This is a genomic window from Erwinia sp. TECH1 (assembly GCF_054057575.1).
The window spans coordinates 3930493-4386122 of sequence record NZ_JBSRZK010000001.1 but is presented as its reverse complement, the minus strand read 5'-3'; the positions used below and the strand labels follow the sequence as shown (position 1 = coordinate 4386122).

The window sequence follows — 455630 nt, the reverse complement described above, 5'->3', positions numbered from 1 at the left end:
GCTGGCGGTGATGGATCGGGTCTTTACCGCGCTGCTGGAAAAACCGCACGGTCGCGATACCACGCTGATTGCCCTGGGCGGCGGCGTGATTGGCGATCTGACCGGTTTCGCGGCGGCCAGCTACCAGCGCGGCGTGCGGTTTATTCAGGTTCCTACCACGCTGCTGTCGCAGGTGGACTCCTCCGTTGGCGGCAAAACGGCCGTTAATCATCCCCTTGGCAAGAACATGATCGGCGCGTTCTATCAGCCGGCTTCGGTAGTGATCGATATCAACTGCCTGAGCAGCCTGCCCGCTCGCGAGCTGGCGTCAGGTCTTGCGGAAGTGATCAAATACGGCATCATCCTCGACGGTGAGTTCTTCTGCTGGCTGGAAGCTAACCTGGATGCGCTGCTGGCGCTGGACGGCAAGGCGATGGCCTACTGTATTCGCCGCTGCTGCGAGCTGAAAGCCGAGGTCGTCGCCGCCGACGAGCGCGAAATGGGGCAGCGCGCGTTGCTGAATCTGGGCCACACTTACGGACACGCCATCGAAGCGCATATGGGCTACGGTAACTGGCTGCATGGCGAGGCCGTGGCGGCCGGCATGGTGATGGCCGCGCGTACCGCAGAGCGGCTGGGCGAGTTTTCCGCTGGCGATACCGACAGGATCATCAGCCTGCTGCAGCGTGCCGGACTGCCGGTGCACGGCCCGGAGAGCATGGCGGCGACGGATTATCTGCCGCATATGCTGCGTGATAAAAAAGTGCTGGCGGGCGAGCTGCGTCTGGTGCTGCCGCTGGCTTTAGGACAGGCCTGCGTGCGCGGCGGCGTTGCGCATGATACGGTGCTGGCAGCGATTAACGACTGTCAGAAACCGGCCTGAGCCGTTAGTTAACTACTGGCGTACACGTAAAGCGGCGCGGCTGCTTTACCGGAGGAGGTGAAATGGACGATTTTAAACCGGAAGATGAGTTAAAGCTTGATACCAGCGATCGCCGTCCACAGCGAGCGCGAAAAACGTCCTCTGCCCCTAAGGTGCCGGTATCACGCCAGCATCTGATGATGGGGGTAGGCGTGCTGGTGCTGCTGCTGATCGTGCTTGGCATCGGTTCAACGCTGAACTCGTCGGACAGCGGCGATAAAAAAGCCGCCCAGACGCCGGCCACCTCCGGCGGCAGCGATAAAAATATCGATCTGACCGGCTCTTCTTCCATGAGCGGACAGAGCGGCGCGCAGCAGCCTGGCGCTGATGCAAGCGCCTCTGGCGCGGGCGGGCAGCCTGCCGAGGGCTCAGCCGCATCCGGTAATGCACCTCAGGAACTGAGTGCCCCGCCGGTCGCCTCCACGCCGACCGAAGCGCAGCCCGTGCAGACCCCGGCGGGCCAACAGCGCGTCGAGCTGCCGGGCGATCTCAATAGCGCGCTCTCTAACCAGCAGAATCAGGTGGATGCGGCCAGCACGGATATGCAGGGCAGCTCGCTGCCGCTGGCACCGGCGACCGTTGCGGGCGGCGGCACTGCTGGCAAACCGGTCACCGCGCCGCAGACGTCTCAGCCTGCGCCTGCACGTTCGGCTACGCGTCAGCCTGCCGCGCCTCAGCAGCACACCAGCCCCGCCACGCACAAACCTGCGGCGGCGAAACCGGTCGCGAAAGAGAGCCACAGCGCGCCGGTAGCCGCGCCTGCTGCGGTAACCGGCGGCAACTATACGTTGCAGCTGAGCAGCGCTTCGCGTCCCGATACGCTTAACGCCTGGGCGAAAAAGCAGAACCTGAGCGGCTATCACGTGTATAAAACCACGCGCAACGGCCAGCCCTGGTACGTACTGGTAAGCGGCGCTTACGCCACGCCGGCCGATGCAAAACGCGCGGTAGCTTCGCTGCCGTCAGAGGTGCAGGCGAAAAACCCCTGGGTGAAACCTGTCAGCCAGGTGAAAAAAGAGTCAGCAAATTAACGGCTATTGAGCCTGACGATGTTCTCTGCCAGCCCGCGTTATGCGGGCTGGTAATTTAAAGCGCAGATATGCTGTCGGTGTAACCGCAGCCAGAAGAGTAAGTGTAATAAAACGACGGCATGAAAAAAAATCGCGCTTTTTTAAAATGGGCGGGCGGCAAGTTCCCGCTGCTTAACGATATCCAGCGTCACCTGCCGGAAGGGGATTGCCTGATTGAACCCTTCGTTGGCGCAGGGTCCGTATTCCTCAATACGCATTTCTCGCGCTACGTGCTGGCGGATATCAACAAAGATTTGATCAACCTGTACAACGTGGTAAGAGATCGCGCGGACGAGTTTGTGGCGGATGCCAGCCAGCTGTTCACGACCGAAAGCAACGACGCTGAGTTCTACTACGCTCGCCGGCTGGAGTTTAATCGATCTACTGATGCCTGGCGCCGCAGCGTGCTGTTTTTGTACCTTAACCGCCACTGCTACAATGGACTGTGCCGCTACAATTTAAGCGGCGAGTTTAACGTACCTTTTGGCCGCTACCGCAAACCCTATTTTCCTCAGGATGAGCTGTACTGGTTCTCCGAGCGGTCGCAAAACGCCACCTTTATCTGCGAATCATACGCTGATACGCTGGGTCGGGCGGAGCCGGGATCGGTGGTCTACTGCGATCCGCCCTATGCGCCGCTGTCGGCCACGGCAAATTTCACCGCTTACCACACCAACAGCTTTAGCCTGGCGCAGCAGCAGCACCTGGCGGAGCTGGCGGAGAAGCTGGCGCGTGAAAGCCGTATTCCGGTACTGATCTCCAATCACGATACGCCGCTGACCCGCGAGTGGTATCAGGCCGCGCAGCTGCATCAGATTAAAGCTCGTCGCTCGATCAGCCGCAGCGGCAGCGGGCGTTTGCAGGTCAACGAGCTGCTGGCGCTGTTTAGCAGCGACTGATCCTCAACAGCACTACGTGCCTGTCGCCAGGCGCGCTAAATTGGGAGAAATGGATGAAAAAGTTTTTGCTCGCTCCGTCAATTCTGTCTGCAGACTTTGCTCGCCTGGGCGAAGACACGGCTAAAGCGCTGGCTGCCGGTGGCGATGTCGTGCATTTCGACGTCATGGATAATCACTACGTGCCCAATCTGACTATGGGGCCGATGGTGCTGAAAGCGCTGCGTGATTACGGCATTACCGCCCCGATCGATGTGCACCTGATGGTGAAACCGGTCGATCGCCTGATCCCCGATTTTGCCAAGGCTGGCGCCAGCTATATCACCTTCCACCCGGAAGCGTCCGAGCATGTTGACCGCACGCTACAGCTGATCAGAGAGCATGGCTGTAAAGCAGGGCTGGTGTTTAACCCGGCCACGTCGCTCAGCTATCTGGACTACGTTATGGACAAAATCGACGTGGTGCTGATCATGTCCGTTAACCCGGGCTTCGGCGGTCAGTCGTTTATTCCCGGCACGCTGGACAAGCTGCGCCAGGCCCGTAAGCTAATCGACCAAAGCGGCTACGATATTCGCCTGGAAGTGGACGGCGGCGTGAAGACAGAAAACATCGGCGAAATCGCCGCGGCCGGCGCCGATATGTTCGTGGCCGGATCCGCTATTTTCAATCAGCCTGACTATAAAAAAGTCATTGATGATATGCGCACGGAACTGGAGAAATCTCGTCATGGCTCATTTCACTGATATTCGCGCGCTGGCGTTCGATCTTGACGGCACGCTGACCGACAGCGCGCCGGGCCTGACCAGCGCGGTAGACGCCGCTTTGCAGTCGCTCAACCTTCCGGCGGCGGGTCTGGCGCGCGTCTCCACCTGGATTGGCAACGGCGCGGACGTGCTGATTGAACGCGCGCTGACCTGGGCGCTGGGACACGCGCCGGAAAGCGATCTGCTGCGCGACGCGCGGGTGCTGCTTGATAAGCATTATGCTGTCGTTGTCGAAAGCGGCAGTAAACTCTTCCCCGGCGTGAAAGAAGGCCTGCAAAAACTGGCGGCCACCGGGATGCCGATGGCTATCGTGACCAACAAGCCGACGCCGTTTGTCGCGCCTTTGCTGGCCTCGCTCGGCATTGACGACTGCTTTTCGCTGATTATCGGCGGCGACGACGTGACGGCGAAAAAACCGCATCCGGCCCCGCTGTTTCTGGTGCTGGGCAAGTTTGGCCTGCTGCCCGGCGAACTGCTGTTCGTGGGCGATTCCCGCAACGATATTCAGGCGGCGAAAGCGGCGGGCACGCCCTGCGTAGGGCTGACCTACGGCTATAACTACGGCGAGCCGATTGCGAGCAGCCAGCCGACGCTGGTGCTTGACCATTTTAACGATTTGTTGCCCGCATTAGGGCTGTAACGACCAGGACGAAAAAGATGAAACCCATCGTATTTAGCGGCGCGCAGCCTTCCGGCGAACTGACCATCGGTAACTATATGGGAGCGTTGCGTCAGTGGGTCAGCATGCAGGACGACTACAACTGCATTTACTGCATTGTCGATCTTCATGCCATTACGGTACGTCAGGATCCGGCTGCGCTGCGTAAAGCGACCCTGGATACGCTGGCGCTCTATCTGGCCTGCGGCATCGATCCCCAGAAAAGCACTATCTTCGTGCAGTCGCACGTGCCGGAGCACACGCAGCTGAGCTGGATCCTGAACTGCTATACCTATTTCGGCGAGCTGAGCCGCATGACGCAGTTCAAGGACAAATCCGCACGCTATGAAGAGAATATCAACGCGGGCCTGTTCGATTATCCGGTGCTGATGGCGGCGGATATCCTGCTTTACCAGACCACGCAGGTGCCGGTTGGCGAAGATCAGAAGCAGCATCTGGAGCTGAGCCGCGACGTGGCCGCGCGTTTCAATGCGCTTTATGGCGATGTGTTTAAGGTGCCGGAGCCGTTTATTCCGAAATCCGGCGCACGCGTCATGTCGCTGCTGGAGCCGACCAAAAAGATGTCCAAGTCGGACGATAACCGCAACAACGTGATCGGCCTGCTGGAAGATCCGAAGTCGGTGGTCAAGAAGATCAAGCGCGCCATGACCGATGGCGACGAGCCGCCGGTCGTGCGCTATGACGTAAAAAACAAAGCGGGCGTTTCTAACCTGTTGGATATCCTGTCCGGCGTGACCGGCACCAGCATTCCCGATCTGGAAAAGCAGTTTGAAGGCCAGATGTATGGGCACCTGAAAGGCGCGGTAGCCGATGCGGTTTCCGGGATGCTGAGCGAGCTGCAGGAGAGCTATCATCGTTATCGCAATGATGAGGCTTTCCTGGAGCAGGTTATGCGTGACGGCGCGGTGAAAGCTCGCGCTCAGGCGCAGGAAACGCTGAAAAAAGTCTACGAAGCCGTAGGCTTTGTCGCCCAGCCGTAACGGCTAACCTGAACGGCGCCCTTGAAAGTCAGTCCGGGGCGCCGTTTTTTATGGGCTGGCTAAAACCAGCGCAGCGGCTCGCGTAAGGCCACCACCCGACCGATGATAATCAACGACGGGCTTTGCGCCTGCGTGGCCAGCTCGGCCAGCTCGCTCAGCTGCCCTGCCACAACGCGTTGTCGGGTCGAGGTGCCGTTTTCCACCAGCGCCACCGGCATCCCGCCGCTCATACCGTGCGCCAGCAGCTGCCGCTGGATCTCCGCCGCCTGCGTCAGCCCCATATAGAACACCAGCGTCTGCCGCTCCGCCGCCAGGTTTTGCCAGTCCAGCTCACCGTTTTTCTGCACGTGGCCGGTCACCAGCCGCACGCTCTGCGCGTAATCGCGATGGGTGAGCGGGATGCCGCTGTAGGCCGAGCAGCCCGAGGCGGCGGTAATGCCCGGCACCACGGAAAAAGGAATGCCCGATCCGGACAGCGCCTCCAGCTCTTCCGCGCCGCGCCCAAAAATAAAGGGATCGCCGCCTTTCAGCCGCACCACGCGTTTTCCCTGGCCCGCCTGCTCCAGCAGGATTTGATTGATGGCCTCCTGCGGCACGCAGTGATAGCCCGCGCGTTTACCGACGAAAATCCTTTCCGCATCGCGCCTGACCAGCTCCAGCACCTCTTCAGATACCAGCCTGTCATAAACCACCACGTCCGCCTGCTGGATCTGCTGTAGTCCTTTCAGCGTCAGCAGGCCCGCGTCGCCTGGCCCGGCGCCGACCAGCACCACTTCGCCCCGTTGGGCCAAGGGTTCGTTAAACAGCGCTTCCGTCAGCTTTTCCGCACCTACGTCGTCTCCGTTGGCAAGCGTCTGCGCCAGCCGGTCGTGGTGGAACAGTTTTTCCCAGAAGCGCCTGCGCTGCCCGGCTTCGTTAAAGGTTGATTTTACCCGAGGTCGTAACGCGCCCGCCCACGCGGCAACTTTGCCCAAATGCTGCGGCAGCAGCGCTTCGATTTTTTCCCGCAGCAGGCGAGCCATCACCGGCGCGTCGCCAGCGCTGGAAATGGCAATCATCAGCGGCGAACGATCGACCACGGAAGGCATGATGGCGCTGGCCTGGGCAGGCGCGTCCACCACGTTGCAGAACATCTGCCGGGCGCTGGCGTAGTCGCTGACCTGCTGATTGACCTCATGGCTGTCCGTCGCCGCTATTGCCAGCCAGCAGCCGTCAAGCTGTTCAGGGCTGAAGCGCGCTTCCCGCAGCGTCAGCTTCCCGGCCTGCTGCCATTCGTAAAAGGGGGAGGAAAAATGCGTGGCGCAGACGCGGACATCCGCACCAGCCTTCAGCAGCAGCCGCGCTTTGCGCTCGGCCACGGCGCCGCCGCCGACCAGCAGGACGGTCTTATGGCGCAGGTCGCAAAAAAGAGGAAACCAGTTCACAGGAGGCTCGCAATAAAAAAGGGCCGCAATGCGCGGCCGTGAAAAAGAGAGAAGGGCTTATATCGCCACTTCCACCATGCCGTCGCGGACTCTGGCGGGCCAGGCGGGGATCGAGCGGCTCTCATCCTCCATACAGAGGCCGTCGCTCAGGCGAAAACGCTGCTTCTTCAGCGGGCTGGCAACCCACAGGCTTTGCTGGTGCTCGGCAATCAGGCCACGTGAGAGCACGCTGGCCTGGGCAAAGGGATCGATATTGCTCAGGGCGAACACCGCTTCATCGGCGCGAGGGCGAAACAGGGCAACCTGTTCTCCCGCCACCAGCGCACAAACGCCGGTGGCGGGCTGAATACTTTCTAAAGGGCAAACGCTATGCCACTGGCTCATGGCTGTTCCTCCATAACAACGGGAATACGCTCTTCGGGCCGCGCGGGCCGGTGCTGCTGACGCTCCGGCACGCTCTGCACCAGCGGGTCGCGGCTGTCGCTGTTGATAAAGTGGCGGAAGCGGGCAAGCCGCTCCGGTTGCGCAAGGGTTGCCTGCCACTCACAGACGAAGCGCTCGCGCAGGCGGGCCAGGTCGGCCTCCAGCTGCGCGTTGAGGCCCAGCTTGTCGTGGATAATGACCTGGCGCAGATAGTCGATGCCGCCATCCAGGCTCTCCAGCCACAGCGAGGTGCGCTGCAATTTATCGGCGGTGCGGATATAAAACAGCATAAAGCGATCCAGATAGCGGATAAGCGTGTCCCGATCCAGATCCGCCGCCAGCAGATCGCCGTGGCGCGGCTTCATACCGCCGTTGCCGCAGACGTAAAGGTTCCAGCCTTTTTCCGTAGCGATGATGCCGACATCTTTGCTTTGCGCTTCCGAGCATTCACGGGTGCAGCCCGACACGCCAAATTTCATCTTGTGCGGCGTGCGGATGCCCTTGTAGCGGTTTTCCAGCTCCACGCCCAGCCCCACAGAGTCGCCGACGCCGAAGCGGCACCAGCTGCTGCCCACGCAGGTTTTCGCCATGCGCAGCGCTTTGGCGTAGGCGTGGCCGGTTTCAAAACCGGCTTCGATCAGCGTCTGCCAGATGGCGGGCAGATCGTCTTTCTGCGCGCCGAACAGACCGATGCGCTGCGAGCCGGTGATCTTGGTGTAAAGGCCGTAGCGGCTGGCAACCTCGCCAATGGCTATCAGCCCGGCTGGGGTGATCTCGCCGCCCGCAGAGCGCGGGATCACGGAGTAGGTGCCGTCTTTCTGAATATTGCCAAGAAAGCTGTCGTTGCTGTCCTGCAAAGGCACCAGCGAAGGCTGGAGGGCATAATCGTTCCAGCACGAGGCAAGTAATGACGCTACCGTGGGTTTACAGACCTCGCAGCCATAGCCCTGGCCATATTTGCTAAGCAGCTGCTCAAAGGTTTGGATCTCTTCCACGCGGATCAGGTGATACAGCTCCTGGCGGGAATAGTGAAAGTGTTCGCAAAGGTGGCTGTTAACTTCAATGCCCTGGCGGCTCAGCTCGGCGTTCAGCACCTGGGTCATCAGCGGCACGCAGCCGCCGCAGCCGGTGCCGGCTTTGGTTTCCGCCTTCAGCGCCGCCACGGTATGGCAGCCGTTGTGGATCGCCAGCACCAGGTCGCCTTTGGTGACGTCAAAGCAGGAACAGATTTGCGCCGTTTCCGGCAGCGAATCCACGCCCAGCGCCGGTTTGCTTCCCGCATGGGCGGGCAGGATCAGCGTGTCGGGGTTGTCCGGCAGTTCGATGCCGTTAAGCATCAGCTGCAGCAGATTGCCGTAGTCGCTGGTATCGCCCACCAGCACCGCGCCCAGCAGCTTTTTATTGTCCGCGCTGACCACCAGACGCTTATAGACCTCTTTGTTTTCATCCAGGTAGAGATAGTTGCGCGCGCCTTCCGTCCGGCCGTGCGCATCGCCGATACCGCCGACGTCCACGCCCAGCAGCTTGAGCTTCGCGCTCATATCCGCGCCGGTAAAGGCGTTCTCCCGACCCAGCAGGCTGTCTGCCGTAACCTGCGCCATTTTGTAGCCCGGCGCCACCAGGCCATACACGCGTTCCTGCCAGGCGGCGCATTCGCCAATGGCGTAAATATCTGCATCCGTAGTGCGGCAGCTGTCGTCAATCACTACGCCGCCGCGCGGGCCAATGGCAAGGCCGGCTTCTCTGGCGAGACGATCCTGCGGGCGAATGCCGGTGGAAAACACGATAAAATCGACCGCCAGCTGGCTTTCATCCGCAAACTGCAGGATTTTTCCGCCTGACGGGCCGTCAATAATCTGTCGGGTATTTTTGCTGGTATGAACGGCAACGCCCATTCCTTCGATTTTTTTCCGCAGCAGCTTTCCGCCCAGCGGATCGAGCTGTTCCGCCATCAGCACGGGCGCGAACTCCACCACGTGCGTTTCCATGCCCAGATTTTTCAGCGCGCCGGCGGCCTCCAGCCCCAGCAGACCGCCGCCGATCACCGCGCCGCTACGGCTGTTACGGGCGCAGGCTTCGATTGCGTCCAGATCGTCCAGCGTACGATAAACAAAGCAGCTGTTCCCGTCGGCGCCTGCAATCGGCGGCACCCAGGGATAAGAGCCGGTCGCCAGCACCAGCTTATCGTAACTCACCGCGCGGCCCTGGTCGGAATACACCACCTTTTCCCGGCGGTCGATTGTTAAGGCCTTTTCACCAGTTAGCACGCTTATTTTATGCTTTTCGCAGAAGCCTTCCGCCACCAGCGAAAGGGCCTCGGCGCTGTGATGGGTGAAATAAGCGGAGAGATGCACGCGATCGTAAGCCACGCGAGGCTCTTCGCAAAAAACCGTGATGTCGAACTGCTCCGGCGCGGCCTTTTCGGCCAGCTCTTCCAGCAGGCGATGCCCTACCATGCCGTTGCCAATAATAACGAGTCGGGTGCGCATTTGTGCCTCACATTACAAAATAATGCCGCTACAATAGCGCGCAAAACTCCAGGGTTATTGATGTATATCAAGCCAGTTTTTAAATACCCCTTTATGGGTAGAGTGATGATTTTTAAGCTTTTTTAAGTAAGTTATGGATTTTACTGGTATTGCTCCCGTCTCGCTCCGCCACAAAGGATGGTATGGTTAAAAAAACCACTGACGTTCAGGAGCGTGTTTATGCAGGCTATTCCATTAAAAAGCATTCACCATGTGCGATTGCCGTGGCGTGAGGGACTCTGGCAGATTGCTATCCGCGACGGCAAAATCGCCACGATCGCGCCCCAGTCACACGGCGCCGCGCCGGAAGGATCGCTGGATGCGGAGGGCGGGCTGGCTTTTCCGCCTTTTATTGAGCCGCATATCCATCTTGATACCACCCAGACCGCAGGCGAACCGGCCTGGAATGAATCCGGTACGCTGTTTGAAGGCATTGAGCGCTGGGCAGAGCGCAAAGCGGTGTTGGATCATGAAGATGTCAAAACCCGCGCGCGGCAGACGCTGAAATGGCAGATCGCCAACGGTATCCAGCATGTGCGCACGCACGTAGACGTGTCCGATCCCTCGCTTACCGCGCTGCGGGCCATGCTGGAAGTGAAAAGCGAGATGGCACCCTGGGTCGATATCCAGATCGTCGCGTTTCCGCAGGAGGGCATTCTCTCGTACCCCGATGGCGAAGCCCTGCTGGAAGAGGCGCTGCGGCTGGGCGCGGACGTGGTTGGCGCTATCCCGCATTTTGAATTTACCCGCGAGTATGGCGTGGAGTCGCTGCATAAAACTTTCGCGCTGGCGCAGAAGTATCAGCGCATGATTGACGTGCACTGCGACGAAATCGACGACGAACAGTCGCGCTTTGTGGAAACCGTCGCCGCGCTGGCGCTGCGCGAGAAAATGGGCGCCCGCGTCACCGCCAGCCATACCACGGCGATGCACTCTTATAACGGCGCTTATACCTCGCGTCTGTTTCGGCTGCTGAAGCTTTCCGGCATTAATTTTGTCGCCAATCCGCTGGTGAATATCCATCTTCAGGGACGCTTCGACAGCTATCCCAAACGGCGCGGCGTAACGCGGGTAAAAGAGATGCTGGAGGCGGAGATCAACGTCTGCTTTGGCCACGATGACGTTTTCGATCCCTGGTATCCGCTCGGCACCGCCAATATGCTTCAGGTGCTGCATATGGGGATGCATGTTTGTCAGCTGATGGGGTATGGCCAGCTGGATGAAGGCATTAAGCTGATTACGCATAACAGCGCCAGAACCCTACAGCTGCAGGATTACGGCATTCAGAGCGGCAACAGCGCCAACCTGATTATCCTGCCTGCGGAGAACGGTTTTGATGCGCTGCGGCGTCAGGTGCCGACGCGTTATTCGATCCGTCAGGGAAGGGTGATTGCACAAACGCAGCCTGCGGCGAGCACAATTTATTTAGCGAAGAGCGAAAAAGTGGATTTTCGGCGCTAATAAAAAAGGCCGGTTTCCCGGCCTTTCCCGTTAGTGCGAGGACATATGCCCGTGCAGCTTGTGTTTGCTGACGAAGCCCAGCAGCAGGCACATCACGAACACCACCGCGTACAGCATGTTAGCGGTAGAGAGCGCCGCGTGAGCGCCGTGCTTATCCACAATCGGGCCGGTGACCACGAAAGTCAGCATGGTGCCAACGGTGCCGCAGGTCAGAATAAAGTTCACCAGCTTTGGCGAAGAGACTTTAGTCTGGAGCGATCCCAGCGTAATGATGGTGGTGTAGATGGCGCTGGAGAAGAAGCCCAGGCTCATCATGATCCACTTCAGCATACTGGCGTCGCTGCTGCTGATAAACCAGTACATCAGCGCCGTCGCCAGCAGCGCCAGTACGGTGACGATGCGCTGCGGATCGAAGAAGCGCAGAATGGCGCTGAACGCCCACATGCCGATCATATAGGCGGTCCAGAAGTTGCCGACCAGCGCGCCAGCCTGGGTCAGATCCATGCCCATGGTTTTTGTGGCGTACAGCGGCACCCAGCCGATAAAGCCAAGCTGGCCGAGGATGTAGCAGAGCGCGGCGACAGACAGGAACAGCACGCCGATGCCCCATTTCTCTTTTTCCACGTTCTGAACGGCGGCTTTTTTGCCCAACACGGGAAACTCAAAGCAGAGCGCCAGCACAAAAATAGCCAGGTAGATCACGCCGATACAGACATAAACCCAGTACCACGGCAGCGAACGCGCCAGCAGCGCGGCGGCGATAATGGGAAAAATAGTGCCCGCCATGCTGAAGAAGGAGTCGGTAAACAGCAGGCGCGAACCGCGCTGACGGCCTTCGTACAGATGGGTGATGAGGAAAGTACCAATCGACATGGTGATGCCGCTGACCACGCCCAGCACGAACATACAGAGCGAGAAGACGCTCAGCGAGTGGCTGGTCATTAGCCCCAGTATGGCGAGCACCATCAGCACGAAGCCGAAAATCAGCTGTCGGCGCAGAGGAATGATTTCCATCAGCCAGGCGTTAAGAAACACGGCGACTAAAATGCCGGCGTTCAGGAAGGTGAAGGTGTTGCTCATCTGCGCAACTGGCAGATGAAAATAGTCAGCAATATTCTCCAATACCATACCGGTGACGATTACTACCGCGCCGGTTAGCGCATAGGAGAAAAAGCTGATCCAGGTAAGCCCGATTCGATCGCGATTAGTCATAGTTGTGGCCCGTGGAGTCAAGAATTGTGAGGCTGGACGCTCACGCTAAGCGCGGGCAGTTTAGCTGGATTCGTGATCTGCTTAAATAAATAATGCAAGTTTCCCCAGCGATTTCAGGATATTCGTGATGAATATCACCGTTTTTTGCCTGGCGAAAGCGTTTGCGTCGGCCCGGCACGCGTAAAAATAGGTAAAACGCTGGCGCAGGGATAAGCGCCTCTTTACAATCAGCTTTCGGCCTGTAGCCCTTAAGTAAGGAATCTTTTATGTTAAAACGTACTTTGACAGCGGTCGCCACCGTGTTTGCGTTATCTACGCTCTCTGCTTCTGCCCTGGCGGCAAAAGGAGATACGCACGTGCTGCTGACCACCTCTGCTGGCAATATTGAGCTGGAACTCAATAATCAAAAGGCCCCGATTTCCACGAAGAACTTTGTTGATTACGTCAACAATGGCTTCTACAACAACACCGTTTTCCATCGCGTGATCCCGGGCTTTATGGTGCAGGGCGGCGGCTTTACCGCCGATATGCAGCAGAAACCTGGCGCCGCGCCGATTAAAAACGAAGCGGATAACGGCCTGCTGAACAAGCGCGGCACCATCTCCATGGCCCGCACCGCCGATAAAGACAGCGCTACCAGCCAGTTCTTTCTCAATGTAGCGGACAACGCTTTCCTGGATCACGGCCAGCGTGACTTTGGCTATGCCGTCTTTGGCAAAGTGGTGAAAGGCCAGGAAGTGGTGGATAAAATCGCTCAGGTGCCGACCCAGAATATGGGGCCATACCAGAACGTGCCGGTTAAACCTGTCGTGATCCTTTCCGCAAAAATCCTGCCTTAACGCTCCGGTCGGGGGATTGCTGCTGATAATCAGCTAAGCTTTTAGCAGCAATTACCCCTTCAAGGAGAACTCATGTCCAGAAAGCTCACCGACAAGCAAAAAAATACGCTCTGGCAGCAGCGTCTGCCGACCAACTTCCTGGCGAGCTTTTTATTAACGGGTTCCCTGCCCGAACTGGGCACGCGCAATCCGGGTCTGCCTCATCTGCGCGCCATGCACCGCGCGCTTTTTCAGGATGTGCTGGAGGAGGCGGGCGAGCTGCGCGAAGTCGATATCGCCATCGGCGACACGCCCTGCTGCCACTTTGAATACATCGAGAAAGAAGGCAACGCGCTGATGCAGGCGCTGGAAGAAGAGAACGGTCTGGCCGATCTGCCGCTGGATCGCATGGCGGAAAGGCTCGCCTGGTACTACTGCGAGCTGACCGTGCTGCATCCTTTTCTGCGCGGCAACGGACGCGCCCAGCGGCTTTTTTTCGAACAGCTGATTATCCATGTCGGTTGCGACATTCAATGGAGCCTGATCGACAGCGAAAGCTGGCAGGCGGCCGTTAAGGCAAGCCTGGCGGGCGACTTATCGCTGCTGGAAGCCGCTTTCGGCAAAGTCATCAGCGAGCGGGACGAAAACGCGTAGAATAGCGGCGTTTCTTTTTTCCCGGAGCTTGTATGCTGCTGCTGATCGATAACTATGACTCTTTTACCTGGAACCTTTATCAATATTTTTGTGAAGCAGGCGCAGATGTTCACGTCAGACGTAACGACGAGCTGACGCTGGCGCAAATAAGCGAGCTAAAGCCTGAACATCTGGTGATTTCGCCGGGGCCGTGCACGCCCAACGAGGCGGGCATCTCGCTGGAGGCTATCCGGGCCTTCGCCGGAAAAATCCCGGTGCTTGGCGTTTGTCTGGGGCATCAGGCGATAGCACAGGCTTTTGGCGCGCGTATTGTGCGGGCGCGTGAGGTAATGCACGGTAAAACCTCGCTGATTGAGCATAATAACAGCGGCGTTTTTAACGGCCTGAATCATCCGCTACGGGTAACGCGCTATCATTCGCTAATCGTCGAGGCTGCCTCGCTCCCCGCCGATTTTGAGGTGACGGCATGGTCGCTGCGCGACGGCGAGAAGGACGAGATCATGGGCGTGCGGCATCGTGATTTGCCGCTGGAAGGCGTGCAGTTTCATCCGGAAAGTATCCTCAGCGAGCAGGGGCATCAGCTGCTGAAGAATTTCCTCAGGCAATAAATTTGGTTGCCTTAAAGTGATTTTTTATGCATATTTTGTGATTATAATTTCAGTGGCTCTGTAACGTAAAAAGATGAGGTTGGCAATGGCAGCGGATAAATTATCGGTAACGCGCTCGACGTTTGATGAAGTGATTTTGCCTGTTTATGCACCAGCGCAGTTTGTGCCGGTTAAGGGAAAAGGCAGCCGCGTCTGGGATCAGCAGGGTAAAGAGTACGTCGACTTTTCCGGCGGTATCGCCGTTACCGCGCTGGGCCACTGTCATCCGGCGCTGGTGGAAGCGCTGAAAACGCAGGGTGAAACCCTGTGGCACACCAGCAACGTCTTCACCAACGAACCCGCGCTGCGCCTGGCCAGCAAGCTGATTGCCGCCACCTTCGCCGAACGCGTGTTCTTCGCTAACTCCGGCGCGGAAGCCAACGAGGCGGCCTTTAAGCTGGCTCGTTATTACGCGACTAAACGCCATTCGCCTTTTAAAAGCAAAATTATCGCGTTTCATAACGCCTTCCACGGCCGCACGCTGTTTACCGTTTCCGTCGGCGGCCAGCCGAAATATTCCGACGGCTTTGGCCCTAAACCAGCGGACATCGTCCACGTGCCGTTTAACGATCTTAACGCGGTAAAAGCGGTTATCGACGACCATACCTGCGCCATCGTGGTGGAACCTATCCAGGGCGAAGGCGGCGTGATGCCGGCTACTCAGGCGTTTATGCAGGGGCTGCGCGAGCTGTGCGACCAGCATCAGGCGCTGCTGGTGCTGGATGAGGTACAGAGCGGCATGGGCCGCAGCGGCAAGCTGTTTGCGTATGAACACTACGGCGTCCAGCCCGATATTCTGACCACCGCCAAAGCGCTGGGCGGCGGCTTTCCGGTCAGCGCCATGCTGACCACCAACGAGATCGCCTCGGTGATGGCGCCCGGCGTGCACGGCACCACCTATGGCGGCAACCCGCTGGCCTGTGCGGTAGCGGAAGCGGCGCTGGATATCATCAATACGCAAGAAGTGCTGAACGGTGTAGAGGCGCGCCGCGAGCAGTTTGTCGCCGCGCTGAAAGCGCTGGACGCGCAGCTGGATCTGTTCAGCGACATTCGCGGCAAAGGCCTGCTGATTGGCGCGGCGCTGAAGCCGCAGCATGCCGGTAAAGCGCGCGATATTCTGAACGCCGCCGCCGCCGAAGGCGTAATGATCCTCAATGCCGGGACGGACGTGATCCGTTTTGCGCCGTCGCTGGTCATTGAACCGACCGATATCGAAGAGGGCATGAACCGCTTCGCCACCGCCGTGAAAAAACTGCTGGCTTAACTCGTCAGGCCGGAAGCCTCGCGCTTCCGGCTAAACAGGCGCGTCGTCTGCACCAGGCCGCTTACACGCGCCGAAAAACTTCTGCTCAGCATCATCAGGCTGATTTCCGTAAATGGCGCGACAGCCAGCGGCCATGATGAGGTCGGCTGCTCCAGGCCAACGAAGAAATAGTGTGCATCACGCCAAGATGTTCCAGAATGCGCTTTATGTGCCTCTCCATCACCGTGGTCGCGCCCTGCTGAAAGGGCGTATCCGTCTCCAGCACGTTGTTTGTGGAACTCGGCCCGTCATACTCCAGCCGCTGCTGGCAGCGCTGTAGCGCAATTTCGCACGCCTGTAGATAGCGCTCGGCCAGCTGCGGCGTCAGCATGGTATGTTCACGCGCTAAAATGGTCATGGCGTTGATATGCTCAACGATAAACTGACTGTGCGTAACCCAAAGCTTCATATCGGCCAGGTAGCGGGCGTCGAAACCCGGCTCCTGCATCGCCTGGTTCAGCGAGTTAAACAGCGCGTTGTGCGCCTGGTTAACGCGCATACGCTGCCAGGCAAGCTTCTGCGGACTCTCTTCGTCCCCCAGCAGTTTCTGGAGCGCTTCCTGATAGGTTTCCAGCGCGTCGTGCGCATTCTGCCGCAGCAGGCCGCTTTGCCACTGCGGCCACAGCCAGATCATCCCGGCAAAGGCGATCAGGCAGCCCATCAGCGTATCCAGCAGGCGCGGCAGCAGAAAGTCGGCGCCGTTCAGCGACAGCAGCTGAAGCGAATATACCGCCGTCACGGTAAAGCCGATCGTCGCCAGGCCGTAATATTTGCGGATCACCAGATAGCCCGCCAGCGTCAGCGTCAGCATCACCAGCAGCACAGCCGATTCCGGCACCTGAAAGCGTAGCGTCAGCGCGGCCACCACCAGCCCGCCCAGCGTGCCCAGCGCACGGTGCTGAATACGTACCCTGGTCGCGCTGTAGCCGTTCTGGCTGACAAACATCACCGTCATCAGCAGCCAGTAAGGCTTGGGCAGATTAAACGAGAGCGCCAGGGTGCTGGCGAAAGCGAGCATAACCGCAAACCTGGCGGCGGTGCGCAGCGCGGCGGATTTCAGCGACAGATAGCTTCTGATGGCAGATAGCAGCGGCAGTCGTTTCTGACGATCCGCCATCAGATCGCGCTGGTAAAGCGGACGCTGGGTACGCAGCACGCGGGCGATACGGCTGAAATGCCAGGCGCAAAAGTTGCCGACCGGGTTGGCGGGATGCTGGCGGGCAATTTTTTCCAGCGCCTGCAGCTGTTTATCCATGCTGAAACGTGTCGGCAGACGGTGATAGAGAATATCGTCCGCCAGCTCGCGCAGCCTGGCCGCAATGGTCTGCGCGTTCCAGCGGATCACCGCCTCGGCATGGCTCTGCTCCACCAGTTTCTGCACCTCTTCCGGCTGATGCAGGCTGACAGCGATATGCTCCTGCAAATCCAGCGCAACCTGAAAAGCGCGGGTCAACCGCTTATGGTGATTATCGTTGCTGGCGGCCAGCATGTGCATTTGCTGATAGCAGGTATTGATAAGGTCGACCGCTTTTTGCTGGCGAGCCAGCAGCGGCGGCAGCGTTTTTTCCGGGTCGGCAAGCTGCGTCAGCAGGCTGTATTTGGCCTCGCAGTAGCCGGCCAGCTCGCGATAAAGCAGGCTGAGCGTTTCCCGCATCGGCTGCTCTTTCCACAGCCAGAACCAGAACCAGTTAAAGAGGCCGTACCAGACCGTGCCCAGGATATAAAGCGACGGCGGCTGCCAGATGGGCATCCGACCGGCCAGGCTCAGGGTAAAGATGCCGGCAATCAGCGCGCCGGGCAGCAGTCTGCCATGCAGCGGGCTGATTTCGCCGGTCACGCCCAGCAGCATGGCCATGGAAAACAGGATAATGGGCAGGGGAACGGCATAGTCGCCAAGATACTGCACCAGAAAGCTGCTGAAGGCGAAAAGGCCGCCGCCGATCAGCAGACGTTTAAAGAAGCGTTTATGGGGCGTATCCAGACCGGCGATATTGCAGCAGGCCGGCACCAGCGAGAACAGCAGGCCGTTTTGCAAATTGCCCAGCAGCCAGCCGACGGCGACGGGCAGGCAAAGCACCAGCGTCTGCCGCAGGGCGTAGTTAACTTCGGGATGGTAGATGAGTCGGCGCCACATTGCTTTGTACCCGCTGAAAAGGCGCAACGAAGGCATTGCGCCATGCAATCAGAGCGGTTTAGCGTGTACCGTAGACCACGATGGTTTTACCGTGTGCGGAGATCAGATTCTGATCTTCCAGCATCTTCAGAATACGGCCGACGGTTTCGCGCGAGCAGCCGACGATCTGGCCAATCTCCTGGCGGGTAATTTTGATCTGCATCCCATCCGGGTGGGTCATAGCGTCCGGCTGTTTGGCCAGATTCAATAGCGTTTGCGCGATGCGACCTGTCACATCGAGGAAAGCTAAATTGCCCACTTTCTCGGAGGTAACCTGCAGGCGGCGCGCCATCTGTGAAGAGAGACGCATCAGAATATCCGGGTTGACCTGGATCAGCTGGCGAAACTTCTTATAGGAGATTTCCGCCACTTCACAGGCCGTTTTTGCCCGCACCCATGCGCTGCGCTCCTGGCCTTCTTCAAACAGGCCAAGCTCGCCGATAAAATCGCCCTGGTTAAGGTAAGACAGGATCATCTCTTTACCTTCTTCATCCTTGATGAGCACCGCTACCGCGCCTTTGACGATGTAGTAAAGGGTTTCTGCTTTCTCACCCTGGTGGATCAGCGTGCTTTTGGATGGATACTTATGAATATGGCAATGTGACAGGAACCATTCAAGTGTCGGGTCTGTTTGCGGTTTGCCGAGAACCATTCGCTGTTATCCTCTGTTGTTATCGTGCCTAAATACAGGGGCAGAGTTCCCTGACAGGCGTTGAAATAGTCAAGCGCTTCCCATGCAGGAAAGTTATTCGGCTCTCTGTTGAGTGCCGGGCTCGTTATGTCGTCCCGTTTCGTCTGGTCTGTAGAGTACTGACGAAATACAGCCTTGTTTGTAGCACAGCTTTGCATGGGTGTCTTCTGTTGTCTCGCTTCAGCATAGCGGGAAATCTGCCGCGCTGCTGTTTTAGTTGCCTTAAGCCGACCGCGGCTTAACTAAATGAATTAGAGGAGTTTGTTATGCAAGCGAGCGTCAAATGGGTGGAAGGGCTGACCTTTTTGGGAGGATCCTCATCGGGCCATCAGATCGTGATGGACGGCAACGCGGGCGATAAAGCGCCCAGCCCGATGGAAATGCTGCTGATGGCGGCAGGCGGCTGTAGCGCGGCGGAAGTGGTTGCCATTCTGCAAAAAGGGCGTTTCACGGTAGACAACTGCGAGGTGAAGCTGACGTCAACCCGGCGCGAGAAGCCGCCGCGCCTGTTTACCCGCATCAACCTGCATTTTATTGTCAGCGGCAGCGGGCTGACGGATAAGGCGCTGGCGCGCGCGGTCAGCCTTGCGGTCGGGAAATATTGCCCGGTCGCGCTGATGCTGGGTAAGGGCGTGACCCTTACCCATAGCCATGAGATGGGCGTTACTTGATAGCTTTGCCTTCCATCAGGCGCTTGACCAGCGGCCCCATAATCAGCTCCATCGCCAGGCCCATTTTGCCGCCCGGCACCACCAGCGTGTTGATATGGGAGATAAAAGAGCCTTGCAGCATCGCCAGCAGATAGGGGAAGTCAATCTGTTCCAGCGCCTGGAAATGGATAACCACGAAGCTCTCGTCGAGCGAAGGAATGCCGCGCGCGGCAAAAGGGTTGGACGTATCCACGGTAGGGACACGCTGAAAGTTAATATGGGTGCGGGAAAATTGTGGCGTAATGAAGTTAATATAATCGTCCATTGAGCGCACCACGGAATCCATCACCGCCTCGCGTGAATGACCGCGTTCGCTGGTATCGCGGATCATTTTTTGGATCCACTCCAGGTTGACGATAGGCACCACGCCCACCAGCAGATCGACATGCTGCGAGACATTGTTCTGCGGCGTCACCACGCCGCCGTGCAGCCCTTCGTAAAACAGCACGTCGGTGGGTTCCGGCAGCGGCTGCCACGGCGTAAAAGTGCCGGGCACCTGGTTCCAGGGCACCGCTTCGTCATAGGTGTGCAGATATTTTCTGGACTGGCCGCTGCCGCTGCGGCCATATTCCGCGAAGGTTTGCTCCAGCAGCGAAAAATCGTTGGCCTCCGGGCCGAAATAGCTGATATGGCGGCCCATATCACGCGCTTTGCGGATCGCCATATCCATTTCGGGACGGGTATAGCGATGGAAGCTGTCGCCTTCCACTTCCGCCGCGTGCAGGTTCAGCTGCTGAAAAATTTTGCGGAAGGCCAGGCTGGTGGTGGTGGTGCCCGCGCCGCTGGAACCGGTCACGGCAATCACTGGATGTATGGCGGACATAAACGAGTTTCCTGTGAACGTTATTCCGCCATTGTTATCACGTTTTGCTATAGCCTGTCATCTTCTGCCCAGGGGTGAGCGCGCGGCAGAGGTTATGCAATAAAGCCAAGCGCGAACAGCGGTTTAGCTGTCAGGGAAACGAGATCGCCGTCTTCCGACTAGCTAAGCGGTAAGAAGAACACGGCGTCGCCGATAGGCTTTTGCCCCCTCAGCGGGAGGCGTTAACGGATCTGGCCTTTAGGCATGATATTGACCGTCTCGTGCAGCTCTGACCAGACCAGCACCGCCTCGCCGTTTGTCAGCTGACGACGAACGTCATTGACTTTTTGCTCCAGCGAGCGCTCCTGCTCGCCATAGTCGGTGCCTTCCCGCAGCACGAAGGCTTCAATCAGGTTAGCGAGCGTGTCCGGGTCCAGTTCTTTCCAGGGAATAATCATCGTTGTCCAGCCAGGTTGAAAGCCATTGCGGTATACGCTGCTCCAGCCACATTTGCGGCCTGCGCAGCGTTCCCCCCACGAATCCCACATGTCCGCCGTGCTGCGTCAGCTGATACGTTACGCAATCGGGCAGCCTGTCGGTTGCAGGAATGACCTCGTCGGTCATAAAGGGATCGTCTTTAGCATGAATAATCAGCAGAGGTTTACGCACGCCGGAAAGCAGCGGCAGCGCGCTACAGCGGCGATAGTAATCCGTCGCGTCCACAAAACCGTGCGCTCTGGCAGTAATGGCGTCGTCAAACTCCCTGAGTCTCTTAAGCGCCTTAAGCTGCGTCAGATCGACAGGCAGCGTGCCGGGCCAGGCGTGCAGTTTGCGGGTGGCGTTCTGCTTCAGCAAGTTTAGCAGGTAGCGCTGATAGACACGCGAGAATCCCTGCTCCAGCCGCTGGCTGCAGGGTTCCAGCATCAGCGGCGCGGAAACGATAACGCCGGCATCCAGCAAACAGCTGTCGCCCTGTTGGCCCATCAGGCAGCCCAGCATATTACCGCCAAGCGAAAAGCCCGCGGCAGCGGTCGCCACCGTTCCCCAGGTTTCCCGTAGCCAGCGTAAAAAATAGCTGGCGTCTTCGGTTTCGCCCGAATGATAAATGCGCTCCAGACGGTTCGGTTCGCCGCCGCAGCCGCGAAAATGCATCACCACGCCCAGCCAGCCGCGCTGTCGACAGGCCTGCAAAAGCCCGTGCGCGTAAGGGCTGTGAAAGCTGCCCTCAAGGCCATGAAAAAGCACCACGCGCGGCTTGTGGCTCGCCTGCGCCGGATCTTCGCTCCAGGCAAGATCGACAAAATCACTGTCCGGCAGCGTCAGGCGCTGCCAGTGCGGCTGCAAAGCGATACGGCGACGGACCAGGCGCGGCAGGATGGTTTGCAAATGCGCGTTGCTCATGCCCGCCAGCGGACGAAAAGTATTTTCCAGCGACCCGTCAAAATTCATCTTCAAAAGGCTTCCCGGATCCTTGTCATACTGTTAGCTTCGATAAGTTTGTTGTTAAGTGGGGTGAGGAGCGCCCGTTTCATATGGAACTGAAACTGTTTTTGTCGATGCTGGGTTTTTTGTGGGTCGCTGCGATCACGCCAGGCCCTAATAATATGTTACTCACCGCCTCGGGCGCCAACTTTGGTTTTCTGCGTTCGCTGTGGCTGCTGATCGGCATCATGATCGGGATGCAGGTCATGCTGCTGCTGGTCGCGTTCGGTATTGGCGGCCTGATCCTGCTTTATCCTGCTTTGCATCTGGTGTTGAAAATCGCCGGGAGCGTCTATCTGCTGTGGCTGGCGTGGAAAATCGCCATGGCGAAATATGAGCGGCTGGATACCGGCACTCTCCCCACAGCGCCAATGCCGTTCTGGCAGGGCGGCCTGCTACAGCTGATCAATCCCAAAGCCTGGCTGATGGCGCTGGGCGCGGTCGCCAGCTTCAGCCTGGGCGGTGAGGCTTATCGGGGATCGGTAATGGCTATCAGCTTTGCGATGGCGCTGGTCAACCTGGTTTCCGGCCTGATCTGGCTTGGCTTTGGCACGCTGATTGGCCGCCTGCTGCGCAGCCGTCGCGCCTGGACGCTGTTCAATATGGCGATGGGCGTGCTGACAGCGGCCTGCGTGCTGCTTATCTGGCGCTAAGCAGAGTGCCTGGCGAACGTCGCTTCAGGCAAAGTGCTTTCCCCATTCTCAATTCGTAAGCAGCGGGCGCCGTTACGGCGGGTTTTTGAACCCGCTACTTACGCTGCTGCCAGCCTCTGACGTCTTAAAGGCAATCCCACTCTCCGGCATTAAAATCCTGTTTTTCTTCTAAGGACTTATCGTTATAACCGATAATTTTTTATTACTTTATCGCGGCAAGCGCTCTCGGTTACAAAGGCGTTGTTCACTTTTATAACAATAACGACCGGAGCAAAGCATGGCGCATAAATTTACTCTTTCACTGCTGGCCTTCAGCCTTTCTTTTTCGGCGCTGAGCGCACAGGCTTTGGACGTTACCGTGGCGTATCAGACCTCGGCAGAACCGGCCAAAGTGGCCCAGGCCGATGACGCTTTTGCCAAAGCCAGCGGCGCAAAAGTGGACTGGCGCAAGTTTGACAGCGGCTCCAGCGTGGTCAGAGCGCTGGCTTCGGGCGATGTGCAAATCGGCAATATCGGCTCCAGCCCGCTTGCCGTAGCGGCCAGCCAGCAGGTGCCGATTGAGGTGTTTCTGCTGGCGTCGCAGCTCGGCAGTTCCGAAGCGCTGGTGGTGAAGAAAAGCATCAAGGATCCCAAAGATTTGATCGGCAAACGTATCGCCGTGCCTTTTATCTCCACCACTCACTACAGCCTGCTGGCCGCGCTTAAGCACTGGGGCATCAAGCCGGGCCAGGTGCAAATCGTCAATCTTCAGCCGCCCGCGATTATCGCTGCCTGGCAACGTGGCGACATTGACGGCGCCTACGTCTGGGCGCCGGCGGTGAACGAGCTGGAGAAGGAAGGAAAGGTACTGACCGACTCCGCGCAGGTCGGCAAGTGGGGCGCGCCAACGCTGGACGTCTGGGTTGTGCGTAAAGATTTCGCGCAGCAGCATCCTGAAGTGGTCACCGCTTTCGCCCGTAGCGCGCTGGAGGCGCAAAAAGCCTACCTGGACAGCCCTGAGCAGTGGCTGAAAGATGACAATCACCTCAACAAGCTGTCGCGTCTGAGCGGCGTGCCGACACAGCAGGTGCCGGGGCTGGTAAAAGGCAACACTTACCTGACGGCGCAGCAGCAGGTTGAACAGCTGGGCCAGCCGGTCGATAAGGCTATCGGCGATACCGCACAGTTTTTAAAAGAGCAGGGCAAAGTGCCGCAGGTTGCCAGCGATTACAGCGGCTTTGTCACCAACCGCTTTGTTAAAAATCTTACCCAGTAAGGAGCCGCCATGCTTTCAGTCTCGCATCTGACGGCCCGTTACGACGGCCACCTCGCGCTTGAAGATATTAACCTGACGATTGCCGGGGAAGAGCTGGTGGTGGTGCTGGGGCCTTCAGGCTGTGGCAAAACCACGCTGCTGAATCTGATTGCCGGTTTTCTGACGCCGGAGTCGGGCAGCATTACGCTGGACGGCCAGCGCGTAACCGGGCCGGGAGCCGAGCGCGGCGTGGTGTTTCAGCATGAAGGGCTGCTGCCGTGGCGCAACGTGCTGGATAACGTCGCCTTTGGCCTGCAGCTGGCCGGGATGGATAAAGCGACGCGCCATCAAACGGCCCGTCAGATGCTGAAAAGCGTCGGGCTGGGCGGCGCGGAAAAGAAATTTATCTGGCAGCTTTCCGGCGGGATGCGCCAGCGCGTAGGTATTGCCAGAGCCTTAGCCGCCGATCCGCAGCTGCTGTTGCTGGATGAGCCCTTCGGCGCGCTGGATGCCTTTACCCGCGAGCAAATGCAGGAGCTGCTGCTGAACCTGTGGCGGGACAGCGGCAAGCAGGTGCTGCTGATTACGCACGATATCGAGGAGGCGGTTTTTCTGGCCAGCGAGCTGATCCTGCTGTCGCCCGGCCCCGGCAAAATTATCGAGCGTCTGCCGCTGGCGTTTGGCCGCCGCTATGCCGCCGGCGAAGCCTGCCGCAGCATTAAATCCGATCCCGCTTTTATCGCCACGCGGGAATATGTATTAAGCCGGGTGTTCCAACAGCGCGAGGTGTTTTCATGAGCCTGTTATCCACGGAGAAAGTCGCGGTGCGCCGATTGAGGCTGCGCTGGCCGTTTGGCCGTCAGCTTACCCTGAGCGTGGCGACCCTGCTGGTGCTGCTGGGCATCTGGTGGGCAGTAACCGCTTTTGGCCTGATCGCGCCGCTCTTTCTGCCCGCGCCGCAGCAGGTTTTCCATCAGCTGCTGGTGGTTGCCGGCCCGCAGGGTTTTATGGATGCAACGCTCTGGCAGCATCTTGCCGCCAGCCTGACAAGGATAGCGATAGCGCTGCTGGCGGCCACGCTGATCGGCGTGCCGGTTGGTATCCTGATGGGGCTGAACGCCACCGCGCGCGGCATCCTTGACCCGCTGATTGAGCTGTATCGACCGGTGCCGCCGCTGGCCTATCTGCCGCTGATGGTGATCTGGTTCGGTATCGGCGAAACGTCCAAAATCCTGCTGATCTATCTGGCCATCTTCGCGCCCGTGGTGATGTCCACGCTGGCGGGCGTCAAAAGCGCGCAGCAGGTTCGTCTGCGCGCCGCGCAGTCGCTGGGCGCCAGCCGCTGGCAAACGCTGTGGTTCGTGGTGCTGCCCGGCGCGCTGCCGGAAATTTTAACCGGGCTGCGGATCGGTCTTGGCGTCGGCTGGTCAACGCTGGTGGCCGCCGAACTTATCGCCGCCACGCGCGGGCTGGGCTTTATGGTGCAGTCCGCCGGTGAATTTCTGGCAACCGATGTGGTACTGGCAGGCATCGCCGTTATCGCGCTGATTGCTTTTTCGCTTGAGCTGGGGCTGCGAGCCTTACAGCGCCGTTTAACCCCCTGGCATGGAGTCACATCATGAATGAACGTCTGTCTGTTACCGCGCTTGGCCCCTATATCGGCGCGCTGGTCGCTGACGTGGATCTCAGCCGCCCGCTGAGCGACGCGCAGTTTGAGCAGCTTTACCATGCGCTGATCCGTCATCAGGTGCTGTTCTTCCGCAATCAGCCCGTTACGCCTGCCCAACAGCGAGCGCTGGCGGCCCGTTTTGGCGATCTGCACATCCATCCCGTCTATCCGCACGCGCCGGATGTGGAAGAGATTATCGTGCTGGATACGCATGATGATAACCCGCCGGACAACGATAACTGGCACACCGACGTGACCTTTATCGAGACGCCGCCGGCCGGGGCGATCCTGGCGGCAAAGCAGCTGCCGGAAACCGGTGGCGATACGCTCTGGGCCAGCGGCATTGCTGCTTACAACGCGCTTTCAGAGCCTTTTAAGGCCCTGCTTGCCGGCCTGCGGGCAGAGCACGACTTCACCAAATCGTTTCAGGAATTTAAGTATCGCGGCAGCGAGGAGGAGCATGCGCGCTGGCGGCAGGCCGTGGCGAAGAATCCGCCGCTGCTGCATCCGGTCGTGCGCACGCATCCGGTTAGCGGCAAGTCGGCGCTGTTTGTTAATGAGGGATTCACCACGCGCATTGTCGATCTCAGCCCGAAAGAGAGCGACGCGCTGCTGAATTTCCTGTTTGCACATATCACCAAACCGGAGTTCCAGGTGCGCTGGCGATGGCAGCAGGACGATGTGGCGATTTGGGATAACCGCGTGACCCAGCACTACGCCAATGCAGACTACCTGCCTGCACGGCGGATTATGCATCGCGCCACTATTCTGGGCGACAAGCCTTTCTATCAGCCTGGCCGGGCATAAACGCCACGGCCTAATCGGCAGGCATAAGATTACGCGTAAAGTTGTGCACGTCGGCCTCTTTCCTGCGGCGGTACAGTTTGGCTTTGCGCGCGCCGGTAGCTACGCTCTCGCCCGTTTCCTCAAACATCTCTGAGGAATCAAAGCGGCGGATCAGGCTTTTCCGCTGCACCGGGCGGCCAAGGATGGCTTCGGTGGCTTCCTGTAGCTGAGTCAGCGTAAAGCGTTCCGGCAGGCAAAACACCGGCAGCAGCGTATACAGCGTTTTTTGCCGCAGCCTTTTTAAGGCGCTGGTAATAATAGTCTGGTGATCGAAGGCGATATCCTTGCGCTGCATCACGGTGTTGACCGGCAGCCACGCGGCGTCGCTGACATCGCCGCTGTACGATCGACAGCTCTCCTGCGCAATCAGTGCATACCAGGCGGTGGTCAGGCTCCAGCCGCGCGGGTCGCGATCGGGGCCGGAAAAAGTTTCGAGCTGTTCCAGCCACGGCGGAACCACACCGGTTTTCTCCTGCAGCTTCCTTAACGCGGTGGCGCGCGTTGAAGCATCATGCTGCATATCGATAAACCCTCCCGGCAATCCCCACCAGCCTTTTTGCGGATGATTGGCCCGCTGTACCAGCAGTACGCAGAGCTGTTGCTCGTGCAGCGTAAAAAGTACGCTGTCGACGGTCACAATGGGAGAGGGGTAGCGCGAGGCGTCGTAGCTGGCCAGATACTCTGATTCTGAAAGCATAAGCTTTTCCGTAAATAATTGTCGCTCAGACACATTAGCATTGCGGACGGATATCCTGCAATGTACAGCCACCTTTTCATTTTTTTAATCATTATTAATCAGCTTGTTAATCGATTTTTTCTGCAGGGTGGTAAATTCCGCTTGCTAAATAATGTCACAGGGACAATTATATAAATGTCACAAGGACATTATTAGCCCCGGAGGAAAACAATGCTGCTGGAACTCTTTCTTGATGGAAACAAAGTCGCGCTGGAAACAGGCCGCTTTCCCGATGGCGCAGTCCGCGTAAGGCTGCTGCCGCCACGGCTTCCCCGGGCGGAAAAATTGAAAATCCGCGCCACGGCCATGCGCAATATGGACGATTTGATGCTGCTGGCGCAGGTTATGGACGCCGCCCGCAGCCAATACGATTTGCACTGGACAACGCTGGAGCTGCCCTGGCTTCCCTATGCCCGTCAGGACCGCAGTATGCAGGAAGGCGACAGTTTCGCCCTGAAGATCTTTGCCGGTTTTTTGAATCAGCTGGGCTTTGACCGGATACGGGTGCTGGATCCCCATAGCGACGTGGCGGGTGCCGTGGTCAATAACATGGTGGCTATTCCGCAGCACCTTTGCCTGCGACACAGCGCGAACCTGATAGAAAAACTGCAAAGCGGCATGATGCTGATGGCGCCGGACGCGGGCGCGCTAAAAAAAATCCACGCTGTTGCGCAGCAGGTGGCGGCCCGCGAGTACGGCATCCTGGGGAAACACCGCGACCTGAGCAGCGGTGCGCTGAGTGGTTTTTCACTGCTGCGGGGCGACGTAGCCGGCAAAGATGTGCTGATAGCCGATGATTTGTGCGATGCGGGCGGCACCTTTATCGGCTCGGCCGCGGTGCTGCGTGCGGCGGGCGCGCGTTCGGTCAGCCTGTACGTTACCCACGGCTTGTTTAGCCGGGGCGTCGCCGCGCTGTTGCAGCAGGGCATCGACCATATCTGGACGACGACTTCAGTAGCCGATCCGGCGATAGCCGGGGAGCGGGTTGAACTGATTGATATTGAAACTATTTATAACAACGAAGGAGCGGCCCATGCGCATTAATCCCATTCTGGCTATCGACGGCTATAAAACCTCCCATCGCGAACAGTACCCGCAGGGAACCAGCCGCATTTACTCAAATTTTACGCCGCGCGGTAACCGCTTTTTTACCTCGCCGCTGTCGGATAACCGGCTGGTATTCTTTGGGCTACAGGGCTTTCTGCAGTGGTTTATGGTCGATCTGTTTAACGAGGCGTTTTTTGCCCGACCCGAAGAGGAAGTCGTCACGGAATACCAACAGCTGATGGACAGCTATCTTGGCAAAGCGCGTATTGATGTGGAACACATCCGGGCGCTGCATCGCCTGGGCTATCTGCCGCTGGAAATCAAAAGCCTGGATGAAGGCAGCAAGGTGCCGATGCAGGTGCCGGTTCTGACCATTACCAACACCGTTGATGATTTTTTCTGGCTGGTTAATTACCTGGAAAGCGTGATGTCAGCAGAATTATGGAAAGCCTCTACTAACGCCACTATCGCTTACCATTACCGGCTGGTCTGCGAGCGTTGGGCGGCCCTGACCTGTGATGACCAGAGCCATCTGGATTTTCAGTGCCATGACTTTTCGCTGCGGGGCATGTCCGGGCTGCACGATGCCGCCCAGGCGGGCGCCGGCCATCTGCTGAGCTTTACCGGCACCGACAGCATTCCTTCGATTCTTTATCTTCGTCAGTACTACACGCCGCCCAAAGACTACTTTATTGCGGGCAGCATTCCGGCGACGGAGCACAGCGTTATGTGCATGGGCGAAGAGCAGGGAGAGATTGCCACCTTTCGTCGTCTGATCACCGAGCTCTATCCCCACGGCTTCGTTTCCATCGTCTCGGATACCTGGGATTACTGGAAGGTGCTTACGGAATACAGCCGCGAGCTGAAAGCAGACATCATGGCGCGGCAGGGGCGTCTGGTTTTCCGCCCGGACAGCGGCGACCCGGTGGAGATCCTTTGCGGAACCGGCGACGATAGCGACAGCGATCCGGCGCGGACGCCACAGCAAAAAGGATCGGTAGAGGTGCTGTGGGACATTTTTGGCGGCACCGTTAATGCGAAAGGCTACCGGGTGTTGGATGAGCACGTTGGGCTGATCTATGGCGACTCGATTACGCTGGAGCGGGCTAACCAGATCCTTGCCCGTCTGGAGGCTAAAGGTTTCGCCAGCAGCAACGTGGTCTTCGGCGTCGGATCTTATACTTATCAATACAGTACGCGCGATACGTTCGGCTTTGCGATGAAGGCGACATGGGGCGAGGTGCAGGGCGTTGAGCGTGAGATTTTCAAGCAGCCAAAAACCGACGGCGGCCTGAAAAAATCCGCCAGAGGGCTGCTACGGGTAGAGCGGGATAGCGCAGGCGACTACTACCTGTTGGATCGGCAGAGCCGGGAGCAGGAGCAGGGCGGCGAACTGAAAACCCGTTTTTTAAACGGCAAACTGCTTAACGCTGAGGATCTGTCCACGCTGCGTCGACGCCTGGCGGAGCGGTAATCAGGTCGGGAGAAAGAAACCTTTCTCCCGGCTCTGTTTATGAAGCCAGCATTGTTTCGAGCTGCTCCTGCGCATCCAGCCAGTCCATCTCGCACGCTTCCAGCGCGGATTTCGCTTCAGCCTGCTGCTGCAGCGCCGCCGTAAGATCGGCCTTGCGGCTCTGATCGTACAGCGCGGTATCCGCCAGCTTTGTTTCCGCATCGGCCAGCGTGGCGTTGAGTTTTTCCATCTGCTTTTCCAGCTTTTCGATCTGCTTGCGCAGCGGCTGCGTTTGCGTGCGCAGTTCCGCCTCGCGGCGCTTCTGATCCTTTCTGGCCTGCGCGCTGTTGCCGCTCTCCTGTTTAGGTTCAGCGGCGGCGCTGGTCTGCTTTTGCAGATCGCTCAACCACTGCTGGTAGTCTTCCAGATCGCCGTCAAAGGCTTCTACTTTACCGTCGTGGACCAGGTAGAGATCGTCAGTGGTGGAGCGCAGCAGATGGCGGTCGTGCGAAACCACCACCAGCGCCCCTTCAAAATCGATCAGCGCTTCGGTCAGCGCCTGGCGCATATCCAGATCGAGGTGGTTGGTCGGTTCATCCAGCAGCAGCAGGTTAGGGCGCTGCCAGACAATCAGCGCCAGCACCAGCCGCGCTTTTTCGCCGCCGGAGAAGCGTTCGGTCTGCTCGGTGACCTTATCGCCCTGAAAACCAAAGCCGCCCAGGTAGTCGCGCAGCTGCTGTTCCAGCACTTTTGGCGCCAGCCGCACCAGATGCTGCAACGGTGATTCATCCGCCCGTAAGAATTCCAGCTGATGCTGGGCGAAGTAGCCGAGCTTGATGCCTTTCGCCAGGCCGATATCGCCTTGCAGCGGGGCCAGCTCGCCGGCCAGCAGCTTAATCAGCGTGGATTTGCCCGCGCCGTTGCGGCCCAGCAGACCGATGCGCGAGCCGGGAACCAGGTTCAGCTTGATAGAATCCAGAATGACGCGATCGGCATAGCCCGCGCTGACTTTTTCCATCTTCAACAGCGGATTAGGCAGGCTTTCCGGCGCGCGGAAGCTGAAAGTAAAAGGATTATCGACGTGGGCGGGCGCGATAAGCTCCATGCGCTCCAGCATTTTGATGCGGCTTTGCGCCTGCTTCGCCTTGCTGGCCTTGGCCTTAAAGCGGTCGATAAAACTTTGCAGATGCGCCACCTTCTGCTGCTGGTTTTCAAACATCGACTGCTGCTGCGCCAGTTTGGTGGCGCGCTGGATCTCAAACGAGCTGTAGTTGCCGGTGTATTCAAAGATCGACTGCTGTTCGATATGCAGGATTTTATCCACCACGGGATCGAGAAAGTCGCGGTCGTGGGAAATCAGGATCAGCGTACCCTGATAGCTTTTCAGCCAGCGCTCCAGCCAGATCACCGCGTCCAGATCGAGGTGGTTGGTTGGTTCGTCAAGCAGCAGCAGGTCGGAGCGGCAAATCAGCGCCTGCGCCAGGTTCAGGCGCATCCGCCAGCCGCCGGAGAAGTCGCTGACGGGCCGCTGAAGCTGCTCCTGAGAAAAGCCCAAACCGTTAAGCAAGCTGGCGGCGCGCGACTGTATTGTCCATGCCTGGACGGCGTCCAGCTTGCCGTGCAGCGTGGCGATAGCGTGCCCGTCGTCGTTCTCGTTGGCCTTCGCCAGCTCCGCCTGCAGCTGGCGGTACTCGCGATCGCCATCAATGACATATTCGATAGCGGGCGTATTCAGCGCGGGCGTCTCCTGGTTAACCCAGGCCAGCGACCAGTTGCCCGGATAGGTAAAGCTGCCCGCATCGGCGCTTATCTCGTTCTTAAGCAGCGACAGCAGCGTGGATTTACCGCAGCCGTTTTTGCCTACCAGCCCCACTTTCTGACCGGGATTGATGGTGGCGGAGGCGTTATCCAGCAGGACGCGCACGCCGCGTCGGATTTGTAACGATGAGAAGAGAATCATAAGCGCCGTAATAACCAGAATATGTTAAATTGAAACATCATAAATGCTTTGCGGAATGCACGATTCCGCGGTGTCGAGCATGGTAGCGGAATTTCCCCGCCGTGACGACGATTTGGAGGGGATTGATGTCGCAGCCGCCCAAAGTTTTGCTGCTTTACGCGCATCCGGAATCCCAGGACTCGATTGCCAATCGGGTTTTGCTGGAGCCGGCTAAAGCGTTACCTAACGTGACCGTTCACGACCTGTACGCGCACTATCCAGACTTTTTTATTGATATCCACTACGAACAGCAGCTGCTGCGCGAGCATGACATCATTGTTTTTCAACATCCGCTTTATACCTACAGCTGCCCCGCGCTGCTGAAGGAGTGGCTGGATCGCGTGCTGTCGCGCGGCTTCGCCAGCGGCCCTGGCGGCAACGTGCTGGAAGGAAAATACTGGCGCAGCGTGGTGACCACCGGCGAACCGGAAACGGCCTACCACCAGGAAGGGCTTAACCGTTATCCGCTGTCGGCCATCATGCGGCCGTTCGAGCTGACGGCGCAAATGTGCCGTATGCACTGGCTGACGCCGATGATTATCTACTGGGCGCGACGGCAGACCCCGGAAGTCATGAAAAATTATGCGCGCGCCTACGGCGACTGGCTGTCGTCACCTTTGCCCTATGGAGGCACCTGAATGGAAGGACAAACCCTGCTCACGGCTGGCGTGGTCTATCTTTTTGCGGCGGTTATTGCCGTTCCGATCGCGGCCCGGCTCGGCATTGGCGCGGTGCTGGGCTATCTGCTGGCCGGTATCGCTATCGGGCCATGGGGACTGGGCTTTATCAGCGACGTAGAGGAAATTCTGCATTTCTCCGAGCTGGGCGTGGTCTTCCTGATGTTTATCATCGGCCTGGAGCTGAATCCTTCCAAACTTTGGGAGCTGCGGCGCTCGATTTTCGGCGTTGGCGCGGCGCAGGTTATTTTCAGCGCGGCGATACTGGGCGGCCTGCTCTGGCTGACCGACTTCTCCTGGCAGGCGGCGGCGATCGGCGGTCTTGGCCTGGCGATGTCCTCTACGGCGATGGCGCTGCAGCTGATGAGCGACAAGGGCATGAAGCGCAATGAATCCGGCCAGCTGGGCTTTTCGGTGCTGCTGTTCCAGGATCTGGCGGTGATCCCGGCGCTGGCGCTGGTGCCGCTGCTGGCGGGCGGCGACAGCGGCCACACCGACTGGATGAAAGTGGGCATGAAGGTGCTGGCGTTTGCCGGGATGCTGGTCGGCGGCCGTTTTCTGCTGCGGCCTATTTTCCGCTTTATCGCCGCTTCCGGCGTGCGGGAAGTTTTTACCGCCGCTGCCCTGCTGCTGGTGCTGGGATCGGCGCTGTTTATGGACGCGCTGGGGCTGTCGATGGCGCTGGGGACCTTTATCGCCGGTATTCTGCTGGCGGAAAGCGAATACCGACACGAGCTGGAAGTCGCTATCGATCCTTTTAAAGGCTTGCTGCTGGGGCTGTTCTTTATCTCGGTAGGCATGGCGCTGAATCTGGGCGTGCTTTATACCCATATCGTCGAGATTTTAGTGGGCGTGGTGCTGCTGGTCGCGATCAAAGCGGGCGTGCTTTATCTGCTGTCGCGTATCTTTGGCCTGCGCAGTTCTGAGCGGCTACAGTTTTCGGCGGTGTTGAGCCAGGGCGGCGAGTTCGCGTTCGTGCTTTTTTCCGCCGCCTCGTCGGCAAAACTGTTCAGCGGCGACCAGATGCCGCTGCTGCTGGTGACGGTAACGCTGTCGATGATGACCACGCCGCTGCTGATGCAGAGCGTGGATAAAATCCTGGCGAAGCGGTTTAACGACGGCGACGACAGCGAAGAGAAGCACTTTGTCGAAGACGACAAGCCGCAGGTTATCGTGGTCGGCTTCGGACGTTTTGGTCAGGTGGTGGCGCGTTTGCTGATGGCCAACGAAAAGCGGATCACGGTGCTGGAGCGCGATATCAGCGCGGTCAGCCTGATGCGAACCTATGGCTATAAAGTATACTATGGCGATGCCACCGAGCTGGAGCTGTTACGCGCCGCAGGCGCAGAAACGGCGCAGTCTATCGTCATTACCTGCAACGGCCCGGAAGACGCGATGGAAATCGTGCGGCTCTGCCAGCATCATTTCCCGCATCTGCAAATCCTGGCGCGGGCGCGCGGCCGCGTGGAGGCGCACGAACTGTTGCAGGCCGGCGTCACCCAGTTCTCGCGTGAAACCTTCTCCAGCGCGCTGGAGCTTGGCCGTAAAACGCTGATGTCGCTGGGGATGCATCCGCATCAGGCCTTTCGCGCGCAGCAGCACTTCCGCCGTCTGGATATGCGCATGCTGCGCGAGCTGATGCCGAACCACGGCGACAGCCAGCAGATTTCCCGCGTGAAAGAAGCCCGGCGCGAGCTGGAAGATATCTTCCAGGCCGAAATGCGGCACGAAAAGCGCCAGTTTGACGGCTGGGACGAATCGGAATAGGGCGGGGCGAAAGCCTCTTACTGAGTCGGCATCGCTTTGCGTTGCCTTTTATTTAATCGGAAAACCTATGCGTAAAAGATTTATTGCCGGGGCGACTTGTCCAAAGTGCCAGGCTAAAGATACCCTTGCTCTGTGGGTTGAAAATAATGTCGATGTGGTTGAATGCGTTAAGTGCGGTCATCAGATGCGCGAAGCAGACAAGCGTGTTCGTGACGAAGTTCGCACTAATGAGCAAGTGATCGGAATTTTTCATCCTGAGTAGCGTTATGGCTCAGCTTTTTTTAAGCTGTATCTTACAGCGGCGTTGAAATTCATTACAATCAGCGCAAACTCAGAGCTTGCCGGCAAATCCGCCGATGTTTCAAGCTCTCAACGGTTAGGAGTAATCATGAAAGTAGCAAAAGACCTGGTAGTCAGCCTGGCATATCAGGTACGTACGGAAGACGGTGTGTTGGTTGATGAGTCTCCGGTGACCGCACCGCTGGACTATCTGCACGGTCATGGTTCCCTGATTTCTGGTCTGGAAAAGGCGCTGGAAAATCACGAAGCCGGCGACAAGTTTGAAGTGCACATCGCAGCTGACGAAGCCTACGGCCAGTACGACGACAACCTGGTGCAGCGCGTGCCGAAAGACGTCTTTATGGGCGTTGATGAACTGCAGGTTGGCATGCGTTTCCTGGCGGAAACCGATCAGGGCCCGGTACCGGTTGAAATCACCGAAGTGGAAGATGACCACGTGGTGGTTGACGGTAACCATATGCTGGCTGGCCAGAACCTGAACTTCAACGTGGAAGTGGTGGCGATCCGTGAAGCTACCGAAGAAGAGCTGGCTCATGGCCATGTTCACGGCGAGCACGACCATCATCACGATCACGACCACGATCATGACCACGGCAAAGGCGGTTGTGGCACCGGCGGCTGCGGCTGCAGCCACTAAGCTTAAATGAAAAAAGGCCACCGATAAGGTGGCCTTTTTTTTGGCGCGAAATCAATAGTGCGGCGGCGGCGTCTCTTCCGACTGCGAGGCGACCATTGACGGCGCTGCCGCCTTCAGTTTGTCGGTCAGCAGGCGCATCTGTTCGCGCAGGCGGGCCATTTCCAGCTCGTGATGAACCACCGTCTGGTTCAGCTCTTCGATAGTGTGCTCCTGAAAGGCCAAACGGCTTTCCAACAGCTCTAAGCGCTGCTCAAACACGGATTGTTGCATATTCTTTCCTCTTGCTGCCGCCAGGGCTGGATTGTTCCGATTCTAACGACAAAAACCGGGCCAGCACAGGCATAGCCGGTTTAATTTCGCCCTTACCGTTGAAAAAAGCCCTGGTTGCCTGCATCTTCATAGTGAAACTTTCGGACAGACAAGCGGTCGGAAGTAGTTAGTTTTCATTGCGAGAGTATGCAGTTTGCTCGCGCACGGTTGTTAGAGTACAGGCTCTGTCTGTAAAACGATTTCCGAGGTGAGAGGCTTCGGTTTTGGAGAAATGGATGAAATCACTATTTAAAGTCACACTGTTAGCCACCACCCTGGGCGTTGCGCTGAACGCACCGCTGGCCTCAGCAGCCGAAACCGCCGCGGCGCCATCAGCTCCAGCCGCACAGCAGGCACCGAAGAATGCCGCGTTTACAAACGAAGACCAGCAGTCTGCCTATGCACTGGGCGCATCGCTTGGCCGCTACATGGAAAACTCGCTGAAAGAGCAGGAGAAACTGGGCATCACGCTGGATAAGCAGCAGCTGATCTCCGGCGTCCAGGACGCTTTCGCCGGCAAGAGCAAGCTTTCCGATCAGGAGATCGAGCAGACCCTGCAGGCGTTTGAAGGCCGCGTGAAAACCGCCGCTCAGGCGAAGATGGAAAAAGATGCGAAAGAAAACACCGAGAAAGGCAACGCTTTCGCGACTAAATTCGCCAAAGAAAAAGGCGTGAAGAAAACCGAATCCGGCCTGCTGTATCAGGTAGAGAAAGAAGGCACCGGCGACGCGCCGAAAGACAGCGATACCGTAGTGGTTAACTACAAAGGGACGCTGATCGACGGCTCCGAGTTCGACAACTCCTACACGCGCGGCGAGCCGCTCTCTTTCCGTCTTGACGGCGTGATCCCTGGCTGGACCGAAGGCCTGAAGCACGTGAAAAAAGGCGGCAAGATCAAGCTGGTGATCCCACCGCAGCTTGCCTACGGTAAAAACGGCGTACCGGGTATCCCGGCTAACTCTACGCTGGTGTTCGATGTAGAACTGCTGGACATCAAACCGGCCGCTAAAGCGGACGCCAGCGCGCAGGCACCGACCGAAGCGCCAGCCGCTGCCCAGACCAAATAATGCCCGTGCCGCCACGCTCGTGGCGGCATTTTCCCCGCTTTTTCCTCCCCCGCGCTATGTCCACAAGAAATACATGACAAAGGTCAGGACAGGCATTTCCGATATTTGCTAGACTGACGCTCTTCGAAACTAACCTGCGCGAGCCGCATACCGCGGGCTCTTTTAAGGGTGGTGTCTTAATGTCTGGTTCAATTTTTACCGGTGATGTGAACGATCTGGAATTACTGGAGCAGCATCCCTTCGAACAAACCGATTTTGATATTCTTAAATCTTACGAAGCCGTGGTCGACGGGCTGGCGATGCTGATCGGCTCGCACTGCGAAATCGTCCTGCATTCGCTGGAAGATTTGAAATGCTCGGCGGTCAGGATCGCTAATGGCGAACATACCGGCCGCAAAATCGGTTCACCGATAACCGATCTGGCGTTGCGAATGCTGCATGATATGACCGATGCGGAAAGTAATGTTTCCAGAGCCTATTTCACCCGCGCCAAAAGCGGCGTACTGATGAAATCCGTGACCATCGCTATCCGTAACGGCAAACAGCGCGTTATCGGTTTGCTGTGTATCAATATGAACCTGGACGTGCCTTTCTCGCAGATTATGGCGACTTTTATCCCGCCGGAAACGCCGGAGATGGACTCTTCCGTCAACTTCGCCTCCTCGGTAGAGGATCTGGTGATGCAGACGCTGGAGTTTACGATTGAAGAGGTCAGCAACGACCGTAATATCTCCAACAATGCCAAGAACCGCCAGATTGTGCTGAACCTCTATGAGAAAGGCATCTTCGACATCAAAGACGCGATCAATCAGGTGGCGGATCGACTGAATATTTCCAAGCACACCGTTTATCTCTATATCCGCCAGTTTAAAAACGGCGACTTCCAGGGAAGCGAGCGCTGATGCGTTACACGCTGTTAGTCACCGGCCCGGCCTATGGCACCCAGCAGGCCAGCTCGGCCTGGCTATTCGCGCAGGCGCTGCTGGCGGAAGGCCACGAGCTGGAAAGCGTCTTTTTTTATCGCGAGGGCGTACTTAACGCCAGCGCGCTGACCTCGCCGGCCAGCGACGAGTTCAATCTGACCCAGGCCTGGCAGCAGCTGCATCGTGACCATCACGTTGCGCTCAATATCTGTGTGGCCGCCGCGCTGCGCCGCGGTATCACGGACGAGCAGGAAGCGAAAAACCAGGGCCTGCCCGCCGCCAATCTGGCTGAAGGCTTTCAGCTTGCCGGCCTGGGCGCACTGGCGGAAGCCGCATTAAGCAGTGAACGAATGGTGCAGTTTTGATGAAGCGAATCGCCTTTGTATTCAGCCAGGCGCCGCACGGCTCCAGCGCCGGAAGAGAGGGGCTGGATGCGGTGCTGGCCGTTTCCGCGCTTAGCGAGGACGTGGCGCTGTTTTTTATCAGCGACGGCGTGATGCAGCTGTTGGGCGACCAGCAGCCGGAAAAAGTGCTGGCGCGCAACTACGTCGCCACCTTTGGCGTGCTGCCGCTCTACGATCTGGAAAATTTTTATGCCTGTTCAGCTTCGCTGGCCGAGCGAGGCATTGACGCCGCCGCGTTAAAGGCACTGCCGGTAGCGGTGCTGTCGCCTCACGCATTGCGTGCGGAGCTGGAAAAATACGATCAAATAATTTCTTTCTGAGGAAGTATGCTGCATACGCTGATCAACTCGCCTTTTAAGTGCGATTTCAACGCCATGCTGCGGCTGCTGGCGGAAGGGGACGAGGTGCTGCTGCTTCAGGACGGCGTGCTGGCGGCGCTGGAAGGTAGCCAGGCCCTTGAATCGCTGCGTGCCGCCCCCATTTCTCTTTACGTGCTGCAGGACGATGTTATCGCTCGCGGGCTTTCTGCTCAAATTTCATCCAGCGCGGCCGCAGTAAGCTATACTGAGTTCGTCGCGCTGACGGTAAAACAGACTCAACAAATGACCTGGTGAGTACGATATCCTGGTTATTTCTTGACACCTTTTCTGCTCAGCCCTAAAATTCCGCGTCCTCGTTATCTGACGAGGCGATTTATTACGTGTTTACGAAGCAAAAGCAAATTCCAGGAGCTATTTAATGGCAACAGTTAACCAGCTGGTTCGCAAACCACGCGCACGCAAAGTTGCAAAGAGCAACGTGCCTGCGCTGGAAGCTTGCCCGCAGAAACGTGGCGTATGTACTCGTGTGTACACCACTACCCCTAAAAAACCAAACTCCGCACTGCGTAAAGTTTGCCGTGTGCGTTTGACCAACGGTTTTGAAGTTACCTCCTATATCGGCGGTGAAGGTCATAACCTGCAGGAACACTCCGTGATCCTGATCCGTGGCGGTCGTGTTAAAGACTTGCCAGGTGTGCGTTACCACACCGTTCGTGGCGCGCTGGACTGCTCAGGTGTTAAAGACCGTAAGCAGGCTCGCTCCAAGTACGGCGTGAAGAAGCCAAAGGCTTAATGGTTCTCCGTTAAGTAAGGCCAAACGTTTTATCTTAAATGTCATAATAAACTCGTAGAGTTTTGGACAATCCTGAATTAACAACGGAGTATTTCCATGCCACGTCGTCGCGTCATTGGTCAGCGTAAAATTCTGCCAGATCCTAAGTTCGGATCAGAGCTGCTGGCCAAATTTGTAAATATCCTGATGGTAGATGGTAAAAAATCTACTGCCGAATCAATCGTTTATACTGCACTTGAGACCCTGGCTCAGCGTGCTGGTAAAGGCGAACTGGAAGCATTCGAAGTAGCCCTGGACAACGTCCGCCCAACCGTGGAAGTTAAATCCCGTCGCGTTGGTGGTTCTACTTATCAGGTACCAGTTGAAGTCCGTCCGGTTCGTCGTAATGCTCTGGCAATGCGTTGGATCGTTGAAGCTGCTCGTAAACGCGGTGATAAATCAATGGCTCTGCGCCTGGCGAACGAACTTTCTGATGCTGCGGAAAACAAAGGTACCGCAGTGAAGAAACGTGAAGACGTTCACCGTATGGCCGAAGCCAACAAGGCGTTCGCACACTACCGCTGGTAACAGCTCAGTAGTTGTTATTAACCCAGCGGGCGTTCAGTTGACCCCGCTGGGATTTAACTTTGAACGTCCTAGAATCAGAGGAATCAAATGGCTCGTACAACACCCATTACACGCTACCGTAACATTGGTATCAGTGCACACATCGACGCCGGTAAGACGACCACTACCGAACGTATTCTGTTCTACACCGGTGTAAACCATAAAATCGGTGAAGTTCATGATGGCGCAGCCACAATGGACTGGATGGCGCAGGAGCAGGAGCGTGGTATTACCATTACCTCCGCAGCGACTACCGCTTTCTGGTCAGGTATGGCTAAGCAGTTCGAGCCGCACCGCGTTAACATCATCGACACCCCAGGACACGTTGACTTCACCATCGAAGTAGAACGTTCCATGCGTGTTCTTGACGGCGCAGTAATGGTTTACTGTGCAGTTGGTGGTGTTCAGCCACAGTCTGAGACCGTATGGCGTCAGGCTAACAAATATAAAGTTCCACGCATTGCGTTCGTTAACAAAATGGACCGCATGGGTGCTAACTTCCTGAAAGTAGTTGGCCAGATTGAAGCACGTCTGGGCGCAACTCCGGTCCCTCTGCAGCTGGCTATCGGCGCAGAAGAGAACTTCACCGGCGTTGTTGACCTGATCAAGATGAAAGCGATCAACTGGAACGACGCAGACGCAGGCGTGACCTTCGATTACGAAGAGATCCCAGCTGATATGCAGGAACTGGCTGAAGAATGGCGCCAGAAACTGATTGAAGCCGCAGCTGAAGGCTCTGATGAGCTGATGGAGAAATTCTTTGGCGGCGAAGAGCTGACCGAAGAAGAGATCAAAACTTCTCTGCGTAAGCGCGTACTGAACAACGAAATCATCCTGGTTACCTGTGGTTCTGCATTTAAGAACAAAGGTGTTCAGGCGATGCTGGATGCCGTGATCGAATATCTGCCGTCACCAACTGACGTTACAGCGATCAACGGTATTCTGGACGACGGTAAAGATACGCCGGCAGTTCGTCACTCAGACGACAACGAGCCGTTTGCTGCGCTGGCGTTTAAAATCGCGACCGACCCGTTTGTTGGTAACCTGACATTCTTCCGCGTTTACTCTGGTATCGTTAACTCTGGCGACACCGTGTACAACCCGGTTAAATCTCAGCGCGAGCGTCTGGGCCGTATCGTACAGATGCACGCTAACAAGCGTGAAGAGATCAAAGAAGTTCGCGCAGGCGATATCGCTGCGGCTATCGGTCTGAAAGACGTGACTACCGGTGACACCCTGTGTGACCCGGACAACGTTATCATTCTGGAGCGCATGGAATTCCCTGAGCCGGTAATCTCTATCGCTGTAGAACCGAAAACCAAAGCTGACCAGGAAAAAATGGGTCTGGCTCTGGGCCGTCTGGCTAAAGAAGACCCATCATTCCGCGTATGGACTGATGAAGAGTCTAACCAGACTATCATCGCCGGTATGGGTGAGCTGCACCTCGACATCATCGTTGACCGCATGAAGCGTGAATTCAACGTTGAAGCGAACGTCGGTAAACCTCAGGTTGCTTACCGCGAAGCGATTCGCTCTAAAGTAACTGACGTCGAAGGTAAACACGCCAAGCAGTCTGGTGGTCGCGGTCAGTACGGTCATGTTGTTATCGACATGTACCCACTGGAGCCGGGTTCAAACCCGAAAGGCTACGAATTTGTCAACGACATCAAAGGTGGTGTAATTCCTGGCGAATACATCCCTGCGGTTGATAAAGGCATTCAGGAACAGCTGAAAGCTGGCCCACTGGCGGGTTACCCGGTAGTAGATCTGGGCGTGCGTCTGCACTTCGGTTCTTACCATGACGTTGACTCCTCTGAGCTGGCGTTTAAACTGGCGGCATCAATCGCCTTTAAAGATGGCTTTAAGAAAGCACAGCCTGTGCTGCTTGAGCCTATCATGAAGGTTGAAGTTGAAACGCCAGAAGAGAACACTGGTGACGTTATCGGTGACCTGAGCCGTCGTCGTGGTACGCTGCGCGGTCAGGAATCCAACGTGACTGGCGTTGTGATCCACGCTGAAGTGCCGCTGTCCGAAATGTTCGGATATGCTACACAGCTGCGTTCTATCACCAAAGGCCGTGCATCTTACTCCATGGAATTCCTGAAGTATGATGACGCGCCAAACAACGTCGCTCAGGCTGTTATTGAAGCCCGTGGTAAATAATCGGGTTTAACCAATTGATCCCGTGCTCTCCTTTCCACAGGGGAGAGCACAGAAAGTAAGGAATATCGCCGTGGCTAAAGAAAAATTTGAACGTTCCAAACCGCACGTCAACGTTGGTACTATCGGCCACGTTGACCACGGTAAAACTACCCTGACTGCTGCTATCACCACCGTTCTGGCTAAAACCTACGGCGGTTCTGCTCGTGCATTCGACCAGATCGATAACGCACCAGAAGAAAAAGCTCGTGGTATCACCATCAACACTTCTCACGTTGAGTATGACACCCCGACTCGCCACTACGCGCACGTTGACTGCCCTGGCCACGCCGACTATGTGAAAAACATGATCACCGGTGCTGCGCAGATGGACGGCGCTATCCTGGTTGTTGCTGCGACTGACGGCCCAATGCCGCAGACCCGTGAGCACATCCTGCTGGGCCGTCAGGTTGGCGTTCCTTACATCATCGTGTTCCTGAACAAGTGCGACATGGTTGATGACGAAGAGCTGCTGGAGCTGGTTGAGATGGAAGTACGTGACCTGCTGTCACAGTACGACTTCCCTGGCGACGACACCCCAATCGTTCACGGTTCCGCGCTGAAAGCGCTGGAAGGCGACGCCGAGTGGGAAGCGAAAATCATCGAGCTGGCCGGTCACCTGGATAACTACATCCCGGAACCAGAGCGCGCAATCGACAAGCCGTTCCTGCTGCCAATCGAAGACGTATTCTCCATCTCCGGTCGTGGTACCGTTGTTACCGGTCGTGTAGAGCGCGGTATCGTTAAAGTCGGTGAAGAAGTTGAAATCGTTGGTATCAAAGATACCGTGAAATCAACCTGTACCGGCGTTGAGATGTTCCGTAAGCTGCTGGACGAAGGTCGTGCGGGCGAGAACTGTGGTATCCTGCTGCGCGGCATCAAGCGCGAAGATATCCAGCGTGGCCAGGTTCTGGCTAAGCCAGGCACCATCAAGCCACACACTCAGTTCGAGTCTGAGGTTTACATCCTGTCCAAAGACGAAGGCGGCCGTCATACTCCGTTCTTCAAAGGCTACCGTCCACAGTTCTACTTCCGTACAACTGACGTGACCGGTACCATCGAGCTGCCGGAAGGCGTTGAGATGGTTATGCCAGGCGACAACATCAAAATGGTTGTTACCCTGATCCACCCAATCGCAATGGACGACGGTCTGCGTTTCGCAATCCGTGAAGGCGGCCGTACCGTTGGCGCGGGCGTTGTTGCTAAAGTTATCGCTTAATTGTAGATAACGGCAGAGTTCGCTCTGCTTGCTGATAAAAAGAGCACTTCGGTGCTCTTTTTTTATGGGCGCTATTCAGAAAGCGCAGGGTCAGAAAGGAAACCGCGTTCAGGTTGAAATAAAAACGATTCTCATTTACAATTTGATCGTTATTTGTACCGGAATAAAATTATGTACGTCTGCCTGTGTAACGCCATCAGCGACAAAACCCTTCGTGAAGTGGTTCGCCGCTACCAGCCCAAATCTATCCAGCAGCTGCGCAAGCTCCTCCCTGTGGGCAAGCAGTGCGGCAAATGCCTGCGCCTGGCGCACGACATCATGAATGAAGAGCTGCCGAACGCGCCGCTGTATAAAGAGATTGCCTGATAATCCCCTGCAATTTGTCATGCTTTTTTGACTTCCCGGATTGTGCATCTACGATCTGAATAACCGGAAGCGGAGGAAGCAAGATGAAGGGCGATGCCAAAATCATAAGTCATTTAAACAAACTGCTTGGAAATGAGCTGGTTGCCATCAACCAGTACTTTTTGCACGCGCGGATGTTCAAAAACTGGGGACTGATGCGCCTTAACGATATTGAGTATCACGAGTCGATCGACGAGATGAAACATGCGGATAAATATATAGAGCGCATTCTTTTTCTCGAAGGCCTGCCTAACCTGCAGGATTTGGGGCGGTTACGCATTGGCGAAGACGTTGAGGAGATACTGCGTTCAGATTTGGCGCTGGAACTGGAAGGGGCCAGAGATCTGCGCGAGGCTATCTCTTATGCCGACAAGGTTCACGACTACGTCAGCCGCGATATGATGATCGTCATTCTGGAAGATGAAGAGCACCATATCGACTTTCTGGAAACCGAGCTGGAGCTGATCGCGAAAATCGGTGTGCAGAACTATCTCCAGTCACAAATAAAAGTGGAATAGCAGGGCCCATGTTGCTGAATAAATATACGCCGCCGAAACAGTAACTTCGGCGGCATTTTTGTCTCTGCCGTCCTCTTATCCCTCTTTCATTATCCCCTTCATGCAGCGATGACGGCAAGAAACACCTTGCAAAGCCCGCCCACGTACGTATAATGCGCGGGCCTGTCAGAAATGACGGCCCGGTTCAATCTGAACCGCAGGCGAGCAATTAGCTCCCTGACAATACTCCCAATCGGGGAGTTATGTGCAGACGATTACACTCCCCCATCAATCGTAATGGGTGTGAGTAGTAATTTTTTTCGTTTATAAATAATTGGAGCTCTGGTCTCATGCAGAACCAAAGAATCCGTATCCGTCTTAAAGCGTTTGATCATCGTCTGATCGATCAATCGACCGCAGAAATCGTTGAGACTGCCAAGCGCACTGGTGCGCAGGTTCGTGGTCCAATTCCTCTGCCGACCCGCAAAGAGCGCTTTACCGTTCTGATCTCCCCGCACGTCAACAAAGATGCGCGCGATCAGTATGAAATTCGCACTCACAAGCGTCTGGTTGACATCGTTGAGCCAACTGAAAAAACGGTTGATGCTCTGATGCGTCTGGATCTGGCTGCAGGTGTTGACGTGCAGATCAGCCTGGGTTAATCAGGTCATTGAGCGATTGAGAGGTTGAAACAATGATTGGTTTAGTCGGTAAAAAAGTGGGCATGACCCGCGTCTTCACTGAAGACGGCGTATCTATCCCAGTAACCGTGATCGAAATTGAAGCAAACCGCGTGACTCAGGTTAAGAACCTGGAAAACGACGGCTACACTGCTATCCAGGTAACTGCCGGTGCTAAAAAAGCAAACCGCGTCACCAAGCCTGAAGCAGGCCATTTTGCTAAAGCTGGCGTAGAAGCTGGCCGTGGTCTTTGGGAATTCCGTACCGCTGAAGGCGACGAGTTCACCGTAGGCCAGAGCATTAACGTTGATATTTTCACTGACGTGAAAAAAGTTGACGTGACTGGCACATCTAAAGGTAAAGGTTTTGCCGGTACTGTTAAGCGCTGGAACTTCCGTACTCAGGATGCTACTCACGGTAACTCCTTGTCTCACCGCGTTCCGGGTTCTATCGGTCAGAACCAGACTCCGGGCAAAGTGTTCAAAGGCAAGAAAATGGCAGGCCAGCTGGGTAATGAGCGCGTAACCGTTCAGAGCCTGGACGTAGTACGTGTTGACGCTGAGCGCAACCTGCTGCTGGTTAAAGGTGCAGTTCCCGGTGCAACCGGTAGCGACCTGATTGTTAAACCAGCTGTGAAGGCGTAAGGGGATAGCAATGGAATTAGTATTGAAAGACGCGCAAAGCGCGCTGACTGTTTCCGAAACTACCTTCGGTCGTGATTTCAACGAAGCGCTGGTACATCAGGTTGTTGTTGCTTATGCAGCAGGTGCCCGTCAAGGTACCCGTGCTCAGAAGACCCGTGCTGAAGTAACTGGTTCCGGCAAAAAGCCGTGGCGCCAGAAAGGTACCGGCCGTGCGCGTGCAGGTTCTGCAAAGAGCCCAATCTGGCGTTCCGGTGGCGTGACCTTCGCTGCGAAGCCGCAGGACCACAGTCAAAAAGTTAACAAAAAGATGTACCGCGGCGCGCTGAAAAGCATCCTGTCCGAGCTGGTACGTCAAGATCGTCTGATCGTTGTCGAGCAGTTCTCTCTGGAAGCGCCTAAAACTAAGCTGCTGGTAGAGAAACTGAAAGACATGGCGCTGGAAGACGTGCTGATCATCACTGGCGAACTGGAAGAGAACCTGTTCCTGGCCGCTCGCAACCTGTACAAGGTTGACGTACGTGATGCAGCGGGTATCGACCCAGTTAGCCTGATCGCCTTCGACAAAGTCGTTATGACTGCTGATGCAGTTAAGCAAGTTGAGGAGATGCTGGCATGATCCGTGAAGAACGTCTGCTGAAAGTACTGCGCTCGCCGCACGTATCTGAAAAAGCGTCTGCTGCGATGGAAAAAACCAACACCATCGTTCTCAAAGTTGCTAAAGACGCGACCAAAGCAGAAATCAAAGCCGCTGTACAGAAGCTTTTCGAAGTGGAAGTGAAGGAAGTTAACACCCTGGTCATGAAAGGGAAAGTTAAGCGTTCCGGACAGCGTATTGGCCGTCGTAACGACTGGAAAAAAGCTTACGTCACCCTGAAAGAAGGCCAGAATCTGGACTTCGTCGGCGGCGCTGAGTAAGTCGGAGGAGAAGAACAATGGCAGTTGTTAAATGTAAACCGACATCTCCGGGTCGTCGCCACGTAGTTAAAGTGGTAAACGCGGAGCTGCACAAGGGCAAACCATTTGCCCCGCTGGTAGAAAAAAACAGCAAATCCGGTGGCCGTAACAACAATGGTCGCATCACTACCCGTCATATCGGTGGTGGTCACAAGCAGGCTTACCGTATTGTTGACTTCAAACGCAACAAAGATGGTATCCCGGCTACCGTTGAACGTCTTGAGTACGATCCGAACCGCTCCGCGAACATCGCGCTGGTTCTGTACAAAGACGGCGAGCGCCGTTACATCCTGGCCCCTAAAGGCCTGAAAGCTGGCGACCAGATTCAGTCTGGCGTTGATGCGGCGATTAAAGCGGGTAACACCCTGCCGATGCGCAACATCCCAGTGGGTTCCACCGTACATAACGTAGAAATGAAACCAGGCAAAGGCGGTCAGATTGCCCGTTCAGCCGGTGCTTACGTGCAGATCGTTGCGCGTGAAGGTTCCTACGTTACCCTGCGTCTGCGTTCTGGTGAAATGCGTAAAGTCGAATCCGACTGCCGCGCGACCCTGGGCGAAGTCGGCAACGCTGAGCACATGCTTCGCGTTCTGGGTAAAGCCGGTGCAGCTCGTTGGCGTGGTGTTCGTCCTACCGTTCGCGGTACTGCGATGAACCCAGTCGATCACCCGCACGGTGGTGGTGAAGGTCGTAACTTTGGTAAGCACCCTGTTTCACCTTGGGGCCTGCAGACTAAAGGTAAGAAGACCCGTAGCAACAAGCGTACTGATAAATTTATCGTACGTCGCCGTAGCAAATAATTTTAGAGGATAAGCCATGCCACGTTCTCTCAAGAAAGGTCCTTTTATTGACCTGCACTTGCTGAAGAAGGTAGAGAAAGCGGTGGAAAGCGGAGACAAGAAGCCTTTGCGCACCTGGTCCCGTCGTTCAACGATCTTCCCTAACATGATCGGTTTGACCATCGCTGTCCATAATGGTCGTCAGCACGTTCCTGTCTTTGTTTCCGACGAAATGGTCGGTCACAAACTGGGTGAATTTGCACCGACTCGTACTTATCGCGGTCACACTGCTGATAAGAAAGCCAAGAAACGCTAACAGGAGGAAGAGATGGAAACTATCGCTAAACATCGCCACGCTCGTTCTTCTGCTCAGAAGGTTCGCCTGGTAGCAGATCTTGTCCGCGGTAAGAAAGTGTCGCAGGCTCTGGACATTTTGACCTACACCAATAAGAAAGCGGCTGTACTGGTCAAGAAAGTTCTGGAATCTGCCATTGCTAACGCCGAACACAACGATGGCGCTGACATTGATGATCTGAAAGTCACGAAGATCTTCGTAGACGAAGGCCCAAGCATGAAGCGCATTATGCCGCGTGCAAAAGGTCGTGCAGATCGCATCCTGAAGCGCACCAGCCACATTACTGTGGTTGTGTCCGATCGCTGAGACTCTGGAGACTAGCAATGGGTCAGAAAGTACATCCTAATGGTATTCGCCTGGGTATTGTTAAACCCTGGAACTCTACCTGGTTCGCAAATACCAAAGAATTCGCTGACAACCTGGACAGCGACTTTAAAGTACGTCAGTTCCTGACTAAAGAACTGGCTAAGGCGTCCGTTTCTCGTATCGTTATCGAGCGTCCGGCTAAGAGCATCCGTGTGACCATTCACACCGCTCGTCCTGGCATCGTGATCGGTAAGAAAGGCGAAGACGTAGAAAAACTGCGCAAGGTCGTAGCGGATATCGCTGGCGTTCCTGCACAGATCAATATCGCCGAAGTCCGTAAACCGGAACTGGACGCTAAACTGGTTGCTGACAGCATCACTTCACAGCTGGAGCGTCGCGTGATGTTCCGTCGTGCGATGAAGCGTGCTGTACAGAACGCAATGCGTCTGGGCGCTAAAGGGATCAAAGTTGAAGTTAGTGGCCGTCTGGGCGGTGCTGAAATCGCGCGTACCGAATGGTACCGTGAAGGCCGCGTGCCGTTGCACACCCTGCGTGCTGACATTGACTACAACACCTCTGAAGCGCACACCACTTACGGTGTAATCGGCGTTAAGGTATGGATCTTCAAAGGCGAGATCCTGGGTGGTATGGCTGCTGTTGAACAACCGGAACCGGCTGCTCAACCTAAAAAGCAGCAGCGTAAAGGCCGTAAGTAAGGAGAGTCGCTGATGTTACAACCAAAGCGTACAAAATTCCGTAAAGTGCACAAAGGCCGCAACCGTGGTCTGGCGCAGGGTACGGATGTTAGCTTCGGTACTTTCGGTCTGAAAGCTGTTGGCCGTGGTCGTCTGACTGCTCGTCAGATCGAAGCAGCACGTCGTGCTATGACCCGTGCAGTTAAGCGTCAAGGTAAAATTTGGATCCGTGTATTCCCGGACAAACCAATTACCGAGAAGCCGCTGGAAGTGCGTATGGGTAAAGGTAAGGGTAACGTTGAGTATTGGGTTGCCCTGATCCAGCCTGGTAAAGTCCTGTATGAAATGGACGGTGTTCCGGAAGAGCTGGCCCGTGAAGCATTCAAGCTGGCAGCAGCAAAACTGCCTATCAAAACCACCTTTGTAACTAAGACGGTGATGTAATGAAAGCAACTGAGCTGCGTGAGAAAAGCGTTGAAGAGCTGAACACTGAGCTGCTTAACCTGCTGCGTGAGCAGTTTAACCTGCGCATGCAGGCAGCATCTGGCCAACTGCAACAGACTCATCTGTTGAAAAATGTTCGCCGTGATGTTGCACGCGTTAAGACTTTACTGACTGAGAAGGCGGGTGCGTAATGACCGATAAAATCCGTACTCTGCAAGGTCGTGTGACTAGCGACAAAATGGAGAAATCCATTGTTGTAGCTATCGAACGTTTCGTGAAACACCCTATCTACGGTAAGTTCATTAAGCGTACGACTAAACTGCACGTACATGACGAGAACAATGAATGTGGTATCGGCGACAAGGTTGAAATCCGTGAATGCCGTCCACTGTCCAAGACTAAGTCCTGGACCCTGGTTCGCGTTGTAGAGAAAGCGGTTCTGTAAGAACTTCTTCTCTCTGAAAAACCCCCGCTTGCGGGGGTTTTTTCTTTTCTGCTCTCCCGCTTTTCCCTCTGCAAAACCCTCATCAATGAATGCTCGCCGATTGCGGCAGCCGCCCGATGATCCCGATCACGTTTAATCTTTCCATAATGCTTAAGATAAGCTTATCGTTCGGCGCTGCCGGGCGGACTTGCGCAGGGCGCGTGGGTAGTCAGCCCTGTATCGGGAATACGACATGGAAAGTAATTATGCACAATCAACCAGACCAGACCCGTCGGCTGCTGCTGACTCTACCGCTGCTTGCCGCTTCCTCTAAACTTTTTGCCGTCTCGCCCTCTGCGGCCCCGGCTAAAGAGCATCATCCCGTAAAACCTGACCGGACGCTGCTGCTGAAAAACGCCGATATGATTGCCACTATGGATCACGAAAGGCGAGAGATCCGTCACGGCAGCATACTGATAAAAGGCAATGTTATTACGGCGGTCGGCAAAGCCGAAGAGCTACCGCAGCAGGCAGATGAGGTCATCGATCTGAAGGGACACATTGCCATTCCCGGGCTGATCAATACCCATCACCATATGTACCAGAGCCTGACACGGGTCATTCCTCCCGCCCAGGATGGCGAGCTGTTTAAATGGATCAGCAACCTTTATCCCATCTGGCAGAAAATGACGCCGGAGATGATCCGCGTTTCGACCATGATGTCGATGGCCGAGCTGATCCTGTCCGGCTGCACCACGACCAGCGATCATCTTTACCTTTATCCTGGTGGCTGTAAATTAGATGACAGTATTGACGCCGCCGCCCGGATGGGAATGCGTTTTCATGCCAGTCGCGGCAGCATGAGCCTGGGGCAGAGCAGGGGAGGACTGCCGCCGGATTCCCTGGTGGAAGACGAAGCGGCAATTTTGACCGACACCCAGCGGGTCATTGAGCGTTATCACGACGCCCGACGCGGCTCGATGCTGCGGATCGTAGTGGCGCCTTGCTCGCCTTTTTCCGTCACTCAGGATTTAATGAGGGAGTCGGCCAGCCTGGCGCGCAGCTATAAAGTGTCTCTGCACACTCATCTGGCGGAAAACGATAACGATGTTCGCTATAGCCAGGAAAAATTCAACCGTACGCCGGCGCACTATGTTGAAGAGCTGGGCTGGGTCGGGCATGACGTGTGGCATGCCCACTGCGTGAAGCTGGACGATTACGGCATTAACCTTTTTGCCCGCACCGGCACGGGCATTGCACACTGCCCCTGTTCCAATATGCGGCTGGCCTCCGGTATCGCACCAGTAAGAACCATGCTCAATGCCGGCGTGAATGTGGGATTGGGCGTGGATGGTTCGGCGTCAAATGACACGGCGGATATGATAGCGGAAGTGCGTCAGGCGATGCTGTTGCAGCGGGTTGGCTTCGGCCCGGATGCGATGACGGCCAGACAGGCGCTGGAACTGGCGACGCTTAACGGCGCAAAAGTGTTGAACCGTGACGATGTCGGCGCCATTGCGTCCGGTATGATGGCGGATATCGTCGCTTTCGATCTGAATCGTCCCGGCCTGGCAGGCGCCGGACACGATCCGCTGGCGGCGCTGGTCTTTTGCAATCCGGGAACGGTAGCTTACAGCGTGATTAATGGCAGAGTCGTGGTCGAGAAAGGGCAGATGACGGTGATGGATTTGGACAAAACCGTTGCGCAGCACAATGCGCTCGCCGCCACGCTTTATCCCTGAGCAGTGAAAATCGGCACAAAAGACGGTCAGAAAACCGTCTTTTTTACGAGCCGTTTCCAGAATTACGCCTTTAAACACCCATCAAGCTGAAGAAGTGTGCAGATTACGATTGCTACCGGGTGAACAATTCCTTAGAATGTCGCGTTCCTCAATTTAGAGGATCAAATATCGACTCGATATGAGTCGTTTATTTTTTCTACCCATATGCGAGATGCGGTGTTATAATGCTGCGCCCTCAATAATGGGGCTTTTATACGACCTGAATCAGGTCCCGAAGTAGTAGTTGACATTAGCGGAGCACTAAAATGATCCAAGAACAGACTATGCTGAACGTCGCCGACAACTCCGGTGCACGTCGCGTAATGTGTATCAAGGTTCTGGGTGGCTCGCACCGTCGCTACGCAGGCGTAGGCGATATCATCAAAATTACCATCAAGGAAGCAATTCCTCGCGGTAAGGTTAAGAAAGGTGATGTGCTGAAGGCGGTAGTGGTGCGCACCAAGAAGGGTGTTCGTCGCCCGGACGGTTCTGTCATTCGCTTCGATGGTAATGCATGCGTTATTCTGAACAATAACAGCGAGCAGCCTATCGGAACGCGTATTTTTGGGCCGGTAACTCGTGAACTTCGTACTGAAAAGTTCATGAAAATTATCTCTCTGGCACCAGAAGTACTCTAAGGAGCGAAAAATGGCAGCTAAAATCCGTCGCGATGACGAAGTTATCGTGCTGACCGGCAAAGATAAAGGTAAGCGCGGTAAAGTTAAGAACGTCCTGTCTTCTGGCAAGGTCATTGTTGAAGGTATCAACCTGGTGAAGAAACATCAGAAGCCGGTTCCGGCTCTGAACCAACCAGGTGGCATCGTTGAAAAAGAAGCCGCTATTCAGGTTTCCAACGTTGCGCTTTACAACACTGCCACCGGCAAGGCTGACCGTGTAGGCTTTAGATTCGAAGACGGCAAAAAAGTCCGTTTCTTCAAGTCTAACAGCGAAACTATCAAGTAATTTGGAGTAGTACGATGGCGAAACTGCATGATTACTACAAAGACGAAGTAGTTAAGAAACTCATGACTGAGTTTAACTACAATTCTGTCATGCAAGTCCCTCGGGTCGAGAAGATCACCCTGAACATGGGTGTTGGTGAAGCGATCGCTGACAAGAAACTGCTGGATAACGCAGCAGCTGACCTGGCAGCAATCTCCGGTCAAAAACCGTTTATCACCAAAGCACGCAAATCTGTTGCAGGCTTCAAAATCCGTCAGGGCTATCCGATCGGCTGTAAAGTAACTCTGCGTGGCGAACGCATGTGGGAGTTCTTTGAGCGTCTGATCTCTATTGCTGTACCTCGTATCCGTGACTTCCGTGGCCTGTCCGCTAAGTCATTCGACGGTCGTGGTAACTACAGCATGGGCGTTCGTGAGCAGATCATCTTCCCAGAAATCGACTATGACAAAGTCGATCGCGTTCGTGGTTTGGATATTACCATTACCACTACTGCGAAATCTGACGATGAAGGCCGTGCTCTGCTGGCTGCCTTTGACTTCCCGTTCCGCAAGTAAGGTAGGGTTACTTCATGGCTAAGCAATCGATGAAGGCACGCGAAGTCGTTCGCGTAAAACTGGCTGATAAATACCGCGCTAAACGCGAGGAATTAAAAGCTATCATCTCTAGTGTGAACTCTTCCGACGAAGATCGTTGGAATGCGGTTCTCAAGCTGCAAACTCTGCCGCGTGATTCCAGCCCGTCCCGTCAGCGTAACCGCTGCCGCCAAACTGGCCGTCCACATGGTTATGTGGGCAAATTCGGGTTGAGCCGTATCAAGCTGCGTGAAGCCGCCATGCGCGGTGAAGTGCCTGGCTTGAAAAAGGCTAGCTGGTAATTACCAATTGAATCACGGGAGTAAAGACAGATGAGCATGCAAGATCCGATCGCGGATATGCTGACCCGTATCCGTAACGGTCAGGCCGCGAACAAAGTTGCGGTCACCATGCCTTCCTCCAAGCTGAAAGTGGCAATTGCCAACGTGCTGAAGGAAGAAGGATATATTGAAGAATTTAAAATCGAAGGCGACACCAAGCCAGAACTGGAACTGACTCTTAAGTATTTCCAGGGCAAGGCTGTGGTAGAAAGCATTCAGCGTGTAAGCCGTCCAGGTCTGCGTATCTACAAACGCAAAGACGAACTGCCAAAAGTAATGGCTGGACTGGGTATCGCTGTTGTTTCTACCTCTAAAGGTGTCATGACCGATCGTGCAGCGCGCCAGGCTGGTCTTGGTGGCGAAATTATCTGCTACGTAGCTTAACGGAGGAAAGAATGTCTCGTGTTGCTAAAGCACCTGTCGTCATTCCTGCCGGCGTAGAGGTAAAACTCGACGGTCAGGTTATTTCGATTAAAGGTAAAAACGGCGAGCTGACTCGTACTATCAACAATGCTGTAGAAGTTAAGCATGCTGACAACACTCTGACTTTCGCACCACGCGAAGGTTTTGCAGACGGTTGGGCACAGGCTGGTACTTCTCGCGCACTGCTGAACAGTATGGTTATCGGTGTTACCGAAGGCTTCACTAAGAAGCTGCAGCTGGTTGGTGTAGGTTATCGTGCGGCCGTGAAAGGCAACGCTGTGAGTCTGGCCCTGGGCTTTTCTCACCCTGTTGAACACGCGCTGCCAGCGGGAATCACTGCTGAATGCCCAACTCAAACTGAAATCGTGCTGAAAGGCGCTGATAAGCAGATGATTGGACAGGTTGCAGCCGATCTGCGCGCCTACCGTCGTCCTGAGCCTTATAAAGGCAAGGGTGTTCGTTACGCCGACGAAGTCGTGCGTACCAAAGAGGCTAAGAAGAAGTAAGGTAACACTATGGATAAGAAATCTGCTCGTATCCGTCGTGCGACCCGCGCACGCCGCAAGCTCAAAGAGCTGGGTGCAACTCGCCTGGTGGTACATCGTACCCCGCGTCATATTTACGCACAGGTAATTGCTCCAAACGGTTCTGAAGTTCTGGTTGCTGCTTCTACAGTAGAAAAAGCAATCAGTGAGCAACTGAAGTACACTGGAAACAAAGACGCCGCCGCCGCTGTTGGTAAAGCAGTTGCTGAGCGCGCAATCGAAAAAGGCATCACTGGTGTTTCTTTCGACCGCTCTGGTTTCCAATATCATGGTCGTGTCCAGGCACTGGCAGATGCTGCCCGTGAAGCTGGCCTACAGTTCTAAGGTAGAGGTGTAAGATGGCACACATCGAAAAACAAGCTGGCGAACTGCAGGAAAAGCTGATCGCGGTAAATCGCGTATCGAAAACCGTTAAAGGTGGTCGTATTTTCTCCTTCACTGCACTGACAGTGGTAGGCGACGGTAACGGTCGCATCGGTTTTGGTTACGGTAAAGCGCGTGAAGTTCCAGCAGCGATCCAGAAAGCGATGGAAAAAGCTCGTCGCAATATGATCAATGTCGCGCTGAACAACGGCACCCTGCAGCACCCTGTTAAAGGTGTGCACACAGGTTCTCGTGTGTTCATGCAGCCGGCTTCTGAAGGTACCGGTATCATTGCCGGCGGTGCAATGCGCGCCGTTCTGGAAGTCGCTGGGGTTCATAACGTTCTGGCTAAAGCCTACGGTTCCACTAACCCGATTAACGTGGTTCGTGCAACGCTGGATGGCCTGGCCAACATGAATTCCCCAGAAATGGTCGCTGCCAAGCGTGGCAAATCCGTTGAAGACATTCTGGGGTAATGACCATGGCTAAGACTATTAAAATTACTCAAACCCGCAGTTCGATCGGACGTTTGCCGAAACACAAGGCAACGCTGCTTGGCCTGGGTCTGCGTCGTATTAACCACACCGTAGAGCGTGAAGACACGCCAGCTGTACGCGGCATGGTTAACGCGATTTCCTACATGGTTAAAGTGGAGGAGTAACAGATGCGTTTAAATACTCTGTCTCCGGCCGACGGGTCTAAACACGCTTCCAAGCGTCTGGGTCGTGGTATCGGTTCTGGCCTCGGTAAAACCGGCGGTCGTGGTCACAAAGGTCAGAACTCTCGTTCTGGCGGTGGCGTACGTCGTGGGTTCGAAGGTGGCCAGATGCCTCTGTACCGTCGTCTGCCGAAATTCGGTTTCACCTCTCGCAAATCTATGGTTACGACAGAAGTTCGTCTGTCTGACCTGGCGAAAGTTGAAGGCGGGATCGTCGACCTGAACACGCTGAAAGCGGCCAACATTATCGGTATTCAGATCGAATTCGCTAAGGTTATCCTGTCTGGCGAAGTCTCTGCTCCGGTAACGGTTCGCGGTCTGCGTGTCACTAAAGGCGCTCGTGCTGCAATCGAAGCTGCTGGCGGTAAAATTGAGGAATAAGTAGCAGATGGCTAAGCAACCGGGATTAGATTTTCAAAGTGCCAAAGGTGGTTTTGGCGAACTAAAACGCAGACTTCTGTTTGTGATTGGTGCGCTGATTGTATTCCGCATTGGCTCTTTTATTCCAATCCCTGGTATCGATGCCACTGTACTTGCCAAACTGCTTGAGCAACAGCGTGGCACCATCATTGAAATGTTCAACATGTTCTCTGGTGGTGCTCTGAGCCGTGCTTCTATCTTTGCCCTGGGTATTATGCCGTATATTTCGGCCTCGATTATTATCCAGCTGCTGACCGTGGTTCATCCCGCGCTGGCAGAAATAAAGAAAGAAGGGGAGGCTGGCCGTCGTAAGATTAGCCAGTACACCCGCTACGGCACACTGGTACTGGGCATATTTCAGTCTATCGGTATTGCTACCGGTCTGCCGAATATGCCTGGAATGCAGGGCCTGGTGTTAAACCCAGGCTTTGCCTTCTACTTTACCGCTGTTGTCAGCCTGGTGACCGGGACAATGTTCCTGATGTGGCTGGGTGAACAGATTACTGAGCGGGGTATCGGCAACGGTATCTCCATCATAATCTTCGCTGGTATTGTTGCGGGACTGCCGCCGGCCATTGGCCATACCATCGAGCAAGCGCGGCAAGGCGACCTGCACTTCCTCCTGTTGCTGTTGGTTGCAGTTCTTGTATTTGCAGTGACCTTCTTCGTTGTTTTCGTTGAGCGTGGTCAACGCCGCATTGTGGTGAACTATGCGAAACGTCAGCAAGGCCGTCGTGTCTATGCTGCGCAGAGCACACATTTACCGTTGAAAGTGAATATGGCAGGGGTTATCCCGGCAATCTTTGCTTCCAGCATTATCCTGTTCCCGGCGACCATAGCTTCATGGTTCGGGGGCGGAACCGGTTGGAACTGGCTGACGACTATTTCAATGTATTTGCAGCCTGGTCAACCGCTTTATGTGTTACTCTATGCGACTGCAATCATCTTCTTCTGTTTCTTCTATACGGCGTTGGTTTTCAACCCGCGTGAAACAGCAGATAACCTGAAGAAGTCTGGTGCATTTGTACCAGGAATTCGTCCGGGAGAACAGACGGCGAAGTACATCGATAAAGTAATGACTCGCCTCACGTTAGTGGGTGCGCTCTACATTACTTTCATCTGCCTAATCCCGGAGTTCATGCGTGATGCGATGAAAGTTCCATTCTACTTCGGCGGTACTTCACTGCTGATCGTAGTTGTTGTCATCATGGACTTTATGGCTCAAGTGCAAACTCTGATGATGTCCAGTCAATACGAGTCTGCATTGAAGAAAGCAAACCTGAAGGGCTACGGCCGTTAATTCAGGCGCTTGAGAAGTTACGGAGAGTAAAAATGAAAGTTCGTGCTTCCGTCAAGAAATTATGTCGTAACTGCAAAATCATCCGTCGTGATGGTGTCGTACGTGTGATTTGCAGCGCCGAGCCTAAGCATAAACAGCGTCAGGGCTAATATTTTTCTTGCAAAGTCGGGTTGAGCTGGCTAGATTAGCCAGCCAATCTTTTGTATGTCTATGCGTTTCCATTTGAGTATCCTGAAAACGGGCTTTTCAGCATGGGGCGCATATTTAAATAGTAGGAGTGCATAGTGGCCCGTATAGCAGGCATTAACATTCCTGATCATAAACATACTGTTATCGCACTAACCGCGATCTTCGGTATCGGCAAGACCCGCTCACAGGCTATCTGTGCATCAACGGGAATCGCTGAAAATGTTAAGATCAGTGAGCTGTCTGAAGAACAAATCGACATTCTGCGTGACGCAGTTGCAAAGTTTGTTGTTGAAGGCGATCTGCGTCGTGAAGTCACCCTGAGCATCAAGCGTCTGATGGACCTTGGTTGCTATCGTGGTTTACGTCATCGTCGTGGTCTTCCAGTGCGCGGTCAGCGTACCAAGACCAACGCACGTACCCGTAAGGGTCCGCGTAAACCGATCAAGAAATAATCGGGGTGATTGAATAATGGCAAAGGCACCAGTTCGTGCACGCAAGCGTGTAAGAAAGCAAGTCTCTGATGGCGTGGCTCATGTCCATGCATCTTTCAACAACACCATCGTGACCATTACCGATCGTCAGGGTAACGCGCTGGGTTGGGCAACAGCCGGTGGTTCCGGTTTCCGTGGTTCTCGTAAATCTACGCCGTTCGCTGCACAGGTTGCCGCTGAACGTTGCGCAGACGCCGTGAAAGAGTACGGTATTAAGAACCTGGAAGTTATGGTTAAGGGTCCTGGTCCAGGCCGCGAATCAACGATTCGTGCTCTGAACGCTGCTGGTTTCCGCATCACTAATATTACTGATGTGACTCCGATCCCTCACAACGGTTGTCGTCCGCCGAAAAAACGCCGCGTATAACGCTCGTTTTTTAGGAATGTTGGAGAAAGAAAATGGCAAGATATTTGGGTCCTAAGCTCAAGCTGAGCCGTCGTGAAGGTACAGACCTCTTCCTGAAGTCTGGCGTTCGCGCGATTGATACCAAGTGTAAGATTGAACAAGCCCCTGGCCAGCACGGTGCGCGTAAACCGCGTCTGTCTGACTATGGCGTACAGTTACGTGAAAAGCAAAAAGTTCGTCGTATCTACGGCGTGCTGGAGCGTCAGTTCCGTAACTATTATAAAGAAGCAGCACGTCTGAAAGGCAACACCGGTGAAAACCTGTTAGCTCTGCTGGAAGGTCGTCTGGATAACGTTGTTTACCGTATGGGCTTTGGCGCCACTCGTGCAGAAGCACGTCAGCTGGTTAGTCACAAATCCATCATGGTAAATGGTCGCGTTGTTAGCATCGCTTCTTATCAGGTAACTCCGAATGACGTTGTTAGCATCCGTGAGAAAGCCAAAAAGCAGTCTCGCGTGAAAGCCGCTCTGGAGCTGGCTGAGCAGCGTGAAAAGCCAACCTGGCTGGAAGTTGATGCAACTAAGATGGAAGGTGTGTTCAAACGTATTCCTGAACGTACCGATCTGTCTGCGGACATTAACGAACACCTGATCGTCGAGCTTTACTCCAAGTAAAGCTTAGTACCAAAGAGAGGACACAATGCAGGGTTCTGTGACAGAGTTTCTAAAACCGCGCCTGGTAGATATCGAGCAAGTGAGTTCGACGCACGCCAAGGTGACCCTTGAGCCTTTAGAGCGTGGCTTTGGCCATACTCTTGGTAACGCACTGCGCCGTATTCTGCTTTCATCAATGCCGGGTTGCGCGGTGACCGAGGTTGAAATTGATGGTGTACTACATGAGTACAGCACCAAAGAGGGCGTACAGGAAGATATCCTGGAAATCCTGCTCAACCTGAAAGGGCTGGCGGTAAGAGTTCAGGGGAAAGATGAAGTTATTCTTACTCTGAATAAATCTGGCATTGGCCCTGTGACTGCAGCCGATATCACCCATGATGGTGATGTCGAAATCGTCAAGCCGCAGCACGTGATCTGCCACCTGACTGATGAGAACGCGGCTATCAGCATGCGTATCAAAGTTCAGCGCGGTCGTGGTTATGTGCCGGCTTCTGCCCGAATTCATTCGGAAGAAGATGAGCGCCCGATCGGTCGTCTGTTGGTCGACGCCTGCTACAGCCCTGTAGAGCGTATTGCCTACAATGTTGAAGCAGCGCGTGTAGAACAGCGTACTGACCTGGACAAGCTGGTCATCGAAATGGAAACCAACGGCACTATCGATCCTGAAGAAGCGATCCGCCGTGCGGCAACCATTCTGGCTGAACAACTGGAAGCTTTCGTTGACTTACGTGATGTACGTCAGCCGGAAGTGAAAGAAGAGAAACCAGAATTCGATCCGATCCTGCTGCGCCCTGTTGACGATCTGGAATTGACTGTCCGCTCTGCTAACTGCCTTAAGGCAGAAGCTATCCACTACATCGGTGATCTGGTACAGCGTACCGAGGTTGAGCTGCTTAAAACGCCTAACCTTGGTAAAAAATCTCTTACCGAGATTAAAGACGTGCTGGCTTCTCGTGGTCTGTCTCTGGGCATGCGCCTGGAAAACTGGCCGCCCGCTAGCATCGCTGATGAATAACCCGATCACAGGTTAAGGTTTCACTGAGAAGGATAAGGTCATGCGCCATCGTAAGAGTGGTCGTCAACTGAACCGCAACAGCAGCCATCGCCAGGCTATGTTCCGCAACATGGCAGGCTCTTTGGTTCGTCATGAAATCATCAAGACGACCCTGCCAAAAGCGAAAGAGCTGCGTCGTGTAGTTGAGCCGCTGATTACTCTTGCCAAGACCGACAGCGTAGCTAATCGTCGTCTGGCATTCGCCCGCACTCGTGATAACGAGATCGTGGCAAAACTGTTTAACGAGCTGGGCCCGCGTTTCGCGAGCCGTGCCGGTGGATACACTCGTATTCTGAAGTGTGGCTTCCGCGCTGGTGACAACGCTCCGATGGCTTACATCGAGCTGGTTGATCGTCCAGAAGCTCAAGCAGAAGCAGCAGAGTAATATCTGCCGCAATCTGGAAAAACCGGGCGTATGCCCGGTTTTTTTATATCTGAAATTTCCCCTCCCTTTTACAACGCGCTATCCTGTTTGTTCTTTCCCCCGTCCACGAGGTCATGATGTGGTTATTTGACCAGCTGGTAGAACAGCACATTGCTGAAGCCCAAAAAAAGGGTGAATTCGATAATCTGCCCGGTAGCGGTAAAAAGCTGGCGCTGGATGACGACAGTCACGTGCCGCCCGAACTGCGCGCGGCGTATCGCCTGATGAAGAATTCCGGTTTTCTCCCGCCCGAGCTGGAAATGCGTCGCGAAGCGGTGGAGCTCAACGAACTGCTTGCCGGTATTGAACCCACGGATGAGCGCTATGCTCAACATGCTAAACACCTCGCGCTTTTAGAAAGCAAGCTCAGGCAGGCAGGAATGAGTACCGACTTCCTCAGGAGCGAGTATGGCGGGCAATTACAGCAGCGGCTTTTTGGAGAAAAGGCATGTATAAAATAGGTCAGCTGGCGAAACTGGCGGACGTAACGCCCGATACGATCCGCTATTATGAAAAGCAGCAAATGATGGATCATGAGATCCGCACGGAAGGCGGTTTCCGGCTCTATAGCCAGAACGATCTTCAGCGGCTGCGGTTTATTCGTTATGGCAGACAGCTGGGCTTTAGCCTGGAAGCCATTCGTGAACTGCTTTCAATCCGCATCGATCCTGAACACCATACCTGTCAGGAGTCGAAAACTATTGTGCAAACGAGACTGCAGGAAGTCGAAAGCATGATCGCTGAACTGCAACATATGCAGCGTTCACTGACCAGGCTGAATGATGCCTGCTGCGGGACGGCTCACAGCAGCGTTTACTGCTCCATACTGGAAGCGTTAGAAAAAGGCGCGCTGGCCCCGACGGCGGATTGATCTTTTGCCGTTTGAGTTCTATATTCATTGCCGATTCAACCATAAGGAAGGTATATGACTAAATATCAGCACAAGAAAGGCACCATTCGCGATAACGCGCTGGAGGCTTTACTACACGATCCGCTGTTCAAAACGCGTATCGAAGCGAATAAAAAAGGCAAAGGCAGCTATCGGCGTAAGGACAAGCACGTAGCCCGGGAGGCCAGTGGTAAAGCAGACTTTACCACTGGCCTTCTGCTTTCAGGCCATAAAAAAACCGCCCTTGAAGGCGGTTCTTTTTTTACTGGTACTGTCAGATCTGACCGTTTTTCTGCTTCAGCAAATCACGGATTTCAGTCAGCAGCGTTTCTTCCGCGCTGATTTTAGGCGCAGGCTTTTCAACTTCTTTCTTCTTGTGCAGCTTGTTCATCAGCTTAATAGCCAGGAAGATAGCGAAAGCCACGATGATAAAATCAAAAACGTTCTGTAGGAAGATACCGTACTGCATCACAACCGCAGGCGCATCGCCGACGGCAGGTTTCAGTACCCAGCCAAACTGTTTAAAGTCTATTCCACCAATCAATAATCCCAGCGGCGGCATAATAATGTTCGCCACTAAAGAAGAAACGATCTTACCGAATGCGGCACCAATAATTACACCGACCGCCAGATCGACAACGTTGCCGCGCATAGCGAAATCGCGAAACTCTTTGAATAAACTCATTGTTATCTCCTTTCCTGTGCCAGTGAGTAAGTCTAACAAACGAACCGGCTTTTGCCATGTTAACGGCGGAGAAAAACAAGACGGGTGAAAAGAGCAGCGCTAAGGGGTAACACGGCGCCAGTCCCTGGCAGCGCGAAGCGTTATAAAAAGAACGGGCTGGGCTGGAACAGTCTTTCCACGTCTGGCACAAATTTCTTGTCGGTCAGGAACATGATCACATGATCGCCTTGTTCGATCCGCAGATTGTCGTTAGCGATCATTACATCATCGCCGCGCACAACCGCGCCAATAATAGTCCCCGGCGGCAGCTTGATATCGTCAATCGATCTGCCGACAACGCGCGAGGTGGTTTCGTCCCCATGCGCGATCGCCTCGATCGCTTCGGCCACGCCACGGCGCAGCGAGGAGACGCCGACAATATCGGCCTTACGCACGTGGCCCAGCAGCGCAGAAATCGTCGCCTGCTGCGGCGAGATGGCGATATCGATCACGCTGCCCTGCACCAGATCGACGTAGGCTTTTCGCTGGATCAGCACCATCACTTTCTTCGCGCCCATCTTCTTCGCCAGCATTGCCGACATGATATTAGCTTCGTCGTCATTGGTAATGGCAATAAAAAGATCGATCTGATCGATATGCTCTTCGGCCAGCAGTTCCTGATCCGACGCATCGCCGTAAAAGACGATGGTGTTTTGCAGCAGCTCGGCCAGCTCGGCGGCGCGCTGCTGATTACGTTCAATCAGTTTTACGCTGTAATTTTTTTCCAGCCGCTGTGCCAGACCCGATCCAATATTACCGCCGCCAACAATCATAATGCGCTTATAGGGCTTTTCCAGACGCTGGTATTCGCTCATTACGGCACGGATATGCTGGCTTGCGGCGATAAAAAAGACCTCGTCGCCTGCTTCCACAATCGTTGAACCCTGCGGACGGATAGGGCGGTCCTGACGGAAGATAGCGGCGACGCGCGTATCAATGTGCGGCATATGCTCACGCATGATCGCCAGAGGATTACCGACCAGCGGCCCGCCATAATAGGCTTTTACTACCGCCAGGCTGACCTTGCCTTCGGCGAAATTGACCACCTGTAGCGCGCCCGGGTACTCGATTAGCCGGTAAATATTGTCGATAACCAGCTGTTCTGGCGAGATCAAATGATCAATCGGCACGGCTTCCGGGATAAAGAGCCGGTCGGCATCGCGCAGATAGTCCGGCGCGCGAATACGGGCAATACGGTTTGGCGTATTAAAAAGAGAGTAGGCTACCTGGCAGGCAACCATATTGGTTTCGTCCGAGCTGGTTACCGCTACCAGCATATCGGCATCTTCCGCGCCCGCTTCACGCAGCACCCGTGGATGGGAACCGTGGCCCTGCACAACGCGTAAATCGTATTTATCCTGTAACTGACGCAGGCGACCGGAATCCGTATCCACCACGGTAATATCGTTGTTTTCACCTACCAGGTTTTCGGCAAGCGTGCCGCCGACCTGACCGGCGCCAAGAATAATGATTTTCATTGTGCTTCAGTCTGTTCAGGAAAATGGATTAGGCCGGACGTGCCGGCCGCTACGTTATTTTTTTACCAGCTTCGCATAATAAAACCCGTCACCGCCCTGAGCATCAGGAAAAACCTGAATCCCTGGCTGCTTTTCGTCACCGGTATCACTCAGCGTAGCATCAGTATGACGCGCTAAGAATGCCGCAACCTGCAGATGGTTTTCTTCCGGCAGAACCGAACAGGTAGCATAGAGCAAAGTGCCGCCGGGCTTCAGATGTGGCCAGACAGCATCCAGAATTTGCTGCTGAATAGCCGCCAGTTCGGGAATATCGCGGTCGCGACGCAGCCATTTAATATCCGGATGACGACGAATAACGCCGGTTGCCGAGCATGGCGCATCCAATAAAATGCGATCGAACTGCCTGTCGCCGCACCATTGTTCAGGCGCTGTCCCATCGCCGACTTTCACTTCGGCAGTCATATTCAGCCGCTGCAAATTTTCGCTGACCCTGGCCAGCCGCTTTGCATCGATATCTACGGCCAGCACGCTGGCTTCAGGCGCGGCTTCCAGAATATGCGTGGTTTTACCGCCCGGCGCGGCGCAGAGATCCAGAATCGTTTCGCCGTTTTGCGGATCGAGCAAGGCGACACAGCCTTGGGCAGAGGCATCCTGTACCGTTACCCAGCCCAGATCGAATCCGGGTAGCTGCGAGACCGGGCAGGGAGCTTCAAGCCGTAGAGCATCCTTGTGCACCGGATGCGGCTCGGCATTTTTACCGGCTTCCTGCAGCAGCGTCAGCCACTCTTCACGGCTGTGATGCTGTCGATTAACGCGCAGCCACATTGGCGGGCGCTGGTTGTTAGCGTCCACGATTTGCGGCCACTGCTCGGGCCAGGCGTTTCTGAGCCTTGCCAGCAGCCATTTCGGATGCAGGTACTGCTGATCGCCTTCGGCCATCGCCGTCGTCAGTTCCTCCTGCTTGCGCTGGAACTGGCGCAGTACGCCGTTGATCAGCCCCTTCAACTGCTGCCGTTTGAGTGCGACCGCGCCTTCCACCGTCTCCGCCAGCGCGGCGTGAGCAGGGATACGGGTAAACATCAGCTGGTAAAGACCCACCATAATCAGGAAATGAACGGCGCGTTGCTTTCCGGTAAGCGGGCGCTCCATCAGCTGACTGATAACCCACTCCAGCTGCGGCAGCGTACGCAACACGCCATAGCAAAGCTCCTGTAGCAGCGCGGCGTCTTTTTCCGCCAGCAATTTTTGCGCGACAGGCAGCACGGTGCTTAATGACTCGCCACGCTCGACTACTTTCTCAATAGTCTCGGCAGCCACGCTGCGCAGATTGGTATTTTTTTTCATAGGATCGCTTTAAATATCGCCCGACACGAAGTCGGGCGAGGAGTCAGGCAAGGATGTTGCCAGGATTAAACCATTCACGGCGGGAGTTCAGCAGGTCCTGCGCCTTCATGGCTTTTTTACCGGCAGGCTGTAGCTCTTCGATATTGAGAACGCCATCGGCAGTCGCAATCTGGATGCCGTTTTTGTCCGCCTGCACAATTTCGCCAGGCTGTTTTGCCACGTGCGGCAATACCGAGGCTTTCCACACTTTGACCGGCTGGTCGTCAATAGTGAAATAGCTGACCGGCCAGGGATTAAAAGCGCGAATGCAGCGTTCCAGCTGAGCGGCGGATAGCGTCCAGTCCAGCTTCGCTTCTTCTTTACTGAGCTTTTCCGCATAGCTAACCAGCGCTTCATCCTGTACTTCCGGCTGCGCGCTGCCGCTGGCAAGCTGCTCAAGCGTGGTCAACATGCCCTGCGGGCCAAGTTCGGCCAGCTTCTGATAGAGGCTGGCGCTGGTATCGTCCGCTTCAATCGGGCAGGCCAGCTTGTGCAGCATATCGCCGGTATCCAGGCCTACATCCATCTGCATGATGGTCACGCCGGTTTCCGCATCGCCAGCCCAGAGCGAACGCTGGATAGGCGCCGCGCCGCGCCATTTTGGCAGCAGCGAACCGTGTACGTTAATACAGCCCAGGCGCGGCATAGCCAGCACGGCGGCCGGCAGGATCAGGCCATAAGCCACCACGACCATAACGTCAGCGTGCAGATCGGCAACCAGCTGCTGGTTTTCTTCGGGACGCAGGGATTTTGGCTGAAACACGGGAATGCCATGCTGCTCAGCCAGCTGTTTAACCGGGCTGGCCGTCAGCTTGTTGCCGCGGCCCGCCGGACGGTCGGGCTGGGTAAAAACGCCTACTACTTTGTGGCTGGACGACAGCAGCGCATCAAGATGACGCGCTGCAAAGTCAGGCGTGCCGGCAAAGATAATGTTTAAAGAGTCGGACACGGGGTTCCCTTCTTCAGATGTTCATCAGTCCTGAGCTGTCTGGCGATAGAGTTTCTCCAGCTTTTTACGAATACGATCGCGCTTCAGCGGCGACAGGTAATCGATAAACAGCTTGCCGACCAGATGATCCATTTCGTGCTGAATACAGATAGCCAGCAGGCCGTCCGCTTCCAGCTCATAGCTTTTGCCTTCACGATCCAGCGCGCGGATTTTCACTTTTTCGGCGCGCGGCACCAGTGCCCGCTGTTCCGGAATAGAGAGGCAGCCTTCTTCAATACCGGTATCGCCGCTTTTTTCCAGCAGCTCCGGGTTGATCAGCACCAGACGCTCGTCGCGGTTTTCTGAAACGTCGATAACGATAATGCGCTGATGAATATCGACCTGCGTCGCCGCCAGGCCAATACCTTCTTCGGCATACATGGTGTCGAACATATCATCAACGATACGCGTGAATATCGGCGTTTACTTCCGCCACGGGCTTAGCGACGATGCGAAGACGATCGTCGGGATAATGTAATACCTGCAAAACGGACATAACTTTCCAGATTTGTGTTCAAGGAATAAGAGATTTATCCCTCTTATTGTAGACATTTCGCCTCATGATTGACAGCATTCCCGCTACGTTAACCAAAGCCCAGGGCAGGGATGGCACCGATGACGGCAACGGAGATTTGGCTGCGTCTGTCAGCCGTAAAGCAATTGTCCGCGCTACAGCGTGAAGCGATCGTCGCCAGGCTGCAATGCAAGACGGCGCTGGATAAAAATACGCTTCTTGAAGCGGGCCTGCGGGCTGAGCAAGCCGAGGCTTTTCTGGCTTATGACCGGACGGTCATCAACAGCACGCTCGCCTGGCTGGAACAGGATAACCACTACTTTATTGCCTGCGACAGCCCTGCGTATCCTCCTTTACTGAAAAACATCCACGATTTCCCCACCGCCCTTTTTGTTCAGGGCGATCCGGCGCTGCTGACCACGCCGCAGATAGCGGTTATCGGCAGCCGCAGCTGCTCCGCCTACGGCAGAAACTGGGGAACCTTCTTTACACAAACGCTGGCGCTCAGCGGCATTACCATTACCAGTGGGCTCGCGCTGGGCATCGATAGCGTTGCCCACAGGGCCGCATTAGAGGTAAAGGGAAAAACGCTGGCGGTATTAGGGGGCGGGCTGATGAAAATCTATCCTCGCCAGCATCTTTCGTTGGCGAAAGCGATTGTTGCCGGGGGCGGCGCGCTGGTTTCTGAATTCCCGCTTGCCGCTGCGCCGTTCGCCTGGCATTTTCCCTGGCGTAACAGAATTATCAGCGGCTTGAGCCTGGGCGTGCTGGTGGTGGAAGCGGCCCTGAAAAGCGGCTCGCTGGTAACCGCCAGGCTGGCTTTAGAGCAAAATCGTGATGTTTATGCGCTGCCTGGCGCGATCGGCAATCCCGGTAGTGAAGGCACGCACTGGCTTATTCAGCAGGGCGCGCTGTTGACCGCGCATCCCAATACTATCCTTGAACAGTTACAAAGCGATTTGAAATGGTTACCCCTGGCGAAAAACTCAACAATATATTCTGCTGTGGAAGACAATAGTTCATTGCCATTTCCCGAGGTGTTGGCTAACGTAGGAGATGAGGTTACACCTGTTGACGTCGTCGCTGAACGTGCCTGCCAGCCTGTGCCAGTTATCGTAGCTAAGCTGCTTGAGCTGGAGTTAGCAGGGTGGATCGCAGCTGTACCCGGCGGCTATGTCCGATTGAGGAGGGCAAGCCATGTTCGACGTACTGATGTATTTATTTGAAACGTATATTCATAGCGAAGCAGAGATGCGCGTCGATCAGGATAAATTGACGGACGATTTGACCGACGCCGGTTTTCATCGTGAAGATATTTATAATGCGTTGAACTGGTTAGAAAAGCTGGCGGATTATCAGGATGGCCTGACGGCGCCTTTTTTGCTGGCGGCCGATCCGCTTTCCATGAGGATTTATACCGAAGAAGAGAGCCAGCGGTTGGATGCCAACTGCCGGGGATTCATTCTGTTCCTGGAACAAATTCAGGTGCTGAATCTGGAAACCCGGGAAATGGTTATTGAGCGTATTATGGCGCTGGACACGCTTGAGTTCGATCTGGAAGATCTCAAATGGGTGGTGCTGATGGTATTGTTTAACATCCCCGGATGTGAAAACGCCTACCAACAGATGGAAGAACTTCTTTTTGACGTCAATGAAGGAATAGTGCACTGAAGAACGTCTTCGTGTCGTAAATGCTATGAATAAAACAGCGCTTTTCGCTGTGCGAAAAAATGAGCCTTGCCCACAGTGCGGGGCGGAACTGGTCATTCGTTCAGGAAAGCACGGCGCTTTTCTGGGATGCTCAGCGTATCCCGAATGCGACTATATCCGCCCCCTTAAAAACCAGGCCGACGGCCATATTGTTAAAATCCTTGAAGGCCAGTTTTGCCCGGTTTGCCAGGCGGAGCTGGCTTTACGTCAGGGTCGCTACGGCATGTTCATCGGCTGTAGCCGCTATCCCGACTGCACGCATACGGAACTCATCGATAAGCCCGACGAAACCACGCTTGCCTGTCCACAGTGCGAGAAGGGAAAGCTGGTGCAGCGGCGTTCACGCTACGGCAAGACGTTTCATGCCTGCGATCGTTATCCGGACTGCCAGTTTGCAGTTAATTTTACACCGGTAGAGGGAGAGTGTGAGTTTTGCCATTTCCCTCTATTAATTGAGAAAAAGACCGCGCGCGGCGTCAGGCGCTTTTGTGCCAGCAAAGCCTGCGGCAAGCCCGTTACAGCAGGAAACAGCATTGAAGAATAACTACCCGGCAGGCTCGCTGGATGCCTGCCTTGCGCACTTACGACAGGATGCCGTCATCGCTTATCCCACCGAAGCGGTATTTGGTCTGGGATGTAACCCGGACAGCGAAACAGCCGTCATGGCGCTACTGGCGTTAAAACAGCGTCAGGTCGAAAAAGGATTAATCCTGATTGCGGCGGATTATCAACAGTTGCAGCCCTACCTTGATGAAACACAGCTGACGGCAGAACAGAAAGAAAAGATGTTCTCGTTCTGGCCTGGCCCGGTGACCTGGGTAGTGCCGGCGCGCAACACTACGCCTCGCTGGCTGACAGGGCGGTTTGATTCGCTGGCGGTGCGGGTCAGCGACCATCCCGATGTTCGTCAGCTATGCGAGGCTTTCGGCAAGCCGCTGGTGTCCACCAGTGCCAACCTTACCGGCCTGCCGCCTTGCCGCCACGCTGCGGAAGTTCATCAGCAGTTTGGTAAAGATTTCCCCGTTTTGCAGGCTGAGACAGGCGGACGGAACAATCCTTCTGAAATTCGCGATGCTTTAACCGGCGAACTGATTCGACAGGGATAAACAATGCGAAATTTTGCGGTATTCGGTAATCCGATTAATCACAGCAAGTCGCCACGGATCCATCAGCTTTTTGCAGAGCAGACCAGCATCCCTCATCCCTATGGTCGTATTTGCGCGCCGGTGGATGAATTTGATCGTTCAGTAGCGGACTTTATTGCTCAGGGCGGCGCGGGCGCTAACGTGACGCTGCCTTTTAAAGAGCAGGCTTACCGGCTGGTGGATGAACTGACCGAGCGGGCTTCGCTGGCGGGCGCGGTCAATACTATAAAGAAGCTGGACGACGGGCGGCTGCTGGGCGATAACACCGATGGGATTGGTCTGCTGACCGATTTAGAAAGACTGTCGTTGATCAAGCCTGGCGACCGGGTACTGCTGGTGGGCGCGGGCGGCGCTGCTCGCGGTGTGATCCTGCCTCTGCTGTCTTTGCGCTGTGATCTGACTATTACTAACCGCACGCTGGCGAAGGCGCAGACATTAGCTGAGCTTTTTCGGCAGGCTGGCGAAATCACTGCCGAACCGATGGACAGCCTGGAGGCAAGGCAGTTTGATCTTATTATCAATGCCACTTCCAGCGGCGTTGGCGGAGAAATACCGGCTATACCGGCATCGCTAATCGGCCCGCAAACCCGCTGCTACGATATGTTTTATCAGCCTGGCGCAACGCCGTTTCTGCACTGGTGCCGGGAGCGGGGCGCAACGCATAGGGCGGACGGGCTGGGCATGCTGGTAGGGCAGGCGGCGTGGTCATTCTTTTTATGGCACGATGTGTTTCCTGATGTCGCGCCCGTCATTGCTGCTTTGCAGGCGGAACTTCAGGGATGAACCAGGCGATCCTGTTTCCCGATCGTGAATGGTGGGATGAGTCGGCGAACGCCATCTGCTTTCCCGCTTTGGTCAACGGCTTTCAGATCCTTTGCGCCATTGACGGCGAATTGCTGATCCGCCGCTTTGGTAAAGATAAAGAAGTAATAGAAAGCTTCCGCCAACATCGTTGGGATCTGGAGGAGGAAGCAGAAGCGGCGATCAAGGCGGAAAAGGAAGACGCTCAGGGCTGGATCTGGCTTTCCTGAGCCAGATAGTCATCTTTCCATTTCACATAGTTGTTAGATGAATAAAGCAGGCCGCTGATTTCAGCTTCAGTAAGCGGCCGAATCTGTTTTACCGGGCTGCCTAAATAAAGAAAGCCGCTGGCCAGCCGTTTACCCGGCGGTACCAGGCTACCTGCACCAATTATGACGTCGTCTTCTACTATTACGCCATCCAGCAGTATCGAGCCCATGCCAACCAGTACACGATTACCAATGCTGCAACCATGGAGCATGGCCTTATGGCCAACCGTAACATCTTCCCCGACCATCAGCGGAAAGCCTTCCGGGTTAGCAGAAGACCTGTGGGTAACATGCAGTACGCTGCCATCCTGAATATTACTGCGTTTACCGATAACAACGCGATTTACATCCCCCCGGATGGCAACCAACGGCCAGATACTGACGTCATCATTTAACTGCACCTCACCAACCACCACGCTTGAAGCATCGACCATGACGCGTTCGCCGCATTGGGGATACGTATCTTTATAAGGACGTAAATTTCCGGACATAACTGCCTCTCATTTATAAAAGGATCCATGAAGCCTGGCATCCCAGGCTAATAACGATCAATAACTTCACTAAAATCAGCGCTATTTTTGTGCAAATTGTCCGTTATCACAACGATAAGCGTGAAAAATCAGCGGTCGAAAAGAAAGATCAAAAAAAGGGTTGTGCTATCCGAACGGATCCCTATAATGCGCAACCACTGAGACGGCACAACGGCTTACAGCCAGCGGCTCAGGAGGTTCAGGAAGCTGAATCGCCGGAGAAAAACTTCTGAAAAAGAGGTTGACTCTGAAGGAGGAAAGCGTAATATACGCCACCTCGCGGCAGGAAGCGAAAGCACTGCTCGCAACGCTCTTTAACAATTTATCAGACAATCTGTGTGGGCACTCGCAGGATTGATATCAAGCGTCTCCGGACGCAAAAAAAATATCAAGTCTTAAGAGTGAACACATAATGAAATTCATTATGACGTTTTACACTTGAGCATCGCTGCACTTGTTGCAGCAAATCGAACTTTTAATTGAAGAGTTTGATCATGGCTCAGATTGAACGCTGGCGGCAGGCCTAACACATGCAAGTCGAACGGTAGCACAGAGAAGCTTGCTTCTTGGGTGACGAGTGGCGGACGGGTGAGTAATGTCTGGGAAACTGCCCGATGGAGGGGGATAACTACTGGAAACGGTAGCTAATACCGCATAACGTCTTCGGACCAAAGTGGGGGACCTTCGGGCCTCACGCCATCGGATGTGCCCAGATGGGATTAGCTAGTAGGTGGGGTAACGGCTCACCTAGGCGACGATCCCTAGCTGGTCTGAGAGGATGACCAGCCACACTGGAACTGAGACACGGTCCAGACTCCTACGGGAGGCAGCAGTGGGGAATATTGCACAATGGGCGCAAGCCTGATGCAGCCATGCCGCGTGTATGAAGAAGGCCTTCGGGTTGTAAAGTACTTTCAGCGGGGAGGAAGGCGATGCGGTTAATAACCGCGTCGATTGACGTTACCCGCAGAAGAAGCACCGGCTAACTCCGTGCCAGCAGCCGCGGTAATACGGAGGGTGCAAGCGTTAATCGGAATTACTGGGCGTAAAGCGCACGCAGGCGGTCTGTCAAGTCAGATGTGAAATCCCCGGGCTTAACCTGGGAACTGCATTTGAAACTGGCAGGCTAGAGTCTTGTAGAGGGGGGTAGAATTCCAGGTGTAGCGGTGAAATGCGTAGAGATCTGGAGGAATACCGGTGGCGAAGGCGGCCCCCTGGACAAAGACTGACGCTCAGGTGCGAAAGCGTGGGGAGCAAACAGGATTAGATACCCTGGTAGTCCACGCCGTAAACGATGTCGACTTGGAGGCTGTTCCCTTGAGGAGTGGCTTCCGGAGCTAACGCGTTAAGTCGACCGCCTGGGGAGTACGGCCGCAAGGTTAAAACTCAAATGAATTGACGGGGGCCCGCACAAGCGGTGGAGCATGTGGTTTAATTCGATGCAACGCGAAGAACCTTACCTGGCCTTGACATCCAGAGAACTTAGCAGAGATGCTTTGGTGCCTTCGGGAACTCTGAGACAGGTGCTGCATGGCTGTCGTCAGCTCGTGTTGTGAAATGTTGGGTTAAGTCCCGCAACGAGCGCAACCCTTATCCTTTGTTGCCAGCGATTCGGTCGGGAACTCAAAGGAGACTGCCGGTGATAAACCGGAGGAAGGTGGGGATGACGTCAAGTCATCATGGCCCTTACGGCCAGGGCTACACACGTGCTACAATGGCGCATACAAAGAGAAGCGAACTCGCGAGAGCAAGCGGACCTCATAAAGTGCGTCGTAGTCCGGATCGGAGTCTGCAACTCGACTCCGTGAAGTCGGAATCGCTAGTAATCGTGGATCAGAATGCCACGGTGAATACGTTCCCGGGCCTTGTACACACCGCCCGTCACACCATGGGAGTGGGTTGCAAAAGAAGTAGGTAGCTTAACCTTCGGGAGGGCGCTTACCACTTTGTGATTCATGACTGGGGTGAAGTCGTAACAAGGTAACCGTAGGGGAACCTGCGGTTGGATCACCTCCTTACCTGAAGATACCTTCGTGCGTAGTGCTCACACAGATTGTCTGATAGAAAAGTAATGAGCAAGGCGTTAACGCGTTGGGGGTAAAGCGACAAAAGAATCTGTCGCGCGATTTTCTTGAGAAAATCTTGCCTTTACGTGAAATAAGCGAATCGGTGATTCGCAAAGCAAATTTCACGTCCCCTTCGTCTAGCGGTTAGGACTCCGCCCTTTCACGGCGGCAACAGGGGTTCGAATCCCCTAGGGGACGCCACTTGCTTGGTGACAGGTGAAAGGTGTCTCCACGAAGTATCTCAAAACTGATTCCCGGCATAAAAAGCCGAGTCACGTTTGAGATATTTGCTCTTTAACAATCCGGAACAAGCTGAAAATTGAAACGACATGTCGTTTTCATTCTCCGTAATAAGAATGAAGTCAACGATATGTTCGAGTCTCTCAAATGCTTGCAGCTGACAACCGTCTTTCGGGACGCTTGTGGGTTGTGAGGTTAAGTGACTAAGCGTACACGGTGGATGCCCTGGCAGTCAGAGGCGATGAAGGGCGTGCTAATCTGCGATAAGCGTCGGTAAGGTGATATGAACCGCAACAACCGACGATACCCGAATGGGGAAACCCGGTGCACTTGTGCATCATTGCAGCATGAATACATAGTGCTGCAAGGCGAACCTGGGGAACTGAAACATCTAAGTACCCAGAGGAAAAGAAATCAACCGAGATTCCCCCAGTAGCGGCGAGCGAACGGGGAACAGCCCGGAACCATCATCAGTTTGTGTGTCAGTGGAAGCGTCTGGAAAGTCGCAGGGTACAGGGTGATACTCCCGTACACAAAGGCATGCTTATTGTGGGTTCGAAGAGTAGGGCGGGACACGTGATATCCTGTCTGAAGATGGGGGGACCATCCTCCAAGGCTAAATACTCCTGACTGACCGATAGTGAACCAGTACCGTGAGGGAAAGGCGAAAAGAACCCCGGCGAGGGGAGTGAAACAGAACCTGAAACCGTGTACGTACAAGCAGTGGGAGCCTTCTTTATGGGGGTGACTGCGTACCTTTTGTATAATGGGTCAGCGACTTATATTCTGTAGCAAGGTTAACCGTATAGGGGAGCCGCAGGGAAACCGAGTCTTAACTGGGCGTTAAGTTGCAGGGTATAGACCCGAAACCCGGTGATCTAGCCATGGGCAGGTTGAAGGTTGGGTAACACTAACTGGAGGACCGAACCGACTAATGTTGAAAAATTAGCGGATGACCTGTGGCTGGGGGTGAAAGGCCAATCAAACCGGGAGATAGCTGGTTCTCCCCGAAAGCTATTTAGGTAGCGCCTCGTGAACTCATCTTCGGGGGTAGAGCACTGTTTCGGCTAGGGGGCCATCCCGGCTTACCAACCCGATGCAAACTGCGAATACCGAAGAATGTTATCACGGGAGACACACGGCGGGTGCTAACGTCCGTCGTGAAGAGGGAAACAACCCAGACCGCCAGCTAAGGTCCCAAAGTCATGGTTAAGTGGGAAACGATGTGGGAAGGCACAGACAGCCAGGATGTTGGCTTAGAAGCAGCCATCATTTAAAGAAAGCGTAATAGCTCACTGGTCGAGTCGGCCTGCGCGGAAGATGTAACGGGGCTAAACCATGCACCGAAGCTGCGGCAGCGACGCGAATGCGTTGTTGGGTAGGGGAGCGTTCTGTAAGCCGTCGAAGGTGGACTGTGAGGTCTGCTGGAGGTATCAGAAGTGCGAATGCTGACATAAGTAACGATAAAGCGGGTGAAAAGCCCGCTCGCCGGAAGACCAAGGGTTCCTGTCCAACGTTAATCGGGGCAGGGTGAGTCGACCCCTAAGGCGAGGCCGAAAGGCGTAGTCGATGGGAAACAGGTTAATATTCCTGTACTCGGTGTTACTGCGAAGGGGGGACGGAGAAGGCTATGTTGGCCGGGCGACGGTTGTCCCGGTTTAAGCGTGTAGGCTTGTGTTCCAGGCAAATCCGGAACACTTCAAGGCTGAGGCGTGACGACGAGGCACTACGGTGCTGAAGCAACAGATGCCCTGCTTCCAGGAAAAGCCTCTAAGCTCCAGGTAACACGGAATCGTACCCCAAACCGACACAGGTGGTCAGGTAGAGAATACCAAGGCGCTTGAGAGAACTCGGGTGAAGGAACTAGGCAAAATGGTGCCGTAACTTCGGGAGAAGGCACGCTGGCGCGTAGGTGGAGGGACTTGCTCCCCGAGCCGAGGCCAGTCGAAGATACCAGCTGGCTGCAACTGTTTATTAAAAACACAGCACTGTGCAAACACGAAAGTGGACGTATACGGTGTGACGCCTGCCCGGTGCCGGAAGGTTAATTGATGGGGTTATCCGCAAGGAGAAGCTCTTGATCGAAGCCCCGGTAAACGGCGGCCGTAACTATAACGGTCCTAAGGTAGCGAAATTCCTTGTCGGGTAAGTTCCGACCTGCACGAATGGCGTAATGATGGCCAGGCTGTCTCCACCCGAGACTCAGTGAAATTGAAATCGCTGTGAAGATGCAGTGTACCCGCGGCAAGACGGAAAGACCCCGTGAACCTTTACTACAGCTTGACACTGAACACTGGTCCTTGATGTGCAGGATAGGTGGGAGGCTTCGAAGCGTGGACGCCAGTCCGCGTGGAGCCGTCCTTGAAATACCACCCTTTAATGGCTGGTGTTCTAACGTGGCCCCGTAATCCGGGGTGCGGACAGTGTCTGGTGGGTAGTTTGACTGGGGCGGTCTCCTCCCAAAGAGTAACGGAGGAGCACGAAGGTCAGCTAATCACGGTCGGACATCGTGAGGTTAGTGCAATGGCATAAGCTGGCTTGACTGCGAGAGTGACGGCTCGAGCAGGTGCGAAAGCAGGTCATAGTGATCCGGTGGTTCTGTATGGAAGGGCCATCGCTCAACGGATAAAAGGTACTCCGGGGATAACAGGCTGATACCGCCCAAGAGTTCATATCGACGGCGGTGTTTGGCACCTCGATGTCGGCTCATCACATCCTGGGGCTGAAGTAGGTCCCAAGGGTACGGCTGTTCGCCGTTTAAAGTGGTACGCGAGCTGGGTTTAGAACGTCGTGAGACAGTTCGGTCCCTATCTGCCGTGGGCGCTGGAGAATTGAGAGGGGTTGCTCCTAGTACGAGAGGACCGGAGTGAACGCACCGCTGGTGTTCGGGTTGTCATGCCAATGGCACTGCCCGGTAGCTAAGTGCGGAAAAGATAAGCGCTGAAAGCATCTAAGCGCGAAACTTGCCTCGAGATGAGTTCTCCCTGTGGCTTTAAGCCACCTGAAGGGACGTTGAAGACGACGACGTTGATAGGCCGGGTGTGTAAGCGCAGCGATGCGTTGAGCTAACCGGTACTAATGACCCGTGAGGCTTAACCTTACAACGCCAGAAGCGTTCTGGCGGGCGTCTGAGAGACGCAGACAATTTTCAGCCTGTTCACGGATAAACCCGCGCGGCCTCAGGGCGGCGTGGGAAACAGAATTTGCCTGGCGGCTTTAGCGCGGTGGTCCCACCTGACCCCATGCCGAACTCAGAAGTGAAACGCCGTAGCGCCGATGGTAGTGTGGGGCCTCCCCATGCGAGAGTAGGGAACTGCCAGGCATCAAATTGCAACAGCCCCGACCTCACGGTCGGGGTTTTTTGCGTTTGTGGGCCGGAAACTCTCTGCGTGACCGCTGCCTGCGTCCGTGCTGCACGCTGTGGAATGCACCCGTTTCCGTACCCGTAAAACGCGCGTCCGCCTTCTCTTTCGGCCCCGCTACGGCTCCCGGACCTTTTGCCGGACGTTGATAATGCGGCCGTGGCCGCCGACCTTATTTTAAAACGGTCAGAAAAGCGGCCGCCGCCGGCCCTCTGCGGCGCGATCCCGTCCCCACGTCTATTCAGCCCCGGCTCAGCGCCAAACTGAACAGTAAAAAGCCCCGGTAAAATACCAGGGCTTCGGTCTTCGCATCAGATTTGCACGGCTAAGCCGGTCGTTGTCAGTATCGGTTTTAATGAATAACCTGCGAAAGAAAAGCCCGGGTTCGCTCCGATTTTGGTGCGCAGAAGAACTCCTGCGGCGGTGCCTGCTCAACGATTTCCCCACGATCCATAAAGATCACCCGATCCGCCACGGTGCGGGCAAAGCCCATCTCATGCGTCACGCAGAGCATGGTCATGCCGTCTTCCGCCAGACCAATCATGGTATCCAGCACTTCTTTTACCATTTCGGGATCCAGCGCGGAAGTCGGCTCATCAAACAACATGATTTTGGGCTTCATGCAAAGCGAACGGGCAATAGCCACACGCTGCTGCTGACCACCAGAAAGCTGGCCGGGAAACTTGTGCGCATGTTCCGCAATGCGTACGCGCTCCAGATAGTGCATCGCCAGTGCTTCAGCCTCTTTCTTTGGCGTTTTGCGTACCCAAATCGGCGCCAGCGTGCAGTTTTGCAGCACGCTCAGGTGCGGAAAAAGGTTAAAGTGTTGAAACACCATGCCGACTTCCGTTCGTACACGCTCAATATTGCGTAAATCATCGTTCAGGTGGATGCCATCCACAACAATACGACCCTGCTGATGCTCTTCCAGATGATTGATACAGCGGATAGTGGTGGATTTTCCGGAGCCGGAAGGGCCGCAAAGAACGATGCGTTCGCGTGCTTTTACCTGCAAATTAATGTCTTTCAGCACATGAAACTGCCCATACCATTTGTTAACTTTTTCCAGCGTAATCATCATCGCTTCATCCGATTGAATCAAAGAATTAGTCATTGTAAGCCTCAGTGCGGCGTGCGCCCGGTGTGAAAACGCCTTTCCAGATACTGGCTGTAGCGCGACATGCTAAAACAGAAAATCCAGTAAACCAGCGCGGCAAAAACGTACCCTTCGGTGGACATACCAAGCCAGGCGGGATCGACCGTAGCCTGCTGGACGCTGCTGAAGAGATCGAAAAGCCCGATGATAATCACCAGGCTGGTATCTTTAAAAAGCGCGATAATCGTATTGACGAGGCCGGGGATGACCATTTTTAGCGCCTGGGGCAGGATAACCAGCCCCTGCGTTTTCCAGTAGCCCAGCGCCAGCGACTCGGCGGCTTCATACTGTCCTTTCGGCAGCGCCTGTAAACCGCCGCGTACCACTTCTGCTACATAAGCCGACTGGAAAAGGATCACGCCTACCAACGCCCGGATTAGTTTATCGATGCTGCTGCCTTCCGCCATAAACAGCGGCAGCATTACCGAGGACATAAACAGCACCGTGATCAGGGGAACACCTCGCCAGAACTCGATAAAGATAATCGACAGAGAGCGCACTACTGGCATTGTGGAGCGGCGTCCCAGCGCAAGCAGGATACCGAGCGGCAGTGCGCCAGCGATACCCACGGAGGCGATAATCAGCGTCAGCGTGAGTCCGCCCCACTGGCGCGTTTCAACGCGTTCAAGCCCAAAGAAGCCGCCATAAAGCAGAACCCATACCACCACAGGATAAACAATTGCCCATACGGCGATATAACTTCCCCGGCGCGGGAGTGACTTAATAAACATCGGGATGATGCTGAGCAGGCCGATAACCAGGGCCAGATTAATGCGCCAGCGCAGCTCATGAGGATAAAGACCATACATAAACTGGCCAAAGCGGGCATGGATAAACACCCAGCAGGCGCCATCTTTGGTACAGTCCGCGCGGGTAGTGCCGATCCAGTTAGCCTGAAAAATCAGCCAGTTCAGCGCTGGCGGTATCACACTCCAGATCACCCACAGGCAGAACAGCGTCAGCAGCGAATTGCCCCAGCTTGAGAACAGATTTTTTCTGGCCCATTTCACGGCTCGCGTAAAAGAACTTACCGGCACAGGCTGCGTATCATGCGTGGCTAAAGTCATAGTTATTCCGTTCTCTTAACGCTCAATCAGCCGTATTTTGCGGTTATAGATATTCATCAACAGCGAAATCAACAGGCTGATAATCAGGTAAACGCCCATAGTGATCGCGATGGTTTCAATGGCCTGTCCCGTCTGGTTCAGCACCGTGCCGGCAAACAGCGACACCATATCGGGATAGCCGATTGCCGCCGCCAGCGAGGAGTTCTTAACAATGTTCAGATACTGGCTGGTCAACGGCGGGATAATGACGCGCATCGCCTGAGGAATAATAACCTGACGTAGCGTGACCGGATTCGGCAGACCAAGCGAGCGAGCTGCTTCACTTTGCCCGTGCGGTACGGACTGGATCCCGGCACGGATCACCTCAGCAATAAAAGAAGAGGTATAGATAGACAGCGCCAGCGTCAGCGCCGCCAGCTCCGGGATCAGCACAAAACCGCCGCGGAAATTGAAGCCGCGCAGCAGCGGTACATCCCAGTGCATCGGCACGCCAAAAGCCAGATGAGCGAGCAAAGGGAAAACAATGAACATAGCCAGGATGGCAGGCCAGCTACGCCTCAGCTGGCCCGTTTTCAACTGATAGCTACGGTTATAACGAAACAGCGCAACGCTGCATGCCGCAGCAAGCAGCAGGGAGAGAAGAAAAGGCCATGTGCCAGGGGCGTATGCCGGCCAGGGAATGTAAAGGCCGCGATTACTGATGAAGGCCAGATCGAAGGCGTTCATCGCCTGGCGTGGGCCCGGCAGGTTGCGCAGCACGGCAAAGTACCAGAAGAAGATTTGCAGCAGCGGCGGAATATTGCGGAAGATTTCGATATAGATGGTTGAAAGCTTGCGCAGCAGCCAGTTATCCGACAGGCGGGCAAGGCCAATGAAAAAGCCCAGCAAAGAGGCGAATACAATACAGAGCGCGGAGACCAGCAGCGTATTGGTCAGGCCGACCAAAAAGACGCGGGCATAGGTATCGGCTTCGCTGTAATCGATAAGATGCTGAACGATGCCGAAGCCCGCACTGCGCTCCAGGAAGCCAAAGCCGGAGGTGATGCCGCGGTTGGCCAGGTTAATCACCGTATTGTGGATAAGATAGCCAGCTACGGCCAGCACCAGCACCACGGCGATAATCTGGTACAGCCAGGCGCGCACCGCAGGATTGCTAAAGGAGATATCCCTTTTTACGGACGGGCGTTGAGACATGTTGAAACCTCAGTCACGAAAATTCTGACGAAGGCGCCGATTGGCGCCCTGTTGCAGCGGGAATTAACGTACCGGTGGCGCGTACTGAATGCCGCCTTTGTTCCACAGCGCATTCTGACCACGTGCGATTTTCAGCTGGCTGTCTTTACCGACGTTACGATCGAATACTTCCTGATAGTTGCCTACCTGTTTAATGATATTGAAAGCCCATTTGTTATTCAGCTTGAGATCCTTGCCGAAATCGCCTTCTGAACCCAGCAGGTGCGCCATATCCGGCGTGGAAGGCTTAGCGGCCATCTGGTCAACGTTCGTTGAGGTGATGCCCATCTCTTCCGCGTTCAGCATCGCAAACAGCGACCACTTAACGATGGTGTACCAGTCATCATCGCCACGGCGAACCACCGGCCCTAAAGGCTCTTTTGAAATCACTTCCGGCAGCACGATAAATTCGTCCGGCTTGCCTAACTTGATGCGCAGGGCATACAGCTGCGACTGGTCAGAGGCCAGCGTATCGCAGCGGCCGGTATCCAGTGCTTTTGCCGATTCGTCAGAGCGATCGAAGGTCACAGGCGTGTACTGCATTTTGTTGGCTTTGAAATAGTCGGCGACGTTCAGTTCGGTATCCGTTCCCGCCTGGATACAAACCGTGGCGCCATCCAGTTCTTTCGCGCTTTTAAGGCCCGCTTTCTGGTGAGTCAAAAAACCAATACCGTCATAGTAATTTACGCCGGCAAAAATAAAGCCCATACCGCCATCGCGCGAGGAGGTCCAGGTAGTATTGCGGGAAAGGATATCGACTTCGCCGGATTGCAGAGCGGTAAAGCGCTCTTTAGCCGTTAACGGGGTGTATTTTACTTTTGTCGCATCGCCAAACACGGCCGCCGCTGCGGCACGGCAAACATCCACATCGATACCGCTAAATTTACCGCTGGCATCCGCAAACGAGAAGCCAGGCAGGCCGTCACTGATCCCGCACTGCACAAACCCTTTCTTTTTAATCGCATCCAGCGTAGCACCGGCATGGGCCTGATTAGCGACTGCAAACAGCGCTGCAGCGGCCACCAAAGTGGAGAGCATCATTTTTTTCATAAAGCATCCTGTGTGGCGTAAGCGTTTTGTTATGTTTTAGTGCACGCTGCGGTGCACTTTTCCTGTCTGTGGCAAGAGCCATCCACGACACTGCAAAGGCAATGCCAGATTTGCAGCATCCTGAATTTCATGGAAAGGTTTGTTAATAATCGGAAGCGTATAGAAAGTTTGCCTAATATTGCGCACCAAACAGAGGCAAAAGCCGCGCGGCTGGTCACAAATGGTGCGAAATGTTTCTTAAAATTTACGCGGTGTGAGCAAAAGCGCGATTATTGTTGCGGCAAGGAGCAAGGAGCAAGGAGCAAGGAGCAAGGAGCAAGGAGCAAGGAACAAGGAGTAAGGAGCAAGCAGCAAGCAGCAAGCAGCAAGCAGCAAGCAGCAAGAAGCAAAGAGCAAAGAGCAAAGAGCAAAGAGCAAAGAGCAAAGAGCAAAGAGCAAGCAGGAAGGACAAGCCAGAAGCAGGAAGCGGCAAGTTGGTAGCTGCAGGGGAAGGCAGAAACGCAGAAGCAGAAGCAGAAGCAGAAGCAGAAGCAGAAGCAGAAGCATAAGCAAAAGCGGAAGACAGAAGTTGAGGGCAGAAGAAGGCAGAAGGCAGAAGGCAGAAGGCAGAAGCAGGCAGAAGAGAGGCAGAAGGCAGAAGCAGGCAGAAGAGAGGCAGAAGGCAGAAGCAGGCAGAAGAGAGGCAGAAGGCAGAAGACGCAAGCAAAAGAGAGGCAAAAAAAACCAGCCGCTGCGGGCTGGTTCATAAACGTTAAGACGCCTCAGTAAAGTGGCTGTGCGCCATCAGGACGCGTTTTAAAGCGGCGGTGCAGCCACATATACTGCTCGGGCGCACGCATGATCTCCGTCTCAATCACCTTATTCATATAGGCAGCAGCCTGCTGCTCATCGGCAATGGGGTAATCTTTCAGTTCAGGTTGGATCACCAGTTCATAACCGCTGCCGTCGTCATTACGGATCAGCACAACGGTGATCATGGCTGGCTTAGCCATGCGGGCCAGCATCCAGGTGCCGCTGGTGGTAGCCGCCTGCGGTACGGCAAACAGCGGCGCGAACACGCTGCCCTTCGGGCCGTAGTCCTGATCGGGCGCAAACCAAACGGCTTCACCCTGTTTCAACGCCTGCACCATGCCACGCAGATCGCGGCGGTTAATCATCGCCTTATTGGAACGCATCCGTCCTTTGGTTTGTACCCATTCCATCAGCTTGTTGTTATGCGGGCGATACATCGCCATCATCGGCTGACAAAGGCCCATGGCCCTGCCGCCCAGCTCCAGCGACATAAAATGCACGCCGATAATCAGCGCGCCGCGGCCTTCTTGTTGTGCCGCCTGTAAATTGTGCAGGCCGTTAACGGTAAACCAGCGCTTCACCCGGCGATCGGACCAGAACCAGGCCATACCGGTTTCCAGCAGGCCCATTCCCAGCGATTCAAAATTGCGTACGATACGCTGCTCGATTTGCGCTTCCGGCATATCCGGGAAGCAGAGCTCAAGGTTACGACGGGTAATGCGGATACGGCGCTTTAAAAACCGCATTGAAGTACGGCCCATCCAGGTTCCCAGCTTTTGCAGAAGCGGAAACGGCAGCTGAACCAGTAAAAACAGCAGTCCCAGACCAGCCCAGGTGATCCAGTAACGAGGGTGCATCAGGCTGCGGGTAAAGCGGGGGGATACCTTCATATATCTCTCTTTATGCGTGCATGGAAGATGTAGCGCATAAAGACGTTAATCCGTAGCGGTACAGGGTATAGGACAACGAGATTGGCAGGAAGTTGAGGTAAATGTCTGTTATTTACACAATCAAGACAATTTTGTCTGAACGGCGGCCATTAAAAAAGGCGCTAACAGTACGTAGCGCCTCCGTCACAATGAACCGAAACTTAGTTCATGCCGTATTTTTTCAGTTTCTTACGCAGCGTACCGCGGTTGATACCCATCATCAGGGCTGCACGGGTCTGGTTGCCACGGGTATATTGCATCACCATGTCCAACAGTGGCTGTTCCACTTCAGCCAAAACCAGCTCATACAGGTCATTAACATCCTGACCATTCAGTTGAGCAAAATAGTTCTTCAGTGCCTGTTTGACCGAGTCACGCAGAGGCTTTTGAGTCACCTGATCCTGGGAGTTAACGGTTGAAACGGTCAGTACGTCAGAATTTACGCGTTGTTCGAACATAGTTCTGTCAGCTCTTTATTTCTATTATGCAAGTTTTTCGAAGTATGCCTCCAACGCCTCCAGCTGTTCGCTGGCATCCTCAATGGCGTTGAATGTGCGCCGAAACTGGTCGTTTGGGGCGTGCTCCTGGAGATACCAGGAGACGTGCTTCCGGGCAATACGGTATCCTTTGCGGTGACCATAAAAGTCGTGCAGTTCCCGTAGGTGCCCAATGAGCAAGCGCTTTACTTCAGCCAGTGGCATTGGTGCCAGCAGCTCCCCAGTGTCCAGATAATGCTGGATTTCCCGGAAGATCCACGGTCTTCCCTGAGCCGCGCGTCCTATCATCAGGGCATCTGCCCCCGTATAGTCAAGCACGGCTCTGGCTTTGTGCGGGTCAGTAATGTCTCCGTTCGCGATAACGGGGATAGAGACACTCTGCTTAACTGTCCGAATGCTGTCATATTCAGCTTCGCCGTTGAACAAACACGCGCGTGTGCGTCCGTGAATGGTCAGGGCCTGAATGCCACAACGTTCAGCCAATTGGGCAATCTCAACACAATTGCGGTTGTCCACGTCCCAGCCGGTGCGAATCTTTAGCGTAACGGGCACATCCACCGCATTGACCACCGCTGAAAGGATAGACCTTACCAGCTCTGGATGCTGCAGCAGGGCAGAGCCCGCCATTTTCCGATTCACCTTTTTAGCCGGACAGCCCATGTTGATATCGATAACCTGCGCGCCCGATAAAGCGTTAATGCGCGCGGCTTCAGCCATCTCATCAGGATCACAACCGGCAATCTGCACGGTACGAATACCGGGCTCATCACTGTGTACCATACGCAGTCGGGATTTGTCGCTGGCCCAGACTTCCGGGTTTGACGACAGCATCTCCGATACGGTCATACCAGCGCCCATTGCGTAACAAAGCGTCCGGAAAGGCCTGTCGGTAATTCCGGCCATTGGTGCTGCAATCAGGCGATTGCGAAGCTGGTGGTTTCCTATGCGCATGAAAAAAAAGTGACCATAGTGTGTTCGCAAGGCGGCGTATATTACGCATTTTTTTAAGAAGATGAAAGGCCAAACTTTGAACAATTCCCCCTTCAAACCGGCATTGTCGGCCTGCGGAGACGGTGAGACGAATAAATATCCTTATTTAACAATAGATTGAATTTTAACGATTAAATGATGAACAAATATTTTTCTTTTTTTGTGAAGCAGTTAACACTATAAATTGCGGCGCTTCAGGCTCTAAGCGAGACAAGCGCCGCCATACGCCTGCAAAAAAAGGCGAAATAGCGTACTGCTATTCGGCAATTATTCGACCGTGCAGAGGCTGCAAGGGGCGATTATTAGCATGTTTAAGCGCGTGCTCAAAAACCGCCAGCTGGGCCGGAGAGAGCGTAACGGGCTGCTTCAGAATCAGCCAGCGCACGCCTTCCGTGCAGGGCGGCGTAGTCAGCGAACCGCTAAAGCGGTAGTAGTGTTTCCCGGCGGGAAAAAGCGTGGCGAGATCCATGCTTTGCTTCATGGTTTCAACCTGGTTTTGCTGTGCGGGCAGGGACGCGAGCAGCGGCTTAAGCGCGCTGTTTTCAGCGCCGGTTTCAAACATAACGGCCAGCACGGCCAGCTCGCCTTGCTTGTTGGCATGAACAAAATGCGCTTCAAGCGGAAAGCTTTTGCCGAAAAGGTGATTTTCGCTGGGCGCGTGAAAATGGAACTGTTTAAGCACGAATGCGTCATTATCAAGCTGAAAATCGTCGCTGTCCTTCACCGTAACCTGGATAGTGTGGCCATTGTTAACAATGGTTTTGGTATCGGTATGAAAGTTTATGCCCAGCGGCGGCAGCTTGCCGTCAATAACCCGGGTAATATCGACGGGGGACTGATACTGGCCGGTTTTACAGGTTTGAAACTCATCACCCAGCTCGGCCCAGTGTTCAGGCGAGCCCTGGCCTTCATAAGACCAGTGAATAGCCGGTTCAGCCATGACGGGCAAAGCGGCAAGGCAGGAGAACAGCAGAGCATATCTTCTCATCTTCATTATCCCTTGAAGTAGCCGGCACAGGCCGGCGCGATTAAATAACCCTGCTGATAATAAGCCTATGGTAGAGGAAATCTATCTGAATCCGTCCCTGGAAACCGATCGTTTAGCGACGCACGCCGGTAATGCGGCACCACTCTTCTTTTTCCGCCACCGGATCGAGCACGAACTTATCCGCATAGGCTTCGCACACGCCGTCCGCCTGGCTCGCCAGCACGCCGGAAAGACCCAGATGACCGCCGGAAACCGGCAGCACGCTGATAAGCGGCGCCAGCTCACGCAGCGGGCCGGCAAGGATATTAGCGACCACGACATCTGCGCTGAGGTTCTCTGGCTGCTCGTGAGGCAGGTAAAGCGACAGACGTTCCGACACGCCGTTGCGCTCGGCATTGTCACGGCTGGCCTGGATCGCCTGCGGATCGATGTCGATACCAATAGCCTGTGCCGCACCCAGCTTCAGCGCCGCGATAGCGAGAATGCCGGAGCCGCAGCCAAAATCGATCACGGTTTTACCGGCCAGATCCAGGCCGTCCAGCCAGCTCAGGCACATCGCCGTCGTGGGATGGGTGCCGGTGCCAAACGCCAGGCCGGGATCCAGCATCACGTTGACCGCGTTCGGATCCGGCACGTCGCGCCAGCTTGGGCAAATCCACAGGCGCTGACCAAAACGCATCGGATGGAAGTTTTCCATCCATTCCCGCTCCCAGTCCTTGTCTTCTATCTGCTCAATTTTGTGGTGGAAGCCGACGCCCAGCAGCGGATGCTGTTCCAGACTGGCAATCACGTCCTGCATGTCGGTTTCGGCATCAAACAGGCCGATCGCATCGGTATCGCCCCACAGGCGCGTTTCGCCAGGCAGCGGTTCAAACACCGGATTGTCGTGCGTATCCTGAAACGTGACCGAGACAGCCCCGTTCTCGATCAGCGCGTCGCCCAGCTCTTCAGCCTGGTCGCCGGTGGTGTTGATTTTCATTTGTATCCAGGGCATTGCGATTCTCTTTAGTCAAACAAATAAAGGCTAAGGCCGGACAGGGCGGCCAAAACGGTTGCCGATTACGAAGGCAATCAGGCTCAGCAGTAGCGAAGGCACAATCGGGTGAAACCCCCACGGCTGCAGTGAAAAGCTGGCCAGCAGGGTATAGCAGCCCGCGCCGCCGATCATGCTGCTGAGTGCGCCGGCAGCATTGGCTTTCTCCCAGTATAACCCCAGCACCAGCGGCCACAGAAATACCGCTTCCAGACCGCCGAAAGCCAGCAGGTTAAGCCAGATCAACATATCGGGCGGATTCCAGGCCGCCACCAGCAGCAGCAGGCCCAGCACCAGCGTGACCGTCGCGGAGATCTTTCTGAGCAGCGGCTCGTTATCCAACTGCTGCGGGCGCACGCGCAAAAAGAGATCCTTGACGATCGTGGCGGAAGACTGCAACAGCTGCGCGTTGATCGTCGACATAATGGCGGCCATCGGCGCGGCCAGGAAGATCCCGGCGGCCAGCGGCGGCAAAACGTGGATCATCAACGTCGGGATCACCAGATCCGGCACGGTCAGGCCCGGCATCACGGCGCGACCCAGCGCGCCAGCCAGATGCATGCCGAACATCAGTACGGTCACGACTACGGTGCCCAGCAGGATGCCGCGATGCACGGCCTTGCTGTCTTTATACGAGATACAACGTACGGCGGTATGCGGCAGGCCGATCACGCCAAAACAGACCAGCACCGAGAAAGAGGCCAGAAAGGTCGGGCTGAGGATATTATCCACGCCGCCTGGCGAAATCAGCTGCGGATCGATCTGCTGCAGCTTCTGTACCGCGCTGTGCATCCCGCCTGCGCTATGGATCACCGCAAACAGCAGGATAAAGGTACCAAGCAGCATAACCACGCCCTGTAAGGCATCGTTCAGCACGCTGGCGCGGAAGCCGCCGAAAGCGGTATAGAGCGCAATAGCGCCGCCGAAAATCAGCAGGCCGCTGCTGTAAGGAATGCCCGCTGCGGTTTCCAGCAGCCGCGCGCCGCCGATAAACTGCACGGTCATCGCGCCAATAAAGGCGATCAGCAGGCTGAGGCTGGCAAACCAGACCAGCAGCGGGCTGCGATAGCGGGCGTAGAGCATATCGTTAAGCGTCAGCGCGTTATAGCGCCGGGCCAGAATAGCGAACTTCTTGCCTAAAACGCCCAGCGACAGCCAGACGGCGGGCACCTGCACCATCGACAGCAGCACCCAGCCCAGCCCATATTTATAGGCGGCGCCAGGCCCGCCGATAAAGGAACTCGCGCTGATATAGGTGGTAGTCAACGTCATCGCCAGCACAAACCCGCCCATCGAGCGGCTGCCGAGAAAATATTCGGTAAGAAAGTTGCCTTCGCGCCGTTTACGCATCGCGTAGACGGAAAGCGCCGCCACCAGCAGCAGATAGGCGATAAGGGGCAGAATGATCCCGGCCTTCACGGCGTATCCTCCAGCGAAATATCACGAAAGATCCGTTTGATCATCAGCCAGCAGAAAAAGATAAACAGCAGCGGCACCAGCAAACAGGCCATTTCGAACCAGTGGGGCAGGCCGGTGATGCCCGGCTGATTGCCGCCAAAAGCGGCCGTCAGCGACCAGGCGGCCACATAGGCGACCGCCAGCCAGAACGACCAGCGCGCCTCGCGATGCGCCTGCACAAAGCGTTTTTCCATTTTTCCTCCCGTAACAGGCAAAGAAAAAGGCCGGTCAGACCGGCCTTCCTTTATTACCTCTGGCGGATCAGGTTTCCTGAATGCCGAGTTTTTTCTCCAGATAGTGGATGTTGGTGCCACCGATCTGGAAGTTTTCGTCGCTCATGATCTTCATCTGCAGCTCGACGTTAGTCTTGATGCCGTCGATGATCAGTTCCGCCAGTGCGTTCTTCATACGGGCAATAGCCACGTCACGCGTCTCACCGTAGGTGATCAGCTTGCCGATCATGGAGTCATAGTACGGCGGTACGGTATAGCCCGCGTAAATATGAGACTCCCAACGCACGCCGAAGCCGCCAGGGGCATGGAAGCGCGTGATTTTACCCGGGCTTGGCAGGAAGGTGTTCGGATCTTCCGCGTTGATACGGCACTCGACCGCATGGCCGCGAACCACTACGTCTTCCTGTTTGATCGACAGCGGCTGACCGGCAGCGATACGCAGCTGCTCTTTGATCAGATCGACGCCGGTGATCATCTCGGTAACCGGATGCTCAACCTGGATACGGGTGTTCATCTCAATGAAGTAGAACTCGCCGTTCTCGAACAGGAACTCAAAGGTGCCCGCGCCACGGTAGCCGATATCGATACAGGCTTTCGCACAGCGATCGCCAATAAAGCGACGCTGTTCTTCCGTTATGCCCGGCGCTGGCGCCTCTTCCACCACTTTCTGGTGGCGACGCTGCATGGAGCAGTCGCGCTCGGCCAGATAGATGGCGTGGCCCTGGCCGTCAGCCAGTACCTGAATTTCGATATGGCGCGGGTTCTCGAGGAATTTCTCCATGTAAACCATGTCGTTGTTGAAAGCCGCTTTGGCTTCCGCCTTCGTCATGTTGATGGATTGCTCAAGATCCTTGTCGTGGCGCACAACGCGCATCCCACGACCGCCGCCGCCGCCGGAAGCCTTAACGATAACCGGATAACCGATACGTTGAGCGATGGCGCGGTTTTTTTCCATATCGTCGCCCAGCGAGCCGTCAGAACCTGGTACGGTTGGCACGCCGGTTTTTTTCATCGCGGTGATGGCGGAAACTTTATCGCCCATCAGACGGATGGTGTCGGCTTTAGGGCCGATAAAGATAAAGCCGGAGCGCTCCACCTGTTCGGCAAAATCGGCGTTCTCAGAGAGGAAGCCGTAGCCTGGGTGGATAGCCACCGCGCCGGTGATCTCTGCGGCAGAGATCAGCGCCGGGATGTTCAGATAGCTTTTAACAGATGGCGCAGGCCCGATACAAACGGTCTCATCGGCCAGCAGCACGTGTTTCAGATCGCGGTCGGCGCTTGAATGCACGGCCACGGTCTTGATGCCCAGTTCTTTACAGGCGCGCAGAATACGCAGCGCGATTTCACCACGGTTAGCAATTACAATTTTTTCCAGCATGGTTCGCCTCGTTATTCGATGACTACCAGCGGCTCGTCAAATTCTACTGGCTGACCGCTTTCGACCAGGATCGCTTTTACCACGCCGGACTTATCGGCTTCGATCTGGTTCATCATTTTCATCGCTTCAACGATGCACAGGGTGTCGCCAGCGTTAACTTTCTGGCCGACTTCGACAAAGGCTTTCGCGTCCGGGCTTGGCGTGCGGTAGAAAGTACCGACCATTGGTGAACGTACGATGTGGCCACTGATCTCGGCAGCGGCAGGCGCTTCCATCGCTGGCGTGGTGGCTGGTGCCACGGCGGTTGCCAGCGCTGGCTGCGGCTGCATTGGGGCAGCCCAGGCCTGCTGCATCATTGGGTAGCCTGAATTGGCCGGGGAACGACTGATGCGAACGGACTCTTCACCTTCAGAAATTTCCAGTTCAGCAATGCCTGATTCTTCAACCAGTTCGATCAGTTTTTTAATCTTACGAATATCCATTAGTGTGGTTCCGTACTCTGTTTAATTAGATTGTGACAGGCGTTTAACCGCCGTCTGTAAAGCCCAGGAATAACCGTCGACGCCAAGTCCACAAATTACGCCAGCAGCAATATCAGAAAGATAAGAATGATGGCGGAAAGGCTCGCGGGCATGCACATTGGACAGGTGCACTTCAATAAACGGGATGCTGACTGCAAGCAGGGCATCACGAAGCGCCACGCTGGTATGCGTATAGGCCGCCGGGTTAATGACGATATAATCGACATTGCCTCTCGCCTCATGAATGCGGTCAATTAACGCGTGTTCCGCGTTAGACTGCAGATGACTCAGCTTCACATTGAGCGCGTCAGCCTGCGCAGTTAGCCCGCTGACGAGATCGGGAAGGGTCGTGCTGCCGTACTTCTCCGGCTCGCGAGTGCCAAGGAGGTTCAGGTTGGGACCATTCAAAAGCAGTATGTGAAACTTTTCAGCCATCTTGCTGCTATCTCCTGCGATAATTGAGGCATCGCACAAAATACAATGCGAAAAGCCATTTGTCACCTTTCACGGTGAAATTTGGCCCCTGCACGGGTTTAAAACCGGGCATTATAACGATTTCAACGCAATTCGCAGCTAAATACTGGTCGTATCAGCGAAGATAATCCACCAAACGCCTAAGAAAGCATCCGGTTATGCGCGGCGGCGCACGTTTTATCGCAGCCACTGACGGAATTTCTTATAGCGCCACAGCAGCAGGATCAGCGCCAGAGACGCGTAGATCCAGGGCTGGGGCGAGAACGTTTTAACCGACCACAGATAGTGGACAGGTGCCAGGATCAGGACGAGATAAATGGCGTTATGCAGCTTTTGCCAGTTTTTGCCCAATTTTCGCTGCGCTTTCTGAAAAGAGGTCAGCGACAGCAGCAGCAGGATAAACCAGCTGATAATCCCCAGCGTCAGGTAGGGACGCGAGATCAGCTCCGAACCCAGCAGGCTGAGGTTAGCGATACCCAGCTCCAGCAGCGAATAGCTGACCAGATGCAGCGTGGCCCAGGCAAAACACCACAGTCCCAGCAGGCGACGGACGCGGATAAGCAGCGGCTGCCTGCCGTAGCGCGCCAGCGGCGTGACCAGCAGCGTGCCGAGCAGGAATTTCAGGGCCATCCGGCCGGTAAAATGCTGGATATCCTTTGCCGGATCGGCGCTCAGCCAGCCCTGGTTAATAGACAGGATCAGCCAGAGAAAAGGTAAAAAACCGGCCAGATGCAGCAGTACTTTCAGGCCGGTGATCTGCTTGCCCGTCAGACGCACTAGAAGTTCTCCCGCAGATCTAATCCCTTATAGAGGGAAGCCACCTGGTCGGCATAGCCGTTAAACAGCAGCGTGGGCTGACGCTTGACGTCCAGAATGCCGCCGGAGCCGATAAAACGCTCCGTAGCCTGCGACCAGCGCGGATGATCGACATGCGGATTCACATTGCCGTAGAAGCCATACTCGTTCGAGGCCAGCAGGTTCCAGGTAGTCGGCGGCTGCGCCTTGACCAGGGTAATTTTCACGATGGACTTGATGCCCTTAAACCCGTATTTCCACGGCACGGTCAGGCGGATCGGCGCGCCGTTTTGCGGCGGCAGCGCTTTGCCGTAAACGCCGGTGGTTAACATGGTCAACGGATGCATCGCTTCATCCAGCCGCAGCCCTTCCACATAGGGATAATCGATGCCGCCGCCGACAAAGCGATCGCGCTGGCCCGGCATCTCTTCCGGCGCGTAAATCGTTTGAAAGGCGACATAGCGCGCATTGCTGGTCGGCTCTGCGGCTTTTAACAGCTTGCCCAGCTCGAACCCAATCCAGGGCACCACCATCGACCAGGCCTCTACGCAGCGCATCCGATAAATACGCTGCTCTAACGGAAACCGCTTAAAGATATCGTCCATATCCAGCGTCATCGGCTTCATTACTTCGCCGCCGATCTCGATTTTCCAGTCGGCGGTTTTCAACGAGCCGGCGTTGGCCGCCGGATCCGCTTTATCCAGGCCGAATTCATAAAAGTTGTTGTAGCCCGTTACCTTATCTTCCGGCGTCAACGCTAAGTCGGCCTGATACTGTGCGGGCTTGCTGAAGTCGAGCGGTTTACCGGCCGGCGCTTTCTGGCTCTCTTTGCCTTTTCCCTGTAGCCAGGAAAGCACGTCGGCGCGGGCCGTCGGCACCGACAGCGCGGCGGCGCTAATCCCCAGCGCTTTCATTACCTGGCGACGCCGGGCGTTGAAAATGCTTTCCGGGGTAACATCGTTTTCAGTGAGTTTATCAACGGGCTTCATGGCTGTGTCTCCAGAGACGGTCACTTTTTAGCATGACCAAAAAAAGCGAATTCAGCGAATAAAAAAGCGGCTGGCGCGCAGAATATCAGCTCCGTAAAACCGTTGAGAGAGCAGGAAGTGTAATCAGTTATGTGAATGTTGAAGAAAGGTAAATATAAGGCGGGTTCGCTACGCCGGGCGGCAAGCGGCGCGCGATAAAAACCACCTGGCGGGATCGGCACGCCAGGTGATATAACGCGCTAGCGAATTTTTACCAGCGTCCGGCCGGTAATCTCGTTATTAAGCAGTTTGGCCGCGCTGGCAGCGGCATCGGCCAGCGCAATTTCCGTTGTCGCCTGCTGATAAAACGCGTCTGGCAGCGTTTTAACCAGCCTTTTCCAGGCCGCAAGGCGACGCTCTGCGGGTGCCGTAACGGAATCGACGCCCTGAAGGCGCACGTTTCGCAGAATAAAAGGCATTACGGTGGTTGGCAATGCAAACCCGGCCGCCAGGCCGCAGGCCGCTACCACGCCGCCGTAGTTCATCTGCGCCAGCACGCTCGCCAGTACCTTATCACCAGCGGTATCCACCGCGCCGGCCCAGCGCTGTTTTTCCAGCGGTCGGCTGTCGGCGCTGAAAGCCTCACGCGGCAGGATCTCGCTGGCGCCCAGCTGGTGAAGATAGTCATGGGTGGAGGATCTGCCGCTTACCGCTGTCACCCGATAGCCGAGCGAGCTGAGCAGGGAAACCGCCGTGCTGCCCACGCCGCCGCTGGCGCCGGTCACTATCACCTCGCCGCTGTCAGGCCGCACGCCGCCTTCCTCCAGCGCCATGATGCACAGCATAGCGGTCAGGCCAGCCGTGCCGATAATCATCGCCCGACGGCCATCAAGCCCTTCCGGCATCGGCGTCAGCCAGTCGCCTTTTACCCTGGCCTGTTCCGCCAGGCCGCCCCAGTGATTTTCCCCTACGCCCCAGCCGGTCAGCAGCACCTGTTGTCCGGTATGAAAGCGCGGATCTTCGCTATGGCGCACCTGGCCTGCAAAATCGATGCCGGGCACCATCGGAAACTGCCGGACAATTTTCCCTTTGCCGGTAATCGCCAGCGCATCTTTGTAGTTCAGGCCTGACCAGCTGACATCTACCGTCACCTCGCCCGGCGGCAGGGCGTCCGGGCTGAGCTGTTTTACCGTGGCCAGGGTTTTGCCTTCGGACTGTTCGAGAACCAGTGCGTGCATGAGAATCTCCTGAAAATGGAACGGAAAGGTATAATAAAAGTCTGACCTCACTATACTCCCGGCAATCAGTAAAATTTTGTTTAAGATGCATAAAAGCATGAGGAAGGTCTCTGCAAAGCCATTCGCCGTTACTGCTTTTTGCTACGGCGTCTCTTTCACGGTAGCCAAAGAGCACAAGGATGCGATTAACCACCAAACTCTCCGCAATGATTACCTTTGTCAGCGCACTGGTCATGCTTGTCATGCTGGTGGGCGGCGTAATGAGCTTTTATTACCTTAGCGATTTGCGCGCTGAGCATCGTCTGCAGACGATGGCGGACGACATCGACAGGGCACTCGACCATCAATCTCCTGACCAGATAGCCCCGGGGCTGTCGCAGGTGATGGGGCCTTTACAGGTTGTTCGCATCACTTTCATGGTAAATAATCAGCCCGTTAAAACCCTTTCCCGCCATCAGGATGCGCTGATGGAAGATGAGCCTAACCGCTATCGCAACAGCGTTATCCCTCTGAGCAAACATGCCCGGTACGTGCTGCATATCGTCTGGATAGACAGCGCGAAAACCTGGCTGATGTCCTTTATTGGCGCGTCCATCTTAAGCCTGCTGGTGCTGGCGATCGGCATCCTGCTGCTGATCCTGTTTTTCTCGCATCGCTGGCTGTACCGACAGCTTGAAGGCATGGAGCGGCTGGAAAATCGCGCGGCAAAAGTGCTGAGGGGCGAAAGAGAAACCGTGCGCCCGGGTTCCGTGCTGGAGTGGCCGCCCAAGGCCAGCAGCGCGCTGGATCTGCTGCTCGGCGATTTGCAGGAAGCCTCCGAGCGCCGCAATCGCGTTGATACGCTGATCCGGGCTTTCGCCGCGCAGGATCCCATGACCGGCCTGCATAACCGCCTTTTCTTCGACAACCAGCTGGCCACGCTGCTGGAAGATAGCGAAACCGCCGGCGCGCACGGCATGGTAATGATGATCCGCCTGCCGGATCTCGACACGCTGCGTGACAACTGGGGCCATGCGCCCGTGCAGGATTACCTTTTCGGCCTGGTGAACCTGCTGTCTACCTTCGTGATGCGCTATCCGGGTGCGCTGCTGGCACGCTATTTCCGCAGTGATTTCGCCGTTCTGCTGCCGCATCGCAGCCTGAAGGATGCCGACAGCATCGCCTCCCAGCTGATCAAAGCCGTGGACGCGCTGCCGCCCACGCGCATGCTGGATCGGGAAGATATGATCCATATCGGCATCAGCGCCTGGCAAAGCGGGCAAACCACGCAGCAGGTCATGGAAAACGTCGAGCTGGCCACGCGGCACGCGGCGCTGCTGGGCGGCAATAACTGGTCGGTCAGCGAAAAACCGGCGCCGGAGCTGAGCCGCGGCAGCGTCAAGTGGCGCACGCTGCTGGAAAATACCCTCAGTCGCGGCGGGCCGCGTTTGTATCAGAAACCGGCGGTAACGCGGGAAGGGCGGCTGCACCATCGCGAAATCATGCCGAGGATCTTTGACGGCAAAACCGAGCTGGCGGCGGCTGAATATCTGCCGCTGGTGCAGCAGCTGGGCATGGCCGAAGGTTATGACCGAATTTTGGTAAGCCGCATCCTGAGCTTTATCCAGGCCTGGCCGGAGGAAACGCTGGCGATACCGCTGACGATCGATGCGCTCCTGCAGCGTCCTTTCCAGATTTGGCTGCGCGATATGCTGCTGCAATACACTAAATCACAAAGAAACCGTATTTTATTTGAACTTGCGGAAGCGGATGTAGGTCAACATCTCTGCCGCTTGCACGGCGCCTTTCATTTACTGAAAGGTTTTGGCTGCCGTATTGCCATTATCCAGGCGGGGTTAACGCTGGTCAGCACGGTCTACATCAAGGTGGTGTCGCCGGAACTGATCAAGCTGCATCCCGGTCTGGTGCGCAATATTGACCGTCGCAAGGAGAATCAGCTGTTTGTGCAGAGTTTGCTCGAAAGCTGCAAGGGAACGTCAACGCAGGTTTTCGCCGCAGGCGTAAAAACCCGAAGTGAATGGCAAACCTTAACGGAGTCAGGGATAAACGGCGGCCAGGGCGATTTTTTTGCTCCTTCGCAGCTGCTGACAGGCGATATGAAAAAATATTCGCAAAGATATCGAGTTTAGTCTGCCGTTAAGCCGGATTTCACGTAGAATAGCCGCGCAGCTGTGGTGCCGGCTACGTTTGACGGGCGGTAAAGCAGTGCCTAAATATGTAAAAATTCATGTACGTTATGTCCGTAAAACGGCCTTAAAACAGGGGCGATGCGCCTGAACTCAGGCATTCTGCTCGCGTAGTTTTTTGGGTTGTGACTCAGGCGAGAGATAGCGTGATTTTTCACCGAAGTAGAGCGTTTTTGCGCCTTGTCGCTGCTTCGTGTGGTTGGTAAAGTAAGCGGATTTTATTATCCGCCCCCAGCTAGCAGGATTATCCTTCAGTATGTTTAAAAAATTCCGTGGCATGTTTTCCAACGACTTGTCCATCGACCTGGGTACCGCCAATACCCTGATTTATGTGAAAGGACAGGGCATCGTTCTGAATGAGCCTTCCGTCGTTGCTATTCGTCAGGATCGTGCCGGTTCCCCAAAGAGCGTTGCGGCAGTAGGTCATGACGCCAAGCAGATGCTGGGTCGTACCCCCGGCAATATCGCTGCTATCCGTCCAATGAAAGACGGCGTGATCGCCGACTTCTTTGTGACCGAAAAGATGCTGCAACACTTTATCAAACAGGTTCACAGCAACAGCTTTATGCGCCCAAGCCCGCGCGTGCTGGTGTGTGTGCCTGTCGGCGCGACCCAGGTTGAACGCCGTGCGATCCGTGAATCCGCACAGGGCGCAGGCGCGCGTGAAGTTTTCCTGATTGAAGAGCCAATGGCAGCCGCTATCGGTGCTGGCCTGCCGGTTTCGGAAGCGACCGGTTCAATGGTGGTCGATATCGGCGGCGGCACCACGGAAGTTGCGGTGATCTCTCTGAACGGCGTGGTTTACTCCTCTTCCGTGCGCATCGGCGGCGATCGCTTTGACGAAGCCATCATTAATTACGTGCGCCGTAACTACGGCTCGCTGATCGGCGAAGCCACCGCTGAACGAATCAAACATGAGATCGGCTCCGCTTATCCGGGCGACGAAGTGCGTGAGATCGAAGTGCGCGGTCGTAACCTGGCGGAAGGCGTGCCTCGCGGCTTTACGCTGAACTCCAACGAAATTCTGGAGGCGCTCCAGGAGCCGCTGACCGGCATCGTTAGCGCGGTGATGGTTGCGCTGGAACAGTGTCCGCCAGAGCTGGCCTCTGACATCTCCGAGCGCGGCATGGTGCTGACCGGCGGCGGCGCGCTGCTGCGCAACCTCGACCGTTTGCTGATGGAAGAAACCGGTATTCCGGTGGTAGTGGCTGAAGATCCGCTGACCTGCGTCGCACGCGGCGGCGGTAAGGCGTTGGAAATGATCGACATGCACGGCGGCGATTTGTTCAGCGAAGAATAATTTGCCATGAAGGCGCGCGGGTCCCGCGCGTCTTGTTAATGATGTCGAGGAATACGCCGAGTTTATGAAGCCGATCTTCAGCAGGGGCCCATCCCTGCAGTTACGCTTGTTTCTGGCAGTTGTGGTAGCGATAGGCGTGATTATCGCCGACAGCCGTATGGGCGCTTTCAGCCAGATACGCACCTACATGGATACGGCGGTCAGCCCATTCTATTTTCTGGCCAACGGGCCACGTCAGATTCTGGACAGCGTTTCCGACACGCTGGCCTCTCGCCAGCAGCTTGAGCTGGAAAACAAAGCCCTGCATCGCGAGCTGATGCTGAAAAACAGCGAGCTGCTGATGCTGGGGCAATTTAAGCAGGAAAACGCGCGTCTGCGCGAGCTGCTTGGTTCGCCGCTGCGTCAGGACGAGCACAAGATGGTCACCCAGGTCATCTCTACCGGCACGGATCCCTATACCGATCAGGTGGTAATCGACAAAGGCAGCGTAAACGGCGTTTACGAAGGCCAGCCGGTTATCAGCGATAAAGGCGTGGTCGGCCAGGTCGTCGCCGTCGGTAAAATCACCAGCCGCGTCATGCTGATTTGCGACTCCTCTCACGCGCTGCCGATTCAGGTATTGCGCAACGATATCCGCGTGATTGCGGCGGGCAACGGCTGTACGGAAGATCTTCAGCTTGAGCACTTGCCGGGCAACACCGATATCCGCGTGGGCGACGTGCTGGTCACTTCCGGCCTCGGCGGTCGCTTCCCGGAAGGCTACCCGGTCGGCGTGGTGTCCTCCGTGAAGCTCGATACGCAGCGCGCCTATACCGTGATCCAGGCGCGTCCGACGGCGGGCCTGCAACGCTTGCGCTATCTGCTGCTGCTGTGGGGCGCGGATCGCAACGGCACCATGCCGATGGCGCCGGATGAAGTGCACCGCGTCGCCAACGAGCGCCTGATGCAGATGATGCCGCAGGTGCTGCCGGCCGCCAGCGAAATGATGGGGCCGCCTGCGCCCGATAACGCATCGACAACCGGCCACACAACGCCTGCGGCTCAGGCCGCGCCTGCCGCTGCCGCGCCCGCCTCGCGCAGAGGCCAGCCTTGAGCAGCTATCGCAGCCATGGTCGCTGGGTTATCTGGTGCTCGTTTCTGGTGGCGCTGGTGCTGCAAATCATGCCGTGGCCCGATCAGCTCTATATGTTCCGGCCTTCCTGGCTGCTGTTGATCCTGATTTACTGGGTGCTGGCGCTGCCGCATCGCGTGAATGTCGGCACGGGTTTTGTGATGGGATCTATAATGGATCTGATTTCAGGCTCGACGCTGGGCGTGCGCGCGCTGGCTTTCAGCATCCTTGCTTACCTGGTGGCGTTTAAATTCCAGCTATTCCGCAATCTGGCGCTCTGGCAGCAGGCGCTGATGGTGATGGTGCTGTCGCTGGCGATGGATGTCATTGTCTTCTGGGCGGAATTTTTAGTTATTAACGTCTCGTTTCGTCCGGAAATCTTCTGGAGCAGCGTAATAGACGGTATTCTGTGGCCCTGGCTGTTCTTGCTGATGAGAAAAATACGTCGCCAGTTTGCCGTACAATAAGGAAGAGTATGATATCCCTTTACCTGGCCTCCGGTTCTCCCCGTCGTCGTGAATTACTTACGCAGCTTGGTCTGCGTTTTGCGCGTTTAAGCACGCAGGTTGAAGAGCGGCAGCAGCCCGGCGAAATGGCGGAAGCCTACGTCCGGCGTCTGGCGCTGGAAAAAGCGCAGGCCGGCGTGGCGGTGGCGGAGCAGGATCTGCCGGTGCTGGGCGCCGATACCATCGTGGTGCTGAACAACGAAGTGCTGGAGAAACCGGCAGACGAGGCCGCCGCCGCCGCGATGCTGGCTAAACTTTCCGGCCAGACGCATCAGGTGATGACGGCCGTCGCGCTGGCCGATCGGCAACGGCAGCTGGCGTGCATGGTGGTAACGGAAGTCACTTTTCGCCTGCTGAGCGAGGAGGACATTGCGGCCTATATCGCCAGCGGCGAGCCGATGGATAAAGCGGGCGCCTATGGCATTCAGGGACTGGGCGGGAATTTCGTCAGAAAAATCAATGGAAGCTATCACGCGGTGGTGGGGCTGCCCCTGGTGGAAACGGCTGAGCTGCTGAGCCAGTTTCACGCGCTGCGTGAGGTAAGGGAACAAGATGACGGCTGAACTTCTGGTAAATATTACCCCTTCGGAAACGCGCGTCGCCTATATTGACGGCGGCATTCTGCAGGAAATTCATATTGAACGCGAAGCGCGCCGGGGCATTGTCGGCAATATCTATAAAGGGCGCGTCAGCCGGGTTCTGCCGGGCATGCAGGCTGCCTTTGTCGATATCGGGCTGGAAAAAGCCGCCTTTCTGCACGCTTCCGACATCATGCCGCATACCGAATGCGTAGCGGGCGACGAGCGTAAAAACTTTTCCGTACGCGATATTTCCGAACTGGTTCGCCAGGGACAGGATCTGATGGTGCAGGTGGTGAAAGATCCGCTGGGCACTAAAGGCGCGCGTCTCACCACCGATATCACGCTGCCTTCGCGCTATCTGGTCTTTATGCCGGGCGCGTCGCACGTTGGCGTTTCGCAACGTATAGAAAGCGAAGCGGAGCGCGAGCGTCTTAAGTCCGTGGTGGCCGCCTACTGCGACGAGCTGGGCGGCTATATTATCCGCACCGCCGCCGAAGGCGTGGGCGAACAGGAGCTGGCTTCCGACGCCGCGTTTCTAAAACGTCTGTGGACTAAGGTCATCGAGCGCAAAAAGCGCAATAAAACCCGCTGCCGCCTCTATGGTGAAGTCGCGCTGTCGCAGCGTATCCTGCGCGATTTCGCCGGGGCCGCCTTGGATCGTATCCGTATCGATTCGCGTCAGACGTGGGAACATCTGGTGGAGTTCACCAGCGAATACATTCCTGAAATGACGGCAAAGCTGGAGCTGTACACCGGCAAGCAGCCGATTTTCGATTTGTTCGATGTGGAAAACGAAATCCAGCGCTCGCTGGATCGCAAGGTGGAGCTGAAATCCGGCGGCTATCTGATCATCGACCAAACCGAGGCGATGACCACCATCGATATCAATACCGGCGCCTTTGTCGGCCATCGCAATCTGGATGAAACCATCTTTAACACCAACGTCGAGGCGACGCAGGCGATCGCCCGCCAGCTGCGTCTGCGCAACCTCGGCGGCATTATCATTATCGACTTTATCGATATGAATAACGAAGATCACCGCCGTCGCGTGCTGCACTCGCTGGAGCAGGCGCTGAGTAAGGATCGGGTTAAAACCGGCATCAATGGTTTCTCGCAGCTTGGGCTGGTAGAGATGACCCGTAAACGCACGCGAGAAAGCATTGAGCATGTGCTGTGTCAGGACTGCCCGGTCTGCAAAGGACGCGGCACGCTGAAAACCGTGGAAACCGTCTGCTATGAGATCATGCGCGAAATAGTCCGCGTTCATCACGCCTACGATTCGGACCGTATTTTTGGTTTACGTTTCGCCTGCGGTTGGCGAGGCGCTGAAAACCGACGAATCCCATGCGCTGGCGGAAGTAGAGATATTCGTCGGCAAGCAGGTGAAAGTACAGATTGAACCGCTCTATACTCAGGAGCAGTTTGACGTGGTGATGATGTAAGCCATCGGCTATCCCGCTCAGAACAAAGCCAGCGCGCCCCACCGGGGATAAATACAGTTATTGCCCGCAGTGACGGGCATCAAGGAGAGGTGTGTGAGGCAATTGCCGAGGATCTTGCTACTGACCGGCGCAATAATCGTCGTTATTATTGCGCTGATAGTCAGCGGCCTGCGTCTGGCGATGCCGCATATCAACAGCTGGCGCACGCCTCTGCTGCAGCGCCTTTCCAGCGCTATCGACATGCCGGTAGAAGCCGCTTCCCTTAACGGGCGTTGGGAGAATTTCGGCCCGGTGCTGGAAATCAAAGCCCTTAATATCGGCCTGAAGGACGGCGGCTCGCTGAAGGTCGATCGCGTTTCGCTGGCCTTTGACGTCTGGCAATCGCTGCTGCATCTGCGCCCGCAGTTTCGCAATCTCGTCTTCTGGCGCCTGGATCTCGTCACCAATACGCCGCTCACCGCCGGCGACAGCGGCAAAGTAGAGCTCAAGCCGGGCCAGTTCAGCGATCTCTTTCTGCGTCAGTTTGACCACTTCGATTTGCAACAAAGCCAGATCAGTTTTCTGACGCTTTCCGGGCAGCGCGCCAGGCTGGATATGCCGCAGCTTACCTGGCTGAACGAAAAAAACCGTCACCGTGCGGAAGGGCTGGTCAGTTTGTCCAGCTTTACCGGCCAGCACGGCGTGGTACAGGTGCGTCTCGATCTCAGCGACACCAATGGCTATCTCGATACCGGGCGCGCCTGGATGCAGGCGGACGATGTGGATGTCAAACCCTGGCTGGGCCAGTGGATGCAGGACAACACCACGTTGAAAAGCGCCCGCTTCTCGCTGGCTGCCTGGATGAGCCTTGAAAACGGCGAAATCCACAGCGGCGATATCTTATTAAAGAAAGGCGGCGCGGAATGGCAGGGCGAAAACGAGGCACACCACTTCACCGTGGATAACCTCGCCGCCCATATCAGCCGCGTTGAGCAGGGCTGGCGTGCCGAAATGCCGCGAACCAGCCTGCATACCGACGGCATAGCCTGGCCAAAAGGGCGGGTATCGCTGCTCTGGCTGCCGCAACGTTCGTCCAGCCCGGAAGAGCTACGCATACGCGCCACCCATCTGGCGCTTGAGCGTATCGATGCGCTGCTGCCGCTGTTTTCCAAAGTGACGCCGACGCTGCTGACTAACTGGCGCACGCTGCAGCCGCACGGCGAAGTTCAGGCGCTGGCCGCCGATATTCCTTTACAGCAGCCGGAGAAAACCCGCTTTCAGGCCCGCTGGCAAAATCTGAGCTGGCAGCACTGGGAGCTGCTGCCGGGAATGCAGCATTTTAGCGGCTCGCTTACCGGCAGCGTCACGGACGGCAAGCTGAATTTCAGGCTGAAAGATGCCTCGCTGCCCGATGGCACCATGTTCCGCGCGCCGCTGCAAATCGCGCAGGCCAGCGGCGCCTTCAGCTGGCGGAGCGACGAGCAGGGCGTCACGCTGGCCGGACGGGATCTGGATGTGCAGGCGCGCTCGCTGTGGGCGAAGGGCGACTTCACCTGGGCGCAGGTCAAAGAGCAGGCGCCGCGGCTGGATATTCTGGCCGGCATTAACCTGACCGATGCGGCAGACGCCTGGCGCTACTTCCCGGAACCGCTGATGGGCACCAAACTGGTCGACTATCTCAGCGGCGCCATCAAAGGCGGGCAGGCGCAAAACGCCACGCTGCTGTTTGCGGGCAATCCCCAGCTTTTCCCTTTCAAACACAACGACGGTATGTTCCAGGTTTGGGTGCCGCTGCGTCAGGCGACCTATCGCTTCCAGCCCGGCTGGCCGGATCTGGAAAAGCTGGATATCAACCTGAACTTTATCAACGACGGCCTGTTTATGAAGGCGGATCGGGCAATGCTGGGCAACGTGCAGGGCAAAAACGTTGCCGCCGTTATTCCTGACTATATGAAAGAAAAGCTGATTATCGACAGCGATATCAGCGGGGCGGGCACGGAAATCGGCCGCTACTTTAACCAGACGCCGCTGAAGCCAACGCTGGGCGCGGCGCTGGACGAGCTACAGATTGGCGGCGATGTAAGCGGTCGCTTACATTTGAATATCCCGCTGGATGGGCAGGAAGTTAAAGCCAGCGGCGATGTGGCTCTGCATAATAATTCGCTGTTTATTAAACCGCTTAACAGCACCATCAAACAGCTGAGCGGCCGCTTCACTTACGACAACGGCAATCTGCAAAGCGAGCCGCTGACCGCCAGCTGGTTCGGGCAGCCGATGGGCGTCACGTTTACTACCCAGGAAGGCGAAAAGCATTACGCTATCGGCGTCGATCTTAAAGGCGACTGGCAGCCGGGCAAAATCGACGCGGTGCCGAAGGCGCTGCGCGAAAAACTGAACGGCAGCGCCAGCTGGCAAAGCGCGGTCGCCATTACGCTGCCGCACGGCGGAGGCGCGAACTACAAGGTCTCGCTGACCGGCGATCTGAAAAATGTAAGCAGTAACTTACCTTCGCCGCTGGATAAAGAGCGGGCTGCGCCGATGCCGATCCGCGTTCAGGCGCAGGGCGATCTGTCGGCCTTTACGCTGCATGGCGCGGTAGGTGAAAAGCACCGTTTCAACAGCCGCTGGCTATTGGGTAAGCCACGCGTCGATCGCGGCATCTGGGAAAATGACGCCACGCAAACGCCGCCGCTGCCGGCAACGTCAGGCATGACGCTTAATCTGCCGCCGCTGGATGGTGAAGCCTGGCTGGGGCTGCTGGCGGGCGGCACAGGCGCAGGCGGCGGACAGGCTTATCTGCCGGGCGATATCACGCTGCGCACGCCGGCGCTGACGCTGGGCGGGCAGCGCTGGCACGATCTGGAGGCAAACGCTGAGCCAGACGGTAGCGGGCGAAAACGTGGTGCAGGCCAAAGGACGCGAGATCGACGGCAAGTTGGTAATGAGACAGCACGCGCCGTGGCTGGGCCAGCTCAGCTACCTCTATTACAACCCGCAGTGGCCAGCGGCCAGCGGCTCCACGCCGTTTTCCGGCGAGCAGGCCAGCGGAATTGATTTCAGCAGCTGGCCCGCCGTTAATCTGAGCTGCAACGAATGCTGGCTGCGCGGCCAGCGCTTCGGCCGGATGGCGGCGGATCTGAGCCACACCCGCGATACCTTAAAGCTGCAAAACGGCCTGATCGATATCGGCAGCGCAAAACTGAAGGTGGCAGGCGAATGGGTCAACCAGCCGGGCGCGCAGCGCACGGCGCTGAAAGGCTCGCTCAGCGGCAAAAAAGTTGACGATGCCACCAACTGGTTCGGCATGAATTCGCCGCTGCGGGATGCGCCGTTTAACATCGATTACGATCTTCACTGGCAGGCCGCGCCGTGGAAGCCGTCGGTGGCGACGCTGAGCGGTGTGCTGAAATCGCACATGGGCGCCGGACAAATTGCCGATGTGAATACCGGCCGCGCCGGCCAGCTGCTGCGGCTGGTCAGTTTCGATGCGCTGCTGCGCAAGCTGCGCCTTGATTTCACCGACACTTTCAGTCAGGGCTTCTATTTTGATTCCATTAACGGCACTGCCTGGATTGAAAAGGGCGTGCTGCGTACCGATAACCTGCTGGTGGATGGCCTGGAAGCCGACATCGCCATGCAGGGCAAAATCGACCTGGTGAAACGGCAAATCGATATGGAAGCGGTAGTCGCGCCGGAAATTTCCGCGACCGTCGGCGTCGCCGCCGCGTTCGCCGTTAATCCGGTGGTCGGCGCAGCGGTCTTTGCCGCCAGCAAGGCGCTGGCGCCGCTGTGGAATAAGATCTCGGTGCTGCGCTACCATCTTTCCGGGCCGCTCGATAAGCCGCAAATTGACGAAGTGCTGCGCAAGCCGCGAGAAAAGAGCGCGAAGTGAATTTGACGTGACCGGGGAATTGCCTCAGGCTATAGAGATTACGACGCCAGCGGCGACTGGCTCCCAAACAGAGCGAGAATACATGAGTCTGAATCTGGTAAGTGAACAGTTACTAACTGCTAATAATATTAACCAACAGGATCTCTTTTCCCTTCTCGGTCAGCTCTCGGAACGCAAGCTGGACTACGCCGACCTCTATTTTCAGTCCGGCTACCACGAATCCTGGGTGCTGGAAGACAGGATTATCAAAGACGGCTCCTGGAACATCGATCAGGGCGTCGGCGTGCGCGCCATCAGCGGCGAAAAAACGGGCTTCGCCTACGCCGATCAGATCACGCTGAACGCTTTGACGCAAAGCGCCACGGCGGCGCGCAGTATTGTGCGCGAGCAGGGCAACGGCAAATCGCACACGCTGGGCGCGGTAATGAACCGCCCGCTTTACCCAACGGCCGATCCGCTGCAAAGCCTGACCCGTGAAGAGAAAATCGCGCTGCTGCATCGCGTGGATTCTGCGGCGCGTGCGGCGGACAAGCGTGTACAGGAAGTCAGCGCCAGCCTGAGCGGCGTTTACGAGATGGTGCTGGTGGCGGCCACCGACGGCACGCTGGCGGCCGACGTGCGTCCGCTGGTTCGCCTGTCGATAAGCGTGCAGGTTGAGGACAACGGCAAGCGCGAGCGCGGCTCCAGCGGCGGCGGCGGCCGTTTCGGCTACGAATTTTTCCTGGCCGACGAGTCTGGCGAAACCCGCGCGGAAGCCTGGGCGCGTGAAGCGGTGCGGATGGCGCTGGTCAACCTGAGCGCCGTCGCGGCGCCGGCGGGCAGCATTCCGGTGGTGCTGGGCGCGGGCTGGCCTGGCGTGCTGCTGCACGAAGCGGTTGGTCACGGTCTGGAAGGCGACTTCAACCGTCGCGGCACCTCGGTGTTCAGCGGCCAGATCGGTCAGAAAGTGGCGTCGGATCTCTGTACGGTGGTCGATGACGGCACCATCGAAGGCCTGCGCGGTTCGCTGGCAGTGGATGACGAAGGCGTGCCGGGCCAGTACAACGTACTGATCGAAAACGGCGTGCTGAAAGGCTATATGCAGGACAAGCTGAACGCCCGCCTGATGGGCGTCAAGCCTACGGGCAACGGCCGCCGCGAATCCTACGCGCATCTGCCAATGCCGCGCATGACCAACACCTATATGCTGGCAGGCAAGTCGACGCCGGAAGATATCATCGCCAGCGTCGAGTATGGCCTCTATGCGCCAAACTTCGGCGGCGGTCAGGTGGATATCACCTCCGGGAAATTTGTTTTCTCGACCTCGGAAGCCTATCTGATTGAGAACGGCAAAGTGACCAAACCGGTGAAAGGCGCCACGCTGATCGGTTCCGGTATTGAGGCGATGCAGCAAATCTCGATGGTAGGCAACGACCTCGCGCTGGATAAGGGCGTGGGCGTTTGCGGCAAAGAAGGGCAAAGTCTGCCGGTTGGCGTTGGCCAGCCGACCCTGAAGCTGGATAAGCTGACCGTGGGCGGCACCGCCTGACGGATAGCGACCACGAAAAGGCGAGCCATAGCGGCTCGCCTTTTTTATTTCTGCCGATACTCCTGGTACACGTCCGCCACCTTATGGAAGTAATCCGTCAGATAATTGATACACACCTGTACCTTCAGCGGCAGCTTGTCCTTCTGCGTATAAACCGCATAAACCGGCCGGGGATCGGACTGATAGTGCGCAAACAGGATCTCGATTTTACCGGCGTTGATCTCGTCGATGATCCACATCAGCGGCACGTAGGCGATGCCCGTTCCGGCCACCAGCCAGCGGATTAGCGTTTGCGAATCGTTGGTGGCGAAGCGTCCCTGCGGCGAAAGGCGAATGGCGAGGCCTTCCGGCGACGTCAGCTCAAAATCGTTGTCGGGCCGCACGCTGTACTCCAGCCAGGAAAAGTTGCCGATATCCGAAGGCTTTTCCGGCGTGCCGTGCTGCGCCAGATAGCTTTTGGCGGCGCAGACCACCATCGGCATTGAGCCAAGGCGGCGAGAGAACAGGCTGGAATCGCGCAGCGCGCCAACGCGGATCACCAGATCCAGCCCGTCGGCGATCAGGTCGGGCGCAGGGATGCCGGTCACCAGATTCACCGTCAGGCCAGGATATTCTTTCAGCATCTCGGCGGTCATATTCGCCAGCACGTTCTGCGCCATGGTCGAAGAGCTGCCGATGCGCAGCGTGCCGATCGGCGTATTGTTGAAGGCGTACAGCTGCTCGTGCACCTGCTGCGCTTCCGACATCATCCTGCGGCAGCCCTGGAAATAGATTTTTCCGGCTTCGGTCAGGCCCAGGCTGCGCGTGCTGCGGTTCAGCAGCTTGACCTGTAGCTCATCCTCCAGCTTCGCCACGATCTGGCTGACGGCGGAAACGCTCATTTGCAGATGGTTGGCGGCCGCGGTAAAAGAGCCCAGCTCCACCACACGCGCAAACACGGACATGCCCTTCATTCTTTCCATTATTAACTCTGGCTTAAAAGTGATTTAGATCACATTTGGTAGAAAACAGATAGTCAGCCGCGTTACTATAGCATCGCCGGGTTACCATTCCGTAACTCAACTCGCCGAAATGCTGACGCCTGAATACGCTATTATTCATACAGCGCCGGTTTTTGATAAGACCGTCTGCGGTTAATCTGACATCATCATCCGTAGAGCAGCAGCCACCCTGTCCGGGGCGGCCGTTTTTTTGTGGCGGAGCGCCCGGTAAACCCGACAAGGATAAGAGATGAGCGTGCTTCCGGTTATTGTGATATTTGGGCTCTCCTTCCCGCCCATATTTTTTGAGATTATCGTGTCATTGATGCTGTTCTGGCTGGTGCGTCGTTTGCTTACGCCCACCGGGATCTATGACCTGGTCTGGCATCCTGCGTTATTTAATACAGCACTCTACTGCTGCCTGTTCTACCTGGTTTCCCGATTGTTTGTCTGAGGTCACAGTGAAAGCGTTAACAAGAAAAATTTCCCGGTTTGCCATCACCCTTATCCTGGTGGTCATTGCCGTTGTTGGTATTTTCCACGTCTGGGTTTACTACACAGAATCGCCGTGGACGCGCGACGCAAAATTCACGGCGGACGTGGTCGCTATCGCGCCAGATGTCAGCGGCCTGATCACCGACGTGCGCGTGCGGGATAACCAGCTGGTGAAAAAGGATCAGGTGCTGTTCGTGGTCGATCAGCCGCGCTATCAGCAGGCGCTGAACCAGGCGGAAGCGGACGTGGCCTATTACCAGGCGCTGGTCAGTGAAAAACGCCGTGAGGCAGGCCGCCGCAATCAGCTCGGCGTCTCTGCTATGTCGCGTGAGGCTATCGAGCAGGCCAACAGCGATTACCAGACCACGGAACACCAGCTGGCGAAAGCTGTCGCCACGCGCGATACCGCGAAGCTGGATCTGGAGCGTACCGTGGTCAAAGCGCCGGCGGACGGCTGGATCACTAACCTGAACGTCTATCGCGGCGAATTTATCACGCGCGGCTCTACCGCCGTGGCGCTGGTGCAGCAGCACACCTTCTACGTGCTGGCCTATATGGAAGAAACCAAGCTGGAAGGCGTGCGTCCCGGCTATCGCGTGGAGATCACGCCGCTGGGCAGCAACCGCGTGCTGCAGGGCACCGTTGACAGCGTGGCCGCTGGCGTGACCAACAGCAGCAGCACCGTCGACAGCAAAGGCATGGCGACCATCGATTCCAACCTGGAGTGGGTGCGTCTGGCGCAGCGCGTGCCGGTACGTATTCATCTCGACCAGCAGCAGGGCAATCTTTATCCTGCCGGCACGACGGCAACCGTGATTGTGACGGGCGCTCAGGATCGTCAGCCGCAGGAGATGTCGCCGGCGATGAAGCTGATGCACCGCCTGCGTGAGTTCGGCTAAGCGCCATGTGGTATCAACTGCGGTTTCCGATCAAGCTGACCTTCGCCATTCTGCTGGCGTTGCTGATCGGCTTTCACTTTAATCTGGAAACGCCGCGCTGGGCGGTAATGACCGCCTGTATCGTCGCAGGCGGCACGGCCTTTGCCGCAGGCGGCGATCCTTTCTCCGGCGCGCTGCGCCATCGCGGGATGCTGCGTATTATCGGCACCTTTATCGGCTGCCTGGCCGCGCTGACGATTATGATCGCCACCATCCGCGCGCCGGTGGTGATGCTGCTGCTGTGCTGCCTGTGGGCCGGTTTCTGCGTCTGGCTTTCCTCCTTAATCAAAGTTGAAAACTCCTATGCGCTGGGCCTGGCGGGCTATACGGCGCTGATTATCGTGGTCAGCCTGGACGCTAACGGCTCGGTGCTGCTGGCGCCGCAGTTTGCCGTCGAGCGCTGTAGCGAAATCATTATCGGCATCGTCTGCGCCATTCTGGCCGACATGCTGTTTTCGCCGCGCTCCATCAAACAGGATATCGATCGCGCTATCGACGGGCTGCTGGTGGATCAGTACAAGCTGATGCAGCTTTGCGTGGCGCACGGCGACAAAGAAGAGGTCGACAAAGCCTGGACCGATCTGGTGCGTCGCACCACCGCGCTGAACGGAATGCGTACCCATCTGATGATGGAGTCAGGCCACTGGCAGCGAGCGGACAGGCGACTGCGCGCGTTAAATACGCTGTCGCTGACCTTGATTACCCAGGCCTGCGAAACTTTTCTGATCCAGAATACTCGTCAGGAATATGTGCCGCCGCAGTTTCACCTTTTCTTTGAAAAGCCGGTTGAGAACGTCGCCGATATCCATAAGCGCATGAAAATTATGCGCCGCGTGATCACCGCCAGCGGCAGCAAAAATACGCCGGTCACCGTCAGCAACTGGGTCGGCGCGGCTTCACGCTATTTGCTGCTGCTGAAAGGCATAAAAACCAACAGCAGCATCAGCGGCATGGAAGAAGAAGTGCTGGATGGCGAGCCGGTGGTAAAAATGCGCTCGGCGGAAACGCGCCACGCGCTGATCAACGGCGTGCGCACTTTTGTCGCCACGGCGGTCGGTTCGCTGTTCTGGCTGTGGAGCGGCTGGACATCGGGCAGCGGCGCAATGGTGATGCTCGCGGTGATCACCGCGCTGGCGATGAGGATGCCGAACCCGCTGATGATGGCGAAGGATTTTCTGTACGGCATGATGGTGGCGATCCCCTTAGGGGCGCTCTATTACATGGTGCTGATGCCCGCCACGCAGCAAAGTATGCTGCTGCTCTGCCTCTGCCTGGGCGTGATGGCCTTTATCGGCGGCATCCTTATTCAGCGCCGTCAGATCGGCACGCTGGGCGCGCTGGTCGGCACCATCAATATCCTGACGCTGGACAATCCCATGACCTTTAACGTCAGCGCCTTCCTGGATAACGCACTCGGTCAGGCGATCGGCTGTTTCCTGGCGCTGCTGGTCATTTTGCTTATTCGCGACACCTCAAAAGCGCGGACCGGACGCACGCTGCTGAACCGCTTTATGTATTCCGCCGTGGCGGCCATGACCACCAATCAGGCCCGCCGTCGCGAGAACCATCTGCCGGCGCTGTACCAGCAGCTGTTTATGTTGCTGAATCTTTTTCCAGGCGATATCAACAAGTTTCGTATCGCGCTGACGTTGATTATCGGACACCAGCGCCTGCGCGATGCCGATATCCCGGTTAACAGCGATCTTTCTGCTTTCCACAAGCAGCTGCGGCATACGGCGGATCGGGTTATTTCGGCAGGCAGCGACGCCAAACGACGCCACTACTTCGAGCGGCTGCTGGCGGAACTGGCTATCTATCAGGAAAAGCTGGTGCATTACGAGGCGCCGCTAAGCGTCACCGAGCCCGTGCAGCGCCTGGCGAGCATGTTAAAAAAATATCAGACCACGCTGCTGCAAATCTGATTAAGAGATCTCCGCTTCTTGCCCTTCTTGCGGCCTGTCATGCAGGCCGCCATCTATACTTATCCCAACGGTAATCCAATGGGAGAACAGTATGAGCAACTCGCTTCAGGACAACGACTTATTTCAGACCGGCTTTTTTATCGACGGTCAGTGGCAGCAGGGCGGCGCAACCTTTGACGTACTGAACCCGGCCACCGGTGAAGTCATTACTCAGGTCGCGCGCGCCGGTAAAGACGAAACCGGACGGGCGATTGCCGCCGCCGCCAAAGCCTTTCCCGCCTGGCGGGCGAAAACCGCTAAAGAGCGTAGCGAAATCCTTTACCGCTGGTATCAGCTGATTATCGACAACAAAGCCTGGCTGGGCAAACTGATGACGGCGGAGCAGGGTAAGCCCGTAAAAGAAGCCGAGGGTGAAGTCGAGTACGCCGCCAGCTTTATTCAGTGGTTTGCCGAGCAGGCAAAGCGCGCTAACGGTGAAATCATTCCGCCGGCCAAAGCGGGATCGCGCATTCTGGCGACGCGCGAACCCATCGGCGTGGTCGCTGCTATTACGCCCTGGAATTTCCCGATGGCGATGCTGACGCGCAAGCTTGGCCCCGCGCTGGCCGCAGGCTGCACCGGCATTATCAAACCCGCTAATAACACGCCGCTGTCGGCTTTTGCTCTGGTGGCGCTGGCGAAAAAAGCGGGCGTGCCGGACGGCGTGCTGAACGCGGTGGCGGGCGATACCAAAGCCATCAGCGAAGCCATTATGGCCAGTTCGACGGTCAGGAAAATCTCTTTCACCGGTTCAACGGAAGTCGGCAAGCTGCTGATGCGTAACGCCGCTGAGACGATGAAAAAAGTGTCGATGGAGCTGGGCGGCAACGCGCCCTATATCGTCTTTGAGGATGCGGATATCGACGCCGCCGTTAAAGGTGCCATCGCCAACAAGTTCCGCAACGCGGGCCAGGTTTGCGTTAGCGTTAACCGCTTCTTTATTCACAACAGCGTTTACGACCGTTTTGTCAGCCAGCTGGCGGAAGAGGTAGGCAAGCTGAAGGTGGGTAACGGCATGGAAGAAGGGGTGATTGTCGGGCCGCTGATTGAGGCTTCTGCCGTAGATAAGGTGGAAGAGCATGTTAAAGACGCCAAAGCGAAAGGCGGCAAGATAGTCGTCGGCGGCGACCGGCACGCGCTCGGCGGCAATTTCTGGCAGCCGACGGTGATTGCCGAAGCCAATGAAAACATGAAGCTGGCCAAAGAGGAAACGTTTGGCCCGGTCGCCGCCTGTTTCCGCTTTGATAGCGAAGAAGAGGTAATCCGCCGCGCCAACGATACCGAATTTGGTCTGGCCGCCTACTTCTATACCCGTGATGTCCAGCGCATCTTCCGCGTAGCGGCGGCGCTGGAAAGCGGCATGATCGGCATCAATGAGTGCGCGGTATCCACCGAGCTGGCGCCTTTTGGCGGCGTGAAAGAGTCCGGGCTGGGACGGGAAGGATCGGTGCTGGGACTGGAAGAGTTTTTAGAGGTCAAAGCCCTGCATATCGGGGGACTGTAACTCACCGGGCGGCCACGCGTCGCCCGACCGTTTTCCTGTGGAGCGGCAGTATGAGAACAGAAATTTTTGATTTTAATGAAATCGTGGATCAGGCGCATTTCTTCCGACAGTTCAGCGATCGTTTTTCACTGGGCGATCGGCTTATTACCGATTTGGACAGCCTGTGGGAAGTGGTGAGCGACAGATCGCTGCCGTTACCGCTGGAGATCGAATTTGTGCATCTTGGCACAGGCCAGAGACGGCGCTACGGCGCGTTGATCCTGCTGTTTGACGAAGCGGAGGAAGAGCTGGAAGGGCAGCTACGATTTAACGTGCGCTGAAACGAAAAAAGGCCCCGGCGAACGGGGCCAAAAGGTTCGTCATATAACCGTCAGGGTAACGGTGACGAGGAATTACTTATACAGCTCGGCGGTGACGTGCCAGGTGTTGTCGTTACGCGCTTCGATAACGCGATAGGCGCTGGCGCCTTGTTCATCCGCTTTCTGCGACAGCTGCTGACGAATATCCATCGGTGCGCCCGCCACGCCGCCTAATGAAATGGTGCCGGCGGATTGTAGATGCTGCGATTGCTCTGCGTTAACCAGCTGTGCAGCTGAAGCGCCGAAGGAAAGTACGGAGAGCAGGCTTAATACGGCTAAAGTTGTTTTCATGATTTTCTTCCTCATTGTCCTCAACAACCCGCGTCTGAAACCTGTCAGGTCGTCGATATAGCGGCAGGCTTTACGCCTGCCCGTCGCCCATCTTATTTATAAAGTTCTGCGGTCGCGTGATAGTTGCCGTTGTTGTAGGCCTCAATCACCCGATACGATTTCGCGCCCTGTTCGTCGGCTTTCTGTGAAAGCTGCTGACGGATGGTGGTTGGCGCGCCGTCGATGCCGCTAACGCTGATGGTACCCATAGACTGCAGATTTTCGTTGGCAACCTGCTGATCGGTTACCAGGTTGGCAGCGCTGGCGCCGAAAGAGAGAACGGAAGCCAGGCTTAGTGCAGCGATAGTAAATTTCGTGTTCATAACAGATGCTCCAGAAGTAGGGCGATAACCGAAAGGGCTAAAAAACTTTTATTATTCTTGGGGTTATCGTCAGAGTTAGGTTGATTATTTGTACAGCTCAGCCGTAGCGTGATAGTTGCCGTTTAAATAGGCCTCGACCACACGGTAGGCTTTAGCGCCCTGAGCGTCGGCTTTCTGGCTCAGCTGGGCATTGATATCCATAGGGGATGCGCTGACGCCGCTCACGCTAACGGTGCCGATCGATTGCATGTTTTGCGCCTGATCCGCGTTAACAGATTCAGCTGCAAAAGCACCAAAAGAGAGCAGAGAGAGCAGGCTGGCGGCAGCCACGGTAGTTTTTACGTTCATGAAAATTTTCCTCGTCATTATTTTTATCGTGTTGTTAGTGTGATTCACATCACGAAAAGGATTATAGATCTGATAACGTAAAATATTAATAGCAGGCTAATAATGTTTTGTTGCGATATTTAAGCCGTTAACCACTTTTTAATAACGTTCAGTTATAAAAAACGCTTATAAGTTGCTCTGGCTGCGTTAAATATGCGTAAAAACATTGAGATAGATCAATTTAACTATTTGTGCGCTTCTTTGTGGCAGATCACACTGCGAGACGGGAGTCCATAAAGTTTAACGGCGATGTCAGCGCAATAAGCCAGTGTATTATGCTGTTTTTAACGGAGTGGAGAGAGAAAAGACAACGCGCCAACGGTCGCCGGCGCGCGGGGAAAACGATAAAGAACTGCATAAAAACCGGCGGCTTATAGTTCCTGATCGAATAATTTCAGGACGGAATCACGCAGGTGTCTGATGGTAACGTGGCGGGCTGGGGTAATGAAAATCGTGTCGTCACCGGCGATGGTGCCGAGGATGCCTTCGGGCTTGCCCAGCGAGTCCAGCATGCGGGCAATCAGCTGCGCCGCGCCAGGGCTGGTATGGATCACAATCAGCGCGTCATTATAATCGATATCAAGCACCAGATTCTTGAGCGGGCTGCTGGTGGTCGGCACGCCCAGCTCGGCAGGCAGACAGTAAACCATTTCCATTTTGGCGTTGCGCGTGCGCACGGCGCCAAAGCGGGTCAGCATCCGCGAAACCTTGGACTGGTTGATATTATCAAAGCCCTGTTCCTGGAGCGCAGTGACGATCTCGCCCTGCGAGCTAAATTTTTCTTCTTTTAATAAGGCCTTAAACGCCTTAATCAGATCTTCTTGTTTTGCTGGATTACGCATAGTTTTTCGCTAAAGGTCGCAAGAGAATTCCCGGCTGGGATAACTTCTTATTATGCACTTTTTTGCATTTTTATGCAAATTAAGCCTCTTTTTTACACCCTGTTAACGTTCGTTGCCAGATCGCGGCCGTGAAAAATTCGCCTTATTCCGCGACGTCGCGCACAATAAGTGAACAGATTGTTATAAAATTGATGTTGTTTGGCTAAGTATTAACGGTGTAGTGTAACGTTGACCGCGTTGCCTGCAGCCTCGAATGGCCTTACCGGGCATATTGCGGTCAGTCTCTGTCGCTTTATCCTGTATGATGCGCCGTCGTGCATGAGGGTAAATGCTGTCGCTCAGGCCTCGCAGGTCAGATATGCTCATAAGCAAATGATTCCACGGCACTTCCCCCTCAAAATAATAAGGAGTTTAGGATGAAAGTTGCAGTTCTCGGCGCGGCTGGCGGCATTGGCCAGGCCCTTGCTCTTCTGCTTAAAACCCAGCTTCCGGCAGGTTCAGATCTCTCACTGTACGATATCGCTCCCGTGACGCCCGGCGTGGCTGTCGATCTGAGCCACATCCCTACTGCGGTGAAAATCAAAGGCTTTAGCGGTGAAGACGCGACGCCAGCCTTGCAGGGCGCTGACGTAGTCCTGATCTCCGCAGGCGTAGCGCGTAAGCCTGGTATGGACCGCGCAGACCTGTTTAATGTTAACGCCGGTATCGTGCGCAATCTGATTGAGCAGGTCGCCGCTACCTGTCCAAAAGCGCTGATCGGCATCATTACTAACCCCGTTAACACCACCGTGGCTATCGCCGCCGAGGTGCTGAAAAAAGCGGGCGTCTATGACAAGAACAAACTGTTCGGCGTGACCACGCTGGATATTATCCGCTCCAATACCTTTGTCGCCGAGCTGAAGGGCAAAGATCCGGCGGCGCTGAACGTGCCGGTGATTGGCGGCCATTCCGGCGTCACTATCCTGCCGCTGCTGTCGCAGGTGCCGGGCGTAAGCTTTACGGATCAGGAAGTGGCCGATCTGACTAAACGTATCCAGAACGCGGGTACAGAAGTGGTTGAGGCAAAAGCCGGCGGCGGGTCTGCCACGCTGTCAATGGGCCAGGCCGCAGCGAAATTTGGTCTGTCGCTGGTGCGTGCCCTACAGGGTGAAAGCAACGTGGTGGAGTGCGCCTACGTTGAAGGCGACGGCGCGCATGCTCGCTTTTTCGCTCAGCCGCTGCTGCTGGGGAAAAACGGCGTTGCGGAGCGTAAGCCCATCGGCGCTTTGAGTACGTTTGAAGAGCAGGCGCTACAGAACATGCTGGAGACGCTGAAGAAAGATATCGCTCAGGGCGAAGAGTTCGTGAAGTAAGCCACTCAGGGCCAGCTTTCGCTGGCCCTTGCCGTTTAGCTGCCCGGATATTCCAGTACGGTAATTTGCAGCGTCATCTTGCGATCGTTACGCAAAATATCCACATCAATCGCCGTTCCCGGACGGATTTCCGCCACCTGGTCCATGGTTTCCAGCGCGGAAACCGCAGGCTTATGGTTCACGCTGACGATGACGTCGTTCACCTGCAGGCCTGCTTTCGCCGCCGGCCCGCCCTGCGCCACGTTGGTCACCACAATGCCCTGAACGTGATCGATGCTGCCGTTCTGGCCATGCATTTGCGGAATTTCACGTCCGCTGATGCCGATAAACCCACGGATAACGCGGCCGTCGCGGATAAGCTTGTCCATGATTTTCGCCGCCAGCGCGGTAGGGATGGCAAAACCGATGCCTTCCGGCGTTTCGCCATCGTTGCTTTTATCGAACGACAGCGTGTTAATGCCCATCAGTTCGCCCAGTGAGTTAATCAGCGCGCCGCCGGAGTTGCCTTTATTAATAGAGGCATCGGTTTGCAGGAAGTTCTGATAGCGGGAAGGGCTGAGGCCTACGCGGCCGGTCGCGCTGATGATGCCCTGCGTAACCGTCTGGCCAATGTTGTAAGGGTTGCCTATCGCCATCACCAGATCGCCGATATGCGCCACTCGCTTAGGATTAACAGGAATAACCGGCAGGCCGGAAGCGGTGATCTTCAGCACGGCCAGATCGGTCAGGCTGTCCGAGCCTACCAGCATGGCTTCAAAAATTCGGCCATCCTGCAGCGCGACGATAATCTGATCGGCATCGTTAATCACATGCTTGTTGGTCAGGATATAGCCCCGCCCGTCCATAATCACGCCCGAGCCCAGCGTGCGGATTTCCAGGTTATGGGCCGACGCGTTGGCGCTGCGATTATAGACGTTCACCACCGCAGGCGCGGCGCGGCGCACGGCGTCGTTATAGCTGACGGGCTTCTGGCTGGCGCTGTCATCTTTTAGCGTAAAAAAATTATTGCCGATGCGCAGCGCGGGCAGCGCGACCAGCAGCAGGCCCGCTACCACCAGGCCAAGAAGCACTGAACGCATAAGTTTAGGAAACATGGCTTTAACTGATGAATGAATAGACGATGGGCAGGATAACATGAGTCGGGCGGACGCGCAGGTGTCCGCCCGAAGTTTTAGCGTAAAAGCAGGTAGAGGCTTTCGCCGTTGCGGATAACATTCAGCGCCAGCAGCGAAGGTTTTGCCGCCAGCTGCTTGCGCAGGTCGGCAAGATTTTCAACGCGGGTGCGGTTAAGTCCGACGATAATATCGTCTTTTTGCAGGCCGAACTGCGCGGCCGGCGTGCCTTTATCGACGCTGTCCACGCTGACGCCTTTGGTGCCGTCTTTCGCCGCGCCGTCGCTCAAGGTCGCGCCCTGTAGCGCAGGGTTCAGCAGCTCTGTGCTGGCGGTTTGGGTGCTGTTATCCAGCTTCACGGTCAGCGTCTGCGGCTTGCCGTCGCGCAGCAGGCCTACCTTCACCTCTTTGCCCGGCGCGGTGGTGCCAATTTTCACCCGCAGCGCGGCAAAGCTTTCCACCGGCTTGTCATCCAGCGAGGTAATAATATCGCCCGCTTTGATGCCGGCTTTAGCCGCCGCCGAGCCTGGCAGCACTTCATTGACGAAAGCGCCGCGCTGGGCGTCAACGTTAAAGGCTTTCGCCATCTCCGCCGTCATCTCCGTGCCTTTAATACCCAGCTGGCCGCGTTTCACCTCGCCAAACTCGATCAGCTGCTGCGCCAGATTCATCGCCATATTGCCCGGAATAGCGAAGCCGATACCGATATTGCCGCCGGCAGAAGAGAGAATAGCGGTGTTAATGCCGATCAGTTCGCCGTTAAGATTAACCAGCGCGCCGCCGGAGTTGCCGCGATTGATCGCCGCATCGGTCTGAATAAAGTTTTCCAGCCCTTCCAGATTCAGCCCGCTGCGTCCCAGCGCCGACACGATGCCGGATGTGGCCGTCTGGCCAAGGCCGAACGGATTGCCGATCGCCACCGCGAAGTCGCCGACCTTCAGCTGGTCGGAATCGGCCACTTTCACCTGCGTCAGGCCTTTGGCGCCGCTGACCTGGATCAGCGCGATATCGGTCTGTTCGTCGTGGCCAATAAGCTTAGCGTCAAATTCCCGGCCGTCGCTCAGCTGGACGCTGATTTTATCCGCGCCGTTAACCACATGATTATTGGTAAGGATATAGCCCTTTTCGGCGTTAATGACCACGCCGGACGCCAGGCCTTCAAAAGGCTGGCTGCTGTCGCCGCCGTCCTGACCTTCCTGCCCGAAAAAGCGTTTCAGCTGCTCGGGAATTTCCTGCGTTTGCGTCGGCTGCGTGCCCGCCACGTGGACGCTGACCACCGCAGGCAGCACTTTTTCCAGCATCGGCGCCAGGCTGGGCAGCGGCTGCCCCTGAATTTGTGCCGGTAGCGTGGCCTGCGCCGCCGGAGCTGAACCCATGCTGATACTCAGGGCTAATGCGCTCAACAGTAATGATTTCTTCATCGCTAAGACTCGCAAAAAGTGGGGGAGAGCATCCGGGACGAAGCCAGGACACAAGGGTCAGAAGAGTAAAAAGGGGCGATTAACGCCCCCTTTACCACAGGACGCGTCCGTTCTATTTCTCGTGCGCCGTACGCTCGCCGCGCAGCAGGCCGGTAGCGCTGTCAGGGTAATCACGCGGCATCTGCACCGGCACCTGATCGTTATCCGCTTCCGATTCGGTCAGCTGATAAGCAAACGGATTTTTTTCGCCCGGCAGGTTCGGCAGCAGGTCGTTGGAACCTTTCGCCATATGCTGATAAAGCTGGCGGTAGTCGCGCGCCATATTATCCAGCAGCTCAGCGCTCTGCGCGAAGTGGCTGGTCAGCTCTTCGCGATAATCAGCCAGTTCGGCTTTGGTTTTTTCCAGTTCGTACTGCTGGCTGCGCTGCTCGCGCAGTTTCTTGTTACCAAAACGCATCGCCAGCGCACCGATAATTACTCCCGCTACCAGGCCAATAAGCGCGTATTCCCAGGTCATAATAACTCCCGTGTTGTCTTCATCGTTCCGTAAAAACCTCTGGCCTTATGCCAGTCCGTTAACAGCCACTATAACCGCTAATCTCATGGAAGTGGAATCCTGCGGCTGCATCGCTTAGTGTAGAACGGCCTTTTTTTCGACAATCAATCACCTGACGCACCGAATAATTCAGGGAATGGGAATCTATGCAAACGAAGTCTCCTCTTGCGCTTTACCAACGGGCGCTGGAAAACGGCGAGTATCAACCTGATGATATTCAACGTGAAGCCGTTACCCGCCTGGATGGGATTTATCAGGCGCTGAGCCGGCGCGAACCCGCCGCCGCCGCCCCAACCAAAGGGCTGTTTGGCCGGCTGAATAAGCTCATGGGAAAAGGCAAAAACGAGCCGCAGACGCCTGTTCGCGGCCTCTATATGTGGGGCGGCGTCGGCCGGGGCAAAACCTGGCTGATGGACATGTTTTTTCAGGCAATTCCTGGCGAGCGCAAGCAGCGGCTGCACTTCCATCGTTTTATGTTGCGCGTGCATGAAGAGCTGAGGGGCCTTCAGGGCCACAGCGATCCTTTACAGATCGTGGCTGACCGCTTTAAAAGCGAAACGGATCTGCTCTGTTTCGATGAGTTCTTCGTTTCCGATATCACTGATGCCATGCTGCTGGGCACGCTGATGGAGGCGCTGTTCGCCAGAGGGATCACGCTGGTCGCCACCTCTAACATTCCGCCGGACGATCTGTATCGCAACGGCCTGCAGCGGGCACGCTTTCTGCCAGCCATAGAGATGATAAAGCAACACTGTGACGTGATGAATGTGGATGCGGGCATCGACTATCGCCTGCGCACGCTGACGTCTGCCCATCTGTGGATGATGCCGCTGAATGAGGCGACCACGAAAGAGATGGACCGCATGTTTGTTGCGCTGGCCGGCAGCGATCGCAGCGATAAGCCCGTGCTGGAGATCAACCATCGTAAGATGCCGACGCTGGGCGTGGCAGAAGGCGTGGTGGCGATGGATTTCCTGACGCTGTGCGGCGAAGGGCGCAGCCAGCACGACTATATTGAGCTGTCGCGCCGTTTTCACAGCGTGCTGCTGTTTAACGTGCCGGTGATGATCTACAAAACCGAAGACCAGGCGCGACGTTTTTTAGCGTTGGTGGATGAGTTTTACGAACGGCATGTTAAGCTGGTCGTCTCGGCGGAGGCTACGCTGTACGAAATCTATCAGGGCGCGCGGCTGAAGTTTGAATATCAGCGCTGCGTTTCGCGGCTGCAGGAGATGCAAAGCGAAGAGTATCTCCGACTGCCGCACCTGCCATGAGTCGTTAAATTTCCCGGCGTCGGGACGCATTTAATTGTAAAAAGGGGTCGCGCTTTGCGGGCGACTTCTCTATAATCTTGCGACCCCACGTTACAGCAAAGGTTTTTTTCCCAAAACTCTTTGTGTTCCAGTAACTCTATCCGAAGGGGTGGGCTTGCTGGTCGAGATGGTCGTGTGAGCCTCAACCGTTTATTCAAGCGTTTGGGATTTCACCAACGTGTAACTTAATTTGGGTAAGCTTTTAGATGAAAACTTTTACAGCTAAACCAGAATCCGTCCAACGTGACTGGTATGTTGTTGACGCAACGGGCAAAACTTTAGGTCGTTTAGCGACTGAGCTGGCTCGTCGTCTGCGCGGTAAGCATAAAGCGGAATATACTCCGCACGTAGATACCGGTGATTACATTATCGTTCTGAACGCTGACAAAGTTGCTGTAACCGGCAACAAGCGTACCGATAAGATTTACTATCATCACACTGGCCACATCGGTGGTATCAAGCAAGCGACCTTCGAAGAGATGATTGCTCGCCGTCCTGAGCGTGTGATTGAAATCGCGGTTAAAGGCATGCTGCCAAAGGGCCCGCTGGGTCGTGCTATGTACCGTAAACTGAAAGTTTACGCGGGCAACGAGCACAACCATGCGGCACAGCAACCGCAAGTTCTTGACATTTAATCGGGATTACAGGCAATGGCTGAGAATCAAAACTACGGCACTGGTCGCCGCAAAAGCTCTACCGCTCGCGTATTTATCAAGCCGGGCAGTGGTAACATCGTTATCAACCAGCGTTCTCTGGAACAGTACTTCGGTCGCGAAACTGCCCGCATGGTAGTTCGCCAGCCGCTGGAACTGCTGGACCTGGTCGGTAAATTCGATCTGTACGTCACCGTTAAAGGTGGTGGTATTTCTGGTCAGGCTGGTGCGATCCGTCACGGTATCACCCGCGCGCTGATGGAATATGACGAGTCACTGCGTGGCGAACTGCGTAAAGCAGGCTTCGTTACCCGTGATGCCCGTCAGGTTGAACGTAAGAAAGTCGGTCTGCGTAAAGCACGTCGTCGTCCACAGTTCTCCAAGCGTTAATTTATTCTGCGCTTGCAGAATCGATTATCGAAAAACCCGGTGCCTGCACCGGGTTTTTTCTTGCCTGATTTTCGGCCTGGCTCGTAAAAACGCGACGGGCTCTGTCATTTTCCCGTCAAATCCGTATTCCTGCCCCACAAGCTGGCTAAAATCTGGTAAACTGAGTGACACTTTGTGCCTATTAGCCGGGCGGCTGCACAGACGAAGCGTCGTCCGGGTTAGCCGGGGCAATTTAGCCGTCTGGTCGCCGTGTGGCGGGCTTGCGCAGTAATTTTCTGGATAAACTTGGAGGTTTACATGGCTGTCGCTGCCAACAAACGTTCGGTAATGACGCTGTTTTCTGGTCCGACTGACATTTTTAGCCATCAGGTGCGTATTGTGCTGGCGGAGAAGGGTGTCAGCGTAGAGATCGAGCAGGTAGAAATGGATAGCCTGCCCCAGGATCTGATTGACCTCAATCCGTACCGTACCGTTCCTACGTTAGTCGATCGTGAACTGACGCTGTATGAATCCCGCATCATCATGGAATACCTTGATGAGCGTTTCCCGCATCCGCCGCTGATGCCTGTCTACCCGGTCGCACGTGGCGAAAGCCGCCTGATGATGCATCGCGTCGAGCAGGACTGGTACAGCCTGATGCGTAAAGTGGAAAACGGCACGGCGCAGGAAGCGGAAGCCGCGCGCAAACAGCTGCGCGAAGAGCTGCTGGCGATTGCGCCGCTGTTCTCTCGTACGCCTTTCTTTATGAGCGAAGAATTCAGCCTGGTAGACTGCTACCTGGCGCCGCTGCTGTGGCGTCTGCCGCAGATGGGCATCGAGCTGATCGGCGCCGGCTCGAAAGAGCTGAAGGGCTATATGACGCGCGTGTTCGAACGTGATTCCTTCCTGGCTTCTCTGACGGAAGCAGAACGGGAAATGCGCCTGCATACGCGGGGCTGATATGGAAATGTCGCAACTTACCGCACGTCGTCCCTATCTGCTGCGAGCCTTTTACGAGTGGCTGCTGGACAACCAGCTGACGCCTCATCTGGTGGTGGATATCAACCTCCCCGGCGTGCTGGTGCCGCTGGAGTATGCACGCGACGGTCAAATCGTGCTGAATATTGCGCCTCGTGCCGTAGGCAATCTGGAGCTGGGTAACGACGAGGTGACGTTTAACGCGCGCTTTGGCGGCGTCCCGCGTCAGGTTTCGGTGCCGCTGGCGGCCGTGATGGCTATCTACGCGCGTGAAAACGGCGCGGGCACGATGTTCGAGCCTGAACCGGCCTACGAAGAGGCGGGCGAATATAACCCGGCTACGGCGCAGGATGAGTCACCGGAAACGGTGATGTCGGTTATTGACGGCGATCGCCCTGACGACAGTGGTCAGGATGATGACGGCAATGACGAGCCGCCGCCGCGTGGCGGACGCCCGGCGCTGCGCGTGGTGAAGTAGACGTAACAGCGAAACCGGCCCCCGAACAGGGCCGGTTTTTTTATGTCTGGTAATCAACAATAAATTAAATTTCGCTCCAGCATTTTCTGAAAATATTCTCTTTTTTTATCTTGTTGAGAAACGATTATTCAGAAAATAAATTACAGTAGTTTCCTTAATTACTCTTTTCTGTGTTCCTTATGCGTTATTACTTTTATTATTCAATTGATCATTATCAAAAAACAGCAATAAATATTATTTCCTTTAATTAACATTATTGAAATAGACGGAAAGGTTAATTATTGTTTATGTTTTCTGACTAACTCACTGTCAGGTGATTTGTGGCGCGCTAAGGAATACAACGAATGGAAATAGCCGTAAGCGTAGTTATACCCACCTATAACCGAGAAGCATTGCTGAATAAAACGCTACAGGCGCTGACGCGGCAAACGCTGGATAAACGTTTTTTTGAAGTTATCGTCGTGGATGACGGCGGTAGCGATAATACCGGTCAGCTTTGTCAGGACTATCAGGACTGCCTGAATATTCGCTATTACTGGCAGTACGACAACGGTTTTCGCGCGGGAAAGGCGCGGAACATCGGTATTACGGCGGCGGAAGGCGACTATATCGTGCTGATTGATTCCGGCGTGCTGCTGCGGCAGGACGCGCTGGAAAAGCACCTCGGCATTCATCGGAAAAGCCGCACGCCGGGCGTCTGCATCGGCTACGTCTACGGTTTTGAAATGCCGGACGCCATGCTGGCCGATCTGGATGCTTTTATTCGTGCAGAGGATGTCGGCGCTTCCGTAAACTTTTTTAAAGAGATGAAGGCAGAAGATATTCGGCAACAGCAGTATAACGAGCTGGGCTATAATATTTCTTCATGGCCTGCACCCTTTGATATTTTCTGGACGTGCCACGTCTCGGCGGAGCGCCAGGCGCTGATAAAAGCCGGGCTGTTTGATGAGGATTTTAACGGTTGGGGCGGTGAAGATGTGGATTTAGGCGTGCGGCTGTTTTTACAAAATAACCGATTTATCGTTGACCGGGAAATATGTTCGGTACACTGCCCGCATCAAAAACAGATTGCGGACCATAAAAACGAATCGGAAATTGCCGGCAAGAAAATTCATCAGAAATATCAGCTCTGGCAGACCGCTTTTTATGGCTGCGATCTGGGCGAAAGCAAGTTTTCGCTAAATAAAGTTATCCGCCACTATGCCGATCAAAACCGGGAAGAAAACGATGCCTTTATACGAAAATATCTCTATCACGCCTGAATCGACCGCTTTTAAACACTGTTCTTCGCTAGCTAAAGGGGTGAGTTTCTCTGGCGAGCCTGATATTACGCTCACCTGGGTAAAAGATAAAACGTACCACAAAGACTATATCGATCTGGCGGATTTTTCCCGCTGCATTTCGCTGGGCGAGGGCGCTTATCTGGAGTCGCTGGACCGGGTAGCCTTTCACTGCGGGCGGGTTAAGCTGACGCTGGTGAAGCGTAACGGCTTTGAGGCGGGGAAAATTATTATCGGTGCCGGCTGCGTGCTGCAGGGAACCGCCATTATCGCCTGGCAGAACGTGACGGTTGAGGATGATGTAACCTTTGGGCCAGGCGTCACGCTGATGGACAGCAGCGGTCATCCGCTGCTTGCTCGCGGGACGGACGACGAGGCGGCGAGAACGCCCGTCAGGCCGGTACTGATCAAGGAACACAGCTGGATCGGCATGAATGCCATTATTCTGCCTGGCGTCACGGTGGGGCGACATGCGGTGATTGGCGCGGGCAGCGTGGTAAGAACCAGCGTCCCGGACTACGCGGTTGCAGCAGGTAATCCCGCTGTCGTGGTGAGATATCTTACGGAAGAGCAGAAAGAAACGGCTGGCTGAGCGGCTGCCCAGCCAGCCGTGGGGATCAATAGACGTCGCGCAGGTAGCGTTTCTCTTTCTTCAGCTGATCGATATAGTCCGCCGCGCGCTCTGCCGACAGGCCGCCGAACTGGGCAATAACCTCGTACAGCGCTTTATCCACATCTTTGGCCATTCGTGACGCATCGCCGCAGACGTAAAAACAGGCGCCTTCCTGTAGCCACGCATACAGCTCCGCGCCCTGTTCCATCATACGGTTCTGCACGTAGATTTTTTTCGCCTGATCGCGCGAGAAGGCCAGATCCAGACGGTTCAACACGCCTTTTTCCTGCCAGTTCAGCAGCTCGTCGCGATAGATAAAGTCATGCTCAAGGCGCTGGTCGCCAAAGAACAGCCAGTTTTTACCTTTAGCGCCGGTTGCCTCACGCTCCTGCAAAAAGGCGCGGAAGGGCGCGATGCCGGTGCCGGGGCCAACCATAATCAGCGGCGTATTGCCGTCTGCGGGAACGCGAAAAGCTTTGTTAGGCGAAATAAAGATCGACGGTTTTTCGCCCCGACCCACGCGTTCCGCCAGATAGGTGGAACAGACGCCACTGCGCGCGCGACCCGCGCTGTGATAGCGCACCGAAGCGATAGTGAGATGCACCTGGTTTGGATGCGCCTTCGAGCTGGACGAGATGGAATAGGCGCGATGCTGCAACGGACGCAGCAGCGCCACAAACTCAGGAATGCCGATGGAACGCGCCAGCTCCAGCTGCAGCAGATCCAGCGAATCTTTGCCCCACAGCCAGACGCCCATGGCATCTTTATCGTCATGCTGCAGCACGTGACGCAGCTCCTGGTTGGTGGTGTTCTGGCCTACCCACTCAATCAGCTTGCGTGAAGGTTCGGAAATTTCAAACTGATAGGTCAGCAGATCGCCCAGGCTGCGGTCATAGCCGGATACCGGCGTATCGTAGTCCGCCTTCAGCTGTGCCAGCAGCAGGCTAACCAGCGTCGGGTCGTTAACCGGGATAACGCCCAGCGCATCGCCCGCTTCATATTTCAGGCCGCTATCGGTGAGATCGAACTCATAGTGGCGGATATCTTTATCAGAATCCGGCCCCGACAGGCGTCGGTTGGTAACCAGCGCGGCCGCATAAGGATTCTGCTTGTTGCTGCCCGGAATAACCGGCGCTTCGGGACGGTTTTCCAGCGCTTTGCCGCTGCTGCCCGCGCTGGCGGCAAACTGCGGCATAGAGGCGGTCAGCCACTGGTGCGAAGGCTCTTCATAGTCAATATCGCAGTCAATGCGATCGTAAAGACGCTTCGCGCCCAGCTGCTCCAGGCGCATATCGATAAATTTACCCGCCTGGCAGAAGCCGTCATAACCGGTATCGCCAATAGCCAGCACGGCGAAGTTCATCTGCTCAAGACGCGGCGCGGTGCTGGCGGAGATAGCCTGCCAGAACAGCTGGGCGTTATCCGGCATTTCGCCTTCGCCATAGGTTGAGGTGATCACCAGCACGTGCCGCATCGAGGCGAAAATCTCAATGTCCACTTCGCCCAGCGCCTGTACCACCGGCACCAGCCCGCTGTCGCGGGCGGCTTTCGCCGCGCTCTGCGCCAGCGCTTCCGCATTGCCGGTTTGCGAGCCGAACAGAATATGCAGCTGCGTGGTGGCCGCCGCGCCGGTGCCGCTGTCGGCCTGCGGGCGCTCTTCCAGCACCAGCAGACGTGAATGTAATCCGGCAAGGAAACCCGCCAGCCAGTATTTCTGCTCGCCGTTAAACGGCGCGTCTTCAGGAATGTAAGGAATTTTCATCTGTTTTCTTTACTCGATCCGTCATATAAACAGGAGCCGGTCGTCAGGAGAGTTTCCCGACGGCAGCAGCAATCTCCGGCAGCGCGGCGCGGGCGAACAGCTCCTCAAAGTCCGGCAGTCCTCCCAACACTTCGCGGTTGCGCGCATCCTGATAGATAATCCAGCCATAGGTCGCCAGGCTATCCATCGAGCGGATATTGCGCTGCGTCAGCGCCGCTTTGTAATCCGCCATGCGTTTGGCGGCAATCAGACAGGCCAGCTCGTCATCGCTGTAGTTTTCAATTGCCGAGCGCGCATGACGCTGTAGCTTGCTGACCAGCGCGAAATCTTCCGTCATCAGCAGGTTGCGTACCGCTTTTTCCACGGCGACGTTATTCACCGAGGTGCCTTTCGGCAGGCGTGAAAGCGCGAGCTGTTGCGCAAAGCTGAGCACGGTGTAGTTGTTCAGCAGGACAAACATCTCCGGCGTATCGGTCGCGCCGTAAGCGGGCACCGCGCCGTTGGCGATAGCGGATTTGTTCCGCCAGGCGGCTTTAAACTTCGCCACCTGGTGGGCGGCCATCGCGGTAGACAGCTCTTCCAGCAGATCCTTACGCGCTTTCGCCTTGAGGATTTCCTTGCTGTCCTGATAAAGCAGCAGCGAACGCGGCATCACGTAGACAAAGTGCTGGCACTCGGTTTCCCAGTGCGTCAGCAGCCAGGCCGCACGCGGCGAACCGGTCGCCGCAAGATGCCAGCGCAGCATGGTCAGCACCGCATCTTTGTGGGTTCTGGCCATCTCGTCGTTATCCGTGATGGAGCCGAACAGCACGGAGTCGCCTGCCGCATGGCTCGCCAGCTTGCGGTACGGGTCGTACTGATAAGCGAAGCCGCCGCTCATGCCGTTGCCGAAGCCGGTGCCGAAGGTGCCCAGGTTCAGCACCGCGCCGTTGGTCATATATTCGCAGCAGAAATCGCCCACGCCTTCGACTACCGCCGTGGCGCCGGAGTTACGCACGGCGAAGCGGTCGCCCGCCTGTCCCTGAACGAACAGTCGGCCGCCGGTGGCGCCGAACAGCGCGAAGTTACCGATTAATACGTTGCCTTCCGCATCCTGCGAGCCGCCGCCTGGCGACATCACCACGATTTCGCCGCCGCACTGGCCTTTGCCCACGCCGTCGTTACAGGTGCCGCGATGGCGCAGCTGCATGCCGTCGTTGCAGAAGACGCCGTAGGACTGCCCGGCCGAGCCGGACGTGGCGATCTTCACCGTTTCCGGCGCCAGATAGTGGCGGCCCCGATCGTCGGCCAGCGCGGCAGGCATCGCCGCCAGTTCCGCTTTGCTCAGCTTATGGTTCAGCAGGCGTTCGATATCGATAGCCAGCTGGCCGCCGACGCTTTTGTTGCGGTTGTTCAGCGTGATGCCGTTGCCCAGTTCGATAACGCTTGCCGTTGCCAGCTCGCGCTCTACCTGTGCGATCCAGCCATCGTCCAGCTCGTAATCTTTTTCCAGATAGACCGGCTGCATGATTTTGATTTCCGGCACCACGGTAAGCATGGCGCGCAGATCCAGCTTGCCGACTTCAAGCGGGTGATCCATCAGGTGCAGCAGATCGGAACGGCCGCGCGCTTCGCGCAGCGAACGCAGGCCAAGACGCGCCAGGATCTCACGCACTTCATGCGCCACGTTCATAAAATACTGCGCCAGCTGGCGAGGATCGCCGTCAAAGGCTTCGGCGTTGGTGGTCAGACCGGCCGGGCATTTCACGTTGCAGTTTTTCGCCATTACGCACTTCAGCATCATCAGCGCCGTGGTGCCGAATTCGAAGCTGTCGCTGCCCAACAGCGCGGATTTCACCACGTCGCTGCCGGTTTGCTGCGCGCCGGAGCTGCGGAGCAGCACTTTGTCACGCAGGCCGTTGGCGCACAGCGCCTGATGCACTTCCGCGATGCCGATTTCCGCCACGCGGCCGGTATATTTCAGGCTGGTGACCGAAGCCGCGCCGGTGCCGCCGGTGTTGCCCGCCACGTTAATCACGTCCGCGCCCGCTTTCGCCACGCCGACGGCGATGGTGCCGATGCCTTCAGACGACACCAGCTTGACGATAACGCGCACGCGCGCCGCTTTACAGTCGTGGATCAGCTGCGCCAAATCCTCGATGGAATAGGTGTCATGGTGTGGCGGCGGCGAAACCAGCTCCACGCCAGGCGTGCCGCCGCGCGCTGCCGCGATCTCCACGGTGACTTTGGCCGCAGGCAGCTGACCGCCTTCGCCGGGCTTGGCGCCCTGGCCGATTTTGATTTCCAGCTCTTCCAGCATCGGATCCGCCAGATAGGCTGCCCAAACGCCGAAACGACCGGAGGCCAGCTGCTTGATGCGCGAAGCGCGGATAGTGCCGTGACGCGAATAGTGCTCGCCGCCTTCGCCGCAGTTGCTCATGCCGCCGACCATATTGGTGCCGTGCGCCACCGCCTCATGGGCCGGGGCCACCAGCGCGCCGTGGCTCATTGCGCCGGAAGCAAAGGTGCGGGTGATTTCGCTGGCCGGCTGCACTTCGCTTAACGGCAGCGAAGGCGACGTGGTAAACATACGCGACAGATAGTCCGCCGCTTTGCCGCTGGCAATAATATGCAGACCGTTCGCCGTGACTTCACCGCTGGCGATCTCGTCGGCGAAACGGCCTTTCAGCGCGCCCAGCAGGGCGGAAAGACGTTCCACCTCGGTTTTCAGCCCCTTGATGGTGTCGGAAAGCCGCAGCGTAAAGCGGCCTTCGCTGCCGTCAGTGGCTTCGCACAGCAGGCCGCGCACGGCAAACCCGTTGTTGATCAGCGAGTAACGGCCCAGCTTGCGCGAAAACTCCGCTTCGCTGTCCACGTGGGTCAGATCCGCCGGGAAGGTCAGGATATCGCGCAGCGCCGCCGGACGACGTTTACGCTCTTCCTGCATCTGGCTGGAGAACTCACGGTAGTCCTGCGTGATGGTAAAGCTGTCGATGGTCGCATTCGGGATACGCTTAAAGCTGCTGTCGGCGAAGGAGTCCGGCTTGATATTAAAAGCGTTATCCAGACGGGCCAGCGTCAGCAGACGAATAAACTCATCTTCTTCACGCGGTTTGTCGACAAAGCGCAGCGGCTGCTCCGTCATATCGATAAACGTCCGCACCGCGATAGTGCCGTAAGAGTGACCCGCGCCTTCGGCACGCTCTTTAAACAGGCCCAGCAGCGGCACCTCTGATTCGCCCTGAATTCTCAGCGCGCTCTGGTGCCAGTCCACGGCCATTTGCGCGATAGTGGCGAAGCCCGCGCCGCCGACCGGCGTTTTGATATTCGGGAAATATTTCTTCAGCACCCGATCTTCCGTATCCAGGAAGTTAGGCTCGAAGAATTCGCCGCAGCTGTAGCTTTCAACCGTACAGAGGCCAACCTTGCCCATGGTTTTCATCAGCGCTTTTTCAGCCGCTTTGGGCATAGCGCTTAAAGGCTTTGTTGCCTTCTTCGCCTTCGCCATATTTCTCCTCGGCGCGCATTTGCACGCCAAGTGGATAGATAGCGGACGCGCCAAAGCCCAGCGCGGCGGCGATATGGTGCGAAGAGATGCTCTGTCCGCTCTCGACCACCAGCGACACGTCCAGACGCAGGCCTTCCTGTACCAGACGCTGGTTAATGGCGGAAACCACCAGCAGCATCGGTATGGCGGCGCGCTCGCTCGAGATATGACGGTCGGTCAGCACCGCGATCCCGCCCTGTTCGCGGGCAAAATCCACCACCTGCTGCGCCAGATCGTCAATGGCCTGCTCCAGCGCGGCGGCGTTATCGGCACGGCTTTGCGCATCGCTGCCCACGACCGGACGATAAAGCATATCGAAACGGGCGTATGGCGCCACGTCCTGCTCGCGCAGCTGCAACATATCCAGATGCGTCAGGATCGGCGTCGGCACGATAATCTGCCGGCCTTTGCTCCGGCCCAGATGCGGCTTGGCGCCCAGCGCGACGCGCAGCGTCATGCCGTCCACTTCGCGGATGGAGTCCAGCGGCGGGTTGGTTACCTGCGCAAAACGCTGCGAGAAGTAGTGCGCCATGCCGCCTTCATGATCGGAAAGCCCGTTGATGGCGTTGCCGTAGCCCATGGCGGAAATTTTCTCCGCGCCGGTCGCCAGCATCGGATCCATCATGAACTTGAAGCTTTCCTGGTTGTAGTAGTAGGCCACAAAGCGCTGATAGGTTTTCAGGTCGCCGCCGTAGCGCAAAGGCGAACCCTGAATTTCCGCCGGCACCACCGGCAGATCGCTCAGCGTTACGCGCGCCTGCGCCAGCAGCGTCGGATAATCTTTTTCCGCCGCCAGTTTTTCCAGCGCCTCCAGCGTGGTGTAGCTGCGCTTTTCGCTGTGATCGTAATAAAGCATCCCGCCCGCTTCGATACGGCCGCGACGCAGCACGCTCTCCGGCGGGAAGGCGATCTGGCCGGCTTCGGACATCGCGCCGATATACTCGGCGGTTTCCACCGAGCGCAGCGGACGCAGGCCAAGACGATCCAGACGCGCGCCGATGACGTCGCCGTTGCCGAAAATCAGCGCGGCCGGGCCGTCGTTTTTCTCTTCGTACAGCGAGAAATACTCCAGCATGGCGCGCACTTCCGGCGACAGCGTATCGTCGTTTTCCCACGCGGGCGGCATCATTGAAACCACGGCGTTGATTAAATCGAGGTTATCTTCCATCAGACGGCTGTGGATGCTTTGATCCAGACGCGAGCTGTCGGACTGCCCCTTCGGCCGGACGATCTTCTTGCCGCGAGCCAGCGCCAGCGCGGCTTCGGCGATGCGGTTTTTACGATCTGTGTTCAGCTCGCCGTTGTGCGCCATCAGGCGGAACGGCTGAGCCATTGTGGTATGCGGATCGGTATTGGTCGAGAAACGGGTATGGAAAAACAGGCCGCGCACCTGGTGATCCGGATCGGTCAGATCTTTGAAATAGGGGATCACTTCATTGGAGTTCAGGCGCGCTTTGAACACCTGGGTACGTGACGAAAGAGAAAGCGGGTAAAGCCCGCCGAATTCGCTTTCGGTAAAGGCGCGCGCTTCGATAGCCAGCAGGGCGCGATAAATACGTTTTTCAAAGGCGGTCTGGTCTGCCACATCGGCAGGCGCGTTAAAAATCCACTGAACGATAGGCAGCTGGAACTGAAGGGCGGCCGGACGCAATACGCTGGTATCCAGCGGCAGCTCGCGCTTAAGGATCACCTCCAGCCCGTGTGCGGCCAGCGTCTCCTCTACCAGCCCTTCGGCGTTGGCGCGCAGCGCATCGTCTTTCGGCACGAAAAAGTTACCGACGCCAAAGCGACCGGAATTGAGCGGCATGCCGGTAATTTTGCGGAAAAAGTGCAGTGAAATATCAACGTTAACACCTGCGCCGTCGCCTACGCCCTCGGCAGACATGCCGCCGCGATGCGGCACGGTGCAGAGCGCGCTGTGCGCCATCTGAAGAATTTCATGGGTCTGCTCGCCGTCCTTACGGGTAATGAAACCGACGCCGCAGCTGTCGTTTTCTTTCGATGGGTCATACAGACCATAGGGAAACGCTTTTGGATTGGACATGGCAGACCTCCTGACTTCTTTGACATTACCTACGTTATTTCAGGCACAGAATGCAATGGAGAAGACTCCCCTGGCTCTGTATCGTTTTTTTCCTGACTGCTTTTAAGTGGGCGACTGTGCGCCGGGCATGTTCTCTTCAGGCCATGCTGAAGGGAGCTGCTCGTTATTTTCCGGGTCTCTGAGAGGAGAAAGCCTGGGGAGTCTTCTTGCTGCATAGATATGCCGAGACACTGGCCCGTCAGGAACGCTTCCAGCGAAATTCCAACTTATCGGGAAAGCGTACTCAGGTCAAATAGCGCGCTTAGGGGGGCTTTGTGGAGGTGTCTTTTAGGTAAGTTATTGTTTTTATATATTTTATACCGATTTTTTCTGTGTATAGTTTCGTCATTTACCCCCCAGGAAGTGTGAACTGTCTCACTGTAGTGCAGGGCGCAAATCTCTGCACCATGCTGGTGCTGGGGGTATTGCCAGCAGAAAATGCTAATAAAGTAGCCTTAATCATTGAAAGCGGCTGTTTTTAACGGGGAGGCTTATTTGAATTAAACCCCCGTGCATCATTAGTAAAATTAATCAGGCTGGTTTTGATTGCATCCACGTTTAATGTGAATTTTTATTCATTGCGTTTCAGGCGAAAGCGCGGCGGCAGGCGCTTATCGCTATGAATTGCAAAAACGGATAATGCACTTAAGGCAAAACGGACTATGCACAGGTTAAACATCACTTTTCGCGTACCGATGGTGCTCAACCGCGTATACCCTGTACCGCTGTTACAAAGTCTGTTGGTAACCAAAGTCAACGGCCGCGCGGGTCGCGGTCACGCTTAATAGCGCAAAACAGCGGCGGTGTTCGCCAGACGGTCATGCTTCCCCAGCGCTAAACGGCGGCAGGCTTAGCGGATGGCCGGAGACGATACTGACCTGTCTTTTGACAGGCGCGCGGAACGTCAATCGTGGCATTGCTTTCAGGCTGCACCGCAGTGGTGCAGCCTGCGCAGGGGGCCGTAACCTTTGTCTTTTAAGCTTTTGCGGTATGATTGACGGTATTGCTCTCGAAGGGACCTTTTATGAAACAAATTCGTCTGTTAGCCCAGTACTACGTCGATTTAATGGTGAAGCTGGGGCTGGTGCGCTTTTCTTTGCTGCTGGCTTCTGCGCTGGTGGTGCTGGCAATGATCGTGCAGATGGCGGTCACGATGGTGCTGCGCGGACATGTAGAAAGCATCGATATGGTTCGCTCGGTCTTTTTCGGGTTGTTGATAACGCCATGGGCCGTTTATTTCCTGTCGGTGGTGGTTGAGCAGCTGGAGGAGTCGCGGCAGCGCCTGGCGCGCCTGGTGGATAAGCTGGAAGAGATGCGCCATCGCGATCTGGAGCTAAACCAGCAGATGAAGGAGAACATTACCCAGCTCAATCAGGAGATCGCCGATCGTATCAAGGCGGAAAAAGCGCGCCTGCAGGTGATGGACAAACTGACGGAAGAGATGACCAGGCGCGAGCAGGCGCAGATTGAGCTGGAGCAGCAGTCTTCTTTCCTGCGTTCGTTTCTGGACGCCTCGCCCGATCTGGTGTTCTACCGCAATATCGATCAGCAGTTTTCCGGCTGCAACCGGGCCATGGAGCTGCTGACGGGCAAAAGCGAGAAGCAGCTTATCGGCCTGACGCCGCACGATGTCTACGATCGTGATGCCGCCACCAAAGTGCTGGAAACGGACGAGAAGGTCTTTCGCCACAACGTTTCGCTGACCTACGAGCAGTGGCTGCAGTATCCCGATGGGCGCAAGGCCTGCTTTGAGATCCGTAAAGTGCCTTATTACGACCGCGTAGGTAAACGCAGCGGGCTGATGGGCTTTGGACGCGATATAACCGAGCGTAAACGCTATCAGGACGCTTTAGAGAACGCGAGCAGGGAAAAGACCACCTTTATCTCTACGATCAGCCACGAGCTTCGTACGCCGCTTAACGGCATCGTCGGTCTGAGCCGTATCCTGCTGGATACCGAGCTGAATCCGGAGCAGTTGAAATACCTGAAAACCATCCACGTCTCGGCCATCACGCTGGGCAATATTTTCAATGACGTTATCGAAATGGATAAGATCGAGCGCCGCAAGGTGCAGCTGGATAACCAGCCGGTTGATTTTACCGGCTTCCTGGCGGATCTGGAGAATCTCTCCGGCCTGCTGGCCCAGCCGAAAGGACTGAAGTTCGTGCTCGACGCCCATCCGCCGCTGCCGCATAAAATTATCACCGACGGCACGCGGCTGCGTCAGATCCTGTGGAACCTGATCGGTAACGCAGTGAAATTTACCCAGCAGGGCAGCATTATCGTGCGGGTGGCCTATCAGGGCGAGGATTGTCTGCGCTTTGAGGTGGAAGATTCCGGCATGGGGATCCCGCAGGATGAGCAGGACAAAATCTTCGCCATGTATTATCAGGTGAAAGATCAGCATGGCGGCAAACCGGCGACCGGCACCGGCATTGGGCTGGCGGTTTCGCGTCGTCTGGCGCAGAGCATGGGCGGAGATATCAGCGTGCGCAGCGCGCCCGGTAAGGGCTCCTGCTTTACGCTGACGGTTAATGCGCCGCGCGTCGTGACGCAGCATGAAGCCGAGCAGCCTGCGGACGATATGCCGCTACCGGCGCTGCACGTCCTGCTGGTTGAGGATATCGAGCTGAACGTGGTCGTAGCGCGTTCGGTGCTGGAGAAGCTGGGCAACAGCGTTGAAGTGGCCATGACGGGCGCAGAAGCGCTGACGATGTTCGATCCCGAAGAGTTTGATCTGGTGCTGCTGGATATTCAGCTGCCGGATATGACCGGCCTTGACGTGGCGAGGGAAATCCATCGGCGCTACGGCCATCAACAGCTGCCGCCGCTGGTGGCGCTGACCGCTAACGTGCTTAAAGATAAAAAAGAGTATCTGGACGCGGGCATGGACGACGTGCTGAGTAAACCGCTGGCGGTACCGGCGCTGACCGCCATTATCCAGAAGTACTGGGACTACCAGGAGCAGGAGGACGAGCCGGCGGAAGCTTCTCACTCTGACGCGCCCGTGCTGCTGGATATCACCATGCTGGAGCAGTATATCGAGCTGGTTGGGCCGCAGCTGATTGTGCAGAGTCTGGAAATGTTTGAAAAGATGATGCCAGGTTATCTGGAAGTATTGGATTTGAACATGACCGCGCGCGATCAAAAAGGCATTGCGGAAGAAGGGCACAAGATCAAGGGCGCGGCGGGATCGGTTGGTCTGGTCCATTTACAGCAGCTGGCGAAACAGATCCAAAGCCCTGAGCTACCGGCGTGGTGGGACAATGTGCAGGAGTGGATTGACGAGCTGAAACACGAGTGGCGTAACGACGTTGCGGTACTGCGGGAATGGGTATCAAAGGCCCAAAAAAAATGACCCCGACCGAGGCCGGGGTGCGCGAATACTGCGCCAACACCAGGGAAACTTGAGGCCTACGCTGTTCTTAAAGTAAGAGTATCGAAGCGCAGGCGCGGTATTGGGTAAAACGCTCAGGAACTACCTTAGCAAAACTCCCATCACATGTTACAAGATTCATTAAAATGTGTGATGTGGAGCAGCGTTTCCAGACAGAAAACATTAATTTGATGATACAGTCAAGCACGGAATGAATTTATTCGCGATCTTGCGCAAAAATTGTACAATTGTGCCAGTTTTTGTCCGGTTTTGATTGACGTATTCAGGTAACCGGTTCCATTGATCGCTAGCAGTGATGCTAAAAGAATTTCACCTCGCCTGGCAAATATTTAACTCCATGTAAAACATGTTCTTTTTGTGAGATTGGTGTCTCTCTTGTGAAACCGCACGGTACAACAAAATGGAAAGTGATATTGGAAGGAATTAACGATTAATAAACATGTTTTTATCGTAATCCTTTTAACTTAAGGCGCAATTTTCGCTCACCAACCGAAAAGCATAACCTGGGCCCACAGCCATTCTGAGGGGCCTTTAAGATAAAATTAGCAAAAGCTAACTCACGCAATTTATAAGGTTCATGAATGAATTGGCTGGCATTGCGCGGACGGACCGCGTTGATTGTTTCTTCATCGCTACAGGTTCGTTTACGGCATGGAACCGATTCCGAATGCGCGGAAGTGATTGAAGCACTTAATACATTTACAAAGTGCTTCAAGTTGTAAGCGCATGCAAACGTTTACATTAAGTCAAATGCGTTGCGCCCCGCACCGCTTTTTTACATTGTACGAACGGGTTCCTGTTACAGGAATTCATAAGATCATTATGGATAAATGTTAATGAAGCAGCGCAAAAACACCAGCGGACAGCGGCTAAAAACCTGGGCGTTACGAGTGACAATCGGCCTGGCCGGGATCGCGATCGCCGGGATCCTACTTTTTTCTTTTTTGCCCGTACCTTTCTCTGCCGTGATGGCAGAAAGGCAGATTGGCGCCTGGCTGAGCGGCGATTTCCGTTATGTCGCGCATTCAGACTGGGTAGAGATGAAAAATATCTCTCCCTGGATGCCGCTGGCGGTTATCGCCTCAGAGGATCAAAAATTTCCCGACCACTGGGGATTTGACGTACAGGCGATCCAATCGGTGCTGGATGGTGAAGAGACCCGCATGCGCGGCGCTTCTACGCTATCGCAGCAGACCGCAAAGAACGTTTTTTTATGGGACGGGCGCAGCTGGATACGTAAGGGACTGGAAGCGGGCCTGACGGTTGCGATCGAAACCGTGTGGACAAAACGGCGCATTTTGACGGTCTATCTGAACGTAGCGGAGTTCGGCGAGGGCGTATTTGGCGTGGAAGCGGCATCGCAACGCTATTTTCATAAGCCCGCCAGTCGCCTGACAATGGCGGAAGCGGCATTGCTGGCGGCCGTGTTGCCGAACCCGATCCGTTTTCGCGCCGACGCGCCGTCAGCCTATGTGCGCCAGCGGCAGCAGTGGATCTTACGCCAGATGCGCCAGCTGGGCGGAGAAGGCTTTCTGAACGCGCATAAGCTACGCTGACAGAAAGGTAGCCTGAAAGAAATAACCATGCTCAGAGGCGCATAAGTGTGTGCAGAGCATCACGAGCAAGGACAGTGCTCAGGGGCGTAATAAGCCACGCCGAGAGGAAAAGGTACGCTGTGGAGAAAGCACCGTGCTCAGAGGTGCATAAGTGTGTGCAGAGCATCACGAGCAAGGACAGCGCTCAGGGGCGTAATAAGCGCCGCCGAGAGGAACGGTACGCTTGAGGGTCAAGAACCGCGCTCAGGGGCGCTGAGCGCGTCTGAGCGGCTGATTAATCCTCGTCGAAGCCAGCGTTAAAGAGTTCGATCACCGCCGCCAGCGCTTTTTCTTCTTCCGGCCCGCTGGCTTCAATCTCAATCTGTCCGCCTTTCGCCGAATCCAGCATCAGCAGTGCAATAACGCTGCTGGCTTCCGCTTCCGTGCCGCTCTCGTTGCGCAGCAGCACCTCGGCATCAAAGCTTTGCACCAGTTCAAACAGCTTCATCGCCGGTCTGGCGTGCATACCCAGCTTGTTTTTGATCTCAACCACTTGTTTGACGGTCATGATTTGCGCTTTTCCAGAGTACGATGACGGGACTGCACGTTCTTGCCGCGCGAGCGGAAATAGTCAGCGAGTTGTTCGGCAATATAAACCGAGCGATGCTTGCCGCCGGTACAGCCAATCGCCACGGTAAGATAGCTGCGGTTGTTGGTTTCCAGCATCGGTAGCCAGAGTTCAAGATAGCTGCGCGTCTGATAGATAAAATTGTGCACTTCGGTATGACGATCCAGGAAAGCGGCCACCGGACGATCCAGCCCCGTCATCGGCCGCAGTTTCGGATCCCAGTGCGGGTTCGGCAGAAAGCGGACGTCGAACACGTAATCGGCATCGATCGGAATACCGTGCTTGAAGCCGAAGGATTCAAACACCATCGTCAGTTCACGTTCCCGCTTGCCTAACAGGCGCGTGCGCAGCATTTCGGCCAGCTCGTGCACCGACATCTCCGAGGTATCGACGATCAGATCCGCACGCGAGCGCAGCGGCTCCAGCAGATCGCTCTCTTCATCGATGGCGCTTTCCAGCGAAAGATTTTTACTGGAAAGCGGATGCAGGCGTCGGGTATCGCTGTAGCGCCGGATCAGCGTATTGCGATCGGCATCCAGGAACAGCAGCTGCGGCGAAAAGCTGTCGGGCAGGCCGGTCAGCGCTTTCTCAAAGATCTCCGGCGACTCTGGCATATTGCGCACGTCAATACTGACGGCCGCCGAGATGTTACGATCCGCCAGTGACCTGGCCAGCTCCGGCAGCAGCACCACGGGCAGATTATCCACGCAGTAGAAGCCCATATCCTCCAGCGCCCTCAACGCGACGGACTTACCGGAACCAGAACGCCCGCTGACGATCATCAGCACCATGACTTATTCTCCTGATTTGAAGCCTTTCCAAAGGGACGGGGAACTTCCCTGTGCATACGCTCGGGCCGACAGACCGGCCCACTAAAGGCTTAAGAGGCGGCTTGTGGTTCCTCTGCCATGATAGCAAACAGCTCTTCATCGCTTTGCGCAGCGCGCAGTCGGCGGCAGACCGTTTTATCGGCCAGACGTTTTGCGACCAGCGAGAGCGTGTGCAGATGCGTTTTACACTGATCGGCAGGCACCAGCAGGGCGAAAAGCAGATCGACCGGTTGATTATCGATAGCGTCGAAGGCTACCGGCTGATCGAGACGGATAAACACGCCTACCGCGCGCAGCGTATCTTCCACCAGCTTGCCGTGTGGGATCGCGATGCCGTTACCTATGCCGGTACTGCCCATACGTTCACGCGTCAGGATCGCTTCAAAGATCGTCTGATGCGGCAGATTAAGCTGTTTGGCCGCCAGCTCGCTGATAATCTCCAGCGCCCGCTTTTTGCTCTGGCAGTGCACGCCGTTGCGGGTACAGGAAAGGCTCAGGACCGAGCTCAGTTCCAGTGTCAGGTCATTGTTCATCATAGGTTCACTTAGGTATTCACTTCCGCCTGGCAAAACGGCGCTGCCCGATCGTTCGGCAGGCCATCAGTCGAATGCATTATGCCCGTTGATTAACGGCCCGCCTTCTGCAATCAGAAGACGAGCCGGTTAGTTTACACCACATTCTTATCAGATAAGGGTGGCGAAAAAATAATCAATGCTGCAAGGGTAATTAATGCTGCTTCAGCTTGTCTTTATGTTTATTCAGCTGGCGTGTCAGCTTGTCAATCAGGCCGTCAATCGCCGCATACATATCTTTTTCTTCCGAGGTGGCGTGCAACTCACCACCGCTGACGTGCAGCGTCGCATCGGCGACCTGCGTCACCTTTTCCACCTTCAACACAATATAAACCTGCCCGATACGGTCAGTGTATTGCTCCAGCTTGGCGAATTTAGCCACCACGAATTCACGTAAAGGCTCGGTAATTTCAACATTCTGCCCGGTAATATTGAGTTGCATAAGCTCTTCCTTATCTGTTCGTTCAGACCAGCTGCTTGCGCTGATTTGAGGGCGGGATGGATAAAGACTCTCGGTACTTCGCGACGGTGCGGCGGGCCACGATGATCCCCTGGTCGGAGAGCAGGGTGGTCAGCTTGCTATCGCTAAGAGGCTTGGCGGGATTCTCCGCCGAGATCAATTTCTTCACCAGCGCGCGAATGGCCGTGGAAGAGGCTTCGCCGCCGCTTTCGGTGTTCACGTGACTGGAGAAGAAATATTTCAGTTCAAAAATACCGCGTGGGCTGTGCAGGTATTTTTGCGTGGTAACGCGTGAAATCGTCGATTCGTGCATCTCTACGGCGGAGGCGATATCCGCCAGCACCATAGGACGCATAAATTCTTCACCCTGCTCGAAGAAAGCCTGCTGCTGGTCGACGATGCAGCGCGTGACCTTCAGTAGCGTATCGTTGCGGCTCTCCAGACTTTTTATCAGCCAGCGGGCTTCCTGCAAATTGCTGCGAATAAACTGGCTGTCGCTGTCGCTGCGAGAGCTGCCGCCCAGCGAAGCATAGTGCTGGTTAATCTTCAGGCGCGGCACGCTGTCGGCATTCAGTTCCACCACCCAGCGGGCGCCGATTTTACGCACCAGCACGTCCGGGATGACATATTCCGGTTCGCTGGTATTAATCGACTGGCCGGGACGCGGGTCAAGCGACTGGATCAGCTGCATGGCGTTTTTCAGCACGTCCTCTTTCAGCCGCGTGACGCGCATCAGGCTGCGGAAGTCGTGGTTAGCCAGCAGATCCAGATGGTCGCTGACAATAAGCCTGGCCTCTTTCAGCCAGGGCGTGTCATCCACGAACTGCGACAGCTGCACCAGCAGGCAGTCGCGCAGATCGCGTGCGCAGACGCCGATCGGATCGAACCGCTGAACGCGCTTCAGTACCGCTTCGACTTCTTCCGCAGAAAGCTCTTCGTTGCCGATACTCTCCTGGATCTCCTGAAGAGAAACGGTCAGATAGCCGGTCGGATCCACGGCGTCGACAATGGCGGTGGCGATGGCGCGATCGGTATCGGTAAAAGGCGTCAGCTCTACCTGCCACATCAGGTAGTCCTGCAACGACTGGGTGGTTTCGCCCTGATAAACAGGCAGCTCGTCGTCGTGGTAGTCGGTGCCGGTGCCCGACGGCGTGCCGGCGGTGTAGATTTCGTCCCAGGTGGCGTCGAGCGGCAGCTCTTCCGGCATATCTTTTTGTTCCAGCGCCTCGCGGGTATCCAGCGCCTCTTTTTCCTGATATTCGCGGCTGTCGACTTCTTCGTGAAGATCGGTTTGTTCAAGCAGCGGGTTGCTTTCCAGCGCCAACTGAATTTCCTGCTGGAGTTCAAGCGTAGAGAGTTGCAGCAGACGTATCGCCTGCTGCAGTTGTGGCGTCATGGCAAGCTGTTGGCTAAGCCTGAGCTGCAAACCTTGCTTCATATTCAGGATACTTATTCCTTAAAAATCTTGACCGGTCTGAACACCTTATCAGAGTCTGAACTCTTCGCCCAAATAGACGCGCTTAACTTGTTCATCCTGGAGGATTTGCTCAGGCGAGCCGTGAGCGATCAGGTGTCCCTGACTGACGATATAGGCTCGTTCGCAGACGGCCAGCGTTTCACGGACGTTGTGATCGGTGATCAGCACGCCCAGGCCGCTGTCGCGCAGGTGTTCGATAATCTTTTTGATATCGATAACCGAAATCGGATCGACGCCTGCGAAAGGCTCATCCAGCAGGATGAATTTAGGGTTCGCCGCCAGCGCGCGGGCGATCTCTACGCGACGGCGTTCACCGCCGGAAAGCGCCTGACCCATGCTGTCGCGCAGGTGCGCGATATGGAACTCCTCCATCAGCTCGTTGGCGCGATCGGTTCGCTGTTCCGCCGTTAAATCTTCACGGATTTGCAGCACCGCCATCAGGTTGTCGTACACGCTCAGGCGGCGGAAAATAGAGGCTTCCTGCGGCAGATAGCCGATGCCCCGACGCGCGCGCGCGTGCAGCGGCAGAATACTGATATCTTCATCGTCGATAACGATGCGGCCCGCGTCGCGCGGCACAATGCCCACCACCATATAAAACGTGGTGGTCTTACCGGCGCCGTTCGGGCCCAGCAGGCCGACGATCTCACCGGATTTTACCTCCAGGCTGACATCTTCCACCACGCGTCGGCCTTTGTAGGCCTTCGCCAGATTTTGCGCAATTAAAGTCGCCATGGCTTAGTTACTCTTCTTGGGGGAGGAGGCGTTTTTATCCTGCAGCTGCGAAGGCACCAGCACGGTAGTGACGCGCTTGCCGGTATTGCCGTAGGCCTGCATTTTCTGCTCTTTCACCAGATAGGTGATGCGATCGCCTTTGACGTTGCTGTCCAGCTGCTCCAGATAAGCGCTGCCCGTCAGCTCGACGAAATCCTTCGCCAGCTCGTAGTGCATTTTCTGCGCATGGCCTTTAACGGGCTTGCCGTTGTCCTGCATCTGATAAAACGTTGCCGGATTGCCCCAGGCATCCACGATGGTTTTGTTGCTGTCGCCGTTCGGACGCGTGACCACAACCTTATCCGCGGTGATTTTGATCGAGCCCTGGGTCACGATGACGTTGCCGGTAAAGGTCGCCACGTTGCCCTGCATATCCAGCGCCTGATTTTCGGAGTCCACGTTGACCGGCTTATCCGAATCGCCCGTCAGGGCAAGAGCGGGCAGGCTGGCAGTCAGCAGCAGGCCGAGCGTCAAAAACTTAAGGTTGGTTCGCATTCTGAATTTCATAGGAGGTTTTGACCTTTTCAATCAACTCGGCGGTTTTCTTCCGTAAATTGCCACGCATCTTCATGCCGCTAGAGCTGAAGCTGTTGCCGTATAAGGTTACCCGATCTTCTGAGGTAACGTCCTGCGTGACAAGGTTCACTACGGCGTTATCGGTTTTAATTCGTTGTAGCTGGGCGTCCTGGGCCAGACTGTTGACCTCGACGTGGCCGTAAAGATAGAGCATACGGTCATTGGTTAGTTTGGCCTTGTCTGCCCGTACCGACCAGGTGGGCACTTTGTTTTCGTCATAGGTGGTCATGACCGGATTATCGAACCAGCTTACCGCGTCGGCGGAAAAGTAGGTTACTTTCTCGGACACCAGCTTGTAGCTCAGTCCACCTTCCGGGTTATACACCACCGTATTGGACGACTGGCTCGTATAGGTCGGCTCCAGCGCGTTGCTGGCCGCGGGCGCAGGCTTATCCGTATCGGCCAGGTTCCAGCCAATCAGCACGATCGCTACCAGCGCCAGCAGGAGCGTAATCCAACGCCTTGTTTTACTCATACAGACTGCCCTTTGGCCTTATCAAACTTATCCTGCGCGATTAGGATCAGATCGCAAATTTCACGTACGGCGCCGCGTCCGCCCGCGAGGCGGGTAACGTAGTCGGCACGAGGAAGCAGCACGGGATGCGCATCGGCTACGGTCACGCTCAGGCCGACTTCCGCCATTACCGGCCAGTCAATCAGGTCATCGCCAATGTAGGCGACCTGCTCCGGCATCAGCGACAGTTTATCCAGAAGTTCACGGAAGGCCAAAAGCTTATCCGACTGGCCCTGGTAAAGATGCGTAATGCCCAGCGTGGCGCAGCGATCTTCCAGCAGCTTTGCCTTGCGACCGGTGATAATAGCGACTTCCACGTCCGAGGTCAGCAGGCAGCGAATGCCGTAGCCGTCCCGCACGTTGAAGGCTTTTAGCTCCTCGCCGTTATTGCCCTGGTAAATCACACCGTCGGACATCACGCCATCTACGTCACAAATCAACAGCTTAATTTCACGCGCGCGCGCCATCACGGTCTCGCTCACGTCGCCATAACAGGTACTTATCCAGCTTGCGCCAGCCATTTTTTATTCCTTGTTAAACCACGCCAGCACGCAGCATGTCGTGCATATGCACTACGCCAAGCAGCCGATCGCCGTCGGCTACCATTAAAACGGTAATATTACGGCTCTGCATCAGATTCAGGGCATCGACCGCCAGCGTATGGGGCCGCACCCGTACGCCGCCCGAGGTCATAACGCTGGCGATACTGGCATGTTGAATATCAATGCCCATATCAAAGACGCGTCGCAGATCGCCATCGGTGAAAATCCCTTCGATCTTCATCAAATCGTCACAGATTACCGTCATACCTAAATTCTTACGGGTGATTTCCAGCAGGGCGTCACGCAGCGAGGCGTCACGGCCGACGCGAGGAATTTCATCGCCGCTATGCATAATATCGTCAACGGTCAGCAGCAGCTTGCGGCCCAGTGCGCCACCCGGATGGGAGAGGGCGAAATCCTCAGCCGTAAAGCCGCGCGCCTTCAGCAGCGCTACCGCCAGCGCGTCGCCCATCACCAGCGTTGCCGTGGTGCTGGTGGTCGGCGCCAGCCCCAGCGGACAGGCTTCCTGCGGTACTTTAACACAGAGATGGATATCTGCCGCGCGGCCCATCGCGCTGTCGGGACGGCCGGTCATACAGATAAGCGAGACGCGCAGCCGCTTCAGCACCGGGATCAGCGCCAGGATCTCGGAGGATTCGCCGGAGTTGGAAATGGCGATAACAATATCGCCCGAGCTGACCATGCCAAGATCGCCGTGGCTGGCCTCTGCCGGATGCACGAAAAACGCCGGGGTGCCGGTGCTGGCGAAGGTGGCCGCCATCTTTTTGCCGATGTGGCCCGATTTCCCCATGCCCATCACCACCACTTTGCCGTGGCAGTTGTAAATTTGCTTACAGGCTTCGGTAAAGTCTTCGTTAATGTACCGATCGAGCTGTTCCAGTCCCTGACGTTCAATCGTCAGAACATCTTTCCCCGCCTGCTGAAAATCAAAGTCGGGCCGTAGAGTAACAGGTGACATAGGTTCTAATCCTTTTACCAAAAGGTGGCCGAAGGAAGCCAGTAGAGTAACGCGACCCAGGCAACAAAGCCTGTCAGCAGCAGCGCGCCTGCCACTCTGCCGATACAGCGGCTACGGCGCAGGCAGATAAGCGTAAACAGCGCGCTGACGCCCAGCATGATCCAGTAGTCGCGGGCAAAAGCATGTATATCCACCGCGCCCGGATGCAGCAGCGCCGGAATGCCAAGTACAATGGCAATATTGTAGATGTTAGAGCCGATCAGATTGCCGATGGCGATATCATCTTCGCCTTTCAGCGCGCCGGCAATCACCGTAGCCAGCTCCGGCAGGCTGGTGCCGACAGCGATCACCGTCAGGCCGATCACCAGTTGGCTGACGCCAAAAAAATTGGCGATAACCGTTGCGTTGTCGATAACCATACGGGTCGACATCGGTAAAATAATCAGCGCCACGCCCAGCCAGAGAAACGCCACCGTGTTGCCTGTATCGTCACGCGGCAGTTCGGCAAGCTGTTCGCGCGTCAGCGAATCCGTATCGCCACGCTCCGCTTTGCGGGCAATGTTGATAATAAACAACAGGTAGCCTGCCGCAAAGGCAATCAGGATCAGGCCGTCATTGCGGCTTAGCATATTATCAAACAGCAGCAGGCCGCTGATTAATGTAATCAGCAGCATCAACGGCAGCTCGCGCGCCAGCAGCCTGGAATACAGCCTTAAGGGATGCAGCAGCGCCGCGCCGCCGAGGATCAGCAGAATATTGGTGATATTGGAGCCGACCGCCGTGCCAACCGCTAAATCCATCTGGCCGTGCAGGGAAGCGGAGAAAGAGACGATCAGTTCAGGCAGCGAGGTGCCTATGCTGACCACGGTCATGCCGATAATCAGCGGAGGAACGCCAATTGCGCGGCACAGGATAGCCGCGCTGAACACCAGACGATCTGCACCATATACCAGCAGGACCAGGCCGATAATCAATAGTGCGGTAGCTACAAGCATGAAATGTCCTTTGATCGGGTATAATCGTCGGCTTGCCTTGCACGACGAGCAAAACGGGCCGGTAAAATGGCCGCGAACGCGCTGATTTTGACGGTCTGAAAGCAAAAAGTAAAACTTATGCCAACTTTCGCTACGTCAGACGGATAAGTTTCTGTAAAAGTGTCCAGTTCCGCTGGTTATACGTTACCATCGGTAGAGGATGAAATGCCTGGAAAAGAGGATAAGAGGTCACAATGAGCCAGACGGAGACGAATTTGGTGGACGTTCGGGGCGTCAGCTTCGCTCGCGGCGATCGCCCGGTTTTCGATAACATCTCGCTTACGGTGCCGAAAGGGAAAGTCACAGCCATTATGGGCCCTTCAGGCATTGGTAAAACCACGCTGCTGCGTCTGATCGGCGGTCAGCTGCGTCCCGATGCCGGCGAAATCTGGTTTAACGGGGAAAATATCCCCGCGCTTTCGCGCTCGCGTCTCTACGAAGCGCGTAAAAAAATGAGCATGTTATTTCAGTCCGGCGCGTTGTTTACCGATCTGACGGTGTTTGACAACGTCGCCTGGCCGCTGCGCGAACATACGCAGCTGCCGCCCGCGCTGCTGCACAGCACGGTGATGATGAAGCTGGAAGCCGTCGGCCTGCGCGGCGCGGCTCAGCTAAAGCCTTCCGAGCTGTCCGGCGGCATGGCGCGGCGCGCGGCGCTGGCCAGAGCTATCGCGCTGGAGCCGGATCTGATTATGTTCGACGAACCTTTCGTCGGGCAGGACCCGATCACCATGGGCGTGCTGGTCAAGCTGATTGACGAGCTGAACCACTCGCTGGGCATGACCTGCATTGTGGTTTCACACGACGTGCCGGAAGTGCTGAGCATTGCCGACTACGCCTACATTATCGCCGGACAGAAAGTTATCGCTCAGGGAACGGCCAGCGCGCTGCATGAAAATGAAGATGCCCGGGTTCGCCAGTTTATCGACGGCATCGCCGACGGCCCGGTTCCTTTTCGTTTTCCCGCAGGCGACTATCTGCAGGATCTAACCGGCTCAGGGAGTTAATCTGATGTTACTACGTGCACTGGCGTCCGTCGGACGTCAGGGGATCAATATTTGCGCCTCGTTTGGCCGCGCCGGGCTGATGCTTTTTCACGCGCTGATAGGCATTCCCCGCTTCCGCAAACATGCGCCGCTGGTGATCAAGCAGCTGTACAGCATTGGCGTGCTGTCGCTGCTGATTATCGTGGTTTCCGGCCTGTTTATCGGCATGGTGCTGGGTTTGCAGGGCTACCTGGTGCTGAATACCTACGGGGCCGACAGCAGCCTGGGGATGCTGGTGGCGCTGTCGCTGCTGCGCGAACTGGGGCCGGTCGTCACGGCGCTGCTGTTTGCCGGCAGGGCAGGCTCGGCGCTTACGGCGGAAATCGGTCTGATGAAGGCGACCGAGCAGCTCTCCAGCATGGAGATGATGGCGGTCGATCCGCTGCGCAGGATTATCTCTCCTCGCTTCTGGGCCGGTTTTATCAGTATGCCGCTGCTGACGCTAATTTTCGTCGCGGTAGGTATACTGGGCGGCGCTATCGTGGGCGTCAGCTGGAAAGGCATCGACGGCGGCTTTTTCTGGTCGGCGATGCAAAACGCCGTGGATATCCGTACCGATATCGTCAACTGCGTGATCAAAAGCGCCGTTTTCGCCTTTACCGTCACCTGGATTGCCCTGTTTAACGGCTACGATGCCGTGCCGACTTCTGAAGGCATTAGCCGGGCGACGACGCGTACTGTAGTACATGCTTCTCTGGCTGTGCTCGGTTTGGATTTTGTGCTGACAGCACTGATGTTTGGGAACTGATTCGATGCAAACGAAAAAAAGCGAAATTTGGGTAGGGGTCTTTTTACTGCTGGCGCTTTGCGCGGCGCTGTTTCTCTGCCTGCGCGTGGCGGATCTGAAATCCCTGGGCAGCGAACCCACCTGGCGGCTCTACGCTACCTTTGACAATATCGGCGGGCTGAAAAGCGGTTCGCCGGTGAAAATCGGCGGCGTGGTGATTGGCCGCGTGACGGATATCGGCCTGGATGAGAAAACCTATCTGCCGCGCGTCTCGATGGATATCGAAGACAAATATAATCAGCTGCCGGATACCAGCTCGCTGGCGGTCAGAACCTCTGGCCTGCTGGGCGAACAGTATCTGGCGCTCAACGTCGGTTTTGACGATCCGGAGATGGGAACGGCTATGCTTAAGGATGGCAGCACCATTCAGGACACCAAGTCGGCAATGGTGCTGGAAGATCTGATAGGCCAGTTCCTGTATAAGAGCGGCAACGGTAACGAGAGTAAAAACGCGGCGCCGGAGAACGGCGGCGAGCCTGCCCCGGCCGCAGCGACTAACCCTTAAGAGGAGCAGTAATGTTTAAACGTTTCCTGATGGTGGCCATGTTAATCATCGCCCCGGTCGCGGCTAACGCTGCCGCCGACCAAACCAACCCTTACAAGCTGATGAACGAGGCGGCGGAGAAAACCTTTACCCGTCTTAAAAACGAGCAGCCTAAAATCAAGCAGGATCCCAACTACCTGCGCCAAATCGTGCGTGAAGAGCTGCTGCCCTATGTGCAGATTAAATATGCCGGCGCGTTAGTGCTGGGACGTTACTACAAAGAAGCGACGCCTGCCCAGCGCGAAGCCTATTTCAAAGCCTTTAGCGACTATCTTGCTCAGGCTTACGGCCAGGCGCTGGCGCTCTACCACGGTCAGACTTACCAGATCGCACCTGAGCAGCCCTATGGCGATGCCAATATTATTGCCATCCGCGTCTCCATCATCGATCCTAACGGCCGCCCGCCGGTTCGCCTGGACTTCCAGTGGCGTAAGAACAGCCGCACCGGCGACTGGCAGGCCTACGATATGATCGCGGAAGGCGTCAGCATGATCTCCACCAAGCAGAACGAGTGGGCGGGCATTCTGCGTCAGAAAGGCGTCGACGGCCTGACTGACGTGCTGAAAAACGCGGCCAGCCAGCCGATTACGCTGGACAAGCAGCAGTAATGGATCAGCTTAACTGGCGCATCGAGGGCAACCGCCTGCATCTGGCGGGCGAGCTGGAGCGGGAAACGCTGGCCGCACTGTGGCAGCAGCGCGAAACGGTCATGAAACAGATTGATACCATTGATGTCTCCGCGCTGGACAGAGTCGATTCAGCCGGGCTGGCGCTGCTGGTGCACCTGCGTCAGATCGCGCTGGGGCAGGGGAAAGCGCCGGGATTTACCGGGATTACCGACAAACTGCGTTCGCTGATCGCGCTGTATAATCTGCAGCAGTTTATTACCGCCGAACGCTGACGGCCCGCGCCCGTTCCTGATGAAAAAGCCTCTGCACACGCGGAGGCTTTTTTGCCTGTTTAAGATAGCTCCGCTTTCCACTACTATGTAGGCCTGTTTATCCTCAACCGAATTTAGAAAATCCCATGGAAACTAGTGAAATCCAATCCGTGCTGATGGCCGCGCTGCCGCTGCAGGAAGCCATTGTAACCGGCGACGGCAGCCACTTTCAGGTGATCGCCGTAGGCGAGATGTTTGGTGAACTGAGCCGCGTGAAAAAGCAGCAGGCGATTTACGCGCCGCTGGCGGCCTATCTTGCCGACAACCGTATTCACGCGCTGTCCATCAAAACCTATACGCCGGAAGAATGGGCACGTGACCGTAAGCTGAACGGTTTTTAAGTCGCCGTCTTCATCGCTTCGGGCGGTGAAGCGGCCGTACTCTATTGCTGATTAATTGAGAGCAGGTTTAATGGATAAATTTCGTGTGCAGGGCCCGACCCGTTTAAGCGGGGAAGTGACCATTTCCGGTGCTAAAAACGCTGCGCTGCCGATTCTTTTCGCTGCTCTGCTGGCGTCCGATCCCGTAGAAATTCAGAATGTCCCGAAGCTTAAGGACATCGATACTACCATGAAGCTGTTGAGCCAGCTGGGCGTAAAAGCGGAGCGTAACGGCTCGGTGCACCTGGATGCCAGCAACGTCAATATTTTTTGCGCGCCTTACGATTTGGTAAAGACCATGCGCGCTTCGATTTGGGCGCTTGGCCCGCTGGTGGCGCGTTTCGGTCAGGGGCAGGTTTCTCTGCCTGGCGGCTGCGCTATCGGCGCGCGTCCTGTCGATCTGCACATTACCGGCCTTGAGCAGCTGGGTGCCGAGATCAAGCTGGAAGAAGGCTATGTTAAAGCGTCCGTCGACGGCCGCCTGAAAGGCGCGCACATCGTGATGGATAAGGTCAGCGTAGGCGCAACCGTCACCATCATGAGCGCCGCCACGCTGGCTACCGGCACCACCGTGATTGAAAACGCCGCCCGCGAGCCGGAAATCGTCGATACGGCGAACTTCCTGAATACGCTGGGCGCGAAAATCACCGGTGCCGGCAGCGATCGCATTACTATCGAAGGCGTTGAGCGCCTGGGCGGCGGCGTTTATCGCGTATTGCCGGATCGTATTGAAACCGGCACCTTCCTGATCGCCGCCGCGATTTCCGGCGGTAAAGTTGTCTGCCGCGACACGCAGCCGGCTACGCTGGACGCGGTGCTGGCCAAGCTGCGTGAAGCGGGAGCAGATATTGAAACCGGCGAGGACTGGATCAGTCTGGATATGCACGGCAAGCGGCCAAAAGCGGTCAACTTCCGCACCGCGCCGCATCCTGGCTTCCCAACCGATATGCAGGCGCAGTTCAGTCTGCTGAATCTGGTGGCGGAAGGCACGGGCGTGATCACCGAAACCATCTTCGAAAACCGCTTTATGCACATACCGGAGCTGATCCGTATGGGCGCGCATGCGGAAATTGAAAGCAATACGGCGATCTGCCACGGCGTGGAGAAACTGTCCGGCGCTCAGGTCATGGCCACCGATCTGCGCGCTTCCGCAAGCCTGGTGCTGGCTGGCTGCATCGCGGAAGGCACCACGATTGTGGATCGTATTTACCATATCGATCGCGGTTATGAGCACATCGAAGACAAGCTGAAAGCGTTAGGCGCTAATATCGAGCGCGTAAGCGGCGACGAATAACGCCGTTTGAAGCTGACTGGCAACGGGGCGGTAGAAATCTACCGCCTTTTCTTTATGAGCGAATAAGCTTTTTACGGTCGAGCAGGGCATGGGTGACAGGATCGTAATAGCGGCTGGGCCAGATCTCGGCCGGATGGATGTTCAGGGCATTGGCGATAATCCATTCGCCTTTAGGCCACGGCCTGAACAGCGCGTTAGCAAGCGTGGACGAGCTTAATCCGGCCTCTCGTGATACCTCGGCCAGCGTGGTGCCTTTCTTTTTCAGACCTGCAATAATATCCGCGTTATGCCAGTCCGCTTTCTTCTCTAGCATCTGCTTTTTCCTCCATGGACGCATCGCTATTTCTGGAAACATCAGGACGCAACATTGCCGTCTCTACGGCAGGGATTGCGAACATGATGTGAATATTTAAGGCGTTAGCCTTTAAATATCGCAGTCAGATTTATAACAATAATCGCTAAGATATTTCCAATAAAATTTAAGCAGCGTTTTGTTTTTGAGGCGTAATGCGCAAAAGTTACGTAACAGCGTGATGCATTACATTACAAAAAGGGATCCAGGAGGCGTTGTACAGAAGGGAAAAAGCGCGGCTGACCGCGCTCAGGGATTAAAATTCGCGCTGCACCGACATATGCGCCAGCGCTTCCAGCGCGCTGCGCCACGGCGATTCCGGTAGGGCATTCAGACAGGCGATGGCCTTGTCTGCTTCGCGTTCTGCCGATTCCCGTGTCCAGGCCAGCGAGCCGCACTGTTGCATGGTTTCCAGTACGGGTTCCAGCAGATGGCGACCGTTACCTTGCTCAATCGCGCTGCGGATCATCGCTGCCTGCTCCGGCGTGCCGTTACGCATGGCGTGCAGCAGCGGTAAGGTTGGTTTGCCTTCGCTAAGGTCGTCACCAACGTTTTTACCCAGCGTTTTACCGTCGGCGCTGTAATCAAGAAGATCGTCGATAAGCTGGAAAGCGGTGCCGATATAGCGGCCATAATCCTGCAACGCCTTTTCCTGCTCCGGCGTGGCCTCGGCCAGGATAGCGGAAGATTGGGCGGCGGCTTCAAACAGGCGAGCAGTTTTACTGTAGATCACCCGCATATAGCTCTCTTCGGTAATATCGGGATCGTTACAGTTCATCAGCTGCAGCACTTCGCCTTCCGCTATCACGTTAACCGCTTCCGACATCAGCTCCAGCACGCGCAGCGAACCAATGCTGGTCATCATCTGAAAAGCGCGCGTGTAGATAAAATCGCCGACCAGCACGCTGGCCGCATTGCCGAAAGCAGCGTTGGCGGTGGCTTTGCCGCGGCGCATATCCGATTCGTCCACCACGTCATCGTGCAGAAGGGTGGCAGTGTGAATGAATTCTATCAGGGCTGCTACGGTAACATGTTGTTTACCGGAGTAATTCAGCGCGCGCGCGGCCAAAACGGCGATCGTTGGGCGGATGCGTTTGCCTCCACCGCTGATGATGTAGTAACCCAGCTGATTGATGAGGGAAACCTCAGAATTCAACTGCTCGAGTATGGTTGCATTGACGTCCGCCATGTCCTGCGCGGTGAGTTCGTTTATCTGTTCTAAGTTCATCAGTCTTTTCAGCTATTGCCCACTTTGCGGCTATGATAAGCGTCTTTACCCGTGCCTGCGGCATGTAATGTATAACAGATTGTACTTGAAAATGGCGACTGTGAAACATTTGGCTGTGCTTTGCGTTTTTTTTCTGCAATACCCGCTACCTGGCACTTGTCATCGCGTGCGAAGTTGCGTAGAATTCGCGCCCTATTGTGAATATTTATAGCGCAGCCTGAACTCAAGACGGCAAGCGCGAGAGCGGAGTTTATATGTACGCGGTTTTCCAAAGTGGTGGTAAACAACACCGAGTGAGCGAAGGTCAGACCGTTCGCCTGGAAAAGCTGGACATCGCAACCGGCGAAACGATTGAATTCGACCAGGTTCTGATGATTGCCAACGGCGAAGAAGTAACGATCGGCGCACCTTTAGTTTCAGGCGGCGTGATCAAAGCAGAAATTATTGCTCACGGTCGTGGCGACAAAATTAAGATTGTTAAGTTTCGTCGTCGTAAACACTACCGTAAGCAGCAGGGTCACCGTCAGTGGTTCACTGATGTGAAGATCACTGGCATCAGCGCCTAAGAGGAGATCTGACAAATGGCACATAAAAAGGCTGGCGGTTCCACTCGAAATGGCCGCGATTCCAACGCAAAACGCCTGGGCGTTAAGCGTTTCGGTGGCGAAAGCGTTCTGGCAGGTAGCATCATCGTTCGTCAGCGTGGCACCAAATTCCACGCGGGCACCAACGTAGGCTGCGGCCGTGACCACACCCTGTTTGCTACGGCAAACGGCAAGGTCCTGTTTGAAGTGAAAGGCCCGAACAACCGTAAATACATCAGCATCGTTGCTGAGTAAGGTTTTCGTGCCTGAAGGCGGTACCTGATACCGCTTTCAGCAGCGAATCAAAAAGCCCCGCTATGATTGCGGGGCTTTTTACATTCTGCATCTGGCGCGCCAATCAGGTTGCCAGTAAAACCCTTTGCTGTACACTTTGTATTCAGCTGCATGATGTCTTAAGGCGGATCCCCTGTCTGGAAATGACGCGAGGGCTGCGCCCCCGGACAGCCGTCATAAGGCCTGCGAGCCACGACGGATCATCCTGCCAGCAGCGGGCAAATGATTTACGGAGAAGTAACATGAAGTTTGTTGATGAAGCGACGATCCTCGTTGCTGCGGGTGATGGCGGCAATGGCTGCGTCAGTTTCCGTCGTGAGAAATATATTCCCAGAGGCGGCCCGGACGGCGGCGATGGTGGTGATGGCGGCGACGTCTATATGCAGGCCGACGAGAACCTGAACACCCTTATCGATTATCGCTTTGAAAAATCTTTCCGTGCCGAGCGCGGGCAGAACGGCCAGAGCCGTGACTGCACCGGTAAACGCGGTAAAGACATTATTATTAAAGTGCCGGTCGGCACCCGTATCATCGATCAGGGCACTGGCGAAACGCTGGGCGATATGATGAAGCACGGTCAGCTGCAAATGGTCGCAAAAGGCGGCTGGCACGGCCTGGGCAACACCCGCTTTAAATCTTCCGTTAACCGTACGCCTCGTCAGAAAACGATGGGAACGCCGGGCGAGAAGCGCGATCTGCAGCTGGAGCTGATGCTGCTGGCCGACGTCGGAATGCTGGGCCTGCCGAACGCGGGTAAATCCACCTTTATCCGCGCCGTTTCCGCCGCGAAGCCTAAAGTAGCCGACTATCCGTTTACCACCCTGGTACCTAGCCTGGGCGTAGTGCGTATGGACAGCGAGCAGAGCTTTGTGATCGCCGACATTCCGGGCCTGATTGAAGGCGCTTCTGACGGCGCAGGTCTGGGTATTCGTTTCCTTAAGCACCTTGAGCGCTGCCGCGTGCTGCTGCACACCATCGACCTGGCGCCAATTGATGAAACCGATCCGGTAGAAAACGCCCGCATCATTCTGGGCGAGCTGGAAAAATACAGCGAGAAGCTTTTTAATAAGCCTCGCTGGCTGGTTTTCAACAAGGTCGACCTGCTGGATCAGGAAGAAGCGGAATCCCGTGCGAAAGCCATTGCCGATGCGCTGGGCTGGACGGATAAATACTATCTGATTTCTGCCGCCAACCGCGTTGGCGTAACGCCGCTTTGCTGGGACGTGATGTCCTTCCTGAACGCCAATCCAAAAGAGGCGGAAGTGGAAGAGAAGCAGCCGGAAAAAGTGGAGTTCATGTGGGACGACTATCATCGCCAGCAGCTGGAAGAAGCTGAAACGGCGGTAGAAGAAGACGATGACTGGGACGACGACTGGGATGACGAAGACGACGAAGGCGTCGAAATCATCTACCAGCGTTAATCCCTGAAGGGCGCCAATCGGCGCCCTTTCTGTTATGGGAACCGCACGGAGTACCGATGGCAGCCTCACTGAGCAGGAACCCAGCTTCATGAGCGTTGACCTTCGCAGCAGTAATTATTTCTTCCCGCTAATAAAGATAATCATTATCATCTGCTCTATCCGATCCTTCGCGAAGCCCCGCGCTTTGCCCCGTCTGAATGAGTTGATCCATGCGCACTCCCATCCAAATGTTTCCCCTGATAATTTTTGCTCTCTCGCTGCTGTCGAGCGGTGCAGCGCGTGCCGAAGAAGGCTGGCCACGGCATATCACCAGCGTTAAGGGCGAAATGGTGCTAAAGAAGCAGCCTGAACGGATTGTCTCTACCAGCGTGACGCTGACCGGCTCGCTGCTGGCGATAGACGCGCCGGTTATCGCCAGCGGTGCCACCATGCCAGGCCATCGTATCGCCGACGGCCAGGGATTTTTCCGTCAGTGGGGGAACGTGGCGGCGGCGAAGGGCGTTAAGCGCCTTTACAGCGGCGAACCTAACCTTGAAGCGATTGCCGCAGAAAATCCGGATCTGATTATCGTCAGCGCGACGGGAAACGACTCCGCGCTGCCGTTTTACGATCGTCTGGCCGCGCTGGCGCCGACGCTGGTCGTTAACTACGACGATAAAAGCTGGCAGGAAGTAGAGCGCGTGCTGGCGCAGGCCACAGGTAAAGAAACCGAGGCGGAGGCATCGATTCAACGCTACGCGCAGCGGGAGAAAGAGGTCAAAGCGAAGCTGCAACTGCCGCCGCAGCCCGTTTCCGCGCTGGTTTATAATCCTCATATCCATCTGGTCAATCTCTGGACGCCGGAATCTGCCCAGGGAAAACTACTGGGATCGCTGGGCTTTACCCTGGCTGAGCCGACGGCCGTGGTACGTCAGGCCAGCCAGCGCCTTAAGCGTCGGGATATTATTCCCATAAGCGGAGAAAATCTGGTCACCGGCCTGACGGGGCGGTCCGTGCTGATGTTTGCCGCAGGTGATAAAGAGCAGGCGGCGCTGCTGGCCGAGCCGCTGGTCGCCAACTCCCCGGCGGTAAAAAACAAGCAGGTTTATGCGCTGGGCGAAGACAGCTTCCGGCTGGACTACTACAGCGCCAACAATGTCCTGACCCGCCTGGAACAGCTGTTTTCCGGCAAATAGTTTTTCATGCCTTCGCGTCCGCGAAGGCATCCGCTCTCCGCTGCGTTTTCCTGCCTGCTCACAAAATCATCACGCTAATAAGAATACGACAAACAATCGAATTGATAATTGTTTGCATTTGAAATAATGTATGGCCGCCTGGTCAGAGACGCCCGTGCGTACCGCAAACCAGGCGTGGGCGGACAGCAACGCCTGTTTATTTATCTACTTGCCTCTGTAGAGACTGGCGGAGGCGGATCTACAGGGAATGAGAACGTTGAACACATTATCAAGACTCTCACTGGCAATTTTGCTTGGCCTGGGCGCAATGGCAGGCGCAACGGCGGACGATAGCACCCAAACTAACGCTGAAGCAGAGGCGCCCGCGGCGGCGGCCTCCGGCGAACATGTCGATGCGGAAGGCGGCACCCTGATGGTCACGGCGGAGCAGCAGAACTTGCAGGCGCCGGGCGTATCCACCATCACCGCCGACGAAATCAAAAAACGTCCGCCTTCACGCGATCTTTCTGAAATCATCCGTACCATGCCGGGCGTTAACCTTACCGGCAACTCCACCAGCGGCCAGCGCGGCAATAATCGTCAGATCGACATTCGCGGTATGGGGCCAGAAAATACGCTGATCCTGATCGACGGAATGCCGGTCGCCAGCCGCAACTCGGTACGTCTGGGCTGGCGCGGCGAACGCGACACGCGTGGCGATACCAACTGGGTGCCGCCGGAAATGGTTGACCATATCGAAGTGATCCGCGGCCCGGCGGCGGCACGCTATGGCAACGGCGCGGCGGGCGGCGTGGTGAATATCATCACCAAACAGACCGGCAACGAGTGGCACGGCAGCTGGAACACCTACCTGAATATGCCGGAGCATAAATCCGAAGGCTCCACCAAACGCTCTAACTTCTCTTTGAGCGGCCCGATGGGCGATGATGTCAGCTTCTCGCTGTGGGGCAACCTGAGCAAGACGCAGGCGGACGCGCAGTTTATTAACGAAGGTCATCAGTCGCTGCGCACCGGCACCTATGCCGATACCGTTCCGGCGGGACGCGAAGGCGTGGTGAATAAAGATATACACGGTAAGCTGCGCTGGGAGTTTGCGACCAATCAGAACCTGGAGTTCAGCGCGGGCTACAGCCGTCAGGGTAATCTCTATGCAGGCGATACCCAAAACACCAATACCAGCGCGCTGGTGCAGAGCAAATACGGCGACGAAACCAACCGCCTTTATCGTCAGGACTATGCGGTCACCTGGACCGGCGTCTGGGATAATGGCGTCAGCACGCGCAGCTATGCTCAGTATGAGAATACGCGCAACTCGCGGATGAACGAAGGACTGGCAGGCGGTACGGAAGGGATCTTCTCAGACAGCGGGTTCTCCACTATCGAGCTCAACGACGTGCTGCTGCACAGCGAAGTCAGCGTGCCCTTTGAGTTTCTGGTTAACCAGACCGCGACGTTTGGCGCCGAATGGAACCAGCAGCATATGAAGGATGGCGCCTCTAATACTCAGGCGCTCTCTGGCGGCGCTATCGACGGCATCAGCAGCAGCAACCGCAGCCCTTACTCCTCGGCAGAAATTTTCTCGCTGTTTGCGGAAGACAATATGGAACTGACCGACAGCACCACGCTGGTGCCGGGGCTGCGCTTCGATCATCACAGCATCGTCGGCAATAACTGGAGCCCGTCGCTGAATCTTTCGCAGATCCTGGCGGACGACTTTACGCTGAAGCTGGGGATCGCCAGAGCCTATAAAGCGCCGAGCCTCTACCAAACCAACCCGAACTACGTGCTTTACAGCCGTGGTCAGGGCTGTGCCGACAGCGCTGGCGCCTGCTACCTGATGGGTAACGACGACCTTAAAGCCGAAACCAGCATCAATAAAGAAGTGGGCGTGGAGTATAAGCATGAGGGCTATCAGGCCGGTTTGACCTGGTTCCGCAACGACTACCGCGACAAGATCGAATCGGGTTACGTGCCGACAGGCTCTACCGGCAGCACCGACATTTACAAATGGGAAAACGTGCCAAAAGCCGTGGTGGAAGGGCTGGAAGGAACGGTGAACCTGCCGGTGACGGAAGCCATCAGCTGGAACAATAACCTGACCTATATGCTGCAAAGCAAAAACAAAACCACGGGCGATCGCCTGTCTGTTATCCCGGAATATACGCTGAATTCGACGCTCTCCTGGCAGGCGACGCAGGATCTGTCGCTGCAAACCACCTTTACCTGGTACGGTCGGCAGACGCCGAAGAAGTATAACTACAAGGGAGAAGCGGTAAGCGGAACAGAAAAATCCACGGTCAGCCCGTATTCCATTTTGGGACTTAGCGGCACCTATGATGTGAATAAGTACGCCAGCGTGACCGTCGGTATCGATAACCTGTTCGATAAGCGTCATTTCCGCGAGGGCAATGCGCAAACTACGGGTAATTCGACGACCGGCGCCTATATGTATGGCGCAGGCGCCAATACCTTTAACGAGTCAGGCAGGACTTATTATATGAGTCTGAATACGCATTTTTGATAAAAAGGGCGGGAGATAATCCCGCCCTTAATCTTAGTAATTCTGATAAATATCTTTATAAAGGCGGCTTTCAAAGCGAACCAGCGGAATGCGACGCTGCTTGAAATTCTGCGGCGGCACCGCATAGCCCGAAAGATATTGCACAAAGGCGACCCGCTTACCGCTGGCGGTGGTAATAAAGCCCGCCAGGTTATACACGCCCTGTAACGATCCCGTTTTCGCCGAGACTTTGCCGTCCACGCCCGCCTCATGCAGACCGCCGCGATAGCGCAGCGTACCGTCGTAGCCTGCCAGCGGCAGCATAGAAATATAGTTCAGCTGCTGATCGTTTTGCGCAATGTATTGCAGCACCTGCATCATGGTATCGGGCGAAATCAGGTCGTGACGTGACAGGCCGGAACCATCCACCTGAATGCTGTTGCCCATATCGATATTGGCTTTTTGCCGCAGGATCTGACGGATAGCATCAGAACCGGCTCGCCACGTGCCGGGAACGCCAAAACGCTCATGACCAATGGTGCGGAACACCGTATCGGCAATCATGTTGTCCGACTTCTTCAGCATAATCTTCAGCAGATCGTGCAGCGGCGCGGACTGCGTCTCAGCCAGTACGGTGGTCGGCGGCGTCGCCAGCGTCTGCCGCACCAGATGCCCGGAATAGTCGATACCGGCCTGTTGCAGTTCTCCTTTCAGGATCGCACCGGCGTAGCTGGCACCATCCTGAATAGCAAAGGCCAGCGGCAGAGGTTCAGCGCGCTGGCTCATGCAGCCGGTCAGCGTAAAGCGGTTCAGCTCGCCAGGCACCACGTCCAGCTCACAATATTGCGCTTCCGACGAACCGCGCGCCAGCGTGCGTACCTGGCTGAACATATTGACCGGATAGAACGAAGCCACGCGAATAAAGGCTTTTTCGCCCGGCGTCTGCGCGCTGTAGAGCGAAACGGAGAAAGAAACAGTTACGATCCACGATAGCGGCCGCGGGCGGCGCGCTGAAGCACTGCGTCATATCGTTCCACGGCCAGCCCGGCGCTTTATCATGGCTGGCGAACACCGAGGTGTCGATCACCAGGTTACCCTGAATATGGTCGACGCCCTGCTTTTTTAAGACGGCAACCATATTGCGCAGATCCTGACGCGTTAACGTCGGATCGCCGCCGAATCGCGCCACAAGGTCGCCTTTTAGCGTCCCGTTGCTGATGGAGCCTTTACTTTCCAGCTGCGTATGAAAACGGTATTCCGGCCCAAGCTGGAGCAGGGCGGCCAGCGCGGTAATGACTTTCATCGTACTGGCGGGCAGCGCCATCTGCTTGCTGTGATAATCAATAGAAGGCGTATCCGCGCCGACTTTTTGCACAATCAGCGCCAGATTCGCGCCATCGGGCAGATACTGCATATAGTCTTCGACCGTGGCCGCGTTGGCATTCAGCATAAATGCGCAAGCTAAGCCGGTAACAATTCGTGAAAATCGCATAATCTCGCGTTTACTGGCAGGTGATGTTGCCATACTACGGTGCATCATGGTGGAAAGTAAACGATGACCCATAGGGAACTCTGGGGTAAAATACGTATCAAAATGCAAAACCACCAGGCCCTGGGTTTCCTCCGGGCCAGGTTTCTTTCGTTTGTAAATCAGTGGCAAGCGCCGCAGAACGCTTTTTCTGCACTTACCTGTCAGGATGACGAAAATTTTGCACAGGATCAGTTGACGAGGTATTGAGATGAATCAGATTCCGATGACGCTAAGGGGCGCCGAGAGACTGCGCGAAGAGCTTGAAGAGCTGAAAACCGTTAAACGCCCCAGAATTATTGCTTCTATCGCGGAAGCACGCGAGCATGGCGACCTGAAAGAAAATGCAGAGTACCACGCCGCACGCGAAGAGCAGGGCTTCTGTGAAGGTCGTATTCAGGAAATCGAAGCCAAGCTGTCCAACGCTCAGGTGATTGACGTCACTAAAATGAATGCGAATGGTCGCGTGATCTTTGGTGCTACCGTTACCGTATTGAACGTGGACACGGATGAGGAGTCGACCTACCGTATCGTGGGCGATGACGAAGCGGACTTTAAACAAAATCTGATTTCTGTTAACTCGCCGATGGCGCGCGGTTTGATCGGCAAAGAAGTGGATGATGTGGCCATCATCAAAACGCCGGGCGGCGACGTTGAGTATGAAATTCTGAAAATAGAGTATATCTGATTTACTCTTAAGCTATTTTTCAGACATAGTGTAAAGAAAAGAAAAAGGCCGCTTTGCGGCCTTTTCCTGACATCACGAGCGTGTCACTTTCTTCTGCGGCTAGCTTTTAGCGAGGAAGAGCGATTTTACGTTCCTTCGTCGGACGGTACAGCACCAGCGTCTTGCCGATAACCTGCACGTTTGCGGCTTTGGTTTCGCGCACGATAGCCTCTACCACCAGGGTTTTTGTCTCACGGTCTTCCGTCGCGATTTTTACCTTGATGAGCTCATGGTGCTCCAGTGCCTGTTCGATTTCGGCCAGCACCCCTTCGGTCAGACCGTTGTTGCCTAACATCACGACAGGCTTCAGCGGATGGGCCAGTCCTTTCAGGTGCTGTTTTTGTTTGGTACTCAGATTCATCGTATTTTTTACTTACATTGGGATTGAAAACGGGTCATTCTACCGCCATCTCGGGTATATCACCAAATCGGCATGCTGATTTGTGCGGTTTATTTATCGCATACGTTGAATCATAGTTGGAAATTGTATGACTGGTAAAAAGCGTTCGGCCAGTTCCAGCCGCTGGCTACAGGAACACTTTAGCGATAAATATGTGCTGCAGGCGCAGAAAAAAGGGCTGCGTTCGCGCGCCTGGTTTAAACTTGATGAAATACAGCAGGGTGACAAGCTGTTTAAGCCGGGGATGACGGTTGTCGATCTCGGTGCGGCGCCAGGCGGATGGTCTCAGTATGTGGTGACGCAAATTGGATCAAAAGGTCGCGTGATTGCCTGTGATATCCTGCCGATGGATCCTATCGTCGGCGTCGATTTCCTTCAGGGCGATTTTCGTGATGAACTGGTGCTGAAAGCGCTTATGGATCGCGTTGGCGATACCAAAGTGCAGGTAGTAATGTCCGATATGGCGCCCAACATGACGGGAACGCCGGCGGTAGATATTCCAAGGTCAATGTATCTGGTTGAGCTTGCGCTGGAGATGTGCCGGGACGTTCTGGCACCCGGCGGCAGTTTTTTAGTGAAGGTGTTTCAGGGAGATGGCTTTGAAGATTACCTCCGGGAAATTCGCTCCCTGTTTACGAAAGTGAAAATTCGTAAGCCGGACGCTTCACGTTCTCGTTCACGTGAAGTGTACATTGTAGCGACAGGGCGCAAACTATAGTACCCTACGCTGTCTGTTAACACAGTTGTAATAAGAGGTTAATCCCTTGAGTGACATGGCGAAAAACCTGATTCTCTGGCTAGTCATCGCAGTCGTGCTGATGTCGGTCTTCCAGAGCTTTGGGCCCAGCGAGTCAAATGGCCGTAGGGTTGATTACTCAACCTTCCTGTCGGAAGTGAACCAGGATCAGGTCCGCGAGGCACGTATTAACGGGCGTGAAATCAACGTTGTCAAAAAAGACAGCAACAAATACACCACCTACATCCCCGTCAACGATCCTAAGTTGCTCGATAACCTGTTGACCAAAAATGTCAAAGTGGTAGGCGAACCGCCTGAAGAGCCAAGCCTGCTGGCTTCCATCTTCATTTCATGGTTCCCGATGCTGCTATTGATCGGCGTGTGGATTTTCTTTATGCGTCAGATGCAGGGCGGCGGCGGCAAGGGCGCGATGTCCTTCGGCAAAAGCAAAGCCCGTATGCTGACGGAAGATCAGATCAAGACGACGTTTTCGGACGTTGCAGGCTGTGACGAAGCGAAAGAGGAAGTCGCCGAGCTGGTGGAATACCTGCGCGAGCCGAGCCGTTTCCAGAAGCTGGGCGGTAAAATTCCAAAAGGCGTGCTGATGGTCGGTCCTCCGGGTACCGGTAAAACCCTGCTGGCGAAAGCCATCGCGGGTGAAGCGAAAGTGCCTTTCTTTACTATCTCCGGTTCTGACTTCGTTGAAATGTTTGTCGGCGTGGGCGCATCCCGCGTACGCGATATGTTTGAACAAGCCAAGAAGGCGGCGCCGTGCATCATCTTTATCGATGAGATCGATGCGGTAGGTCGTCAGCGCGGCGCGGGTCTGGGCGGTGGTCACGATGAACGTGAGCAAACGCTGAACCAGATGCTGGTTGAGATGGACGGCTTTGAAGGCAACGAAGGCATTATCGTCATCGCGGCAACTAACCGTCCTGACGTGCTTGACCCTGCGCTGCTGCGTCCGGGCCGTTTCGACCGTCAGGTTGTGGTCGGTCTGCCAGACGTGCGTGGCCGTGAGCAGATCCTGAAAGTGCATATGCGTCGCGTGCCGCTGGCTACCGACATTGATGCGCTGGTTATCGCACGCGGTACGCCGGGCTTCTCCGGTGCCGATCTGGCGAACCTGGTGAACGAAGCCGCTCTGTTTGCCGCCCGCGGCAACAAGCGCGTGGTTTCAATGGTTGAGTTCGAGAAAGCGAAAGACAAAATCATGATGGGTGCGGAACGTCGCTCCATGGTGATGACGGAAGCGCAGAAAGAATCTACCGCTTATCACGAAGCGGGCCATGCCATTATCGGCCGTCTGGTGCCAGAACACGATCCGGTACACAAAGTCACGATTATTCCACGTGGCCGTGCGCTGGGCGTGACCTTCTTCCTGCCGGAAGGCGATGCTATCAGCGCCAGCCGTCAGAAGCTGGAAAGCCAGATCTCCACGCTTTACGGCGGCCGCCTGGCGGAAGAGATCATCTATGGTGTAGAGCATGTGTCTACCGGCGCGTCTAACGACATCAAAGTAGCGACCTCCATTGCACGTAACATGGTTACGCAATGGGGCTTCTCCGAGAAGCTGGGTCCGCTGCTTTATGCGGAAGAAGAGGGCGAAGTGTTCCTGGGACGTTCCGTCGCGAAAGCGAAGCATATGTCTGATGAAACGGCACGCATTATCGATCAGGAAGTGAAAGCGCTGATCGAAGGCAACTATCAGCGTGCCCGCCGTATCCTGAACGAGAATATGGACATCCTTCACGCGATGAAAGACGCGCTGATGAAGTATGAAACCATTGATGCGCCTCAGATCGACGACCTGATGGCTCGCCGCGAAGTGCGTCCGCCAGCCGGTTGGGAAGATCCGGGCAGCAGCAGCTCTGACAACGGTACGCCTAAGGCGCCGCGTCCGGTCGACGAACCGCGTACGCCAAACCCTGGTAACACCATGTAAGCGTGACCGAGCAACAACAAACCCCGGCGATGACCGGGGTTTTTTTTTATGATTATCTCACCACACTGAAGGAGAACCGCCGCCATGAAGCTTCACGCCCGAGATTCCGTGCTCGATATGACTCATCCTCACGTTATGGGCATTCTGAACGTGACGCCGGACTCTTTTTCGGACGGCGGCAAGCATAACGATTTAGTGCAGGCCCTGACGCACGCTAACGGCATGATTAACGCTGGCGCGACCATCATTGATATCGGCGGCGAATCTACGCGTCCTGGAGCGGATGAGGTCAGCGTTGAACAGGAGCTGGCGCGCGTTATCCCCGTTGTGGAAGCTATCTCGCAGCGCTTTGAGGTATGGATCTCTGTGGATACCTCCAGCCCGGAGGTTATCCGGGAAGCCGCAAAGGCTGGCGCGCATATCATTAACGATATCCGCTCCCTGCAGAAACCCGGCGCGCTGGAAGCGGCGGCAGAGACGGGGCTGCCGGTCTGCCTGATGCATATGCAGGGCGATCCTAAAACGATGCAGCAGTCCCCGCAGTATCGTCATTTGTTGCAGGAAGTGGACGCCTTTTTCGTGGAGCAGATCGCTCGCTGCGAGGCGGCGGGGATCAAAAAAACGCAGCTGCTGCTCGACCCGGGATTCGGTTTCGGTAAGAATCTCTCCCACAATTACCAACTGTTAGCGCACCTGGCCGATTTTCACCGCTTTGGGCTGCCGCTGCTGGTCGGCATGTCACGCAAAAGTATGATTGGGCAGCTGTTGAACGTCGGGCCGACGCAGCGGCTGACGGGCAGCCTGGCCTGCGCGGTTATTGCCGCTATGCAGGGCGCGCATATTTTGCGCGTTCACGATGTTAAAGAAACCGTTGAGGCGATGCGCGTCGTCGAGGCGACACTGTCAGCGAAGGAAAAGTAGCATGAGCAACCGTAAATATTTTGGTACAGATGGCATTCGTGGCAAGGTCGGCGAAACGCCGATTACCCCAGACTTCGTTCTGAAGCTGGGCTGGGCGGCAGGCAAAGTGCTGGCGCGCAACGGCTCAAAAAAAATTATTATTGGTAAGGACACGCGTATTTCCGGCTACATGCTGGAATCCGCGCTGGAAGCAGGCCTGGCGGCGGCAGGTTTGTCAGCCGCTTTTACCGGCCCAATGCCGACGCCCGCTATCGCCTATTTGACCCGCACTTTCCGCGCGGAAGCGGGTATTGTGATTTCCGCGTCGCATAACCCTTTCGACGACAACGGCATCAAATTCTTTTCGATCGACGGCACCAAGCTGCCGGATGAGGTCGAAGAAGCGATTGAAGCGGAAATGGAAAAGCCCATTACCTGCGTTGACTCTGCCGAGCTGGGACGCGCCAGCCGTATTGTGGATGCCGCAGGCCGCTATATCGAATTCTGTAAAGGCACCTTCCCCAGCGAGCTGAGCCTGAACGGCCTGAAAATCGTGGTGGACTGCGCCAACGGCGCCACCTATCACATTGCGCCAAACGTGCTGCGCGAGCTGGGGGCGGAAGTGATTACCCTTGGCGTCAATCCGGACGGAATGAACATCAACAAGGAATGCGGCGCAACCGATCTTCGCCAGCTGCAGGCTCGCGTACTGGCCGAAAAAGCCGATATCGGGCTGGCCTATGACGGCGACGGCGACCGTATCATGATGGTCGATCACCTGGGTGAAAAGGTCGACGGCGATCAGATCCTCTATATCGTGGCTCGCGAAGGCTTGCGCCAGGGCCAGCTGCGCGGCGGCGTGGTAGGCACGCTGATGAGCAATATGGGGCTTGAGCTGGCGCTGAAACAGCTGGGCATTCCTTTCGCCAGGGCGAAAGTGGGCGACCGCTACGTGCTGGAGAAGCTGCAGGAGAAAGGCTGGCGGCTGGGCGCGGAAAACTCCGGTCACGTTATCCTGCTGGACAAGACCACTACCGGCGACGGCATTGTGGCAGGTTTGCAGGTACTCACTGCCATGGTACGCAACCATATGAGCCTGCACGACCTGTGCAGCGGCATGAAGCTGCTGCCGCAGATCCTGGTGAACGTGCGCTTTAGCGGCGCAACCGATCCGCTGGAAGATGCGCAGGTGAAAGCGGTGACGGCCGAAGCGGAAAAAGAACTGAAAGGGCGTGGTCGCGTCCTGCTGCGTAAATCGGGCACCGAGCCGCTGATCCGCGTGATGGTGGAAGGCGAAGACGAAGCGCAGGTCACGTCGCTGGCACACCGCATTGCCGATGCGGTCAAGGCTGTCTGAGGCAAATAATAACCGGGCCGGGCACGACAGGGTGCCCGGCTGAAAGCGTCGTAGCCGTGTGATAGTTGGCGCTTTTTTCAGCTTTGTCGTCGCTTTTGCCGCTTTTTTCTGCAATTGACGTGGCCGTGCTAAATTGCCCTTGCGCAATCAGGCCGCTTTGGTTAGTATTCACACCCGCTTCTGATGGGTAGCGACAACGCTATCTGCTCACTGGTTTTGAAGCTTAAATGCGCGATAACGCGCAAGGAAACAGGTTGATTATGTACGAAGCTCTTTTGGTAGTTTTCCTTATTGTGGCAATCGGCCTTGTAGGTCTGATCATGCTGCAGCAAGGTAAAGGCGCTGATATGGGCGCATCGTTCGGTGCAGGTTCTTCAGCAACGCTGTTCGGCTCTAACGGTTCTGGCAACTTTATGACCCGTATGACCGCAGTGCTGGCGACGCTGTTCTTTGTAATCAGTCTGATCCTGGGCAACCTGAACAGCAACAAAACGCAGAAAGGAAGCGAGTGGGAAAATCTGTCTCAGCCTGCACAGCAGCAGAGTCAGCCAGCGAAACCGGCCGCGCCGGGTAGCGATATCCCACAGTAAGCTGTAAATTTCGACGCGACAGAAAAGAAAAAGTCGCAACCTTTTAGTGCCGTGGTGGTGGAATTGGTAGACACGCTACCTTGAGGTGGTAGTGCCCGCATGGGCTTACGGGTTCAAGTCCCGTCCTCGGTACCAAATCTCAGTTTTGCTTGCATTTTATGCAAGATCGGCGTAGTATTTGCCACGTTTTCGGACGCGGGGTGGAGCAGCCTGGTAGCTCGTCGGGCTCATAACCCGAAGGTCGTCGGTTCAAATCCGGCCCCCGCAACCACTTTCCCTTAGAGTTCTTTGTTCAAATATACTGTATGCATTGCACGGCGCTAACAGCGAATTTTGAAAAAAATTCTATGGATTGTGCCGAACCGCCATTTATGGCGTACAGGGTCCAGTCGCATAAAGCCCCGATTTATCGGGGTTTTTTGTTATCAGGAAACAGCATACTGGGCTATTAAGCCCTTTTTTTATGTCTTGGGGGTGGGATTGTCCACATTAGAGCAAAAATTAACAGAGCTGATTACGGCACCGGTAGAAGCGCTGGGCTACGAGCTGGTTGGCATTGAGTTCGTTCGCGGTCGCACATCTACGCTGCGCATCTATATTGATAGTGAAGATGGCATCAATGTTGATGATTGTGCTGATGTCAGCCACCAGGTCAGCGCGGTGTTTGATGTTGAAGATCCCATCACCGTGGCTTATAACCTTGAAGTCTCCTCGCCAGGCCTTGAGCGCCCACTCTTTACCGCAGAGCACTACGCGCGATTCACCGGCGAGGAAGTAAGCCTGGTGCTGCGTATGGCCGTACAGAACCGCCGCAAGTGGCAGGGAATCATTAAATCCGTAGATGGTGAAATGGTAACCGTTGCCGTTGAGGGTAACGACGAAGTGTTCGCGCTGAGTAACATCCAGAAGGCGAACCTGGTTCCCCACTTTTAAAAGTCCGGATTGAGGCATACCAGGATGAACAAAGAAATCTTAGCTGTAGTCGAGGCAGTATCGAACGAGAAATCCCTCCCGCGCGAGAAGATTTTCGAAGCGCTGGAGAGCGCGCTGTCCACGGCTACCAAGAAAAAGTACGAGCAGGAAATCGACGTCCGCGTCAGCATCGATCGCAAAAGCGGCGATTTTGACACGTTTCGCCGCTGGGTCATTGTTGACGAAGTCACCATGCCAACGCGTGAAATCACCCTGGATGCCGCGCGATTCGAAGACGAATCGCTGAATCTGGGCGATTATGTTGAAGATCAGATCGAATCTGTCACCTTTGACCGTATCACCACGCAGACGGCAAAACAGGTTATCGTGCAGAAAGTGCGCGAGGCAGAACGCGCGATGGTCGTTGACCAGTTCCGCGAGCAGGAAGGTGAGATCATCACCGGCGTCGTGAAGAAAGTGAACCGCGACAACATCTCTCTCGAAGTGCGCCCAACCGATGGTTCTAATACCAATGCGGAAGCGGTAATCATTCGTGAAGATATGCTGCCGCGTGAAAACTTCCGTCCGGGCGACCGCATCCGCGGCGTACTCTATGCAGTACGGCCGGAAGCGCGTGGTGCACAGCTGTTCGTTACGCGCTCCAAACCGGAGATGCTAATCGAACTGTTCCGCATTGAAGTGCCGGAAATTGCTGAAGAAGTGATTGAGATTAAAGCTGCCGCGCGCGATCCAGGCTCCCGTGCCAAGATCGCCGTAAAAACCAACGACAAGCGTATCGACCCGGTCGGCGCCTGCGTGGGTATGCGCGGTGCGCGAGTTCAGGCGGTGTCCAGCGAGCTGGGTGGCGAACGTATTGATATCGTGCTGTGGGATGACAATCCTGCGCAGTTCGTGATCAATGCGATGGCCCCGGCGGACGTCGCCTCTATCGTGGTGGATGAAGATAATCACACCATGGATATCGCCGTAGAAGCCGGAAATCTGGCTCAGGCGATTGGCCGTAACGGCCAAAACGTGCGTCTGGCTTCGCAGCTGAGTGGCTGGGAGCTGAACGTGATGACGGTCGACGATCTGCAGGCCAAGCACCAGGCTGAAGCCCACGCTGCCATCGACGTCTTTACCAAACATCTCGATATTGATGAAGATTTCGCAACCGTGCTGGTTGAAGAAGGCTTCTCTTCTCTGGAAGAGCTGGCATACGTGCCTATCAACGAGCTGTTGGAAATCGACGGTCTGGATGAAGAGACAGTAGAAGCGCTGCGCGATCGTGCGAAAAATGCGTTAACCACCCTTGCTCTGGAAAAAGCCGAGAGTCTGGGCGACAAACAGCCGGCAGAAGATCTGCTGAACCTGGAAGGTCTTGACCGCGAGCTGGCATTTAAGCTGGCAGCGATTGGCGTTTGCACGCTGGAAGATCTTGCCGAGCAGGGTGTTGACGATCTGACAGATATTGAAGGCCTGAACGACGAAAGGGCCGGCGAGCTGATTATGGCTGCACGAAATATCTGCTGGTTCGGCGACGACGCGTAATAAACTGTAGCAGGAAGGAACAGCATGACAGATGTAACTGTAAAATCGCTGGCGGCAGAGATTCAGACACCGGTAGAACGCCTGGTACAGCAATTTGCTGATGCAGGGATCCGCAAGTCTGAAACCGACTCTGTGACCCAGCAGGAAAAAGAGACGCTCCTGACGCACCTGAATCGCGACAACAATGGCGGTTCTGGTAAACTGACCTTACAGCGCAAAACGCGCAGCACCTTGAATATTCCGGGCACCGGCGGTAAAAGTAAATCGGTGCAAATCGAAGTCCGCAAAAAACGCACCTATGTAAAAGGCGATCCTGCAGAAGCCGCTCAGGCAGAAGCAGAAGAGCAGGCACAGCGCGAAGCGGAAGAAATGGCTCGTCGCGAGGCTGAAGAAAAAGCCCAGCGCGAAGCTCAAGAAAAAGCGCAGCGTGAAGCCGAGGAGCAGGCTAAACGTGAGGCGGCAGAGAAAGCCAGGCGTGAAGCAGCGGAAAAAGACAAAGTGAGCAACCAACAAACCGACGATATGACCCGCAATCAACAGTCTGATAAAGCCCGTCGTGAAGCGGAAGCCGCTGAACTGAAGCGTAAAGCTGAAGAAGAAGCGCGTCGCAAGATCGAAGAAGAAGCGAAGCGCGTAGCGGAAGAGGCCCGTAAAATGGCGGAAGAAAAAGGTTCAGAATGGGCGGAAGCGGAGAAAGAAGTGGAAGACACTTCTGACTATCACGTGACCACCTCTACCCACGCCCGTGCGGCAGAAGACGAGAACGATGCGCAGGTTGAAGGCGATCGCCGCACTCGCGCTGCTCGTCCGGCTAAAGCCCCACAGCGTAAGAAAGGCAACAAGCATTCCGAAGCGAAAACCGACCGTGAAGAAGCGCGTGCGCAATTCCGTGGCGGTAAAGGCGGCAAGCGTAAGAGTACGCTGCAGCAGGGCTTCAACAAGCCGGCTCAGGCTGTTAACCGTGACGTGGTTATCGGTGAAACCATCACCGTAGCGGAACTGGCTAACAAGATGGCGGTGAAAGGCTCCCAGGTCATCAAAGCGATGATGAAAATGGGCGCTATGGCCACCATCAACCAGGTTATCGATCAGGAAACTGCCCAGATGGTCGCGGAAGAGATGGGTCACAAAGTGACGCTGCGCCGCGAGAACGAGCTGGAAGAAGCGGTAATGAGCGATCGTGATACCGATGCGGCCATGGAATCCCGTGCGCCGGTCGTGACCATCATGGGCCACGTTGACCACGGTAAAACCTCACTGCTGGACTACATTCGCTCCACTAAAGTCGCCTCTGGCGAAGCGGGCGGCATTACCCAGCACATCGGTGCTTACCACGTCGAAACCGACAACGGTATGGTGACCTTCCTGGATACCCCGGGCCACGCCGCGTTTACCGCAATGCGTGCTCGTGGTGCTCAGGCAACGGATATCGTTATCCTGGTTGTCGCCGCCGATGACGGCGTGATGCCACAGACCATCGAAGCTATCCAGCACGCCAAAGCGGCGAAAGTGCCGGTTGTGGTTGCGGTGAACAAGTGCGATAAGCCAGAAGCCGATCCGGATCGCGTTAAAAACGAACTGACTCAGTACGGTATCATTCCGGAAGAGTGGGGCGGCGAGAACATGTTCGTTAACGTTTCCGCGAAAGCCGGAACCGGTATCGACGACCTGCTGAACGCTATCCTGCTGCAGGCTGAAGTCCTGGAGCTGACCGCTGTTCGTCAGGGTATGGCCAGCGGCGTCGTGATCGAATCCTTCCTGGATAAAGGTCGCGGCCCTGTTGCTACCGTGCTGGTACGTGAAGGTACGCTGAACAAAGGCGATATCGTGCTGTGCGGCTTCGAGTATGGCCGTGTGCGTGCGATGCGTGACGAGCTGGGCCGCGAAGTGCTGACTGCGGGTCCTTCGATCCCGGTCGAAATCCTGGGCCTGTCAGGCGTGCCTGCTGCCGGTGATGAAGCGACCGTGGTGCGTGACGAGAAGAAAGCGCGTGAAGTGGCGCTCTATCGTCAGGGCAAATTCCGTGAAGTTAAGCTGGCGCGTCAGCAGAAATCCAAGCTGGAGAACATGTTTGCTAACATGACCGAAGGCGAAGTTTCCGAGCTGAACATCGTGCTGAAAGCGGACGTACAGGGTTCTGTCGAAGCTATCGCCGACTCGCTGATGAAGCTTTCCACTGACGAAGTGAAAGTGAAAATCGTTGGCTCCGGCGTAGGTGGTATCACCGAGACCGACGCCACGCTGGCTGCGGCTTCCAACGCCATCCTGGTAGGCTTTAACGTTCGTGCCGACGCGTCCGCGCGCCGCGTGATCGATTCAGAAAGCCTGGATCTGCGTTACTACTCCGTCATCTATAACCTGATTGACGAAGTGAAGCAGGCGATGAGCGGTATGCTGGCGCCGGAATACAAGCACCAGATCACCGGCCTGGCCGAAGTGCGTGACGTGTTCAAATCACCTAAGTTTGGCGCGGTTGCCGGCTGTATGGTGACGGAAGGCAACATTAAGCGTCACAACCCAATCCGCGTGCTGCGCGACAACGTGGTTATCTATGAAGGCGAGCTGGAATCCCTGCGCCGCTTCAAGGATGACGTTAACGAAGTCCGTAACGGCATGGAATGTGGTATCGGCGTGAAGAACTACAACGATGTGCGCGTTGGCGATATGATCGAAGTCTTCGAGATCATCGAAATCCAGCGTACCATCGCTTAATGGTTGCCTGACCAACCTGTTCGGGAGGCCTTTGCGCCTCCCGTATTTATTTGGAGAGAATAATTATGGCGAAAGAATTCGGTCGCCCGCAGCGCGTCTCCCAGGAACTGCAGAAAGAGATCGCGATTATTTTACAGCGTGAGATCAAAGATCCGCGTCTGGGCATGATGGTCACGGTTTCCGGCGTGGAAGTTTCCCGCGACCTGGCCTATGCAAAAGTGTTCGTTACCTTTTTAAACGATAAAGACGAAGACGCCATCAAAGGCGGCCTGCGCGCGCTGGGCGACGCTTCCGGCTATATCCGCTCCCTGCTGGGCAAAGCGATGCGCCTGCGTATCGTGCCTGAACTGACCTTCTTCTACGACAACTCGCTGGTTGAAGGGATGCGCATGTCTAACCTTGTCACTAACGTGGTTCGCAACGACGCCGAGCGCCGTGGCCCTGCGGAAGACGACAAGGAGGAGTAATGAGTCGTCCTCGTCGTCGCGGACGCGATATTCACGGTGTCCTGCTGCTGGACAAGCCCGGCGGCCTGTCGTCTAACGACGCGCTGCAAAAAGTTAAGCGGCTGTTTAACGCCAACCGCGCGGGCCATACGGGCGCGCTCGATCCGCTGGCGACCGGTATGCTGCCAATATGCCTGGGCGAAGCGACGAAGTTTTCCCGCTATCTGCTCGATTCCGACAAGCGCTATCGCGTGATCGCGCGGTTAGGCCAGCGTACCGATACTTCGGATGCGGACGGTCAGATCATCAGCGAACGACCGGTGAACTTCACGCAGGCGCAGCTTGACGCCGCGCTGGATAGCTTTCGTGGCGAAACGCAGCAGGTGCCGTCAATGTATTCGGCGCTCAAGTATCAGGGGCGCAAGCTCTATGAATATGCGCGTGAAGGCATTGAAGTTCCGCGTGAAGCACGCAGCATTACCGTTTACGAACTAAAATTTATTCGCCTTGAAGGCGACGAGCTGGAGCTGGAAATCCACTGCTCAAAAGGCACTTACATCCGCACCATTACGGACGATTTAGGCGAAATGCTGGGCTGCGGTGCGCACGTGATTTTCCTGCGTCGTTTGCAGGTCGCGACCTATCCGATCGACGCAATGGTCACGCTGGAGCAGCTGCAGGCACTTAGCGAAGAGGCCGCGCGTAACGAGCGTCCGGCGGCAGAGCTGCTCGACCCGTTGCTGATGCCGATGGACAGCCCGGCGGCGGCTTATCCTGAGGTAAACCTGCCTGTCAGCGCGGCGGCTTACTTTAAACAGGGCATGCCGGTGCAGGCGGCGAACGTGCCGGACTCGGGGCTGGTGCGCGTCACGGAAGGCGAGGCGCGTCAGTTTATCGGCATGGCGGAAGTGGCGGAAGATGGCCGCGTTGCGCCGCGTCGGCTGGTTGTAGAATATTCCGATGCATCATTTGCGAAAGCCTCAGGCTCAGAGTAGAATGGCGCGGCTTTACATTGGGTGGCTGAATTAGAGATCGGCGCCTGTACATTTATCTTAAAATTTGGAGTAGTAAAATGTCTCTAAGTGCAGAAAACAAAGCGCAGATCGTTGCTGATTACGGCCGTGATGCTAACGACAGTGGTTCTACCGAAGTTCAGGTTGCTCTGCTGACCGCTCAGATTAACCATCTGCAGGGTCACTTCTCTGAGCACAAAAAAGACCACCACAGCCGTCGCGGTCTGCTGCGCATGGTTTCACAGCGTCGTAAGCTGCTGGATTACCTGAAGCGTAAAGACGTTGCACGTTACACCAGCCTGATCGAGCGTCTGGGTCTGCGTCGCTAAGTCTTACAGTCTGCTCTCCTCGCTTTCGTCGTCCGACGAAGGAAAAGGGGGAAAAAGGCAGATTTGTGCGAGTTTCGCTAAAAAGGGGCCTTTATGGCCCCTTTTTTCAGTCGGGCGGCAGCAATCCAGGCCAAACTATTGTATTGTTGCTGAGTGTGATCTTCAGTTGCAGAGATTCGCGCGGCTAATGAGAGGCTTTGTCCCATAAGGGATTAGGGTTGTCATTAGTCGCGAGGATGCAATGAAGATTTAAGAGTCACGGCAGGAGAAAGCTCTTGCCAGGAACGTTAAGGACATTATTTTGCTGAATCCGATCGTAAAAAAATTCCAGTATGGTCAGCATACCGTCACGCTTGAAACCGGTATGATGGCTCGTCAGGCCACCGCTGCCGTTATGGTCAGCATGGACGACACCGCTGTATTTGTAACCGTAGTTGGCCAGAAAAAAGCCAAGCCGGGTCAGGACTTTTTCCCTCTGACCATCAACTATCAGGAGCGTACCTACGCTGCTGGTCGTATCCCGGGCAGCTTCTTCCGTCGTGAAGGCCGTCCAAGCGAAGGCGAAACGCTGATTGCGCGTCTGATTGACCGCCCGCTTCGCCCGCTGTTCCCGGAAGGTTTTGTTAACGAAGTCCAGGTGATTGCCACCGTGGTTTCCGTTAACCCACAGGTTAACCCTGATATCGTAGCGATGATCGGCGCTTCTGCCGCGCTGAGCCTGTCCGGTATTCCTTTCAACGGCCCAATCGGCTCTGCCCGCGTGGGTTACATCAACGACCAGTACGTGCTGAACCCAACCACCGACGAGCTGAAAGAAAGCAAGCTGGATCTGGTTGTTGCCGGTACCGAAGGTGCCGTGCTGATGGTGGAATCCGAAGCGGAACTGCTGAGCGAAGATCAGATGCTGGGCGCCGTGGTATTTGGCCACGAGCAGCAGCAGGTTGTTATCGAAAACATTAAGGCACTGGTTGCCGAAGCGGGCAAACCTCGCTGGGAATGGCAGCCGGAAGCGGTTAACGAAGCGCTGAACAGCCGCATCGCCGCGCTGGCCGAATCCCGTCTGAGCGACGCTTACCGCATCACCGAAAAGCAGGAGCGTTACGCTCAGGTTGACGTGATCAAATCTGAAACCACAGCGGCGCTGCTGGCGGAAGACGCAAGCCTGGACGAAGGCGAAATCAGCGATATCCTGCACGGTCTGGAAAAGAACGTGGTGCGTAGCCGCATTCTGCGTGGTGAGCCGCGTATCGACGGTCGTGAAAAAGATATGATCCGTGGTCTGGACGTGCGCACCGGCGTGCTGCCGCGTACTCACGGCTCCGCGCTGTTTACCCGTGGCGAAACTCAGGCGCTGGTAACGGCGACGCTGGGCACCGCGCGTGACGCACAGAACCTGGACGAGTTGATGGGTGAACGCACCGACAACTTCCTGTTCCACTACAACTTCCCTCCGTACTCCGTGGGTGAAACCGGTATGGTTGGCTCGCCTAAGCGTCGTGAAATTGGTCACGGTCGTCTGGCGAAGCGCGGCGTGCTGGCCGTAATGCCGAAAGGCGACGCGTTCCCGTACACCGTACGTGTAGTGTCAGAAATCACCGAATCCAACGGTTCATCGTCTATGGCTTCCGTATGCGGCGCTTCACTGGCGCTGATGGACGCGGGCGTGCCGATCAAAGCGGCCGTAGCCGGTATCGCGATGGGTCTGGTTAAAGACAACGATAACTTTGTCGTGCTGTCAGATATCCTGGGCGATGAAGATCACCTGGGCGACATGGACTTCAAAGTAGCCGGTAGCCGTGAAGGCATTACCGCGCTGCAGATGGACATCAAAATCGAAGGCATCACCCGCGAAATCATGCAGGTGGCGCTGAACCAGGCTAAAGGCGCGCGTCTGCATATCCTGGGCGTAATGGAACAGGCTATCAGCACGCCACGCGGCGATATCTCGCAGTTTGCTCCGCGCATCCATACCATCAAGATCAGCCCGGACAAGATCAAAGACGTGATCGGTAAAGGCGGTTCTGTTATTCGTGCGCTGACCGAAGAGACCGGCACCACCATCGAAATCGAAGATGATGGCACCGTGAAAATCGCTGCGACCGACGGTGACAAAGCGAAGTTCGCTATCCGCCGTATCGAAGAGATCACGGCAGAAATCGAAGTGGGCCGCATTTACAACGGTAAAGTGACCCGCATCGTCGACTTCGGCGCCTTCGTCGCTATCGGCGGCGGTAAAGAGGGTCTGGTGCACATTTCTCAAATCGCCGACAAGCGCGTTGAGAAAGTCACTGACTATCTGCAGATGGGTCAGGAAGTCCCGGTGAAAGTTCTGGAAGTTGATCGTCAGGGCCGCGTGCGCCTGAGCATCAAGGAAGCGGCCGAGCCGGAAGCGGCTGCGGCGCCTGCGCCAGAAGCTTCAGCAGAATAAGCAGCACACTAAGCTCTTCGCGGCGACGCGAAGAGCTGTTCCATCGCGAGGACAGGACGACACCTTGTGCACGGCAGGCGGATGAAAGGATGATCATCCCATTGTTTGTATTTGGGAGTGGTGAATGAAGCCTTTTTTGCGCTGGTGTTTCGTTGCGACAGCTTTAACGCTGGCAGGATGCAGCAACCCGGATTGGCGTAACAACGAGGTTTTGGCTGTTCCGCTACAGCCTACGTTGCAGCAGGAAGTGATCCTGGCGCGCATGGAACAAATACTTGCCAGTCGGGCATTAACCGATGATGAACGCGCACAGCTGTTATATGAGCGCGGAGTGTTGTATGATAGTTTAGGTTTGAGAGCACTGGCGCGAAATGATTTTTCACAAGCGCTGTCTGTCAGACCGGATATGCCGGAAGTATTCAATTACTTAGGCATATATCTGACGCAGGCAGGCAATTTTGATGCTGCCTACGAAGCGTTTGATTCTGTACTTGAGCTTGATCCAACTTACAATTACGCGCGTTTAAATCGCGGAATCGCACTCTACTACGGTGGAAGATTTAAACTAGCGCAAGATGATCTGCTGGCGTTTTATCAAGACGATCCTAACGATCCTTTCCGCAGCCTGTGGCTCTATCTCGATGAACGTGAGATGAGCGCTGACAAGGCAGAAGTGGCGCTGAAGCAGCGTTACGATAAGGCGGACAGAGACCAATGGGGATGGAATATTGTCGAGTTCTACCTGGGCCGTATCAGCGAAAAAACGCTGATGGAGAGGCTCAAGGCGGACGCAACGGATAACACCTCGCTCGCTGAACATCTCAGTGAAACCAACTTCTATTTAGGTAAGCACTACCTAAGTCTGGGGGAGAAGGACAACGCAGAAGCGTTGTTCAAGCTGACGGTTGCCAACAACGTCCATAACTTTGTTGAGCACCGATATGCATTGTTGGAGCTGGCGCTACTCGGCCAGACACAAGACGATTTATCAGAATCTGACCAGCAATAGCTGACGAACTTTTTTTGCCTGATTTTTGAAATGTCATCATCTTCACGGGTGAGGGCTTTCTTGTTCGTCGAAACCACTAATTTGAGCCGGTTCACACTTTTTGATGAAAATGACTGAATGTTTTCACGACGAGTTATGTAGACTGGCCGCCGCAATCTAAGAGGCACGTGTACTACATGACTGAAATTGAAACCACTTTTGCTGACCTGGGTCTGAACGAATCCATCCTCGAATCACTTAACGGCATGGGCTATGTTAAGCCATCTCCGATCCAGGCAGAGTGTATCCCACATCTGCTGGCGGGCCGTGACGTATTGGGTATGGCACAGACCGGTAGCGGCAAAACCGCAGCGTTCTCGCTGCCACTGCTACACAACATTGACAGCAACCTGAAAGCGCCACAAATCCTGGTGCTGGCACCAACTCGTGAGTTGGCGGTTCAGGTTGCGGAAGCCGTAACTGAATTCTCTAAACACATGCGCGGTCTTAACGTAGTGGCCCTTTACGGCGGCCAGCGTTACGACGTACAGCTGCGTGCGCTGCGCCAGGGTCCACAGGTTGTTGTGGGTACGCCTGGTCGTCTGCTGGACCACCTGAAACGCGGCACGTTAGACCTTTCTAACCTGCGCGGCCTGGTGCTGGACGAAGCCGATGAAATGCTGCGTATGGGCTTCATCGAAGACGTTGAAACGATTATGGCGCAGATCCCGGCCGATCATCAGACCGCGCTGTTCTCTGCCACCATGCCAGAAGCGATTCGTCGTATCACCAAACGCTTCATGAAAGATCCACAGGAAGTGCGTATTCAGTCAAGCCTGACCACGCGTCCTGATATCAGCCAGAGCTACTGGACCGCTTACGGTCGTAAGACTGATGCGCTGGTACGCTTCCTGGAGTCGGAAGATTTTGATGCGGCGATTATCTTCGTGCGCACCAAAAACGCCACGCTGGAAGTGGCCGAAGCGCTGGAGCGCAGCGGTTATAACAGTGCGGCCCTGAACGGCGATATGAATCAGGCGCTGCGTGAGCAGACCCTGGAGCGTCTGAAAGACGGCCGTCTGGATATTCTGATCGCTACCGACGTAGCGGCACGTGGTCTGGATGTTGAGCGTATCAGCCTGGTTGTGAACTACGACATCCCAATGGATGCCGAATCTTACGTTCACCGTATCGGCCGTACCGGTCGTGCAGGTCGTGCCGGCCGTGCGCTGCTGTTCGTTGAGAACCGTGAGCGTCGTCTGCTGCGTAACATCGAACGCACCATGAAGCTGACTATTCCTGAAGTAGAGCTGCCAAACGCAGAGCTGCTGGGTCAGCGTCGTCTGGCCAAGTTTGCCGCTAAAGTTCAGCAGCAGCTGGAAAGCAGCGATCTGGAACAGTACCGTGCGCTGCTGAGCAAAATGCAGCCTGCGGAAGAAGAGCTGGATATCGAAACGCTGGCTGCCGCGCTGCTGAAAATGGCGCAGGGCGAACGTCCGCTGATCGTACCGGCAGATCCGGCTCCACGTCCGCGTCGTGAGTTCAAAGAGCGTGACGATCGTCGCGGCGACCGTCCGGACCGTGGTCCTCGCGAAGCCCGTGATGGCGATCGTCCACGTCGTGAGCGTCGTGACGTTGGCGATATGGAAGTTTACCGTATCGAAGTGGGTCGTGATGACGGCGTTGAAGTTCGTCATATCGTTGGCGCTATCGCTAACGAAGGCGATATCAGCAGCCGCTACATCGGCAACATCAAGCTGTTTGGTACGCACTCAACTATCGAACTGCCAAAAGGCATGCCGGGCGACATTCTGTCTCATTTCACCCGCACGCGTATTCTGAACAAGCCGATGAATATGCAGCTGATTGGTGATGCGCAGCCTCGCAGCAACGATCGTGGCGGTGAGCGTCGCGGTAGCGGTGCGCCAGGTCGCGGCGGTTTCGGCGGCGCGCGTAGCGAAGGCGGACGTAGCGAAGGCGGTCGTCGTTTCAGCAACGAGCGCAGCGGTAGCGGCGAGCGTCGTCCGGGCGGCTTCAGCCGTGACGGTCGTGCGCCACGTCGTGAAGACGGCGCAGCGCCGACTCGTCGTCGTGATGCCTAATCACTGCTAGCCAGTCTGATGCCGGTCACTGAAAAGTGACCGGCATTTTTTTTGCCTTTAAGAAAGCGAATAGTTGCAGCGGGGCGAGTACGTCAGGCGGGAATCGTTTTAACAGCGGGCGAGGGAATGGCTTCCCCCGCCATTTTTGTTACAGCGAGCGGTAGGCTTCCATGGCCAGCGCAAACGAGCGCAGCCGCGCCTCTTTATCAAAAATCTGGCCGTTTACCATGATTTCATCCGCCTGGGTTTCCCGCATCAGTGCAGACAGGCCGTGACGCACTTTATCCAGATCGCCGACAATCGACATGCTTAACGCCTGCTGCACGCCATACTGCTCGGAAGGCGACCACAGGTTATCCATATTTTCCACCGGCGCAGGCAGCGGGCCCGGCTGACCGCGACGCAGATTGACGAACTGCTGCTGCATGGAGGTAAACAGGAAACGGGCATCGCGCTCGCTGTCGGCGGCGACCACGTTAACGCAAACCATCGCGTGCGGCTGCGCCAGGCGAGCCGAAGGCTTAAAGTTTTCGCGATAAAGGTGAAGCGCCTGGAACAGCATCTCGGGCGCAAAATGCGAGGCGAAAGCGAACGGCAGGCCCAGCTTCGCCGCGAGTTGGGCGCTGTAAAGGCTGGAGCCAAGCAGCCAGACGGGGATTTTCAGGCCCAGGCCCGGCACCGGCTGAACGGCAGGCGCCTCGCCCTGTTCAGCGTCGAACCAGCCGACTATCTCCGCCACGTCGGCCGGGAAGTTATCCACGTGACCGCCCATATGCCGACGCAGCGCCATCATGGTGCGCTGATCGGAGCCGGGCGCGCGTCCCAGGCCTAAATCAATGCGTCCCGGATAGAGAGATTCCAGCGTACCGAACTGCTCGGCAATCACCAGCGGTGCGTGGTTTGGCAGCATCACGCCGCCAGAGCCGAGCCGTAGCGTGCTGGTATTAGCGGCAAGATAGCCGATCAGCACCGACGTCGCCGCGCTGGCGATGCCGGTCATATTGTGGTGTTCAGCCAGCCAGTAGCGGTTGAAACCCAGTTGTTCCGCCTGCTGCGCCATCGCCAGCGAGGTATGAAAAGCGTCACGCGCGGTCGCGCCCTGAGGGATCGGGGCCAGATCGAGCACGGACAGAGAGGCAGTTTTTTTATCAGACATAATCGCTCACTTTATTTCCAGGCTACGCGCCTGCGCAAATACACAGCCTAAGCGATCTTCAGGGAAGCGGATTGGCAATTTGCAGCACTTTACGCGAGCCCGGGACGTGAAGAAAGATAAGTGTGCCTCTACCGCGCTAAACGAAATGGCGGCTGGCCGACGGCGCGTTACTCCACCAGCGTCAGACCGGCCATTTGCCGCCAGTAGCCGTTGCAGTGCTGTTGGTCAATCAGCGTTAACGGCGCATGGCCCGTTTCATTAGCGTGAAAGGCATTTATCACTTCCAGCGTGTCGGTTCCCTGCGGTGAGAAACGGACAATGTCCACCAATCCCTGCATGGAAACCAGATCGTTCCCCAAATTATAGCAGTAGCCGCTCATGGTCTGGATACCGTTCAGCACAAACACCTGCTGATCTTCCTGAGAGCGCACCGCTCTGCCGTGAGGGTAGTTAATACAACAAGTCTGGCAATCGTCTTTGCTGCGATCTTCTGCGCGGGCGGTAAAGCAGCGGGCGGAGAGCGCCAGCGGCAGATAGCCGTACCCCAGCACCTCTACGTCGAACCGGCCGCGGATCCCCAGCTCTTCGCACTGGGCTAACAGCGCGCAGAGCCAGTCGCGCGAAAGCTCGACCGGCATACACCAGCGCACCATACCCAGCTTATGCAGCAGGCGCAGCGTCATGGCGTTATAACAGTTCAGCGCATGACCGGCGACAAAAGGCAGGCCCGCTTCCGCGGCCATATGCACCGTGCCCATATCGTTGGCTTCAATCAGAAATTCGCCGTTATCGACATAGCGCTTCAGCTCGGTCAGCTCGGAAGGCGACTCAACCAGCGCCAGCGTGCTTAGCGCAACCTGCTTGCCCGCGCCGACCAGTTCTTTCGCCAGCGCCATCCAGTCGGCAAATTTAACGGCGCGGCGTTTGCTGCACACCGCCTCGCCCAGATAGATAATGTCCGCCTGGCTGGCGGCGGCGGCCTGGTAGAAAGCGTACAGATCTTCTTTCGGCCAGTACCAAAGCACCGGCCCTAACGCATACTTCATGATTTTTCCTACTGCCATTGACGATGATAAGCACCCAGCGTGGTTTGCGTCCCTTCGCTCAGGGCGCTGAGCGCGGCCATCCAGTGCTGCTGCACGGCAAAATTCTGCGGATCGGCCTTGCAGCGATCGATAGCCTGTCGCCAGATTTGCGTCACCTGCTGCACATAGGCCGGGCTGCGCTGACGGCCTTCGATTTTCACCGAGGCGATATTCATGCCCAGCAGCGTGGGAAGCAGCTCAAGCGTGTTCAGGCTGGTCGGCTCCTCCAGCGTGTGGTAAGCCGTCTGCTCCACCTTATAACGGCCTTTACACAGGGTAGGGTAGCCGGCGTTTTCCTGAGCGCCGTAGCGGTCAATCAGCACGTTATTCAGGCGGGATTCCAGCCCGTCTGGCGTTTGCTGCCAGCGAACAAAACGGGCGGGCGAGCAGGCGCCTACGGTATTAGGCGACTCGCCGGTCAGCCAGGAAGAGAGGTAGCAGCGACCTTCGGCCATAATGCACAGGCTGCCGAAAGCGAACACTTCCAGCGGCACGGGCGACGTGCGGGCAAGCTGGCGAACCTGATGCACGGAAAGCACGCGCGGCAGCACTACGCGCGCAACGTCAAAATGGCGCTGATAGAATTTTATCGCTTCGCTGTTGGTGGCCGAAGCCTGCACGGAAACGTGTCGCTCGATGTGAGGATAGCGGCTTGCTGCGTATTCCAGCATGGCGATATCGGCCAGGATCAGTGCGTCCACGCCCGCGTCGGCCGCGCTGTCTATGGCGTTTTCCCAGCGGGCATAGCCGGATGGATGGGCGAAAGTATTAATCGCAACATGCAGTTTGCGTCTATGCTGATGAACGTAGCGAGCGGCCTCTTCCAGCCGTTTTGCCGTGAAGTTAAGGCCGGCGAAATGACGGGCGTTGGTATCATCTTTCAGCCCAACGTAGACAGCATCTGCGCCGCTGGCGATGGCCGCCTTCAGGGCCGGTAGATTGCCGGCAGGACAAAGCAGTTCCATATAAGATCCCGTAAGCAAGAGAACAAAGAAGTTTACGCTTCTCCACCGTGCCATTTTTTGATGCAGGGCAGTGAAAAGCGTAACGATCGCCATAATTTTTATGACGAAGCCCGCAAGGTTTGCGCACTTTGTTGATCCATCTGCCTTACAGGATCCTGCAATATGGCAAAATAGCTGAAATTTTATCTGAAGGAGTGATAATGGTGCTTAACCCGTTACGCGTGCAGCTGGTTCGCAAAGGCCCGCAGTGGCTGCGTCTGCCGCTACAATTTGCCCCCTTTGCCGCTAAAAAACATTTTTTGCAGCAGCTGCTGAGCTGGCAATTTCACTATGCACTGGCGGAAGGTGAGTTAAACTTTTTGCAGGGGCACTGGTTAGGTGTTGAAATCCGCGATCTGGGGCTGAGTTGGGCAACCACCGTTGAGCAGGGCGCGTTACGGGTGGCCGATCGGGCCGAGGCGGATGTGTGGTTTCGCGGCGACGTCAACGACCTGCTGCTGCTGGCGGCGCGTCGGCGCGATCCGGATACGCTGTTTTTTCAGCGTCGGCTGGTGATTGAAGGCGATACCGAGCTGGGGCTGGAAGTCAAAAATCTGATGGATGCTATCGAGCTTGAGACTATGCCGAAGCCGCTGCGAATCGGATTGATGCAGCTGGCTGATTTTATTGAGGCAGGACTGACTGAGGACGCGGCTGCGACAGCAGATCGCGCAGGTGTAACATGTTAATTCGTACGGAAATCGGCGTCGATGCGGCCAGCATAGACAGTTTGTTGCGCCGCAGCTTTCCCACCTCCGCAGAGGCGGAGCTGGTACAGCAGCTGCGTGAAGATGGCTTACTGACGCTGGGCATTGTGGCGACCGATGATGAAGGACAGGTGCTGGGCTATGCTGCCTTCAGCCCGGTCACCCTGAATGGCGAAGACAAGCAGTGGGTAGGCCTGGCGCCGCTGGTGGTGGATGAAAGCGTACGCGACCAGCCGTTAGACAAGCAGCTGATTTACGAAGGGCTGGATACGCTTAACGAGTTCGGCTACGCCGCCGTAGTGGTGGTGGGCGATCCCGACTATTACGGGCGCTACGGTTTTGAACCGGCCGCCCGCCATCAGCTACGCTGCCGCTGGCAGGGCGGTGAAGCCGCTTTCCAGGTCTACAAGCTGGCGGATGATGCTTTTAGCGGCGTGGAAGGCCAGATCGATTTCGCGGCGCCGTTTAACCGCCAGTAAGATCGGTCAGCCAGGCTTCAAGTGAAACAGGCTGGTGCGTCACCAGCCTGATTTTTTCCTGCCGTTTCAGCTGCTTTATCCGGTATTCCAGCCTGGAGGCGCTGGCGCGGTCGCCCGCTTCGCAGTGAAACAGCAGCGTCAGCGGCCCTTTGCCGCGCAGCGCCTTCGCGCCCGTGCCCGCCTGATGCTGCTTAAAGCGTCGCGGCACATCATTAGTAATGCCGGTATAGAGCGCGCCGCCTGCTGTCTGCACGATATAAAGGTGCCAGGGCGCTGTTGCCTGTGTTGCCATCCGTTATTGCCCGTCGCCAGTCGTGGCCGAAAGTTTATCAGCTCGCGCACGGCGCGAAAGGTTTTTTGCGTAGTTTTCAGGGAGTCATCATGTCCGAACCAGAGCCGTTACAGGCCATCACCCGCTATTTACAAAAGCAGCATGTGCTGTCGGTGTGCGGCGGTAGCCCCGTCTGGTGCGCCAACTGTTTTTATGTCTTTGATGCAGAGAACGTTGCGTTCTGGCTGATGACGGAGGAGAAAACGCGTCACGGCAGCCAGTTTGTCCGCGATCCGCAGGTTGCAGGCACGATTAACGGCCAGCCGAAGTCGGTGATGTTAATCAAAGGCGTGCAGTATACGGGGCAGGTCAGCCTGTTGACGGGGGCGGCAGAAGAGAAAGCACGTAGGGCCTATATCAAACGATTTCCGGTCGCGGCGGCAGCTTCAGCGCCCCTTTGGGAAATCGCCGTCAGCGAGCTGAAAATGGTGGATAACGCGTTGGGATTTGGCAAAAAGCTGAGCTGGCGGCGGGAATAAAAGAACGGCCAGGCGAACCTGGCCGCTACTCTCAAACGGTTTCGAGAATGCGCAGCGATTCACGGTTGAACGCAGGCAGATCGTCCGGCGTACGGCTGGTGACCAGCTTGTCGTTGTCCACCACCACTTCTTTGTCGTAGAAGTCGGCACCGGCATTTTTCAGATCGATAGCGATAGCCTTCACCGAGGTCATTTTGCGGCCTCGCGTGGCGTTGGCGCTAATCAGCAGCTGTGGGCCGTGGCAGATAGCGAAGATCGGCTTACCGGCATCCACAAAGGCTTTGGTGAAGTTTACAAAGCGATCGTCGCCGCGCAGGCTATCCGGCGAATGACCGCCCGGCAGCAGCAGCGCGTCGAAGTCGTCCACGTTTACATGGTCGATATCTTTATCGATCTTCACCTGGGCTTTACCCTGCTTGCCCGTGACGGTGACGCCCGCTTTTTTATCAATAGTCACAACCTGGTGGCCAGCTTTGGTATAGGCTTCGGCTGGCGAAGTAAATTCGGAGTCTTCGAATTCATCAGTGATCAGGACAGCAATCTTCTTGCTCATCTTTTCCTCCGGTTATTATTGTGAAGTCAGTTAAGCCTGGTTGAAAACACTGAAAAATCAAGCCGCGTCGAAGTAATGCGCTGCATGTTACTGATTACAGGGGGGAGTTAGCTGCCGCTAACCGCTTTGGGAGGCGAAGGCTACACTCAGTAAAAAGGAGAAACGGATGAGAGTACTGATTACCGGCGCGACCGGCCTGGTGGGACAACATCTTCTGCGCCTGCTGATTGACGATCCGCGCGTCAGCGAGATCGTGGCGCCAACAAGACGTAAGCTGCCGGAGATGAACAAGGTAACTAACCTGGTGGAGGCCGATCTCACCGACGTGCTGGGCCCGCTGCAAACGCCGCTGGATATTGTCTTTTGCTGTCTGGGCACCACGCGGCGCGAGGCGGGCAGCAAGGCGGCCTTTATCCACGTCGACTATGCGCTGGTGGTGGATACGGCCATTGCCGGTCAGCGGCTCGGCGCCAAACATCTGCTGGTGGTCAGCGCGCATGGCGCAAATATGCATTCGCCTTTCTTCTACAATCGGGTGAAGGGCGAGATGGAGAACGCGCTGCAAAAGCAGGGCTGGCCGCGCCTGACCTTAATCCGGCCGTCGCTGCTGCTGGGCGAAAGAGAAAACAGCCGCGCGGGCGAGTCGCTGATGGCGCCGCTGTTTCGTCTGCTGCCGGGCAACTGGCGCGCCGTTGCCGCCAGAGACGTCGCCGCCGTGATGCTGCGCGAAGCTTTTGCGCCAGCACGGCAGGAGGTCACCGTCATCGAGTCGTCAGCGATCCCGCGCGCGCGGTAAGCGCGACCGAAACGACATAGTAATGTGACCGCTGCGTCGGCGATCTGCAAACACTGTGAGTAGCTGCTCCGCATGGAGCGGTCAGTTCGATATTTACAGCGTCCCGCCCGCGTCGGTAAATAAGATTTAGCCGTGCCGGGAAAGGCGAACGGGATAAGCAAGCCGCGCCGTCCTTAGCGCAGATAGTGGATAACCTGATTGCTGCTGCCTCGCCAGCGCAGCGCCGGATCGCGCAGCGCCTCAATAAATTTACCGTCCACCAGCACGTCGAGCAGCTCTACCACACGGCGCTGCTCTGCGCTCAGCTCCGCCAGACAGTAGCCCGTCCACAGCCAGATATCTTTTCCCGCACAGTCGCGACGCACCCGTTGTACCAGCCGGTAAATATCGGCCACGTTAGCCGGATGCAGCGGATCGCCGCCCGACAGCGACAGACCCTGGCGCGGGATGCGCGTATCGTTCAGATCGGCAATCAGCTGCTCTTCCATTTGCACGGTAAAGGGATAGCCGGAATAGAGCCGCCAGGTGCTTTTGTTATAGCAGCCGACGCACTGGTGCTCGCAGCCGGCCACGAACAGCGTGCAGCGCGTACCCGGCCCGTTAACGATATCGACCGGGTAATATTGATGAATATTCACCCCAGCTGGCCTGCGGCCAGATGCTTAACGCGGCGCTTCACTTCCTCCTGCTTGCCGGCGTTGAACGGCCGCGCGTCCGGGCTGCCCAGATAGCCGCAGACGCGCCGGGTGACGGAAACGCGTTCAGGATCGTGGTTGCCGCATTTGGGGCAGGTAAAGCCCTTGCTGGTGCAGTCAAACTCTCCGGTAAAGCCGCACTCGTAGCATTCGTCGATCGGGGTATTGGTGCCGTAATAGGGCACGCGGCTGTAGCTGTAGTCCCAGACATCCTCCAGCGCCTTCAGGTTATGCTGGATATTGGGATATTCGCCGTAACAGATAAAACCGCCGTTGGCGAGCGGCGGATAGGCCGCTTCGAAATCGATTTTGTCGTAAGGGTTCACCTTCTTCTCGACGTCGAGATGAAAACTGTTGGTGTAGTAGCCTTTGTCGGTCACGCCTTTGACGATGCCGAACTGCGCGCGATCCAGACGGCAGAAACGGTCGCACAGGTTCTCGCTTGGCGTACTGTACAGGCTGAAGCCGTAGCCGGTTTCTTCTTTCCAGGCTTCCACCGCTTCGCGCAGGCGGCTGACGATAGCCAGCGCCTTGCGCCGCAGCGCCGCATCATCGTAAAGATGGGTTTTGCCGCCGCTCAGGGCGTTAATGGTTTCGTGAATGCCGATATAGCCCAGCGAGATCGAAGCCCGCCCGTGCCTGAATATATCCGCCACGTTATCGTCTGCCTTCAGCCGCACGCCGCAGGCGCCTTCCATATAGAGGATCGGTGCCACGCGCGCCTTGACGTTTTCCAGCCTGGCGATACGGGTCATCAGCGCTTTTTTCGCCAGCCGCAGACGGCTGTCCAGCAGATCCCAAAAGCGAGCTTCATCACCCGCCGCCTCCAGCGCGATGCGCGGCAGATTCAGGCTGATCACGCCGATATTATTCCGTCCTTCATGCACCTGCTCGCCGTTCTCTTCCCATACGCCCAGGAAGCTGCGGCAGCCCATCGGCGTTTTAAACGAGCCGGTCACTTTCACCACCTGCTCATAATTAAGGATATCGGGATACATGCGCTTGCTGGCGCACTCCAGCGCCAGCTGTTTGATATCGTAATTGGCGTCGCCCGGCGAGCGGTTCAGCCCCTCTTTGATGGCGAAGACCAGCTTGGGGAACACCGCCGTTTTATGGTTTTTCCCCAGCCCGGCAATGCGGTTGCGCAGAATGGACTGCTGCACCAGCCGCGCCGCCCAGCTGGTGCCAAGGCCGAAGCCAAAGGTCACAAAAGGCGTCTGGCCGTTGGCGGTATGCAGCGTATTCACCTCATACTCCAGCGACTGGAAGGCGTCGAAGCACTCCTTCTCCGTGCAGCTCTGCGCGTAGGCTTCCACATCGGCAATTTGCCATTTACGCGCCGCCTGCTGATGTTTTTCCCGGCTTGCCTCGACAAAAGGCGCCAGCACCTCGTCAATCCGGTTAATGGTGGTGCCGCCGTAAATATGGCTGGCGACCTGGGCGATAATCTGCGCGGTCACGGCGGTAGCGGTCGAGATCGATTTAGGCGGCTCTATCTCGGCGTTGCCCATCTTAAAGCCCTGGGTCAGCATGCCTTTAAGATCGATCAGCATGCAGTTGAACATCGGGAAGAAGGGCGAGTAGTCCAGGTCGTGATAGTGAATTTCGCCGCGCTCGTGAGCCAACACCACGTCGCGCGGCAGGATATGCTGGGTGGCATAGTGTTTGGCTACGATACCGGCCAGCAGATCGCGCTGCGTGGGGATCACTTTACTGTCTTTATTGGCGTTTTCGTTCAGCAGCGCCGGGTTGCTTTGCTCGACCAGCCCACGGATCGCCTTATTCAGCTTGCCGCGCAGCTCGCGGGCAATATCGCGGTCGTGACGATATTCTATATAGGTTCGGGCCAGCGCGGGATAGGGGCCGGCCATCAGCGCGTTTTCAACGGCGTTCTGAATAACATGGATATCCACTTCTTCCTGCGTCAGCTGCCGACAGATGTGTTCGGTCACCTGCGCGCAGTAATCATCATCATGAATAGCCGCCGCGCTGGCCGCGCCTTTTATCGCCTCCAGAATGCGTGCTTGCTCAAAAGGCGCGCGGCAGCCGTCCCGTTTAATCACTAATGAAGCCATAGCGTATCCCTGTTTCAATATCTACATATAGGTATAGCGTGGCATGATAGTATCTATATGTTGTGCTTTCCTGCGATTTAACCGCCTGGTTTTTGATTTGGAACAAAGATCGCAAAAGGGTGACGCAATGTCAGACACTTAAGCCGCTGGCCATTTTTCCGAACGCGCAAAAATCGTTCTGTGCAGGATGAAGGCAGCGTGATTAATCGATTTTCGCACGTTCAGCGCCTTTCCGGAGTTGCAATCACCCGCCCGGACTTCATATTATTGCCTGTTACGCAAAGCGGTTATCTGCTCAGGCCATTCCGGGATACAGACTGATGTCTTCTGTAACGTACAACGAAAAACAGGTGAGCCGCTGGCTGGGCGCGCGCACCGTGGCCAGAGCAAAAGAGCTGGTGGATAAAGCGCAGCACCTGCAATGGCAGAACAATCTGTTGACCGGCGAGGTGCCCGGCAGAAAAATCGAACCTTTCCAGGTTATGGTGCATTTCAGCCGGCCACAGGGCAAACTGCACGCCAGCGGCGAATGCACCTGTCCGGTTAAAAACAACTGTCGTCATGCCGCTGCGGTCATGCTGGCCTGGCTGCAACGTCAGCCCGTCAACAAGGCCGCTTCCGCGCCCGCGCTGGTGACTGCCGAGCCGCAGCCCATGCTACGGCTGGAATCGCGCGCGAAATTTATCAGCGGTTTTGGCCGTTACGGACATCGACAGAAACGGCTCGATTTTGCCGCGGTGCATTTTGACTACGCCGGTATTCTTGTGCCAGCTGGCAGCAGCGGCGAAGACTTTCCCGATCGTCACGGCAGGCTTTTCCGCGTCAGCCGCCGGATGGAGCAGGAGCAGCGCTGGCTAAGCGAGCTTAACGCCGCCGGGCTGAAGACCATTCCTTCCGGCCATATCTATACGCCGCATTCAGCGCCGCTGCCGCCTGCTATTTTCGCCCCGGACATGCCCGAACAGTGGCGCGATGTTATCCATCATGTGCTTCCCGACCTGCGCAAGCGCGGCTGGCAAACCAGCGTGGACGATGATTTTACCTGGAACATTACGGAAATTGCGGCCATCGATGGCCGCGCCGTGCAGCAGCAGGATGGCTGGTATGCGCTGGAGATAGAGGCCAACACCGGTGCGTATAAGGTGAATATGCGGCCGCTGCTGGCGGGGCTGTTCCGTCAGGATCGCCGCTGGCTGTCCAGCGACCTTTCGGTAATAGCCGATAACGAAACGGTAGAGCTGCGCAGCGAACGTAACGAACGACTGCATATTGGCGCCGGTCGCCTGAAAACGCTGGTGGGCAGCCTGGCCGATCTGCTGGCGCAGGATGAAGCCGCACCGCTGCGTATCGCGCCTTACGAGGCCGGCAGGCTGACGGCGCTAAGCGAAACGGGCCGCTGGCAGTTTAACGGCGACAACGGCGTCCTGCAGCTGGCGGAGAGCCTGAGGGCGGGGAAAGGGATCCAGCCCGTTGCGCCGCCTGCCGGTCTTGAGGCCCGGCTGCGCGACTATCAGCTCCAGGGCATCAGCTGGATGCAGTTCCTGCGCGCCAATAATCTGTCCGGCGTGCTGGCCGACGATATGGGGCTGGGAAAAACCATTCAGACGCTGGCGCATCTGCTGCTGGAGAAAGAAGCGGGCAGGCTGGATCGTCCGGCGCTGATCGTGGTGCCGACCACGCTGGTGTATAACTGGATGCAGGAAGCCAGCCGCTTTGCGCCGACGTTAAAAATGCTGGCGCTGACCGGGCCGCAGCGAAAATCCTTTTACGATCGCATTGAGCACTATGACGTGGTGCTGACCACCTATTCGCTGCTGTGGCGCGATCAGCCGCAGCTGCTGGGCCACAGCTATCATCTGCTGATCCTGGACGAGGCGCAGTACGTGAAAAACAGCGCGTCGCGGGCCGCCTCGGTGATCCGCACGTTAAAGTCGCGCTACCGGCTTTGCCTGACCGGCACGCCGCTGGAAAACCACCTGGGTGAACTTTGGTCGCAGTTTGATTTCTTGCTGCCCGGTTTTCTGGGCAGCGAAAAAGCTTTTACCCAGGAGTGGCGTATTCCCATTGAGCGCGACGGCGATCGGGTCAGGCGCGAGCTGCTGGCTAAGCGCGTGCGGCCTTTTATGCTGCGTCGTCGCAAGCAGGAAGTGGCGAAAGAGCTGCCGCCGAAGAACACCATTGTGCGCTCGGTAGAGCTGGAAGGCGCGCAGCGCGAGCTTTACGAAAAAGTACGCGGCGCAATGCAGGATCGCGTAAAGCTGGCGGTAGAGCAGCAGGGCGCGGGACGCAGCCATCTGCTGGTGCTGGATGCGCTGCTGAAGCTGCGGCAGATCTGCTGCGATCCACGGCTGATCGACAGCGACAAAACGACCAGAGTTAAACAGTCGGCCAAGCTGGCGCTGCTGCGGGAGATGCTCAGCGATCTGCTGGCGGAAGATCGCCGTATCCTGATCTTCTCTCAGTTCACCACCATGCTGTCGCTGATTGCGGAAGAGTTACAGAAGGCGCGTATTCCCTACGTGATCCTGACCGGCAGCACGCGCGATCGCAGCGAGCCGGTACGCCGCTTCCAGAACGGCGAAGTCCCGGTGTTTTTAATCAGCCTGAAGGCGGGCGGCGTGGGCCTGAACCTGACGGCGGCCGATACGGTGATCCATTACGATCCCTGGTGGAATCCGGCGGCGGAGAATCAGGCTACGGATCGCGCCTATCGTCTGGGCCAGGACAAGCCGGTATTTGTCTATAAGCTGATCGCCGCAGGCAGTATTGAAGAAAAGATCGTTGCGCTACAGCAGCGTAAAGCGGAGCTGGCCGAAGGGATTTTGGAAAACGACCTGAGCGAAACAACAAGTTTTACCAGCGAAGACCTGACCGCACTGTTCGCGCCGCTGTAAATGCGGCATCTGCTAACGTCAGCCGTGCCTGACCTGAACGCGGCGTTACGTCTGTAGATGCCATGTCCGATAACGTCAGCCATAACTGTGCCGAACGCGGCGCTACGTATGTAGTCGCCGCAGCCTGCTTGCTACCGAAGCGGTTTACGCCTTGTTGGCGCCGCCGTCCCAGCGCTTCTGATACCACCAGACCGCTTCCCACGGACGCAGCATCACCTCACCAGGGGTAACATGCGTATCAGGATAGTTACTGATTAGCACATCCCAGTGACCGCTGTAGGCCGGCGGGTGCCAGACCTGCGTTTCGCCGCTGAAGTTAGCAGCCACCACCAGCACCTCTTTCTCGAAGCGGCGGCAGTAGCACCACAGATAAGCGTGATCCGGCAGCAGATCGAGGTAATCGCCCCAGGTCAGGATCGGATAGGCTTTCCTGAGTTGGATCAGCTTCTGATAGGCGTAAAACACCGAGTTTTCATCAGCCAGCGCCGCTTCTGCGTTTATCGTTTCCATATTGTCACACATGCCGATCCACGGCGTGCCGCTGGTGAAGCCGCCGTTTTCTCCCGCGTGCCACGGGATCGGCGTTCTGCCGTTGTCGCGCGATTTGCTGGCGAGGATCTCCAGCAGGTTATCGCTGTCGCGTCCCTGCGAGCGCAGTTCGGCGTACATGTTGTGGCTTTCGATATCGCGATAGTCCAGGATGCGGGTGAAATGCGGGTTGGTCATACCCAGCTCTTCGCCCTGGAAAATATAAGGCGTGCCCTGCATCCCGTGCAGCACCAGCGCCAGCATCTTCGCCGACTGAACGCGATATTGCCCCTCGTCGCCCCAGCGCGAAACCACGCGCGGCTGGTCATGATTACACCAGAACAGCGCGTTCCAGGCCTTGTTATGCATGCCATGCTGCCAGTGGGTGAAGATAGCCTTCTGCGCCACCAGATCCAGCGGCGTCAGCGTCCATTTCTGGCCGTTAAAGAAATCGACCTCGACGTGATCGAAGCTGAACACCATCGACAGCTCTTCGCCCTCCAGCGAACCGTACTGCTGGCAGTGCTCCAGCGTGGCGGAAGACATTTCGCCTACCGTCATCAATTCACGCGGACGGAACACGTCGCGGCTCATTTCGCGCATATATTCGTGGATGCGCGGCCCGTCGGTATAGAACCGCAGCCCGTCGCCGTTGGGATCGTTGGGAAAATCCTGGTCCTTGGAAACCAGGTTCACCACGTCCAGCCGCAGCCCGTCGATGCCGCGATCGGCCCAGAAATTAACGATCTGCTTCAGCTCGGCGCGCAGATTATCGTTTTCCCAGTTGAGATCGGCCTGTTCCGGCGCCCACAGGTGCATATAGTACTGGTTGCTCTCCGGGTGCCAGCGCCAGGCATGGCCGCCAAACTTCGACTGCCAGTTGTTTGGCGGCTCGGCCGGCGTGCCGTCGCGCCAGATGTAGTAGGAGCGATAGGGGCTTTCGGGATCCAGCGCTTCGTGAAACCAGTGGTGCTGGGTGGAGCTGTGGTTAAACACCATATCCAGGATCAGCCGCATCCCGCGCCGGTGGGTTTCTTCCACCAGGTTATCAAAGTCGTTAAGCGTGCCAAATAACGGATCGATGGCGGTGTAGTTCGCCACGTCGTAGCCGTTGTCTACCTGCGGCGAGATATAAAACGGCGTCAGCCAGATGGCGTCCACGCCCAGCTTTTTCAGGTAGTCCAGATGTTGGATCACGCCGGCCAGATCGCCCGTTCCGCTGCCGGTAGTGTCCTGGAAACTCTTGGGATAAATTTGATAGATAACGCCGTTCTGCCACCACGGTGGATTTTTAGTCATTGCTCAATCCCGATATAAAAGGTCCGTTTGCGCTGTTATCGCCTTTTTGTTCTTTCCTAAGGTTAGCTATTAACTGGCAAGTGGAGATACGGGCGCAGTGAAAATTTTTTAGGCGAGGCCGAAAGGCGCACAAAGAGAGAATAAAAACTGACGGCCGGGGAAAACTTTCCTCTCCCGACGGGAGAGGAGAAGGCTTTAGCGACGTACGGCGATCGCTTCGATCTCGATTTTGACATCTTTTGGCAGGCGGGCCACTTCTACGCAGGAGCGTGCCGGGAAGCTGGCCTGGTGCTCGGTAAAGAAAGCTTCATAGGCCGCGTTCACGGTAGCAAAATCGTTAAGATCCTTCACGAATACCGTGGTTTTAACGATGTCGCCTACCTTCAGGCCCGCCGCTTCCACGATGGCCTTGACGTTCTCCAACGACTGACGAGCCTGCGCGGCAACGTCTTCTGCCACGCTGCCGGTTTTAGGATCGACCGGGATCTGGCCAGAAGTGATGATCATGCTGCCCAGATCGACGCCCTGCACGTAGGGGCCGATAGCCGCCGGTGCGTTTTCGGTGCTGATTTCGCGAGACATAATTTCTCCATATTAAATGAGGCCGGTAAAAGCCCGGATCCGCCCCATTATAAGCCGCCCGAAACTGATTACCAGTTCGCCATGACCACGTGACGCGCGAACTCTTTCTCGCAGTATTTGCACTTTAACTGCACGTTATCGTTACGTTTTTTCACCGCAAAGCTGGAGTTGACCGGCTCGCTGCGGCTGATGCAGTTGCTGTTGGGACAGATCAGCACGCGTTCGATGGTGTCCGGCAGCGTCGGCGAAATTTTGCCGACCACGTCGTAGTTATCGATGCGGTTCACCGTAGCATGCGGCGCGTAAACCGCCAGCTGGTTGATTTGATCGTCCGTCAGAAACGTGTTTTCAATTTTGATCAGATCTTTGCGGCCCATCTCGCCGGAGGGCAGGTTCAGGCCGATGGTGATGCGCTGATCGGTTTCCGTCAGGCGAAACAGCGACAGCAGCTTAAAACCAATCTGCGCCGGGATATGATCGATTACCGTGCCGCGCTTAATTGCTTCAACCTGTAATTTATTATCTTGTGTCATCGTCAGTTCCTCTTACAGAGCCAGTTCGCTGTTCAACACCAGCGCCAGCAGCGCCTGGCGGGCAAAAATACCATTGCCCGCCTGTTGGAAATACCAGGCGTGCGGCGTGGCATCGACATCCGTCGTAATCTCATCAATACGCGGCAGCGGGTGCAGCACCTTCATGGTTTCGCGCGCGCCGACCAGGTCGGAAGCCCGCAGCACGAACTGCGCTTTGACGTTGGCGTACTCTGACGGATCCAGACGCTCTTTCTGCACGCGCGTCATATACAGAATATCCACCTGCGGCACCACTTCCTCAATGCTGTCGTGGCGGCTCCACGCAATGCCTTTCTCATCCAGCATATCGGTGATATAGGCGGGCATCGCCAGCGCGTCAGGTGCGATAAACAAAAAGCGATTGCCTTCGAACTTCGCCAGCGCCTGCGTCAGTGAATGCACGGTGCGGCCATATTTCAGGTCGCCGACCATGGCGACATTCAGATTGCTCAGGCGGCCCTGAGTTTCCTGAATAGTAAAGAGATCCAGCAGCGTTTGCGTTGGATGCTGGTTAGCGCCGTCGCCCGCGTTGAGGATCGGTACGCCGCCGGAAAACTCCGTGCCCAGACGCGCCGCGCCTTCCTGCGGATGCCGCATGACAATGGCATCCACGTAGGTGCTGATAACGGAAAGCGTATCCGCCAGCGTTTCGCCTTTTTTACCCAGCGAGGTATTGCTGCCGTCGGCAAACCCCACCACGGACGCGCCCAGACGATGCATGGCGCTTTCAAACGACAGGCGCGTGCGGGTAGAGGCCTCGAAAAAGCAGCTGGCGATAACCTTATGCTTCAGCAGCTCCGGCTGCGGCTTCGCCTTCAGGCTGGCGGCGGTACGCAGCACCAGCTCCAGCTCTTCACGACTGAGATCGTTAATTGAAATGATATGTTTATGATACAGCGGGTTAGCCATGTTCATTCTCCTCTACGCGTGCCGATAAGCGGAAAAACGGGCAAAAAAAAGCCCCTCAATGAGGGGCTTTTTCTACAGATCGGGAAGGAGGAAAAACGGCACTGCCGGCCTGCATTCAGGCGCGTCATTTTTACTCTGTCAGCAGTGGTCAGTTTCATGCATCCTCCAGACAAACGGGGGGCATTATACGCATTCGGTCAGCGGCGGCAAGCAAAAGTAATCGATTGCCTGGCGCTGATTCAGGGTAACCGGGCCAGCGTGGCCACCATCACCGCCTTGATGGTATGCAGCCGGTTTTCCGCCTGGTCGAACACCACGCTGTGCCTGGATTCAAACACCTCATTGGTGACTTCCATGCCGCCGTGCAGATCGTATTGCTCAGCCATCTGCCGGCCCAGCGTGGTTTGATCGTCGTGAAAAGCGGGCAGGCAATGCAGGAATTTCACCTCAGGATTGCCGGTAAGCGCCAGCATCGCGCTGTTGACCTGGTAATCCCGCAGCAGGGCGATACGCTCTTCCCACACCGCTTTTGGTTCGCCCATCGACACCCAGACGTCAGTATAGATAAAATCCGCACCGTTCACGCCTTCGGCAATATCTTCCGTCAGCGTGATTTTTCCGCCGCTTGCCTGCGCCACCTGGCGGCACTCGCTTACCAGCGCCTCGTCCGGCCAGCAGCCTTTCGGCGCGACCAGGCGCAGATCCAGGCCCGTCAGCGCGGCGGCCTCCATCATGCTATTACCCATATTATTACGTGCGTCGCCCACGTAGGCGAAAACCATCTCGCTGAAGGGTTTTTCCGGCAGATGTTCTTCCATAGTCAGCAAATCCGCCAGCAGCTGCGTCGGGTGGAACTCGTCGGTCAGGCCGTTCCACACCGGCACGCCCGCATGTTCCGCCAGCGATTCCACCAGCGACTGCCCGTGACCGCGATACTGAATGCCGTCATACATGCGTCCCAGCACGCGCGCGGTATCCTTCATTGATTCTTTATGGCCGATCTGGCTGCCGCTTGGGCCAAGATAAGTGACGTTGGCGCCCTGATCGTAAGCGGCAACTTCGAAAGAGCATCGGGTACGGGTCGAGTCTTTTTCGAAGATGAGCGCGATGTTTTTGCCTTTCAGGTGCTGCACTTCCTCGCCATTTTTCTTATCGGTTTTAAGCCGTGCGGCCAGCGCGAGTAAAGCGGTAATTTCAGCCTGCGTAAAATCAAGCAGCCTGAGAAAGTGGCGTTGATATAACTGACTCATAAAGCGCTCCAGAGGATATTTAATGAATTTAAATTCAACTTAACTGTATCAATATGCATTTTCAACCCTGGCGTGAAGAAACTTTTGTATAAAGGTAGTGGCGCAGAGGACAGTGTGGGAAAATACTTAACAGATATGCCACACACAGAGGAACGGATCATGGCAAATGAAGCATTGCTGGAAGAGCAGCGTGAAGAGACGCGGCTGATTATTGAAGAGCTGTTGGATGATGGCAGCGACCCGGATGCGCTCTACACCATCGAACACCACCTCTCCTGCGACAGCTTCGACGCGCTGGAAAAGGCGGCGGTTGATGCGTTTAAGCTGGGCTACGAAGTTACCGAGCCGGAAGAACTGGAGCTGGAGGACGGCACGAAAGTGATGTGCTGCGATATTCTGAGCGAAGGCGCGTTGAATGCCGAACTGATCGACGCCCAGGTCGAACAGCTGATCGATCTGGCCGCGAAGTACAACGTGGACTACGACGGCTGGGGCACCTACTTTGAGGATCCGGACGCCGAGGACGAAGACGAAGGCGACGACGACGACCTTATCGACGAAGAAGACAACGGCACGCGTCACTGATGCCCGTGGGCGGACGCCGTTCCGCCCGTTTGCGCCGGTCTGCTCCCCGCAGAGCGGCGCAATGTTTTTAACCTGATTTTTACGGATTGTTTGCCCGCATGATCACCGAAGACCTCCTTGCTCCCGTTCACGCTTTTCTGCACTGCCGCACGCCGCAAAAGTGGATCGACGAAGCCCGCAAGCCGGAAAACCTGCCGCTGCTGCTCACCGACCATCTTGTTTGCGAGCTGAAGGCCGCCCAGACCGCCATGTGGCTGATCCGCAAATACGTGGCGGATAAAGAGAGCGGCGACGCGCTGCTGGCCTGGCTGAAACCGTGGGAGCAGTTTGTGCACAGCGAAAACGCGGATTTAGCCTTTCTGGAACAGCATAAAGGGCTGTCGAAAACGATTATCAGCCGTACGGATGTGCCCTACGGTGATACGCTGGTAGACAAAATGGTGCTGCTGATTAAAGAAGAGCTGCATCATTTTTATCAGGTACTGGAAATTATGCAGGCGCGCGCCATTCCCTACGTCAAAATTACCGCCAGCCGCTATGCCAAAGGGTTACTGCGAGAGGTGACCACGCACGAGCCGCAGACGCTGGTGGACAAGCTGATTTGCGGCGCCTATATCGAAGCGCGCTCCTGCGAACGCTTTGCCAGCCTGGCGCCTTATCTGGATAAGGAGCTGGCCGCGTTCTATCTTTCGCTGCTGCGTTCGGAAGCGCGCCATTATCAGGACTATCTGGCGCTGGCCGCCGAGATATCAGCCACGGATATTACTTCCCGCGTGCGTAAAATAGGCGAAACGGAAGCAAAGCTAATTAGCGAACCGGATAGCGAGCTGCGTTTTCACAGCGGGCTGCCTGCGTGGTGATAATATTGACAGCTTTATTCTGGCGTTATTATTTCAGGAAGCCGTTTATTAGCGTTGGCACCTTTAATAAATAATATTAATGGCGCTAATGGTTTAAAGGGAATAATAACGCCTACGCGTAACCTGTTTTTTTGCAATCTCCCCTCTTTTTTATTTTGCGGCGTGCTTCACATAACCTGATTTTTATTATGGCTGAAAAGATTTTCAGGCGTATATTCCTGCCATTATCAGGATTGTTACCAACCGGCAAAACCTGATCCCACTTGCGATATTATTACCGCAACGGGATCGGGTTTTTTTGTTTCTTTTAGATGGAGTCATTTATTTAACGGCTGACAAGGAAGGCTATAATGAAAAACAGGAACGTTTTTTTACTGGCGCTGCTCGCCGCCGTGGCCGCCCATGCTGAAGAAAGCGGCGGCGATTTCCAGCGATTTTTAAAGGAGACGCAGCTCGATCTTACGTTGCGCAGCCACTGGAAATACCTGAAAGAGAATGAGGCGCAGCCCAAAGCGGTGCACAACGCCTGGGGGGCCGCAACCACGCTGGATTTCCGCTCCGGCTGGCTGGGTGATACCCTGGGCTTCGACGCCAGCTACACCAGAGCCGCTAAGCTGGCGGCCAGCGACTACTTCGCCACGCGCGGCATCCTTTACAATCACGGCGCAGGCTTCGATAAAAGCAACGCCGGCGGCTTCAGCCGCTTCGGGCAGCGCTACCTTAAGCTAAAGCTGGGTGACGACGCGTTCGGGCTGAAAGCAAAAGGCGGCTGGCACCAGTTGAAAAACGTGGGCGTGCTGACCAACACTTACCGCCTGTCGCGCAACAGCTATCAGGGCTACAGCGGCTCGCTGCGCTGGCAGAACCTGCAGCTGGATATGGCCTGGGTAACGCGCTCCATCATGTATGATTCACCCGATAGCGTGCATTTTCTTACCCTTGATGGCAAAGAGATCGACAGTATCCTGACCGGCGGCCTGAGCTGGGAAAAACAAAATGCTGTGTTCTCCTGGGCATGGGGCGAGTCGAAGGATTATCTGCGTCGTCACCTGGTGGAAATTACGTATCCGCTGACGCCGAAATGGGCGCTGGCGTCACAGATTTACGGCAGCCAGGCGCTGGAAAAATATAAAGCGATGCCGCAAAGTAAAAAACAGTTTAACGACAGCGCCTGGCACTATGCCGGAGAAGTACGCTGGCAGGATGACAGCTGGATACAGAAAATCGGTGTTGCCTGGACGCGGGCAGAAAAGCGCAACGGGGTGGGCTATTACGATCGCTATATAGGTAAAAATACCCGTGGCCGGTTTAATGCCTTAACCTCCGCCGGAAAAGATTATCTGCGCGACGGCGAACTGGCGCTGACCTCTTTTACCGAATATCAGTTTACTGAAAGTTTAGCCAGCGGTATTCAGGTTAACTACGGCCAGTTTTCTTATAAAAATAATAAAATCCGCACCGGGGAAATTACCTGGCTGAACCGCTGGCAGCCACGTGAGGGTCAGCTAAAAGATTTAACGCTGGCCGCACAGTTAGGCTATGGCTGGTCATATAAAAATATTAACGCCACGCCGATCCTTAATTCTGCGGGCGAGTATCAGCGCTCGCCGAGCCTTTCTGCTGAAGTCGGTGTGACCTGGAAGTTCGGTCTTTTATAATCAGGGGGAAATATGAAAGGAATAACACAGGCGATGCTCTTTGCTTTTTTACTGTTAAGCAGCTGGGCCAGCTTTGCTGCTGACGTTGAGCTCTATGTGGTGCGCCACGGCAAAACCTTGTTTAACACCGTGCATCGCGCGCAGGGCTGGAGCGATACGCCCTTAACGGCGGAAGGCGTGGAGGTAGCCAAAAAAGCGGGGCGCGGGCTGAAGCCGGTAGACTTTATTGCCGCATGGAGCAGCGATTCGGGCCGGGCCAGGGAAACCGCAAAGCTGATCCTGGCAGAGCGTGATAAATCGTTACCTCTTCAGGAGCGTGAGGCATTAAGAGAAGTCTTTTTTGGCTCTTTTGAAGGCGACACCAATGAAAATATGCTGACGGTGGCGGGGAAAAAGAGCGGTTACGCCTCGTCAGCCCAGCTGATGGCGGCTTTCAACAGCAAGAAAGTCGACATTGTGGAGATCGTGCAGATGATCCACGCGGCCGATCCTTCCGGTCAGGCAGAAAGCTATCAGCAGGTGGCGCAGCGGGTTAACAAGGTAATTAAGGAAATTGCCCGACAGGCGCAGCAGCAGGGCGGCGGCAACGTGCTGATCGTCACGCACGGCATGACCATCATGACGCTGCTGCACGAGCTGGGCGATAAAGCGAAGACGCACTCGCTCAGCAATGCCAGCGTCACCCGTATCCGCTATACCGATGCCGGGAAGTTTATTATTGAAGCGATCGACGACCTAAGCTACGTGAAAAAAGGCTCGCAGCTGGCCGTGACGCAGTAGCCTGCGTCCGCTGTGCTACAGCGAACGAATAGCCTACATCTGGTGTGATACAGCGATGCAGCGAACGAATAGCCTACATCTGGTGTGATACAGCGATACAGCGAACGAATAGCTTACATCCACTATGCTACAGCGAACGCAGCATAGTAACTTCGCAGTCCACGTGGCCGGTGTTGCCCATCGGCCCGTCAATATGCTGAAAGCCCAGGTGCTCATAAAGGCGCACGGCGCGGGTCAGCGACGCGGTAGTCTCCAGGTAGCAGCGCTTAAAGCCCAGCTCACGCGCATGTTCCATGGCCCGCAGCGCCAACGCTTTCGCCATGCCCAGACCGCGCAGCTCGGGCATAAAATACATTTTTTGCAGCTCGCAAACGTCCGCTTCGCTACCCTGGAGGGGAGCCACGCCGCCGCCGCCCATAATTTTTCCGTCCAGCTCAATCACCCAGTAGGCGCTGTTGGGCTGGCGATAGAGTTCGCAAAGCTGGTCAAGATTGGGATCGGCGACCGTAAAGCCTTTGTCGGCGGTCAGGCCAAATTCCGCCGAAACCTGACGGATAACGTGAGCGATATGCGGATTATCAGCGGGTTGAATAAGCCGAACCCGGATATCGGCTGAAGAGGTGCTGGTCATAACCTGGGGCCGTTTTTTAGATAGTTTGGCAGTGTAATACCATCCGTTGGCCGAGGATGCAATCTTCCGCTTCCATGCAAAAGGGAAACCTGGCCGGGAAAATAAGAGTGGGAAAGCAGGCGGTGATGGCGGCAGCGCAGGCCAAAGCCGCCTTTACGGCTTTGTGGCGCGCCGCGCGGGCATCATGCGCGCCAGCGTATCATCTTTCAGAAAATAGTGATGGAAGAGGGCGGCCAGCGCGTGCAGGCCAATTAGCCAGTAGCCAAGCGGCGCCAGCGTCTCGTGCCAGTGGATAAGCGTTCGCGCCAGCGCCGGATCGGGATTTGCAGATACCGGCATAGTCGCGCCAAACAGCCACCACTGCCGTCCGGAGAGATAGCGCGAAGAGAGGCCCAGCAGCGGCAGCACGATAAACAAGGCGTACAGCGTGGCGTGCACCAGGTGTGAAAGCCCTTTTTGCCAGCTCGCTATCGGCGGCGCAATAGCCGGGCTGCGATGGCGAAAGCGCAGAAAGATACGTGCCAGCATCACCAGCAGTACGCCAAACCCTGCGCTGAAGTGCGTAATAATCATGGCGAACCCTTGCCAGGAACCGCGCTGGGCAAAGCCCCGCAGTTCAATGGTGGCGTAGGCAACGGTGAGCAGGAGCACGGTCAGCCAGTGGAGCGCGATCTGCGGCCTGGCGTAGTTGTCAGACATGGTTTTATCCGTAAAAAATAACAGACCGTTAATGTATCACCGCTTTCTTAAAGATTTGTTTGGCTGCGTTTTTTAACGCATAAAAAAACGCTCCGCAAACAGGTTACGGAGCGTTCAGTATTAACGGCGCGGTTAACGCCGTCCGGCTGGCATGGTTACAGCGCGGCGATAACGGCCTGCTGCTCGATCAGCTTGAGCTTAGCCTGCTCGAACTCGGCCATGCGCTCGCGCTCTTTCGCCACCACGGCTTCCGGCGCGCGCGAGACAAAGCCTTCGTTAGAAAGCTTGCCTTCGATCTTGCCGATTTCCACTTCCAGCTTGCTGACTTCTTTCGCCAGACGCTCCAGCTCGGCGGTTTTATCCACCAGGCCAGCCATTGGGATCAGCAGCTCCGCGCCGTCGATGATCTTGGTGACCGATACCGGGCCTTTCTCGCCGGCGGCCAGGCAGGTCAGGCTGTCCAGACGCGCCAGCGATTTCAGGAAGTTATGGTTGTCGGTCACGCGACGTACCACGTCAGCGCTTGCGCCGCGCAGCAGCACATCCAGCGGTTTGGACGGCGACAGGTTCATCTCGGCGCGAATATTACGCACCGCGACAATCGCCTGCTTCAGCCATTCGGTATCGCTCAGCGCCGCCTCATCCACCTTCGCCTCTTCAAATTCCGGCATCGGTTGCAGCATGATAGTGTCGTCGCTGATGTTCTTCAGCACTTTCACCTGCTGCCAGATGGTTTCGGTAATAAACGGAATAATCGGGTGCGCCAGGCGCAGCAGCGCTTCCAGAACCACCACCAGCGTATTGCGGGTGCCGCGCAGCTGGGCTTCAGAACCGCCGTTCATCACCGGCTTGGTCAGCTCCAGATACCAGTCGCAGAACTGGTTCCAGGTGAACTCATACAGGATGTTGGCGGCGATATCGAAGCGGTAGCTGTCCAGCGCGCCACGGTAAGCCTTCACCGTCTGGTTGAATTCGGCAAGGATCCAGCGATCCGCCAGCGACAGCTCCAGCTCGCCGCCGTTAAAGCCGCAGTCCTGCTCCTGAGTGTTCATCAGCACAAAACGGCTGGCGTTCCACAGCTTGTTACAGAAGTTGCGGTAGCCTTCCAGGCGCTTCATATCCCAGTTGATATCACGACCGGTAGAGGCCAGCGCCGCCAGCGTAAAGCGCAACGCGTCGGTGCCGTGCGGTTCGATACCGTTCGGGAACTGCTTCTCGGTGCGCTTGCGGATTTTCTCCGCCAGCTGCGGCTGCATCATATTGCCGGTGCGTTTCTCCAGCAGATCTTCCAGCGAAATGCCGTCAACCATATCCAGCGGATCGATGACGTTGCCTTTCGACTTGGACATCTTCTGGCCTTCTTCGTCGCGGATCAGACCCGTCATATAAACGGTCTTGAACGGCACCTGCGGCTTGCCGTCTTCATCTTTGATAAAGTGCATGGTCAGCATGATCATGCGGGCAATCCAGAAGAAGATGATGTCGAAGCCGCTGACCAGCACGCTGGTCGGATGGAAGGTGCTCAGATCCGGCGTTTTTTCCGGCCAGCCCAGCGTGGAGAACGTCCACAGCCCGGATGAGAACCAGGTATCCAGCACGTCTTCGTCCTGGTTCAGCGCTACATCCGCGCCCAGGTTGTTTTCTGCGCGCACTTCTTCTTCGGTGCGGCCGACGTAGACGTTGCCTTCGGCATCGTACCAGGCCGGAATACGGTGTCCCCACCACAGCTGACGGGAAATACACCAGTCCTGAATATCACGCATCCAGGAGAAGTACATGTTCTCGTACTGCTTAGGCACAAACTGAATATCGCCCTGCTCAACGGCTTCCACCGCGACTTTTGCCAGCGGCGCGGTACGCACGTACCACTGGTCGGTCAGCATTGGCTCGATCACCACGCCGCCGCGATCGCCGTAAGGCACGGTCAGGTCGTGCGGTTTGATTTCTTCGAGCAGGCCAAGCGCATCTACGGCGGCAACAATGGCTTTACGCGCGGCAAAACGCTCCAGCTTCTGGAACTCTGCCGGAATGTCGCTGCTGTAAACGTCAGACTCTTCGCCGTTGGTGTCATAAACCTGAGCGGCTTCACGGATGTCGCCATCAAAGGTCAGGATGTTGATCATCGGCAGCTGGTGACGACGGCCCACTTCATAGTCGTTGAAATCGTGCGCAGGCGTGATTTTCACGCAGCCGGTGCCTTTTTCCATGTCGGCGTGCTCGTCGCCCACGATCGGAATGCGGCGGTTGACCAGCGGCAGCACGACAAATTTACCAATCAGATCTTTATAGCGTGGATCTTCCGGGTTAACGGCTACGCCGGTATCGCCCAGCACCGTTTCAGGACGGGTCGTGGCCACCACCAGGTAATCTTTGCCGTCAGCGGTTTTCGCGCCGTCCGCCAGCGGATAGCGGATATGCCACATAGAGCCTTTGGACTCGCGGTTTTCCACTTCCAGATCGGAGATAGCGGTGCGCAGTTTCGGATCCCAGTTCACCAAGCGTTTGCCACGGTAAATCAGGTTCTCTTTGTAGAGGCGCACAAACACTTCTTTGACCGCGTTGGAAAGGCCGTCGTCCATAGTGAAGCGCTCGCGCTCCCAGTCCACGGAGTTGCCCAGACGGCGCATCTGACGGGTAATGGTGCCGCCGGATTCCGCCTTCCACTGCCAGATTTTTTCGATAAAGGCGTCGCGACCGTAGTCTTTACGCGTTTTCCCTTCTTCAGCGGCGATTTTGCGCTCCACTACCATCTGCGTGGCGATGCCCGCGTGGTCCGTGCCCGCCTGCCACAGGGTGTTTTTTCCCTGCATACGCTGGTAGCGGATCATGGTATCCATGATGGTTTGCTGAAACGCATGACCCATATGCAAGCTACCGGTGACGTTCGGCGGCGGGATCATGATGCAGAAGCTTTCCTGGCTGGTGTCGCCGTTTGGCTTAAAGTAGCCCTGCTGTTCCCAGTGCTCGTAGAGCGGCTGTTCGATATCTTGCGGGTTATATGTCTTTTCCATTTCTGCTATGTCGTTGGGGGCACGGGCGGCGTGGCCGTATTCAAGTGGAATCCGACGCTGCGATAGGCTTTATAGCGATCGCGCGCCAGCTGTTTCAATTCTTCTTCGTAAGGCACGAAGTCTATCACTTCCTGGAAAGCGGTGGCAAAATCTGCGAACTGCGGCAGCAGGCTGATCAGCAGATCTCTTGGCGCGTTGCCGCGGCGCTGCGGCCAGGCCAGCTCGACCGGCGCGCCGTATTTCGGCCCTTCGCCCGCCAGATTGTGCGGCACAAAGGCGCTGGCCGGACGGCGCCACAGCGCTTCATCCAGGCGGATCGCCTGCGCTTCATCTTCGCAGGCGACCAGCACGCGCTTTCCCTCGCGCCAGCGCGTTTCCGCCAGCTCGCAGACCAGCGCTTCCAGCGCGCTGAGCCCGTCAACCGGCGTGTCGCTTTCCAGCAAATAGAAGGTGGCGTTTTTCATGATTTAGTCGTCGCCGTTCAGACCGGCGCGGTTCAGCAGGAACTGCGACAGCAGGGCGACCGGACGACCGGTAGCGCCTTTGGCCTTGCCGGAGCGCCACGCCGTACCGGCGATATCCAGATGTGCCCAGTTATATTTGCGCGTAAAGCGAGCCAGGAAGCAGGCTGCGGTGATTGCGCCGCCGGGACGGCCGCCGATGTTTGCCATATCCGCAAAGTTAGAATCCAGCTGCTCCTGATATTCGTCGGCCATCGGCAGACGCCAGGCGCGGTCGCCCGCCTGTTCAGAAGCGCCGATCAGCTCGTGCGCCAGCGGGTTATGGTTCGACAGCAGGCCGCTGACGTGATGGCCCAGCGCAATCACGCAGGCGCCGGTCAGCGTCGCCACGTCGATAACCACGTCCGGATCGAAACGTTCGACGTAGGTCAGCGCGTCGCACAGCACCAGACGGCCTTCCGCATCGGTATTCAGCACTTCAACGGTCTGGCCGGACATAGTGGTCAGCACGTCGCCGGGACGATAGGCGCGGCCGCCAGGCATGTTTTCACAGCCCGCCAGCACGCCAACCACGTTCAGCGGTAGTTTCAGCTCGGCCACCATGCGCATCACGCCGTAAACGGAGGCCGCGCCGCACATATCATATTTCATCTCGTCCATGGCTTCGCCAGGCTTAATCGAGATGCCGCCGGAGTCAAAGGTCACGCCTTTGCCGACCAGCACGATAGGACGGCTGTCCGCGTCCGGGTTACCTTTGTATTCGATCACCGACATCAGCGATTCGTTCTGCGAACCGGCGCCGACGGCGAGATAGGCATTCATGCCCAGCTCTTTCATTTGCTGTTCGCCAATCACGCGCGTGGTGACGTTGCTCCAGCCGTCCGCCAGCTGGCGCGCCTGAGAGGCAAGATAGGCGGCGTTGCAGATGTTCGGCGGCATATTGCCGAGATCCTTGGCGGCTTTGACGCCGGCGGCCACGGCCAGGCCATGCTGGATGGCGCGCTCGCCGCTGGTCAGCTCGCGACGGGTCGGCACATTAAACACCATTTTACGCAGCGGGCGACGCGGTTCGACTTTGTTGCTTTTCAGCTGATCGAAGCTGTAAAGCGTCTCTTTCGAGGTTTCCACCGCCTGGCGGACTTTCCAGTAAGTGTTGCGGCCTTTCACGTGCAGTTCAGTCAGGAAGCAGACCGCTTCCATCGAGCCGGTATCGTTCAGGGTGTTAATTGTCTTCTGGATCACCTGCTTGTACTGACGTTCGTCCAGCTCGCGCTCTTTGCCGCAGCCGATCAGTAAAATGCGCTCGGAGAGAATATTCGGCACATGATGCAGCAGCAGCGTCTGGCCGACTTTTCCTTCCAGCTCGCCGCGACGCAGCAGGGCGCTGATGTAGCCGTCGCTGATTTTATCCAGCTGTTCAGCAATGGGTGACAGCCTGCGCGGCTCAAACACGCCTACCACAATGCAGGCACTGCGCTGCTTTTCCGGGCTACCGCTTTTTACACTGAACTCCATGCACTCTCCTGAATCTTAAAGACAACGGCGCTTGCTGCGGCTAGAATATAGCGCTTGTTAACCGCATAATGCCGGGGCAACGCGCCGTGTAGCGTTACGGGCGTCAGATTTTGTTCGGGTGATGCCCCTTAGGAATAATCGGGTAAACGTTTTTTTTTGCATCACCGGAACGCGATTATTGTCATACTAGTTTAGCTACGACCGAGGCCATTGATGAGAAAAAATGGCGTATAAGCGATGAAACTATCGATTTTCCTGCAAAAAGACAAGTTTTCACAGGCGTATTCAGCGTGATTATCATTAGATATCTGGTAAGAGAGACGCTCAAAAGCCAGCTGGCTATCCTCTTTATTCTGCTACTGATCTTCTTTTGTCAGAAGTTAGTCAGGATCCTGGGAGCCGCGGCGGATGGCGAAATTCCCACAAATTTAGTTCTGACACTGTTAGGCCTTGGCGTTTCAGAGATGGCGCAGCTCATTTTGCCGTTAAGCCTCTTTTTAGCCATTTTGATGACGCTTGGCCGTCTGTACACCGAGAGTGAAATCACCGTGATGCACGCCTGCGGCCTGAGCAAGGCCGTATTGGTGAAGGCGGCGATGGTGCTGATGCTGTTTACCGCAGTGGTCGCCGCGGCGAACGTCGCCTGGCTTGGCCCGTGGTCGGCGCGCTATCAGAATGAGGTGACGAAGAACGCTAAGGCTAACCCTGGCGCGGCGGCGCTGGCTGCCGGGCAGTTCCAGCAGTCGGGCGACGGTCAGTCGGTGCTGTTTATCGAAAACGTGAAGGGCAACAATTTCGGTAACGTCTTCCTGGCGCAGCTGCGGCCTAAAGGCAACGCGCGTCCTTCGGTCGTGATGGCGGATAAAGGCCATATGACGCAGCGCGCCGACGGCTCGCAGATAGTGACGCTGGATAAAGGCACGCGCTTTGAAGGCACGGCGCTGCTGCGTGATTTCCGCATTACCGATTTCCAGAACTATCAGGCCATCGTCGGGCATCAGGAAGTGCTGCTGGATCCCAACGACGCCGAGCAGATGAACTTCAGCGCGCTGCGCCATTCCGACAGGCCGGAGTTCCGCAGCGAGCTGCACTGGCGCTTTACGCTGGTGTTCTCGGTGTTGGTGATGGCGCTGATGGTGGTGCCGCTCAGCGTGGTGAACCCGCGCCAGGGCCGCGTGCTTTCTATGCTTCCCGCGATGCTGCTGTATCTGGTGTTCTTCCTGCTGCAAAGCTCGCTGCGCTCCAGCGGCTCGAAAGGACGTCTCGATCCGGCTATCTGGATGTGGGTGGTGAACCTCTCCTATCTGGCGCTGGCGATCCTTCTTAACCTGTGGGATACGGTGCCGATGCGCCGTCTGCGCGCCCGCTTCACCCGGGGAGGATCGGTCTGATGTTTGGCGTTCTCGACAGATATATCGGTAAAACGATTTTCAACACCATTATGGCGACGCTGTTTATGCTGGTGTCGCTCTCCGGCATCATTAAGTTTGTCGATCAGCTGCGCAAAACCGGACAGGGCGACTACACCGTGGTCGGCGCCGGGCTTTACACCATCCTCAGCGTGCCAAAAGATATTGAGATCTTCTTCCCTATGGCCGCGCTGCTGGGCGCGCTGCTGGGCCTGGGCGCGCTGGCGCAGCGCAGCGAGCTGGTGGTGATGCAGGCTTCCGGCTTTACCCGGATGCAGATTGCCGCTTCGGTGATGAAAACGGCGATCCCGCTGGTGCTGCTGACCATGGCTATCGGCGAGTTCGTGGCGCCGCAGGGCGAGCAGATGGCGCGTAACTATCGTGCGCAGCAGCTGCTGGGCGGTTCGCTGCTCTCCACGCAGAACGGGCTGTGGGCGAAGGATGGCGATAACTTTATCTTTATCGAACGCCTGAAGGACAACAGCGAGCTGGGCGGCGTCAGTATCTACAACTTTAACAAGGAGCGCCGTTTACAGACGGTGCGCTATGCGGCTTCTGCCAAATACAACACGGACAAAAAGCAGTGGGATCTGTCGGAAGTGGACGAGTCTAATCTGACCAATCCGCAGCAGGTTACGGGCAGCCAGACCCTGACCGGCGAATGGAAAACCTCGCTGACGCCGGACAAGCTGGGCGTGGTGGCGCTGGATCCGGACGCGTTGTCGATTAGCGGGCTGTATAACTACACCAAATACCTTAAGCAGAGCGGACAGGTTGCGGGCCGCTATCAGCTGAATATGTGGAGCAAGATCTTCCAGCCGCTGTCGGTGGCGGTGATGATGCTGATGGCGCTGTCGTTTATTTTTGGGCCGCTGCGCAGCGTTTCGATGGGGATGCGCGTGGTCACGGGCATCAGCTTCGGCTTCCTGTTTTACGTGCTGGATCAGATCTTCGGGCCGCTCAGCCTGGTATATAACATTCCGCCAGTGCTTGGCGCGCTGCTGCCAAGCGCCGCCTTTATGGCTATCAGCGTCTATATGCTGCTGAAGCGCCGTTAACGCTCCCGGCCGCAGGTGCTCCGCCTGCGGCCACGGTTCAGCCCCGCTTTTTATCCGCTTTCCTGCCTGCCAGCCGTCGTAGCTATCCAATGGACTTTTCTTTGCACCAGCCGTCGTAGCCTTTTAGCCTCTTTTATCTGCACGACAGACATCCTGGCTCTTCCGCCGCCTTATCCTTTCTGGCAGCCGTCGTAGCTTTCCTGGCGGTTTTTCTTCACAGCAGCCGTCGTGGCTCTTCGGCCGCTTTATCCTTTCTGTCAGCTGTCGCATCTTTCCTGGCGATTTTTTTCACACCAGCCGTCGTGGCTGTTCAGCCGCTTTTTCAGTGCGTCAGCCGTTGTGGCTTTGTGGCTGTTTTTTCCTTTCAACGGGCGCCATCGCTGCTCGCTTTCGCTGACCTTAACGCTTTCCCGGCTGCTTTCTGCCTGCCGTTTTGCGCTTTCCGCTGGCAGCGTGCTGCGTCTTTCGTCAGTTTTGTCATCTCTGCGCGGCCCGTGGTTCATAAGCATTGCCCAGACAGCGGCGTGCAGCAGCCTTCAGTGCCGGCACCGCAAAAGAGAGGCGTACGTATTATTTACCAGTATTTTTATGCTGTTAGAAAGAAGGGGTTGCCACTTATATAAGTAACCTGTGCGCAAGGCAATATAAAGCAGAAAAAGTTCAATCAATATTTAAAAATAGTTAATGTATATATAATTAAATCGCTTACAAAATCTGTTACATTTTTCCGCTTAATTGGGGAGGCAGTCTCGAAACAGTCTACTACTATTAATGGCGTGTGCAACAAAACGTGGCGCCGGATAAGAAGATTTTTTAGTCTGTGGGGCTTTAAATCTCAGGAGTTAATTTTATGGGAAATAAAAACGCGCCGCTTACTGAAAAAGTCAAAGAGGCCGTCTCGATGCCGCTTGCTGAAGAGCAGGCTACCATCTCTAAGCAGCGCAAGGTTCACAGTCGGATTAGTCTGACGCGCTCTACGCAACAGGTAGAGAAATTACTGGAAACCGAGCTAACGCATGAGCATGTTGAAATCGAGCACGTTCCTATGAATTATCAGGTTGCCGATGATTATTCTGCTGAGATCCGTCAGGAAGGGGATGTTTTTATTATTCCCGTGATTGAAGAGCAGGTAGAAATAATCACTAAGCGGGTGCTTAAGGAAGAAATTCATATTCATAAGCATACCAGTAAAGAAGAGTTTCAGCAGAAAGTCACTCTGCGTAACCAGGAAGTAAAAATTACGAAGCAGAAACTTTAAACCTATTAACGAGGATCTATTTATGTCACATGAAAAAATCGTCACCGCATTTAATGAAGTTTCACAGGCGGAAGCGGCAAAACAGAAATTGATCGTCGAAGGTATTGCAGAGAAAAACATCGATATCATCTCCGGGGAAAGATTACGCGTAGAAGATAAAGAAATCCGTCATCCAAGCTTCTGGCAGCGCCTGTTTGGCGATGACGTTGATGATGATTACGCAAGCGAATACAGCAAGGCTATCCGTTCAGGCGGTGTGCTGCTGACGGTTCGCGCTCCGAAAGATGAAGCTGACCACATTGAACAGGAGTTGAGCGCCTTTGCCGCCGACTACTCTTCACTGAGCCATACGGATCGCGACCCGATTAACCGTAACTATGCGGGTGAAACCAACGATCGCGGCCTGCTTACCGGTGACCAGACGGGTGCGCTGAATACCACTACCGCGCCGCTGTCCAATACCGGCACCACCGGCACGCTGGCAGACGATACGCTGCTTAACGAACGCGATTCGCTGCGTAACGAACAGGATTCACTGCTTAATCGTGACCGCACCGACCTTGCCGTTTCTGAAACCGACCGCGATTCGCTGAAGCTGGCGGAAGAGCAGGTGGATATCGGCAAACGCCAGATTAATGATGGTTCCGTACGCCTGCGTCGTTTCACCGTAGAAGATGAAGTCTCGGAAGATGTTTCGCTGTACGACCAGCACGCAGAAGTCTTCCGTCACGCGGTGGATGAGCCAGCCTATCTGAACGACGTGGACTGGTCAGAAAAAACCATCGAAGTTGAGGAATCTCATGAGATCCCAACCGTTGCGAAAACCGCGCGTATTAAAGAAGAAGTGGGCCTGCGCGGCGAAGAGACCGCTCGCGTCGAAACCGTGAAAGACAGCGTGCGTCGTCAGGAAGTGGAGGTTGAGCATACCAATGAAAATCGTACGCACAACACCAACGCCCTTAAAAACGACGTAACCCGCACCGAGACCAACCTGCGGGAAAACGAGCTGACCGACGACAAGCTGGCACCGAATAAACTGACCGATGCCGACAAGAAGTACTAATCGCTAAACTGACAACGTTTTAGTGAAAGGCATGTAAGCCCGCGTCGAAAGACGCGGGCTTTGTCGTTATAGCAGCGCCGGAAGCTGCGACAGCAGCCACAGCAGCAGGCCAATTACGCCGCCCACCACCGTGCCGTTGATACGGATGCGCTGCAGATCCTTGCCGATATTTAACTCTACCTGGTGCGACATATCCTTCGCATCCCAGCTTTTCACCGTATCGCTGATATGACGGCTTAAAAAGTCCGAGAACTCTGGTGCAACGCTTATCGCCGCCTCTTCCATATGCTGATTCAGCGACGCCCGCAGCTGCGCATCCTGGGTTAAGGTTTCGCCCAGCCACTGTGCGGAAGCGCTGACTTTGCCGTGCAGCACCGAGTCTTCTTTATCCAGATCCTGCTTCAGCCAGCTGCGTAAATCGCCCCACAGCTGCGCGATATAGCTGTTCAGCGTCTCGTCCTGCTTCAGATAAGTTTTGATCTCTTCCGCTTTCAGCTGCATCTCCGGATCGCTGCGCAGCCGCTCGATCAGACGCTGTACCGCACGATTGAAGCCCTGACGTAGCTCGTGCGCGCCGTCCTGCTCTATATCGTTAAGGATCGATTTCACCGCGTTGGCCGCCAGCTCGGCACTTTTTTCACCTACCCATTCCGTCGGCAGCATCTTCTCTTTAATAGGATGCTCGCGCTTCAGCCAGCGCATCACCTGCTGCGCAATAAACTCGTGCGTGCCTGGCTTGTTGATCAGATGCAGCAGCTGGCTGATGGCGTCGTCCAGCAGTGCCTGATGACGATTGTTTTTGGTCAGGCTCTCCAGCACCAGCGCCGCCGACTGCGTCAGATCGACCTTATCAATAGCCTTGTGGATAGCGCGCCGCATAAACGCCTGGATACGCGAGTCGTCAGCCAGATCGAGAAAGCCGCGCACGACTTTCAGCAAATAGCCGCTGATGCGGGCGGCGTTAGCCGGTTCGCTCAGCCAGCGGGCGATGATCTGCGCCGGATCGTGACGGCGGATTAACGTCAACAGCGAATCGGTGTTCAGGAACTTATCCTGCACGAACAGCGCCAGGTTATCGGCAATGCGATCCTTGTTGCGCGGCACAATCGCGGTATGGCGGCCAACCAGCGGGATCGGCACGCGCCTGAACAGCGCACTGACCGCGAACCAGTCCGCCAGCGCGCCGACCATCGCCGCTTCCGACACGGCTTTTAAAGCGCCGATCCACAGGTTCGTCGGCCGCCAGAGGGGATAAAGCACGGTGGCGATAAACAGCAGCGCCGCGAAGCATAACAGCAGCAGCGGCAGACGTTTGGCTTGCGCCAGTTCGGTTTCTTTATTCATAAAAGCTTGCCTGCTCCCGGGCGGATTTAGCAAAAATTAAACGAGGCGGTTTTAGTCGGGCCTCAGTATAGCTCTTCAATGGGATCGGTTTTCCAGGTGTAGTTGCTTAACTGCCAGCTGTTAAAATCGACGAGGAAATGCGCCTGTTCGCCGTTGACGATATCGGTGACGATGCCTTCGTGTACGCTGCCGGTTTTCTCCCGCCAGCTGGCAATCAGCGCCGGCTGGCCCGCTTTTTCCTCCACGCGCAGCCAGACGCGATCCAGAATCTCATCACCCTGCGCTTTCCGGCCGTCGGCGAGGATCAGTTGGGTGGTGGCCGCTGGCGTCATCATCAGCGTGGTTACCCACAGGCCGCGATCGGTTGTCTGGAAAAAATCACTGACTTTTTGCAGGCGGCCCGCGGTCAGCGGCTGCGCTTTGACGATGGCGTCCACCAGCGCAGCGTTGCCGAACAGACTTTCCGGCTGCTTAACGGCGCTGCTGGTTTTATCCAGAGAGAAGTGGAGATAGGGTTTGCCGTTGCTAAAATCGGAAAGGGCCAGCTGCAAACCCTTATCCATTTGCGTGGAGATAAATCGCGCCAGCGCGGGAACATCCGGCGCGGCAGCTTTCAGCCCGTGTTCGATGCGGGCGAAAATCAGCGAAGGATAATAACCAGACCAGACATAGCTTTCCTGCTGCTGCTGTGCCTGCTGCTGCCGACGCAGCTCGGCGATCAGCTTATCGATCTCAGGGCCGTCGGCACCGATATCAATGAGGTAGCTGGCCAGCTCAACACGGTTACGAGGTGACTTAAAGGTGTTCAGGTTCGCTTCGGCAAACTGGCGCGCGCGTTGCTCGTCAAACTGCCGCACGTTGGTGAAAGCATCGGTCAGAATACTTTCGTCATAGCGGCCACTGCGATCGTCCAGCATTTGCAGCGTCAACGGATAAAGCGAGCGTTCCGCTTTCATCGCCTCCAGCACGGCCACTTTTTTATCATTGTTGAATGCATTGTTACCGAGGATATCGGCAATCTTTTTGCCCGTGTCATCCGCCATTACCCGACCAAATATGCCCCGGCTGGCGATAATCAGATGCAGCGCGTCTCTGAACTGATAATCGTCGGAGGCGGGATTGAGGATGATGGCCATCAGGCGCTGTGTTTCAGCGGCGTTAAGATGGGGCTGGCTGCCGCCGCCACGGGCATTGTCTCTGGCAAAGCGTAGCGTCAGCGAGTCGAGCAGGGCGCTGGTGCGCAGCTCATCCATAACCCGATAACCGCCGCTGTTTTCATCGTCAAAGCGCAGCCAGCCGTTCACCTTATCGGTAACGATAGCCGTCATTTTGCTGCTTACGCCGGAGATACCGACAAAGCCCGCCAGCGTCAGCACGGTAGCGAAAACGGCGAACATGCCCAAAATCCATTTGCGGGTGTTATCCAGCACCGACAGGGTTTTGTTGATGGCGCTTTCGGTGATTTTTGCTTCAGCGTTATCAATTTTGTCGCTGACCTGTTGCAGCAGGCGAAGGTTTTCCTCGCGCAGCTTTTCCAGCTCGGCCTTGTGCTGCTGCGTATCCCGCTCTATCAGCAGCTTCGTTAGATCATGCATCGTTTTCTCACTACAGAAAAAGTTAACTGTTGGCGGTTAACGATAATGCAGGCTGGTGCCCGGAGATGCAAACTGCCGCGCTGCGGAAAAAAGCGTAAAGGGAAGGTGGCAGCCGCAGCAAACTTCTGTAATTTATTTATTTTTGCGGCGAGGAAAAAAGATGGATGCGAACATTATTGCAGTAGCCACGATTGGCGGCGCGCTGGCGCTGGGTGCCATGAGCCCTGGCCCGAGTTTTATTATGGTGGCGCGTACGGCGGTGGCGTCTTCGCGACGTGCAGGCATGGGCGCGGCGCTGGGAATGGGCATCGGCTCGATAGTGATTTCATTAATTGCGCTAATGGGCCTGCATACGCTGCTGGCGGCGGTGCCGTGGCTGTGGCTGGTGCTGAGGACCGGCGGAGGGCTTTATCTGCTGTGGATGGCGTTTAAGATGTTCCGCCACGCGCGTGAGCCGCTGCATATGGAGAACAGCGGCAGCATGGGGAAAAGCTTTCGCCGTGCCTTTTTAACCGCTTTTATTACGCAAATCAGTAACCCTAAAACGGCGGTGGTGTTTGCCGGGATTTTTGCCGCGCTGCTGCCGAGCCACATTACGCCAGCGATGTACGTGGCGCTGCCGGTGGTGTCGATGCTGGTGGATGGCCTGTGGTATGCCTTTGTGGCCTGGGCGCTGTCCTCCAGCGGGCCGCGTAATACCTATTTGCGCTATAAGGCGACGTTCGACCGTATCGGCGGCAGCGTGATGGCCGCGCTGGGCATTAAGCTGATAGTGAAGTAGGCAAGACGGGGACTTCGAAGGCCGGAGGCGTGTATGGAAGAAGCGGTTTGCTGTGGGCCGCGTTTTTGTGTGAGGAGTTTGTGTGGGGAGCGTGTTTAGAAACGGAGACAGGGCGAATTTTTGTGGTGCGGAGAGTGCGTCAGGGAAAGGGGCGGATTTCTGTGGTGCACGGAGTGCTCTGTAAGAAAAGGGCCGGTTTTCTGTGGTGCCTGGAGCGCTCTGTAAGAAAAGAGCCTGTTTTCTGTGAAATCGGGGAATGTGCCGGGAACCCGATCGGATCGTAAAGACGCAAAAAGCGTCGTCCCTGACAGCTCGGCCTGCGCCGTCCATGGCGCAGGACGCTTTACTAACCCGCTCGTGTTCCCGCCACTTCAAGGTTTGGCGTGGCCTGTAGGATTGATCGGGGGACGGCTGTGGCTTTGGCGTGGTTTATAAGTTTGGTCAGTGGGCTGTTGTGGCTTTGACGTGGTTTATAAGCCTGGTCTTTGGGCTATTGTGACTTTGACGCGGCCTGAAAGTCTGGCTGGTGAACGGTTGTGGGTTTGATGTGGTTTATAAGTGAGGCCGATGAGGCTTTTGGCATTGTCTGCAAGCGGGAACGTTCGGCATTGTCTGCAAGGGTAGCTAGTGTTCTGCTGTAGCTTCGGTCTGGTTTACGAGCGTAACCAGCGGGCGGCTGTGATTTTGGCGTGGTGAATGAGTCGCTGTAGCTTTTGGGCTGAAGTAAGGAGCAGCTTCTGCTTTGAGCACGACAGGACGCTTTCGCTAATCGGTTGATCTGTCTGTGCAGAGAGTGGAGGCATCTGCACCGTCCTTGGCGCAGAGGCTTGGTGATAATGGCCTAGGAGATAAACTGCTTGCTTTGTTTCAACACCAGATCGCAGGCTTTGGTTTTCACCTTCTTGCCTAATTCGGTGTTGCCCAGACTTTTCAGGTTCACCTGCTGATCGCTGCCGGTATTCAACAGGCCCATCAGACCTTGTTTATAGTCGGTAGTTTCCTGTGCTTTCGCCGTGTCGGTCAGGCCCAGCTTGCTCAGCAGCTGATCCTTTACAGAACTCACATTGTTATTTACCACATTGTTCTGCACGCAGTACTGCAACACGCCTGCGGCATTGGTCATGCTGTTAGCGCTGAGCTGCTGATTGCCGCCGTTCAGCAGGCCGGCCAGCGCACCCAGCGACATACCGTTATTCTGCGTGGTAGTTGATGCAGAGTTAGCATTGTTCTGGCTCAGCGTGTTGGCAGCATTGCTGAGCTGATCCTGCCAGCTTGCGGCCGAAGCCACGCCAGCGAACAGGGAAGATGAAACCGTTAATGCCAACGCTATCTTGGTTGTTGCTTTCATTTTTATACCTTCTTTAAATTGTCCGGCACGACCTGTTCCCGGCGCGCACCGATCTCCACAGTGGGACTGCGGGATTAGCCTGGAGTTCCGTATCGGGCGACAGCCCGGCTCGGCAAACCCGGCTTTAAGAGTAGTCCTGGAACTGCTTATTCAGTAAGGCGTTTCATCTTTATGTTGAAACTGCGGCTTGCTATCTTCTGTCATGACTAACTGTAGGTCGTCATCAGGATAGCTGACGCTGTCGCCAGCGGAACCTCCAGATAATGTGCCTCCTCGCTGCCCGGATTCATCAGCTGATGCACATTGCCCGTTCCCACTTTCACACCCGCACACATGCCGGGTGCCAGTTTCGTTTCGCCAGCGATCGGCACCGGGTGCCCGGAAAGGATATAGATAAACTCATCCTGCTTTGTATGCGAATGCCGCAGCGCCGACAGCCGCCAGGCAAAATGCGCGTAAGGTTAACGCCAAAGTTGCTGAGGCCAATCGCCAGGGCGATGCTTGATGTGTTGGTCGGCAAGTGCCGCAAAAGGCTGCGGATAAAGGGAAGGGCTGGTTACGGCAGTGGCTTCTGCGGCGGTGACGGCTGTGGAATAGGCTAAGAAAGGAGGAGTCGGGAAGTTGGAATATTTGGGAGCGGCGGTCATAAGGTTTCTTTGTGGCTGATGATAAAGGTCAGGGTAGACGTTAAGAACGACAAGCCGCTTTCAGAAAGGTGAGGATGTCAGATAAATAGTGGTCGAGTAGCTGGCCACGTTAGTGAAACGATAGACGTCTCCCTTAACAGAGAGATGGATGGCGCTGCTGTTTATCTGCATTTTGACGCTTTCGTCAGAGGTAGACAAAAATGACTTATATTTATCGCCCGCCTGTTTTAAGAAATCGCTTTCCGCTACCTCAGAAGGAACGAGATAATATTGATAAACGTTTTTTGTAGTAGCGCCAGCGCTGCCTTCCGTTACGTACAGCGTAGTAGTAGAGTTGATCTGTTGCCGCTGTATAACTGACTCTTCGAAAGGCGAAAAATTCGCTACCTTCAGAATGCCGTATGCGACGATCGCCAGTAGTAATACCGCTATAACATACCGCTTCTTAAAATCCCGTGCGCTTCGCATAGTCTATCCCTGCTCTTATCCATGTTTGATCTTCCGGATCATCGCCGTATGAGTCAGGGCCCGGATAATCAGAAAAAGCCGGTGAGCTGGTGCCTGCAAGGATTTGTGCTGCTCCCGCTGCTCTTAATAACACTTCATCAGCAATACCAGCTGCGTGGCCTACAGCACCGTAATGGAAGTTTCCAAAGTTTGCATATTGTTTGCCGCTTTGATTTTTATAATCCCAGGGGCCATGATTTTTCACCTGATGATAAAACCATATATAAGTGAGCGCTGATGGCCCATGATGAAATCTGGCTATCATCATATTATTAATAATATTTACTCCGGGAGGAGCAAAAGAAGATGCATCCCATGGCGGATGTGGTGAAGCTGCTAACGCTGGGTATCTCACGCCTGTAGCCTCTCGTTCCAGCTATCTGCAAACATCAGATTGCCGTCGCAATGCTTCCAGGTGATTTTTTCATAACGAAGCTCTACGCACTCAAGATGGTTATGTTTTTCTTTAGTAGGATCCTTCGTGTCATGCATCACTGGTGATACTCCAACGATTTTTACGTCTTCCAGTAGGATGTTGAAGTACTCCACTTCTTGACCAGCATCATTGATGTGATACCACTTGAACTCTGCTGAGTTGAGGGTTTGACCTGTAGCAACGGCTTTGTAGAGGTAGGGTGAAGAGGAGTCGAAATCCTTTTGGATGAGGACAGCAGAATGTCTTCTTGTGCCGGTAATTTTTCCTGTCATCCCATCAGTAGGAAGGCGCAGATTATGCGAGAATCCATTTACCTCAATACTGCCGTCACGATCCTTTACGTCTACAGAACCTCTGATAGCTGAGCCGCCATCATCTTTTAGCCACAGATAAGCTGGGATAGCCATAATTCCATTTCCTTATGTAGTAAGTACCCTTTTAGAAAGTGTACTTATAGGGAGGTGTCGAGTAAATGAACAATTTTAACAAGAATGGCACTATGTGAGCATGATAACCAAAAAAACAAAACGACGTTTTTTTCAGCAGTCGCTCATTCGCTTGCTGATAGGGGTTGCGGAAACAGGGGGTAAAGGTATAATCCACAACGTTTTCCGCATACCCTTCAGTGCCGAAGTGGCGAAATCGGTAGACGCAGTTGATTCAAAATCAACCGCCGCAAGGCGTGCCGGTTCGATTCCGGCCTTCGGCACCAGTATCCTGTCCATCCTCGTCCGAGGAAGTCCAAAAAACCCTTTAAAATCAATGTTTGGCCTGATTTTATCATCCGGCATCGTCCGAGCACATCCATTGCAATCCAGACCCCGCTGGGGGCATAATTGGGGGCATCCCCACTTCGATAAGAAATGTGCCCCCAAAATGAAGCTGAATGCCCGCCAGGTCGACACTGCAAAGCCTAAAGAAAAAACTTATAAAATGGCTGACGGTGGCGGTCTGTACCTTGAGGTCACGACCAAAGGATCAAAGTACTGGCGTATGAAGTACCGACGGCCAGCTGACAAAAAAGAAGACCGGCTTGCTTTTGGCGTTTGGCCGACAGTCACGCTTGCTGAGGCAAGAGCTAAGCGTGACGAAGCTAAAAAGATGTTAGGGCAGGGGATTGACCCCAAAGCTGAACAGAAAGAAGCCCAGGCTGAAAACGCCGGGGCTTATACTTTTGAAACGATCGCCCGCGAATGGCATGCCAGTAACAAGCGATGGAGTGATGATCACCGCTCACGCATTCTTCGCTACCTTGAGCTATATATTTTTCCTCATATTGGTTTGGCCGATGTACGTAAGCTGAAAACCAGCCAGCTGTTAGCACCCATTAAGGCCGTAGATGCCAGTGGCAGGCATGACGTCGCTCAGCGTCTTCAGCAGCGTGTTACGGCGATAATGCGCTATGCAGTGCAGAACGATTACATTGAATCTAACCCCGCTATTGATATGGCCGGGGCACTTTCTACCGTCAAGGCTCGCCATTACCCCGCATTACCCTTCAGCCGTTTTCCTGAATTTCTTGAGCGCCTGGCCGCATACCGTGGGCGTATCATGACCCGTATTGCTGTAGAGCTTTCATTACTAACTTTCGTCCGTTCCAGTGAGTTGCGTTTTGCCCGTTGGGATGAGTTCGATTTCAAAAGGGCTTTATGGAAAGTTCCTGCTCAGCGTAAAGAGATAGAAGGAGTTCGTTACTCCCATCGTGGCATGAAGATGAAAGAGGAGCATCTTGTACCGCTAAGCCGTCAGGTTTTAGCCCTGCTGGAAAAGTTGAAGCAGTTAAGCGGTAATAACGAGAGGCTCTTTCCCGGCGATCACGATCCTAAAAAAGTTATGAGCGAAAACACGGTTAACAATGCTCTGCGCGCTATGGGGTATGACACAAAAACCGAAGTTTGCGGGCATGGCTTCAGGACAATGGCACGGGGTGCGCTGGGTGAGTCGGGATTATGGAGTGATGATGCGATAGAGCGGCAGTTGAGCCACTCCGAGCGTAACAATGTGCGTGCTGCTTACATTCACACTTCTGAGCACCTGGATGAACGTAGATTGATGGTGCAATGGTGGGCGGATTTTCTTTATGCAAACAGTAGTGAGTACGTCTCTCCTTACGATTATGCAAAACATAAGTGAGGCATTGCGATGCGCAATTTAGCCACTCCAAAACAAAAGCGCGTTTGGCACTAAGCTATATTGCTTTTCCCCTCAGCGCGCAATGCTACCCCCGCCTCGCCTGCCCGCTTTATGCATCGTTTTTTATGCGGTTGCATGAACCGGCCGAAGCCGCGGCGGGCTTGGGCTGACGGGGTGTCTGATGCGCTGCATTCTGCATGCAAAATCATGCACTCCATGCATGCATTGCTCTTTACAAACCCGGCTGGCCAGAAAAAGGGCGTTGAAAGGACGAAAAGCGGAAACAAAAAAGCCGCTGGTTTCAGCGGCCGTTGTGGTCAGTGGAGGGTACGAAAGGCTGAGCCGTAGCGCCCGATTGTCTGGCGTTCTTTCACCGGCTCCGGGGCGACTGCGGGAAGCGGTTCGGGCTGCGGCGGCGCGGTGATGACTTTTGTGATGCTCTCGCTGGTTTTGAACGTGCAGGAGCAGTCAAGGCTGGTGCACTGGTGATAGCGTTCCTTCACCTGTTCCGACATATAGCGGCTTGATTTGGCGTGCGCCGGGCTTTTGCAGTACGGGCAGTGCATCATTTCTTTTTACCTTCCCTTATCCACGGACGGTGTACGTGGATGGCATCCCACGCCCTGCTGCGCTTAATCGGATTTGCATACAGCACCATATCCACGCCGGTGAGCGCCGGACGCCACAGGCCGATATTCTCCAGCACCGGCGCTTCGGTCAGCACCTTCTCCGGCAAAGCAGCAGCCGCACGGGTCAGCGCGTTACCAATCAGCTCCGCCACGACCTGCATATCGCTGCGCTCGTCGTCGTCTTCACGTGGATTGACCTTTTCACGCTGGAGCCGCAGGCGGATAGCCCATAACAGCGAAGGGCTGACGTTGCGCAGCGCCGACTGCCAGGTCGCGTCGGCAAACTCGTTGAAAGCCACCTGATGCGCATAGACGTATTCCTTACCCGTTACACAGGCGTTAAGCATGAAGACCTGCTTGTCCAGCTCCAACTCGGCAATCAGCCCGGTAAACTCTTCCGCCAGCTCCCGGCTGGCAATGCGCTGGCTGTGCTCCGCTTTCAGCTCGTCGGTCAGGTTGCCGCGCAGATTGCGAAAGCGGGTGCGCCAGTTCGTTTCGGCTTCCTTTCCCGCCTCGATGGCCGCCTCACGCTCCTTCTCGCAGCGGGTAATGTCGGCGCAGGTGTTGTTGTACTGTTTCATCTTCTCAAGATGCGCAGTGCGGGCTTCTTCAAAGCTTTTCAGGGTGGTGCTCTTTTCCGGGGCGCTCATAGCTTTTCTCTCTCTGTAAAGGTTGTCGCTATTCTGCTGTTCACCACCGGACAAATCATTTCATTGCTGTCTGCCTGTTGCTGAGCAAACACGGCCAAATCTTCACCGGAACCCCTCTCTGAGCTTTTAGTTTTGTATAAAACTGTTCACTACTCTTCACCTCTGAAAAAAAGATAATAAATACAGTAAGTAAAGGGGTGAACACCTGAGAATGAACTGTTCACCGGGTGTTCACCACTGTTCACCCGCTTTTAAACCGGCCTTTTTCTGGCGAGCATTTTTTCAGAGTTTTTAGCTATTAATGAATCTGAATTTCCGGTTAATTTTTTATAAATGACAATCTCTGATAATCGTTGATAAACAGTGAGCAACAGGGTGCAACAGAACGCGATTTTGCTCATTTACCACCGGACGGCGGCTTGTTTACACGGGCAAAAATATTCTCACAATAGGGGGTTACCAGCACAACACGACCGGAACCGGCCAGCGCCGCCCGGATACAAAAAGAGGTAACACCATGCTTTCCACCGCTTCACCATCCGCCCCGGCCACGCCGACCGTTAACGACCTTCAATACCCCCGCGACCGCTTTATGCGCCTGCCGGAGGTTATCAGCACCTGCGGCCTGTCCCGCTCCACCATTTACGATTTAATCTGCCGCGAGCAGTTCCCGTCGCAGATTTCCCTCGGCGGCAAGAACGTCGCCTGGCTGGCGTCGGAGATTGACGACTGGATGCAGGCCCGTATCGCGCAGCGTGCCGGAGGTGCGGCATGATTAAGCTCAATTTCGGTACCCGCAGCTATCCGCTCAGCCAGGAAGAGGCCGTGTACGTGGCAGAAAGCCTGCTTTCCGCCGTCGCAGGCAAAAAATCCACGCTGCCCGCATTCAACAGCGGCCGCCACGGCCATATTTCCGTGCTTACCGAAAAGCCGAAGCCTGCAAAGGGGAGTAAAGGTGAGCAGAGCAAGAACTTCCGATCAAATCCGCCGCAATCCGATCACGTCCTGACCGATTGCTGAGGAAAAAGGCCCGATGCGTAAAAAAAGGCTTTTTTCTGGCGAGCCGCCGGTGTACTGTTTCCCCGCTGCCGCAAAATCGGCAGCCGGGCGTGAGAACCCGAGTTACTCAATGGCGACACAACACGCGCCACGCGTGTTTTTTTATGTCGTAGCCTCTGTGCACCCATTTTTCGGGCAACGGTTCTTGAGCCGCTGTGCCGTCTTCATAATGGTGGCCCGGGCGGGGCAGCCTTCGGGCTGGCCGGTATCCATTGAGGCCGGTTTCTCACCCCCGTCCGGGCTGCCACCCGAGTGTGAGAACTCCGGTGGTGGCGTTAACCGCTACTCAATGGAGTCTGCCACTATGGCCGCAACCCTTATTTCTGCACGCATGCAGTTCACCTTTTTATTTGCCGCCGTGCGCCGCGCCGATACCGCCGCCCGTCCCTGCATGCTGCGTACCACTGCCGAAACCGAATCTGCCGCCCGCCGACTGCTGGCCCGCGATTACGTGCTGTCCTTTGCCGGTCGCCTGCCGCTCTGCGGGGTGGCCGCATGAATACCCTGTCCGCCCGACTTAACAACCACGACAGCTACCCCATTCCGCACGCCGATTTCCTGCGTCTTCAGCATGCCCACAGCGTGGGCGTGACCGTGCTCGACATGCTGAACGTGATTGAATGCTCTGGCAACCGTAAAGATGGCCCCGACGGTAACGCGCTGGCGTCCGTGGTGGCGCTGCTCACCGACCAGCTGGGGAAAGTGGTCAGCACCTGTGAATCCGTCATGCTTAACGATATGGAGGTCTCCCGTGACAATTAATCAATCCTGCCTGCCCGTTGAGGTGCGCACCGCCGTTTACCGCCGCGCCATTGCCCAGGGCTACCTCTCCGCCTGCGAGCGCTACGGCCTCGACGTCTCCGCCTCGCTGGACGAGGTGCAGATGACCATCGCGCTGGAGCTGGAAGGTTATTACGTGCGGAAGTACGGCCCGGAAAACGGCATGGACATGGCCTGCACCATGCTCAGCGAAATGGTACAGCCCGACGTGCTGGTCGCCGCGCCGCAACTGACGCGCATGGGCGAAACCATGATGGATGAACTGCTGTGCGGCCGCCTGGCCGCCTCAAAAGCCACGCTGCACTAAGGAGGCCAGCCATGAAACATATCGTCACCGACACCGTGCGCGCCGCCGCCGGTCACTGGCCGCAGCTGTTGCCCGCGCTGGGTATCAGCATCAACGCTGCCGGACAGCACTCGCCATGCCCGGTCTGCGGCGGCAAAGACCGCTTCCGCTTTGACAATCAGGCCGGTCGCGGGACGTGGGTCTGCAACCAGTGCGGCGCGGGCGACGGGCTGGCGCTGGTTGAAAAGGCGCTGGACGTCAACACAAAGGAAGCGGCATGCCGGGTGGCCGGGCTGATTGGCACGCAGCCGGTTAAGCTGGTTCAGACGTCCACAGAGAAAACCGACGAGGAAAAGGCGCAGGCGCGCCTCAAGGCAGCAAAAGAGGCCGTACGGCTTGTTACCGGTGCGAAAACACAGGCCGGTAACGCCTACCTGACGGGCAAGGGGCTGGCTGATGTCACCGCCCCAACGCTGACCACCTCAAAGCGTATCAGCGACACCACCTATCAGCCCGGCGACCTGATTGTGCCGCTGACGGACTTTTCCGGCGACACGGTTAACGCCCAGCTGATTAACGCGGACGGCGTGAAGCGCACGCTGGCGGGCGGACAGGTGAAGGAGGCGTTCCACCGCCTGGGCGAACCCGGCGACACGCTCTGGCTGACCGAGGGCTACGCCACCGGCCTGACCGTGCACCGGCTCACCGGCCAGGCAGTTTACGTCGCTCTGAGCGCCAACAACCTGCCCGCGCTGGCAGAGCGCCTGCACGCAGAGTACCCGGAGGCGATGATACTGATTGCCGCTGACAATGACGGGAATGGCACCGGCCAGCTGCGCGCCGAAGCGGCGGCAAAGCGCTGCAACAGCAAGCCCGCATTGCCACCTGTTAGCGGCGACTGGAACGACGTCTTTCAGGCGGAGGGCGAAATAGCTGCTCAGGCCATGCTGACCGCGTTTACCCAGCCGAAAGCGCTCAGCCCGTTTGAGTCGGTAAGCGAGGCTGACCTGAAGGCCATGAGCGCCAGCCAGAAGGCAGAACTGCTGGCCGCGCACTACCTCAACACGCTGGCCGTGCCGGTCGTGGGCGAAGACCTGTGCCGCTACGAGGGCGGCGCATGGCAGGTGCTGCCGTACCGCGTGCTCAGCCGTGAGATTGCCGCGCTGTTCCAGAAGGTGCGCGCGCCGTTCTCCGCCACCGGTATCGGCGGCATCGTGGACACGCTTAAGCTGATGGTGCCGCAGATGGGCGCACCGGCCCGGCGGCTGATTGGCTTTCGTAACGGAGTGTTTGACACCGCAACCGGCACCTTTGGCCCGCACAAAAAAGAGCACTGGCTCCGCACCGTTAACAGCGTGGACTACACCACGCCGAAGGCGGGCGAGAATCTGGCGGACGACGCCCCTGCCTTCTGGCAGTGGCTGACGCGGGCGGCCGGACGCAATGAGGCGAAGCAGGAGCGTATCCTCGCGGCGTTATTTATGGTGCTGGCGAACCGCTACGACTGGCAACTGTTCCTCGAAGTGACCGGCCCCGGCGGCAGCGGAAAAAGCGTAATGGCATCAATTGCCCGCCTGCTTGCAGGCGAGGACAACACCACGGCGGCGACCATAGACACGCTGGAATCGTCCCGCGAGCGTGCCTCGGTCGTGGGATACTCCTTAATAATCCTGCCGGACCAGGAAAAGTGGAGCGGCGACGGCGCGGGCATCAAGGCGATTACCGGCGGCGACGCCGTGGCGATTGACCCGAAGTACCGCGACGCCTACTCAACGCACATCCCGGCAGTAATACTGGCGGTGAACAACAACCCGATGCGCTTCAGCGACCGCAGCGGCGGCGTGTCGCGTCGCCGGGTAATCCTGCCGTTCCCGGACGTGATACCGGCAAACGAGCGCGACCCGCAGCTGCTGGAGAAGATTGCCGGTGAGCTGGCGGTTATCGTGCGCCACCTGATGCAGCGCTTCAGCCACCCGGACGACGCCCGCGAATTACTCCAGGCGCAGCAGTCGTCGGAAGAAGCGCTGGAAATCAAGCGCAGCGCCGACCCGCTGGTCGACTTCTGTGGCTATCTGACGCCGCTGAGCACGCCAACCGGGCTGTTTATCGGCAACGCCAATATCCGGCCAATGAACCCCAGACGCTACCTGTATCACGCCTATCTGTCGTTTATGGAGGCCAGAGGCCATCAGCATCCCATGAGTCTGACCGCGTTCGGCCAGGCGGTGCCGCAGACGCTGAAGGAGTATGAGATAGAGCTGCTGAAGCGCAAGACGAAGAACGGCATCCAGACCAGCCTGGAGCTGAGCGAGGACTGCGAGGCTGACTGGCTACCGCGCTGTGATGCATAAGCTAGACGACTGGCACAAACCGGTTCCGGCCGGTTTGTGCCAATAGCGGAAATTGATGACCAAGTTTAAGTACCTCATCGGGTTGAATGAAAATGGAAATTATCTGGCTGCCGGTGACCGTGATCATTTCATAGAAATCCCGCTGCATTCAGGGGGGAGGAAAACTCTACTTATGCCTGCATTTTTTTTCGGGGGGATTACCCCCTGCACCAGAAAATTAACAAATATAGCTAATTCAATCGGTGGCAGGATAATGCCCTCCCTCTGTATTTCCTAACAATTAATAAACTTACAATCGGTTTTTATGTTCAGCAAGTCTAAAAAATCTTCCTCTGATATTTTTCGTTTCAATCCAATTTTAAAAGTAGAATTGCTACCATAAAATAAGTCGTAGTGATGCAAGGGATGTATGTCTTTTTTACCATGTTTTTCATAGTTAATCCTATCATAGTCATACCTTAAATATCCATCTTCCATCATGAGTAACTCTCTCAAAAAACTCCAATAATTCTCATTGCAACTATCCTCTTGATATAATGATATTTTCTCAACAAACTCCAAGCTACAATCACTATAAAAACTCGGCTCATTTATTAATGATATAACCTCAGATGTAATTCGATTATCAACTTCCATCTCGTTTCTAAAATTGAATGAGTAGCCTTCATTTTTCTTAATGTAAAATGGGAACATTATTGAAAAATATTTATCAGATTTCACAAAAAATATTCTACTCATTTTGTCAATTCTAACAATAATCTTACCCTTAGCGTTGCTTTCTTTAATTGTCGGGTTGATAAGCATATATTTAATACTATTCATCAATAGTTCTATTATCTGGATTTTATTTTTAATCGGCTTAAAAAATCTATCCATGTAAGATTCATCTATATCAAATGTGTACTCAATCATCTGCAGTAGTACTTTTTGTTATCGTTAATAAATTCAACAATCCCATCCTCATCAAAATCGTCTTTATAGCTTTCAGGTAAAGACTGGATGAATTTCTTCCAATATTTCTTTTCAATCCCTTCTTTTGTTAAAATATCATTAATAAAATCATAGAAGGAGACGTTAGATTGACTTTTAACCTTAACAATACGCTTCTGTATTCTTTCTTTTTCTTCCCTGCTTGGCTCTTTAGTTTTAATTACATCTTGTGTATTAATTATATCTAAACCATCAAGTTGGCATTGGATTTTTTCATACTTTTCAATCAACAAGTAAGACTGAAGAAATGAACGGGTTAACATTGTGTAAAGACTATTCCTATATGTATAATTATCTTTAATTTCTTTTGTTACACAAATAACAAAAGGGAATTCCAATCCTTTGACATTATTAACGTTTGAAATAAATAATTGATTTGGTATTTTTTTCTTAGTCTCTACTGCCTTATTAACATCCCATTTAAGCTCAGTTCTAATTTTAAACTCTAAACGATCTATATAATCATAGATGTAATTATCTTTATCTAACATGATTATAGCAATATCATTTGATTCTACTGTCGGATTATCATTTTTAATACGCTTTAAAATATCAATAATTTGTGACTCATTTATATGTTTCATGATATTCATATTCGATATTTTTGTCTCTTCCAAATCCTCAAACCTCCGAATAGAATCACGAGAGAGTGTCACTTCTTTGTTTGCTTTATTGATAGTATAACCACTACTTTCCCACTCACTATCTTCTAACCAATTGAGTTTGTTTTTTTCAAAAAGCCCCATTCCAATAGCATGTGCAAACATTAAAATCCGAGGTGCCGTTCGGTAACATTTGTTAAGTACATAGTCGACATTTTCAACTTCTTTCTTGATGTTATTTTCAAAAATATCCTGGAAAATATCACCAGCTACGTATACCTTGTGTCTAGTAATCTTTTCACACAACTCAAAAAATACTTCAGGGAAGTCTTGTTTTTCATCAATTAAAATATAATCAAATGCATATTCTAAATCTTCAATTTTATTAATTTCAATTAATGCCTTAGAAAATATCTCATGGTAACTAGTGTTTTTGCTCCACCTTGAAAAAGAAATGCCATAAAAATCACAGATATAACTATATAACCCAGAGTCTTTATCTTGCTTAGAACCCCATGCCCTATCAACCCACAACTCATTATTCCATTTGATTTGTTTTTCGACTTTCATAAAGTCAAAAAACGTTGGAATCCTATCTTTCAGTGTATGAGATAATGCTTTATTATGACACGTAAAGAAAATTTTAATCTTATCTTCCGATGCATATATTTCTTTTAGTTTATGCATTAAAAGCTCGGTTTTACCAGTGCCAGACAAACCTTGGATTGATATTCTTTTGTTTGGTAGTTGCTTGTATATAAATCGAGTTTGCTCACCATCAAATAAAATTATATTATGTTTCACTTTTTCAAGAAGCGTTGTTGGAGTTTCAACTCCGACCTTGTCTATATTATTTATACTACCCGTAATTAATGATATCAAAAGCTCACACTTTCTATAGTCAGCCTCATTAAGTTGATTCTCTTTCAAAATTTCTGAGCAATCAAAGTCGTTATCTAGCGTAACCCGGCTCGTGAAACCTTCTTTTAATTTTCGAGCTCTTCCTATATGTTTTTGATATCTATATTTATCAGATATAGAGTTAACATCCTCCATAAAATCTTCGTAATATTCATCAAACTCATCTTCATCATTTTTTAAATCAATGAATATTATTTTGTGCTTTGGTGAAAGTATTACTATAGTGTTTTCTGAATAAGAGTAGCTATATTTGTTTTCACCTAATGGAGCTGTTATTAGGTATAACTGTTCAGTTGGGTTTTGTTCAGCATACTCCTCGATATTTTGAATAACATTTGTATTCAACTCACTCTTTTCTATATGATTATAAAATAAACTATTTGGCATGCTGCTAGTCACCTGATAATGTTAATAGTAACCACCGTAAGTGGTGGATAAACCTACAAGTTATTATCTAACATTTTTAGGGAACTTCCAACCAAGTGTATGCAATTAGTGAGCTCGTTACAGCTTGGCGTTTTGACCTGCTCCCTGCTGATTCGCACAGAATGCTGTTAGCAGTGTCCGCTCTTCGCTCATAGCAGTCTTTCACTTTAGACGATGAGCGATAAGTGAATTAGTAACGTCCAGCCATAATCTTCAGGATGACTTCGATTTGCCAAGCCGTGAAACTAGTTAATGGCTTCAGTGCGATAGAAACCTATCTGAAAAATCTAAGCCGACCAGACCGGATTTTTACGCCTGAAAGTGAATAGTGTTCACCCTCGGGTGAAGAGTAATGAATAGTACAAATTTAAGTGATCACCACTTAAATATATGATAATAATCAATAAAAATGAAAGGTGAACAGGGTGAACACTTTTACTTAAAATCTTTTTTTTCTGGGTTAATGCTAAAAATTTACGGTCAGCAGCACCGGTAAGGGTCTACATCACGGAACCAAACCGAGAGAAAAATTTCATCAAAAATTGATGAATGATTTTTGCACGATTTCATAACTATCTGTTTTTAAAATGATAGCCACAAATTATTATGGGGGCATAAATGGGGGCACTCCTAGGTTTTTCTTATTAAAAAATAAACAAAAACAATAATTTGTATGATTGTTTGAGTCCGGCCTTCGCACCAGTATCCTGTCCATCCTCGTCCGAGGAAGTCCAAAAAAGCTTTAAAATCAACGATAAGAGTTTTTCTTCTGTCCATATACGTCCGAGGTCATCCATTGACATCCAGCAAGTTTGGGGGTCAGAATGGGGGTCGCTTCGATAAACTTTTGCCCCCCAAATTATGCCTTTAACTGATGTTGCGGCCCGTACCGCAAAGCCTCGTGAGAAAGAGTACAAACTCACGGATGGCCACGGATTGTATCTTCTTGTCAAACCAACCGGTTCTAAACGCTGGTATCTTAAATATCGCTATGCAGGCAAAGAGAGCAGAGCTGCGTTCAGCGCATATCGCCGTTTAATTTTGCCAGAATACACGGCATAGGGCAGGTGCAGCCATGAGATGTGCCGGGCTCTGGCATATGTGCCAGCGCACTAGCCTATCACCACGCTGGCGTTTATAAATAGAGGAAAGCGCTATGAGCCTACTAGAAGCGTTTTATTATACGTTCACGTCGAATGCCTCCGCACCGGATAGAGGGCTGGCCGAAAGCGAGAAAAAGCGGAGCAGCTTAAAAACACGGTGTCCGGCGTTGATGTGCAGATGGAGAAGTTAAGAACTAAAAGTTACGGGCAGGATTACTGCATGATTTACATTCCTGCCAGTCTCCGCATATTATTCCCTGTGAAGGTCTCCACGGACGATTAAACAAGGAATGTATCAAAATGATTGCACTACAGTTTCCCTGTACTATTTTTCAAACGCAAAACCGAATGGACGATTACAGCGCCAAAGATATGTGCTGTGGCGATTTATCAGAATCACAGTTAAAAACGCATTTTCATTTGCTGGATGTCTCTACCAGAGCCAATCCTTATACCCTGACCAGAATCACGCCATTTAATCAGCCGCAGTCCATGTTTTACGGCTCCCGCGGAGAAGGGGAAAAAATAACCCGGCAGCAATGTACCAATATCTTTTTTGATGAATTCCGCGATTTATCGCGCCTGTTCTCGATTTATGGCCCATACCAACACCTGATCGAAAAGATGATCACCCATATGCAGTACGGTAATGGCAAACCGTTCACCAGTATGCACCTGGACAGCGCTTTGAAGGCGGAAATTCTCAATGACAGGACTGAGAACAGTACGTTGTCAAAAATAAAAAATGCTTTAATCGAGAACATTGATTGGACAAGCAATGCCTATCCCACAGATAACAAAGGGAAACTAAGAGAGGCGATACTTGACGGTAAATTGCCTAAATTCGACCGATTCCAGGATAACATTAATGGGATGGGTATTACAGTTCACGATACATGGGCAACCCACATCATCCTAAAATCACTGCATATTAGTAACGATAGCTATCGGGCAGTGGTGCATTACAAAGTACAAGATCACTTCGGTTTAGATGTTGAGGATATTGCCAAACTAAAATTTAACGTCTTTCGTTTTTTCCGTATCTGGTTTGTGTTGCAACGATGCAGCGCGTTTGCTTTTAAACCCTTTATGACCAATATGGAAGCCACCGTAGAAATTACAGGAAACCGTAATGACAGCGAAAACTAAAAAAACGCGTTACGCGCTGTTATTAATTGCGCTGGGGTTTTTTGGTTATTGTCTTTGGTTGTCAATACGTCCGGTTAATATTATCGCAGCTCATCATAGAGAGTATGGATTCAGTTCTGTTTTAGTAAGAAACTTCCCTTTTACCGATAAGGGTAAAATCGATTGGTGGCTAAAAAATAAGGATATGTTGAAAGAAAAATATGATATTCCCAAGCCTGATAAAGATGGTTCTTTTACTGTTACTTTCTGGCTATTTGGTGAGGGGTATAAAGAAGGTGATGGTTATGACAGGCTATGCTTTAATGATATGCCGCCACCGCTAAACTGTATTGATAAAGATGCTGCTTTCTCTGTCAGTAATAGCAAAAATTTGGGTGCGATCTTTACAACATATGATGGGAAGTATCAGCTACAAAAAAACGGCAATATAGTTAAGTTCACAGATGAGTTTGAGTTTAAATAAAACACCTGAACGTCATGTAGTAAAATGACCAAGATGCTATCTCTAATTTTATTCGATTATAGTTGATAAAATCAATGGAACAGGCATCTGCGTTCATGATGTGTATGCGACCAGGATAGATATAATCAGTATCAATGTAGATAAGCACGGATGGAAAGCACAGGTGAAATTTACAGGCCAGGATCACTTTGGTCTGGATGCTGATGATATACTTAAGAAAAATTTTAACCAGTTTCAATTTTTAGGATTTGGTTTGTTCTGCAACGGTATGATAATTTTGGATTTCGGCCTTTTTTAACCAATAGGGATGCCGTAATTGATATAGAGGGAAATCGCTGATGCGGATGTTTATCATTGCAGCACTCACAATAGTATCAGGCCTTTTTTACTGTCTGTTTATCAGAGGAGAGGCTATTTGTGTTATGGATGCACATTATGATGGAAGCACTGCACGACCGATTTCATAAACTCCGTTAAAACCCCATTTCTTGATCTGACATTACGATCAAAAGCTAAATATTCAGCCCCAATCTTGTAAGCAACCAGCATCAACGTACTCAACATAAAACCGCCTGATGCTGGGTATAATTCAGCACAAGAAATTCGCACCTTAACGGATTGGCTTACCCGAAATCACCTCAATAAATTCCTGCACCTGACGTTGTTTCCTCGCAGAAAACTTACACACCTTGCGCAGTGACTGCATCAGTTCCGGTTCCTGCGGTTCCGGCTCGCGGGCCGTCACTACCAGGCAGCCCGGCATTACCCTTATATCAACCGGTGTGCCGGTTGCGAACCCTGCCGCATCCAGCCATTTTCCCTTAAAGGCGAGTAAAGGGATACGCTCGTAATCCGGAAAGGTGCTCGCATAACTCACCGTATAGTGGCGCAGCGTGGTTTCCGTCACTTCTTTTGCAGCCGCAACTGCATTACAATCCTGCCCAGCCATGATAACTACCTCCGATAGTTGTTGTGGTCAGCAGGCTGAATGTGTTCCCGCACATTCAGCCTGCGCTAAATAACCCTGTTATTATATCTGTTTACTGATTGCTTTCCTGAAATATTAGCAGTGAAAAGTTAAAAGTGGAACGAGCTTCTAATAATTAATGTAATTTGTAGAGCATTTTCATTATCGCTTATGGATTGTTATATTTTTTAAGCTGCTTACAGAGAGAGGTTATATTTCGCATACTTTCCGGCATCGGCAAGCACATCGCTGGTAAAATATTCAGCCAGGTGCTGGACTGAAAAGCAGAATAAGCAGAATCAACTTACTAAGTTAATTTTTTTCTGATAATTGCATTGAGCCATACCTCATCGCCACGTCCGATACGTAAATCACCGGTCTGCCATATTTTTTTCGTTTCAAGAACGAAATCACTTCCCTTTTTGTTCTTAGAACCTGCCTGTCTTTTTATATCCGCCTTATTATTAGCCAAACTTACACTAATAGCTTCATTAACCTCATCTACCAATTTCTGTAACCCTGCCGCATCCAGATCGGTAAATGTGCGCCCATCCTTTTCCCGTTCGCCGCGGCCATATTTAAAAGAGAGATACCAGACGCCGCCAGGCTTCAGCGCTATCGCCAGCTTCGTCATGACTTCAGGTAGTTCCGCTTCGGAAACATGCAGTAGCGACGCGCAACACCAGATACCATCATATTTTTCAACCGCAGCAACATCCTGAAAGCGCATCCGCTCCACAGGTTTGCCGGAGAGATGACGAGCCAGCGCAACCAGCTCCGCCGATGCATCAAAGGCTTCGACCGTAAAACCCATTTCGCTAAAGGCTTTGGCATCACGGCCTGAACCGCAGCCGGCATCAAGGATGCGCGCACCTGACCGCAGGCAGGTAATAAAAGGTTGGTAAAGCGCAGACATATCCACACTTACCGTATCGGTAAAAAACCGTTGGGCGTTCTGCCGGTAATAGTGTTCGTTTATCAAAAGAGACTGCCTCCCTGTGCCACTGGTTGCCACTCGTGGAGCAGGGCGAATTTTGCCGTACTCCAGTTTTTTTGCAGAAAGCTGTGCCGCAGCTGCGGCGTATTGCCGGTCTGGCGAATTAAAGTCTCTCGTAAAGGCAGATGGCTGTTAATAAAGTATTCGTTACGATCGTGCAGGCGCTGCAACAGCGTTATCGCAGGGATACGCGCAAGCTTACCCTGAGCGCCACGATTACAGGTCTGGCAGGCCAGCACCAGATTCCAGACGCCGTTGAGGTTGCCGATTTGTTCGCTGAGCATCAGCGGCAGAAAGTGATCGACATCAGCCAGGTTCTCCTCGCCACCGGCCACGCCAATCGGCCGGAAGCAATAAAAGCACAGGCCTTTCTGGTAGCCATTCAGGCTGCTGCGGCAGCTGGTAATGGTGACGCGGCGACCGCTCTGGCGGCTGAAAAGCATCTTGTCATTATCGTCGTAATCCACTGCAATCAGGTTGCGTGAAACGTTCATCGCCCAGGCTTCTTCAACCAGCCGCCATCTTGCATCCGTTTCCTCTACCAGGCTGGCAAAGTGTTCGTTTTCCGTCAGCTGATAAAAATTATCCGTAAGCCGAATACCTTTATGGCTTCGGCGTTCATCCAGGAAAAAGCGTTTGTCGATCTCGGCGTAATTCACATTATGAAAAGCATCAATTACGTTAGCGAATCCGCGCTTGACGGTAATGGCAATCAACAGTTCTTCGTTGATCTCGCCTGCGTTAAACTGCCTGCACGCCTCCAAAAATTCGCTACTTTTGCTGGTGATCTGCTTTGGCGCATGGCGCAGGTGGGCGCATAAATGCCGCACAAAGGGCACGGCCAGCGCTTCCAGCGTAATCAGATCGTTGTCCTGCTGCTTCAGGTCGTACAACGCATGGGCGAGCGCGAATTTATAGGAGGCGACGTTTTTGCCAAAAAGAATAACGCCGCGCCAGTAGTTTTCAAGGCGGGGATCGGCCTGGTAAAAGCGCATACAGGATCCTGTTTTGCGAGACAGCTCGAAAAATTCACGTAACAGGATCACATAACAAAAGCCGATGAATGTAAACCGTAAAGTCCGATGGCCGGCTCGATCCTCCTTAAGGCGAAATGCTTATCGTCAGCAGAGGTCACGATAACAAAATATTTACGCCGGATAATGGCCGCCAGGTGTTGGGCGACGCTGAAGAGATAACCAGCGTAAGAGGAAGGTAGGGACAGCGCAGGATAAAGCGTTACTCGCTTATCTGTTTGGCCGTTAGCGATTTCATTTATGCGAGTTGCTTATAGTAAGAAGTAATGCCAAACATTATAAAATTCACGCTGGTGTCAATTCTTCGCAGCCATTATCATTAACCAGCTATCACACAGATCCGTGAACTATGGAAATTCAGAACGGTTTAGAGGATTATTGGCGTATGGAGAATAAAAAGGCTATACGAGAAAAAATACTGAGTAATAATTTTACCCGTAAGGATTACTTTGTCTTTAAGAACAATGTGCAGCTTATAAAACAGATTTATCATCCGGACTTAACGGCGGGTATAGATCTGCCGGAAGCCATTACGCAGATGGCGGAAGATAGCACCAAACTCAGGAATATCGCTGTCGTATATGTTGTGCTGTTTCTTATCCTGTTATTCAGACATGATAAAGCCCAGGCCTTAATCAATATCATTGTTATCACCATAGTGCTGTTAATTATGCTATGGGCGAATGCTTGTCAGCGTAATCTACCCGTCAGTACCGAACTGCGTCTGATCAAGCTGGCTATTCGTATGCGAAAAATCCTCAAGGCACGTGCCCGTGAGGAAAAAGCCAGGATCAAAGCGGAAAAAAAACGACAGCGTGCAGGATAACCGCCGCCCGGCACAGGGATTTTCACAAAAAAAGGTCTTATCATGGCCCGTTTTTTTCATTTACTTTCACCTAATCCAACAGCAAGGAATAGCTATGTTGCAAAAGGAAGTTTTCCCTCACCGTACTAAATGGGCCATTATCGTTATCGGGATGATAGCCGGGTTGCTCTGGGCTTTGCCGGATGGTTTTAACCTGCACGAACGTTATTCTCTGTATCTGCCGCCGCTCTCGTTAGCGATGGCCAGCATACTGGCCTTCACGCTTTATCGTCTCCGCGCCGTCAGGTCCTGGCTCTGCGCCTTGCTGATATTGCCGGTTATTGCCTTAATGACGGGGTGGTATCGCTGGAATTTTCCTACGCTGCCGCTGGGCGAATTTCACTTTAAAAATATCTGCGCCGTAATAGTTATGCTCAGCCTGGTTATGCCCATGCTGGTCGCCTTCTGCACTAAATCGCAGCAGGAACAGGATGGGTCACAGTGGAGCAGAGCAGTCGCCGAAACGCTGTGGCGCAACACTTTTACCCTGGCGGTCACTGGCTTAATGACCGGGCTGTTCTGGCTGGTATTGATGCTGTGGAGCAATCTCTTCAGCATCATCGGCATCACGCTGTTTGAGCAGCTTTTCTTTGATAACCGTTTTTTCCCGCCGATAGCGACCGGCGCGGTCATCGCTGCGGGCATTGTGTTTTGTCGACGCCTGCCGGGCGCTGCCGGTCTGTACAGGCATCTGGTTACGCGGGCTGTAAGCGTGCTGCTGCCTTTGCACGCGGTCGCCTTGCTGCTGTTCCTGGCCTGTTTGCCGTTTACCGGGCTGGCTATCATTCCCAAAGCTTTTTCAGCCACCACGCTGTTATTGACCATGACGCTGCTGATGCTGGCGTTCAGCGCCATCGCTGGCGAAAGCGCGCCTGACCTGTCGCGCTGGCAGCGTGTTATGGCGCGCGTGGTGCTGGTTGCGCAGGCTCTGACTCCGCTATTGGCCGGGCTGGCTGTCTGGGCACTGTGGCTGCGCGTCGCGGAGTATGGCTGGACGGTGGAGCGGATCTACGCCGCTATGATTGCACTGCTGGCGGTGGCTGGCTCGCTGCTGCTGTCAGGGTTCCAGCGCCGCGCCTGGTCACAGGGCGCGGGCAGCATGAACATTTTTATCGCGCTGATGCTGACTCTGACGGCCTGCAGCTGGTTTTTACTGCATACGCCAGTAGCCGATCCGTGGCGCATTGTCGTGAAAAATCAGCTGGCGCGTTTTGCGCAGGGCAAAGCAAAAGTGGATGACATGGATCTCTATTTATTCAGTGATGCGGGACGTCGGGGAAAACAGGCGTTGCAGAAGATAAGCCATCATCCGCAGTGGCTCGACGAGCCTGTCCGCCAAAAAACCGTGCTGGTGCGGCTGCTTGGCAGAACGCGACATTAATAGCGCTAACCCAACCATTAGCGACCTTCAGCGCAGCATCCTGCTGCGGGCAGGCAGCGAAGCGCCGCCGGAAAGCTGGTGGCAGATGCAACACCTTGAGCCGGAGTCGGGCATCTGCCTGGTGGATACCGGTTCCTGCCTGGTGTGGATGCAGGATGTGAATAACGACGGCACGCCGGAAGTGCTGCTCTATAACCGCAATCAGCAGAGCATTACTCTCTATGCCCACCAGGCCACAGGCTGGGATCAGATTGGCAGCGTGACGCTGTCGGCAAGGCTGGAGCAGGCTCTTCGGGACAAAATACCTGAAACTGTAGTTAAGCCGTGGCGCGACCTGGAAGTGAACGGCCAGCGGCTTCCGGTGCAATACTACGGCTTCGAAGGACAATAGCGCATTACCCGCTCTTGCAGCCGTGCAGCATCAGGCCCGGCTGCAAAAGCGTTACGGCTGTCGTCGGCTGCGTTACCCTTTAACCTCCTCCCAGTTCAGCCCAAACCGCGCCAGATACTTACGCAGGCGATCGGCGTCGTTGGGCTGTTTCTTCCCCTGGCGGGAGACGGCAAACAGGCGTCGGCCCGCTTCGGAAAGCGAATCCGCCGCGCGGCAGACGCTCAGCACCGTCTGTAGCTGGCACTCGTCAAAGAGATCGTACTGCGCCCCGGAGCGCTCAGGCAGGGCAGCTTGCGATGCCGTAGTACGCCAGCTGGCGCGCAGCCGGGCGATCTCTTCTTCCGCCAGCTCCAGCGAAATTCTTCCCTGTTCCGCCAGCGTTGCCATCCGCGTGACGGCAGCACCCAGCTCGCGGAAATTGCCTCGCCAGCTGGCTTCTGTCGAGCAGGCGAAGCGCAGAAAATGGCTTCTCGCTTCTTTATCAAAGCGCACCTGGGTCTGCTGTTCCCGGGCGTAACGTTCCAGCTCAAAATCCAGGTTGGGTTCGATATCCTCGCGGCGTTCGGCCAGGCCCGGCAGCTGAAACGTCCACATATTGATGCGGGCAAACAGATCTTCGCGAAAGCGGCCTTCGGCAACCCACTGCGGCATATCCCGGTGCGTGCCGGCAATCAGCTGAAAATCGCTGCTGACCTCTTTATCAGAGCCGTACGGGAAGAAGCGTTTCTCCTCGATGGCGCGCAGCAGCATCGCTTGCTCATCCAGCCCCAGCTCGGCTATCTCGTCCAGAAACAGCATGCCGCCGTCGGCTTCCCGCAGCAGCCCGCCGCGCGCCTGCTGTGCGCCGGTAAAAGCGCCCTTAACGTGGCCGAATAGCGTGGACATCGCGTTGTCGCCGCGCAGCGTGGCGCAGTTAACCGCCACGAATTTACCGGCCAGCCGATGGCGAGCATGGCGCAGCTGATAGATGCGCTCCGCAAGAAAAGATTTACCCGCGCCGGTGGGGCCGGTCAGCAGCATCGGGGCGTCCGAGCGCAGCGCCACGCGCTCAATCTGCTCGATCAGGCTGTTAAAGGTGGGATTGCGCGTCTCGATGCCGGATTTTAAAAACGAGGTGGAGTGCTGCTGCTCGCGCTGAAAACGGCTGGTCAGCGTGGCGTATCGGTTCAGATCGAGATCGATAATGGAATAGTGGCCGAGCGCGGTTGGCGTCTCCGATCCCTTGCTGGCCGGCGAGGTCTGCAAAATGCGCGCGGGCAGATAGCGGGCTTCGGTCAGCAAAAACCAGCAGATTTGCGCCACGTGCGTGCCGGTAGTGATATGCACCAGATACTCTTCGGCGTCGGTATTAAAAGGATAGCGGCTGACAAAATCCAGCAAACTGCCGTAGACCTCTTCAAAGTCCCAAGGATCTTCCAGCTTCACGCTGTGCAGCACCACCTGGGTGGCGGGCGAGGCCTGAATGATATCTTCCGCCACCTGCTGCGCCATACTGAGATCACGCGGCTGATGCAGCAGCTCCAGCCTGTCGATCTGTAAGCCTTCCTGCTGGCAGAGCGCGACGGTTGGCCGCCACTTGCTCCAGCGGTTTGCCCGCTTGCCGCGTTTATCCAGCACCGTGCCCAGCACGCCGATGACTACGTTAGCTTTCATGCTTATCTCACAGGATAAATAACTTATCCGCTAAGATAAATTGCTCTGTTGGTAATGGCAATGCGCAGGTGTGATAAGACAATAAATATCAATAATAATCAAACAGATAAATTTTATTATGCAGCGTAGCGGTCTTCTGGCACGGCATTCGCAATAGTCAGGTCACAGCAATGAGGAAAACGATTATGAAAAACAGCTATCAGACTCTGCAGCAGGCGAAAGGCGTGCCGATAAAAATGTGGACCAACGGGGTGCCGGTTGAGCCAGAAGCGCGCGAGCAGCTGCTGAACACGGCGAAAATGCCGTTTATCTTTCGCCATCTGGCGGTGATGCCGGACGTGCATCTGGGCAAAGGCTCTACCATCGGCAGCGTGATCCCGACCAAAGGCGCAATTATCCCGGCAGCGGTCGGCGTAGATATCGGCTGCGGCATGATTGCGGTGCGCACCTCGCTGATGGCCCGCGATCTGCCGGACAATCTGTCGGGCGTACGCAGCGCCATCGAACAGGCGGTGCCGCACGGCCGCACCAATAACCGTTCCGGTCGCGATAAGGGCGCCTGGCAGACGCCGCCGCAGGAGGTGGATCGCCACTGGGCCAAACTGGCGCCGCGCTTCAAGACGCTGACGCAAAAACATCCGGCGCTGTTCAAAACCAACAACTATCAGCATCTGGGAACGTTGGGAACGGGCAACCACTTTATTGAAGTCTGCCTGGACGAAAGCCAACAGGTCTGGGTCATGCTGCACAGCGGGTCGCGTGGCGTAGGGAACGCCATCGGCAATCTGTTTATCGCGCTGGCGCAAAAGGATATGCAGCGGCATATCGCCAATTTGCCGGATCGCAACCTCGCTTATTTTGAAGAGGGCAGCAGGCATTTTAACGACTACGTGGAAGCGGTGAGCTGGGCGCAGGATTACGCTCGTCACAATCGCGAAGCCATGATGGAGCGGGTGCTGGCGGCGATGTCGCGCGTTATCAGCAAGCCTTTTACCACGCATCTGGAAGCGGTGAACTGCCACCACAACTACGTGGAGCGGGAAACGCACTTTGGCGAGTCGGTGCTGGTGACGCGCAAAGGCGCGGTCTCGGCGCAAAAAGGGCAGATGGGTATTATCCCCGGTTCGATGGGCGCGAAGAGCTTTATCGTGCGCGGCCTGGGTAACGAAGAGAGCTTCTGCTCCTGTAGCCACGGCGCGGGGCGCACCATGAGCCGCACGGCGGCGAAAGCCCGCTTTACCGTGGAGGATCAGCGACGCGCGACGGCGCACGTGGAGTGCCGAAAAGATAAAGAGGTCATCGACGAAATCCCGATGGCTTATAAAGATATTGATGCCGTCATGGCCGCTCAGTCTTCGCTGGTGGAAGTGGTGCATACGCTGTCGCAGGTTGTTTGCGTAAAAGGATAAAAAAATGAGAACAGGATTGCATGGTGTGGATAGCGCAATGCGCGAGCGCGTACGGGGCGTGCTGCGCCAGATAGAAGAAGAGCACTCGGTAAAAGTGCTGTATGCCTGCGAGTCGGGCAGCCGCGGCTGGGGTTTTGCCTCGCCGGACAGCGATTACGACGTGCGTTTTCTCTATGTGCATCAACCTGAGTGGTATCTGCGTGTCGATCCGCCGCGCGACGTTATCGAGCTGCCGATCGACGATACGCTGGACGTCTGCGGCTGGGAGTGGCGAAAAGCGTTGGGCCTGTTGAAGCGAGCCAATCCAACGCTGATCGAATGGCTGGATTCGCCGGTGATCTATCAGCAGGAAGCGGTCATCGTCGCCGATTTACGGCAAAGGATACCGGACTGGTTTTCGCCGTTACGGGCGCGCTGGCACTATCTCTCCATGGCAAGAAAGAACTTTCGTGGTTATCTGCAGGGCGACAGCGTGCGGCTGAAAAAGTACTTCTACGTATTGCGCCCGCTGCTGGCGGTGCAATGGATAGAGGCCGGAAAAGGCGTGCCGCCGATGCGTTTTGAAGAGCTGCTGGCAGGGACGGTGACGGATCCCTTGCTGCTGGCCGAAATTGAACAGCTGCTGGCGCGCAAGCAGCGTGCAGGCGAAGCGGAATACGGCGAGCGTCTGGAGCGCATCCATGCATTTATCCGCCAGCAGCTGGACGAGAACCGCGTCAGCGAAGAGCTGCCGGATAGCGAGCGGCGCGACTGCCGCGATCTGGACGCGTTGTTGATGAAAACCGTGCTGAGTGTATAGCTTATTACTGCTCTGGCATTGTGCATAAATAGCTCAGGGTGACAGCATTATTCAACAGAACGTTCAGACACATCGTCTGTTCGATACCAGGATTGGGGGGCCGGCGGCGGTTTAACAGCGCATCTATGCTTTATTTTAATGTTCCAGGTGAGGGGAATTAGTCGCGGACAGTGATTGCTATTAAAAGCCCGGGATATGCCGGGTTATAATTTTGTCTGGCCTGGATTAAGCCGCTGTATGCGTATCGACTGTTGCAATACGCTAAATTGGATTATGGAGCGACAGCTTGAATCATCTTTATAAATTGGTTTTTACCGCACTAACTATCTTTGCCGCCCCGGTTATCGCCCAGGAAAGCGGCGTATCCTTTTATCATAAGGCGTGGTCAGTGGCCTGCGATAACACTTTAACCTGCCGTATCGGCGGCCATAGCGTACAGGAGAATGTGGGCGGCGTGCTGCTGACGCGGGCACCTGGTGAGCATACGGCTACCGCTGGCGAAATTATCCTGCCGGAAGACAGGGAAAACGAGGCGCCGGTAAAAAAACTGACGCTGTGGCTGAACGGCCAGCCTGCGGGCGAAGCGACGCAGAAGGCTAACCGCTGGTGGTTGTCAGAAGCGCAAACGCTGGCGCTGATCGATGCCGTTAAAGGCAGCGGCACGGTCGGGTTCAAAAGCGATCGCGAACGCTTCCAGCTTTCCGGCGACGGCGCCTATGCGGCGCTGCTGAAAGTGGATGACGTGCAGGGCCGTATCGGTACGCCAGGCGCCTGGGTTAAAAAAGGCGACAGGCCCGAAAGCGGTGTCGCTAAGGCCGTGGCTATGCCGGTGATCCAGGCGGTAAAAGTCAGCCCCGCTCAACCCTCTGTATTAACCAAAAAAGAGGCTGAAGCGCTCAGGCCGCAGCTGCTTGCCGTCTTAACCAGCGAGCAGCAGTGCGATTATCTGACCTCGATTGGGGAAAAGGACGTCAACGGCAATATTATCAGCGGCGATATTACCGCCACGCCGCTGGATAATACGCACACGCTGCTTTCCACCCAGTGCTGGGGCGCGGCCTATAACCAGGGATACGGTTACTGGGTCACCGACAGCCAGCTAAAAGCGAAGCCTGTTGCCGTGACCACTGACGCGCAAACCTGGCACGATGGCGTGATTACCAATGTCTTTATGGGAAGCAGCGCCGGCAGCTGCGCGTCTAAGGAAGAATGGATCTGGGATGGCGCAGCGTTTCGTCAAAGCCTGGCAACCATCAACGATGGCTGCTGGTTTCCCCGCACCCTGGGCAACAGAGAGATACCTGGGCTGCTATCAGAAATAAAACGTGAGGGAATAAAGTGAATCGTAAACTGATGTTTTTTGCGCTGGCGACGCTCTCCCTGTCGGCACTGGCCAGTCATAGCGGCGTAACCTTTGAACACAAAGACTGGGAAGTAGCCTGCGACAACACGCTGACCTGTCGCGTTGCGGGCTATGCCAAAGAAGACGATCCGTCCGGCTCCGTCTTGCTTACCCGTACCGCCGGCCCCGGAACGGTGCCGACGGGCGAAGTGACGCTGGCCGACAGCGCAGAAGACAGCGCGCCGGTACAAAAGCTGACGCTGTGGATCGACGGGAAACCCGCGGGCGATCTCGTGGCGACTGACGACAACTGGCGGCTGTCGGCTGGCCAGACGTCAGCGTTAATCAACGCCGTCAAAGGCAGCGGTAAAGTGGAATTTAAAGGCGGCGCGACGCCTTTTCTGCTTTCCGGCGAGGGCGCTTATGCCGCGCTGCTGAAAGCTGACGACGTGCAGGGCCGCATCGGCACGCCTGGCGCGCTCATCAAAAAGGGCGATAAGCCGGAAAGCAGCGTAGCTCAGGCGGTGCCCGTGCCGGTTATTCAGGCAGCAAAAACCCGCAGCGGCGAACCTCGTTCGCTGACCGCGCCAGAAATCGCCGCGCTGAAAACCCGACTGCTTGCAACGGTCAATCAAAATGACGATGACATGTGCGACAGCCTGGTTTCACCGGCAGAAAATGCTATTCCGGAAAACGACGGGCTGACCCTTACGCCACTGGATGACGGCCACGCTTTGCTTTCGGCGCTCTGCTGGCGCGCGGCTTATAACGAAGGGTATGGCTACTGGGTTATCGATAACCAACTAAAAGGTAAGCCGGTGCTGGTGACCATTTCCGGCTCGGATTATGAAAAAGGCGTGATTACCGATGTGCAGAAAGGCCGGGGTATCGCAGACTGCATGAGCCTGAAAAGCTGGGTGTGGGATGGCCAGGCTTTCCGCAAAAGCCGCGACGCCATGACCGGCATGTGTCGTTATATTCATGCGGGCGGCACCTGGGATCTGCCCACGCTGGTAACGGACGTGAAGCCCTGAAAGCGAACTCACTAAAAAAATGTCAATATCGTGCATACCCGGCCTGAAGCCGGGTTTTCTTTGCAGGCGGAAAGGTAAAGATTATTTTTAATTCCTTCCGCTTCTCCGCAAAAATTTCCCGTATCCGGACAAACTAATCCAGAGCCGCTCAGCCGCCGTCGTTGCTAATCTGTCGCCCTTAAATGGCGGACGTTTTGTTAAGGATAAGGGCGTGGCGAAGATTTTCTCTGTCCCGAATATTTACCATGGTGAAAATGCGCTGGCAGCGCTGAGTCAGCTTGGGCTGAAAAAAGTCGCCATCGTCACCGACGAATTTATGCTCTCATCCGGCAAAGTAAATCAGCTGATCGCCTTGATGCCCCAGGCTTCGATCATCATCTATAGCGAGGTCAAAGCCGATCCCACTACCACGCTGCTACAGGCAGGCGCGGAAAAATGTAAAGTCTTCAGGCCGGATACGATTATCGCGCTTGGCGGCGGTTCCGCGTTGGATGCGGCCAAAGGCATTAAGGCCACCCTTGAAGAGTACGATCCTCTTTATCACATCAGGCTGATTGCCGTTCCCACGACCAGCGGCTCCGGGTCAGAGGCGACAACCTACGCCGTTTTTTCCGACCCATACAGCGGCAGCAAATATCCGTTGGTCGCTGACGCGCTGCTGCCGGATATCACCCTTCTTGACGCCCGGCTGGTGGTCAGCGTCCCCGCGAGCGTCACGGCGGATACCGGTATGGACGTGCTGACCCACGCGGTTGAAGCGCTGGTCTCCACAGAAGCAAACGACTTCAGCGATGCGCTGGCGGAAAAAGCCATTGCGCTGACCGCCCGCTATTTACCCCAGGCTTACCGTGAACCGCACGACCTCAGCGCGCGGGCGCATATGCATCACGCTTCCTGCATGGCGGGCATGGCGTTCAACTCGGCGGGGCTGGGGCTGGTTCACGGCATGGCCCATGCCGTCGGCGGCAGGCTGCATCTTGCGCATGGCAGGATCAACGCCATGCTGCTGCCATTAGTGATTGAATTTAATAGCGAAATGCAAGGTGCGCAGGCTCGCTACCAGCAGTGCGCGCGGTTGATGGATGCCGACAGCCTGGCGCAGGCCGTTCGCACGCTTAACCAGCAGTTTGCCATCCCGGCAACGTTAAAAGAGATGGGCGCGGATCTGGCCCGGTTTGCCACCTTACGCGGTGAACTGATCCAGGCGGCGCTGGCCGATGGCTGTACAGCAACCAATCCACGCCGTGCCAGCGAGCAGGATATCGATCGCCTGCTGTCGCGCCTGGCGGGCGAGTAAACAGCAAGGAAGAAAGGATGAAGACGGATACGCAACGGCAGGCCAGAAGCATCACGCAGCAGATTTTACAGGAGCTGGCGGCAGGACGAAAAAGCCAGCCGCTGACTATTGCCGTCGGCGTCTCCAACCGGCACGTGCACCTGAGCCGTAAAGAGATGGACATGCTGTTCGGCTACGGTTCGTCGCTGACCCGGATGAAAGCGTTAAAGCAGCCCGGTCAGTTCGCCGCACAGGAAACCGTCACGCTGCGCGGGCCGAAAGGCGAGCTACAGCGCGTGCGGGTGCTGGGGCCGCTGCGTAACGTCACGCAGGTTGAGATTTCAGTGGCGGACGGCTTTGTCCTTGGCATCGGCGCGCCGGTAAGAATGTCCGGCGAGCTGCAGGGATCCCCTGGCATCACGCTGGTAGGGCCGCATGGCGAAGTGGCGATACCGGAGGGCGTTATCGTCGCATGGCGGCATCTCCATATTTCGCCTGAGGAAGCGGCGCGGCACGGCCTGACGGACGGCGCGGAAATAGCGGTGGAAACCCAGGGGCCGCGTGCGGGCGTATTGCGCCATGTGAAGGTGCGTGTCAGTGCAGAAGCGCTGGCGGAGATCCACCTGGATCAGGAAGAGGCCAACGCGCTTGGGCTGCGTAATGGCGATCGGGTGCAGATCAAAAGCAACGGGCCGAAGGTGGCGTGATCGTGCAGCCGGATCTTTCCAACCGGCTCGATAGCATTATCAGTCGTCTGTTGGTGCGGCAAAGGCAGGGCATGGTCAGAGTGGTGATCACGGGAACGGATCCACGCGTCCTGCCGGAAACGCTGGCTGCGCTGGAGGCGCTGAGCCAGGCCGGATACGGCCTGCGGGTCACGCTTTCCCACAGCGCCAGCCTGTCTGCCGTTTACGGGGCATTTCAATGCTGGCGGGAAGGGTTCGCGCCTGAACTGCTTTACGACACGCGAATGCCGCAGGCGGAAGAAGAGTACGGCGAGCTATTTCTCCCGGCGATCTCAGGCAACAGCCTGGCAAAAATCGCGTTATGCCTTAGCGACAACGTTGCCAGCGCCTGGGCTTTTCATGCGCTGTGCCACGGCCGGAAAATCATCGTCACGCTGGGCGACGAGTTTACCCGCGCGGCGCTGCCGGAGGCGATGCGGGAACAGCTGCATCGCTATATCGCCACGCTGAAAAGCTGGGGGATCGTTTTTCCCGGTGTAACAACACAGAGCAAGGGTAAGCAACTTATTTCACTGGCGGATATCCGTCAGCAGCCCGCAGGCACGGCGCTGCGGCCAGGCCGAAACGCGCTGATCACGCCAGCCGCTCAGGACGAGATACGGCGGCGGCACATCATTTTATACAAGGACTGACTATGTATCTGGCTAAAGTCACGGGCGCGCTGGTATCGACCAGTAAGCATCCCTCGCTGAACGGCGCCAAGCTGCTGATCGTGGCCCGCCTGAACGAGCATCATCAGCCGACGGGCAGCGCCCAGGTTGCGGTTGACTGTGTGGGGGCCGGAAATGGGGAAACGGTTATCGTCAGCTCGGGAAGCTCGGCACGCATGGGTAACGGCGAGCATTCGGTGATCGATGCGGCAGTGGTTGGCATTGTCGATGCGCTGGATCTCAATGGATAGCAAAAGGAAGCGCACTTATGTCGGTAAGGGAGAGTCTGGACAGCCTGATCCAGCAGGCCATTAATTCGCATCCGTCGCGGCATCACTCGCTGAGCCTCTCTGCGGCAGCGGCGCTGGCGGCGATTGCCTGTGAGGTCGCGCAGGAATATGAAGTGCCAATCGTATTCAGCCTGGTAGATACGGCCGGACAGCAGCGCTGGTTTTTCAGCATGGATGATGCGCTGCTGGTCAGCCACCGCCTGGCGACGGAAAAGGCCTGGACCGCCGCGGCGCTGAGGATGGCGACGCATGAGCTGGCGCAGCAGGTACGGCCGGGCGCGAGCCTGGAGGGCTTACCGCAGCAGGGGATCTGCTGTCTTGGCGGCGGTTTACCCTGCTGGTCGCAGACGCGGCTGCTGGGTGGAATAGGCATCAGCGGCGGCAGCGTCACGCAGGATATCGCCATCGCCCGCGAGTCGCTTGCCCGCTTCAGTCAGGCGCACTTTTTACTTACGCCTTCCCGACCCTAAAACGGATTTCAGAGGTCATTATGTCTACAACAACGGTTTTGGTTATCAACTGCGGCTCTTCTTCGCTGAAATTTTCTGTGCTGCCGCTGGAGGGCGAAACGCCGCTGCTTTCCGGGCTGGCGGAAAGGCTGGGGTTGGATAACGCCGCTATCACCTTTAAGGATGAGGCGGGAAAAACCACCAGGCTTCTGGCGCAGCCAACGCACCATTGCGCGCTGCAAACGCTGTTTGTCGTGCTGGCAGAGAAAGCGCTGCTCTCCTCGCTGTGCGCCATCGGGCATCGCGTTGCGCACGGCGGCAGCGAGTTTCAACGCTCGGTGCTGCTCACGCCCGCGGTTATCGACCAGATCCGTCAGCTGGCGCCGCTGGCGCCTCTGCACAATCCCGCCAACCTTATCGGCATCGACACCGCGCTGGCTTTGCTGCCCGCGCTGCCGCAGGTGGCGGTGTTTGACACGGCTTTTCATCAGACGCTGCCGCCGGAAGCTTTTACCTATGCCATACCGCTGGAATACCGCGAGCGCTACAAAATCCGACGCTACGGTTTTCACGGTACGTCGCACCGCTTTGTCGCCGCCGAAGCAGTCAGGCTGCTGGATCTCGATCCGCAGGATCACGGCCTGGTGATTGCCCATCTGGGCAACGGATCTTCGCTCTGCGCGGTACGCAACGGGCAAAGCGTGGATACCACAATGGGCATGACGCCGCTGGAAGGGCTGGTGATGGGCACGCGCTGCGGCGACGTCGATTTTGGCGCGATGGCTTACCTGGCGACATGCAGCGGGCAGCCCATCGAGGCGCTGGGCGAGATGGCTAATAACCGTTCAGGCCTGCTGGGGCTTTCCGGGCTGTCCAGCGACTGTCGCACCTTGCAGGAAGCACGCGCCAAAGGCGATGCGCGGGCGACGCTGGCGATTGACGTCATGGTGCACCGGCTGGCGCGGCATCTGGGCGGCCAGTTTGCCGCGCTGCACCGGCTGGACGCGCTGATCTTTACCGGCGGCATTGGCGAAAACTCGGCGCTGGTGCGCGAGCTGACTCTGGCCAGGCTGGAGATCTTCGGCTTCCGCCTAGATCGCAACAGGAATCAGGCGATAACGGGCGGCGCCGCGGGCACGATTTCCGCCGACGATTCGCCGACCGTGATGGTCATTCCCACCAATGAAGAAAAAATGATTGCGCAGGATGCGGCCAGGCTTGCCGCCGCGCCCGAACGATAATGCGCAAAATAATCTTCCTGGCGGACAAAATATTTTTTCGCGTCCGTCTTAACATCGCAATCGGGCGTGGCCTCAGAGGCACGTCTTTTTATCAGTCAAACAAACGAGGTCATTATGCAGCAGGAAGCGCTGGGCATGGTTGAAACAAAGGGGCTGGTTTCCGCCATTGAAGCGGCAGATACCATGGTGAAATCGGCCAATGTGACGCTGGTCGGCTACGAGAAAATCGGTTCCGGGCTGGTCACGGTGATGGTACGCGGCGACGTGGGCGCGGTAAAAGCGGCGACCGATGCCGGTTCCGTGGCGGCGGCCAAGGTCGGCGAGCTGGTCTCGGTTCACGTGATCCCCCGCCCGCATGTTGAAGTAGAAAAAATATTAAAAACGGCCACGGAGTAACGGCCTGAGGACAAGCCATGCAGGACAATCTTGTCGAACAGATTATTTCCAGGGCTATCGGCCAGCCAGAGAAGCGTAGCGGCTGCGGCCTGACCGAGTTTGTCGGTACCGCGCTCGGCCATACCATTGGCCTGGTGATCGCCAATGTCGATAGCCAGCTTCATGAGGTGATGGCTATCGACGGCCGGTTCCGCTCGCTGGGCATTATCGGCGCCAGAACCGGCGCGGGCCCGCATATTTTCGCTGCGGATGAAGCCGTTAAGGCCACCAACAGCGAGATCGTCGCCATTGAGCTGGCGCGCGATACGGAAGGCGGCGGCGGACACGGCTGCCTGATCCTGTTCGGCGCAGCAGACGTCTCGGATGTGCGTCGGGCGGTGGAGGTCACGCTGGGTGAAATCGAACGGACGATGGGCGATGTTTACGGCTCGCCGGCCGGGCATCTGGAATTTCAGTACACCGCCCGCGCCAGCCACGCGCTGAATAAAGCCTTCGGCGCGCCGGTTGGCAAAGCGTTCGGTATGACCTGCGCTTCGCCAGCGGCGATAGGCATCGTTATCGCCGACGTGGCGGCCAAGGCGGCGGTTATTGAACCTGTCGGCTACGCCAGCCCGGCCAAAGGCACCAGCTTCAGCAACGAGGCGATCTTTACTTTCGCTGGCGATTCCGGCGCGGTGCGCCAGGCGGTCACGGCCGCGCGCGAAGTGGGATTACAGCTGTTGGCCACGCTCGATCCGGCGCCCATCCACTCAACTACCACACCCTATATCTGATCGCGCGGTAAGGAAGGGAAGCATGAATGACAGCGAGATCGCTCAGGCGGTGGAAAACGTCCTGAGCAAATTTACCCGCACCACGCCCGCTGCCGATGCCGAAAATCCGGCGCTGGCGACCATGGTCGCCCGGGCGCTGGCGCAGAGCAGCGCAAACCCGGAAGACGCGAAAAGATCCGCCGTCACGGAGACGGAGGAAGCAGGCGTTTTCGCCACGATGGACGAGGCGATCGGCGCGGCCGTGCTGGCCCAGGTGCAGTATCGCCATTGCTCTATGCAGGATCGCACGACCTTTATCAACGGCATCCGCGAGGCGTTTTTACAGGAGGAGGTGCTGCAAACGCTCTCCCGCATGGCGGTTGAAGAAACCGGCATGGGCAACGTGGCGGATAAGGTGATTAAAAACCGCCTTGCCGCGCTGAAAACGCCCGGCCCGGAAGACCTGCCGACCTGCGCGCAAAGCGGCGATGGCGGCCTGACGCTGACGGAATATTCGGCCTATGGCGTTATCGGTGCTATCACGCCGACTACCAATCCGACCGAGACGCTAATCAATAACAGCATCAGTATGCTGGCCGCCGGCAATGCGGTGGTCTTCAGTCCGCATCCTCGCTCCCGCAAAGTGTCGCTGTATACGGTGGCGCTTATCAATAACAAGCTCGCCGCGCTGGGCGCGCCGGATAATCTGGTAGTGACGGTTGCGCAGCCCTCTGTAGAAAATACCAACGCGCTGATTAAGGATCCGCGCATCGCTATGCTGGTGGCGACCGGCGGCCCGGCCATTGTGAAAACGGTGATGTCCTCCGGTAAAAAAGCCGTTGGCGCAGGCGCGGGCAATCCGCCTGCCGTCGTGGATGAAACGGCCGATATCGAACAGGCCGCGCGCGATATCATCAACGGCTGTAGCTTTGACAACAACCTGCCGTGCACGGCGGAAAAAGAGGTGATTGTAGTCAGCCAGGCGGCGGATTATCTGATCCACTGCATGAAGAAAAGCGGCGCTTACCTGCTGAGCGACAAAAAGCTTATTCAGCAGCTGCAAACGCTGGTGCTGAACGACAAAGGCAGCGGCCCGAATACGGCGTTTGTCGGCAAAGACGCGCGCTATATCCTGCAACAGCTGGGCATTGATGCGCCGGCGGAAACCAGAGTCATCCTGATCGAAACCGAAGCGACGCATCCTTTTGTCGTGCATGAATTAATGATGCCGGTGCTGCCGCTGGTGCGCGTGGATAACGTTGACGAAGCCATCGAGCTGGCCGTTTGCGTGGAGCAGGGCAACCGTCATACGGCGGTGATGCACTCTACCAACGTAGAGAAGCTGACCCGCATGGCGCGGCAGATCCAAACCACCATCTTTGTGAAAAACGGGCCGTCTTACGCCGGGCTGGGCGTCGGCGGCGAAGGCCACACCACCTTTACTATCGCCGGGCCAACGGGCGAAGGACTGACCTCGGCGCGCACCTTCGCCAGAAGGCGCCGCTGCGTCATGGTCGAGGCGCTGAATATCCGCTGATGAAAACGCGCATTATCAACGCCCCCACGCCGGAAACGCTGGCGATGCTCAGGCGCCGGATGCCGTCGGAATTCAGAACGCGGCTGGATCTGCTGCGTGTGGACGCCGTCGCGCTGTTAATGCTGCCGGTGCCCGATCTCTATTTCTGTGCCGACCTGGCCAGTAAAGGCGCCGACGTCATGGTTTCGGAAATTTTCGGCAGCTGCCCGCAGCATATCACTTCGCTGGCGATCTTCGGCGAGGTGGCGGCGGTGGCGGAGGCGATGCGGCTGATTGAACAGCACCTCGGCGCTTAAGCCCCAGGGCCATAAACAAAACGCTTTTTCGGGAGTTATCACTATGTTGGAAAAAGGCTTTTCCAGTCCGACCGATCGTATCCTCAGGCTTAAAAACACGCTCCTGCAGGCGAAGCCGTACGTGGAATCGGAGCGCGCCACGCTGGCGACGCTGGCTTATCAGCAGTATGAGCATCTGCCCGCCATCATGCGGCGCGCCAGAGTTATTGAAAAAATCTTTCACGAGCTGCCGATCACCATCCGCGCGGATGAGCTGATTGTCGGCGCAGTCACCATCCATCCGCGCTCTACCGAAATCTGTCCGGAATTTTCCTTTGAATGGGTGGAAAAAGAGTTCGAAACGATGGAGCACCGTCTGGCCGATCCCTTTATTATCGAAAAGGAAACCGCCCAGGCGCTGAGCGAAGCCTTTAAATACTGGCCGGGCAAAACCACCAGCTCGCTGGCCGCGTCCTATATGTCTGACGCCACCAAAGAGAGCATGGCGGGCGGCGTTTTTACCGTCGGCAACTACTTTTATGGCGGCGTGGGGCACGTCAGCGTGGATTACGGCAAGGTGTTGAACATCGGCTTTCGCGGCATTATCGCAGAGGTAAACGAGGCGCTGGCGAAGCTGGATCGCAGCCGCCCCGACTACCTGAAAAAAGAGCAGTTTTATCAGGCGGTGATTATCAGCTATCAGGCCGCTATCGCTTTTGCCCATCGCTATGCGCAGGAAGCGGCGCGGCTGGCGCAGGCGGAAAACAATCCGCAGCGCAAACGCGAGCTGGAGCAGATTGCGCAAAATTGCCGACAGGTGCCGGAGCAGGGCGCGACCACTTTCTGGCAGGCCTGTCAGACCTTCTGGTTTATTCAGAGCATGTTGCAGATTGAATCCAGCGGCCACTCGATTTCGCCAGGCCGTTTCGATCAGTATATGTATCCTTATCTGGCGGCGGACAGCAGCATTACGCCGGAGTTTGCTCAGGAGCTGGTGGACTGCTGCTGGATCAAGCTTAACGACATCAATAAAACCCGCGACGAAGTCTCCGCGCAGGCTTTCGCCGGTTATGCTGTGTTCCAGAACCTTTGCGTTGGCGGCCAGACGGAAGAGGGGCGCGACGCTACGAATCCGCTGAGCTATATGTGCATGGAGGCAACCGCGCACGTTCGCCTGCCGCAGCCTTCTTTCTCCATTCGCGTCTGGCAGGGCACGCCCGACGAGTTTTTGTTCCGCGCCTGCGAGGTGGTGCGTCTGGGGTTAGGCGTTCCGGCCATTTATAACGACGAGGTGATTATCCCGGCGCTGCAGAATCGCGGCGTTTCGCTGCAGGATGCCAGAGATTACTGCATTATCGGCTGCGTGGAGCCGCAGGCGCCGCACCGTACCGAAGGCTGGCACGACGCGGCCTTCTTTAACGTGGCTAAGGTGCTGGAAATCACGCTGAACAACGGACGGGCAGGCGGCAAGCAGCTGGGGCCGATAACCGGCGAGATGACCAGCTGGCGCGGCATGGACGACTTTTACCAGGCTTTTCAGCAGCAGATGACGCATTTCGTCCATCAGCTGGTAGAGGCCTGCAACAGCGTCGACCTTGCGCACGGCGAACGTTGCCCGCTGCCGTTTCTCTCTGCGCTGGTGGATGACTGTATCGGGCGGGGCAAATCCTTGCAGGAAGGCGGCGCTATCTATAACTTTACCGGCCCGCAGGCGTTTGGCGTGGCCGATACCGGCGACTCCGTTTACGCCATCCAGAAGCAGGTGTTTGAAGAGGGCAAGCTGACGCTTGCTGAACTGAAAAGCGCGCTGGAAAGCAATTTTGGTCACGCAGCCGACAGCTCGCCTCAGGCATCGCTGAGCGAAAACGACCTCTGCGCCATGGTACAGCAAATTATCGATCGGGACGGATCGCTGGACGCGGCGGCGATCAAAGAAGAAGTTTATCGTCGGCTCTCCTCCACGGCGGCCCCGCAAGGCAGCCAGCGTTTCGCTGAGATCCGCCGCATTCTGGAAAATACGCCCTGCTTCGGCAATGATATTGACGAGGTAGACCTGGTGGCCCGGCGCTGCGCGCTGATCTACTGTCGCGAAGTGGAAAAATACCGCAATCCGCGCGGCGGCCAGTTTCAGGCCGGTATCTATCCCGTCTCGGCCAACGTGCTGTTTGGCAAGGACGTGGGCGCGCTGCCCGACGGTCGCCTGGCAAAAGCGCCGCTGGCAGACGGCGTGTCGCCACGGCAGGGCAAAGACGGCTCAGGGCCGACCGCCGCCGCCAGCTCGGTAGCCAAGCTGGATCACTTTATCGCCTCTAACGGCACCCTCTACAATCAGAAGTTTTTGCCTTCCGCGCTGGCGGGGGAGAAAGGGCTGCGCAACTTCGGCAGCCTGGTACGCAACTATTTTGATAAAAAAGGGATGCACGTGCAGTTCAACGTGGTGGATCGCGACACGCTGCTGCGTGCGCAAAAAGATCCGCAGCAGCATCAGGATCTGGTGGTGCGCGTGGCGGGCTACAGCGCGCAGTTTGTGGTGCTGGCCAAAGAGGTTCAGGACGACATTATCAGCCGTACCGAACAGCACTTTTGATGCGGCCGGCGTGGTTGCCAGCCCGCAGGACACAGGATGAAAGTCGACTACGAAACGGAAGGCGTGCTGTTTAATATTCAGCGCTATTCGCTGCATGACGGGCCGGGCATTCGCACTATCCCGTTTTTTAAAGGCTGCCCGCTGGCCTGTAAATGGTGCTGCAACCCGGAGTCGCAGCGCCCCGGGCCAGAGCTGCTTTTTAAAAACCGTGACTGCATCCGCTGCGGGGAGTGCCTGAGCGTGTGTCCCACGCAGGCGCTGTCGCCGGACAATCCTTTCTTTGTGGATCGCACGCGCTGCACGCAGTGCGGCGACTGTACGCAGGTTTGTCCGACCGGCGCGCTGGAGATGAAAGGCAAGCGCATGACGGTCGGCCAGGTAATGCGCGAGCTACAGAAAGAGGAAAATTTGTTCCGGCGATCCGGCGGCGGTATCACGCTCTCGGGCGGCGAGCCGCTGGCGCAGCCTGAGTTCGCTCGCGAATTGCTGAAAGCCTGCAAGGCGAAGGGCTGGCATACCGCAATAGAAACCACCGGTTTTACCAGTAAAGAGGTGATTGATGAGGTATTTCCGTGGGTCGATCTGGCGCTGACGGATATCAAAGCTATTCATCCGACGGTGCACCGGGAAAATACCGGCGTGGATAACCGACGTATTCTGGAAAATCTGCTGCGCATCTCTTTTATTACCAAAACGGTGGTGCGTGTGCCGGTGATCCCCGGCGTTAACGACAGCCCCGAAGAGGTTCGGCGCATCGCGGAATTCGCCCGACTGATGGTGAACGTCACCGAGATCCATTTGCTGCCCTACCATAATTTTGGCGAAAACAAATATGCTCTGCTGGGCCGTGACTATCCGCTGCGGGAAAGCGCCGTTAAGGTCGACATCGGGCCGCTGAAAGCGGTAGTGGAAGGGCTGGGATTTACCTGCCATACCGGCGGCTAGCGATGGTGATTAAGCGATCGCAACAAACGGGCAGCGCTGGCCGACGGCCAGGGCACGTGGTCGCCTGGTGATCAAAGCAGAGGGGCAATCGGGGTAAAGGAGATGACACGGTTGACCGGGGGTAAAAGCACGTCGACTGGGGTAAAGGAAAGGTACACGGTCGGCTGGTGATAAAGAGACGGGATCGACTGCGGTAAAGGAAAGGTATACGGTTTGGCTGGTGATAAAGACACGGGAGCGACCGCGGTAAAGGAAAGGTATACGGTTTGGCTGGTGGTAAAGATACGAGATCGGCTGCGGTAAAGGAAAGACGCACGGTTGGCTGGTGATAAGGAAAAGCGCGGCGCCACCACCGCCTATTTTTTGCGTTGACCGGAACGACGTGCCGACTTATTACCTTTAGTTACAGCATCCTGAACAGGGGATATCGCATCGGAAGACGGCTCGTTGGCGTTGATATCCGCTCCGTTATTGACCGGATCTGTCTCTGCTTCGGATCTGGGTTGTACTGGTGCATCACCAGGCGAAACCGGCTGCGTTAAGGTGACGTCAGGCACAACAGCTTTCGTCGTTACATTGCCAGGTAAAACCGGCATTGATGTATCGTCAGGCATAACAGCTTTCGCCGTTACGTCGTCAGGTAAAACCGACTGTATTGATATATCATCAGGCACAACAGCTTTCGCCGTTACGTCGTCATGCAAAGCAGTCTTCGCGCCTGTGTCGGCAGGCAAAGCAGGCCGCGTTGGGGCTACCGATTTACAGGTAATTTGCGTCATCGCCTCAATGCCCTCTGCCGCTCTGGCTATGACCCTATGGGCGTAAAGCTTGCCCATGCGGCTGGCTGCTGCCGCGCCTGCTTCGACGGCAGCATTCACCGCCGACACCTCTCCCGTTAATCTCACCAGTATCAGACCGTTTCCTTTGGTCTGCTCGCAGCCTGCCAGCGTCACGTTAGCCGATTTCAGGGCCGCATCGGCGGCTTCCACCGCGGCGGCCAGCCCCACGGTTTCAATCAGCCCAAGGCTTTTTCCGGGCATAGCGTTCTCCTTAATGTTATCCCGCTATTTTACCGGCCTCCCTGACGGAGCCAGGGAAACTATTTTGCCCGTTACAGAGACTTTTTTGTCTGGTCTTTATTGTTTCCGGTCGCCGTCATCTGACGACAGTAGTCTGACGGCGCCATGCCCGTTTCCTTTTTAAAAATGCGGCAGAAATAGTTGGCATCCTGCCAGCCAAGCTCCAGTGCAACAGTATGAATATTCAGATCGCTGAACTGTAACAGGGCGCAGGCAAACTGCATTTTGCGATGGGTAACGTAAGCGGAAAAACCTGTGCCCGTCTCTTTTTTAAATTTTCGGCTCAGGTAGCAGGCGCTGATAAAAGATTTGGCGGCAATACCATCCAGCGTAACGTTTTCCGTTATGCCTCGTTCAATATGAAATTTTGCTCGGGCGACAAAGGACTGCGTGCTTGTTTTCAGGGCTGCATCAAATATTTCCCGGCTTGCCTGCAACAGCAGCAGAACCAGACGCCGGTAGCGCGCCTTGCTCACACCGTCCTGCCCGACCTGTAGCGCCAGCATGCCGATCTTTTCCCGCATCGGCGGCCTTAATGACGCCTGCCGACATATCAGTTCCAGCAGCAGAACCAGCTCGCGGCTTGCCTGGTTGTCCCCAAAAAAGGCGCGTCTGTGCACGTCCAACAGCAGGTCATGCCATTGCGGATAGTCACACCGGGCAATAAGCGTCTGAAGCCGCCGCTTCAGCGCTTCGCCATGGGCGGTTCCGTGCGCATCAGCGTTCAGGCTACCGTTAACCTTATCAATGATGGCCTGCTTTTTTATCGGTTTCAGCAGATAATCTTCAATCTGCAAAGGCAGCATACTGCGGAGAAGATCAAAGTCGTCGCTGGCGCTGGTGACGATAACACGGGTAGCGCTGCTTTTGGTGCGCAGATACTGAATAACCTGCCTGCCGTCGGGGCGGGGAATGGTCAGGTCGACAAAAATCAGGTCGATATGCGGCAGTTCATCAATCAGCTGCATGGCTTTTCTACCGGTCGGAGCGTCATAAATCAGCACGCCTTGCTGACTGGCCGCTACGATGCGGCGCAGGCTTTCCGCTTCCATCGGTTCATCTTCAACTATCACCACGGTGGACATAACCGGCTCCTGTGTTACGACTGAGGCCGAAGAGGAAAACGAAGTTTGATGGTGGTGCCCATCATGGGACGGTGGGCGCTAAAGATCTCCAGCCCGTAAGCGTCGCCAAACAGCAGCTGCAGGCGCTGCATAATATTCCTGATGCCTATTCCCTGTTTATTGTCCGGTGGCCCGCTTAAAATTTGGGTTATCGTCTGTTGTGCGATGCCATCGCCGTTATCGCTGACCTCAATAATAAGATCGCGACCATCGTCGGTTGCGCGAATATGGAGTACGGCAGGTATTTCCCGCGGCTCAACAACGTAATTAAAGAAATTTTCCGCCAGCGGTTGCAGCGTTAAAAAAGGGCAGGCGACGCCATAATATTTTTCCGGAATAGCGCAAAGATAAGTGAAACGGTCCGGCATTCTGACTTTCTGCACCGCCATATAGCTGTTGACGTAGTGGATCTCTTGTTCAAGCGTGATAACGGCATGATTATTTTTGCGTAGCAGATAGCGCATCATATCGGAGAAATCATGCACCATGGCTTCCGTCCGCGGCGCTTCTTCCAGAAAGGCGAGCCGGCCAATGGTATTCAGCACGTTAAATAAAAAATGCGGATTAAGCTGGTAGCTCAGCGCTTTAAATTCCGCCTCGTGCAGCAGTTTTTCCGTTTCCACTCGCCTGCGCAATTCACGGGTCAGCTGCCGTTCTTTTTTATGCAGTTCGCGCTGGATGGTGGTGGCCCAGGCCTGTTCCACCAGGCAGGAAGCCATATGCAGCAGGGTTTCAGCCAGTAGCTCAAAGCGGCGATAGGGGGTAATCGGTATCGCCTGATGAAAGCGCTTCAGAGAGGGGGTGATTTTTCGACGCGGGCGATTGGGCAGAATGCAGGGGATCGTTTTTGCCTTTTCCGCTTCAACTCTGGCCTGACCCGCAATAAAAGCGCCCAGATAATGCTCGTTAATAACCACAGGTACGGCAAACTCAACCATGCCGCAGCAGCAGCGGTAGATGACCGGTTTCCGCGCCTGCATGGCCGCCCGACCGCCGGCATTGTCGCAGGCGTGGCAGCGTTCCGCCTGGTCCGGGTTTTGGCGGTAGCGGGCGCAAAAGTCAGAAAAGCCGCTTGGCCTGGTGACGGGGAGACCAGTGGCGTCCACCACTACCAGCGCAATCCTCATTGTCTGGCTGAAGTTGTCCTGTAGCTTTTGCAGCCTGTGCGTATCCAGAAAATCCGCGATCTTATATTCAGCTTCCATGCTAAATACCTTATGCAAGTCGATATCAGGGTAATGTAACGTAAGCAATACGCTTTAATAGTGCACGGCTTCACAGCTGACAAATATTTTTTATACAGATGGAATGCCGCCGCGCTGCCTGAGCCTGCTTTGGTCGTGCGGCGATATTCAGATCGGCGATCGTCTCCTTTTTGGCGCTTCCTGACCCTGGCCGATGTTTGATAAATAGCAAAAGCTGCTGCCGGTAGAAGATAATTACAGTGTGCTGGCAGAGATGACGAGATTTGGCTGAGCGGAGAGGCCGACGGAATAATAAAGCCCGGTTTTTAATTTTTTTAGTCTGCAGCGTATATGTCTGTCTGATATTTACGCTGCAAAATTGCCTGTAGCTACAGTCAGAGCTGTCCGGCTTGCTATTCAAAGGCATTACTACCTAAAACCTTACGCCGCCGCTAATGGCTGAGTAAATAAAGCGATTCGCGGCGGTGCCCGCCTTACGCTTCGTTTCTCCCCAGCCAGCGCTCTTTCAGCAGCGAGCCAGCAATGGCCGCATCCAGCAGCGGGGAGGGCGGCAGGTAATTTGCTTCGCCCAGCGCCAGCATCGTGGCCGTCAGCGGATTATCATAGCCCAGCGCATAATCGGCCAGCAGCGATCCCGCGATAGTCTGCTTAGAGATCCCCGCCCCGTTGCAGCCGCTGGCGGTGTAAACAGCGCCGCTCAGCGCGCCCCAGACCGGCGCGCCGTTGCGGGTTACGCTGATGGTTCCCGACCAGCTGTGGGTCAGGCTGACGTCCCTGAGCTGGGGGAAAATCTTGTCGAAAGTGGCTCTGTGCAGCCGCGTGGCGGCATAAGTTTGCGTAGCAGTTACGCGGCCGTGTAGGGCCGGCACCACGTGTTGACGAATTAAAATGCGGCGATCGGCGGTGTAGCGCAGCGTGGCGCCCGCGATGGCGTTAACCGGCGTCAGGCCCCAGCTCTTCATGATCGGCAGCCGCTGGCGCTGTTCATCGGTTAGCGGCGCGGTCAGGCTGGCGAAAGTCGCCATGGCCGCCTGCTTGCTGATGCCCGGTGCCAGTTCGCGGGAAAGGGCAGCGGTTGCCAGCATCACTTTCGGCGCACAAAGCGTGCCGAAAGGCGTGACAAGGCGATTTATTTTGCCGTAGTGAATGGCCATCACCGGCGTCATATCATAAAGAGTGACGTTTTCCGGCAGCGTTGCGGCCAGCCCGATCGCCAGGCTTGCCGGGTTGAGCAGCACCGCGCCCGGCGTATAGATGCCCTTGTGATAAAAATGCGTGCCCAGCTTTTGCGACAGCGTCTCGCGGTCTAGCACCTCATAAGCCTCGTCCATCAGCTCAAGGTTATCGCGATACTCCTGCAACACGCTTTCGCTGCGTGCATCGGCCTGGCAGTGATACTTCCCGGCCTTCTCCCATTCGCAATCGATCCCTCGATCCGTCACGATCGTTTTTAATTCGTCGATCCCGGCCTGTAATAAGGATCGATAATCCTGCGCCTTTTTCAGCTCCGCCGTCGAGCTGCCAATATTATGCGGCAGGCCGATCGCAAAGCCGGAGTTTCTGGCTGAAGAGCTTTCCGCCGCGCTGGCGGCATCAACCACCACAATTTTCAGGTTCGGATTGTGACTGGCCAGCCGACGAGCGAAAGCCAGACCGGCAAAGCCTGCGCCGACGATCGCCCAGTCCGCTTCGCAGTCGCCGCGCAGCGCAGGACGGCTTGCAGGCGTCTCGCGCAGCCAGCCATTGTGATTCTGGTTAAAAGGTATTGAGGCGTATTTCACTGTAACCATCCCTGAACGAGCCGTTCGTTAGCAAAGCAGCAAGGGGCACACCGCATCTGCTTACTCTTTTTTGTCATGTATCAAGCCATGACGCCGCCATCAGCTATCTTGTGCCTGGCCGATTGCGGCATCAATCATTCAGCAGCGTTCCGGCAGGCGGCTTCACTGCCTGCGCAACATGCAGGCGCAGCGGCCTGCATAGCGTGCGATCAATAGATTTTGCGGTAGAGGCTGGCGATATCGTCCAGCGTTGCTTCTCGTGGATTGCCGCCGGTGCAAACATCGTCCAGGGCGGCCTGCGCCAGCGCCGGAATATCTTCTTCTTTCATGCCCACATCGCGCAGGCGGGCAGGGATGCCGACGTCGGCAGAAAGCTGTCGGACGGCTTCCACAGCGGCTTCTCTTGCCTCGCCCAGACTCATGCTGCACACCCTGGTGACGCCCATCGCACGGGCGATATCACGGTACTTCTCGCCGGTGAAATCGGCGTTCCACGCCATAACGTGCGGCAGAATAATGGCATTGGCGACGCCGTGCGGCACGTTGTAGAACGCGCCCAGCGGGTGAGCCATACCGTGCACCAGGCCCAGCCCGACGTTGGAAAAGCCCATGCCTGCCACGTACTGGCCCAGCGCCATATCCTCCACGCCTTGCTTGTCGCCAGCTACGGAAGCGCGCAGCGAACGATTGATAATCTGAATCGCCTTCAGATGCAGCGCGTCGGTCAGCTCCCAGGCGCCCTTAGTGGTGTAGCCTTCGATAGCGTGGGTCAGCGCATCGATCCCCGTGGCGGCCTTGAGTGAAGGCGGCATACTCGCCATCATGTCCGCATCGATAATAGCGACGACCGGAATGTCGTGCGGATCGATGCAGACAAATTTACGGCGATTTTCCTCATCCGTAATCACGTAGTTAATGGTGACTTCCGCCGCCGTGCCTGCCGTGGTCGGAATGGCGATAATCGGTACGCAGGGATTTTTGGTTTTGGCAAAGCCTTCCAGACTGCGAACATCGGCGAATTCAGGGTTGTTGATAATGATGCCGATAGCTTTTGCCGTATCCTGCGGCGAGCCGCCGCCGATGGCGATCAGATAGTCCGCCTGTGCGGCTTTAAATGCCGCCACGCCTTGGGTAACGACGGCGATAGTCGGGTTCGGCACCACCTCGTCATAAATGACGTAAGGAAGATGATGCCGATCCAGCAGCGCGGTGACCTTTTCAATTACGCCCGCTTTAAGCAGTGTTTTATCCGTAACCAGCAGCGCCTTTTTAAGGCTGCGCTGGCTGACCTCATGGACGATTTGCGAGATAGCGCCGGGACCGAACCAGGAGGTCTCGTTCAGAATCATTCTTTGTAGCATCATCTTCTCCACTCGTTTCAAATTTTTTAAAATCACAAACGTTATTATCACTGGCTGGAAATATGCGGAGGAATGCCCGGACGAGTATTGATTAAGATCAGGTCACGGCGAGTCTTCAGGATGGAGTAATGACTATCAGGGCTTATCTTTACGGTAGGGTTTGTTAAGCTGCGGGTCCGTTAATTTTATAAGGTAGAGCTATGTTACGTGCAATCACGGCCGGAGTTTTGATGGTTTCCCCAATGATGGCCTTTGCCGATGCGGATCACCCTGAAATCGACTGTATGAAAATTAAGAACTATGCCGCAGCAGGCGATAAAGCTTATAAAGCAAAGCAGTATGAAAAGGCACGCTACAGCTATACAGAACAGGTAGCCTGGAGTGAAAGTTGCCAGCTTCCAGATAGCGCTATTGCGGTAGCTTATAATAATGTGGCGCTCACCTGGATACGTCAGGGAGACTATCGTAAGGCAAAAGCCTGGCTGCTGATTGATGAGAAAGACGCCAAATCGCAATATAATCTGGGGTTAATAAAAGAGAAACTTGCTGCCTTACCGCAGCCTGCTTCGCCCGCTGGTGAATACTGGGAATACGCAGGAAAAGGGATGTGGAATAGCTACAGCATCTCGGCAGAACAGGACCACTACAAAATTAACTTTGATGGCGTCTCGCCAGGGCTGATGGCGATGTATTACGGCCCGAATATCGGCAGCCTTGAAGGAAAGGCCACCATCCAGAACGGCAGAGGCGTACTGCAACAACGTGAGGAAGGTGACTGGGGCAACTGTGATGTCACGCTGCTCTTTACCCCAATGGATTTAACGACTCAGGTTAACGGTGACTGCGGGTTTGGTCATAACGTTTCTGCGGCTGGCCATTACATTCGCGTTGAATAGCATCGTTGGGCTGAACGCTCGGCAGCCCGGCCGAAATAAAGGAAAAGGCGTCCTGGCGGCCGATGTCTTATAAGCCCGGACGCGACGATATTCTCTGCCTGATTTTATTTATGCCTGACGTAATCCGCTTTTTTGCGCCGGTCCATCCGCTTTTTTCAGAGCAAGGCGTGGCGTCAGCTTTGGTCTGACGGGGCTCGTGCGGTTCTTCTGATGGGCGAGGTTCTCGCGGTGTACAGGTCTTTTCTGGCATGCGAGGCTCTTCTGATTCGCACAGCCCCTGTAGTGCACGAGACTCTTTTGGCGTGCAAGCCTCTGCTGATGGGCACAGCTCCCATAGTACGCTAGTGTCTCCTGGCGTATGCGACTCTCCTGACGTGTGCCGTTCTTCTGGCAAGCGTGACTGCCGTGGTGCGCGCGGTTCTCGGGGTTTACGCGGTTCTCGCGGCGTTCGCGGTTCCCGTGGCTCTCTTGGTTCACGCGGTTCCAGCGTTTCTCTGGGCGTGCGCGGCTGTCGCGGTGTACGAGGTTCGCGCGGTTTTTTCCCTGCCGGTTCTGTTTTTTCCTGCACGCTGGCTCCTGATAAATGAACTTTAAAGCCCAGCTTAACAAACGCCGGGGCGCTCAGGAAATGTCGGTGGAAAAGAGCGGGTTTCCCCGCTCAGACGAATACCGCTGCCCCGTTTTCAATATGCTTGTACGGCAGGGCGGCGATAACCCAGCAAGACCATCGCCGTCGACAGCTACTCGCTTTCCATTATGGAGGCGGCCAGCTGCGCGCTGTCCGGCGTGTTGCCGATAAGCTCCGTCAGCAGGTTGTTCACCCCATCGCTCATTGGCGTGAAGCGGGTCTGCGGCGAGCGCGTCACCACGATAAACACGCCGACGCTATAGCGCGGCACCATCGCCATATAGGTAATAAAGCCGCCGCCGCCGCCGGTTTTCTGGATAATGCCCGGACGGCCGCCCTGCGGCGCCATATAAACCCAGCCCATACCCAACGCGGAGGCTTTGCCCGGCACGTCCATTCCCTCGACGTTGGTCAGCTGGCCTCGCTGATAAATCATGGTCTGAATGCGATCGGCCTGAGGCGAACGCGCCTGCAGATCGGAAGACAGGAATTGCTGCATCCAGCGTCCCATATCGTCAGGCGTCGAATAGACGCCGCCGCTGCCGATAGCGGCCAGCGTATTGGTGCAGGGGCTGGCGCCTTTTTCCGCGATCATCAGACGCGAACACTGCTCGGGCGAGGGGGTAAAAGTCGTATCCTTCATGCCTAAAGGGCGCGTAATTTCACGCTGTAGCAACGCCGGATAGGAGGTGCCTGCGGCGCGAGCCAGCGCATCGCCCAGCAGATCGAAAGCCAGATTGGAATAGGCGGCGCGGGTGCCCGGCGCGGCTTTCAGCTGCGCATGTTTCAGCCAGTTCCAGCGCTGGCTGGCGGTTGGCCAGACGAAAACAGGCCGGTTCGGCTTGCCGCCGGGCTGCTCGCGGGGCAAACCGCTGGTATGCGTAGCCAGATTAATCAGGCGGATCGTCTGGCCTGCATAGGCCGGTACCGCGCTGCCCGGCGGCGCATATTTGCTTAGCGGATCGTCAAGCCGCACCACGCCTTTCTCCGCGAGCTTAACCAGCAGCTCGCTGGTCATCAGCTTGGTCAGCGAAGCAATACGGATAACGGACGTTTTCTGCGGCCTGACGCTGCTGCCGGGACGCACCGAGCCAAGACTGGTAAAGACGCGCTGGTTGGCGTCAATCGCCACCATCGCCATGCCGGTCGCTTTGGTGTTATAGAAGATATTCTGCGCGTAGCGATCGACAATCTGCGAGGCCAGTAAAGGATCGGGAGAGGTTCTTGCGGCCAGCGCGCCGAGCGGAAAAAGGACGCAGAGCGCCAGCAGGTGGAGTGGTTTCAACGTGCGTATATCCATCGGGAGCGGAAAAGTGCCCTTATACTAATCTTTTTCCTGGAGAGGAAAAAAGAGCGGCGGCCCTCTTTTTTACGGGCCGCCGTTAGCCGTCAGGCCGCGTTGTGGCTTACTTTGAAGATGCCGATGGCGCGGGAAAGCTGTTCAGCCTGTTCCTGCAGCGATTGCGCGGCGGCGGCGGATTCATTCACCAGCGAGGCGTTCTGCTGCGTAACCTGATCCATCTGGGTAATCGCCATATTGATCTCATCGATGCCGGTGCTCTGCTCGTGGCTGGCGATAGAGATTTCGCCCATGATTTCCGTCACGCTTTTCACGCTGGCCAGCACTTCTTCCATCGTGGTGCCCGCTTTGGCGACCTGCTTGCCGCCTTCGTCCACTTTATTCACGGAATCCTGGATCAGCTGCGCAATTTCTTTAGCGGCGGAGGCCGAACGCTGCGCCAGGTTGCGGACTTCTGAGGCGACAACGGCGAAGCCGCGACCCTGCTCGCCCGCGCGGGCGGCTTCCACGGCGGCGTTAAGCGCCAGGATATTGGTCTGGAAGGCGATGCCGTCAATCACGCTGATAATGTCGACAATTTTCTTCGACGAGGTGTTGATCATTTCCATGGTGCTGACGACCTGATTCACCGCCGAGCCGCTCTGCACGGCTACTTTCGAGGCCAGCGCGGCCAGCTCGTTAGCCTGACGAGCATTGTCGGCGTTTTGCTTCACGGTAGAGGTCATCTGCTCCATTGCGGAGGCGGTCTCCTCCAGCGAGCTGGCCTGCTGCTCGGTACGGGAAGAAAGATCCATATTGCCCAGTGAAATTTCGCCGGAGGCGGTAGCGATTAGCTCGGTGCCGGAGCGAACTTCGGTCACGATACGCAGCAGGTTTTCATTCATGGTTTTCAACGCCTGCATCAGCTGACCGGTTTCATCAGTTGAATTTACACGGATCTGCGTACGCAGATCGCCCGCCGCCACGTTTTCAGCAATACGTACTGCTTCGCGCAGCGGGGCAACGATAGAGCGGGTCAGGAAATAGCCCAGCACGACCGCCAGCAACGCCGCCAGCGTGGAGAAAATCAGCGTAATGCGGATTGCGGTAGCGCCATCGGCAACGGCGTTAGCGCCTTCCGCCTGCAGCTGTCCGGACTGTGAGTCGGCAAAACGCTTTACGATATCCAGATAGGCGGTTTGGGCAGGCGTCATTTTCATCAGCGCATAGTCGGCGGCAGCATCCTGATTACCGGCGCGCACTAAAGTAAGCAGCTCGCTTTTGGCCGTTTCAAACTGCTGCGCCGCCTCTTTTACTGCCTGGATTTTCTTGATGCCGACTTCGGTTGTTTGCAGTTTGGCAATCTTGTCTATCGTCTGGTTGGTTTGCTGCGTCACGCTGTCCAGCTGGCCGTAACGCTTCTGGTTTTTCTCCGGATGCGAAGTCTCAATAACCATCCCGCGCAGATATTTAATCTGATCGTTAACCCCGTCGCGCGCGTCAAAAGCCAGCCTCACCTTGATATAGCGATCGTTAACAATGCGATCCACCGCGCCGTTAATGCTGCCGATTTTTACAATAGCCGTTACGCTGACCACGATTAATAACAGTATTACCAGGGCAAACGCCGCGCCGAGGCGCACGCCGACTTTCAAGTTTTTTACAGAAATCATCCGGATTGTTCCTTGCTGTTTAAAAAAGAGTCACTGAGGAAACCTTTAGCATTACAGGGGCATTAAATCGGCAGCAGGCGTGAAAACTTGATGGCATTGTGAGCGAAATCGCGCATAAGGCATGGACGGAAAAGAAAAAATGCGGCGGGATTCCCCGGCCAGGGCGGCCGGGGAGAGGACAATTTACTGAACAGGCACGACTTTTAAACTTACCAGCCCGATGCCAAGCTGACGGGCGGTGAAACCGGCTACCGCGCCTTCGGCAGTGGTTTCCGGCACCGGCGCTCTGATAACCAGCGTGCGTTCCCGTGTCGGGTTGGACAGGCGAATGCTGACCGTACTGTCGCTATGGCTCAGGCGGAACGTCTGCTCGCTATCGCCAATTTTAACAACGAAAGGCCGCTGGCTGTTGGCGCCAAACGCGCGGGCCGTCAGCAGCAGATCGAAGGTTTCCGGCAGCGGCTCCAGCCAGGTAAGGGTGACTTCAGGCAGCAGTCCGGCATCCGACCAACGTCCGCCCCAGGGTTCGATATAGGAAAGGCCGGTGACCTTCTGCACCTGTTTTGGCAGGCCAGGCAGGGCAAACAGCAGCGTGTCGGAGGCATAGCGTAAATCCTCATCGGCAATGCGCAGCCGGGTCACGGTTTGCTGATAGCGTTCCTCGCTTTGATCACCAATCTGGCGGAAGCCCACGCGGCCCTGAGTCACGCCGGGGTTGATCTCGCGGATAGTTGGCGGTGAATTCAGCGTGCCGTCGGCAATGCACAGCTGCCTGTTAAGCGCCAGTTTCTCATCCCAGACATCGCCCATTTTAAAGCAGCTATCGATCCAGACGAACTTCTCATCCGGCGCAAAATTAGCCAGCTGCTGTTTTAACGGCGGCGCCAGATAGACGTCGAACTTCGGCTCGATTTTGCCCGGTTTAACGGAGAGCAGCAGCGGCAGTTTGAAATGCACGCCGGCAAAGCTGAAGGTGTTATTCACCGTGTCCGTTTTATAATCGGCAATCGCCTTCGGAAAATTCCACAGTTTAATCACGTCCGGCTTCCACTCGTTGATCTTCTCTTTGATATTCAGGTAAGTCGCGGCAAGAGAAGAGGACGAAAGGCTGCTGCGCCCCAGGCCGATAAAGTTATCGCCGCCCAGCGCGTCCAGCACCGTCGCGCCGTTGTCCAGCGTGCTGCGCTTAACCGCAATGACTTTACCGTCGTCGTTATCGCCACGCAGCATAAAGAAGAGATTGCTGCGGTCGTGCTGGTTAAGGAATTTCCAGGCGGTATTGTTCATTGCCAGATGATCGGAGCTGACCACGATAATCGTATTTTTAAACCACGGCGTGGCGCGGATCCGCTCTATCAGATGTGCAATATGCTGCTGGCTGCAGGCGACAGCGGCGAAAGATTTGTTTTGTTTGCCTTCCCACAGATAGCTGTTGCGCTGGCAGCTGCGCGAAATAAAACCGTCAGGGTGGTGCGTATCCACCGTCAGAGCAAACAGCGAGAAAGGCTGACCCTGCTGCGCCAGCTCGACATATTTATCGTAAACGCTATCCAGCACCGTATCGTCATACCAGCCCCAGTCGTTACGGTAGCTCGGATCTTTCACCACGCTTTTCAGTTCGTTAAATCCATACAGATGGTCGAACCCGTGCGAGGAGAGGAACAGATCTTTACCGGCAAAGCTCAGGCTGGCGCCCTGGTAGAAGTAGTTTTGATAACCCGCCGCTTTCAGAATGTCGCCCAGGCAGACATTCTGCGGATAGAAAGTTGAAAGCGAGCTGGAGGCGTTGCCGTCGAAAGGCGCGAACAGCGGGATACCGCACTGCGAGGCGACCATTCCCGCAATCGTATATTCGGTGCCGGGCAGCTGCTGGGTGTTGCTGAAATCCAGCGAACCCGCTTTGACGGCGTTAAGTTCCGGCGCAAGATGGGGAAAGGCTGCTTCGTCAAAGTAGGTGCGCTCCAGGCTCTCGGCATAGATATAAACCAGATTCGGTTTATCGCCGCGTATCTGCGTGCCGGGCACCTTATAGTGCGCGTAAAAATCGGAGTCGCCTTTGCCCAGCTGCGATTTCAGCAGATCGGCCACCTGCTGATAAGCGGGCGTGGTTTTGATCGAGGCCAGCGCCAGCACAATCGCCAACAGGCCGCAAAGCTTGCTGCCGCCACGCTTTCGGCCGCGTCGTAAGATCCAGGCAAGCAGGGCAAACAGTACCAGCAGCGCCAGCACCATGCCTGCGGCCGGCAGCAAATATTTACCGATGCCCGCGCCGCTCAGGCTGTTGGTGAGGGTATAGATAACCGCGTCATTAATGCCTTCGCCCGTAAAGTAGTTGCTGGCAAGCAGCGAAGCATTCAGCACGATATAAATGCCCAGAAGTAAAACAATCGCGGAAAAGCCCAGCCTGTTTTTTCCAGCTTTCCAGCTGTACAGCGCGGCCGAGGCGATAAAAAGAAGCAGTGAAAGTGATTCAGATCCCATTATTTTTTATATTCCCCGAAAAAGGCAGTCCCTGCCGGTATTCATCACCAATTTGTAGCGAATCTTCCAATTTAACGCAGCCGGTTAAGGCTGGCAATAAGCGGCCAGACGAGAAAAATGACCGCCGTCACGGGGATAAACTTTCGTTGAGGTTCTGTTTAACTTCGCGTTTAACGAGGCTCAGGGACGCTGGCAAATCGTCAGAGCGAAAAATAAATTAATTAAAGATTAAGGCCTTCGCTGCCGAAAACCTGGTCAGGCTCTCCAGCGTTATCGGGAAACAGGGGCACAACGTGGACAGGGAAGGAGAAACGTGTCGCCTCGGGCGTTTATTGGCAGGAGCCTTTAGCAATTCTAAAACAAAAATAGATAAGAGATTTTACAAAAGCCTTTTTTATCCGCTGTACTGCCGCGCTTAATCCCTATAATCGCGCGCAAAATCGGCTTTATGTGACGTTTTTTTGCTTTTTCGTTCTCTCTTTTTTTAGCAATGCTTTACAGGGCTACATAATGTTAACAAAAATGCGCGTGTTAAGTCAGGCTGTCGGCCTGGCGCTGGTGATGGGCGGAGCGTCTTTTGCCGCAAACGCTGAAGTAACGTTGATCAAACAGGATCCGCAGGCGGGCGATCCGCTGAGCCGTCTGAATTTCACCGTTGGCGGCAGTATCCGTCCCCAGTTCAATAACCTGACCGGCGACGACGGTAAAAATGCCTATAAGCGTAACGGCTTTGATGGCGGCACTCGTTTCCGTTTCCTGGCCGATTACTACCTGTTTGACGACGTCAGCTGGGTAGGGTATTACGAGCTGGGCGTAAATATTCCGGCGCTGTTCGACTGGGACAACCATTATGCGGCCAAAGCGCATGACACCAGCCGCCGTATGCTTTACACCGGTTTCCAGAGCAAAACCTGGGGTAAACTGACCTTCGGTCAGCAGAACAGCGTGTATTACGATGTGGTCGGCGCGAAAACCGATATCTGGGACTACGACATGCTGGCGCAGGCGCCAGGCAACGGCATCAACGGCGACTACGACGGTTCTTACCGTTCACGCAAGATGCTGAAGTATAAAAACACCTTCGGTAATGCGGACGTGCTGGCTTCTTATCTGTTTGCCGATAACGAATATTTGCCGGGTGATGGCCTGCGCTACAAGCGTCAGGGCGGCGGCTCGCTGGGCGTGGATTACCATCTGAGCAAAGAGCTGACCTGGGGCGCGGCGTGGAACTATACTCGTGCTGATATGCGTAATCCGGGCACCGGCGACGATAAAACCTGGAACCAGAACATTTACGGGACTTCCCTTAGCTGGAAGCCAGACAGCTGGACCTTCTCGCTTGGCGGCGGCTATTACCAGAACTATCTGCTGAGCAAGAAAAAAGGCGTGGATAACTACTTTGCTGGCGATGCGTGGGGTATTGAGTACCTCGCGGGCTACACCATCCCGGTTGGCAACTACGGCCTGAAAACCTTTATGCCATATGTGATGGGCGACCGTCTGGAATACGTTAACGATCGCGACTATCAGCGTATCGATAACGGCGTGGGGATCACCTTCCAGCTCGACTACGGTTTCCGCGTGGATTATGAACACGTCTTTACCTCAAGCAGCGATAACCTGGGCGATATGAACCTGGTGCGTCTGCGTTACGACTTCTGATGCTCGCTTTCCCCGGCTTCGGCCGGGGATTGTTTCACTGCCCATGCCTTAAAGCTCGCCTGTCATATACTGCGCCACGCCGTTACCGAAGCTCCAGTCGCCCTTGCTGTTAGTGATAAAGCTGATCATCACGTCGGCCGGTGAAATACCGCAGCTCTCTTGTAGTTCACGACACAGTTCCGCCATAAAAAATTGCTTCTGCTCATCGCTGCGTGGACTGGTAAACACCCGTACCATCACCAGGTTATCGGTGCGCGTCAGCCCCAGGCCGGTATCCTCAAACACCATCTGATAAGGCTTGTTTTCGTGAACAATCTGGTAGCGATCGCGCGCCGGTACTTTAAAAGCGGCCAGCACGGCGCGGTGCGCGGCATCCAGCAGCGTTTTCAGTTCCGATTCCGAGCGACCCTGAATGACGTCAAATTGCAGTAATGGCATGGTTTTCCCCTTAAAATATAGTGTAATGGCACCTGAGCGGCAGAAGTTACTTTAGGGGCATTAGCGCGCGGGAAAAAGCGCTATAGTTGAAATGATTATTTATTATAGTGAACAATGACGATGGCTATAAAAACCGATGCGTTATGGCTACATCTTCACTGGCTGACCGTGCTGGCTGAGCAGGGCAGCTTTACCCGCGCGGCCGAAAGGCTGGAAGTCAGCAAGGCCGCCATGAGCCAGAAAATCAAAGAGCTGGAGCAGCAGGCGGGCGTGCCATTGGTAACCAGAACCACCCGTACCCTGCGGCTGACCAGCGCGGGCGAAAAGCTGGTTGAGGAGCTGCGTGCGCCTTTCGCTCAGATAGAACAGAGTTTTTTCAGCGTGCGCGATTCGGCCGGGCCGCTGCGGGGATTGATCCGCGTAACCGCGCCGGTCGCTTTTGCCCGGCAGCAGCTGGTGCCGCATATCACCGCTTTCCTGAAAGAACATCCCCAGGTTCGTGTACAGCTGGAAGTGTCCGATCGGCTGGTTTCTCTGGCCAGTGAAGGGTTCGATCTTGCCATTCGCCACAGCGATACGCTGCCCGATACGCATGTAGCGCTACCGCTATGCGCCACGCGCGCGCTGGTTGTGGCATCACCGGTTTATCTGCGCCAGTACGGCCAGCCGCAAACGCCGCAGGCGCTAAGCGAACATCAGTGCCTCTACTATCCGCGCGGCACGGAAACGCCGCAGTGGACTTTTTGCCGGGAAAACAGCAGCGAAAAAGTCGTGGTTAATGTCAGCGGCCCCTTCGCGACCAATAATAGCGAATCGATAAGGGATGCCGCGCTGGAAGGATTGGGCATCGCGCTGCTGCCTGATTTCAGCGCGCAGGGTGCCCTTGCCGACGGAAGACTGGTCGAGGTTTTGCCGCAGTGGCGAACGCCGGGCGCTTTTGCCGAACATCTTTACGTCGTCCGTCCCTGGGCTGCTCAGGTCCCACGGGCCGTAAGCGGATTCGTACACTGGCTGCGCGATGCTTTCGAGCGCCAAAGCAAAAGCGCCATGGCGCCGTAAGCTACCTTTAAAGCTATTGATCACGAAGATGAAGACACGCAGGGCGGCCGCCCTGAAAGTGATTGCCGCTTTGTCAGCAGGAAGAGGCTGTGAAGCGCTGAGCTATTTTACTCTTCCCTGAACGACAGGAGAAAACGTATGGAAGCCGAGATACATGGCATCAACGATATTCTTGCGCCCGACCTTAGCGTGATTTTTTGCGGCATTAACCCGGGGAAATCTTCTGCGCATACCGGGTTTCATTTTGCGCATCCCGGAAACCGCTTCTGGAAAACCATCTGGCAGGCGGGTTTCACCAAGCGTCAGCTAAAGCCGGAAGAGGAAAAGCTGCTGCTGACCACGCGCTGCGGTATCACCATGCTGGTGGAAAGGCCCACCCGTGAGGCTACGGAGCTTTCTGCTACGGAGCTACGCGAAGGCGGCAAACTGTTAGTCGATAAGATCATGCGCTATCAGCCCGAGGCGCTGGCGGTATTAGGCAAGCAGGCCTATAAGCAGGCTTTCGGTGTCGGTAAGGTGGCATGGGGCAGGCAGCCGCATAAGCTGGGTGAAACGGAAGTCTGGGTGCTACCCAATCCCAGCGGGCTGAACCGTGCTTCGCAAGAGGAGCTGGTGGCGGCCTATAAAGAATTGGTAATGGCTTTAGCTGCTCGTTGAGACGATTTACATCGGCGTTGCAGGAAAATCAGAGCCAGCGTCAGCTTTAGTAAATTGCATCAGCGCGGGGAGAGGAAGGGCGTTACACTGCGCGACGGGTGCTCAGGATCTTTTTGTTCCGGGCAGCCGGGACAGAAAGAGAAAAGCCCCACCCGACGTCAGTCAAAGTGAGGCTACTTTCTACATCCAACAGTGTAAAGGTAGCCTTTTACCCGCTGTAAAGCAATGGAAAAGGAGGCCAGGGATGGCGCAAAAATTGTTCGCGCTCTGTTTAATAGTGGTCTGTGTAACGGTGATAGCCGTTATCTGGATCACCCGCGGCTCGCTCTGCGAGCTGCACGTTAAACAGGGAGGTACAGAGGTTGTGGCCAGCTTAGCCTGCAACGCCGCAGGGTAGGGCAAACCGCCGGCGGACAGGACGTCTGCCGGCGCATTGTTGGGAGGATCCTTGAGCACCCTTCTTAAGGCACCTTAAAAACGCCTTCATTCAATCCGCTACATATTCCCTGGTACGATCACCACGGTAGACGGCCTTAGGCCCTGCCGTTTTCACGCTTGTTGCAGGAAAATCAGATCCAGTATCAGGTTTAGTAAATTGCGCCAGCGGAGGGAGATAAAGCGCGCTACACTGCGCGACGGGTGCTCAGGATCTTTTTGTTCCGGGCAGCCGGGACGGAAAGAGAAAAGCCCCACCCGACGTCAGTCAAAGTGAGGCTACTTTCTACATCCCACAATGTAAAGGTAGCCTTTTACCCGCTGTAAAGCAATGGAAAAGGAGGCCTGGGATGGCGCAAAAATTGTTCGCGCTCTGTTTAATAGTGGTTTGTGTAACGGTAATAGCCGTTATCTGGATCACGCGCGGCTCGCTCTGCGAGCTGCACGTTAAGCAGGGAGGTACAGAGGTTGTGGCCAGCTTAGCCTGCAACACCGCAGGGTAGGGCAAACCGCCGGTGGACAGGACGTCTGCCGGCGCATTGTTGGGAGGATCCTTGAGCACCCTTCTTCAGATAGAAAAAAGCCCCGGCCTGGGCCGGGGCTTCTTGTCACACAGGCTGGATTAATCGTCCAGGAAGCTGCGCAGTACTTCGGAGCGGCTTGGATGACGCAGCTTACGCAGCGCCTTGGCTTCAATCTGACGAATACGCTCACGGGTAACGTCAAACTGCTTGCCGACTTCTTCCAGCGTATGGTCGGTGTTCATATCGATACCAAAACGCATACGCAGCACTTTCGCTTCACGCGCCGTCAGGCCGGCCAGCACGTCGTGAGTCGCTGAACGCAGGCTCTCGGAGGTGGCGGAGTCCAGCGGCAGCTCCAGCGTAGTGTCTTCGATAAAATCGCCCAGATGCGAATCTTCATCATCACCGATCGGCGTCTCCATGGAGATTGGCTCTTTGGCGATCTTCAGCACCTTGCGGATTTTATCTTCCGGCATCAGCATCCGCTCGGCCAGCTCTTCCGGCGTAGGTTCGCGGCCCATTTCCTGCAGCATCTGGCGGGAGATACGGTTGAGCTTGTTGATAGTCTCAATCATATGCACCGGGATACGGATGGTGCGCGCCTGGTCAGCGATAGAGCGGGTGATAGCCTGACGGATCCACCAGGTAGCATAGGTCGAAAACTTATAGCCACGGCGATATTCAAACTTATCTACGGCCTTCATCAGGCCGATGTTGCCTTCCTGGATCAAATCCAGGAACTGCAGGCCGCGGTTGGTGTATTTTTTAGCAATAGAGATAACCAGACGCAGGTTAGCCTCAACCATCTCTTTTTTCGCACGACGCGCTTTCGCTTCGCCGATGGACATCCGGCGGTTGATATCTTTTACCTGTTCAATCGTCAGGCCGGTCTCTTCTTCAATCTGCGCCAGCTTCATCAGGCTGCGCTGAACGTCTTCCGACACGTCCTTGAGCTTCTCGGACCACGGTTTGTTCATTGCCAGCGCGGCGTTGAACCAGGTTTCGCTGGTTTCATTGCCGGTGAACAGCGTGATGAAGTTCTTTTTCGGCATCTTACAGATTTCAACACACAGTTTCATGATGAGGCGTTCCTGAGTACGGACGCGATCCATCATGGTACGCATGTTGTTCACCAGGTAGTCAAACTGCTTCGGCACCAGGCGGAACTGTTTAAAGACGTCGGACAGGTTTTGGATCTCGCTGACGGCGTCGGCATGGCTGCGGCCTTTGGCCTTGATCACCGTACGCGTTTTCTCGTACTGCGTGCGCAGCTCGGTGAATTTCTCACGCGCCAGTTCCGGGTCGATGCTGTTGTCATCGTCAGCGGTGTCGTCGTCGGACTCTTCGTCTTCGTCTTCGTCGTCGTCGCGCTCTTCTTCAGAGAGTTCAGAACCTACATGCGTTGCCGTAGGCGCAATCTCTTCTGCCGCGTTCGGATCGACAAAGCCGGTGATCATATCGGAAAGACGAGCTTCGCCAGCCTCGACGCGATCGTACTGCTCCAGCAGGTAGGTGATAGCCTCCGGGTATTCGGCAACGGAACACTGCACCTGGTTGATGCCGTCTTCGATACGCTTGGCGATGTCGATTTCGCCTTCGCGCGTCAGCAGTTCGACGGTGCCCATTTCGCGCATGTACATACGGACCGGATCGGTAGTCCGCCCGATTTCAGATTCAACGCTGGAGAGTACCTGAGCAGCCGCTTCGGCAGCATCTTCGTCCGTATCGCTGCTGTTTTCATTCAGCATCAGATCGTCGGCATCAGGCGCTTCTTCCACAACCTGTATGCCCATGTCGTTGATCATCTGGATGATGTCTTCGATCTGATCGGAGTCGACGATATCTTCCGGCAGATGGTCATTGACCTCGGCATAGGTCAGATAGCCTTGCTCCTTACCACGGGTGACAAGCAGCTTCAGCTGTGACTGCGGGTTTTGCTCCATAAGACGGTATCCACACTTCTGTTAAATTAGATTGGTGTTGGTCGGCTAAGTTTAAGCAGCCAACAATAACAGTGAGGGCGTTGGTTTATTGCCGCTGCCCATCGTGGCGGCTGCCAGGCTCAACCTGGCGGATAGTCGGCACTTAAGCCGCGGATATGCTGACAGAAGCTTTTTTCCTGCCGGTCTATTGCTGATAGCGTTTAAACCGGCTGCGACGATATGCGCTTCATCATGTTTCCATCGCCGCTGTTAATTCGTTTGTTACTGTTTTTTCAGGGCCTGGCTGAGCGTCCAAAATTCACGACGCTCTTCGGCATTCAGGCCGTGCGTGCGGTCGCGCGCAATTAACTCTTCCAGCCTGCGCTCCAGCGCCGCATCATACATGCTGGCCAGCGAGTCCTTGAACATGGTTTCCACTTCATCCTCAACTATCATGTGGTTCCATGTTGCCAGCGTTTCAAGGCTTTGGCTAAATTTTGTGCCGCGATAAAGTTCCAGTAACTGGCCCGTCGTCAGGCCAGGATGCGCTACGCAAGTACTCACTAACTCTACGAATAGCGGGAACCCGGGAAGCTCCGAATTATTCAGCCCTTCCAACGAAGGAACCATCGTCGCCAGCGCCGGATTCTGGATCAGCAATCCAATCAGTATACGCATGGTTGTGCGTTTTAGCTGGGGCTGCTGGGGCAACTTCGCGCCTTCGCTTTGTTTTGGCAGCAGTTTTTCCAGCTGGCTATCGTCCAGAATGCCCAACTTGTTGCCCAGTTCCTGACGCAGATAGATACGCAGCGTTTCCCCTGGTACCTGGCTAATCAGCGGCAGCGCCAGCGTACTCAGCTGGGCTCTGCCGTCCGGGGAACGCAGATCAACCTGCGGCATCAGCGTATCGAACAGGAAAGCGGAGAGCGGCATCGCCTGCTCCATCCGCGCCTCGAACGCGTCTTTTCCCTCTTTCCGCACCAGCGTATCGGGATCTTCGCCGTCCGGCAGAAACATAAAGCGTAGCTGACGTCCGTCATTCATGTAAGGCAATGCGGTTTCCAGCGCACGCCATGCTGCTTCCCGACCCGCTCTGTCGCCGTCGTAGCAGCAAATTACCGTATCGGTCGTGCGAAAAAGCAGTTGGATATGCTCGGGCGTAGTGGAAGTGCCGAGCGATGCAACGGCATAATCAATGCCGAACTGCGCCAGCGCCACCACGTCCATGTAGCCTTCCACCACCAGAAGCTTAGCGGGTTCTGGATGTTTCTTTTGCGCTTCATACAGGCCGTACAGCTGGCGGCCTTTATGGAATATTTCGGTTTCCGGCGAGTTAAGGTATTTAGGGAGTGCATCGCCGACAACGCGGCCGCCAAACCCGATAACACGTCCACGCTTATCGTGGATAGGAAACATAATGCGTTCACGAAAACGATCGTAGCTGCGTCCCTGATCGTTGGTGACCAGCATACCGGCATCGCTCAGAGACTGGCGGTCTTCCTGGCTGCGACCAAAACGTTTTAGCGCGTTATCCCAACCCGCAGGCGCAAAGCCAATCGAAAAATGCCGGATAACATCGTCGCTAAGACCGCGTTTGGTAAGATAATCGCGCGCGCCAGCCGCCTGGTTCTGCGTAAGCGACTGCTGGTAGAAATCATTCAGGCTGCCCATCAGCTGATAAAGACTCTGGCGCTGATGACGCTCTAACTGACTGGGGCCGGAACCGCTCTCATACGGCACTTCGAGGCCGTAAAGCGTTGCCAGTTCTTCAATGCTTTCGACGAACTCCAGCCGATCGTAATTCATTAAGAAATCGATCGCGTTGCCGTGCGCGCCGCAGCCGAAGCAGTGGTAAAACTGTTTTTCACCGTTGACGGTAAAAGAGGGCGTCTTTTCGTTATGAAAGGGACAGCACGCGTGATAGTTCTTGCCCTGCTTCTTTAGCTTTACGCGCGCATCGATAAGATCCACGATGTCCGTGCGAGCCAGCAAGTCATTGATAAATACGCGTGGAATTCGTCCAGCCATAGGCCTATCAGCTCATAAACGAGAACAAGCCGCGCATTCCTTTCGGAAAGCACGGCCTTGTATACTACTACTGGTCTGTGAAGCCTGAGGGCAAGCCCTCAATAATTAGTACAGACGAGTGCGGCGTGCGTTTTCGCGAGCCAGTTTCTTCGCGTGGCGTTTCACAGCAGAAGCTTTAGCGCGCTTACGTTCGGTAGTAGGTTTTTCATAAAACTCACGACGACGAACTTCAGCCAGAACGCCTGCTTTCTCGCAAGAACGCTTGAAGCGACGCAGTGCTACGTCAAATGGCTCGTTTTCACGTACTTTAATTACCGGCATGTAACTCTCACCTCGATAAATTCGGTTTTGTTGCTGACGTCAGTGCCAGCTTGTTTCAAAATGGTGCGGAATTTTACTCCAACACAGGCTGCGTTGTAAAGCACCATAGCATAATGTCTCACCAACAGATGCGCCTGTGCGGCTGCCGGTTTTTTCAGGGCAAGGATTATACCGCACTCGAAGAGGCGAGGCGATGAAATTTTCCTCTTATCGATCATGGCGATCGGTGGATAACGCGGAAATTTGCCGCAGCGCGAAGCGGCTTCATGTTACACTGCGCGCCGCAAGAATGAGGTAAATGCCATGCGTGTGCTCGGAATAGAAACTTCCTGCGATGAAACCGGTATCGCGATTTACGACGATAATGCCGGATTGCTCGCTAACCAACTTTACAGCCAGGTCAAACTGCACGCCGACTACGGCGGCGTGGTGCCGGAACTGGCTTCGCGCGATCACGTGCGTAAAACCGTGCCTTTAATTCAGGCTGCCCTAAAAGAGGCGGGCCTGCAGGCGCAAGATATAGATGCCGTAGCCTATACCGCAGGACCTGGCCTTGTTGGCGCGCTGCTGGTCGGGGCCACCATCGGTCGTTCGCTGGCTTTTGCCTGGAACGTGCCGGCGGTGCCGGTACACCACATGGAAGGGCATTTGCTGGCGCCGATGCTGGAAGACAATCCGCCTGCGTTTCCCTTTGTCGCGCTGCTGGTTTCCGGCGGTCATACGCAGCTGATTAGCGTCACCGGCATCGGTGAATACCAGCTGCTTGGCGAATCCGTGGATGATGCGGCCGGCGAAGCCTTCGATAAAACGGCCAAGCTGCTGGGTCTGGACTATCCGGGCGGGCCGATGCTGTCGAAAATGGCGCAGCAGGGCGTGGAAAAGCGCTTTATCTTTCCGCGTCCTATGACCGACAGGCCTGGGCTGGATTTCAGCTTTTCCGGTTTGAAAACATTCGCAGCGAATACCATTCGTGAAAACGCCGGTGACGATCAGACGCGCGCGGACGTGGCTCGTGCCTTTGAAGATGCCGTTGTCGATACGCTGATCATCAAATGCAAACGCGCGCTGGAGCAAACCGGCTTTACGCGGCTGGTGATTGCAGGCGGCGTCAGCGCTAACCGTACGCTGCGGGCAAGAATGGCCGACGTGATGCGAGCGCGGGGCGGAGAGGTGTTTTACGCCAGGCCGGAGTTCTGCACCGATAACGGCGCGATGATCGCCTACGCGGGTATGGTCAGGCTCAAAGGCGGGACAAGCAGCGACCTGAGCGTTAGCGTCCGTCCGCGCTGGCCGCTTGCAGAACTGTCACCGCTGCAAAGCGACTGACATTGACTCGGCGTTGTTTGCGGAACTGTCGCTGCTGCAAACCGAGTGACGTTAAAGCGGCATAGCTTGCAGAACTGTCACCGCTGCAAAGCGACTGACATTAAAGCGCCATTGCTTACGGCAATGGCGCACGGCCTGTTAGTTGCCCAGCAGGCCATTCAGCCAGCCGCCGATCAGCGGAATACCGGCGATAAGGCTTTCGATCATACCGCCAGCCTGACTACCCAGCGTTGAACCGATATCTTTGCCCAAATCGGGATAGAAAGAGCCTATGCTGACCTTACCGATTAGCGGCAGCTCCACGCCTGTATTAGCGACCAGACCGTACAGGCCGTTGCCGACATAGCTACCTATGCTGCTCAGCGCTTCCTGAATATAGCCAGCGCCGCTGACCTGCATCACTTCATGCTGTGTTAATTCTTTCATCACGTTTCCTTGTAATAAAAAATAAACCCGCATCTTATGTGCGGGTTAATAATTTTATTAGATTAACGCGAAGGCCGTAAACCTGTTTTTTTAGAATTAACAGGATATTACATGAATTTATTTGCGCTTTTTCTTCCAGATTTTAGTTTCCTGGCCGCGCCAAAGGCGCTGGATATTGTCGTGATGGCGCAACAGCACCAGACAGGAAAGCATCGCTACCGGAAAAGTCAGCTGTGGTTTAAACCACCAGACATAAAACGGCGCGATTAGCGCGCTGATAATGGCGCCTAACGACGAATAGCCGCTCAGCAGAACGGTCAGCAGCCAGGTGCCGGTCATCAGGCCGGTGAGATCCCAGCCGATCGGCGCGATGGCGCCAAACGCCGTCGCCACGCCTTTACCGCCTTTAAACTGGAAAAAGATCGGATAGATATGACCCAGACAGGCCGCGATAGCGATCAGGCCAAGCCAGAAGGGCGAGAGCCCGAAATGATAAGCCAGCCAGACCGGCAGCATACCTTTCAGGATATCAAACAGCAGGACGAGCAGCGCAGGCGCTTTACCGCCGAGACGCAACACGTTAGTGGCACCGGGATTGCCGGATCCATTCTGTCGCGGGTCGGGTAATCTGAACAGTCGGCATACCAGGATTGCGCTGGAAATAGAACCGCACAGATACGCGAAAATAATCATACCGGGCGCGAATATGCTCATAACACCGTTCCGTCTTCAGGGGGTCGTTTTGTTCTCGTCATCCGTGGATAATACGCATAATCCGTCGGAAGTGGTATCCGGCAACCGCAAAAACAGAGACTCGCATCATGGATATTGTATTTATTGAACAGCTGTCGGTTATCACGACTATTGGCGTTTACGACTGGGAACAGACGATTTCGCAGAAGCTGGTGTTCGATGTCGAAATGGCCTGGGATAACCGCGTCGCGGCGGCCAGCGACGACGTCAACGACTGCCTGAGCTATGCGGACGTTTCCGAAGCGATTATTAACCATGTCGCAGGCGGCCGCTTCGCGCTGGTCGAGCGCGTGGCAGAAGAGGTTGCCACCCTGCTGCTGACGCGTTTCGGGTCGCCGTGGGTGCGGATCAAACTGAGCAAGCCGGGCGCGGTAGCGCAGGCGCTTCAGGTTGGCGTAATCATCGAACGAGGGACTATTCCGAAATAAGCGCAATGTGATTGCCATCACGATGAAACCAAACCACATTATGGGCTGTCTGAGGATTGGCCCGCCTTTCTGCGGGCACAATTTTGGCGGTGGCGTACAGCGACCGCCTTTTTAATGGCTTTGATACGGATAGGGGTAGATTTGATGGCAGATATTCATCAGCTATGGGTGGCAGCAATCCTTGGGATTGTTGAGGGGTTAACGGAGTTTCTCCCCGTCTCTTCCACCGGGCACATGATCATTGTCGGTCATCTGTTGGGCTTTGAAGGTGATAAAGCCGATACGTTTGAAGTAGTTATTCAGCTGGGATCGATCCTGGCGGTGGTAGTGATGTTCTGGCGTCGTCTGTTTGGCCTGATTGGCATCCACTTTGGCAAAGTGCCGCACGAAGGCACAGGCAAAGGGCATCTGACGCTGATCCACATCCTGCTGGGTATGGTGCCGGCCGTGGTGATTGGCCTGATTTTTCACGATAAAATTAAAACGCTTTTCAATCCCATTAACGTGATGTACGCGCTGGTTGTCGGCGGCGTTCTGCTGCTGGCGGCGGAATATCTCAAACCCAAACAGCCTAAAGCCGTAGGGATTGACGATATGACTTACCGTCAGGCCTTTATGATTGGCTGTTTCCAGTGTCTGGCGCTGTGGCCGGGCTTTTCTCGCTCCGGCGCGACCATTTCCGGCGGCATGCTGATGGGCGTGAGTCGTTATGCGGCCTCCGAGTTCTCATTCCTTCTGGCTGTGCCGATGATGATGGGCGCGACGGTGCTGGATCTGTATAAGAGCCTGGGCTTCCTGACGATGGCCGATATGCCGATGTTCGCCGTAGGTTTCCTCACGGCCTTCGTGGTGGCGCTGATTGCTATCAAGGTCTTCCTGAAGCTGATCCAGCGTATCTCCTTCGTTCCTTTCGCTATCTACCGCTTTATTGTGGCCGCTGCGGTCTACATGATTTTCGTCTAGTCAAAAAAAGCCGGACGTTTGTCCGGCTTCTTTTTAAAGCGGCTCTGCCCGCCAGGCTGCCAGTGCGGCAATACGCCTTCGCGTTAGCTCTTCCCTGACCTCCACGCCTTTGTAACCCGCCGCGACCACGTCTTTGGTCGACACGTTCTGCACAATCTCAAACGCCTTGCGCAGATAGTCGCCCTGCGGGTAAGCATTGTTCTCAAATCCGGTGCGGCCGCGCGCGTCCGCTTCGCTGGTCAGCGCAATTTGCTCCACGCGATGGGGCTTGCGCCAGGCGTCAATGCGATCGAAGAGGGCGACCAGCGTTTCCGGACTTTGCCGCTCGACGGTATGCACTAAATCGTGAAATTCCGTCACCAGCAGCGCCAGATCGCGAATGGCGTTCGGCACGCGCAGGCGCTGGCAAAGCTGCTCCACCAGCGGCACGCCCGCCGGGCCGTGACCATGATGGCTCGGCCATTTTTCCGGCGGCGTCAGCGCTTTGCCGACGTCATGAAACAGCGTGGCGAAACGCACGTCTACTTCATCGCTCAGCTCAGCGGCAATCGCCAGCGTCATCAGCGTATGCACGCCGGTATCGATTTCCGGATGCCATTTGGCCGGTGCCGGCACGCCGTAAAGATTGTCCAGCTCGGGAAAAAGCACGGCGAGGGCGCCGCAGTCGCGCAGCACCTGAAAATAGACCTGAGGCGTGCGGGTTTCCAGCGCCTTTTCGGTCTCTTTCCAGACGCGCTCGGGCGTCAGCGCGCTCAGTTCGCCGCTTTCCGCCATCGAGCGCATCAACGCCAGCGTTTCCCCGGCAATCACGAAACCAAGGTGAGCAAAACGCGCGGCAAAGCGCGCCACGCGCAGCACGCGCAGCGGATCTTCGTTAAAGGCGGCGGAAACATGGCGTAGCTGACGCTGTTCGATATCGGCACGGCCATTGTAGGGATCGTAATAGCGGCCCTCGTCATCCTGAGCGATGGCGTTAATAGTCAGATCGCGGCGCTGCAAATCCTGCTCCAGCGTCACGTCTGGCGCGGCATAGCAGACAAAACCGGTATAGCCGCTGCCGTTTTTGCGCTCGGTGCGCGCCAGCGCGTATTCCTGCTGCGTGTCAGGATGCAGGAACACGGGAAAATCACGGCCGACCTGCTGAAAGCCGAGCGCCAGCATCTCGGCAGGCGAAGCGCCTACCACCACCCAATCTTTGTCTTTGACCGGCAAATTTAACAGGGCATCGCGTACCGCGCCACCGACAAGATAACTCTTCACTACAGGCTCCCGAACTAAATTTTTCTGGCATCATACGTGAAGTGTAGAAGCTCTCCTACCGTTGTGAAGCGCCTGGCCGGTGGACAAAAAGAGGAGAAGGGCACCGAAAGATGCCCGAAAAAGCGTCAGCTCATCCAGCGATCTTTTTTCTTGCGGCTGGGGATCATATGCGGCAAAAGCAGGCCCAGCAGGAGACCGACACCGGCTACGCCGCCGCCATACATAAACCACTGCATAATGATGGTGCGCTGCTTGTCATCAAGCTGCACGTTAGCGGCGCTGACTTTTTTCTGCGCCACGATTAGCTCGTTTTTCAGTTTCTGATTTTCCGCTTTCAGGCCGTTGATCACGTCATCACTGCCCGCGACTTTCTTCTGCATTTCCGCCGTGCGCTGATTCCAGCTGCCGTCGATATTGGCCAGCTTATCGGTCAAATCCTTTACCTGCTGTTCCAGCTGTGGAACGCGAGTGCGTAGGCTTGGCTGCTGACTCAGCTGCGCCAGCGGGATCCATGACGTCCGGCCGTTAGCATCCCGGATCTGGGCATAATGCGTATCATTGTTGGTCTGTACCAGCGCTACTTCTTCCCCCGCGTTCAGCGTGCCCGTCAGGCGGTAGCTGTCGCTGGGGCCGCTGCGTACCCAGGTGGAAAGTTCGTCTGAAATATAGCGCTTCTCTTCGGCATGAAGCGAGGCGGCAACGCTGAAAGTCAGTAAAGTGAGGCCAAGTAAATGCGTTTTTTTCATTCGGTATCTTTTTTGTGAGTGCGGAAAAAAAAGTAATGGCACAGTCTGGAGATGGCTCGCATAAAGCTGAATGAGAACTATCCTGGACTCGACCTGACGCGCAAAGCGCCAGGAAAAGCGGGACAACCAGGGCGATTGTGCATTACTCTTTTCGTCATCTCTGGCTTGCCCGTTACCCGCGGTTTTCGACTTCGCACTGCATAAAAGCCGAGGCCGCAAGGTATAATCTGGCCTTTGTTGACCGTGCCGCTAATCTGATTAAGAAAATATGACCATAGAAATTGAATTAAAGTTCATTACCACGCCTGAAGGCGCCGAAAAGCTGCCGGCTCGTCTCGCTGCCTGGCCAAACGTGCACAGCGCGCCGCAGAAACTGACCAACATCTATTTTGAAACGCCGGATCGCCAGCTGCGCCGCTGTGATATGGGGCTGCGTATTCGCGGCTTTGGCGACAGCTATGAAATGACGCTGAAAACGGCGGGGAAAACCGTCGGTGGTCTGCATCAGCGCCCGGAATACAATGTAGCGTTGGAAAAGCCCGAGCTGGCCATCGCGCAGCTGCCGGCGGAAATCTGGCCGCAGGACTGTGATGTAGCGGCGTTACAGGCGCAGCTGCAGCCGCTGTTCAGCACCCACTTCGTGCGGGAAAAGTGGGTGGTTACTTACCTGAACAGCGAGATTGAAGTGGCTTTTGACCACGGCGAAGTGCAGGCGGGCGAGCTAAGCGAGCCGCTGAACGAAATCGAGCTGGAGCTGAAAACCGGCGAGCGTGCCGACCTGATGGCTTTTGCGGCTGAACTGGCGGACATGGGCGGACTGCGTTTGGGCAGCCTGAGCAAAGCCGCGCGCGGTTACGGCCTGGCGCAGGGTCAGAGCCAGCGCGAGCTGCGCCCGTTGCCGATCCTGAAAGTGAAGCCGAAAGCCACGGTTGAAGAGGGGATGCTGGGCGCTTTTACGCTGGCGCTAAGTCAGTGGCAGTATCATGAAGAGCTGTGGCTACGCGGCACCCCGTCTGCGCTGCGTGGCATTAACGAAGCACTGGAAACGCTGCGTCAGGCTTTTGCTCTGTTCGGCACGCTGGTGCCGCGTAAGGCCAGCAGCGAACTGCGCCAAAAGCTGAACGAGCTGGAAGAGGCGCTGGCGGAGCAAAAGCCGCAGCCGTCGCTCTGCTTTACGCCGCTCTGGCTACAAACCCAGTTGGCGCTTACTAACTGGATAGCCAGCGAAGGCTGGCGTCCGTTTATCGACAGCAAAACCGACAGCAAGCTGCAAGGCTCCTTCAAGCGCTTCTGCGACATCATGCTGGGCCGCGTCTCTGCCGACCTGAAAGAGACGTTTGCCCACGTGCGTCAGACCAATGAATATCAGGACAAGCTGACCCGTTTGCAGCGTCAACTGCTCGCCGCGCGTCTGCTGGCCGGCGCCTATGACGAAACCGCCGTGGCGGTCTGGCTGGGCGCATGGGAACAGCTGGCCCACGCGATTAAAACGCATCAGGAAGCCTGGCTGGAGTCGTATCGCCATCAGGCGCTGAAGCAGTCGGTTTTCTGGAAAAACGGCGGCGCCTGATTTCGACCGCCCTCACAGGGAGTTACCTATGTCGCCTTTAACTTTACCGCCTCTGCCGCCGCTGCTTGCCGCGCTACCGGTTACCGCTGACGATCCCGCGCTGCGTGCCGCTATGGCCTTCAGCGATTTCATCAGCGAAAACCTGACGCGCTATCCTGAATGGCAGCAGGAACTGCAGCAAAGGGCGCCGGAGCCGGAAGAGTGGCGACATTATGCCGACTGGCTGGCGGAAGAAATGGCGCAGGTCGCGGACGAAGCCGCGCTTATGCGCGAGCTACGCCTGTTTCGTCGCCATATGCTGACGCGTATCGCCTGGATGCAGGCGCTGTCGCTCAGCAGCACGCAGGCAACGTTACGGCAGCTGAGCGTGCTGGCGGAAACGCTGATCGTGGCGGCGCGCGACTGGCTGTGGCAGGCCTGCTGCCGCGAGCTGGGCACGCCGGTTAACGCGCAGGGCGAACCGCAGCCGCTGCTGATCCTGGGGATGGGCAAGCTCGGCGGTGGCGAGCTGAACTTCTCTTCGGATATCGATTTAATCTTTACCTGGCCGGAAAACGGCGTCACCCAGGGCGGGCGCCGCGAGCTGGATAACGCGCAGTTTTTTACTCGTCTGGGCCAGCGGCTGATCAAAGTGCTCGATCAGCCGACCATCGACGGCTTCGTTTATCGGGTAGATATGCGCCTGCGTCCTTTTGGCGACAGCGGCCCGCTGGTGCTGAGCTTTGCCGCGCTGGAGGATTACTATCAGGAGCAGGGACGCGACTGGGAGCGCTACGCGATGGTGAAAGCGCGGCTGATGGGCGGCGCGGACGATCGCTGGAGCCAGGAGCTGGAGCAGATGCTGCGGCCCTTTGTCTATCGCCGCTATATCGATTTCAGCGTGATCCAGTCGCTGCGCAATATGAAAAGCATGATTGCCAGAGAAGTGCGTCGGCGCGGGCTGAAAGACAATATCAAGCTGGGCGCGGGCGGCATCCGCGAAACGGAATTTATCGTGCAGGTTTTTCAGCTGATCCGTGGCGGACGTGAGCGCTCGCTACAGCTGCGGGCCTTTTTACCCACGCTTCAGGCCATCAGCGATCTGCATCTGCTGCCCGCAGAGCAGGCGCTACGGCTACAGGAAGCGTACCTGTTTTTACGCCGCCTGGAGAATCTGCTGCAAAGCATCAATGACGAACAGACGCAAACGCTGCCCTCGGACGATCTTAATCGTGCACGGCTGGCGTGGGCGATGGGCACCACGGGCTGGGCGGAGATGTACGGCCAGCTGGAACAGCATATGGCCGCCGTACGCGCTATTTTCGACGAGCTAATCGGCGATGACGCGCCGGAGGCGGGCGACAGCAAAGACACGGACGACTATGGCATCCTGTGGCAGGATCGCCTGGAGGAACCGGAGCTGGCGGCGCTGGTGCCTCATCTTACCGCCGAAGCGCAGCAGCGGCTGCTGCGCGCGATCGGCGATTTTCGCCAGGACGTGGATAAACGCACCATTGGCCCGCGTGGTCGCCAGGCGCTGGATCTGCTGATGCCGGGCCTGCTGGCCGAGGTTTGCCCGCGTGAAGATGCCGACGTCACGCTCGGTCGTCTGACGCCGCTGCTGCTGGGCATAGTGACGCGCACTACCTACCTGGAGCTGCTGACGGAATATCCGGGCGCGCTTAAGCATCTGATCCGGCTCTGTGCGGCCTCGCCGATGGTGGCCGATCAGCTGGCGCGCTATCCGCTGCTGCTGGACGAGCTGCTGGATCCCGCCACGCTTTACCAGCCCACGGCCACGGATGCCTATCGCGACGAGCTGCGGCAGTATCTGTTGCGCATCCCGGAAGAGGACGAAGAGCAGCAGCTGGAAGCGCTGCGTCAGTTCAAGCAGGCGCAGCATTTGCGTATTGCCGCGGCCGATATTGCGGGCACGCTGCCGGTTATGAAGGTCAGCGATCATCTTACCTGGCTGGCGGAGGCCATTGTGGAGCAGGTGGTGCAGCAGGCCTGGCAGATGATGGTGCAGCGCTACGGGCGGCCTTCGCACCTTAACGAGCCGCAGGCGCGCGGCTTCGCGGTCATCGGCTATGGCAAGCTGGGCGGCTGGGAGCTGGGCTACAGTTCGGATCTTGACCTGGTGTTCCTGCACGACTGTCCGGCAGAAGCGGTGACGGACGGCGAGCGCAGCATTGATGGCCGCCAGTTTTATCTGCGGCTTGCGCAGCGCATCATGCACCTGTTCAGCACCCGCACGTCGTCCGGCATTTTATACGAGGTGGACGCAAGGCTGCGTCCTTCCGGCGCGGCGGGCATGCTGGTCAGCACCTTCGCGGCTTTTGACGATTACCAGCGTCATGAAGCCTGGACCTGGGAACATCAGGCGCTGGTACGGGCGCGCATCGTTTTTGGCGACGCGGCGTTAAGCCAGCGCTTTACCGGGATCCGCCGGGGCATTCTGTGTTTACCGCGCGAGCCGGAAAAGCTGAAAACGGAAGTCCGGGAAATGCGCGAGAAGATGCGCGCGCATCTGGGCAACCGACAAAAAGGGCGTTGGGATATCAAAGCGGATCGCGGCGGCATTACCGATATTGAATTCATTACGCAATATCTGGTCTTACGCTATGCCGCGACGGAGCCAGAGCTGACGAGCTGGTCGGATAACGTACGCATCCTGGCGCTGTTGGCGCGCCACGACAGAATGAGCGAGGAAGAGGCGCATTCGCTGACCCACGCTTACGTTACGCTGCGTAACGAGCTGCACAGGCTGGCGCTCCAGGCTTTACCGGGCCAGCTTGCGCCGGAGGCGTTCAGCGCGGAGCAATCCGTGGTCAACGCCAGCTGGCAGCGCTGGCTGGAGGCGTGATCGTGGCGCAATGGGCGCGATTGACGGCATGTGCTATCATCGCGCGCACTATTTTTTGACTGACTGCAGCCTGGAGTATCTGGAATGAAAATGACGCTGCCCGATTTTAACCGTGCGGGTGTTCTGGTTGTTGGCGACGTGATGCTGGATCGCTACTGGTATGGCCCAACCAGCCGTATTTCCCCTGAAGCGCCGGTGCCGGTGGTTAAGGTGGACAACGTGGAGGAGCGTCCCGGCGGGGCGGCCAACGTGGCGATGAATATCGCTTCGCTCGGCGCCAGTTCCCGTCTGGTCGGCCTGACCGGCGTGGATGATGCGGCGCGCGCGCTGAACGACGCGCTCACCGGCGTTAACGTGCAGTGTGATTTTGTTACCGTCGCCACGCATCCTACCATCACCAAGCTGCGCGTGCTGTCGCGCAACCAGCAGCTGATCCGTCTGGATTTTGAAGAAGGTTTCGGGGGGATCGACGTTGAGCCGCTGCATCAGCGGATCCGCGAGGCGCTGCCGTCCGCAGGCGCGCTGGTGCTTTCCGATTACGCCAAAGGCGCGCTGGACAGCGTGGAAAGCATTATCGCCATCGCCCGCGAGGCGAAGGTACCGGTGCTGGTCGATCCGAAAGGGACCGATTTCGAGCGCTATCGCGGTGCGACCATCCTGACGCCAAACCTTTCCGAATTTGAAGCCGTCGTCGGCAAGTGCAAAGACGAAGCGGAGATTGTCGAGCGCGGCATGGCGCTGATGCAGCAGTTCGAGCTGTCGGCGCTGCTGGTGACGCGTTCTGAAAACGGCATGACACTGTTGCAGCCGGGCAAAGAGCCGGTGCATCTGCCAACCCAGGCGCAGGAAGTCTATGATGTGACCGGTGCGGGCGATACGGTGATCGGCGTACTGGCCGCCGCGCTGGCCGCAGGCAACACGCTGGAAGAGAGCTGCTTCCTGGCTAACGCCGCCGCAGGCGTGGTGGTGGGCAAGCTGGGAACGTCAACGGTTTCGCCAGTCGAGCTGGAAAACGCCATTCGCGCACGGCCCGAGGCCGGTTTCGGCGTGATGAGCGAGGCGCAGCTGAAAGAGGCGGTGGCGCTGGCGCGTCGTCGCGGCGAGAAAGTGGTGATGACCAACGGCTGCTTCGATATTCTTCATGCCGGCCACGTCTCCTATCTGGCCAACGCGCGCAAGCTGGGCGATCGCCTGATCGTCGCGGTCAACAGCGATGCATCCACCAAACGGCTGAAAGGCGAGAGTCGTCCGGTCAATCCGCTGGAAAACCGGATGATCGTGCTGGGCGCGCTGGAAGCGGTCGACTGGGTGGTGGCCTTTGAAGAAGATACGCCGCAGCGGGTTATTGCCGATATCCTGCCGGATCTGCTGGTAAAAGGCGGCGATTACAAGCCGGAAGAGATTGCGGGCAGCAAAGAGGTGTGGGCAAACGGCGGCGAAGTGCGCGTGCTGAACTTTGAAGATGGGATCTCCACCAGCAATATCATCAAGGCCATTCAGGCGAAAAGCTGATGAGGACGCGGGCAAAAAAGGCCCGCCCTTAAACGACAAAAGGCGCCGGTTGAACACGGCGCCTTTTTTAAACGGTTTCGCCTTCGGCGTTACTGCATATCTTCCGTTTTCAGCACTTCTTTCGGCATATCCGCTTTCGGCGCATCCACGCCACGGCTTTCCAGCTCGGCGATACGGGCTTCCAGCGCGGCCAGCTTTTCACGGGTACGCAGCAGCACCTGCGTCTGCACGTCAAATTCTTCGCGGTTAACCAGGTCCAGCCGGGTCAGCTGTGACTGCAGGGTCTGGCGGATTTTCTTTTCGACATCATCGCCAAACTCACGGATCCCTTTTGGCATAGAGTCATGAACCTGACGAGCAAGTTGTTCAATTTTTTTCGGGTCAATCATGGCGGCTTCCTGATAGCGGCAAAGTTTCGTTAAGTGTAATGCCATAACCACAAAGGTTAAACCCAAAAACGTGAAAGCGGCAAAATGGCTAACGATTTGCTTATTTTGTTCGTTGCCCTGCTTTTTTTTCGGCGCTATAGTAATCAGGCTTATTCTCAGGGCGGGGCGAAATTCCCCACCGGCGGTAAATCGGCTACGGCTGAAAGCCCGCGAGCGCTTCAGATCTTCCTGGTCTGAAGGTCAGCAGATCCGGTGTAATTCCGGGGCCGACGGTTAAAGTCCGGATGGGAGAGAGTAACGTATCCTGTCGGGTCTACGCCCGCCACGCCGTTATTTTTTGTCGCTGCAAGACACTCCTAAGCTCGCCCTGGTTCTGGTAACCCATATTACACAAAGGATTATTTACCATGAATCAGACGCTTCTTTCTGAATTTGGCACGCCTGAACAGCGTGTGGAACGCGCTATCGACGCGCTGCGCAATGGCCGTGGCGTCATGGTGCTGGATGATGAAGATCGTGAAAACGAAGGCGATATGATTTTCGCCGCAGAAACCATGACCGTCGAACAAATGGCGCTGACCATTCGTCACGGCAGCGGCATTGTCTGCCTGTGCCTGAACGAAGAACGTCTCCGCCAGCTGGAACTGCCGATGATGGTAGAGAACAACACCAGCTCTTTTGGCACCGGCTTTACCGTTACCATTGAGGCGGCGAAAGGCGTGACCACCGGTGTTTCCGCTGCGGATCGCATCACCACCATTCGTGCGGCCGTGGCCGATAATGCTAAACCAAGCGATCTGCACCGCCCGGGCCACGTGTTTCCTCTCCGCGCTCGTGAAGGCGGCGTGCTGACGCGCGGCGGCCATACCGAAGCCTCTATTGATTTAGTGACGCTGGCCGGTTTCAAACCTGCAGGCGTACTGTGCGAGCTGACCAACGACGACGGCACGATGGCCCATGCGCCTGAAGCCATCGCCTTTGCGAAACAGCACGCGATGCCGGTGGTGACCATTGAAGATCTGGTCGCTTACCGCCGCAGCCGTGAAACGCGTCAGGCAAGCTAAGCGCATTGCCGCGCTTCTGTACGCATAGCTAACGTCGTGCAGGCGCGCGGCGCGAGAGTTTTCGCGCTGCGGTTTTTTGCGCATCCGCTTCTCCGTTCCACTGGCCTGACAGCGCCCGCCTGGCCCGATAGCGTCTGCTTTTGGCATAACTGGCCCAATGGGCGCTGGTTTCCACGTGAGGCAAAATTTGCCTCACCGTTCGTCTTTAGCTCAGGCCGGCGCTTTCCAACAGCGTCAGGCTCAGCCCCATTACCGTCATACCGCAGAGTACGCCATAGCTGGGATTCACATCCGGCGCGATATCGCGCGCCAGCGGCATCAGCTCGTCAACGGACAGCGCCACCATGATCCCGGCGACGGCGGCCATAACCGCGCCCATTACCAGCGGTGACAGCCATGGCCCCATCAGCATGAAAGCTATAAGGCCGCCGGCGATCTCTGCCATGCCGGAAATCCCTGCCCAGAACAGCGCCTTCTTTTTCGATCCTGTTGCGGCGTACATCGGCCCGGCGACGGCCAGCCCTTCGGGAATATTATGAATGGCTACCGCCAGCGCAATGCCCATCCCCAGCTCCAGATCGCTGCTGGCGGTCACAAAGGTTGCGATACCTTCCGGGAAATTGTGCAGGCTGATGCCAAGCGTCAGCAGCAGCGCGGTACGACGTAGATTCTGCGGCGATTTACCGCCCATCAGATCCTGGGGATGGTGGTGCGGCAACAGCTTGTCCAGCGCAAAATAACCGAGCAGGCCGACGATAAACATGCCATAGCCCAACAGCGGCGACATCCCCTCCGCCTTCAGCGCGGCGGGCAGCATCTCCATCAGCGAAATCAACAGCATAATACCGGCGGCAAAGCCCAGCGCAAAAGCCAGCGCTCGCGCCGACGGCTTTTGGCCGATAACGCCCAGGAAGGCCCCGATAAAAGTGGCGCCGCCGGCCAGCAGAGTCAGCAGTAAAGGTATGGACACAAACGTCTCTCCTGTTCCCGAAAAAGTATAGCCTTTGCTATACATTAGCAGAGAAAAAGTACGCGTAACGTCAGGAAATGTCATTTCCGATCCATCAAAATTCCTGACGATCTTCATCATGCTTATCCGGCTTTCCCGGCGCTAAAAAGAGCGTAACGTATTCGGTATCGCTTTAATGTCCGGAGAGAGTTATGAAATCACTGATGCCCGCGCTTTTTCTGGGCCACGGCAGCCCGATGAACGTGCTGGAAGAAAATGCCTATACGCAAAGCTGGCGCGAGCTGGGGCAGAACTTGCCGCGTCCGAAGGGAATTATTGCTGTCTCCGCCCATTGGTATACGCGCGGAACGGCGGTGACCGCGATGGAAAAGCCGCGCACCATCCACGATTTTGGCGGTTTCCCGCAGGCGCTGTTTGATACCCGTTACCCTGCGCCCGGTTCGCCTGCGCTGGCGAAAGAAATAGCGGACGCGCTGGCACCGGTCGAGGTGGTGCAGGATCAGGCGTGGGGGCTGGATCACGGCGCCTGGGGCGTGCTGATAAAAATGTATCCGCAGGCCGATATCCCGGTGGTGCAGCTTAGCGTGGACGGCACCAAACCCGCCGCTTACCACTTTGCGCTGGGCCGTAGGCTGACCGCGCTGCGCGAACGCGGCTATATGATTGTCGCCAGCGGCAACGTGGTGCATAACCTGCGGATGGCAAGCCGGGACGACAGTGCGAAACCGCACGGCTGGGCTGTCTCATTTAATCACTACGTGCGTGAGCATCTGGCGTGGGAAGGGCCAGTGGAAGATCATCCACTGGTTAATTTTATGCAGCATGAGGGTGCGGCGCTTGCTAACCCAACGCCGGAGCATTATCTGCCGCTGCTTTACGTTCTGGGCGCGCGGGAGCCGGGCGAAACCATTTCCGTGCCCGCAGACGGGCTGGAAATGGCAGCAATCAGTATGCTTTCGGTACGGGTAGGATAAGATCCGCCAGAACCTATTCGATAAAGGTATGCGGGTAGAATCGGGAGAGATCCTGGGTGATCAGGTCACGATCTTCGCGCAGGCCAATACCGGCTGGCCGATCGTCAATCAGCCAGCTGCCGATCAGCGTATAGCTGTCGCCAAACTTCGGCAGCGGATGGAACTGCTGCACGATCATGCCTTCTTCGCCATAAGGGCCGTCCACGCGGGCAATCTCTTTGCCGTTTTCCACGATGCGGATGTTAGCGCCCTCGCGTGAAAACAGCGGTTTGACCACATATTTATCCATCGCCGGCACGTTATCTTCTGCAAAATAAGCGGGCAGCAGATTAGGATGATTGGGAAACATTTTCCACAGCATCGGCAGCAGCGCCTTATTGGAAATAATGCTTTTCCACGCCGGCTCCAGCCAGCGCACGCCGGCATCGGCCAGCTTGGTGGAAAACGTCTCGCGCAGCATGAACTCCCAGGGATAAAGCTTGAAAAGGTTGCCGATTACCTGGTCATGCACGTCGGTAAACTGGCCTTTTTCGCCCAGGCCGATTTCGTCGATATAGAGGAACTCGCTTGGTAGCCCTGCCTCCGTCGCGCAATCCTGAAGATACTGCACAGTGCCGCGATCTTCATCCGTATCGCGGCAGCAGGCAAAGTGCAGCCAGCTAAAGCCGTGCTGCTGATGCAGCGCCGCAAAGCGGTCGATCAGCTTCTCCTGCAGGCTGTTGAACTGATCGCTACCGGCCGGCAAATTGCCCGCGCTAAGCTGATCTTCCAGCCAGATCCACTGAAAGAAAGCGGCTTCGTACAAGGAGGTCGGCGTGTCGGCGTTGTTTTCCAGCAGTTTGGCATCCGTCTGCCCATCCCAGGCCAGATCCAGCCGGGAGTAGAGCGAAGGCTGGCTGGTCTTCCACGAGGTGCGAACAAAATCCCAGGTATGTTTCGGGATGCGGAATTTCGCCAGCAGCTCCTCGCTGTTGACCACTTTGTCCACCACCTGCAGGCACATCTGATGCAGCTCGCCGGTTACCGCCTCCAGCTTCTCGATTTGTGCCAGCGTAAACTGATAATAAGCGTCCTCGCACCAGTAAGGCTCGCCGTGCATGGTGTGGAAGCGAAAGCCATATTCGGTGGCTTTTTCACGCCAGTTGGGACGTTCTGCAATCGCCAGACGCTGCACGCTTAACCTCCGAAAGACCGGCTGGAGCCGGACGTTGCGCTGCTGCGCTGCATAGTGGACTGCTTCGCCACGCTTTCGCCAAAGCCGCCGCGCGTCACGGTGCTGGTGGTGGCCGGTTTCGGCGCCAGCGCGGTTTTCGGCACGGTCATGGTGCGGCCCGGCGTCGCGGTGCCAAAGCTTTTTCCGCTGGCGTCAACAAACTGGCCTCTGGCCGGGCTGTTTGGCGAGCGCGAGGTAAACAGCGGCTGCTGGGCAAAGCCTGCGCCCCCGCCCATCAGGCGACCCATCATATAACCGGCCATCAGCGGCATCCAGAAGCTGCCGCTCTGCTGGGATTCGGCGTTGGTGGTGCCGACGCCGGCCTGCGCGGGTGCCTGCTGGCACTGGCCTTCGCCGAACTCCGCCACGCAGTCTTCACGAGTCGCGTATTTCGGCGCGGTTTTTTCCGCCTCTTTTTTGGCGTTGTTGTAGGCCGTGGTGCACTGTTCGCTTTTGCCAGGATTGGCGCTGGAGCAGTCGTCCGCATTTTGATAAAGCGAGACGGTTTCGTCCGATTGTTCGCAACCGGCCAGCATAAATACGGCGGTTACCGCCAGCGCTACCGGAGTGAGGTGGCGTGCGCTCCAGCTTTTGCGAAAGGAGGCATGATTAATTTTTTTTGTCCGTTTCATGACATTCTGTCCTGAGCCCAAAGGTAATGCTTAGAATAGGGGAACGGCGGTGGAAATTGAAGCAACGAGCGGCAATGTGAAGGGGATCTTTACTTAGCTATACGTTTGAAAGTAAAAGGGGCAGCCAGGCTGCCCCAAAATGCTTAATGGCGGAACGGATTACCGCTGGCCGGCGCGGAAGCCTGAGCCGCCGCCGGTGCCGCAGCACGCTGCACGGCAGGCGAGGCCGCCGTTTGCGCACCGTTTGCCGCTGCATCCTGCTGGGTGTTTTCCGGCGCTACCGCTTCTGGTGAAGTTGGGACTTCTTTACCCAGGCGGCTGTTCAGCATCTGCAGATCCTGCTCGTTCAGCGTACCCAGAGCCGATTTAATATTCAGCTCGTTGATCATGTAGCTGTAGCGCGCGTTGGAAAGCTGCTGCTTGGCGTTATATAATGTGGTGGTCGCATCCAGCACGTCAACGATGGTGCGCGTACCTACCTGATAACCCGCTTCCATTGCATCCAGCGAGCTTTGCGCCGAAACCACGGCCTGCTTGTAAGCATTGATGCTGCTGATGGACGCATTCACGTTGTTAAAGGATGAACGCACGGTCTGTACCGCGGTACGGTGTGCGCTTTCGAGCTGCTCGCTGGCGGAAACAAAAGCGTACTGCGACTGTTTCACCTGCGAGGTGACCGAGCCGCCGCTATACAACGGCAGCGTGAAGCTCAGGCCCACCTGGTTGTTGCCGCTGATGCTGTCCTGATAGGCTGCGCTGTTGGCGCGGCTGCCGCCATATTTGTTGTTCGACAGGCCGCTTTGCGCAGTCAGATCCAGCGTTGGCATATGGCCGGTTTCCGACAGGCGGATCTGCTCACGCGCCAGATCCTGGTTCAGACGAGCGGAAAGCAGGCTAAGGTTGCGGCTTTCGGCTTCCTTCAGCAGCGCGTTGACCGGCTGCGGTTTTTCCGTCTGGAAGCTGTCGACGTTCAGCGAAGCCAGGCTCAGATAGTAGTTGCCCGTGACCTGACGCAGCGTTTCCAGATTATTATCCAGATTGTTGCGGGCCGTCACTTCGTTGGCCAGCACGCTGTCGTACTGCGCACGCGCGTTTTGCACATCCGTAATCGCCACCAGGCCGACGTTGAAACGCTGCGTGGTTTGATCCAGCTGACGGTAGATCGACTGTTTCTGCGCTTCGGTATAAGAAAGCGTGTCGATGGCGTTTAATACGTTAAAATAAGCGGTAGCGGTGTTGAGGATCAGATTCTGCTGTGCGACCTGGTAGGTAACATCCTGTACGCCTGCCGTTTTTTCCTGCAGCGTCAGCGCGCGCCATTTCGACATATCGAAAATGGTTTGCGTCAGCTGCAGTGTGCCGCTGGTCGTGGTGCTGTGCAGACCGCTGCTGTCGCGATAGCCGTTGCTGTAGGTATAATCCGCACCCAAACCTAACTGAGGCAGTAAAGGGCTGCGCGCTTCGTTGATTTTCTCAAACGCGGCATCGCGATCGGCTGCAGAACTGCGAAGATCGGGGTTAGACAACCGGGCCTGCTGGTAGATCTGCAACAGGTTTTCCGCCTGGCTGGCGACGCTGAAGCCGCCCAGGCCCAGGCCGATAAGTAAAGGGAGCAGTTTCTTCATTTGCATTCCTTGTTATGCAGCAATATTGCTATGGTAGCGCTGTCGTAAGCCAAAAAAATTATCGCCGATTCTACCAGAGTAAATGAAAGAGATAAGTTGGCTGAAAGTGCCATGTTGCCACAATTTACTCAATTTAATCATTAAGAACTACACTCTGGGCGGATTTCAGCACTCTTTTCCCGCTTTCGCCACCACCCTTACAGGAGCGTAAACCGTGAGCAGCGACAAAAAATACCCGGTGACTTTCACAAAAAACGATGTAGAAATTATTGCACGTGAGCCGTGTTATAAAGGTTTTTTTTCACTCACTCGTTATCGCTTTCGCCATCGGCTGTTTAACGGCGGCATGAGTAAAGAAGTCACCAGAGAGGTTTTTGAGCGCGGCCATGCCGCCGTCCTGCTGCCTTACGATCCGGTGAGCGATCGGGTGGTATTGATTGAACAAATCCGCATTCCCGCTTTTGACAGCAGCCCAACGCCCTGGCTGTTAGAATTGGTGGCCGGTATTATAGAGCCGGGCGAAACGCCGGAAGACGTTGTCCGGCGCGAAGCGGTAGAAGAAGCCGGGATCAAACCCGCCCGCGTGAAGCCGGTGCTTAGCTACTTAGCCAGCCCCGGCGGCACCAGCGAGCGGCTGGAGATTCTGGTAGGCGAAGTGGATGCCAGCGTGGCGCAGGGAAACCACGGTCTGGAGGAAGAGAATGAGGATATTCTTGTGCATGTGGTCAGCCGCGAACAGGCTTACCGCTGGGTGGAAGAGGGGAAAATAGACAACGCGGCCTCCGTCATCGCTTTGCAATGGCTGGAGCTGCATCATAAAAAACTAAGAGACGAGTGGAAAAACGAATGATAAAGCGCTACGTGCCTGATTTCCCTGAAATGATGCGGCTGTGCGAAACCAATTTCGCGCAGCTGCGTCGGCTGCTGCCGAAAGAAGATCGGGCGGGCGAGTCAGTCACCTGGCAGGTCAACGATGCAAGTTATACGGTGACTATCCAGGAATCGACGCGTTACACTACGCTGGTGGAAATCAAACAGACCGCGCCCGCCGTCAGCTACTGGAGCCTGCCCGCCATGTCCGTGCGGCTCTACCATGACGCAATGGTGGCGGAAGTGTGTTCGACACAGCAGATCTATCGCTTCAAAGCGCGCTATGATTATCCGAATAAAAAGCTGCATCAGCGTGACGAAAAGCATCAGATAAACCAGTTTCTTGCAGACTGGCTGCGCTACTGTTTAGCGCATGGCGCAATGGCCGTTCCGGTGTGGTGAGCCTCTGCCGTGACGGCATTAACCCTAAGGATTGTGATTGGATAGCCTGTTAAAACTTCCTGTGGCGAATGGTCGGGCAAGGGTATTACAGATAACGGACACCCATCTTTTCGCCGGTAAACATGAAACGCTGCTGGGCGTGAACACCTGGGCCAGTTTCGATGCGGTGCTGCAGGCGATTTCCGCCTGTGAAGAGCCGTTCGATCTGATCGTCGCGACCGGCGATCTGGCGCAGGATCACAGCGTGGAAGCCTATCAGCATTTCGCTGAGGGCATCGCGCGTCTGCCCGCGCCGTGCGTCTGGCTGCCGGGCAACCACGATTTTCAGCCTGCGATGTTCAACACGCTGGCCGAAGCGAAAATCGCTGACGAAAAGCATGTACTGCTGGGCGAGGAGTGGCAGATCGTGTTGCTGGACAGCCAGGTTTTCGGCGTGCCGCACGGCGAGCTGAGCGACTATCAGCTGGAATGGCTGGACAAAGCGCTGGCGAAGGCGCCGGAGCGCCATACGCTGGTGCTGCTGCATCACCATCCGCTGCCGTCGGGCTGCACCTGGCTCGATCAGCACAGCCTGCGCAATTCGCATATGCTGGAGGCCGTGCTGCAGCGCTATCCACTGGCGTCGACGCTGCTCTGCGGGCATATTCATCAGGATCTGGATTTGAACTGGAACGGACGCCGCCTGCTGGCGACGCCGTCGACCTGCGTGCAGTTCCGACCGCACTGCACCAACTTTACTATCGATTCCGAAGCGCCGGGCTGGCGCTGGCTGGATCTGTATGCGGATGGCCGGGTGGAAACCCGCGTTGAGCGCCTGACGACGCGCGCCTTCAGCCCCGATCCCGACTCCGAAGGATACTGAGATGGCCACGCTGATCTACCTGCACGGTTTCAACAGCTCGCCGCAGTCGGCTAAAGCGACGCAGTTCCGGCAGTGGCTGGCCACGCGGCATCCGGAAATCCAGGTTATTGTGCCGCAGCTGCCGCCTTACCCGGCGGACGCGGCGCTGATGCTGGAAAGCCTGATCATGGGATTATCGGGCGAAGCCGTGGGGATCGTCGGCTCGTCGCTGGGCGGCTACTATGCGACGTGGCTCTCGCAATGCTTCATGCTGCCAGCGGTGGTGGTCAATCCTGCGGTGCGGCCTTTTGAGCTGTTGGTGGATTATTTGGGTCTGAATCAGAACCCGTACACCGGGCAGCAATATGTGTTAGAGTCACGCCACATTTACGATCTGAAAGTGATGCAGATTGACCCGTTAGAGTCGCCGGATTTGCTCTGGCTGCTGCAGCAAACGGGCGATGAAGTGCTCGATTACCGCCAGGCTGTAGGCTACTACAGCGCCTGCCGTCAGACGGTTGAAGAGGGCGGAAATCATGCTTTTATCGGATTCGAACGCCATTTCTCCCCGATCCTGGACTTTTTAGGCCTCGCTGCCTGAAGCGGGACGTGGGGCTCACTCATTTACAGCCATCAAGATTGATACAATGACTCAGTCCAGCTATAACGCTGATTCCATTGAGGTACTCAGCGGCCTTGAACCCGTTCGCCGCCGTCCGGGCATGTATACCGATACGTCGCGTCCTAACCATTTAGGTCAGGAAGTGATCGACAACAGCGTGGATGAAGCGCTGGCGGGCCATGCCAAACGCGTCGAAGTGATCCTGCACGCCGATCAGTCGCTGGAAGTGATTGACGACGGTCGCGGTATGCCGGTCGATATCCATCCCGAAGAAGGCGTACCGGCCGTTGAACTGATCTTCTGTCGCCTGCATGCGGGCGGCAAATTTTCTAACAAGAACTACCAGTTTTCCGGCGGCCTGCACGGCGTGGGCATCTCGGTGGTAAACGCGCTGTCGACGCGCGTGGAAGTCACCGTGCGCCGTAATGCCGAAGTGTATGAAATGGCGTTTGAAAACGGCGACAAAGTGCAGGATCTGCACGTCACCGGCACGGTCGGCAAACGCAACACCGGTACGCGCGTACGCTTCTGGCCGGACCCGTCGTTCTTCGACAGCCCGCGCTTTTCGGTATCGCGCCTCAGCCATCTGCTGAAGGCGAAAGCGGTGCTTTGTCCGGGCGTGGAAATCGTCTTTAAAGACAAAGTGAACAATACCGAGCAAAGTTGGTGCTACGCCGACGGCCTGACGGACTATCTGGCGGAAGCGGTTAACGGCCTGCCGACGCTGCCGGAAAAACCTTTTGTCGGCTCTTTTGCCGGCGATATCGAAGCGGTGGACTGGGCGCTGCTGTGGCTGCCGGAAGGCGGCGAGCTGCTGACGGAAAGCTACGTCAACCTGATCCCGACCATGCAGGGCGGCACGCACGTCAACGGCCTGCGTCAGGGCCTGCTGGATGCGATGCGCGAGTTCTGCGAATACCGCAATATTCTGCCGCGCGGCGTGAAGCTGTCGGCGGAAGATATCTGGGATCGCTGCGCCTACGTGCTGTCGGTGAAAATGCAGGATCCGCAGTTTGCCGGTCAGACCAAAGAGCGACTCTCTTCCCGCCAGTGCGCGGCCTTCGTCTCTGGCGTGGTGAAAGATGCCTTCAGCCTGTGGCTGAACCAGAACGTGCAGGCGGCGGAAATGCTGGCCGAGCTGGCGATTTCCAGCGCCCAGCGCCGGATGCGTGCGGCGAAAAAGGTGGTGCGTAAAAAGCTCACCAGCGGCCCGGCGCTGCCCGGCAAGCTGGCGGACTGTAGCGCGCAGGATCTGAACCGCACGGAACTCTTTCTGGTGGAAGGGGACTCCGCAGGCGGATCGGCCAAGCAGGCGCGCGATCGTGAATACCAGGCGATCATGCCGCTGAAAGGCAAGATCCTCAACACCTGGGAAGTCTCTTCGGACGAGGTGCTGGCGTCACAGGAAGTACATGATATTTCCGTCGCTATCGGTATCGATCCCGACAGCGAAGATATGAGCCAGCTGCGCTACGGCAAAGTCTGTATCCTGGCCGATGCGGACTCCGACGGCCTGCATATCGCTACGCTGCTTTGTGCGCTTTTCGTGAAGCACTTCCGCACGCTGGTGAAAAACGGGCACGTCTACGTGGCGATGCCGCCGCTTTACCGTATCGATTTGGGTAAAGAGGTTTACTACGCGCTGGATGAGGAAGAGAAAGCGGGCATTCTGGATCAGCTGAAGCGTAAAAAGGGCAAGCCGGGCGTGCAGCGCTTTAAAGGCCTGGGCGAGATGAACCCGCTACAGCTGCGTGAAACCACGCTGGATCCCAATACCCGTCGCCTGGTGCAGCTGACCATTGACGACGACGACGTGGAACAGACGCTGGCGGTGATGGATATGCTGCTGGCGAAGAAACGCTCGGAAGATCGCCGCAACTGGCTGCAGGAAAAAGGCCATATGGCGGAAATCGAGGTTTAATCCTGCCTGAACTCGGCCCCGAAGCGCAACGCTTCGGGGCTTTCCGTTACCCTTCCAGCCAGCTTGTAATCTGCGTAACCATCGCCGCCGTCGAAATGCCGTAGCGATCGTGCAGCGTCGGCAGCGCGCCCGCCGCCAGAAACGCGTCCGGCAGGGCAATCTGTCTGAATTGCGGCGTCACGCCGTGCCGCATCAGCGTCGCCGCTATCGCTTCGCCCAGCCCGCCGGTAATGGAGTGGTTTTCCGCCGTGATCACCAGCCGGTTCTCGTTCACCGCTTCGCCCGCCTCGCGCAGGATGGTGGCCTCGTCCAGCGGCTTGATCATCGGCGAATGCACCACGCCAACCTCGATGCCTCTTTTCTCCAGCGCTTCTGCGGCTTCCAGCGCGCGCATGGTCATCAGCCCGCTGCTGATAATCACCGCATGTTTGCCGCTGCGCAGCCGTTGCGCCTTGCCGTGGCGATACTGATAGCCATATTTATCCAGCACCAGCGGCACTTTGCCGCGCAGCAGGCGCATATAGACCGGGCCGCTATGCTCGGCTATGGCGGGCACCGCCTGGCTGATTTCCAGCGCGTCGCAGGGATCGATAATGGTCAGATTCGGCATCCCGCGAAAAATAGCCAAATCCTCGGTCGCCTGATGGCTCGGCCCGTAGCCGGTGGTCAGGCCAGGCAGCGCGCAGGCGATTTTGACGTTCAGGTTCTCTTCCGCTATCGCCATACAGATAAAATCGTAGGCGCGGCGCGAGGCAAACACCGCATAGGTGGTGACAAAAGGCGTAAAGCCTTCCCGCGCCATGCCCGCTGCGGCGCTCATCAACAGCTGCTCCGCCATGCCCATCTGGAAAAAGCGTTCCGGGAAGGCTTCGGCAAACAGATGCAGATCGGTGTATTTGCTCAGATCGGCCGTTAAGCCAACGATATCGGTGCGCTGGCGCGCCAGCTCTACCAGCGCATGGCCGAAAGGGGCCGACTGCACGGGCTGACCTTCTGCGGCGATGGAGGCGATCATGGCTGACGTGGTCAGGCGTTTCTTTGTTGCGGTAGTCATGTTATTCCCCTTGCTCAAGCGCGGTGAGGGCTTTGTCCCATTCGTCGGCATCCACGCGGATAAAGTGCGTTTTTTCGCGCGTTTCCAGGAAAGGCACGCCTTTACCCATTTTGGTATCGCAGATAATTACGCGCGGCTGCGGTTCAGCCCAGGCGCGCGCGGCGTCAAAGGCGGCGGTCAGCGCGGCGATATCGTTGCCGTCCACGCGCTGCACGTGCCAGCCAAAGGCCCGCCAGCGATCGACAATCGGCTCGAACGCCAGAATTTCCGAACTGTGGCCGTCGGCCTGTTGATTGTTGACGTCGATCAGGGCGATCAGGTTATCCAGCCGCCAGTGCGAGGCCGACATCGCCGCTTCCCAGGTCGAGCCTTCATTCAGCTCGCCGTCGGAAAGCAGGTTATAAACAAAGGAAGCGGAGCCTTTGCTTTTCAGCCCCAGGCACGCGCCAACCGCAATGCCTAAGCCGTGCCCAAGCGAGCCGCCGGTGATCTCCATACCGGGCGTATAAGCGGCCATGCCGGACATCGGCAGGCGGCTCTCGTCGCTGCCATAGGTTTCGCGCTCGGCCTCGGGCAGCACGCCCGCTTCCAGCAGCGCGGCGTACAGCGCAATAGCGTAGTGGCCGATAGAAAGGTAAAAACGGTCGCGCGCTTCCCATTCCGGCTCCTCAGGACGAAAATTGAGCGCGTGAAAATAGCTGACGGCCAGCAAATCGGCAGCGCCTAACGCCTGGCCGATATAGCCCTGACCCTGAACCTGTCCCATTAACAGCGCATGACGACGGATATTGTTTGCGCGCTGTTTGAGCGTAAGTGTGGCAGAAACGCTGTTCATCTTATCTCCTGATTAACGGTTAACGTCTGCTGCGCGAATACGCAGCACGCAGAGCGCGCCGAGCAGCAAAACAGCAGCAATAAAGTAGATGCCCGAAGCGGGCGAACCGGTGGCGGTGGTGATAGAACCGATCAGCCACGGTGAAAAGAAGCCCGCCAGATTCGCGATACAGTTCACCGCGGCAATGCCTGCCGCCGCCGAGACGCCGCCGAGCAGGTTGGTCGGCAGCATCCAGAACAGGGAAGAGGCGGAAAGGATGCCGGCGGCGGCCACGCAGAGGAAAAACAGCGAGGCCGGTACGCTGTGACCCAGCGACGTCGCCAGCGTCAGCCCGACCACGCCGATCGCCATGGGCACGATCAGATGCCAGCGCCGCTCGCGATGCCGGTCGCCGCTGCGGCCCGCCATCAGCATAAAAACGATGGCGCAGAGATAGGGCAGGCTGGTCAGCAGGCCAATATGCAGCGGCTCGCGGATGCCGGAGTTTCTGACCAGCGTCGGCAGCCAGAAGGTCAGCGCATACTGGCCCATCACCACGCAAAAGTAGATCAGCGCCAGCAGCCACAGCCGCCTGTCGGCCACAAAAGCTTTCACCGTGCCGTGATGCGCTTTTTGCTGATTATCCTCATCCAAATCGGCACGCACCATGCGCTTTTCGCTCTCGTCCAGCCAGGGCGCCTGCTCAACGCGATCCTTGAGCACCATCAGCACCACAAAGCCCATCAGCATGGTCGGAATCGCTTCCAGTACGAACATCCACTGCCAGCCTGCCCAGCCGTGAAAACCGGCGAAGGCTTCCATAATCCAGCCGGAAAGCGGGCCGCCGATCATGCCGGAAAGCGGGATCGCCACAAACCACAGCACCGTCATGCGGGCGCGGCGATGCGAGGGGAACCAGTAGGTGAGATAAAGCAGCAGGCCGGGCGCCAGACCGGCTTCGGCCACGCCGAGAAAAAAGCGCAGCAGATAAAACTGCCAGGCCGTTTCCACAAAGGCGAACAGGCCGGAAATCAGCCCCCAGGTAATCATGATGCGGGCAATCCAGCGGCGTGCGCCGACGCGATGCAGGATGAGATTGCTAGGCACTTCAAAAAAGAAGTAGCCGATAAAGAAAATACCCGCCCCCAGGCCGTACACCGTTTCGCTCAGGGCCAGATCGTCCATCATTTGCAGCTTGGCGAAGCCGACGTTAACCCGGTCGAGATAGGCGCAAAGATAGCAAAGCATTAAAAATGGCATCAGCCGCCAGGCGATTTTGCGATAGGTCGCATCGCGCGCGACGGTGGTCGCGCTGAGATTAAGCGTTGTCATACTCTTCACTCCCGGAGTGAAAGAAGCCTGCTGGAAGGAGCCGATCAGTGGATCAACATGCCGCCGTTAACGTCCAGCGTGATGCCGGTCAGGTAGCTGGCGAGATCGCTGGCAAGGAACAGCGCGGCGTTAGCCACGTCGTCTGCCGCGCCCAGGCGGCCAAGCGGGATGCCGTCGATAATGGCGTGACGCCGCTCGTCCTGCAGCAGGCCGCCGGTAATATCGGTCTGGATCAGGCCCGGCGTCAGCGCGTTGACGCGGATCTGGTCCGGGCCAAACTCGCGCGCCATCGCTTTGGTTAAGCCCAGCACGCCCGCTTTCGCCGCGCTGTAGTGCGGGCCGCCGAAAATGCCGCCGCCGCGCTGGGCGGAAACGGAAGAGAGGCAAACAATACTGCCGCCGCCTTGCTGCTGCATGGTTGGGATCACCGCCTGTGACATCAGCAGCGTGCCGCGCAGATTGACGTCCAGGATACGGTTATAGTCTTCGATGCTGATTTCCAGCGTTTTTACCGGCTGCGTAATGCCTGCGTTATTTACCAGCACGTCGATGCGGCCAAACTCGCTGACCACGCGGGAAACGGCCTGGCGCACCGCAGCGGGATCGGTGACGTTGGCCGCCAGGCCCAGATGACCGGCACCCAGCTCTTCAGCCGCATGTCGCGCCGCGTTCTCATCCAGATCCAGAATCACCACCTGCGCGCCGTGACGGGCGAAACAGGCGGCGGTGGCACGGCCAATACCGCGTTGAGAGGCGGCGCCCGTAATAATCGCAACTTTATTTTTCAGCAACATAATCCACTCCGTAATAATCTTTTTTAGTGGTTCGGTATCGCTACCGGCAGGGTCACATTCAGAATTGGAAATTACGGCTAAACTGGCAATGCAAAAAAATTCATTCGATGCTGAATAGAAAGATGGATTTGATGCAGTTAACATTTCTCGCGGAAAAAAGCGGGCATCTGTCACAAAATTCATTTAAGGAGCCGCATGGAAAAACACGCAGATTTTTGCCCTTCGATAAAATCGCTCAGGATTTTTGAAGAAGTTGCGCATTACGGCAATGTGGCGCGTGCGGCGGAAGAAGTGAATATTACCGCCTCTGCTGCCAGCCATCAGCTGGCAAAACTGGAAAAAGAGCTGGGCTGCCTGCTGTTCAACCGCTCGCCCAAAGGCATGACGTTAACGCTGGCCGGTGAAAACTATCTGAAAGAAATCAGCCCGTTGCTGCTGGGGCTGACCCAGGCCAGCACCCGTCTCGGTAATGAGAAAGCGCGCAGCGCGCTGCGCATTCACTGCGCGCCCAGTTTTGGTTTGCTCTGGCTGCTGCCGCGCCTGCATAAATTCCGCGAGCGCTATCCTGCAATACAGGTCACGCTTTCCTGTTCCTACGAAAATTTATCTTTCAGCCGTGACAATATTGATATTGCGGTGCGCCACGGCTTTCCCGACTGGAAATCACTGGAAGTTAAAACCATCCGCCATGAAAAAATGTCGGTATTAGCGTCGCCCGATTATTTGATAAAGCATCCGGTCGCGACGCCGGCGGAATTAATTAACCATGCGCTGATCCTTTCCGAGTCGCCTTTAATTCAGTGGCCGCAATGGTTTGCCGCGATGCAATTAGCGCAGCCGACCAAAGACTGGCTGTTTCGCTTCGATCGTTCTTATATGAGCCTGGAGGCGGCAAGGCTGGGGCATGGGGTGGTGTTTGAAAGCGAGCTGCTGGCGGCAGAATATTTGCGTAGCGGCACGCTGGTCAGGGTGTTTGGCGACGAATGCAGCCTGCCGGTGAACGCGCATCATCTGGTTTGGCCGCGCGGCTTTGCCCGCTTTCCCCGCGTAAGCCATTTCCTGCAGTGGAGCAGCGAGCAGCTGGAAGCATCGCCACCGGCGTGACCTTGCCGGGCAGCCCCCGAACGGTATCGATAATAGAGCGGACGGCGCGGCTATCGCTATGACGGCAAGCCACAAAAAAAGGGGGCGAACCCGGTTCGTCCCTTCAGACTGCTGACAAAGCCAGCGGGTTCGTGCGGACTGAATTTTTTACAGCGAAACGGCAGCTTCGCAGCAGCAGTGGCTGAGCGGATAAGCGGACCGTTTTCGCGCATGGACGCGCGAAACGAGCCCCCACGGATGGGTTTACGGCGTGTCCGTGTTCCGATCTGCCTCTGCTGCTTTCCACCGACCCGCACGCGACTTGATGACAGTGGATGAGTTTGTCAGCAACCTCAAGGGACGAACCCGGTTCGTCCCTTCTTACTCTTTACGCCGGTTCCAGCACGAAAATCCTCACGTCCAGCACGTCATCTTTAATGCGGCCGCGGTGCTGCTCCATATGCGCGGCCTGCTGATGCCGTTCCAGATGCCGTAAGGAATCCCACTGCTCGACCATAAACACCGAGTCGGGCGAGTTCTGTTTCCACGGCACCTGCGCCTGGTGATCCACCAGCATCCGGTAGCTGCCGCAGCCTTCTTCCTCTAACACCGTCGGGATTACTTGTTCAATCGCCTGCATGACCGCACGGCGGCGGCCGGGCCTGACACAAATTTCAGCAATCACGGTGAGCATGGTCTTTCCTTTTAAGAGAACGGTCTTAACAGTTAAGCAAAGATCTGGCCCAGATGTGTCCGATAACGCTCGATATCGCGTGGGACATCCGGCTGCTTGATCACATCGTTGCAGATAAAGGTCGGCAGCGCTTCCATTCCCAGGAACTGATTCGCCTTGTGGAAGTGCAGGTAAAGCCCGTCCACGCCCACGCCTTCAAAGAACTGGTCGGGATCGGTAAAGGCTTCCAGCGGCGCGTTCCACGTCAGGGAAAGCATATATTTTTTACCCTGAACCAGCCCGCCGGAACCATACTTCTTCGAGGCGTCGGAGCGCGTGCGGCCGTCGCTGGCGTACAGGGTGCCGTGGCCTTCGGTAAAGACCTCATCGATATATTTTTTCAGGATCCACGGTTCGCCCATCCACCAGCCCGGCATCTGATAGATAACCGTGTCGGCGGCCAGATATTTTTGGATCTCGTCGGCCACCACGTAGCCGTTGTCCACCACGGTAACGTCAACCTGATGACCGGCTTCGCGCAGGTAAGTCGCGGCCACGTCGGTCAGCGTATGGTTCAGCTCGCCTTTGGAATGGGCAAAGGTTTTTCCGGCGTCAATAATAAAAATGCGCATCTTCTTCTCCAGTATTCAAAACTGGTCTCAGTGTACGCGCGAAGGCAGGGGTTAAAAATGAGTTTTTGATCACAATACTTTTGCGCTGCGAGCAATAATCACGCCACGCAGGAAAGCGTATGCCGTCACGGTTATCTGTGACAGAAGCGGCCCGGATAAGGTACTATTCCCGCCAAACGGCCCCGATGTGGCGTGCCCGTGACGCCATGATGTGAGGAACAAAAAGTAATGAGCGATTTGACTCAGGATGGGGCAGAGCGTCGCGCTCTGCATAAGTTTACGGAAGAGGCCTATCTCAACTATTCCATGTACGTCATCATGGATCGTGCGCTTCCGTATATCGGCGATGGCCTGAAGCCGGTGCAGCGCCGTATCGTCTACGCGATGTCGGAGCTGGGCCTGAACAACAGCGCCAAGTTTAAAAAATCGGCCCGTACCGTGGGCGACGTGCTGGGTAAATATCATCCGCACGGCGACAGCGCCTGTTATGAGGCGATGGTGCTGATGGCGCAGCCTTTCTCTTACCGCTATCCGCTGGTGGATGGTCAGGGAAACTGGGGCGCGCCGGACGATCCGAAATCCTTTGCGGCGATGCGTTACACCGAGTCACGCCTGTCAAAATATGCCGAGCTGCTGTTAGGCGAGCTGGGCCAGGGCACCGTGGATTACGTGCCGAACTTTGACGGCACCATGCAGGAGCCGGCAATGCTGCCCGCGCGCCTGCCGAATATCCTGCTTAACGGCACCACGGGGATTGCGGTGGGGATGGCGACGGATATTCCGCCGCACAACCTGCGCGAAGTCGCCAACGCGGCCATCAAGCTAATCGATGCGCCGAAAACCACGCTTGATGAGCTGCTGGATATCGTGCAGGGGCCGGACTATCCGACCGAAGCGGAAATCATCACGCCGCGCGCCGAGATCCGCAAAATCTATCAGAACGGCCGTGGCTCCGTGCGTATGCGCGCGGTGTGGAAGAAAGAAGAGGGCGACGTGGTTATTACCGCGCTGCCGCACCAGGTTTCCGGCGCGCGCGTGCTGGAGCAGATAGCCGCGCAGATGCGCAATAAAAAGCTGCCGATGGTGGAAGACTTGCGCGATGAGTCCGATCACGAAAGCCCGACGCGTCTGGTGATTGTGCCGCGCTCCAACCGGGTGGATATGGAACAGGTAATGAACCATCTGTTCGCCACCACCGATTTGGAAAAAAGCTATCGCATCAACCTGAATATGATCGGGCTGGATAACCGTCCGGCGGTAAAAAACCTGCTTGAAATCATCAGCGAATGGCTGGTTTATCGCCGCGACACCGTGCGTCGCCGCCTGAATTTCCGGCTGGAAAAAGTGCTGAAGCGCCTGCATATTCTGGAAGGCCTGCTGGTCGCCTTCCTCAATATCGATGAGGTGATCCACATTATCCGCAGCGAAGACGAGCCGAAGCAGGTGCTGGTTTCGCGCTTCGGCATCAGCGAAACCCAGGCGGAAGCGATCCTGGAACTGAAGCTGCGTCATCTTGCCAAACTGGAAGAGATGAAGATCCGCGGCGAGCAGGACGAGCTGGGCAAAGAGCGCGACCGTTTACAGGGCATTCTGGCTTCAGAACGTAAAATGAATACGCTGCTGAAAAAAGAGCTACAGGCCGACAGCGAAGCCTATGGCGACGATCGTCGTTCGCCGCTGCGCGAGCGCGAAGAGGCCAAAGCGATCAGCGAAAACGAGCTGGTGCCGTCCGAGCCGGTGACTATTGTGCTGTCGCAGATGGGCTGGGTGCGCAGCGCCAAGGGACACGATATCGATCCGGGCGGCCTGAGCTATAAGGCGGGCGACAGCTATCGCGCGGCGGCGCGCGGCAAGAGCAACCAGCCGGTGGCCTTTATCGACTCCACCGGTCGTAGCTATACGCTCGATCCGGTGACGCTGCCTTCCGCGCGCGGGCAGGGCGAGCCGTTGACCGGCAAGCTGACGCCGCCGCCGGGCGCGGTGGTGGAGCAGGTACTGATGGAGGCGGACGATCAGAAGCTGCTGCTGGCGTCGGATGCGGGCTACGGCTTCGTCTGCACCTTCAGCGATCTGGTGTCGCGCAACCGTGCCGGTAAAGCGCTGCTGACGCTACCGCAGAATGCCAAAGTGATGACGCCGCAGGCGATCCATCACGAGGACGACCTGCTGCTGGCGATCACCGCCGCAGGCAGGATGCTGATGTTCCCGGTGGCCGATCTGCCGCAGCTGTCCAAAGGCAAGGGCAACAAGATTGTCTCAATCCCGGCGGCGGAAGCGGCGGCGGGCGACGACAAGCTGGCCTGGCTGCTGCTGCTGACGCCGCAAACCGCCATCACGCTGCACGTCGGCAAACGCAAGCTGACGCTGCGACCGGAAGACCTGCAGAAGTTCCGTGCCGAGCGCGGCCGTCGCGGCACGCTGCTGCCGCGTGGCCTGCAGCGTATCGATCGGGTAGAGGTGGACGGGCCTGCACGGCCTGAGGCCAGTGAAAGCGAAGAGTGATCCGGGCCGCGCCGCGCGGTGAAAAGCAGCATAGCCTGCTGATTTCAGGATATACTTCACCCGGCGCGCCCGATAAGGCGTAATGCCGGAGCGACTGCCTTAAGGCGTCTCCGGCCCGGCAATAATGAGGATGTGATGCTGTCAATTTTTCGGATCGTCGTGACGATCGTTTATTCAATCCTGGTGTGCATTTTCGGCTGCATCTGGTGTTTGTTCAGTCCCCGTAATCCCCGCCACGTGGCGACGTTTGGCCATCTGTTCGGTCGCCTGTCGCCGCTGTTTGGTCTGAAGGTGGAAATCCGCAAGCCGGCAGGGGCGGAAAACTATCCTAATGCGATCTACATCGCCAACCATCAGAACAACTACGATATGATCACGGCGGCAAAAGTCGTACAGCCAACCACGGTGACGGTAGGCAAAAAAACGCTGCTGTGGGTGCCGTTCTTTGGCCTGCTTTACTGGCTGACCGGCAACCTGTTGATCGACCGTGACAACCGCAACAAAGCGCACGGCACCATTAACCAGCTGATCGACCAGTTTAAAAAGAAGAAGATCTCCTTCTGGATGTTCCCGGAAGGGACGCGCAGCCGTGGACGCGGGCTGTTGCCGTTTAAAACCGGCGCGTTTCACGCCGCTATGGCCGCAGGCGTACCTATTATCCCTATCGTGGTCAGCAATACGCACGATAAAATCAAGCTGAACCGGCTGCATAACGGTCTGGTGATCATTGAGATGCTGCCGCCGATCGATACCGCCGCCTTCGCCGACCAATCCGTGCGCAAGCTGGCGACCCATTGCCGCGAGCTGATGATGGAGAAGCTGGCTGAACTCAACGCGGAAGTCGCCGCGCGGGAAGCCGCAGGCGAAAAGTAAACCGATCGCCTCGCGGTCGGCACACGGCAAACAATCATAAAAAATGGATAGCGGCCCGCCGGGCCGCATTTTGGGTTACGGAGTTTTTATGTCCTTCAGTCGACGTCAGTTTATTCAGGCATCGGGCATAGCGCTGTGCGCCAGTGCGCTGCCTGCACGCGTACACGCCGCAGGGCCGGGTAATCCTTTGCCGGTGCCGCCGCTTATCGAATCCCGCCGTGGACAGCCTATCTTTTTGACGCTGCAACGCAGCCACTGGTCGTTTACCAGCGGCAGCAAGGCGCAGGTGTGGGGCTTTAACGGGCTCTACCTGGGGCCGACGGTCAGGGTCTGGAGCGGCGATGACGTCAAGCTCATCTACAGCAACCGGCTGAACGAAGCGGTGGCGATGACCGTTGGCGGGCTTCAGGTGCCGGGCGCGCTCGCCGGCGGCGCGGCGCGCATGATGTCGCCTGGCGTCGACTGGGCGCCGGTGATCCCGGTGCGTCAGGCCGCCGCGACCTGCTGGTATCACGCCAACACGCCTGGTCATATGGCGGAGCACGTTTACAACGGCCTGGCGGGTATGTGGCTGGTAGAAGACGAGGTCAGCAAAACGCTGCCGCTGCCGAACCACTACGGCGTGGATGATTTTCCGCTGATTATTCAGGACAAGCGTATCGATAACTTCGGTTCGCCGGACTACAGCCCGCCAGCTAACGGCGGTTTTGTGGGCGATACCCTGCTGGTGAACGGCACGCAGAATCCCTATGTGGAAGTCTCTCGCGGCTGGGTACGCCTGCGGTTGCTTAACGCTTCAAACTCGCGTCGCTACCAGCTCGCCATGAGCGACAAGCGGCCTTTTAACGTCATCGCCAGCGATCAGGGCTTTTTGCCCGCGCCTGTGGCGGTGCAGCAGCTTTCTCTGGCGCCGGGCGAGCGCCGGGAAATCCTGGTGGATATGAGCCAGGGCGACGAGGTGTCGATCACGGCGGGTCAGGCGGCAGGCATTGTCGACAGGCTGCGCGGGCTGTTCGAGCCGTCGAGCATTCTGACCTCGACGCTGGTGCTGACGCTGCGTCCGACCGGCCTGCTGCCGCTGGTGACCGACACGCTGCCGATGCGTCTGCTGGCCGATCAGGTCATCGAAGGCGGCGTCAGCCGTACGCGCGAATTCCGTCTGGGCGACTCGGAGCCGGGCATCAACGGCGCGCTGTGGGATTTGGGCCGCATCGACGTCCAGGCGCAGCAGGGCAGCTTTGAACGCTGGATTATTCATGCCGACCTGCCGCAGGCGTTTCATATTCAGGGCGTGATGTTTTTGATCAAGAACGTCAACGGTGCACAGCCGATGGCGGAAGATCGCGGCTGGAAGGATACCGTCTGGGTTGACGGCAGCGTGGAGCTGTTTGTCTCCTTTACGCAGTCCTCTTCCGACCACTTCCCGTTTGTCTACTATAGCCAGACGCTGGAAATGGCCGATCGCGGAACGGCGGGCCAGCTGCAGGTACAGCCGGCGCCGTAGCGTAAAGCGCTGGTTGACCAGAGCGGCCAGCCAGCGAGGTTTTGCAAGGATCAAGTCAGTCGGCGCGCCCGACGGGAACCAAAGAAAGCGGGGCGAATTAAGGCAGGGAGGGCTGAGGAACGATTATTTCTTTTCCAGTACGATAGCCGTACCGCGCCAGTGGCTGGAATTGCCAGGACGATCCAGCGAGGTAATATACATATATTCGCCGCCTTTTTTATCCACTTCCGTGCGCAGTGCCTCAAGCGCTTTTGATTTTCCACCCATCACGTTAGAAATGGATACGCGTTCTTTTTTAACGTAATTATCCAGTTCGTTACGCGGCACGATCTGTGCGGCAAAAGCGGAACCCGTCATCAGCAACAGCAGGGCAGCCGAAATAATCTTTTTCATTAAATTTCTCCAGTAAATTAATCAGAAATATTTTCGGCTTCAGTATACTGATTTTGTGCGCAATATAATTCGGTTATTAATAATAAGAAATACCGGTTTGATTAGCTAAACCTATTATAAATATTACCAATGCATTATTTTTTAAATTTGGCGCAAACATTTATTAGCAAATTAAATTTACCTTGCTGTATTTGTTCGCTTTTCAGAGGAGGGTAAAGTCTTTGCCGCTGCCGGTGCTTAATAATTATATTAACATTATTCAGAAACAATAATGAAGGTGGTTTATCTGAGGTTTAAATTAACAGGGCATTACGTAAACAGTTCTTGTTTCTTAATGCATGATAAAGGCAGGTTGCGCGTCAAAAAGGCGGCCGCCCGTCTGTTTTCTGTCAACGGGCGGCCGGGCGCTTAGTTCAGCTCGTCAGGGTTGGGGCCAAGACGGTTGCCGGCATCCAGCGAGGCGATTTCACTGATTTCCGGTTTTTCCAGGCGGAAATCGAACACTTTAAAGTTTTCTTCAATGCGGGAAGGCGTGACCGATTTCGGGATCACCACCAGGCCGCTGTCCAGGTGCCAGCGAATAACAATCTGCGCAGGCGTCTTGCCATATTTTTTCGCCAGCGTTTTGATCACGGCCTGATCGAACACGCCTTTGCCACCCTGCGCCAGCGGGCTCCAGGATTCGGTCTGGATCTGATGCATGGCGTTCCAGGCGTGCAGCGTGCGCTGTTGCAGCATAGGGTGCAGCTCGATCTGGTTGATCACCGGACGCACGCCCGTTTCATCTATCAGCCGTTTCAGGTGCGCTTCCTGGAAGTTACAGACGCCGATGCTTTTAGTCAGCCCCTGTTTTTGCAGCTCGATCATCGCTTTCCAGGCGTCAACGTAGTTGTCCTTCGCCGGGCAAGGCCAGTGCATCAGATAGAGATCGACGCTTTCCAGCTGCAATTTTTTCAGGCTGGTTTCCAGCGCCTGCGGCGCGTTCAGCTGATCGTCATTCCACAGCTTGGTGGTCACGAAGATATCGTCGCGCGCGACCGACGTTTCCTGTAGCGCCTGACCGATGCCCTCTTCGTTTTTATAGATGGCGGCGGTATCGATCGAGCGATAGCCCACATCGAGCGCTTTCAGCGCAGCCTGACGCGCTTCGTCAATGCTTGCCTGCCAGACGCCCAGGCCGAGCTGGGGCATCATATTGCCATCGTGAAGCTTGATTACGGGTTGCTCTGCCATTGTTCTCTCCTTTGCAGCCAGGGGGGCCGACGCCTCTGCGCCGGCAAGTAACGCTAAGTCTGGTTAAGACTGCTGGTCTTAGTTTAGTTGAAATTATTAACCCTTTGCGCAATTCGGATTATTGAGCCGATAGCCAGCGTAGCGGCCAGTCCCGGTATATATCCTGCCCGTTTCTGCTTTCTTCTTGCCTGTTTCTCCAGGAGGCTGGACGATTACGCCAGGCTTCGGCATGATGCCGGCTCTGCTTTTTTTCAGGTGAACACAATGGATCGCACTATGCTGTGCGCCCGGCTTGCCCGCCAGGTCGTGCAACTGATCGACGCAAAACCGGATGTGCAGACGCTGCTGCCCGATATCCGGCTTTTCCACGCCAGCCAGCCCAGCGGGCGCACGCCGGTGCTCTATTCCTCCGGTATCGTGATCCTGTTTCAGGGCAGAAAAACCGGCTATCTGGGCAACCACGTTTTCCATTACGACGCCACGGAATACCTGATGCTGACCGTGCCGCTGGCGGTAGAGTGCGAGACGTTCGCCACGCCGGAAGCGCCGCTGGCGGGCATGCTGCTGAATGTCGATCCGGTTAAGCTTCAGGATCTGCTGATTGATATCGGCGATGACGACAGCTTTCAGCCGCAGCCGCAGACGCGCGGCATTCACTCGTCGCCGCTGACCGAGCCGATGCTTTGTGCGGCGGAACGTCTGCTGGATGCGATGGCGGATCCACGCGACGCGCGCGTGCTTGGCCCGCAAATCGTGCGGGAAATTCTCTATCACGTGCTGCTGGGGCCGTGCGGCGGCGCGCTGATGGCGCTGGTCAGTCGGCACACGCAGTTCAGCCAGATAGCGCGGGCGCTGCGGCGCATCGAGCATCACTATACCGACAACCTGAGCGTGGAGCGGCTGGCGGCGGAGGTGAATATGAGCGTCTCCGCCTTTCATCACAACTTTAAAGCCGTCACCAGCACCTCGCCGTTGCAGTATCTGAAAAGCTATCGACTGCATCAGGCGCGAATGCTGATGCTGCATGAAGGCCTGAAGGCCAGCGCGGCGGCGATGCGGGTCGGCTATGAAAGTGCCTCGCAGTTTTCCCGCGAGTTTAAGCGCTATTTTGGCGTCACGCCGGGGGAAGAGATCGGCAGAATGCGTCAGATGGAATAAGAGGGCCGCCGGGCGACCCTCGGAAGGCGGGGTGCGCTAAGCGACTTTTTTCCGCTTAAAGAACAGCGCGAGGCTGCCAATCAGGCCGATGCAAAGCAGCGCCAGCGGCAGGATCATCAGAATGGACATCACCTGATCCTCATGGCGCTTGATAAAGGGCACCTGGCTTATCGCATAACCCAGCGAGACCAGGATGCCGACCCACAGCAGGCCGCTGAGCCAGTTAAAAAACTGGAAGCGCGTCTGCGTCAGGCCGGAAATGCCCGCCATGGTCGGCAGCAGCGTCCGCACGAAGGCCAGAAAGCGGCCAATCAGCAGCGCCATCAGCCCGTGCCGGTGAAACAGGCTCCAGGCGCGCTGGTGATACTGCGCAGGCAGGTGCATCAGCCAGCCTTTGACCAGGCGGGTATTGCCCAGCCAGCGGCCCTGCAGGTAGCTCAGCCAGCAGCCCAGGCTGGCCGCCAGCGTCAGGATGGCAACGGTAGGAATAAAGCCCATCACGCCCTTGGCGATCATCGCGCCAGCCAGCAGCAGTAAACTGTCGCCGGGCAGAAAGGCGGCGGGCAGCAAACCATTTTCCAGCAGCAGCGTGAGAAACATAATTCCGTAAACGATCCAGATTACATCGGGATTGGCGAGGGCAGCAAAATCCTGATGCCAAAGCGCCTGCACAATCTCATGGAGTACCGCCATTTTTTATCCTGTTTACCGCATCAATAGCACTAGTGTACTCGTAAATGGCCTGTCACAACGTGGTACAGGCCAGAGCTGTTGCCTTTTTGTTTAATTTTTTGACGATCCCGCGACGCGCGCGAAACCGGCGGCCAAATCCGCCAGCAAATCGTCAACGTTTTCCAGCCCTATATGCAGCCGGATCAGCGTGCCGCTGAAGTCAACGCCGCCAGCCGGACGGATGGCGGCCAGCTCGTCGGGCTGGTTTGCCAGAATAAGCGATTCAAAACCGCCCCAGGAGTAGGCCATGCTGAAATGTTCAAAGTGGTCGAGAAAATCCGCCAGCTGCCGATCGCTCAGCCGCGCCTTCAGTACAAAGGAGAACAGGCCGCTGCTGCCGGTAAAATCCCGCCGCCAGAACTCGTGGCCCTTGCACTGCGGCAGCGCCGGATGGTTAACCACGGCCACTTCCGGGCGCTCCGCCAGCCAGCGCGCGACCCGCAGCCCGCTTTCTTCGTGCTGGCGCAGACGTACCGCCAGCGTGCGCAGGCCACGGCTGGCCATATAGGCGGTGTCCGCGTCCACCATTTGCCCCATCAGGTAAGAGTTTTCACGCAGCTGCGCCCAGCAGCGTTCGTTGGCGACGGCGGTGCCGATCATCGCGTCGGAATGACCAATCAGATATTTAGTCCCGGCCTGAATGGAAATATCGATACCAAAATCCAGCGCGCGGAACAGAATGCCCGCCGCCCAGGTGTTATCGATCATAATGACCGCTTCCGGCGCTTTGGCCCGCACGGCCGCCACGATGGCTGGAATGTCCTGCACTTCCATCGTAATGGAAGCCGGCGATTCCAGAAAAACGACCCGCGTTTCCGGCTTCACCAGGTCGCCGATTTCCGCGCCGGCGGTATGGCTGAACCAGGTGGTGGTCACGTTCATTTTACTGAGGATTTTGCTACAGAAATCCTGGGTCGGTTCATAGACGGAACCGGCCATCAGCACGTTATCCCCGGCGGAAACAAAAGCGAGAATGGCATTGGCGACCGCCGCCGCACCGCAGGGATAAAGCACGCAGCCCGCGCCGCCCTCCAGCTCGGTCATGGCTTCCTGCAGCGAGAAATGGGTCAGGGTGCCGCGACGACCATAAAACAGTTCGCCTTCCGCTCGCCCGGCCGTGGCGCGTTTCTTCTCGGCCACGCTGTCGAACACCAGCGAGGAGGCGCGCTGAATAACGCTGTTAACGGAACCCTGGGTATAGCGTTTGCGGCGGCCGGCGCTGATTAACGCCGTTTCAATATGTTTACTGGTCATCGGTCTGCTCGGTTTAAGGATCTCGCTTAACGTTAACACGGCTGGCGGCGGGGCGAAATTCGTCATCCCGCTACGTGACAAAGTTTCAGGAAAAACCCTGGCGATAAAAAGGAGATGGCGGGAAAAGTGTAAAAAGTATTGCGTTAAGGGTAAATAGTAATGATAACTACTATCAATTCGGGTTCGATTTGGTATGATCCGACCTGTATTTTCGCTATCGGTAACTGACGTTGGAGAGACAGCGTGACGAATGATTTGATGCAGACGGACCTCTCCGTCTGGGGCATGTATCACCATGCGGACATCGTGGTAAAAGTGGTAATGATCGGTCTGCTGCTGGCTTCGGTCGTTACCTGGGCTATCTTCTTCAGCAAGAGCGCGGAGCTCAGCTCGGCGAAACGCCGCCTGAAGCGCGAGCAGCAGGCGCTGGCGGGCGTTCGTTCCCTGCAGGAAGCGAGCGATATCAGCGCCACGTTTAACGCTAACAGCCTGACCACGCAGCTGTTGAAAGAAGCCGAAAACGAACTGGAGCTGTCGCAGCAGTCCGCCGACAACGACGGCATTAAAGAGCGCACCTCGTTCCGTCTGGAGCGCCGCGTCGCCTTCTTCAGCCGCCACGCCGGTCGCGGCAATGGTTTTCTGGCTACTATCGGTGCTATCGCGCCGTTTGTCGGCCTGTTCGGTACCGTTTGGGGCATCATGAACAGCTTTATCGGTATTGCCCAGACGCAGACCACGAACCTTGCGGTCGTTGCGCCCGGCATCGCAGAAGCGCTGCTGGCCACGGCTGTCGGCCTGTTCGCTGCGATTCCGGCCGTAGTGATCTATAACGTCTTTGCCCGTACGATCGCCAGCTATAAAGCCTCGCTGGGCGACGTCGCCGCGCAGATTATGCTGCTGCAAAGCCGCGATCTGGATCTGGCCGCCAGCGCGCCGCAGCATCCAACGCAGAAGCTGCGGGTAGGGTAAGCGTCATGGCCATGCGATTAAATGAAGATCTCGATAGCAACGGCGAAATGCATGAAATCAACGTTACGCCGTTTATCGACGTGATGCTGGTGCTGCTGATTATCTTTATGGTCGCTGCGCCGCTGGCTACCGTTGATGTCCGCGTCAATCTGCCAGCCTCTACCAGCAAGCCTCAGCCGCGCCCGGAAAAACCGGTCTGGCTCTCAATCAAAGCGGATAAACAGCTGTTTATCGGCAATGAGGCGGTGACGCAGGAAACGCTGCTGTCGGCGCTGGAAAGCCAGACGCAGGGCAATAAAGACGCCACTATCTTCTTCCAGGCGGATAAATCGGTGGATTACGAAACGCTGATGGGCGTGATGGACAAGCTGCGTCAGGCGGGCTATCTGAAGATTGGGCTGATGGGCATGGAAACCGTCGCGAAATAATCGGCATCAGAAAATAAAAAATCCGTAACGATCGTTGCGGATTTTTTTTGCTTAAAATTTGAGGCAGGCGGCCGCAGCCTTGCGCTACGGCCGCACCTGCGGCGCTACATTTGCGCTACAGGCTCGCTGGTCTGGCGGGTTTGATACTGCTGCACCAGGCGTTTGATCAGCAGCGTGCCGAGCAGGCCGCAAACGGCAGCGAAGGTCAGCCAGACGCCGGGCATCGCCTTGTCGCCGGTGGCGTGGATCAGATAGCTGGACATCGCTGGCGTAAAACCGCCGAACAGCGCCGTCGCCAGGCTGTAGGCCAGCGAAAAGCCGGTCGCGCGCACCTCTGCGGGCATCACTTCCGCCAGATAGACCACCATCGCGCCGTTATAGCTGGCGTAGAGAAACGACAGCCACAGCTCGGCCTCCAGCAGATGAGAGAAGGTTGGCGAGCCGACCAGCCAGTGCAGCACCGGCCAGGCGGTGGCGATCATCAGTACGGTAAACAGGATCAGCAGCGGACGACGGCCGTAGCGATCGGAGACGGCGCCCATAATCGGCAGCCAGATCAGGTTTGACAGGCCGACGCACAGCGTCACCAAAAAGCTCTGCTTATCGCTCATCATCAGCACCGTTTTCCCAAAGGTCGGGGTAAACGCGGTGATCATATAAAACATCACGGTGGTGGTAACCACCATCAGCATGCCTGCCAGCACCAGCGCCCAGTTGCTGGCGACGCCGCGTACGATCTGACGCATGGAAGGGTGCACCTTACGCTGGCTGAAGGCTTCGGTCTCTTCCAGCATTCTCCTGACCCAGAACAGGAAAGGCACAATCAGGCAGCCGATGAAAAAGGGAATACGCCAGCCCCAGTCGGTCACCTGATCTTTCGCCAGCAGATGGTTCAGCCCCAGGCCCAGCAGCGCGGCGAAAATCACGGCGACCTGCTGGCTGCCGGACTGCCAGCTGACAAAAAAGCCCTTGCGGTTTTTCGGCGCGATCTCGCTGAGATAGACCGAAACGCCGCCCAGCTCCACGCCCGCCGAGAAGCCCTGCAACAGACGGCCCAGCAGGATCAGGATTGGCGCCGCCGCGCCCAGCGTGTTGTAGCCCGGTACGATAGCAATGGTTAAGGTGCCGATCGCCATCAGGCCCAGCGTCAGCAGCAGCCCTTTACGCCGTCCGTGATGGTCAATATAAGAGCCGAGGATAATCGCGCCCAGTGGCCTCATCAGGAAACCTGCGCCGAACGTCATCAGCGTTAACATTAGCGAGGCGAAAGGATCGTCACCCGGAAAAAAGGTTTTGGCAATCGCCGTGGCGTAGTAACCAAACACCATAAAGTCGTACATTTCCAGGAAGTTGCCGCTGGTCACATTGAAGATGGTGCGGGCGCTGCCCTGCGGCTTTTTCGCCGAAGAAGAAAAAGATGTCATAGCCTGTCCTTTCAGTTTTTCTTATCTTTTATCGCGCCAGCGCGGACATTAATGTGACAGGCATCACCGTTAAGGCGCCGGATGTATACGTATTGGTAACAAATAATTAACAATGCACTATCCGGGGGCAAACCGGGCCCTAAAAAGAAAGATCCACCACCACGCTGTCGCTGTAGTTGCCCGCAGGCGGCGTGGCCTGCGAAGTCAGTATGCGCGCCGTATAATTAAAAGTGCGGGTCAGGCCGTCGGTGGTAATGCTGTTGGCCGCCGAGCTGGCGACGCGCTCCGTACCTGTCGGCCCCCAGCGCGAGGTCGTGGCGTTTTTATAAATTTCATAGGCGAGCCGGTTGCTGCCGCTGGCCATATAGCGCTGCGCGCCGACCGCATAGCCGCCGTTGCTCAGGCCAACCGTGTAGGTGCTGCCTTTGGTGCAGATCACATTAATGGACTGCGAAACCGCGTTAAAACTGCCGACCAGCGGCGCGCTGCCAAAGCTGACGTTAGGCGCGGTAATAGTGGTGCAGTCGTTGGTGACCACCAGCGTGGTGGTGATGGGCACCGTGCCGGAACCGGTCTGCTGACTGCCCAACAAACAGGCGCCCAGCGCGCCAATGCCGGTACAGATGTTATAGCTGACCAGAATATTCAGCGTCACCGTGTAGGTACCGGCGGCCACCACCTGGCCGGTCAGCGTCCTCAGATAAAGCGGGATAGCGAAGTTCTGTCCGCCGCCTGTTCCCAGCAAATTAAGCAGCTGCGCCTGGCTGAAGTTGACCGTAGTGCCGCCGATCAGCATCTCGGTGGCGCAGGCCGTATCGCTGCATACGCGCAGCGGAATAAGATCCGTCCCGGCGCTGGAGGTTTTCAGCGCGCCGCGCGTGCTGCTGGTGTAGGTGGCGCTGGCCAGCTGAAACCGGATGTAATCGCTGGACAGCAGCGACAGCACGCTGCCCGAACCGCAGTTGACGTTAACGGTGGCGGTGGTGTTGCTCACCGTGGTGTTTACCGTAAAAGAGCTGACGCTGCCAAAGGTAGCCGTAGAGGTCGGCAGCGTGCAGGCCGCCCAGCCGGATAGCGAGCAGAGCATCAGCAGCGAAAACAGCGCCAGGTGGAAGATCGATCTTATTGGCAAAGTCATGGTGAGGTTCCTGAGGCAGCGGAAAGGGCGCAGGTCAGCGGCCCGTAAGTTTGTAGCGACGTCGGGCGACCGCCCGGCACGTCGAGCTTCGCTTCGCAATGGCGTCCGTCCGGCGTTTCCGCGCGGAAAGGGTTAACGGCAGCCAGGTTTTCCATCCAGACGATACCGTCCCAGCCGACATAGGTCGTCGCGGCGCCCGCGCGAATAATTTGGGTGGAAACGGGCAGCGGTTCGCCGTTCTGGTCGTGCAGGATCACGCTGGCCGCGCGCAGCGGTTCAATCGGGAAATGCAGCAGATAGCCGCTGTTGCGCTTGACGGCAAAACGCTGCTCGACGCTGGAGGTGGTCATATCGGCCGGCAGATCCAGCGTGTCGATATCATATTTGGCCGGATAATAGGAGCTGATGCCCGGCACCAGCAGATGACCGCCGGCGTCCGTTTTGCCCATCAGCTGGTTTTCGTAGCGCACGTTGATATTGGGATAGTCGGTTTTCACCACCACAAAGGCATCGTTAACCTCATTGGCAGCGAAGTAGCTGCCGTCCATCAGCACCAGCGAGCCGCTCACGTCGGCCCATTCGGTGGTGTAATCGCCATCGCCGTAGAAGCCCGCTGAAGTCTCAATCTTCTGGTTGCGCCAGCTCAGGCTGGCCTGCTTATAGTCGCCGCCGCTGCTCTGGTTGGCCCAGGAGGCGTCGTAAGCCAGCCCGCCGTCGGTGGGCATGGAGCGCGAAACCGTTACGCGCTGCGAGGTGGTGCCCTGCTGGTCGCGATCCAGACTCAGGCTGGCGTTGCCGCGCTCGCTGAACGGGATCACCAGCGAAATGGTGCCCGTCCAGTCGCCCTGTCGCTGGTCGCGGCTGGCGGAAACGTAAAGGCTGCTGTTGCCCCAGATATTTTTGCTCCAGGAAAGGTTCCACAGCTGGGTGCGGTCGCCGCTGCCGCTGACGATGTCGATAAAGGCCGCGCCAAGGCTGCCGAAGCGATCGAGCGAGACGCTGGCGCTGTACTGGGCGCTGCGGCGGCTAAGGGTGTATTCCGTGCCCGCCAGGCCGCTGTTGCGATCGCCGTACAGCGCCAGGTTGCTGAAGCCCGCCGAGCGGATAATATGCTGCGTGCCGATGTTGAAGCGGCTGTTGCTGTACTGATAGCCCCAGCTGTATTGATTGCCATGTTCGCCGCTCATCTGGCTTTGCGCCAGCGCCGCATTGACCACGCCGAGCGACCCCAGCCTGACCTGGCCGCCCGCGCCGCCCAGCGCCAGCGCGTCCGCACCTTCGGCATGGCTTTCCAGCGTCAGCCAGTCGGTCAGGCCATAGCGCCAGGAGCCGCTGGCGGCGGCGGAGCCATAGTCAAAGCTTTTGATGCCGTAATTATTGCGCAGCGCCCCAGCGGAAAAAGAGAAGTCAGAGAGGCCGGGCTTCAGCAGGCTGCTGGAGACGTAAAAGGGCATGGTGGTGGAGACGCGTCGGCCTGCGGCGTCGGTCGTTACCACTACCGCTTCGCCCGCGCCGTTAACAAACGGCATATTGGTCATCGACCAGGGGCCGGGCTGTACGTCATTGCTGCTGTTCTTATAGCCGTTGACGAAGAGATCGACCGTGGAAGGTACCGCCGCCTGGCCGGAGAAAGAGGGCAGCGGATAGGTCACCAGATCCGGGCGCACGGAGAAGTCGCGCGCGATCTGAATACCGCCCAGCCGCACGCTGCTGCTCCACGCCAGTGAATCGGTGATCAGATCGCCCACGCGCCAGCTCAGCGAACGGGTTTCATCCTGATTGCTCCAGTAAGTGTCATAGCGCAGATAGCCCTCGTTCTGCGAGCCTGCCGTCTGGCCGGAAAGCTGCTGCTGCCAGACGCCGTTGCTGGAAAACTGCCCCAGCGTGCCAAACAGGCGAAACTCGTTAAAGGCGGAAAGGCGGCTGCCGCTGGCAGAGGTACGGCTGGTGTAGAGATCGTAGTTAAACAGCGCGCCGGTAGAGGTTCTGCCAGGAAAGCGCGGGCCGTTCCGCTCCTCGTTATTCAGTTTCTGGCGCGGCAGCCAGCCGGGCGGCACCGTCAGCAAGAGGCGCTGGCGGGCCTGATCGTAGTCGGCTTTGACCTGCGGCATGGCGGAAACATCCATCATCGACGAGGTGATCAGCGCTGAAGGGATGCCGGCCCGCTGCAAATCGCCGGCGCGCAGATAGTAATGGTTATCACGGAATTCCACCGGCACGACCTGGCCGTTGTCCTGCTCGTTGATCACCAGCCCCAGCATATATTGCTGGCTGGCGCCCGGCGCGTTTGGCGACGGCGGCGGCGGCAAAGTGGAATAGGTTTCCGCGCGACCGGCTGAAGAGAGCAGGTAGCTTAACAGGCAGAGGGCCAGGGAGCAGCGGCGCCCGTTCATCGGCTAGCGCGCAGAGCTGCCGCTGCGCCAGGTCTGGTTATTATCCAGTTCCGCGCTGAGCTGCGAGCGGTCAGACGCCGGGAAATTAAGCGGAAACGTATTGCTCGATCGCGCCAGCACGTAGCCGAACAGGCTGTTTGACAGCGTCCGGCCGCCCAGCGAAACGTTGCTTAGCCGCGCGTGGCCGCTGCCGTTATTGGTAATAAGCAGCGCTGACTTACCGTTCTGATTAACGAGGCGCCAGCTAAGGTCGGGGCGGGCCGTGTCGGCTGAAAGGCCTTCGCCATAGGTAAACAGCGGCACGGAATAGCGCATCTGGAAATTAAGGCCCGCCTGATTTTCGCCAGGCTGCTGCGGCGTAGGGATCTCATCCAGAAGCACCCGGTAAGCCCGCTCCTCGCCTTTGGGCGGCGGGGTCTGGTTAATCAGCCTGACCAGCTGCTTCTGGCCCGGCTCTATCCTTACCAGCGGCGGGCTGGCGACCACCGTTTGCTGCGTCTGATACTGTTCGTGTCCGTCCTGCTGCTGCCAGGTGAAAACCCTGACCTGCATCAGCGTGGTCGCTGCGCCGCGATTCTCCAGCCACAGCTCGGTGGCTTTATCGCCGCTGTGGATTTTCGGATCGATGGGCCAGATCAGCACCGAATTTCCTGCCCACGCGGGCAGCAGTGAGCTAACCGTCAGTCCGGCCAGCAGTGTGAAAATACGTAGCGTCTTCATGAAATACTTTCTCCCTGTTTACCAACTCAGCGTCACCGTCAGCGTGTCGCTGTAAGTCCCGGCCCGCCGAACGCCGCTCATCTGCAGCCGACCGTATATCGGCAGCGTGATGTTATTGGCGTTACTGTAGGTCAGCGCCACGTTCTGATTGACCGGGATCGCACTTGCCGCACTGGCGGTGGCGCTGGTGTAAAGCGCATAGGCCACTAAATCGGTGTTATTAGCAATTTTAAGATTACGCGTGCTGGAATAATTACTGCCGCCGTTAATGCTCATGCTTAGCGCAGTGCCCGGCGTACAGGCCAGCGTAATCGTGGAGCTTTGAACAAAGCTGGCGCTGGCAGAAGCCGAACCGACGCCGGGGCGGGTGCCGAAGTTCAGCGTGCCGAACACGCCGGTATTGGTGCCGGAAATCACGCAGCCGTTCACTACCGACGCCGTCACCTGAAAAGTCTGCGTCGGCAGCGCTCCGGCCGGAAAGCTGATACAGCAAACCACGACACAAAGCGGGCTAAGCCAGCCCGCCGATGTTCTTTCCTGCCCCGACACGACGTGCTCCCTGCCGCCGTCAATCAGTAGTTCACGGCAACGTTAATCGTATCGGTATAGGTACCTGCCGGGATCGCTGCGTTAAAACCGCCGCCGGTAATACGACCGTAAATCGGGTAGTTGTCGCCATTGGTCGGATCCGTGGTGCCCGTGCTGGTCAGGTTAGTGTTGTTAGCGATGGGCGTGGTATAGGAAGTGGAGTTATAGAGCGTATAGGCAATGCCCTGCGTGGCGTTGCTGCCCAGCACCAGATAGCGAGGCTGCGCGGTTACTTCGCCAAACACGGTAGCGGGCGCGGCGTTGCTGCTGGTGAGCTGCACGTTATAGGTTTGACCAGTGGTGCAGCGCACAAAGATGCCGTTGCCCAGCGCGCCAACTAAGGTGGCGTTCAGGGTATCAAAGGTCGCGGCGCTGCTACCAAAGTCTAAGGTACCGAAGTTAACACCGGTGGTGGCGGTCTGGCCATTGACCAGGCAACCCGTGGTCAGGACCAGCGTGGCGTTGATAGTTCCCGTCGTGGTGGCGGCAAAGCCGGAAGAGGCCACGCCGAGACCCAAGCCGCAGCCCAGCAAAAAAAGCTTCATTTTCATAATCATTCCTTACCGATCAGACCAATGGAAGTGCTTTTTCGCCCGGTGTAAAAGCGTAAAAAATGGCCGCGATGCAGGTAAAACGCAGAGCCGGAAAGACCTGTGTTGGTCGCTATCCACGATAAAAGCCAGATTGACCAATTTCTGTTATGTTTAAAACTATAGAACAGCCTTGAACGCTGAGCTAAGCGAAACGCAAAATTTTGTTAATGAGTTGAAACAAAAGCAGACCTGCTTGCTGTAGCATGAAAAAAGACGCCTGACAAAAAATAATCAGCGCTGGCCCTGGGTTTTGCTGGGCAAAAAAAAGAGCGGATGCTAAGGTCGTTAAGCAAAAAAAACAGATAATAAACCCGTTTAATTATAAGGAGATAGATGGGTTAAGCCCGAGTCCGCAGCCGGGCATGGCCGCTTTATGCCACCAGGGGTAAAGTTGACTACTCTTTAGCCGATACCGTAATTGTTGAAATCGATTTATCAGCTTTATTATTCCCTTACCCGGTGCCAGTAATCTGGCTTTTGCTTCAGAGATTTGCATATGCTTATGAGCTCCTACGACCAGCTACTGGTTATCGTCTCCATCTTTGTTGCCTTCCTGGCATCCTATACCGCGCTGGATATGGCGGGCAGGGTGGCAACCTCTACGGGGAAAGCGGCCCGCGCCTGGCTGGTTGGCGGTGGCTTTGCGATGGGCATCGGCATCTGGTCTATGCATTTTATCGGCATGCTGGCGATGAACCTGGCGATGGTGATGAGCTACGATCCGCTGCTCACGCTGATTTCCATGTTTGTAGCCGTAGTCGCCTCGATTTTTGCGCTGTGGATTGTCTGCTACGGTGAACTGGTCTTTGCCCGTCTGATGGTCGGCGCGCTGGCGATGGCCACCGGCGTGGTGGCGATGCACTATATCGGCATGGCCGCGCTGATGTTTGAACCGGGTATCGTCTGGGACTGGCGCTGGATTGCGGTGTCGATAGCGATCGCGCTGGGCGCCTCAACGGCCGCGCTGTGGCTGGCGTTTAAGCTACGTCAGGGCGAAGGGCATTTAGCGCTGCTGCGCGCCGGCGCGGCGCTGATTATGGGCGCCGCCATCGCCGGGATGCACTACAGCGGCATGGCGGCGGCCAGCTTCCCGATGGGCAGCCACGCCACGCAGATGGGCGTGAACAGCAGCTGGCTGGCGATGCTGGTCGTGGTGGTGACGCTCTCTATTTTGGGTATTACGCTGGTGGTTTCCACGCTCGACGCGCGCCTGCAGGCCAGAACGTCGGTACTGGCTTCTTCGCTGGCGGAAGCCAACCGCGAGCTGGCCCAGCTGGCGCTGCACGACAACTTAACCCGCCTGCCTAACCGTATTCTGCTGGAAGATCGCCTCGATCAGGCGCTGAGCAAGGCCGTGCGGGAAGAGACCGCTTTCGCGCTGATGTTTATGGATCTGGACGGTTTTAAGGCCGTTAACGACGCGTTTGGTCACCACGTTGGCGATAACCTGCTGGTCGCGGTCACCGAGCGGATGAAAAATTTACTGATCGGGCACCATACGCTGGCGCGACTGGGCGGCGACGAGTTTGTGCTGCTGGTGGAAATCAGCGAGCCGAACGATGCCGCCGCCGTGGCCGATATGCTGGTCAAGGCTATCGACGAGCCGTTTTTGATTTCGCGTTACGAGCTGGTGGTGTCGCTGAGCATCGGTATTGCGGTCTATCCGGGCGACGGCAACGACGAGCGGGAACTGATGTTCAACGCCGATGCCGCTATGTACCACACCAAAAACAACGGCCGTAACGGCTATAACTTCTTCCAGCCGTCGATGAACACCATCGCGCAAAACCAGCTACAGCTGATCAACGATCTCTGGCTGGCGCAGGAGCACGACGAGCTGCGCCTGTTCTACCAGCCGAAATTTTGCGCGCCGCAGGGCCCTATCGTCGGGTTTGAAGCGCTAATCCGCTGGCAGCATCCGCAGCGCGGGCTGCTGTCGCCCGACATTTTTCTGCCGCTGGCGGAAAAAACCGGGCTGATCGTCAGCATCGGCAACTGGGTGATTAACGAAGCCTGTCGCCAGCTGAGCGTCTGGCATCGAATGGGCAATACGCAATGGTCGATAGCGGTCAACCTGTCGTCGCTCCAGTTTGAGCAGGCCGGACTGGTGGAAACGGTGGTCGCCGCGCTGAAGAAACATCAGATTTCGCCAGAGCTGCTGACGCTGGAAGTGACCGAGACTACCGCCATGCGCGATCCCGACGAAAGCGTGCGTATCTTAACCGAGCTGACCGAACTGGGCGTGAAAGCCTCGATTGACGATTTCGGTACCGGCTATTCCAGCCTGCTTTATCTGAAACGTCTGCCCGCCAGCGAGCTGAAAATCGATCGCGCCTTCGTTAACGAGCTGCATACGCAGAGCGAAGACGCCACTATCGTTACCGCTATCGTGGCGCTGGCGCAGACGCTGAATCTGAAAGTGGTGGCGGAAGGCGTAGAGACGGAGGAGCAGCAGGCCTTTCTCACCGGCCTGGGCTGCAACTCGCTACAGGGCTATCTGCTGGGCAAACCGGTTCCCCCTGAGCAGGTGCCGCACCTGAAGCTGTATGCGGGCAACCACGAGTCCAACCGCACGCCGGAACAGAAAAAAGCGGCGGAGGAGAAGATCCCGGTGTCAAAAGCTGTTTAATCGCGGCCCGGCTAACTATAATAGTTGCTCATTCCTGAGCACGGGCCTGTAACAGTTTTGGCAAAATATCTGCAGTTAATCGACCAAATCCAGCAGCAGATCGCCAGTGAGATCTGGCTGCCGGGCGAAAAACTCCCCTCGCTGCGCGAGCAGGTGGCGCAGAGCGGGATGAGCCTGATGACCGTTATGCACGCCTATCAGGTGCTGGAGAGCCAGGGCTGGATCGTCTCCCGGCCGCAGTCCGGCTACTACGTAGCGCCACGGGCGGAATTTCTCAGCCAGCCCGCCAGCCACCAGAAGGTGCAGCTCACGGAATCGGTCGATATCAACGACTTTATTTTTGAGGTGTTACAGGCGTGTCGCGACCCGGACATCATGCCTTTCGGCTCCGCCTTTCCCGATCCTGAACTCTTTCCGCAGCGCCAGCTGATGCGCTCGCTTTCCGCCGTTTCGCACTCGTTAAAACCGGCGGACGCCTTAAACAATCTGCCGCCGGGCAACGAGGCGCTGCGCAAAACGCTATCCAAGCGCTATGCGTTACAGGGCATACAGGTTTCGCCAGAAGAGATCGTGATCACCAACGGCGCGATGGAGGCGTTGAACCTGAGCCTTCAGGCGGTCACCGCGCCCGGCGACTGGGTGGTGGTGGAAAACCCCTGTTTTTACGGCGCGCTACAGGCTATCGAGCGGCTTCAGCTCAAGGCTGTCGCTATCGCCTCGCATCCGCAGCACGGTATCGATCTGACGGAGCTGGCCGCCACGCTGGCGAAGCTGCCGGTCAAAGCGTGCTGGATGATGTCGAATCAGCAGAACCCGCTGGGCTGCACGCTAAGCCGCGAGAAAAAGCAGGAGCTGGTGGCGCTGCTGGAGGCGCATCAGGTGACGCTGATCGAGGACGATGTGTATAGCGAACTCTGGTTCGGCAGCGAAAAACCGCTGCCGGCAAAGGCGTTTGAGAAACAGGACAGCGTGCTGCACTGCTCTTCTTTTTCTAAAAATCTGGTGGCGGGGTTTCGCGTGGGCTGGGTGGCGGCGGGCAGACACGCGCAGCGCATCCAGCGACTGCAATTAATGAGCACTATCTCAACCAGCGCGCCGATGCAGCTGGCGCTGGTCGACTACCTGGGCAGCCGCAGCTACGACGTGCATTTACGCCGGCTGCGCCAGCGGCTGGAGCAGCGCAAAAGCCTGGCGCGGCAGTCGCTGCGGCGGCATCTGCCCGCCAGCGCCAAAATCAACGACTCCCAGGGCGGCTACTTTTTATGGATCGAGCTGCCGGAAGCGGTTAACACCACCGAGCTGTACTATCGGGCGCTGCGCGAGAAAATCAGTATCGCGCCCGGTAAAATGTTTTCTACCAGCGAGCAGTATGCCAATTATTTTCGTTTTAATACGGCCTGGGAATGGAATGACTCGCGGGAGGCGGCGGTAGCGACGCTGGGCAGGTTGATTGCGGAAATGCTTCAGGGCCAGCGCTGGCCCTGACATATCAGACGGCAGAGGCGCGTTTTTGGCCCCAGGTCAGATGATAAACGTCGTAAAAATCGACTTCGCCTTTCAGCTGCAGCAGCTTTTGAATGCCTTGCTTAACGTTGTCCGGCACCTGGCTGCTGGCAAGGATATCCTGGATCGCCTTGTCGGACAGGGTACGCACATAATACCATTCGCCGTTATAGCACACGCGCAGATCGAGCGTATCGATATCCTCAAAGCGGTAGCGCGGATTGACATCCAGCAGCATCAGGCCGCTCATCAGCAGCACGAAAAAAGTGGCGCCCCAGAACGCAGGCCAGCCCAGAAACTCCGTGGTAAAAATCAGCGCCACGGTCAGGGCGTAGCAGACATACATCGACGCCCATAAGCCGGGATGACTTTTCAGAAAATTGAAGCTGAAACGCGGTCGGTTATCGCGCTGTTCTTCACGATTAAGGGTGTCGATTTCGCGCAGCAGGATCTGTTTAACGTCTTCCACTCTGAACCTCCTCTTGGTACAGGCATCAGTAGACCACACCTGGCGCAAGAAGGGCAGACACAGTTAATGCGAATAAAGCTATAACAGTTGCCCATATAACAAAATTAACGTTCTTGTTACCAGAACGCGTCAGAACGGCCGCCGACTGCCGCAGGCGGAGCGCGCGGGGTGAAATGCCGACGGGATCGCCGCCGCAGCCGGAACAACAGCCTCTTTCAATTTATATACCTCTTTTTTTTCGGCATAAATAAGTTAATCGATAACGGGATCTATTATCACCAGGGGAAATAAATTGCCTGAAAGCGCAAGAAACATAATGAAAAAAGCGAGTGGCGCCTTGAAAAAGGCGGGCGACAGAAATCTGTCCGCGCCAGGTGCTAATACGCTTTTGTTTAATTTAATTACAGGTTTCGGCAATTAAAATGCGTGACGTGCCGATTTGTTATGGCCGCTGGCTTGTTATATGTTTGTACTCTCTTAATAACGGATGAAGCACCAGGTTAATTCTGTTTTTAAATATTAAGCTGCCTTCAAATAAACAGATAACAAGTTAAATCAGGTAAGGATTGCCAGGATGAAAATAGGGAAATATTGTTTTTTTGTTAATTATTTTGCTCAATCCAACCCGGGGCGGCGTGACAACGATGAAAAATAATTTTGCCAGCATCCATAGCAGAAAAGAAAATGGTACGGATAGCGCACGATCATTATTAACGGAAGGCGTGACGGCCAGCGTCTGGACGCCCGATTACGTTCTGCGCCTGCGGCAAAACATTCATCTCTGCGGCTGCTCTGGCTGCGACGGCGCCTCGCCGCTGCTGCAGTTTCGCTGGAATAACCACGTGCGCCACAGCGCGGATATCAGCTGCAACCGGGCGGCGGCGGAAATCCTGAGCCTGACGGCGTCCTGTACCCTGAGCGTCAGCGAAGACCTGGCCGAACATTTACCCGAACTCTCCGCAGAGCGTTTACAGATGAATCAGCACTGCCTGCGGCTGTTTGCCGCTTTCCGGACTGAGCCTGTGCTGTTGCTCTATGCGCTGTACGGTTTTATTCGCCAGTCTGGCCCGCTTGACCCGGAGCGGCGGGCCGCGCTGCTGGAGACGTGGCTACAGCCCGCCGGCCGCCAGCGGCTGGTGCAGGATTTTTGCCTGCAGCAGGATGAACACGGCTTTCCGCCGGTCGCCGGGCAACGTCTGGAGGCGCTGCCGATATGGTTACTGGTGGATAGCGACGCCAGACTGCACAAGCTGAAAGCGATGCGGAAAAAGGGTGAGGAGACGCTACGGCAGACGTGGCGCGGCCTGCAAAAAGCGAGCAGCGCGCGACGAAAGATCCTCGGTAATTTTCTGTTTTATGAACTCTGCCATAACTTTTTTCCCGGTCATCTCGTTCCCGACTGGGAGAATAATTTTGCCGACCTTTGCCGGCGTGCCCTTAGCCTGCTCCTGCTGCTGACGGCGGTTTCACCTGAACTGGATAAAGAAAGCTTGAGCGCGCTTTTTGCCGCCAGCCATCGGGCTGCGCGCAGGGAAGCTTTTTCATAACAGGCGGCGGGCGGCCGTGAACAGGCGCCCGCTTCGGGCAGCTATAAACCGAGCCCGGCAATCAGGGTAAGCAGCATTATGTTCTGCATCAGGCACGGCGAGCGCCAGAGGCGGGCAATCGGTGGCTTCTGCGGTGGGTTTCCGCTTCTCTTTGCGGGAGCGCACAGGAGCAGTGGCCGTCACCGGCGCGTGCGTTTCCGGCAGCAGGATAGTATGCCAGAGTCATCGGCAGCTTTAACCGACATTGCCCGGCTTTCGCTGCTCGGCCGTTTCACAATGCAGCAGCGATGCTGAATCCGGATCAACCAGCCCGTGATGAATCAGATAGCGAGCAACCATGAACCACCCTCCTGGTTAGCCAGGGGCATTAGCGCGGTTTTCCCATTTTTCCGTTGATCAATCCCTTATGTTTATTAAGTGATTAAGCCGCCGTTTAATTTTATTTTCTTCTTTTTAAAACCAGCCTGTTTTTACTAAATCGTTTTTTTTGGCAGGCGCGTGGGCTATTTTCGGAATGCAAAATGGCCTTACATTTTGCCTCCGAGGCAGGCAGGCGAATAATTTGAGTTAAGTGGAGAAAAATTAAGAAGTTATGTGATCAAAAACCGATCGTAATGATTGCATCTTTGCCGCCAGGTGCCACAATTAATTAACACCGAAATTACAGGAGGCATCTTATGCTAACCCATGCTGGTAACCTGCTTGCGATGATGTCTTTTGCAGCCGGCACCTTTTCTGCGGGTATGTCGAACAATCCGCAATATATGACCTTTCAGCCAGCCAGCGGCGTGCCGAACAATCCGCTGCCGCTGATTATTTATCCGCGCGCGGTGCCGGGTGAGGTGGAAGATGTGGCGGCCTGGTTTGAAGAAACGTTCGCCAGCCATCGCTGGACGCCGCGCTGGCGCTATCCGATTTATCCCTATACCCACTATCATCCCAACACCCATGAGCTGCTGGGTATCGGCGCTGGCTGGGCGCAAATCCTTTTCGGCGGCGAAACGGGCAGGGCGGTCACCGTTCACGCGGGCGATGCGATCCTGATCCCGGCAGGCGTTGGCCATCAGCAGCTGGCGGCCAGCGAAGATTTTTTTGCCGTCGGCGCCTATCCACAGGGCATGGAGCCGGTGACGCGACGCAGCGATCTGGAAGATGTGGAAGCCTCGCTACTGGCTATTAAGCGCGTACCTGTACCGCAGCACGATCCCCTCACCGGCGGTGAAGGCGCGGTGACTGAAATCTGGCATCCTTTACAGAACTGATCCATTCCCTTCTTCTCAGCGCGTCTGCCCCGTCAGGCGCGCTTTGCCAAATATTTTTTTAATAATGTCTCTTTTTTAGACGGGTACTGGCGTACGCGTCTCTTTGCCGAAGCGGGCCGCATCCACAGCGCAGCACTGGCCCGGCGCCACAGGTTCTGCCGCTAAAACAGCGCCACGCCCGGCAGGGCCAGCGGCAAGCTGTGAAAAAAATATTTTGTCATCGCTGGTTACCCAATTGTTTTTTCATCGGTTTGCGCAATCTTTCACCGGCGGCTACCTTCAAATTCATCCGCCGGATCGGCGCTGTCGTCTGCATAAGCCGATCCCCCGCCTACTGCGTTACGGAGGTTTACATGCTGCCGGGACAAACGTCCAACCGCGTATGGGATACACGTCGAAGTGAAAAAAAACGCCGCATCGAGCAGCTCGGTATCAACGGCAAGGTGCTGCCGACCGACGATCTGGTCGATTTGCTACAGAGGCTGATCGCGCCGGGCGATCGCGTGGTGCTGGAAGGTAATAACCAGAAACAGGCGGACTTTTTGTCACGTAGCCTGGCCGAAGTTAATCCGGAGATCGTGCACGATCTGCATATGATCATGCCCAGCGTCGGACGCAGCGAGCATCTGGATCTGTTTGAAAAGGGGATCGCGCGCAAGCTGGATTTCTCTTTCTCCGGGCCGCAGAGCCTGCGTATTTCTCAGCTGCTGGAAGATGGCCAGCTGGAAATCGGCGCCATCCATACCTATGTCGAACTCTATGCGCGGCTTTATGTCGATCTCGCACCTAACGTGGCGCTGATTGCCGGCTATAAAGCCGATCGCAAGGGCAATCTCTACACCGGGCCGAGTACGGAAGACACGCCCGCGCTGGTGGAGGCCGCCGCTTTTCACGACGGCATCGTTATCGCTCAGGTCAACGAACTGGTCGATGACGAGTGCGATCTGCCGCGCGTCGATATTCCGGGATCCTGGATCGATTATGTCGTCGTCGCCGACAAACCCTTCTTTATCGAACCGCTGTTTACCCGCGATCCGCGCCTGATCAAACAGGAGCATATCCTGATGGCAATGCTGGCGATCAAGGGGATCTATGCCGAGCATCAGGTGCAGTCGCTGAACCACGGCATCGGGTTCAACACCGCCGCCATCGAGCTGCTGCTGCCGACCTATGGCGAAAAGCTGGGGCTGAAAGGCAAAATCTGCCGCCACTGGACGCTGAACCCGCATCCCACGCTGATCCCGGCAATAGAGAGCGGCTGGGTTGAAAGCGTGCACTGCTTTGGCGGCGAGCTGGGCATGGAAAACTATGTCGCGGCGCGTCCCGACGTTTTCTTTACCGGCGCCGACGGCTCAATGCGATCCAACCGCGCGTTTTGCCAGCTGGCGGGGCAGTACGCGGTCGATATGTTTATCGGCTCCACGCTCCAGGTCGACGGCCTGGCTAACTCCTCGACCGTGACGCGCAGTCGGCTTTCCGGCTTCGGCGGCGCGCCGAATATGGGGCACGATCCGCACGGCCGTCGCCACGCCACGCCTGCCTGGCTGGCGATGATTGACGAGCCGGATCCGCTGGCGCGCGGCCGCAAGCTGGTAGTGCAGATGGTGGAAACCTTCCAGGGCGGCGGCAAGCCGACCTTTGTTGAAAAGCTGGATGCGGTCGACGTGGCGAAAGCCTCAGGGATGCCGCTGGCGCCGGTGATGATTTACGGCGATGACGTCACCCACGTGTTGACCGAAGAGGGCATCGCCTATCTCTATCGCGCCAAATCGCTGGAGGAGCGCCGCGCAATGGTGGCGGCGGTGGCGGGCATTACCGATATCGGCCTGGGCGTGGACGCGAAAAGAGTGGCCGATCTACGCCGCGAGGGCAAAGTCGCCTTCCCGGAAGATTTAGGCATTCGCCGTACCGAAGCCACCCGTTCGCTGCTGGCGGCGGGCAGCGTGGCGGAGCTGGTCGAATGGTCGGACGGGCTTTATCAGCCGCCGGCTAAGTTCCGGAGCTGGTAATGAAACCTTCTTCATGTTCGCTGAGCGATATTGAGCGGCAGGCCGCGCGGCTGGCGGAGCTGGCCACGCGCTGCCTGATCGACGAAGCCCGGCTGACGCCCAAGCCCGGCCTGGTCGATGGCAGAGGCAGCGGCGCGCATCGGGATCTGACGCTGGCGCTGATGGAGGCCTCGGCGCGCAGCCTGACGCCCGCGTTTTATGCTCTGGCGCTGCACTGCTGGCAGCGTCCGGCGGATATCGCGCTGCGGCAGCAGGTAGGCAGGCTGGGGCGTGAAGGCGAACGGCAGATGATGCAGGCGACGCGCGGCGTCAACACCCATCGCGGCGCGCTCTGGGCAACCGGCCTGCTGGTCAGCGCCAGCGCCATGCTGGCAGGTGAGGGCAGCGAGCGTCAGGTCGCGCAGGCGGCGGCCAGTCTGGCACAGCTGCCGGATGACGAGGCACCGAAACTCTTCAGCAAAGGGCTGCGCGCGACGCGCCGTTATCAGGTGCCCGGCGCGCGCGAAGAGGCGCAGCAGGGCTTTCCCCACATTATGCAACTTGGGCTGCCGCAGCTAAGGCACAGCAGGCACGACGGGGCGACGGAAGCGCAGGCACAGCTGAACGCGCTGATGGCGATCATGAGTTCGCTCAGCGATACCTGCGTACTTTCCCGCGCCGGGCTTTACGGGCTGGTGGCGATGCAGAACGGCGCGCGCGCCGTGCTGGATGCCGGAGGGGCGCAAACGCCGCACGGGCAGCGCGCGCTGGCCAGGCTGGACGCACACATGCTGTCGCTGAACGCCTCGCCCGGCGGCGCCGCCGATTTACTTGCCGCCACGCTGTTTGTAGACAGGCTGGGCGACACCACTTTCTGAGAGGATTTTATGGAACAGATCACGTTTACCCTGTCGGCCACGCGACAGCTCAGCGGTAAAGCGCTGGCGGGCGTGGTGGGCTCGGGCGATATGGAAGTGCTGTTTGTGGCCGGAGCGGGCCAGCAGCTGACGGTCAACCTGACCACCTCCGTCGACAACAGCGGAACACGCTGGCGGGCGCTTTTCGATCGCCTGAGCGCGTTTTCCGGGCTGCCGGCGGGCGAGATGACCATTCACGATTTCGGTGCGACGCCTGGCGTGGCGCGTATTCGTATTGAGCAGGTTTTTGAGGAGGCCGCAGATGCGTGATGACAGCAGCTTTATCGAACTTAAGGCCCGCCAGCGCGCACGGCTGCTGCTGGACGAAGGCAGCGGACGCGAGCTGCTCGATCCTTTTGACGGCATTATGTCGCCCTGGCTGCCTGCGCAGGGCATCGTGCCGCAGGCCGATGACGGCATGGTGGTGATGAAAGGCACCATCGACGGTCAGCCAGCGGTGGTCGTCGCCATTGAAGGATCGTTTCAGGGCGGCAGCATGGGCGAAGTTTCCGGCGCGAAAATGGCGACGGCGCTGGAGCTGGCTGCCGAAGATAACCGCAAAGGTATCCCGACGCGGGCGGTGCTTTGCCTGGAAACCGGCGGCGTGCGCCTTCAGGAAGCCAACCTCGGCCTGGCGGCCATTGCGGATATCCACGCCGCTATCGTCGATCTGCGTCGCTATACGCCGGTGATCGGCATCATCGCTGGTACGGTCGGCTGCTTTGGCGGAATGTCTATTGCCGCCGGGCTGTGCAGCTCGCTGATCGTCACCCGTGAAGCGAGGCTCGGCCTCAACGGCCCGCAGGTTATCGAACAGGAGGCGGGTATTGCGGAATACGATTCCCGCGACCGGCCTTTTATCTGGAGCATGACCGGCGGCGAAGCGCGCTATCGCAGCGGGCTGGCCGACGTGCTGGTGCCCGACGGCGCCAATGCGGTGAAAAAAGCGATGAACGAAGCGATCGCGCGCGGCGTGCCCGCACAGCATCGTTCGGACGAGTACAGCTACTATCTGCCGCGCCTGAGCGAAATGAACACCGAGCGACAGGCCGATGCGCAGCAGGTTAACGAAGTCTATGCAAGGGAGGATCGCGGATGAGCGTCAGTCGTGGTGAAAAATGGCTCAGCCTGTTAACCAACGGGGCTGAAAGGCTGGGCGGACTTTGCCCTTCGGTGCAGGCGGCCGATGCGGCGCTGGGCGAAGAAACCGCGCGTTATATTGCGGTGGTGCCGGACGAGCAAAACCACTTTCCGCGCGCCGCTAAAGGCGAGGTCGGCCTGCTGGAAGGCTGGACGCTGGCCAAAGTCATCGATGAAGCGATCGTGGCGGATGCGGATAAAGCGCAGAAGCGGGCGATTGTGGCGGTGATTGACGTACCAAGCCAGGCCTATGGCCGTCGCGAAGAGGCGTTCGGCATCCACCAGGCGCTGGCGGCGGCGGTAGGCGCCTATGCCAAAGCGAGGCTGGCCGGACACCCGGTGATCGGGCTGATCGTCGGTAAAGCGATGTCCGGCGCGTTTCTGGCGCACGGCTACCAGGCAAACCGGCTGATCGCCTTTAACGATCCGGGCGTGATGGTGCACGCAATGGGCAAAGCGGCGGCGGCGCGCATCACCTTGCGCAGCATCGAGGCGCTGGAACAGCTGGCACAGACCATTGCGCCAATGGCTTACGACATCGGCAACTACCAGACGCTGGGTCTGCTGGAAGAGCTGCTGGATATCGCCTCGCCGGATGCGCCTGAAGATGACGATGTTCAGCGGGTTCGCGCATCGCTGGAGCAGGCGGTCAGCTCGGCGCGTAAAGATCCCGCTCTTCATCGCCTTAAGGGCGAAAACCGCCGCAGCTCCGCGCTGGTGCGCGAAAAAATGCGCGCGGCCTGGTAATCCAGCAAGACAGCGGGCAATCCTGCCCTGACGCGTTCAGCCTGCGAGGCGCAAGTTATGACTTACGTGATCGTTCATGCTCTGGCTCCAATTTTCGTCATTATGCTGTTGGGTTTTTACGCCGGTAAGGCAAAGAAGGTCGATAACCACAACGTTGCCCTGCTGAACGTTTTCGTCATGGACTTCGCCCTGCCGGCGGCGCTGTTTACCGCCACGGTGCAAACGCCCTGGGCAGGTATCGTCGGGCAGGCGCCGCTGGTAGTGGTGCTGGTGCTGGCGATGTGGATAGCCTACGCCGCCATCTATTTTCTCTGCACCCGCGTGTTTCACAAAGCGCCGCAGGATGCCGCCGTGCTGACTCTGACCGTCGCGCTGCCCAACTACGCCGCGCTGGGGTTGCCGATCCTCGGCAGCGTGCTCGGCTCAACGCCCGAAACCTCGCTGTCGGTCGCCGTGTCGATAGCCTGTGGCTCGGTGCTGATGACGCCGTTTTGCCTGCTGATCCTCGAGCGTGAAAAAGCGAAAACCGAGGGCACGCAGCACTCCAGCGCCGCGATGCTGCCAATACTGATGTGGCGATCCGTGATTAAGCCTATCGTCTGGTGTCCGCTGCTGGGCGTGGTGCTTTCCGCTTTTGGCTTTCATATGCCGGAGCTGCTGCTCTCTACCATCCGGCCGCTGGGACTGGCCGCTACCGCGACGGCGCTGTTTCTGACCGGGCTGATCCTCTCCGCACGTCAGATCAGGATCAATCAGGCGGTGATCGTCGCCAGCGTGACTAAACTGCTTATTCAGCCCTTTATCGCCTGGGGCATTGTGCTGGCGCTGGGGCTGCACGGCCCGCTGGCGATCACCTCGATCCTGATGATCGCGCTGGCGGCGGGCTTCTTTGGCGTGGTGTTCGGCAATCGCTTCGGCGTGGAGTCGCCGGATGCGGAAGCCACTCTGCTGATCACCTCCGTGCTGAGCATAGTGACGCTGCCGCTGTTTATTTCATTAACCGCAGGAATGTAGCAATGGATGTTCGGCCGCACGATCTGCTCTGGCTGAGCGATCGTGAAGCATTGCAGGGCGATTTGCCTGAATGGGTCGCCTACTGGCAGCCGGCTTTGCCGCTGGTGGTGCGACGCGACAGGGATGCGCAGGGACGTATTCCCGTCGGCATACGCGGCCCGGCCCGCCATCAGCGCGCGGCGGGCTGGGTTGACGCTGCGGCTGTAGTGCGCGTGCTGTCGCCGGAAGCGCTTATCGATCGGCTGCCGCACACCCCTTTTTATACTTTGCCGCCCGTTCAGGCGGCGCTGCGGCTTGCGCAGGCGGACTGGCCGTGGGCATGGGGCGTCACCGGCAGCCTGGGCTATGCGCTGGCGACCGGCGAAGCCGTAATGCACGCGGGCAGCGATCTGGATTTACTGATCCGCGCGCCTGAGCCGCCCGCCGCATCGGCGTTGCAGCGCTGGCAAAGCCTTTGCGCCAGCCTGCCTTGCCGTGCCGATACGCAGCTGGAAACCAGGCTGGGCGGTTTTGCGCTGGCGGAGTGGCTGCGCGACGGCAAAGTGCTGTTGAAAACCGATGGCGGCCCTTTCCTGACCGCCGCGCCATGGGAGACGCCGCGATGAAAATCTTACTGACCTTTCCCGGACAGGGGCCGCAGCAGCCCGGCATGCTGCAAAATTTGCCTCAGGGCGAGGCAATCCTGAAAGAGGCCAGCGAAGCGCTGAATGAAGATGCCTCGGCGCTGGATTCGGCAGAGGCGCTGCGGCATACGCGCGCGGTACAGCTGTGCCTGCTGATTGCGGGCGTGGCGCACGCGCGGGAGCTGGAGCGACAGGGCCTGGCGTTTGCGATGACCAGCGGTTTATCCATTGGCGCCTATCCTGCGGCGGTAGTCGCGGGCGCGCTGGCCTTCGACGACGCGTTACGGCTGGTGGCGCTGCGTGGGCAGCTGATGGAGCAGGCTTATCCGGCAGGCTACGGCCTGACCGCGATTATCGGCCTGACCCAGAGCGAGCTGGAGCCGCTGCTGGGAGAAGAGAGCTGGCTGGCCAATATCAACGCGGAACGGCAGCTGGTGATTGCGGGCAGCGAGGCGGCGATGCAGGCGACGGCGGAAAGGGCGAAAGCCGCAGGCGCGCAGAAAACGCACCGGCTGGCGGTCAGCGTGCCTTCACACTGCGCGCTGCTGGCGGAACCGGCGGCAAAGCTGGCGGAGGTGTTTAAAGCGGTAACGATTGTTCGCCCGCGTCGCGCCTGGCTGAGCAGCAGCAGCGGCCGCGTGCTCTGGCAGCCGGCGCAGATAGCGGATGACCTCGCGTATAATATGTCGCGCACGGTGCGCTGGCATGAGGCGATGATAGCGGCCAACGAGCGCGACGTCCGGCTGGCGATTGAGGTGCCGCCCGGCGCGGTGCTGACCGGCCTGACCCGGCAGGCTTTCAGCGAAGGCGAAGCGCTTTCCCTGGAGCAGGGCGGCTACGAGTTGGCGTTAACGCTGGCGAAGCGTTTGCAGGCCGGCGGCTGAACGATCGCGCCTGGGGCAGGATGACCAGCTCTTACCGCCCGGTAAGCAGCGATAAAGGCTGCGCATCAGGATAAATGGCACTGACTACCCGGTAAACAGCGACAAAGGCTGCGCGACAAGATGAGCGGTACTGATCATCCGGCAAACAGCGGTAAAGGCTGCGCCACAGGCCCGTGCGGTCGTGTCCGCAGCGTGATAATGCCGCCGCGATATTTTTCGTTCTGCGTACCCACGTAACCAGGTGTTGCGCTCTTCTCCTCCCTCTTAATAAAAATAATTGATGACGAAACGGTCAGGGCGGACATTGCTGCTGGCAAAAACGTTTAACAAAGCTGTAACGTCATGATTATGTTGTCGCGTAGACCAAATTTTATAAATTTATCTGAACTATCAACAAAATTATTTGATGTGTTATTGCTTACATTGCAGCGTTTTTAAGCTTTTCCCCGGTTAGGTTCTGTTGATTTTTGTGTAGTTAAGCTTAAGTTCGCGTCCGCTATGCAGCGCGGCGCGCCTTAACCCTTCGACACAAGGAAGCAGACATGAATCCTATTACTCGTCGCAGCTTTATGACCTTTGCCGCCGGCAGCACCGTTGCGTTGGCGGCTGGCTCCGTTCATGCTCACGATCGCACCGTGGCCGCGCAACCCTGGACAGGCCTGATGGGCGGCAGCGATCCCGGCCCGCACGATCCGCTGCGTCAGGGAGAAAATCCCGATATCGTCAATCCGCCCGCTACCGACAGTGGCACGCTGCCCAACCTGCGTTTTTCCTATAGCGATTCGCACGTGCGTAAAGGCAGCGGCGGCTGGACGCGACAGATCACCGAGCGCGAGCTGGGCGTTTCCAAAAGCATTGCCGGCGTTAATATGCGCCTTAACAGCGGCGGCATCCGCGAGCTGCATTGGCATAAAGAGGGCGAGTGGGCCTATATGCTGTACGGCAAGGCGCGCATCACCGCGCTGGACGTCGACGGCCACTGGTTTGTGGACGACGTCGGCGTGGGCGATCTCTGGTATTTCCCCTCCGGCGTGCCGCACTCGATACAGGGGCTTGGCCCGGACGGCTGCGAGTTCCTGCTGGCGTTTGATAACGGCGGCTTTGACGAAGACAGCACTTTTCTGCTCAGCGACTGGTTTAAGCACGTGCCGCCGGAAGTGCTGGCGAAAAACTTTGGCGTGCCGGTGGAAACCTTCAGCAAGCTTCCTTCACCGGCCGATGAGTATATCTTCGCCGCCACACCGCCGGGCGATCTGCAAAAGGACGCCATTGCGGGCGCGACCCGTTCCACCACCGCTTTCAGTCACCGGATGCTGGCGCAGCAGCCCATCACGCTAAAGGGCGGCACGGTGCGGATTACCGATTCCTCCCTTTTTAAGGTGTCAAAAACCATCGCGGCGGCGCTGGTGGAGCTGCAGCCGGGCGCGATGCGCGAGCTACACTGGCATCCCAATACCGACGAGTGGCAATACTACCTGGAAGGCGAAGGACGGATGGGCGTGTTTGCTTCTTCGGGCCAGGCACGCACCTTCGATTTTCGCGCGGGCGATGTCGGCTACGTGCCTTTTGCGATGGGCCACTATGTGGAAAACACCGGCGACAAGCCGCTGCGTTTTCTGGAGCTGTTTAAAAGCAGCTACTACGCGGATATCTCGCTGAATCAGTGGCTGGCCTCGACGCCGCCGCAGTTGGTGCGCCAGCATCTGCATCTCGACGACGCTTTTATGCAGGCGCTGGATAAAAGCAAAAAGCCGGTGGTCGGCGGCTAAAGAACCCGGCAGGCCGCAGGGAGGCGGCCCGATCGCTGTGCCAATTCGTTTCAAAATATAAGTTGTCACTTTCCTGTCATCAACCTCTTCCAGCATAAAAGCCGATAAAGCTAACCGACGTAAATTAAGGAACTTTTATGCGCTTTCGTTATTCTCTGCTGGCCAGCGCGCTGCTGCTGGCGCAGGCTGCTCAGGCAAAAACCACGCCCGTTGACTTCGATAGCATCCAGAGGATTGTTGAAACCACCACGCCCGCCAGCAGCGATGCCCGGTTCGCGGCCTTTGACGCTCAAATCCAGCAAGATCTGATCGGCGCGTTGCAGGGCGATGCCGCTAAGCTGACGCGCGCGCAGCTGGAGAAAACCGAGCAGAGCGATAAGCTGGCGGATCGCGGCTGGTTGAAGGCGAGCGGCTACGACTTTGCTAAAAAAGCCAACCAGCAGGCGGGCATCGCGCTGCTGAGCGCTTTCACCACGCTGCCGAAAAGCGAGCTGGACGCCAGCATGCAGCGCGTGGCGCAGGTTAACCTCGATGCGACCGACGGCCAGCGTCGCCAGGCGATTATTGATGCGGAAGGGCAAAACCATCTGTTTTTTCTGGCCGACGCGCTGGGGCCGAAGCTGGGTCAGGCCTTTCTGAACGCCTACACCAAAGGCGAGATGGGTAAGGCGGCGGCGCTGATCAAGGCCAGCGAAGTCAGCACCGGCGCGGCCAAAGCGCACTTTAACTATCCACGTCCTTTCCTGATGCCGGGCAACACTATCCATGCGGTGCCGGATACGGCAGTGGTGAAAGATAACCAGCCCTATCAGGCGAGCGAAGGATCTTTCCCCAGCGGCCACACCAATACGGCATGGACCGATGCGCTGCTGCTGGGCGAAATGGTGCCGGAACGCTTTGTACCACTGATGGATCGCGCCGCGCGCTACGGCTATTCGCGCATGGTGCTGGGCGTGCACTATCCGATCGATCTGATTGGCTCCCGTATGGTGGCGCAGCGTAACGTGGCGCACTATCTCAACGATGCAAAGTATCGCCCGCTGTTTGCTGAAGCGAAGCAGCAGCTGCGCGACGCGCTGGAGAAAGAGTGCGGCACCTCGCTCGCCGAATGTGCGAAACCGGCTGGCGCGGCCGATCCTTACGCCGCGCCGCAGATGCAGCAGTTTGCACGCTTTGCCATGACCTGGGATCTGCCGCAGGAGAAAGTGAAGCAGGAAGCGGTTGTGGTGCCGGAAGGCGCTGAGGTGCTGCTGGAAGCGGCGCTGCCGCAGCTGAGCGCGCAGCAGCGTCGGCAAAGGATGGTGGCGACCGCTATCGCCGCAGGCTATCCGCTTTCCGGCACCACGCCGGAGCAGAACTTCTGGCAGCGGCTGGATCTGTCAGCGGCGGCTGATATGCATAAAGGATAAAAAAGGGGCGACCATCGCCCCGGTTCCTGTGTAATACGGCGCTATTTTTGCGTACTGGCTTCTGCCGCCGTTGGCTCCTCGCTTTTAACGCCGATTTTTGGCAGCGCGCCGAAATCGAGGGTTTTCCCTTTCAGCTCTTTCGCCAGCGCTTCGCTGATATCCGCCTCCGGCGCAAAGGCCAGTGCGGCCTGCGCAGGCAGGATCGCCAGCAGCTGGTGCTGCTTGCGGTACTTTCCGGCCGCCTCCGCTATCGCTTTCAGCGCGACGCCGTTAGCCCGGCGCTGCTCATGCTGCCACTCCAGATCCAGCAGCTGCCGATCGGCCAGCAGCGCGCTGCGTCGTTTCTCCTCCGGCAGCCTGGCGCCGTTTTCCTGCGCCATCTTCAGACCCTGTCGGAGCTGTTGATCGACCGTCTGCAGCCGCGTTTTCAGCTGCTCCGCCAGCCCTGAATCCTGCATGACTTTATCAGGATTAATAAATTTCACCGGCCGCGTCTCTTGCCGATCGCAGCCCGCGAGCAGCGTGATAATTGCAAGACTCAGAGCCAGCACACTGATTTTTGGCTTCATTTCCTCTCCTTGTAGCCAGTTTCGGCATTTCCCTGCACGGGTTCCTTCAAACGCTCCGACTATAAACGATAGCGCGTCCGGTAGCCGATATTTCCACCTTGTCCGTTGATTCACATCAACTTTATAGCTGTTGTTCCATCGGGATCAGGTCGGCATTGTCGGCCATACGCCGGGACCGATAGGCAGGCCGAGCGCGTACCACGCCAGCAGCAGCAGGATCCAGACGCAAAAAAACAGCAGCGGGTAGGGCGCAATCAGGACGTAATAGGTGCCCAGCTGCGCATCCTTGCGGTAGCGCTGCAAAAAGCCCAGAAACAGCGGCAGAAAAGGCGACATCGGCGCCAGCGGCAGCACGGCCGAATCCGCAATACGGAAAATCATCTGCGCAAAAGCGGGATGAAAGCCCAGCAGCATAAACATCGGCACGAAAATAGGCGCCAGAATCGACCAGATTGCCGAACCGCTGGCGATAAACATGCAGAGCAGCGCAGAGAGGAACATCAGGCCGATAAAGGCGGGCGCGCCGGTCATCTCTGCTTTTTCAAGCAGATCGGTCAGCCCCACGGCCATAAACTTGCCCATGTTGCTCCAGTTAAAAAAGGCTACAAACTGCGCCAGCGGAAAGACCATCACGATAAAACCGGCCATGCTTTTCATCGGCTCAATCAACAGCTGCGGGATGTCGTTGGGTCGCTGGATCTGCCTGGTCGCCACGCCGTAGGCTATCCCGGCCACAAAAAAGAACAGGATAATCAGCGGCACGATGCCCTGAATAAAAGGCGAGGGGATCACGCTGCCCGTCTGCGGATGACGCAGCGGTGCACCTTCCGGCACCACCAGCAGCGCCACCAGCGCGATAAACACCAGCGAAGCGATGCCGCTGATGCGCAGACCGCGATTTTGCAGCGGCGTCAGCTTCGCCAGTCCGTCCTGCGATTCGCCGCGCCAGGCGGGCAGGCGCGGCTCGATAAACTTGTCAGTCAGCAGACCGCCCGCCAGGGTTAAAGCCACCACCGAGCTGGCCATAAAAAACCAGTTATCCAGCACGCTGACGTGCACGGTATCGCTGACCGCCTTCGCCGCCTCGGTACTGATGCCGGAAAGCAGCACGTCGGTAGTCACGATCAGCAAATTGGCGGTAAAACCGGAACCGACGCCCGCAATAGCCGCCATCAGCCCGGCGACCGGATGACGGCCCACGGCGATAAACATCAGCGCCCCCAGCGGCGGCATCACCACCAGCGCGGCATCGGATGAGATATGGCTGAAAAAGGCGATAAACAGCACCATATAGCTGGCGTAGCGGGCGCTGACAAATGACGCCATCTTATGCATCAGCGCCTGAAGCAGCCCCACTTTTTCCGCCAGGCCCGCGCCGATCATCAGCGCCAGGATCGATCCCAGCGGTGTAAATCCGCTGAAATTTTTAATGATCCCCGGCAGGATCCATTGCAAACCCGCCACGCTCAGCAGGTTTTTAACACGAATGACCTCGCCGTTGGCGGGATTGATCACCGAAACGTCCAGCCACGACAGCACGGCGGTTGCCGCCATCAGCACGATAATCAGATAAACGAACAGTAAGAACGGGTTGGGCACCTTGTTGCCGATGCGCTCAACCCAGCTGAAGACTCTGCCGGGACTTTTTCCCGGCGCGGTTGTATCACTCATGTTTTACCCTCTGTTGTGTTGGCTTTTTTATTGTCGGGCTGGGATCGGGCCCAGCCTCGGGCAGCGTCTGCGACGCCTTGCTGCAAAAGCACGTGCAAAAACCGTGCCTTACTGCCGGTGCGGTGCTATCTCCGCACGCGGCTTGTTACGTCATTAGTGCACCTGGCGATTAAAGCGGTGCGGTGCTGTCGCCATACGCGGTCGTTACTCATTGGTAAAGCTGTCGATATGAAAGGCGAGGGCGGCCAACGTTTTGACCGCCGTCGCCATCACCGCCTCGTCAAAGTCGAATTTCTCATTGTGATGACCGGCGCTTAGCTGCGTGCCGAAAATGATGTAGGAAGCCTGGCCGCCTCGCGCCTTGACCCGCTCCATCATATAGGTGGCGTCTTCAGAACCGGCGGGCTGGCCCCGACTGTCGACCAGCGAGGTCAGCTCCGGAATGCGCGCGGCCTGCTGGCGGATATAGTTCACCCAGGGCCGGGTCGGCTGGCAGCTGCGCGCCGCGCCCATCAGCTTTACCTCGTGCTGCACGTCATACATCGCCGCCGCGCCCGCCACCACTCGCAGCGCCTGCTGATAGATAAAATCATTGATGTCGTTGGTGGCGCCGCGCGTTTCCACCTTCAGCAGCGCGCGATCGGCCACGACGTTGCGCCCGGTTCCCGCCTGCAGCACGCCTACGTTAATACGCGAGCTGCCGCCGCTGTGCTGCGGCAGGTTATGCAGCGCCAGCGTGGCCTGCGCCGCCGCCAGCAGCGCGTTTTTGCCTTCTTCCGGCCGCGCGCCCGCGTGCGAGGCTACGCCGCGAAAAGCGATATCCATTTTGGTGGTCGCCAGAAAGGTATCGCTACCGCACACCAGCTCTCCGGCCGGCACGCCGGTGCCGATATGAATGGCGGTAAAAAAATCCACGTCATCCAGCACGCCCGCTTCCACCATCGATTTTGCGCCGCGCGTGCCTTCTTCGGCCGGCTGGAAAATCAGTTTGACGGTGCCGCACAGCCGCGAGGAAAACTGCTTCAGCACCTGCGCCACGCCCAGCCCAATCGCGGTATGACCGTCATGGCCGCAGGCGTGCATCATGCCTTCGTTGCAGGAAGCGAATCCTTCAGCGAAAGGGCGATGCGCCTGCGCCTGCATTTCCACCACGTCCAGCGCGTCCATATCAACGCGAAACGCCATCACCGGGCCGGGACGCCCAGTCGCCAGCGTCGCGACGATGCCGCAAAAGCCGCCGGAAAAGTGCGGCAGCCACTGCGGCAGCGCGCCCTGGGCCAATGCCCGCTGCTCCTGCTGCGCCAGCACCTCCGCAGCAGGCACTCCCATGCGCGCCTCCGCTTTAATCACCTCTTTGCCCAGCTGTAGCGACCAGCCCAGGCGGTGCAGCTCTTCGGCCACCAGCGTGGCGGTGCGGAATTCAAGCCAGCCGGACTCGGCGAACTTATGCAAATCGCGACGCCAGTGTTGCAGGCGGGGAGAGATCTCTTTTACAAAATCGGTTACGGCTTGCTCCATTTCTGGTTCCTTTAATAGCAGTACAAAAAATGCTGGTTTATCGACTCTACACAGTGGTTTCGGCGCGCAGAAGATGACAATATCTTTTGACTGATAAACAACGGTTATCACCCACAAGGAGGTTTTATGCCCGCATCGATCAAGCTGCACCAGCTTCGTGCATTTGTGGAAGTGACGCGTCAGGGCAGTATCCGGGCGGCAAGCCGGGTGGCGAAGCTTTCGCAGCCCGCGCTCTCTAAATCGGTGCAGGAACTGGAAGAAGCGCTGGGTGCGCCGCTGTTTATCCGGCAGCGGCAGGGCGTTCAGCTTACGGCGACAGGCAAAGATTTTTTTCGTCACGCCAGCCTGATCCTGGAGGAGCTGCGGGTCGCGCAGGAAGAGGTCCAGCAGCGGCTGGGCCAGGCGGGCGGCTCGGTCAATATCGGCGTGGGCGGCAGCATCGCCCGCACGCTGATGCCAAAGGTGATAACTCAGTTTCATCACCTCTTTCCCGAAGTCAGCGTGCGCATCCTGGAGGGCCAGCTGGTGACCTTGCTGCCGGAGCTGCGTCAGGGCGAACTGGATTTCACCATCAATACCTGGTCTCCCGGCCATCAGGACAACGAGCTGAGCTACGAAACGCTGATGGAGCGCGACTACTGCGTGGTGGTACGCAAAGGCCATCCGCTGGCGAACGCCACCTCGTTGGAAGCGCTGCGCCACTGTAGCTGGACCATGCCTTCGCCCAACGGCAGCTACTATCAGCTGTTGCAGGATCTCTTCGCCGACAGCGGCCCATTACCCGCTATCACCATCACCTGCGAAACTTTTATGGCCTGCGCCAGCCTGCTGGCCCAGAGCGATTTCGTCAGCATCCTGTCGCAGGATTTTTTTACCGATCCGCTGGTCGGCCATCGGCTGGTGGCGCTAAAGCTGCGGGAAAAAATGCCCAGGGCGACCTTCTGCCTGATCCGACGTAAAGATACCGCGCTGACGCCGATGGGCGCGCAGCTGGCCAGGCTGTTTCGCCAGCAGAGCCAGGCGCTGGTGCTGGCTTAGCTCTGACGGTCAACGGGAAAGAGCAGCAACATGCTAAAGTTAAATTTTTACGCTAAGAGGTTTCTACTATGTCGCACTCGTCCTATACCAGCCGCATCATTACCGCCACGCCAGAACAAATCTGGCCGCTGATTGCCGATTTTAACGGCCTGCCGAAAATCCATCCGGCTATCTCCTCCAGCGAGCTGGAAGATGGCGCTACCGAAAGCAAGGTCGGCGTGGTCAGAAAGCTGACGCTGCCCGATGGCATAGTGCGCGAGCGCCTTGTAAAGCTGGATAAAGCCAATTGGGAGCTGCACTACGCGATTCTGGACGGCATCATGCCGGTCACGGATTACGTGGCGGTGGTGAAGCTGACGCCGAAAAACGACGGCACCACGCTGGCGGAATGGTGGGCGGATTTCAAGGTTGAGGCGGGCCATGATGAACAGGAAGTAGCGCAGAGCATCAGTGAAGGCGTCTTCGCCACCTGTCTGCAAAACGTCGCGCAACAGGCTGGCTGAGTAAGGATCTTCGCCATGACGACGCGATTTATCGTGCAGCGCTACCATCCTCGCTACCAGGCGGGGGTAAAAGATCTGATCCTGCCGATCCAGAATCACGAGTTCGGTATTGCGATTTCGGCAGAGCAGCAGCCGGATCTCAGCGATATCCCGACCTTTTATCAGCAGGGTGCGGGCGATTTCTGGCTGGCGACGGTCGACGATCGGGTTGTTGGCTGTATCGGCCTGAAGGATATCGGCGAGCAGCAGGCCGCGCTGCGGAAAATGTTCGTGGCGGAAGACTGGCGAGGCAGGGAGCACGGCGTGGCCAATAGCCTGCTGCAAACGCTGCTCGCGCACGCTCGCGAGCGGCAGCTCCGTGACGTCTGGCTGGGCACCACCGCGAAATTTCTGGCGGCGCATCGTTTTTACGAGAAGCACGGCTTTAGCGAAGTGGCGCAAGCCGCGCTACCGGCCGCTTTCCCCGTGATGAAGGTGGACACAAAGTTCTACCGGCTGGCGCTGTAGCAGAAAAGCAGCCGGTTTTTGCCGCCAGTCACCAGCTTGACTGCGCCCTGCTGACCGGGCACGGTTTTGTCAACATCCTCAGGGGCGAACGCTTCGCCCCTTTTACTCAGGCCTGCTCGCCTGAGGTGCTCATCTGCATCAGATCTTTATCAACAAAGAACAGCCCTTTACCGCTGGTGCCGACCAGTGCCAGCTTATCCAGCACGGATTTGAACAGCTTCTCTTCTTCATGCTGTTCGGCCACGTACCACTGCAGGAAGTTAAAGGTAGAGTAATCCTGCGACGTCATTGCCGCATGCGCCAGCTCGTTGATTTTTGCGGTAATCAGCTGCTCGTGCTCGTAGGCCTGTTCCAGCACGTTGTTCAGCGAGTCAAAGGTCACCGGCGGCGCGGCGATGCTGCCCAGCACCGGCATGGCGCCGGTATCGCTCAGGTAGTTGAACAGGCGCTGCATATGCTGCATCTCTTCGCGGGAGTGCTCGCGCAGAAAGGCGGCGGCCCCCTCAAACCCTTTGTCGGCGCACCAGGCGCTCATCTGCAAATAGAGGTTGGCGGAAAAGAATTCCAGGTTTAACTGATCGTTCAGGCGAGCGGTCATTTCGGCAGTCAGCATAGCGGCTCCAGATATTAACAGGCAAAATAATTATTTGCCGCATTATGCACGGGAAGCAGAGAAATAAAAACCGCAGAAAAATATATTTTATATTTATCTGCGGCGAAAAATAAGGAGTGATAATTATTATCATCCTTTCTCATGTTGGGGCATGCTGTAATGGTTTTGATAATTATTCTTGTTAGCTATTCGTTTTAAAAAAGGCGTCCTTTTAAGAGTATGCATAAGCTATACGAATTACTTGTTTACTTAATGATTTGAAAGGGTTTTCCATTGGTTAAATTCGTTTTTTTGGCGGAATAAATATTTAAAAACGCGCTTTTTAGCTGTATAACAGGGAAAGAATAAACGCCGCTTTTTGCAAAAATATAATAGTGGCGGTTGCGTGCGTTATCGCTGCTGTCTGGCGCCCTGCCGACGTGGCTGGACATCGTCAACGGCCGATAACGACGTGAAGCAGATAAATGATATGACGGGCGGCTCAGCCGCGGACAACGGTTTAACTCATAAAAGGGATGCATAATGGAGCTAAAGGACTGGCATACCGCAGACATTATCGCTGCGTTAAAAAAAAGAGGCACAAACTTATCCGCGCTTTCACGGCAGGCGGGACTGGCGTCCTCGACGCTGGCTAACGCGCTGCGCCGTCCGTGGCCGAAAGGCGAGCGGCTGATTGCTGAAGCGCTGGACATCGCTCCCGAGAAAATATGGCCGACACGCTATCAGCATCCGGTGCGGCCACATAAGTATCACAATCAGAACGGCCGGTAAGCCGTCGGCGACGCTCGCTTAAAACGTTTCCCAGTTTCCTTCACCGGCTGCCGGCTGCGTTTTTTTCAGGGCTTTTTCGGCAGGTTTTGCGGCTGGCGCGCGCGCGTGGCCGGTCTGAAACACGGCAACGGCCTGAGCCAGACGGGTCGCCTGGTCCTCCAGCGACGCGGCGGCGGCGGCCGATTGCTGTACCAGCGAAGCGTTCTGCTGCGTGACCCGATCCATCTCCGTGACCGCCTGGCCAATTTGATCGATGCCGCGACTCTGTTCGTCAGAGGCGGAAGCGATCTCTGCCATAATGGCGGTGACGCGTCCCACGGCATCGACGATATCGTGCATGGTTTCTCCGGCGGTGGTGACCTGAAGCGAACCGGCGTCGACGCGGCTGACGGATGCTTCAATCAGCGTCTTGATCTCTTTCGCCGCCTGGGCGCTGCGCTGGGCCAGATTGCGCACTTCGCCCGCGACCACGGCAAAGCCACGGCCCTGTTCGCCCGCGCGGGCAGCTTCCACGGCGGCGTTAAGCGCCAGGATATTGGTCTGGAAAGCGATGCCGTCAATCACGCTGATGATATCGGCGATTTTTTTCGAGCTGCCGGCGATATCGCTCATGGTTTGCACCACGCCGTCCACCACCTTGCCGCCTTTGATTGCGGTTTGCGACGCGCTCGACGCCAGCTGTGAGGCCTGACGCGCGTTTTCTGCGTTCAGCTTCACCGTGGCGGTCAGCTCTTCCATGCTGGCTGCGGTCTGCTCCAGCGAGGCGGCCTGCTGCTCGGTACGGGCGGAGAGATCGTTGTTGCCCATCGAAATTTCGCTCGCGCCGGTGTAGATGGCGTCAGAGCTTTCCCGCACGTGGCTGACGGTAACGGTCAGCGCCTGCTGCATGGCGGAAAGATGGGCGGCCAGCCTGGCTATTTCGCTGCGGCCTTCCACCGTCAGCGTGCGGGTCAGCTCGCCTTCGGCAATGTGCTGAATATGCTCCTCAACCTGCTTCAGCGGCCGCAGTAGCACTTCCTTAATCACTTTCCAGATGACCAGCACCAGCACCAGCAGCAGCAGGATCACTGCCGCCAGCGTCCACATCATATTCGTAAAGCCCTGCTGATTGACCTCAATGCCCGTCGCCAGCAGCTTCGCGTTCTGTTCGCGCCACTGGTTATAGCTGGCTTTCAGGCCGTCCTGCGCCTGCTGCGCATCCAGATTGCCGTAAGCCTCGTAGTTATTCGCGCCGAGAAACTGGACAGACTGCTTCATGGTGTCATGCAGCTGCTGATAGCTGCTGGCCACGCTGGCCGTTATCTCGCTGCTTTGTCCGGGCTGCGCAGGCGCACGCTGATAACGTTCAAAGTGCGCCTGCGCCTCGTTAAGCAGGGCAGTGGCGTTGGTCAGCAGCTTGTCGATGGCCGCCAGCGTGGCCGGATCGGTTTGCTTTTTCAGAATACGGATAGCGGCACGGTTAATGGTGACGCGCGTTTCAAGCAGCGTCTGCCAGGTGTCGCTGAGCTGGTTCTGCTGCTGCGTCAGCACGCTGGCGTGGTTGAAATTCTCTTTGTCCTGGCTAATAGCGTTAAATGAGAGCGCGCTGGAAACCAGCAGCAGCCCGCTGAAAATAACCAACATGATAACGATGCTGGTCACAACTTTAATATTTTTTAGCATACTGCGTACTCGGAAAGGGGAGTCGATAAAGGCTTATCGGTAGTCACGCAGGGAAACTTTATGGCGCGCGGGCGTCAGACGGTGAATAAAATATAAGCTGAATCGATTAGCGTGAGCGCCTGGCAAAAAATTTGCTTTAGGCGCTGTTGCTCAGCCGCCACCAGCGGGCGCAACTGGCGGTCAGCTGTCGATAAGCCTGACGTAGCCGATCGGGCGAGGGCCGGACAAAGCTGAACGGCAGGTTAAGCTGCTGATAGAGCCAGTGAGCGGTAACGTGCTCGCGGTTTTTCGGCATGCTTTCGGGCAGGGAAGGCAGCAATGACAGCCAGCTGGCGGCAAGCGTTTCGGTGGTCTGGCTATCTACCGTTGCCGCCATATCGGCGATAAACCGATCGATATGCCCGAACAGTTCTGCCGTGCTTAAAGCAGGTGATTGCAGCGCAAACAGCAGGCCGGCCTGTCCGGCGGTCTGATGAAAACGGCAGCTGACTACGTAGCCGACGTTGGCCTCGACCCGCAGCCGTTGAAAAAAGCGCGGCTCAAACAGCGTGGCGAGCAGCTGCCAGCTGGCAAAGCAGACCGCGCTGGCCTCGGCGAGCGGGCAGAACACCAGCACCGCCGCATCACGGCTTGCCGTCGGGCAGGAATAGTGCGGCTGCGTGGGGAAAACGTGCGGCGGTGACTGCGTCGGTTCGACCGCGCCCGGCAGTTTGGTCAGCAGCCGCGCCAGGCCTGCTGCGCTGTTGGCCGCGCCGCCGTAAAGCGTGGCCTGCCAGCGTAGCGCCGACAGCGCATCCGCTGACGTGCTGTTCAGCAAATCGGGCAGGTGCGCCAGCAGACAGCGGATGGCGATATCGTCAGCCTGCTGCGCCTGATAAAAAAGCCGTTCGCCAAAAGCCTGGGTGGCGGCTGGCGGATCCGTCAGCGCCTGTATTGCCCGATCCAGCGTAGCGGCCAGTAATGCATCTTGACCGCTGAGCCGCAGCTGCCACAGACCGTGCTGGCGGGAAAAGGCCAGCTCGCCGCCGCCGTGCAGCGCATCGCCCATCGCGGGCTGAAGCGCGGCCTCGATCAGCGCGGCGCTACGTCGATCTGGCAGAAGGCCAGGCTGGACGCTAAGCAGCAGCGTTGGTTCGACCGGCGCGGCAACCAACGCCAGCGTGCTTTTCGCTACCGGTAACGCGGGCGTGACGGGCGTGGAGGCTGGCGAATAGAAATGCAGGGCGGGCGGCGTTTCCGGCTCCGGCTCCGCCTGCGGCCAGTCGATAGCCGCCAGCCGTAGCGTAAAGCCCTGCGCGCGGACGGACGGCGCGCTGACCGCAGGCGATACCCACAGCCGGCTGAGGCTTTGCGGCAGGGGTAGCGGCGTGGTCGACTGCGCAGGCGGAAAACCCAGCGCCAGATCGCGTAGCTGGTCGAGAGGAGAAAGCTGGCTGAAACGCCGCTGCGTGAGGCTGGCATAGTGCGCCCGCTGCTGCTGCGTCAGGCCAGAAAGCTGCGCCAGCCAGCGGCGGAACAGCGCTTCTATACGGGCGCACTGCGCCAGCTGAAGGCCGCTCAGCTGAAAGCGCACGCTGGCTACCGACTGCCGCGCGCTGCGGTAAGGCTCCAGCAGCGAAATATCGTCGCACAGCCCCTGTTCGCGCAGCGTCGCCAGCAAACTGCCTGACGCTTTGTCGGTCAGCAGCTCGCGCAGCAGCGTCAGGCTGGCGGGCTGCGGGTCGTTGAGGAGAAAACTCAGCTGGAGATGCTGCGCTGCGGCGCTTTGCAGCGCAAAAGCCCGCTGTGGGGCCAGCCGTAACAGCGGCGGCGCGGCAGGCAAGGTTTCTGCGCGAGCAAAAGCCGCCGCAGCCTCTTCGGCCATGGCTTCCAGCTCCTGCAGCGGCTGCGGGCCGCTCAGCCAGAGTTCCAGATTGCCGGTATGGAACCAGCATTGATGCCAGTCCCGCAGCGCCTGCTGGAGCGCGACCGCGTCGTCGCCGAAATGGCGCTGGCTGCCGACGTGAAAATCGTGCAGGGGATGGGGCGCGGCGAAGGCCTGGCTCAGCGCCGCCTCGCACAGCGTCGGGCCATGGCTTTGCAGCATCCGATACTCCGCCTCGATCGCGGCCGCTTCTGCGGTAATCGCCTCGGTAGCCAGCAGCGGGCGCGCCAGCATATCAGACAGCCTGCACAGCGCCTGCCCCAGCCGCTCGGGAGCGATCTCCACAAACCAGGCGGTGAAATGTGCCTGAGTGGTGGCGTTAAGCCGCGCGCCGTGGGCGGGCGCCCAGGCCATCAGCCGCTGCTCCTGCTGATAACCGGCGCTGCCGGCGAACAGCACATGCTCCAGCAGATGCGCCAGGCCCGGCCAGCGTGCGGGTTCGTCAAGGCTACCGGCGGAAAGCCGGAACAGCGCCGCCGCCCGCGCGGCTTCCGGCTCGTGGATCAGCGTGATCCGCAGGCCGTTTGCTACGCGGGAAGAGGAATGACCGTTCACGCTTCGGTTTTAAAGATCAGCTGTGAATTGGTGCGGTTGCGGAACTGCAGCTGGCTGATTTGGATATTGCTGCAGTTGGCCTGCTCACGCGCCTCAAGGATCTGGCCATGATGCGGCGATTTGGCGCAGACGGGATCGGCATTGTCCGCGTTGCCGGTCAGCATAAAGGCCTGACAGCGGCAGCCGCCGAAATCCTTCTCTTTTTCAGAGCACGAGCGGCAGGGTTCCGGCATCCAGTCGAAGCCGCGATATTTGTTAAAGCCGAACGAGTCGTACCAGATTTCCTGGAGCGTATGCTCCAGCACCGATGGGAAGGCGATCGGCAGCTGGCGCGCGCTGTGGCACGGCAGCGCCATGCCTTCCGGCGTCACGCTCAGGAAAATCGCGCCCCAGCCGCCCATACAGCCTTTTGGCCGCTCTTCATAGTAGTCGGGCGTCACGAACAGCAGGTTAGCGAAGTTGCTGTTGTCCTTCATTTTTTCGCGGTAGCGCTGCACCACGGCTTCGGCGCTGGCGATCTGCTCGCGGGTAGGCAGCAGGCCCTCGCGGTTCAGCTGCGCCCAGCCGTAAAACTGGCAGGTTGCCAGCTCGACGTCGTCGGCCTCCAGCTCGATCGCCAGTTCAATAATGCGATCGATCTGGTCGATGTTATGGCGATGCAGCACAAAGTTCAGCACCATCGGGTAGCCGTGCGCCTTGACCGCTTTCGCCATCGCCAGCTTTTGCTGGAAGGCTTTTTGCGATCCCGCCAGCGCCGCGTTCAGCGTCTCGTCGCTTGCCTGGAAGCTGATCTGGATATGATCGAGACCCGCTTCGGCAAAGGCGTCGATCTTTTTCTCGGTCAGGCCAATGCCGGAGGTGATCAGGTTGGTGTAAAAACCCAGATCCCGCGCGGCACGGATCAGCTCGGGCAGATCTTTACGCACCAGCGGCTCGCCGCCGGAAAAGCCCAGCTGGACGGCGCCCATCTGGCGGGCCTGTTTAAAAACTTCTATCCATTGCGCCGTGGTCAGCTCCTGCTCCTGCCGGGCGAAATCCAGCGGGTTTGAGCAGTAGGGGCACTGCAACGGACAGCGATAGGTCAGCTCCGCCAGCAGCCAGAGCGGCGGATTAGGCTTAAGCGAGTTCACGGAAAATTATCCACTTCTGTTCGACGGCCTGCATAAAGAACGCTTTGACGTCCTCATCCACGCCGCCCGCATCGGGAAAACGAGCGTTCAGTTCGGCAATCAGCGCGGCAAGCGGGCGTTTACCGTCCACCAGCTGCAAAATCGCGGTGGCGCTCTCGTTCAGCTTCGCCATGCCTTCCGGATACAGGATCACGTGGCAATCCTGCGTCGGCTCCCACTGCAGGCGGTAGCCACGGCGAAACGCAGGTATCTGCTGGTCGTTAAGGGTCATTACAGCAATCTCTCTTTATGCCAGACGGGCTGGTCGGTCACGGTATGGTAAGGCGGACGATGCAGCGCGTAGGCCAGGGTCATAGCGTCCAGCATACTCCACAGAATATCCAGCTTGAACTGCAAAATAGACAGCATACGCTGCTGCTGTTCGGCCGTGGTGAAGTAGTCCAGCGCCAGCGCCAGCCCGTGCTCAACGTCGCGGTTAGCCTGGCTCAGGCGGCCACGAAAATAGCCGTAGCCTTCGGCTTCGATCCACTTATAGTGCTGTGGCCAGCTGTCCAGGCGCGACTGGTGGATTTCCGGCGCAAACAGCTCGGTCAGCGAGCTACAGGCCGCTTCCTGCCATACCGCGCGGCGGGCGAAGTTAACGTAAGCATCCACGGCGAAACGCACGCCGGGCAGCACCATCTCTTCCGACAGCAGCGTCTCGCGCTTGAGGCCGACCGCTTCGCCCAGGCGCAGCCAGGCTTCAATCCCGCCTTCGCTGCCCTGATGACCGTCGTGATCCAGAATACGCTGTACCCACTTGCGGCGCGTCTGCGGATCCGGGCAGTTCGCCATAATGGCGGCGTCCTTCAGCGGAATACTGGTCTGGTAGTAAAAACGGTTCGCTACCCAACCCTGGATCTGCTCACGCGTCGCCTGGCCGTTGTGCATGGCGATATGGTAAGGATGATGGATATGGTAATAAGCGCCTTTGGCGCGTAGCGCCTGCTCGAACGCTTCGCGCGTCATGGGAGTCTGTTGCATGATTTTCTCACAGGTCGATACGCATACCGTCCCAGCTGACTTCGATGCCGTGCTGCGTCAGCGCCTGACGTTCAGCCGACTCTTCATCCAGGATTGGGTTGGTATTGTTGATATGAATAAGGATTTTGCGCTCGGCGGGCAGCGAAGCCAGCAGCGCTATCAGGCCCTGCTCTTCGGCCAGCGCCAGATGACCCATATCCTTACCGGTATTGCGGCCCACGCCGGTTGTCGCCAGCTCGTTATCCTGCCACAGCGTGCCGTCGATCAGCAGGCAGTCGGCTTTTTGCAACCAGCCCAATAGCTCGCTGTCCGGCTCGCCCAGACCGGGCGCATACATCAGCGTTTTTCCGCTGCGGGTATCTTCAATAAACAGCGCGACATTGTGGCCGGGCAGCGGTCTGCCGCGATACTGCGAATAGGGCGGCGCGTTGCTGAGCAGCGGGATGGCGATAAACCGCAGCGCCGGACAGACCGCCACGGAGAAAGGTTCGCCGGGCTGAATCGCGTGATGCACCAGGCCGCCGTTCCAGTGCGAAAGCATGGTAAAGATGGGGAAACCGGTGGTGAGATCGTCGTGCACTTCCGGCGTGCACCAGACCTGATGCGGACAGCCCTCGCGCAGGCTCAGCAGGCCGGTGGTGTGATCGATCTGACTGTCGGTCAGGATAATCGAGCCGATAGCGGTGCCGCGCAGGACGTCTTTCTTATTCAGCGCGGGCGTGGCGGCGATCTGATGAGCGATATCCGGCGAGGCGTTGCACAGCACAAAATCGACGCCGTCGTCGCTGATGGCGATGGAAGATTGCGTACGCGCCGAGGTTTTCAGCGTGCCGTTACGCACGCCCTGACAGTTTCGGCAGTTGCAGTTCCACTGGGGAAAACCGCCGCCGGCCGCAGAGCCAAGAACGTTAATTTGCATGTGTAGACCAGAAAAAAAGAGAGGAAATGCCCACCTGAGTGGGCATAAGGGCTTAGCGGTTGGAGATGTACAGCGTCACTTCCAGGCCTAAGCGTAAATCAACAAACGTTGGTTTAGTCCACATAGCGGAGCTCCTCATGGTGTTAAGGGAAAAATCTGCCCGTTAAGTTCGGCAGGTAAACAGCTTATTGTCAAATATCGCCCTGCGGCGGCGCAAATGTTGCACCTGTGTCACAGTGATATCAACCCTGTAAGCCGCAGGGATTAACGGGGGAGCGTTATTCTCCCCAGGTTTTCTTCAGCACACGTAGCCAGTTACGCCAGCAAATCTTATCGATCAGTTCGGGCGAATAGCCCGCCTGCTGCATTAAATCGACCAGCTTCGGCAGTCCGGCCGCGTCGCCCAGTTCGTCCGGCACGCTGATGCCGTCAAAGTCAGAACCGAAGCCGACGCGATCTTCGCCCAGCTTTTCCAACAGCGCATCAAGATGCTGCACAATCTGCGCCAGCGGCGTATCGCTGTCGCGCTTGCCGTCGGCGCGCAGAAACGCATTGCCAAAGTTGACGCCGACAAAGCCGTCGCTCTGCGCAATTGCGGCCAGCTGAGCGTCGGTTAAATTACGCGGCTGCGGGCAAAGCGCATGAACGTTGGAATGGGTGGCGACCAGTGGCGCATCGCTGACCTCCGCCACCTGCCAGAAAGATTTCTCATTCATATGCGACAAATCGATCAGCAGCTTTTTCTGATTAAGCACGCGCAGCAGATTGATCCCGACAGGCGTCAGCCCGTCGCCGCTGTCCGGCGAGCCGGGAAAACCGCCGGTCACGCCGGTGCCGAAGCGATTTTGCAGATTCCACAGCGGGCCGACGCTGCGCAACCCGGCGGCAACCCAGCGGTCAAGCTGGCTGCACTCGTCATCCAGCGCCTCTGCGCCCTCGATATGCAGCACCATCGCCAGCACGCCCTGCGCGATACAGCGCTCAATATCCTCCGCGCTGCGGCAGATACGGGCCTGACCGGCGGAGCGATCGGCAATCTGATGCAGCAAGGCGATCTGCGCTTCGGTAATCGCCAGCGGATCGTGATCCTCTTCCTGCCAGCCCGTCTTGCTTTGCTTCACGTACTGCGCCGGCGGCACAAACACCGCAAACAGGCCGCCGGCAAAGCTGCCCCGGCGCATTCGCGGCATATCCAGGTGACCGTGCATCGTGCCGTGCAGAAAATCCGCCACGGCATCGCCTGTTTCCTGCATCCACAGGCGCAGCAGAAGATCGTTATGGCCGTCAAAAACGGGTTGAGCAGAGGTCAATAGCGTCATTGTTATGAATCAGAAGGTACATTGTTAAATAAATGATACCTCAAAGCGCCGTGCCGGGCCTGCTGAAAAGTGCGGTTATGGCGCTAAAACGCATTAAACGGCAGGGAAAAGTGTAAAGAATTGCGGTAAGGGTAAAGAGGATGTTGGAGAGGACAGGGAAGAACAAAGCTGCCGATGAGTGCCGCCTACGGTGTTAAAGCTCTTGACGTATAAATCTCAGCAGTTGTTCATTCACTCCCTTCGGGCTTCTGGCGCGCTGATATGCCGCACGATAAGGCGGTGGCGGTTGAGCAAATCCGCCCTTCGCTGACCGGACGCGGCCTGACCCGCTCGCCAAAAGACAGTATGCAGCCGTCGGTTAAAAACCTGGGCGACAGCGTGATGGATAGGGTACGCCTCCTGTTTTTTGTAGTCCCTCTGCGTTATGCAGAAAGGAGCCGCTTGCAGGCCGTCAGGCCTGCTGCTCCGCTCTTCGGCTCTCTTCCGCCCGCAGGGTGCCCGGCGTGGTGCCGGTGGTGCGCTTAAACGCCCGGCTGAAAGCGGCCAGCGAGCCGTAGCCCAGCCGCCAGGCAACGCTCTCTATCGCTTCGCCGTCGCGGCCAATCCACTGCGCCGCCAGCTGCATACGCAAATTGGTCAGATAGCGCACCGGCGTCATGCCGGTGACCGCCAGAAAGCGCTCGGCAAAGACCGAGCGCGAGCTGCCCATCTCCGCCGCCAGCTGCGCTACCGTCCAGTTTTTGCCGGGATCGCGGTGCAGCGCCACCAGCGCTTTGCCTAACTTAGGATCGCGCAGCGCCTCCAGCCAGCCGCCCGCCGCGCCACAGCCCGATTCCACCCAGCCGCGTACGATAAACGCTGCGACCACATCCGCCAGCCGCGCCAGGATGCCCGCATAGCCCGCCCTTTTGCCCAGTGATTCCCGCTCCATGGCTTCCAGCATCGGCTGCACTTCCGGATATTTATGGATCAGCGTATCCGCCAGCAGCACTTCCGGCATCGAGCCGATCAGCATCTGCATACCGCCCAGGTCGAACTCCATACAGCCGCTGAATATCAGCGTGGTTTCTTCGGTGGACGCGCAGTCTTTAATGCAGCAGACGTTGCCGCAAACCGGCGTGGTATTGAAGGCGCGAATGTCCTTGCAGGCCACATCGGGCGAGGAGAGCAGCACATGATCGCTGCCGTGCGGCAGCAGCAGCGCATCGCCCGTATTCAGGGTGCGCAGCTGGCCGTTCTGCGTCCGCAGCAGCACCGGGCCGCGGCTGACGAAGTGGAACTGCGCGCGGCCCGGCGCTTTAACAAAGCCAACGCCAAACGGCGCGGCGAGTTCGATACGCCGATACTGTAGCCCCAGCAGGCGCATCCCGTAGAGCAGCTCGCTGGTGAGATCGTGGCCTTCTGTGGTCATGGCAGCGCTTCCCGGACGATTAATCAATAATGACGGATTTTACATCATAGACCATCCGACACCAGCGCTTTAATCTTGCTGCCATCGAACGATTAAAGAGATTTTCTATGACAACACCAATAAAGCCTCAGTGGGGAGCCGTGTTCTCTATGGCGCTGGGCGTATTTGGCCTGGTAACCGCCGAGTTCCTGCCCGCCAGCCTGTTAACGCCGATGGCGGCCAGCCTGGGCGTGACGGAAGGCATGACCGGCCAGGCGGTGACCGTGACGGCCATTTTCGCGTTGGTAACCAGTTTCTTCAGCGCTTCCCTGACCAGCAAGCTGGATCGCCGTGGCGTGATGTTGCTGTTTTCCGTAATGCTGATCGTTTCTAACCTGCTGGTCGCCTTCGCGCCGAACCTGACCTTTATTCTGGCGGGACGAGTGATTTTAGGTATTGCCATCGGCGGCTTCTGGACGCTGGCGGCGGCAACCGCTATGCGGCTGGTGCCGGAAGCGATGATCCCGCGCGCGCTCTCCATTGTTTTTAGCGGCGTGTCGGTTGCCACCATCGTTGCGGCGCCGATGGGCAGCTATTTCGGTCATCTGATCGGCTGGCGTAACGTGTTTGTCGCTGCGGCGGCCATCGGCGTGCTGGCGCTGGGCTGGCAGCTGGCGGCATTGCCAAAAATGCCGCCTAATCCGCTGGCTAAAAACAGCTCGATCCTGTCGTTGATTAAGCGTCCGGGCATGCAGACCGCGCTGCTGGCGATTATTCTGGTTTTCTCCGGCCATTTCGCCTTCTTTACCTATCTGCGACCTTTCCTGGAGAGCGTAACCGGCGTGGACGTCAACGGGCTTTCCGCTATTCTGCTGGGCTTTGGCGTGGCGAACTTCGCCGGTACGCTGCTGGCGGGCCTGCTGCTGGAGCGTAATCTGCATCTGACGCTGATCGGCATGCCGCTGGCGATGGGGCTGATGGGCGTGGCGCTGGTGGGATTAGGTTCCGCGCCGGTGATGGACGCGCTGCTGGTCGCGCTGTGGGGCATGGCGTTTGGCGCCGTGCCGGTTGCCTGGTCAACGTGGATCACCCGCACCATGCCGGAAGAGGCGGAAAGCGGCGGCGGTTTGCTGGTGGCGGCTATTCAGCTGGCTATCACTATCGGCGCAGCGGCCGGCGGTATGATCTTTAACGTTACCGGCGCTAAAGGCGTGTTTATGGGTAGCGCGCTGCTGTTATTGCTGGCGACCATGACCATCTTTATGGCGCTGCGCGTGAAAGCACCCGTGCAGGACAGCGTATAAAACAAGCCGGTGCGGTAGCTGATGCCGATCGGTTAATGATGCTGTAGTGGTGCAGAAATCCGGAAACGTCCTGTTTCCGGATTTTTTTTACGTCGTGCTCAGGATTGTTGCCGCTAATCAGGCGGTGGTATTGATGTTGCGACCGACTGCGGGGTTGGCAGGTAACTGAGGGATGGAATCAATGATCCCGGCCGCCACAGACTGCTGATTATCCAGGGCTTTCTTTAGTACGAGCGTGCTTACTTTGTTACCGAGTTCCATGTTATCAAGGCCGGTAGCCAGTGATGCAATTTGTGATACATCCATCTTGCTCTCCTGATTAATATGACTGCCCAAAGGGTAAAAAAGGCTTTCAGAAGCCTGAAAAAGCTATCGGCATTTGAGCGCAAATCTTTAGCGATACCCTGGCGGAGCAGGCATGGCGGCGTGGTGCGGGCGCGTCTTGTTTATAGCGGCCTGAAAGCGTTGCATGGTGAGGTTTTGCTGGTTGTTAAGCCGCAGGCAGCCAGCTGGGTAAATGCCTGGTCGTGCTGTCGAAGCTGGCGTTTGAGGCGTATTGCCGTTCGGCGGCCACAACCGCCTGGTGCTCAAATGCTGGTATCAGAGCTGAACCAATCGTCCTGGCCACGCAACGGAAAGCCTTTTTTGAAAAGCTGGTGGCGAAATGTGAGATCAAAGAAAGCTATGCTGACGCACAGTTCAGAAATGTGACGCGTTAATGGTAAAAAGCCCCTGCGCCAATACGCAGGGGCAATGATCAAAACTCGCGCTTGACAATAATATAACCATTAAAATTGACAGAGCACTCGTCATCATTAATTAATAGCGAAGCTAAAGTGACAATGTGTTTATTTTTGTGGTTAATATAATCATACTTTACAATTATATTTTTAGCATTACTTTCCATAAACATTTGTTTTCCTTTATCGAGCGAAAAAAAATGTGTTGATTCTGTACTATAGTTCTTTCTTGCCAGAGTTTCAGCAAGCTCAGGCGTTACATTGTTAGTACTCAGGAGTGACAACTTTGTTTTATCAACTAAAATGTCACTTTCTTTGATATCTAAATCTGCAACAAGAGCATCGGTCATACTTACCCCGACGCTTCTGTTAATATCAAGGCATGATTCAGGTGTTACGCCCGCAGATGCATTAGCACAGATAATAAAGGTAAAAAGAGCGGAGTTTTTTATCATTTCACAATTAACTCCTGATCATGACTTTCAGCAATCTTTTTCCTGTCATATAACCTGGTAACAATACAACCGTTAGATGCTGTCCCTTTACCATTATCACCATGAATAAGGAAACCATCCCGGTCACACATGCTATTCCCTGGATGAGGAGTTAAACGTATGACATGTTTCCCCGCTTTTGGATGCGTGGCTTGCATTCGCCCAATATGGTATTTTCCTCGAGGCAGAGGGCCTTTAAATTTAACGCATTCAAATGCTACATCATCTTTATACCCCCGCGCACCAGCGTACATAGCCTTAAACTGGAACTTACCATTCAGGTAAAAAGATTTAGTCATCACTTCATAAACCCATGCCATTGTTACTCTCCTTGTTTACACCAACTGTTGATTTACTCCTGCAACATGCATTTTAAACAGAATTCATTTACTGGTTTCCATAGCAGATAAAGGAAATTGAAGGATCTTATAACAATAATCAAAAGAGGGATTGATTTTGTCCGAAATTGGCATAGTATCTCTCCAAAGTAGGATTTCTGTGCATACGCCACTTACGAATTGCAAACCTCGCCACGGCGGGGTTTTTTGCTGTTAGCCCTGTGGCAAACGCGGCATACAATTATCACTGTGATGCTTCAGCCCACTTTTAATATTACTCTTTTAATTTGTGATGGTGTTCAACCTTTTTTGTTTTTTTATTTAATTGCCGCTCCAAAAAGTTCTTAATTTATTTTTATTAAATATATAACTGCCTGTATATATTGTTTTTTATTATAGTTTTAGGCAAATGGTTACATAGATTGACGAATCCCTGACAAAAGAGTAAACCTGTTTATGCCTTATCAAGAAGCAAATGGTGGGGCATATATTTAGGTTGATAATTGGAGGAATGATAGCCGGATCATTGGGCGGTTTGGCTGGTATAGCCGTAGGGCTGGCTGGTGGCGTTATCTCTGGTGGATGTTTCAAGAATAGCGGCAACGGCGGAGGCGGTGGTTCCGGTTCAAACAATTCAAATTGTTCTGGCGACTCTTGTTCCTTTTAAGGACGCTTAAAGTGAAAGAGAAATTGATTTACTGCCTCGCTATTTTTTTTGGGGTGCTTCTGGCATCATCGCTATTGAGTGGTGCAAAGGTAATGTTTACTAATTGGTATGCATTCCCTGAAGAAATATCACGCTTCAGTATAATGATGATTTGCTATATTGGTGTGGTTAAATTTATTTATTTTATTTTTTCGATCTTGATTAAGAAATAAACGTAATTTATATAAAAAATTTCACTTTAAATATTATATTATATGGCCGCCAGGTGCGGCCTTTTTAATGCTGGTTAGAATGGCTATTTTTTTATAAAAGGAAAGCTTTCCACGTATATATTGCAGGCTTACTTCGGTGGGCCTTTTTTATTTAATGTTTTTATATGACAGAACAGTTAAGCACCGGTGCAACCTCCGGATCAGTCGCTGGCTGGGGGCTCATTACTTCCGCGCTGGCAGGTTTTATAACGTCAGTAGATTATTCAATCACATTCGGAGCACTTGCGGACGCGATCTGTTTTGTCGTCACCGGGCTAATCCTTTTTTATGGCAATTTTGCGCTGCTTTGGCTTTTCGGGCATTACAAGGCGTCGGCATGGCAGGCCACAGCCGTGAACCTAAGCAAATGGCGACGCAGTAAATATAAATACTCAATAGATTTACAGCGGCTTTTGCATATTTTTCCCACGAAAGGCCGGCCGCAAAATACGTTGGTAGCGTCAAATATGAAAAACCACACGCTTGCCTGAAAGCAGCTCTACGTCCAGGGCGGTTTTGTGATAAAAGAGGGCGCCTTTTGTAACTGCTTATACGGAGTTATGGTGACAGGCAGTAATATGAGCCGATCCCGGCTGTATTTACTGCTTCCAGGCTAGTCGGGGGAAGCTGCGCCAGGATAATAATTGCTGTCCTGAGCGCATATTTTAGTGATGTCCGTTGGGAGCCAGAAGCGTTCCTTCGCCATGATTCCGTATATCCTGTCGAACAGCTGTCTGGTATTAACACATGCAGTGAACGTCCGTTTGCGACCACGCAGGTGCAAGCATTGAACGGCACGCTTAGAGTAAAGATGCCGCCCGTTCTGCGGCACCAGCAACAATGATGCCTCCGTGCCTTTCAGCGATATGTTGAACAAGGCCCGTGCCTGCTCGAAGGGCAGTCGCCCACTGAACAACCTGTTTACTTACCTGCCGACATCGACATCTGCTGGGCAGACTTCAGGTGCTGCTCAACAACCGGCGTATGCGCGTCGGCCAGGGCCTTCACATCCGCATCCTTAATCTGCATGGCGTCACTTTTTAGCTTCGCCAGCACCATCTTGTGGTCTTTAGTGCCGGCGTTTTCCATATACATCTTGTCAAATGCGTTGCCGCTCTGCTTTTCCAGTTTGGCGGCTATGGCCTTGTGGCTGGCGTCCGGCTCAGTCGGCAGCGTCACGCCCTTTTGCTGGGCGACGGCCTGTACTTTGGTCAAGGCGGCGCCGTGATCTTCGACCATCTGCTGAGCGAATGCTTTGACATCGCTGCTTTGGGCCTTGCTCAGCGCGAGCTTGGCAGCGGCGATTTCATTGATATTGGCCTGCGCCATGTCTTTCACCGCTTTTTCGTCGCCGGCACTGAGTTTGGCGCTCGATCCTGCCTGGCCCGCGGCGACATTCTGCGCGGCGCTCGTTGGCGTCTGGGCCTGCACGCCGACAGTGTTGAACATAGCGGCCGCTGCCGATACGGCCAGCAGCATTTTCAGGGTTTTACTCTTTTGCATGTTGTTCTCCTGATGGTCGTGGGTAGGGTGGGTATTTGGGAACTAACCGTGCTCAGATTCGTAGGTAAATTACACCAGCAATGGTCAGTATAGTGGATCATCGGGGCGAGTCAGGGTCTGCAACGAGAACGGCAGCAAATGATGGAGGCAAAAAAGCGGGAATGGCACCTGTGTCACGCGCCAGAAGTTGATAGGGGCGTAGGCGGCAGGCCGGAAAATTCTGTGCTGTAAACGTGTACAGAGAGAAACGTTTCTGTGGCCCTGCGCCTGTTCATCATTGTTTGACTCATTCTGTTATATAGATCACTTTTTAATAACAGCGTTCGGGCACGGCGCCGTTTTCCGGCAGCGGTAAACCCTTTGTATGCTGCTGCCGGGTACCGGCAGGGCCAGAGGCCGAGAGCATAATAAATTTTTGATAAAAATCAGGGTCGTTTTTCGGAAGAGAAGGGCTGTATCGCCCGATTTTTTGCAGAAAAGCTGTCGGCTTTTGGCCTGAATGATGCGTCCGGGACGAGGAAAAGACGATCCGCTCAATTTTCTGCCTGGGCCTGCTGCGCCCGAAAAACGCAGCTACATTTTGTTATCTGAAACCAAGCGGAGAACTGTATGAATAACAAGCACGTATTGCTGGTCGGTGCAAGCGGCGTAGTGGGCTTTGCCGCTCATGATTCCTTCCATAAAGCGGGCTGGCAAATCACGACTCTTGGGCGTTCGCCGCACAGCCCTCATTCTTCTCCTCATATCAGCGCCGACCTGACCTCTTCAGAGGATCTTAAACAACACCGCGAAGCGTTTGAAACGGTGACGCATATCTTTTACGCGGCGTTGCGCCAGGATCCTAATCCGGGCGTGGAAGCGGATATTAATGCGCTGATGTTTGAAAACCTGATCGGCGCAGTGCGCTCGTCAGGCAATGCGTTGCAGCATATTATCTTTATTCAGGGCGGCAAGGTTTATGGCGCTCATCTGGGCGTTTACCGCACCCCGGCACGGGAAGAGGACAGCCGGCATTTTCCGCCTAACCTCTATTTCCGGCATGAAGACTATGCGAAGAAGATTGGCGAGGAAGGTATCGGCTGGACTGCGCTGCGCCCGGATATTGTTATCGGCCACTCATTCGGATCGCCCATGAACCTGGGAAATCTGATCGGCGTGTACGGGACGATTTGCCGCGAAACGGGAACCGCTCTGCATTTCCCCGGCCCGGATGACGCCTATCGCAATACGCTGGTGAATATCACCGACAGCCGCATTCTGGGGCAAAGCGCTATCTGGGCTGCCGAAAACGCCAAATTCGGCGCGTTCAATATCACCAATGGCGACGTGTTTCGCTGGTGTCATGTCTGGCCAAAACTGGCTGACTGGTTCGGTGTGCCGGTCGGCGAGGCGCAGCCTGTCTCGCTTAGCGAACGTCTCAGCGGGCTTAAGCCTCTCTGGTCATCCATCGCCGATAAGGCGCAGCTGAAGGAGAAGAATATCGATAAGCTGGCGCTGGGCGGATTTGGTGATTTCATCTTCCATGTGCAGAAAGATGCCATATTTGACGTCACCAAAGCGCGCCGGGAAGGATTTGACGCCATGATCAGGCGCTCCGATGACGTGTTGATCGAGCATCTGGAAGCCATGCGCAGCAGTAAACTTATTCCCTGATATGCAAGGCAGCCCGCCGTCTGGCAGGCTGCCGATCCACTCTTGCGGCTGGCTTTGCAACGGCTGAGTTAATGCCCTGATAATCGCTCAGGAAACGATGCTTACCGAAATGCTGAAGTGTCTGAAAAAGTTGTCAGGCATCGCTTTTTCCAGAATCTGCGCCCAATCCATCAACCAGATAATATCAGCCATATCGCGCCACTTTATCGTGACATCTTCCTGCGCCAGACCGCGCATAATGTTGAACACCTGTCCGACTATCTCCGGAACAAGCGCTGTGGTCTGGTCATCAAACCGCCTCACCGGTAGCTGCATCGCCACGCATTACTGCTGTCCGGCTGCTATCTGCGCCAGATAAGCGTCCGATCTTTGTCAGAAGCAGGCATTGCTTACAAATATATAGTAACCGGCAAAGTACAAATAACTGATGAGCCAAATGGCTAACTAAGTGCGCAGAATTTTTTTGAAAAAGATAAGTACAGGTTGGAATAGAGCGCATAAAAAAGCCCCTTTCGGGGCTCTTTTATGCGCTATACATCCCCTGCTTCTTTGGGCGTCCCCCCCGCCAAAGACTGAGGAACGTTTAACGCGAAGGCTACTATCACTGGATGCCACATAGCGACCATTGACAATTTTAATCTCGCCGGAAGCAAGCTTCTCTCTCACATCTCGACCTGCTGCTGCCTGCAGACGTTTGCCCATTTCAAGAGTAAGGCGTTCCACTGCGGCGTTGTTAAGGCTGGTAACTTTGAGTTGTGACGACATAACTTCTTCCTCCTGCGTCTATATCGGTATATGCGTTCCAACCGATAAACGGGCTGAACAGCCTGCTTGTACGGTGCCCCTGAAGACCGAGTGCTCGCGAATAAATTACTGAAAGATCAGTGCCTCGCTCATGCTCTCTATCTTCCGCGGCGCTGAAAACATATGCACCTGCATCGCAAATATTATAATGGTCATAAATTATACTTGCAACGTTTTGGAGCACACGCCCACCCGCTAATCCGTCAAACTTAACATGCTTAAAACCTAAAGGTGAGTCTGTTACCGGGTCAATAGTGTCAAATAGTACTGCCCAGACACTATTGTTCTGTGGGAAACGAAACTGTGGGAACGCATGATTCAACTTTATATGTTTTGCTTCTAAATCTGCCAGCGTCGGCAATTCTTGAAAGCCGATCCCGTAGAGTTGCCCGCAATATAAAAACTTGCGATAGACCATCCCTCCCGCCAGAGAGTCATCGAAGGGATCTGGCCATTGTATCCGATTGTTCACCTGGCTTCTCCTTGCCGCAAACTGATAACTATTCAACCAAATGGCAGTAAATTAAACAAAATAAAAGTTACCTAACCCCAATTATTCAGATCCAAAGAAATTTGCTCTTTATAATCCTATGTTAACTATGTATGGAATCACAAATCTTCATTAAATGCTTCTAAATGTGCGCTTTTCGCTCGTAGCATACGGGGAGCGCCTGGCGCCTGTCCACTTAGAGCCAGGGCGTTGCTAACCGCGTAGTATAGTAATCTGTAGGAAGCTGGTGCCTGGAGGTTTAAATGCTTTATAGCTGCATGAATGATACAAAATGGAATGAAATCCGTCTGGCAATGGTGAACATGACATCGCCTCCTTTATGGAAAACGACCTCTCTCGATGGCTATGAATCTGCAGTGGATGGCGAGTGGTTTTACCATTTCAACGTGGGTGGCTATTCGGATATCCACTATCTTGATATTTTGACAAATTCAGTTGAGCAGCACGCGGAAGTTGACGTTATTCTTCGCGCTATTCATCTTCCTGGTATTGAAACTTCAACCGGCTACAGGATTTTTGGATACGCGGATCCGGCCAGCTATATAGGGTATCTTTAGTTGGGAAGCATCAATAAGCGGCCAACGGGATTATTAATGACAGGATGAAGTTTGCATTCGGTTCTCGCTATAAAATTTTGTAAAATCAATTGAATATAATATTTACACTAAATTTCGATGGTCAATTGATAAGAGAAAAATTTGTTTGAGAAAAAAATGATGAAACATGAACTTTGGACAAATGAAGAAGGGCTGGATTTTTTTGTCTTGCAGGCCCACAGGGGAATTCTGCTCGTCAATTACTGGAGCCAGGCTACAGATTAGTGTGGGCATGTGATGCAGATTCTCATCTTGAAGCAATGAAAAAATATTATGCGTTTCGACGCTGGGGAAAATATCAGGCTGATATCCCTGAACAGGATAGTAAGACCTATAAAGAAATGGGATGGCAATAAAAAATTATAACGGCCATACCAGAGCAACCCTGTATTTTGATTTTCTTATGACGTCCGCTCCCACAAAGCGGACGTCACTTAAACATTCAGGGAACCCGATCACGCCATCTTTTAAATCAAATCGGTGGCGCCAATCGCGCTTTTTTTACGGTCGGCCACTTCCTTCAGCAGGGCGAAAGCAAAGATCACCATCCCCATCAGCGGCAGAACGGCGCCATAGCTGGCGGTCTGCGTCATCGGATAGCCCTGCTGCACCACCCAGGCACCCAGAAACGCACCCAGCGCGTTGGCGATATTAAAGGCGGAGTGATTCAGCGTCGCGGCGAGCGTTTGCGCTTTTCCGGCCACCTGCATCAGACGCACCTGTAGCGGCGCGCACAGCGCCAGATTGGTGCCGATCAGGAAAGCCCCCAGCAGCAGGCCGCTGACGGAAGAGACCATCAGCGGGAACAGGGTCAGCACCAGCACGCTCCAGGCCAGAATACAAAAAATAGAGAGCATGATTTTGCGGTCGGCCAGCTTGCCGCCAGCCAGATTGCCCAACACCATGCCCAGACCAAAAGCGAACAGCACCACCGGCAGCCAGAGCGTAGAGAGGTGCGCGGCCAGCGTCAGGATCGGCGTGATATAGCTGATCACGGCAAACATGCCGCCAAAGCCGATAGCCGCGATGCCCAGCGTCAGCCAGATGCGGCTGTTCGCCAGCCCGCGGATCTCTTTCAGCGGCGAGCTTTGCGCTTCCTCATGCTGCTGTGGGAAAAGTTTAAAAATCAGCAGCGCATCGGCCAGCGACAGCAGCGACACGCAGGCAAAGGCCCAGCGCCAGTCCAGGTGTTCGCCCAGCAGCGTCGCCGCGGGATTCCCCAGCAATGAGGCCAGCGTCAGGCCGAGCATGACTTTGCCCACCGCCTGACCGCGCCGGTTTTCTTCCACCAGCGAAGCGGCCGCCAGCGCCGCCACGCCAAGAAAAGCGCCGTGCGGCAGGCCGCTAAGAAAACGGGAAATCACCAGCGCGTGGGCGCTGTCCGCCAGCATGCTGCTGACGTTGCCGCCTAAAAATAGCGTGATAAAAATCATCAGCTGATGCTTGCGGCTAAGGCGCGCGGTGCTCAGGGAAAACAGCGGCGCGCCGATCACCACGCCCAGCGCGTAGTAGCTGATAAAACGGCTGCCTTCGGCCAGGCTGACGTGCATCGCTGCGCTGACCTGCGGCAGCAGGCCCATGATCACAAATTCGCTCAGGCCGATGGCGAAGGCGCCCAGCGCCAGGGCAAACAGCAGCGGGCCGACGGCGCGCGCCGCAGGGGAAGTTGGGTTTTCAATAGTCATAAAAAGTCTTAATAAGAGAGGCTAAAACCTGTGCACAACGCGTGACGGGGACGATGAGGGCAGGGCAGGCAAGAGTAGTTATTATTGCCGGCTGGCAGCGTGCCGCCGGAAGGCGCTGAGTTTACCGTGTAGCGGCAGGGATAAACAAGCCGGGCCGCGTGGATGGCCCGTCAAAACGTTAGCGCAGGGCGCTTTATTCGGCTGGCTATCTGTCTATATGACCCAAATCCCGCTCGGGAAAACAGTAGTTCCGCACGCGCTGCTTCAGCTCTTTCACTTCCGGAAAGCCGCCATCCACTTTGCGATCCCACAGCAGATGACCGTCAACGGCAATTTGATAGATGCCGCCCGTGCCCGGCACCAGCGTGACCGAAGCTAAATCGGTGCCAAAAGTATGCAGCAGCTCCTGCGCCATCCAGCCCGCGCGCAGCAGCCAGTTGCATTGGGAGCAGTAGTGAATAGTGATGGCAGGCGTTGTCATTAGCGTAGTCCGGCAAAAAAGGGGAGCACCATCTTCTGGTCGGTGAGAGGCGCTGTCAAGCCCGCGACTGCTTGCCTTTTCCCGGATTGTGAATTCTTTATGGAGATTGTTGATAACATAAATCAATATGATTATCATTCGCATTTATTGAGGTCAGGGATCGACTATAACCAGGCGCGGCGGGCGTCAGTACCGCTTTTGGCAGTGATGTGAGTCGATACTAATAAAGAAAAAGGCTTACCAGCATGTACAAGAATCAGTGTTCTCAGGGAATTTTCCATCGATCCGTGCTGTTTACGGCACTGGCGGCGGCCGGTTTATCATCAGGTGCGCAGGCGGCGGACGCGCGTGCCGCAAATGAGCAGCTGACCGTTGCCGACACGCACAGCGAACCACAGATGGTGGTCACCGCGCCCCGACAGGTAAAAGAGGCGGGCAGCCAGACCACCCTCACCGCAGCGGAAATGCAAAAAAAAGGGGCTAACGACTTCGGCTCGGTAATGCGTTATGAACCGTTGATCGGCGCGACCGGTGCCAGCGGCGGATCGGGCGCGGGCAAAAGCGGTTTCGATCGCGGCGGCTATACCGGCTACAACATTCGTGGCCTGGAAAGCAACCGCGTGGGGCTGGAGGTGGACGGCATTCCGCAGCCGGAAGCGGCCGGGCGCAGCTACGCCAGCCGCGCAGGTCTGAACACCTTCGGCATTGGCCGCGATTATATCGATCCTTATCTCTACGGCCTGGTAGAGATCGAATCCGGCGCGACCTCTACGGAAAAAGCCAACAACGCCATTGGCGGCGCGGTCTCCTTCCTGCCGAAATCGGCAGATGACTACCTGTCGCCCTATAAATCGACTTATTTCGGCTATCAGTCCGACTACGACTCCGCCAACCGCAGCTGGCACAACGGCATAACCGCTGCGGCAGGCGATGCCACGCTGCGCGGCATATTCGTTTACAGCCGTCGCGACGGCCAGCAAACGCGCAATAACAGCGATACGCTGGCGGCTTATCCGGCCAACTGGCATTCAAACGCGCTGCTGGCTTCCGGCATCTGGCAGCCCAACGACGAGCACAAGCTGACCGGCACCGTCGATTATTATGACAAAACCAACCACACCCATTACGACTCGTGGGACAGCAGCGGCAACACCATCTGGGGAACCGCGCAGCAGCAAAGCAATACCCGCCGCTGGGGCATCAGCCTGAAGGATGAGTGGACGCCGACCAGCGATTTGCTCGACAGCCTGACCTCCCGGCTTTATTACCAGCAGACGCAGGCGCACGACAATACCCTGATGCCTGCCAGCGCGACGGCGATGGAGCGGGTTTATTCCGATTATAATGTGGATATCCGGGGCGTGGAAACCCGGCTGATAAAAACCCTGGGACGCCACGAGCTGAGCGGCGGCCTGAACGCGACCGTCACCGACACGCAGCGGCCGTTCCGCCAGACGCCTGCGCCCAGCCAGTACAGCGTCATCATGCAGCCGCAGGCCGACAGCCGCGGCTATCTGGCAGGCGGTTACCTTCAGGATAAAATCCACTTCGATCTGAACGGTCACGACTTCAGCGTGGTGCCGGGCGTGCGTATCGCTTACCAAAGCATCAGGCCGCAAAACCTGAGCAGCCTGACCACCGGCAGCACGGCTATTACCGAAGCGGATCTGCAAAAGCTTTACGGGCAGAAAAATAGCGATACGCAGGTGCTGCCATCGCTGAGCCTGAACTACGATCTGACGCCGGATCTGATGACGTATGTGCTCTACAAGCGCGGCGCGCAGTTCCCCAACGCCAGCCAGCTGTACGGCTCCTGGAACCTCGGCTCCAGCTATGCGGGATCCGCGCAGTACGCGCTGATCGGCAACAGCGCGTTAAAAACGGAAACCAGCAATAACCTGGAGTGGGGGCTGAAAGGCGAGGCGGCGAAAGGCGTATCGCTGAATGCCGCCATGTTCTACAACACCTACGACAACTTTATTGCCTATACCCGCTACACGCGCGCCGGCAGTCCGGCGAAGTTCAGCCGGGTGCCGTCGAATATTTACACTATCTATCAGGCAGAAAACCGTGATAAAGCTTTTATCTGGGGCGGCCAGCTTAGCACCAGGCTTGATGTCGGCAGCTGGTTTAGCGAGGTTAACGGCCTGAGCGCCACCTTTGCGCTGGGCTACAGCGAAGGCAAATCAAAATCCAGCTACGCTGGCGACAGCTATGTCGATTTAGACAGCGTGGCGCCGGTCAAAGCGATAGTGGGCGTAGCCTGGGACGATCCGGCAAAAGTCTACGGCGCTGCGGTAACGGCGACCTTTGTTAAGGGCAAGCGGGCGACCGAAACCAATCGCGAAAGCTACAGCAACAGCGGCGCGGCGCTGGCCGGGTCGGACGAGGAATACAGCCGCGTGCCGGGTTACGGCATGGTGGATATGACCGCCTGGTGGCAGGTGGCGAAAAACGTGCGCGTCAGCGGCGGTATCTATAACCTGACCGATCGTAAATATTGGGATTACCTGAGCAGCCGCAACCTGACGGAAAGCACGCGACAGGATGCCTTTGATAAAGCGCTGGCGGTGATGCCGGGCCGCACCTTCCAGCTGGGCGTCAATGTGGATTTCTGACCGCCTTAACTTTGCCCCGCGCTCGAGGCTTAATGGCGTAGCGGTAATGCCGGTTTCACAGTTAAGGCAACTTTGCCCCGCGCGCGGGGCTTAATGGAGAACAAGCGATGAACCTTTTACAACGTTACAGGCAGCTTAAAGCCGACCACCCGAAAAAATACGCCCGCGACCTGGCCGCGCTGCTGGACGTCAGCGAAGCCGAGCTGACCCATGCCCGCACCGCTTTCGACGCGGCGGCGCTGCGACCGGATTTCAGTGCGCTGCTGGCCGCGCTGGAAGCGGTGGGCGAAACCAAATCGATTACCCGCAACGCCTTTGCCGTGCATGAACAAATTGGCCGCTACGAGAATTTGCATCTGGGCGGCCACGCCGGGCTGGTTCTGAACCCACGCGCGCTGGACCAGCGGATCTTTCCGCAGCGCTGGAAAAGCGCCTATGCGTTGCGTGAGGAGACGGCGCGCGGCCAACGTCACAGCATTCAGATTTTTGACGCGCACGGCGACGCGGTACTGAAAATTTACGCCACGCCCAACACCGATATGGTGGCCTGGCAGTCGTTGATCGCCGACTATCGCCTGACGGAAACGCCGGAGCTGGAGGTGATCCCGGTGATGCCCACCAGCATTAGTCCGCAGCCTGACAGCGCGGCTATTGAACAGGAATGGCGGGCGATGACTAACGTGCACCAGTTTTTCGGCCTGCTGAACCGCCACGGCGTTTCGCGCCAGCAGGCTTTCCACGCCGTTCCCGACGATCTGGCGCAGCGGGTGGACAACAGCGCGCCCGGCGAGCTGCTACGGCAGGCCAGCCAGGACGGCAACGAGATCATGATTTTCGTCGGCAATCGCGGCTGCGTGCAGATCTTTACCGGCGTGGTGGAGAAGCCGGTGTGGAGGGAAAACTGGCTGAACATTTTCAATCCCACCTTTACGCTGCATCTGATGGCGGATTGCATAGCGGAAAGCTGGATCACCCGTAAGCCCACGGCTGACGGCTTTGTCACCAGTCTGGAGCTGTTTGCCGCCGACGGCACGCAGATCGCCCAGCTGTTTGGTCAGCGCACCGAGGGCCAGCCGGAACAGGCGCGCTGGCGCGAGCAGATCGCCGGGCTGACGAAGCAAGGAGCGACGGTATGAGGCTGTGGCTGATAGCGCTGCTGGCGCTGCCTTTTGCGCTGATGGCGGAAGAGCGAGTGGTAACGATCGGCGGCGACGTCACTGAGATTGTCTACGCGCTGGACGCCCAGCAAACTTTGGTAGCACGGGACTCCACCAGCCTGCGGCCCGCGCTGGCGACCAAACTGCCGGACGTGGGCTATATGCGTCAGCTGAATGCGGAAGGCATCCTGGCGATGCGGCCCACGCTGGTTATCGCCAGCGAGCTGGCTAAACCCTCGCTGGCCTTACAGCAGGTTGAGCAGGCCGGGGTCAGGGTGGTCACGGTAACGGGCGAGCCGACGCTCCAGGCGATCCATAAAAAAATCGCTACCGTTGCAGGCGCGCTGCATAAAGAAGAGGAAGGCAAAGCGCTGGACGCCAGGCTGGACAGCCAGCTGGCCGCAATGGCGAAAAAACCGCTGCCGGTCAAAGTGCTGTTTATCCTTAATCATAGCGGCATGAAGGCGATGGCGGCGGGAACGGAGACGGCGGCGGACAGCGCCATTCGCAGCGCGGGGCTGATTAACGCCATGGGGCAGGTGCCGCGCTACCAGCCGTTGACCCAGGAAGGTATCGTGGCCAGCGCGCCGCAGCTGGTGGTGATTGGCAAAGACGGCCTGAAGGCGATGGGCGATGAAGAGCGTATCTGGCAGCTGCCGGGACTGGCGCTGACGCCTGCGGGCAAGCAGCGCAACCTGCTGGTGGTGGACGATATGGCGCTGCTGGGCTTTGGTCTGCAAACGCCGGGCGCTATCGGCAAACTGCGTAAAGCGGCGGAAGCGACGCTGCCATGAGGAAAATGACGTCGCGCGGGCTGGGGATCATGCTTGCGCTGACGGTGGCGACGGCGCTTTTTGCCGCCAGCATGGGCGCGATGCGGCTGTCGCTGCCGATGGTCTGGCAGGCGTCCGCCGACAGCCTGGTCTGGCAGATCTGGTGGACTATCCGCCTGCCGCGCGTGCTGCTGGCGGTGCTGGTCGGCAGCGCCCTGGCGGTTTCCGGCGCGACCCTACAGGGGTTGTTTCGCAATCCGCTGGCCGATCCCGGCCTGTTGGGGATCAGCAGCGGCGCGTCGCTGGCGCTGGCGCTGGCCGTAGTGATGCCGCTGACGCTGCCTGCCGTGCTGGCTTTATGGTGGCCGATGCTGGCCGCCTTTGTCGGCAGCCTGGCCGTGACCCTGATGATTTTTTTGCTCAGCCGTCACGGCCGCACCACGCTCTCTCGCCTGCTGCTGGCGGGCATCGCTATCAACGCGCTCTGCGGCGCAGCGGTCGGCTTGCTCTCCTGGATCGGCAACGATCAGCAGCTGCGTCAGCTTTCGCTGTGGGGTATGGGATCGCTGGGACAGGCGCAGTGGTCAACGGTGCTGGCCAGCGCCGCGTTGATCCTGTCGGCGCTGCTGGCGACGCAGTGGCAGGCAAAGCGGCTCAATCTGCTGCAGCTGGGTGATGAAGAGGCGCACTATCTGGGCGTCGATGTGCAACGCACGCAGCGCATCGTACTGGTGCTCAGCGCGCTGATGGTGGCCGCAGCGGTGGCGGTCAGCGGCGTGATCGGTTTTATCGGCCTGGTGGTGCCGCACCTGATCCGGCTGGGCACCGGCGGCGATCATCGCTGGCTGCTGCCCGCTTCGGCGCTGCTCGGCGCCATACTGCTGCTGATAGCCGATACGCTGGCGCGCACGCTGGTGGCGCCTGCCGAAATGCCGGTTGGCCTGCTGACCAGCCTGCTGGGCGCGCCGTGGTTCTTATGGCTGATTTTGCGTCGGCGGGAGGGTGAATATGACTGATGCTTTACAGGCGATCGATCTTTCCTGCCGCTCAGGGGCACGGCTGCTGATCGATCGGGTTTCGCTGACGCTGACGCCGGGCGAAATGGTCGCTCTGATTGGCCCGAACGGGGCGGGGAAATCCACGCTGCTGCGGCTGCTGACGGGCTATCTTTCGCCGGATTCAGGTCAGTGCCTGCTGAACGGCCAGGCGCTGGATAGCTGGCCGCGCGATCGGCTGGCGCGCGTCAGGGCGGTGATGAGGCAGCAAAGCCACGTCGAGTTTCCGCTCAGCGTGCGCGAGGTGGTGGCGATGGGACGTGCGCCCTGGCCTGGCCGCGCCAGTTCGTCGATGCTGGACGAAGTGATGCAGCTGACCGGCTGCGACGAGCTGGCCACGCGCGACTATCGACGGCTTTCCGGCGGCGAACAGCAGCGTGTGCAGCTGGCGAGGGCGCTGGCGCAGCTCTGGCACGACGATGGCCCGCGCGGCTGGTTATTTTTAGACGAGCCGACCTCGGCGCTGGATCTCTACCATCAGCAGCATGCGCTGCGTTTGCTGCATCGACTCAGCCGTAAAGGGCAGCTGGCGGTTTGCTGCGTGCTGCACGATCTGAACCTGGCGGCGCTGTGGTCCGACAGCATGCTGCTGCTGCACGAGGGCAGGCGAGTCGCCAGCGGCACGCCAGCGGAAGTGATGACCGAACCGACGCTGACGCGCTGGTATCGGGCCGAGCTACAGGTTTATCATCACGGCCCCACGCCGCAGCTTATGCTGCGGCGCTAGCGGCCGGGCTATTGCGCGGTCAGGTTGCTCTGTGGATCGGCGGTAGGGGCCATCGGTTTAACATCCGGCGGCAGGAAGATGTGGTCGAGAATATTTCTTACCAGCGGCGCGGCCGTGACGCCGTTGATGCCGCCGTTTTCCAGGATCAGCGCTATCGCCACTTTGGGCTTATCGAAAGGCGCAAAGGCGGTATAGAAAATATGGTCGCGCAGGCGGATCGGGATCGTTTTGGCGTTGTAGATCTGATTCTGCTTCAGGCCGAACACCTGCGAGGTGCCGCTTTTCGCCGCAATGCCGTAAGGCGCGGTATGGAAATATTTATAGCCGGTGCCGTTTGGCGCGTTGGCCATGCCGAACATGGCGCGGCGTACGATCCCCCAGTACGGCGAGTCAGGATCGCCGACCTGCTGAGCGGGCAGCGTCGGCTGCCAAAGGCTGACGTTTTTACCCTGTTTTTCCTCATACATCAGGTGAGGCTGGATAACGCGCCCGTTATTAATAAGCGTGGCCATCGCTTTCACCATCTGGATTGGCGTGGCAATCCAGTAGCCCTGGCCGATGCCGACGGAAACGGTATCGCCCTGATACCAGCTCTTTTTATGCACCTTTTGCTTCCATTCGCGGCCTGGCAGCAGGCCGTTGTACTCCTCGTTGAGATCGATGCCGGTGGATTTACCGTAGCCGAACTGGCTGAGCATGGTATGAATGCGATCGATACCCATCATAAAGGCCACCTGATAAAAGAAGGTGTCCGCCGACTCTTCTATCGCGCGGGTTACGTCCAGCATCCCGTGTCCGGTTTTTTTCCAGTCGCGGTATTTGCGCTCGGTGCCCGGCAGCGTCCAGGTCGGCGCGCCGTAGAAGCTGGTTTGCGGCGTAATGACGTGATTCAGCAGTGCCGACATCGCCATATAAGGCTTAACGGTGGAGGCTGGCGGATAAAGCCCTTGGGTTACGCGGTTGATAAGCGGCAGATCTTTATTAGCCAACAGCGACTTGTAGGCTTTATAGCTGATGCCCTTCACAAAAGGGTTGGGATCGTAGCTGGGACTGGACACCATCGCCAGCACCTCGCCGGTTTTGGGATTTTCAATCAGGACGGCGGCCCGCTGGCCTGGCAGCTGCGTCTCCACGTACTGCTGTAAAGGAAGATCCAGCGTCAAATAAATATTTTTACCGGCAACGGGCGGCACCTCTTTCAGCACGCGGATCACCCGGCCGTGGTTATCCACTTCCACTTCCTGATAGCCGGTTTTGCCATGCAGTACCGATTCGTAATAACCTTCAATCCCCTGTTTGCCAATATTATGGTCGGCGGCGTAGTTCTCGCTAATCCCTTCTTTATCCAGCCTTTTATAATCGCTGTCGTTTATTTTAGAGACGTACCCCACCACGTGTGCCAGATCCGGGCCGTAGGGGTACTGGCGATCTTCATAACTGTTGATATCGACGCCGGTATACTTGAATTGATTAACAGAGAAACGGGCCACTTCTTCCGCCGATAGCTCGGTTTTCAACACCACCGGCTTGTAGCGGCTGGCGTTGTGCAGATTATGGGTAAACGTCTCGATATCGTCGGCAGAAAGATCGACTATTGGCGTCAGTTCAGCCAGTAACGCCTTCATATCATGCACTTTATAAGGCACAACTTCGATGTCATACCAGGTAACATTTTTTACCAGCGGCGTACCGTTACGGTCGAAAATAATCCCACGCGTGGGCGCGATGGGGATCATCTTGATATCGTTTTGATTGGAGCGCGTTTGATAGTACTGATTTTGCTCAATCTGCAGATGCCAGAGATTGATGCCAAGCGTGACAAAACCCGCCAGCACAACGCCAAAGGCCACCAGTGCCCTGCGAACAAACAGCTTTTCTTCTTCTGCAAAATCTCTGAATTTCATTCACTGCCAATCAGGTAGTCTTTTATTTACCCGCTACATGATAGAGATTACGCAACAAATCACGACCTGAAAGATGCGTCCCGGCCAGGTAAAGTGTGACATTTGTTGAAGTTGTAACAGAATGGCTGCCTTTTTTAAAAGAGTGATGATTATTACCGCTGCCGCTGCTCATAAATAATATTTATTTTTTCCGCCTTCTGGCGAAAATTTATGACCATTAAACGAGAATGCTGTTTCTGCTGATAACGCGCCGTGACTATAAAATTCAAATTATTTTTCCGCTCTGTTTATTATTTTTGGCTATCAGCCATACGCGGCTAATTCGACGTGGGCGTTTTATATTTTTTACGAACAGGCCTCTTTGGAGCAGTCTGAGTCCGTTACCCAAATTTATTGCTGATTTTGCCTGGCCTGCGGAAAGCCGCCTGCGTTAAGCGGAAAAGATCGGCCTGTGACCACGGCTGACGCTGATACCCACCCTGCGTACAGCATCAGCATTAACCGCTTAGTGAAGTTGCCAGCATTGGCGTAATAATCGACCGACATGACGTTGTCATCAGGCAACCTGTTTTACCGCCATCCATTAAGAGGTTTTTATGTCAGGGTTATTTTCCCCTTTTACCTTAAAAGACGTGACGTTACGCAACCGTATCGCCGTACCGCCAATGTGTCAGTACAGCGCTGAAGATGGGCTGAGCAACGAGTGGCACCGCGTTCATTATGCCAGCCTGGCCCGTGGCGGCGCAGGTCTGGTGATTGTCGAGGCGACGGCGGTTGCGCCGGAAGGGCGTATCACGCCCGGCTGCCTCGGTATCTGGAACGACGAGCAGGCTGAGAAACTGGCGATCATCGCCCGTGATATCAAGGCGGCAGGCGCGGTGCCGGGTATTCAGATTGCCCATGCGGGCCGCAAAGCCAGCGCTAACCGTCCGTGGGAAGGCGACGATCATATCGCGAAAACCGACCCGCGCGGCTGGGAAACGCTGTCGCCGTCCGCTACCGCTTTCGGTGCTAACCTGCCGCAGGTGCCGCACGAAATGACGCTGGAAGAGATTGCCCGCGTTCGCGATGATTTTGCCGTGGCGGCACAGCGCGCGCGTGATGCCGGCTTCGAGTGGCTGGAGCTGCATTTCGCACATGGCTATCTGGCACAGAGCTTCTTCTCCGTGCACGCTAACCAGCGTCAGGATCAATATGGCGGCGATTTCGAAGGGCGCAGCCGCTTCCTGCTGGAAACGCTGGCTGCCGTACGTACACAGTGGCCGGATAACCTGCCGCTGACGGCGCGTTTCGGCGTGATTGAATACGACGGTCGTGACGAAGAGACGCTGACAGAGGCGATTACGCTGACGAAAAAATTCCGCGAAGGCGGCCTGGATCTGCTCAGCGTCAGCATCGGCTTCTCCACGCCGGACGCTAATATTCCGTGGGGCCCCGCTTTCCTGGCGCCAGTTGCCGAGCGCGTGCGCCGTGAAGCGGATATTCCGGTGGCTTCCGCGTGGGGTATTGATGCGCCGTTAATTGCCAACGAGGCCGTTGAAAAAGGTCAGCTGGATCTGGTCATGGTTGGTAAAGCACACCTGGCCAACCCTAACTGGTCCTATCAGGCCGCGCGGGCGCTGAAAAAAGAGCAGCCTTCATGGGTGCTGCCAGCGCCTTATGCACACTGGCTGGAGCGCTATCGCGTTAGCGAGTAAAACCCTGGCAGAAGGTCTGGCGACCTTCTGCCGCTTTTTACTGTAGCCGGGAAAGCGACGATGCTGCGCGCCACGATGGCGGATCCCGCAACCCCAGATAGCTCTTGTTGAAGCCGGAATAAAGATTAAGAATTTCTTTATAGCAGACCAGCGCCATATCGTTGATTTTCATCATCCCCAGTTTGCGTACCGCATTCTGCTTATGCGAGCTAATCGTTTTAACCGAAATATTAAGTTTTCGGGAAATAAAGATAGCCGAGTGGCCGGAAGCCAGCTCTTTCAGGATCAGCGTTTCCTTTCGGGAGAGCTGATTGTAGTGTGAAGCTTCATAGTTCGGGATAGCTTTTAATAAAGGAATGTATTTTTTAAAGGTGCTTTTCTTGGAGATAAGCCAGTAAGGATGAAAGCCTTTATGCTCATCCTGTAAGGGAAGGTCGACAATAAAAACAATATTGATACCGAAATAATCAATATTTTTCGCCATGCCCAGTTTGGTATGGCAATTAGTAAAGTTGATATCAATGATTACGGTATCTTCTTTTGTTAACTTACCGGGGCGGAATTGAGTTAGCCAGCCTTCATAGCTAAATCCTTGCATCGCTATGCCATTTGCCGCCAGAAAGTATTTTAGCCCGGCCACAAAGTACATATCGTCGGAAATAACATATATGCACATAAATCCCTCTTTATCCTGTCCCTGTTACGGCTGAAAAAAAACCTCGCTTTTTTCAGTAGTAGTTAATGGTAAATGTAACGGTCGCATCTGCTCTTCCTGCACTTACGGTCGATTCGGTCTGAATGTAACGAGCGACAAGCGGCATAGACTGCGTGGTCGCCGCACTGTTTTGCATGCTGTAATCCTTGCTGCTGGCAAAATCTACCAGCAAGGGAGAAGCATCAGATTTATTGCCATAAGCCATCTGAATGCCGACGCCCGTGGCGCTGCTGCTGCCCGTTTTTATGCCAAGAATACCGTTAGCGCTGTCGATAATGGCGGTATTAGGTGACAGCGTCAGATTTAAAATGTTGTTGGTGATAGCACCCATGCCGCTGGTGCCGTTGTCGGAAGTCCAGGTATTTCTGCCGTCGTTCAGCGTCCCGTAAAAGCGAGGGCAGTTAACTAAGTTAATGGTGGCATCTTTCCATTCGGTGGTTTTTCCTGTTCCCGTAAAATATTCAGCGATGTCATATTTTCCCATCTCGACGGTGACGTCCGGCGTTTGACAGGTTTGCGAAACGATATTTATCGCCCCGGAAAAGTTCAGGCTCCCTAAATTTATCGCCGAAATACCCGGCGCCTCAAAATCATATTTCACCGTAGGTAGCTGCGATCCGTTAAGCGTGCCGGGCGTGATCGTGCCGGTTTTAATCAGCACCACGTCAAATTCAAAGCCGCCTTGCGCATGCCAAACGTTACTGTCGTATTGAGTTTCTTCCTGCCATGCCTGATAGCTGAAAGGAACGGAATAGTAGGTCAGATTATAGGTATAAATAGCTATGCCTATACCCGCTACGCCGGTTTCATACACTTTGCCGGCGCGAAACGAGCTGTCTGACCAGTCAGACGCCTTGTTAGGCAGATCGCTGTAATACCAGTTAATAGTGGGTTGATAGCTCTGTGTATTATCGCAATAAATATTCGTAGGCCGGGAGGGCTTAAAATACTGGCGATAAATAACGGTGCCGTTACTGACCCCTGGCCCGATGGTCAGATTGCTGCTTTGTAAGGGCAGCGTAAAATTCATGACGCCATAGCCTTTTTGCAGGCTACAGCTCAAGGCAAAAGCCTGCTGGCTCCAGACTGTGGCCATAGCCAGCAGAGCGAGTAACGGGGCGGACCGGCAATATTTTTGTATTAAACGACTCTTCATGTCTTCAATCCGTATTAACTGTGACTTTGACGGGATGTCGGCGGCGCCTCTGCCATGGTTCCCTCTGGCTGCGCGGTTTTTTCAATGGCTTCGCAAACGCTTTCAAAACGCGGTATTTCACGCTGGCGGTCGGTTTCCGCCTGCGGCATCAGGATATAGCTCAGGCTGCATTGCATATCCGGCGCGTCTCCCCATTTAACACGCAGCTTGTCCCGCTGCGCCTGGACGCGTGCATAGACTTCGCCGCCCTGGCCGACGGTACCAACATGGTTGCCTTTGCTGTCCAGCACTTCGGCACCGAAGGCCACAGGCTCACCCTGGAAGGTGGCCGCAATCAGCACCGCTGTGCCGCTGCGCGTGCCGTATTTCAGCTTCACTACGGCGCCTGATAACGGCGCTACTTTCAGCGAGGTGGTATCCAGCTCCACATCGCTGGCGGCCCCGCCAGGATCCAGCGTGACTTCGTTCAGCTGATAGGGATCCAGATAGGGCACGGCAGCGTAGCCGTTCCAGTCAACGTAAACGCCAGGATAGGACGAAACGCTGGCGCCCTGGGCGCCTTTGGCCTCGACCAGCGCGAAGGTATCGGAGGTGTAAGGCGTTAGCGTCACGCCGCCGGAATGGCCAATAACGGTGCCGCTCATCCCGGCAGACGCGCTGTAATAGTTGCTGCCTTTGCCGTACGAAGCGCTCAAAGAAGAAACGGCGCTGCGCCATGTACCATTAACCGTGCCGCTGCTGCCCGTGCCCTGATTGGCGTTGGCGGCGCTGACGCCGTAAGAAAACTGGCCAAGCTTACCGCCCGTGCCGGATATGGCTGCCTGTTCTGAGGTTCGCCCGTTGCTGTTATGCGCTAAATCAACACGCAGCTGGGGCGTGTAGCTGCTGCTGTTGCCCAGCGGCAGACTGAAGTTCAGCAGATAGTTGTTCTCGGCCTCGCCGTACAGCGTCCAGGTGCGGTTAACGCTAAGACCCCATGAGAGATTTTTATAGCGATTGTTGTAGCCCAGCTGGTACTGCTTGCTGTTGCCGTCGCGGTTCCAGTAATCCTGTAGCGAGCTGCTGGCGTAAAGGGTTCCCCAGCGTTCCGGCAGCCCTTGACTGACCGTAGCGATAAAACGGTTTTTGGCGCGCCAGATTGCGCTGGTTGACAGCCCGTCGGCAACCGCTTCCCGCGTCTGCATCGCCGTCATAAATCCCATATAGCCGCTGGTGGAAAAACGGTAGGCCGCCAGCGACACTTTGCTGCTGGTAGCGCTGACGGTTTTGCTGTAGCTGAGCTGAAAGCTCTGCCCGCTCATGGATGTCGTCGTATCTTCGGCAGTCCCGCCCAGATGGGTGCGGGCCTGAGTGGCATCCAGCGCAAAAGCGCCGATTTCGGTACCAAGCGCCAGGCCCGATTGCAGCGCATAGTAGTTCTGGCTCGCCTGGAAACCGCCATAGGCGGTAAGCATGTTGGTCAGGCCATATTGCAGCGTAGCCTGATAAAGGGCGGGCTTTTCCGACAGCGAGCTGCTGCGCAGCCTGCCGGCGGTAACGGAGTAGCGGCTGTTGCCCGGCCTGAGCAGCTGGGCAACAGAGGAGTAGGGCACTTCAAAATATTGTTCGCTGCCGTCAGACTCGCGTACGGTGACCGCTAAATTACCACCGTAGCCGGTGGGATAGAGATCGTTAATTAAAAACTCGCCCGGCGGCACGGTGGTTTCGTAAATAACCTGGCTGCCCTGACGTACGGTCACCCTGGCGTTAGTGCGCGCCACGCCGTGGATCTCTGGCGCATAGCCGCGCAGCGAGTTCGGCAGCATTCTTTCATCACTTGCCAGCTGTACGCCGGAAAAAGGCAGCGTTTCAAACAGCAAGCCTGAGGTATTCGCCTGGCCAGCCAGCAGACGGCTTTCCAGGGCGGGAATATCCCGCTGCACATAGGTATTAAGGGCGCTATATTTTTTCTGGCCGTGCTCAACCCAGTTCCAGCTGCCGTTATGGCGCAGATACCAGCTGGCGATATTTAATCCCGCCCGGATGCTGGCATAGACGGATTGATAGCGGGTTCCCCCGCTTTCGCTGGTGTAGGCATTGGCATTATAAGCCAGCAGCGCTGCCGGAATGCCGCTGTCCCAGCGGTCCTTGCTTATCGATCCTCGCGCGTTTCGCGCCATATAAATTTGCGGAACGATAATATCAAGCCGCTGTTCGTTACTGTCGTAATTGACGGCGATCTCGGGAATTTTTTTCGTCAGATCGTAACAGCCCCGGCCGCGCTCATCCTGCTCAAAAAAATTTGCGGGTATCCGGCCTGCATCGAAGGCGATTCTTTTTATCAGCTCTTCTTTTAAGCAGGGCAGAACGTTTTTGTTCTTATCGGCGCTGAATTCAATATCGTAATTTCCCAGCAGGTCATTATTAACGTAAACCGCCGTTCGATAGATGCCGGGCAACGCCGCCGCACCGTTAGCGAAGCGGCCGAGATCGATAGCGCTGCCGTCGCTGACGTTAAGAAATGTAGGATCGAACTCAACATTTTTGGCAACTTCCTGCGGTGCAGAAGGGGAAGGTTCGATCGCATAGGCTGAAGAAATAAAAGGAAGGAGCAACACCAGCTGCGCTTGCTTCCATCTTTTTCCTTGTGGCGAGGCGTTTTCCATAAAAATCCTTTTTATAAAAAACCTGATTAAGCGTCATTAATCTGTCCCGATGACGTAGAATAGAATATCCATTAATTGACTTGCGCATCGACGCTGATAGAGGCGCCATAATCATTGATATAATTTACCTTTATTTTGTCCCCAGGGTTTGCTGCAGCAGTAAAGCTGGCTTCAGAAAAAGGCGCGATCGTATCTGCCTCGGTATTTTTATCGTTAATAACTATATTGGTCAGCGAGATATAATAAGGCGTAGGATTATTGGCTATCAGCTGCTGCCCGTTTTTTTTCCAGACAATTTTTTGTGCGGCATCGTTAGCGTTTCCTTTCAAACCGACGGGACGGAAAAAGAATTTAATGCGCGAGCGAAAGGCCATTTGCAGCAGGTTGCTGTCTTTAAGCAACGGGTTTTTAGCCGGAATTTCCAAAACGTTCAGCCAGTAGATGCTTTCCCGATCGGCCGGCAGCGGCTTTCCCGTATAGCTGATACGCAGCGTCTGGCCTTTCTCCGGCTCCACGCGGTTGATGGGCGGCGTCAGGACAAAAGGCACATGGATAGTGTCCGGTTTGGCTTTAACATCGCCGTCATCGATCCAGCTCTGGATCAGCACCGGCTTTTTCCCTTTATTGGCTAATTTTACGCTGACTTCTCTGGCGTCTGAGGGATAAATAACCCGGGTGCCGGTAATCACTACGCTGGCAGAAGCCGTGTAGCTAAACGCCAGCAATAAAGAAGCGTTTAAACCGGAAAAAAATAAGCGAGAAAATTTATTCATACTAACCTTCTGTAAAAAGCAGAGAGACGGCGTCTCTCTGCGGGGAGGTTTTATTTATACTGAAGAGCGTAAACCACGCTGCTGCTAACCATACCAGGGGCGGCCTTTGCTCCTGTTATTTCTTGTGCATTGTAGCGAACGGCGTATTCTAATGTTGCGGTTCCATCTGTAGTCACGGGTTTATAAATCGCACTTTCTTTTTGATTATCACTACCAATAAAAATAGATTTATAATTATTGTTATTAGCATCTAACAGCTCCAGCGTGACGTCTGATGTTTCCGTGGCATCGCTCTTGTTTATCAGATGTCCCTTATCATTAACGGTAGTGCCATGCTGGAAGAAAGCCGATACCGTTGTCTTATTATCTGCCAGCGTACAATCCGTCAGTTGCATAATGAAATGCGTATCACCTGCGGTGGCACCCTTCGGCAGAGCAGAAGTTTGAAGCACCGGCAGGTCAACATTACCGTCCGAATTTCCTGATCCGTTGACATTTACCTTACAGGTGGAGGAGGTGAGTTGGCCGTTAAAGGTAATGGTGCCCGAAGAGTTCGTAGAAACAGAGTCCGCCTGGGCAGTCACGCCGGTAAACGCGGTTGCCAGCGCAGCAGCAATCAGCAATTTTTTCATTGAACATCCTTATTTTCATCATGTTAAAATAAATCCCATCTTGTCGTTGGGATTGTTATTTTTCCCTGAGGGGAAGTATTTGCAGTGGTTTTATCTACAAATTCTTAGTATCGAAGTAGTAAATAGGCGTGACGCGCTCTTTATTAATGCAGAATCCCCTGACGTGATCCTCTTCTGTCCGGGTGATAAAATCTTCAGCAATACCAAGCGTTGAAAGTTTGTTTCTCAGGCAGTGCATGACCTGCCAGAGCCGCTGTGATGAGGAACTCAGGCCATACTTGTCCCACACATTGGTTAATATTTCTTCATTGCCGATAACTTTACTGTCGGCATTCTCCAGCAGGTAAATAAAAAGGCGCATCATGGTTTTTCTTAATTTTATTGCGCTGGTGCCCTTTTCGTTTGCCAGTAGTTTGATATTAATGATCCGGCTCTGGTTAATATTAACCTGGATGTCGGGCTCAATCATGTAACCGTAGACTTTTGCGCTTTCCCAATCCATTACCTTTCCTCCATGAAAACCAGACAGACTTTTACAAGGCGTGTCAAACGGGAACTCTTTCCTGAGTGCGGCTATAGTAACTGTTGAGATAAATCTATCTCAACAGTTACTTTATTCTTTTATAAAGAGGGTGTTATTTGTTAATTAAAGGGGGGAATGGCTACTTAAGGTTTTTTTTGTGGTTTTTTATATCAATGTATGCAGGTGTTTAAGGTTTTTGTTTCGTCAAAAGGGGTAAGTCGATCATCAAACGGAAAATCTATTTTAGCCTGATATTTTAGAGTAAAATATTAGATGATTTCTGCCATTGCTGCTAATGATTCACAATCATAACGTCTTTTTTTAACACTTGTCGATTCCGGTAACTAAAAAAAATTAGATTTTTCCTTAGTTATTGTCATACGTTAGTGTCAGGCTATGGTTAAAAATTAAAAATAACGTTTTTACTAATGGTTCAGGTAAGTGAAGTCATCTGGCCTGCCAGCCAGGATTATTCTCAGGCCTGAATTAATGGTTGATATTTTATAGCTCATAGTTGGTTGGTGTTTTTAATGGGAATAGTCTCATATTTTTTTATTTTTACAATAGGCGAAAAGAATAATTTTCTACCTTCAGTAAAATAGCAAAAAGGAGAAAGGCCGCCTTTCTCCTCCCTTATTTACAGCGCGGCGGCGATAGCGGCGCCCAGATCCGCCGTTTTCCCCGTACCGCCAATGTCCGGGGTTAACCGTATTTTATTTTCACTGCTCAGCACGCGTTCTATGGCTGCTACCACCGCTTCCGCCGCCTCGCTATGGCCCAAATGCTCAAGCATCATCGCGCCGCACCAGATTTGACCTATCGGATTGGCGATGCCTTGACCAGCGATGTCCGGTGCAGAGCCATGTACGGGTTCGAATAAGCTGGGAAAGGTACGTTCAGGATTAATGTTAGCGGAAGGCGCAATACCGATGGTTCCGGTGCAGGCCGGCCCCAAATCGGAAAGAATATCGCCGAACAGATTGCTGGCGACAACCACATCGAACCTGTCCGGATGCAGGACAAAGTGCGCCGTCAGAATATCAATATGGTATTTATCCACCGCCAGGTCGGGATAATGCTCGTGCATCGCCGCTACGCGACTGTCCCACCACGGCATGGTGATGGCAATGCCGTTGGATTTGGTGGCGGAAGTCAGATGGCGGGCCGGACGCTTTTGCGCCAGCTCAAAGGCGAACTTTAAAATGCGGTCCACGCCGGTACGGGTCATTACCGTTTCCTGAATAACAATTTCTCTCTCCGTATTGGGAAACATTGTTCCGCCAACGCTGGAGTATTCGCCTTCGGTATTCTCACGCACCACGTAGAAATCGATGTCACCAGGCTGGCGATCGGCCAGCGGGGATTTGATGCCGGCCAGCAGCCTCACCGGGCGTAAATTAACATACTGATCGAACTGGCGGCGGAACTGGAGCAGCGAGCCCCACAGCGAGACGTGATCCGGCACGATTTCGGGCCAGCCGACGGCGCCAAAGTAGATAGCGTCAAACGGCTTAAGTAAGGCAAACCAGTCGTCCGGCAGCATTTTACCGTGCTGCTGATAATAGTCCGCGCTGGCAAAATCAAACCAGACCCACTCCAGCACGATGCCGAATTTCTCTGCGGCGGCGCTGATAACCTTTACGCCTTCCGGCATCACCTCTTTGCCGATCCCGTCACCGGGGATCACGGCAATTTTGTAGTTTGCTACGGACATTGCGCTTCTCCTGGAAAGTTAGCTTTTCGCCCTGAGTCTATTGCAGCATTATGGTTAAATAATTAGCCTGGAATTCAATGCAATGTTAACTAAAGGTAAAGAGTTGGCGACAACCAGCGAGGATCTGCGCTTTTTTACCCACGTAGCCAGACTGACCAGCCTGACGGAGGTCGCCCGGGAACTGGGATTAAGCCTGCCGGCCGTCAGTAAACGACTGACGCAGTTGGAAGAGAAGCTGGGCGTACAGCTGGTCAGACGAACTACCCGACGCCTGGAGCTGACGCCGGAAGGGCTGCTTTACGCCGAAGGCGCAGAGCCGATCCTCAGCCAGCTGGCGCAGCTGGAAGAGGAGCTGGGCGGCGAAAGCGCTATGCTACACGGCACCTTACATATCAACGCATCCTTTGGTTTTGGACGTCGTTACGTTGCGCCTCTGGTTTCAGATTTTGCCGCGCAACATCCGGCGTTAACGCTTAATTTACAGCTATCCAGCCAGCCGCTGAACTTCCTTAATGCAGGTATAGATGTGGATATCCGCGTGGGCAGCGTGCCGGATTCCCGTTTGATTGCACGCCGTATAGCGGCTAATTATCGCGTGGTATGCGCCTCGCCGGACTATCTGGCCCGTTATGCTGTACCACAGCACGTTGAAGATCTGGCGCAGCATAACTGTATTGTGCTGCGCCAGCATGAGTCGGATGCCGCTATCTGGCGATTCAGCAAGGCGGGTAAAGAGCATCGGCAGAAAGTACAGGGAAGCCTGACCACAAATGATGGTGAGGTTGCCATGCGCCTGGCGCTGGATGGCCATGGTCTGATCCTGCGCTCGTGGTGGGATGCACGCGAAGCGATCCTGGCCGGCAAGCTGGTTCAGGTGCTCACTTCATATCAGCTGCCTTCAGCGGATATCTATGCGGTTTATGCTCATAGCCGACAGACGCCAAAAAGGATCCGTTGTTTTACCGACTATCTGCATGAGCGTTTCGAAGCGCTATTTACAGACAAGAAGAAATAAAAGGGGTTGCGCGCTCATGATGTTCCTGGCAGCAGAAGTAGCAGGCTTTTACGCGGTTGCCAAACCGGGCTTTGGCCACGGTTAATGCCTGGAGAGGGGCATAGCAGCTGCCGATAAACGCCAGCTTATTTTTCCCGGGCATTTTCTGGCAGCCTCGGCGGTGTAACAGATGAAAATCCATTTGTTCTGGTCGTTGGGTCACATAATAGTATTCAGCTTGCATTTTCCCTTTCACTCTTGGCAGGCGATAGCAGATGACTTTATGATAATTTTAATAAGATTATTTTAACGCGGAACTATCGGAAAAGGTGCCGTCCCGTTGATTTACAGATAAATGCGTATAAGGCAAGTTAAGTGGCGTTAATTAATGGGCGCGGCGGGCACTTTTTTTTCTTATTAACAGCAGGTTCAGAGGTTACATGGTGTGTACAGATTTACAGAAAATCTTAATAAACGTGATTTATATTGGTAGTAAAAATATGCGCGTTTACCGAAACTGTGGGTAGCCGTTCCGCTGCAAAAAAGATGCAAATAAGAAGACACATTGCAGCGCCTTCAGATCCGTAACAAGCTGAGTCGATTGGCTGAATATGTAACAGCGCTCTGTTACCCGTTTGCCCTTACTCCCTGAACGTAGTGAAAGATGCTGTAACAAAGTTAATCCATAACCTGAGTGACAAACGGCCCGTCAGCGGCAGGCCGCCGGCCCTTTAGTCGGTTTTTTTCGGCAGCATGACGCTTAAACAGTCATCGATGCTTTGGCGAGTTCGGTTTTTATCCTGCTCGCTTAGCTGCCGGTAACGCTGAATTGCGCCCTGTGCCGAATGCTTGTCGAAAGCTACTTTGTCCACCGCGTAGGAAGCGTTTTCGTTGGTAATCACTTCGCGCAATTTGTCAGGGAAATCTGCCGAGTCTGGCGTGTCATGCATATCCTTGATCGCCACGCAGGCGGCGGCATAATAGTGCGGATCCTGCTCCGGAGGGAGGAAGGTCAGATAAAGCCCGCCGACGATAGCCAGCAAAGCTACAATGGCGATAGTTTTGCGTTTCATACAGGTTGTTTTTACTGAAGTGGTGGCGGCGAGCTTAACGTTTCCGGCGCCTTTTCGCCAGGTTAACGCCTTTGCCGTTACAGGCGGACAAAAGAAAGAGGATTGAACGTTTTCCATCAACCCGGCGGCCTGCGAAAATAGCCGGCAGCGGCAAAACTGCTAACATGGTGGTTTAACATCATGAACGAGTTGCTATGAACAACTATCACTACTTTTCCCGCTTTGCGGCGCTGGCTGGTTTTTCCGCGTCGCCGTCTGCTGATTTCGCCACCCTTAGTGCACTACATCAGCGCTGGCCTGCTCTTATTCCCTTCGAAAACATAGAGGTTTTGCTGGGCAGGCCGGTCAGTATCGACGTAGAGAAGATTGCCGACAAGCTGCTGAGCAAACAGCGGGGAGGCTACTGCTTTGAGCATAATCTGCTGTTGCGACAAATCCTTGAAGAAATTGGCTTCAGGGTTACGCCGCACCTTGCACGCGTGCTGTGGGGACAGGATAAGCCGGACGCGACGCCGCAAACGCATATGCTGTTAACCGTGGCGCTCGACGGCGTGCGGTATCTGGCGGATGTCGGTTTTGGCGGCGTCAGCCTGACCGCGCCTTTACGGCTGGAGGCGGGCGAACAGCAGGGTTACCGTCTTGAGCGGTTCAGCCAGGAAGAGTGGCTGCTGTCGATGAAAAGCGGCGGCAGCTGGCGGTTGATGTATCGGTTTGCCGATGGCGCCTGCGAACAGGCGGATATTCTTGTCGCCAGCCACTTTGTTGCCACGTATGACGAGTCGCTGTTTCGCCATAATTTGATGATGGCGAAAATAATAAACGGGCAGCAAACCAATCTGTTCAACCGGCATCTTACCGTCTACGGAGAGGAGAAAAGGCAGCAGGAGGCCGCGTCCTTTACCGACTTTCGCGCGTTAATCCTCTCCTTTTTCACGGCGGACAACGTGTTGAGCGAGACGGAAATACGGGCAATTTACGAAAAAGTTGGCTGAAATCATATAGAGGCATAAAAGCATAAAGGCATAAAAGCATGAAGGCAGACCGGTGGCCTGCCTTATTCAGATCCTTTACGCAAAACTACGCGGCAGACGAGCTGTCGGCTGGGGTAGTTAATCCGGTCAGGATATTCGACAGGAAGGAAAGCTTCGCATAGGTGCGAGACAATCCTATAGCCTGATGCGTCAGTTTTTTGATGCTCCAGCTATCCGTCGTGGTAGAAATAGCATCAACGGTGGTTTGCAGTTTGGTTGAGACATTTTCCATAGCCGAGTTCAGGCCGGTGATAACGTCAGTCAGACCAGCGCCGCTAACCATTTGTACTTCATTATGGCTGATTTCTCTCATTACTTTCTCCTTGTATATAAGGTTAATACAGCGGAGTTAATATATTTATCTCTGCCGCTTGCGTAAAGGGCGAAAATTCCTGAATAGAATATATCCGCACGAATAGCCTGGATATAAAGGGCGCATCCCTGTCAGTGCTTTCTTATTAATGAATTTAACAGGAGTTTATTGCGCGCTACAGGTGGTAAATATTGGAATGATTAATAACGGGGTGAGTTTGAATGGTGAGTATTATTTATTTGTGATTTAAATTATTTATTATCTATATATTTATTCCTTTTAAATAAATTACCGAAAAATGGCCGGAAGTCATTGACCATGCGCTGCCTGTCGCTCTCTTTTACCCTGCACCGGGCGGGCGTTTTTTCAGGCGGAAAAGCTTACCGACACCGATCATTTTGCTAACAGTGGCAGCAGGGCGTGGACGACAGGCATAAAGGTTTCCGTCATTGCTTCCGCCTCTACGCAGGCGTAGCCGAGGATCAGGCCGCGTCTTTTCGCCTCGCCCCTGTAGTAAACCGAAAGCGGGCGAGTCCAGATCCCCTGTTGCTCCAGCACGTAAGCGAGGGCGACGTCGTCAATTTCCGGCGGCAGCGCAAGGATCAGATGCAGGCCGGCATGGCTGTCCTGGCCGATAAATTCCGCGCCCAGCTCCCGGCGGATCGTCCCGACCAGCGCCTCGCGTCGCTGGCCGTAAAGCTGTCGCATACGGCGTACGTGCGCCGCATAGTGGCCTTCACGAATAAATTCCGCCAGCGCCAGCTGGGTCAGGCCGTAGCCGCCCCGGTAAAGTTCGGAATGGGCCACTTTCAGGCGGGCCGTCAGCGAGTCGGGCACCACCATATAGCTGGTGCGCAGCCCCGGATAGAGCGTTTTGCTGAAGGTGCCCAGATAGATGACGTTTTCATCCTGCGCCAGCCCCTGTAGCGCCGGTACCGGGCTTTCACCAAAGCGAAACTCGCTGTCGTAATCGTCCTCGATGATAATGCTGCCCCAGGCCTGCGCCTGGCGGAGCAGCGCCTGACGACGCGCCAGGCCCATCACGGCGCCGGTCGGATATTGATGGGAAGGCGTTACGCAAATCAGCCGTGGCGGCGCGACGCCTGCGGGCAGCGTCATGCCTTCGTCGTCTACCGCAATCGGCACTGTTTCCAGGCCGTTGATTTCCAGCACGCTGCGATGGCCCCAGTAGCCCGGCTCTTCTACCCAGACCCGATCGCCGGGATTGCAGAGCATTTTCGCCAGCAGATCCAGCGACTGATGCGTCCCGGAAGCGATCAGGATCTGCTCCGGCGTGCATTTAACCGAACGCGCCACGCGCAGGTAATCCGCCAGCGCATGTTGCAACGGCGCGTAGCCGCCATGCTGCGAGTAACTCAACGTTTCTACCGGCAGCCGCAGGTTCAGGCGGCGCGTGATTTTATGCCAGGTTTTATGCGGAAAATGCCGTACGTCCGGCACGCCGGGCATAAAGGCTCCCCACTGACGCTGGCTGGCGCCGGCGCGGTTCAGCAGCTGCTCGCCCCGGCGGGAAAGCGCGATCTGCCCTGATGGCACGTCGGCGGAAACGATCCGTCCCACCGCCGAAAGATCGCTTTCCGGCAGACTGGCGCTGACAAAGGTGCCGCTGCCCGCGCGGGTGGTGAGATAGCCTTCCGACTGTAGCTGCTCATAAGCGGCCATCACCGTATTGCGCGATACGCCTAGTTCGGCGGCCAGATCGCGCGAGGCGGGCAGGCGAGTACCGGGCGCAAGCATCCCTTTCTGAATGGATTGCTGTAAGGCGTCGTAAAGACGCTTGCCCAGCGTGCCTGCGGCCGTCTGTCCAAGCCGGCAGGCGACCAGATCACCGACGAGTGTGCGCAAAGTGGCTCCCTAAAATAGTCAAAACTGGCTCTGGATAATAGCACCCCATCAGCGCTAAAAATCAAGGTAATTCAGGTACAACCCGGCTTCCCGTAACGAGGAGTAAAACATGAACGATTCCATCCGTCAGCGCCGTCTGGACGCCACACCGCGCGGTGTGGGCGTAATGTGCGATTTTCTGGTCGAGCAGGCTGAAAACGCCACGCTTATCGATACGCAGGGGCGCGAATACATCGACTTCGCGGCGGGGATCGCCGTGCTGAATACCGGGCACCGTCATCCGAAAGTGATCGCTGCCGTGCAGCAGCAGCTGACCCGTTTTACCCATACGGCTTTCCAGGTTATTCCTTATGAAAATTATATCTCGCTGGCGGAGCGCCTGAACGAACTGGCGCCGATAGCGGGCAAAGCGAAAACCACTTTTTTCACCACGGGCGCGGAGGCGGTGGAAAACGCGGTGAAAATCGCTCGCGCCGCGACCGGGCGTCCCGGCGTCATTACCTTTACCGGCGCGTTTCATGGCCGCACCATGATGACGATGGCGCTGACCGGCAAGGTCGCGCCCTATAAAACCGGCTTTGGCCCTTTTCCCGGCTCGGTGTTCCACGCCCGCTATCCCAACGAGCTGCACGGCGTCAGCGTGGAGGATGCGCTGAAAAGCCTGGACGATATCTTCCATTGCGATATCGCGCCGCAGGAAGTCGCCGCCATTATCTTTGAGCCGATTCAGGGCGAGGGCGGTTTCAACGTCGCGCCGCCGGAATTTGTCAGCGCGCTGCGCCACCTGTGCGACGAGCACGGCATTCTGCTGGTGGCGGATGAGATCCAGACGGGCTTTGCACGTACCGGTAAGGTGTTCGCCAGCGAATACTACCCGGATGCGAAACCGGATCTGCTGACAATGGCGAAAAGCCTGGGCGGCGGTTTCCCGATTTCCGGCGTGGTTGGCCGCGCCGAAGTGATGGACGCGCCGGGTCCTGGCGGGCTGGGCGGCACCTATGCCGGTAACCCGATCGCGGTTGCGGCGGCCCACGCGGTGCTGGATATCATTGAGGAAGAGCAGCTCTGCCAGCGTGCCGACAGGCTCGGCGCGGCCCTGAGCGAAGCCCTCATCGGCACCCGCCATCCAGCCATCGCTCAGGTACGCGGACGCGGCTCGATGATTGCAGTGGAATTCAATCATCCTGAAACCGGCGCGCCGGACAGCGCTTTTGCCCGCGATATTCAGCAGCGAGCGCTGGCGCAGAACCTGATCCTGCTCACCTGCGGCGTGCACGGTAACGTGATCCGTTTCCTTTATCCGCTGACCATTCCGGACGAGCAGTTCAGCCGCTCGCTAACCATTCTGACCTCGATCCTGAAAGCTTAAGACATTCCCGGCTGCGTCACGCGGCCGGGCATATTTCGACAGACCTTTCATCTACTGACGCCCAAAGCGGGCTGCATCACGCGGCCATAAATGTTCTGCCTTATTTCCCGCCCGTTTCCGCTCGCAGCTTGTTAAACTGCGGCGGCGGCTGGCGAAAACGGCGGGTCAGCCAGGCCAGATGAAGCACGCCGAGCACTGCCCAAATCAGCCCCATCGTCAGCGATGTCGCCTCCAGGTTGATCCACAGTACCGCGACCGTGGCGGCGCCCACCATCGGCAGCACCAGATAATGCAGCTTCTCCTTCCAGGTGCGATTGCGGCCTTCGCGGCGGTAAAAGTGGTTAAATACGGCGAGATTCACAAAGGTAAAGGCCACCAGCGCGCCGAAATTAATCAGCGCCGTCGCCGTTACCAGGTCGAAATACTGGGCGGAAAGCGCCACGATGCCGACCATAATCACGTTAAGCGCGGGCGTGCGCCATTTGGGATGCACGTAGCCGAACACCCTGGCCGGAAAGACGTTATCCCGACCCATCACGTACAGCAGACGGGAAACGCTGGCATGAGACGCCAGGCCGGAAGCCAGCGTATTGATAAAAGTGGTGCAGAGGAAAATCGACTGAAACAGCTTGCCGCCCACGTAGAGTGCGATTTCCGGCAGCGCCGCGTCGGGATTTTTAAAGCGGCTGATATCGGGGAAAAAGAGCTGCATAAAGAACGAGGCGGCAATAAAAATCAGTCCGCCGTAGAGCGCGGTCAGAAAGATGGCGCGCGGAATGGTTTTCCCGGCGTTGTGCGTCTCTTCGGAGAGCGTGGTAACGGCGTCAAAACCGAGAAACGAAAAGCAGACGATGGTCGCGCCGGTCATAATCGGCAGCAGGTGCGCGTTCTGGCTGATAAAAGGCTGTAGCGACCAGACCGTGCCGACGCCTTCACCGCGATACAGACCGTGGATCACCAGAAAAATAAATACGCTGATAATCGCGACCTGAACCAGCACAAACAGCGTATTGAAATTGGCTACCAGGCTGACGCTTTTCAGGTTGGCGGCGGTCATGATCGCCACAAAACCCACTACCCATATCCAGGGCGGCACTTCCGGAAACAGGACCGAAAGGTAAATCTTCGCCAGCAGCACGTTGATCATCGGCAGGAACAGATAGTCCAGCAGCGACGACCAGCCGACCAGAAAGCCGACGTGAGGATTGATCGCCTTCTGCGCATAGGTATAGGCGGAACCGGCTTCGGGAAACTGGCGCACCAGCTTGCCGTAGCTGACGGCGGTAAATAATACGCCGGCGAGCGCCAGCAGATAGGAAGCGGGAACGTGGCCGTTGCTGATACCGGAAACGATACCGAAGGTATCGAACACCGTCATCGGCGTCAGGTAGGCCAGCCCCATCATCACAATCTGCCAGAGCTTAAGGGATTTTCTCAGCCCCGGTTTGGCCGGGCTTTCTTCAGTGACGGCAGCCATTAGCAGCCCCCTTGCGGCGGCGCTGAGAGAACAGCCGTGGGCGGCTTAAGGGTATACGGGACGGGCAGATGCACCATTTCCGAACCTCATGATGTAGGGCGTTCCGCCGCCGCTTTTTTTCCTTCGGCGACAGGCGGTACGGGCCGGAAAACCGGCAGAGAGCGCGCTCGTTTCCAGACGGGGCGCATGGGCGAGGCTCTTCCTGAGGCCGGATGCCATCAGGCGTTTTTCAGCATCCAGTCAATTTCCGTATCTGTGATCAACCGCTCAAACTGCGTTAGCTCGTTGCTTTTGCAGGCGTGCCAGACGTGGCTGAAACGTTCGCCGAGCTGAGCACAGAGCGCCTCGTGCTGGGCGAATTCCCACAGCGCATCGCTCTGACGAATAGGGAATGGCAGCCCGTCCTGCTCCAGCCCGTTGCCCTCGACCTTCGGCGGCAGCGGCAAATCGTTATCCAGACCGTGCAGGATCCCGGCAAAAATGGCCGCCATTACCAGATAAGGGTTGGCATCCGCGCCCGCGACCCGATATTCCACGCGATGATTATCGCGATCGCCACAGGGAATGCGCAGGGCGACGGTGCGGTTATTGTGGCCCCAGGAAGCCTGCGTCGGCACATACATGCCTGCCTGAAAACGGCGATAGGAGTTGATATTAGGTGCCAGCAGCGCCATGGAGGCGGGCATCATCTCTATCATCCCGGCCAGCGAGCGTTGCAGAAGGGGGGAGTCGTTGCCGTGCCGGTCGGCCAGCACGTTCTCGCCCTGGTCGTTCAGCATACTGATATGAATATGCATGCCGCTGCCGGCGTATTCCTCGTAGGGCTTGGCCATAAACGTGGCGTGCATATGGTGTTTTTCTGCCACCAGCCGGATCAGGCGCTTCAGCGCCAGCGCATGGTCGCACGCCTCCAGCGCGTTGCGGGTATGGTGCAGGTTAACTTCGAACTGGCCTGGCGACGCCTCCGCCAGCGCGCCGTCCGCCGGGATCTTTTGCAGCTGCGCCAGCTCGTCGATATCGTTTAACACGTCGGCAAAGTGGTTGAGATTATCCACGGAGTAGACCTGGCTTTGCATATTGCGATCCTGGGTGCCGGGCGCGCAGGGCGGCTGAAGATAGCCTTCGGCGTCACGCTGCCGATCCAGTAAATAGAACTCCAGCTCTACCGCTACCACGGGATGCAGTCCACGCTGCTGTAGCTGCTGCCACAGGCGGTTAAGGACATTTCGCGGCTCAACGTCAAAGGGAGCGCCATCTTCGTCCAGCATCGTCAACAGCAGCTGGCCGATGGTCTGTGGATCGGCGGCGGAGGGCGTCAGCGTCCCGGCGATGGGCACACAGATGCGGTCGGGTTCGCCGGATGCCTGACCCAGGCCCGCCGCCTCCACCACGTTGCCCAGAATATCCATCGCGAAAACGGAGGCGGGGAAATAGCAGCCTTTCTCCAGCTTACGCAGCGCCGCCACCGGGATGCGCTTGCCCCGGAAACAGCCGTTAAGATCGGTCAGCATCACATCGACGTAATGGGTATCCGGATAGCGGCTCAGATAGGCTTCGACCTCTCTGGCGAAGGCGCTGCTCCGTCTCTCTTCCGGCTGCTTAAAGTTTTCCACTGCTACAAGGTTAGTTTCCATGATTCACCGCTGTTGGCTTGGTAGGGGATAACAGGATCGCATTCATGTTGTTAAATATAATGCACACAAAAACAATCTGGACGGAAACAAATTGTTTGTCAAATGTTGCATTTGATTTAAAAAAGGGTTATCAAAATACCATTCAGCGGAAATGTTGCGCATTTCAGGTAATTTCAGACGCTTTTGTAAAAAATTCAGTCCGAAACAAGAGGTGAAGCATGGTCGATATATTTTACAGGCCGATTGTCGGGGTGGTGATGTGCAGCAACCCCGTCAAAGGCCAACAAAGTCATACCTTGCAAGATAAGTACCTGAATGCGGTTCTGGACGCGGGCGGTTTACCCATCGCCTTGCCGCACGCGCTGGCAGAGCCGGAATTGCTGGCAGGCGTGATGCCGCTGCTGGACGGCGTGTTGCTGCCGGGCAGCCCCAGTAATATGCAGCCGCACCATTATGGTGAAAACGGCGATGAGCCTGCCGCCGATCCCGGGCGAGATCTTCTGAGCATCGCGCTGATTGCGCAGGCGCTCGAAAGGCGCATCCCCATTTTTGCCATCTGTCGCGGTTTGCAGGAGCTGGTGGTCGCGACGGGCGGTACCCTCTACCGTCGCCTCTGCGACCATCCGCAGTTTCTTGAGCATCGTGAGGACCCGGATCTGCCAATAGATCTGCAATATGCGCCCTCGCATGAGATCAAAATCCAGCCGGACGGATTAATTTCGCAATTGATACCCGGAAGCAAAACATTCTGGGTAAACTCGTTGCACGGGCAGGGCGCAAAAACCCTTGGCCCGCGGCTTCGCGTGGAGGCGTACTCCCAGGACGGGCTGCCGGAGGCGGTCAGCGTGCTCGATCATCCCTACGCGCTGGGCGTACAGTGGCACCCGGAATGGAAAAGCAGCGAATATGCGCTGTCGCGCCTGTTGCTTGAAGGCTTTATCACGGCATGTCAGCAGCATCACGCTGAAAAGCAGCAGCTCTGACTCACATTGAAGGAAATGCGTTTATGAACAATGACGGCCTGGCACCAGGCAAGCGTTTGTCCGGGATCCGCCAGCAACTGGGTCTGTCACAGCGCCGGGTTGCCGAACTGTCTGGATTAACACACAGCGCCATCAGCACCATTGAACAGGACAAGGTCAGCCCGGCCATCAGCACGCTGCAAAAGCTGCTAAAAGTTTACGGGCTGTCGCTGTCCGAATTTTTTGCGGAGCCGGAGATCCCGGACGAGCCTCAGGTGGTGATTAATCCTGACGAGCTGATTGAGATCGGCAGTCAGGGCGTCTCCATGAAGCTTATCCATAACGGCGCGCCGAACCGCACGCTGGCGATGATGATTGAAACTTATCAGCCAGGCACCACCACAGGAGAGCGCATCAAGCATCAGGGGGAAGAGATAGGCACCTTGCTGGAAGGGGAAGTCGTGCTGAAATTCAACGGTCAGAGCTATCATCTGGTGGCGCAGCAAAGCTACGCCATTAACACCGGCATTCCGCACAGCTTCAGCAACACCTCGGCAAAAATTTGCCGCATTATCAGCGCCCATACGCCTACCACCTTCTGATGCCTGACGGCCGCTGCCGCGCGGGCCTGTGAACCACGACGGTGCATTCCCGCGCCTTTTGACGCCATACAGAGCGGCAACGGGCGCGGGTCGCGCCGCAAATACTCACCGAACCGATATCCGTCTGGATCTCTCTGGAGCCGTAAGCATGACTGAACATACGCAAAGCTACTATGCCGCCAGCGCCAACGCCTACACGCCGTTTCCGCCGCTGGAGGAGCCGATCTCCTGCGACGTTTGCATCATTGGTGCAGGCTACACCGGGCTGTCTTCGGCGCTGCATCTGGCGGAAAACGGCTACCAGGTCGTGGTGCTGGAAGCGGCGAAGGTCGGTTTTGGTGCCAGCGGGCGCAACGGCGGTCAGGTGGTCAACTCCTACAGCCGCGACGTGGACGTGATTGAAAAAAGCTACGGCAAAGATGCCGCCAGAATGCTGGGCAGCATGATGTTTGAAGGCGGCGATATTATTCGCGAGCGCATTAAACGTTACGGCATCGCCTGCGACTATCAGCAGGGCGGCCTTTTCGTGGCGCTGAACGCCCGTCAGTTCGCCACGCTGGAGGAGCAGAAGCAGAACTGGGAACGCTACGGCAACGACCAGCTGGAGCTGCTGGACGCCGGGCAGATCCGCCAGGAGATCGACAGCGATCGCTACGTCGGCGCGCTGCTGGACAAGCGCGGCGGCCATCTGCATCCGCTAAATCTGGCGATTGGTGAAGCGCAGGCGATAGTCCTGAACGGCGGCCGGATTTTCGAGCAGTCGCCGGTGGTGGAGATCCAGCATGGCAGCCCGGCCGTGGTAAAAACGGCGAAAGGCCAGGTTACGGCGCGCTATGTTATCGTCGCGGGCAACGCCTATCTCGGCAGCAAACTGGAGCCGTCGCTGTCGAAACGCAGTATGCCGTGCGGCACGCAGGTGTTGACCACGGAGCCGCTTGGCGCAGAGCTGGCCGCGTCGCTGCTCGCCTCCAACTACTGCGTGGAGGACTGCAACTACCTGCTGGACTACTTCCGGCTGACGGCCGACCATCGCCTGCTGTACGGCGGCGGCGTGGTCTATGGCGCGCGGGATCCTGAGGATATCGATCGGCTGATCGTGCCGAAGCTGCTGAAAACCTTCCCGCAGCTGAAAGGGGTAAAAATCGACTACCGCTGGACAGGCAACTTCCTGCTTACGCTCTCAAGGATGCCGCAGTTCGGCCGCCTGGAAAACAACATCTACTATATGCAGGGTGATAGCGGGCACGGCGTTACCTGTACCCATCTGGCCGGTCGGCTGATTTCGGAAGTGCTGCGCGGCGACGCCGAACGTTTCGACGCCTTTGCCCGCTTGCCGCACTATCCGTTCCCCGGCGGCCGCAATATGCGTATTCCGCTTACGGCGATGGGCGCGGCTTATTACAGCATCCGCGACAGGCTGGGCGTGTAGAGAGACAGCCATTTTGCAGCGTAATAAACAGGAACGGGCGCCTGGCGGGCATTACTGACGGACGAGGCGGCCCGTGGTCGGCTGCGCTTCAAAATCGCTTCTGAACGGATTGATATCCAGCCCGCCCCGGCGGGTGTAGCGGCCGAACACGCTTAGCTTTTCCGGGCGGCAATAGTGTTTGATATCGTTAAAGATGCGCTCAATGCACTGCTCGTGGAACTCGTTGTGCATCCTGAACGAAATCAGATAGCGCAGCAGTTTTTCCCGCTCGATCCGCTTGCCTTCATAATGGATGACCACGCTGCCCCAGTCGGGCTGATTGGTCACCAGACAGTTAGACTTAAGCAGGTTTGAGGAGAGCGTTTCGGCCACAACATCGCCGGAGGCGGCATCCTGCAGATGCTGCGGAGAAAAATCGTAGTCCTCCACGGCGATATCAAGATGGTCAATGCATTCGCCGGGCAGCGCTGCGGTAAAAGCGGCGTAGCCGTTTAAATCGGGATAGAGCTTGACCTTCACGCTGCCGTCGGCCGCCCGCGACAGATCGTTTTCCAGCGTGGTGGCGACCTCTTCCGGCGCGGCGAAGCGCGTCTGATTAAAGCTGTTCAGGTAAAGCTTAAAAGATTTTGATTCGATCAGATGCTGGCTGGTGGCCGGGATCCAGAATTCGGCGATAGCCACCACGGGTTTGCCCTTAGCGTTAAGCCAGGAAAGCTCGAAGCCCGTCCACAGGTCGAAGCCGGAAAAGGGCAGCTCCGCCGACGTCAGGCCGATTTCCTGGCGACCGCGCGACCGCGGCAGCGCCTCCAGCAGCTCCGGCGCATAATGCTGAACATAGCCGGTGCTTTTGCCCAGCAGCGTAATTTCCTCTGTTTTCATACTACTTCCTCTGCACGGTTAACCTGTTTTTCTTTATTGATATAGCGTCTGAACAGTTCACGGGTAGCGTAAATAGGGCCAACGCCCAGCAGCGCGTAGCCCAGCTTGATAATGAACTGCGAAATAATCATGGTTTTAATCGTCGCCATGCTGAGCACGTTGTGAAAAGCCAGCGTACAGAAAATCACGCTATCAAGAGCCGAAGCGATAACGTTGCTGGTCAGCACGCGCACAAAAAGAAAGCGCGAGTTGGTCAGCTCTTTTATTTTGCACAGGATCAGCGAGTTAATATTTTCCGACACCAGATACGCGGCCGAAGAGGCGAACAGTACGGAGACAATGCTGTTAACAAAGGTGGCGTAGGAGATATTCAGCTCCCACTCTTTCAGGCCGGGTAAAAGGCTGGTCAGCCACAGGCCCGCCACAAACAGCGTATTAGAAATAAATGAAATAAATATCGTTCTTCTTGCCATTCTCAGGCCGTAAAACTCGTTGATAATATCCACCAGGATAAACGAGAGCGGATAGAAAAAAATGGCAGGCGGCACTACGAAATTCACCACGGGGATCAGCACGGGTTTCACGCCGCTCACGGTGCTGAGCGTATAAATAACCGTCAGCGCAATGCTGATGATCAGATAGGCGTACCAGGAGCGTTCATGCCTGTCGCCAATATCGTAAGAGGTCACGGTGCTGTTATCGCCATAAAGGCGACGATAAAGCGATTTCAGTTCATGCCGGTTAAAATCATCCGTGATTTCGCTGCTTTCCAGCTCGGGCAGGCCGATGCTGATATGCTTGCCGGTCGCCAGCACCATGACGTTGGCCGTAATCACATCCGAGCGGGTAAAGCCCAACAGCTTGTATTTCTTGTTTTGTTCCATGCAGAACAGTCCTTAGGGTTATTGGATTCTTTCTTCGATAATGGCGCCCAGCAGGGAAGCTTCCTCAGCGCCGGAGTGGATATCACTGACAAATAGCGCCTGAGTCGGGGAGGAAAACAGCGCCAGCTGCTTCTCCTGTGGCGGCGTATGGCGTTTGATAATAAGCACATCGCCAGGAAAAAACAGGTTGCCCAGATTTCTTTCAACCTGTAGCGCGACCGTGTTAGCGACCTCGCCAAAAAACCAGGTAACGGGATAGTGCGCCACCAGCTGGCCCACTCTTTTGTCCGCGCAGCGTAAAAATGCCGATTGAGGAATAACCGGCACGGCAGCCGGGTTTTTATCGCCGTCGGGCGACAGCGTATTTTCGATCAGTTCGATAGATTGCAGATCGTGATTTTCAATAATCTCGCACGACACGCCAAAGAAATCCGCGATTCGCGTAATGGTCGAGCGCTGTACGTTATTGACTTTGCCATCCAGGATTTTATACAGCGTCGCGCGGGTGACGCCGGTACGGTTGGCGAAAGAGACTTTTGTCTCGCCCCGGCTTTTAATAATATAATCTATATTGTTGATTATATTGTTTTTTCTCTGCAATGCCGATGTTTTCATGATAAGCGTCCGGTTGCTGTCATCTGCCGCATTTTATAAGCAAATTTAATGTTATTCAATAAATGTGAAGCAGGGAGTAGACAGGTCAGACCTGGTTTTGTCTGCTTTTTTGCTGTTGCATTAAGTGTTAATTTAAATAAAATCAATAATTTATACTTTTATAGCTGGTTTGGCATTCATTTTAGTGGAAGTTTTGTCTCTTTTTTTGTTGACTTCATTAAGGGTGTAAGATTAAGTTATCTGTACAAAGCAGCACATAATAAAAATATCTCCAGTATTCTTGCCAACGCCAGGGAATCCAGTTCACCGTGCGAACCTGATGCTTACCCATCAGGTTCGCCAGAGTTGTTACGCTTAAAGGCGTAGATCCAGCTACACAATAACCTCTGTCTTTCGCGCCCCTTCTGTTGCGAAGCATGAACCATGCCAAAAAAATAACCAGGGTATGGCTGCTGAACGCAGATTGTCGGCCGCCGCATTTTTCACAAATCCTTATCGTCCCAGGGCTTCTCATATAAAAATTTAATTTTTTCCGGTTTGGTAAAATTAAACCCCATTACGCCTGGTATTTTTCGTATTACGTTTGCTGCAAAAAGTGTGGGTATTAAACCCGCCGTTAATTAATGCGCGTTTCGCGCGGAGATCCGACACCAGAAATAGCTTGCCGGGACGGCTCTTATTTGTAATTAATAATCATTCTCATTATAGTGGCGTTTTCCGCTTGTCGGCTATCACGCAGCCGGGCCTGCATTTTTGAGGAGAAACCGACAGACGCGACTTTTCCTCATCGCCTGCCTGTCCGGTTTTTTATTGAGAGCATGTAGATGAATATTAAGTTATTTTTCACCCGAAATGCGCGCGCGGCTTGCCGGCTGGGCGCGCTTTTTTTTACCTGTTTTTATACGACAGGCGCCTGGTGTCAGCCCGATATGCGGCCGTCTGGCCCGAATATTGCGGATAAGGGATCGGCTTTTTATCACTTTCGCGTCAGCACGCTTGATTCCGCCGATGGACAGCGACATTACAAAATATGGACGGGCATTCCCAATAAGAAAGCGCCGCCTGCCGGCTTTCCCGTGATGTATCTGCTCGACGGCAACGCCGTAATGGACAGGCTGTCGGAAGGGCTGCTGCAAACGCTGTCGGCGCAAAACCCGCCGGTGATTGTCGCCGTTGGCTATCAGACGACGCTGCCTTTTGACCTGGCCGCCAGAACCTATGATTACACGCCGCCGGACGGCGAAAAAAGCGCCCGGCCCGGAGGAAGAAAGGGCGGCGGCGACGCTATTTTTCGCCGTCTGCTTGAGGAAAAAATTGCGCCGCAGGCCGAAAGAGGGTTAAAGATAAACTCCGCCGGGCGTGGCCTCTGGGGCCATTCCTTAGGCGGGGTCTTTACGCTGAACGCCTGGCTCTCCTCGTCGTTCTTTCATTTTTACTATCCGACCAGCCCAACGCTGAACCGGCAGTACGACGGCGTGCTGGCTAAGTTGGCGAAGGTCGAAGCGTCGCGCTTCTGCGCGAAGTCGCTCTATGTCAGTGAAGGCGACGGCCAGCCGGGAAACAATCCGCATGCGCCGGCGGCGGAAGTGCAGGACAGGGTTCGCGCCACGCTGGCATCGCTGCGCCAGGCCGGTTTATCTGCCGCCTACTGGTCGTGGCCTGAACTTTCGCACGGTCAGACCTTTGATGCCGGTTTCCGGCAGGCCTTACGCCATCTGGCGCAGCATGGCGAAGAGCGGGGCGCGTGCCGACAGGCTGAATAGAGATAAAAGGCGTGCGCGGCGCAGGGATAAGCCATGCACGCGGGCGTCTTCCGCCAGCGAGCATGTGCTTGCCGCGCCGTAGCGCGGGTTTTACGGTTACTTTACCCCGCTAAAGACCGGTGTTTTTGTCAGCTATACCCAGGCCGGTTCTCCAGCAGAAAATCAATCAGCGCCTTTACTCTTTTCGTTTTACCCGCGCTTTTTGCGTAATAGAGATAAACCGGCGGATAGGTCTTCCAGAAAGCTTCCATCACCGGCAGAAACCTCTCTTTATCCGGCTGCAGCTGCAAAACCGGCTCGAACAGCCTGCCGATACCCAGCCCGCTGCGGATGCCGTCAGCCATCACGTCGATGTCGTTGCTGATAAGCTGGCCCGGCATATCCACGGTCAGCTGTTCGCCGTTGTGCTCCAGCATCAGCGGCAGGAGGCGGTGAGCGGTAATAAATCGGTAGCCGATAAGCTGGTGCTGCGGCAGATCGGCTGGCGTTGTCGGCGTACCGAACGCCTTCAGGTAGGCTGCCGAAGCGTACAGCCCTTCACGAAAGGGCTTCATCAACTGGCGCGCCACCACGCCGCCCTCAAGGATATCGCCAAAACGGATCCCCACATCGACCCGTTCATCAACAAGATGCACGGTGCCGTCGTACACGGACACTTCCAGCCGGATGCCCGGATAACGCTGGCAAAATGCCGCCATCACCGGTTTGAGGATCAGCAGATAAGCGAAGCGGGAAAGCGTGATCCTGACCAGCCCGGAAGGCGCCTGCTGCTGACCCCGGATATTTTCCAGCGAGTTTTCCAGCGATTCCACCGCGGATAAGGTTTGCTCTAACAGCTGCCGTCCGGCATCCGTTAACTCAATACGCCGGGTGGTGCGCACGAAAAGAGGATGGCCGATATGCTGCTCAAGCAGCTTAAGCGCCTTGCTGACCGAGGGCGGCGTGATTTCCAGTTTCCTGGCGGCGGCCGAAATAGAGCCTTCACGAGCGATGCTCTGAAAAATGCGGATCTGGTTGTATATCACGTTATTCATTACGTCGTCCTGATGCAGCCACGCCGCTGATTATTAGCCACAGGCTAATTATCCATAAGCCGATACTGTCCTAATTCTATCAGGATCGCGAGCCTATACTTTCCTTCGGCAACCTCCCGCCGGGTAAATCAGGGAAAATGAGAAAGGAGATTAACGGCTAAAAATGAATACAGTTATTATTTCCGGACACCCGGATCTGACGAAGTCAATCGGTAACGCAACCATTCTGAACGAGGTGGCTAAGGCGCTGCCAGATGCGGAAATCCGTCGTCTGGATGCCTGTTATCCGGGCCATCAAATTGACGTGCGGGCCGAGCAGGAGGCGTTGTTAAAAGCCGAGGCGATCGTCTGGCAGTTTCCGTTTTCCTGGTATTCGCTGCCGGGGATCATGAAAGTCTGGCTGGACGAGGTTTTTGTTCACGGGTTCGCACAGGGTTCAACGGCAAAACTCGGCGGCAAAAAACTTATCCTTTCCTTTACCACTGGTGCAGCACAGGCGCTTTATTCTGCTGAAGGTGCATTCGGGCATAGCCTTGATGATTATCTTATTCAGTTTGAAACGACGGCCAGGCTGTGCAATCTGGAGATGCAAACACCCGTGTACACCTGTGGCATAAGTTACGCGGAGCGGGATGAAAACATCGCACAGCAGAAAATGTTGGCCAAGGATCACGCCGCACGGCTCATTGCGCAGTTAAAAGCGTTAGCGTCGAAACCGGCGCTTTAGATCCTGTTAATAAAGGAGAAAAGGTAATGGACTATACGCAACTGGGGAAAAGCGACTTAACGGTTTCCCGTCTCTGTCTGGGCTGCATGGGATTTGGCGATGCGGCGACGGGCCAGCACAGCTGGACGCTGGCTGAAGCGGAAAGCCGTGAGATCATCCGTTACGGCCTGGAGCAGGGCGTGACTTTTTTCGATACGGCGATAGCCTATCAAAACGGTTCAAGCGAGCGCTATCTCGGCCGGGCGCTGCGGGATATGGCGAGGCGCGATGAGGTGGTGGTCGCCACCAAATTTCTGCCGCGCACGCCACAACAAATAGCCAGCGGCGTTACCGGCAAACAGGCTATTGCTCGATCGCTTAACCAAAGCCTGCAAAACCTGGGCATGGAACATATCGATCTCTATATCTGTCACGCCTGGGATCACCATACGCCAATACTTGAGGTGCTTGAGACGCTGCATCAGGCCGTTCAGGCGGGCAAAATCCGTGCTATCGGCATTTCTAACTGCTTCGCGTGGCAGCTGGCTAAAGCGAATGCGCTGGCCGAGCGGGAAGGTCTGACCGGTTTTGTTTCCGTACAGAGCCATTACAACCTGATTATGCGCGAGGACGAGCGCGAATTAGTCGGCTTATGCGCTGAAGATAATATTGCGATGACCCCTTACAGCGCGCTGGCCAGCGGTCGTCTTGCCCGGCTGGATAATCCGCCAACGCGGCGTGCCGCTGAAGATGCGTATGCGAAAGGAAAATACGATAAAACGGCGGCGCAGGACCGCATTATTATTGAACGCGTAGCGGAGCTTGCCCGTCGGTATCAGGTTTCCATGACCGAAATTTCACTCGCCTGGCTGTTAACCAAAGTCACCGCGCCGGTCGTCGGCGCCACCAAAAAGCAGCATCTCGACGGCGCGGTAAAAGCCGTGAAGTTGCAGCTCAGTCAGGAAGATATTCACTTTCTGGAGGCGTGCTATCAGCCGCACGCTCTGGTGGGGATGATGGCGCAAAAAACGCCTCAGACAGAGGATCGAAAGAAGGTATGAGCGCGTTAAGCATTGTCCTGCCCTGATAGCAAAGAAAGGAGACGGTAAATCATGATGAAAAGGCTCCTCGCGGCACAAATCCTGGCGGTAACGCTGTATCTGCCGATCGACAGCCCGGCGTTTGCCACTGACGCAACAGCGGCGAATAAACCGGCTATGAGTCTTGTCGAGCTGGAAGTTAAAGCGGGAAAAAGCGATCGCTACCGTGACATCATCAAAATGACCAGCCGTTCCGCTATAGAAAACGAGCCGGGAACCTTAGCGCTGTACGCTTTCAGGCATCAGGACAACCCTTATCTGACCTACAGAGTAGAAGTATATGCAGATGATGAAGCGTACAAAAAGCATTTAGCGTCCAGAGCGTATCAGGCTTTTATTCAGCAGGCGTCTGAGGTGGTCGCTAAGGAGAGAAAAACAGAACTTGTTCCGCAGTTCCTGGGCGATAAGCGCATTGTTCAGGATGAAAAAACGATCGATAACCTGGTGATTGTCGATGTGAAACCCGAGCATCAGCAGGCGTTTAAAAATATCGTGCTGCCGGAAATGGCGGAATCTTTAAAAGTTGAAGAGGGCGTCCTGGCAATGTATGCCGCGACGGATGCGCAAAATACCCGCCGCTGGTACTTCTACGAAATCTACGCCAGCGCCGCTGCGTATCAGCAACACCGGGCAACGCCGCACTTCAGAGCGTATATAGCGCAAACGGCACAAATGTCCGCCAGGAAAGAATCTGTCCCTGTCACGCCCGTCCTGCTCACAAACAAGGGCGGTATAAGGCCGGATAAAACACGTTAAGAATGCTGTCTTGCGTTTAATGGATCCTTGAGGCTAAACGATGAAAAAAGTGCTTGCCGCCGCCGCGATATCGCTGGTCCTTGCCGATGTCGCTTTTGCTGAAGAGAAAAGAGGTGAATTTATGTTGAAGGTTACTCCATCCGCCCTGTCGGTCGCGGATATCGAGTCGGTTTCTCCCGCGCTGGCCCGCTTTGGGCGTGAGGCTATAACGGACGATCTGTGGAAACGCGACGCGCTGTCGCTGCGCGATCGTAGCATCGTGACGGTGGCTATTCTGATCGCCAGAAATCAGCCTGCCGAGCTTGGCCATTACGTCGGCGTGGCGCTGGATAGCGGCGTTACGCCAGCGGAAGTATCAGAAATTATCACGCATCTCGCTTTCTATTCCGGCTGGCCAAATGCCATGGCCGCGATTGCCGCGACTAAAAGTGTGTTTCACGAGCGCGGCGTCAGCGCCGAACAGCTAGCCGAAGCCTCTCCGGCGCTGTTGCCGCTTAATCAGGAGGTGGAAAAACAGCGGGCGGAAACGGTGGAAAAAAACGTGGGGCCTGTTTCTCCCGGTCTGGTTAAGTTTACGGCCGAGCCTCTTTTTCTCGATCTGTGGCAGCGACCCGCGCTGGCGCCAAGGGATCGCAGCCTGGTCACCGTCAGCGCGCTGATTGCCTCGGGGCAGAGCGCGCAGATTGGTTATCACCTTAACCGCGCGATGGACAATGGCTTAACGGCTGAGGAGGCGGGTGAGATTGTAACCCAGGCAGCCTTCTACGCCGGCTGGCCAAATGCGTTTTCCGCCGCGCCAGTTGTAGGCGAAGTGCTGCGCGCTCGCGCGGCGAAAGAAGGCTAAACAGCCATCAGCACAATATGCCCGGCGTTTTTGCGCCGGCCCTTTATGCTTCATTCTGCCATTCTGCCATTCTGCCATTCTGACCGCCTGACCGCCTGACCGCCTGACCGCCTGACCGCCTGACCGCCTGACCATGCGCGCTTCCTTATTCACAAGAACGCGCTCTTCTTCAAAACAGTTCCTGACTGTCCTCTGTACGGCTGCACTGCCCGATGAGCTTCTGACGCGGTAGCACGCGCTAACCGGGCGTTCTTAACGTAGAGCACTTTAATGTAATTCATCATGATTAATAACTGCCGTTATGGTGATTATTGGAAATAATGTTAAGTAATTAACTAATTAAAAGGTTTTACTCTGAATTAGATCGAGATCAAAAAAAGAATAATTTTTAAGATGAATCCGATTCTTTTTTAGTTACCCTATTCAGTCACTTAACGCAAATTTTAATAAAATCCCTTATAAATCAGATCACAAATTATAAATCAGCATATTGCCTGTGGCGGGCAGGCTGCTATAGTCACGCCCGTACACAAGGAAAGTGTGCGCTCTGCCTGCTTTCCATGCTTATTTTTTACAGGAATAAATATGAGCAACTCTTATCAGAATGAAATCCCCAAAGCCCGCGTTAACATCACGTTGGATCTGCATACCGGCAACGCCCAAAAGAAAATGGAGCTGCCTTTGAAGCTGCTGGTCACCGGCGACTTCAGCCACGGTCAGGAGCAGCGCGCGCTGTCCGAGCGTGAAAAAGTCAACGTGAATAAAAACAACTTCGACAGCGTTCTGGCGGCGTTCTCCCCGGCTCTCAATATTTCCGTGGAAAACACGCTGGCCAACGACGGCAGTGAGGAAAACGTCCGGCTGACTTTCCGCGAGATGAAGGACTTCAAGCCGGAGCAGGTGGCGCGTCAAATCCCACAGCTTAAGGCGATGCTGGCGATGCGCAATCTTCTGCGCGACCTGAAGGCCAACCTGCTGGATAACGTCACCTTCCGCAAGGAGCTGGAAACCATCCTGAAAAACCCTGCCCTGAGTGACGAACTGCGCACCGAACTGTCCGCCCTGGCAACGGAAAAAGCCTGATTGCTGACGCCTGGTCCCGAACACTTCAGGTTGCAGCACGGCGGCAGACGGGCAGCTCCCGGCAGGCTTACTTAAGCCGCCAGGCGAGCAGCTGACGCATTTGCAGCAGGAAGCGTGACGGAAATATTAATGGACTAATACAAGAGAATGCTGATGTCTGTACAAAATGAAACCTCCTCTGCCGGTACCGCTACCGTGCTCGATCGCCCTGCTACGGGCGGTGTTTACGCGTCACTGTTTGAAAAAATCAATCTGAGTCCGGTAACGCATCTCAGCGACCTGAACGTCTGGCAGGACAACCAGGCGATGTCCGATGCCAGCGTCGACGAACGCGTAACCGCCGCCATGAAGGTGCTGGTTGAATGTCTGAACCAGTCCGGTTCGCAGGTGGATAAACTGGATAAAACCCTGCTGGATCACCATATCGCGCAGCTGGATGAGCAGATCAGCCGCCAGCTTGATGCGGTGATGCACCATGACGAGTTCCAGAAAGTCGAATCCCTGTGGCGCGGCCTGAAGTCGCTGGTGGATAAAACCGACTTCCGTCAGAACGTGAAGATAGAAGTGCTCGATCTGTCGAAAGAGGATCTGCGTCAGGACTTCGAGGACGCGCCGGAAATTATCCAGAGCGGCCTGTACGCGCACACCTATATTGCCGAATACGACACGCCGGGCGGCGAACCGATTGGCGCGCTGATCTCCTCCTGGGAGTTTGACGCCTCGGCACAGGACGTGACGCTGCTGCGCAACATCTCCAAAGTAGCCGCTTCCGCGCATATGCCGTTTATCGGTTCGGTCGGCCCGCAGTTTTTCCTGAAGGACAATATGGAAGAGGTGGCGGCGATTAAAGATATCGGTAACTACTTCGACCGCGCGGAATACATCAAGTGGAAGTCGTTCCGCGAAAGCGATGACTCGCGCTACATCGGCCTGACCATGCCGCGCGTGCTCGGGCGTCTGCCGTACGGCCCGGATACCGTGCCGGTACGCAGCTTTAATTATGTCGAAGAAGTGAAAGGCCCGGATCACCACAAATATCTGTGGACCAACGCCTCATTCGCTTTTGCCGCCAACATGGTAAAAAGCTTTATCAACAACGGCTGGTGCGTGCAAATCCGCGGGCCGCAGGCGGGCGGCGCGGTGACCGATCTGCCGATCCACCTGTACGATCTCGGCACCGGCAATCAGGTGAAAATCCCTTCTGAGGTGATGATCCCGGAAACCCGCGAGTTTGAGTTTGCCAACCTTGGTTTTATCCCGCTGTCGTACTATAAAAACCGCGACTATTCATGCTTCTTCTCCGCCAACTCAACGCAAAAACCGACGCTGTACGACACCGCCGACGCCACGGCCAACAGCCGAATCAACGCGCGCCTGCCGTATATCTTTCTGCTGTCGCGCATTGCGCACTACCTGAAGCTGATCCAGCGCGAAAACATCGGCACCACTAAAGATCGGCGCCTGCTGGAGCTGGAGCTGAATACCTGGGTTCGCGGCCTGGTGACGGAAATGACCGATCCGGGCGACGAGTTGCAGGCTTCCCATCCGCTGCGCGATGCCAAAGTAATGGTTGAAGATATCGAAGACAATCCGGGTTTCTTCCGCGTCAGGCTGTTCGCGGTGCCACATTTCCAGGTGGAAGGCATGGACGTCAACCTGTCTCTGGTTTCCCAGATGCCAAAAGCGAAAGCGTAAGGCGGAGACGGGATGAAAACGCAACAGCCGCTGTGGGATCGGGGCGTCATGGTCTCGCCACAGCATTTCCAGCAGCAGGCCGCGTATGCGGCCTGGTCAGCGGAATGTATCGCACAGAGGGGACTGAATCATCCCTGGGGCGTAATCCGCGCCGAATTTGAACCCGAGATCCTGAAGCTGGGGCGGCTACAGGCGCGTCATCTTCACGTGCGCTTCCAGGACGGCACGCTTATCGATACCGACAACGGCGACGATCTGCCGCCGGCGATCGTGCCGGAAGGTCAGGAGGTCGTGGTCGTGCTTGCGCTGCCCTTGCTCAGGGCGAACGGCGGCAACTGCCTGCGTCCCGATGAGGTTGCCGAACGTCCGGTGCGCTATCGTCAGCGCTGGCGCGACATTCGTAACCAGTTTGGCGGCGATACGCGCCAGATTGCGGTGATCAAGCCCGAGCTGACGCTGCGTTTTGCCCATCAGGACAACAGTGATTATCTGGTCTGTCCGGTAGCGCGTCTGAAGCAGGACAGCCAGAGCGGCTGGACGCAGGACGAGACTTTTCTGCCCGCGATACTTACGGTGCAGAGCAGCCCGTGGCTGCTGTCGCAGCTTGACCTGCTGATGACCCAGCTGCGCACCCGCCTTAACCGGCTGATGGCCATGCGCCGCGAAAGCAACGAGCGCATGGCGGATTTTGCCGTTGCCGATGTCTCGCTGTTCTGGCTGCTCAACGCGCTGAACAGCGCCGAACCGGTGCTGAGCCAGTTTCTGCGCTTTCCGCAAAGCGCGCCGGAGCGGCTTTATCCTGAGCTGGCGCGTCTGGCAGGCAGCCTGCTGACCTTTTCGCTGGCGCATCAGGTCAGCGCCATCCCGGCTTATCAGCATGCCCGGCTGAACGACGTTTTCCCGCCGCTGTTCGCGCTGTTGGGCGATTTGCTGGAGGCCAGCCTGCCGTCGCGGGTGGTGCCTGTCGCTCTGGAGCAGGATAAGCGGCTGCGTCAGTGGCTGGCGCGCCTGCACGATCCCCGACTGCGCGAGGAGGCGGATTTCTATCTTTCCGTCCGTTCGCCTTTGCCTGCGGCACAGCTGCAGGAGCAGTTCCCGCGCCAGTGCAAAGTCGGCAGCCCGGATTACGTTACCGGGCTGGTAAACGCCTCGCAGCAGGGCATTCCGCTGAAGCCGCTGCATCACGTGCCTGCGGCCATTCCGCTGCGCCTGGAAAACCAATATTTCGCGCTCGATCTGTCGCATCCGGCCGCCGCAGAGATGCTGGCAAGCGGGAACTGCATGTTCTACGTGCCGGGCATGTTGGGCGAACCTGAACTTGAACTGTTTGCGGTGCTGAGAACATGAGCCAGAAAGAAGAGTGTGATATCGACGCGCTGCTGCAAAACACCTGGCTGCAGGTCATCAGTCTGCGCCATGGCCCGGTATTTGAGGAGGGGGAAGGGCGCGTACTGTGGGAGCGCTGCGTGGCAGAAGCGGAACAGGTGCAGCTGGCGCTTAGTGAAGCCGGCTACGACGAACAAAGCCGCGAGCATATTTTGTATGCGCAATGCGCCCTGATTGACGAGGTCGTTAAGGGGCGCGGCGTGCAGGATGACGCCTGCGTGCAGTGGTATCACATGCCGCTTCAGGGGCATTTCCTCGGCACGCTGGACGCTGGCGACAGGCTCTGTAACCGCATGAGAGAAGTCCTGCACGAACCTGCGCCAAATCCTGCCGTTCTGACCTGCTTCCAGCGCGTGATGCTGCTGGGTTTCCTTGGCGGCTATCGTTCGCTGAACGACCCGGAACGGGAAAAGCTGGTGCAGGCGCTGAACGATCAGGTTGCACCATTCAGCGGGCCGCGGACGCAGAGCGTACTGGCGGAAAGTAAACCCGGTCGGGGGCTCGGCGGCTGGCTGGCCAGCTGGTCGCTGCGTATTGGCTTCTCGATCCTGCTACTGGCCGCCGTCTGGTGGGGGCTGGATCGCTGGCTGAGCAGCCTGGTGGCGTCGCTGCTGCCGGGAGTCGTGCCGTGAGTCCCGGACTGCAACGCACGCTGGCGTTCTGGGCCGGGCTGCTCGCTGCCGGGCTGTGTCTGCTTTTTCTGCCGGTTTCGCGGTCTGTTGCCGTGGTACTGATGCTGTGCTGGTGGGCGCTGATTATCGCGATGCTGGCCGGTCGGCCTCGTCCGGCGCAGGAAAACGCATTATGTGCCGACGATCTTCCTGATACCGCTTACCGGCAGCCGGTGGTGCTGGTCTGTGGCGACAGCGCGCAGGCGTGGCCGGATGACGCCTCGGTGTTGACCGTAGCGCACGGCTGCTGGGTGCGGGTGGCCAGGCATCAGGCGCTGGACGCGGTAGGCCGTCAGCTATTGTCCCTGCGGCCGGAGTGGGGCCGCCAGCTTTCGGTGACGATCGGTATTTCTCCTCAACAGCATCAGGACTATGAAGCCCTGACCAGCCAGCTGCTGACGCTGCGCTGGCAGCTCGAGCAGCTACGGCGCGAAACCGGCTATTCCGTGCCGCTGGTGCTGTGCGGGCAGGTAGGTAGCGCGATGATCGACGAGCCTCTCTGGCAGGCGGCGATGCCCGACGAGTCGGTACGCGTCTGGCGCGACAGCATGGCTCCTTGCACGCTGAGCAGCTGGCTGGCGGCGGGCGGATACGCGGCCTGGCAGCAGCAGGCGCTGTTCAACAGCCTGACGGCGTGGCTTCAGCGACACGTTGAGGCGGTATTCACCGACGGCGCGCGGCCAGTCTGCGTCGTCCGGGGGCTGAGCGCGGTGATTGATGGCGGCGCGTCACCTTCTTCCCTCTGGATCCGCTGGATGCAGCAGCATAGCGCGCTGAACCGCGTCAACGGGTGGCTTCCGGCAGGATCTTCCTCGTTATCTTCACCGCTGCCGGAATGCGTTCTGCCGCTGTTGCCGGAGGGCGGCGGCCTGACGCCACCCCAGCGCGCCTGCCGCTACGGCCTGGGACTGTTCGTTATCGCGGCGATTGTCGCGCTGTGCAGCAGCGCCTGGAACAATCGCCAGCTGGTACAGCGCATCGCGTTCGATATCAATGATTACCAGCGTATCGCCATGGACGACTACGCGCCGAAAGCGGCGGCGGTCGAGGTGCTGCGTCAGGATGCCGCCGGGCTGGATAACTATGCCCGCAACGGCGTGCCGCTGCGCCTCGGGCTGGGGTTATATCAGGGCGGACGACTGCAACGGCCGCTGCTGGAAGCTATCCGCGCCTGGGTTCCGCCGCCGCCGCCACCGGCGCCCGTCGCGGAGAAAGTGCCGGAAACCGTCCGCCTCGACAGCCTTTCGCTGTTCGATACCGGCAAAGCGGTGCTTAAACCCGGCTCGCTGAAGCTGTTGGTTAACGCGCTGGTGGATATCAAAGCGCGACCGGGCTGGCTGATTGTGGTGGCCGGGCACACCGACAGTACCGGCGAGGCGCAGGCCAACCAGCAGCTGTCGCTGAAGCGGGCAGAAGCGCTGCGTGACTGGATGCTGCAAACCAGCGACGTTTCGCCGACCTGTTTTGCCGTGCAGGGCTTTGGGGCCAGTCGCCCCATCGCCACCAACGCTACCCCCGCAGGGCGCGCGTTAAATCGCCGGGTTGAAATTAGTCTGGTGCCGCAGGCAAACGCCTGCCTGGCGGCAGACCATCCCCAAACGTCATCACAGGATGATGACATAACAGCAAACCCTGAATAGTTCGGGCTGTCTCGCGGCGTCCGCTGAGCGCATTTTCCCATGCTGTGGTCGGGGAAAACGGCGGCGGCCAGCCAGAAGGCGGCACAAATTAGGACGGGATAAAAAGGAGAAGTAACACATGGCAATTCCAGTCTATCTGTGGCTGAAAGACGACGGCGGCGCGGACATCAAAGGCTCCGTGGATGTGAAAGATCGTGAAGGCAGCATCGAAGTGTTGGCGCAGGAACATAACCTGTACATCCCGACCGACAACAACACCGGCAAGCTGACCGGCACCCGCGTGCATACGCCGTTTATGTTCGCCAAGGAAATCGATTCCTCCAGCCCGTACCTCTATAAAGCGGTGACCACCGGCCAGACCCTGAAATCCGCCGAGTTCAAGTGGTATCGCATCAACGATGCGGGTCAGGAAGTGGAGTATTTCAATACCAAACTGGAGAACGTCAAGCTGGTGAAAGTGGCTCCGCTGATGCACGACGTCAAGGACGCCTCGAAGGAGAAGCATAACCACCTGGAGCGTATCGAACTGCGCTACGAAAAAATCACCTGGACCTATAAAGACGGCAACATCATTCATTCCGACTCCTGGAACGAACGGACTACTGCCTGATAAGCCCCAGCGGGCGGTTCGCCGCCCGCTGTTTTATTTGCTGAGCCACTGCTGAGCGGCGGCTCAGCAAATAATCCCACCTTCTGACCTGATGCGCTTCGGGTTCCTCACAGCAGGGAATAGCGACGGGCGGTAGCGTGTCTGAACCTGATTAATTACGGAAGAGAGAAGAACATATGGAAAACCAGTCGGCCGTTCTGCTGCGTCGTTTAAATCCGTTCTGCGCCCGCGCGCTGGAGGCCGCCGCGTCGCTGTGCCAGACCCGCGCCCACAGCGAAATCCGCATTGAGCACTGGCTGCTGAAGCTGCTGGAGCAGGGCGAAGGCGATATCACCGTGCTGGCGCGTCGCTATGAATGGGACATGGATGGTATCTGGCAGGCTCTGCTGAGCTGGCTGGATAACGTACCGCGTTCGGTGCGCACCCGCCCTGGGCTTGCCGACTCGCTGCTGGCGCTGATTAAGCAGGCGTGGCTGATCGCCTCGCTGGAAGACGATGCCGCCCATATTCGCAGCCACCACCTGCTGGCGGCGCTGACCGATAAGCCGTCGCTGGTTGGCTGCGAAGGGCTGTGGCCGCTGCTGAGCCTGAGCCGCAGCCAGCTGGATCGCCTGCGTCCGCTGCTGGACGCGCAGTCCGACGAGCGCCCGGAAGTGCAGCAGCAGGAGAGCCTTAACGTCTTATCCACGACGCTGGGCGAGGCGGAGGAGCAGGCGAACGGCAGCGTATCCGGCGGTACGCTGAGTGAAGCCTTACAGGCGGCACTCGACAAGTTCACGCTCGACATCACCGCCAAAGCGCAGGCCGGGCTGATCGATCCGGTATTTGGCCGCGATACCGAAATCCGCCAGATGGTCGATATCCTGTCGCGCCGCCGCAAGAACAACCCGATCCTGGTCGGCGAGCCGGGCGTCGGCAAAACCGCGCTGGTGGAAGGGCTGGCGCTGCGCATTGCGGAAGGCAACGTGCCGGGCAGCCTGAAAACCGTCTCGCTGCGTACCCTTGACCTGGGGCTGTTGCAGGCTGGCGCGGGCGTAAAGGGCGAATTCGAGCAGCGTCTGAAAAACGTTATCGAAGCGGTACAGCAGTCGGCGACGCCGGTGCTGCTGTTTATCGACGAGGCGCACACCATTATCGGCGCGGGCAACCAGGCGGGCGGAGCCGATGCCGCCAATCTGCTGAAGCCGGCGCTGGCGCGAGGCGAGCTGCGCACTATCGCCGCCACCACCTGGAGCGAGTACAAGCAGTACTTTGAGAGGGATGCCGCGCTGGAGCGCCGCTTTCAGCGGGTGAAAGTTGACGAGCCGGACGACGAGACCGCCAGCCTGATGCTGCGCGGCCTGAAATCGCGCTACGCGCAGCACCACGGCGTCCATATCTCCGACGACGCGGTAAAAGCGGCGGTCACCCTGTCGCGCCGCTATCTGACGGGACGTCAGCTGCCTGACAAAGCGGTGGATCTGCTGGACACTGCCGCCGCGCGCGTGCGTATGAGCCTGGATACCGTGCCGGAGGCGATCACCGCTCTTAACGCGCAGATCACCGCGCTGGAAATGGAAAAGCAGGGGCTCCAGGAGGATCTCGCTCTCGGCGAGACCATCCGTAACGGACGGCTGACCGAAATTGAAAGCGGGATTGCCGCGCGTCGGGATGAGCTGGCGATCCTGGAGGCACAGTACGATCGCGAAAGATCGTTAACGCAACGGCTGCTGGCGTGCCGTACCGACATCAGCCGCCAGGCCGAAACGGGCGAGCTTCAGCAGCAGCTGCTGGCCGTCCGGCAGGATAACCCGCTGCTGGCGCTTGACGTTGACGCCCGTACGGTGGCTGGCGTGATTGCCGACTGGACCGGCGTGCCGCTCTCCTCCCTGATGAAGGATGAGCAGGCGGAGCTGCTGACTCTGGAAGCGGAAATCGGCAGGCGCGTGGTCGGCCAGGATGCGTCGCTCAATGCCATCGCACAACGCCTGCGCGCGGCGAAAACCGGGCTGACCGCTGAGAACGGTCCGCAGGGCGTGTTTCTGCTGGTCGGGCCGAGCGGCACCGGCAAAACCGAGAGCGCGCTGGCGCTGGCCGACGTGCTGTACGGCGGCGAGAAGTCGCTGATTACGCTTAATCTGTCGGAATATCAGGAGCCGCATACCGTCTCGCAGCTGAAAGGCTCGCCGCCGGGCTACGTCGGCTACGGCCAGGGCGGCATCCTCACCGAGGCGGTGCGCAAGCGCCCGTACAGCGTGGTGCTGCTCGACGAGGTGGAAAAAGCGCATCGCGACGTGCTCAACCTGTTCTACCAGGTCTTCGATCGCGGCTTTATGCGCGACGGCGAGGGGCGCGAGATCGATTTTCGCAATACCGTGATCCTGATGACCTCCAACCTCGGCAGCGACGCTATCATGCAGCGGCTGGAAGAGAACCCGGACGCCACGGAAGGCGAGTTGCAGACGCTGCTGCGCCCAATGCTGCGCGACCACTTTCAGCCCGCGCTGCTGGCGCGCTTTCAGACGGTGATTTACCGCCCGCTGAATGAAACCGCGATGCGCACTATCGTGGACATGAAGCTGAACCAGGTCAGCCTGCGCCTGGCGCGCCACTACGGCCTGAAAACCACCCTGGGCGAGAGCCTGCCAGCGGCGCTGACCGCCGCCTGCCTGCTGCCGGATACCGGCGCGCGCAATATCGACAGCCTGCTTAACCAGCAGATCCTGCCGGTGCTGAGCCAGCAGCTGCTACAGCAGATGGCGGCGAAGCAGAAACCGCAGCATCTCCGGCTTTACTGGGATGAGGAAGAGGGCATCGTGCTGGAGTTTGACGGCCCGCAGGCGGACGCGCTGTAACCCCTTAACCCGAGGGGGATACCTTTGTGCCCCTCACAGTCAGCATTTATCCCACCAACAGACAAGGTAATAAAAATGAAAACGCAAAATATCCCGGTTTCACCCGCTTTTATCGCAATCTCCTGGATCGCCATGCTTGGCGGCGTGCTGGTCTACCTGTTCGGCCTGTGGCGTGCCGACATGCAGCTGAATGAAAAAGGTTACTACTTTGCCGTACTGATCCTCGGGCTGTTTTCCGCCGTTTCGTTGCAGAAGACCGTGCGCGACCGCTTTGAAGACATACCGACCACGCAGCTTTACTACTTCATCTGCCTGCTCTCCTTTACGATCGCCGTGATTTTACTGGTCACGGGCTTGTGGAACGCCACGTTGATGCCCAACGAAAAGGGCTTTTACGGGGTGACGTTCTTTATGGCGCTGTTTGGTGCCGTTGCGGTGCAGAAGAACACGCGCGACAGCTTATGCAACGTTCAGTCCGCGCCGAATGAGTTACAGGATCAGCCTGCGCAAGATTAAGCCCTGACTGGACTTCTCCCGCTTTATCCACAGGGAAATAGCCACGCTGCCGCACGCGGCAGCGGCCTGATAAGGACATCATATGAGCATAAATCCGGTTTCTTTTTTCAGCCACAGCCACCACCTGCTGGCGGTGCGCGACTGCCAGGCGCAGCCAGACGTGCTGGCCTTCCGGGGCGAGGAGCGCCTGAGCGAGCCGTTCAGCTGGCGCGTTGAGTTCACCAGCGCCGATTCCGGCCTCACCCGCGAGGCGATGCTGCTGAAGCCGGCCTCGCTGACCCTGCGGGCGCCGGTCAGCCAGGGGATGGGGATCCGCGTACAGCGGCCGGTGCGCGTGGTGCAGGGCGTGGTGACGGGCTTTGAGCGCCTCGGCACCTCCGCCGACCAGACCCTCTACGCCGTGACGCTGCGGCCGCGCCTCGCCCTGCTGTCGCGCAGCCGCCACAACGCCATCTATCAGGACATGTCGGTGCCGCAGATTGTGGAGAAAATCCTGCGCGAGCGGCACGGGATGCGCGGGCAGGACTTCGTCTTTACGCTGGCGCACGACTATCCGCGTCGCGAGCAGGTGATGCAGTACGGCGAGGACGACCTGGCGTTTATCACCCGCCTGCTGGGCGAGGTCGGCATCTGGTTCCGCTTCACCCCGGACGCGCGCCTGCACATTGACGTGGTGGAGTTCTACGACGGCCGCCAGGGCCACGTGAAGGGGCTGACGCTGCCGGCCGTGCCGCCGTCCGGGATGCACGACGCGGGCAGCGACTCGGTATGGAACCTTGCCAGCCGCTCTGTGGTGGTGGAGAAAAGCGTCAGCGGTCGCGACTACAACTACCGCAACGCCATGCAGGACATGAACGTCCATGCCGACGTCACCGGCGGCGACGACACCACCTGCGGCGAATCTTACAGCTGGGGAGGTAACTACCTGACGCCGGGCGAAGGGCCAGAAGCGGCGCCGGAAAGCGGAACCTTCTACGCCCGCCTGCGCCACGAGCGCTGCCTGAACGAGCAGACGCGGCTGTCGGCGGTGACCTCCTGTCCGACGCTGGCGCCCGGCAGCGAGCTGAGCGTGACCGGCGGCCAGGAGGTCGGCGGAGCGTTTCGCAGCGGGATGCTGGTTACCGCCGTGGTCAGCACCGCGCGGCGCGACCGCAGTTTTGAAACCGAGCTTGACGGCATCCCGCTGAACGACCGCTACGGCTTCCGGCCGATCCCGCTTCCGCCGCCGGTGATGGCCGGCACGCTTCCGGCGCGGGTCACCAGCACCACGGTGAACGACACCTACGGCCACATCGACCGCGACGGGCGCTACCGCGTCAGCATGATGTTTGACCGGGCGGCGTGGGAAACCGGCTTCGAGAGCCTGTGGGTGCGCCAGGCGCGAGCCTATGCGGGCGACACCTGCGGGCTGCACCTGCCGCTGCTGGCGGGCACGGAGGTGGCGATAGCCTTTGAGCACGGCCACCCGGACCGGCCGTACATTGCGGGGGCGCTGCACGACTCGGCGCACGGTGACCACGTCACCATCCGCAACTTCAGGCGCAACGTGCTGCGCACGCCGGCGAACAACAAGCTGCGGATGGACGACACGCGGGGGCAGGAGCACGTCAAGCTCAGCACGGAATACGGCGGCAAGAGCCAGCTGAACCTCGGCCATCTGGTGGACGGCGAAAAGCAGAAGCGGGGAGAGGGGTTCGAGCTGCGCAGCGACGGCTGGGGCGCGATACGGGCGGGCAAGGGGCTGTTTATCACGGCGGACGCCCAGGCGAAGGCGCAGGGCGAACAGCTGGAGATGGCGTCGGCGCTGTCGCGGCTGTCGGCGGCGCTGGCGGAAATGCGCTCCCTGGCGGCGAGCGCGCGGCAGGCGCGTGCGCTGGCGGCGGACGTGGGGCGGCAGCAGGCGCTGCTGGAGGAGAGGCTGGAAGGGCTGCGGCGGGAGGTGCTGCTGTGCAGCGCGCCGGCGGGCGTGGCGGTGGCGAGCGGGGAGGACATGCAGCTGTCGGCGCAGGAGAGCCTGACGCTGACGGCGGGGAGGCAGCTGGACGTGGGGGCGCGGCGGGATTTTACGCTGTCGGCGGGCGGGCAGGTGAGCCTGTTCGGCCGGGAAGGGGCAAAGCTGTTCGCATCGGGCGGGGATATTGACGTGCAGGCGCAGGGGGGCAGCCTGACGAGCTGGTCAACGGGGGACACGCACCTGTCGAGCGGTAAAAAGCTGGTGGTGACGGCGCAGGACGAGCTGACGCTGGTGTGCGGCGGGGGGTACATCAGGCTGAAGGGAGGGAACGTTGAAATCGGCGGGCCGGGCAGGCTGCTGATAAAGAACGCGGGGATAAAGAAGGCGGGCGCCGGGAGCCTGCGGGGGGTGATGAAGTCTTTTGAGCCGGAGAGTTTCGACGAAAAATTTGTTGTCACCCACGGCCTGACCGGCCATCCCGTTGGAAATCTGCCTTACCGAATTACCATGCCGGACGGAAAAATAATTGAAGGCGTAACTTCTGCCACTGGTGAGACAGAATTGTCCCAGTCCGAAGTGGTTGAAGATATGATCTTATCTGTATTGCCAAAAAGATCATAGTTGATATGAATGAAATGGCAGGAATTTTATTTCCTGCTTATTTTTTTAGTTGATGTGAATCGAGTCATCTTAAATAAAATGAGTACTCCTTTTATTATGGGGTAAGTTAAGTGGTGATGGTAACTATAAGGGTGTAAAATCCTTTTTTAAAAAAAGTTAAACTCATGAGGGAATAAATTTATTAATCATAAAAAAGATAACGCGGATAAGAGTGAATAACACCATGATTGATGGAGTGTTATTATGAAAGGCAAAAATGAAAATAGTATCAGTACCGGCCTGAAACTGGCCCTGGTCGCCGTTTTGCTGTTAGTGGTAGTCGTGGCAGGAGGCTTTATTTTATTACCGATGCTGCAAACCGTGGGAGGCAGTTTTGGCTACGGTTATCCCGGCGCTTCAGGGGGGAGGGCAATAAGGGATGTTGAGATCGATGTCGAGCCACAGGTAGTTTATCGCATCGACGATCATCGTTTTTTTACGTTTGAGAAATATCTGGACTGTAACAGCGGCGGCTTTGTTTATTATAATGACACTAATAAAAAAATAAAGATATTTGCCGGAATAGAAGGTCATGATAAAAAACCGCAGGATGAAGTTTCGGTAATGCAGGAAAATAACGTCTTGTCTTTTAAAGGTAAGTTTATTTATGCCGCCAGTGATAATGTTATTGCTTACCCAGACAGAAATGTTGATTACAAATATGGCGGGGCAACTCATTTTATTATGAGTGGCAGTGTTGATGGTAAAATAAATTTGTTTGGCTGGGGTGAGATAATCCCAAGTTACAATATTTTCATAACGGACGGTGCCATCTTTGCCCAGAAAAGCTCTTCGAGTAAGCTCATAAGAAAATTAACGCGAGCTGACGAGAAAGGAAGCGAAACTGAATGGATTGAGTTATCAAGTTTAAAGTTAAACAAATTATCACAGGACGATCATTTTCACTGTAATGATAAAATAAAACCCAAACGTGTAAGGTATATTAAAAACTGACAGGGAGTAAGTTTCAATGGAAATAAAAAATGAACCCACCCGTGACGTAGGTTGTTTTTTTGATGATAACGGGAAGCCTGATTTTCGCAGTTGCCGCTCACCTAAAAGCGTGAACGTCAGGGCAGAGTGCAAACTGCCTATGCATTATCCAGGTATTATCATTTTTGTACACGGCGTAAATTCTAACGGCGAATGGTTTTCCTCCGCTGAGAAAAATATTTGTGTGGGGTTAAATACACGCCTGGGTCTAAATGGTACTTCATATGCCCTTAAGCCCAACAAATATAATTGTGATACTCCCGCTGCTGATAATTATAAAAAAGATCGTCAGTTACTGAATGCCGGTGAGGCAAATTCTCCGGTCGTTCGGTTTTATTGGGGATATCGTGCCGCTGACGGAGAAGAGGATAGCTGGCAAATCCCGCTGGTCAACCGGCAGAATGAGGATTATCACCAATTAAAAGAGCAAGGATTGAAGCCAGAAGCGCTGCGGGAAAAAGGCCCGTGGTTCTGGGGAGGCGGACCATTCCAGAACGGTACAAACAATCTTGTCTCTCTCTGGAGTGATACGGGGTTTAATGAAAGAATGCGTTATCTGGGCGTGGAGGTGCAAACTTTCGCGCCGGACTTTGATCGCCTGTTAAAGACGGCGCCGCCGCGTAAATATTATGCCCATGCGGCCAGACGTCTGGCAGATTTGCTCAATAGCATTCGTGAAACGTACCCACAGGACACCGTCAGCGTTATTTCGCACAGTCAGGGCACCATGATAGCTCTTGCCGCCACGCTGCTTGCGGATAAAGCGCCGGACAGCCTGTTTATCCTTAATTCACCTTATGCCATGAGTACAAAGGTTACGGATTATTTTTCATTGCCGGATAAAGAGCTACTGTCGGACAGGGCGCGGGAACAGACGTTAGAGGCGATTATAAAAAAAATAGCCGAGCGTGCCACCGCTCTGCCGGCATATAAATATATCGACCTGTGTGTTGGTCAATCGGAGGATAAACAGCCCTGGACGCCGGCGATAAGCCATAAATCTAAAATACCGCTGACGAGCATCACCTATACGCCTGATGGTATCGAATCATCGGGTGTTAACTACCCTGCGGTAAAAACCAAAATGCGCAAAGATGTCACCACATCCGATCGCTGGATCCCTGAACGGGATAACCACGGACGTCTGTATATTTACTGTAATCCACATGACAGGGTAATGGGATCATCACCGCTGTTAAGTCTGGGCTGGCAGGGGTTGCCGAACAGCGGACTACAGCAACAACCACACAGGTTAATAACAATATACAAGGGCCATCTTTTTCAACGGATGATGGCACGTGCCACGCCCTGCGGTACGGCACCGGATCCTAAAACCCCTTTCTGGCCGTTACCGGACGGCAAACCTTTCTGGGACGATGATGGTGATTTACTCACCTATAATACGCCCGCTTATCAGACTCTCAATATTAATGCGGAGGAGGTTCCTGCTCCTATTCTGGCCTCCGAGATGCTCGATTTTGATGAGAAACGTCCCGACGATGGCGAGCGCTGGAATAAAAAATCCTAAGTTAGCTAAAGGAACCGGCTGGGGGCAATCATCGGAAGTGGAAATTAGTTCAGGCCAGAAAGTTATGACCCCCAATGACGATACCTTTAATAACTTTGTGGTGCTGTATCCAAAAATCCAGGTACCTACCGGTGAATACCGACCCTCCGGCAAGGATTACCCTAAAGCTGAACCCGTGATGCGCCCGGAAACCGATGAGGAGCGGCGCATCCGCGTCGGCGCCTTTATTTCTCAGCCTACCGATCACAGTACGCTACCAAAGAGCCCACAATTTATGCGTCAGATCGTTGCCTACGATTTACCCGTTGGTTTCTGTGATGCGACCTGGGACAAAGCCTTTATGGCAAAGCTGCGTGATATGGCGGACTGGACCAAAGGCTACAACAGCTATTTCAACACGGGTAAATTGCCCGACGTACCCATGCCTCCTGAAATCTCTACGGAAACCGTTTCCGCTGCAAAAAAAGCGGAATGGGAGGCGATCAACAAAAAGCTTAACGCACAGGGCAGACCATCCACGTCAACTTATTAAGGGATTAAAAAGTTATGGGCAAATTTGCAGTAGTACTGGGAGATGCGACCACTCACGGAGGAAAAGTTATCTCGGCATCCTCCACGTTTGAAATACAGGGTAGGCATGTTGCGTTGTTAAACGATTCCGTGACCTGTCCGCAGCATGGCAATAATCGCATTATTGAATGCGATGCGACAGGTTATGAAGAAGAGGGGCGCGGCATCGTACTGCACGGCTGCAAAACGGAATGCGGTGCGCAGGTAATCGCCAGCCTCCAGGATATGGAGATCGACTGATGGGATGGTCAGTTCCTGAGGTACCAGCCAGAGGTCCGGCTGCCGCGTGGTCGCCATGGATCTGTTTGTTTATTCTGTTCTTTGGTGTCTGCATCGCTCTTGCATGGGCACTCCTTACTGCGCCCGCTGGCGGGCTCTCTTCCCTTTCATCAGACGCACGGCTGTTGCTGACTGGCTATACGCTGATAGCTGTTATGGCCGCTGTCACACTCTATCTGCTGTGGTGGGAAACGCAGGCTCTTGGCATCTGGTACTGGAACAGCTGGCGGCTGAATATGCACGCCGCCTGGCAGCGGCAGGCGCATCAGCATTTGTGCGTTGTCAGCCGCGTAATGTTAACCCCGGACGCGCAGCGCATTCCTCGCTTGATCGGGCTTGCCAGCGAGGAGGAGGGTGAGGATAAATCAACTACGCTGCTTCCCGATGAAGTTCTGGTGCCGGGGATTTCCCGTTTTGAACAGCTTTGCCGGAAGCTGATTGCTCAGGCAACGTCGACACTGAGCCGCTGGTATCCAGCCGGAGGCGTGACGGTAATCGTTCAGACATCTTCCGCTACTGAAAAGACTGCGCAGGAACAACGGGAGCGGATTATTGCAATATGGCAACAGCAGGCGCTACCGTGGAAGGTTACCGTTCAAATTTTACCAACGACGTTCCCTTTCGAGTACTGGAATAAGCAGCTTCTGGAACGCAAACATCCAGTATTAGTACTGGCGCTGCATTATCGTCAGCCGGGTGAAACTCAGGCTGAAATGGCCGGAGCGCTATTGCTGATGCCGCCTTCTTTGCTCCCTTCTGCTGCGCGTACGGATGCGCTGAAATTGTTCCGTGCTATGCCGCTACAAACCAACAAACTCACTGCCGAGTTAAAAGAGCTGCGGGATATGGTACAGCAGCCCGCTGAGGCAATACGGCTGATATGGTTTAGTGGCTTAACCGCACCTCAACGACAGCTACTGGCAACGGCAACGCATGGCCTGTCATTGCATTTGTCAGGATCTGCGCCAATGACCGGGCTGATTGATTTTGACCGGGGTAGCGAGCAATACGGACACCTTGCCAGCTGGCTGATGATGGTAGCGGCGGCAGAAACGGCGGATTACGAAACAGGAAGCCACTGGTTAGTGTGGGCTGATGATAAACAGGCCTGGGCAATGGCGGCCGGTATTGAGACAGCGGTGCCGTATCAGCGGTCTGAAATGGCGCTGACGGCCCCTTTTCCCGCAGGCGGAATAACGCTGGCCGTACTGCTGCATTCCGTTTTGCTGTGGTGTTTGGGCAGCAAATATCCCGTATGGCTATTTTCCTGGTGGGGAGCATCCTGTGTATTGCTGATGCTGGGGATCATGTTGCCGGGTATCGCGCTGCTTTTACGGAAATCAGTGGCCCGCTTGCTGCTGCCTGCGTTTATTCGTACCGCCGCTAAGCAAGGAAGCAAGGTTAAATAATGAAAAATTTTTCTCGTCTACTGGGGCTCGGGCTGCTGACCGTAGCTATTTTACTGCTATTGCTGTTCCTGCTTTCTCAACTGAAAGTCTTACCGGTTGAAGCCGCTACCCGACAGTTCTGGTTTCCGCTAATCGGATTTATTTTCCTGGCGTGCCTGTTGTGTACCCTGATCTTTTTTATCTTCAATCCTGCGGCAACGGGGACTCCCGTCAGCCCGGCAGGAGACAACAGCAGAGAAAAACGCGTACCTTTTAAGTCAATATCCATTACCGATCTGAACACCCATCTCCGCGCTCGCTACGGCCTGTTCTGGCGCTTCAAAGTGCGTCTGCTGCTGGTGGTGGGCGACGACGCTGCCCGCGAAACCCTGCTGCCCGGCCTGAAAGAGCAGCAGTGGCTGGAAGGTAACCGTACCGTGCTGATTGATGGCGGCAACCTGGGGGGCGAAGTGGACGCCGAAAAATATCACGCGCTGCGCAAACTTCGCTGCGGCCGTCCGCTGGACGGCATTGTCCGCGTGCTGGATAAAGAGCAAAACCTGACGCCGCAGCAGAGCGATAGTGATTTACGCGCGCTGGAGAGCATCGGCAGCCTGCTGCGCTATCTGCCGCCGGTATGGCTGTGGCAGCTATGCAGCAGCGACTGGTCGCAGGAGGGAAGGCCCGAACAGCCGGTCGGTGCGACGTTTCCGCTGCGCGCGCTGCCGGAGGATATCGCCTCACAGCTTAACCACCTGCTGCCGATGTTGCGCAGGCAGGGGATGGCGCAGATTGCGCAGCACCGACAGCACGACTTCCTGCTGCGCCTGGGCCAGCAGCTGGCGCGCGGCGGTATTGCGCGCTGGCAAACGCAGCTGTCGCCCTGGCTACAGGGCGCGCAGCAGCGCATCATCCTGCGCGGCCTGATGTTCAGCCTGGCGGAAAGCAGTGGGACGGCGGAGAGTGCGCAGGTAATGCCGCGCCATGCTCTGACCTTATCCGCCGCCTGGCAGGGCGTGGTGGATGACTGTACCCGGCTGCGCGGCCGTCGCGTCGGGATGCCCTGGCAGCAGACGCTGGCCTGGGCGCTGATGACGATGGCTGGCGTGTGGGGCGCGGGCCTGCTGGTTTCCTTCGCGCTTAATCGCCACCAGATAATCAGCGTGGCGGAGAAGGCCCGCGCCGTGGTGCAAACTCAGGCGGTATCCGACCAGCAGCTGACCAGTCTGTACGCGCTGCGCAACGAGGCCGGGCTGCTGAAACACTGGCATCAGGAAGGCGCGCCCTGGTATCGGCGTTTCGGCCTCGATCATCATGCATCGCTGCTGGCGGCGATGATGCCGTGGTATGGCATAGCGAATAACCGACTGATTCGCGATCCGGCGGACGTCGCGCTCCGGCAGCAGCTGAACGCGCTGGCGGACCTGCCGCCGGACAGCCCGCTGCGTATTACACGGGCAAAACCCGGCTACGACCAGCTGAAGGCCTGGCTGATGATGGCGCATCCCGAGAAGGTGGACAGCACGTTTTACGCCACGGTGATGAAAACGGTACAGCCAGTCCGCAGCGGGATCTCGCCCGGCTTATGGCAGAGCCTGGCGCCGGATCTGTGGGCATTTTATATTGCTGAACTGCCGTATCAGCCACGCTGGGCCATCACCCCGGATGCCCCGATGGTCGCTCAGGTTCGTCAGGTGCTGCTCCAGCAGATTGGCCGCCGCAACGCCGAAAGCACCCTGTATGAAAACATGCTCAAATCGGTACGCCGCAACTTTGCGGACGTTACGCTGGAGGATATGACCAACGGCACCGATGCCCGACGCCTGTTCACCACAGACAGGATGGTGCCGGGCATGTTTACCCGCCAGGCCTGGGAAGGCGGCGTGCAGCAGGCTATCGACAAAGCGGCAACGTCACGGCGTGATGAGATTGACTGGGTGCTCAGCGACAGCCGCCAGGGGCTCGCCGCCGATCTGTCGCCGGAAGCGCTGAAAGCGCGCCTGACGCAGCGCTATTTCACCGATTTTGCCGGTAGCTGGCTTAACTTCCTTAACAGCCTGCGCCTTAATCCGGCCAGCAATATTGCCGACGTAACCGACCAGCTGACGCTGATGAGCGACGTCCGCCAGTCGCCGCTGATTGCGTTGATGAACACGCTGGCATGGCAGGGGCAGACCGGCGAGCAGCGCGAGGCGCTGTCGGACTCCCTTATCAAATCGGCGAAGGAGCTGGTGGGCAGCAGCAAAAAGCCGGTAATCGACCAGAGCGCCGCCGGGCCGCAGGGCCCGCTTGACGACACCTTCGGCCCGCTGCTGACGCTGATGGGCAGAAATAAAGCCGCCAACGCCCTGTCGGGCGATGACAGCCTGAGCCTGCAAACTTATCTGACGCGCATTACCCGCGTGCGCCTGCGTCTGCAACAGGTTGCGGGCAGCTCCGATCCGCAGGAGATGATGCAAACGCTGGCACAGACGGTGTTTCAGGGCAAAAGCATCGACCTGACGGATACCCGCCAGTACGGCAGCTTGATTGCCGCCAGCCTGGGCGAAGAGTGGAGCGGCTTTGGCCAAACGATGTTCGTGCAGCCGTTGACGCAGGCCTGGGAGACGGTGCTGCAACCGTCGGCGGCCAGCCTCAACGACAGGTGGAGCCGCTCGGTGGTGGCCCTGTGGCGCAGCGCGTTTGACGGGCGCTATCCGTTTGCTGCCAGCAGCAACGATGCTTCACTGCCGATGCTGGCCGAATTCCTGCGCAGGGATAGCGGCCGTATCGAGCGTTTTCTTAACGCCGAGCTGAGCGGCGTGCTGCATAAAGAGGGCAGCCAGTGGGTACCGGATCGGACCAACAGCCAGGGGCTGACCTTTAATCCGGCACTTCTCAAAGCGCTTAACCAGCTTAGTCAGCTCTCTGACGTGCTGTTCACCGACGGCAGCCAGGGCATCAGCTTTGAACTGCAGGCGCGTCCGACGCCGGGTGTGGTGCAGACGCTGCTGACCATCGACGGTCAGCAGCAGAAATACTTTAATCAGATGGCCGAATGGCAAACCTTCCGCTGGCCGGGCGACACCTTCAAACCCGGTACCCTGCTGACCTGGAGCACCGCCAGTGCCGGGGCAAGGCTGTTTGGCGATTACAGCGGCACCTGGGGACTGATCCGCTGGCTGGAGCAGGGCAAGCGCCGCCAGCTGGACAGCAGCCAGTGGATGATGACGTTTACCGCTCCTGACGGCAGCAACCTGCAATGGGCGCTGCGCTCGCAGCTGGGCAGCGGCCCGTTACAGCTGCTGGCGCTGCGCAACTTCAGGCTACCGGCAGAAATTTTCAGCGTTGATGCTGTTCTGGCCGCCAGAGCGCTGGCGGCTGATAGCGAGATGCCCGCCATGGAAGGAGAAGATGAATGACCACGCTACAGCATATCGTGACCGCCTGCCACGCAGATCAAGCCGCGCTGATGCGGCTGGCGCAGGCGCGGGCGGAAGACTGGCGCGCCTGGCTGCTGCCGATCCGTGACGTACAGCCAGCGGGCGATGAACCCGGCTATGACGATGATTTTCAGCTTATCCGCGAAGAGGTGAACAAGCTTTCGGGCATTGATACCACGCTAATCTGCTCGCTCACGGAAAAGCTGTTGACCACGGTAAGCAAGGATCTGCGCGTGGCGACCTTTTATGTCTGGGCACGGCTGCATCAGGACGGCGAAGCCGGGCTGGCGGAAGGGCTGGAGCTGCTGGCCGCCATGCTGCAACGCTTTGGCACGCAGTTGCACCCGCAGCGCGAGCGCAGCCGCAAATCCGCGCTGGAGTGGCTTGGTAGCGGACGCGTACTCGACAGCCTCTCGCTCTACCCGGAAGTGGATATGGCCACCATGCAGCGCATCACCGGCGCGCTGCTGCTGGCGGAACAGGCTATGCAGTCGCTGGCTGAAGAGCATCGTCCGCAGCTCGCCAGGCTTTACCTGGCGCTGGAAAACCGGCTGGCGCAAAACGGCGGCGCAGATAGCCTGGTACCGCAGACCAGCCGGGAAGATCGCGTATCCTCCTCCACTGCGTCGTCAGCGGCCGCACCGGTAATGACAATCGTCACTTCCGGTCGTGACCTGCTCGATCAGGCGAAAATGCTGGCGAAATATCTTCGCGATCGGCCGGGCGGCTGGCTGGGAGGACACCATCTGATGAAAAGTATCCGCTGGGATACGCTGACCGAACTGCCGCCGCTTGACGCCAGCGGGCGCACCCGCCTTCTGCCGCCAAAGCCGGATCATCGCGCCCATCTCAAGCGTCTTTATCTCCAGCAGAGCTGGATGGAGCTGCTGGAGCAGACCGATGACCTTTTTGCCCAGGGCGTCAACCATTTGTGGCTCGATTTACAGTGGTACACCTGGCAGGCGCTGACGAAAGCGGATCCGGATGCGGTGCGCGCCGATATCCTCTGTCGGGACCTAAAAGGACTGCTGTCACGGCTGCCGGGGCTGGAGGCGCTGGCGTTTAACGACGGCACGCCGTTTGCCGATGAGGTCACGCTGAACTGGATCAATCAGCAGGTGATGGATGACCCGGAGAGTTGGGCCACCGATACGGTAACCGCCGTCCCGCAGGATAATGAAGCCGTGCTGACGCTGGAGCCGGAGCTGCTGGCGCTGGCGGACAGCGAGGGGGTTGAGGCCGCGTTCGTCTGGTTACAATCCCGCCCAGGTATGGCTTCCGCCCGCGATCGCTGGCTGATGCGTCTGCTGATGGCGCGCCTGGCGGAGCAATATGCCCGTAACGATCTGGCGCTGCACCTGCTGGGCGAACTGGACAGCGGCGCGCAGACGCTGACGCTGCCGCAGTGGTCCCCTGAACTGTTATTTGAAGTTCGGGCGCGACGATTAAAGCTGCTGCGCAACAAAGCTGCACGCAGCGAAACGGAAAAAGATCGCCTTCAGCCAGAGATGGACACGCTGCTGAGCGGCCTGATCGTACTCGATCCGGCCCGTGCGGCGGTGCTGTGTGGGTAATTGTCATTCAGAAAGGAATGCCGGTAATAGTTTTTGCTCAGTTACATACCAGATTTTTAAACAGGGAACAGTTTTACCATACAGAATTCAGCACCGAATATGACAGCGTGTATATCAGGATCCAAGGGGCAATATTGAAAGCTGCGGCCGAGGCTTTTGCTGACAAAGAACGCAAGGGTTAAGGGGCTGTTTGAGCTACCTGTGTCCAATGAGGTTTTATTTCACTTATTTTTTATTGGACAGCCCGTCGTGTAATAAGAATATAAAATCCATTTTCCCGGCCGGATGGGTTTTGTTGAATAGTGGTAAGGGGTTTTTCTAAAAAATACCGAATTTTTATTTATATAAAAAAGGAATTAACCACTGTGAATATTCTGACGAAAATGTCGTGTCTGTTATCCGTTCTGTTAACCGCGCCGTTGTTAACCAGCTGCGTGACAGAGGGGGCCGCTTTTGGTCTCGGGGTCGGCTCACTGCATGAAACGGTGATGACCGAAAAAGACAATAATGTGCCGCCGCCGGTTTACGGGCCGCCGCAAATTATTTACCGTATTGATGATAATCGCTATTTCACGCTGGAAAATTATACCCGCTGTGAAAACGGGCAGACGTTTTATAATAATAAATTAAAAAACATCCACGTTCAGATTTCGCCTTCATCAGGCTACTTATTTAAGGGTCGTTTTTTCTGGACTTCTACGCGTGATGATTATTTGGCATTTCCTGTGACAAGAAATGACAACAAAGCCGCCTGTATGGGATCGGATAAAGGGTGTATGAATATCGTTGCGTTAACCACTGATGGGGGTAAAACGAAACGCTCGGTGACCTATGGTGGGTATACGCAGGACCCTAATGGGGACACTAAAGATTACGATATGCTGGTGACGAATCAGGGGTTTTATATGATTTACTATCGAGGTGTTAACAGAATATATCCTGTGATAGATGGATGGGGTTTTAATGATGAATACCATTTCGGTGTGCTTAAAATAGAGAGTGTCTATGATTTATTCAAACCGGGTGAGCCGATTCCCGTGGGTGGGTTTTATAAAATAGATTTATCAAAATTCTATACTAAAAGTATAGATAAAAACATGCATTGCGACCGTAGTCTGGAACCAAAACAGCTGGTAAGGAGCCGTCTTGATGAACAATAGTCGACTATTATCGCCTACGCGTAAGGTTGAGGTAAAACTAACTGATAATGGTGCGCCTTTTGCCTGCTCCATGACCTCCCATAAAAATATAAATATTAATGCCGAAATGCAGGTGCCGCTGCAATTACCCGGATTGATTATTTTTGTACATGGAGTCAACTCTGAGGGGGAATGGTATGACTATGCGGAAAAGGCCTTATGTGACGGGTTAAACGAAAGGCTTGGACTTAAAGATAAATTTTCCCTTGTGGAAAATAAATATGATGCGGGTCGTTTAACTGAAGTAAGTCACAATGAAAGCGGCTGGTCAGCCTGTGGAGCGGGGCGCCCCCACGCCACAAAAAAACCTGAACCTGGATTTATAAAAAAAGGAATTAACCACTGTGAATATTCTGACGAAAATGTCGTGTCTGTTATCCGTTCTGTTAACCGCGCCGCTGTTAACCAGCTGCGTGACAGAGGGGGCCGCTTTTGGTCTCGGGGCCGGCTCACTGCATGAAACGGTGATGACCGAAAAAGACAGGAATGCACCCCCGCCGGTTTACGGGCCGCCGCAAATTATTTACCGCATTGATGATAACCGCTATTTCACCCTGGAAAATTATACCCGCTGTGAGAACGGGCAGACGTTTTATAATAATAAAAAAAACGGAGTGCACACTAAAGTGTCAAACGCCTCAGGGTATTTATTTAAGGGGCGCTTTTTCTGGCTGTCCACGCGGGACGATTACCTGGCTTTTCCCGCAACGGCAGATACAAAGAACTCCCCCTGCGTAGGAGCCGATAAGGGATGCGTTAATGCAGTCATTGTTACGACCGATGGTGGAAAAACATTGCATGGTGTGGGTTATGGATCAAATACCACATCCCCGACAGAAGCTACAAAAGATTACGATATGCTGGTGACGAATGAGGGATTTTATATGATTAAATATACTTTTCCTGAACGCTCATCAACCGGTGCTTACGCCTTAAAATGGACGTTTTATCCAGATGAGGAGGCGACTAATAGCTCTTTTTATCCCGGAGCAACCGGCCCTGTTCATCAACCCACTCTTTCTATCGATGTTTCTCAGACTATCCAGGAAACGATGCAGTGCGATCGCCGCTTAGAGCCTGTGCAAAATAAGAGGGGGGTTGATGAGTAATAACAGAAGTTCACCTACAAGAAAAATTGATGTCCATCTGACAGATAATGGAATGCCTTTTGGCTACTCTATGACATCACATAAAAACATCAAAGTTAATGCCGAGGTTCAACTACCTTTGCAGCTGCCGGGGCTGATTATTTTTGTGCATGGAGTTAACTCAGAAGGAGAGTGGTATAACGACGCTGAAGAAGCATTATGTCAGGGTTTGAATCGTCGTTTAGGACAGGATGACAAAGTATGCCATTCCGCTGAAAAATAAGCGCGGCGATAACTACTACGAGCTCACGCCGGAAGAGAGAAAGAGCAGGGGCTTTTTTTCTTGGGAGGCGGCCCTTCCAGAACGGCTGCAACCAGCTGGTCAGCCTGTGGAGCGGGGCAATGCCGCGCTACAAAAAAACCTGAACCTGGATTCATATAAAAAGGAATTAACCACTGTGAATATTCTGACGAAAATGTCGTGTCTGTTATCCGTTCTGTTAACCGCGCCGCTGTTAACCAGCTGCGTGACAGAGGGGGCCGCTTTTGGTCTCGGGGCCGGCTCACTGCATGAAACGGTGATGACCGAAAAAGACAGGAATGCACCCCCGCCGGTTTACGGGCCGCCGCAAATTATTTACCGTATTGATGATAATCGCTATTTCACGCTGGAAAATTATACCCGCTGTGAGAACGGGCAGACGTTTTATAATAATAAATTAAAAAACATCCACGTTCAGATTTCACCCTCATCAGGCTACTTATTTAAGGGTCGTTTTTTCTGGACTTCTACACGTGATGATTATTTGGCATTTCCTGTGACAAGAAATGACAACAAAGCCGCCTGTATGGGATCGGATAAAGGGTGTATGAATATCGTTGCGTTAACCACTGATGGGGGTAAAACGAAACGCTCGGTGACCTATGGTGGGTATACGCAGGATCCTAATGGGAATACCAAAAATTACGATATGCTGGTAACGAATGAGGGATTTTATATGATTAAATATGCTTTTCCTGAACGCTCACCAACCAGTGCTTACGCCTTAAAATGGACGTTTTATCCAGATGAGGAAGCGACTAACAACTCTTTTTATTCCGGAGCAACCGGCCCGGTTCATCAACCCACTCTTTCTATCGATGTTTCTCAGACTATCCAGGAAACGATGCAGTGCGATCGCCGCTTAGAGCCTGTGCAAAATAAGAGGGGGGTTGATGAGTAATAACAGAAGTTCACCTACAAGAAAAATTGATGTCCATCTGACAGATAATGGAATGCCTTTTGGCTACTCTATGACATCACATAAAAACATCAAAGTTAATGCCGAGCTTCAACTACCTTTGCAGTTGCCGGGGCTGATTATTTTTGTGCATGGAGTTAACTCAGAAGGAGAGTGGTATAACGACGCTGAAGAAGCATTATGTCAGGGTTTGAATCGTCGTTTAGGACTGGATGACAAAGATGAAAAATACAGGTTAAAAGAAAATCGTTATGCGGAAGGTTATATGGCGCCCTGTGATAAAAATGATTCAGGATGGGATGGTTGTTATGGCGATAGCGGAAAAAAAGGTGACATAAAACAAAAATGGATTGTCCCGACGAGAAAGATAACGGAAGAGGGCCGCTCCCCCGTAATCCGCTTTTACTGGGGCTACCGGGCCGCCGAAGGAAAGGAAGACGACTATGCCATTCCGCTGAAAAATAAGCGCGGCGATAACTACTACGAGCTCACGCCGGAAGAGAGAAAGAGCGGGGGACCTTTTTTCTGGGGAGGCGGCCCCTTTCAGAACGGCTGCAACCAGCTGGTCAGCCTGTGGAGCGGGGCCGGGTTTGACAACTGGCTTCAGGTAATGGGGGTGCCGGTTCCCTTCAGCACGCAGCTGATGAACGGCGAGCGCGACCGCCTGCTGACCCGGGCGCCGCCGCGCAGCTACTACGCTCACGCCGCCGGCCGCCTGGCAAATCTGATAAAACAAATCCGCCGCGCCCATCCGGAAGACACGGTGACGGTGCTGTCGCACAGCCAGGGGACGATGGTGGCGCTGGCAGCGGCGGCCATCGAGGCGCCGGACGCGCTGTTTGTGATGAACTCGCCCTACGCGCTGGATAATGAGCCGACCACCTACGTTTCCTATCCGCCTGACGAAATTATCACGCCGGAGGCGCGCGAGGCGACCTTTGCCGATATTGTGAAAAAGGTGGCGGAGAACAGGGGCCGGCTGCGGGGGCAAAACGCCGGCGGCCTGCTGGCGGGCGCGTGCTGCGACGGGGAAAGCTGGACGCCGGCGGGGAAAACGTTTAACGGGCTGCCGGAGCGGGACAATCACGGCAGCACCTTTATCTACTGCAATCCGCACGACCGCGTTATGGGTTCGTCGCCGCTGCGGAGCATTGGCTGGCAGGGATTGCCCAACACCCGGGAGAGCGGCTATACAGCCCCCCATCCGCTGTTTAAGCAGGCCGGAGACACGCTGTACGTGCGCATGCTGGCGCGCAACATCCCCTGCGGCGGCGAGCCCGACCCGGCCACGCGCTTCGGCGACCCGGGCGACGGCAGGCCGTTCTGGGACAGCACGACCACGGTGATGCAGAAGCTGACGTGGCCGGCGCCGGAGCGGGCGCAGAGGCTGAACATAAACGCGTCGCGGGTGCCGGTTCCGCTTACGGCAGAGGAGCTGAAGGACTTTGACGGGGACTACCGCAGCACGGAAAAACAGCGCGGCCCGACGGGATATGGCTACGGACAGATTGATCCGGAAAGGAATATGCCCGTCGATGCGGACTACCGTTACTACATCTCCCTGTACGGCTACTTTGACCGGAAAATGCAGCGTAAGCCGGCGTCGGGCTACTACCAGCCGGGTCCGGGTTCAAAAGAGCAGCGGATACGGTATGAAAAACAGTCTTATGAGGAAATGCGGGAGGAGGTGCGCACATACGTGCTGCGCCCGACCGACCACAGCACGCTGCCGATAAATAAGGACTTTATGAGCCGGGTGGTGGCCTATGACCTGCCGGTGGGGTTCTGCTGGCATTCATGGGACAGGGCGGCGCTGGCGGAACTACGCAGGCAGGCGGACTGGCTGGAGAGCGACGACTATTACCATAGCGGTAAGCTGAGCATACCGCCGATGCCGCCGCTGATCCGCAGGGACACGCCGTTTGACCTGGCGGCAAAACGGGCCGGTGCGCGGGCGGAGATAGAGAAGATGAATGCGGCGGTCCGTCAGGCGAAGGGCAAATGACGTTATGAGAAATACAGCTACGAATGCCGGAAAACAGAATCTACTTAAGTTTTTGATTAAATATGACGACGGATGTCCAATGAACCTCAATATCTTATTGATACTAAGAGACAGAAGCGTAGTAATGATTTGTGATAAGGGAGGAAAGCGGCACAGGCTGGCGACCTGACCATCAGGCCGACGCAGGATACGCTCATATCAGGCACTAAAATTAGCGATAGCGGGGCTGCTCGCCGCCCGGGAAAGCACACGCGTTATCACTGAGAAAAACCAGCAGGCCAGGGCCGCTCTGGCGCGCCACCTGCATGAGTCGACTATCGACTTCATCGGCTAGTCATTCACACCCTTCTTTTTTACCGGCTTGCTTCCTCTGTCGCGCTTTTTCAGGCGGCCTGAAGGAGATCCGCCAAAGTTGAGATTTATCTTCATGGACGACTTAACCCTACGTTATTACGACGCGGAAATGCGTTACCTGCTTGAAGCGGGTGAAGAGTTCGCTCGCGCTCACCCGGATCGCGCGGCGCTGTTGAATCTGGATAAAGCGGACGCTCGCGATCCTTATGTGGAGCGCCTGTTCGAGGGCTTCGCCTTTATGATGGGCCGCCTGCGCGAGAAGCTTGATGACGATCTGCCCGAGCTGACGGAAGGGCTGGTCACGCTGCTGTGGCCGCACTACTTACGGACTATTCCGTCAATGTCGATAGTAGAGTTCAGCCCCGACTGGCGCGAAATGAAAGAAAAAATAGCCATCGCGAAGGGGTTTGAAATCCTCTCGCGGCCTATTGGCGAGAAAGCGACCCGCTGTCGCTACACCACGACTCAGCAGATCGGCCTGCAACCGCTGGCACTGGAGGAGGCCGCGCTTTCAACCGATGCGGAAGGGCGATCGGTAGTGCGCCTGCGTTTTGCCTGTAGCAGCCTGGCCGACTGGAGCCGGGTCGATCTCAGCCTGATCCCGTTCTATTTTAACGCTGACGCGCCGCTGGCCTGCGCGATGCATGAAGCCTTTACCTTAAACACCGCCACTATTTGGCTGCGCCTGCCGGGAGAGCCGGAGCGTCGCCCGCTGGACGCGCGCTTTACCGCGCTGGGGTTTGGCGAGGAAGACGGGCTGTGGCCGAAAGGCGAAAGCAGCTTCAGCGGCTACCAGCTGCTGCTGGAATACTTTACCTTCCGGGAAAAATTTATGTTCACCGGCCTGCGCGGTCTGGAGAGCGTGACGCTGCCTACCGCACTGGCATGGTTTGAAATTGAGGTGGTGCTGGCGCGGCGCTGGGAGCACGATTTCACCTTCAGCGAGAAGCACCTGCGGCTGCATTGCGCGCCGGTCATCAATCTTTTTCCGCTGGAGTCCGACCCGCTGACGCTGAACTCGCTTCAGACCGAGTATCTGCTGCGTCCTATGCGCGTGCAGGATGGCCATACCGAAATTTATTCCGTCGATTCGGTGATCTCCTCCGGGCGGCATGCCTACGTGCCGTTTTCCAGCTTCCGCCATAAGGGCGGCATGATGCGTCACGAAGCGCCGGAATATTACTACCATACCCGCGTGCGGCGCGGCGCGTCCGGGCTGCATAACACCTGGCTTATCCTCGGTGGGGAAGCCTTTGATAACCATACCGTGCCGGATGATGAAAGCCTGTCGCTGACGCTTACCGGCACCAACGGCCAGCTGCCGCGCCGCGCGTTGCAGAGCACGGTGCTGGATACCGCGATGAAGACCAGTTCGGCAAAGGTGGAGGTGCGCAACCTCTGTGCGCCCACGCTGCCCTGTTATCCGCCGGATCGCGACCGTTTTCACTGGCGCGTGCTGAGCCATCTCGGCAGCAATTTCCTGTCGATGATGGACAATGCCGACGTGCTGCGCGGCACGCTGGCGCTGTACGAGTGGACCGGCAGCGAGATGAATCGCCGCCGTCTGGAAGCGATTGTCGATGTCAGCCACAGCGAAATCGAGCGCTTTGAACAAGGCCATTTGCTGCGGGGCGTGCAGATTGACGTCACGCTCGACAGCCACGGCTTTGCCGGCCACGGCGATATCTGTCTGTTTGGCGAAATGCTCAGTCACTTCTTCGCGCTGTATACCGATATCTATCTGTTTAATCGACTGGTTATCATGCTGAACCCCACCGGAGAACGCCTGCAATGGGAAGAGAAACACAACCGCCGCATTCCCGGTTAAGCCCGCGTCTGGAAGCGGAGCTGACGCGGATAAACTTTTATCGCTTCTGTCAGCTGCTGGAAAAACAGCACCCGGAACGACCACCGCTCGGCAGCTCCAGCCGTCCGCAGGATGATGCGGTGCGCTTTACCCCGTGGCCGGGGATGGGGTTTCCCGCCAGCGAGCTGAAAAGCGTTGAATACAGTGAAGACGATGCCACGGCCGCACCCAAAATACGGACCACGTTTATGGGCATGTACGGCGTGGATTCACCGCTGCCCACCAGCTATCTGGACGATATTACCCAGCGCAGGGAAGGGCATGAGGCGCTCCAGGCATTTCTCGATATTTTCAGCCACCGCATCCTGACGCAGTTCTATCGCATCTGGCGTAAATACTCCTATCCGGCCACCTTTGAGCCAGGCGGCACGGACGCTATTTCCCAGTCGCTGCTGGGGTTAGTCGGGCTGGGAATTCCCGGCACCGCCAGCCATATCGCCACGCCGGTTTCTCGCTTCCTGGCGCTGCTGGGCGTACTGCGGCAGCCTGCAAAAACCCAGGAAGGGATCCAGGCGCTGGTTCGCCTGCTGGCCCCGGAAACCCGCGCCAGCGTCAGCCCCTACAGCCTGCGGCCGGTGGAAATCAGCCAGCCGCTAGGTTTTTACGGCGAGGAAGATTTCCTGCTGGACGGTAATACGCCGCTGGGTGACGAAGTTATGGATACCAGCAGCCAGCTGCTGATTGAGCTGATAACCGACAGCAAAAGCGAAACCCAGGGCTGGATGCCGGACGGTCAGCTGTATCAGGACTTTATGGTGATGCTGCGCGTTTACCTGGGCTGGCGCTTTAAGGCAAAAATTCGTCTGACCGTCAGCACGGCGCTGCTGCGCGTAGCCCCTCTTGGCGAAGCGCCGTTCCGGCTGGGCATGAGCGGCGTACTGGGCGTGGAAGGGGATGAGATCCCCAGCGACGTGCCGCAAACTTTTACCATTGAATCCGGCCGCTATCAGGGGCTGTCGTCTGCCGTCTCCGTACAAGGAAATCAGCGTGTTACCTACCAATTCAATTAAATCCGCCCGCTGGCTACTGCCGTTACTGGCCGTCAGCCTGACCGGCTGCGGACTGACGCAAAGCGTCACCGACGGCACCCGCTCGGCGGTGTCCGCCATTTTTTATAAACAAATAAAGGTGCTGCATCTCGATTTTACCAGTCGGGAAGCGCTGAATACTGATACGCGCGAAAGTCACAGCGCGCCTCAGTCCGTAGTGATACGCGTCTATCAGCTTCGCGACCGTAAGGTCTTCGATAAGCTGGTCTATCAGCAGCTGGTTACTGAAGGCGATACCTTGCTGAGTAGCGACCTGCTCGCCAGCCGGGATGTGATCCTGACTCCCGGCGGCGCGGTCAACCTGGATATGCCGATGGCGCCAGAGGCGGAGTTCGTCGCGGTGGTGGGGTTATTCCGCCAGCCGGATCTGACTAAAAATAACTGGAAGCAGGTGCTGGCGCGTGAAGCGCTGGACGCGGATAACGCTCGCGTGCTGGAAGCGGGCGATAACAGTCTTTCCCTCAAGGAGAAATAATGCCGCACTCACATAACGCTCCCTCGCTGTATGAAATGCTTTACGGCAACTTCAGCGGCGGGCTGGATCTGCACGATATCAGCGAAGAGAACCAGGTCATTCTTTCCGTGCTCGATAATATGCAGCGTATTCTCAACTGCCGCGCCGGAACGCTGGCGCATCTGCCCGGTTACGGCCTGCCGGATATGAGCAAAATCCTTCAGGGAATGCCCGGCACGGCGCACCAGCTGATGACCACGCTGTCCGAGGTATTGCTCCGCTACGAGCCGCGCCTGAACAGCATTCAGGTAACGCTGCTGCCGCAGGCCATGCCCGGCGAGCTGCGCTATGGCATTGATGCCGAGCTGAAAGGGATTGGCCTGGTGCGCTACGGCACCGAATTTCTGCCGGAAGGCAAGGTGCTGATCCGCCATATGAAACAGCAGCAGTATCTCGATCGGCAATCCATCCTCTGAACCAGAGAACGGAGGCGTATACAGACCTTCCGGCTCTGCATTCGACAGGGAGCACGAATGAAACTTCACGCTGGCACAGCGCTGTTAATCTGCATGATGTTAAGCCCCTCTGTTTTAGCCCATTCGGGCCGAACAAATTCTGAAGGCTGCCATACCAATCGTAAAACAGGCGAGTATCACTGCCACAGAAGCCCGCACCGGCGGGTAGAGTATCCCGGGCAAGATCCACAAACGGCACAGGCCAAAAAAAAGAAAGCTACGCCGCAAAAACGCGCCGCCCAGCCTGCTGACGGTGCGGCCACGCAGTGCATAAACAGCAGAAACCTTAATGCCTACTGGGAACCTGTCACCCGGCGCTGCCTGGACAGGACGACAGGAAGAGAAGCCGCAGGCTGACTATCACGCCGCCCGCCTGGATCAAAATCTGTTAACCAATCACGAGCCTGTTGCTTTATCTCAAACGCCTTTATTTTTCGAAGTTGAAACCTCTTATGACTACTTTATCCGAACCCTACCTGAAAACCGGCGGCGACCCACGCACGCTGACGGATTACGCCGCCCTACGCGACGAGCTGGGCAAGCTGTCCCATCCGGCACGCCCGGACGTTAACTGGCAACACGTAGAAAAACTCAGCCTCGCGCTGTTTGAGCACAACGGCGTAGAGCTGCAAACGGCGGCCTGGTACACGCTGGCGCGCGCGCAGCTGGCCGGACTGGCCGGGCTGAACGAAGGGCTGGCTATCCTGGAGGCGCTAATCCGTCACCAGTGGGGAAATCTTTGGCCGCCACGGGTGCATGCACGGGTGGAGATCCTCAGCGCGCTTAGCCGTCGCGTGCAGCAATGGATGCGCAAGCTTCCCGCCAGTTACAGCGACCTCAGCCAGCTTTACCTTGCCGAACAGCAGCTCAAACGGCTTAACGAGGTGTTACAACGCCTTGAGCTGCGGAATCTGAGCCAGTTCGACGCGCTGGCAGCGCTGATGCACACCAGCGCGGTGCGGCTGGAAAACAGCGATGCCGCCACGGGCGATAATCCTGTTTCCGCGCCAGCCGTAGCATTACCTGCCGCCGCGCAGTCTGTTGCTGAGATGGTGCCCGGCGCGGCGCGGTGGATCTATGTGGCGCAGCCCACGTCCAACTTTGAGGTGACGACGGCACCGCCGAAGACCCGCCGCTGGCAACCTTTTGTCGCCGGAATGCTTACCATGCTGGTGGCGGGATGTATGGGGCAATGGGCATGGTATAGCCTGCATCGTACGGACCCGCTGGTGGCACAGCTAAAGGCATCGCTGACGCCATTACCGCTGCCGCTTTCCAGAGCGCAGATAAACAGCCTGAAGCAGGATGGTGCGCTGTCGCAAAACGTCCTGCGGGATACTCAGCAGCAGTTGGCACATATTAGCGGCCTTGCACCGGACTGGTCGCTGAATTACGGGCAGCAGCTGATAGACCTGGCGCTGGCAGCCAGCCCGGAGGAGGCACGCGGTATAGCAACGGAATGGCAGCAGCAAGTAAAAGCGGCGGCGCTGCCTGAAGAGGCGATGGGCGGCTGGCAGCAGGGAATGGAGCAGCTACAGCAGCTAACTTTAAAGCTGAATGCGCTCGACGGGCAGCGCGGTAAATATATGACGGTCAGCGAGCTGAAGTCGGTGGTGTATAACGCCACCCAGGCGTTTAACCGCTCGGTGCCAGCCGAAGAACAGCTGCGTCTTTACTCGCTCAGCCAGTCAGATATCCAGCGGCGGCAGGCGGAAAGGGCGCTGGCGCAGTTACAGGCACGCTATTTTTTGTTGAAGCAGGAGGCGGAAAAGGCCAGGGGGGATAAATAAGTGGCGTTCAGCCTGTCATGATTTTTTGTCAGATTTTGACGTCAGGACGGTACGCGCGCAGGGCGCCGATCGGAAAGGGAATAAAAACTTAGCGGAATACAGAAACGAAAAACGGACCTCCAGGGAGGTCCGTTCTTACAAATATGGTGCCCGGACTCGGAATCGAACCAAGGACACGGGGATTTTCAATCCCCTGCTCTACCGACTGAGCTATCCGGGCAACGAGGCGCATTAAACAGGAGTCGCGGAAAACCGTCAACGGCTTTATGCACAAAAGCGAACTGTTTGCACTCTTTTCCATCAATCCGGCTGGATTTACGCCGCTTTGGCACTATTGCCCGCATTTGTCTGCTGCAAACCGTCGCGCTCGCGGGCTACCTTTTCTGGTTAGTTACATCATACTAAAGACTGATTTGCTCGCCGTTCTGCACAGCTTTGCAAGCCAGGCATTCCTGATGAGGCTTTGTCGCTAAGGAAGATGGCTAATAAACGGGGCAGGGCAGCGAAAGCACACGTCGGGCAAATGCTGTCAGTTCGTAAAGTCAAAACTACCGAAAACTGCTGAATATGTTTGCATTTTCAGTGCATAATCACCAAAAAAATCAGCGTAAAAGAGGTGTGGTAAAAAATAAATATATGAAATATATATATTTATTTCAAAAGGGCTATATGGGGGTAATGCTTTTTGCGTCTTGAACATCAAAATAAAAGATGCGATTATTACCCCGTTTTCCGCTCCGCGAGGCCGCCATCATGCAAGCTCTGCTGCACTGTCGCTATTATCCGATGTCGCGCCGCCGATCCCATTTTCTTCTGTTATCCACGCCGCTCGCCATGCGGTGAGGCTCTGCCTGCTTCACGGTTAGCCATGAGTAAAACCCGCCGCGCGCGGAGTTTACTGATGTCTGTCGGTCGAAGCTGACCCTACTGACGCTTTCGTGGGGTAAAGGCCGCGCCTTTCCCCGTTGCTGTGCCTCCGGCACCCTTATCCTTGCCCTGGGATTTGTGTAATGACACCACTTAAAATTGCAGCCAGCACCACCGTGGCGATCCACCTTCAGACCGGTCGCGAAGTCGTGACGCTGGAAAAAACCGACTTCACGGACGTGGCGGCAATCGTGCTCTCCGTGGCCGACTCGCGCAGCGGGACGCTGGCGCTGCTGCGCCATACCGGTTTTAACCTGCCCGTATTTATCTCGCTTGACGATCTGGCCCAGGCGGAAGATCTGCCGGAAGTGACGGGCGTGCTGACGGGCGAAGAAGACGATGCCGCCAGGCTGGAGGCCGCCGCCGCCGACTATCAGGCAAAGCTGCTGCCGCCGTTTTTCAATACGCTGACCAAATACGTGGCAATGGATAACAGCACCTTTGCCTGTCCGGGCCACCAGGGCGGCGCGTTTTTTAAAAAGCATCCGGCCGGACGTCAGTTTTATGATTTCTTCGGCGAGAACATTTTTCGCGCCGATATGTGCAATGCCGATGTGAAACTGGGCGATCTGCTTATTCACGAGGGATCGGCCAAGCACGCCCAGAAATTCGCAGCAAAAGTTTTTAACGCGGATAAGACCTACTTTGTGCTGAACGGCACCTCCAGCGCCAATAAGGTCGTAACCAACGCGCTGCTGACCAGAGGCGATCTGGTACTGTTCGATCGCAACAACCACAAATCCAACCATCATGGCGCGCTGATCCAGGCGGGCGCGACGCCGGTTTATCTGGAAACGGCGCGTAACCCGTTTGGTTTTATCGGCGGTATCGATGCGCACTGTTTTGAAGAGAAGTGGCTGCGGGAGCAAATTGCCGCCGTCGCGCCGGATCGCGCCAACCAGCCGCGTCCTTTCCGGCTGGCGATTATCCAGCTTGGCACCTATGACGGCACGGTTTATAACGCGCGTAAGGTTATCGACAGCATCGGCCACCTTTGCGACTACATCCTGTTTGATTCCGCCTGGGTAGGCTACGAGCAGTTTATTCCGGTGATGGAAGCCTGCTCGCCGCTGCTGCTGGAACTTAATGAGCGTGATCCGGGTATTTTCGTCACCCAGTCGGTACACAAACAGCAGGCTGGCTTTTCGCAAACCTCCCAGATCCATAAAAAGGATAACCACCTTCGCGGCCAGCGGCGTTTTTGCAGCCACAAGCGGCTTAATAATGCTTTTATGCTGCACGCCTCAACCAGTCCTTTTTATCCGCTGTTCGCCGCGCTCGACGTTAATGCCAAAATGCACCAGGGCGAAGCCGGACGACGTTTGTGGCACGAGTGCGTCATGCTGGGGATTGAAGCGCGCAAGGCTATCCTCGCGAAGTGCGAGATGATTCGGCCTTTTATCCCTGACGAAGTGGACGGCGAGCGCTGGCAGGATGCGTCGACGGCCGCTATTGCCGCCGACAGCCGCTACTTCAGCTTTGCGCCACGTGCCGCCTGGCATGGCTTTGCCGGCTACGCAAAAGATCAGTATCTGATCGATCCCTGCAAGCTGCTGCTGACCACGCCGGGCATTGATGCCGCCAGCGGTGAATATGCTGATTTCGGCATTCCGGCGACGATCCTGGCCAACTACCTGCGTGAAAACGGCGTGGTGCCGGAGAAATGCGATCTGAACTCCATTCTTTTCCTGCTGACGCCCGCCGAAAGCATGGAGAAAATGGTGCATCTGGTGGCGAAGCTGGCGCAGTTTGAGCAGCATATCCGCGAGGACGCGCTGCTGCGCGACGTGCTGCCGACTATTTACCGCAAAAACGCCGCGCGCTACGAAGGCTATACGCTGCGCCGCCTCTGTCTGGAGATGCACCAGCTGTATGTCGGTAACGAGGTAAAAGATCTTCAGAAGGCGATGTTCCGCCAGCAGAGCCTGCCGAAGGTGGCGATGAACCCTCAGGACGCTAACATTGAATTTATACGCGGCAACGTCGAGCTGGTGCCCATTGCAGAGGCGGAAGGGCGTATCGCTGCGGAAGGCGCGCTGCCTTATCCGCCGGGCGTGCTCTGCGTAGTGCCGGGCGAGGTTTGGGGCGGGGCGGCGCAGCGTTATTTCCTTGCGCTGGAGAAAGGGCTAAACGGCTTGCCGGGTTTTTCACCGGAGCTACAGGGCGTGTATGTGGAAACGGACGAAAACGGCGTGAAGCGCCTGATGGGCTATATGCTTAGCCGCTAAGCCAGCGATCCCGCGCCGTTAAGGTCGCGGGATAAGCCCCTTCTGTCGCACGGTAGCGCCGCTCAGTTAGCCTGTAGCGCGGCGTCTTCCCGCGCCTGACGCATAATAGCCCTGGCGATCCACTTGCCGATATCCTGAAGCTGGTCGTTATCGCAGCCCCAGATATCCTTCATCACCAGAAAAATCTCCGAGCCGTAGACCAGCGACAGGGACTTAATCACCCGATCGACAATCTCCGGCGGCAGCTCGTCGTTCAGCGGCTCCAGCACGTGCTGCAACAGCGCCTTGCGGTTTCCCCTTACCAGCTTTTCTCTGTCCGGCTTGTCGCTGGACTGCGACTGTGCCCACTGGGTCAGAGAAAGGTGCAGCGCCGCGCGCAGCGTGCCTTCATGCTCCAACATGCGCGGAAAAGCGAACGTCAGCAGCTCGTCAATACGGTCGCTGGCTTCTTCACGAGTCGGGCGCCAGCTTTTTATCGGGCTGAGCGTCTCCGTAACGATGGCGGAAACCAGCGCGCTCTGCGTTGGAAAATAGCGATAGGCCGTTGCGCGAGAAAGCTGAGCTTCCTGCGCGACTTCGGTAATGGACGGGAACGCGCCGCTGTCAAAAAGCCGCATAGCGGTCTCGATCAGTAAACGACGTGTTCTTGCGCGTGTGGCGGTCAGCTTTACAACCCCAGCGGAATCCCTTTGCTCCACATTAACCTCATTTTGTTAAATCTGCCTGATATTCAAGCGATTGAAGACGGCAGCGCGTAAAGGGCATTCCCATTCGCTGGCGTCTGCAGGACAGGTTTTGTTATTAAGCATAGCCAACATCCTTGTGAGACACTTATTCCATTCAATTGATTTATCATTGACGATAGTGATACTGTTATCTCAACAAATTGAAAGTAAAAAACTCTCAATCTCTATTTACTGTTTTATTGCTTCTTTATCAAGTCTTTATTCTGTCTGATAACAGGGTGTTGTTACGACTATGACTATTAATCGTGGTTTTGTTTACGCCGTCGCAACGGCTGATACTAAAGGAAGGGAACTGTTTTATGTCAGCGACTGCCTGCGCAAGGCGGGCGTTGACGTCGTCACAGTTGACCTGTCAACTCAACCAGTTAGTACGCCTTCCACCGCTGATTTTCCGCCGGAGCTGGTCGCCGATTTTCATCCGGACGGGCGTGAAGCCGTGTTCTGCGGCGACCGCGGCAGGGCCATTAACGCGATGGCGCAGGCGTTTAAAATTTTCCTTAGCCAACGTCAGGATCTGCTTGGGGTTATCGGCCTCGGCGGCTCGGGCGGTACGGCGTTGATTACGCCAGCGATGCAGGCCTTACCGATCGGCGTGCCGAAGGTAATGGTTTCGACGATGGCTTCCGGCGACGTTTCCGGCTACGTTGGCGCCAGCGATATCAGCATGGTCTATTCGGTCACCGATGTCTCCGGCCTTAACCGTATCTCGCGTCGCGTGCTGGGCAATGCGGCCCATCAAATCGCCGGTGCGGTGCTTTTTCCCATAGAGAAAGACAGTAACGACAAGCCCGCGCTGGGCCTGACCATGTTCGGCGTCACCACGCCCTGTATTCAGACGGTCAGCGCCATGCTGGAAGAGCATTACGACTGCCTGGTGTTTCATGCCACCGGCAGCGGCGGCAAGGCGATGGAAAAGCTGACCGACAGCGGGATGCTGAGCGGCCTGCTGGATTTAACCACCACCGAAGTCTGCGACTACCTGTTTGGCGGCGTGCTGGCCTGCGATGAAACGCGTTTTGACGCCGTAGCCAACAGCCGCGTTCCCTGCGTAATTTCCTGCGGCGCGCTGGATATGGTCAACTTTGGTCATCCTTCCGGCGTGCCGGAGAAATATGCCGACCGGCTTTTCTATCACCATAACGCGCAGGTTACGCTGATGCGCACCACGCCGGAAGAGAACGCGACGATGGCGAAATGGATAGCGGATAAGCTTAATCGTTGCGAAGGCGACATCGTGTTTTTGATCCCGGAAGGCGGGTTTTCCGCGCTGGACGCGCCGGGCCAGGCTTTCTGGTCGCCGGAAGCGCGCGCCGCCTTTATCAGCACGCTGGAGGCGAACGTCAAACAGACCAGCCGCCGCGTTATTCGTCGCCTGCCGTTTAATATCAACGATCCGCAATTTGCGCTGGCGGCGGTCAGAGAGTTTCGCCAGCTGATCGAAAAGGAGTGCTGAACATGGCTTTTACCCGTCAGGAGATACTGACAAAATTTAACGCGATGATTGCGCGCGGCGAACCGATTATCGGCGGCGGAGCCGGTACCGGGCTTTCCGCGAAATGCGAAGAGGCGGGCGGCATAGACCTGATCGTTATCTACAATTCAGGGCGCTACCGTATGGCCGGGCGTGGTTCGCTGGCCGGCCTGCTGGCCTACGGCAACGCCAACGAAATCGTAGTGGATATGGCAAAAGAAGTGCTGCCGGTAGTGAAGAACACGCCGGTGCTGGCGGGCGTCAACGGCACCGATCCCTTCTGCCATTTTGATAAGTTTCTGGACGATCTCAAGGCGATGGGATTCGCCGGCGTGCAAAATTTTCCCACGGTAGGGCTGATTGATGGCAACTTCCGCGCCAACCTGGAAGAAACCGGCATGGGCTACGGGCTGGAAGTCGATATGATCCGGCTGGCGGCACAAAAAGAGATGCTGACCACGCCTTATGTTTTCAGCACGGAAAATGCTGTAGCGATGACGGAAGCGGGCGCGGATATTATCGTGGCGCATATGGGACTGACCACCGGCGGCAACATCGGCGCGGAAACCGCGCTGAAGCTGGCCGACTGCGTGCCGTTAATCAACGAATGGGCGGCAGCCGCGAAGAAAGTGCGTAAAGAGGTCATTGTACTTTGTCACGGCGGGCCGATTTCCACGCCGGAAGACGCGAAGTATATCCTCAGCCAGTGCCCACAGTGCGACGGTTTTTACGGCGCCAGCTCCATGGAGCGGTTGCCGACCGAAGTTGCGCTGACGGAAACCACAAAGCAGTTTAAAAACATCAGCCGCTAAGACTGGAAGCGGACGGATCCTCGGATCTGTCCGCTTTGCTCTTTTGCAGAAGTCAGCCTGCGCGCTATTCGCTTTACCCCACCCGAAACGTCCGCGCTACCCGCAGCAATACTAATAGCGATGGTAGCTCTTCTGCGCGTTGTTCACTTTATAAAGATAGCGACGCGACTCGGCAGAAGGGTGGTTGGTGGTCAGCGTTTGATACACCTCCGCAGGCGACAGATCGTTAATCGCGCTGAAGGCCCGATTCTTATCGCTGGAGAAGACTCTCAGTACGCTGCCCGCGCCGCCGTTATAGGCTGTGATCACCGCATAGCGCCGTGACAGCGGATTCGCGATGCCGGAAAGGTAGCTGTCCTGCAGCAGCGAAAGATAGGCCGTCCCCGCATCGATATTGTTTTCCGGATCGAGCAGGTAGCTGCGGCTCGGCTTGCCCCATTTCCCTTTCATGCGGAACACGTCCGCGCCGGCGGTATGCTGCACCACCTGCATCAGGCCCAGCGCGTCAGAATGGCTGACCGCATAGGGGTTGAAGCTCGATTCAATCTGCATGATCGCCAGGATCAGCGCCTGATCCACGCCGTATTTCTCCGCCGCCTTGCGCACCATCGGCAGATATTTATGCGCACGCTTGTCCAGATGGTTGGGCACCATCGGGATAGTAACCGACCAGATGATATGCAGACCGGCGTTGCGGCGCTGCAATTTATTCTGGATCAGGTAGTCGGCGAAGCTGGCCGCGCGACCCTGCCAGCGGATCGCCTGGCCGGTATTATCCAGCACCTGACCATAGAGCAGCGGCTCCTGACCCAGCTGAATATCGTTGGCGTCGGAGTAGAGATCGACATTGCCCGGATCTTCGCCAATCAGCAGCGTGGTAATGATCGCCTGACGCAGGCTTGCCATCGGATCCGTACCGGCGATGGTCTCGATAGTGATCTTACCGGCGTCAAAGTTAATATGGCTGCGCGTATAATACTGATCGCTATATTTAACGTAGTCTTTTGGACCGGCGATCAGGACTTCATTAATACCCCAAATATTTTCGATGTTATGGGCAAACTGCCCCATCAGAATGTCGAATCCGTTGGTGTCCTTGACCCACTCTTCGTGGAAAACCGGCTTTTTATTGCTGGAGCAGGAAATCAGCAGCGGCGCGATAACCAGCAAGCCTATCAGTTTCTTCATTATGTCGTGCTACGCCCAAATTGAGGGGGCCTCTATGGCGAGGCCCAACGTTTATTCTGCTGGCGGGGTATAACCTTCGATATGGACATCGTGTCCTTCGAACAGAAATTTCACCATTTCCTGCTCAAGCTGTTTGCGATCTTCCGGGTTCATCATGCTCAGCTTTTTCTCGTTGATCAGCATGGTTTGCTTGCTCATCCACTGCGACCAGGCTTCTTTGGAAATTTCGTTATAGATACGCTTGCCCAGTTCACCCGGATAGAGCTGAAAATCCTGTCCTTCAGCATCGCGCTGCAGGAACGTACAAAAAATGGTTCTGCTCATCACTCTTCCTCTTCTGTTGGAATGCCCATCGGTTGCGGCTGACGCAGCTGCGCCAGCAAGCGCTCCACCGGGGCAGCCAGTCCCACGGACGGCGGCTGCGCTAAGTTATACCAGAGACCCGCGGCTTCATCCATGACCGCGCCTGCGGCAGGCAGTTTCAGCCACATTGGCACAATATCCAGGTGGAAATGGCTGAATGTGTGGCGAAAAGCGATAGTCTGGGTCAGCGCCGCATGATCAATACAACGGCTGTGCAGCCACTGCCGCAGCTCGTCTTCGCTGGCGAACTGCGGAAAGCAGAACAGCCCGCCCCACAGGCCGACCGGCGGCCGCTGTTCCAGCCACACTTTGTCGTCCCGCTGCATCATCAGCAGATAGCCGGTGCGCTCCGGCAAAATCTGTTTTGGCTTCTTGCCGGGATAAGCGGTCTGGTTGCCCTGCTCACAGGCGATACAGCCCAGCTTCAGCGGACAAATTTCACATTTGGGTTTTGAGCGGGTGCAGACCATCGCGCCCAAATCCATCATCGCCTGGTTAAACTGGCTGACGCCTTCGGCAGGCGTGACCTCTTCGCTAATCTGCCAAAGACGCTTTTCCACCTCTTTTCTGCCCGGCCAGCCCTGAACGGCATAGCAGCGTGCCAGCACTCGCTTGACGTTGCCGTCCAGGATCGGGAAATGCTGACCCAGCGATAAAGAAAGGATCGCGCCCGCCGTCGAGCGGCCGACGCCGGGCAGATCGGCAACCTCTGCAAAGGTCTCCGGAAATTTCCCGCCGTGTTTTTCCACTACCTGTACCGCCGCCTTATGCAGATTGCGCGCGCGGGCATAGTAGCCAAGTCCGGTCCATAAATGCAGCACCTCATCCAGCTTTGCGGCAGCCAGATCGGTCACGGTGGGAAAGCGCGCCATAAAGCGTTCAAAGTAAGGGATAACGGTCGCGACCTGCGTCTGTTGCAGCATCACTTCGGAGAGCCAAACTTTATAAGGGGTTTTTGCCAGCTGCCAGGGCAGGGTTTTGCGGCCAAAGCGCTGATACCAGTCCAGTACCTGCTGTGAGAACTGCGGCGCTTGCATCATCTTTGCGAGGTTTCCCCAGTAAATTAAAAATCAGGCTGGGATTCCAGCACAGACCCGTTATGCTGTAAACCGGAAGTTTCCAGGGCTTGCTTAACCGCTGTAACTTTGCATAATGCCCGTTTTTCAGATATTGCAGACCAGCAGGCAGAAACATGAAGAATGATGTGATTACACCGGAGTTTGACGAAAACGGCCGCCCGATGCGCCGTATTCGCAGCTTCGTTCGCCGTCAGGGCCGCCTGACCAAAGGCCAGCAGCACGCGCTGGACCATTTCTGGCCTGTTAAAGGTGTGGAGTATCAGCCGGAACCCGTTGATCTGGCATCCCTTTTTGGCCGCGAGGCGCCGGTGGTGCTGGAGATTGGCTTTGGCATGGGCGCATCGCTGGTGGCGATGGCCGCCGCGAACCCGCAGCAAAACTTTCTGGGTATTGAAGTGCATTCGCCGGGCGTCGGCGCCTGCCTGAGCGCAGCCGACGAGGCGGGCGTGGAGAATCTGCGCGTGATGTGTCACGATGCAGTCGACGTGCTGGAGAAAATGATCCCGGATAATTCGCTGCGTATGGTGCAGCTCTTTTTCCCGGATCCCTGGCATAAAGCGCGCCATAACAAGCGCCGCATCGTTCAGGTGCCTTTTGCCGAGCTGGTGATGCGCAAGCTGAAGCTGGGCGGCGTGTTTCATATGGCGACCGACTGGGAAGCCTATGCGGAACATATGCTGGAAGTAATGAGCAGCATTGCTGGCTACAAAAACCAGTCGGCAACCAACGATTATGTGCCGCGTCCCGATTCGCGGCCGTTAACAAAATTCGAACAGCGCGGCCAGCGTCTTGGCCACGGTGTATGGGATTTGATGTTTGAGAGGATTAAATAATGGCAGCTCAACGCAGTCGTCGCTTGCGTAAAAAAATGCATATCGATGAGTTTCAGGAATTAGGCTTTTCCGTCGCTTTCTCCTTCCCGGAAGATACCAGCGGCGACACCATCGACACCACCCTGGACGCCTTCATTAATGAAGTTATCGATCCCAACGGCCTGGCGTTTGACGGCAGCGGCTTCCTGCAGTGGGAAGGGCTGGTCTGCCTGCAGCAAACCGGCAAGTGCACCGACGAGCACCGCGAGCTGGTGCGTAAATGGCTGGAAGATCGCCAGCTGAATAATATCCAGGTAACCGAACTTTTCGACGTCTGGTGGGACTAATTATCTGCCTGCCGTAGCATAAGCAGGCAAACCGTCCGTTGAGGCCACGCATGCGTGGCCTTTTGTTTCTCAGGAGAAGAGTCAATGCGTAAAGCGATCGTAGCGGCCGCGCTGTTGCTGGCGGCAGGCCAGGCACAGGCCGACTATCAATGTAGCGTCAATCCTCAGGACGATATCGTTATCTCTCCGCAGAACGTCAAGGTAGTGGGCGCCAGCGGCAATCTGATCATCACGCCGACCGGCGAGGTACAGCGCAACGGGCAGTCCGCTTCGGTCGATAACGCCACGCGCCAGACTGCCATCGACTATCAGGCCGCGCTGCGCCGCGATTTGCCCTGGATCGATCAGGGAGCGCGTCAGCGTCTGGAAAAAAGCCGCGTGGCGCTGGATAACGTGATCGTCAACAAACTGGGCACGGACAGCAGAGTCCGTAGCCGCCTGACCAAGCTGGACGAGCAGCTGAAGCAGCAGATGAACCGCATTATTGAGCATCGCAACGACGGGCTGACGTTCCATCATCAGGCTATCGAGCAGGTGCGGCAGGACGGCGAAAAGCTGGTGCAGAGCGCGATGGGCGGCGTGATCCAGGACAGCCTTAACGAAATGGGCAGCAAGGTGAACGGCGATAATCCGCTTCAGGCAGTGATGGGTAACCTGGGCGGATTGCAGCAGGCCGTGCAGGCGGAATGGAGCAATCAGGAGGCGGACTTCCAGAACTTCGGACACGAAGTCTGCAACCGCGTGACCGCGCTGGAAGCGCAGCGTAAGACGCTGATTGGCGGATTGAAATAATCCGGCCAGAGCTGCTCTTCTGGTGTCTGTACGGGCTGGCTGTAAGCGGCAAAGACTACCGGCACCAGGACGTTATCGCCTTTCTCTTTGTCTAAAGACGTCCATGGGATTTATAGCTGGCAGCGTTGCCATAACGGCAGACTGTATTAACGGCTTGCGATTAGGCTGGTATTCCGCGCGCCGCGCGTAAAGAGGGGATAGCCGTTTGAAAACACGCCCCGCTTTTTCCGGCGGGACGTGGGTAAAGCGGGGCGGCTATTCAGCCAGGAACAGCTCCAGCAGCGAGTTCAGGAACAGCTTGCCTTTCTCCGTCACCTGCCAGCTTTGCGCCGTTTCCGTCAGGTAACCTTTCGCCAGCGCCTCATCAAGCTGAGGACGGATAGCTTCCTCACTAAGGCCGGTAAAGCGCGCAAACTCTTCGCGCGGCGCCGCTTCCAGCAGCCGGAAACGGTTCATAAAGAACTCAAACGGCTTTTCTGTTTCCGCGACCTCGTGCTGACGATCCAGGTAATTGCCGTTCATAAAGCCGCGTGGGTGGCGGGTTTTGGCGGTGCGGATAATTCGCCCGTCTGCCTGCGTCAGCTTGCCGTGCGCGCCGCAGCCGATCCCCAGATAGTCGCCGAAGCGCCAGTAGTTGAGGTTATGCTCGCAGCGGTAGCCCGGTTTGGCATAGGCGGAAGTCTCGTACTGCTCGTAACCCGCCGCCGTTAACAGCTGGTGGCCCTGCTCAAAGATATCCCATAACGCGTCATCGTCCGGCAGCACGGGCGGCCTGGAGGCAAACAGCGTGTTGGGTTCGATGGTCAGCTGATACCAGGAAAGATGCGGCGGATCCAGCTCGATAGCCTGGCGCAGGTCGTCCAGCGCCTCCGCCAGCGACTGATCGGGCAGGCCATGCATCAAATCCAGATTAAAGCTGCGCAGGCCCAGCCCCTGAGCCAGCTTCGCCGCGCGCTTCGCTTCTTCCGGGCCGTGAATGCGGCCAAGACGCGTCAGCTTCTGCTGGCTGAAGCTTTGCACGCCAATCGAGATGCGGTTGATACCGGCGCGCTGATAGCCGCTGAAGCGATCGGCCTCGACGGTGCCCGGGTTCGCCTCCATGGTGATTTCCGCCGTTGGCGAGAGCGGCAGCCTTGCCCGCACGCCGTCCATCAGCATCTGCATCGCCTCGCTGCTCAACAGGCTGGGCGTGCCGCCGCCGATAAAGATTGTGCCAACCTCGCGGCCAGCCGCCAGCGGCAGATCGGCATCCAGGTCGGCCAGTAAATGCCGCACATACTCCTCGTGCGGCACTTCGCCCTTCAGCGCATGCGAGTTGAAATCGCAGTAGGGACATTTCTGTACGCACCACGGAATATGAATATAGAGGCTGAGCGGCGGCAGATTATGCATTGCGCATCGCTTCCAGCAGCAGGGCCAGCGCTTTGCCACGATGGGAAACCGCGCGTTTCTCTTCTTTGCTCAGCTCTGCGGCGGTTTTGCCCAGCGCCGGTACAAAGAACACGGGATCGTAGCCGAAGCCGCCTTCGCCGCTGACGGCACGGGCGATTTCTCCCTGCCAGCAGCCGTGAAACACCAGCGGCGTGGGGTCTTCAGCATGGCGCAGATAAACCAGCACGCAGTGGAACTGCGCCTGGCGCTGGCCGTCCGCCACGTTTTCCATCGCTTCCAGCAGCTTGTCGATATTCTGCCGATCGCTGGCCTCCGCGCCGGCGTAGCGCGCGGAATAGATGCCAGGCGCGCCGCCCAGCGCGTCCACCGCCAGCCCGGAGTCGTCGGCAATCGCCGGCAAACCGGTGATAGCCGCAGCGTGACGCGCTTTCAGCAGGGCATTCTCGATAAAGGTCAGGCCGGTCTCTTCGGCCGACTCCACGCCACACTCGGTCTGCGCCACGATATCCAGGCCAAAGGCGGCCAGCTTATCGGCCAGTTCACGAACTTTTCCGGCATTGCCGGTGGCGAGCACTACTTTTTGCATATCAGGTCCAGAAGTTAACTACCGTACAAATTAAAGCTGCGCCCAGCCGGGAACAAAGTCCATTCCCAGATAGTTCAGCATATAGAGGATCAGGATCACCGCCATCGCCGAGAAGTCGATGCCGCCCATCGCCGGAATAAGGCGACGCACGGGTGCCATCAGCGGCTCAGTCAGCTGGATCAGCACGTAATCCACCGGGTTGCGGCCCTGGCTTATCCAGCTCATCAGCGAGCGAATGATAATCACCCAGAATACCAGCACGCCGGCGGCTTTCACCAGCGACACCAGGCCGAAATAGAGGAAGACCGGATCGAAAATAAATACGCTGCTCTGAAGCGTGAACATCACGGTAAACAGCAGCACGCTCAGCACATAGGCCAGCAGTAAAGACGCGGTATCCAGCGGCCCGATAGAGGGAATGACCCGGCGCATCGGGCGGATCACCG

Annotated in this window: 439 protein-coding genes, 5 tRNA genes, 3 rRNA genes, 7 pseudogenes and 1 riboswitch (2 of these 455 only partly in view); of the genes and pseudogenes, 275 read left to right on the top strand and 179 right to left on the bottom strand. The window is 56.3% G+C overall.

Going from position 1 to position 455630, the window contains the following annotated elements; all coding sequences use genetic code 11:
* The 6 genes from aroB to trpS all read left to right on the top strand — a co-directional run.
* Positions 1-862, top strand: the 3' portion of a protein-coding gene (gene aroB, locus ACVWZ0_RS20670; RefSeq protein ID WP_253457647.1) for a 3-dehydroquinate synthase. The gene continues 230 nt to the left of window position 1, outside the view; only the last 862 of its 1092 coding nucleotides appear in the window; its start codon lies beyond the left edge, outside the window; it ends in the stop codon at positions 860-862.
* Positions 863-924: 62 nt separating this feature from the next.
* Positions 925-1932 carry an SPOR domain-containing protein gene (locus ACVWZ0_RS20665; RefSeq protein ID WP_253457650.1) on the top strand — a complete coding sequence of 336 codons (1008 nt, stop codon included), beginning with the start codon at positions 925-927 and terminating at the stop codon, positions 1930-1932.
* 119 nt (positions 1933-2051) lie between these two features.
* Positions 2052-2870, top strand: a complete 819-nt coding sequence (gene dam / locus ACVWZ0_RS20660; RefSeq protein WP_253457652.1) for an adenine-specific DNA-methyltransferase — start codon at positions 2052-2054, stop codon at positions 2868-2870.
* A gap of 53 nt (positions 2871-2923) precedes the next feature.
* Positions 2924-3610, top strand: coding sequence for a ribulose-phosphate 3-epimerase (rpe, locus tag ACVWZ0_RS20655; RefSeq protein ID WP_125289868.1), 687 nt, complete (start codon positions 2924-2926; stop codon positions 3608-3610).
* Positions 3594-4271, top strand: a complete 678-nt coding sequence (locus ACVWZ0_RS20650; RefSeq protein ID WP_253457655.1) for a phosphoglycolate phosphatase — start codon at positions 3594-3596, stop codon at positions 4269-4271. The genes rpe and ACVWZ0_RS20650 overlap by 17 nt, the downstream gene beginning before the upstream one ends.
* Positions 4272-4288: 17 nt before the next feature.
* Entirely contained in the window at positions 4289-5290 is a 1002-nt protein-coding gene (trpS, locus tag ACVWZ0_RS20645; protein WP_253457658.1) for a tryptophan--tRNA ligase, read from the top strand.
* 59 nt (positions 5291-5349) lie between these two features.
* Here the strand turns inward: trpS and cysG are convergent, their stop codons facing one another.
* The 3 genes from cysG to nirB are packed head-to-tail and all read right to left on the bottom strand — an operon-like array spanning position 5350 to position 9626.
* Positions 5350-6714, bottom strand: coding sequence for a siroheme synthase CysG (gene cysG / locus ACVWZ0_RS20640; RefSeq protein WP_253457661.1), 1365 nt, complete (start codon positions 6712-6714; stop codon positions 5350-5352).
* Positions 6715-6771: 57 nt separating this feature from the next.
* Positions 6772-7098 carry a nitrite reductase small subunit NirD gene (nirD, locus tag ACVWZ0_RS20635; protein WP_253457664.1) on the bottom strand — a complete coding sequence of 109 codons (327 nt, stop codon included), beginning with the start codon at positions 7096-7098 and terminating at the stop codon, positions 6772-6774.
* Complete coding sequence (gene nirB, locus ACVWZ0_RS20630) at positions 7095-9626, bottom strand: nitrite reductase large subunit NirB (RefSeq protein WP_253457667.1); 2532 nt, start codon at positions 9624-9626, stop codon at positions 7095-7097. Before nirB ends, nirD begins: the two co-directional genes overlap by 4 nt.
* A gap of 219 nt (positions 9627-9845) precedes the next feature.
* Between nirB and ACVWZ0_RS20625 the strand changes: the two genes are divergently transcribed.
* Positions 9846-11126 carry a cytosine deaminase gene (locus ACVWZ0_RS20625; protein ID WP_253457670.1) on the top strand — a complete coding sequence of 427 codons (1281 nt, stop codon included), beginning with the start codon at positions 9846-9848 and terminating at the stop codon, positions 11124-11126.
* Positions 11127-11156: 30 nt separating this feature from the next.
* Here the strand turns inward: ACVWZ0_RS20625 and tsgA are convergent, their stop codons facing one another.
* Positions 11157-12338 (bottom strand): MFS transporter TsgA, encoded by a 1182-nt coding sequence (tsgA, locus tag ACVWZ0_RS20620; protein ID WP_253457673.1) that lies wholly within the window; start codon positions 12336-12338, stop codon positions 11157-11159.
* A gap of 266 nt (positions 12339-12604) precedes the next feature.
* Here tsgA and ppiA point away from each other — a divergent pair, with 266 nt between their 5' ends.
* From ppiA to argD, 4 genes are all read left to right on the top strand, one after another.
* Positions 12605-13177 carry a peptidylprolyl isomerase A gene (gene ppiA / locus ACVWZ0_RS20615; RefSeq protein ID WP_253457676.1) on the top strand — a complete coding sequence of 191 codons (573 nt, stop codon included), beginning with the start codon at positions 12605-12607 and terminating at the stop codon, positions 13175-13177.
* Positions 13178-13249: 72 nt separating this feature from the next.
* Positions 13250-13810 carry a putative adenosine monophosphate-protein transferase Fic gene (locus ACVWZ0_RS20610; RefSeq protein ID WP_253457679.1) on the top strand — a complete coding sequence of 187 codons (561 nt, stop codon included), beginning with the start codon at positions 13250-13252 and terminating at the stop codon, positions 13808-13810.
* 32 nt (positions 13811-13842) lie between these two features.
* Positions 13843-14418, top strand: coding sequence for an aminodeoxychorismate synthase component II (locus ACVWZ0_RS20605; protein WP_253457682.1), 576 nt, complete (start codon positions 13843-13845; stop codon positions 14416-14418).
* Between the two features lie 85 nt (positions 14419-14503).
* The gene (gene argD, locus ACVWZ0_RS20600; RefSeq protein ID WP_253457683.1) at positions 14504-15721 is read left to right on the top strand and encodes a bifunctional acetylornithine/succinyldiaminopimelate transaminase; all 1218 of its coding nucleotides are present in this window, start codon (positions 14504-14506) and stop codon (positions 15719-15721) included.
* Positions 15722-15815: 94 nt separating this feature from the next.
* Here the strand turns inward: argD and ACVWZ0_RS20595 are convergent, their stop codons facing one another.
* Both ACVWZ0_RS20595 and crp read right to left on the bottom strand, forming a co-directional pair.
* Complete coding sequence (locus ACVWZ0_RS20595) at positions 15816-17894, bottom strand: YccS/YhfK family putative transporter (RefSeq protein ID WP_253457687.1); 2079 nt, start codon at positions 17892-17894, stop codon at positions 15816-15818.
* Positions 17895-17952: 58 nt separating this feature from the next.
* A complete protein-coding gene (crp, locus tag ACVWZ0_RS20590) occupies positions 17953-18585 on the bottom strand; it encodes a cAMP-activated global transcriptional regulator CRP (protein ID WP_017803012.1) in 633 nt (210 codons plus the stop codon).
* A gap of 305 nt (positions 18586-18890) precedes the next feature.
* Here crp and ACVWZ0_RS20585 point away from each other — a divergent pair, with 305 nt between their 5' ends.
* Positions 18891-19295 (top strand): OsmC family protein, encoded by a 405-nt coding sequence (locus ACVWZ0_RS20585; RefSeq protein WP_253457690.1) that lies wholly within the window; start codon positions 18891-18893, stop codon positions 19293-19295.
* Here the strand turns inward: ACVWZ0_RS20585 and ACVWZ0_RS20580 are convergent.
* From ACVWZ0_RS20580 to ACVWZ0_RS20570, 3 genes are all read right to left on the bottom strand, one after another.
* Positions 19288-20157, bottom strand: a complete 870-nt coding sequence (locus ACVWZ0_RS20580) for a phosphoribulokinase (RefSeq protein WP_125289852.1) — start codon at positions 20155-20157, stop codon at positions 19288-19290. The two genes, ACVWZ0_RS20585 and ACVWZ0_RS20580, sit on opposite strands and share 8 nt — an antisense overlap.
* A 221-nt stretch (positions 20158-20378) precedes the next feature.
* Positions 20379-20594, bottom strand: a complete 216-nt coding sequence (locus ACVWZ0_RS20575; RefSeq protein ID WP_253457694.1) for a YheU family protein — start codon at positions 20592-20594, stop codon at positions 20379-20381.
* Positions 20551-21585 (bottom strand): hydrolase, encoded by a 1035-nt coding sequence (locus ACVWZ0_RS20570; RefSeq protein ID WP_253461201.1) that lies wholly within the window; start codon positions 21583-21585, stop codon positions 20551-20553. Before ACVWZ0_RS20570 ends, ACVWZ0_RS20575 begins: the two co-directional genes overlap by 44 nt.
* A gap of 83 nt (positions 21586-21668) precedes the next feature.
* Between ACVWZ0_RS20570 and ACVWZ0_RS20565 the strand changes: the two genes are divergently transcribed.
* From ACVWZ0_RS20565 to tauD, 5 genes are all read left to right on the top strand, one after another.
* The gene (locus ACVWZ0_RS20565) at positions 21669-22271 is read left to right on the top strand and encodes a LysE family translocator (RefSeq protein WP_253457697.1); all 603 of its coding nucleotides are present in this window, start codon (positions 21669-21671) and stop codon (positions 22269-22271) included.
* Positions 22272-22548: 277 nt separating this feature from the next.
* The gene (gene tauA, locus ACVWZ0_RS20560; RefSeq protein ID WP_253457700.1) at positions 22549-23526 is read left to right on the top strand and encodes a taurine ABC transporter substrate-binding protein; all 978 of its coding nucleotides are present in this window, start codon (positions 22549-22551) and stop codon (positions 23524-23526) included.
* Between the two features lie 9 nt (positions 23527-23535).
* Complete coding sequence (gene tauB, locus ACVWZ0_RS20555; RefSeq protein WP_253457703.1) at positions 23536-24303, top strand: taurine ABC transporter ATP-binding subunit; 768 nt, start codon at positions 23536-23538, stop codon at positions 24301-24303.
* Positions 24300-25127: a taurine ABC transporter permease TauC gene (tauC, locus tag ACVWZ0_RS20550; protein ID WP_253457706.1), complete on the top strand. Its 828-nt coding sequence runs from the start codon at positions 24300-24302 to the stop codon at positions 25125-25127. The genes tauB and tauC overlap by 4 nt, the downstream gene beginning before the upstream one ends.
* Positions 25124-25981, top strand: coding sequence for a taurine dioxygenase (gene tauD / locus ACVWZ0_RS20545; RefSeq protein WP_125289843.1), 858 nt, complete (start codon positions 25124-25126; stop codon positions 25979-25981). Before tauC ends, tauD begins: the two co-directional genes overlap by 4 nt.
* Positions 25982-25991: 10 nt before the next feature.
* Here the strand turns inward: tauD and ACVWZ0_RS20540 are convergent, their stop codons facing one another.
* Positions 25992-26717, bottom strand: a complete 726-nt coding sequence (locus ACVWZ0_RS20540) for an NUDIX hydrolase (protein ID WP_253457709.1) — start codon at positions 26715-26717, stop codon at positions 25992-25994.
* 210 nt (positions 26718-26927) lie between these two features.
* On the opposite strand from ACVWZ0_RS20540, the gene prs reads away from it, so the two are divergent.
* Positions 26928-27800, top strand: coding sequence for a ribose-phosphate diphosphokinase (prs, locus tag ACVWZ0_RS20535; protein ID WP_253457712.1), 873 nt, complete (start codon positions 26928-26930; stop codon positions 27798-27800).
* Positions 27790-29277, top strand: a complete 1488-nt coding sequence (locus ACVWZ0_RS20530; RefSeq protein ID WP_253457716.1) for a nicotinate phosphoribosyltransferase — start codon at positions 27790-27792, stop codon at positions 29275-29277. The genes prs and ACVWZ0_RS20530 overlap by 11 nt, the downstream gene beginning before the upstream one ends.
* Before the next feature lie 37 nt (positions 29278-29314).
* Here the strand turns inward: ACVWZ0_RS20530 and ACVWZ0_RS20525 are convergent, their stop codons facing one another.
* A complete protein-coding gene (locus ACVWZ0_RS20525; RefSeq protein WP_253457719.1) occupies positions 29315-31216 on the bottom strand; it encodes an ABC transporter ATP-binding protein in 1902 nt (633 codons plus the stop codon).
* A 125-nt stretch (positions 31217-31341) separates the two neighbouring features.
* Here ACVWZ0_RS20525 and kefG point away from each other — a divergent pair, with 125 nt between their 5' ends.
* The 4 genes from kefG to slyD all read left to right on the top strand — a co-directional run bounded on the left by kefG (position 31342) and on the right by slyD (position 34636).
* Entirely contained in the window at positions 31342-31893 is a 552-nt protein-coding gene (gene kefG / locus ACVWZ0_RS20520; RefSeq protein WP_125289994.1) for a glutathione-regulated potassium-efflux system ancillary protein KefG, read from the top strand.
* The gene (kefB, locus tag ACVWZ0_RS20515) at positions 31894-33699 is read left to right on the top strand and encodes a glutathione-regulated potassium-efflux system protein KefB (protein ID WP_253457721.1); all 1806 of its coding nucleotides are present in this window, start codon (positions 31894-31896) and stop codon (positions 33697-33699) included.
* A gap of 67 nt (positions 33700-33766) precedes the next feature.
* On the top strand, positions 33767-33961 hold the full coding sequence (locus ACVWZ0_RS20510; RefSeq protein WP_253457723.1) for a YheV family putative zinc ribbon protein: 195 nt from the start codon (positions 33767-33769) through the stop codon (positions 33959-33961).
* A 126-nt stretch (positions 33962-34087) separates the two neighbouring features.
* On the top strand, positions 34088-34636 hold the full coding sequence (slyD, locus tag ACVWZ0_RS20505) for a peptidylprolyl isomerase (protein ID WP_125289836.1): 549 nt from the start codon (positions 34088-34090) through the stop codon (positions 34634-34636).
* Positions 34637-34687: 51 nt separating this feature from the next.
* On the opposite strand, the gene ACVWZ0_RS20500 is transcribed toward slyD, so the two are convergent.
* A complete protein-coding gene (locus ACVWZ0_RS20500) occupies positions 34688-34906 on the bottom strand; it encodes a protein SlyX (protein ID WP_125289835.1) in 219 nt (72 codons plus the stop codon).
* A gap of 275 nt (positions 34907-35181) precedes the next feature.
* On the opposite strand from ACVWZ0_RS20500, the gene fkpA reads away from it, so the two are divergent.
* From fkpA to ACVWZ0_RS20285, 43 genes are all read left to right on the top strand, one after another.
* A complete protein-coding gene (fkpA, locus tag ACVWZ0_RS20495) occupies positions 35182-36012 on the top strand; it encodes an FKBP-type peptidyl-prolyl cis-trans isomerase (RefSeq protein WP_253457725.1) in 831 nt (276 codons plus the stop codon).
* A gap of 179 nt (positions 36013-36191) precedes the next feature.
* Positions 36192-36914 carry a helix-turn-helix transcriptional regulator gene (locus ACVWZ0_RS20490; RefSeq protein ID WP_253457728.1) on the top strand — a complete coding sequence of 241 codons (723 nt, stop codon included), beginning with the start codon at positions 36192-36194 and terminating at the stop codon, positions 36912-36914.
* Positions 36914-37300, top strand: a complete 387-nt coding sequence (tusD, locus tag ACVWZ0_RS20485; protein WP_253457730.1) for a sulfurtransferase complex subunit TusD — start codon at positions 36914-36916, stop codon at positions 37298-37300. The genes ACVWZ0_RS20490 and tusD overlap by 1 nt, the downstream gene beginning before the upstream one ends.
* The gene (gene tusC, locus ACVWZ0_RS20480; protein ID WP_253457732.1) at positions 37300-37659 is read left to right on the top strand and encodes a sulfurtransferase complex subunit TusC; all 360 of its coding nucleotides are present in this window, start codon (positions 37300-37302) and stop codon (positions 37657-37659) included. The genes tusD and tusC overlap by 1 nt, the downstream gene beginning before the upstream one ends.
* A 6-nt stretch (positions 37660-37665) precedes the next feature.
* Entirely contained in the window at positions 37666-37953 is a 288-nt protein-coding gene (tusB, locus tag ACVWZ0_RS20475; RefSeq protein ID WP_253457734.1) for a sulfurtransferase complex subunit TusB, read from the top strand.
* Between the two features lie 124 nt (positions 37954-38077).
* On the top strand, positions 38078-38452 hold the full coding sequence (rpsL, locus tag ACVWZ0_RS20470; protein ID WP_075182598.1) for a 30S ribosomal protein S12: 375 nt from the start codon (positions 38078-38080) through the stop codon (positions 38450-38452).
* 96 nt (positions 38453-38548) lie between these two features.
* On the top strand, positions 38549-39019 hold the full coding sequence (gene rpsG / locus ACVWZ0_RS20465) for a 30S ribosomal protein S7 (protein WP_125289829.1): 471 nt from the start codon (positions 38549-38551) through the stop codon (positions 39017-39019).
* 87 nt (positions 39020-39106) lie between these two features.
* The gene (gene fusA / locus ACVWZ0_RS20460; protein WP_253457736.1) at positions 39107-41221 is read left to right on the top strand and encodes an elongation factor G; all 2115 of its coding nucleotides are present in this window, start codon (positions 39107-39109) and stop codon (positions 41219-41221) included.
* Between the two features lie 70 nt (positions 41222-41291).
* The gene (tuf, locus tag ACVWZ0_RS20455) at positions 41292-42476 is read left to right on the top strand and encodes an elongation factor Tu (protein WP_246761077.1); all 1185 of its coding nucleotides are present in this window, start codon (positions 41292-41294) and stop codon (positions 42474-42476) included.
* A gap of 171 nt (positions 42477-42647) precedes the next feature.
* On the top strand, positions 42648-42842 hold the full coding sequence (bfd, locus tag ACVWZ0_RS20450; RefSeq protein ID WP_125290986.1) for a bacterioferritin-associated ferredoxin: 195 nt from the start codon (positions 42648-42650) through the stop codon (positions 42840-42842).
* Positions 42843-42925: 83 nt separating this feature from the next.
* The gene (gene bfr, locus ACVWZ0_RS20445) at positions 42926-43399 is read left to right on the top strand and encodes a bacterioferritin (RefSeq protein WP_125290985.1); all 474 of its coding nucleotides are present in this window, start codon (positions 42926-42928) and stop codon (positions 43397-43399) included.
* A 329-nt stretch (positions 43400-43728) separates the two neighbouring features.
* Entirely contained in the window at positions 43729-44040 is a 312-nt protein-coding gene (gene rpsJ, locus ACVWZ0_RS20440) for a 30S ribosomal protein S10 (protein ID WP_001181005.1), read from the top strand.
* Positions 44041-44072: 32 nt separating this feature from the next.
* Positions 44073-44702 (top strand): 50S ribosomal protein L3, encoded by a 630-nt coding sequence (gene rplC / locus ACVWZ0_RS20435; RefSeq protein WP_253457739.1) that lies wholly within the window; start codon positions 44073-44075, stop codon positions 44700-44702.
* A 10-nt stretch (positions 44703-44712) separates the two neighbouring features.
* Positions 44713-45318 carry a 50S ribosomal protein L4 gene (gene rplD, locus ACVWZ0_RS20430; RefSeq protein WP_125290983.1) on the top strand — a complete coding sequence of 202 codons (606 nt, stop codon included), beginning with the start codon at positions 44713-44715 and terminating at the stop codon, positions 45316-45318.
* On the top strand, positions 45315-45617 hold the full coding sequence (gene rplW, locus ACVWZ0_RS20425) for a 50S ribosomal protein L23 (RefSeq protein ID WP_125290982.1): 303 nt from the start codon (positions 45315-45317) through the stop codon (positions 45615-45617). The genes rplD and rplW overlap by 4 nt, the downstream gene beginning before the upstream one ends.
* 17 nt (positions 45618-45634) lie before the next feature.
* Positions 45635-46456, top strand: a complete 822-nt coding sequence (gene rplB, locus ACVWZ0_RS20420; RefSeq protein ID WP_125290981.1) for a 50S ribosomal protein L2 — start codon at positions 45635-45637, stop codon at positions 46454-46456.
* Between the two features lie 16 nt (positions 46457-46472).
* Positions 46473-46751, top strand: a complete 279-nt coding sequence (rpsS, locus tag ACVWZ0_RS20415) for a 30S ribosomal protein S19 (RefSeq protein ID WP_013204132.1) — start codon at positions 46473-46475, stop codon at positions 46749-46751.
* 12 nt (positions 46752-46763) lie between these two features.
* Positions 46764-47096 (top strand): 50S ribosomal protein L22, encoded by a 333-nt coding sequence (rplV, locus tag ACVWZ0_RS20410; protein ID WP_000447532.1) that lies wholly within the window; start codon positions 46764-46766, stop codon positions 47094-47096.
* 17 nt (positions 47097-47113) lie between these two features.
* The gene (gene rpsC / locus ACVWZ0_RS20405; RefSeq protein ID WP_002919766.1) at positions 47114-47812 is read left to right on the top strand and encodes a 30S ribosomal protein S3; all 699 of its coding nucleotides are present in this window, start codon (positions 47114-47116) and stop codon (positions 47810-47812) included.
* A 12-nt stretch (positions 47813-47824) separates the two neighbouring features.
* The gene (gene rplP, locus ACVWZ0_RS20400; protein WP_002438716.1) at positions 47825-48235 is read left to right on the top strand and encodes a 50S ribosomal protein L16; all 411 of its coding nucleotides are present in this window, start codon (positions 47825-47827) and stop codon (positions 48233-48235) included.
* The gene (gene rpmC, locus ACVWZ0_RS20395; RefSeq protein WP_024966580.1) at positions 48235-48426 is read left to right on the top strand and encodes a 50S ribosomal protein L29; all 192 of its coding nucleotides are present in this window, start codon (positions 48235-48237) and stop codon (positions 48424-48426) included. Before rplP ends, rpmC begins: the two co-directional genes overlap by 1 nt.
* Entirely contained in the window at positions 48426-48680 is a 255-nt protein-coding gene (gene rpsQ / locus ACVWZ0_RS20390; protein ID WP_024966581.1) for a 30S ribosomal protein S17, read from the top strand. The genes rpmC and rpsQ overlap by 1 nt, the downstream gene beginning before the upstream one ends.
* A 245-nt stretch (positions 48681-48925) precedes the next feature.
* Positions 48926-50401: an 8-oxoguanine deaminase gene (locus ACVWZ0_RS20385; RefSeq protein ID WP_301289651.1), complete on the top strand. Its 1476-nt coding sequence runs from the start codon at positions 48926-48928 to the stop codon at positions 50399-50401.
* Between the two features lie 305 nt (positions 50402-50706).
* Complete coding sequence (rplN, locus tag ACVWZ0_RS20380; RefSeq protein WP_002919748.1) at positions 50707-51078, top strand: 50S ribosomal protein L14; 372 nt, start codon at positions 50707-50709, stop codon at positions 51076-51078.
* Positions 51079-51088: 10 nt separating this feature from the next.
* The gene (rplX, locus tag ACVWZ0_RS20375; protein WP_020322770.1) at positions 51089-51403 is read left to right on the top strand and encodes a 50S ribosomal protein L24; all 315 of its coding nucleotides are present in this window, start codon (positions 51089-51091) and stop codon (positions 51401-51403) included.
* A 14-nt stretch (positions 51404-51417) separates the two neighbouring features.
* A complete protein-coding gene (rplE, locus tag ACVWZ0_RS20370; RefSeq protein WP_024966584.1) occupies positions 51418-51957 on the top strand; it encodes a 50S ribosomal protein L5 in 540 nt (179 codons plus the stop codon).
* Between the two features lie 14 nt (positions 51958-51971).
* The gene (gene rpsN, locus ACVWZ0_RS20365) at positions 51972-52277 is read left to right on the top strand and encodes a 30S ribosomal protein S14 (RefSeq protein ID WP_052902737.1); all 306 of its coding nucleotides are present in this window, start codon (positions 51972-51974) and stop codon (positions 52275-52277) included.
* Positions 52278-52307: 30 nt separating this feature from the next.
* Positions 52308-52700, top strand: a complete 393-nt coding sequence (gene rpsH, locus ACVWZ0_RS20360) for a 30S ribosomal protein S8 (protein ID WP_052902739.1) — start codon at positions 52308-52310, stop codon at positions 52698-52700.
* Positions 52701-52711: 11 nt separating this feature from the next.
* Positions 52712-53245 (top strand): 50S ribosomal protein L6, encoded by a 534-nt coding sequence (gene rplF, locus ACVWZ0_RS20355; protein WP_253457742.1) that lies wholly within the window; start codon positions 52712-52714, stop codon positions 53243-53245.
* 9 nt (positions 53246-53254) lie between these two features.
* Positions 53255-53608: a 50S ribosomal protein L18 gene (rplR, locus tag ACVWZ0_RS20350; protein ID WP_004160572.1), complete on the top strand. Its 354-nt coding sequence runs from the start codon at positions 53255-53257 to the stop codon at positions 53606-53608.
* Positions 53609-53622: 14 nt separating this feature from the next.
* Complete coding sequence (rpsE, locus tag ACVWZ0_RS20345) at positions 53623-54123, top strand: 30S ribosomal protein S5 (protein WP_004160571.1); 501 nt, start codon at positions 53623-53625, stop codon at positions 54121-54123.
* Positions 54124-54128: 5 nt separating this feature from the next.
* On the top strand, positions 54129-54308 hold the full coding sequence (rpmD, locus tag ACVWZ0_RS20340; protein WP_004160569.1) for a 50S ribosomal protein L30: 180 nt from the start codon (positions 54129-54131) through the stop codon (positions 54306-54308).
* A gap of 3 nt (positions 54309-54311) precedes the next feature.
* On the top strand, positions 54312-54746 hold the full coding sequence (gene rplO, locus ACVWZ0_RS20335) for a 50S ribosomal protein L15 (protein ID WP_125290979.1): 435 nt from the start codon (positions 54312-54314) through the stop codon (positions 54744-54746).
* 7 nt (positions 54747-54753) lie between these two features.
* Entirely contained in the window at positions 54754-56085 is a 1332-nt protein-coding gene (gene secY / locus ACVWZ0_RS20330) for a preprotein translocase subunit SecY (protein WP_124233601.1), read from the top strand.
* A 32-nt stretch (positions 56086-56117) separates the two neighbouring features.
* Complete coding sequence (gene rpmJ / locus ACVWZ0_RS20325) at positions 56118-56234, top strand: 50S ribosomal protein L36 (RefSeq protein ID WP_004160566.1); 117 nt, start codon at positions 56118-56120, stop codon at positions 56232-56234.
* 135 nt (positions 56235-56369) lie between these two features.
* Positions 56370-56726, top strand: a complete 357-nt coding sequence (gene rpsM, locus ACVWZ0_RS20320; protein WP_048917626.1) for a 30S ribosomal protein S13 — start codon at positions 56370-56372, stop codon at positions 56724-56726.
* 16 nt (positions 56727-56742) lie between these two features.
* Complete coding sequence (gene rpsK, locus ACVWZ0_RS20315; protein ID WP_034899652.1) at positions 56743-57132, top strand: 30S ribosomal protein S11; 390 nt, start codon at positions 56743-56745, stop codon at positions 57130-57132.
* Positions 57133-57164: 32 nt separating this feature from the next.
* Positions 57165-57785, top strand: a complete 621-nt coding sequence (rpsD, locus tag ACVWZ0_RS20310; protein WP_004160561.1) for a 30S ribosomal protein S4 — start codon at positions 57165-57167, stop codon at positions 57783-57785.
* Between the two features lie 25 nt (positions 57786-57810).
* Positions 57811-58800: a DNA-directed RNA polymerase subunit alpha gene (locus ACVWZ0_RS20305; protein WP_002919219.1), complete on the top strand. Its 990-nt coding sequence runs from the start codon at positions 57811-57813 to the stop codon at positions 58798-58800.
* Positions 58801-58840: 40 nt separating this feature from the next.
* Positions 58841-59224 (top strand): 50S ribosomal protein L17, encoded by a 384-nt coding sequence (rplQ, locus tag ACVWZ0_RS20300; protein ID WP_120458461.1) that lies wholly within the window; start codon positions 58841-58843, stop codon positions 59222-59224.
* A 116-nt stretch (positions 59225-59340) separates the two neighbouring features.
* The gene (locus ACVWZ0_RS20295) at positions 59341-59724 is read left to right on the top strand and encodes a DnaJ family domain-containing protein (protein WP_253457745.1); all 384 of its coding nucleotides are present in this window, start codon (positions 59341-59343) and stop codon (positions 59722-59724) included.
* Complete coding sequence (zntR, locus tag ACVWZ0_RS20290; RefSeq protein ID WP_253457748.1) at positions 59712-60134, top strand: Zn(2+)-responsive transcriptional regulator; 423 nt, start codon at positions 59712-59714, stop codon at positions 60132-60134. Before ACVWZ0_RS20295 ends, zntR begins: the two co-directional genes overlap by 13 nt.
* A 54-nt stretch (positions 60135-60188) precedes the next feature.
* Positions 60189-60494 carry an alternative ribosome-rescue factor A gene (locus ACVWZ0_RS20285; protein ID WP_301289652.1) on the top strand — a complete coding sequence of 102 codons (306 nt, stop codon included), beginning with the start codon at positions 60189-60191 and terminating at the stop codon, positions 60492-60494.
* On the opposite strand, the gene mscL is transcribed toward ACVWZ0_RS20285, so the two are convergent.
* From mscL to def, 5 genes and pseudogenes are all read right to left on the bottom strand, one after another.
* On the bottom strand, positions 60427-60837 hold the full coding sequence (mscL, locus tag ACVWZ0_RS20280) for a large-conductance mechanosensitive channel protein MscL (protein WP_125290976.1): 411 nt from the start codon (positions 60835-60837) through the stop codon (positions 60427-60429). The genes ACVWZ0_RS20285 and mscL overlap by 68 nt on opposite strands.
* 140 nt (positions 60838-60977) lie before the next feature.
* Entirely contained in the window at positions 60978-62354 is a 1377-nt protein-coding gene (gene trkA, locus ACVWZ0_RS20275; RefSeq protein WP_253457750.1) for a Trk system potassium transporter TrkA, read from the bottom strand.
* A gap of 54 nt (positions 62355-62408) precedes the next feature.
* A complete protein-coding gene (gene rsmB / locus ACVWZ0_RS20270) occupies positions 62409-63698 on the bottom strand; it encodes a 16S rRNA (cytosine(967)-C(5))-methyltransferase RsmB (protein ID WP_253457753.1) in 1290 nt (429 codons plus the stop codon).
* 43 nt (positions 63699-63741) lie between these two features.
* Positions 63742-64686 carry a methionyl-tRNA formyltransferase gene (gene fmt, locus ACVWZ0_RS20265; RefSeq protein ID WP_253457756.1) on the bottom strand — a complete coding sequence of 315 codons (945 nt, stop codon included), beginning with the start codon at positions 64684-64686 and terminating at the stop codon, positions 63742-63744.
* 24 nt (positions 64687-64710) lie between these two features.
* A pseudogene (gene def / locus ACVWZ0_RS20260) lies at positions 64711-65221 on the bottom strand (peptide deformylase).
* 119 nt (positions 65222-65340) lie between these two features.
* On the opposite strand from def, the gene dprA reads away from it, so the two are divergent.
* The 6 genes from dprA to ACVWZ0_RS20230 are packed head-to-tail and all read left to right on the top strand — an operon-like array spanning position 65341 to position 69125.
* Positions 65341-66465, top strand: a complete 1125-nt coding sequence (gene dprA, locus ACVWZ0_RS20255) for a DNA-protecting protein DprA (protein WP_253457759.1) — start codon at positions 65341-65343, stop codon at positions 66463-66465.
* A complete protein-coding gene (gene smg / locus ACVWZ0_RS20250; protein ID WP_125290971.1) occupies positions 66437-66910 on the top strand; it encodes a DUF494 family protein Smg in 474 nt (157 codons plus the stop codon). The genes dprA and smg overlap by 29 nt, the downstream gene beginning before the upstream one ends.
* A gap of 25 nt (positions 66911-66935) precedes the next feature.
* Positions 66936-67493: a DNA topoisomerase family protein gene (locus tag ACVWZ0_RS20245; protein WP_253457762.1), complete on the top strand. Its 558-nt coding sequence runs from the start codon at positions 66936-66938 to the stop codon at positions 67491-67493.
* The gene (tsaC, locus tag ACVWZ0_RS20240) at positions 67483-68055 is read left to right on the top strand and encodes an L-threonylcarbamoyladenylate synthase type 1 TsaC (protein WP_437177815.1); all 573 of its coding nucleotides are present in this window, start codon (positions 67483-67485) and stop codon (positions 68053-68055) included. The genes ACVWZ0_RS20245 and tsaC overlap by 11 nt, the downstream gene beginning before the upstream one ends.
* 3 nt (positions 68056-68058) lie before the next feature.
* Positions 68059-68877, top strand: a complete 819-nt coding sequence (aroE, locus tag ACVWZ0_RS20235; RefSeq protein WP_253457765.1) for a shikimate dehydrogenase — start codon at positions 68059-68061, stop codon at positions 68875-68877.
* Positions 68874-69125, top strand: coding sequence for a DUF1488 family protein (locus ACVWZ0_RS20230; protein ID WP_253457767.1), 252 nt, complete (start codon positions 68874-68876; stop codon positions 69123-69125). The genes aroE and ACVWZ0_RS20230 overlap by 4 nt, the downstream gene beginning before the upstream one ends.
* Here ACVWZ0_RS20230 and ACVWZ0_RS20225 read toward each other — a convergent pair.
* Positions 69101-69655: a gamma carbonic anhydrase family protein gene (locus ACVWZ0_RS20225; RefSeq protein ID WP_253457770.1), complete on the bottom strand. Its 555-nt coding sequence runs from the start codon at positions 69653-69655 to the stop codon at positions 69101-69103. The two genes, ACVWZ0_RS20230 and ACVWZ0_RS20225, sit on opposite strands and share 25 nt — an antisense overlap.
* Before the next feature lie 515 nt (positions 69656-70170).
* Between ACVWZ0_RS20225 and ACVWZ0_RS20220 the strand changes: the two genes are divergently transcribed.
* From ACVWZ0_RS20220 to rrf, 4 genes are all read left to right on the top strand, one after another.
* Positions 70171-71712 (top strand): 16S ribosomal RNA (locus ACVWZ0_RS20220).
* A gap of 174 nt (positions 71713-71886) precedes the next feature.
* A tRNA-Glu gene (locus tag ACVWZ0_RS20215) sits at positions 71887-71961 on the top strand.
* Between the two features lie 232 nt (positions 71962-72193).
* A 23S ribosomal RNA gene (locus ACVWZ0_RS20210) occupies positions 72194-75100 on the top strand.
* Positions 75101-75206: 106 nt separating this feature from the next.
* Positions 75207-75322: ribosomal RNA gene (gene rrf, locus ACVWZ0_RS20205) — 5S ribosomal RNA — on the top strand.
* Together the 16S, 23S and 5S rRNA genes with 1 tRNA gene alongside form the textbook arrangement of a ribosomal RNA operon.
* A gap of 392 nt (positions 75323-75714) precedes the next feature.
* Here rrf and ACVWZ0_RS20200 read toward each other — a convergent pair.
* The 4 genes from ACVWZ0_RS20200 to ACVWZ0_RS20185 all read right to left on the bottom strand — a co-directional run bounded on the left by ACVWZ0_RS20200 (position 75715) and on the right by ACVWZ0_RS20185 (position 79868).
* Positions 75715-76476, bottom strand: coding sequence for an amino acid ABC transporter ATP-binding protein (locus tag ACVWZ0_RS20200; protein ID WP_301289653.1), 762 nt, complete (start codon positions 76474-76476; stop codon positions 75715-75717).
* Between the two features lie 8 nt (positions 76477-76484).
* Complete coding sequence (locus tag ACVWZ0_RS20195; protein ID WP_253457773.1) at positions 76485-77585, bottom strand: amino acid ABC transporter permease; 1101 nt, start codon at positions 77583-77585, stop codon at positions 76485-76487.
* Between the two features lie 15 nt (positions 77586-77600).
* Positions 77601-78779: an amino acid ABC transporter permease gene (locus ACVWZ0_RS20190; RefSeq protein ID WP_253457775.1), complete on the bottom strand. Its 1179-nt coding sequence runs from the start codon at positions 78777-78779 to the stop codon at positions 77601-77603.
* A gap of 63 nt (positions 78780-78842) precedes the next feature.
* The gene (locus tag ACVWZ0_RS20185) at positions 78843-79868 is read right to left on the bottom strand and encodes an amino acid ABC transporter substrate-binding protein (protein ID WP_125287040.1); all 1026 of its coding nucleotides are present in this window, start codon (positions 79866-79868) and stop codon (positions 78843-78845) included.
* Positions 79869-79997: 129 nt separating this feature from the next.
* Between ACVWZ0_RS20185 and ACVWZ0_RS20180 the strand changes: the two genes are divergently transcribed.
* Positions 79998-80348 (top strand): hypothetical protein, encoded by a 351-nt coding sequence (locus ACVWZ0_RS20180; RefSeq protein WP_253457778.1) that lies wholly within the window; start codon positions 79998-80000, stop codon positions 80346-80348.
* Between the two features lie 281 nt (positions 80349-80629).
* Here the strand turns inward: ACVWZ0_RS20180 and lpxP are convergent, their stop codons facing one another.
* The 13 genes from lpxP to acuI form a co-directional block, all read right to left on the bottom strand.
* Positions 80630-81550 carry a kdo(2)-lipid IV(A) palmitoleoyltransferase gene (gene lpxP / locus ACVWZ0_RS20175; protein ID WP_253457781.1) on the bottom strand — a complete coding sequence of 307 codons (921 nt, stop codon included), beginning with the start codon at positions 81548-81550 and terminating at the stop codon, positions 80630-80632.
* Between the two features lie 200 nt (positions 81551-81750).
* On the bottom strand, positions 81751-82047 hold the full coding sequence (gene fis, locus ACVWZ0_RS20170; protein WP_000462905.1) for a DNA-binding transcriptional regulator Fis: 297 nt from the start codon (positions 82045-82047) through the stop codon (positions 81751-81753).
* 24 nt (positions 82048-82071) lie between these two features.
* Positions 82072-83037: a tRNA dihydrouridine synthase DusB gene (dusB, locus tag ACVWZ0_RS20165; protein ID WP_125287483.1), complete on the bottom strand. Its 966-nt coding sequence runs from the start codon at positions 83035-83037 to the stop codon at positions 82072-82074.
* Between the two features lie 295 nt (positions 83038-83332).
* Entirely contained in the window at positions 83333-84064 is a 732-nt protein-coding gene (locus ACVWZ0_RS20160; protein WP_367317853.1) for a carbonic anhydrase, read from the bottom strand.
* Between the two features lie 112 nt (positions 84065-84176).
* Positions 84177-85058: a 50S ribosomal protein L11 methyltransferase gene (gene prmA / locus ACVWZ0_RS20155; protein WP_253457787.1), complete on the bottom strand. Its 882-nt coding sequence runs from the start codon at positions 85056-85058 to the stop codon at positions 84177-84179.
* 30 nt (positions 85059-85088) lie between these two features.
* Positions 85089-86516, bottom strand: coding sequence for a sodium/pantothenate symporter (panF, locus tag ACVWZ0_RS20150; protein ID WP_253457790.1), 1428 nt, complete (start codon positions 86514-86516; stop codon positions 85089-85091).
* Positions 86513-86749, bottom strand: a complete 237-nt coding sequence (locus ACVWZ0_RS20145; RefSeq protein WP_125287046.1) for a YhdT family protein — start codon at positions 86747-86749, stop codon at positions 86513-86515. The genes panF and ACVWZ0_RS20145 overlap by 4 nt, the downstream gene beginning before the upstream one ends.
* Before the next feature lie 67 nt (positions 86750-86816).
* A complete protein-coding gene (gene accC, locus ACVWZ0_RS20140) occupies positions 86817-88166 on the bottom strand; it encodes an acetyl-CoA carboxylase biotin carboxylase subunit (RefSeq protein WP_253457793.1) in 1350 nt (449 codons plus the stop codon).
* Positions 88167-88177: 11 nt separating this feature from the next.
* Positions 88178-88648: an acetyl-CoA carboxylase biotin carboxyl carrier protein gene (gene accB, locus ACVWZ0_RS20135; RefSeq protein WP_125287048.1), complete on the bottom strand. Its 471-nt coding sequence runs from the start codon at positions 88646-88648 to the stop codon at positions 88178-88180.
* 21 nt (positions 88649-88669) lie between these two features.
* Complete coding sequence (gene aroQ, locus ACVWZ0_RS20130) at positions 88670-89122, bottom strand: type II 3-dehydroquinate dehydratase (RefSeq protein WP_199746318.1); 453 nt, start codon at positions 89120-89122, stop codon at positions 88670-88672.
* A 216-nt stretch (positions 89123-89338) separates the two neighbouring features.
* On the bottom strand, positions 89339-89938 hold the full coding sequence (gene msrQ, locus ACVWZ0_RS20125) for a protein-methionine-sulfoxide reductase heme-binding subunit MsrQ (protein ID WP_253457796.1): 600 nt from the start codon (positions 89936-89938) through the stop codon (positions 89339-89341).
* Positions 89938-90945, bottom strand: a complete 1008-nt coding sequence (msrP, locus tag ACVWZ0_RS20120) for a protein-methionine-sulfoxide reductase catalytic subunit MsrP (protein ID WP_253457798.1) — start codon at positions 90943-90945, stop codon at positions 89938-89940. The genes msrQ and msrP overlap by 1 nt, the downstream gene beginning before the upstream one ends.
* Positions 90946-91184: 239 nt before the next feature.
* Positions 91185-92162 (bottom strand): acrylyl-CoA reductase (NADPH), encoded by a 978-nt coding sequence (gene acuI, locus ACVWZ0_RS20115; protein ID WP_253457801.1) that lies wholly within the window; start codon positions 92160-92162, stop codon positions 91185-91187.
* A 179-nt stretch (positions 92163-92341) separates the two neighbouring features.
* Here acuI and csrD point away from each other — a divergent pair, with 179 nt between their 5' ends.
* The 8 genes and pseudogenes from csrD to tldD all read left to right on the top strand — a co-directional run bounded on the left by csrD (position 92342) and on the right by tldD (position 104687).
* Positions 92342-94291 (top strand): RNase E specificity factor CsrD, encoded by a 1950-nt coding sequence (csrD, locus tag ACVWZ0_RS20110; protein ID WP_253457804.1) that lies wholly within the window; start codon positions 92342-92344, stop codon positions 94289-94291.
* 313 nt (positions 94292-94604) lie between these two features.
* A complete protein-coding gene (mreB, locus tag ACVWZ0_RS20105) occupies positions 94605-95648 on the top strand; it encodes a rod shape-determining protein MreB (protein WP_003855260.1) in 1044 nt (347 codons plus the stop codon).
* Between the two features lie 64 nt (positions 95649-95712).
* Positions 95713-96741 (top strand): rod shape-determining protein MreC, encoded by a 1029-nt coding sequence (gene mreC, locus ACVWZ0_RS20100; protein WP_253457807.1) that lies wholly within the window; start codon positions 95713-95715, stop codon positions 96739-96741.
* Positions 96738-97226, top strand: coding sequence for a rod shape-determining protein MreD (gene mreD, locus ACVWZ0_RS20095; protein WP_253457811.1), 489 nt, complete (start codon positions 96738-96740; stop codon positions 97224-97226). The genes mreC and mreD overlap by 4 nt, the downstream gene beginning before the upstream one ends.
* Positions 97227-97234: 8 nt before the next feature.
* A complete protein-coding gene (locus ACVWZ0_RS20090) occupies positions 97235-97828 on the top strand; it encodes a Maf family protein (protein ID WP_253457814.1) in 594 nt (197 codons plus the stop codon).
* Positions 97818-99288 (top strand): annotated as a pseudogene (gene rng / locus ACVWZ0_RS20085) (ribonuclease G). Before ACVWZ0_RS20090 ends, rng begins: the two are co-directional and overlap by 11 nt.
* Positions 99289-99381: 93 nt before the next feature.
* Positions 99382-103159 (top strand): annotated as a pseudogene (yhdP, locus tag ACVWZ0_RS20080) (AsmA2 domain-containing protein YhdP).
* 82 nt (positions 103160-103241) lie between these two features.
* A complete protein-coding gene (tldD, locus tag ACVWZ0_RS20075; protein WP_125287058.1) occupies positions 103242-104687 on the top strand; it encodes a metalloprotease TldD in 1446 nt (481 codons plus the stop codon).
* Positions 104688-104731: 44 nt separating this feature from the next.
* On the opposite strand, the gene aaeR is transcribed toward tldD, so the two are convergent.
* Positions 104732-105649: an HTH-type transcriptional activator AaeR gene (gene aaeR / locus ACVWZ0_RS20070; RefSeq protein WP_125287059.1), complete on the bottom strand. Its 918-nt coding sequence runs from the start codon at positions 105647-105649 to the stop codon at positions 104732-104734.
* A gap of 268 nt (positions 105650-105917) precedes the next feature.
* Between aaeR and aaeX the strand changes: the two genes are divergently transcribed.
* The 5 genes from aaeX to ACVWZ0_RS20045 all read left to right on the top strand — a co-directional run bounded on the left by aaeX (position 105918) and on the right by ACVWZ0_RS20045 (position 110885).
* Positions 105918-106121 carry a p-hydroxybenzoic acid efflux pump operon protein AaeX gene (gene aaeX / locus ACVWZ0_RS20065; RefSeq protein ID WP_034890367.1) on the top strand — a complete coding sequence of 68 codons (204 nt, stop codon included), beginning with the start codon at positions 105918-105920 and terminating at the stop codon, positions 106119-106121.
* 7 nt (positions 106122-106128) lie between these two features.
* The gene (gene aaeA / locus ACVWZ0_RS20060; protein WP_253457821.1) at positions 106129-107061 is read left to right on the top strand and encodes a p-hydroxybenzoic acid efflux pump subunit AaeA; all 933 of its coding nucleotides are present in this window, start codon (positions 106129-106131) and stop codon (positions 107059-107061) included.
* A gap of 5 nt (positions 107062-107066) precedes the next feature.
* Positions 107067-109022 (top strand): p-hydroxybenzoic acid efflux pump subunit AaeB, encoded by a 1956-nt coding sequence (aaeB, locus tag ACVWZ0_RS20055; protein ID WP_253457823.1) that lies wholly within the window; start codon positions 107067-107069, stop codon positions 109020-109022.
* A 91-nt stretch (positions 109023-109113) separates the two neighbouring features.
* On the top strand, positions 109114-110565 hold the full coding sequence (locus ACVWZ0_RS20050) for an NAD-dependent succinate-semialdehyde dehydrogenase (protein ID WP_253457825.1): 1452 nt from the start codon (positions 109114-109116) through the stop codon (positions 110563-110565).
* A gap of 50 nt (positions 110566-110615) precedes the next feature.
* Entirely contained in the window at positions 110616-110885 is a 270-nt protein-coding gene (locus ACVWZ0_RS20045) for a barstar family protein (protein WP_253457826.1), read from the top strand.
* A gap of 72 nt (positions 110886-110957) precedes the next feature.
* Here ACVWZ0_RS20045 and yhcN (ACVWZ0_RS20040) read toward each other — a convergent pair whose 3' ends face one another.
* The 4 genes from yhcN (ACVWZ0_RS20040) to argR form a co-directional block, all read right to left on the bottom strand.
* A complete protein-coding gene (gene yhcN / locus ACVWZ0_RS20040; RefSeq protein WP_253457828.1) occupies positions 110958-111215 on the bottom strand; it encodes a peroxide/acid stress response protein YhcN in 258 nt (85 codons plus the stop codon).
* Between the two features lie 92 nt (positions 111216-111307).
* Complete coding sequence (gene yhcN / locus ACVWZ0_RS20035) at positions 111308-111577, bottom strand: peroxide/acid stress response protein YhcN (protein ID WP_253457830.1); 270 nt, start codon at positions 111575-111577, stop codon at positions 111308-111310.
* Between the two features lie 84 nt (positions 111578-111661).
* Positions 111662-111925: a peroxide/acid stress response protein YhcN gene (gene yhcN / locus ACVWZ0_RS20030; RefSeq protein ID WP_253457832.1), complete on the bottom strand. Its 264-nt coding sequence runs from the start codon at positions 111923-111925 to the stop codon at positions 111662-111664.
* Between the two features lie 410 nt (positions 111926-112335).
* Entirely contained in the window at positions 112336-112806 is a 471-nt protein-coding gene (gene argR / locus ACVWZ0_RS20025; protein WP_125287067.1) for a transcriptional regulator ArgR, read from the bottom strand.
* Positions 112807-113222: 416 nt separating this feature from the next.
* Between argR and mdh the strand changes: the two genes are divergently transcribed.
* On the top strand, positions 113223-114158 hold the full coding sequence (mdh, locus tag ACVWZ0_RS20020; protein WP_253457834.1) for a malate dehydrogenase: 936 nt from the start codon (positions 113223-113225) through the stop codon (positions 114156-114158).
* Positions 114159-114193: 35 nt separating this feature from the next.
* Here mdh and degS read toward each other — a convergent pair whose 3' ends face one another.
* From degS to zapG, 3 genes are all read right to left on the bottom strand, one after another.
* Positions 114194-115252: an outer membrane-stress sensor serine endopeptidase DegS gene (gene degS / locus ACVWZ0_RS20015; RefSeq protein ID WP_253457837.1), complete on the bottom strand. Its 1059-nt coding sequence runs from the start codon at positions 115250-115252 to the stop codon at positions 114194-114196.
* 77 nt (positions 115253-115329) lie between these two features.
* Positions 115330-116691: a serine endoprotease DegQ gene (degQ, locus tag ACVWZ0_RS20010; protein WP_253457839.1), complete on the bottom strand. Its 1362-nt coding sequence runs from the start codon at positions 116689-116691 to the stop codon at positions 115330-115332.
* A gap of 112 nt (positions 116692-116803) precedes the next feature.
* Positions 116804-117208 (bottom strand): Z-ring associated protein ZapG, encoded by a 405-nt coding sequence (zapG, locus tag ACVWZ0_RS20005; protein ID WP_125287071.1) that lies wholly within the window; start codon positions 117206-117208, stop codon positions 116804-116806.
* Positions 117209-117393: 185 nt separating this feature from the next.
* On the opposite strand from zapG, the gene zapE reads away from it, so the two are divergent.
* The 7 genes from zapE to ACVWZ0_RS19970 all read left to right on the top strand — a co-directional run bounded on the left by zapE (position 117394) and on the right by ACVWZ0_RS19970 (position 122910).
* A complete protein-coding gene (zapE, locus tag ACVWZ0_RS20000) occupies positions 117394-118521 on the top strand; it encodes a cell division protein ZapE (RefSeq protein WP_253457842.1) in 1128 nt (375 codons plus the stop codon).
* A gap of 245 nt (positions 118522-118766) precedes the next feature.
* Entirely contained in the window at positions 118767-119195 is a 429-nt protein-coding gene (gene rplM / locus ACVWZ0_RS19995; protein ID WP_125287073.1) for a 50S ribosomal protein L13, read from the top strand.
* Positions 119196-119210: 15 nt separating this feature from the next.
* A complete protein-coding gene (gene rpsI / locus ACVWZ0_RS19990; RefSeq protein ID WP_125287074.1) occupies positions 119211-119603 on the top strand; it encodes a 30S ribosomal protein S9 in 393 nt (130 codons plus the stop codon).
* A gap of 297 nt (positions 119604-119900) precedes the next feature.
* Positions 119901-120542, top strand: coding sequence for a stringent starvation protein SspA (sspA, locus tag ACVWZ0_RS19985; RefSeq protein WP_125287075.1), 642 nt, complete (start codon positions 119901-119903; stop codon positions 120540-120542).
* A gap of 1 nt (position 120543) precedes the next feature.
* A complete protein-coding gene (gene sspB, locus ACVWZ0_RS19980; RefSeq protein ID WP_253457846.1) occupies positions 120544-121038 on the top strand; it encodes a ClpXP protease specificity-enhancing factor in 495 nt (164 codons plus the stop codon).
* 344 nt (positions 121039-121382) lie between these two features.
* The gene (locus ACVWZ0_RS19975) at positions 121383-122300 is read left to right on the top strand and encodes a glycosyltransferase (protein WP_253457849.1); all 918 of its coding nucleotides are present in this window, start codon (positions 121383-121385) and stop codon (positions 122298-122300) included.
* Positions 122266-122910, top strand: coding sequence for an acyltransferase (locus ACVWZ0_RS19970; protein ID WP_301289655.1), 645 nt, complete (start codon positions 122266-122268; stop codon positions 122908-122910). Before ACVWZ0_RS19975 ends, ACVWZ0_RS19970 begins: the two co-directional genes overlap by 35 nt.
* Positions 122911-122935: 25 nt before the next feature.
* Here the strand turns inward: ACVWZ0_RS19970 and ACVWZ0_RS19965 are convergent, their stop codons facing one another.
* The 3 genes and pseudogenes from ACVWZ0_RS19965 to ACVWZ0_RS19955 all read right to left on the bottom strand — a co-directional run.
* On the bottom strand, positions 122936-124693 hold the full coding sequence (locus ACVWZ0_RS19965; protein ID WP_253457853.1) for a sulfite reductase subunit alpha: 1758 nt from the start codon (positions 124691-124693) through the stop codon (positions 122936-122938).
* Positions 124694-124736: 43 nt separating this feature from the next.
* Positions 124737-125996: a GltB/FmdC/FwdC-like GXGXG domain-containing protein gene (locus ACVWZ0_RS19960; RefSeq protein ID WP_456784775.1), complete on the bottom strand. Its 1260-nt coding sequence runs from the start codon at positions 125994-125996 to the stop codon at positions 124737-124739.
* A gap of 381 nt (positions 125997-126377) precedes the next feature.
* Positions 126378-130146 (bottom strand): annotated as a pseudogene (locus ACVWZ0_RS19955) (FMN-binding glutamate synthase family protein); the annotation flags it as partial.
* A 1180-nt stretch (positions 130147-131326) separates the two neighbouring features.
* Here ACVWZ0_RS19955 and arcB point away from each other — a divergent pair.
* The gene (gene arcB / locus ACVWZ0_RS19950; RefSeq protein WP_253457859.1) at positions 131327-133660 is read left to right on the top strand and encodes an aerobic respiration two-component sensor histidine kinase ArcB; all 2334 of its coding nucleotides are present in this window, start codon (positions 131327-131329) and stop codon (positions 133658-133660) included.
* 875 nt (positions 133661-134535) lie between these two features.
* Positions 134536-135255, top strand: a complete 720-nt coding sequence (gene mtgA, locus ACVWZ0_RS19945; protein ID WP_253457862.1) for a monofunctional biosynthetic peptidoglycan transglycosylase — start codon at positions 134536-134538, stop codon at positions 135253-135255.
* A gap of 274 nt (positions 135256-135529) precedes the next feature.
* Here the strand turns inward: mtgA and npr are convergent, their stop codons facing one another.
* The 11 genes from npr to ACVWZ0_RS19890 all read right to left on the bottom strand — a co-directional run bounded on the left by npr (position 135530) and on the right by ACVWZ0_RS19890 (position 143581).
* A complete protein-coding gene (npr, locus tag ACVWZ0_RS19940; protein WP_125287082.1) occupies positions 135530-135802 on the bottom strand; it encodes a PTS phosphocarrier protein NPr in 273 nt (90 codons plus the stop codon).
* A complete protein-coding gene (gene rapZ / locus ACVWZ0_RS19935) occupies positions 135799-136653 on the bottom strand; it encodes an RNase adapter RapZ (protein WP_125287083.1) in 855 nt (284 codons plus the stop codon). Before rapZ ends, npr begins: the two co-directional genes overlap by 4 nt.
* Positions 136654-136742: 89 nt before the next feature.
* Positions 136743-137225, bottom strand: a complete 483-nt coding sequence (gene ptsN / locus ACVWZ0_RS19930; RefSeq protein ID WP_199746329.1) for a PTS IIA-like nitrogen regulatory protein PtsN — start codon at positions 137223-137225, stop codon at positions 136743-136745.
* A 193-nt stretch (positions 137226-137418) separates the two neighbouring features.
* Complete coding sequence (gene hpf / locus ACVWZ0_RS19925) at positions 137419-137706, bottom strand: ribosome hibernation promoting factor (protein ID WP_125287085.1); 288 nt, start codon at positions 137704-137706, stop codon at positions 137419-137421.
* 22 nt (positions 137707-137728) lie between these two features.
* Positions 137729-139162, bottom strand: coding sequence for an RNA polymerase factor sigma-54 (gene rpoN, locus ACVWZ0_RS19920; RefSeq protein WP_253457865.1), 1434 nt, complete (start codon positions 139160-139162; stop codon positions 137729-137731).
* 48 nt (positions 139163-139210) lie between these two features.
* Positions 139211-139936, bottom strand: coding sequence for an LPS export ABC transporter ATP-binding protein (lptB, locus tag ACVWZ0_RS19915; protein ID WP_253457868.1), 726 nt, complete (start codon positions 139934-139936; stop codon positions 139211-139213).
* 3 nt (positions 139937-139939) lie between these two features.
* Positions 139940-140482, bottom strand: coding sequence for a lipopolysaccharide ABC transporter substrate-binding protein LptA (lptA, locus tag ACVWZ0_RS19910; protein WP_125287088.1), 543 nt, complete (start codon positions 140480-140482; stop codon positions 139940-139942).
* On the bottom strand, positions 140454-141026 hold the full coding sequence (lptC, locus tag ACVWZ0_RS19905; protein WP_253457871.1) for an LPS export ABC transporter periplasmic protein LptC: 573 nt from the start codon (positions 141024-141026) through the stop codon (positions 140454-140456). The genes lptA and lptC overlap by 29 nt, the downstream gene beginning before the upstream one ends.
* Complete coding sequence (kdsC, locus tag ACVWZ0_RS19900; protein WP_253457874.1) at positions 141023-141586, bottom strand: 3-deoxy-manno-octulosonate-8-phosphatase KdsC; 564 nt, start codon at positions 141584-141586, stop codon at positions 141023-141025. Before kdsC ends, lptC begins: the two co-directional genes overlap by 4 nt.
* A 13-nt stretch (positions 141587-141599) precedes the next feature.
* Positions 141600-142586, bottom strand: a complete 987-nt coding sequence (gene kdsD / locus ACVWZ0_RS19895; RefSeq protein WP_253457877.1) for an arabinose-5-phosphate isomerase KdsD — start codon at positions 142584-142586, stop codon at positions 141600-141602.
* Positions 142587-142600: 14 nt separating this feature from the next.
* Complete coding sequence (locus ACVWZ0_RS19890; protein ID WP_253457880.1) at positions 142601-143581, bottom strand: calcium/sodium antiporter; 981 nt, start codon at positions 143579-143581, stop codon at positions 142601-142603.
* A gap of 233 nt (positions 143582-143814) precedes the next feature.
* On the opposite strand from ACVWZ0_RS19890, the gene mlaF reads away from it, so the two are divergent.
* The 7 genes from mlaF (at position 143815) to murA (ending at position 148611) form a co-directional block, all read left to right on the top strand.
* Positions 143815-144627, top strand: coding sequence for a phospholipid ABC transporter ATP-binding protein MlaF (gene mlaF, locus ACVWZ0_RS19885; RefSeq protein WP_125287093.1), 813 nt, complete (start codon positions 143815-143817; stop codon positions 144625-144627).
* Positions 144628-144631: 4 nt separating this feature from the next.
* Positions 144632-145414 carry a lipid asymmetry maintenance ABC transporter permease subunit MlaE gene (gene mlaE / locus ACVWZ0_RS19880; protein WP_253457882.1) on the top strand — a complete coding sequence of 261 codons (783 nt, stop codon included), beginning with the start codon at positions 144632-144634 and terminating at the stop codon, positions 145412-145414.
* Positions 145415-145418: 4 nt separating this feature from the next.
* Complete coding sequence (gene mlaD, locus ACVWZ0_RS19875) at positions 145419-145958, top strand: outer membrane lipid asymmetry maintenance protein MlaD (protein WP_125287095.1); 540 nt, start codon at positions 145419-145421, stop codon at positions 145956-145958.
* 11 nt (positions 145959-145969) lie between these two features.
* Positions 145970-146605, top strand: a complete 636-nt coding sequence (gene mlaC / locus ACVWZ0_RS19870) for a phospholipid-binding protein MlaC (RefSeq protein WP_253457885.1) — start codon at positions 145970-145972, stop codon at positions 146603-146605.
* Complete coding sequence (gene mlaB / locus ACVWZ0_RS19865; RefSeq protein ID WP_253457888.1) at positions 146605-146898, top strand: lipid asymmetry maintenance protein MlaB; 294 nt, start codon at positions 146605-146607, stop codon at positions 146896-146898. Before mlaC ends, mlaB begins: the two co-directional genes overlap by 1 nt.
* A gap of 125 nt (positions 146899-147023) precedes the next feature.
* A complete protein-coding gene (gene ibaG, locus ACVWZ0_RS19860) occupies positions 147024-147278 on the top strand; it encodes a BolA family iron metabolism protein IbaG (protein WP_125287098.1) in 255 nt (84 codons plus the stop codon).
* Between the two features lie 70 nt (positions 147279-147348).
* Positions 147349-148611: a UDP-N-acetylglucosamine 1-carboxyvinyltransferase gene (gene murA / locus ACVWZ0_RS19855; RefSeq protein ID WP_253457891.1), complete on the top strand. Its 1263-nt coding sequence runs from the start codon at positions 147349-147351 to the stop codon at positions 148609-148611.
* A 52-nt stretch (positions 148612-148663) separates the two neighbouring features.
* On the opposite strand, the gene ACVWZ0_RS19850 is transcribed toward murA, so the two are convergent.
* Together ACVWZ0_RS19850 and ispB are read right to left on the bottom strand one after the other, a co-directional pair.
* Positions 148664-148924 carry a helix-turn-helix domain-containing protein gene (locus tag ACVWZ0_RS19850; protein ID WP_253457894.1) on the bottom strand — a complete coding sequence of 87 codons (261 nt, stop codon included), beginning with the start codon at positions 148922-148924 and terminating at the stop codon, positions 148664-148666.
* 295 nt (positions 148925-149219) lie between these two features.
* A complete protein-coding gene (ispB, locus tag ACVWZ0_RS19845; protein ID WP_253457897.1) occupies positions 149220-150191 on the bottom strand; it encodes an octaprenyl diphosphate synthase in 972 nt (323 codons plus the stop codon).
* 254 nt (positions 150192-150445) lie between these two features.
* Between ispB and rplU the strand changes: the two genes are divergently transcribed.
* The 5 genes from rplU to ACVWZ0_RS19820 all read left to right on the top strand — a co-directional run bounded on the left by rplU (position 150446) and on the right by ACVWZ0_RS19820 (position 156186).
* Positions 150446-150757, top strand: coding sequence for a 50S ribosomal protein L21 (gene rplU / locus ACVWZ0_RS19840; protein ID WP_125287102.1), 312 nt, complete (start codon positions 150446-150448; stop codon positions 150755-150757).
* A gap of 15 nt (positions 150758-150772) precedes the next feature.
* Complete coding sequence (gene rpmA, locus ACVWZ0_RS19835) at positions 150773-151030, top strand: 50S ribosomal protein L27 (protein ID WP_012666719.1); 258 nt, start codon at positions 150773-150775, stop codon at positions 151028-151030.
* A 281-nt stretch (positions 151031-151311) separates the two neighbouring features.
* Positions 151312-152490 carry an Obg family GTPase CgtA gene (cgtA, locus tag ACVWZ0_RS19830; protein WP_253457900.1) on the top strand — a complete coding sequence of 393 codons (1179 nt, stop codon included), beginning with the start codon at positions 151312-151314 and terminating at the stop codon, positions 152488-152490.
* Positions 152491-152699: 209 nt separating this feature from the next.
* The gene (gene fepB / locus ACVWZ0_RS19825; protein WP_253457903.1) at positions 152700-153665 is read left to right on the top strand and encodes a Fe2+-enterobactin ABC transporter substrate-binding protein; all 966 of its coding nucleotides are present in this window, start codon (positions 152700-152702) and stop codon (positions 153663-153665) included.
* Between the two features lie 256 nt (positions 153666-153921).
* Positions 153922-156186, top strand: a complete 2265-nt coding sequence (locus tag ACVWZ0_RS19820) for a TonB-dependent siderophore receptor (protein WP_253457906.1) — start codon at positions 153922-153924, stop codon at positions 156184-156186.
* 33 nt (positions 156187-156219) lie between these two features.
* Here ACVWZ0_RS19820 and dacB read toward each other — a convergent pair.
* A pseudogene (dacB, locus tag ACVWZ0_RS19815) lies at positions 156220-157657 on the bottom strand (serine-type D-Ala-D-Ala carboxypeptidase).
* 247 nt (positions 157658-157904) lie between these two features.
* Between dacB and greA the strand changes: the two are divergent.
* On the top strand, positions 157905-158381 hold the full coding sequence (greA, locus tag ACVWZ0_RS19810; protein WP_125287106.1) for a transcription elongation factor GreA: 477 nt from the start codon (positions 157905-157907) through the stop codon (positions 158379-158381).
* 106 nt (positions 158382-158487) lie between these two features.
* Here the strand turns inward: greA and yhbY are convergent, their stop codons facing one another.
* On the bottom strand, positions 158488-158781 hold the full coding sequence (gene yhbY, locus ACVWZ0_RS19805; protein ID WP_125287107.1) for a ribosome assembly RNA-binding protein YhbY: 294 nt from the start codon (positions 158779-158781) through the stop codon (positions 158488-158490).
* Between the two features lie 127 nt (positions 158782-158908).
* On the opposite strand from yhbY, the gene rlmE reads away from it, so the two are divergent.
* The 17 genes from rlmE to ACVWZ0_RS19720 all read left to right on the top strand — a co-directional run bounded on the left by rlmE (position 158909) and on the right by ACVWZ0_RS19720 (position 176829).
* The gene (rlmE, locus tag ACVWZ0_RS19800) at positions 158909-159538 is read left to right on the top strand and encodes a 23S rRNA (uridine(2552)-2'-O)-methyltransferase RlmE (RefSeq protein WP_125287108.1); all 630 of its coding nucleotides are present in this window, start codon (positions 158909-158911) and stop codon (positions 159536-159538) included.
* Between the two features lie 55 nt (positions 159539-159593).
* A complete protein-coding gene (gene ftsH, locus ACVWZ0_RS19795; protein ID WP_253457909.1) occupies positions 159594-161501 on the top strand; it encodes an ATP-dependent zinc metalloprotease FtsH in 1908 nt (635 codons plus the stop codon).
* Between the two features lie 84 nt (positions 161502-161585).
* Complete coding sequence (gene folP, locus ACVWZ0_RS19790) at positions 161586-162422, top strand: dihydropteroate synthase (RefSeq protein WP_253457912.1); 837 nt, start codon at positions 161586-161588, stop codon at positions 162420-162422.
* Position 162423: 1 nt separating this feature from the next.
* Positions 162424-163758 (top strand): phosphoglucosamine mutase, encoded by a 1335-nt coding sequence (glmM, locus tag ACVWZ0_RS19785; protein WP_253457915.1) that lies wholly within the window; start codon positions 162424-162426, stop codon positions 163756-163758.
* Between the two features lie 260 nt (positions 163759-164018).
* A complete protein-coding gene (secG, locus tag ACVWZ0_RS19780; RefSeq protein WP_253457917.1) occupies positions 164019-164348 on the top strand; it encodes a preprotein translocase subunit SecG in 330 nt (109 codons plus the stop codon).
* 48 nt (positions 164349-164396) lie between these two features.
* A tRNA-Leu gene (locus ACVWZ0_RS19775) sits at positions 164397-164483 on the top strand.
* Positions 164484-164542: 59 nt separating this feature from the next.
* Positions 164543-164619, top strand: a tRNA-Met gene (locus ACVWZ0_RS19770).
* A 209-nt stretch (positions 164620-164828) separates the two neighbouring features.
* The gene (rimP, locus tag ACVWZ0_RS19765; protein ID WP_148101243.1) at positions 164829-165281 is read left to right on the top strand and encodes a ribosome maturation factor RimP; all 453 of its coding nucleotides are present in this window, start codon (positions 164829-164831) and stop codon (positions 165279-165281) included.
* 24 nt (positions 165282-165305) lie between these two features.
* Complete coding sequence (gene nusA, locus ACVWZ0_RS19760; protein ID WP_253457920.1) at positions 165306-166811, top strand: transcription termination factor NusA; 1506 nt, start codon at positions 165306-165308, stop codon at positions 166809-166811.
* 24 nt (positions 166812-166835) lie between these two features.
* Entirely contained in the window at positions 166836-169523 is a 2688-nt protein-coding gene (infB, locus tag ACVWZ0_RS19755) for a translation initiation factor IF-2 (protein ID WP_253457923.1), read from the top strand.
* 65 nt (positions 169524-169588) lie between these two features.
* Entirely contained in the window at positions 169589-169990 is a 402-nt protein-coding gene (rbfA, locus tag ACVWZ0_RS19750; RefSeq protein ID WP_125287116.1) for a 30S ribosome-binding factor RbfA, read from the top strand.
* Positions 169990-170964, top strand: a complete 975-nt coding sequence (gene truB / locus ACVWZ0_RS19745; RefSeq protein ID WP_253457926.1) for a tRNA pseudouridine(55) synthase TruB — start codon at positions 169990-169992, stop codon at positions 170962-170964. Before rbfA ends, truB begins: the two co-directional genes overlap by 1 nt.
* 77 nt (positions 170965-171041) lie before the next feature.
* A complete protein-coding gene (rpsO, locus tag ACVWZ0_RS19740) occupies positions 171042-171311 on the top strand; it encodes a 30S ribosomal protein S15 (protein WP_125287118.1) in 270 nt (89 codons plus the stop codon).
* Positions 171312-171612: 301 nt separating this feature from the next.
* A complete protein-coding gene (gene pnp, locus ACVWZ0_RS19735; protein WP_253457929.1) occupies positions 171613-173739 on the top strand; it encodes a polyribonucleotide nucleotidyltransferase in 2127 nt (708 codons plus the stop codon).
* A gap of 124 nt (positions 173740-173863) precedes the next feature.
* Positions 173864-174748: a lipoprotein NlpI gene (nlpI, locus tag ACVWZ0_RS19730; protein ID WP_253457932.1), complete on the top strand. Its 885-nt coding sequence runs from the start codon at positions 173864-173866 to the stop codon at positions 174746-174748.
* Positions 174749-174851: 103 nt separating this feature from the next.
* Positions 174852-174908: a protein YrbN gene (yrbN, locus tag ACVWZ0_RS19725; protein WP_106382000.1), complete on the top strand. Its 57-nt coding sequence runs from the start codon at positions 174852-174854 to the stop codon at positions 174906-174908.
* Positions 174909-174924: 16 nt separating this feature from the next.
* Positions 174925-176829: a DEAD/DEAH family ATP-dependent RNA helicase gene (locus ACVWZ0_RS19720; protein WP_253457935.1), complete on the top strand. Its 1905-nt coding sequence runs from the start codon at positions 174925-174927 to the stop codon at positions 176827-176829.
* A gap of 148 nt (positions 176830-176977) precedes the next feature.
* Here the strand turns inward: ACVWZ0_RS19720 and ACVWZ0_RS19715 are convergent, their stop codons facing one another.
* From ACVWZ0_RS19715 to ubiU, 3 genes are all read right to left on the bottom strand, one after another.
* Positions 176978-177985 carry a luciferase-like monooxygenase gene (locus ACVWZ0_RS19715; protein ID WP_253457938.1) on the bottom strand — a complete coding sequence of 336 codons (1008 nt, stop codon included), beginning with the start codon at positions 177983-177985 and terminating at the stop codon, positions 176978-176980.
* Between the two features lie 167 nt (positions 177986-178152).
* A complete protein-coding gene (locus tag ACVWZ0_RS19710; protein WP_253457941.1) occupies positions 178153-179031 on the bottom strand; it encodes a U32 family peptidase in 879 nt (292 codons plus the stop codon).
* A gap of 8 nt (positions 179032-179039) precedes the next feature.
* Positions 179040-180035 (bottom strand): ubiquinone anaerobic biosynthesis protein UbiU, encoded by a 996-nt coding sequence (gene ubiU, locus ACVWZ0_RS19705; RefSeq protein ID WP_253457943.1) that lies wholly within the window; start codon positions 180033-180035, stop codon positions 179040-179042.
* A 200-nt stretch (positions 180036-180235) separates the two neighbouring features.
* Between ubiU and ubiT the strand changes: the two genes are divergently transcribed.
* Positions 180236-180763: a ubiquinone anaerobic biosynthesis accessory factor UbiT gene (gene ubiT / locus ACVWZ0_RS19700; protein ID WP_253457945.1), complete on the top strand. Its 528-nt coding sequence runs from the start codon at positions 180236-180238 to the stop codon at positions 180761-180763.
* Positions 180757-181260 (top strand): GNAT family N-acetyltransferase, encoded by a 504-nt coding sequence (locus tag ACVWZ0_RS19695; RefSeq protein ID WP_253457949.1) that lies wholly within the window; start codon positions 180757-180759, stop codon positions 181258-181260. The genes ubiT and ACVWZ0_RS19695 overlap by 7 nt, the downstream gene beginning before the upstream one ends.
* Here the strand turns inward: ACVWZ0_RS19695 and ACVWZ0_RS19690 are convergent.
* The gene (locus ACVWZ0_RS19690) at positions 181247-181552 is read right to left on the bottom strand and encodes a GIY-YIG nuclease family protein (protein ID WP_253457952.1); all 306 of its coding nucleotides are present in this window, start codon (positions 181550-181552) and stop codon (positions 181247-181249) included. The two genes, ACVWZ0_RS19695 and ACVWZ0_RS19690, sit on opposite strands and share 14 nt — an antisense overlap.
* An 89-nt stretch (positions 181553-181641) precedes the next feature.
* On the opposite strand from ACVWZ0_RS19690, the gene ACVWZ0_RS19685 reads away from it, so the two are divergent.
* The gene (locus ACVWZ0_RS19685; RefSeq protein ID WP_253457955.1) at positions 181642-182070 is read left to right on the top strand and encodes a YhbP family protein; all 429 of its coding nucleotides are present in this window, start codon (positions 181642-181644) and stop codon (positions 182068-182070) included.
* A gap of 31 nt (positions 182071-182101) precedes the next feature.
* On the opposite strand, the gene ACVWZ0_RS19680 is transcribed toward ACVWZ0_RS19685, so the two are convergent.
* Positions 182102-182623, bottom strand: coding sequence for a type 1 glutamine amidotransferase domain-containing protein (locus tag ACVWZ0_RS19680; protein WP_125287129.1), 522 nt, complete (start codon positions 182621-182623; stop codon positions 182102-182104).
* Between the two features lie 166 nt (positions 182624-182789).
* Here ACVWZ0_RS19680 and ACVWZ0_RS19675 point away from each other — a divergent pair, with 166 nt between their 5' ends.
* The gene (locus tag ACVWZ0_RS19675) at positions 182790-183419 is read left to right on the top strand and encodes an NAD(P)H-binding protein (protein WP_253457958.1); all 630 of its coding nucleotides are present in this window, start codon (positions 182790-182792) and stop codon (positions 183417-183419) included.
* Between the two features lie 173 nt (positions 183420-183592).
* On the opposite strand, the gene nrdG is transcribed toward ACVWZ0_RS19675, so the two are convergent.
* Complete coding sequence (gene nrdG / locus ACVWZ0_RS19670) at positions 183593-184057, bottom strand: anaerobic ribonucleoside-triphosphate reductase-activating protein (RefSeq protein ID WP_253457959.1); 465 nt, start codon at positions 184055-184057, stop codon at positions 183593-183595.
* On the bottom strand, positions 184054-186189 hold the full coding sequence (gene nrdD / locus ACVWZ0_RS19665; RefSeq protein WP_253457962.1) for an anaerobic ribonucleoside-triphosphate reductase: 2136 nt from the start codon (positions 186187-186189) through the stop codon (positions 184054-184056). The genes nrdG and nrdD overlap by 4 nt, the downstream gene beginning before the upstream one ends.
* 320 nt (positions 186190-186509) lie before the next feature.
* On the opposite strand from nrdD, the gene ACVWZ0_RS19660 reads away from it, so the two are divergent.
* Entirely contained in the window at positions 186510-189083 is a 2574-nt protein-coding gene (locus ACVWZ0_RS19660; protein ID WP_253457965.1) for a DEAD/DEAH box helicase, read from the top strand.
* 144 nt (positions 189084-189227) lie between these two features.
* Here ACVWZ0_RS19660 and treC read toward each other — a convergent pair whose 3' ends face one another.
* The 5 genes from treC to argF all read right to left on the bottom strand — a co-directional run bounded on the left by treC (position 189228) and on the right by argF (position 194223).
* Positions 189228-190910, bottom strand: a complete 1683-nt coding sequence (gene treC, locus ACVWZ0_RS19655; RefSeq protein ID WP_253457968.1) for an alpha,alpha-phosphotrehalase — start codon at positions 190908-190910, stop codon at positions 189228-189230.
* A 195-nt stretch (positions 190911-191105) separates the two neighbouring features.
* Positions 191106-191492 carry a 2-iminobutanoate/2-iminopropanoate deaminase gene (ridA, locus tag ACVWZ0_RS19650; protein ID WP_253457971.1) on the bottom strand — a complete coding sequence of 129 codons (387 nt, stop codon included), beginning with the start codon at positions 191490-191492 and terminating at the stop codon, positions 191106-191108.
* Positions 191493-191560: 68 nt separating this feature from the next.
* The gene (gene pyrI / locus ACVWZ0_RS19645; RefSeq protein WP_125287136.1) at positions 191561-192025 is read right to left on the bottom strand and encodes an aspartate carbamoyltransferase regulatory subunit; all 465 of its coding nucleotides are present in this window, start codon (positions 192023-192025) and stop codon (positions 191561-191563) included.
* 12 nt (positions 192026-192037) lie between these two features.
* A complete protein-coding gene (pyrB, locus tag ACVWZ0_RS19640; protein ID WP_253457974.1) occupies positions 192038-192973 on the bottom strand; it encodes an aspartate carbamoyltransferase in 936 nt (311 codons plus the stop codon).
* Between the two features lie 239 nt (positions 192974-193212).
* A complete protein-coding gene (argF, locus tag ACVWZ0_RS19635) occupies positions 193213-194223 on the bottom strand; it encodes an ornithine carbamoyltransferase (RefSeq protein WP_253457976.1) in 1011 nt (336 codons plus the stop codon).
* 159 nt (positions 194224-194382) lie between these two features.
* Here argF and rraB point away from each other — a divergent pair, with 159 nt between their 5' ends.
* The 4 genes from rraB to ACVWZ0_RS19615 all read left to right on the top strand — a co-directional run bounded on the left by rraB (position 194383) and on the right by ACVWZ0_RS19615 (position 198106).
* On the top strand, positions 194383-194808 hold the full coding sequence (rraB, locus tag ACVWZ0_RS19630; protein WP_253457981.1) for a ribonuclease E inhibitor RraB: 426 nt from the start codon (positions 194383-194385) through the stop codon (positions 194806-194808).
* A gap of 98 nt (positions 194809-194906) precedes the next feature.
* Complete coding sequence (gene miaE / locus ACVWZ0_RS19625) at positions 194907-195668, top strand: tRNA isopentenyl-2-thiomethyl-A-37 hydroxylase MiaE (RefSeq protein ID WP_253457984.1); 762 nt, start codon at positions 194907-194909, stop codon at positions 195666-195668.
* 350 nt (positions 195669-196018) lie between these two features.
* Positions 196019-197326 (top strand): OprD family porin, encoded by a 1308-nt coding sequence (locus ACVWZ0_RS19620; protein WP_253457987.1) that lies wholly within the window; start codon positions 196019-196021, stop codon positions 197324-197326.
* 12 nt (positions 197327-197338) lie between these two features.
* Positions 197339-198106, top strand: a complete 768-nt coding sequence (locus ACVWZ0_RS19615) for a histidine phosphatase family protein (protein WP_253457989.1) — start codon at positions 197339-197341, stop codon at positions 198104-198106.
* A gap of 127 nt (positions 198107-198233) precedes the next feature.
* On the opposite strand, the gene ACVWZ0_RS19610 is transcribed toward ACVWZ0_RS19615, so the two are convergent.
* The 5 genes from ACVWZ0_RS19610 to pepA form a co-directional block, all read right to left on the bottom strand.
* On the bottom strand, positions 198234-198737 hold the full coding sequence (locus ACVWZ0_RS19610) for a GNAT family N-acetyltransferase (protein WP_253457992.1): 504 nt from the start codon (positions 198735-198737) through the stop codon (positions 198234-198236).
* Positions 198738-198890: 153 nt separating this feature from the next.
* Entirely contained in the window at positions 198891-199436 is a 546-nt protein-coding gene (gene cybB / locus ACVWZ0_RS19605; RefSeq protein WP_253457995.1) for a cytochrome b561, read from the bottom strand.
* A 155-nt stretch (positions 199437-199591) separates the two neighbouring features.
* The gene (locus ACVWZ0_RS19600; RefSeq protein WP_253457998.1) at positions 199592-202447 is read right to left on the bottom strand and encodes a valine--tRNA ligase; all 2856 of its coding nucleotides are present in this window, start codon (positions 202445-202447) and stop codon (positions 199592-199594) included.
* Positions 202448-202452: 5 nt separating this feature from the next.
* Positions 202453-202911, bottom strand: coding sequence for a DNA polymerase III subunit chi (locus ACVWZ0_RS19595; RefSeq protein WP_253458001.1), 459 nt, complete (start codon positions 202909-202911; stop codon positions 202453-202455).
* Between the two features lie 3 nt (positions 202912-202914).
* Positions 202915-204423, bottom strand: a complete 1509-nt coding sequence (gene pepA / locus ACVWZ0_RS19590; protein ID WP_253458004.1) for a leucyl aminopeptidase — start codon at positions 204421-204423, stop codon at positions 202915-202917.
* 290 nt (positions 204424-204713) lie between these two features.
* Here pepA and lptF point away from each other — a divergent pair, with 290 nt between their 5' ends.
* Together lptF and lptG are read left to right on the top strand one after the other, a co-directional pair.
* A complete protein-coding gene (lptF, locus tag ACVWZ0_RS19585; protein ID WP_253458008.1) occupies positions 204714-205814 on the top strand; it encodes an LPS export ABC transporter permease LptF in 1101 nt (366 codons plus the stop codon).
* Positions 205814-206890: an LPS export ABC transporter permease LptG gene (gene lptG, locus ACVWZ0_RS19580; RefSeq protein ID WP_253458011.1), complete on the top strand. Its 1077-nt coding sequence runs from the start codon at positions 205814-205816 to the stop codon at positions 206888-206890. Before lptF ends, lptG begins: the two co-directional genes overlap by 1 nt.
* Positions 206891-207147: 257 nt before the next feature.
* Here lptG and ACVWZ0_RS19575 read toward each other — a convergent pair whose 3' ends face one another.
* On the bottom strand, positions 207148-207393 hold the full coding sequence (locus ACVWZ0_RS19575; RefSeq protein WP_253458014.1) for a hypothetical protein: 246 nt from the start codon (positions 207391-207393) through the stop codon (positions 207148-207150).
* Positions 207394-207740: 347 nt separating this feature from the next.
* Between ACVWZ0_RS19575 and ACVWZ0_RS19570 the strand changes: the two genes are divergently transcribed.
* Positions 207741-208148: a YsnF/AvaK domain-containing protein gene (locus tag ACVWZ0_RS19570; protein ID WP_253458017.1), complete on the top strand. Its 408-nt coding sequence runs from the start codon at positions 207741-207743 to the stop codon at positions 208146-208148.
* 22 nt (positions 208149-208170) lie between these two features.
* Entirely contained in the window at positions 208171-209211 is a 1041-nt protein-coding gene (locus ACVWZ0_RS19565) for a YsnF/AvaK domain-containing protein (protein WP_253458032.1), read from the top strand.
* Positions 209212-209277: 66 nt separating this feature from the next.
* Here the strand turns inward: ACVWZ0_RS19565 and ACVWZ0_RS19560 are convergent, their stop codons facing one another.
* Both ACVWZ0_RS19560 and ACVWZ0_RS19555 read right to left on the bottom strand, forming a co-directional pair.
* A complete protein-coding gene (locus tag ACVWZ0_RS19560) occupies positions 209278-210555 on the bottom strand; it encodes a DUF445 domain-containing protein (protein ID WP_253458035.1) in 1278 nt (425 codons plus the stop codon).
* A gap of 62 nt (positions 210556-210617) precedes the next feature.
* Entirely contained in the window at positions 210618-212150 is a 1533-nt protein-coding gene (locus ACVWZ0_RS19555) for a hypothetical protein (protein ID WP_253458038.1), read from the bottom strand.
* 160 nt (positions 212151-212310) lie between these two features.
* Between ACVWZ0_RS19555 and ACVWZ0_RS19550 the strand changes: the two genes are divergently transcribed.
* Positions 212311-212931 (top strand): LysE family translocator, encoded by a 621-nt coding sequence (locus ACVWZ0_RS19550; RefSeq protein ID WP_253458040.1) that lies wholly within the window; start codon positions 212311-212313, stop codon positions 212929-212931.
* Positions 212932-213772: 841 nt separating this feature from the next.
* Here the strand turns inward: ACVWZ0_RS19550 and ACVWZ0_RS19545 are convergent.
* The 5 genes from ACVWZ0_RS19545 to ACVWZ0_RS19525 form a co-directional block, all read right to left on the bottom strand.
* Positions 213773-214279 (bottom strand): DUF2501 domain-containing protein, encoded by a 507-nt coding sequence (locus ACVWZ0_RS19545; RefSeq protein ID WP_253458044.1) that lies wholly within the window; start codon positions 214277-214279, stop codon positions 213773-213775.
* 206 nt (positions 214280-214485) lie between these two features.
* Complete coding sequence (locus ACVWZ0_RS19540; protein WP_301289804.1) at positions 214486-214707, bottom strand: cupin domain-containing protein; 222 nt, start codon at positions 214705-214707, stop codon at positions 214486-214488.
* Positions 214708-214986: 279 nt separating this feature from the next.
* The gene (locus ACVWZ0_RS19535) at positions 214987-215394 is read right to left on the bottom strand and encodes a hypothetical protein (RefSeq protein WP_253458047.1); all 408 of its coding nucleotides are present in this window, start codon (positions 215392-215394) and stop codon (positions 214987-214989) included.
* Positions 215372-215788, bottom strand: a complete 417-nt coding sequence (locus tag ACVWZ0_RS19530; RefSeq protein WP_253458050.1) for a polymorphic toxin type 44 domain-containing protein — start codon at positions 215786-215788, stop codon at positions 215372-215374. Before ACVWZ0_RS19530 ends, ACVWZ0_RS19535 begins: the two co-directional genes overlap by 23 nt.
* Positions 215785-216276, bottom strand: a complete 492-nt coding sequence (locus ACVWZ0_RS19525) for an Hcp family type VI secretion system effector (protein ID WP_253458053.1) — start codon at positions 216274-216276, stop codon at positions 215785-215787. The genes ACVWZ0_RS19530 and ACVWZ0_RS19525 overlap by 4 nt, the downstream gene beginning before the upstream one ends.
* Positions 216277-216496: 220 nt before the next feature.
* Between ACVWZ0_RS19525 and ACVWZ0_RS19520 the strand changes: the two genes are divergently transcribed.
* Both ACVWZ0_RS19520 and ACVWZ0_RS19515 read left to right on the top strand, forming a co-directional pair.
* Positions 216497-216581, top strand: a tRNA-Leu gene (locus ACVWZ0_RS19520).
* 164 nt (positions 216582-216745) lie between these two features.
* A complete protein-coding gene (locus ACVWZ0_RS19515; protein WP_253458056.1) occupies positions 216746-218002 on the top strand; it encodes a tyrosine-type recombinase/integrase in 1257 nt (418 codons plus the stop codon).
* 317 nt (positions 218003-218319) lie between these two features.
* Here ACVWZ0_RS19515 and ACVWZ0_RS19510 read toward each other — a convergent pair whose 3' ends face one another.
* Together ACVWZ0_RS19510 and ACVWZ0_RS19505 are read right to left on the bottom strand one after the other, a co-directional pair.
* A complete protein-coding gene (locus tag ACVWZ0_RS19510) occupies positions 218320-218571 on the bottom strand; it encodes an ogr/Delta-like zinc finger family protein (RefSeq protein ID WP_253458058.1) in 252 nt (83 codons plus the stop codon).
* Complete coding sequence (locus ACVWZ0_RS19505; protein WP_253458060.1) at positions 218568-219281, bottom strand: hypothetical protein; 714 nt, start codon at positions 219279-219281, stop codon at positions 218568-218570. The genes ACVWZ0_RS19510 and ACVWZ0_RS19505 overlap by 4 nt, the downstream gene beginning before the upstream one ends.
* Before the next feature lie 517 nt (positions 219282-219798).
* Here ACVWZ0_RS19505 and ACVWZ0_RS19500 point away from each other — a divergent pair.
* The 6 genes from ACVWZ0_RS19500 to ACVWZ0_RS19475 are packed head-to-tail and all read left to right on the top strand — an operon-like array spanning position 219799 to position 223757.
* The gene (locus ACVWZ0_RS19500) at positions 219799-220056 is read left to right on the top strand and encodes a helix-turn-helix transcriptional regulator (RefSeq protein ID WP_137764398.1); all 258 of its coding nucleotides are present in this window, start codon (positions 219799-219801) and stop codon (positions 220054-220056) included.
* Complete coding sequence (locus ACVWZ0_RS19495; protein ID WP_253458063.1) at positions 220053-220301, top strand: hypothetical protein; 249 nt, start codon at positions 220053-220055, stop codon at positions 220299-220301. Before ACVWZ0_RS19500 ends, ACVWZ0_RS19495 begins: the two co-directional genes overlap by 4 nt.
* 13 nt (positions 220302-220314) lie before the next feature.
* On the top strand, positions 220315-220839 hold the full coding sequence (locus tag ACVWZ0_RS19490; protein WP_253458065.1) for a host cell division inhibitor Icd-like protein: 525 nt from the start codon (positions 220315-220317) through the stop codon (positions 220837-220839).
* Entirely contained in the window at positions 220836-221102 is a 267-nt protein-coding gene (locus ACVWZ0_RS19485) for a hypothetical protein (protein ID WP_253458068.1), read from the top strand. Before ACVWZ0_RS19490 ends, ACVWZ0_RS19485 begins: the two co-directional genes overlap by 4 nt.
* The gene (locus ACVWZ0_RS19480; protein ID WP_253458071.1) at positions 221092-221427 is read left to right on the top strand and encodes a DUF5375 family protein; all 336 of its coding nucleotides are present in this window, start codon (positions 221092-221094) and stop codon (positions 221425-221427) included. Before ACVWZ0_RS19485 ends, ACVWZ0_RS19480 begins: the two co-directional genes overlap by 11 nt.
* A gap of 11 nt (positions 221428-221438) precedes the next feature.
* Positions 221439-223757 (top strand): primase-helicase zinc-binding domain-containing protein, encoded by a 2319-nt coding sequence (locus tag ACVWZ0_RS19475; protein WP_253458074.1) that lies wholly within the window; start codon positions 221439-221441, stop codon positions 223755-223757.
* Positions 223758-224030: 273 nt separating this feature from the next.
* Here ACVWZ0_RS19475 and ACVWZ0_RS19470 read toward each other — a convergent pair whose 3' ends face one another.
* Positions 224031-224633: a hypothetical protein gene (locus tag ACVWZ0_RS19470; protein ID WP_253458077.1), complete on the bottom strand. Its 603-nt coding sequence runs from the start codon at positions 224631-224633 to the stop codon at positions 224031-224033.
* A gap of 32 nt (positions 224634-224665) precedes the next feature.
* On the bottom strand, positions 224666-226657 hold the full coding sequence (locus tag ACVWZ0_RS19465; RefSeq protein ID WP_105099051.1) for a DEAD/DEAH box helicase: 1992 nt from the start codon (positions 226655-226657) through the stop codon (positions 224666-224668).
* Positions 226658-227557: 900 nt separating this feature from the next.
* Here ACVWZ0_RS19465 and ACVWZ0_RS19460 point away from each other — a divergent pair.
* From ACVWZ0_RS19460 to ACVWZ0_RS19445, 4 genes and pseudogenes are all read left to right on the top strand, one after another.
* Positions 227558-227725: pseudogene (locus tag ACVWZ0_RS19460) on the top strand (Arm DNA-binding domain-containing protein); the annotation flags it as partial.
* Between the two features lie 374 nt (positions 227726-228099).
* On the top strand, positions 228100-228948 hold the full coding sequence (locus ACVWZ0_RS19455; protein ID WP_253458080.1) for a DUF3289 family protein: 849 nt from the start codon (positions 228100-228102) through the stop codon (positions 228946-228948).
* The gene (locus tag ACVWZ0_RS19450; RefSeq protein WP_253458083.1) at positions 228932-229411 is read left to right on the top strand and encodes a DUF943 family protein; all 480 of its coding nucleotides are present in this window, start codon (positions 228932-228934) and stop codon (positions 229409-229411) included. The genes ACVWZ0_RS19455 and ACVWZ0_RS19450 overlap by 17 nt, the downstream gene beginning before the upstream one ends.
* A 55-nt stretch (positions 229412-229466) precedes the next feature.
* A pseudogene (locus ACVWZ0_RS19445) lies at positions 229467-229750 on the top strand (DUF3289 family protein).
* Positions 229751-230021: 271 nt separating this feature from the next.
* Here ACVWZ0_RS19445 and symE read toward each other — a convergent pair.
* The 3 genes from symE to ACVWZ0_RS19430 form a co-directional block, all read right to left on the bottom strand.
* Entirely contained in the window at positions 230022-230360 is a 339-nt protein-coding gene (gene symE / locus ACVWZ0_RS19440) for an endoribonuclease SymE (protein WP_253458086.1), read from the bottom strand.
* Between the two features lie 325 nt (positions 230361-230685).
* Positions 230686-231357 carry a class I SAM-dependent methyltransferase gene (locus tag ACVWZ0_RS19435; protein ID WP_253461212.1) on the bottom strand — a complete coding sequence of 224 codons (672 nt, stop codon included), beginning with the start codon at positions 231355-231357 and terminating at the stop codon, positions 230686-230688.
* Positions 231357-232370: an HNH endonuclease family protein gene (locus ACVWZ0_RS19430; protein WP_253458089.1), complete on the bottom strand. Its 1014-nt coding sequence runs from the start codon at positions 232368-232370 to the stop codon at positions 231357-231359. Before ACVWZ0_RS19430 ends, ACVWZ0_RS19435 begins: the two co-directional genes overlap by 1 nt.
* A 388-nt stretch (positions 232371-232758) precedes the next feature.
* Here ACVWZ0_RS19430 and ACVWZ0_RS19425 point away from each other — a divergent pair, with 388 nt between their 5' ends.
* The 3 genes from ACVWZ0_RS19425 to ACVWZ0_RS19415 all read left to right on the top strand — a co-directional run bounded on the left by ACVWZ0_RS19425 (position 232759) and on the right by ACVWZ0_RS19415 (position 235046).
* Entirely contained in the window at positions 232759-233235 is a 477-nt protein-coding gene (locus tag ACVWZ0_RS19425) for a hypothetical protein (protein ID WP_253458092.1), read from the top strand.
* Between the two features lie 94 nt (positions 233236-233329).
* Complete coding sequence (locus ACVWZ0_RS19420; protein WP_456784568.1) at positions 233330-234655, top strand: DUF4153 domain-containing protein; 1326 nt, start codon at positions 233330-233332, stop codon at positions 234653-234655.
* Complete coding sequence (locus ACVWZ0_RS19415; protein WP_456784566.1) at positions 234636-235046, top strand: DUF7057 domain-containing protein; 411 nt, start codon at positions 234636-234638, stop codon at positions 235044-235046. Before ACVWZ0_RS19420 ends, ACVWZ0_RS19415 begins: the two co-directional genes overlap by 20 nt.
* A gap of 72 nt (positions 235047-235118) precedes the next feature.
* Here ACVWZ0_RS19415 and rtcR read toward each other — a convergent pair whose 3' ends face one another.
* Positions 235119-236699, bottom strand: a complete 1581-nt coding sequence (gene rtcR, locus ACVWZ0_RS19410) for an RNA repair transcriptional activator RtcR (RefSeq protein WP_253458097.1) — start codon at positions 236697-236699, stop codon at positions 235119-235121.
* A 182-nt stretch (positions 236700-236881) separates the two neighbouring features.
* On the opposite strand from rtcR, the gene ACVWZ0_RS19405 reads away from it, so the two are divergent.
* The 16 genes from ACVWZ0_RS19405 to ACVWZ0_RS19330 all read left to right on the top strand — a co-directional run bounded on the left by ACVWZ0_RS19405 (position 236882) and on the right by ACVWZ0_RS19330 (position 252427).
* Positions 236882-238108 (top strand): RtcB family protein, encoded by a 1227-nt coding sequence (locus tag ACVWZ0_RS19405; RefSeq protein ID WP_301250759.1) that lies wholly within the window; start codon positions 236882-236884, stop codon positions 238106-238108.
* Positions 238109-238112: 4 nt separating this feature from the next.
* Positions 238113-238907, top strand: coding sequence for a nucleotidyltransferase domain-containing protein (locus ACVWZ0_RS19400; RefSeq protein ID WP_253458102.1), 795 nt, complete (start codon positions 238113-238115; stop codon positions 238905-238907).
* Positions 238908-239193: 286 nt separating this feature from the next.
* Positions 239194-240249: a DUF1176 domain-containing protein gene (locus ACVWZ0_RS19395; protein ID WP_253458105.1), complete on the top strand. Its 1056-nt coding sequence runs from the start codon at positions 239194-239196 to the stop codon at positions 240247-240249.
* Positions 240250-240260: 11 nt separating this feature from the next.
* Positions 240261-241283 carry a DUF1176 domain-containing protein gene (locus ACVWZ0_RS19390; RefSeq protein ID WP_253461214.1) on the top strand — a complete coding sequence of 341 codons (1023 nt, stop codon included), beginning with the start codon at positions 240261-240263 and terminating at the stop codon, positions 241281-241283.
* A 211-nt stretch (positions 241284-241494) separates the two neighbouring features.
* Positions 241495-242580 (top strand): 1-propanol dehydrogenase PduQ, encoded by a 1086-nt coding sequence (locus ACVWZ0_RS19385; protein WP_253458108.1) that lies wholly within the window; start codon positions 241495-241497, stop codon positions 242578-242580.
* A 17-nt stretch (positions 242581-242597) separates the two neighbouring features.
* Positions 242598-243266 carry a phosphate propanoyltransferase gene (pduL, locus tag ACVWZ0_RS19380; protein WP_253458111.1) on the top strand — a complete coding sequence of 223 codons (669 nt, stop codon included), beginning with the start codon at positions 242598-242600 and terminating at the stop codon, positions 243264-243266.
* Positions 243263-243937: an HFCD family protein gene (locus tag ACVWZ0_RS19375; RefSeq protein WP_253458114.1), complete on the top strand. Its 675-nt coding sequence runs from the start codon at positions 243263-243265 to the stop codon at positions 243935-243937. Before pduL ends, ACVWZ0_RS19375 begins: the two co-directional genes overlap by 4 nt.
* 2 nt (positions 243938-243939) lie before the next feature.
* Positions 243940-244206: a EutN/CcmL family microcompartment protein gene (locus ACVWZ0_RS19370; protein ID WP_253458117.1), complete on the top strand. Its 267-nt coding sequence runs from the start codon at positions 243940-243942 to the stop codon at positions 244204-244206.
* A gap of 17 nt (positions 244207-244223) precedes the next feature.
* Positions 244224-244715 carry a GlcG/HbpS family heme-binding protein gene (locus ACVWZ0_RS19365; protein WP_253458120.1) on the top strand — a complete coding sequence of 164 codons (492 nt, stop codon included), beginning with the start codon at positions 244224-244226 and terminating at the stop codon, positions 244713-244715.
* A gap of 20 nt (positions 244716-244735) precedes the next feature.
* Entirely contained in the window at positions 244736-245935 is a 1200-nt protein-coding gene (gene tdcD, locus ACVWZ0_RS19360) for a propionate kinase (RefSeq protein WP_253458123.1), read from the top strand.
* Positions 245936-246049: 114 nt separating this feature from the next.
* Entirely contained in the window at positions 246050-246331 is a 282-nt protein-coding gene (gene grpH, locus ACVWZ0_RS19355; RefSeq protein ID WP_253458125.1) for a propanediol utilization system shell hexameric protein GrpH, read from the top strand.
* Positions 246332-246348: 17 nt separating this feature from the next.
* Positions 246349-247104, top strand: a complete 756-nt coding sequence (gene pduB / locus ACVWZ0_RS19350) for a propanediol utilization microcompartment protein PduB (RefSeq protein ID WP_253458128.1) — start codon at positions 246349-246351, stop codon at positions 247102-247104.
* 22 nt (positions 247105-247126) lie between these two features.
* Positions 247127-248620, top strand: coding sequence for an aldehyde dehydrogenase family protein (locus ACVWZ0_RS19345; protein ID WP_253458130.1), 1494 nt, complete (start codon positions 247127-247129; stop codon positions 248618-248620).
* A complete protein-coding gene (locus ACVWZ0_RS19340) occupies positions 248620-248916 on the top strand; it encodes a hypothetical protein (protein WP_253458133.1) in 297 nt (98 codons plus the stop codon). The genes ACVWZ0_RS19345 and ACVWZ0_RS19340 overlap by 1 nt, the downstream gene beginning before the upstream one ends.
* Positions 248917-248959: 43 nt before the next feature.
* Entirely contained in the window at positions 248960-251482 is a 2523-nt protein-coding gene (gene grpM, locus ACVWZ0_RS19335) for a glycyl radical diol dehydratase GrpM (protein WP_253458136.1), read from the top strand.
* A gap of 36 nt (positions 251483-251518) precedes the next feature.
* Positions 251519-252427 (top strand): glycyl-radical enzyme activating protein, encoded by a 909-nt coding sequence (locus tag ACVWZ0_RS19330; RefSeq protein ID WP_253458139.1) that lies wholly within the window; start codon positions 251519-251521, stop codon positions 252425-252427.
* A gap of 356 nt (positions 252428-252783) precedes the next feature.
* On the opposite strand, the gene ACVWZ0_RS19325 is transcribed toward ACVWZ0_RS19330, so the two are convergent.
* The 5 genes from ACVWZ0_RS19325 to fucO all read right to left on the bottom strand — a co-directional run bounded on the left by ACVWZ0_RS19325 (position 252784) and on the right by fucO (position 258977).
* The gene (locus ACVWZ0_RS19325) at positions 252784-253467 is read right to left on the bottom strand and encodes a BMC domain-containing protein (RefSeq protein ID WP_301289657.1); all 684 of its coding nucleotides are present in this window, start codon (positions 253465-253467) and stop codon (positions 252784-252786) included.
* 71 nt (positions 253468-253538) lie between these two features.
* A complete protein-coding gene (locus tag ACVWZ0_RS19320; protein WP_253458142.1) occupies positions 253539-254591 on the bottom strand; it encodes a helix-turn-helix domain-containing protein in 1053 nt (350 codons plus the stop codon).
* A 14-nt stretch (positions 254592-254605) separates the two neighbouring features.
* A complete protein-coding gene (locus ACVWZ0_RS19315; RefSeq protein WP_253458146.1) occupies positions 254606-255835 on the bottom strand; it encodes a sensor histidine kinase in 1230 nt (409 codons plus the stop codon).
* 473 nt (positions 255836-256308) lie between these two features.
* Positions 256309-257616: an NAD(P)/FAD-dependent oxidoreductase gene (locus ACVWZ0_RS19310; RefSeq protein WP_253458150.1), complete on the bottom strand. Its 1308-nt coding sequence runs from the start codon at positions 257614-257616 to the stop codon at positions 256309-256311.
* A 209-nt stretch (positions 257617-257825) separates the two neighbouring features.
* A complete protein-coding gene (gene fucO, locus ACVWZ0_RS19305; protein WP_253461216.1) occupies positions 257826-258977 on the bottom strand; it encodes a lactaldehyde reductase in 1152 nt (383 codons plus the stop codon).
* 245 nt (positions 258978-259222) lie between these two features.
* Between fucO and ACVWZ0_RS19300 the strand changes: the two genes are divergently transcribed.
* The gene (locus ACVWZ0_RS19300) at positions 259223-259873 is read left to right on the top strand and encodes a tetratricopeptide repeat protein (RefSeq protein ID WP_301729991.1); all 651 of its coding nucleotides are present in this window, start codon (positions 259223-259225) and stop codon (positions 259871-259873) included.
* A gap of 740 nt (positions 259874-260613) precedes the next feature.
* Here the strand turns inward: ACVWZ0_RS19300 and ampH are convergent.
* The 3 genes from ampH to opgB all read right to left on the bottom strand — a co-directional run bounded on the left by ampH (position 260614) and on the right by opgB (position 265934).
* Positions 260614-261801, bottom strand: a complete 1188-nt coding sequence (gene ampH, locus ACVWZ0_RS19295) for a D-alanyl-D-alanine-carboxypeptidase/endopeptidase AmpH (protein WP_253458157.1) — start codon at positions 261799-261801, stop codon at positions 260614-260616.
* Between the two features lie 89 nt (positions 261802-261890).
* Positions 261891-263453, bottom strand: a complete 1563-nt coding sequence (locus ACVWZ0_RS19290; protein WP_253458160.1) for a methyl-accepting chemotaxis protein — start codon at positions 263451-263453, stop codon at positions 261891-261893.
* A gap of 183 nt (positions 263454-263636) precedes the next feature.
* A complete protein-coding gene (gene opgB / locus ACVWZ0_RS19285) occupies positions 263637-265934 on the bottom strand; it encodes a phosphatidylglycerol--membrane-oligosaccharide glycerophosphotransferase (RefSeq protein ID WP_253458163.1) in 2298 nt (765 codons plus the stop codon).
* Positions 265935-266444: 510 nt separating this feature from the next.
* Here opgB and ACVWZ0_RS19280 point away from each other — a divergent pair.
* Entirely contained in the window at positions 266445-267596 is a 1152-nt protein-coding gene (locus ACVWZ0_RS19280) for a porin (protein WP_253458166.1), read from the top strand.
* A gap of 48 nt (positions 267597-267644) precedes the next feature.
* On the opposite strand, the gene ACVWZ0_RS19275 is transcribed toward ACVWZ0_RS19280, so the two are convergent.
* Positions 267645-268034 carry a tautomerase family protein gene (locus ACVWZ0_RS19275; protein ID WP_253458169.1) on the bottom strand — a complete coding sequence of 130 codons (390 nt, stop codon included), beginning with the start codon at positions 268032-268034 and terminating at the stop codon, positions 267645-267647.
* 120 nt (positions 268035-268154) lie between these two features.
* Between ACVWZ0_RS19275 and ACVWZ0_RS19270 the strand changes: the two genes are divergently transcribed.
* The 4 genes from ACVWZ0_RS19270 (at position 268155) to ACVWZ0_RS19255 (ending at position 270688) form a co-directional block, all read left to right on the top strand.
* Positions 268155-269093, top strand: coding sequence for a LysR substrate-binding domain-containing protein (locus tag ACVWZ0_RS19270; RefSeq protein WP_253458172.1), 939 nt, complete (start codon positions 268155-268157; stop codon positions 269091-269093).
* Between the two features lie 138 nt (positions 269094-269231).
* Complete coding sequence (gene mug / locus ACVWZ0_RS19265; protein ID WP_253458175.1) at positions 269232-269750, top strand: G/U mismatch-specific DNA glycosylase; 519 nt, start codon at positions 269232-269234, stop codon at positions 269748-269750.
* Positions 269751-269994: 244 nt separating this feature from the next.
* Positions 269995-270147: a Hok/Gef family protein gene (locus tag ACVWZ0_RS19260; RefSeq protein ID WP_253458178.1), complete on the top strand. Its 153-nt coding sequence runs from the start codon at positions 269995-269997 to the stop codon at positions 270145-270147.
* A 388-nt stretch (positions 270148-270535) separates the two neighbouring features.
* On the top strand, positions 270536-270688 hold the full coding sequence (locus tag ACVWZ0_RS19255; protein ID WP_253458180.1) for a Hok/Gef family protein: 153 nt from the start codon (positions 270536-270538) through the stop codon (positions 270686-270688).
* A 119-nt stretch (positions 270689-270807) separates the two neighbouring features.
* Here the strand turns inward: ACVWZ0_RS19255 and rpoD are convergent, their stop codons facing one another.
* The 3 genes from rpoD to rpsU all read right to left on the bottom strand — a co-directional run bounded on the left by rpoD (position 270808) and on the right by rpsU (position 274980).
* Positions 270808-272652, bottom strand: a complete 1845-nt coding sequence (rpoD, locus tag ACVWZ0_RS19250; RefSeq protein WP_125287187.1) for an RNA polymerase sigma factor RpoD — start codon at positions 272650-272652, stop codon at positions 270808-270810.
* Positions 272653-272913: 261 nt separating this feature from the next.
* Positions 272914-274659, bottom strand: a complete 1746-nt coding sequence (gene dnaG, locus ACVWZ0_RS19245) for a DNA primase (protein WP_253458182.1) — start codon at positions 274657-274659, stop codon at positions 272914-272916.
* A 105-nt stretch (positions 274660-274764) separates the two neighbouring features.
* Complete coding sequence (gene rpsU / locus ACVWZ0_RS19240; RefSeq protein ID WP_001144069.1) at positions 274765-274980, bottom strand: 30S ribosomal protein S21; 216 nt, start codon at positions 274978-274980, stop codon at positions 274765-274767.
* A gap of 303 nt (positions 274981-275283) precedes the next feature.
* Between rpsU and tsaD the strand changes: the two genes are divergently transcribed.
* The gene (gene tsaD / locus ACVWZ0_RS19235; protein WP_253458183.1) at positions 275284-276306 is read left to right on the top strand and encodes a tRNA (adenosine(37)-N6)-threonylcarbamoyltransferase complex transferase subunit TsaD; all 1023 of its coding nucleotides are present in this window, start codon (positions 275284-275286) and stop codon (positions 276304-276306) included.
* Positions 276307-276444: 138 nt separating this feature from the next.
* Here tsaD and ACVWZ0_RS19230 read toward each other — a convergent pair whose 3' ends face one another.
* Both ACVWZ0_RS19230 and plsY read right to left on the bottom strand, forming a co-directional pair.
* Positions 276445-276732, bottom strand: coding sequence for a hypothetical protein (locus ACVWZ0_RS19230; protein ID WP_253458186.1), 288 nt, complete (start codon positions 276730-276732; stop codon positions 276445-276447).
* A 117-nt stretch (positions 276733-276849) separates the two neighbouring features.
* On the bottom strand, positions 276850-277446 hold the full coding sequence (plsY, locus tag ACVWZ0_RS19225; RefSeq protein ID WP_253458189.1) for a glycerol-3-phosphate 1-O-acyltransferase PlsY: 597 nt from the start codon (positions 277444-277446) through the stop codon (positions 276850-276852).
* A 107-nt stretch (positions 277447-277553) separates the two neighbouring features.
* Between plsY and folB the strand changes: the two genes are divergently transcribed.
* Together folB and bacA are read left to right on the top strand one after the other, a co-directional pair.
* The gene (gene folB / locus ACVWZ0_RS19220; RefSeq protein ID WP_253458192.1) at positions 277554-277913 is read left to right on the top strand and encodes a bifunctional dihydroneopterin aldolase/7,8-dihydroneopterin epimerase; all 360 of its coding nucleotides are present in this window, start codon (positions 277554-277556) and stop codon (positions 277911-277913) included.
* 144 nt (positions 277914-278057) lie between these two features.
* Positions 278058-278876, top strand: coding sequence for an undecaprenyl-diphosphate phosphatase (bacA, locus tag ACVWZ0_RS19215; protein WP_125287192.1), 819 nt, complete (start codon positions 278058-278060; stop codon positions 278874-278876).
* A gap of 33 nt (positions 278877-278909) precedes the next feature.
* Here the strand turns inward: bacA and ACVWZ0_RS19210 are convergent, their stop codons facing one another.
* Positions 278910-280136 carry a multifunctional CCA addition/repair protein gene (locus ACVWZ0_RS19210; protein WP_253458195.1) on the bottom strand — a complete coding sequence of 409 codons (1227 nt, stop codon included), beginning with the start codon at positions 280134-280136 and terminating at the stop codon, positions 278910-278912.
* A gap of 125 nt (positions 280137-280261) precedes the next feature.
* Complete coding sequence (locus tag ACVWZ0_RS19205) at positions 280262-280882, bottom strand: TIGR04211 family SH3 domain-containing protein (protein ID WP_253458197.1); 621 nt, start codon at positions 280880-280882, stop codon at positions 280262-280264.
* Positions 280883-281150: 268 nt separating this feature from the next.
* On the opposite strand from ACVWZ0_RS19205, the gene ACVWZ0_RS19200 reads away from it, so the two are divergent.
* The 3 genes from ACVWZ0_RS19200 (at position 281151) to hldE (ending at position 286809) form a co-directional block, all read left to right on the top strand.
* Positions 281151-282452: a CYTH domain-containing protein gene (locus tag ACVWZ0_RS19200; protein WP_253458199.1), complete on the top strand. Its 1302-nt coding sequence runs from the start codon at positions 281151-281153 to the stop codon at positions 282450-282452.
* A 28-nt stretch (positions 282453-282480) separates the two neighbouring features.
* Positions 282481-285297, top strand: coding sequence for a bifunctional [glutamate--ammonia ligase]-adenylyl-L-tyrosine phosphorylase/[glutamate--ammonia-ligase] adenylyltransferase (glnE, locus tag ACVWZ0_RS19195; RefSeq protein WP_253458201.1), 2817 nt, complete (start codon positions 282481-282483; stop codon positions 285295-285297).
* Between the two features lie 84 nt (positions 285298-285381).
* Positions 285382-286809 (top strand): bifunctional D-glycero-beta-D-manno-heptose-7-phosphate kinase/D-glycero-beta-D-manno-heptose 1-phosphate adenylyltransferase HldE, encoded by a 1428-nt coding sequence (gene hldE / locus ACVWZ0_RS19190; RefSeq protein WP_253458203.1) that lies wholly within the window; start codon positions 285382-285384, stop codon positions 286807-286809.
* Positions 286810-286898: 89 nt separating this feature from the next.
* Here the strand turns inward: hldE and ubiK are convergent, their stop codons facing one another.
* Complete coding sequence (gene ubiK, locus ACVWZ0_RS19185; protein WP_253458205.1) at positions 286899-287198, bottom strand: ubiquinone biosynthesis accessory factor UbiK; 300 nt, start codon at positions 287196-287198, stop codon at positions 286899-286901.
* Between the two features lie 147 nt (positions 287199-287345).
* Positions 287346-287498, top strand: a riboswitch (FMN riboswitch).
* Positions 287499-287605: 107 nt separating this feature from the next.
* On the opposite strand from ubiK, the gene ribB reads away from it, so the two are divergent.
* Positions 287606-288262, top strand: a complete 657-nt coding sequence (ribB, locus tag ACVWZ0_RS19180) for a 3,4-dihydroxy-2-butanone-4-phosphate synthase (RefSeq protein WP_253458206.1) — start codon at positions 287606-287608, stop codon at positions 288260-288262.
* A 205-nt stretch (positions 288263-288467) separates the two neighbouring features.
* Here the strand turns inward: ribB and zupT are convergent, their stop codons facing one another.
* The gene (gene zupT, locus ACVWZ0_RS19175; RefSeq protein ID WP_253458209.1) at positions 288468-289232 is read right to left on the bottom strand and encodes a zinc transporter ZupT; all 765 of its coding nucleotides are present in this window, start codon (positions 289230-289232) and stop codon (positions 288468-288470) included.
* 191 nt (positions 289233-289423) lie between these two features.
* Between zupT and ygiD the strand changes: the two genes are divergently transcribed.
* Positions 289424-290206, top strand: coding sequence for a 4,5-DOPA-extradiol-dioxygenase (gene ygiD, locus ACVWZ0_RS19170; protein WP_253458212.1), 783 nt, complete (start codon positions 289424-289426; stop codon positions 290204-290206).
* Positions 290207-290219: 13 nt separating this feature from the next.
* Here ygiD and ACVWZ0_RS19165 read toward each other — a convergent pair whose 3' ends face one another.
* The 3 genes from ACVWZ0_RS19165 to tolC all read right to left on the bottom strand — a co-directional run bounded on the left by ACVWZ0_RS19165 (position 290220) and on the right by tolC (position 293676).
* Positions 290220-291380, bottom strand: coding sequence for a glutathionylspermidine synthase family protein (locus ACVWZ0_RS19165; RefSeq protein ID WP_253458217.1), 1161 nt, complete (start codon positions 291378-291380; stop codon positions 290220-290222).
* Between the two features lie 2 nt (positions 291381-291382).
* Complete coding sequence (locus ACVWZ0_RS19160; RefSeq protein WP_253458220.1) at positions 291383-292051, bottom strand: DUF1190 family protein; 669 nt, start codon at positions 292049-292051, stop codon at positions 291383-291385.
* Positions 292052-292194: 143 nt separating this feature from the next.
* Positions 292195-293676, bottom strand: a complete 1482-nt coding sequence (gene tolC / locus ACVWZ0_RS19155) for an outer membrane channel protein TolC (protein ID WP_253458223.1) — start codon at positions 293674-293676, stop codon at positions 292195-292197.
* A 214-nt stretch (positions 293677-293890) separates the two neighbouring features.
* On the opposite strand from tolC, the gene nudF reads away from it, so the two are divergent.
* Genes nudF through parE form a run of 5 tightly spaced genes read left to right on the top strand, consistent with a single transcriptional unit; the run spans position 293891 to position 298332 of the window.
* Positions 293891-294526: an ADP-ribose diphosphatase gene (gene nudF, locus ACVWZ0_RS19150; protein WP_253458226.1), complete on the top strand. Its 636-nt coding sequence runs from the start codon at positions 293891-293893 to the stop codon at positions 294524-294526.
* The gene (locus ACVWZ0_RS19145) at positions 294523-294948 is read left to right on the top strand and encodes a DUF1249 family protein (RefSeq protein WP_253458229.1); all 426 of its coding nucleotides are present in this window, start codon (positions 294523-294525) and stop codon (positions 294946-294948) included. Before nudF ends, ACVWZ0_RS19145 begins: the two co-directional genes overlap by 4 nt.
* Before the next feature lie 37 nt (positions 294949-294985).
* Positions 294986-295810: a 3',5'-cyclic-AMP phosphodiesterase gene (cpdA, locus tag ACVWZ0_RS19140; protein ID WP_253458233.1), complete on the top strand. Its 825-nt coding sequence runs from the start codon at positions 294986-294988 to the stop codon at positions 295808-295810.
* Between the two features lies 1 nt (position 295811).
* On the top strand, positions 295812-296390 hold the full coding sequence (yqiA, locus tag ACVWZ0_RS19135; RefSeq protein WP_125287208.1) for an esterase YqiA: 579 nt from the start codon (positions 295812-295814) through the stop codon (positions 296388-296390).
* 46 nt (positions 296391-296436) lie between these two features.
* The gene (gene parE / locus ACVWZ0_RS19130) at positions 296437-298332 is read left to right on the top strand and encodes a DNA topoisomerase IV subunit B (RefSeq protein ID WP_253458236.1); all 1896 of its coding nucleotides are present in this window, start codon (positions 296437-296439) and stop codon (positions 298330-298332) included.
* A gap of 46 nt (positions 298333-298378) precedes the next feature.
* Here parE and ACVWZ0_RS19125 read toward each other — a convergent pair whose 3' ends face one another.
* Genes ACVWZ0_RS19125 through ACVWZ0_RS19110 form a run of 4 tightly spaced genes read right to left on the bottom strand, consistent with a single transcriptional unit; the run spans position 298379 to position 302326 of the window.
* On the bottom strand, positions 298379-299386 hold the full coding sequence (locus ACVWZ0_RS19125; protein WP_253458239.1) for a transketolase family protein: 1008 nt from the start codon (positions 299384-299386) through the stop codon (positions 298379-298381).
* 1 nt (position 299387) lies between these two features.
* Positions 299388-300221 (bottom strand): transketolase, encoded by an 834-nt coding sequence (locus tag ACVWZ0_RS19120; RefSeq protein WP_253458242.1) that lies wholly within the window; start codon positions 300219-300221, stop codon positions 299388-299390.
* 12 nt (positions 300222-300233) lie between these two features.
* Complete coding sequence (locus ACVWZ0_RS19115) at positions 300234-301532, bottom strand: MFS transporter (RefSeq protein WP_253458245.1); 1299 nt, start codon at positions 301530-301532, stop codon at positions 300234-300236.
* Between the two features lie 44 nt (positions 301533-301576).
* Positions 301577-302326 carry an SDR family NAD(P)-dependent oxidoreductase gene (locus ACVWZ0_RS19110; RefSeq protein ID WP_253458248.1) on the bottom strand — a complete coding sequence of 250 codons (750 nt, stop codon included), beginning with the start codon at positions 302324-302326 and terminating at the stop codon, positions 301577-301579.
* 195 nt (positions 302327-302521) lie between these two features.
* On the opposite strand from ACVWZ0_RS19110, the gene ACVWZ0_RS19105 reads away from it, so the two are divergent.
* Complete coding sequence (locus tag ACVWZ0_RS19105; protein ID WP_253458250.1) at positions 302522-303430, top strand: LysR substrate-binding domain-containing protein; 909 nt, start codon at positions 302522-302524, stop codon at positions 303428-303430.
* A gap of 367 nt (positions 303431-303797) precedes the next feature.
* Here the strand turns inward: ACVWZ0_RS19105 and ACVWZ0_RS19100 are convergent, their stop codons facing one another.
* The gene (locus ACVWZ0_RS19100) at positions 303798-304103 is read right to left on the bottom strand and encodes a putative quinol monooxygenase (RefSeq protein ID WP_253458253.1); all 306 of its coding nucleotides are present in this window, start codon (positions 304101-304103) and stop codon (positions 303798-303800) included.
* A 32-nt stretch (positions 304104-304135) separates the two neighbouring features.
* Positions 304136-304714, bottom strand: coding sequence for an NAD(P)H-dependent oxidoreductase (locus ACVWZ0_RS19095; RefSeq protein ID WP_125287216.1), 579 nt, complete (start codon positions 304712-304714; stop codon positions 304136-304138).
* A gap of 228 nt (positions 304715-304942) precedes the next feature.
* On the opposite strand from ACVWZ0_RS19095, the gene parC reads away from it, so the two are divergent.
* The 3 genes from parC (at position 304943) to ftsP (ending at position 309593) form a co-directional block, all read left to right on the top strand.
* Positions 304943-307216, top strand: coding sequence for a DNA topoisomerase IV subunit A (parC, locus tag ACVWZ0_RS19090; protein ID WP_253458256.1), 2274 nt, complete (start codon positions 304943-304945; stop codon positions 307214-307216).
* Positions 307217-307351: 135 nt separating this feature from the next.
* Positions 307352-308089, top strand: a complete 738-nt coding sequence (locus tag ACVWZ0_RS19085) for a 1-acylglycerol-3-phosphate O-acyltransferase (RefSeq protein WP_253458259.1) — start codon at positions 307352-307354, stop codon at positions 308087-308089.
* A gap of 88 nt (positions 308090-308177) precedes the next feature.
* Positions 308178-309593 (top strand): cell division protein FtsP, encoded by a 1416-nt coding sequence (gene ftsP, locus ACVWZ0_RS19080; protein WP_253458262.1) that lies wholly within the window; start codon positions 308178-308180, stop codon positions 309591-309593.
* A 123-nt stretch (positions 309594-309716) separates the two neighbouring features.
* On the opposite strand, the gene ACVWZ0_RS19075 is transcribed toward ftsP, so the two are convergent.
* Both ACVWZ0_RS19075 and dkgA read right to left on the bottom strand, forming a co-directional pair.
* Entirely contained in the window at positions 309717-309986 is a 270-nt protein-coding gene (locus tag ACVWZ0_RS19075; protein ID WP_253458266.1) for a YdgH/BhsA/McbA-like domain containing protein, read from the bottom strand.
* 408 nt (positions 309987-310394) lie between these two features.
* Positions 310395-311219, bottom strand: a complete 825-nt coding sequence (gene dkgA, locus ACVWZ0_RS19070; RefSeq protein ID WP_125287221.1) for a 2,5-didehydrogluconate reductase DkgA — start codon at positions 311217-311219, stop codon at positions 310395-310397.
* 264 nt (positions 311220-311483) lie between these two features.
* Here dkgA and ACVWZ0_RS19065 point away from each other — a divergent pair, with 264 nt between their 5' ends.
* The gene (locus tag ACVWZ0_RS19065) at positions 311484-312377 is read left to right on the top strand and encodes an AraC family transcriptional regulator (RefSeq protein WP_125287222.1); all 894 of its coding nucleotides are present in this window, start codon (positions 311484-311486) and stop codon (positions 312375-312377) included.
* Between the two features lie 36 nt (positions 312378-312413).
* On the opposite strand, the gene ACVWZ0_RS19060 is transcribed toward ACVWZ0_RS19065, so the two are convergent.
* Positions 312414-313070, bottom strand: a complete 657-nt coding sequence (locus ACVWZ0_RS19060) for a DedA family protein (protein WP_253458269.1) — start codon at positions 313068-313070, stop codon at positions 312414-312416.
* A gap of 90 nt (positions 313071-313160) precedes the next feature.
* Positions 313161-314363 (bottom strand): cystathionine beta-lyase, encoded by a 1203-nt coding sequence (gene metC, locus ACVWZ0_RS19055; RefSeq protein ID WP_253458273.1) that lies wholly within the window; start codon positions 314361-314363, stop codon positions 313161-313163.
* A 243-nt stretch (positions 314364-314606) separates the two neighbouring features.
* Between metC and exbB the strand changes: the two genes are divergently transcribed.
* Together exbB and exbD are read left to right on the top strand one after the other, a co-directional pair.
* Entirely contained in the window at positions 314607-315332 is a 726-nt protein-coding gene (exbB, locus tag ACVWZ0_RS19050) for a tol-pal system-associated acyl-CoA thioesterase (protein ID WP_253458276.1), read from the top strand.
* A gap of 5 nt (positions 315333-315337) precedes the next feature.
* Positions 315338-315760 carry a TonB system transport protein ExbD gene (gene exbD / locus ACVWZ0_RS19045; protein ID WP_253458280.1) on the top strand — a complete coding sequence of 141 codons (423 nt, stop codon included), beginning with the start codon at positions 315338-315340 and terminating at the stop codon, positions 315758-315760.
* A 104-nt stretch (positions 315761-315864) separates the two neighbouring features.
* On the opposite strand, the gene tcuC is transcribed toward exbD, so the two are convergent.
* The 6 genes from tcuC to ACVWZ0_RS19015 all read right to left on the bottom strand — a co-directional run bounded on the left by tcuC (position 315865) and on the right by ACVWZ0_RS19015 (position 322574).
* Positions 315865-317184, bottom strand: a complete 1320-nt coding sequence (tcuC, locus tag ACVWZ0_RS19040) for an MFS transporter (RefSeq protein ID WP_253458282.1) — start codon at positions 317182-317184, stop codon at positions 315865-315867.
* 139 nt (positions 317185-317323) lie between these two features.
* Positions 317324-318322, bottom strand: coding sequence for a Csu type fimbrial protein (locus ACVWZ0_RS19035; protein WP_253458284.1), 999 nt, complete (start codon positions 318320-318322; stop codon positions 317324-317326).
* On the bottom strand, positions 318319-320715 hold the full coding sequence (locus ACVWZ0_RS19030; protein WP_253458286.1) for a fimbria/pilus outer membrane usher protein: 2397 nt from the start codon (positions 320713-320715) through the stop codon (positions 318319-318321). The genes ACVWZ0_RS19035 and ACVWZ0_RS19030 overlap by 4 nt, the downstream gene beginning before the upstream one ends.
* A 3-nt stretch (positions 320716-320718) precedes the next feature.
* Positions 320719-321435: a fimbrial biogenesis chaperone gene (locus ACVWZ0_RS19025; RefSeq protein ID WP_253458288.1), complete on the bottom strand. Its 717-nt coding sequence runs from the start codon at positions 321433-321435 to the stop codon at positions 320719-320721.
* Between the two features lie 18 nt (positions 321436-321453).
* Complete coding sequence (locus ACVWZ0_RS19020; protein ID WP_253461218.1) at positions 321454-321933, bottom strand: Csu type fimbrial protein; 480 nt, start codon at positions 321931-321933, stop codon at positions 321454-321456.
* A gap of 74 nt (positions 321934-322007) precedes the next feature.
* Positions 322008-322574, bottom strand: coding sequence for a spore coat protein U domain-containing protein (locus ACVWZ0_RS19015; protein WP_125287232.1), 567 nt, complete (start codon positions 322572-322574; stop codon positions 322008-322010).
* A gap of 538 nt (positions 322575-323112) precedes the next feature.
* Here ACVWZ0_RS19015 and ACVWZ0_RS19010 point away from each other — a divergent pair.
* Both ACVWZ0_RS19010 and ACVWZ0_RS19005 read left to right on the top strand, forming a co-directional pair.
* Positions 323113-325245 carry a putative bifunctional diguanylate cyclase/phosphodiesterase gene (locus ACVWZ0_RS19010; RefSeq protein WP_253458290.1) on the top strand — a complete coding sequence of 711 codons (2133 nt, stop codon included), beginning with the start codon at positions 323113-323115 and terminating at the stop codon, positions 325243-325245.
* 57 nt (positions 325246-325302) lie between these two features.
* Entirely contained in the window at positions 325303-326730 is a 1428-nt protein-coding gene (locus ACVWZ0_RS19005) for an aminotransferase-like domain-containing protein (protein WP_253458292.1), read from the top strand.
* A 4-nt stretch (positions 326731-326734) separates the two neighbouring features.
* Here ACVWZ0_RS19005 and ACVWZ0_RS19000 read toward each other — a convergent pair whose 3' ends face one another.
* Positions 326735-327217 (bottom strand): YlaC family protein, encoded by a 483-nt coding sequence (locus ACVWZ0_RS19000; protein WP_125287235.1) that lies wholly within the window; start codon positions 327215-327217, stop codon positions 326735-326737.
* A 644-nt stretch (positions 327218-327861) separates the two neighbouring features.
* Here ACVWZ0_RS19000 and ACVWZ0_RS18995 point away from each other — a divergent pair.
* The 12 genes from ACVWZ0_RS18995 to ACVWZ0_RS18940 all read left to right on the top strand — a co-directional run bounded on the left by ACVWZ0_RS18995 (position 327862) and on the right by ACVWZ0_RS18940 (position 340517).
* Positions 327862-328764, top strand: a complete 903-nt coding sequence (locus ACVWZ0_RS18995; RefSeq protein ID WP_253458295.1) for a hypothetical protein — start codon at positions 327862-327864, stop codon at positions 328762-328764.
* Between the two features lie 677 nt (positions 328765-329441).
* Positions 329442-330026, top strand: coding sequence for a cupin domain-containing protein (locus ACVWZ0_RS18990; protein WP_253458298.1), 585 nt, complete (start codon positions 329442-329444; stop codon positions 330024-330026).
* A 353-nt stretch (positions 330027-330379) separates the two neighbouring features.
* The gene (gene mdcA, locus ACVWZ0_RS18985; RefSeq protein ID WP_253458301.1) at positions 330380-332035 is read left to right on the top strand and encodes a malonate decarboxylase subunit alpha; all 1656 of its coding nucleotides are present in this window, start codon (positions 330380-330382) and stop codon (positions 332033-332035) included.
* The gene (locus ACVWZ0_RS18980) at positions 332035-332892 is read left to right on the top strand and encodes a triphosphoribosyl-dephospho-CoA synthase (RefSeq protein ID WP_253458304.1); all 858 of its coding nucleotides are present in this window, start codon (positions 332035-332037) and stop codon (positions 332890-332892) included. The genes mdcA and ACVWZ0_RS18980 overlap by 1 nt, the downstream gene beginning before the upstream one ends.
* 9 nt (positions 332893-332901) lie before the next feature.
* Positions 332902-333201 carry a malonate decarboxylase acyl carrier protein gene (gene mdcC, locus ACVWZ0_RS18975; protein ID WP_253458307.1) on the top strand — a complete coding sequence of 100 codons (300 nt, stop codon included), beginning with the start codon at positions 332902-332904 and terminating at the stop codon, positions 333199-333201.
* Positions 333194-334030 carry a biotin-independent malonate decarboxylase subunit beta gene (locus ACVWZ0_RS18970; protein WP_253458311.1) on the top strand — a complete coding sequence of 279 codons (837 nt, stop codon included), beginning with the start codon at positions 333194-333196 and terminating at the stop codon, positions 334028-334030. Before mdcC ends, ACVWZ0_RS18970 begins: the two co-directional genes overlap by 8 nt.
* Positions 334027-334818, top strand: coding sequence for a biotin-independent malonate decarboxylase subunit gamma (mdcE, locus tag ACVWZ0_RS18965; protein ID WP_253458315.1), 792 nt, complete (start codon positions 334027-334029; stop codon positions 334816-334818). Before ACVWZ0_RS18970 ends, mdcE begins: the two co-directional genes overlap by 4 nt.
* A 57-nt stretch (positions 334819-334875) precedes the next feature.
* Positions 334876-335832 (top strand): AEC family transporter, encoded by a 957-nt coding sequence (locus ACVWZ0_RS18960; protein ID WP_253458318.1) that lies wholly within the window; start codon positions 334876-334878, stop codon positions 335830-335832.
* A 2-nt stretch (positions 335833-335834) separates the two neighbouring features.
* Positions 335835-336437, top strand: coding sequence for a malonate decarboxylase holo-ACP synthase (locus tag ACVWZ0_RS18955; RefSeq protein WP_253458320.1), 603 nt, complete (start codon positions 335835-335837; stop codon positions 336435-336437).
* Positions 336434-337339, top strand: coding sequence for a malonate decarboxylase subunit epsilon (gene mdcH, locus ACVWZ0_RS18950; RefSeq protein ID WP_253458322.1), 906 nt, complete (start codon positions 336434-336436; stop codon positions 337337-337339). The genes ACVWZ0_RS18955 and mdcH overlap by 4 nt, the downstream gene beginning before the upstream one ends.
* Positions 337340-337881: 542 nt before the next feature.
* On the top strand, positions 337882-339108 hold the full coding sequence (locus ACVWZ0_RS18945) for a cupin domain-containing protein (RefSeq protein ID WP_301289658.1): 1227 nt from the start codon (positions 337882-337884) through the stop codon (positions 339106-339108).
* A gap of 137 nt (positions 339109-339245) precedes the next feature.
* Positions 339246-340517: an acid phosphatase gene (locus tag ACVWZ0_RS18940; RefSeq protein WP_253458324.1), complete on the top strand. Its 1272-nt coding sequence runs from the start codon at positions 339246-339248 to the stop codon at positions 340515-340517.
* 41 nt (positions 340518-340558) lie between these two features.
* On the opposite strand, the gene ACVWZ0_RS18935 is transcribed toward ACVWZ0_RS18940, so the two are convergent.
* From ACVWZ0_RS18935 to ACVWZ0_RS18925, 3 genes are all read right to left on the bottom strand, one after another.
* On the bottom strand, positions 340559-341086 hold the full coding sequence (locus ACVWZ0_RS18935; protein ID WP_253458326.1) for an OmpH family outer membrane protein: 528 nt from the start codon (positions 341084-341086) through the stop codon (positions 340559-340561).
* A gap of 144 nt (positions 341087-341230) precedes the next feature.
* Positions 341231-342757 carry a p-aminobenzoyl-glutamate transporter gene (gene abgT, locus ACVWZ0_RS18930; RefSeq protein ID WP_253458327.1) on the bottom strand — a complete coding sequence of 509 codons (1527 nt, stop codon included), beginning with the start codon at positions 342755-342757 and terminating at the stop codon, positions 341231-341233.
* A gap of 204 nt (positions 342758-342961) precedes the next feature.
* Entirely contained in the window at positions 342962-344275 is a 1314-nt protein-coding gene (locus tag ACVWZ0_RS18925) for a M20 family metallo-hydrolase (RefSeq protein WP_253458329.1), read from the bottom strand.
* A gap of 126 nt (positions 344276-344401) precedes the next feature.
* Here ACVWZ0_RS18925 and ACVWZ0_RS18920 point away from each other — a divergent pair, with 126 nt between their 5' ends.
* The 3 genes from ACVWZ0_RS18920 to ACVWZ0_RS18910 all read left to right on the top strand — a co-directional run bounded on the left by ACVWZ0_RS18920 (position 344402) and on the right by ACVWZ0_RS18910 (position 346323).
* Complete coding sequence (locus tag ACVWZ0_RS18920) at positions 344402-345313, top strand: LysR family transcriptional regulator (RefSeq protein ID WP_253458331.1); 912 nt, start codon at positions 344402-344404, stop codon at positions 345311-345313.
* A gap of 68 nt (positions 345314-345381) precedes the next feature.
* Positions 345382-345816, top strand: a complete 435-nt coding sequence (locus tag ACVWZ0_RS18915; RefSeq protein ID WP_253458333.1) for an SRPBCC family protein — start codon at positions 345382-345384, stop codon at positions 345814-345816.
* Positions 345817-345831: 15 nt separating this feature from the next.
* Positions 345832-346323: a GNAT family N-acetyltransferase gene (locus ACVWZ0_RS18910; protein WP_253458336.1), complete on the top strand. Its 492-nt coding sequence runs from the start codon at positions 345832-345834 to the stop codon at positions 346321-346323.
* A 106-nt stretch (positions 346324-346429) separates the two neighbouring features.
* On the opposite strand, the gene ftnA is transcribed toward ACVWZ0_RS18910, so the two are convergent.
* Positions 346430-346936 (bottom strand): non-heme ferritin, encoded by a 507-nt coding sequence (ftnA, locus tag ACVWZ0_RS18905; RefSeq protein WP_253458339.1) that lies wholly within the window; start codon positions 346934-346936, stop codon positions 346430-346432.
* A gap of 522 nt (positions 346937-347458) precedes the next feature.
* Between ftnA and ACVWZ0_RS18900 the strand changes: the two genes are divergently transcribed.
* A complete protein-coding gene (locus ACVWZ0_RS18900; protein ID WP_253458341.1) occupies positions 347459-347707 on the top strand; it encodes a helix-turn-helix domain-containing protein in 249 nt (82 codons plus the stop codon).
* Positions 347708-347725: 18 nt separating this feature from the next.
* Here ACVWZ0_RS18900 and ACVWZ0_RS18895 read toward each other — a convergent pair whose 3' ends face one another.
* The 9 genes from ACVWZ0_RS18895 to ACVWZ0_RS18855 all read right to left on the bottom strand — a co-directional run bounded on the left by ACVWZ0_RS18895 (position 347726) and on the right by ACVWZ0_RS18855 (position 357650).
* The gene (locus ACVWZ0_RS18895) at positions 347726-349369 is read right to left on the bottom strand and encodes a methyl-accepting chemotaxis protein (RefSeq protein ID WP_253458345.1); all 1644 of its coding nucleotides are present in this window, start codon (positions 349367-349369) and stop codon (positions 347726-347728) included.
* A gap of 136 nt (positions 349370-349505) precedes the next feature.
* Positions 349506-351848 carry a pyrroloquinoline quinone biosynthesis protein PqqF gene (pqqF, locus tag ACVWZ0_RS18890; protein WP_253458348.1) on the bottom strand — a complete coding sequence of 781 codons (2343 nt, stop codon included), beginning with the start codon at positions 351846-351848 and terminating at the stop codon, positions 349506-349508.
* The gene (gene pqqE, locus ACVWZ0_RS18885; RefSeq protein ID WP_253458351.1) at positions 351845-352978 is read right to left on the bottom strand and encodes a pyrroloquinoline quinone biosynthesis protein PqqE; all 1134 of its coding nucleotides are present in this window, start codon (positions 352976-352978) and stop codon (positions 351845-351847) included. Before pqqE ends, pqqF begins: the two co-directional genes overlap by 4 nt.
* Positions 352965-353249 (bottom strand): pyrroloquinoline quinone biosynthesis peptide chaperone PqqD, encoded by a 285-nt coding sequence (gene pqqD / locus ACVWZ0_RS18880; protein ID WP_125287256.1) that lies wholly within the window; start codon positions 353247-353249, stop codon positions 352965-352967. Before pqqD ends, pqqE begins: the two co-directional genes overlap by 14 nt.
* Positions 353249-354001, bottom strand: coding sequence for a pyrroloquinoline-quinone synthase PqqC (pqqC, locus tag ACVWZ0_RS18875; RefSeq protein WP_253458354.1), 753 nt, complete (start codon positions 353999-354001; stop codon positions 353249-353251). Before pqqC ends, pqqD begins: the two co-directional genes overlap by 1 nt.
* A gap of 7 nt (positions 354002-354008) precedes the next feature.
* Positions 354009-354920 carry a pyrroloquinoline quinone biosynthesis protein PqqB gene (gene pqqB / locus ACVWZ0_RS18870; protein WP_253458356.1) on the bottom strand — a complete coding sequence of 304 codons (912 nt, stop codon included), beginning with the start codon at positions 354918-354920 and terminating at the stop codon, positions 354009-354011.
* 52 nt (positions 354921-354972) lie between these two features.
* The gene (gene pqqA, locus ACVWZ0_RS18865; protein ID WP_071789594.1) at positions 354973-355044 is read right to left on the bottom strand and encodes a pyrroloquinoline quinone precursor peptide PqqA; all 72 of its coding nucleotides are present in this window, start codon (positions 355042-355044) and stop codon (positions 354973-354975) included.
* Positions 355045-355198: 154 nt separating this feature from the next.
* Complete coding sequence (locus tag ACVWZ0_RS18860; RefSeq protein ID WP_253458360.1) at positions 355199-356239, bottom strand: dipeptidase; 1041 nt, start codon at positions 356237-356239, stop codon at positions 355199-355201.
* Between the two features lie 451 nt (positions 356240-356690).
* Entirely contained in the window at positions 356691-357650 is a 960-nt protein-coding gene (locus tag ACVWZ0_RS18855) for an AraC family transcriptional regulator (protein ID WP_253458363.1), read from the bottom strand.
* Positions 357651-357757: 107 nt separating this feature from the next.
* Between ACVWZ0_RS18855 and ACVWZ0_RS18850 the strand changes: the two genes are divergently transcribed.
* Positions 357758-358933: an MFS transporter gene (locus tag ACVWZ0_RS18850; RefSeq protein WP_125287261.1), complete on the top strand. Its 1176-nt coding sequence runs from the start codon at positions 357758-357760 to the stop codon at positions 358931-358933.
* 117 nt (positions 358934-359050) lie between these two features.
* Here ACVWZ0_RS18850 and ACVWZ0_RS18845 read toward each other — a convergent pair whose 3' ends face one another.
* The 3 genes from ACVWZ0_RS18845 to ACVWZ0_RS18835 form a co-directional block, all read right to left on the bottom strand.
* On the bottom strand, positions 359051-359239 hold the full coding sequence (locus ACVWZ0_RS18845) for a YjfB family protein (RefSeq protein WP_253458365.1): 189 nt from the start codon (positions 359237-359239) through the stop codon (positions 359051-359053).
* 451 nt (positions 359240-359690) lie between these two features.
* Positions 359691-360128 carry a Shiga toxin A subunit gene (locus ACVWZ0_RS18840; protein ID WP_253458367.1) on the bottom strand — a complete coding sequence of 146 codons (438 nt, stop codon included), beginning with the start codon at positions 360126-360128 and terminating at the stop codon, positions 359691-359693.
* Positions 360125-360487, bottom strand: a complete 363-nt coding sequence (locus ACVWZ0_RS18835; protein WP_253458369.1) for a tlde1 domain-containing protein — start codon at positions 360485-360487, stop codon at positions 360125-360127. The genes ACVWZ0_RS18840 and ACVWZ0_RS18835 overlap by 4 nt, the downstream gene beginning before the upstream one ends.
* 1061 nt (positions 360488-361548) lie before the next feature.
* Between ACVWZ0_RS18835 and ACVWZ0_RS18830 the strand changes: the two genes are divergently transcribed.
* Positions 361549-361914 carry a phage holin family protein gene (locus tag ACVWZ0_RS18830; protein WP_253458371.1) on the top strand — a complete coding sequence of 122 codons (366 nt, stop codon included), beginning with the start codon at positions 361549-361551 and terminating at the stop codon, positions 361912-361914.
* A 430-nt stretch (positions 361915-362344) separates the two neighbouring features.
* On the opposite strand, the gene ACVWZ0_RS18825 is transcribed toward ACVWZ0_RS18830, so the two are convergent.
* Positions 362345-362926, bottom strand: a complete 582-nt coding sequence (locus ACVWZ0_RS18825) for a DUF4142 domain-containing protein (protein ID WP_253458373.1) — start codon at positions 362924-362926, stop codon at positions 362345-362347.
* A 609-nt stretch (positions 362927-363535) separates the two neighbouring features.
* Here ACVWZ0_RS18825 and ACVWZ0_RS18820 point away from each other — a divergent pair.
* A complete protein-coding gene (locus ACVWZ0_RS18820) occupies positions 363536-364579 on the top strand; it encodes an NAD-dependent epimerase/dehydratase family protein (RefSeq protein ID WP_253458375.1) in 1044 nt (347 codons plus the stop codon).
* A gap of 87 nt (positions 364580-364666) precedes the next feature.
* On the opposite strand, the gene ACVWZ0_RS18815 is transcribed toward ACVWZ0_RS18820, so the two are convergent.
* The 3 genes from ACVWZ0_RS18815 to ACVWZ0_RS18805 all read right to left on the bottom strand — a co-directional run bounded on the left by ACVWZ0_RS18815 (position 364667) and on the right by ACVWZ0_RS18805 (position 365855).
* Positions 364667-364900, bottom strand: a complete 234-nt coding sequence (locus ACVWZ0_RS18815) for an ATP-binding cassette domain-containing protein (RefSeq protein WP_253458377.1) — start codon at positions 364898-364900, stop codon at positions 364667-364669.
* Between the two features lie 123 nt (positions 364901-365023).
* Positions 365024-365344 carry a hypothetical protein gene (locus ACVWZ0_RS18810; RefSeq protein WP_456784524.1) on the bottom strand — a complete coding sequence of 107 codons (321 nt, stop codon included), beginning with the start codon at positions 365342-365344 and terminating at the stop codon, positions 365024-365026.
* Entirely contained in the window at positions 365313-365855 is a 543-nt protein-coding gene (locus tag ACVWZ0_RS18805) for a hypothetical protein (protein ID WP_253458383.1), read from the bottom strand. Before ACVWZ0_RS18805 ends, ACVWZ0_RS18810 begins: the two co-directional genes overlap by 32 nt.
* A gap of 281 nt (positions 365856-366136) precedes the next feature.
* Between ACVWZ0_RS18805 and ACVWZ0_RS18800 the strand changes: the two genes are divergently transcribed.
* Positions 366137-366451, top strand: a complete 315-nt coding sequence (locus tag ACVWZ0_RS18800) for a DUF6678 family protein (RefSeq protein ID WP_253458385.1) — start codon at positions 366137-366139, stop codon at positions 366449-366451.
* A 506-nt stretch (positions 366452-366957) separates the two neighbouring features.
* On the opposite strand, the gene ACVWZ0_RS18795 is transcribed toward ACVWZ0_RS18800, so the two are convergent.
* Both ACVWZ0_RS18795 and ACVWZ0_RS18790 read right to left on the bottom strand, forming a co-directional pair.
* Positions 366958-368175, bottom strand: coding sequence for an MFS transporter (locus ACVWZ0_RS18795; protein ID WP_253458388.1), 1218 nt, complete (start codon positions 368173-368175; stop codon positions 366958-366960).
* Between the two features lie 205 nt (positions 368176-368380).
* Positions 368381-368656 (bottom strand): SelT/SelW/SelH family protein, encoded by a 276-nt coding sequence (locus tag ACVWZ0_RS18790; RefSeq protein ID WP_253458390.1) that lies wholly within the window; start codon positions 368654-368656, stop codon positions 368381-368383.
* 245 nt (positions 368657-368901) lie between these two features.
* Here ACVWZ0_RS18790 and ACVWZ0_RS18785 point away from each other — a divergent pair, with 245 nt between their 5' ends.
* From ACVWZ0_RS18785 to ACVWZ0_RS18765, 5 genes are all read left to right on the top strand, one after another.
* The gene (locus tag ACVWZ0_RS18785) at positions 368902-371274 is read left to right on the top strand and encodes a TonB-dependent receptor domain-containing protein (protein ID WP_253458392.1); all 2373 of its coding nucleotides are present in this window, start codon (positions 368902-368904) and stop codon (positions 371272-371274) included.
* Between the two features lie 107 nt (positions 371275-371381).
* The gene (locus tag ACVWZ0_RS18780; protein WP_253458394.1) at positions 371382-372410 is read left to right on the top strand and encodes a hemin-degrading factor; all 1029 of its coding nucleotides are present in this window, start codon (positions 371382-371384) and stop codon (positions 372408-372410) included.
* Positions 372407-373225 (top strand): heme/hemin ABC transporter substrate-binding protein, encoded by an 819-nt coding sequence (locus ACVWZ0_RS18775; RefSeq protein WP_253458396.1) that lies wholly within the window; start codon positions 372407-372409, stop codon positions 373223-373225. Before ACVWZ0_RS18780 ends, ACVWZ0_RS18775 begins: the two co-directional genes overlap by 4 nt.
* Positions 373222-374220, top strand: a complete 999-nt coding sequence (locus ACVWZ0_RS18770; RefSeq protein WP_253458398.1) for a FecCD family ABC transporter permease — start codon at positions 373222-373224, stop codon at positions 374218-374220. The genes ACVWZ0_RS18775 and ACVWZ0_RS18770 overlap by 4 nt, the downstream gene beginning before the upstream one ends.
* Complete coding sequence (locus ACVWZ0_RS18765) at positions 374213-374986, top strand: heme ABC transporter ATP-binding protein (protein ID WP_253458400.1); 774 nt, start codon at positions 374213-374215, stop codon at positions 374984-374986. Before ACVWZ0_RS18770 ends, ACVWZ0_RS18765 begins: the two co-directional genes overlap by 8 nt.
* Positions 374987-374994: 8 nt before the next feature.
* Here the strand turns inward: ACVWZ0_RS18765 and mrdA are convergent, their stop codons facing one another.
* On the bottom strand, positions 374995-376890 hold the full coding sequence (mrdA, locus tag ACVWZ0_RS18760) for a penicillin-binding protein 2 (protein WP_253458402.1): 1896 nt from the start codon (positions 376888-376890) through the stop codon (positions 374995-374997).
* 596 nt (positions 376891-377486) lie between these two features.
* Here mrdA and ACVWZ0_RS18755 point away from each other — a divergent pair.
* Positions 377487-378587: an NADH:flavin oxidoreductase/NADH oxidase gene (locus ACVWZ0_RS18755; RefSeq protein WP_253458406.1), complete on the top strand. Its 1101-nt coding sequence runs from the start codon at positions 377487-377489 to the stop codon at positions 378585-378587.
* A gap of 37 nt (positions 378588-378624) precedes the next feature.
* Here ACVWZ0_RS18755 and ACVWZ0_RS18750 read toward each other — a convergent pair whose 3' ends face one another.
* From ACVWZ0_RS18750 to ACVWZ0_RS18720, 7 genes are all read right to left on the bottom strand, one after another.
* Positions 378625-379263, bottom strand: coding sequence for a helix-turn-helix domain-containing protein (locus ACVWZ0_RS18750; RefSeq protein WP_253458409.1), 639 nt, complete (start codon positions 379261-379263; stop codon positions 378625-378627).
* A 52-nt stretch (positions 379264-379315) separates the two neighbouring features.
* The gene (locus ACVWZ0_RS18745) at positions 379316-380398 is read right to left on the bottom strand and encodes a fimbrial protein (RefSeq protein WP_253458412.1); all 1083 of its coding nucleotides are present in this window, start codon (positions 380396-380398) and stop codon (positions 379316-379318) included.
* Between the two features lie 74 nt (positions 380399-380472).
* Positions 380473-383103: a fimbria/pilus outer membrane usher protein gene (locus tag ACVWZ0_RS18740; RefSeq protein WP_253458415.1), complete on the bottom strand. Its 2631-nt coding sequence runs from the start codon at positions 383101-383103 to the stop codon at positions 380473-380475.
* A gap of 71 nt (positions 383104-383174) precedes the next feature.
* Entirely contained in the window at positions 383175-383876 is a 702-nt protein-coding gene (locus ACVWZ0_RS18735) for a fimbrial biogenesis chaperone (RefSeq protein WP_253458417.1), read from the bottom strand.
* Between the two features lie 50 nt (positions 383877-383926).
* Complete coding sequence (locus ACVWZ0_RS18730; protein ID WP_253458420.1) at positions 383927-384508, bottom strand: fimbrial protein; 582 nt, start codon at positions 384506-384508, stop codon at positions 383927-383929.
* 94 nt (positions 384509-384602) lie between these two features.
* Positions 384603-385010 carry a winged helix-turn-helix domain-containing protein gene (locus ACVWZ0_RS18725; protein ID WP_253458423.1) on the bottom strand — a complete coding sequence of 136 codons (408 nt, stop codon included), beginning with the start codon at positions 385008-385010 and terminating at the stop codon, positions 384603-384605.
* Positions 385011-385668: 658 nt separating this feature from the next.
* Positions 385669-386745: a tartrate dehydrogenase gene (locus ACVWZ0_RS18720; protein ID WP_253458426.1), complete on the bottom strand. Its 1077-nt coding sequence runs from the start codon at positions 386743-386745 to the stop codon at positions 385669-385671.
* Between the two features lie 82 nt (positions 386746-386827).
* Here ACVWZ0_RS18720 and ACVWZ0_RS18715 point away from each other — a divergent pair, with 82 nt between their 5' ends.
* Positions 386828-387760 carry a LysR family transcriptional regulator gene (locus tag ACVWZ0_RS18715; RefSeq protein WP_253458429.1) on the top strand — a complete coding sequence of 311 codons (933 nt, stop codon included), beginning with the start codon at positions 386828-386830 and terminating at the stop codon, positions 387758-387760.
* Between the two features lie 710 nt (positions 387761-388470).
* Here the strand turns inward: ACVWZ0_RS18715 and ACVWZ0_RS18710 are convergent.
* A complete protein-coding gene (locus ACVWZ0_RS18710) occupies positions 388471-388812 on the bottom strand; it encodes a hypothetical protein (protein WP_253458434.1) in 342 nt (113 codons plus the stop codon).
* Positions 388813-389006: 194 nt separating this feature from the next.
* Between ACVWZ0_RS18710 and ACVWZ0_RS18705 the strand changes: the two genes are divergently transcribed.
* A complete protein-coding gene (locus ACVWZ0_RS18705; RefSeq protein ID WP_253458438.1) occupies positions 389007-389804 on the top strand; it encodes an arylamine N-acetyltransferase family protein in 798 nt (265 codons plus the stop codon).
* A gap of 85 nt (positions 389805-389889) precedes the next feature.
* Here the strand turns inward: ACVWZ0_RS18705 and ACVWZ0_RS18700 are convergent, their stop codons facing one another.
* The gene (locus ACVWZ0_RS18700) at positions 389890-390156 is read right to left on the bottom strand and encodes a hypothetical protein (protein WP_253458441.1); all 267 of its coding nucleotides are present in this window, start codon (positions 390154-390156) and stop codon (positions 389890-389892) included.
* Between the two features lie 393 nt (positions 390157-390549).
* On the bottom strand, positions 390550-392022 hold the full coding sequence (pdxR, locus tag ACVWZ0_RS18695; RefSeq protein ID WP_253458444.1) for a MocR-like pyridoxine biosynthesis transcription factor PdxR: 1473 nt from the start codon (positions 392020-392022) through the stop codon (positions 390550-390552).
* A gap of 109 nt (positions 392023-392131) precedes the next feature.
* Between pdxR and ACVWZ0_RS18690 the strand changes: the two genes are divergently transcribed.
* Entirely contained in the window at positions 392132-393391 is a 1260-nt protein-coding gene (locus ACVWZ0_RS18690) for a 4-aminobutyrate--2-oxoglutarate transaminase (RefSeq protein ID WP_253458447.1), read from the top strand.
* 100 nt (positions 393392-393491) lie between these two features.
* Here ACVWZ0_RS18690 and ACVWZ0_RS18685 read toward each other — a convergent pair whose 3' ends face one another.
* Both ACVWZ0_RS18685 and ACVWZ0_RS18680 read right to left on the bottom strand, forming a co-directional pair.
* The gene (locus tag ACVWZ0_RS18685; protein ID WP_253458450.1) at positions 393492-394868 is read right to left on the bottom strand and encodes an APC family permease; all 1377 of its coding nucleotides are present in this window, start codon (positions 394866-394868) and stop codon (positions 393492-393494) included.
* 218 nt (positions 394869-395086) lie between these two features.
* A complete protein-coding gene (locus ACVWZ0_RS18680) occupies positions 395087-396502 on the bottom strand; it encodes a glutamine synthetase family protein (RefSeq protein ID WP_253458453.1) in 1416 nt (471 codons plus the stop codon).
* 218 nt (positions 396503-396720) lie between these two features.
* Here ACVWZ0_RS18680 and puuD point away from each other — a divergent pair, with 218 nt between their 5' ends.
* The 3 genes from puuD (at position 396721) to ACVWZ0_RS18665 (ending at position 399495) form a co-directional block, all read left to right on the top strand.
* On the top strand, positions 396721-397485 hold the full coding sequence (gene puuD, locus ACVWZ0_RS18675) for a gamma-glutamyl-gamma-aminobutyrate hydrolase (protein ID WP_253458457.1): 765 nt from the start codon (positions 396721-396723) through the stop codon (positions 397483-397485).
* Between the two features lie 23 nt (positions 397486-397508).
* Positions 397509-398066 (top strand): HTH-type transcriptional regulator PuuR, encoded by a 558-nt coding sequence (puuR, locus tag ACVWZ0_RS18670; RefSeq protein ID WP_253458460.1) that lies wholly within the window; start codon positions 397509-397511, stop codon positions 398064-398066.
* 148 nt (positions 398067-398214) lie between these two features.
* Positions 398215-399495 carry an NAD(P)/FAD-dependent oxidoreductase gene (locus ACVWZ0_RS18665; RefSeq protein WP_253458463.1) on the top strand — a complete coding sequence of 427 codons (1281 nt, stop codon included), beginning with the start codon at positions 398215-398217 and terminating at the stop codon, positions 399493-399495.
* 51 nt (positions 399496-399546) lie between these two features.
* Here ACVWZ0_RS18665 and queF read toward each other — a convergent pair whose 3' ends face one another.
* Genes queF through ACVWZ0_RS18650 form a run of 3 tightly spaced genes read right to left on the bottom strand, consistent with a single transcriptional unit; the run spans position 399547 to position 401873 of the window.
* The gene (gene queF, locus ACVWZ0_RS18660; RefSeq protein WP_253458467.1) at positions 399547-400374 is read right to left on the bottom strand and encodes an NADPH-dependent 7-cyano-7-deazaguanine reductase QueF; all 828 of its coding nucleotides are present in this window, start codon (positions 400372-400374) and stop codon (positions 399547-399549) included.
* Positions 400371-401258, bottom strand: a complete 888-nt coding sequence (locus ACVWZ0_RS18655; protein WP_253458470.1) for a queuosine precursor transporter — start codon at positions 401256-401258, stop codon at positions 400371-400373. Before ACVWZ0_RS18655 ends, queF begins: the two co-directional genes overlap by 4 nt.
* An 18-nt stretch (positions 401259-401276) precedes the next feature.
* Entirely contained in the window at positions 401277-401873 is a 597-nt protein-coding gene (locus ACVWZ0_RS18650) for a helix-turn-helix domain-containing protein (protein WP_253458473.1), read from the bottom strand.
* Positions 401874-401921: 48 nt separating this feature from the next.
* Here ACVWZ0_RS18650 and ACVWZ0_RS18645 point away from each other — a divergent pair, with 48 nt between their 5' ends.
* Together ACVWZ0_RS18645 and ACVWZ0_RS18640 are read left to right on the top strand one after the other, a co-directional pair.
* Positions 401922-402239 carry a hypothetical protein gene (locus tag ACVWZ0_RS18645; RefSeq protein WP_253458476.1) on the top strand — a complete coding sequence of 106 codons (318 nt, stop codon included), beginning with the start codon at positions 401922-401924 and terminating at the stop codon, positions 402237-402239.
* 563 nt (positions 402240-402802) lie between these two features.
* A complete protein-coding gene (locus tag ACVWZ0_RS18640; RefSeq protein WP_253458479.1) occupies positions 402803-403636 on the top strand; it encodes an alpha/beta hydrolase in 834 nt (277 codons plus the stop codon).
* A gap of 128 nt (positions 403637-403764) precedes the next feature.
* On the opposite strand, the gene ACVWZ0_RS18635 is transcribed toward ACVWZ0_RS18640, so the two are convergent.
* Positions 403765-404670 carry a LysR family transcriptional regulator gene (locus ACVWZ0_RS18635; RefSeq protein WP_253458482.1) on the bottom strand — a complete coding sequence of 302 codons (906 nt, stop codon included), beginning with the start codon at positions 404668-404670 and terminating at the stop codon, positions 403765-403767.
* 163 nt (positions 404671-404833) lie between these two features.
* Here ACVWZ0_RS18635 and ACVWZ0_RS18630 point away from each other — a divergent pair, with 163 nt between their 5' ends.
* The 32 genes from ACVWZ0_RS18630 to ACVWZ0_RS18475 all read left to right on the top strand — a co-directional run bounded on the left by ACVWZ0_RS18630 (position 404834) and on the right by ACVWZ0_RS18475 (position 442441).
* Positions 404834-405397, top strand: a complete 564-nt coding sequence (locus ACVWZ0_RS18630; protein WP_253458485.1) for an NAD(P)H-dependent oxidoreductase — start codon at positions 404834-404836, stop codon at positions 405395-405397.
* 26 nt (positions 405398-405423) lie between these two features.
* Positions 405424-406437, top strand: coding sequence for an aldo/keto reductase (locus ACVWZ0_RS18625; RefSeq protein WP_253458495.1), 1014 nt, complete (start codon positions 405424-405426; stop codon positions 406435-406437).
* Between the two features lie 51 nt (positions 406438-406488).
* Entirely contained in the window at positions 406489-407232 is a 744-nt protein-coding gene (locus ACVWZ0_RS18620; RefSeq protein WP_253458497.1) for a putative quinol monooxygenase, read from the top strand.
* 40 nt (positions 407233-407272) lie between these two features.
* Positions 407273-408076: a carboxymuconolactone decarboxylase family protein gene (locus ACVWZ0_RS18615; protein ID WP_253458499.1), complete on the top strand. Its 804-nt coding sequence runs from the start codon at positions 407273-407275 to the stop codon at positions 408074-408076.
* 585 nt (positions 408077-408661) lie between these two features.
* Positions 408662-409159 (top strand): type VI secretion system contractile sheath small subunit, encoded by a 498-nt coding sequence (gene tssB, locus ACVWZ0_RS18610; RefSeq protein ID WP_253458501.1) that lies wholly within the window; start codon positions 408662-408664, stop codon positions 409157-409159.
* A 147-nt stretch (positions 409160-409306) separates the two neighbouring features.
* Positions 409307-410854: a type VI secretion system contractile sheath large subunit gene (tssC, locus tag ACVWZ0_RS18605; RefSeq protein WP_253458504.1), complete on the top strand. Its 1548-nt coding sequence runs from the start codon at positions 409307-409309 to the stop codon at positions 410852-410854.
* A gap of 12 nt (positions 410855-410866) precedes the next feature.
* Positions 410867-412201 carry a type VI secretion system baseplate subunit TssK gene (tssK, locus tag ACVWZ0_RS18600; RefSeq protein ID WP_253458507.1) on the top strand — a complete coding sequence of 445 codons (1335 nt, stop codon included), beginning with the start codon at positions 410867-410869 and terminating at the stop codon, positions 412199-412201.
* Complete coding sequence (tssL, locus tag ACVWZ0_RS18595) at positions 412198-412872, top strand: type VI secretion system protein TssL, short form (protein ID WP_253458510.1); 675 nt, start codon at positions 412198-412200, stop codon at positions 412870-412872. The genes tssK and tssL overlap by 4 nt, the downstream gene beginning before the upstream one ends.
* Entirely contained in the window at positions 412869-414551 is a 1683-nt protein-coding gene (locus tag ACVWZ0_RS18590; protein ID WP_253458513.1) for an OmpA family protein, read from the top strand. Before tssL ends, ACVWZ0_RS18590 begins: the two co-directional genes overlap by 4 nt.
* A gap of 118 nt (positions 414552-414669) precedes the next feature.
* Positions 414670-415161 carry an Hcp family type VI secretion system effector gene (locus tag ACVWZ0_RS18585; protein ID WP_253458518.1) on the top strand — a complete coding sequence of 164 codons (492 nt, stop codon included), beginning with the start codon at positions 414670-414672 and terminating at the stop codon, positions 415159-415161.
* A gap of 176 nt (positions 415162-415337) precedes the next feature.
* On the top strand, positions 415338-417995 hold the full coding sequence (gene tssH, locus ACVWZ0_RS18580) for a type VI secretion system ATPase TssH (protein ID WP_253458521.1): 2658 nt from the start codon (positions 415338-415340) through the stop codon (positions 417993-417995).
* Between the two features lie 75 nt (positions 417996-418070).
* A complete protein-coding gene (gene yiaA, locus ACVWZ0_RS18575) occupies positions 418071-418511 on the top strand; it encodes an inner membrane protein YiaA (RefSeq protein ID WP_253458524.1) in 441 nt (146 codons plus the stop codon).
* A gap of 82 nt (positions 418512-418593) precedes the next feature.
* Complete coding sequence (locus ACVWZ0_RS18570) at positions 418594-421086, top strand: type VI secretion system Vgr family protein (RefSeq protein WP_253458527.1); 2493 nt, start codon at positions 418594-418596, stop codon at positions 421084-421086.
* A gap of 243 nt (positions 421087-421329) precedes the next feature.
* Positions 421330-422079, top strand: coding sequence for a T6SS immunity protein Tli3 family protein (locus ACVWZ0_RS18565; protein ID WP_253458530.1), 750 nt, complete (start codon positions 421330-421332; stop codon positions 422077-422079).
* Between the two features lie 16 nt (positions 422080-422095).
* Positions 422096-423646: a T6SS effector phospholipase Tle3 domain-containing protein gene (locus tag ACVWZ0_RS18560; protein WP_456784508.1), complete on the top strand. Its 1551-nt coding sequence runs from the start codon at positions 422096-422098 to the stop codon at positions 423644-423646.
* A gap of 64 nt (positions 423647-423710) precedes the next feature.
* Positions 423711-424178: an effector protein Tle3 domain-containing protein gene (locus tag ACVWZ0_RS18555; RefSeq protein ID WP_456784506.1), complete on the top strand. Its 468-nt coding sequence runs from the start codon at positions 423711-423713 to the stop codon at positions 424176-424178.
* A gap of 14 nt (positions 424179-424192) precedes the next feature.
* The gene (locus tag ACVWZ0_RS18550) at positions 424193-424456 is read left to right on the top strand and encodes a PAAR domain-containing protein (RefSeq protein WP_253458536.1); all 264 of its coding nucleotides are present in this window, start codon (positions 424193-424195) and stop codon (positions 424454-424456) included.
* The gene (locus ACVWZ0_RS18545) at positions 424408-425904 is read left to right on the top strand and encodes a hypothetical protein (RefSeq protein ID WP_456784504.1); all 1497 of its coding nucleotides are present in this window, start codon (positions 424408-424410) and stop codon (positions 425902-425904) included. Before ACVWZ0_RS18550 ends, ACVWZ0_RS18545 begins: the two co-directional genes overlap by 49 nt.
* The gene (locus tag ACVWZ0_RS18540) at positions 425904-429284 is read left to right on the top strand and encodes an ImcF-related family protein (protein ID WP_253458540.1); all 3381 of its coding nucleotides are present in this window, start codon (positions 425904-425906) and stop codon (positions 429282-429284) included. The genes ACVWZ0_RS18545 and ACVWZ0_RS18540 overlap by 1 nt, the downstream gene beginning before the upstream one ends.
* Positions 429281-430879, top strand: coding sequence for a type VI secretion system protein TssA (gene tssA / locus ACVWZ0_RS18535; protein ID WP_253458542.1), 1599 nt, complete (start codon positions 429281-429283; stop codon positions 430877-430879). Before ACVWZ0_RS18540 ends, tssA begins: the two co-directional genes overlap by 4 nt.
* A gap of 365 nt (positions 430880-431244) precedes the next feature.
* Positions 431245-432039 (top strand): T6SS immunity protein Tli3 family protein, encoded by a 795-nt coding sequence (locus ACVWZ0_RS18530; protein ID WP_253458544.1) that lies wholly within the window; start codon positions 431245-431247, stop codon positions 432037-432039.
* Entirely contained in the window at positions 432029-432538 is a 510-nt protein-coding gene (locus ACVWZ0_RS18525; protein ID WP_253458546.1) for a T6SS effector phospholipase Tle3 domain-containing protein, read from the top strand. The genes ACVWZ0_RS18530 and ACVWZ0_RS18525 overlap by 11 nt, the downstream gene beginning before the upstream one ends.
* Before the next feature lie 7 nt (positions 432539-432545).
* Positions 432546-433187: a T6SS immunity protein Tli3 family protein gene (locus tag ACVWZ0_RS18520; RefSeq protein ID WP_253458548.1), complete on the top strand. Its 642-nt coding sequence runs from the start codon at positions 432546-432548 to the stop codon at positions 433185-433187.
* The gene (locus ACVWZ0_RS18515; RefSeq protein WP_253458550.1) at positions 433180-433449 is read left to right on the top strand and encodes a T6SS effector phospholipase Tle3 domain-containing protein; all 270 of its coding nucleotides are present in this window, start codon (positions 433180-433182) and stop codon (positions 433447-433449) included. The genes ACVWZ0_RS18520 and ACVWZ0_RS18515 overlap by 8 nt, the downstream gene beginning before the upstream one ends.
* Positions 433418-434389 carry a T6SS immunity protein Tli3 family protein gene (locus ACVWZ0_RS18510; RefSeq protein ID WP_253458552.1) on the top strand — a complete coding sequence of 324 codons (972 nt, stop codon included), beginning with the start codon at positions 433418-433420 and terminating at the stop codon, positions 434387-434389. Before ACVWZ0_RS18515 ends, ACVWZ0_RS18510 begins: the two co-directional genes overlap by 32 nt.
* A gap of 70 nt (positions 434390-434459) precedes the next feature.
* The gene (locus ACVWZ0_RS18505; protein ID WP_253458555.1) at positions 434460-436412 is read left to right on the top strand and encodes a T6SS effector phospholipase Tle3 domain-containing protein; all 1953 of its coding nucleotides are present in this window, start codon (positions 434460-434462) and stop codon (positions 436410-436412) included.
* 427 nt (positions 436413-436839) lie between these two features.
* A complete protein-coding gene (tssF, locus tag ACVWZ0_RS18500) occupies positions 436840-438594 on the top strand; it encodes a type VI secretion system baseplate subunit TssF (protein ID WP_253461222.1) in 1755 nt (584 codons plus the stop codon).
* On the top strand, positions 438558-439643 hold the full coding sequence (gene tssG, locus ACVWZ0_RS18495) for a type VI secretion system baseplate subunit TssG (protein WP_253458557.1): 1086 nt from the start codon (positions 438558-438560) through the stop codon (positions 439641-439643). The genes tssF and tssG overlap by 37 nt, the downstream gene beginning before the upstream one ends.
* Positions 439621-440157: a type VI secretion system lipoprotein TssJ gene (gene tssJ, locus ACVWZ0_RS18490; protein ID WP_253458560.1), complete on the top strand. Its 537-nt coding sequence runs from the start codon at positions 439621-439623 to the stop codon at positions 440155-440157. Before tssG ends, tssJ begins: the two co-directional genes overlap by 23 nt.
* On the top strand, positions 440157-440612 hold the full coding sequence (gene tssE / locus ACVWZ0_RS18485) for a type VI secretion system baseplate subunit TssE (protein WP_253458563.1): 456 nt from the start codon (positions 440157-440159) through the stop codon (positions 440610-440612). The genes tssJ and tssE overlap by 1 nt, the downstream gene beginning before the upstream one ends.
* Before the next feature lie 57 nt (positions 440613-440669).
* The gene (locus tag ACVWZ0_RS18480; protein WP_369895982.1) at positions 440670-441008 is read left to right on the top strand and encodes a DUF1283 domain-containing protein; all 339 of its coding nucleotides are present in this window, start codon (positions 440670-440672) and stop codon (positions 441006-441008) included.
* Positions 441009-441103: 95 nt separating this feature from the next.
* A complete protein-coding gene (locus ACVWZ0_RS18475) occupies positions 441104-442441 on the top strand; it encodes a VasL domain-containing protein (RefSeq protein ID WP_253458566.1) in 1338 nt (445 codons plus the stop codon).
* A 144-nt stretch (positions 442442-442585) separates the two neighbouring features.
* Here ACVWZ0_RS18475 and ACVWZ0_RS18470 read toward each other — a convergent pair.
* Positions 442586-442661 (bottom strand) — tRNA-Phe (locus ACVWZ0_RS18470).
* Positions 442662-443451: 790 nt separating this feature from the next.
* On the opposite strand from ACVWZ0_RS18470, the gene ACVWZ0_RS18465 reads away from it, so the two are divergent.
* Complete coding sequence (locus ACVWZ0_RS18465) at positions 443452-445596, top strand: ornithine decarboxylase (protein ID WP_253458569.1); 2145 nt, start codon at positions 443452-443454, stop codon at positions 445594-445596.
* Positions 445597-445658: 62 nt separating this feature from the next.
* Here the strand turns inward: ACVWZ0_RS18465 and ACVWZ0_RS18460 are convergent, their stop codons facing one another.
* A complete protein-coding gene (locus tag ACVWZ0_RS18460) occupies positions 445659-446294 on the bottom strand; it encodes a TetR/AcrR family transcriptional regulator (protein WP_253458572.1) in 636 nt (211 codons plus the stop codon).
* Between the two features lie 280 nt (positions 446295-446574).
* Here ACVWZ0_RS18460 and ACVWZ0_RS18455 point away from each other — a divergent pair, with 280 nt between their 5' ends.
* On the top strand, positions 446575-447795 hold the full coding sequence (locus ACVWZ0_RS18455; protein ID WP_253458575.1) for a Tm-1-like ATP-binding domain-containing protein: 1221 nt from the start codon (positions 446575-446577) through the stop codon (positions 447793-447795).
* Between the two features lie 2 nt (positions 447796-447797).
* Complete coding sequence (locus ACVWZ0_RS18450; RefSeq protein ID WP_253458578.1) at positions 447798-448625, top strand: phosphoenolpyruvate hydrolase family protein; 828 nt, start codon at positions 447798-447800, stop codon at positions 448623-448625.
* A 111-nt stretch (positions 448626-448736) separates the two neighbouring features.
* Here the strand turns inward: ACVWZ0_RS18450 and mltC are convergent, their stop codons facing one another.
* The 3 genes from mltC to mutY are packed head-to-tail and all read right to left on the bottom strand — an operon-like array spanning position 448737 to position 451213.
* Entirely contained in the window at positions 448737-449813 is a 1077-nt protein-coding gene (mltC, locus tag ACVWZ0_RS18445) for a membrane-bound lytic murein transglycosylase MltC (protein ID WP_199746323.1), read from the bottom strand.
* Between the two features lie 51 nt (positions 449814-449864).
* Positions 449865-450137 (bottom strand): oxidative damage protection protein, encoded by a 273-nt coding sequence (locus ACVWZ0_RS18440; protein ID WP_125287307.1) that lies wholly within the window; start codon positions 450135-450137, stop codon positions 449865-449867.
* The gene (gene mutY / locus ACVWZ0_RS18435; RefSeq protein WP_253461224.1) at positions 450137-451213 is read right to left on the bottom strand and encodes an A/G-specific adenine glycosylase; all 1077 of its coding nucleotides are present in this window, start codon (positions 451211-451213) and stop codon (positions 450137-450139) included. The genes ACVWZ0_RS18440 and mutY overlap by 1 nt, the downstream gene beginning before the upstream one ends.
* A gap of 155 nt (positions 451214-451368) precedes the next feature.
* Between mutY and trmB the strand changes: the two genes are divergently transcribed.
* The 3 genes from trmB to ACVWZ0_RS18420 all read left to right on the top strand — a co-directional run bounded on the left by trmB (position 451369) and on the right by ACVWZ0_RS18420 (position 453206).
* Complete coding sequence (trmB, locus tag ACVWZ0_RS18430) at positions 451369-452088, top strand: tRNA (guanosine(46)-N7)-methyltransferase TrmB (RefSeq protein WP_253458581.1); 720 nt, start codon at positions 451369-451371, stop codon at positions 452086-452088.
* Positions 452088-452414 carry a YggL family protein gene (locus ACVWZ0_RS18425; RefSeq protein ID WP_253458583.1) on the top strand — a complete coding sequence of 109 codons (327 nt, stop codon included), beginning with the start codon at positions 452088-452090 and terminating at the stop codon, positions 452412-452414. The genes trmB and ACVWZ0_RS18425 overlap by 1 nt, the downstream gene beginning before the upstream one ends.
* Positions 452415-452498: 84 nt before the next feature.
* A complete protein-coding gene (locus tag ACVWZ0_RS18420) occupies positions 452499-453206 on the top strand; it encodes a YggN family protein (RefSeq protein ID WP_253458585.1) in 708 nt (235 codons plus the stop codon).
* A 255-nt stretch (positions 453207-453461) separates the two neighbouring features.
* Here ACVWZ0_RS18420 and hemW read toward each other — a convergent pair whose 3' ends face one another.
* The 3 genes in view from hemW to ACVWZ0_RS18405 are tightly spaced (at most 30 nt apart) and all read right to left on the bottom strand, a layout consistent with a single transcriptional unit that may run on beyond the window.
* The gene (gene hemW, locus ACVWZ0_RS18415; protein WP_253458587.1) at positions 453462-454598 is read right to left on the bottom strand and encodes a radical SAM family heme chaperone HemW; all 1137 of its coding nucleotides are present in this window, start codon (positions 454596-454598) and stop codon (positions 453462-453464) included.
* Positions 454591-455184: an RdgB/HAM1 family non-canonical purine NTP pyrophosphatase gene (rdgB, locus tag ACVWZ0_RS18410; RefSeq protein WP_253458589.1), complete on the bottom strand. Its 594-nt coding sequence runs from the start codon at positions 455182-455184 to the stop codon at positions 454591-454593. Before rdgB ends, hemW begins: the two co-directional genes overlap by 8 nt.
* 30 nt (positions 455185-455214) lie before the next feature.
* Positions 455215-455630, bottom strand: the 3' portion of a protein-coding gene (locus ACVWZ0_RS18405; RefSeq protein WP_253458591.1) for a YggT family protein. 136 nt of this gene lie beyond the right edge of the window; 416 of the gene's 552 nt are visible here — the last part of the coding sequence; its start codon lies off the right edge, out of view — the gene reads right to left on this strand; the stop codon is at positions 455215-455217.

Coding starts and splice junctions, on each gene's coding strand:
- trmB (WP_253458581.1), top strand. CDS start 451,369: ATGAAGAATGATGTGATTACACCGGAGTTTGACGAAAACGGCCGCCCG.
- ACVWZ0_RS19060 (WP_253458269.1), bottom strand. CDS start 313,070: ATGGCGGTACTCCATGAGATTGTGCAGGCGCTTTGGCATCAGGATTTT.
- folP (WP_253457912.1), top strand. CDS start 161,586: ATGAAGCTTCACGCCCGAGATTCCGTGCTCGATATGACTCATCCTCAC.
- ACVWZ0_RS20595 (WP_253457687.1), bottom strand. CDS start 17,894: ATGTGGCGCCGACTCATCTACCATCCCGAAGTTAACTACGCCCTGCGG.
- rplD (WP_125290983.1), top strand. CDS start 44,713: ATGGAATTAGTATTGAAAGACGCGCAAAGCGCGCTGACTGTTTCCGAA.
- rpsD (WP_004160561.1), top strand. CDS start 57,165: ATGGCAAGATATTTGGGTCCTAAGCTCAAGCTGAGCCGTCGTGAAGGT.
- ACVWZ0_RS19500 (WP_137764398.1), top strand. CDS start 219,799: ATGCTTTCCACCGCTTCACCATCCGCCCCGGCCACGCCGACCGTTAAC.
- ACVWZ0_RS18630 (WP_253458485.1), top strand. CDS start 404,834: ATGAATACAGTTATTATTTCCGGACACCCGGATCTGACGAAGTCAATC.
- ACVWZ0_RS19680 (WP_125287129.1), bottom strand. CDS start 182,623: ATGAGCAAGAAGATTGCTGTCCTGATCACTGATGAATTCGAAGACTCC.
- hemW (WP_253458587.1), bottom strand. CDS start 454,598: ATGCATAATCTGCCGCCGCTCAGCCTCTATATTCATATTCCGTGGTGC.
- ACVWZ0_RS19125 (WP_253458239.1), bottom strand. CDS start 299,386: ATGACTACCGCAACAAAGAAACGCCTGACCACGTCAGCCATGATCGCC.
- rplP (WP_002438716.1), top strand. CDS start 47,825: ATGTTACAACCAAAGCGTACAAAATTCCGTAAAGTGCACAAAGGCCGC.
- ACVWZ0_RS19390 (WP_253461214.1), top strand. CDS start 240,261: ATGTTTTTTGCGCTGGCGACGCTCTCCCTGTCGGCACTGGCCAGTCAT.
- ACVWZ0_RS20570 (WP_253461201.1), bottom strand. CDS start 21,585: ATGAATTTTGACGGGTCGCTGGAAAATACTTTTCGTCCGCTGGCGGGC.
- dusB (WP_125287483.1), bottom strand. CDS start 83,037: ATGCGCATAGGAAACCACCAGCTTCGCAATCGCCTGATTGCAGCACCA.
- yhcN (WP_253457828.1), bottom strand. CDS start 111,215: ATGAAAACAACTTTAGCCGTATTAAGCCTGCTCTCCGTACTTTCCTTC.
- ACVWZ0_RS20575 (WP_253457694.1), bottom strand. CDS start 20,594: ATGATTATTCCCTGGAAAGAACTGGACCCGGACACGCTCGCTAACCTG.
- ACVWZ0_RS19110 (WP_253458248.1), bottom strand. CDS start 302,326: ATGTTGCTGAAAAATAAAGTTGCGATTATTACGGGCGCCGCCTCTCAA.
- mlaD (WP_125287095.1), top strand. CDS start 145,419: ATGCAAACGAAAAAAAGCGAAATTTGGGTAGGGGTCTTTTTACTGCTG.
- ACVWZ0_RS19025 (WP_253458288.1), bottom strand. CDS start 321,435: ATGAAGACGCTACGTATTTTCACACTGCTGGCCGGACTGACGGTTAGC.
- ACVWZ0_RS19890 (WP_253457880.1), bottom strand. CDS start 143,581: ATGCTTGTAGCTACCGCACTATTGATTATCGGCCTGGTCCTGCTGGTA.
- ACVWZ0_RS19720 (WP_253457935.1), top strand. CDS start 174,925: ATGACTGAAATTGAAACCACTTTTGCTGACCTGGGTCTGAACGAATCC.
- ACVWZ0_RS18585 (WP_253458518.1), top strand. CDS start 414,670: ATGGCAATTCCAGTCTATCTGTGGCTGAAAGACGACGGCGGCGCGGAC.
- ACVWZ0_RS18910 (WP_253458336.1), top strand. CDS start 345,832: ATGACGACGCGATTTATCGTGCAGCGCTACCATCCTCGCTACCAGGCG.
- ACVWZ0_RS18920 (WP_253458331.1), top strand. CDS start 344,402: ATGCCCGCATCGATCAAGCTGCACCAGCTTCGTGCATTTGTGGAAGTG.
- ACVWZ0_RS20185 (WP_125287040.1), bottom strand. CDS start 79,868: ATGAAAAAAATGATGCTCTCCACTTTGGTGGCCGCTGCAGCGCTGTTT.
- ACVWZ0_RS19100 (WP_253458253.1), bottom strand. CDS start 304,103: ATGCTCACCGTGATTGCTGAAATTTGTGTCAGGCCCGGCCGCCGCCGT.
- nirD (WP_253457664.1), bottom strand. CDS start 7,098: ATGAGCCAGTGGCATAGCGTTTGCCCTTTAGAAAGTATTCAGCCCGCC.
- ACVWZ0_RS18720 (WP_253458426.1), bottom strand. CDS start 386,745: ATGTCCGTAGCAAACTACAAAATTGCCGTGATCCCCGGTGACGGGATC.
- accC (WP_253457793.1), bottom strand. CDS start 88,166: ATGCTGGAAAAAATTGTAATTGCTAACCGTGGTGAAATCGCGCTGCGT.
- glmM (WP_253457915.1), top strand. CDS start 162,424: ATGAGCAACCGTAAATATTTTGGTACAGATGGCATTCGTGGCAAGGTC.
- ACVWZ0_RS18860 (WP_253458360.1), bottom strand. CDS start 356,239: ATGACGCTATTGACCTCTGCTCAACCCGTTTTTGACGGCCATAACGAT.
- pqqB (WP_253458356.1), bottom strand. CDS start 354,920: ATGCAAATTAACGTTCTTGGCTCTGCGGCCGGCGGCGGTTTTCCCCAG.
- ACVWZ0_RS18510 (WP_253458552.1), top strand. CDS start 433,418: ATGACAAAGTATGCCATTCCGCTGAAAAATAAGCGCGGCGATAACTAC.
- grpM (WP_253458136.1), top strand. CDS start 248,960: ATGTTGGAAAAAGGCTTTTCCAGTCCGACCGATCGTATCCTCAGGCTT.
- metC (WP_253458273.1), bottom strand. CDS start 314,363: ATGACCAGTAAACATATTGAAACGGCGTTAATCAGCGCCGGCCGCCGC.
- ACVWZ0_RS20200 (WP_301289653.1), bottom strand. CDS start 76,476: ATGACTAATTCTTTGATTCAATCGGATGAAGCGATGATGATTACGCTG.
- ACVWZ0_RS19430 (WP_253458089.1), bottom strand. CDS start 232,370: ATGCGCTTTTACCAGGCCGATCCCCGCCTTGAAAACTACTGGCGCGGC.
- ACVWZ0_RS18940 (WP_253458324.1), top strand. CDS start 339,246: ATGCGCTTTCGTTATTCTCTGCTGGCCAGCGCGCTGCTGCTGGCGCAG.
- tcuC (WP_253458282.1), bottom strand. CDS start 317,184: ATGACATCTTTTTCTTCTTCGGCGAAAAAGCCGCAGGGCAGCGCCCGC.
- tauB (WP_253457703.1), top strand. CDS start 23,536: ATGCTTTCAGTCTCGCATCTGACGGCCCGTTACGACGGCCACCTCGCG.
- ACVWZ0_RS19300 (WP_301729991.1), top strand. CDS start 259,223: ATGGCCTTTGCCGATGCGGATCACCCTGAAATCGACTGTATGAAAATT.
- cybB (WP_253457995.1), bottom strand. CDS start 199,436: ATGTCTGACAACTACGCCAGGCCGCAGATCGCGCTCCACTGGCTGACC.
- ACVWZ0_RS18615 (WP_253458499.1), top strand. CDS start 407,273: ATGAAAAAAGTGCTTGCCGCCGCCGCGATATCGCTGGTCCTTGCCGAT.
- ACVWZ0_RS19205 (WP_253458197.1), bottom strand. CDS start 280,882: ATGAAAAAAACGCATTTACTTGGCCTCACTTTACTGACTTTCAGCGTT.
- ACVWZ0_RS18560 (WP_456784508.1), top strand. CDS start 422,096: ATGGAAATAAAAAATGAACCCACCCGTGACGTAGGTTGTTTTTTTGAT.
- ACVWZ0_RS19095 (WP_125287216.1), bottom strand. CDS start 304,714: ATGCGCATTTTTATTATTGACGCCGGAAAAACCTTTGCCCATTCCAAA.
- rpsQ (WP_024966581.1), top strand. CDS start 48,426: ATGACCGATAAAATCCGTACTCTGCAAGGTCGTGTGACTAGCGACAAA.
- ACVWZ0_RS19400 (WP_253458102.1), top strand. CDS start 238,113: ATGAGAACAGGATTGCATGGTGTGGATAGCGCAATGCGCGAGCGCGTA.
- ACVWZ0_RS19120 (WP_253458242.1), bottom strand. CDS start 300,221: ATGAACAGCGTTTCTGCCACACTTACGCTCAAACAGCGCGCAAACAAT.
- ACVWZ0_RS18540 (WP_253458540.1), top strand. CDS start 425,904: ATGAAAAATTTTTCTCGTCTACTGGGGCTCGGGCTGCTGACCGTAGCT.
- yhcN (WP_253457830.1), bottom strand. CDS start 111,577: ATGAACACGAAATTTACTATCGCTGCACTAAGCCTGGCTTCCGTTCTC.
- rapZ (WP_125287083.1), bottom strand. CDS start 136,653: ATGGTGCTGATGATCGTCAGCGGGCGTTCTGGTTCCGGTAAGTCCGTC.
- rpsU (WP_001144069.1), bottom strand. CDS start 274,980: ATGCCGGTAATTAAAGTACGTGAAAACGAGCCATTTGACGTAGCACTG.
- ACVWZ0_RS19695 (WP_253457949.1), top strand. CDS start 180,757: ATGTTAATTCGTACGGAAATCGGCGTCGATGCGGCCAGCATAGACAGT.
- rbfA (WP_125287116.1), top strand. CDS start 169,589: ATGGCGAAAGAATTCGGTCGCCCGCAGCGCGTCTCCCAGGAACTGCAG.
- tsgA (WP_253457673.1), bottom strand. CDS start 12,338: ATGACTAATCGCGATCGAATCGGGCTTACCTGGATCAGCTTTTTCTCC.
- ACVWZ0_RS20305 (WP_002919219.1), top strand. CDS start 57,811: ATGCAGGGTTCTGTGACAGAGTTTCTAAAACCGCGCCTGGTAGATATC.
- dprA (WP_253457759.1), top strand. CDS start 65,341: ATGACGGCAACGGAGATTTGGCTGCGTCTGTCAGCCGTAAAGCAATTG.
- aaeR (WP_125287059.1), bottom strand. CDS start 105,649: ATGGAAAGAATGAAGGGCATGTCCGTGTTTGCGCGTGTGGTGGAGCTG.
- ACVWZ0_RS19420 (WP_456784568.1), top strand. CDS start 233,330: ATGTTGCAAAAGGAAGTTTTCCCTCACCGTACTAAATGGGCCATTATC.
- tssA (WP_253458542.1), top strand. CDS start 429,281: ATGACCACGCTACAGCATATCGTGACCGCCTGCCACGCAGATCAAGCC.
- rpmA (WP_012666719.1), top strand. CDS start 150,773: ATGGCACATAAAAAGGCTGGCGGTTCCACTCGAAATGGCCGCGATTCC.
- mtgA (WP_253457862.1), top strand. CDS start 134,536: ATGAAGCAGCGCAAAAACACCAGCGGACAGCGGCTAAAAACCTGGGCG.
- aroQ (WP_199746318.1), bottom strand. CDS start 89,122: ATGGCTGAAAAGTTTCACATACTGCTTTTGAATGGTCCCAACCTGAAC.
- ACVWZ0_RS18705 (WP_253458438.1), top strand. CDS start 389,007: ATGAACAACTATCACTACTTTTCCCGCTTTGCGGCGCTGGCTGGTTTT.
- yhbY (WP_125287107.1), bottom strand. CDS start 158,781: ATGAATCTGAGTACCAAACAAAAACAGCACCTGAAAGGACTGGCCCAT.
- ACVWZ0_RS18970 (WP_253458311.1), top strand. CDS start 333,194: ATGCGTGATGACAGCAGCTTTATCGAACTTAAGGCCCGCCAGCGCGCA.
- rplU (WP_125287102.1), top strand. CDS start 150,446: ATGTACGCGGTTTTCCAAAGTGGTGGTAAACAACACCGAGTGAGCGAA.
- ACVWZ0_RS20285 (WP_301289652.1), top strand. CDS start 60,189: ATGACTAAATATCAGCACAAGAAAGGCACCATTCGCGATAACGCGCTG.
- ACVWZ0_RS18465 (WP_253458569.1), top strand. CDS start 443,452: ATGACACCACTTAAAATTGCAGCCAGCACCACCGTGGCGATCCACCTT.
- ACVWZ0_RS19425 (WP_253458092.1), top strand. CDS start 232,759: ATGGAAATTCAGAACGGTTTAGAGGATTATTGGCGTATGGAGAATAAA.
- mrdA (WP_253458402.1), bottom strand. CDS start 376,890: ATGAAATTCAGAGATTTTGCAGAAGAAGAAAAGCTGTTTGTTCGCAGG.
- ACVWZ0_RS19270 (WP_253458172.1), top strand. CDS start 268,155: ATGGCTATAAAAACCGATGCGTTATGGCTACATCTTCACTGGCTGACC.
- degS (WP_253457837.1), bottom strand. CDS start 115,252: ATGTTTCCTAAACTTATGCGTTCAGTGCTTCTTGGCCTGGTGGTAGCG.
- ACVWZ0_RS18990 (WP_253458298.1), top strand. CDS start 329,442: ATGCTAACCCATGCTGGTAACCTGCTTGCGATGATGTCTTTTGCAGCC.
- ACVWZ0_RS20500 (WP_125289835.1), bottom strand. CDS start 34,906: ATGCAACAATCCGTGTTTGAGCAGCGCTTAGAGCTGTTGGAAAGCCGT.
- ACVWZ0_RS18455 (WP_253458575.1), top strand. CDS start 446,575: ATGACTATTAATCGTGGTTTTGTTTACGCCGTCGCAACGGCTGATACT.
- yiaA (WP_253458524.1), top strand. CDS start 418,071: ATGAAAACGCAAAATATCCCGGTTTCACCCGCTTTTATCGCAATCTCC.
- ACVWZ0_RS18625 (WP_253458495.1), top strand. CDS start 405,424: ATGGACTATACGCAACTGGGGAAAAGCGACTTAACGGTTTCCCGTCTC.
- ACVWZ0_RS18945 (WP_301289658.1), top strand. CDS start 337,882: ATGAATCCTATTACTCGTCGCAGCTTTATGACCTTTGCCGCCGGCAGC.
- ACVWZ0_RS18715 (WP_253458429.1), top strand. CDS start 386,828: ATGTTAACTAAAGGTAAAGAGTTGGCGACAACCAGCGAGGATCTGCGC.
- ACVWZ0_RS19030 (WP_253458286.1), bottom strand. CDS start 320,715: ATGAACGGGCGCCGCTGCTCCCTGGCCCTCTGCCTGTTAAGCTACCTG.
- ACVWZ0_RS20050 (WP_253457825.1), top strand. CDS start 109,114: ATGAGCAACTCGCTTCAGGACAACGACTTATTTCAGACCGGCTTTTTT.
- rplF (WP_253457742.1), top strand. CDS start 52,712: ATGTCTCGTGTTGCTAAAGCACCTGTCGTCATTCCTGCCGGCGTAGAG.
- rplM (WP_125287073.1), top strand. CDS start 118,767: ATGAAAACTTTTACAGCTAAACCAGAATCCGTCCAACGTGACTGGTAT.
- ACVWZ0_RS19620 (WP_253457987.1), top strand. CDS start 196,019: ATGAAAAACAGGAACGTTTTTTTACTGGCGCTGCTCGCCGCCGTGGCC.
- mdcE (WP_253458315.1), top strand. CDS start 334,027: ATGAGCGTCAGTCGTGGTGAAAAATGGCTCAGCCTGTTAACCAACGGG.
- murA (WP_253457891.1), top strand. CDS start 147,349: ATGGATAAATTTCGTGTGCAGGGCCCGACCCGTTTAAGCGGGGAAGTG.
- ftsH (WP_253457909.1), top strand. CDS start 159,594: ATGGCGAAAAACCTGATTCTCTGGCTAGTCATCGCAGTCGTGCTGATG.
- aaeX (WP_034890367.1), top strand. CDS start 105,918: ATGAGCGTGCTTCCGGTTATTGTGATATTTGGGCTCTCCTTCCCGCCC.
- ACVWZ0_RS20180 (WP_253457778.1), top strand. CDS start 79,998: ATGGAAAGGTTTGTTAATAATCGGAAGCGTATAGAAAGTTTGCCTAAT.
- rplC (WP_253457739.1), top strand. CDS start 44,073: ATGATTGGTTTAGTCGGTAAAAAAGTGGGCATGACCCGCGTCTTCACT.
- pqqD (WP_125287256.1), bottom strand. CDS start 353,249: ATGACCCTTAACGACCAGCAGATACCTGCGTTTCGCCGTGGCTACCGC.
- rlmE (WP_125287108.1), top strand. CDS start 158,909: ATGACTGGTAAAAAGCGTTCGGCCAGTTCCAGCCGCTGGCTACAGGAA.
- ACVWZ0_RS20195 (WP_253457773.1), bottom strand. CDS start 77,585: ATGACTTTAGCCACGCATGATACGCAGCCTGTGCCGGTAAGTTCTTTT.
- rdgB (WP_253458589.1), bottom strand. CDS start 455,184: ATGCAAAAAGTAGTGCTCGCCACCGGCAATGCCGGAAAAGTTCGTGAA.
- lptA (WP_125287088.1), bottom strand. CDS start 140,482: ATGAAATTCAGAATGCGAACCAACCTTAAGTTTTTGACGCTCGGCCTG.
- rraB (WP_253457981.1), top strand. CDS start 194,383: ATGGCAAATGAAGCATTGCTGGAAGAGCAGCGTGAAGAGACGCGGCTG.
- csrD (WP_253457804.1), top strand. CDS start 92,342: ATGCGATTAACCACCAAACTCTCCGCAATGATTACCTTTGTCAGCGCA.
- ACVWZ0_RS19115 (WP_253458245.1), bottom strand. CDS start 301,532: ATGACAACGCTTAATCTCAGCGCGACCACCGTCGCGCGCGATGCGACC.
- ACVWZ0_RS19555 (WP_253458038.1), bottom strand. CDS start 212,150: ATGCATGATCTAACGAAGCTGCTGATAGAGCGGGATACGCAGCAGCAC.
- tusD (WP_253457730.1), top strand. CDS start 36,914: ATGCGTTACACGCTGTTAGTCACCGGCCCGGCCTATGGCACCCAGCAG.
- queF (WP_253458467.1), bottom strand. CDS start 400,374: ATGAAAACAGAGGAAATTACGCTGCTGGGCAAAAGCACCGGCTATGTT.
- ACVWZ0_RS20090 (WP_253457814.1), top strand. CDS start 97,235: ATGATATCCCTTTACCTGGCCTCCGGTTCTCCCCGTCGTCGTGAATTA.
- ACVWZ0_RS19145 (WP_253458229.1), top strand. CDS start 294,523: ATGATAAAGCGCTACGTGCCTGATTTCCCTGAAATGATGCGGCTGTGC.
- tauA (WP_253457700.1), top strand. CDS start 22,549: ATGGCGCATAAATTTACTCTTTCACTGCTGGCCTTCAGCCTTTCTTTT.
- ACVWZ0_RS19035 (WP_253458284.1), bottom strand. CDS start 318,322: ATGACTTTGCCAATAAGATCGATCTTCCACCTGGCGCTGTTTTCGCTG.
- ACVWZ0_RS18955 (WP_253458320.1), top strand. CDS start 335,835: ATGGATGTTCGGCCGCACGATCTGCTCTGGCTGAGCGATCGTGAAGCA.
- ispB (WP_253457897.1), bottom strand. CDS start 150,191: ATGAACTTAGAACAGATAAACGAACTCACCGCGCAGGACATGGCGGAC.
- tldD (WP_125287058.1), top strand. CDS start 103,242: ATGAGTCTGAATCTGGTAAGTGAACAGTTACTAACTGCTAATAATATT.
- zapE (WP_253457842.1), top strand. CDS start 117,394: ATGCAAACGAAGTCTCCTCTTGCGCTTTACCAACGGGCGCTGGAAAAC.
- ACVWZ0_RS20610 (WP_253457679.1), top strand. CDS start 13,250: ATGTCCAGAAAGCTCACCGACAAGCAAAAAAATACGCTCTGGCAGCAG.
- rpsH (WP_052902739.1), top strand. CDS start 52,308: ATGAGCATGCAAGATCCGATCGCGGATATGCTGACCCGTATCCGTAAC.
- ribB (WP_253458206.1), top strand. CDS start 287,606: ATGAATCAGACGCTTCTTTCTGAATTTGGCACGCCTGAACAGCGTGTG.
- ACVWZ0_RS19085 (WP_253458259.1), top strand. CDS start 307,352: ATGCTGTCAATTTTTCGGATCGTCGTGACGATCGTTTATTCAATCCTG.
- parE (WP_253458236.1), top strand. CDS start 296,437: ATGACTCAGTCCAGCTATAACGCTGATTCCATTGAGGTACTCAGCGGC.
- bacA (WP_125287192.1), top strand. CDS start 278,058: ATGGCAGATATTCATCAGCTATGGGTGGCAGCAATCCTTGGGATTGTT.
- ACVWZ0_RS19850 (WP_253457894.1), bottom strand. CDS start 148,924: ATGCTAGAGAAGAAAGCGGACTGGCATAACGCGGATATTATTGCAGGT.
- ACVWZ0_RS19550 (WP_253458040.1), top strand. CDS start 212,311: ATGGATGCGAACATTATTGCAGTAGCCACGATTGGCGGCGCGCTGGCG.
- glnE (WP_253458201.1), top strand. CDS start 282,481: ATGTCGCCTTTAACTTTACCGCCTCTGCCGCCGCTGCTTGCCGCGCTA.
- lptB (WP_253457868.1), bottom strand. CDS start 139,936: ATGGCGACTTTAATTGCGCAAAATCTGGCGAAGGCCTACAAAGGCCGA.
- fusA (WP_253457736.1), top strand. CDS start 39,107: ATGGCTCGTACAACACCCATTACACGCTACCGTAACATTGGTATCAGT.
- ACVWZ0_RS19545 (WP_253458044.1), bottom strand. CDS start 214,279: ATGAAAGCAACAACCAAGATAGCGTTGGCATTAACGGTTTCATCTTCC.
- ACVWZ0_RS18895 (WP_253458345.1), bottom strand. CDS start 349,369: ATGCTAAAAAATATTAAAGTTGTGACCAGCATCGTTATCATGTTGGTT.
- ACVWZ0_RS18790 (WP_253458390.1), bottom strand. CDS start 368,656: ATGACAACGCCTGCCATCACTATTCACTACTGCTCCCAATGCAACTGG.
- argR (WP_125287067.1), bottom strand. CDS start 112,806: ATGCGTAATCCAGCAAAACAAGAAGATCTGATTAAGGCGTTTAAGGCC.
- ACVWZ0_RS18995 (WP_253458295.1), top strand. CDS start 327,862: ATGAAAAATAATTTTGCCAGCATCCATAGCAGAAAAGAAAATGGTACG.
- ACVWZ0_RS19160 (WP_253458220.1), bottom strand. CDS start 292,051: ATGAAACGGACAAAAAAAATTAATCATGCCTCCTTTCGCAAAAGCTGG.
- ACVWZ0_RS20145 (WP_125287046.1), bottom strand. CDS start 86,749: ATGGAAAAACGCTTTGTGCAGGCGCATCGCGAGGCGCGCTGGTCGTTC.
- ACVWZ0_RS20605 (WP_253457682.1), top strand. CDS start 13,843: ATGCTGCTGCTGATCGATAACTATGACTCTTTTACCTGGAACCTTTAT.
- yqiA (WP_125287208.1), top strand. CDS start 295,812: ATGGCCACGCTGATCTACCTGCACGGTTTCAACAGCTCGCCGCAGTCG.
- ACVWZ0_RS18800 (WP_253458385.1), top strand. CDS start 366,137: ATGCTTTATAGCTGCATGAATGATACAAAATGGAATGAAATCCGTCTG.
- fkpA (WP_253457725.1), top strand. CDS start 35,182: ATGAAATCACTATTTAAAGTCACACTGTTAGCCACCACCCTGGGCGTT.
- ACVWZ0_RS18570 (WP_253458527.1), top strand. CDS start 418,594: ATGAGCATAAATCCGGTTTCTTTTTTCAGCCACAGCCACCACCTGCTG.
- tssF (WP_253461222.1), top strand. CDS start 436,840: ATGGACGACTTAACCCTACGTTATTACGACGCGGAAATGCGTTACCTG.
- mdh (WP_253457834.1), top strand. CDS start 113,223: ATGAAAGTTGCAGTTCTCGGCGCGGCTGGCGGCATTGGCCAGGCCCTT.
- ACVWZ0_RS18700 (WP_253458441.1), bottom strand. CDS start 390,156: ATGAGAGAAATCAGCCATAATGAAGTACAAATGGTTAGCGGCGCTGGT.
- ACVWZ0_RS18555 (WP_456784506.1), top strand. CDS start 423,711: ATGACCCCCAATGACGATACCTTTAATAACTTTGTGGTGCTGTATCCA.
- prs (WP_253457712.1), top strand. CDS start 26,928: ATGCTGCTGGAACTCTTTCTTGATGGAAACAAAGTCGCGCTGGAAACA.
- ACVWZ0_RS19345 (WP_253458130.1), top strand. CDS start 247,127: ATGAATGACAGCGAGATCGCTCAGGCGGTGGAAAACGTCCTGAGCAAA.
- ACVWZ0_RS18925 (WP_253458329.1), bottom strand. CDS start 344,275: ATGGAGCAAGCCGTAACCGATTTTGTAAAAGAGATCTCTCCCCGCCTG.
- rpsL (WP_075182598.1), top strand. CDS start 38,078: ATGGCAACAGTTAACCAGCTGGTTCGCAAACCACGCGCACGCAAAGTT.
- ACVWZ0_RS19515 (WP_253458056.1), top strand. CDS start 216,746: ATGAAGCTGAATGCCCGCCAGGTCGACACTGCAAAGCCTAAAGAAAAA.
- ptsN (WP_199746329.1), bottom strand. CDS start 137,225: ATGAACAATGACCTGACACTGGAACTGAGCTCGGTCCTGAGCCTTTCC.
- mutY (WP_253461224.1), bottom strand. CDS start 451,213: ATGCAAGCGCCGCAGTTCTCACAGCAGGTACTGGACTGGTATCAGCGC.
- cgtA (WP_253457900.1), top strand. CDS start 151,312: ATGAAGTTTGTTGATGAAGCGACGATCCTCGTTGCTGCGGGTGATGGC.
- ACVWZ0_RS19675 (WP_253457958.1), top strand. CDS start 182,790: ATGAGAGTACTGATTACCGGCGCGACCGGCCTGGTGGGACAACATCTT.
- ACVWZ0_RS19470 (WP_253458077.1), bottom strand. CDS start 224,633: ATGGATAGATTTTTTAAGCCGATTAAAAATAAAATCCAGATAATAGAA.
- ACVWZ0_RS20490 (WP_253457728.1), top strand. CDS start 36,192: ATGTCTGGTTCAATTTTTACCGGTGATGTGAACGATCTGGAATTACTG.
- mdcA (WP_253458301.1), top strand. CDS start 330,380: ATGCTGCCGGGACAAACGTCCAACCGCGTATGGGATACACGTCGAAGT.
- ubiK (WP_253458205.1), bottom strand. CDS start 287,198: ATGATTGACCCGAAAAAAATTGAACAACTTGCTCGTCAGGTTCATGAC.
- ACVWZ0_RS19065 (WP_125287222.1), top strand. CDS start 311,484: ATGGATCGCACTATGCTGTGCGCCCGGCTTGCCCGCCAGGTCGTGCAA.
- rplX (WP_020322770.1), top strand. CDS start 51,089: ATGGCAGCTAAAATCCGTCGCGATGACGAAGTTATCGTGCTGACCGGC.
- ubiU (WP_253457943.1), bottom strand. CDS start 180,035: ATGGAACTGCTTTGTCCTGCCGGCAATCTACCGGCCCTGAAGGCGGCC.
- treC (WP_253457968.1), bottom strand. CDS start 190,910: ATGACTAAAAATCCACCGTGGTGGCAGAACGGCGTTATCTATCAAATT.
- ACVWZ0_RS20565 (WP_253457697.1), top strand. CDS start 21,669: ATGGAACTGAAACTGTTTTTGTCGATGCTGGGTTTTTTGTGGGTCGCT.
- dam (WP_253457652.1), top strand. CDS start 2,052: ATGAAAAAAAATCGCGCTTTTTTAAAATGGGCGGGCGGCAAGTTCCCG.
- mscL (WP_125290976.1), bottom strand. CDS start 60,837: ATGAGTTTATTCAAAGAGTTTCGCGATTTCGCTATGCGCGGCAACGTT.
- ACVWZ0_RS18640 (WP_253458479.1), top strand. CDS start 402,803: ATGCGGCCGTCTGGCCCGAATATTGCGGATAAGGGATCGGCTTTTTAT.
- ACVWZ0_RS18840 (WP_253458367.1), bottom strand. CDS start 360,128: ATGATAAAAAACTCCGCTCTTTTTACCTTTATTATCTGTGCTAATGCA.
- miaE (WP_253457984.1), top strand. CDS start 194,907: ATGATCACCGAAGACCTCCTTGCTCCCGTTCACGCTTTTCTGCACTGC.
- rpsN (WP_052902737.1), top strand. CDS start 51,972: ATGGCTAAGCAATCGATGAAGGCACGCGAAGTCGTTCGCGTAAAACTG.
- nusA (WP_253457920.1), top strand. CDS start 165,306: ATGAACAAAGAAATCTTAGCTGTAGTCGAGGCAGTATCGAACGAGAAA.
- ACVWZ0_RS19505 (WP_253458060.1), bottom strand. CDS start 219,281: ATGAGCGCCCCGGAAAAGAGCACCACCCTGAAAAGCTTTGAAGAAGCC.
- mlaE (WP_253457882.1), top strand. CDS start 144,632: ATGTTACTACGTGCACTGGCGTCCGTCGGACGTCAGGGGATCAATATT.
- aroE (WP_253457765.1), top strand. CDS start 68,059: ATGCGAAATTTTGCGGTATTCGGTAATCCGATTAATCACAGCAAGTCG.
- tusC (WP_253457732.1), top strand. CDS start 37,300: ATGAAGCGAATCGCCTTTGTATTCAGCCAGGCGCCGCACGGCTCCAGC.
- rpsI (WP_125287074.1), top strand. CDS start 119,211: ATGGCTGAGAATCAAAACTACGGCACTGGTCGCCGCAAAAGCTCTACC.
- tssK (WP_253458507.1), top strand. CDS start 410,867: ATGAAAACGCAACAGCCGCTGTGGGATCGGGGCGTCATGGTCTCGCCA.
- ACVWZ0_RS19200 (WP_253458199.1), top strand. CDS start 281,151: ATGACCATAGAAATTGAATTAAAGTTCATTACCACGCCTGAAGGCGCC.
- kefB (WP_253457721.1), top strand. CDS start 31,894: ATGGAAGGACAAACCCTGCTCACGGCTGGCGTGGTCTATCTTTTTGCG.
- trpS (WP_253457658.1), top strand. CDS start 4,289: ATGAAACCCATCGTATTTAGCGGCGCGCAGCCTTCCGGCGAACTGACC.
- ACVWZ0_RS18810 (WP_456784524.1), bottom strand. CDS start 365,344: ATGTCGTCACAACTCAAAGTTACCAGCCTTAACAACGCCGCAGTGGAA.
- smg (WP_125290971.1), top strand. CDS start 66,437: ATGTTCGACGTACTGATGTATTTATTTGAAACGTATATTCATAGCGAA.
- rplQ (WP_120458461.1), top strand. CDS start 58,841: ATGCGCCATCGTAAGAGTGGTCGTCAACTGAACCGCAACAGCAGCCAT.
- mreB (WP_003855260.1), top strand. CDS start 94,605: ATGTTTAAAAAATTCCGTGGCATGTTTTCCAACGACTTGTCCATCGAC.
- ACVWZ0_RS19560 (WP_253458035.1), bottom strand. CDS start 210,555: ATGAATAAAGAAACCGAACTGGCGCAAGCCAAACGTCTGCCGCTGCTG.
- ACVWZ0_RS19485 (WP_253458068.1), top strand. CDS start 220,836: ATGAATACCCTGTCCGCCCGACTTAACAACCACGACAGCTACCCCATT.
- ACVWZ0_RS18680 (WP_253458453.1), bottom strand. CDS start 396,502: ATGGAAACTAACCTTGTAGCAGTGGAAAACTTTAAGCAGCCGGAAGAG.
- ACVWZ0_RS20225 (WP_253457770.1), bottom strand. CDS start 69,655: ATGTCCGGAAATTTACGTCCTTATAAAGATACGTATCCCCAATGCGGC.
- ACVWZ0_RS19660 (WP_253457965.1), top strand. CDS start 186,510: ATGTCTTCTGTAACGTACAACGAAAAACAGGTGAGCCGCTGGCTGGGC.
- ibaG (WP_125287098.1), top strand. CDS start 147,024: ATGGAAACTAGTGAAATCCAATCCGTGCTGATGGCCGCGCTGCCGCTG.
- rplE (WP_024966584.1), top strand. CDS start 51,418: ATGGCGAAACTGCATGATTACTACAAAGACGAAGTAGTTAAGAAACTC.
- ACVWZ0_RS18980 (WP_253458304.1), top strand. CDS start 332,035: ATGAAACCTTCTTCATGTTCGCTGAGCGATATTGAGCGGCAGGCCGCG.
- ACVWZ0_RS19965 (WP_253457853.1), bottom strand. CDS start 124,693: ATGAAAATTCCTTACATTCCTGAAGACGCGCCGTTTAACGGCGAGCAG.
- rtcR (WP_253458097.1), bottom strand. CDS start 236,699: ATGAAAGCTAACGTAGTCATCGGCGTGCTGGGCACGGTGCTGGATAAA.
- ACVWZ0_RS19685 (WP_253457955.1), top strand. CDS start 181,642: ATGTCCGAACCAGAGCCGTTACAGGCCATCACCCGCTATTTACAAAAG.
- opgB (WP_253458163.1), bottom strand. CDS start 265,934: ATGGGATCTGAATCACTTTCACTGCTTCTTTTTATCGCCTCGGCCGCG.
- kefG (WP_125289994.1), top strand. CDS start 31,342: ATGTCGCAGCCGCCCAAAGTTTTGCTGCTTTACGCGCATCCGGAATCC.
- mdcC (WP_253458307.1), top strand. CDS start 332,902: ATGGAACAGATCACGTTTACCCTGTCGGCCACGCGACAGCTCAGCGGT.
- pepA (WP_253458004.1), bottom strand. CDS start 204,423: ATGGAGTTCAGTGTAAAAAGCGGTAGCCCGGAAAAGCAGCGCAGTGCC.
- ACVWZ0_RS18545 (WP_456784504.1), top strand. CDS start 424,408: ATGCGGTGCGCAGGTAATCGCCAGCCTCCAGGATATGGAGATCGACTG.
- ACVWZ0_RS20230 (WP_253457767.1), top strand. CDS start 68,874: ATGAACCAGGCGATCCTGTTTCCCGATCGTGAATGGTGGGATGAGTCG.
- tolC (WP_253458223.1), bottom strand. CDS start 293,676: ATGAAGAAACTGCTCCCTTTACTTATCGGCCTGGGCCTGGGCGGCTTC.
- dnaG (WP_253458182.1), bottom strand. CDS start 274,659: ATGGCTGGACGAATTCCACGCGTATTTATCAATGACTTGCTGGCTCGC.
- ACVWZ0_RS18425 (WP_253458583.1), top strand. CDS start 452,088: ATGGCAGCTCAACGCAGTCGTCGCTTGCGTAAAAAAATGCATATCGAT.
- ACVWZ0_RS19970 (WP_301289655.1), top strand. CDS start 122,266: ATGCCTTTATACGAAAATATCTCTATCACGCCTGAATCGACCGCTTTT.
- ACVWZ0_RS19495 (WP_253458063.1), top strand. CDS start 220,053: ATGATTAAGCTCAATTTCGGTACCCGCAGCTATCCGCTCAGCCAGGAA.
- ACVWZ0_RS18900 (WP_253458341.1), top strand. CDS start 347,459: ATGGAGCTAAAGGACTGGCATACCGCAGACATTATCGCTGCGTTAAAA.
- ACVWZ0_RS18635 (WP_253458482.1), bottom strand. CDS start 404,670: ATGAATAACGTGATATACAACCAGATCCGCATTTTTCAGAGCATCGCT.
- ACVWZ0_RS19615 (WP_253457989.1), top strand. CDS start 197,339: ATGAAAGGAATAACACAGGCGATGCTCTTTGCTTTTTTACTGTTAAGC.
- ACVWZ0_RS18825 (WP_253458373.1), bottom strand. CDS start 362,926: ATGCAAAAGAGTAAAACCCTGAAAATGCTGCTGGCCGTATCGGCAGCG.
- ACVWZ0_RS18475 (WP_253458566.1), top strand. CDS start 441,104: ATGACTACTTTATCCGAACCCTACCTGAAAACCGGCGGCGACCCACGC.
- secG (WP_253457917.1), top strand. CDS start 164,019: ATGTACGAAGCTCTTTTGGTAGTTTTCCTTATTGTGGCAATCGGCCTT.
- pyrB (WP_253457974.1), bottom strand. CDS start 192,973: ATGGCTAACCCGCTGTATCATAAACATATCATTTCAATTAACGATCTC.
- ACVWZ0_RS19315 (WP_253458146.1), bottom strand. CDS start 255,835: ATGGAAGCTGAATATAAGATCGCGGATTTTCTGGATACGCACAGGCTG.
- fepB (WP_253457903.1), top strand. CDS start 152,700: ATGCGCACTCCCATCCAAATGTTTCCCCTGATAATTTTTGCTCTCTCG.
- tssB (WP_253458501.1), top strand. CDS start 408,662: ATGAGCAACTCTTATCAGAATGAAATCCCCAAAGCCCGCGTTAACATC.
- nrdD (WP_253457962.1), bottom strand. CDS start 186,189: ATGGCTTCATTAGTGATTAAACGGGACGGCTGCCGCGCGCCTTTTGAG.
- ACVWZ0_RS19455 (WP_253458080.1), top strand. CDS start 228,100: ATGATTGCACTACAGTTTCCCTGTACTATTTTTCAAACGCAAAACCGA.
- tusB (WP_253457734.1), top strand. CDS start 37,666: ATGCTGCATACGCTGATCAACTCGCCTTTTAAGTGCGATTTCAACGCC.
- ACVWZ0_RS18420 (WP_253458585.1), top strand. CDS start 452,499: ATGCGTAAAGCGATCGTAGCGGCCGCGCTGTTGCTGGCGGCAGGCCAG.
- ACVWZ0_RS18935 (WP_253458326.1), bottom strand. CDS start 341,086: ATGAAGCCAAAAATCAGTGTGCTGGCTCTGAGTCTTGCAATTATCACG.
- ACVWZ0_RS19015 (WP_125287232.1), bottom strand. CDS start 322,574: ATGAAAATGAAGCTTTTTTTGCTGGGCTGCGGCTTGGGTCTCGGCGTG.
- ACVWZ0_RS18725 (WP_253458423.1), bottom strand. CDS start 385,010: ATGGATTGGGAAAGCGCAAAAGTCTACGGTTACATGATTGAGCCCGAC.
- abgT (WP_253458327.1), bottom strand. CDS start 342,757: ATGAGTGATACAACCGCGCCGGGAAAAAGTCCCGGCAGAGTCTTCAGC.
- ACVWZ0_RS19960 (WP_456784775.1), bottom strand. CDS start 125,996: ATGCCTGCCGCGCTGGCCGACGATCGGGGCCGCCACTATCTGGCGCCG.
- ACVWZ0_RS19275 (WP_253458169.1), bottom strand. CDS start 268,034: ATGCCATTACTGCAATTTGACGTCATTCAGGGTCGCTCGGAATCGGAA.
- yhcN (WP_253457832.1), bottom strand. CDS start 111,925: ATGAACGTAAAAACTACCGTGGCTGCCGCCAGCCTGCTCTCTCTGCTC.
- ACVWZ0_RS19600 (WP_253457998.1), bottom strand. CDS start 202,447: ATGGAAAAGACATATAACCCGCAAGATATCGAACAGCCGCTCTACGAG.
- acuI (WP_253457801.1), bottom strand. CDS start 92,162: ATGCACGCACTGGTTCTCGAACAGTCCGAAGGCAAAACCCTGGCCACG.
- msrP (WP_253457798.1), bottom strand. CDS start 90,945: ATGAAGCCCGTTGATAAACTCACTGAAAACGATGTTACCCCGGAAAGC.
- ACVWZ0_RS19230 (WP_253458186.1), bottom strand. CDS start 276,732: ATGAAAGAATTAACACAGCATGAAGTGATGCAGGTCAGCGGCGCTGGC.
- grpH (WP_253458125.1), top strand. CDS start 246,050: ATGCAGCAGGAAGCGCTGGGCATGGTTGAAACAAAGGGGCTGGTTTCC.
- ACVWZ0_RS19255 (WP_253458180.1), top strand. CDS start 270,536: ATGGCGCAAAAATTGTTCGCGCTCTGTTTAATAGTGGTTTGTGTAACG.
- hldE (WP_253458203.1), top strand. CDS start 285,382: ATGAAAATGACGCTGCCCGATTTTAACCGTGCGGGTGTTCTGGTTGTT.
- ACVWZ0_RS19575 (WP_253458014.1), bottom strand. CDS start 207,393: ATGAACCACGGGCCGCGCAGAGATGACAAAACTGACGAAAGACGCAGC.
- lpxP (WP_253457781.1), bottom strand. CDS start 81,550: ATGAAGGTATCCCCCCGCTTTACCCGCAGCCTGATGCACCCTCGTTAC.
- sspB (WP_253457846.1), top strand. CDS start 120,544: ATGGAAATGTCGCAACTTACCGCACGTCGTCCCTATCTGCTGCGAGCC.
- ppiA (WP_253457676.1), top strand. CDS start 12,605: ATGTTAAAACGTACTTTGACAGCGGTCGCCACCGTGTTTGCGTTATCT.
- ACVWZ0_RS18830 (WP_253458371.1), top strand. CDS start 361,549: ATGACAGAACAGTTAAGCACCGGTGCAACCTCCGGATCAGTCGCTGGC.
- ACVWZ0_RS18785 (WP_253458392.1), top strand. CDS start 368,902: ATGTACAAGAATCAGTGTTCTCAGGGAATTTTCCATCGATCCGTGCTG.
- rplV (WP_000447532.1), top strand. CDS start 46,764: ATGGAAACTATCGCTAAACATCGCCACGCTCGTTCTTCTGCTCAGAAG.
- accB (WP_125287048.1), bottom strand. CDS start 88,648: ATGGATATTCGTAAGATTAAAAAACTGATCGAACTGGTTGAAGAATCA.
- mlaF (WP_125287093.1), top strand. CDS start 143,815: ATGAGCCAGACGGAGACGAATTTGGTGGACGTTCGGGGCGTCAGCTTC.
- ACVWZ0_RS19510 (WP_253458058.1), bottom strand. CDS start 218,571: ATGATGCACTGCCCGTACTGCAAAAGCCCGGCGCACGCCAAATCAAGC.
- ACVWZ0_RS18755 (WP_253458406.1), top strand. CDS start 377,487: ATGTCAGGGTTATTTTCCCCTTTTACCTTAAAAGACGTGACGTTACGC.
- aaeB (WP_253457823.1), top strand. CDS start 107,067: ATGTGGTATCAACTGCGGTTTCCGATCAAGCTGACCTTCGCCATTCTG.
- ACVWZ0_RS20530 (WP_253457716.1), top strand. CDS start 27,790: ATGCGCATTAATCCCATTCTGGCTATCGACGGCTATAAAACCTCCCAT.
- lptC (WP_253457871.1), bottom strand. CDS start 141,026: ATGAGTAAAACAAGGCGTTGGATTACGCTCCTGCTGGCGCTGGTAGCG.
- nirB (WP_253457667.1), bottom strand. CDS start 9,626: ATGCGCACCCGACTCGTTATTATTGGCAACGGCATGGTAGGGCATCGC.
- rplR (WP_004160572.1), top strand. CDS start 53,255: ATGGATAAGAAATCTGCTCGTATCCGTCGTGCGACCCGCGCACGCCGC.
- zapG (WP_125287071.1), bottom strand. CDS start 117,208: ATGACCTGGGAATACGCGCTTATTGGCCTGGTAGCGGGAGTAATTATC.
- ACVWZ0_RS18745 (WP_253458412.1), bottom strand. CDS start 380,398: ATGGCCACAGTCTGGAGCCAGCAGGCTTTTGCCTTGAGCTGTAGCCTG.
- ACVWZ0_RS18645 (WP_253458476.1), top strand. CDS start 401,922: ATGTTATTCAATAAATGTGAAGCAGGGAGTAGACAGGTCAGACCTGGT.
- ACVWZ0_RS19570 (WP_253458017.1), top strand. CDS start 207,741: ATGGGAAATAAAAACGCGCCGCTTACTGAAAAAGTCAAAGAGGCCGTC.
- kdsD (WP_253457877.1), bottom strand. CDS start 142,586: ATGTCACCTGTTACTCTACGGCCCGACTTTGATTTTCAGCAGGCGGGG.
- pduB (WP_253458128.1), top strand. CDS start 246,349: ATGCAGGACAATCTTGTCGAACAGATTATTTCCAGGGCTATCGGCCAG.
- ACVWZ0_RS18620 (WP_253458497.1), top strand. CDS start 406,489: ATGATGAAAAGGCTCCTCGCGGCACAAATCCTGGCGGTAACGCTGTAT.
- ACVWZ0_RS18855 (WP_253458363.1), bottom strand. CDS start 357,650: ATGACCACAGAAGGCCACGATCTCACCAGCGAGCTGCTCTACGGGATG.
- ACVWZ0_RS19325 (WP_301289657.1), bottom strand. CDS start 253,467: ATGCCCGGAAAAAGCCTTGGGCTGATTGAAACCGTGGGGCTGGCCGCC.
- greA (WP_125287106.1), top strand. CDS start 157,905: ATGAATCAGATTCCGATGACGCTAAGGGGCGCCGAGAGACTGCGCGAA.
- rpsG (WP_125289829.1), top strand. CDS start 38,549: ATGCCACGTCGTCGCGTCATTGGTCAGCGTAAAATTCTGCCAGATCCT.
- tauD (WP_125289843.1), top strand. CDS start 25,124: ATGAATGAACGTCTGTCTGTTACCGCGCTTGGCCCCTATATCGGCGCG.
- ACVWZ0_RS18515 (WP_253458550.1), top strand. CDS start 433,180: ATGAGTAATAACAGAAGTTCACCTACAAGAAAAATTGATGTCCATCTG.
- ACVWZ0_RS18710 (WP_253458434.1), bottom strand. CDS start 388,812: ATGAAACGCAAAACTATCGCCATTGTAGCTTTGCTGGCTATCGTCGGC.
- rpsE (WP_004160571.1), top strand. CDS start 53,623: ATGGCACACATCGAAAAACAAGCTGGCGAACTGCAGGAAAAGCTGATC.
- ACVWZ0_RS19260 (WP_253458178.1), top strand. CDS start 269,995: ATGGCGCAAAAATTGTTCGCGCTCTGTTTAATAGTGGTCTGTGTAACG.
- zntR (WP_253457748.1), top strand. CDS start 59,712: ATGTATAAAATAGGTCAGCTGGCGAAACTGGCGGACGTAACGCCCGAT.
- ACVWZ0_RS20245 (WP_253457762.1), top strand. CDS start 66,936: ATGAATAAAACAGCGCTTTTCGCTGTGCGAAAAAATGAGCCTTGCCCA.
- rplN (WP_002919748.1), top strand. CDS start 50,707: ATGATCCAAGAACAGACTATGCTGAACGTCGCCGACAACTCCGGTGCA.
- ACVWZ0_RS18665 (WP_253458463.1), top strand. CDS start 398,215: ATGACTGAACATACGCAAAGCTACTATGCCGCCAGCGCCAACGCCTAC.
- rpsJ (WP_001181005.1), top strand. CDS start 43,729: ATGCAGAACCAAAGAATCCGTATCCGTCTTAAAGCGTTTGATCATCGT.
- ACVWZ0_RS18915 (WP_253458333.1), top strand. CDS start 345,382: ATGTCGCACTCGTCCTATACCAGCCGCATCATTACCGCCACGCCAGAA.
- puuR (WP_253458460.1), top strand. CDS start 397,509: ATGAACAATGACGGCCTGGCACCAGGCAAGCGTTTGTCCGGGATCCGC.
- ACVWZ0_RS18565 (WP_253458530.1), top strand. CDS start 421,330: ATGAAAGGCAAAAATGAAAATAGTATCAGTACCGGCCTGAAACTGGCC.
- ACVWZ0_RS18835 (WP_253458369.1), bottom strand. CDS start 360,487: ATGGCATGGGTTTATGAAGTGATGACTAAATCTTTTTACCTGAATGGT.
- kdsC (WP_253457874.1), bottom strand. CDS start 141,586: ATGGCTGGCGCAAGCTGGATAAGTACCTGTTATGGCGACGTGAGCGAG.
- ACVWZ0_RS18780 (WP_253458394.1), top strand. CDS start 371,382: ATGAACCTTTTACAACGTTACAGGCAGCTTAAAGCCGACCACCCGAAA.
- mreC (WP_253457807.1), top strand. CDS start 95,713: ATGAAGCCGATCTTCAGCAGGGGCCCATCCCTGCAGTTACGCTTGTTT.
- ACVWZ0_RS18770 (WP_253458398.1), top strand. CDS start 373,222: ATGAGGAAAATGACGTCGCGCGGGCTGGGGATCATGCTTGCGCTGACG.
- mlaC (WP_253457885.1), top strand. CDS start 145,970: ATGTTTAAACGTTTCCTGATGGTGGCCATGTTAATCATCGCCCCGGTC.
- fis (WP_000462905.1), bottom strand. CDS start 82,047: ATGTTCGAACAACGCGTAAATTCTGACGTACTGACCGTTTCAACCGTT.
- ACVWZ0_RS18775 (WP_253458396.1), top strand. CDS start 372,407: ATGAGGCTGTGGCTGATAGCGCTGCTGGCGCTGCCTTTTGCGCTGATG.
- ACVWZ0_RS18740 (WP_253458415.1), bottom strand. CDS start 383,103: ATGGAAAACGCCTCGCCACAAGGAAAAAGATGGAAGCAAGCGCAGCTG.
- nlpI (WP_253457932.1), top strand. CDS start 173,864: ATGAAGCCTTTTTTGCGCTGGTGTTTCGTTGCGACAGCTTTAACGCTG.
- ACVWZ0_RS18845 (WP_253458365.1), bottom strand. CDS start 359,239: ATGGATGTATCACAAATTGCATCACTGGCTACCGGCCTTGATAACATG.
- npr (WP_125287082.1), bottom strand. CDS start 135,802: ATGACCGTCAAACAAGTGGTTGAGATCAAAAACAAGCTGGGTATGCAC.
- sspA (WP_125287075.1), top strand. CDS start 119,901: ATGGCTGTCGCTGCCAACAAACGTTCGGTAATGACGCTGTTTTCTGGT.
- bfd (WP_125290986.1), top strand. CDS start 42,648: ATGTACGTCTGCCTGTGTAACGCCATCAGCGACAAAACCCTTCGTGAA.
- ACVWZ0_RS19490 (WP_253458065.1), top strand. CDS start 220,315: ATGCGTAAAAAAAGGCTTTTTTCTGGCGAGCCGCCGGTGTACTGTTTC.
- infB (WP_253457923.1), top strand. CDS start 166,836: ATGACAGATGTAACTGTAAAATCGCTGGCGGCAGAGATTCAGACACCG.
- rpe (WP_125289868.1), top strand. CDS start 2,924: ATGAAAAAGTTTTTGCTCGCTCCGTCAATTCTGTCTGCAGACTTTGCT.
- ACVWZ0_RS19535 (WP_253458047.1), bottom strand. CDS start 215,394: ATGCGAAGCGCACGGGATTTTAAGAAGCGGTATGTTATAGCGGTATTA.
- ACVWZ0_RS20580 (WP_125289852.1), bottom strand. CDS start 20,157: ATGTCCGCCATACATCCAGTGATTGCCGTGACCGGTTCCAGCGGCGCG.
- mdcH (WP_253458322.1), top strand. CDS start 336,434: ATGAAAATCTTACTGACCTTTCCCGGACAGGGGCCGCAGCAGCCCGGC.
- parC (WP_253458256.1), top strand. CDS start 304,943: ATGAGCGATTTGACTCAGGATGGGGCAGAGCGTCGCGCTCTGCATAAG.
- ACVWZ0_RS18765 (WP_253458400.1), top strand. CDS start 374,213: ATGACTGATGCTTTACAGGCGATCGATCTTTCCTGCCGCTCAGGGGCA.
- ACVWZ0_RS20385 (WP_301289651.1), top strand. CDS start 48,926: ATGCACAATCAACCAGACCAGACCCGTCGGCTGCTGCTGACTCTACCG.
- rplB (WP_125290981.1), top strand. CDS start 45,635: ATGGCAGTTGTTAAATGTAAACCGACATCTCCGGGTCGTCGCCACGTA.
- secY (WP_124233601.1), top strand. CDS start 54,754: ATGGCTAAGCAACCGGGATTAGATTTTCAAAGTGCCAAAGGTGGTTTT.
- ACVWZ0_RS20045 (WP_253457826.1), top strand. CDS start 110,616: ATGAGAACAGAAATTTTTGATTTTAATGAAATCGTGGATCAGGCGCAT.
- lptG (WP_253458011.1), top strand. CDS start 205,814: ATGTTTGGCGTTCTCGACAGATATATCGGTAAAACGATTTTCAACACC.
- ACVWZ0_RS19975 (WP_253457849.1), top strand. CDS start 121,383: ATGGAAATAGCCGTAAGCGTAGTTATACCCACCTATAACCGAGAAGCA.
- ACVWZ0_RS18480 (WP_369895982.1), top strand. CDS start 440,670: ATGAAACTTCACGCTGGCACAGCGCTGTTAATCTGCATGATGTTAAGC.
- ampH (WP_253458157.1), bottom strand. CDS start 261,801: ATGGATATACGCACGTTGAAACCACTCCACCTGCTGGCGCTCTGCGTC.
- ACVWZ0_RS19475 (WP_253458074.1), top strand. CDS start 221,439: ATGAAACATATCGTCACCGACACCGTGCGCGCCGCCGCCGGTCACTGG.
- tdcD (WP_253458123.1), top strand. CDS start 244,736: ATGTCTACAACAACGGTTTTGGTTATCAACTGCGGCTCTTCTTCGCTG.
- ACVWZ0_RS19525 (WP_253458053.1), bottom strand. CDS start 216,276: ATGGCTATCCCAGCTTATCTGTGGCTAAAAGATGATGGCGGCTCAGCT.
- ACVWZ0_RS18450 (WP_253458578.1), top strand. CDS start 447,798: ATGGCTTTTACCCGTCAGGAGATACTGACAAAATTTAACGCGATGATT.
- tssL (WP_253458510.1), top strand. CDS start 412,198: ATGAGCCAGAAAGAAGAGTGTGATATCGACGCGCTGCTGCAAAACACC.
- rpmJ (WP_004160566.1), top strand. CDS start 56,118: ATGAAAGTTCGTGCTTCCGTCAAGAAATTATGTCGTAACTGCAAAATC.
- tssH (WP_253458521.1), top strand. CDS start 415,338: ATGGAAAACCAGTCGGCCGTTCTGCTGCGTCGTTTAAATCCGTTCTGC.
- ACVWZ0_RS18735 (WP_253458417.1), bottom strand. CDS start 383,876: ATGAATAAATTTTCTCGCTTATTTTTTTCCGGTTTAAACGCTTCTTTA.
- ACVWZ0_RS18440 (WP_125287307.1), bottom strand. CDS start 450,137: ATGAGCAGAACCATTTTTTGTACGTTCCTGCAGCGCGATGCTGAAGGA.
- plsY (WP_253458189.1), bottom strand. CDS start 277,446: ATGAGCATATTCGCGCCCGGTATGATTATTTTCGCGTATCTGTGCGGT.
- ACVWZ0_RS20190 (WP_253457775.1), bottom strand. CDS start 78,779: ATGTCTCAACGCCCGTCCGTAAAAAGGGATATCTCCTTTAGCAATCCT.
- ACVWZ0_RS19610 (WP_253457992.1), bottom strand. CDS start 198,737: ATGACCAGCACCTCTTCAGCCGATATCCGGGTTCGGCTTATTCAACCC.
- ACVWZ0_RS19075 (WP_253458266.1), bottom strand. CDS start 309,986: ATGAAAAAGATTATTTCGGCTGCCCTGCTGTTGCTGATGACGGGTTCC.
- truB (WP_253457926.1), top strand. CDS start 169,990: ATGAGTCGTCCTCGTCGTCGCGGACGCGATATTCACGGTGTCCTGCTG.
- rpsO (WP_125287118.1), top strand. CDS start 171,042: ATGTCTCTAAGTGCAGAAAACAAAGCGCAGATCGTTGCTGATTACGGC.
- slyD (WP_125289836.1), top strand. CDS start 34,088: ATGAAAGTAGCAAAAGACCTGGTAGTCAGCCTGGCATATCAGGTACGT.
- rplW (WP_125290982.1), top strand. CDS start 45,315: ATGATCCGTGAAGAACGTCTGCTGAAAGTACTGCGCTCGCCGCACGTA.
- ACVWZ0_RS19010 (WP_253458290.1), top strand. CDS start 323,113: ATGCTTATGAGCTCCTACGACCAGCTACTGGTTATCGTCTCCATCTTT.
- rpsS (WP_013204132.1), top strand. CDS start 46,473: ATGCCACGTTCTCTCAAGAAAGGTCCTTTTATTGACCTGCACTTGCTG.
- ACVWZ0_RS18650 (WP_253458473.1), bottom strand. CDS start 401,873: ATGAAAACATCGGCATTGCAGAGAAAAAACAATATAATCAACAATATA.
- pduL (WP_253458111.1), top strand. CDS start 242,598: ATGAAGACGGATACGCAACGGCAGGCCAGAAGCATCACGCAGCAGATT.
- ACVWZ0_RS18525 (WP_253458546.1), top strand. CDS start 432,029: ATGAACAATAGTCGACTATTATCGCCTACGCGTAAGGTTGAGGTAAAA.
- ACVWZ0_RS19690 (WP_253457952.1), bottom strand. CDS start 181,552: ATGGCAACACAGGCAACAGCGCCCTGGCACCTTTATATCGTGCAGACA.
- ACVWZ0_RS20525 (WP_253457719.1), bottom strand. CDS start 31,216: ATGATTCTCTTCTCATCGTTACAAATCCGACGCGGCGTGCGCGTCCTG.
- ACVWZ0_RS19330 (WP_253458139.1), top strand. CDS start 251,519: ATGAAAGTCGACTACGAAACGGAAGGCGTGCTGTTTAATATTCAGCGC.
- puuD (WP_253458457.1), top strand. CDS start 396,721: ATGGTCGATATATTTTACAGGCCGATTGTCGGGGTGGTGATGTGCAGC.
- ACVWZ0_RS19715 (WP_253457938.1), bottom strand. CDS start 177,985: ATGTCTGATAAAAAAACTGCCTCTCTGTCCGTGCTCGATCTGGCCCCG.
- pqqC (WP_253458354.1), bottom strand. CDS start 354,001: ATGCAACAGACTCCCATGACGCGCGAAGCGTTCGAGCAGGCGCTACGC.
- ACVWZ0_RS19465 (WP_105099051.1), bottom strand. CDS start 226,657: ATGCCAAATAGTTTATTTTATAATCATATAGAAAAGAGTGAGTTGAAT.
- rpsK (WP_034899652.1), top strand. CDS start 56,743: ATGGCAAAGGCACCAGTTCGTGCACGCAAGCGTGTAAGAAAGCAAGTC.
- ACVWZ0_RS18750 (WP_253458409.1), bottom strand. CDS start 379,263: ATGTGCATATATGTTATTTCCGACGATATGTACTTTGTGGCCGGGCTA.
- rpsC (WP_002919766.1), top strand. CDS start 47,114: ATGGGTCAGAAAGTACATCCTAATGGTATTCGCCTGGGTATTGTTAAA.
- prmA (WP_253457787.1), bottom strand. CDS start 85,058: ATGCCCTGGATACAAATGAAAATCAACACCACCGGCGACCAGGCTGAA.
- ACVWZ0_RS20510 (WP_253457723.1), top strand. CDS start 33,767: ATGCGTAAAAGATTTATTGCCGGGGCGACTTGTCCAAAGTGCCAGGCT.
- ACVWZ0_RS20160 (WP_367317853.1), bottom strand. CDS start 84,064: ATGAGAAGATATGCTCTGCTGTTCTCCTGCCTTGCCGCTTTGCCCGTC.
- pyrI (WP_125287136.1), bottom strand. CDS start 192,025: ATGACACAAGATAATAAATTACAGGTTGAAGCAATTAAGCGCGGCACG.
- tssE (WP_253458563.1), top strand. CDS start 440,157: ATGCCGCACTCACATAACGCTCCCTCGCTGTATGAAATGCTTTACGGC.
- exbD (WP_253458280.1), top strand. CDS start 315,338: ATGGCCATGCGATTAAATGAAGATCTCGATAGCAACGGCGAAATGCAT.
- symE (WP_253458086.1), bottom strand. CDS start 230,360: ATGGCTGGGCAGGATTGTAATGCAGTTGCGGCTGCAAAAGAAGTGACG.
- tssC (WP_253458504.1), top strand. CDS start 409,307: ATGCTGATGTCTGTACAAAATGAAACCTCCTCTGCCGGTACCGCTACC.
- rplO (WP_125290979.1), top strand. CDS start 54,312: ATGCGTTTAAATACTCTGTCTCCGGCCGACGGGTCTAAACACGCTTCC.
- ACVWZ0_RS19565 (WP_253458032.1), top strand. CDS start 208,171: ATGTCACATGAAAAAATCGTCACCGCATTTAATGAAGTTTCACAGGCG.
- rpmC (WP_024966580.1), top strand. CDS start 48,235: ATGAAAGCAACTGAGCTGCGTGAGAAAAGCGTTGAAGAGCTGAACACT.
- ridA (WP_253457971.1), bottom strand. CDS start 191,492: ATGTCTCGCGAAATCAGCACCGAAAACGCACCGGCGGCTATCGGCCCC.
- tsaD (WP_253458183.1), top strand. CDS start 275,284: ATGCGTGTGCTCGGAATAGAAACTTCCTGCGATGAAACCGGTATCGCG.
- tssG (WP_253458557.1), top strand. CDS start 438,558: ATGGGAAGAGAAACACAACCGCCGCATTCCCGGTTAAGCCCGCGTCTG.
- rpoN (WP_253457865.1), bottom strand. CDS start 139,162: ATGAAGCAAGGTTTGCAGCTCAGGCTTAGCCAACAGCTTGCCATGACG.
- ACVWZ0_RS19290 (WP_253458160.1), bottom strand. CDS start 263,453: ATGATTTCTGTAAAAAACTTGAAAGTCGGCGTGCGCCTCGGCGCGGCG.
- tauC (WP_253457706.1), top strand. CDS start 24,300: ATGAGCCTGTTATCCACGGAGAAAGTCGCGGTGCGCCGATTGAGGCTG.
- ACVWZ0_RS18655 (WP_253458470.1), bottom strand. CDS start 401,258: ATGGAACAAAACAAGAAATACAAGCTGTTGGGCTTTACCCGCTCGGAT.
- ACVWZ0_RS20665 (WP_253457650.1), top strand. CDS start 925: ATGGACGATTTTAAACCGGAAGATGAGTTAAAGCTTGATACCAGCGAT.
- ftnA (WP_253458339.1), bottom strand. CDS start 346,936: ATGCTGACTGCCGAAATGACCGCTCGCCTGAACGATCAGTTAAACCTG.
- ACVWZ0_RS18505 (WP_253458555.1), top strand. CDS start 434,460: ATGACATCACATAAAAACATCAAAGTTAATGCCGAGCTTCAACTACCT.
- degQ (WP_253457839.1), bottom strand. CDS start 116,691: ATGAAGAAATCATTACTGTTGAGCGCATTAGCCCTGAGTATCAGCATG.
- ACVWZ0_RS20585 (WP_253457690.1), top strand. CDS start 18,891: ATGCAAGCGAGCGTCAAATGGGTGGAAGGGCTGACCTTTTTGGGAGGA.
- folB (WP_253458192.1), top strand. CDS start 277,554: ATGGATATTGTATTTATTGAACAGCTGTCGGTTATCACGACTATTGGC.
- bfr (WP_125290985.1), top strand. CDS start 42,926: ATGAAGGGCGATGCCAAAATCATAAGTCATTTAAACAAACTGCTTGGA.
- ACVWZ0_RS20295 (WP_253457745.1), top strand. CDS start 59,341: ATGTGGTTATTTGACCAGCTGGTAGAACAGCACATTGCTGAAGCCCAA.
- argD (WP_253457683.1), top strand. CDS start 14,504: ATGGCAGCGGATAAATTATCGGTAACGCGCTCGACGTTTGATGAAGTG.
- ACVWZ0_RS18520 (WP_253458548.1), top strand. CDS start 432,546: ATGACCGAAAAAGACAGGAATGCACCCCCGCCGGTTTACGGGCCGCCG.
- ACVWZ0_RS20650 (WP_253457655.1), top strand. CDS start 3,594: ATGGCTCATTTCACTGATATTCGCGCGCTGGCGTTCGATCTTGACGGC.
- mlaB (WP_253457888.1), top strand. CDS start 146,605: ATGGATCAGCTTAACTGGCGCATCGAGGGCAACCGCCTGCATCTGGCG.
- rsmB (WP_253457753.1), bottom strand. CDS start 63,698: ATGAAAAAAAATACCAATCTGCGCAGCGTGGCTGCCGAGACTATTGAG.
- ACVWZ0_RS18795 (WP_253458388.1), bottom strand. CDS start 368,175: ATGACTATTGAAAACCCAACTTCCCCTGCGGCGCGCGCCGTCGGCCCG.
- argF (WP_253457976.1), bottom strand. CDS start 194,223: ATGAGTCAGTTATATCAACGCCACTTTCTCAGGCTGCTTGATTTTACG.
- rpmD (WP_004160569.1), top strand. CDS start 54,129: ATGGCTAAGACTATTAAAATTACTCAAACCCGCAGTTCGATCGGACGT.
- hpf (WP_125287085.1), bottom strand. CDS start 137,706: ATGCAACTCAATATTACCGGGCAGAATGTTGAAATTACCGAGCCTTTA.
- ACVWZ0_RS19365 (WP_253458120.1), top strand. CDS start 244,224: ATGTCGGTAAGGGAGAGTCTGGACAGCCTGATCCAGCAGGCCATTAAT.
- ygiD (WP_253458212.1), top strand. CDS start 289,424: ATGAAATCACTGATGCCCGCGCTTTTTCTGGGCCACGGCAGCCCGATG.
- ACVWZ0_RS19320 (WP_253458142.1), bottom strand. CDS start 254,591: ATGTCCACCGTGGTGATAGTTGAAGATGAACCGATGGAAGCGGAAAGC.
- ACVWZ0_RS19370 (WP_253458117.1), top strand. CDS start 243,940: ATGTATCTGGCTAAAGTCACGGGCGCGCTGGTATCGACCAGTAAGCAT.
- ACVWZ0_RS20625 (WP_253457670.1), top strand. CDS start 9,846: ATGCAGGCTATTCCATTAAAAAGCATTCACCATGTGCGATTGCCGTGG.
- ACVWZ0_RS18685 (WP_253458450.1), bottom strand. CDS start 394,868: ATGGCTGCCGTCACTGAAGAAAGCCCGGCCAAACCGGGGCTGAGAAAA.
- ACVWZ0_RS18550 (WP_253458536.1), top strand. CDS start 424,193: ATGGGCAAATTTGCAGTAGTACTGGGAGATGCGACCACTCACGGAGGA.
- ACVWZ0_RS19595 (WP_253458001.1), bottom strand. CDS start 202,911: ATGAAAAACGCCACCTTCTATTTGCTGGAAAGCGACACGCCGGTTGAC.
- fucO (WP_253461216.1), bottom strand. CDS start 258,977: ATGCTACAAAGAATGATTCTGAACGAGACCTCCTGGTTCGGTCCCGGC.
- ftsP (WP_253458262.1), top strand. CDS start 308,178: ATGTCCTTCAGTCGACGTCAGTTTATTCAGGCATCGGGCATAGCGCTG.
- arcB (WP_253457859.1), top strand. CDS start 131,327: ATGAAACAAATTCGTCTGTTAGCCCAGTACTACGTCGATTTAATGGTG.
- ACVWZ0_RS19340 (WP_253458133.1), top strand. CDS start 248,620: ATGAAAACGCGCATTATCAACGCCCCCACGCCGGAAACGCTGGCGATG.
- mltC (WP_199746323.1), bottom strand. CDS start 449,813: ATGAAGAAACTGATAGGCTTGCTGGTTATCGCGCCGCTGCTGATTTCC.
- dkgA (WP_125287221.1), bottom strand. CDS start 311,219: ATGGCAGAGCAACCCGTAATCAAGCTTCACGATGGCAATATGATGCCC.
- ACVWZ0_RS18820 (WP_253458375.1), top strand. CDS start 363,536: ATGAATAACAAGCACGTATTGCTGGTCGGTGCAAGCGGCGTAGTGGGC.
- trkA (WP_253457750.1), bottom strand. CDS start 62,354: ATGAAAATCATTATTCTTGGCGCCGGTCAGGTCGGCGGCACGCTTGCC.
- ACVWZ0_RS19710 (WP_253457941.1), bottom strand. CDS start 179,031: ATGAAGTATGCGTTAGGGCCGGTGCTTTGGTACTGGCCGAAAGAAGAT.
- ACVWZ0_RS19280 (WP_253458166.1), top strand. CDS start 266,445: ATGTTAACAAAAATGCGCGTGTTAAGTCAGGCTGTCGGCCTGGCGCTG.
- ACVWZ0_RS19450 (WP_253458083.1), top strand. CDS start 228,932: ATGACAGCGAAAACTAAAAAAACGCGTTACGCGCTGTTATTAATTGCG.
- ACVWZ0_RS18730 (WP_253458420.1), bottom strand. CDS start 384,508: ATGAAAAAATTGCTGATTGCTGCTGCGCTGGCAACCGCGTTTACCGGC.
- ACVWZ0_RS19105 (WP_253458250.1), top strand. CDS start 302,522: ATGGAAAAACACGCAGATTTTTGCCCTTCGATAAAATCGCTCAGGATT.
- ACVWZ0_RS18960 (WP_253458318.1), top strand. CDS start 334,876: ATGACTTACGTGATCGTTCATGCTCTGGCTCCAATTTTCGTCATTATG.
- ACVWZ0_RS18690 (WP_253458447.1), top strand. CDS start 392,132: ATGAACGATTCCATCCGTCAGCGCCGTCTGGACGCCACACCGCGCGGT.
- ACVWZ0_RS20540 (WP_253457709.1), bottom strand. CDS start 26,717: ATGCTTTCAGAATCAGAGTATCTGGCCAGCTACGACGCCTCGCGCTAC.
- mug (WP_253458175.1), top strand. CDS start 269,232: ATGGAAGCCGAGATACATGGCATCAACGATATTCTTGCGCCCGACCTT.
- ubiT (WP_253457945.1), top strand. CDS start 180,236: ATGGTGCTTAACCCGTTACGCGTGCAGCTGGTTCGCAAAGGCCCGCAG.
- ACVWZ0_RS18850 (WP_125287261.1), top strand. CDS start 357,758: ATGACAACACCAATAAAGCCTCAGTGGGGAGCCGTGTTCTCTATGGCG.
- rpoD (WP_125287187.1), bottom strand. CDS start 272,652: ATGGAGCAAAACCCGCAGTCACAGCTGAAGCTGCTTGTCACCCGTGGT.
- crp (WP_017803012.1), bottom strand. CDS start 18,585: ATGGTTCTCGGCAAACCGCAAACAGACCCGACACTTGAATGGTTCCTG.